This window comes from Candidatus Aciduliprofundum sp. HYA1 (genome assembly GCF_056175085.1).
The window spans coordinates 956245-1417617 of sequence record NZ_CM149694.1 but is presented as its reverse complement, the minus strand read 5'-3'; the positions used below and the strand labels follow the sequence as shown (position 1 = coordinate 1417617).

The following is a 461373-nucleotide window of genomic DNA, read 5'->3' as shown; positions in this document are numbered from 1 at the left end:
ATGTGCTGTCCCTGAATTCTATATCTCTCCCCACTTTGAGTAGTGCAGGAGTTGTTATATCTCCCTCCGTAATTTTTGCCAGCCCAAATCTTTTCTGTAGCATGTGATCACTCAAAGTTGAATGGCGTGCCGCATTTTAAGCATTTGCCCGCTCTCTTGGCACATGGAAGATGATAAACGGCACCGCAGTTATCGCATACCACGATATCAAGTCCCGGGAGGATCGTGCCACGACACAGGGTGCATTTAACCTTCTCCTTATTTTTCTCAATGTGGAATCCCTTCTTGCTTACCTTGAACTGTGTTGTTAGTTCTTCCTCATATTCTCTATTATCAAATCTCTGGTATTTCAAATTTATATGCACCGTATCCCCATCCCCAGGATTCAAAAATGTATCCACATACTCGGTGCCGGATTTTGCAAGTTTCACAACGCCTATCGGTTTATCTGTGTTCAAAGCCCCACTCATTGTGATGGATATGTTCTTTGCATCCACATTTCCTGTGTTCTTTATTTCAAGTTTGACCATATACTTGTCATCTATCCTGTTTGCATTCATTATTGTTACTTTTATCTCCGGCTTTAGGTTCTCTATTTCTTCATTTATCTCATTGGCTATTGCATCCATATTCTCAATGGCCTTTTCAAGGTCCTCGGTGGAGGTAAGAATAACCTTGAGTTTTTTAATCTGCTTGTCCATATTCAGACCGAGGGAAATGGCATGCTTTATCAGATCCTTAAGGTTGAGAGCCTTTGTGTTGAACCGGCTCACGAGATTCCTGTAGTTGCCCACATAGGCGATAGCCTCATCGGTCAATTTGATCAGGTTTATGTAATCCTTTTTATCGTAAAGTTCTTGCATTCTCCCCTTGAACTCATCGGCTTTCTTCTTGCTGTACTTTGCAACCATGTCCAAAGAACGCTGCATCTTCTCCTTGGAATACTCGTCAATGTAAACTTCAAAGTTCTTTGTGAGGGATTGAAGTTCTTCCATAACATTTCTGTAATCCATTTCCCCTATTTTGTCTGTCAAGTCCCTGGCTTTTTCAATATAATCTGAAACATTTACTCCGGCATTTTCAAAATTCTTTACCTTTTCCACAAATTCATCTATATAATTTTTTAGAATTTCAGGGATGATTGAGTCCACCTTCTCCATAACCTTGGGAAATGTTTTAAAGAATTCCCTTGGATTCCTCATAAGTTCTTCAAGTTTATTTCTCTCCTCTGCAAGATTAATTTTGTTTCTCAAAGGTGAGTTTTCAATGAATACTCTCTTCTCCTCAAATTCTTCCATAAAGGATCTCATCCTCTCTTCCAAGGCCTTATCTATCTCCACCTTCAACCGGTTTATCAGGTTCTCTGCCCCGGATATGTCATCTTTTTCAAAAGCCTCATCTATGGCCTTCACCAGATCTTCAAATTTATCGCGCAGATCGAACTCGATGAGCATTTTCAAAAGGGGCTCATATTTTAGCCTGTACTGCTCCTTCGTGCTCTCAATGGACCTTCTTGCCCTCTTGTATGCATCGTTAACAAACCTCAGTGCCGCCTCGTAATTCAGTTTTTGAAGTTCACTCTTTGCCCTTGCCAGTGAGAGAAGCACATCCTTCATATCTATGCCCTTCTTCTTGGCCTGCTGGATGTAAACCTTTATCTTGGCATTTCTCTCCTTTATTATGTATATGGTCCTTTCAATGCTCCAGAGTTTCTCGCTGATCTCCAATATCCTGTTTATGGCTTCCCGGTACTTCTCATTTAAAAACAGAATTCTTGCGTTTTTGTACTCCTTTATTATGTCTGGCGGAAGCAAACGACCCATGCTCTTTATCTTCATCTCCGTGGTCCTGAGCATCTCGTATGCTGTGTTCTTCTGCATTTCAACATTCTCCACCTCTTCCAGGGCTTCAAACATCAGGTAGAGTGCGCTCTTATAATTTCCCTGGTTCATCTGGCTTCTGGCACGTGAGATCATACCTTCGGCTGCGGTCACATTTTCACCCATCCTGCGCATTTTATCCAGTTCGTTTTCCACGGTGGAAAGAATGGCATTTATCTTATCCCTTATCGCCTCCTCCATTTCCTTTAGAAGTTCTTCAAGTTTGCTTATCTTTTCCGAATTGTCTTCAATCTCTTCAATCCCCTTTACCCTTTCTGCAAATTTGTCAGCGTTCAGTCCCAGGGAGGACATTATGGCCAGGAGGGTGGATATTCTGTCCTCCATCTCCTGGAGTTTCATCTTGTCTCCGTGAATTCTCTTCACATCCTCCTCAAATTTCTTTAGAATGGAGAATGCACCCAGGATGTCTCCACCCCAGAATATCTCTTTTCCTTCCCTGATTGGCTTTGTGTTTATGTTTGCACCCATGTCCTGGAGATCCTGAACCATGCTCTCAAGTTGGGTAATGTAATTTTCAAACGCCTTCTCCACAGATTTTCTCAATTTTTCAAGGGTCTCTTTTCCCAAATCTTCAAGACCCTCATACTCCTTATTTCTGTACTTCAAAAAGAACTCTCCAGTTATGCTCAAATACTCCTTCCTCAAATTGAAATCTCTCATTATCCTGCCCAGGGCTTCTATCTCTTCCTTGAGGGTCTCTATTTTTCCCTCCAGTTGAATGAGGTTCGCTCTCTCAAATCCCCGGGTTATTAATTCTTCTGCAGAATCAAAGTTGTTCTCTTTGATCTCCTTCTCTATCTCTTTGAGCAGTTTTTCCAGTTCATCAACTTTCAGGCCCAGATCTCTGAGCTCTTCCATTTTGCTCTCAAGCGCGCCTCTCCTCTCCTCTAATTTCTTGATTTTACCACTGAGTTCCTGAACCAATTTCTTCAACTTGGAGGTGTGTTCAAGAACTCCCTGATAATCGCCATTTTCAAGGCATTTTTCTGCTTCGTTGAGCATATCCTCTATCCCATTTTTCTTCACATCTATGCCTGCCCTGATCGCATCGTCTATGGAATCCTTTGCGGATTCATAGGCTCTCTGCGCTATGCTCTTTGAAAACGTTTCAATAAGGTTTCTTGCCTCATTGACGTATTCTTCTACCTTTTCAAGTTCTCTGGAATTAAGAGCATTTCTTGCGGAGTTTATGTAATCCTCTATCTTTGATACATCCTCTCCGAGGGATTTTAGGAAGGCACTCTTGCTCTCCAAATCCGCCAGCATATCTTCGTATTTCTTCGCCTCTATCTGGAAAACCTCACTCTCTATTGCCTTTACCTTTTCAAGAGAGCCATCTATATCTCCTGAATCCAAATGATTCTTGAGATCTTCCAGATCTTTTTTCAACTCATCGTATTTCTCAAACTCAGAGATGCGGGATTTTATTGAATCAAGGATTTTCGTGTACAGTCTTTCCTCAATCTTGCGAAGAGTTATTATGGCGTCTTTGTAATTCTCCTCCTCAATCAATTTGTAGGTGTTATCCACCTCTATTTTTAAATCCTCAAGGTCAATTCCCGCCTCCTGGGCCTTGGATAATGTGGAGTTTATTTCCTGGGTGAGTGAGGTGGCTATTTCCCTGATGTTCACCTTGATTAAATTTTTCAGGTCATCTATCATCCTCTCTGCGTCCTCTGGTTTTTCGTCCACCTTCTTCTCAATCTCTGCCAGTTTATCCTCAACCCCCTCTAGAATTATATTCTCCCTTTTGAGGCCTTCAATGGTATCCTTTAGTTCTCTTATCTCACTTTTGAGTTGTGAATAAAGATTTATTCTCCTCTCAACCATATTTATGGCGTTTTGCACGGTATCGTAGGCCCTTTTGTGCTTGCCTATTTTTATGAAATTTCTTGCATTTTCTATCATTGATAGATATGGGCCTATGTCAATACCCTTGTTCTTTGCTTCCAGAAGTCTATCTCTTGCTATTTTTATGAGATCCATCACCTTTCTGAGTTTTATTTTTTCGGCCTCCTCCGTGGCCTTTCTTACAAGGTTCACAGCCTCTTCAAGTTCTTCCTTCTCGTAGGCATCCTTTGCTCTCTCCAGAAGGGATTTGGGGTCACTCATATCCTCCCCCATTGCTTCCCCCTCTCCAATCAGGATCTTGGATATGTCCATGATCTTGGTGAAGAACAGCTTGAAGGCACCCTTTGTATCCTGGAGATACTCGTTGGAGGCCTTTATCGCTCCTATGAAATCTCCATTTTTAAGTGCGTTTTCAGCATCGCTTTTCTTTGCCTCATCCACAGGTAGGGTGTAGTGGGCCGATTTTGCAATGTCTATGAGTTCATCTGCCTCTGTTATTTTCTCATCTACTATTTTCTTCACCCTATCCATTATCTTCCTCTCAATTTTTTCCAAGGAGTCCAGTATTTCAAGGGAGGAACCGCCAATTTTTTCAATTTCCTCTTTTATATCTTCAAAATTTTCAAGACCCGTTATTTTTGCGAGGATTTCTCTCCTCCTTCTCTCGGCGAGGTCCTTGAGGGAAGATGAAATCTGCGATGAAATGTTTTCCATTATGTTCAAACTTTCAACAAAATTTGTGGAGAGTTTGGATTTTGCCTCATCCATATTCGCCTTTATTTTTGCAGAATCTTCTATCTTTCCGGAGGAGAGAAGTTTGGAGATCTTTTTCTCGCTCTCTTCAAATACCCTGGTGGCCTCCTTGCTCAGTTTGGTGAACATGGGCTCTAATATTCCCAGGGCCTTATCAAAATCCTTGATTGAAAAGGCATCTTTGGCCTTTTTGAAATCATTTAAATATGCTCCGATATCCACATACTTTTTTAGAATATTCAGGCCAGATTCAATGTCCTTTATGAGTTTCTCTGATCTCTCCCTTTTTTGCTTAATTTCCTGTGCCCTTTTCTCTAACTCCTTCTCGAGTTTTATCCTGCTAAGGTATGGACTTGGCAATTTCAAACCTCCTTATTAACTCTTATTAAACTTCCCGATTTAAATTTTACCTTATCTTCTCCAGACCCAGATCCTTTTGGAGTTTTTCTCCGCCCATCTCATAGTGCTCTTCCAGAAGGGGAATCTTTATGTCCGTGAGAACAACAAGTATGCGCATTCTCTCTCCAAACTCAGGATCTATCCTCGCTCCGATTATTATGTTTGAATTATCCTCCAGCATGGATGATATGGCGTCTATGGCGGCGTGAATCTTTGAAATGGGGACATCCTCTCCAGTGGTTATGTGTATTAACCCGCCCTTCGCCTTGGAGTAGTCCATATCCATTATTAGCGGCCTGTTGAGTGCGTCTGTGACTATCTTTCTTGGATCGTAAGTATCTCCTTCCCCTATGAGAATTGTGGAGAAACGACCGCTTACCATCAACCTTCTGAGATCCGAGAGATCTATATTCATAAGTGATGGCTTTGTGAGCACGTCGATAAATGAAATTATCGTATAGCTCACCAGCTGGTCCATGACCATAAACGCCTTTTGAAGCGGTAAGTTGGGCACAATTTTCATGAGTTTGTCGTTTTCCAGCACGATGACGGTGTTTGAGGATTTCACTATCCTTCTCAAACCCTCCTTTGCCCTGGAGAATCTTGCCCTCTCTATTTTGAATGGTAGTGTGGCTATTGTTATAACAAGCGCTCCAGAATCCCTTGCAATATCCGCAATCACAGGTGTTGCTCCAGTGCCAGTGCCTCCACCGAGACCTGTGGTGATGAATGCAACATCCACACCATTGAAAAATTCTGCAATTTCCCTCTTTGCCAGAATGGCACTGCTCTCTCCCCTCTCCACAATACCGCCTGCCCCAAGGCCCCTCGTGCCCTTCTTGAGCAGGATTTTTTTATCGGCCTCTATGCTCATCAAATGCGCCATATCTGTGTTTATGGCAATTGTGGGGGCCGATAAACCCAGTTTTTTCATTCTGTTAACTGCGTTGCATCCCGCCCCTCCAACTCCAACCACAACTACATTTATCTTATCCTCGTAGAACCCTTGGTCGGCGAGAGCGTAGGCGGAAGCCCTTCTTAGGAGGGATTCTATGCTCAATTAGATCTCACCCTCCTCCAGCTCTTCCTTCAGGCCCTTTTCTATGCTCTCCTTTGCAAGCATGGAGATCTGCTTCCTCACGTACTCCCTGACCGCGGTGCGTATGGCATCGTCAAGGTCCACGGCGTCACCCTCCTCAACTAGACGTGTGAGCATTGCCACCGTGGCCTTTGGGAGATCAACGCTTATCTTCTCAATGTTTCTGGGCGCAAATTTTTCTGCCAGGAAATTTTCAATGGCAGTGCGCACAACTTCAGATATGTTTTTGAACTCACCGCTCTTAACGAGTTCTTCCATCTTCTCCGCCGCATTGCGGGACAGCCTTATGGTGATCCTTATGGAATCCGACATTCCAACTGCCTCTTTTCAATTTTTTGTCTGACGATATGTATCACGTGGGGAGTATATATACTTTTTCCCTCCCATTGGAGGAAAAATGTATTTAGGGGAATAATATTGGGTGTGTATGGACACCGCCAGCGATGCCAGGATCCTGATGGCCGAGAGATGCGTTAGGGATATGGAGAAGTACATTGGGAATATGAGGGATATTAAAAAGAGTGGAATTTTGAAGGAGCTGGAGGCAAAAATGATGGAGTTGAAGTACTCCTACGGGGAGTTGGAGGATCTCAAACCCATTCTTGAGGATATTAAAAAATTCTGCGTGGATATTGTTAATCTTCTTGGGGGAAATGAGTGGGCGGTAAGGTTGAAGGGTATGAAGTTCAGTGCCCTTAGCATAGCCCATATAAAATTCTGCCTCAACATTCTATACAATCTTGAAAATCGCCTCAAATTGCCACCTAAGCCAGAGTATGCTGTGGATATTCGCATAGGTGAGGTGGAAAGTGTGATGAAGCATCCAAATGCAAGTAAGTTGAGGATATGCAATGTTAACGTTGGCAAGGTGATAACTGTGGTAACGAATATTGAGAGCGTCAAGGAGGGTGAAAAACTTGCGGTTGCTCTCCTTCCTCCTGCCGAGTTTTTCGGGGTGGTAAGCGAGGGGATGTTTCTTTCGCATGAATCCAAGAATGGAACCCCGGGAGAGATGCCCGAATTGAGCGATGAGGAGAAAAATAATGTCAGAAAGGAGGTTTTAAAATATCTTAGATGACCTTTTTCCCATTATTTTCAGGGGTTTTGCAAGGTGTCTCCTCGCTATTACCGGCACCTCGTACCATCCCTCCTCCATTTCTCTCTCAACCGTGCGGTAGATGGCTGCACTTTCAGGAAGTTTGAGTCCGCATTTGCGGCACCTGTAGCCCTTTCCCCTCCCAATGCTTTCCATTTTTCTCCCACATTTTGGGCACACGGGATTTGAGACCTTTACCCTTTTTTCTGCCAGTTTTAGCACGTGTATTTTTTCAATGTTTATGCTCCTTGGCTCACTGCGTACGCTTCCGTAAACTTCTATTTCATCTCCTTCAATGAGCCTTTCCACAATTTTTCTGAAATTTTTTGTGGGTTCATATGCTACACATTCAATCTCTCCCGTGTTATCTCGCAGGGTGAAGATCACATGCCCTCCCTCGATTTTTCTGGGATTGGCTGCAACTTTACCCCGGATTCTAACGTTCTCGTACTCTCCTATTTTTTCTATTTTTTTGGAAACTATGTGGTCGTCACTTCCCTGATTTGTGAGAAATAAAAACCATGAATCGTAGTGCTCGCTTCTAACCATATCCTTGGCCCTTATTAAATCGTCCGGGTCTGTGCCTCTGATACCGTAGAGTACGGGGGTTTTTGAATGGGGCGCAATGGCGACATATTTGTTTTCATAGTCGTAGTTATCGAAGGTGCTCTTTATTTTCTTATCCATCTCTATCACGCTTCTGGCATCTATGAACCTATCCTTGTTCCACATATCCTCCGGTAGGTATGTGAGAAGTTCGTAGGTGAAATGTCTTGCCCTCCATGCAATCCCCGCAGAGGCTCCAATTATGCCACGCCCATTTTTGAATTTTGCGTATTTTGCCCCGTGCTCTTCCAATATCCTTTCCACGTACTCTCTGGATACCACACCTCTAACCGCCATCCAGTACAGTTTTTCGGGCAGTTTTCTCTCGGAGAGCACGATGCCCGGATTTGTGGAATCCTCCTCAAGAACAAAATAATTTTTCACCCTTTCCACCACATATTCCAGTTCAAGGGATACTTCCTTGCCGTTCCTGTAGGCATGGATTTTTCTTCCCCCAATTTCTCCCACTACTCTTTTCTCTCCATATCCCCGTCCAACCTTGAGAACCACAGCACCGTTGCCCCTGGTTTTCCAGGGTATGTTGGGATTCAATCTCACCAGTCTAGGGGGGCCTATAAGGTCAAGGCCCTCTCTTTGAAATTCTTCAACAAGAACCTTAACAAGGTATGTGGTGCACATTCCGCTGCGTGAATCCGTGTCGTCCATGCCTATGTACACACCCTTACATTTCCCTCGTATATTTGGATTTATCGCATCTAAAAATTTAAATATGAAAAGGGATTAAGCACCCCTGGTGGGTTTTATGGAGTACACGAGGTTTGAAAAAGCGCGCATAATCGGCGCACGGGCCCTTCAAATATCAATGGGCGCGCCTGTTCTGATTCATTTGCCGGAGGACATAGTTGATCCTCTGGATATTGCAATGTACGAGTTTGAAAAGGGGGTTATCCCCATAACTGTCAAGAGGGCTAAATAAGGAACTCTTCATCGTTTTTTGGAAGGAACACATCAAATCCCTTCTTCTTCAAATCCTCTGCCAGGGCCTCCCTGTTATCGCCGTGCATCAGGATGATCTTTTCAGGTGAGCATTTTTCGGCGAATTCTATGAGTTCAGAATGTCCTGCGTGGGCTGAAAAATCAAAGAAATTTAATTCCATATCTATTTTCTCCTTTATCCCGTAGAGTTCAAGTATGCCCTCGTCCATAAGCAACCTCCCATTTGTGCCCTCAACCTGATATCCTGTGAGAAGGATACCGCTCCTCCGGTCATTTTTCAGGTGGTTTATGTAGTGCAGAACTGGTCCTCCCTCAAGCATACCTCCCGTGGCAACGATCACGTCTCCATTGAGCGCCTTTCTTCTATCACTTCTCCTCCTCACAATGTTCATCTTGTTTCTTGCCTTTTTCAGCTTTTTTGCGGATCTAAGGTACTGTGGGTACTGCAGGAAGAGGTTTGTTATGAACCTACCCATTCCGTCTATCCAAACCTCATAATCCGTTTTTGCCAGGATCAGCATGATCTCCTGCGTCCTACCAACTGCAAATACCGGCACCACGGCCTTTCCACCACGATCCACTATTTCCTCAATCTTTTCCAGAAAATTCCTCTCAACCTCGTCCCTTGGAGGGTGCTCCCTGCCCGCGTAGGTACTCTCCATGATGAGCACATCTGTCTTCACGGGCTTTGTGCCCCATACCAGATGGGTGTTTACAGTTTGTATATCTCCCGTGAAGAGTATGGTTTTATCATCCCTTATCTCGTACATTGCGCTGCCTGGAATGTGTCCCGCACTGTGGGGCACTATGTCCAGTGAGCCTAGTTCCACGGGCTTTCCGTACTCAACAGGTATGAGCGCTTCCGTGGTGCTTTCAACCTCCTCCTTGGTGTATGGAATGGGAAAACCCTCAATATTGGCCACCTTGATTGTATCGTTGAGCATGAGTGGAAGAACCGCGTTTGTTGGCTCTGTTGCATATATGTTTGCCTCATAGGCGGTTGCTATTTTCGGCACCATCCCAGAGTGGTCAAGATGCACATGGGTTAGAAACATTGAATCAACAGGGGGTGCGGGTAGGGGATACGCGGGAGGTTTTGAGGGTGTAAGTCCATAATCAAAAAGCAATCTCAACTCATCGAATTCCATATACAATCCGAGGCTTCCAACCTCCTCTGCGCCTCCAAGAAACCGCGCTCTTACCATCTTTACCATCCTTGTGGTTATTGGGCAACCTATTTAAAGTTTCTTATCCTCGCCCTTGCATAGCCTTACGAAATGCCTGACTCCTTCTATGGGTCCCTTGGCAAGCAGGATGTCTCCTGGAAGTATCTTTGTGTTTTCAGTGGGCCCGAATATCCAGTTCTTTCCCCTTTTGATTGCTATGATCCACATTCCCGTCTCGCTTGCCAGATTGAGCTCTCCCAGGGTTCTGTTTGCGAGGATGCTCTCCTCCCTGACCTTGGCTCGGGTGATGGTCACATCGCTCTCCCTTATACTTTCCCTTATGATGGGATGGGGTTCAATGTCGCGCAGAACAACATCTGCAATCTGTACTGCAGAATCTGAAATTGCCTCGATGCTCGTTGCAAGCCTTATGAGGATAAGCGCTGCATAGGGATTTTTCTCCTCTATCGCCTGCTTTATTGCCTCCTCCTCAAGATGATAATAACTTTCATCAATTTTCTCCTCGAGATATTTTACCTCCTCTGCAATTTCCTTGTTGTTGAATATGAGGGCTGAGTAGGCAAGGTCAACCATAAGTTCTGATATGTTCTTCATCTGGATGAGTTTCTCACCTAATCCCATGATTCTTCACCCCTTGCAACCCTATCCAGGAACTCGTATCCATCCTCCGTGCCCCTGACTATGAGCAAGTCCTCGCTCTTTATCCTCACATCATCCTCGGGGTCGTAAATCCAGCTACGTCCCCTCTTTATGGCGATTATACGCACACCACTCTCAACTTCCACCTTCAGGTCTCCCAGCGTTCTGTTCACTATGCTTGAATTTGGGTACACCCTAACAACATGGATTTTTTCATCCGCCTTCAGGAACAAACTCGGAAGGAAGGGTCTTGCCGTGATGTCAAGATCAAGCAGGTATGCTATGTCCGCTGCAGCGTTGGCCAGATTTTTTGATGAGTCGGCCATCTGCAAAATGCCTGCGAGTTGCTCTGCCTCGTCCGGTGTGTTGGCGGCCAGCATGGTGAGAATTCTTATCTTGTAGGTGAGTTCTTCAATTTCTTCTTCCAAACTCTCAACTTCCTTGGCCAGATCCTTGCTGTCCAGAATTATGGCAGAATAGGCGAGATCCACGATGAGTTCCGATTTTTCCTTTATCTCCACCAGCAGATCCTTGACATTTTCCATTATTGGTGCGAAGAAAATTAAAAGATATAATGTTTTCGCTCTAATCCTGTCTTACGTAGTAATTGTCTCCTCCCCTTATCTCTATGTTCCAGCCGTAGAGCAGGGCTTCAACGATCTTCTTTCTTCCGCTCTTCAAATCGTTCCATAGGGTTTTGCGTGAAACGCCCATCCTTGCGGCAGCCTCCTCCTGGGTCAGACCTTCCACATCCACAAGCCTCAGGGCTTCAAGTTCCGAATAGGTTAGGATGATGCTCTTTGTGTATGGCATTCCCATTGGAGCGTAGGTGCTCACTGGGGGCACGTAGGAGATCCATCTTGGTCCACGCCTCCTGCCGCGACGGCCGTATCCTCTCATTATTTACACAAATGCGACTTAATATATATGCATTGCTGAAAATGGAGCAAAATAAATGGGGCAAAATTTTAATAATCGAAAGTTAATTTGCCTAAGAATTTGAAGGGTGAGAGAGATGATGGAGTACATTGCTTTGGGAATAGGTTTGCTATCCCTGCTCGTTGCCTTTGTATTTGCCCTTTATGTTAGAAAACAGGACCAGGGCGAGGGCAGGATGGTTGAAATTGCAGGATACATAAGAAAAGGTGCAATGACGTTTCTTAACAGGGAGTACAGGTATCTTTCTGTGTACATCATAGTGGTTGCGGTGTTCCTGTACCTTCTCAGTTTCATCAAGAACGGTGGAGTGAGCCCTTACACGCCGGTGGGATTTGTGGTTGGTGCCATATTCTCCGCTCTTTCAGGAAATGTGGGTATGCGCATAGCCACCCTCGCAAATGTTCGGGCTGCCAAGGCTGTTGAAAAGGATATGCACTCTGGATTGAAGGTTGCCTTCTCGTCCGGCTCTGTGATGGGTCTAACCGTCGTGGGGCTCGGACTTTTTGGTGTTAGTGCAATTTACCTCATATTCAATGTTGTGGATCCCCAGGGACTTTCAAACATTCTTTTCGGTTTCGGTTTTGGAGCGAGTTCCATTGCCCTATTTGCAAGGGTTGGAGGGGGTATATACACAAAGGCGGCCGATGTTGGTGCTGATCTCGTGGGTAAAATTGAGGCTGGGATACCCGAGGATGATCCCCGTAACCCGGCGGTCATAGCCGATAACGTTGGAGATAACGTGGGCGATGTTGCGGGAATGGGTGCCGATCTTTTTGAGAGTTATGTGGATTCAATAATCTCCGCAATTGCCATAGGGATCCTTTTCTCGGCGTTAAACACTGCCATTGTTTTCTTGCCCCTGTTACTCGCAGCAATAGGAATAATCTCCTCCTTCATTGGCATATCTGTGGTGGTTATGCTGAGAAACAAGGATCCATCAAAGGCCATGAACAGCGGGGTCATCACAAGTTCCATAGTTATGATCCTTCTTGCATTCATCGTTATGTATCTCAACGGAGATTACAAGTTTGCATCCATTGGAAAGGTCGTGCCCTGGTACAATATGTTTGTTGCCCTTGTTTCCGGACTTGTCGCAGGAATAATCATAGGGTTTTCCACAGAGTACTACACCTCTGATAAGTACAAGCCCACGAGGGATATTGCGAAGGCGAGCACAACGGGTGCGGCCACAAATCTAATAACAGGAATGTCCATAGGAATGCTCAGCACGGTGATTCCGGTTCTATCCATCTCTGTGGCTATAATCATAGCGTACATCCTTGCGGATCTTTATGGAATAGCCATAGCCGCTGTTGGTATGCTGAGCACCCTTGGAATGACCCTTAGCATGGATACCTACGGTCCGGTGGCAGATAATGCAGCGGGTATTGCTGAGATGGCGAATTTGGGCAAAAAGGTTAGGGAGCGTGCCGAAGAGCTGGATGCGGTGGGCAATACCACGGCTGCCATAGGTAAGGGATTTGCCATAGGCTCTGCTGCACTCACGGCTCTGGCTCTCTTTGCCACCTACAATCAAACGCTGGAGGGACTTGGGCAAAAGATAGTAATTGATCTGGCCAATCCTTCAGTTATGGTGGGCATATTCATAGGTGCATTGATGCCATTCCTCTTCAGTGCCCTTGCCCTTCTCGCCGTTGGTCATGCGGCCGAAAATATGGTGAATGAGGTTCGCCGCCAGTTCAGGGAGATTCCCGGCATAATGGAGGGCAAGGCCACACCGGAGTACGAGAAGTGCATAGATATATCCACAAGAGCTGCCATAAGGAAGATGATAATTCCGACACTGCTTGCAATAATAGTCCCCATAGCGGTGGGCATTACTCCAGGCCTTGGCCCAAGGGCGGTTGGAGGACTGCTGGCTGGATCCATCGCCTCAGGATTCCTGCTGGCAATTTACATGGCCAATGCAGGGGGTGCCTGGGATAACGCCAAGAAGTTCATCGAAAAGGGTAATTTTGGAGGCAAGGGAAGCGATGCCCACAAGGCCGCAGTTGTTGGAGACACCGTGGGAGATCCCCTCAAGGATACGGCGGGACCATCTCTGAACATACTGATCAAGTTGATGAGCATAGTCTCGCTTCTCCTTGCGCCTCTCTTTTTGCTTCTGTGATAACTTTTTATACTCTTTTTTATATATGCTTCTTGAATGAGAGGAACTGTTGCAATTGTGCTCCTGTTGGTCGTTATTTTGCCCCTTGCCACGGCTCAGGTGTTGCCATCCTCGGGCAGTGTTAAGTTGAGGGGTGGTGAGGAGGTAACCCTGAGCTTTTCTATTGTGAATACACGCAATGAATCAGTGTTTTTTGTGATAAATTCTCCCCAGATCAGTGGCTGGAAGATCAATGTTACCCCCTCCAGTGGGATAATACATTCCATGGGCTCTCAGGTCGTGAAAATACATTTAAAGGCACCCAAGAGTTACGGTGTTAGTGACTTTAATCTGCCCTTTGAAGTTTCTGTTTACGATGAGAATGGAGAGGTCGGGAGATACGTTTACTCCCTACACGTATCCTTCCTTTCAACACCCTTTTATCTTTTTGAAATACCCTGGCCCGCCAGTTTCGGGTACTGGGCCACATTTCTCAATGTTGTTCTCACTTGGGTCATAATAACGCTGATTCTCTACATAGTGTTTCCTTATCTAAAGAAGATTGCAAAGATAACGAAGACGGAACTGGACGATATAATAGTGGAGATCCTCCATAAACCGATTACCGTGTGGGTCATATCCTACGGACTCACCACGGCGCTTCTTACTTTGCCACCGCTAAACTGGCTCTTTCCGCTGATCATTGAAATTTACAACATAATAGTGGTTGTCATAGTGACATGGCTTGCTTACAGGTTCTTCAAGGACATAGTTATCCGTTATATGTTCCATCTTTCTCGGGGCAGGCGTGGGGATCTGGAAAACGTTCTCATACCGATCCTTGAGAAACTCGGTATTGTGACCATAGGAACCCTGGGTGGGTTGATGATCCTTCAGGTCATGGGAGTGAATGTCAGTGTTCTTCTGGCAAGTATGGGCATTGCGGGCATAGTGCTCGGCCTTGCAGCCCAGCAAACCTTGGGTAATTTTTTCTCTGGATTGCACATCCTTATAGATAAGGCGTTCAGGATTGGAGACCTGATAATGCTTGAGGATAGTGACGGGGTTTATCGTGTGCTGGACGTGGGTGTTAGAAGCACGAGGCTCTACGAGATATTCTCAAACACCGTTGTTTTCGTGCCCAACAGCAAACTGGCTTCCCAGAACATAATTAATTTCAACAGACCAAACAACAAGATGAAGGTTCGCATAGATGTGGGTGTATCCTATGGAAGCGATGTTTCAAAGGTCATTCGCGTGCTTAAGGATATAGCCCTATCCCATCCAGGTGTTATGCGTGGAGGAGAGTACGAGCCACAGGTCATATTCAGAGAATTTGGCTCCTCAAGTTTGAATTTCTCCCTCTACGTTTGGATTGAAGATGTTATGAAACAGTGGGAGGTGCCCAGCGAGATTAGGCAGGAGATAGTGAACCGTTTCAGAAAGGAGGGCATAGAGATACCGTTCCCACAGGTAGATGTGCACATAAAGCCAGTAAGGCCAAGTGCCTAATTTCTTTTCTTTTTGAGAAGGTAGAGAACCAGTTTTGTGTACCTGGACTTTATGTAGGTTAACGATATGAGCCAGCCCACGTAAATTGCAATGTAGAATGGAAGAATTTCCACTATTATTTTTATTGCCTCTATCTGCACGTACCTTGAAATGTAGGCGATGATTCCCCAGCTTGAAAGCACTATCATCAGGGAGAGGTAAAATGTGATGGCGATCTTTGCGTACCTTTTCCATATGTTGATCAGTTCAAATATTCTCTTCAGATCCCTAGTTTTCTGGAGAATCAGCGAGTTCATTATTTTGTCTTCAAACACAAATATGGCCCAGAATATCAGTGAGTAGAGTATTATCTCGTTCCAAAGATTTAAATATGCAAAATTGAAAATAAGGGAAATCAAGAATGCCAACTCAACCAAATAGGCGTACATGAAATCCTCTTTAATCTCCTGAATGGTGGCCACGGTGAATAATTTTACGGGAATTATTTATATTAATCGTTCTGAATCTTCCCAATGAGAATCACGGAAGAAGCAATAGGATTAAATAACCCATCGTGAATTCTCTCCTATGCCGGTTATTCTCCTCGTTGGTATGCCAGGTGCGGGAAAGGAAGAGTTTGTGAAGGTCGCTGTTGATATGGGCTATGAGGTTGTCAGGATGGGGGATGTGGTGCGTGAATACGTATCATCCCTGGGGCTTGATTTGAGGGATGAAATCGTGGGAAAAATCGCACATGAGGAGAGGGAAAGGCACGGTATTGATGTCTGGGCCTGGAGAACGGTGGAGAAGATAAAGGGGAGCAGAAAAATCCTCATTGATGGGGTCAGATGCATTGAGGAGGTTGAAGTGTTCAAAGGGGAACTTGGAGAGGATGTACATCTTGTGGGCATATTTGCCCCCAGGAAGGTCAGATTTGAGAGGATCCTGCATAGGGGTAGAGAGGATGATGTGCGTACATGGGATGAGTTTGTGCGCAGGGAGATGAGGGAACTGAAGTGGGGGCTGGGAAATGTGTTTGCTCTTTCGGATCATATGCTTTTAAACATGGGTACCCTTGAGGAGTTCCACAGAAATGTCAGGGAATTTCTCCTCGCTCTTGGTAAAGAGTAGGATCTCTCTTGGTGCAATTTTGGCCAAGATATTGCCATCTTTAGCAGTTTTCACCACGCTTTCGGGAGGTGCAACAAACGGAATCTCGCCCCAGATGTACTTTACCCTTCCTTCTTCCACAATGTTCCCCTTAAACTCCTGCGTAACTCCTTGCATCTCATAAACTCCTTCGTCCCTTATGAGAAACCATTTCTCTCCCCTGTAAACATACGCCTCCTCGTACTCTCCGAATTTTATGTATCCGGGCAGGGGTATTTTTGAGAAGTAGTACCATCCCTTGCCCTTTGGAATTCTGAAAAATTTCTCTTGCTCTCCATTCACGATGAGAAGGGAGCCACAGTAGGGGCAGGTGAGCATCTTTGCATAACTCCTATCTCCCAGTTGGGCATAGCATGTGGGGCATTGCCAGGGTAACCTCATATTCCCACTTCCATTATTCTCTCCGCCATTCTTATGGCCCTAACATTTTCCTTGACATCGTGCACCCTGATTATGGATGCTCCACCCATAAACGCTATAACATCGCTTGCCAGCGTGGTCTCCAGCCTATCTTGCACGTCCAAATTGAAGAGTTTACCCATGTAACTTTTTCTGGACGCGCCTAAAAGAATGGGAAAGCCCAGGGACTTGAAGGCGGAGATGTACTTCAATATGCGTAGATTATCCTCAACCCTCTTGCCGAATCCTATTCCCGGATCGATTATTATCCTGTCCTCCCCTATCCCGGATTTGAGGGCAAATTCAGTTCTATCCCGCAAGAATTTTGCGATCTCTCCGATGGTGTCCTCGTAGTATGGATTTCTCTGCATGTTCTTGGGCTCACCCTTCATATGCATAATCACCACGGCAGCGTCATAATCTGCCACAACCCTTGCCATCCCCTCCTTCCTGAGCCCGTAGATGTCGTTAACTATGCTTGCTCCTCTCTTGAGAGCTTCCTCGGCGACCCTGGGTTTGTAGGTGTCCACGGATATTGGAACCTTGAGATCTTCCAGTTCCTCAATCACCGGAACGATTCTTCTGAGTTCCTCTTCCTTGCTCACTGGCTCGGAGAATGGACGTGAGGATTCACCTCCAACATCAATGATATCTGCTCCCTCCCTGACCATTTCCCGGGCCCGAGCCACGGCGCTATCCACGTCAAGGTACCTTCCCCCGTCAGAGAAGGAATCTGGAGTGACATTGAGTATGCCCATTATTTTTGTTGGTGGAACTGAGATTCTGTGATCTCTGGCCCTTATGGTGTATTCTCTCCTCTCAAAATTCTCAATGGCATTGTGCATCTCCTCTGCCATGATTTTACCCTTGAAGGGCTGTAGTTTCATCTTCTCTATGAGAATCTCAAACTGTCTCTTCGTGCCGAAAAGCACGGCATCCGTCTCCTCGCAATCCAAGGCGGCGGTGCACCAGGGTAGGGCACATTCCATGCCGGCGGCGAGAGCCTCCTGCTTCAAAAGCAAGGCGCCCTTGAGCGGAAGATTCTCAAGTTTCAAAATGAAAAATCTGGATTTTTTGTCCATTATTTCCGTGCCCTCTTTGCTCACACCGATCTTGCACATCATCTTCTTGGCACCTTGGTTTCCATAAAGCACGAGGGGATTGAACATACCTGAAGATTGAGTTTTGCCTTAAAAATTTTTGCAAAAAAAAGGGAAAAATTAGTGGAGCCAGTAGAGCCATAGGAAGTATATGGCGAATATTACTGCAAGGATGTACATCAGAGGGCTTATCTCCCTGACTCTCCTGGACGCTATTTTTGTTATCACGTATGCAATTATGCCCGCACCTATGCCGTTGGATATGTTGTAGGTGAATGGCATCACTATTAGGGTCATAAATGCGGGTATGTACTCCGTGTAGTCCTCAAAATTCACATTGCGCATGTTTGAGAGCATGAACAGGCCCACGAGTATCAATGCTGGTGCAGTTGCGGCAGATGGAACCAGGGCAATTATGGGCGTGATGAACAATCCGGTCAGGAAGAGCAGAGAAACCACAACGCTTGTGAGCCCTGTGCGTCCTCCCTCCTCAACGCCCGCTGCGCTCTCTATGTACGTTGTCACCGTTGATGTTCCCATAAGCGCGCCGAAGGTTGTGCCCAGAGCATCTGTGAGCAGCATTCTTGTCAATGGTTTCTCTGGAATGTTTCCCTTCTCATCCAGATCACCGACCTTTGCGCTCAGGCCCGTTACCGTGCCAAGGGTATCAAAGAAATCCACCATTAGAAATGCGAAGATCACTCCCAGGGCTCCGGCAGCCATCAACCCACCGAAGTCCATATGCAATGCTATTGGTGCAATGGACGCGGGGAGGGACACTGGAGAGGAAGGTAGGGAGAACCCAGATGGATATAAATTGGATGCAGCCCATGGACTTATGGATGCCCAGATAACCGCCGCCACGGTGGAGCTCAGTATGCCCCATAGCAGTGCACCCTTTATCCTGTTTACGAGAAATATTATGGTTATGGTGATTCCAAACAGTGCAATGGCCACCGAAGGAAGATTGAGGTAATTCATTGAGATTACCACACCCACCGCCTGATGGTTCGGAAGGAGTTTATCTGCCGTGTACCTTATTATGCTCGCATTGTTTAGCCCTATGAATGTGAGGAAGAGACCTATGCCTGCGCCTATTGAGTATTTCAGATTTGTAGGGAACGAGTTTGCCACCCAGGTTCTAACCTTTGTCACAGAAAGGGCGATGAAAATCAGACCCTCGATGAAAACCGCCGCCAGGGCAACCTGCCAGGTGTAGCCCATGGCGATTACCACTGTGTAGGTGAAATACGCGTTTAGGCCCATCCCCGGAGCCAGGGCATAGGGCTTTTTTGCGTATAGGCCCATAATCACGGTGGCAAGTGCGGAGGCCAGCACGGTGGTCGTCACAAGGGGGGCAAAGGGCATGCCCGTCTGGCTCAAAATTGCGGGATTCACGAAAATAATGTATGCCATGGTCATAAAGGTGGTGAAACCTGCCACGATCTCTGTTCTCACTGTCGAGCCATGTTCACTAATTTTAAAATATGAGTCCAGTTTTTCAGACCAACTCATGTATCCACCCAGTTAATATATCGATCCCATATATAATAGTTTCACTCCACATCGAAACTTATCTCGAGGAGCTCCTTTGACCTTCTTAACCTTGTTTTTCTTATTTTTATTGAGCCCACCTCACCTGTGGTTTCTGTGTGCTCCTTGTTGCAGGCGTTGACGTTCCAACCTTCGATAACTACTACTTTGAGGGTTTTTACTTCCGGCGGAACCGGGAAGAGATCGTACATCTCATCACCGAATAATCGCTCGGCCTCATCCCTTGGAAGGGTGTACACCTTTATGGGCACATTCTCTCTTATTTTCTCATTTGCAAGGTGTTCTATTTCCCTTATCTCCTCATCCGAGGGTTTTCTTCCGTATTTCACGGTTAGCCTTCCGTGGTTACCATCCACATACACGCTGGCGGTCCATTTTGCACCGAGCACCTTTACCACAGCGCCCTTTAGTATATGGAGAGCAGTGTGGGTTCTCACCTCATCGTTCATTTACAACCCCCAGAAAGGTTTTTCCTTCCTCTTTATTCTTGCGATTTCTTCAAGAACCTCTTTATCCTCGTATTTCAGGTTTATCTTGAACAGTTTTTTTGCATGCTCCTCGGGAATGTCTATGTAGTATGTCTCTCCTGCCTTTATTTGCCTTCCAACTGTAACGCCATCTATGGCCACGGCCACCTCCTCGCCCATTATTGCCTCTATGACGTTATTCTCCCCATTTCTTATGCTCTTTATGCGCCCCACAACGCGCCCATCATCCCGGAGTATTCTCTGCCCCACACGGATCCTGCCTCCTAAAACGCGCACCCCCACGATGGCAGGTTTGCTCAGGCGAAATATGTACTCTGGCAGGATTTTGAACTTACCGGGGAAGGTTATCTCCATTCTTTTCTCCGCCTCAAGTTCCCTCTTCTTCTCCTGGGCCCATTCTTCATAGTCCTCTATGAGTTTGTACACAACGTTGTTGGTGAATATTTTTATTTTTTCGGCCTCCTTTTCGGCATCTGGAAGAATCTTAACGTTGAATCCGAGAATCACGCGGTATAGGGGATTGCTGATTGTCTGGGCATTCACTATGTCCCTCTTGCTTATATCCCCTATATCGGCCATTTTTATGGGTATGCCCTCCTGTTTGAGTTCGTAGGCCAAAGCCTCCAGGGAGCCGAGGGCATCCGCCTTTATTATGATTCCCTCCTCCTGCGTCTCTATATGTATGCCCGTTTCTTTTCTCACCCTTTTAAGTGCATCTTCAAGATTTTCATTGGCCACCAGAACAGGCGATCCCGCTAGGGCATTTTCAAGGTTTGGTGCGGCTATCTTTATCCCCGCTGCCGCGTGAACCTCATCCACGCTTAGAAATCTATCTCTCGGATCACGCATCTCATCCAGAGGTTTTGGCTTGAGTATTGCCTTTATCTTCGTGACTATGGGCTCATCTGTACTTCCAACCACGATGGTATCTCCCTTCCTGATCGTGCCAGAGTAGAGGATCACATCGATCGTTTTACCCAGGCCACGCTCCTCCTTCACCTCAAGCACTGTCCCTTCCCCGGGCCAATCTTCGGTGTGCAGATTTTTTTCAAGGAATCTCTGGGCAAGTCCCACAAGAACGAGCAAGAGGTCTGCAATGCCTATGCCCTTCTTCGCGCTCATGGGAATGATTGCAACGTTCTGGGTGAAATCTGCAATTCTATCGTATCGTTCTGAGGAGAACCCCAGTTCGTACAGTTTTTCCACTATGCTGTAGATCTTCTCATCAACCGCCTGCTGAACCTCCTCCTTTTGCTTCTGAATTGCCAGAATGAATGGCATGTTATCCGCATTTTTCCATCCGTAGATGAGATCTATCTTGTTGGCCGCTATGACAAAGGGTGTGCGATACCTCTTCAGGATGTTTATGCTCTCGATTGTCTGGGGCATTATACCCTCGTTTATGTCGATAACGAGCACGGCGATATCTGCCAGTGCCCCTCCCCTCGCCCTCAATGTGGTAAATGCCTCATGACCGGGAGTGTCGATGAACAGCAGTCCTGGAATTTTGAACTTTTTCTTGATGAGATTTCCACATATGCGGTATATTGCCTCAATGGGCACCTCGGTTGCCCCTATGTGCTGGGTTATTGCACCTGCCTCTTTCTTTGCCACGGAGGTGCCCCTTATCTTATCCAGAAGTGTGGTCTTGCCATGGTCAACATGGCCCAGAACGCTCACGATGGGCTGTCTTATCATATTTTTTCCGTATAGCAAGATTGTATTAAGATTTGCGGATTTCCTTCATCTTTGCAGGCAATTCCTTCCATCTCCATAGCCCATCCATGATTTCCCCGTGGGAGTAGCTATGGCTTTTCAGGTAATCGTACCATCTCTTGAAAAGTTGTGGGTGCGTGCGCTTTAAATTATGAAATTCGGAGTTGAGCATAGATGGGCACATGAAACATCCTATACGCTCATAGCCCATATCGTACAGCGGATTGTAGGGCAGATCTTTCCACCCTATGAAGAGCCAGACATCCAGTGCGAGCCAATCAAGGATCGGATAGATCATCCTCAAGTTTCCGAGGGTCCGGCCACCGGTGCGCATCATTCTTCCAAAAGATTCGTACCTTCTCGTACCGTCCACCACCACGCCCCTGAATTTTTTCAGTTGTTCAAGCTTCAGATACCTTGTGCACCACCTATTGTCCTTTGTTGGTATGCCCTTTTCCTCCAGGGTTTTCCAGAAATCGATTTTTGGATGCACTTCAATTAGTTCAATGTCCAGATAGTCTGCAAAATTGTAAACGAATCGCTCCGTTTCTGGAAATTCAAGGCCTGTGTTTGCATATATCGCTTTTCTCACCCCCGCTCTCCATGCAAGGTAGAGTGCTACCTCACTGTCCTTGCCTCCCGAGAATGCCACGTAGTTTGCCCGACTCTTTTTTATCATATCAATAGCTCTTCTCTCCATCTCCCGCAAAAAATTTTCATTTGCCCTTATGGCGTCTTTCATACTGCTTCTTTTTCTAGTTACGATCTTTCCACAGTAAAGATCCTTTATTCTTGCACCCTCCCGGGCTTTCACGGCCACACCTGTACACCTTCCGGAGTAGAAGATCTCCCAGTTTTCCACATTTCTGCCTATTTTCTTTCCCTTCAGGTGACCCTTCTGGTGAATTTCAAAATCCACATGGCCTGTGAGTGCATGAAAGAGGGCAGCACCCTTACCCGTGGGCACGAATACGTATTTCCACCTTCCATCCTTCACATACTCGAGCGTTCCGATTTTAAAACCGTCAACGAAGACATCCTTTCTGTAATCCAGGCCCGGTTGCTTTGAGAGAAGTACGAGCCTTCTCCTTACGTAATCCCTCACCTCCCTGAACGGAATGAGTTTGCCCAGCACTCCCATCTCATAGGGGCTTGCAGGTCTTATATCCCCCAGGGGATGAAATCTGAGAGACACGGGGTGAGAGTGGCATATTCCGCACCTATCTCCACGCACAGGAACGTTGCATTTTGTGCAGTATCCGATCACGACGGGCAATCTCTTATGGAATTTATAAGTTTCACTCTAAAATCTGAACATCTCCTGCTAGTACCCTCTTTATCTCATTGCCCATCCTTACGAGGAGAAAACCTTCATCGTCGATATCCTCGGCCATGCCCTCGTACTCTCCATTATCCACAATTCTGACTCTTTTTCCAAGTGTGCAGTTGTACGCCTTCCATTCTTTTATTATGTTCTCCTTGCTTTTCTCCTTCTCCTCGCCCAGAATTTCAAGAATCCTCAGGAGAAGTTCGTCCCTGGAAACATCGGGAAGATTTATGGCGATCTCTGAAATTTCTTCAGGTATTTTGTTCTGCAGGTTTATTCCTGCTCCCAGTAGCACGTACTCCCCGTGCACTTCCCCTATTATGCCTCCCAGTTTTTTTCCTCGGAGAATTATGTCGTTGGGCCATTTTAGGCACACATTCACGCCCATATCCTTCAGGGCCTTTGCAATGGTCACTCCTGCCATTAGGGATACGATTTGAAGGGGTAATTTGACCCTTATTATGGCTGTGAACCACAGGCCCCCCAGGGGAGAGTGCCAGAATCTCCCAAATCTACCCCTACCACTTTTCTGAGTATCGGCCAGCACAACCACATTTTCTCTCAGAATCTGCCTTGCCAAGTCCTGCGTTGAGTTCACATATTGGAAGTGCAGAATTTGAAACTCCGAGCCCATAAAAGGGTATTTTCCTCCTCAATTTATACTTTTTATTTTTCGGCGGGAAATTGGGTAAAAAATGACTTCCATTCTTTCCGGGAAAAGCTGCTTTCTTTCTAAAAAAGGGGCTCAGTGAAGAGGTTTGGGGGTAAAAGAGCATCAATGATGCGATCAAGCCTCGCCCTGCGAGGCGCCGGCACCTTTTCAAAAGGGGCTTAATGGACCGGGCGGGACGAGCATCTCTGATGCGAGTAAGCCCGTGACATTTCAAAGAAATGGACCGGGCGGGATTTGAACCCGCGGCCTCTGCCTTGCAAGGGCAGCGATCTTCCGGGCTGATCTACCGGCCCCTAAGTGGGGAAGGTAAGAACGAATATAAAATTTTTCGGTCAAACCCTCACCTTTGCCCATTTACCTCTGCGGAACTCAAGGTACATCCACCCTGCCCTTATGAAGGTCTCAAAGAACATTCCGAGCCATATCCCCACAAGTCCCATTCCCAGAGGGAAGGCAAGAACGACAGCAATGCCAAGACGTATGCCCATCAAACCGGTTAGGTTTATTACCATGGGCATCGTCGTGTATCCTGCTCCCCTCATTCCGCCCGCAAGGGTGAACAACGCTCCAAGTGCGGGTTCTGTCATTCCCATGAGGAACAGGTATATGGATGCAAGGTGTATGATTCTCTCATCGCCCGTGAATATCTCTGCGAGGTACTGGGGAAACAGGATCATTATGGCTCCAGCCACTGCCATGAAGAGCATACTCATCTTCGTTGCCTCAATTGCCGCCATTTTTGCCTTTTTCACGTTTCTCTCCCCGAGGGATTGTCCCACCAGCGTGGTGGCTGCTATTGAAAATCCGAATGCTGGCATGTAGGCGAAACTCTCCGCCTTGAGTCCGATCTGAAATGAGGCGTAGCCGAGTGCACCGGATGCGGCAAATATCAGGGCTGCGTATATGAAGGAGGTTATGGCCCACATACCCCTCTCAATTCCAGCGGGTATGCCAACCCTGAACATTTTCTTTATGAGTTCCAGGTCCCATTTCTCCCTTGCGAGGAGTTTGGGGTATATCACGAGTTTACCCCTGCCTTGCATAATGAGATAAATCAGGGAACCGAAGAGGTATGAGGAGCCTGTGGCGATGCCCGCGCCCAGCACCCCAAGTTGTGGAAATCCGAAATTTCCGAATATGAGTGCGTAGTTCCAGAACACGTTCCATAGGTTGGCGAATATGTCCACGTTCATGGGTGTTTTCGTATCTCCCGCCGCCCTGAGGGATGCCTGATACGCTGCCATAAACACGGCGAAGGGGTAGAAGGTGAACACTCCCATTATGTACTGCTGTGCCCCCTTCACCACTGCAGGTCCGGCTCCCAGTGCAACAGGCAGGGTCCATCCAAAGAAGACGGCAAATAGGGATACGGGTATGGAGATGAGAATTAGGAGAATGTAGAGATTTTCAAAGGTGTATCTTGCCTCCTCGTACCTTTTCTCGCCCCATCTCCTGGCTATGATCGCCACACCTCCCGTGGTTATTCCCATCACCAGCGGGAAGGTCAGAAAGTAGAACATGCCACCTATGCCTGCGGAACTAAGGGTTACAGCGGGATTGCCGTATCTGCCGAGCATCATGGCATCGACTATGTTCTGAAAGGTGTAGAGCACATTTGATATCACGGCTGGAATTGCGAGGTTCAGCACTGATTTTCTCAATTGCACGTATGTGCAATGGTGAGCGCGTAGATAAATTTTGAGGTAAATTTTTTATAAGGGTCAAGGATAAGCATCTATGATTCAGCGCCTCAAGGGATTTCGTGATATGTACCCGGAGTATATGCGTGCCCGCAGAATAGTGTTTGATAAAATATGCTCGGTTGCCCGTGAATTTGGTTTTCACGAGATAGATGCTCCAAGTGTGGAATTCCTAGACCTTTTTCGCATAAAGAGTGGGGAGGAGATAGTGAAGCAAACATTCAGTTTTGTTGATAAGGGAGGGCGTGAAATAACTCTCATTCCTGAACTCACACCCTCAGTTGCCAGGATGATCGCGGCGAGAAAGGATCTCGTTAAGCCCGTAAAGTGGTTTTCCTTCCCGAAGATGTGGAGATACGAAGAGCCCCAGAGCGGGAGGTTGCGTGAATTCTACCAGTTCAACGCTGATATTTTCGGGGTTAAGGGCATAACTGCAGATGCTGAGGTTATGGCCCTCGCCATGGAGATTCTGGATTCCCTTGGACTCAAGGGTAAGTACGTGATGCGTTTTAGCGACAGAATCATAATGGAGGAACTTTTGAAATCCATGGGCATTGAAAATATAGAGGAGGCATTCAGAATAATTGACAAGAAGGATAAGATCGGGGAGGACGCGTTCCGCGCGGAGATGGAGAGGATCACTTCAGAGGATAACGTGGATGAACTTCTCTCCCTTATGGAACTTCGTGGAGATGTGGATGCCGTTCTATCAAAACTTCAGCACTTTGAGAGGAGCGAAGCGCTCGGAGAGTTGAAGGAACTGCTCGATGCCTATGGAAAAGAGGCGATTTTCGATCTTTCAATTGTGCGGGGACTTGCCTATTACACGGGTGTGGTTTTTGAGGTCCACGACGCAAGGGGCGAGTTCCGTGCCGTGCTGGGAGGGGGAAGATACGATAGGGTTGTGGAACTATTTGGAGCTCAGCCCACCCCCGCCGTTGGTTTCGGTATGGGTGATGCTGTGCTTGAACTCCTAATGCGGAGGGAGGGTGTTTGGCCTGAAGAGAAGATTGAGGTGGATTATTTTGTCGTTATAATCCCTGGATTCAGGAAGGAGGCCATTGAGGTTGCGATGTGGCTCAGAAAGAAGGGATATGTTGTGGATATGGAGCTCGGGAACAGGAGTGTTGGAAAGCAGATGAAGTATGCCAATCGCATAAACGCAAAATTTGCCGTGATTGTGGGTGAGGAGATAAAGCGAGGTGGAGTAACGCTTAAAAATATGGAAACCGGTGAGCAGAAGGTTGTGAAGGTGGAGGATATTTAAACAACCCTGTGCAGTGGCTCTTTTCCCAGAAGAACCCTGGATACATCCTCGCACACCATCTCAGCCATTTTTCTTCTGGTTCTCTCCGTTGCACTTCCCACGTGTGGGGTGAGAACCACGTTGGAGAGTGAGAGCAGTTCTGGATTCACGCGGGGCTCTCCATAAAACACATCGAGACCTGCGGCGAATAATTTACCTGATTTCAGGGCCTGGATCATTGCCTTCTCATCCACAACCTCTCCGCGGGCGGTGTTTATCAGAATGGCTCCATTTTTCATGAGTTTGAATTCCTCCTCGCCTATGAGGTGCCTTGTATCTTGGGTCAGGGGAACGTGCAGGGTTATTATGTCCGATTCTCTGAGCAGTTCGGGCAGGGATGCGAATCTTGCACCTGTTTCCCTCTCAAACTCCATTTTTCGGGTGCGCGAGTAATAGAGTATGCGCATGTTGAATCCCCTTGCCCTTCTTCCAACGGCCTGTCCTATGCGTCCTGCTCCAACTATGCCAATGGTGGCGCCCCACACGTCCTTACCGAGCAGTAGCATTGGCTCCCAGCCCCTGAATTTTTTATCTCGCATGAATTTATCTCCCTCAACAACCCTCCGTGCTGCTGCGAGTATGAGGGCGAAGGTTAGATCCGCGGTTGCGTCCGTTAGCACTCCCGGGGTGTTCACAACGGTGATTCCCTTTTTTCTAGCGTACTCCACATCAATGTTGTTGTACCCCACAGCGTAGTTGCCAATGACCTTGAGATTCCGTGCAGAGTCGATAACTTCCCTGTCTATGGGGTCTGAAAGTAGGGAGATCAGAGCGTCTGCATCCCTCACACCCATTATTATTTCCTCCTTGGTTGGCTGTCGGTCTTCAGGGAATATATCCACCTGGAAGCCATGGCTCTTCAGCATCCTTATCCCGTCATCTGGAATTTTTCTTGTCAGAAAGATTTTCATAGGCGAGAATGCGCTTGAAAGCATTAAAATTTACCGTTTCTTGGGTGATTTTACGAAATGATAATCACACGTAATTATTTAAATAAGAAACAATGGGTGGTTGAAATATGAAGAGGCTGTACACGAGGAAGGAAGAGGGTGATATAGGAATTGCAACCCTCATACTGTTCATTGCGATGATCATAGTGGCCGCCATTGCCGCATCCCTCATAATATATGTTGGGGTTACCCTTAGGGAGCAGGGAGAGAAGGTGGCATCGGATGTAACTTCTCAAATAACGAGTTCTGTTAGAATCCTTAATATTCTGGGAGATAGGGATATTGATGGAAAGGACCCCTCTGTGGTGAATGTCAAGGCGCCAATTCAGAGGGATTATACTCCTCCCCATGGAGGTTTGATTCTGAATGTGACGGTAAACAGCACGGATCCACTATCCGTGAAAATTGTCTGGAATTCTGCGGTTGACACCGAGAGTGGTATGTGGAAAGAGGAGCTTTACAGGGTTTCTGGAGCGCCTTCAACCATAAAATTCATTTTGAGGGATGAGAACTACATAAAGAGCGTTGGAACCCTTGTGGCGACCTTCACCTCAGGGTTTGGAGATGGTAGAACATATGTGGATTACGGCGTGAATTCCAGCACTTACTACGGCTATGCAATAATTGGGTACGATAGGGCGGGCAACAGTGTTCTTTATGCTGCGTTGAACCAAACAGTTTACACGGGAACGGGAACTCCGGATACCACGGCACCCACGGGTAATATAGAATCCATAACTCCTGCCGGATACGGGGTTATGATAACATGGACCGCAAGCGATAGCGGAAGTGGACTGGCCTATCAAAAAATTTACCGTTCAAGAAGTGAAATAACAAGTACGAATGTGGAGAATGCCACTCTGGTGGCCACGGTGGGTCCCGATGTGAGGAGTTACATTGACTATCCTCCAGCCAATGGAACCTGGTATTATGCCATTGTTGGTTACGATAGGGCAGGAAACAGTGCCTTATACTCGGCCACAACCAATAGCATAACTGTTACGAGGGTGGATAATATCCCACCTCCCTCGGTGGAGGGTCTTCGGGCTTACACCTCCCAGTACTACATACACCTTGAATGGAAACCGGTTCGAGATAATCAGAGCGGTATAAAGGGCTATTACATATACCGTTCCACAAATTATCTGTCTGTGGCGACAACGCAGGTATTCAACAGCAAGCCCTATGCCTTCGTAAAGGATACCTATTTCAACGACTACATCTATATGCCCTATCAGACCTATTATTATCTGGTTGTTGCTGTGGATAACGCATCCAATTACGGGCAGATAATCGTGCCACAGAACTCAATTCAGGTGCTGGAAATAAAACTTGCACTTGGTCCAGGTTCCAAGCCCGTTGACTTCAACAACGTTATTGTGGAACTCACAGATGGAAATGTGGAAGCATCTCTGAAACTGAACTCCTCAGGGTTTGGTGTTGAGGCAGCCAATGCAACCCTTTATGGAGTGCAGGTTGTGAATGACCCCTCCGGAGAGTTCAGGCGGAGTTACATCCTTGAAGATGGAGCCATAATAATAATGTACATTAACGCGAGGGCAGTGGGGTTGACCTTGACCCCTCAGACAAAGCTCACAATGAAGATAATTCCAGGTCCGGGTATTCCCATATACACGGTGATTGAGATTCCGCCAGTAATGTTAAATAGATACGTGGAGATATACTGAGGTATGCCAATGAGATCAAAGAAGACAAAGAAAAAATACAATCTGATAAAGCGCGCATATCTGCTTGGCTACGAGGTTGGCTATTACTCTCACGATGAGGCAGTGGGCTGGGTAAAGAAAGAACTGCGTAAAATTGAACAGTTGGCAAGGGATGAGGGCATAGAAAAAGAGATTGAGCAGGTCTACAGAAGGGGAAAGGATGAGGGCAGGAGAAAAAGAAGTTACGAGATCACCGAGGGCAAGGAAAAACTGCTGGAACAGCCAAATATCAGGGTTGAGAGAAATACAGTGAGATTAATTCGCAGGTACGATTTGAGAATCCAATTTATGGATTTGCCAAGGTTTCTCAAGAGACGTAATCAATTTTGATTACATCCTTAGATTTTCACGGCGATTTATTTAAATTTTCAGAGGATTGATCTTCAAATATGAAGGAAAATAAGGTTACCTGGATAAAGATATACGATGAGAACCTGGAGAGGGAGTCAAGGACATTTGTAAACAGCGTGTCAAAGAAGGAAATGAGATCATTCGTTAAGAAACCTTTTTAAATACTTTATGCTATCTTTTTGGGGCACGAAGATTATCTCTCCCCTGGGAGTTTGCTCTGTCTGCATTTTCACATTGAGGAACATGACTTCTCTATCCCCTGCAATGTCTGAAATCAGGTAATTTATCATTGAGAGTATGGTGTCGTAGGCGATATCTATTTTCTCAATTTCAAGGTAATCCTTGAAATTGTTCTTGAACTTGCCTGCAATGCTTGTGCCGAATATTTTCAAGGCATCCACGATGCTGTCCTTTCCGTAGGCCTTCTTTATTATCTCAACGCTATTTTCGTGGACCATTATTAGGAAGGTACCCCTTATATTTCCAACAAAATCCACGAATATGCCGAATACCCTGTCATCCTCGTTGTACTGCGCCAGGATTTCATCCAGAGAATTCAAACTCCTGAACACGTTTTTTAATTTCTCCCCAAAGATCTCCTCTCCTACGGATGTTGTGCTCTCCTCCATTTTCTTACCAAGTTCTTTGATCTCCTCCTCTGTGAGTTGCTCTGCGGTCAGCAGGTCCCTCATATCTATAATTGCATCCCTTGTGGGGTAGAACACAAATCCGCAGGAATTGCACCTGTAACTGCCAGTTTTTAGTTTCGTCACATCCCTTGAGCCACAAATTGGACAGGTGACCATTTTTCACACCCTCGAGGAGTACACCTTTATCCCATCGGGAGTTATTTCCATCTTGTGCATATCACAATCATGCATTGTGCCGCGCATCTTTATAACCTGCAATGCCCGCGTCATAGTGTGCCCGTTCAGAAAATTGTGGAGAAATATGACACCGTGGGCCATATAGTGCTCCGGGCTGTAGTTGGTCAGATCAGTCATCTCCGAAAGTATGAGAACCGTGATTTTTAGGTCCTTTAAACTTCTGAAAAATCTGGCAATTTCCTTGTTTTGCTCCTCTCTATCCCCTCCACCATATTTCAGGGTGAGCACAGAATCTATTACCAGCCTTTTTATACCCTTTGCCTTGACTATGGAGTTAATCCTCTTGAAAACTTCCTGGGCATAGGTTCCCCTTATGCTTTCGGGAGATTTCACAGCCCCAAGGTACTGTATGCTCAACGGACCCATATCTGCAAAGAAGATCATACCGCTTATTGTGTACCTTCTCAGATTGAAGCGAAATGTGGAAAGATCCTCAATTATGGTGTGTGGATCCTCTGTTAGAGTCACGTAGAGCCCCTTCTCCCCCTCCTTTGCTCCCTGAATAAGAAACTGCACGCCAAATGTTGTTTTGCCCGAGCCAGGAGGACCGGCAACAATATAAACTCTCTGGGACACCAATCCACCCTGAACAAGTTCATCAAATCCGGGCACGCCTGTTCTAATTCTCATCAATTTCCTATCTTTGAGAATTATTTAAGTTTTGTGCAGTGGTTATTGAAAATGAAAATAAAGGGAAAAAATTATTCTTTCAGTTCTTCAAGGCGTTTCTTTATTTCCTTCAATCTCTCTTCTATGTACCTCTTTTCTTCCTCCAGCATCCTCAGTTCTTCCTCCTTGCTCATCGGGTAGTATGGAGGGTACTGGGGTTCAAATGGTGCTGGAGGTACGTTTGCGCCGGTAATCTTTCCTGATTTCACGGCTTCAACGGCATCCCTTACAGTGCCCTGGAATGAGTTGATTACCTGAATTCCCGCCTGGGCCAGGACCATTGAGGCATTGGGCCCTGCGATTCCTGCTGTTATGACCATCTGCACTCCAAGGTTGGCAACCTGTTGAGCCGCCTGCACTCCCGCGCCCCTAGCGTACATGGCCGATGCATTGGGCACGAATTCAAGTTTATCTGTGGCGGTATCGTATATCGCGTAGTAAGCGCATCTCCCGAATATGGGGGATACCGGTGAGTTTTCTGAGGGGGCATCTGCAGTTATTGCCACACGCATTTCATTCACCCTTCAATTCCTCTATTCTTCGCTCTATCTCCTTCAATCTCTCTTCGAGACTTCTCGCTTCACTTTCAAGCATGCTCCTTTCATTCACGGGGGCATATGTGGGCGTGTATGCCTGGGTATATGTTCCGTAGTAGGGATAGTACCTCGGGTAGTATGGATTGTACATACCGTAGGCTGTCCCGTAGGGGTACATCCATCTCCATCCCCTTGGCATACCCGTCCATGGGCAGTATCCAAGCATGGCTCCCCATCCACGACCACGTCCAAATCCTCTTCCTCTACCCCATCCTCGGCCCCAGCCAAAGCCGGGTCCATACGGGTAGTATCCATAATATCCGTACATTCTTCATCACCTCCTTACCATCTTCTCCCATATCTCGGTCTTATGAATTCTCTGAGCAGGAGAAGCCCAACGAGGGCAATCACGTAGAATGATGCCACTATGAACAGGTGCACCAGTATTATTATCACCAGGAGCAGGATCACGAGGTCTATGAGCGAGTAAATGCCGGTGAACCTGAAGCCAAAGAGCGGGGGATACAGGTATCTGCCACCTCTGGGCATCCCTCTCACCATCTTCTCCCTCTGCGTCCGCGTCCGTATCCCCTTCCGTATCCTCTGAAACTCCCAAACAGGCGGAGGAAGAACCTTCCAAGGTATGTTCTCCGTGGATATCCCATGGGGGCTCCATAGTACCCTCTGGGTTCGTAGGGTTCGTAATCTGCATAGTTTCCATTGTACCCGTTGAATGGGTAGATTCCACGTCCACAGGGCCCCATTCTCCTGCCTCTGGGCCCACGACCGTCAGGTCCAGTTCCATCTCCATAGGGCATCTCAATCACCAAATTACACAAATGCGAATTAATATTTAAAACTTTCCCACATATGTTACCTTTCAAGTTGATGCAGAATTCTTTTCATAACGCCCATCATGCTGTGGTACTCCCACTTGGTGAGCATGGCCCTTCCGATTATGCGTCGGAACATAACCTCCGTGTTCTTTCTCTTATGCTCTGGGAAATTTATTGCATCGAGGATCTGAGAGAATCTTGAGTTGAGAAGGTTCAACTCGAAACTCTCGGCAATGGGCATTTTCTCCTCCTGTCCTTCCTGAATAAATAATTCGTACAGTACTATGGCAGCTGCATGGGTAACGTTCATGATTGGATAATCCTCGCTTGTAGGGATTGTTATAAGGGCATCACATTTCTCGATTTCCTCATTGTAGAGCCCGTAATTTTCCCTTCCAAAAACTATGCCCATTTTCCCCTTGTATCCCCTGATCTTCTCTGCAAACTCTCTGGGGCTCATTGCGATTCTCTTGAACTTCTTTGGGGATTTAGTGCTCACACCGCTTGTGGCAATTAGATAATCAAAGGACCTTCGTACCTCTTCAAAATCTTTCATGATCTTTGCATTTTCCAAAATGTATCGGGCGTGCTTCGCGAACCTGAAGGCATCATCATCCAGCTCTGGGGGATTCACGAGAACTAAATTTTTGAAGTTGAAGTTTGCCATGGTTCTTGCGAGAAATCCAATATTGCCGGTGAACTGGGGTTCAACGAAGATCACGGTTATGTCCATGGGACTTGCATGAACGTATAGAACAAATAATTTGCTGGTTATCTTTTTACTCCTATCACTCCTTTCTTCATGACCTCGATTATGAACAGGGATAGAATTCCCAGCAGCAGGAAAATCACAGCCGAACCGGAAAAAAGCACTTCGTAGGCCTTATTTGTGGGTATCTGCATCACGTAGGGTGGTGCCGGGAGGTGAATGAGTGTGTAGTAGGTGGTCATAATCGTTCCCGCTGTTGCTGGACCCCATGTGGCCCCAAAATTTCTGAAAAGGCTGTTTGCACCTGTGGCAATGCCCATAACACGTTTATCCACGCTGAATATGAGTACGTTGATAAGGGATACGTTCATAAGCACGATTCCGGCACTGACAATAACGGTCATCCCCACGAATGTCCAGAGGTCCACGCTTGTTGCATATTTTGCCATGAGCATCAGCCCGAAAAATGCTGTCAGAGAACCAAGCACTGTGAAGATTTTCACACCAACTCTGGGCATAAGTTTTCCCGCAATTGGTGCTATTATCAGTGAGGCAATGGCCGTTGGTGTCATAAGAAGACCCGTGTCCAGTATGGTTTTTCCAAATCCATAGGGTTGTGGCATTTGAAGTATGTAGGTGTTGGCCTGGCTCATCATCTGTATGCCAAATCCTGCCATCATTATTCCAACGTTGGCTATCATGGGATTTCTGCTTGATATCACGGATATGGGGATCAGGGGATCCTTCGTCTTTCTCTCCCAGAGAATCATAATGGTAAAGGATACTGCGGAGATGAAGAATAAAAGCAGAGTTTGTGTTTTGTACCATCCCACGGTTGGTGCCCTCGTAACCGCCACCAGTGCTGGCACCACAAAGAAGGTTAGGAGGGTAAGGCCTATAAAATCAAATTTACTTTTTGTGATGTACCTGCTCTCCCTCAGCACAAAATAGGATGCAATGAGCATCAACACCGCAAAGGGTGCAACACTGTGGTACGTCCATCTCCATCCATAGTTCTGGGATATGTATGCACCCAGGGGAAGGGCTATAACCATTCCTATGGCGAACATGGCGCTTATGAGCCCCTGAACCTCAGGGACCATTTCAGGTGGAAATTCCTCCCTCACCAGACTGAATCCAAGCGGAAATATGGCCATGCCTATGCCCTGAAGCCCCCTTGAGAAAAGGAGATATTGAAAATTGGGTGCAAAACCGTTCATAGATACACCCAAGGTGTAGAATACCAGGGATATGAGGAACATCTTTCTCTTTCCGTACATATCTCCAAGTTTTCCCATAACCGCCACGCTTACGGTTCCAACGAGGAGGTATATTGAAAGTATCCAGCTGGCGTTGCCAGGGGTGATGTTAAAATCCTTTTGTATTGTGGGAAGAGATGGGATAAGTACGGCCTCAGTGTACATAACCAGCAGTGGGAGAAGTACCAGGATTGCGGTTGCTCTTTTTGCGTATTTCAGGTCATATCCTTCCATCAGTTTTCCACCCGGTAGTTGAATGCTCCTATCCTTATATAAATTTTGTTTCAATTCATAAATTCTTTATATGTTCAATTCATCGCCTTTCTATGCTTTCAGAGAAACTCATGCGCAATGTGGTGGAGGTTATCACCCCGGAGGAACTGGAGATCGCGCTAAAGGAAAATCCTCGCGGTTATGTTGGCCTTGAGCCCTCAGGCAGGGTGCATCTTGGCACCGGATTGATAATAGGTGCAAAGGTTCGGGATCTCATGGATGCTGGAGTGGATATGATAGTATTCCTCGCGGATTGGCATGCATTCATAAACGATAAGTTTGGAGGGGATATGGAGAAGATTCGCCTTGCGGGAGAGTATATGAAGGGTGTTTTTGGGGCCCTGGGTATAAGGCCAAGGTACATATGGGCCGACGAACTGGTTAGCAAGAAGGAATACTGGGAGAAAGTTATAAGGGTGGCAAAGAAAACATCGCTCAAACGTGCCAAGAGGGCAATGAGCATAATGGGCCGCAAGGAGGACGAGGCGGAACTGGATTCGTCAAAGATCATTTATCCATTTATGCAGGTCTCGGACATATTTGATATGGACCTTGATATCGCCCTGGGAGGCATGGACCAGAGGCACGCGCATATGCTTGCCAGGGACGTTGCAGATAAACTGGGATACAAGAAGCCCGTGGCGGTTCACACGGTCATTCTCGCAGGATTGAAGGGTGCTGGAAGAATGGATCCGATAGAGGCGAAGATGAGCAAGAGCAAGGAAGGAAGTGCGATCTTCGTGGATGATTCTCCAGAAGAAATAAGGAGAAAGATGAAAAAGGCGTTCTGCCCGCCGGAGATTGAGGACAATCCCGTGCTGCAGATTGCGAAGCACATTTTGTTCGCCTATTACGTAGACAAGATGGTGATAAAGAGGCCCGAGAAATGGGGTGGGGATATAATCTTTCATTCATACCAGGAACTCGAAAGGGCCTATGCCAGTGGAGAACTTCACCCAATGGACCTGAAGATGGCAGTGGCGGAGGAATTGATACGCATCCTGAAACCTGTGCGAGAGTATGTGGAGAAGAACGATGACATCTCCCGTGCTCTGGGGTGGGGAAGATGAATGATATGATTCCGGTTGAGGATGTAGAGGTTAAGGAAGGAATGACGGCCGGCGAGTTGATGGATCAGTTATACAGATCAGGGGGGTTCGTGGCAAAGCACCTGGCTATAGCGGAGAAGATCCTCATTCGTATGTTTTCGGAGGAAAACACCACATTTCTATCATTTCCAGCGTGCATTATTGCTACAGGGACAAGAGGAGTGATAAAAGAATTGGTTAAAAGGAAACTTGTGGACGTGATAATCACAACCTGCGGCACTCTGGATCACGACATAGCGAGGAGTTTCAAGAATTACTACCATGGCTCGTTTCTCCTGGACGATGTGGAATTGCACAGAATGGGCGTGAACCGCCTGGGAAATGTGCTGGTGCCCAACGAATCCTATGGCGAGGTTATGGAGAGTTTTATGATGCCAATTCTTGAAGAGTTGTACTCGGAGAAGAAGGAATGGGGGCCGAGGGAGATCATTGATGAGTTTGGAAAGAGATTGGGAGAGGATTCCATTCTTTACTGGGCCCACAAAAATAACATTCCCGTGTATGTGCCCGGCATAACAGATGGCTCCTTCGGCTCGCAGTTATGGACATTCAGGGAAATGCACCCCGATTTCCGCATAGACATCCTCAAGGATGAGCACGAACTTGCGGACATAGTGTTTGATGCCAAGAAAACGGGAGCACTTATGCTCGGTGGAGGTATTTCAAAGCACCACACAATCTGGTGGAATCAGTTCCGCGATGGGCTCGATTACGCTGTGTATATCACCACTGCGGTTGAGTGGGATGGCTCCCTTAGCGGCGCGAGGGTGCGCGAGGCGGTATCCTGGGGCAAGGTGAAGGAGGATGCCAAATATGTAACGGTGGAGGGAGACGCCACTGTTCTTCTCCCTCTCCTCGTTGCCAGTGTGCTGGAAAAATTGTGAAAAATTAATATAAATCCCTACCTTTCCCCTCCTATGAAAACCGTTGTTCTCGCGGTTGGTGGCAACGCTCTGCTTCGCCCCGGAGATAAGGGCACAGCTGAGGAGCAGATGCTCAGGGCGAGGGAAACTGCAGAGTCAATATACCCCCTTTTTGAAAGGTACAAGGTGGTCATAACCCATGGCAATGGCCCCCAGGTTGGAGCCATACTGCTGCAGAACGAGACTGCAAAGGATGTTGTGCCCCCCATGCCCCTGGATGTCTGTGGAGCCATGTCTCAGGGTGAAATAGGTTACTTCCTTGCCCAGAGTTTTTATGAGGTCATAAGGGATAGGGGGATAGATAAGAGTGTGGTTACCATACTCACCCGCGTTGTTGTGGATGAGAACGATCCAGCATTCAAGAACCCAACCAAGCCCATCGGGCCGTTTTACACCGAGGAGGAGGCAAAAAAACTTGCAAGGGAGAAGGGCTGGCATGTTATTGAGGATTCCGGCCGTGGATGGAGGAGAGTTGTGCCCTCGCCGGACCCCCTGGAGATAGTGGAGAAGGATGCCATAAGGAGACTCGTTGATTCCGGATTCGTTGCCATTGCCGTTGGGGGTGGTGGAATTCCGGTGATAAGGAAGAATGGAAAACTTGTGGGTGTAGAGGGTGTCATAGACAAGGATCTTGCCTCTGCAACCCTTGCCCGGGATATCAAGGCCGAGAAGATGATCATATTAACCAGCGTGGAGCAGGTTTACCTGAATTTTGGAACGCCCGAGCAAAGGGGGATAAGGGAGATGGGTGTGGACGAGGCAGAGAAATACCTGAAGGAAGGGCATTTCAAGAAGGGAAGCATGTACCCTAAGATACTGGCCTCCATAAGGTTCATCAGGAATGGTGGAGAGGAGGTTTTGATAACCTCTCCTGAGAAATTGATGGCCGCACTGGAGGGAGAGGCGGGTACTAGGGTGTATCCATCTCATTAATATTTTATATGGGCAATCGCATATCCCGTTATGGGTGAAAGAGCCGGGCAAACCTACATACTTGATGCACTAAAAGATGTGCCCAAATACATTCGCTGGTGCACGCCTTCCGTGCTACCAAATCAGAAAAAATTAATGGATATATATTCCACGGACGTCTCCGTGTCCGCACATTTTTTCGGCAATTATGTTGATAACACAGGTGTTTTCAGAAAAGCGCATGAACGGGCGGCAAGGGTTTATGGTGCCGATAAAACTCTCTTTACGGTCAATGGTACAACGGGAAGCAATTTCATAGTTATGCGGATGATATCGCTTGAAAATGATACCCCACAGATACTTGTAACAAGAAACATTCATCATTCCATACTTCATGCTGCCGAATGGCTCGGTGTCAGATTCAGATTCATAAAATGTGCATACGATCCGCAGTTTGAAAGTTTGATACCTCCAAAACCGGAGGATGTGATAGACACACTCAACAATTATCCCGAGACAAATGCCATAATAATTTCCTCGCCCACATATAACGGTCTGGTTGCCCGCATTAGAGATATTACCAGAGCGGTTAAAAATTTTGATAAGGAAATAAAGGTGATTGTTGATGAGGCATGGGGTGCACATCTTCATTTTTCAGATTCTCTTCCTGAAAGTGCTATGGATGCCGGTGCTGATATTGCGGTTCAGAGCACGCATAAAGAGGGTGGTTCTTTACAGCAAACTGGGATGATTCACTGGAAGGAGAAGTATGTGGACAGCGATCTTATGTACGCGGCGTTCAGGGAGTATGTTACCACCAGCCCATCGTACCATCTTCTTGCGTCTTTGGATGCTGTTACTGCTTACATGGAGAGAAATGGAGAAAAGGCTGTAAATGATATGCTGAAAAAGGCACACAGATTGAAGGATCTTCTTGGTGAGAAGGTCATTCCTCCTATGCGGATGATGGATGACTCCCTGGAGTTGGATCTTGTGAAGAACTACATATCCGGGTATGATGAGGCAAAAACTGTGATTGCCCTAACAAAGTTCAAGGAAACGGGCTTTGAGATTGCCAAGATTTTGGCGAAGAAATACAAAATTGTTGTTGAGAAAAGTGGTTTGAATACTCTTCTTTTCCTGGCAACCTTCCAGATCAGGGATGAAGATGTGGATAAAACTGTGGATGCAATGCAGAAGATAATGAAGAAACTCACAAAGAGCGGTAAAAAGGAGTTAATACCAAATCCATTCAGACATCTGGAAAACAAGCCAGTCATAGAGCCCTATGTTGCCCGAAGAGTTGCACAGACCATAGGCAGAAAGGTTCCATTGCGAGATGCAATAGGAAAGATTGCTGCAGAGCATATAGAGGTGTACCCGCCAGGAATACCCGTGATTCTTGAAGGATTCAGGATAACTAATGATAATGTGAAGTATCTGCTCACGGTGAAGGAAATGGGCGGCCACATAAGCGCCCGCGATCCTACACTTGACACGATTTACGTGCTCTAAATTTTTAATACTTCAATGCAATTGCAGTACCGTGAAAATAAACGATATAGATCTGAGAAGGTGGAAAGAGTATGATGAGATTATAACGGATTCGCTATGGATTTTTCCTTCAAGGGACAACAGCGGCGCTCACACACCGGAATATCATGGAAACTTCATACCTCAGATACCGCGACAGGCCATGGTGCGCTTCACAAGGAGGGGAGAGTGGGTGCTGGATACGTTTGCAGGTCTCGGTACAACCCTCATAGAGGCACGGAGACTGGGGAGAAATGCCGTTGGAATAGAAATCAATGAGGAAATTGCCAGGAAGGCGAGGGATCTTGTTGAGAATGAGGAGAATCCATATGGTGTGGAAACCAGGTTGATAGTAGGGGACTCAACAAGGGAGGAAACATATGAAAATCTGGGAAATTTTCAGATGGTGATAATGCATCCCCCCTACTGGGACATAATAAAATTTTCAGAAGATAAAGGGGATCTCTCTGCGTCCCAATCCTTAAATGAATTTCTGAATGGATTCAGAAGGGTGGTGCATCTGGCATCCCAGCATCTTGATGATGAGCGATACTTGGTTCTCGTGATCGGAGACAAGTATTCCAAGGGTGAATGGATTCCTCTGGGATTCTACACCATGCAGGAGGTTATGCGCGAGGGATTCACGTTAAAGAGCATAGTGGTCAAGAACATAGAGGAGAACAGGGGAAAGAGGGGGCAATATGCTCTATGGCGCTACCGTGCCCTGAAGGATGGATACTATATTTTCAAACACGAATACATAATGTTCTTCGTGAAAAATTCATAAATTTGAAATATTAAAAATTCTTTCCTCTTGGAAATGCTTGAACTCGCCTATATTTTTTTGGCCGCAGTCGTGAGTTTCGTAATAGCCGCAAACAACTCGGCCGGGAGTGTTGGCACACTCTACGGCTCTAGGATTACTTCGTATTATCGGGCTGCATTTATGGCCGGATTCTTTGTTATGCTCGGTACCTTTCTCGAGGGATGGAAGATGTCCGGAGCCATTGAGGGAGGACTCATTTCATACCCTCTGGGTCTTGAGATGTCTCTTCTGGTTTTGCTCTCTGTTATCTTGCTCATGCTTCTTTTCACAATTCTCGCAGTTCCCATGTCCGCGTCCCAGCTGATGGTTGGTTCAATAATAGGCGTGGCTTTTGCCTTTGCGTGGAGCATAAATGGTAGATTTACGGCATTCATTGTGATCTCTTGGATTTTGAATTTTGCCATATCCCTTTTCCTGGCTCTCGCCATATACGCTATTATGTCTCGAGTCACAAAGCATTTCAATGTTTTTGCCTTGAGCCGTTTTTACACAGTTTCACTGTTGATAAGCAGCGCCTTTATGGCCTATACCCTTGGGGCAAACACTATAGGGCTAATAGCATCCTTGAATCTTTCTTGGTACTCTATTCTCGTTACAGGTGTTGCCTCTCTGTTGGGCACTGTTGTTTTGGGAAAGAGGACGGTTATCACCGTTGGGAGCAGGATAACCAATATGGATCCTCCAAGGGCCTTTGCTGCCCAGATAGCGGGAGCCCTTGTTGTTGAGGCATTTACCCAGATTCATCTTCCCGTGTCCATAACCCAGGCCATTATAGGGGGTGTTATAGGAACCGGGATGGTGAAGGGCTATCAGGAATTGAACAGGAAAACTGTAAAGAACCTCTTTTTATCCTGGTCCATTGCTCCAATAGTTGGTTTTGCCCTTACCTACTTCATAGTTAGGGTGTTATCTTGGCACATATGAGAATGATAACGTCGGAGGCATCCTCTGCCTTGTCGCTTATTGCGTCTATCCACAGGATTATCTTTTCAATTTGAAGTATGGAGAGTATGTCGTCAATTTTCTTTTCCTGGGTGTAGAGTTTGCGCAGAATTTCAAGTTTCAGATCATCTGCCCGACTCTCGTACTTTTCAACCTCGTGGGCCTTCTCCACCGCCCTGTGGATATCACCCTTCAGAAGTTCCATTGCCGAAGCGTTGAGGGTTTCAACGCTCTTCTTTGTGACATCAAGGTACTCCATTATCTTGCTCTCCTTCAGGAACTCTATGGCATCCTTGGAGGGCTTTCTCAGTGCTATTATTCTGCTAACCTGCTGAATCTTGTCTATGACCTTATCTATCTCCTCTGAAAGGTTTATGAATATTGCCCTATCCGATGGAAACAGAAGACCTTCAGAAAACAGAAATTCGTTTTTTCTTCGAAGGGTATCTCCCTCCTTCTCCTTCTCGTATATTATGCCCTCAATTTTCTCAATTTCTCCCCAGTCCTCCTTCAGGAGGGCCTCAACCTGCTTTATGAACAGATCCATGCATTCCAGAGCAATGTTTGAATGCTTCTCGTAAATTCCAATAGCCTCTTTCTCCCTCTTGGATTTGAACATCAGAGCCACCGCCGGGAATCGAACCCGGGACCTCCACCTTACCAAGGTGGCGCTCCACCGGCTGAGCTACGGTGGCTTACAAGATGCGCATGAAATTCCACTACAAAAATATTTCCCAGAAAAAGGGAAAAAATTATGCGAGGGCTTTTATTTCCGGAATCTCTGTACCAAGGAGATCGTCATTAATCTCGTAAAGTATGCTGAGTATTTCGGCCAGAACCTCGGCCTTCTTGCCCTTCATCTCCCATAGAGCAGCTTCAAGATCCTCAACGGTGTGCGATTTTAGCCATTTCTCCACATTTTTTGGCATTTTCTCCATATTCATTCCTCCAGTCATCTTATTGTCAGACGAATATATGACAAAGAAGTATTTAAAGTTTTCGTGAAAAATTACCATGGCTGACTTTTTGATGACGAAAATCAGGGGATTATGTCCACACCAACGTTGATCCAAACATCCTCTCCCACTGTTTTGAAGTCAAATTTTCTGTATAGTTCTATGGCGGGGTAGTTATTGTCCCTGACCCAGAGCACCACATTTTCGGTTTTTCCATAGGCCTCGTTTAGGAAGTGGGATATCAATGCCCTGGCATATCCCCTTCTGCGATACTCTCTCTTTGTGATGAGGGCTCCCAGAACCCAGACCTCTGGCAGGTATGTGAGGGCTGAAATTGAACTTATGGCCTTCTCTCCATACACAATCCCCCAAGTTCTGGCCTTTTCAACGAGGTACGATGGGTCCTGGAAAAGTGAGGTTAGAAATGAAGAGTCCCTTATTTCAACCACATTCTCTGAGATTTTGAATCTTGCGGGTTTTCTTGCCATAACCATAATGCGGTACTTCTTTCCCTTCCACAGATGCTGGAATTTGTAGGGCATATGTATGATTCCCTTTTCAATATCCAGAATATCAAGAAAATTTCTGGTGCTTTCCTCGTCACCATGAATTATCACGGATGGTATTGCTGCTCCGTGGTAGATCAGCATGTATCCTCTAACCCCTTGCTCCCAGTTCACATAGAATTCCGTGTTTTCGCGTTCAACTCTCAGGTCCCAAAGGGTAAAGGCGTGCCTCACGGGGTCCTTCTTGCAAAAATTCTCCAGTTCTCTCAGCCTCTGATTTTTAAGTATCATTGGAATGCGATGCGCATACACCCTAAATATTTTTGTTTTCACAATTGATAATCAAAAGGAAAAATTTAAATCCACGATGGGGAAGTGCCAACTATGACGGTTCCAGTCGCCCCAACGGGCATTAAAAAACTCGATGAAGCGCTTGGCGGAGGTTTTCCTAGGAACGGAATGTCGCTTGTGGTTGGACCCTCTGGAATAGGCAAGACGATACTTGCGCTCCAGTGGCTTGCTGAGGGAGCTAGAAATGGAGAATCCTGCGTGTATGTATCCACCACGATACCCTCTGAGGCTGTTATTGCCTACTATGGTGAGATGGGACTTTTGAAGGGGGTGGTGGATAAGATTGGATGGTACGATATGTACATAAGCCCGAAGGACCTGATTCCATTCACCACAGAAAAGATGCTTCATCTGATACACAGGGTTCTTCCGGATTACTTTGACGAGCAGTTGAATCTCATAAAACCTATTGATCGCCTGGTGCTCGATAGCCTAACAACGGTTGAGAGAATGGTTGATGATCAGGCAATGTTCAGGTACCTTGGAGCCACTTGGATTAGGTTCTTCCACGAGAAAAAGATCGCAATGCTCTTCATCGAGGAGATGGACGGAGATTCAAAGGTCAAATACGGAGAGATGAAGAATTTCAGTGAGGCCACTGTAGTGATGGATTACAAGGAGCACGAGAACCTCCATATGAGGGCCCTGAAAATCTTGAAAAGGTATGGGTTCAATCATCCAACATACTGGCTTCCATTCCACATCCGCGACGAGGGAATTGTGCTATGAGCAGGCTTGATGAGATAATAGATAGCATGGTCGATGATTCAAAGATAGTGATGATTCTCACAAAGGCAGAGTTGAGAACATTGCTGGGCTACAAGATAGTGGCGCATCTTTTGAAGCAGGAGGATACCAAGGGCCTCTATGTGGCTCTAAATATTCCCCACTTGACCGTTGAGAGGAGAATACAGAAACTTGGTGCGGATCCATCAAAACTGTTTTTCATAGATTGCATAACTGCCTCCATAAAATCACCTGAAGAGCGTGAGAATGTGATATACCTGAGTGAGCCATCGCTAATTCTTATGGAAGGTGCCCTGAGACACGGTCTCAGGGTTCTGGATGGGGAGCGCAATTTCGTTTACATTGAGTCAATAAGCACTTTTCTGGCCTACAACTCCTACCAATCCTTTATAAGGTTTCTGAGAATGATAACCAACGAGATTCGCCTTTACGGGCTCATAGGAATAATTTTCATGCTCGATAAGGAACTTGAAGACGTTGAGTTCAGCCAAGCAACCACATTTGTGGATGACATCGTTGATTTAAGGGACCTCACTAGGGAGGATTTGGAGAATTGAGGTATTTCTTCCTGAATGCCTCTTCCACGTCAATATTGAGCACATTGGCCACAGATAAAAGCCAGGCAAACACATCTGCGATCTCCTCTTCAATGCCATCTCCCTCACGCACGGCCTTGAACAGCTCTCCCACTTCTTCCCCCAGCCAGACGAGATCCGCGTGGATTCCCCTTTTTCTGTCCTTCTGCCCGTAGAATTCCTCAATTATTCTCTGTGCCTCTTTGAGTTCCATAGGGCTTTATACCTACATGTCTTTTTAATTTTTTCTTGCCCTGTAGAGGTATATTTCGTGAAAGGAGAGTTTCATTCTATCAATGAGGGTGAAAACATAGGGCATTTTTAGAACCCTCTCAATCCTGTTGAATGAGGATAGGATGATGTAGATCTCCCCATCGGGCTTCAGGTACCTCCACGCATCTTTCAGAAATTTTATGGTGATCTCATCACCATACTCCCCTCCAGCCCACTGCAGATCCTTTATGCTCTTTGCCTCCCCTGGAAGATAGGGAGGGTTGAATATTATTGTATCGTACCTGCCCTGCACATTCTCAAATAGATTTGATACGATGAATTTTATTCTCACATCTTCCCTTATTGCTCGCGTCTTGGCGTAATCTATGGCCTCTGGATCTATGTCCACGGCCGTGACTCTGCTGCCTCTTTTGGCACATTCTATGGCAATTTCGCCATTCCCCGTGCCCATCTCGAGCACATCTATACCGCATCTTATGTTTTTCAGTATGAGCAGCGTATCCTCTGATATGGGGTAAACGTCCATTGAAAATGTTTATATTTGAAATTACATTATAATTTCGGTGTAAAGGATTGGAATGGGGTGAGAAATATGGAGATCAGATGGCACGGACACTCGTGCTTTGAGATAGGGGATGGAACGAGAATAGTTATAGATCCCCATGATGGTAGATCAATAGGCATAAAAGCCCCTAGGGTTCAGGCGGATATCGTTCTTGTAACCCACCACCATTTTGACCACGATGCCGTACGGGTTGTCAGGGGAAATTATAAGGTGATTGATTCTCCCGGGAATTATGAAGTCGGGGATTTGCGCATTAAGGGCATAGAAGCATATCATGATGAAATGAAAGGAAAGAAGAGGGGAAGAATCACCATGTTCAAGATTGAGAAGGAGGGAATAGGGCTTTTGCATGTGGGAGACCTTGGACATATTCTCACCGGTGAGCAACTCTCGGAAATTGGAGAGGTGGATATTCTCTTCACCCCCGTCGGTGGCGTTTACACCGTGGATGCCAAGGGTGCCTATGAGAATGCTATGAGGATAAGGCCGAGGGTGATTGTGCCCATGCACTACAAGATTACAGGTATGAGTTTGGGCATAGCCCCCGTTGACGAGTTTTTAAAACTTTTCGGAGAGGAACAGGTGGAGTATGTGGGAAACTCAATATATGTCACGAGGGATGATTTGCCTAAGAAAATGAAGGTTTGGGTATTCACTCTATGATGTCCAGGGCGTTTTCTATTCTGTCTATCTCCACATTCGTGGTCTTCTCTCCCACCACAGCACCGTAGTCGTTGGCAACCAGACTTGCACCCAGGTACTTGCTTCCATAGTTGGCGGTGCTGACGTAAACGGGTACACCGAACAGATTTTTCAGGGATTTTATCTCCTCTTCGTCAACCTCGGGATGCACGATCATACCCTTGTTCGTTACAACGGCTGCCGAACCCACGGTTTTTATCCCACCAATGGTGCCCTTAACTACTTCCACATCCAGTGCATCCTCAATGTACTTCACAGTTTTACTATCAAAATCCACGTGCACCAAGGCAACCCTGTCATTTGCCAGAATGTCGTTGCCTATGGCATTTATTTTATCTTCCACGAAGAGAACGTTCATCTCATCAATAAGAAAACTTACCTCCCTTTCATCGGCAAAGTTTGTCACGACAGCCCCGTTTGAGTTCATAACCATCAAACTTCCGATAAGGGGCGAGCCACCGAGCATTGTCTTAAAAACTCTTGCCCTCAGGGCCCTTTCAAAGGTGGAAATGTCAACATCAAAATTAGGTAAAACCACGATGCTGTTATTGCAGGCGGCGTAAACCCCAATGAACGGACTTCCGTTGATCGATGTTTTCTTTATCATTCAGGCATCAGTACTTCTACCGTATCTTCTTCTTCAAATTTTATCGCCTTGACCGTTATTTTGCTTGGAGGCTTCTGTATTCCTCTCTTCCAGATCTCCTCGTTAACCCTGTTGTCAATCCAAACGTTTTCCAGGGGCACCTTCATGTGCCTTGAAATGTAAATCTTGAGCAATTTTACAGCGTAATTTGCCCTCCTGGTACGGGGCACCATCTTGGCCTTCCTGAGCGGAACGTTAAATATCATCTCTTTCTCTGCCATCTTCCTCACCTTACACCTTCAATTTGTTCCTGCGCCAGTTTCTTCTGTGCGGATGGAACGTGAATTTTCTATCAGTACGCATCATAACCCAGGCAGGAACCCTCCTGTTGGAGTTCATCCTTCTTATCAAACGCATTTTCCTTGCAACATGCTTGTTTCTTGCCATTTTCATCTCCTCTCAATCCTTATTTCCCTTCTTTGTGAAGTCAATCTGCTTAATATACTTTTTAGTTCCTCATCAGTTATCATCCTGCCCAGCCTTCCACTTTGGGCCAGGATTATGAGTTGATTCTCCACGGCCTCTGCAAGTTCGGGCCTCACCAGCTTTATTCGTGCAAGGCGCTCCCTGGCCTCTGGCTCCAGGATCTGGCGGAGTATTGCCTGTCTGGCGGCCTCTTCCTCCTCCCTTCTCCTCTCTTCCACATTCTCCTGGGCAGCACCCTGCTGCATCAGTTCCATCATCTTTCGACGCTTGATTTCCTCAAGTTCCCTGTCCTCCATACTCCCTCACTTCAGGTACTTCTCCATCTGGGGATTTTCCTTAACGATATCCTTCATTATTTCATGGGCCGTGTTGTCCAGGAATGATCTGCCCTGGGATGTGATGACTCTGCCGACCACTATCTCCTTGTTGCTCTTTCCCATCTTTGTGACTTTCTCCACGTATCCAAGTTCTTCGAGCTGCTGAAGTGCCTTGCGCACGATGGCCCTGCTACCCTTCCGTGCCTTGTATCTCTTGGAGCCACGATCCTCCTTTCCTCCGTACTCCGCTGCCAGACGTGAGGTACCGATGGGACCCATTACGTAGATCTTTCTGAGCACAGATGCCAGGTGCACGTACCACCAGTCCTCCTGCTCTGGACCCTTCTCCTTATGCACTCCCGTGGTGACCCATCTGGTCCACTCTGGAGGCTCTGCTTTCTTCTCTTTCTTCAACTTCTCCGCAACTGCTCGAATGAGTTTATCTGGGGGAACATCATACACTGTGACCATATCAATCGCCAAACCGCCCTATACATTACCTATATAAGAGTATTTCGTTAATTCAGAGTTTGATCTCTTCAACCGCATCGTTCTTCAATAGAATGCTGAATATCTTCTTGGGCAGATGAAGCACATCCTCCTTTTTCAAAATAAGATTCCTATCTGGCAGGGCTATTTTCATGGATGGAACTTTAACACGGGCGAGAATGTACTCCCCCCTCTCAATCTCCTCAACCTTTTTCTCCTTTTCCTTCTTTTCCTGAAGCGGGCTTACCTCCCTCCTGTAAATTGCGTTTTTGTGTCTCTCAATGGCGTCCTTGACTTCCCTGTACAGCACCTCCTCCTCCTTGGTCAGGTTTTTTACCTCCCTCTCGTTTTTCCATAGGGTTGAAAGGAGAATTTTCCGGGTTCTGAGTGCTATGATCTCATCCAGGGCCTTCTCAATTTTCTTTATCTCTCCCATTATTTTTCCTGCCTTCTCCAGGTCCATCTTCTCCATGTAAACTCTGGCATTCATTCTGAGTTCCTCAATCCTGTTAATCGTATCTTCGTAGAAATTCTTCTTCAATTTTTGCAGATCCTTTTTACTCGCCCGTTCCTGACGCTTGATCTCTTCAAGTTCGTTGAGCAAACCCACATTTCTCAATGCTCCAACTTGTATAAATGCTTTTTGCAGAACCAATGGATTTTTATACTTTCTCTTGCATTTCTTCCTATGAAACTTGGGGATTTTCTGAAGTATCAGGACGAGATAATTGCCCTTCGCAGGGATTTCCACATGCATCCCGAGTTGGGATTCGAGGAGTTCCGCACCTCTGGTATTGTGAGGGATTACCTGAACGATCTGGGAATAGAGACGAGGATCATGGCCAAGACAGGTGTTGTGGGTTATCTCAACAATGGAGGCGATATGACGGTAGGAATAAGGGCGGATATGGATGCCCTTCCGATTCAGGAGGAAAATGAGGTACCATATAAATCAAAGATCCCGGGGAAAATGCATGCCTGTGGCCACGATGCCCACACCGCCATGCTTCTCGTCACAGCCAAGATTCTGAGTGGGATGGAATTTGAGGGAAATGTGCGGTTCATATTTCAGCCTGCAGAGGAGGGATTGAACGGGGCGGCAAGGATGGTTGAAGAGGGTGCGATTGAAGGAGTGGATAGGATTATAGGTATGCACGTGTGGATAAACTTACCCTCAAGGAGTATTGGCATATCACCCGGGCCCATTCTTGCGGCGGTGGACAGGTTCAAAATAAGGGTGGTTGGGAAGGGAGGCCATGGGGCATCCCCCCATGAAACTGCAGATCCCATAGTTGCCTCCGCTCAAATTATTTCTTCCCTGCAGAGTGTTGTGAGCAGGAATGTGGATCCTGTTGACACTGCTGTTCTCACGGTTGGCTCGATTCATGGAGGATCTGCCTTTAACATCATTCCTGAAATTGTGGAGATGGATGGTACCGTGCGCACATTCAGGGAGGACACACAGAGATTGGTTGAGAGAAGAATTGGTGAGATATGCACCAACGTTGCCCGTGCTTATGGTTGTGAGGCCAATTTGGAGTATCTGCACTTGAATTATGCCACTGTAAACGATGAGGGAATGGCGGAGATGGGAAGACGTGTGGCCTCTTTCACGCAGGTTTTGGATCAGGGTGTAAACATGGGTGGCGAGGATTTTTCGGAATATGCAAGACGAATTCCTGGATTATTTGCTTATCTGGGAGTAAGAAACGAGGAAAGGGGAATAACGAACCCGCATCACAGCCCAAAATTTGACATTGATGAATCTGCCCTTCCCTATGGTGTTGCCTTTGAAGTCCTTATGGCCCTTGAACTGATGAAAGATCTCAATATCGGGTAGTATACGTGGTCCTTTATTTTTATTCCCTCCTGAAGTGAGAGAAACAGAATGTTGGGCTCCTTGGTGAGTACTCCTGTTTCCTCTCCTAATTTTTCAAAGAATGACACTATATCCCTGCTCTCCTTAAGGGTTTTGAAGGGTGCCAGGGCAACCCCTTCCAGGGAGTTGTAGGCGGCGAACACTATGTTTGATAGGTCGTATCCAAATCTTCTCAGGTCCATTCTTTTCAATTTCTCCATCGGCTCTGGATTTGAAGTCCAGTGTGCAAAAACGAGCACATCGTAGCCCATCTTGGCCAGGTTTGGGATTATCTTTCGTGAAAGCCAGCCCTGCCTGAACAATTTGGACTTTATTTTTGAAACGCTCTGCTGTGATAGGCCCGTATTCTTTGCAATGGAGGATACCGTGCTAGCAGGATTCTTCACCAGTTCAAGGAGCACGTCAAATTCCCTGCCTTTTAGAGGTTCCTTTTTTTCTGGGTTTTTCCTCTCTTCTTCCATTTCTATGTGGAAATCCTTGCATATCAATGGGGCATAGTCAAAGAACATTGGAATCTCCGTCAGTTCAAATGGGAATATGATCATCCTTGTGTTCTCCGTTTGAAGAAACTCTCTCACTTTTATCAACCTCTCAGCGTATATTAGGCCCTTAAAAACCTCGGTGAAATTCTTTGACACGGCTATGACAAATCCCCTGTAGGACTCTGCGAAAGAGTAAAATATACCCGATGAGAAGGGTGGATACTCCCTTATGTTTTTCACCCTCTGCAAGTTGTTCATCTTCTTCTTATTCAGGCTCCCGTACCCGACAACAAGAAGTTCAAATCCAAGGGAGTGGAAGTCTGGAATGATAATTTCCCTGTATATCCCCTCCTTTTTCATCCTCTCCAGAGATTTGTAAACTGTCCAGTAATTCATATCCAGAAAATCGGCAAGTTCCTTTACAGACATATTGGGATTTCTTAACGCTCCACAGAGAATCTCCCTTTGCACACTGTTGAACTTCATCAAGGGTCATAATGGAGAGCCCATATTTAAAAATTTCCAAAAAATTGAAAAAATTAACCATAATAGCAGATAATTTTGATAAAAAATAGGGAAAAATAGCAAAAATTTAAATATTGTCTGTCCATGCTCCATTGGTGGTGCTTATGGATCTGAGAGGTCTGGGCAATATTGTGAGCAGGAAGCCGGTCACGGTGCTTATTGTTATACTCCTGATTACTGCAGTCTTTGGATTCTACGCGGCACAGATGCAAATGAGTGCAGATCTGCGGACATTTCTGCCAAACGATGAAATGGTGCGTGCCCAGGAAAAGATAAGTGAGGAATTTGGAGATACGGATATCGTGCAGGTCGTCTTCGTGTCCAACAACACTCTTTCAAGGTCAACGCTGGAGGATATGCTGACCGTTGAGGCAAATCTTGAAAATGATAGCATTATTTTGAAGAATTTGAAAACTCCCGACAATCCCGGGAATAGTATAGTTTCCCCTGCAGATATAATTGTTATGGGCAATATCACTCTTGGATTTGAGAAATCCCTGATTTCAATGCTCAAAAATTTTACCGCAACCATGGGTGATTTGAATTTCACCCTGATGCTCATGCCCCTGAATGCCATGAACACCGTTCTTGCCGATTACGAGGACATATACAACAATGCCTCATTGATAAGAAGCGACGCCCAGACCGTGGTGCTCATGCTTTTCAATATGCCCTCTGGGCATAATGGCTCGGAAATGGTTGATATTGAACCCTTACTTCAGAACATAACGGCGGTGCTTGTAAACGGTGAGAATTTTGAGATCAAGTCCAAGGTTCTTACAATAGTAACTCCCCCCCGGGGTGGGGCCTCCTCCACCAGTTCAGGTATGGAGAATCCTCTGTTTGAATATTTTGTGAAGGATATTGAGTCAAATATGAGTTATGATGATAAGGCTGTCGCAGTTCACTACTTCTCTCTGAGCAACAAGTTCACATCCACATCCCTTCAGTATTCCCTGTCATCTGTGAACTCTGCGATTAATGGAAATTCCCAACTCATAAATGCCCTCACAGCGGTGAAGATGTATGTGATGAACGGGGATAACTCCACAGCACTGGAAATAATGAATCAGACCTTGCAGGGGGTATCTTCAAATCTTAACAGCATGGGGCGGGTACTTCCCTATTATCGGGCTTACAATGAATCCGTATCAAAATTCCTGTATGATATGGAAATGGGCGCTCCAACTCCCCAGGATATACTGAGTGTGAAGGAGAATATATCGGCAATGCTATCCGTTTCCCAAGGTGATCTGAAAAATATGATGGAAATATTCAACTCAACATTCAATCAATGGCTCAATAGCAATTACCTGTTCTACGATGTTGTATACGAGGCCAACTCCACTTTGCAGATCGTTCAGAATTTTATTAGAAATTACGATGCCTTGGTTATGCTTCAGAATTCTCTTACAGGTATTGGGATGGAGATAAACCATGATACCGTGGCTAATACCACGGCTCATATTGATGCCCTGATCGGTTACCTTAAAGGTATGAATCAGAAACTTGAAACTCAGAGAGAGAATTTGCAGGAGATAATATCCTCCTTGAATGAGCCCTATCCAAAATGGTTTGCCCAGATGATTGGGGACCTGGATTACGTTATGCACAATTCCCGTGTGGGTCCAAATGCCCTGAACATATTCGCCTACACGATTCGGATGATGAACCAGTCCAACAGCTCGGGCTCTGGGGGATTTGATGTGTTCTATGCGCTGAAAGATGCATTTGCATCCTCCGTGGCGGATATTTACAAGTACAAGATTCAGAACATGTATCTCACAATACTGGGTATGGCCAGTATGGGTGGAGAATTTGATAAAATGCCAAGCATGCCGTCCTCTCCTTCCATAAGTGTTCCGAATCTGAGTCCGAGCGTTGAGGATAAGAAAAAAGTGCTTGAGAACATGAGCCAGGAGGATATAATAAGAACCTTGAAGAATATCGAGAACTACAATTCCTCTGAACTCACATCAACTCTGAATCAGACCATTCCGGTTATAAACAATGTGACCTCAGAGATGGGAAGGGTGGGGAGTGTTCTAAGGAATGTTGTGAACTCAATAGAGTTTGTTTACAGAACGACCGGAAATGAGAATGTAAGCAGGAGTTTGGGATTTTACAGAGATATGTATGGGAACATATCCAATGCATCTTCTGGATTGAAATATATGGCCGGGTATCTTCCCCACATCTCTGGATTCACCTATATGATGCACCAGTTCTCGGGGGAGTTGAAGAGCATGTTCTCCAAGGATTTCAACGGTTATTCTGCCCGAGCGGCAATGATGATTGTCATGCTCAATGAAACATACCTGCCTGGGGAAACGGATAAACAGCACAGCCAGAGAATGGAATCCCTGGAAGAGAGGGTTGGCACAATTGCAAGGAACTCTAAGATTGGCAGCAGGGTTATGGTGCTTGGATCCTACCTCATATCCAAGGCCACAGAGAAAACGTCAAATGAGACAATGAACGTTTTGCTCCCTGTATCCATGATCCTTGTGGTTATTATCCTGCTTATAACCTTCAGAAGCATTGTGGATACCCTTCTTGGATTGCTAGGATTGGGCATGGCGATTTCTTGGGCCTATGGATACGGAGTTCTTGCAGGATACAATTTCAATCAGATAAGCACAACGGTGGCCGTTCTTTTGGTCGGTCTGGGTATAGATTATGCCATCCACACAATACTGCGCTACAGGGAAGAGTTGAGAAAGGGTAGAAATGTACGTGATGCAATGAGGGAAATGATAACCCATCTTGGTATGGGGCTCATCCTTGCTACAATAACCACGATAATCGCATTCTTATCCAACATTTCCTCACCTATCCCTCCAGTGCAGGACTTTGGAGTTATGAACGCTGTTGGTATATTTGGGGCATTTATCATATTCACAACTGCCATACCTGCCATAAAGATTCTCATAGACGGACACAGGGAGAAAAGGGGCAAGTTGAAGATAAAAAGGGAAAAGGAAAGGGAAGGTTCTGGACTCATAGTACTCAACAAGTTCATGGCCCTAAGCGCTGTGGCTGCGGAGCATCACAGATACGGGGTTATAGCGGCAGTGCTTCTAATCACGGGAGCGGCAGTGTATGGGGGTATGAACGTAGGTACCACATTTGATCTAAAGGATTTCTTGCCTCAGAATCTGGAGATTACGGATACGATAAATTTCATGATGAAGAATTTCAACACATCCGGAATGAACGATAACTACATTCTCATAGAGGGAAATGTGGCTACACCTCAGGCTCTTGAGGCGGTTAAGCAGACGATGGAAAATCTGAAGGATGATGAGTTCATAGATTATTCGCAGTGCTCCAGCATAACCACCCTTATTTCCCAGTGGGAGGAGAGAAATGCAACATTCGCAAGCATGGTGAGCCAGAACGATACGAATGGAGATGGCCTGCCGGATAAGAATGTGGTTGGTATATACAACTGGCTGTATGAGCATGCCGATGGAAGGGCCATTCTACACAAGAGCAACGGTACCTACGATTCCATGATAATTGTGATCAGAAGCACTGCAAGTACCCAGGAGGCAAACAGGATCGTTACCAAGGAAATTGAGAAGGATATGGAGCCATTGAGAAATGCTGGGCTGAAAGCAACTCTGACGGGCACGAATATTCTCACCTTCCACATCTTAGATATGCTCCAAGCAACAGAATGGAACTCCCTGGTTATAACTCTCATTGCCTCTCTTATAGTTCTGACCATAGTGTTCTTCTATGAGAAGAGAAGTTTGATCCTTGGGCTGATAACCTCCCTACCTGTGATGCTTGCCCTTCTCTGGCTTCTTGGAACCATGTATCTTCTGGGGATAAATTTCAACGTTGTAACTGTGACGGTTACCTCCCTGACCATAGGACTGGGAATCACCTACGCCATACACATAACCCACAGGTTCCTTGAGGATTGGGAGAGAGAAAGGAGCATTGAGGATGCCATAAAGAAAACGGTTAGGCATACTGGGACATCCATATTTGGAGCGGCAGCCACCACCATGGCTGGATTTGGCACCCTCACACTTTCTTCCATGCCCCCGATACAGCAGTTCGGTGAGGTCTCCACGCTGTCCATTCTTTACAGTTTCATACTCTCTGTGTTCATCCTGCCCACCTTCCTCTACATATGGGCCAAGTGGAGGGAATCCAGGAAATAATTTTTCCCTCTTTTTTCTGAGGAAAAATATAAATATTCAAATCCTATTCCTCACATACCCAACAAAAAGGAGGCGATGAAAAATGGCAGAAGAAAACGTTGTGTTCGTGGGAAAGAAGCCAACAATGAACTACGTACTGGCTGTGGTCACGCAGTTTAACAATGGTGTTGACACTGTGATTTTGAAGGCAAGAGGAAAGGCCATAAGCAAGGCCGTGGATGTTGCTGAGATTGTCCGTAACCGCTTTGTGCCCAGTTTGCAGTACGGAGAGATAAAGATTGGTACAGAGACCCTTCAGAGCGAGAAGGGAGAAACAAACGTCTCTTCCATCGAAATAGAGATGAAGAGGGAGTAATCCTTCCCCTCCTATTTTTATTGATTTTGATCAGTGTTTGTTTCTCTTTTGCGATCTTCTTCTTACTGCTATGACAATACCCACAATTGCGATAAGGGGCACTATCACATTGTTCAGTTCGGGAACCTCCGTGTCAAAGTAGATGTCATCGTTGCCGTTCCTGTTATCTGTCCATACCACGTATAATTTTCCTCCAGAGAGTATGGCGGATACGGTGCGGTATATTCCAACACCCGAGCCCTGATCGCTCACAAGGTATGCATTGCTCCAAGTGTTTCCTCCATCGTCCGATTCCACCATGCATATGTATCCTGTGGTTGCGTTCAGGTAGAAAATGTACACGGTTTGCCCGCTAGCCACGACCCATGGGTATACTTCATCATCAGATGAAGTGGTCACGTAGGTTATATCACTCCAACTTGCGCCATTGTCCGCAGAGCTGATGAAGCCTATATTCCAATTCCATATGGTGATAGGAATAAAAAAAAGTCTAATGATTTTATAGTGATCTGCTTGAAATGCTACGTATATATGTTCACCAATCGCAAATATGGATGGATACTCAAAGTCCGTGTATCCACTATGCCGCGATGTTTTAGTGCCTGTGATATCTTTGTCTATCTGCCATATTCGGCTATTGCTGCCAACTCCTGTGTTATTGATTATTTCCACATGCCATTGATCATCCGTTGTGTTATAGTAATCAAAAGCAATGAACACCTTTGGATTAGAGCCCTGCGATATGGCGATTGAGGGATGCCCCAACCAGTATTGAGATATGAATATAATCGGACCGTACCATGAGTCCTCCCCGTCCAGCGTGTAAATGTATCCAATTGTTGAGTTAGATGAGCTGTTGTGATACTCGAATGCCAGATAAATATCAAGTCCGTTTGCGCTGGGATAAACGCTTGCCGAGATGTTGTACACATTCTCCCAGGAGATGGATGTCTTGCTGTACATCACCCAGTTATTTGGAGAAGCGGAACCCGAATGCTTGAAGAACTGGAAATATGCCCCGGACGTGTGGTTTTCAAAGAATACATAGATATCATTGTTTGAGGGGTTTATCACCATCACAGGATTGGATGTATCGTAATATCTGTTTGCATACAGTCTCCAACCGTTCCACGTGGCCCCATTGTCTGTGGAATATGCTATGGCAATATCGTGTTTTCCATTCGCTCTCTCAAAGCTCCAGGCCACCCATAGGGTTCCATCGCTTTCCCTCACGATTGTTGGATGTGTCTCGTCCCTCTTGTTTGAATTTTTTATATTCGATACAAGCACATCCGTGCCAAACAAAGCGTTCAGACTTGTGAATGTTCCGATGGGCTGCAGGGTAACCATCTTTTTGGTCACATTTCCTGTGGGGGAATTTCCACTTATCTCAAATGAGATGTTGTTTCCCCTCGTTTCATACGTGAGCAGGTTATTTTCTGCAGAGCGCGAATTCACCAGAGGGCTATCACTCACGTCCATGTACTCCTTCCAGTTGAAGGTCACAATTAGTACATCTCCACTTGTGAGATGCAGAAAACTGTTGAGTTCTATTGAGTGGTACCCAAGCGCGTATTTCACATGCCTCACGAAACTCCAGTTACCGTTCACATACCTGTAAAGCGAGGCGTTGTACGCTATCCCATCTCTTCCGTAAATCTGAACCATGTAATCTGCTCCAAATTTGTAGTTTGAAGGGGAGAATCCAGTGTTCTTGTTGTTGTCGCTGTTTATGAATATGTCAATCGTGTCCATCCCGTAGATTTTCTTGTGGGGCACGTTTGTCTGATTTATTATAACGCTGTTGTTGTTCTTCGGAGGTAGGGGTGCACGCACTACCGGCACGTCAGTACCTCCAAGCATCTTTCCCTGCACCTGCAGGTACACGAGAAGTGGAGTGGAATTTGAGGCGTAATCCCCATATCTGAGGATGTCTATATTTGGATCACTAACCCTGGTGCCATTGGGAGAAATAACATCGTTGGGAGAGTCCGTCTTTACATTTTTCCAGTCCAGGAAACTCCCATCTATCTGGGGGGTGCTTGGCACGGCACCTATGTAATCCGCTCCGATTATAACCCTTTCAATATAGTAGGGAACATTCACATCAATGCTCTCTATTGAAAGCATAACGGTTTTTCCCATATTCCTTGGGGAGGATGTTAATATTACTCCTATTTTTGAATTTGCGGGTATTTCTTTGTTTATGTGCGGAAATGTGAGGTTGTTTCCTGAGAGATTGAACTCCTTGGAGAGGGTTGTGCCATTCATTACAAGGGTGAAATTTCCAAGTTCCGATATGTTTGCAGTGCCCGTTATCCTGAATGATATGGAGTGGATGATGAACCTTGGGCCTGTTATTTTAAGTTCCAGTATCTCTGCCGGTTTGTTCACAGGTATCACTTTCTGCTCGGCATACTCCTCTATTATGAGTGCAGTTTTTCCATACTCTGGGCATGGGGCGACATCCTGGCTGTTTTTGTAATTGTAAGAGATCACAACTGCCCTGAAATTCTCTGACTTGATGGGTGCAAAACCCTCAATCTGGTTCTTTTCCAGTACTGCGGGAACGGATTGAATCGCCTTGAATCCACCGTAATTGTTTTGATCTGTGGAATTGAATTTGTAGAGTTCCTTTCCTTTCAATGTGTTGTTCCATCCGTAGAGTTCAACCATGTAATCTGCCCCGATGCCTTCAACGAGGTATCCCGTGCTTGTGGAGTTATCTGTGTCAAAGAATATGTAAATCCCATGCGGGGTTTTAAAATCATCCTTTCCAGTAAGGTTCACATAGAAATAAATACCATTTTTTGCAGCATGGAATTTCACATAGTTTATGTTAACACTTTTATTTCCCTGCTCAAGGCCATGGTACGCTACTCCCTGAGACCATTCGGAGAAGTTTCCATCAACAGCGTAAACGTAATGCTTTTCGAAAAATATAAATCCAACAAGGGGTGCGGCAATTATGAGGAATACCAGAAATATGGCCACCGTGATCTTCCATGGATTTGTACCCCTTGGCCCGCTCCATCCGGCGGAGGTGCCATTCACAATTCCCGTGCCATTTATTATCCCGTTTTTGAATCCGTTTATGTTTCCAAATCCATTTGATAACCCTACCTTTGTGGTTGCCACAGGTGTTTTCTTCTCAATTTTCTCCTTCAATTCTCCAGGTGGAGTGTCTCCATTTTTGATGTGGAGCATGTAGGCCTTCTTGTAAGATTTCTTTGCCTCCTCAATCCTGCCCATTTTTTCCAGGATCTCTCCCCTCATCTCCCAGACAACCGGAGATTTGGGATAGAGTTTTGAGAGCCTGTTGTATTCCTCGTAGGCAGAGAGCAGATCCTCCTCGGAGGTTACCTTGCCCCACCTCTTCAGAAAATCCTTGCCCACCTTGTTCTTGTCCTTTTTACTTTTCAGATAATTTTTTAAATACTCTTGAAGTTTCACAACATCCTCTTTGCTTAAATTTGTGAGAGATGCGATTTTGGAAGGATCTGAATTTGCAATATCCTCCACTCCTCCAAAATGGGCCATTAAGGCGTCAATATTCTTCGAATCCAGCCCATATCTTTCCAGTATTCTTCTTATCACATTTCTCACCATGCCACTCTTATATAAATCATTTCTTCATTTTTATGAGAAAAATTTTCATTATTTTGATACACAGGCAAAGTTTTACAAGGGAGAGGCAATACGGGCATTATGAAACTACTGTGTCCGAACTGTGCTAAGGAGACTGAGCATGAAATCCTTTCGATTAAATCGCGCAAAAATGGGGCTGAGTACACGCTCAAGTGCAAGAGTTGTGGTTACACGTATAAGAAATTCATAGAAGATGAGAAAATGAGGGAATTGAAGGTTGTTTGGAGCTGGAGGGACAAATCGGAAGTTAGGAGAATAACCCGTCTTGAGGAGGATGTTATCTCCGTGGGTGATGAAATCAAGGTTGATGGTATAAACTCCCAGATAACGGCCATAGACAGCCATGGACGAAGGGTGAAAAAGGCCAAGGTGAAGGATATAGACACGCTCTGGGCCAAGAGATTTGATCGGGTGGTTGTAAAGATATCTGTGAACATGGGTCCAAAAACTGCAAAATACGAGATAATCGCCCATCCCGACGAGGAGTTTTACATAGGGGATATTTTGGATCTGGAGAAAATGCATGCTGTGATACATAAGATAAAAACCCAGGAGCGTTTTATAATGCGGGGCGGCGCAATGGCACGGGATATTGTAAGAATATATGCCAAGGAGATACGCGAGGTGCGAGAATATTAAAAAAGTTTAAATATTGAAATGTCCATATGCAATTATGGATGGGGAAGGACCGTATATTGGGGAATCGAGTAAGGTGCGTTCCATTCTTGACCTTTTCAATGTGGCAAAGATCCTTGCGCTGGTTATTGGAATAGTGGGATTTCTTCTGGCTGCATGGGCGGCATGGCCTATTATTTATGGATTGTGGGGTGGAATACCCGGGGCGATATACTGGATCGTATCTGCGATAATAAATCTGATGGCATATATGAAATTTGACGAGTTTGTTGGTATGGTGAATGAGAGGAGGTATCAGGCCCTTTACGATCTTCTTGTGGTCTGGATTGTGTTAACCCTCATATTTGGAGTGATCGTTGGCATACTTCTTCTCATTGTGTACATTCAGCTTGGTGAGTTGAAGAATGCAGGTGCATATTCACAGCAGGGTACCCTGCAGCCACCACCGCAGTAGAAAGGTTTTTATCAAATCATCCTTTTTTTGATTTATGCTCAGAACTGCCTTTGAGGAGGTTGCCCCTTACATTTCAAATCTGGATAGAATAAAAAAATTTGTTGATGAGAATGAAAATAAGAGCCCTGAGGAGGTGGTAAACCTTCTTGCAGAGATGATCGAGAGCAGTGAGGGTACGTTGAGAACCGATTTCAGGATATTACTCAACGAATTTGAGAAAACAATTAATAAGAGGTAATGGATTTATGGTGGTGGATTTAAGGGAACTGCTCAAAAGGATATTCGCGCTTGAGGGTGCTGAGATTTTGGATAGGGAGCCCTATGATTACATATGGGCTCGTAACGAGGAAGGCCTTGAACTCATATGTTTGGAAGATTCCGTGCAGGTGGATGGAGAGTACGTTATGTCCTTCGCCAGAAAGACTGAGCAGATTCACGCATCCAAGACCATAATATGTCTGAAGGGCTGCACGTCAGACGCTTGGGAGGTGGCGAGGAAATTGAAGATAGATCTCCTGGATCGGCAGAGATTTGCCTATGGCCTGGGTATGATTCTTATTGAGATTTATGAGCAGGGTAAACTCAATGATCTTGAAATCCTGAGTGAGGAGGATGTTGAGGTGGAGGAATTTGAAACTGAGCAGGATGAGGACACTATTCCCATTTTCCTTGAAGAGGTTGATGAGGAGGGCGAGGAGAGGATCATCAAGCCGATAGTTATGCCCGAAAAGGCTGAGGAGATTGCGAGAAACTATATTCATGGGTTTCACCAGGAACTTGTTCTCCTTCCCTATTTTCTTTTTGAATACTCTCTTGAACTTCTGATTGAGGGTACCATGCAGACCAAGAGTGTAAAGGGAGTGCTTGCCGTAAATGCAATAAATGGAAAATATGATCTCTGGAAAAGAGGATACGAAACAACAACAAGAATTAACTTGGAACATCGTAAAATGGAACCTAGAGTGGGGCTTGAAGAGGTAAGAAGCCATGTTGAAAGCATCCTTGAGGAGCAGTATAGTCGGGAGGAAGAGGTAAAGATAGAGGGTGAAAATGTTACAATTATTGAGAAGAAAAAGACAAGGCCCAAAAAGGGAAGCATAAAGGCTCATTTTATGGGTCTTTATTATTTGCCCCTCTGGGTTATAGAGGGCAAGAGGGGTATTTTAACAATAAACGCTGCCACAGGAGAAATAATAAAAGAAAAAATGTATTAAAATCTTATTATTATGATGAAAATTGCCAGAATCACTATAGCTATTATGAACAGAATAAGCCACGAGGGAAACTGTGAGCCGGGTACTGGAATATTTATCGTTCCTGTTTGATTCGCATAGAACACGTTTATTTTTTCGCTGTACTGCAAATTGCTGTAATACCCTCTTATGAACGAATAGAAAGCATTTAAATGCTGACTGTTTCCGTCGTCAACCCATTCTGTGATTCTATCTGCACCGCGTTTTAGAAATCCAATGTAGTATATGTTCCTGTGTCCAACTTCTTCAGTTGTATCTATGTTCACTCTAATGAGTCCGTTCTTGGTGGGTACAACGGTGCCTATCCATGCATGTGGTCCCCAAGTGCCTTGCACGTACACAAGCCCGTATTCCACCCATGCGGGAATACCAATACTCCTTGCCATGGATACAAATACAAATGAAAGTTCATCGCAATCTCCGTACCTGTTGTTCCAGGTTTGAATTGCCGTATTGGGTGCTCCACTGCGCTCTGAGTTGTACCTGAAATTTTCCACAATTATATTGTAGATTGTTCTTAATTTTTCAAGAACCGTGGTATCGTTTCTGGTGTACTTTTCTGTTATATCTTTGAACGCATAGGGTGTTATTACTGTCTTCGTCACGTATTGATGCATTTGCCTGTCATATACCCTTATGGATTCGTTGTGATCGTACTGATTTTTCAGAGATTGGGGTATGGCATTTACATCCAAGCTATCCTTGATGTTCCAAACCTTTGCAACCACCGTGCCCTGATAGAGAAGGGTTATCTTGGAAGAGCCGCTCAAATTGTACTGCCAGAGGGTTTTATTGTACTCATTTATCACCGATTTTTTCAGTCCAGAGAGATCCTCAACCTGCACCTTCTGAAACTGATTGTTGTATGGTACCGTGATATTCAGGGTGTATGTGCCCGTGGCTTCTATGTTTATCACCCTCTCGAATTTGAAGGTCATCTTCGCTGGAATTTCCATGCTCTCCAGAGATGGAGGGTGCTCTACCAGATTCGTGATCGTGGGCAAAAACATGTACAGGATCAGAAGAAAAATCACAACTGCGACCACTTTGGCGATTACTCGCCCCTTACTTTTTTTCTTTCTCCTAGCCATTTTAATTTTACCTCCCTTGGGATTACATTAACAAGTACACCTTTATAAACTTTAAAGTAAAGGTATGGGATCGCGATAAAGAATCCGAAAATATAGTAAATCGGGTTCATGTTCCAAACCAACGGGAGAAGGGTTAGGTTGAAAATGATCATTATTCCCATGCTCTTTAGGAGAGCTCCCTCTCCCTCTTTTTTGAATATTCCGTACCCGAGAATTGCCCCTGTGGATGCGTGGATCGCTGCAATACCTGTTGAAAACAGGAAGAATGAGGTTATTCCGATAATGTATTGGGTATCATTTAAATTTGCATATCTCAGATACTGGTATGTTATTGCCACGGCCCAAAGGGCGCTTATTCCCAGTCCGAGAGCGAAGCCCTGATAGGGAAGTTGATAATTTCCTCTTTTTTTTGGAATATTCAGGTATATGTATTTCAGGCTCTCGGTGAATATGGCGAAGAATATAATGAACATTATTGACAGATCAAGGTAGGCCCCTACAGAGTATTTCAGTATGAGAAAAAATATTGCAATGAGCACACCCATTATCCATCCGAGGAAATAGTTCCAGAACATCTGCTTCTCATTGAAGAGCCCTTCAAGTTTTCCCCATGCAAAATACAGAATTCCAAAGGATGGAACGAACCCAACAATGGTGGCTACGAGGAATGGCACATCAGGCATAGTGACGTATATTCCAAGGCTTACTTAATCTTTTGGAATTGCCCTAGCATCCACCACAACGTGCCATATGTGCGGTGCGTAGGACTTTATTCTTTTCTTTCTGAGTATCTCCACCCCAAAACCATTTTTTTTACCGTAGTATTTCAAATTTTGTTCAGGCTTCCACTTGAGCTCCTCTGAGGTGAAGGTATCGTGATAGTGAATAATGCCCCCACTTTCTTTGAGAACCTGAAATCCAAGATCCAGAAATTTATCCGTATGTATGTAACCAAGTATCACCCTATCCGCCATATGCATGGGGGCCACTTCCCGGTTATCTCCAAGAATGGGAATCACATTTTTTATGGAGTTCAATTTCAGATTTTCAATAAGGTACCATATTGCCACAGGATTTTTCTCACAGGCATATATCTTCTTTGCTCCCCCATACTTTGCCAGTGGTAATGTGAAGTATCCAATTCCAGCAAATAAATCAACAATTATTTCTCTCTGCACGTTTATCCTTCCCATTCTGATCCGCTCATCAACGTTTCCCGATGAAAACATTATCCTAGCAATGTCAAGTTTGTACCTTATACCATTTTCAATGTGCACAGTTTCTGTATCGTTTCCATACAGGATCTCTACCTTGGGTTTTCTCAGTTCTCCCTCTGTGCCAATATAAACTGCAACGGTTTTGGCTTTTAGAACCTTTGCAAAGGCCTCGCCCACAATTTTGCCCCTTTTTTTGTACTGGGGGAATGGAGGAAGAAGAATTACATCCCCTATCTTCTCCCAGAAATCTGGAATCTTTATCTCGTTACCAAGGATTTTTTTTATTTTTTTGTATGGGGGAATTTTCCTCTCTCTTGCTGGAAGGGAAAAATCCTCCGAGCCATCTATTTTTCTTTTAACGGGGAAGATTATGAAATCTCCCTCTTCCACAATGGACCATCTATCATCTAAAATTCCTTCCTTGATGAGTTTTTTTCGAACTTTCTCCGCATCTTTTTTTCTTACCCTTATGGCATAAACCACAAAGAAATATGGAGTTACACAATAAAATATTTTTGAATGGCCAATCATACGCACTCCTTTAGCATGGACCGGAAGGTAGCTTTGGGCGTTAGTAACCCACAGGCTGAACACCTCGCCTCCGAAGAGGCTCGGTGCTTACACCCGGGCTCTATCAAACCCCTCTTTTAGGGGTGCCCTCAACGGCGCCTCGTTTCAGGGACCGCTTCGTGCTTAGATGCTTTCAGCACTTATCGGTACACGGCGTGGCTGCCCGGCAATGCCTTGCCAGACAACCGGTAGACTAGAGGCCGCGAAGCCCCGTTCCTCTCGTACTAGAGGCTCCTTCCCCTCAGGCGCCGAACACTCCCACGGAAAAGCAACCCTACTGTCTCGCGACGTAGTGAACCCATCTCACGATCCCTTTTAATGGGCGTACAGCCCCACCCTTGGCAGCTGCTGCACCGCCAGGATAGGGAGAGACGACAACGAAGTAGCAAGCCTCCGGGTCGATGTGAACTCTTGCCGGAGACAACTCAGTTATCCCTAGGGTAACTTCTCTCTTATCACCCGCCCCCATCGGTGAGGACTGGGTGGTTCGCTAGGCCCTGGTTTCCCATCTCGGACCCTTGTTGTGCGGATCCGAGTCAAGCCGGCTTTTGCCCTTGCACTCTACGGGGGATTTCTGACCCCCCTGAGCCGACCTTTGGGGGCCCTTGTTTCCTTATCGAGGGCGTGGCGCCCCACCCAAACTGCCCACCTACCGGTGTCCCCGCAGCGCGGGTTAGCGGTATCGCTGGAGAAGGGCGGTGTTCCATCGGCGCCTCCACGGCCCCCGGAGAGGCCGCTTCGACGGCTCCCGCCTACCCTCTGCATCCCCAACAATACCGCAACGGCAGGCTGCAGTAAAGCTCCACAGGGACTTCGCTTTCACGTGGGAGAGACTGGATTGTGCACCAGTGCATCGGTTTCAGGGGACTCGACCCGGGGACAGTGGGACCCTCGTTGGGCCTTCATGCAAGCCGCCAATTAAGCGGCGAGGTATTACGCTACCTTAAGAGGGTCATAGTTACCCCCGCCGTTTACCGGCCCTTCGCCCCGTTGTACCGGGGTTTCAGGTACCGGCACTGGGCAGGCTTCAGCCGGTGTACGCACCCTTTCGGGCTTGCACCGACCTATGTTTTTGTTAAACAGTCGGAGTCCCCTAGTCACTGCGACCTACCTCTTCGCGAGGTAGGCACCCCTTCTACCGAAGGTACAGGGCTAATTTGCCGAATTCCCTCGGGTCGATTAGCCCCACACGCCTTAGGCTTCTCACCCAGGGGCACCTGTGTCAGTTCTTGGTACGGTCGTGGGCTTGACCCCAACGGACTTTTCACGGGCTCCAGGCATCAGCCAAACCTCCCCTAGGAAGGCCCATCACGCCTTCACTCCCTTCTCCGCATTACGCGACTCCGGGAGTTTCAACGCTTGGATACCGCGGCGACGGTACTTGGCCTAGCCCGAAGCGTCATCCGCTGGGCAGAACACCCACGGGGCCGGAATATTAACCGGCTTCCCATTCGGTACACTCCTGTTGGGGTGCACCTTAGGACCGCCTAACCCTCGGCTGACGAACGTTGCCGAGGAACCCTTAGCCCCTTCGGCGAAGCCGATTCTCACGGCTCTTTGCTCCTACTCCCGCCAGGATTCGCAATGCCGCGCGATCCACGTCTGCTCACGCAGGCGCTTCTCATCCCGCGGCACGCCCCCCTACCGCATCGCCTCTCGGCGGCAGTGGGTATCGGTGGCCGGCTTAGTCCCGTCCATTTTCGGGGCCCATGACCTCGGCGGGTGAGCTGTTACGCACTCTTTAAAGGGTGGCTGCTTCTAAGCCAACCTCCCCGCTGTCTTAGGCCATGGACGCCCTTTACATGACACTTAGCCGGCACTTTGGGACCTTAACCCACCTCTGGGTTGTTTCCCTCTCGGGCGTCAAGCTTATCCCGACGACCCTAACTCCCTCCTTCTACGGCGCCGGCAGGTTCGGAGTTTGAAAGGGAGCTGGGGGCTCTCGCCCCCTGGGCACCCAATCAGTAACTCTACCCCACCGGCTACCTCCGGAGAGGTCTACCTGCGGGCAGTCTCGGGGGGAACCCGCTAATGCCGGCCTAGATTGGCCTTTCACCCCTAGACCCAGGTCAACCGAGCGATTTGCACGTCAGCACCGGTTCGGTCCTCCACCTCCCTTTCGAGAGGCTTCAACCTACCCAGGCCTAGATCGACCGGCTTCGGGTCTCCCTCCGCCGACTCCGGGCGAGCACACCCCGCCCCTGACCCCATAGCGGGGCTGCGGGCATGTTGCTTTCGCTACGGTTACGCGCCTTCGCGCTTAGCCTCGCCGACGGACGGAACTCCCTGGCCCGTTCTTCAACACGGACGATGGGACGACGGTCCATCCCAGCTACGGGACTTCTTCCCTTTCTCGCCCCATCAGGTTGTCACCACCTGGTTTCAGGCTCTTTTCACCCCGCTTCCGCGGTACTTTTCAGCTTTCCCTCACGGTACTAGTTCGCTATCGGACTCGGGGTGTATTTAGGGTTGGATGCCAGATGTCACCCAGATTCCCGCGCCATATCCAAGGCACGGTACTCGGGATACCCAACCTCGTGGCCACCAGACTTACCCCTACGGGGCTTTCACCCTCTACGGCGCCTCTTTCCAGAGGACTTCGGGTTCGCCTGGGAGGCGTTGGGTCGGGTCCCACAACTCCACATCTCCCATGCTTTTCGGCACAGGATTCGGTTTGCCCTGGTCCGTTTTCCCTCGCCGGTACTCACGGAATCCCTATTGGTTTCTTCTCCTCCGGGTACTAAGATGTTTCAATTCCCCGGGTTCCCCCTCCCATGAGGGAGTGGCCGCCGTAACGGCTAGGAGGTCCCATTCGGAAATCCACGGATCTCAGGCTCCATACGCCTCCCCGTGGCGTATCGCCGCTGGGCACGTCCTTCTTCGGCACCCGAGCCAAGCCATTCCCCAGGTGGCTTATGGTGCTACCTTCCAGTCCATTATGCCGGAGTGCGTGTGATTGGCCTCATCGATCGTGAGATCTAAGCCCTTCCCCGATAACCGCGTTATCGGGTGCATCTTAAAAGCGCAATTTGTGGTATAGTGAACTTGTATTTAAGGGTAACGGATTACTTATTTTTTGCTTATATTAACTTTTTTGCAATGCATAATATTGTGCTCTGGCACACAAGTAAGGTATATATAGTTTGGTATCTATAACTCTCATAATGGTCTACGGCCGCAGGAGGTGCGAAGATGATAAGATCGTTTAAGGTTATGAGCGTTTTAGTTGTGGTTATTATGATATTCGGTGGCTTTGGCTACCTTTTGGCTGGTTCTGGAAGTGCCGGGAATGTGTCAGGAGGAGAAGTTGCTGTACACCCACATGTGTCTGATGTTGTAAATCCCCAACCCTTCTTGAGGGCTACAAATAGCGATACTGTTTACATCACTGGAACTTATATAATAAATAGAACCACGGTGGATCCTCTTACTGGTAAGAGGGGCAGATACGGTTTTGATGCGAATGTTGTGGTTACCTCCACAGGTAAATTGGTTGTGGAGAATGCCACTCTTTACTTCATGTCTGATGTGAATCACCGGTACTCTCTCACAGTTGAGGGAAGCCTGTATTTTTACAATGTTACATTTACCATAGCCCATGGATTGATCCAGCCGTACTATCCTTTCAATTTTGATATAAAGGGTCCCAGTGCTGGATATGTTAAGATTGTCAATAGCAGAATGCTGTTTCCTGGATGGTTTAACGTTACCAATAGGAATGGTAATGTTTTGATAGAAAATACCACCTTCAATAGAATGCCATCATCACCATCGGATACCCCTGCACCTCCTGCTTATGGCCCAACTCCATATTTCCTCGACTCTACTGTTTACATTTACAAAAGCAGATTTGAGAGCCTGTTTTCAAACAACACCGGTGGCTATGGTTTGGCCGGGTGGATAAATGATACCGCATCATATACAGCCACATCCACTTCTGGAGTTATAATATCAAATTTTGGGGAGAACCCGATATCTTTGTATGGTAATTATTGGAACTATGCTATCTTGAAAGGTGTGAAACTTCAGATAGAATATAAAAATAAAACAGGTTATGATAGTTCCTCCTATTTCATTATGAAATATGATAATAAGCTTCTTTTAAATGTGACTCTCACTGCTGGCAGAGGCGTTAGTAAATTGAATAATTTCATTGACGTGCAACCATATGATATAACACCCAATGAATTTTATCAGAAATTATTGAATGGGGATATAAGGGTGTATGTAACAAATACAACAAATTCAACAGTTACTATAAAAAAAGTGTCCTTCTCTGTTGAGATTGAGAAGAACCTTTTGAAATATGGTATTAATAAATTCTCCTTCAATGTGATAGGTTCAACTCTGTATATGAGGGATGTTTATGTTGATGTTGATTTCTCGTCTCGAGTTAATTTGGGTGTAAATCATCATATGTTTTATGTTACTAAGAGTTCTGAAATTTATGCTCTGAACTTAACTGTCAATGATACGGCAACATCTCCAAGGTATGATACTGCGTTTTTGATAAGGGACGGCAATTCTGAGGTTTACATTCTGAGGTATGGTGTTACTGAGGTATATTTCAAGAACGTTCCCATAGATGGTCTGAGTGTGGTTGCCACTCCATATCCTGTTGATATAAACGACAATTCAGCGCTGGTCTCTGAGATCATAAATGTGATTCAGAGATATACGGCGAGTACCAAGTATGTTGGAGATATGGGTATGAAAAATGTTGAGGTTAGCGGAAATGAGGTATACGGGACTACAATTAATGGGATTGCGATTCTTCCTCTCGTGTCGGATATAATCAATATGACTGAGGAACCCAACAGCAAATTCGTGGGTATTTACAAGGTGAGTGTTGAGAATGCCACCAAGACCTTTTATAGGGGAGAAATAGGTTTAGGTTATTACCCCTGGCTTTTGAGTTCCAACAACACCCAAACTCTATATGTGGATCTTTCAAAGTATAAGGATGTGGATTTAGAGGTAAGTGGTTTGAGTGTAGTTAATAAGGAGCCGTACTTACCGGGCAGGGAGGTAAATATCAGTTTTGACGTTAAGAATTTGGGGAGTGATGTGGCGAATGGAAGTGAGATATACATATACGTGAACGGTGAGATATACGGAAAGTATGTTATAGGAGATATAGAGGGAGGAAAAGTTAAGCATTTAGAGTACAGCATCAATGGTAGTATGTTCAGTAGCAACGGCAAGTACAACATCAGTGTAGAGGCCGTGCAGGTATGGGATTACAATCTGGGTAACAATGAGAAGAGTGTAAACATAAATGTGGGGAATGTAGAGGTAAGTAAATGGGAAGTAGGTAAGGCGATAAGGTACCACTGGGTGTGGGTAAACGTCACGATAAACTCAGTATATGCGTGGAGCGATGTAGAGGTATATCTGTATTTAGACAGAGAGGGCAACAGGATAAACAGCACGGTAGTGAATTTAAGTGCGGGGAACACACATATAAGTTTCAGGTGGTATGTAGATGTAGATTCAGGGGCGCATACATTCCTTGTGTATTTAGGTAACGGGGTAGAGATAGGGAAATACAGTTTTGGAGTGAATGAGGATGTAGATTTAGGAGTAAGCAGTTTAAAGGTTCTGAGTGAAGGTCCGTACGTACCGGGCAGGGAGGTAAAGATAGAGGTAGAGGTAGAGAATCTGGGTAAGGACACGGCTGTGGGAAGTGAGATATACATATACGTGAACGGCAATTTGTACAAGGTCTACGATATAGGGAACATAAGCGGGGGAGAGAGTGTAAAGGTAGATTATGTGATAAACGGGAGTGCATTTCAGGGGAACGGCAAGTACAACATCAGTGTAGAGGCCGTGCAGGTATGGGATTACAATCTGGGTAACAATGAGAAGAGTGTAAACATAAATGTGGGGAATGTAGAGGTAAGTAAATGGGAAGTAGGTAAGGCGATAAGGTACCACTGGGTGTGGGTAAACGTCACGATAAACTCAGTATATGCGTGGAGCGATGTAGAGGTATATCTGTATTTAGACAGAGAGGGCAACAGGATAAACAGCACGGTAGTGAATTTAAGTGCGGGGAACACACATATAAGTTTCAGGTGGTATGTAGATGTAGATTCAGGGGCGCATACATTCCTTGTGTATTTAGGTAACGGGGTAGAGATAGGGAAATACAGTTTTGGAGTGAATGAGGATGTAGATTTAGGAGTAAGCAGTTTAAAGGTTCTGAGTGAAGGTCCGTACGTACCGGGCAGGGAGGTAAAGATAGAGGTAGAGGTAGAGAATCTGGGTAAGGACACGGCTGTGGGAAGTGAGATATACATATACGTGAACGGCAATTTGTACAAGGTCTACGATATAGGGAACATAAGCGGGGGAGAGAGTGTAAAGGTAGATTATGTGATAAACGGGAGTGCATTTCAGGGGAACGGCAAGTACAACATCAGTGTAGAGGCCGTGCAGGTATGGGATTACAATCTGGGTAACAATGAGAAGAGTGTAAACATAAATGTGGGGAATGTAGAGGTAAGTAAATGGGAAGTAGGTAAGGCGATAAGGTACCACTGGGTGTGGGTAAACGTCACGATAAACTCAGTATATGCGTGGAGCGATGTAGAGGTATATCTGTATTTAGACAGAGAGGGCAACAGGATAAACAGCACGGTAGTGAATTTAAGTGCGGGGAACACACATATAAGTTTCAGGTGGTATGTAGATGTAGATTCAGGGGCGCATACATTCCTTGTGTATTTAGGTAACGGGGTAGAGATAGGGAAATACAGTTTTGGAGTGAATGAGGATGTAGATTTAGGAGTAAGCAGTTTAAAGGTTCTGAGTGAAGGTCCGTACGTACCGGGCAGGGAGGTAAAGATAGAGGTAGAGGTAGAGAATCTGGGTAAGGACACGGCTGTGGGAAGTGAGATATACATATACGTGAACGGCAATTTGTACAAGGTCTACGATATAGGGAACATAAGCGGGGGAGAGAGTGTAAAGGTAGATTATGTGATAAACGGGAGTGCATTTCAGGGGAACGGCAAGTACAACATCAGTGTAGAGGCCGTGCAGGTATGGGATTACAATCTGGGTAACAATGAGAAGAGTGTAAACATAAATGTGGGGAATGTAGAGGTAAGTAAATGGGAAGTAGGTAAGGCGATAAGGTACCACTGGGTGTGGGTAAACGTCACGATAAACTCAGTATATGCGTGGAGCGATGTAGAGGTATATCTGTATTTAGACAGAGAGGGCAACAGGATAAACAGCACGGTAGTGAATTTAAGTGCGGGGAACACACATATAAGTTTCAGGTGGTATGTAGATGTAGATTCAGGGGCGCATACATTCCTTGTGTATTTAGGTAACGGGGTAGAGATAGGGAAATACAGTTTTGGAGTGAATGAGGATGTAGATTTAGGAGTAAGCAGTTTAAAGGTTCTGAGTGAAGGTCCGTACGTACCGGGCAGGGAGGTAAAGATAGAGGTAGAGGTAGAGAATCTGGGTAAGGACACGGCTGTGGGAAGTGAGATATACATATACGTGAACGGCAATTTGTACAAGGTCTACGATATAGGGAACATAAGCGGGGGAGAGAGTTTAAAGGTAGATTATGTGATAAACGGGAGTGCATTTCAGGGGAACGGCAAGTACAACATCAGTGTAGAGGCCGTGCAGGTATGGGATTACAATCTGGGTAACAATGAGAAGAGCGTAAACATAAATGTGGGAAATGTAGAGGTAAGCGCTTGGAATGTTGGGACTCCTGTGAGGTATCGTAGTATATGGGTAAACGTCACCTTGAATTCTGCATATCCTTGGAACAACGTGGGTATATATCTGTATCTAGATAATAGGACAATGGTGATAAACAGTACCGTAACAAATATAAATAAAGGGCTTACAGAAATTTCATTTGGGTGGTATATATCTGATAATGTTTCAGCAGGTTCCCATACTCTACTTCTATATCTCAGCAACGGCGTGTTCTTGGGTAGCTTTTCCATAGATGTAAAGAGAGATATTGATCTTGCAGTTTCCTCTGTAAGCATCACACCAAGTCAGGTTTACATAGGGGAAACTTTAAGCATTAATGCCAGTATTGTTAACTTCGGAAAGGAAGTTCCAGAGTCGGCGATGGTTTACATTAATATTTACGATCCCCTTGGAACATTGGTTCAAAATAAGAGTTTTGCCTATCCTTCAACGTATGCTCTGTCTTTTGTTCCCAACATGGTGGGGGATTACAGGGTAGAAGTCAAGGTAGTTGCCTCAGGAGATTACGTATCCTCAAACAACGTGATGAGCAAGGTATTCACTGTGTATGCCGAGCCTTTCACTCTATCCATAAGTGCTGGCAATGAGTATGTGAATGGTACAAATATAGTAGTGAATGTTACTGTGACAAGCAATGTTGATGCAAATGCATCACTTGTACTCTACATCCCATCGTGGAATTTAGCCCTTAATCCTATAACTCCGAAGAATCCAGTTAATCTGAAGGCAAACACTCCCTTGGTTGTTGGATTTCTTATTCAAAAAACCTTCTATCAGAGATATCTAAGGGGTAAGGCTTCCATCAATGTTGCCTATCAGATAAACATTACCTCCGATGTTACAGGAAATGCCAAGTATGTACATCCCGGGAAGGAATTCGTGATAAAGGAGAAAACCAATTTTGTGCTCTCATCACTCCTTATAACGCAGGGCGAGAAACAGGTATCCACAGTGGCAGAGGGTGTGAAAATAAGCATTCACTTCATTGTTAGAAATTATGGCGGCTTGCCTGGAGAGCTTAACTATGTCATTTTGGACAACGGCAAGCCATTGATATGGGGCAAGGCTGGAACCCTGGCACCTGGCAATTACAAGGTAATATTTTACAATTACACTGTAACCTCGCTTGGAATCCATAACATTGAGGTTAAGGTAAATCCAAACGGTACCATTCAGGAGAGCATTTATGGGGACGATGTGGCAGTTAAGAAACTCAATGTCATTATGCCAAGTTTGAAGATCATAGTTACAAGTTATTCTCTTGAGCACAATACAAAGGTTTATGTTGGAGACACACTGGTTGTGGTGGTGAAGATAATAAATATGAATGCCACCGAATCTCAGGGCAGAACAGTATATATGAAGGGGGTGAAAGTTCAGCTAATTCTGACTGGTGGATTGGGTACATATACCCAGACAACCAATGCATACGGGCTGGCAATATTCCACATTAAGGCCACTGCTCCTGGAACATACAGTCCCCAGCTGCAACTGACCTACCAGGGCTATTCGGAGAAGTACACACCCTCTGGGATGGCCATAAATGTGGAGAAGAAACCATTTACCTTACCCTGGCTCTGGATTATAATAATAGTAATTGTGGCTGCCATTGCAGGGTTCTTCCTCTACGGTTACATCACATTCAAGAGGGAGGCTCCAGAATACATGGTTTGTGGCAATTGCGGGCATCTGATACCTGCGGATTCTGAAAAGTGCCCGTACTGTGGTGTGGTGTTTGAGAAGGAGAAGGTCAAGTGTCCAGAGTGCGGCTCTTGGATTGATGAAGACTCCAAGTTCTGCCCTGTTTGCGGTACAATATTCATGCCACCTGAGGATCCAGATTTCAAGAAGTATGAAAAATTGAAGGAGAACTATGAGAAGTACATCGGCAAGTACAAGGAAGAAGCAAAGAAGTACATAGGTGAAAAGTTCACAACGGAAGAGTTCTTTAAGTGGTGGAAGACCCATCCTGAGTTCATATCCTTCCTTGAATGGGTAAAGAGGCAGGAGGAGAAAATTGAGGGTGCCACAGTGAGATGCCCGGTATGTGGATCCTTGAATCCAAAGGGCGCGAAGATTTGCAGAGTTTGCGGATCACCTCTTCCTGTATTCGAGGAAAAGGAGCAGGAGGAAAAGAAAGAGGAAGGTAAGAAAGAAGTGCCAGTGATACCCAAGGAAGAACTTGAAAGACTCAAGAGACCTGGTGTGGTAACAGTTGAAGAGTGGGCCAAGAGAAAACATGTGGAAAAGGAAGAAAAAGAGGAAAAGAAGACGGAGGATACAGAAAGCAGCAAAAAGGAAGAGAAAGAACCAGAGAAAAAGGAGAAGAAGGAAGAAAAGCCGGTGGTTAGGAAGAAGATAATAAAGAAGGTAATCGCAAGGAAGGAGAAAGAGTGAATCACTTCTGAGACAATACCTCTTCCACTCTTTTTAACACATCCTCTGGATTTTTGTAATAAGCAGCCACTATTCTGGCCACATCTCTGTAATATCTCACGCCGAGTTTCTCCATATATTCCAGGATTCTCTCCCTTCTCTTAACCTCCAGTTCCATTCTCCTCTGGGTCCACCCTTTGATTATGGCTATTTTTTCATATATGTAACTGTGTCCACTGTAATTGAAGGTATCGTCTGCCGGGTTCCATGTGTAAGCGTTGTTTGTGATTATCTCATTTGTCTCCGGATCTATTCCTACAATCTCCGTTATGGATTTCACCCTTCTGGTCATTGTTGTACCCACCTTGACCTGCGCTTGTAAAATCACAATATCCAGTGCGGCTATAAGGGCTCTTGGAAGGTTTATTGGAGCATTCTCAAATCTGTGAACCATTGACTTTATATCATCTGCATGGAACGTGGTGTAGCATGTCTTTCCAGTGGCCATGGCCTGAAACACCGTGTATGCTTCGGGACCTCTGACCTCTCCAACCATTATGTAATGGGGTCTCTGCCTCAGTGCGGCTTTCAGAAGATCAAACATGTCTATCTCTCCCGGTTTCTTGCCCGTTACTGGATTTGGTTCTCCAAGTCCCTCTCTGGTAAGTGAGGGAATCCAGTTCTCGTGGGGGAGGTTGAGTTCCCTTGTATCCTCAATGGTGGCTATTTTCATATTGGGAGGTATGAACAGAAGTATTGCATTAAGCGTGGTTGTTTTTCCGCTTGCCGTGCCCCCGCATACGATTATGCTCATTCCATTTTCAACGGCGAGCCACAGGTACGCCATCATCTCCCTGCTCATTGTTTTGAATCTTATTAGATCCACAGGAGTAAAAGGATTGGGTTTGAATCTCCTTATCGTGAAGGAAGACCCCCTCTTTGTAACGTGTTTTCCCAGAGTGGCCTGCAATCTTGAACCGTCAGGGAGGGAGGCATCAACCATTGGCATGGATATTGATATGTGCCTGCCCGATTTCTGCACGATCCAAATCACGTAGTTATCCAGTTCCTCCTCCTTCTGGAATTTGAGGTTTGACCTAATTGATCCGTACATTCTGTGATATATGTAAATGGGAATATTCACGCCATCGCACGATATATCCTCTACTTCCCCGTCGTGCATGGGTACCTGCACAGGTCCGTATCCCAGAAAATCTCTGTAAATGTAGTACTTGTACCTCTCCCACAAAATTGGATCCACCGAAATTTGAAGTTTTTTGGCCACCTCTTCCGCCATTTCAAAAAGATACTCCTTTTTCTCCTCTTCAGTTTCAAAGTTTTTCAGTTCCAATATCTCAATCATCTCGTCCTTTATCTTTTTCAAATTTTCCCAGTCTTCGTCGGTCATTGGCGGCTCTATAACCTCGTAGATGTACTCGCTTGTGAGATTATCATACAGGATCCTAACGTAGGAGTAGGGTTCTTCTATGGGATTTACCTCAATTTCCCTGATGTTTGAGGAACTTATTGGGGGTATGGGGGTTATTTCGCTACCCAGATACTGCCTCTTTGCAGGCTCTTTAACCTTCAGATTATCTGGCTTGAACACAGGTTTCATCAGGTTCACAATCTTCAATTTTGCAGGTATCTCCTTCTTGGACATTGCCAATTTTATCGCCTCCTCAAGCTGCCCCCAGAAGCCTAAGGATGAAATATCCGGACACCAGGAGCACAAAGGCCCATATGAATCCGCTCTTTATGCGTCCGTCTGAAAGTATGCCGATCATTATCCCGTCACCTATCCCGTGGATTATTGTTGCGATCACAAATAGAAAACTTATGATGGGCACGTACTCATACGCTATACCTCCACCTGGCAGTGCACCGGCCAGCGAAGCCTTTTTGAAACTCTCTTCCACTGCCATTCCTGCCTTCCCCATCTCCGGAAGGAACGAGTTGTTGAGGATTATTATCGTGGCAAGAAACACGAAGAACGAGGTCAGAAGAACAAATCCATAGGTGAACATCTCAATGTTTCTCTCTTTTTGTGATAGTTGTGTATCTCTGGCGGATCTTGCAACCATGTTGAGCACATCCGATACATTGCCCCCTGCCTCGTTTGATTTTATAACTATGGCGATTATCCTATCTATCAGAGGTGTCTTCACACGTTCGTTGAATGAAAGCAAGGCATCTCTCACAGGCACACCCCAGTTTATCTTTGCTGCCAGTCTCTTTATCTCATCTGTCAGAGCTCCATACCTTCCGGAAGATGCAACAACTATGGCCTCTGCAAGGGTCATACCGAACCTTGAGGATTCGGCCACATCCCTTAGAAAGTCAGGAAAACGCTCTTCCATTTTTTTGATCCTGCGTGTTGAGAGCATATCATATATCCCAGGTCCGAATAAAAATGCAGCAGTACCAATGACGATGAAGTCCAGATACTTGAGCCCGAGAATGTGCATATCTGTCTTGTACATGAGTATTCCCAAACTTATAAAAGCCGCGGCTACCAGGGCGGATGTGTAAAACACGATTTTTTCCTTATTCACTCTGCCACCTCCTTGCTGGTGCTGTAGATGAAATAACTAAACACGAAAATCAGAATGGGAATCATAACAACAACAATGATCTCCAGAAGCATAACGGTACTCGCAGCACTGTTCTTATTTATAAGGGCCATAATGGCTATTATCACCACGAGAAACAGGGGAAATGCCACGCCCACCGTGACGTATATCTCTGCAAAAAGACCCAGGCTCTCCATGTTCTTTTTGAGCATCAATTTTTTCTCCTTCTCGTACTCCTCCGATTTTGAGAGGAAGAAGGGTTTAAGCCGACCTCCAGAGGTGGCTGTTGTTATAACTCCCTGGAGAAATTCCTGCCATTTTACTGAAGGGCTCCTTCTAGAGGCCTCCTCTATTGCTGAGAGTATGTCCTTGCCTAAAAGTTCGGTATCCCTTGTTATCCATTCAGCCTCCTTTGCTATTTCTCCATACTCGCCCCTTAGGGATAGTTCCTTGAATATTGTGGCCACTGTAACGTCTGCAGAGGATAATGCGGCTATGAAATTCACCGCTGCGGGAAGATGGGTATCTATATCCTTTCCCCTCTTCTTGGCCTTGGATGATGGTGAAGAAATAAGCGAGAAATAGGTCATTATGGGTATGAAAACAGCCATAAATATCCCAATCATAAGAAACAGAATGGTTATTAATGGATTTTTAAGTGCAAGACCCATAAGAGCCAAAAAGGCAGCCATAACTATGCTGATAACACCCACCAGAAGGGTTGTGAAATACACGTAGGCAAGATATTCCTGGGGCCTTAGAAGTATATGTGCCTTTAAGAGGTCCATTTCAAGTTTTGAGTACTTTTTCTTCTTCACCGCTCTCTCTGCCATCCTGCCCATGATTTTCCACGCTATTTTATGATAGGGATCCAGGGTTATGTACGCTGGCAGTGTGCCCTTTGGTAACTTGATCTTGTAGGGCATATCTCTGGGTTTGGGTGCGTACCTTGCGAAGAGCCTTGCCATGAACTTCATTTTTCCACCTCCCCGAGTTCGAGCCTTATTTTCTCAGCAGTTCCGATTGGGTCTTTGTAGTAATCTGAGATCGTGCTCCATATCTCTCGGAAATCAAGGATCCTTTTTTCAACCCAGTATCTGACAACATCGGTTCTGCGTTCAAATTCTTCCATCATCTCGTTGTGGGTCAGATTTTTCATGGTCATTATCTTATCAAATAAGTAACTGTGTCCCTTGAACTTGTGGGTATCCTTTCCCTGATCCCACTCAAATACCACATTTGTTATGAGTTCATTTGTTTCTGGTTCAAAACCAACATTTTCCACGAGTTGGGTAATTCTCCTCACGGTCTCATTTTTAACCCTGGCCATTTTCTGAATGATGACGTTGTTCAATGCGGTCATAAGGATCCTGGGGCAGTTTATTGGCGGATTCTCAAGACGGTGGATCATGGAGATTATGGAATCGGCATGCATTGTTGAGTATGTTGTATGACCTGTTGCCATGGCCTGAAACATTGTGTAGGTTTCCTTGCCCCTCACCTCTCCCACAATTATGTAGTTGGGTCTCTGCCTCAACGCAGCACGTACCAGATCGTACATGTCAATCTCGCCCGCCGATTTTCCTGTCAGAGTTGCTTCTCCAATTCCGCTTCTCGTTGTTCCAGGTATCCAGTTTTGATGTGGCAGGTTTATTTCCCTTGTATCTTCAATGCTCACAATCTTTGCGGTGGGAGGGATGAACATTGAAAAGGCGTTGAGCGTGGATGTTTTGCCGCACGCAGGTCCTCCTATGACTATGGCACTTTCTCCGTGCTCGACCATGAGCCAGAGGTACGCTACAATCTCTGGCGAGGCAGTTCCATACAGCACCAGTTCTGTGGGTGTGAATGGACGCTCCTTGAATCTTCTTATGGTGAAGGTGCCACCCCTTGTTGTGACCTCACGGCCATATGTGGCCTGAACCCTGTGTCCCTCGGTGGTAGTTCCATCCAGTATTGGCTCTGCCACAGAGATCTGCTTTCCGCATTTCTGCGCTATGTAAACTATGAATGAATTGAGTTCATCATCGTCCTTGTATGAAATTGTTGTCTTTATGGATTGATACTTTTTATGGAAAACGTAAATCGGCACGCCCACCCCATCGCAGGATATGTCTTCAACAAACTCGTCCCTGAGCAGGCCGTCAATTTTCTGATAACCCACGTGATCCCTCACAACGTAGTACATTATTCTCTGCTTAGATAATTTATCTATTTTGATCTCCCTGCTGTTTAGGAAACTGTCAACACTCTCCATAAGGTACTGTTCCCTGTCCTTAAGATTCATCATCTCCCAGTTGTACCTTAGCGTGCGGTTTAGAGTGTCGTTGATCTCTTCCAGCAGATCTTGCTCCTCCTCGCTCAGGGGTGGCTCTATGAGTTGGTAAATGTACTCGTACTCTTCCCTGTCGTAAATTATCCTAACGTAAACGTAGGGAGGATAAACGGGGTACACTTCAACAGTTTCATAGTTGTCCCTCTCAAGTGGTGGAATTGGGGTGATGTCACTGCTCTTGGCAACCACAAACTTTGGGATTTTAATTTTGACCTGGGGCTTTAATATGCCGTGGAATATGGACATGTTCAGCCTTTTGAACCCCTTTGGCATCATCAGGAACCCACCTCTATCTGCAGATACACCATTTTAACTTGGAGATTCCAAACATTGAATATGTGGATGGTGTCTCCTGAGTATGTGTAGTAGGGGTATGTGGCTGAAGATGGAGTGCCTTCCGAAATTCCGCTGTTGTTTAGTGCCTGCATTATGAAATTTATCCAGTACTTTGTGAAGTTTAAGGGCATTAGGCCGTAGTAGTAGGTATCGTTTATCGTTATATTCACTTCCTTTCCTCCAAGGAAATATGTTTGGGTGTTTATACCCTCTAGGGATATACCCAAACTCCTGGTTTCAACACCTGTCACGGTTACCGGAAGTCCGTATATGCTCTGCAGGGTCATCGTGATGTTCACATATTTGCTTGAATTCACAAATTTCATATCCGGCTTTATGGGCATTATGGCATTCTTTGCGTAGAAATTGTATCTCAGGATGGCCCCATTCTCATAGGAGAAAGTTTCTGGAACGTAGTATCTGTTTGGGGCGGTGAACTGAATGCTTCCTTGGGATTTCAGGGATATGAAATTTGAATATTTATCGTAAAAACTCACGTTCATACTGAAGGTTGTGTTCAATCCTGCCGGATAAATGGAGAGTTGCCCGTAGGTTGGTGAGGCAACCACAGGGACCCCTGGAGCACCCAGTTTTATGGGCACATATGCCGTGTAATTTGTATTCTTGGTAAGTGTGAGGAGATCAACCATGCTCCGGAGTTGTGAGAATTGTGATAATACCTGCATATCATGCTCTGCCTCATTTTCCTTAATCTGTATGGGTACAACCTGCACCATGAACATTGAGAGTAAAGAGGTAAATATCATCAATGCGAATATCGTACCTACTGTTGAGGCAATTCCTCCCTCTTTCCTGTAAATCCTCCTCATAATCCGAGCACCATGAACCATAGGGGAGAAATGTTATTTAAACTTATCCTTCCCGGTCTTGGCCTTTGCTGCCATTATCTCCTGAACAAGTCTGGAAGCGAGCACCGCCGTGTTTCCGTTATCGTAAACGGGGCACACTTCTGTTATGTCCGCTCCGATGATTTTTGGTCCCAAAAAATCTATTATATTTTTCACATCAAGAGGAGTCAAACCGAAGAATTCTGGGGTGCCTGTGCCAGGAGCATAGGCAGGGTCAATACCATCAATATCGATTGATAGATATATTTTCTCCACGTTCAGAATTTTCAGTGCCCTCTCTATTGCCCTTTTCCATCCAATTTCATGGAACTCGTAGGCATCAATCCACTCATAGTTAAATTTTTTTGCATCTATAACCTCCTCCCTTGAGGCAGAGCGCACACCAATTGAAATCACCTTCCCATTGAGGATTTCATATGCCCTTCTGGCAGTGCATGCATGGCTGTATCTGTTTCCCAGGTACTCGTCCCTGAAATCTCCATGTGCGTCTATGAATATTATTCCCACATCTCCCATCTTTTTCAATGCCTCTGCCGCACCGATGGTTATTGAATGCTCACCCCCGAGCATTATGGGGAATTTCTCTGGAAGAATGTAATCCATTGTGGAATGCACGGCCTCTATTACTTCTTCCACAGAGCCGAATTCGTCCAGGGTGCCTATGTTTCCCATATCGTGTACCTGCAGATCTGAAATGGACATTCCATGCTCAAGCAGATAACTTTCAAGATTGTAGGATGCCTTTCTTATTTCGTCTGGGGCAAATTTTGAACCGTGCCTGAAGGAGGAGGTGCCATCGAAGGGCACTCCAAATATTATGAAAAAGGAAGAATCAAAATCTCCATTTGCATCTGCAAAGTGCAGAAGCATGTTTATTCGCCTGTAACCTTCATTATTTTTCTCTTCCCGAGTGCCTCCCAATACTCAACGTTCTTTCCAGGGGCAATGTTGCCCTTGAGTTCTTCGGGGATGGGCAGTTCAAAGGTTTCAAATGTTTCCGCGTCCATCAACTGAGCCTCGTCCCCCATTAGGGCCAGAACCTGGGCGTTTCGTTTCTCTATTATTGGCACCTTGACCTTGTGCTTCACAGGGTACACTATGCTCCTCTTCTGCCCGTCAAATACTCCAATGGCGACGATTCTTGCCTTTGCTTCTCCGTGCTTTCCAGGCTTGCTTGTGGTCATCTCCACGATCTTGCAGGGCTCATCATCCACAACCATATAACCGCCAACCTTGAGTTCTCGAACCTCAACATCTCTCCATGACATTTTTAATCCCTCGAAGGGTAAATGGTATTGCATTTATATAGATTTTCTTTCAAAACATTTTTATTTCTTGGGAATATACCTTCCTGAATGGCAAAGGATGAGAATATTGTGAAGGATACGGTGAAGGATATTGTCATCTCACTAGTCATCGTTGCCGTTATTTTTCTCTCCCTCTACGCCTATGCTCAGACCTGGCCCCCCATAGTTGTGATTGAATCTGGAAGCATGCAGCATGGATCCCTGTCCCACATAGGTACCATTGATACGGGAGATATTGTTATTGTGAAGAAGGTTTACTCCCCCGATGATATTGTGAGTTACGTTGAGGGTAGAATGCACGGGTATAAGACCTATGGAGATTATGGAGATGTGATCATATATAAATGCAATGGAAAACTGATAATTCACCGGGCAATTGTGTATCTGCACTGGAACGGTAGGGAGTGGAAGATAAGGGGGTTTGAGAATGGAAATTACCCATCATGGCTTCACGTTACCAGGGATTACATAACCATCGATAATGTGGGTTATGCCAAAAAGGAAGTGGTGATAAATATAGATCTTGATCATTTGAATCCCTCCAGGGTGGGGACCTCCGGTTTCATAACCATGGGAGACCACAATCTTGCCCAGTTTGGGGGAAGTGCTTACGACCAGAGCAATGCTGGGGGATTCATACCCATATGTCCCAAACTGGTGGATTTCAATATGATCGTCGGTGTTGCCCGGGGCGAGATTCCATGGTTTGGTGCAATAAAACTCTATTTTACGCATACAAATACGGGAGAGATTCCACCCAATACCAATACAGATCTCGTTGTTTCCATAGTTCTGATAATTGCCTGTTCATTTGGGGTGGATTATGTGATTGCCCACAGAAAGGAGATAGTTGGGAGAATAAGGAGGCGAGGTTCAGAAAAATAGCTTTTTCTGTGATGCCAGTTTGGCTCCCTGGAGATCCACAAGAAGTTCATCTTCAAGTACGATTTTTTTCACTTCCACTACAGGCAGAGCGAGTTCCACAATTTTCGTTCTTCCGTACCTTCCGAAGGATTTTACCTGGGTGTTGAGCAGGCCGAGCATGTCCATGTCAGATATAAGGTCCGAGATCCTTCTCTGGGTGAGCGGAGACACTCCCACCCTTTTGCTGAGAACCATATAAATTTTGTAGAGTTGTCCTGTGGTCAGGAACTTGTTTCCCGCCTCCTCGTTGAGAGCCACACCCAGGAGAACAATTTTTGAGTGCAGGGGCAGGGTTTTTATTGCCTCTGCAATGCAGTCCATTTCAATTTTGTTCTTTGCCATGTACACGTGCCTCTCATTTACCTTCTCTGCCCCCTCCCTCTCTGCTATCTCTATTGATATGCGTAGAAGATCTATGGCCCTTCTGGCATCCCCATGTTCCTGGGCGGCTATGGCGGCGCATATGCCGATGACATCCTCCCCCACGGCCCCTTCCCTAACTGCCAGCTGAACCCTTTCAGCAAGGATATCCTGCAGTTGAAATGCATTGTAGGGTGAGAAAACCATTTTTTCCTGGCTCAATCTGCTCCTTACCCGAGGATCAAGGAGGTCCGTGAACTTCAACTCGTTGGATATGCCTATTATGCTCAGGTTTGAATTTTTCATCTCAGAATCCAGTAGAAGCAACTGGTATAGTATGTCATCACCGCTTTTAACAACCAGTTTGTCTATTTCGTCAAGCACAAGGATAACTATCCCGTTCCATTCATCAATTCTTTCCTTTGCGGTTGAGAATACCTTGTCCATGGGCCAGCCAGTGAATGGAATTTTCTCATCCCACTCCTCAATAAAATGGTTTCCCAGATTCTGGAGGATGGAATATGGAGTATCCACGGTCTCGCAGTTCAGGTATATGAACTCAATTTTTCTTTTTGCATAGACCTTTTCTGCCCTCTTCAATTCTCTCCCAACGTATCTCACAACGGCTGTTTTTCCTGTACCCGTTTTTCCGAAGATGAGAATGTTTGATGGCCTATTCCCCTCGAGTGCAGCCACCAATATCTCTGCGAGTTTATCAATCTCTTTCTCTCTGTGGGGAAGGTTATCTGGAATGTAATCTGGATATAGGGCTTCTCTATTTCCCTTGAAAAGCGAGACCTTGCGCATGTGCTTCTCAAATAAACTCACTTGTGCCATGTTTCCACCCGAAGCAAAGGTAGGTATATCTTTGGAGTTAAAAAAGATTTTCTTATCAACTAATTTACCAAAAGGTTTATATCTTCTTCAACACCCCACCATTTCCTGTGGAATTCTCCTCAATAATCATTTTGAGTTCCCTGTATTTGCGCTCTGGCATCTCAAATACCATTTTCATCTTTTCCATTCCATCAATGCTTATTACTCTTCCAAACCTCATTATGAATTTATAGGCCCTCGTTCCCTTCTCAACCTCTGCATAGAATTTTGAAATTTTCATCTCCTCCTTTATTCTTTTTATGAGATCCTCAATACCCACACCATTCTTGGCTGATATTAGAACGGGCTTGTTTAGGTCCTCAACAATTTCAATCTTCTCATCTATATTTTTACATCCGTCTATTTTATTGATTACAGGTATTATTTTTCCCTGGACCTTGCTTTCGATTATGTCCAGACACAGTATGAATTTCTTTTTGAATTCCTCATGATCATCATGGCAGTCCAGGAGAAGGAGCACGATGTCCGCGTGGTATATCTCCTCAAGAGTAGGCTCAAATGCCCTTATAAGCCAGGGTGGCATGTTATCCACGAATCCAACGGTATCTGTGATCAGTATTTTCTCCTTTCCCAGTTTGGATGTTCTCGTGCTTAATGTGGAGAACATACGGTCTTCTATGGTCACATCCCTTCCGCTCAGCGCCCTTAAAAGTGTGCTCTTTCCAGTGTTGGTGTACCCTGCTATGCCAACAAGGATGTATCCCTCCTCCCTCCTCCTCTTTCTGCGTTCCTCGCGCTGCATCTTTAATTTCTCAAGTTCTCTTCTTATTTTTGCCATCTTTTTTCTTATCATCTCGTAGTAATCGGCCACCTCGTACTCTCCTCCAGCCATAAATCCCGGATGCTCGCCCAGGCGCATCCTGTGAATCGCCTCACGCACGTGTGAAATCTCGTATTTTAAGTTTGCGTATTCAACCTGCATCATTGCCTCCCTGCTCTTGGCCCTGTCTGCGAATATGTCAATTATGAGTTTTATACGATCGTCCACGGGTAGTTTTATTTCCCTTTCAAGATTGTACCACTGGGATGATTTTAAAATTCCATCCACAATAACCCTTTCAGCCTTGATTTCATCTGCCTTTTCCTTCAATTCTTCAATCTTACCCTTTGAGATGTAGTACCTTGGATTTATCTTTCCCCTCCAGAAAACGTGATAGGCTATCCTGTGGCCCAGGGATTGGACCAATTTATCGAACTCTTCATTTCCATTGGAGACTACAATGACATCAGGCATTTTTCAAGTTCCCCCAGAAGATACAGGGAGCCTGTGGCCACGATTTTTCTCTCATTCTCAACTGCGTAGCGAAGAGCATCGCAGGAAAACTTGAATGGGATAACCTCCTTGAAATATTTTTTTGCGTAGTTCACCATATCCTCAAGTTCCGTTCTTCTTCTTTCGTACCCTATTTCCGTCACGATGATTCTCTGACTCAGACGGGATATTATGCTAAGAAACTCCTCAATGTTCTTATCGGATAGCATGGAAAACAGGAATGTGGGATTTTTTATCTTTAAATCCTCAATCGTGGATGCTAGGGCCCTTGCGGCTGAGGGATTATGGGCGCCATCAAATATCAGTAGGGGGTCCTTCATCTTTATTTGAAACCTGTCTCTCCATCTTATTCTATGAAGGCCCTCTTCAATGTCTCCTCTCGAAATAGAGTAGGTTTCTCCAAGGATCTCGGCCATTCTTATGGCCACAAGCATATTTGTGATCTGATGTCTGCCCGTTAGGGGAACCTTAATTTTGTAATCCCGCAGTGGTGAATGGGCCATGAATTCCAGCCCATCAATCCCTATTTTTATGCTTTCGGCTTTCATCTCATCCCATATGTTATGATATGCCGCACCTCTCCTCTCTGCTATTTTTCTTATCACACTCTCCGCCTCTCTTTTATTTTCACCCACAACCACGGGCACACCCTCTTTTATTATCCCAGCCTTCTCCCTGGCTATTTCGGCGAGGGTGTTTCCAAGAATGTGGGTGTGATCAAGATCAATGGTGACTATGCCTGCTATCTCTGGAACGATTATGTTCGTTGCATCCAGACGTCCTCCCAAACCAACTTCAAGTACGGCAAAATCCACATTTTTATGGGAGAAGTACTCAAAGGCTAGCATCGTCGTAACCTCAAAAAATGTGGGATTTCTGTTGTCCTTTGCCATCTTCTCAATGAGCGGATTCAACTCTCGCACAAAATTCACAATGTATTTTTCTTCAATCTCCTCATCGTCCACGATTATCCTTTCCGAGTACCTAACAAGATGGGGTGAGGTATAAAGGCCCACGCTGTAATTTCTTCGCAAAATTGAGTATATGGCTGCCGCAACGGAACCCTTGCCGTTGGTTCCTGCTATGTGCACGCTCTTGAACCTGTTCTGGGGATTGTTGCGCATTTCTGCAAATTCCTTCATAACGCTCAAATCCAGTTTCATACCGAATCTTCGAAGATTATATAAGTACTCGATTTCTGGAATTTCCATTGCATCCTCCATTGCGGGATTGTATTAAAAATTTAGGAACTTTATTATACCTCATTTTTATTTTCCCCTATGCGCTATCGTGGTCTCCTGGTGCCCGGGTTGTTCTGGGCTGCCATTGCCTACAATATGGCGGTTGTCACATTCACAACGGGAAACATAATAAGTGAACTGGGGCTCGGGAATAATCCAAGCGGGAGACTCCTGGTAGGCTCTCTTGTATCCATCACACTGATCGGCTGGTTCTTTGGTTCGTTCATATTTGGATATCTCTCCGATAAGTTTGGGAGGAGAAGGATAATAATTGCAGCCACTCCGGTTCACATTCTTGCCACTGCGTTAATGTTCTTTGCCTGCAACTACTGGGCTTATTTCTTCCTGCGTTTCATTGCAGGTATGGGATTTGGAATAGTTCTTCCAATTCTGAGCACGCTTGTGAGCGAAACCTCTGATCAGGATATCCGTGGAAGAATGGTGGTTCTTCTGGATTCCTTCTGGACCTACGGCTGGGTATTTGCCTCCCTGATGTCTCTCCTACTTCTTCCGAGACTCGGAGCACATTGGAAAATCTATTACCTCATAGCGCTTTTCTGGCTATTCCTCCTGGTCTTCTGGAAGGCACTGCCCGAATCGGTTATAAAAATCAGAAAAAAGGTGCCCGTGACTGAGATTTTGAAACTTCCCCATACCTACGCCCTATGGATCGTATGGTTTGCCATGGCTTTCAGTTACTACGGCATGTTTGTCTGGCTTCCAAAGATATTTGAAGAGGATTATCCCCTTTTGCACTCTTCACTGTTCATCTTCATATCCTACCTTTTCCAGATACCGGGGTACCTGTTATCGGCATACCTCATCGAGAAAATAGGTAGGCGTAAGGTTCTCTTTTCGTTCATGATTCTAACCGCGCTATCCGCATATCTGTTCATAACCCGTGCAACCCTTTTGGGTGCCATTCTCATATCCTTCTTTGATCTTGGAGCATGGGGTGCACTTTACGCATTTACCCCGGAACTCTATCCAAAGAGAGTTCGTGGTTCAGGTGCGGGATTTGCCAATTCTGCAGGGAGAGTAGGAGGCATAATCGGACCTCTAGTTCCCGGATTCTTTGCATCATGGTTCTGGCCCTTCATTGCGTTTACCCTTTCCATGCTAATTGCCTCATTCTTCGTCTTTGCCCTTCCTGAGAACAGAAAAGGATAAAAATAGGTAAGGGCATTCCCGAATGGCCCGGCAGGGAGAGCTCCCGAGCCATGAGGGGGCTTGACGAGTCGGGCTGATATTTTTGTAAGATGTGTCTCTTTTCAAGATGAAATTGCTTTTAAAATTTTTGTTTTTATTTGCTTTGTCGCATAATTAGAGAAAGAGAGACGAAAACATAAAAAAGCCCCTTTAAAAAAGGTGCTTTACCCCTAAATTGATGTTCAAAAGATGAGAGAGTATAACGAGAAGTTGGTAAAGAGAGGCGAAATTTTGATAGATATGGGATTTTAGTAGAATAGTAAGGCTCTTAATCACCAAAAACAATGTTGGCGATTCTCCGGCATTCAGAGAGATGTTTAAAACACTGAAGGAAGAGTTAAAGGATGTTGATGTGCTAATTGCAGATTCCGCCTACGATTTCCGTGAGAATTTCAATTTGATTGCGAAGTATGGAATCAAGTCTCTTATCAAGGTGTGTAAAAATTCTTCCACTCTTTCTAAAGGCTCGCTACCAAGAAGAAGAGCAGTTATAGAGCAGAAAAACAATGAATGGAGTAAAAATCTGGATACTCTAAAAGATGGCTCGTGGAATCTTTATTTTCATTCCTAAAAAGAACTTTCGGTGAATCACTTTCCTCTCGAAAGTTCTCTTATGCCCTCAGAGAACTCACTATCCTTGTCTCTCTTTTTAATCTATTTCACTCACTTTGACCACTGATTTCATTCATTTTTGCTTTTTAATCTCTCGTAGCTCTTCCCCATAACCACGATTTATGCGACAAGGCAGGTGCAATGGAAACAGAAATAATAATGTTGCTATATTTTTTTGTGTTATCGGTTTATGGTACGGTGCTTAAATCTATGGTTATTTTAATTTTACTTATAAACGATTTAATAGAATCATCTATTTCTTTATCTTTCCCTTGAGGATAGGAGATTATGAGTAGAACTTTTTTCTTAGTGATTTTCATATCCATTAGCTGATTTAGTATGGCATATCTGGTTCTTTCTAATTTCTCATCTTTTTTAGACGTAATTATATGAAAGCTGCCAATATATACTATTGCAGGTGCTTGCTTTTTAATTTTGTTGAAGAAATCATATACCCTTTTCTCGGTTTCACCATACCATTTTGTTATAAAAGAAAGTGGATTTACATTTATCACGTGGTATCTTAAATTGAATTCTTTTTTAAATTTATTCGCAATAGCCTGTACGCATTCAAGCGCCCTTTCATCTTCACCTACTATTTCAATTATCTTAAAATCATTTATTTCTCCGCTAATCTTATCTTTTGGTATTAAATCAAAGATCTTGTTTACCTTCTCTTTTATTTTTTTATCTTTTGATTCTTTTGGATCTAATATTACATATTCCCTCAATCCAGATGGAATTACTCTATCAAGGGCATTTATTATATCTTCCTTTGAAACTGCCTTCTTATTTTGTATTATGGCATTTAATATAGCCTCATTAACAAGATGTTGTAAATCCGCCCCCGTAAATCCTGGAGTTATTCGTGCAATATCCTTATAATCATTATCAACTAAATCGATTTTATTTTTTAATGCTAAAATTTTCAATATCTTTATTCTTTCTTCCTCTGATGGTATTTCAAATTCAAATTCATAATCAAATCTCCCAGGTCTTCTTAAAGCTGGATCTATGCTCTCAATTCTGTTTGTTGAGCCGATAACAATAACATGGCCTTTATCACTGGAGGAAAGACCATCCATAAGGGTTAAGAGTTGACCAACCAGTCTCTGTTCAAGCTCTCCACTTACTTCCATCCTATTGGGAGCTATTGAGTCAAGCTCATCAATGTAAATTATTGCTAATTTATGCTCCTCAGCATCACTCTCTGCTTTCTTAAACTTTCTTCTGATATTCTCTTCTGTTTTACCATAATATTGTGACATTATTTCAGGACCACGTACATATACAAAAGGTACTTCCATGACTTTAGTTAGGGTACGCATTAGAAGCGTTTTTCCTGTACCAGGGGAACCATAAAAAATTATTCCCCTTGGCAATTTTGATGATGGAAATGTCCCCTCTTTGATTCTGCAAAGTAAACTCACTATTTTTATAAGTATATCTTCTTTAACATACACTTCTTTCTCAATCTTGTTTATGCATTCCTTTACATTATTACAGCAATCATTCATTTTTATCACCCCTTACTGCCCTTAATTTATCTGGGAGATTCTTAATCTCAGGATCAAGAAATTCATTAATGTCCGTTAGATCCCAGGTAAGTTTACCCCCTTTTGCTGGTACGAGAGTTATAACTTTGATTTTTACACGTAATCTTTCATATATTTCCTTATAAATTTTCTCCCTTTTCTTTAATTCCTCATAGTGCAATATGGCAGATACAGGCCTCAGCACAATCCATACTTCATCTATTTCTCCCTTATATTTATCGTACTTGTCTATGCTTTCATCAATTTTCTTCATTGGCTCCACGGTACCAATCAAAGTTTCTATTTCTATTGCAGTTGAGTTGTAAACTATATCAGGGTATATTTTTCTACCATTTTCATTCTCCAACATTTTCTCGGTAGAAATAATATCATTTTTTATTATTTCTATAATTTCCTCCACCACATCTATCTTCACTTTTCTTTCATATTTCCTCTTTTGAAGTTCTTTGTTGAGCAGATAATAAAAAACAGCCACTTTAATGGGATACTGAAACCTGTCAATATCTTCTGAATCTTTCCCCACCTGTCTCTTTACAAATACTGAATAATTTTTAACTGCTTCCTCTATTATTTTTTCGTATTTTCTATTTGCTTCAAATAGGGTATTGCATCCAGAGATGCCAGTTATTGTGTAAATTAACTGTGTATAGAGTTTTTTTGTGTCTTCTGCAGAGAGAGGTGTTAACGATAACTTTCCTATTTTATCTATCCAATTTTTCCCCTCAGGGTCCACAACATATATTTTAAGATTCTCGCCTACCACTTTCTGTAGATATTTGTAAGCTTTCATTAAATCCTTTCTTTTAAGGGTTACAACAAAAACGCCAAATCTCTGCAGAAAACCCGCCTGCAATCTATTTTGTAATCGCTTAAATATGTCATCCATAGCATAACCATCTTTTCTTAAATCCAAAAACTCTATGCTATTTTCAAGAGTAAAGTTTTCTAATGAATTTAAATCTGTGGAATCAAGCAACTCTATGTTTTCTTCAACATCTTCGGTTTTTCTGAAAATTACTTTAGGAAAGTGCTCCAAGATCTCCCTCATAGATTCCCTTAAAACATATAAAATCGGTATGTGCCAGTCTTTTTCATCCTCTCCAATTAGCACGATTATTGGCTCGTTTAGTGTTTCACTTAACCCCCTTGGAAACCACTTCTTGCTACTGTTTATATATTTTTCCAGTATGGGTTCTTCCATTTTTCTCCCTCCTATTAAATAACTTGCTTGGATTAACAAATCTTCAACTTCAAACTCAAAAGATGTATCTATCTCAAAAGTTTCCTCCTTTTCTTCTTGCTCCTCTTCAATAAGTTCTATATCCACAAAATCATAATTTTTTCTACGGACTCTAATCTCCTCCAACGAGGTATCTAAATACGGGATCTCCACATTGTATGTGGCTTCTTCACTTAATTCAATATCAACAAATTCATACTTGCTCCTTTTCTTCTTTATTTCAATTAGGGTAGTATCTAACGCAATCATTTTAATTTTTTCTATTTCTTCATCAATGAGCTCTATATCCACAAATTCTTTAATTATCGTCGTCTTTTTTGGTATTTCTTCAAACGTCGTATCAAGATGAGGAATTTCCTCTTTCAGTTCTTCTTCAACAAGTTCAATATCAACAAACGCCTCTTCTTTTTCCTGTACTCTCTCCTCTACCCTATCCTCATAGATCTCCTTTTTAATTTCTACGCTTTCTAACTCTCCACTTTTTACCGCCTTTTTCTTTCTCCTCAGTTTTTCCCTCTGCTTAAGTCTTTCCTCCACCAGCAATCACCTTGTTAAAAAATTTTAGTAAAATTTCATTATTCTTTATAAATTTAATATAATAACCATCCATATTGTTGATAAGTCCAAGATAAGATATTTTTGTTAAATCATCTATTAGTTTAACTACTGACAATTTTATCTTTGGTTTTATAGTATCATAGTAGCATATTTCTATACTTTCTACTTTTTTAGAATTGTTTATATTAAATTTCAAATCATAAGGTTCGTCACAGCGACCTAATTCTTTGAATGTTTTACGCATATTCAGAAAAATTTCTCGGTAAAATCCCTTCCAAGGCGTGAGTTCAATCGACTGGGTTTTTAAATTATTTTTAATCATTCTAATTCTTATAACTTGACATTCATTATATATTTTTTCTATACTTTTATTTATATTTGTTATGGTGCTGACAATAGTGGAATCCACCTCCTCGTATATTAGTAATATGCGTATCAGATTTGTATTTTTTTCAATCTCCACATGATCATAGAAATTGAATAAATCATGGGCATTCAAACCCAAAAATTTTACAAGTTTAGCGAGCATATAGGTTTCACAATTTAGGAAGTGTTTTAAATAATCTGCTTTTACAAATCTTATGTAATATATGAAAGTAGTGTAGGGATTTTTACCCACCGCCAACCTGCATATATGTTCTTTTAATTTTTTCAACACGAGTTCTGCTATATTGTCTGCGGATTCGCCTTTCAAAGGAAGCAGTTTTTCAGGATTTTGTTTGTACTCTCTTTTTGGCTCAATTCCAATTTCCCATTCTAAATTTCTTGGGTTTCCCTCTACTTCAATCATCTTCAACTGGGTCTTACTCACACCCATGTTTTTTATCATGATTTTAATCAAATTTTCTACATCATTAAATAACTCCTTCCACTCACTTTTAAATGACTCAACCTCAATTTTAACATCCTCGCTTGTTTCCATCTGTATTCTAAAACTCTCTACGCTCTCTTCAAAAGTTGTAGTGCCGCTTACTTTAATTCCAAAGTTTTCAAACATAAACCTTGCAAAAGATTTATTGGGATCCTTTCCCTCACCTATTCCTCCGTATAAAGCTGTTTTAACTTTCAATTTTAGATCATCATCAAGATCCCCCAGATTCTTTCCATCAAGTTTACTCAGAAACTTATGTATTTGATTAATATTCCAAAGGTCAACATATAGTGGTTCTATATACTCATTTAGAAATTCAATCCAAGCGTTTTTGTTCCATATTTTCTTTTTTTGAGCCCATTCCCTCAAATACATCTCACTCATCTCCAGATTTTTTATTCTTCACATATATATTTCCACAAACTGGACAGATCCTTATAGAGGTTTTTCCTTCTATAGTTAGGTTTTCAAGGGAACCATGTCCATTATCACAGAATAATGGTAATGAGTCTACCAAACGAAGTTTTGAATACAGAAATTTAACAATGTTGTTGTAAATAGGCAATAACCAATTAAACTCTGGATCTTTTTGAATGCTGTTCCAAACATCTAATAAGAATTTTTTATTCATTCTTGAAATGAAACCTTTCTCTGTAGTAGGTGGACCTTCTGGAATAATGGTGTTAAAGAAGTATGATGCTATGTGGTGAAACAAATAGTAGGTTATTATCTCTTTACACTGTTTATCTACCTTGCAATTTTCCCATTCCATCCCATAATATTCCGTTATGAACCTTAATTGCATTCTAAACATTGTAGTTTTAGTTCTTCCTGCTTTTTTAATTCCAACAGGCTTTGGCGGAATGGGAAAGACATCACTGAATTTAGATATATACTGTGAAAATGAGTTTCTCAGATCTCTCATTCCTTTGGGTGGTGCATCTATGAGGTCATCTATATTTTCCATGATGTACGTCGAAAGTTCAACTCCCATCACTTTTACCAGATTATGATAAACTTCCCACTTTACCATCTCACTCACCTCCGAAATCTTCCCATTCTGGCGTTTGCATTGCCAGCCAATCAAGATGTGACTTCTCTTCCTGTATGAAATCCCTTAACTTGTGCATTGCCCATCCTTTAGGTAATAGAACCTCTCGTGGCACATATGGCGGATGCACGACCACAGCATCAATTTCATCATACTCAATTGTTGCATCGTTGGTCAAAAATGTCTTTGGTATCCACATACCTATTACCCAATTGCCATCTACATTGATGTACATTGTTGCGATGTTCAAAAACATCTGAGGCGCGACGAATTTTATCAACGCTTCTTGTCTCAACATGGTCTTTGGCTCCTCCATCTCATCAACCACAGCCCAGTAAAGTATCCCATAATCCCGAAGTGATTTTAAAGATACTTCTGCATAGGTTATGCCTCCACCTAATTGCCAAGACCCCTTCACTAAATCGTAAAGTTTTATATTCTCTCCGTAAGCTTTACTTAGAGTATTAATGGATTGTGAGAAGTATATATTGTATGGATTCATGTCAATGTATTTTTCCATTCTACGCCACATTTCGGAGATTGTGTTCACAGTATCCGGTGTCCCCACATATCCATACACCATGTAGAGTGCATCTGTAATTTTCTTCCACATGGGATCTGCTATGGCATGAATCTGCCATCCATTGGGAATATCCTTCCATGCAGTTAGTCTTCTCCACTTTATCATTGCCCTCACTTTTTCAATATCCCCATACATCATTCTGGCATATCCCTCAGGAAGGTATCTCAAAGATAGGAGAAAGAAAGTTTTTCTATTTACCAGAGGAGAAAGGGATATGGTATTTCTAACGAGAACCTCTCCTGCATCCAAATAACTCTCGGAATCATAAGACTCATCCCCGTTATCTGCCTTGAATCCTGCCTGAGTGAGCGTTAGGTACGCGTTCATCACCGCCCCATGAATTCCCTCTACCCATTTGTACACAATGCTATAATCTTCCATGATTTCAAAGCCCCCACCTGACCACTTGATGCGGTACTTCTCGCCATAGCCCACATCTTTTTGCTCCACATACACCTCATAAAAATCCCTGATGAAATCGTTCCATATTGTCTTGGGTTCTGTCATCTCGTTGTAAAATATATCGCTATTTGCCAAACCATATGTTACACTAACCCCATCAAGATTTCTCAGATATGAAGTCATGCTTATGTATCTGTGCATAGCCTTGTATAATTCTCCAATCTCTTTCCGATACTCTTCCCACTCTTCCGCTCTATTCCAGTCAAATCCCAAATCAATTTTTTCCTCACCCATGCTTTTCACCTCCTTCATCTAATTTTTTAATGAATTGTAAATATTTCTCCGAGTAAGCTCTCTTCTCCACCCATTTTTATCAATTACAAATATGTCGGTTTCGCTACCCACCCCGACGGATATCTCCGCTGCCTTCTTTGCGAGATATGCAAAAAATATTGCTTTTTCCTCGTTAAAATCCCTTCTGAATTTTAAAAAATTAAGCACAATAGTTGCATCCTTCTCCCCTGCTCCTATGGCATAAAATCCTACCTCATCAAAGCAGCCTCCTGTGCCCGGATTGCCCACCGCGCATAGATGAGGTCCATTATCATACATTCCCAAAAGTACTTTTAAGTTCATATCAAAATTTTTCAACTCCTGTAAATAATAATTTTGTATCTCTCCATCACCTATCATTTTTAAATCCTCCAGATTTTCGCATCCTATGGGCTTAAGAATATTTTCTACAGCCATTTTCCATCTTATTTCATAGTATTTTTCTTTGATTCTCTCAAATGCATAGCTCCAGTTTTCAGCATCTGCAACTGAATTCATGAATTGATCTTCAATTCCTCCTGTACCGGCAAATCCAAAGCAGAAATTATCTTTACACCTTATTTTAGGAGTGATTTGGCTATATCCTTCATTATCAAGTATGTTGAGCCTATCTGAAATCATCACTACCCCATCGTCGTATATGACTCCTATCACCACGGTCATATCGCCCTCACCTCTCCAAGGTGGCCTCTCTTCTTATAATGAGATCTAAGAAATTTTATTATTCTGGCTGAGAGGGTAATAATCTTATGAGAGACCGCTGCCATCCATATGGGTATATTAACAGGTAGCATAATACTAAATAAATGTAAGAATTTCCAATATATTAATTTTTCGCCTCATTTTTATAATAAACAATTAAAAGATATGGATATGATCTATTTATACTTTTCTGCTATTTTAATGTCATACAGTTTACAATGTATATCAAATCACGTTACAAATTCTTTTACTTTAACTTCAGTGATAAATAGCTTTATGTCCCCTCTCTCCACTCCTCCAGATATCTTCTCTGCTCCTCTGTGAGTTCGTCTATCTCAATGCCCATCGCCTTCAGTTTCAATCTTGCGACCTCGTAATCTATCGACTCTGGCACCGCGTACACCCTGGCCTCAAGATTCTCGTGCTCCTTTGCTATGTGCTCTGCCGTAAGTGCCTGAATGGCGAAACTCATATCCATTATCTCCACGGGATGCCCCTGCCCAGCAACGAGATTTATTAGACGACCATCGCCGAGGAGATAAATCTTCTTGTCTCCAAGATCGTACTCTTCCACGAATCTTCTTATTTCCCTTCTCCCACGAGAGAGTTTTTTCAGTGCTTCCTTTGAAATCTCGTTGTCAAAGTGCCCGGCATTGGCAAGAATGATGCGATCCTTCGCCATCCTTAGGTGCTCCTCTCTCACCACATCTTTCATTCCTGTGGTTGTGACCACCATATCCGCCTGGCGTATTGCATCGCCCATTCTCATAACTCGGAATCCATCCATTCGGGCTTCAATGGCCTTCACAGGATCAATCTCCGTCACGATAACATCCGCACCCATTCCGCGCATTCTCATGGCAACTCCGCGCCCGCACCAGCCGTATCCCGCAACCACAACGGTTTTTCCCGCTATTGTGAGATTCGTTGCGCTCATTATCCCATCCAAGGTACTTTGACCCGTGCCGTAGCGATTATCGAATAGGTGTTTCATCTTTGCGTCGTTCACATCAAACATTGGAGATCTCAAAATTCCTTTTTTCTCCATCACGCGGAGACGCATCACTCCCGTGGTTGTCTCCTCATTTCCGCCCATTATTTTCATATCCTTGTATTCTGTGTGAAGAAGGGTGGTCAGATCTCCACCGTCGTCGATTATGATATCCGGCTCCATCTCCAGTACACGATACAAGTTTTCGTAGTATTCATCCCTGCTCTCTCCCTTTTTTGCGAATACTTCAAGCCCATCTTCTCTCAATGCTTGCACAACATCATCATCCGTGCTTAGGGGATTGCAGGATGCGAGACGAACCTTAGCGCCACCATCTCTCAACGTTAAAGCTAAAACTCCAGTTTTTGCCTCCACGTGCAGCGCCATACCGATTTTCAGGCCTGAGAAGGGTCTTTCTTTCAAAAATCTATCATCGATCTGTGAGAGAACGGCCATGTGTGATCTTGCCCATTCAAGTTTGTTTTTTCCTTCCATACATCCGCAATATTTTCATCTTTGAAATTTTTTGGGTTGCATCATTTAAATACAAGAACGCCATTATTTAATTGAATGGTGTTTGTGGGCCGGGAGAAAGAGCTTTATACGCTGCAGAGGTATATGGAAGAGGTAAGAAACGGTAGGGGTAAGGTGCTTCTCATTGAAGGGCCCGCAGGCATCGGGAAGACCGCTCTTATTGATGAATTTTTGAAGGATTTGAAGGATGTTCAGATTTTGAAAAGCAGAGGGGATCCTTCTTCAAAGTACATTCCCTATAGGGCAATTTCACAGGCGCTGGAAGATTACGGAAGTTTGCGAGAGATAAGGAAAAAGGAGTGGAAAAGGAGAATTTCAGAAATCGCTGAAAGAATTGCAGGGGAAAACGGAATGATCTTTGTGGATGAGATTGGTCATGGGGGAGGTTACAGAATATACAAGGAACTGAGCACGAGGATAAAGGGTGCTTATTTCACCATTCGCAGGCCAAGAAGGAAAGATGCCGTATGGCTTACAGAGACACAGACGGAGAAGGAAAGCGTGAACCCCTACGACATTGAATTCAAACTCACCTCCCATATCTATGATTTTTTGAGCGTGGAGGAAAGGAGGGTTGTTTACCTTGAGAACCTGAACTACCTGATTTACATGGTGGGCATTGATCGGGTTGTTGATTTTCTCCACACACTCCGCTCCATCTCACAGAACAGGCACATAGTTATTGTATCGGGAAAAATGGAATACCTGACCGATGAGGAGAAGAAATTGATTGAGGGGATGTTTGATGAGAGGATTATTGTTGAGTGGGAAGATGTGATTGTACCTCCGGTTGTTGTGCTCGCGGATTCCATTCCGAAGAAGGATGTCCTCCGCTTGGTTGACAGGAAGGTTGATGGTGAAAATGTCCTGTACATATCTCCCAATGGAATCCATCCCACCCGTTTGGATTTTGAGATATTTGAAAAAATATCTGAGGCCATAACAGGTGGTTTTGATGTGGCAATAGAATGCCTTGGGACCCTCGTGCACTACAACGACAGGAGGATGGTTTACGTCTGGCTCAAGGCGGTGAGCGATTACGCCAGCAAGTTTGGAAGAAGAGTTTATCTGAGGTACTCCCCACATATGGAGGGAGAGATTGAATTCTTCCTGGATCTTATTGACCAGGGACTGGAGAGAATTTATGGAGCATCAAAGGTGAACGAGCGGGCATCCTTGAAGTTCTACGATGTCATATTCAAATTCCTGCATAACTATTCAAAGAGAAAACCCTTCTTGCTTGTATTTGAGGATGTTCAGTGGATTGATACAAACTCTCTTGAATTCATAGACTATCTTGCGAGGAACATAGGAGAGAGCAAGATAATGCTCATACTCACCTACAGAAGTGAGGATATAGAGGGTGATCGGGAAACACTGAATCTGATTGCTAAGATTCAGGGGGAGCGAAACTCAGAGATTTTGCGTTTGAAACCTCTGGGAAGGGGCGATGTTGAGAGAATGCTCTCCCATATGGGATTTGATGTTGATATCAATGCCATATACGATGCCAGTGAGGGAAATCCCCTTCTTGCGATAAATATGGCCCAGTACTTTTCGGAGGAGGATAAGGGTGTGTATTTGCCTGAGACGATTAGAGAGAGCATTGAAATGCAGATTGATCTCTTGGATGATGCCCATTTGAACTTCATAAGATTTCTTGCAGTTGCGGGAAACGAGATACCCATTCAGCTTGTTGAAGAGTTTTATCCACAGTACCAGTTCTTTATGGATAAATTGGAGAGATTTTTCGTTAAGAGAGAGGGTGATTTTCTCCGTTTCACCTACTCACCCTACCGGGAGGTTGTTTATAAAAACATATCCAAGGATACCCGCATTGAACTTCATCGGAAGATCGGGGAGTGGGCCGAGAGAAGAAACTTCCTTTTCCTCGCTGCTTACCACTATTATATGGCCCGTGAGGAAAGGGCTGTGAAGTTTCTCAAAATGGCAGCCGATGAGGCAGTTAATATGCTCGCTTTTCAGAGTGCCATTGATTATTTGAAAAAGGCCGTTGAAATTGCAGAGAGATACCATAAAAAACACTTGCTGGGGGAATTCTATACGAAACTTGGGGAGTGGTACATTGCTACTGGGAATTATGAAAATGCCGTTGAATCTTTTCAGAAAGCGTTGAAATTTGAGGAGGATAAAAGGGTTTATCTTGGGACCAAGATTGGTATGGTTTATCGTCTTATGGGCAACTTGGAAAGGGCCAGGGAGGTACTTGAAAATTACTTTGAGATTGCGGAGGGGATGGACAGGGCGAGAATAAAAGGTGAACTTGGGATAATTAACTGGGAAATTGGGAATTTTGTAGAATCCCTAAAAAATTTAAGGGAGTATTTGAACTACGCCAAGAGATATAAAAGCAGGGTTGATGAGGTAAGGGCCAAGAGAAACATTGCGATCGTTTACCATATGGAGGGAAAGTACAGGGAGGCCCTTAAATATGCATCTGATGCTCTAAAAATTTCAGAGGATATCGGGGACATAGGCGAACTTGCTGAGATATACAACATACTTGGTGTCATAAATAATCATCTTACAAAATACGATGTGGCCATTGAGTATCTTATGAAGTATCTGGATATAAGCGAGAAAATGGGTAATATGGACCATTTATCCAGGGCCTATAATAATATAGGGGTTACCTATGAGAAGATGGGAAAGATAAGGGAGGCCGAAGAGTACTACAGAAAGGCAATGGAAATAATTGAGAAACTTGGAAATGACAGGCTTCTTGAAGGATTCTACAGCAATATGGGTGTGCTTTACAGCAGACATGGAAACTACTCGGATGGATTCGAGTACCTGCATAGAAGTTTACACCTTTCAGAGAAGTTAAATAATAAGTTTGGAATGTGTGAGCATCTTCTATCTCTTGGAGAACTATGCATAGAGATGGGAAGGTATCTTGAGGCCATTGAGTACTTCCTCAGGGCCCTTGACATAGCAAATGAAAACTCTTACCTAACTCAGCAGTTTGCGTCACATACTTACCTTTCTAGGGTCTATGTGGCACTCGGGGATGAGAAGAGAGCAATAAAACATATTGAACTTGCATACTCTCTGAAAAAGTACATTCAGGAGGATTACCTTCTGATGGATCACTACATAGTCAATGCGGAGTACCAGATCCGCTTTGGAAGCAAGGATAGGGCTCTGAACTACCTGTCCCGTGCCAGGGAGATTGCAGAGAGGATCAGAGATAGGGTGAATTTCCTCTATACCCTCATTCTGGAAGCGTATGTAAATTGTGATGGGGATATGATATCGTCTAAGAAAATCTTTGAAAGTACCATAAGGGAATACTCTGATCTTGACTACAGGTTCTATGTAGCAGAGTCATATTTTTATTATGCCCTCTGCCTGAAAAAGAGGGATAAGGAGCGTGCCAGGGAAATCCTTATCAGGGCCATTGATATTTATCGTCAACTCGGACTCAAGGAAAAGATCTTGGATGTGGAGAAAAGGTTTAATGAGAAATTATCCTGAATCCCTTGGTGTCCACAAGGAGAGGATAGTAATCGGTGGAGTGTTTCACGCCCCTTATTTTTATTATTGAAATGTATCTTCCCAGGGTTCTGCCTATTCTCTCCATGGAGAGGTGAATTATACTATCCGCCAGAAAACCCTCAACGTCGTAGGTACCGAATTGCATTGAATTGTATGAAGTTTCGGATATCACAAGGGTCGTTGCTCCCAAATCTCTCAACGCTTCAAAGAGGAAAAATAGCTGGTTTCGGGGATTTTCCAAATTTGTTATGGCGTACAGGGCATTTAGGGAATCAAGTACCACAAAATCCAGTTTTCTATTCTTTCCAAACTCTCTCACGGGATTTATAATTGCCTCAAGCCAGTCCACATTATCCTGCTTTCCCGAATCTTTCACGATTTTCCTGACGAGTCCCCAGTCAAATATGCTAAACTCGCAATTTTCCGGTAATTTGTCTATGTCCATCCCGAGGCTGACCATCTGCTTTAACAGGCTCTCCCTGCTCTGCTCAAGGGATATGTAAATCACGTTTCCATTCTTGGTGTTTTTAAGGTGGTTGTAGGCTATATAGAAACTGAAACTGGATTTCATACTTCCCGTTGGCCCGGATATGAGAATTACCGAGCCCTTGGGGATTCCACCCTCTATTTTGTCATCAAGTCCCCCAACATATGTTTTCACAAACTCCATTTCACTCACCCATTTCAAATTTGAGGGATTTTAACAGTTCCCGGTATGTTTTATCTGCCAGTTCCTCCCCCGCAAATTTCTTTATGAACTTTCTTATCTCCTCGCTCATGGCCCGTGCGTACTCCTTTTCATCAAGCCCATTTTTGTCAATTTTCCTCCTGTTTGTTTCCACGATAATCTCGCTTAAATTTCCAAATAAAGGGTACAGGGTTTTCTCGATTTTCAAATCTATAATATCCTTGGAATCCATTGATTGATATAAGTGAGCGAATGTATATAAAATTTATGTGCCCGTGCCAAATCTATAAATCTTTTTAATCTTTTAGCCTCTTGGTGATTTTATGAGGATAAATGTGAATGGAGAAACCAAGGAGATGCGTGCTGTGTGGTTTGATAACGGCGTGGTGAAGCTGATAGACCAGAGAAAGCTCCCTGCCAAATTTGAGATATATGAAGCAAAAACTACCGATGAGGTGGCATATGCCATAAAGGAAATGGTGGTTCGCGGAGCTCCGGCGATTGGGATAACTGCCGCTTATGGTATGGCCCAGGCATGGCTCAATAAATGGAATATAGAGGAGGCATTTGAGAAATTACGCAATACAAGGCCAACGGCGCATGATTTATTCTTTGCACTTAAGAGAATGAAGGAGGCGATTGACTCCGGCGAAGATGCAGTTAAGAAGGCGGAGAATTATGCGGAGGATATCATCGGGAGGTGCGAGAAGATCGGTGAGCATGGGGAAAAGCTGATTAAAGATGAGTATCGCATTCTGACGCACTGCAACGCCGGCGCCCTGGCTGTGGGGGACTGGGGCACTGCAACCGCTCCGATCCGAAAGGCGCACCGCAACGGCAAGAGGATTTTCGTATGGGTGGACGAAACCCGTCCAAGATTGCAGGGTGCAAGATTAACCGCCTGGGAGATGGTTCAGGAAGGAATAGAGCATGCGGTCATAGCGGATAACGCTGCAGGATATTTCATGCGAAAGGGGGAGGTGGATATGGTAATTGTTGGCGCGGACAGAATAACCGCAAATGGGGATGTTGCCAATAAGATTGGCACATACGAAAAAGCAGTCGTTGCTAAGGAGAATGGTATACCCTTCTATGTGGCCGCACCCATAAGCACCTTTGATTTCTCTTTGAACATGGGAGATGAGATACCCATTGAAGAGCGCCGCGAAGATGAAGTTCTGTTTTGCAGGGAATGTCGCATTGCACCTCAGGAAAGCAAAGCGAGGAACCCTGCCTTTGATGTGACACCTGCAAGGTACATAACGGGCATAATTACGGAACTGGGGGTATTCAAACCGGATGAGGTATGGAAATTGAAGAGGTGAACTACACCATTGCCTCTCCCGCCTTTTTCACTGCAAACTGTGTGCCCAAGGGTGAGGCTATCTGGAATATTGCTGTGGTTACCGCAATGAGTGTGATGATTATGGCTCCGAGATGGGAACTTGAGATCTCCTGAGCTGCGTGGGCCGCAAGACCCACAGCCACCCCTGCCTGATTTAAAAGGGCAATTCCCAGATATTTTTGAAGTTTTTTCTCTGCCCTGGCTATCCATGAGCCAAATCCGCAACCTATGACCTTTCCAACGGTTCTTCCAAGGCAGTAAACCAGAGCCACAGCCCAGAGTGCTTCAAGAAGTGCAAAGTTGATTTCCATCCCTATTGCTCCGAAGAAGAGAATGTACACTGGAGTCATTATGGTGTCTATGGATTTGTAACTGCTCACACCGAGTTCCTGGTTCATATTTATGACGGTCATCCCGACGGCCATGGATGTGAGTATGTTTGATACTCCAATCACGTAGGCTATTCCCCAACCGAGCAACGCCACCGCAACGCCCAGAACAAGTTGGTGATCTGGGGTGAAGGACCTCTTTTTGCCAGCATAACTGAAAATAAGTCCCAAGGTGCCACCCAGCAGAAATGCCCCGAATATCTCCCATAGGGCATGTACCACGGCAGTTCCTATTGTAACGTGATACCCGAGAAGTCCCTTTGTCCAGATTATGCCAACAACGTACATTATAATGCCTGCGGCATCATCTAGGCCCACAACAGCTGTGGCCACATCGGTCAGCACTCCATGGGAGGACAGGGAGCGAAACACGGCTATGGTGCCTGCGGGAGCAGTTGCAGGTGCCAGGGAACCCAGGAGTACTGCAAGGGCGAGATCTCTTGTAAATGCGTAAACGAATAGCATAACGGTGAAGGATGTTACTATAACTTCCACCACCAGGATGATCATCACCTTTTTGCCCATCATCTTCAGGAATCTTCTTGAGAAACTCAGACCCACAATGTAGCCTACCAGAGATAGGGTTGCCCCCGTAACAATGTTGAAGAATGTGTTTGATGCCTTAAATCCCAAAATTGAGAGAAGAAGTCCTGCAAATAGGTAGGCAAGCACATCTGTAAGGCGGATTTTCCTGAAGAAGAACCCAAATAGAAGTCCCAGAATCATCAGGAGGCTGACTATGAGGTATATGGAGCCTTGCCCACCTGTTATGGTGTTGACCAGCATAGTGGTGGAATGTATTATCTTTTTTCTAAATAAGATTTGTGCTTATGCTTCTCTCACCGCATCCTCCAGAATTTTTTTGTACCTCTCCACGAGCGTGTTGAGTTCTTCCTCACTCTTTGCTTCTGCGTAGATCCTGTAGATGGGTTCTGTGCCCGATGGGCGTATGAGCACCCACCAATCCTCTCCCATCACCTTCACTCCGTCTAGCGTGCTTGTTCTCTCTCCTTCCAATTTCTCTTTTAGGATCTCAAGAACCTTCTCTTTTTTCTCGTTCTCGCATTTCACGCTTATTTTTTTCTGATAATATTGGGGCAGGGAATCAACCAACTCGCTCAGTTTCTTTCCACTCTTTGCCAGAATTTCAAGAACCTTGGCCAGGGCCATGGCACCGTCCCTCGCAACCAAATGCTCTGGGAATATGAGCCCGCCGTTCTCCTCGCCGCCAAATATGGCTTTCACCTCAATCATCTTTCTTGCCACAATTGGGGCACCCACCTTGGTGTATAGCACCTCGCTTCCGTGTTTTTTCACAACCTCCTCAAGGGATAGGGAGGAACTCACGGGTGTAACCACAATTCCATTTCTGTCTCTTACCACGTACTCTGCAACAAGGGTGAGGGTTTTGTCCCCGTACAGGTACCTGCCCCTGTCATCAACGAAAATCGCCCGATCTGCATCTCCGTCGTGGGCTATACCCAGATCCGCGCCTGTAGCCTTTACCATGGATACAAGATCCCTGAGATTTTCAGGTCTTGGTTCGCTTTCGTGACCTGGAAATCTACCATCTGGCTGGCAGTTTAGGGTTATCACCCTGCATCCCAATTTTTCTAGGAGATAGGGGGATGTGAAGCAGGATGCTCCGTTGGCGCAATCAAGCACCACCTTGAATTTTTTATTTTTTATGCTCTTCACATCCACCCTTTGAAGTATGGAGCGTATGTACTCTTCCCTTGCATCTTTCCTCTCTGTGTAATTTCCAACATTTTCCCAACTTACAATCCTGAATTCTTCCGAGAAGAATATTTTTTCAATTCTTTCCTCCTCTTCCCGCGGCAGCTCTGTGCCATCTCCCGCAATGCATTTTACTCCGTTGAACTCAGGTGGGTTGTGGCTTGCAGTTATGGCAATTCCGAAATCTCCGTGCTCCCTGGTGTATAGTTGTATGGCAGGAGTGGGTGCGATCCCAATGTCCACAACGTTAACTCCGGAGGCGAGGAGTCCAGAGATTACGGCGAATTTCACCATATTTTTTGATATCCTTGTATCTGTGCCGAGTACCACCTTTGCGCCCCTTGGAAGGTACGAGCCTATTGCCAGCCCTACCTTCGTTAAAAATTTCGGGGTGAAATTTTCTCCGACCCTACCGCGAATTCCATTGGTTCCGAATAGACGCATAGTGAAGCATAGGGCCCATATAGATAAACTTTACTCACATTTTTATATTGCTTGGCGGATTACCATTCATGCTCCTCTACAATGTCAGGGTATTCGGAAATGAGGATGCCGAGTACGTGCTCATACGAAATGGAATAATTGAGGGAATGGGAAAGGGAAATTTGCCAGATGATGCGAGAAAAATAAATCTGCATGGCTCGTGGCTTCTTCCCGGATTCTGTGATTCTCACACGCATCTGAGCAACATTGCGCTTATGCATAGTGAGCTTGACCTGACCAACCTGAGCCGCGATGCGGTACTTTCCCTTGTGGCAAGGAATTGCAACAGGAAAATAGTGCTGGGCCGGGGGTGGGATGAGAGTTTCTGGAGGAATAAAAAATATTTGCAGAGGGATGAACTTGACAATGTCTGCTCCAGCAGACCTGTTGTGCTCATAAGAGAGGATGGGCATCTGGCATCCATAAATACCCTGGCGGAGAGGCAGTTTGGAGTTGAGAGTGAGGATGGAATAGTGAAGGAGAAACAACTTGAAAAATTGCTGAGGAAACTTGATATCGGCAAAACTCTTGATTTTGATTACGCTCAGGATTATGCACTCTCAAGGGGTGTTACCTGCGTACATGACTTTGCAAATGGGGATACTTTGAAAAGGTACATGGCAATGCACTCTGCGGGCAGGCTTAAGATCAGAATATATGCCAATTTTTACGAATCTTCTTACAGATATGTTCGCTCCCTTGGTATCCAGAGCGGATTTGGAGATGAGCATCTAAGAATCGGTGCCCTTAAACTTTTTGCAGATGGCTCCATAGGGGCCAAAACGGCAGCAACGAGGTACGTGGATGGTGAGGATGTAAAACCGATGCTTTCTGTGAGAAAATTGAAAGGGATTGTTGAGAATGCAAACAGAAACGGGATAAGGGTATTCACCCATGCCATAGGGAACTATGCTATTGAGAATGTTATCAAGGCCTACGGTGGTGGGAGGATGAACAGAATTGAACACTTTGAACTTGCCTACGAGGATTTTATTCCCATGCTTGGCGGGGAGGTGAGCATGCAGCCCAATTTCCTGAAATGGGCAAAGAGGGGTGGATTGTACGAGAAAATGCTTGGTGAGCACTGGCTTAAGATCAACAATCCCTACAGGATAATTTTGGATTATGGAAAAGCCCTCCTGTTCGGGTCCGACTGTATGCCCATGGACCCCCTATTTGGAATCCGTATGGCTGTTGAGAGTGAGTACGATGTCCAGAGAATAAGTTTAAGGGACGCTGTAATTGCCTACACCATGGGCTCCAAGTATTTTGGCCCTAAGTTTGGAGAGATAAAAGAGGGTTATGTGGCTGATTTGGTGGCCTTGCATGGCGAGTTTGATAAAATACGGGAGATGAAAGTCAAAATGACCATGGTGGGTGGAAGGATCATGTATACTTCTCAATGATGTTCAGCAGATCCCTGTACTTGAATGGCTTTTTTAGAACTTCCAGTGCCCCGGCGGCCATCATCTCCTCCACATACTTATCATGGTATGCCGTTGCCCCTATTATTTTCGCCTCAGAATCAAATTCTTTTATGAGTTTCGTTGCCTCTATTCCGTCCATAACCGGCATTTTTATGTCCATGATCACAAGATTTGGAGATTCTTCCTTGTATATCTCAACGGCCTCCCTGCCATTCTTCGCCAAGAGAACGTCGTATCTTCTGAGAAATATGCTGTACAGTTTCAGGAGTTCTTCGTTATCATCCACAAGCAATATTTTTATTCCCACTGGTGGAACTAATGAAGTTAAAAGATTTAAAACTTTCACTCCTTCTCTATCAGTATGTTTATGAAATGCGTTAGATGCTGAGCCAGCGCCGGGTTGTCCGTGTAACCACAGGCGTTCAGTTCAGGGCTAGCAAGGAGGGCCCTCTTGTTGTCGCACACAATGTCTGTGGCCATGAGTCCAGTTTTCCTGTAAACCTGTGTGCCGGGTGGAGCCCGCTGGTTTGGCTGGGTAACCACTATTATTTTTACGCCCCTGTTTATTGCCCTCTCTATGTTTTTTTCCAGTTTTCTTCGTATTTCAGAGATTTTTGGGGTTGATATGATTATCTCCCTCTCCGCCATGTCTATCATCTCGGCTATCTTTCTCATAACCTTATCTGTCCCGTATATGGTGTAAACCAGTTGTGGCTCTCCCTTTTCCATAAATATGCTCTCAACAAATTCAAGTTTTTTAAACAACTCGTCTATCTCGTTCATTATATTTCTCCTTATAATCTCAAGGTCCTCCGGCTTGTACATCTTTGGTCTTCCCTTTGAGGATATCACAAAGCCCTTCTCCTCAAGTGAATCCAGAACCTTGTATGCTGATGTCCGTGGAATCTCTGCATTTTTTGCAATGACATCTGCAGAGCCCACTCCCAGCATCAGGAGGGCAAGAAATGCCCGAATTTCGTACTGGGATAGCCCGAGTTTTTGAAGGGTGCTGACAATTTTGTTGTACTCCTCTATGGCATTATTGGGATCCATATTTGTGTATGGGCAAACATATATTTGTGTTCTTCCATTCACCCATATGATCAAGTACATCTATTTCCGCTGCTTTGTCCATGCCACCGAGGATATTGATAAGGTGCGCAAGGCCATGGGCTTTATCACGGGCCATGATAGATTCGATGAATCCGAGGAAAAGGGATACTACGGGAATAGAATTGTGATACTGCAACTTCAAATAAAGAAGAAATCTGAAGTTTTGCGTTTCTGGAGAAGGATGAAGGATATGGGAATTGTGGATGAGATCCTGCCTATCTTGGATGAACTGGTAGATGAGCATGGAATGCTATACTTGAGGTTCGATAAGCAGCAGGCATACTTGGAAAAGGCCGCATTGACCACAGGTGGAGATGCCATAGCCATGCACGCAAAGATAGAGAGTTATCCTATGAAAAAGGACAGGGCCATTGAGAACTTCAAAAAATATGTGGGAGGGATTTAGTCTTCCTTTATTTTTATCACAGTCACAACGAAGTAGAGTGTTTTCCCTGCAACCTCCTTGTTGAAATTTATGCGGAACATTGTGTTATTTTGCCAGTCAATGATTCCTCCATTGGGAAGCAGGATGGGCGTTTGCTCTATCACGTATTTGAAGGTTATCACTCCATTTGCTATTTTCTCCACGTATATCTGCAGGGCGCTTATGTTCTTGTAGGGCTGGTAGTAATTTCCAACGGATGGATTGTTCATTATCGTAACTATGTTATTGGTTGCGTCTATTTTGAGGATCAGGCAATTCCATCCATGCTCCTTATCCCTGTACACAGCATTATCCAGCGGATTTACCTTTCCAAACCTCTTGTTGAATTGCTCAAGAGAGAGGTTCTGTACCACAGGTATTGTCTGCACGAGCGAATAGTTCTTAACCTTGCTCCAGTCAAAGGGATATCCCTCGCTGGGTGGCACAACGATGGTCTTTGTCTCGTTCAGTTTCATTCCGATAACTCCCTTTTCAAATCCAGGGATCATTGTGTGACTTCCCACCTTAAATGTCAGGGGATCAAAATTTCCGGTCCACTTGTAACTCACGGTCTTTGGGTACGTGATGTTATCTTCCGCGACCTGCTTGATGTTTGTATCGAAAATTCTTCTCTCGCCGCCATAATAAATGTAACCGTAGTACTTAACGGATATTGTATCTCCGGGCTTTACTATGGGTACGCTCTGCTGGCTGTTACCCTGACCGGTTAGGAAATACGTGCCAGTAACGGCGGCCACAACAACCAGAATTGTTATCATAAGTGCGTAGGTGGATGCTTTCATTAGGGCGGCTAATGCCTATTTCTAATATATAACTTACGCTCAATTCCAGAAAAAATTAAATCCTAAACCACAATCACCGATTAGGCGGGGGTTGCCGAGCCAGGTCAAAGGCGGTGGACTCAAGATCCACTCCCGTAGGGGTTCGCCGGTTCGAATCCGGCCCCCCGCATTGAAAAATCAATTTTTTGCAGGGAAATCTAATTTTTTGCATGAAGGAGAATATGGGTGTTTATCGTTATGAGCAGACCCATGATGAAAAATATAGCAGCACCCATATTCAGATTGAATACACGATAGGAGTGAAGTGAATCGTACATTGCACCCCCGATCAGGGGTGCGACCACAGAGCCTATGTTTGAACTCATATTCACTAGTCCCAGGGATGTCCCCAGGGTCTTGGTCTTTGATGCGGCGAAACTCCTCGCTACCGGTAGAAATCCCCTGCCACTTATGTAAAATACAAGTGTGGCGATGAGCACCACGATTTTTGAGTTCACCATCAGCAAGCCTCCCGAGATCAGGGAGAGAAGAGCGAGAAGCCAGAGCGTATACGAATAGCTTTTTTTATCCGCCATGTGGCCCATGAAAAATGTGCCGAATATGGCCACGAAGGTGAATATTGAGAGATAAAAGGTTGTGCTGTATTTTCCAAATCCCATATTTTCTGCCAGGTAGAACCAGAGAACTTCCGCTCCAAGGGATAGGAACATGCCGTAGAAGAAGTTGAGAGTGTAAAGTGAGGAGGGAAAATCTCTTTCCATTCTCCTTATTTTCTCTTTTTTCACCTTCTCATCCTTCACATCTCTAAGCGGCATTGCAAAAAATACGCTGATGAGATAGAACATTGCCACTGTGATTATCGCCCAATATTCATTTCCGAGAAAGATATTGTAAAGTATGTAGCCGATGGAAGCGCCCAGGCCCCCCATCATAAAGTAGGAACTCATAAGCCTGCCTCTGAATTTGATGGGCGAGGATAGATGCACAAGGGCCTGCATTGTGGTCCATGCCATTGCACCGTAGAGTCCGTCCAGAGCTCTCAGGGCTATCATGTATGGGTATGGCACCACCAGGTAGAGGAGGGAATCAATGCCCAGACCGATGAATCCCACGATTATTATTGCCAATCTGCTGATGCTCTTGTCTGCTATTTTTCCAATAACAGGTGCACTTAGGCCCCTGGCGAGCATGAAGGTGCTTGATAGAATTGTAATTTCAAGAACACTCAGACCCATATTGCGAAGGGTGAAGGCCAGAACTATGCGTAGCAATCTGGCTGCCAGTCCCCCAAATATGGGGATTATGAGAATGGAACTGTAAATTTTCCATCTGCGCATTCAATTGTATATTGATGCAAAGAATTTAATCGTTTTGCTGGAGGGAGAATCTCTTGGGGAGGAGGTCCCTCAGAGAGTATACTTCCACCTCCTTTCCGTCCGAAATTATTATCTGGCAATCCTCTTCGCAAAACTCGCTCATCACCTGGAGGCATGCGCCGCATGGATAGGGCATTGTTTCGGCGTATATTGCAATCCTCTCAATGTTTCTGCACCCTTCACTTATGGCCTTGAAAATAGCCACCCTCTCGGCGCAGATTGTGAGTCCGTAGGATGCGTTTTCCACATTGCAACCGGTGAATACTTTTCCGCAGGCAACCACCGCGGCACCGACTCTGAAATTTGAGTATGGGGCGTATGCCCTCTCCCTCGCCTTTTTTGCCATCTCAACGAGGTTACTGGTATCCATCAATATCACTTTCATTCCAGTAGTTGTATATGGCCGTTCTCTGGGATGCACTCACATCTCTGGCCACTCCCGCCTCATAGGCCCCGTACCTGTCCCTTATCTGCTCCTCCACAGGCTTTGAGAGTTTAATGGCCGCCTCCACGTGCTTTCTCTCTATGTACCTATCCCCATTGTACACTGCAAGGTCTCCGGCAGCTCTGATGAGCCCACCCATCTCTCTGAGTCTGAGGGTTAGGCCAATTTCGTTGTCTATGGCCTTGGCCCTCCTCTTACCCTCCTCGATTATGGCAAGAACTGCATCTCTTGTTGCGTGTGGTATGCGTCCATCAGCGGCAATTTCCTGAGCCACAAACTGAACGTATTTTGCCCTGTTCTCATCTGTATCCGGCATTGTTGTATTCACCAGAACCTCATAGCCCTCTCCTATTATTCTTGAGCGGAGAGGTGAGAGAATATTTGGAACGTCCTGAATGTTACAGGCAGCCACAAGTATGAAATCACAGGGCACATCGTCCACGCGCACAGATGCCCCTGCGCTTTGGGGATTTCTCCCCGCTATTGAGAACTTCTTCTCCTGCATTGCAGTTAGTATGTTTCTCTGCAGTGGGCCAAGATGAGTGATCTCATCAACAAAGAGCACACCCTGATGGGCTTCGTGTATTGCCCCTGCAACAACTCTCTTGTATGGAGGGGTACCAAGCTGCGGATGCCCTCCGTATGGATCGTGCTTCACATCCCCAAGAAGCTCAGTTTCGCTTGCGCCCGTTGCCATGACAAATGGATTTCTCTTGAGGGGTACTATCACCTTGTAGGGCTTCTTCTTCTCCAGGGCCCTTCTTTTTTCAAGTGCTTTCTCATCAAAAACCCTGATCTTCTCACCATCCCTTTCGTAAACGATTACCTTCTCCACGCCTCCCTCATAAACCGTTGTTGTGACCCTTGGTGGAAGTGCGGCTATTCCAAACGCGGCTCCCAGGGCACCAAAAATATCGGCAAAGGGTCCCTGCGTGGTCTGTGAAACCTTTGGGGTTCCACACTTTGGACAAACGAGTTCCGATGGTGAGGAGTAGGTTCCACACTTTGCGCATTTGAATCCCAGCTTTATGGCCACATGCTCAGGTGCTTCCCTTGGATCTATCAGTTTTCCCTCTGCCGATCTCAGTTCCATACTTTCCGCCTCGACCTCCCTGGCATTCTTGACTTCCACGAATGGTCTCTCAGGATTCTGTGGATTGTGTACCACTCTGATTTCCTCCGTTGGAGGCCTGAGGTGCAGTGCCAGGGCTTGGGCTATCATCGATTTTCCGGTTCCAGGCGGGCCAACAAGGAGCAGGTGTCTGTGCTGCATTGCTGCGATCTTTGCAATTTTTATTGCCTCGTCCTGGCCTATCACACGATCAAGCGGATCCTTCGGTATGATTATTTCCTCCGTCGTTTCGAAATCCTTCAGGGATAAACCTTTTTTCGGGTCTATCATTTCTTCACCATATCTTTTGTGAGCAATTTCATATTTAATGGCCTCTTCGTGACATTTCCTATCTTGTAGCCTATGATCCTGCCTATGCCCTTCTCGTGGGCCACATCAACCAGTCTCTGGGATATTATTCCTCCAGTGACCAGGGTATCTCCCTTCTCCTTGGCACTCTTCAATTTTTCAATCAATTCGTTGAGGGGTATTCTCAAGACCACCTTGTTGTCCTTGAGCAGAGCAGCCTCCTTCTTTGAATTGAGGTCCTTGAAAAGGGAGATCAGATCCTCACTCTCCTTCTTTTCCTCTTTTTTCTCCTCCTTTTTTGATTCCTTTTCCTTCTTTTCCTCTTTCTTCTCTTCCTTCTTTATCTCGCCCAGATTATGTGTGGCTATGTACTGCTCCACAGGCACCTTGTTTCTCAGGGCCTTGACTATTTGCTTGTAGGTGAGTTCTTCCACCTCATATCCGGGGGGAGCCCTTGCTATGAAATCTATGTCTGCAACCTGTAAAAGTTCCTTGAGGATCAGATCTCCGCCATGATCCCCGTCAAGGAACGCGGTTACTATCTTCTTCTTGCTCAACTCAATTATCGTTTTTGGCACGTTTGTGCCGTTCACCGCTATGGCATTCTTTATCCCGTAATTTAAGAGGTTGATAACATCGCTTCTACCCTCAACCACGATTATTGCCTCGCTCTTCTCCACATTTGGTCCAGCAGGCAGATGATCCTCACCGTAGATCACAACCTCCTCGATTTCCACAGCCTCCCTGACAGATTTCACCAGGTCCTCGCTGACCTGCTTACCCTGCTTGAGAAGCATCTGCAAAAGCTCCTTTGCGCGATCCACAACCCTCTGCCTCTTTGTTGCCCTTATGTCCTCAATGGATATGACCTTAACCCGGGAGCGGCATGGACCAACCCGGTCAATGGTCTCCAGAGCGGCGGCAAGTATGGCGGTTTCAACCTGATCGAGACTTGAGGGAATGAGAATCTCACCAACAGATTTTCCCTTCTCGGATTTTATATCAACCTCAATTCTTCCTATTCTTCCGCTCTTCTGCAAATCTCTCAGGTCCAGTTCATCACCCAAGAGACCTTCAGTCTGTCCAAAAATTGCGCCAACAACATCTGGTCGTTCCACAATTCCATCTGTTTCAATGCTTGCCCTTATCAGGTATTTTGCTGCGTAGGGATCCGTATTCAATTTCTTCACCTCCTTGTTCTTCGGGAAAATAGCCATCGCTCCCCCTTTGGGTTACGCAATGAGTTTGTGAGGTGTGTGAGCGTGATATGTGATGAGGTGAGGATGACCATTTTCCCCATAGGCTTATGGAAGCAGGGTTTATAAACTTTGTTATTATGCCCCTACGAGTGAGGAAAATTGATATATATGTGAAGGTGTTTAGGGGCAATATCACGTATATAAAGGGCGATGAATATGGCAGAATTCAAGTATATCGTCAGGATTGCCGATACGGATCTGGATGGAAATAGGCCAATCATATATGCCATTCAGGGAATAAAGGGCATAGGATACAGGGTGGCTGAGGGCATAGTGAAGGATCTCAGCATGAACCCAAGGCAGAAAATTGGAGAACTCAGCGATGAGCAGATTGAGGAAATAAGGGTCATAATCGAGGAGAAACTGGAGGAGATCCTGCCCGGATGGATGATGAATCACCGTAAGGATTATTTTACAGGAGAGGACAGGCATGTGCTCTCCACAGAACTGGATTTGCAGAAACAGGATGATATTAACAGGCTCAAGAGAATCAAGTGCTACCGCGGAGTGAGGCACGAGAAGGGCCTGCCTGTGCGTGGTCAGAGAACCCGCTCAAATGGGCGTAGTGGTCTAACCGTGGGAGTTAGCAGGAGGAAGAGGTGAGTAGATGGGTGATCCAAGGTTTAACAGGAAGAAGTACGAGACTCCAAAGCATCCGTGGGAAGCGGATCGCATCAAGGAGGAATGGGAACTTCAGAAGAAGTACGGGTTAAAGAACAAGAGGGAAATATGGAAGGCAAAATCCATACTTCGCAACTTCCGCGGTCAGGCGAGGGAACTTCAGGCCAGATTGAGGTACGGGGATCCCCAGGCGGAGAAGCAGCAGAAACTGCTTTTTGAGAAATTGACAAAATTGGGAATCCTGAACGAGGCAAATGCAACCCTTGATGCGGTGCTGTCTCTGACCGTGGAGGATATTCTCCGCAGAAGGTTGCAAACTGTGGTGTATCTGAAGGGTCTCGCCCGCACTCCAAAGCAGGCAAGGCAGTTCATAGTTCACGGTCACATTGCCATAGGTGATAGGAAGGTTACAATACCCGGTTACCTTGTTAGGGTTGAGGAGGAGGAACTCATTGATTATTACAAGTTCTCCCCTCTCGCAGATGAAATGCATCCCATGCGTCCCCAGGTGATAGAGGGAGGAGTTGAAACGGAGGGTGCCGGGGAAACCACCCAGGAGGGAGGTGAACAGTAATGGCAAGCAGAGTTAGTGTTGTGCACATTTACTCCTCGCATAATGACACCATCATAACGGCCACGGACATAACGGGTGCTGAGACATTTGCTAAGGCCTCTGGCGGTATGGTTGTTAAGGCTGATCGCGAGGAGGCATCGCCCTACGCTGCCATGAAGGCGGCCGAGATGGTGGCCGAGCAACTGAAGGAGAAGGAAATTGAAGAGATCATCGTTAAGGTTCGTGCTCCTGGTGGAAACAGAAGTATGAGTCCGGGTCCTGGGGCTCAGGCGGCAATAAGGGCCCTGGCCAGGGCAGGTATGAAGATCCTGCGCATTGAGGATGTTACGCCTATCCCGCACGATAGCACGAGAAAGCCCGGTGGAAAGAGGGGTAGGAGGGTCTAAATGGAATTTAACATCCTTGAGGTTCAGGACAGGTACATCAAATTTGAGATTAAAGGCATAACTCCTGCCATAGCAAATGCATTGCGCAGGACTCTCATAAACGATATACCGAAACTGGCGATTCACAAGGTGATATTTCACCACGGTCAGATCAGGGATATGGAGGGTAAGGTTTACGACTCATCCACGCCCCTATTCGATGAGATCATTGCCCATCGTCTGGGTCTTATTCCCCTGCCAACAGATTTGAACATGAAGTTCAGGGATGAATGCGACCATCCTCCCGATGAAGGATGTCCCCTGTGCACGGTTACATACACACTCAACAAGCATGGGCCTGCAACCGTGTATTCCGGTGACCTTATCCCCGTGGGAGATGATAAATTTAGACCGGTGGATCCCCTGATTCCGATTGTCAAGCTTAAGGAACATCAGGCCATACTTCTTGAGGCCGAGGCAATAATGGGCACCGCCAAGGAGCATGCCAAGTGGCAGGTTACAAGTGGCGTGACCTACAAGTACCACAGGGAGATAAGGGTGAGCAAAAGGGATAGCGAGTTGTGGCAGAAGGTAAAGGATTCCTGCCCAAAGAACGTGATAAAAGAGGATGATGAGTACATAGTTTTCACAGATGACGTTCCTTGTAAGGCCATGGCCGAATTGCTCTCCTTTGAAGAGCCCGAGATAATTGAGGATGATTCCCATTTCATCTTCGAGTTCGAGACCGATGGAAGTTTGACTGCCATTGATACCCTTGAATATGCCATAAAGAGACTGAAGCAGAGGTTTGCACTTCTGCGTGAGCATGCAGCACTGGGATAAATAATTAATATCCTTTTCCATTCTACCCCGATGCTTTACATAGTGTTCCTTACCGGAGTTTGTAATCTGCATTGCAGGTACTGTGGAGGCACCATTCCAGAGGAGGTTATGCCCCACGAGATTCAGTACAGTATTGAGGATCTGAAGAATTTTGTTGAGAAGGATACCGATGCAATCGTGGCCTTTTACGGTGGTGAGCCAACCCTGCGGCTGAAGAGGATGATGGAGATTATGGATTCTGTTCCTGCAAAGAGATTCGTGGTCCAGACAAACGGCTTTTTCTTGCATAGAATACCAGGGGAGTACCTAAATCGTCTTGATGCAATTCTCGTTTCAATTGACGGTTCCCGTGAGGTTACAGATTTTTACCGTGGCAACGGAGTTTACGATATTGTACTTGATCGGGTTAGAAGGATTCGCCCCCATTACGGAGGGGATCTGATAGCCCGAATGGCTGTGAGCGAGGAGAGTGACATATACAGGGATGTTATGCACCTTCTCTTCCTTCCATTCGACCATGTGCACTGGCAACTCAACGTGGTTTGGGCTCCAGATGATTCGTGGCACGATTTTGACGCGTGGGTTCGCACTTCCTATAATCCCGGAATAACGCGCCTTGCAGATTGGTGGATTGGGGAGATTGAGAGGGGCAGTATTCCCGGTATTGTGCCGTTTCAGGGTGTGATAAAGAGAATGCTGTTCCACGAGGAGGGTCTGCCCTGCGGTGCGGGAAGGGATGCATTTGCCATAACAACTGATGGACGCATTCTCGCCTGCCCCATAGGGGGAGAGTATGAGTGGAACAACCTGGGAGATATATGGAACAAAACACCGGAAGAGATAAGGAATTCTGTGGATGTGGACGAGCCGTGCAAATCCTGTGATATATATCCCATCTGTGGAGGAAGGTGCCTGTTTGCCAACAAGGAGAGGTACTGGGGTATGGAAGGTTTCAATAAAATATGCGGCACAGTGAGGCATCTCGTGGAAGAAATGAAAAGGGCAAGAAGGATCATAGAGAACCTGATTGAGGAGGGAATGTACAAAAAGGAGGATTTTTACTACCCACCCTTCAACAACACCACGGAGATCATACCCTGAGCACTATTTGCCTGAATTCTTCAATTATACCCTTCAATTTTTCTTCCTCGTAGGGGAATTTGGTTATTATTGCCTCAGCCCTCTCCCCAGAAACGTATGCATCATTAACTCGAATTCTCCACCTTTTCTGCAATCTCTGAAGTTTTTCTGCGAATTTTCTGGATTTTTTATCGCCACCCCTTATATCTGCCTCATGAAACTTTCCGAACAGGGTGATGTGAATGGAGGCGGGGGTGTAACTTCCCCTCAGGTTGAATTCTATGACCATATCCTTACATTTTATGCGGTGGGTTAAAGCATATTTTCCGGAATCTATGAACTGGCAGTTCATATCTTTGGCAAGATCTTCAATCATTTTTTTTGTGCCAATATGGAGCATGTGCATTGCGCCGAAGTATCCAATTGCCAGGATAACGAAATATATGAGGGCGAGGGTGTTGAAGTTTCCGGAGGTCAGATCTCCATAAAAGTAGGCAAATCCTAAAATTGCAAGGATGAGCGTTATTATGTCCAGAGCAAGATACTTCATACTTCCCCATGGGTGCAAAAAATTTAAGTTTTCTCCACCCATGGACTTTCGCCCGCCTGGCTGGTAATCCTTGAAAGATGATAGGATTACCCGGAGACGGGCTATAGCACCCTAACTATCCTTGTGGCAGATGCCTTGAATGATGCGTATACTTGCATACCCACGATGAGACCCATACTTTCCACGGCGTTGGGTGTGAGAATGGCCTTAAGGCCCAGATTCTCATTTCCCAGGTCTATCCAGACTATGTGCCCCTCCTTTCTCATGCCTTTGATTTCAAGCAAGAGCACGTTTCGCTGTGATCCATGGGGTTCTTCCTTTGATATTACGATGTTTTCAGGTCTAACGGATAGGAGAACCCTACTTCCAATCCGCGCAGAATCCACAGTGAATACAGGTATTCCGTTTATTTTTATTTTCGTCAGGTCATCAATCTCCTCAACTTTCCCGTTGAGAATGTTTGTGGAGCCGAGAAAAGATGCAACAAAATCATTCTGCGGATCTGCAAATACTTCATCAACAGGGCCGGATCTTACTATCTGTCCATCTTTCATAACTGCCAGTTTATTTCCCATGACCCAGGCGTCCGAGAAGTCGTGTGTCACATGGATTGTGTCAATGCCAAGATCTGCCATGAAATCCCTTACAAGTTCCCGGGCCGAATCTCGCATCTTCGGATCAAGGGCACTGAAGGGCTCGTCAAGAAGCAGAAGTTTGGGCTTTAAGATGACTGCTCTGGCAATTGCCGCCCGCTGCAACTCACCTCCGCTCAGGGTGGTTGGGTACCTGTCTAAAAGTTTCTCTATTCCAAGTTTTCTGGCAAGTTCTTCCACATTCCCATTTATTTTTCTCAATTTCAGGGGGTACTCTATGTTCTCCCTCACGGTCATGTGGGGAAAGAGCATATAATCCTGATAAACTATGGATATTTCTCTCCTGTTGGGGGTAGAGCAGTTATATCCTTCCCGTTCAATATGATCTTACCACTAATTGGGGTGTGAAATCCTGCAATGGTTTCCAGAAGCACCGTCTTTCCCGCTCCCGTGGGGCCAACAATGATAAGATAATCTCCATCTTCAAGTTTCAGTTTTCCCACATGGATATTGAACTCGCCCACCTTTACCTTCAAGTCCCTTATCTCAAGCATTTTTCATCCTCTCCGATGCAAAGCGCATACCCATGAATACTCCCAGGGTCAGAAGCAGCAGAAATGCCGTGGCTGGAAGTGCCCTGCTAAGTCCATAATTTGTGTACAGGAAGTAGATGTACGTGGGGGCCACCATGGGATAGAAGGCGATCATCATCACGGCACCAAACTCGCTTATGGCTCTTGCCCAGGTGTTCACCGCGCCCGTAATTATGTTGCCCTTTATTTGAGGTATGATCACATCCACGAAGGCCCTTGCCCGCGAGGCACCAAGATTCATGGCTATGAACTCGTACCTTTCATCTATTTTTTTAACACCTTCCTTCACCTGATTTATCAGAAAGGGAGCACTCACGAATAACATTGCCACAATTATTCCCGGCATGGCGTAGTAAAATCTTATTCCAAGCTCCTCAAGGGGTGCTCCCCATATCCCTGAGAGGCCAAACACAAGCAGTAGAATTATGCCGACAACGGTGTGGGGAATCACGATTGGAAGGTCTATTATGCTTTCAACAACACTCTTTCCCGGGAATTTTTTTCTTGCAAGTACGTATCCCAGAGGAAGGGCGAAAATGAGCGCTATGAGGGTTGAAGCGGTGGATGCTACAAAACTCACTATTATGGCGTTTATGAGCGAGGAATCGTATATGGAAGAGGGGGAGAAATAAAGGAGCAAATTGAGGATTGGAAACAAAATAAATACGATGAAAAATGCGCCGGCAAGGTAGGCAGCGCGGTAGAAGTTATCCTCTTCCAAAATAAGGATGATTGCCAGTATTGAAGCCAGACCAAGCAGGGGGTTTATAATGCATAGGAATCCAAGGACAAGGGCTATTGCGTATCTCCAGTCTCTGGATTTGAAGATCAAAAGAAATGTGGATAAAAACAGCACTGAGAGAAAGGGAATCCAGCCAAAGAACATGGCGGTTAAAAGAATAATGAGAAGGGGAAATGCATAGTTTTTCAATGCTTAACCTCCCGCGGAACGGTTCCGTATTCTTCGTAAATGGGTTCCTGTCCACACTTCTCTAGTATCTCCTTTCCCACATTTCCAAGAAGGAAATTCACAAACTTGTAGGCGTAATCCTTGTGGGGTGCGTTGAATGGCACGGTAAGTGCGTAATTTATGGCTCTTCCCTGCATGATCCTGCCATCTGCCAGTTTGACCCTGGCATGTTGGTACCATAAATCCATGGAGGAATTTGCCAGATTCACGTAATCCGGGAGGCGTACGTATCTCAGGTGGTGCTGTTTTGCCACAGACAGGTACTCAATGGCGTAATCAATGTTTCCGCTCTCAACATCCGCAAGCAGATCCACAGATTTCTGTTTTATGAATATCTTTCCCGTGGAGCTCAGAAGGGAAGAATCGGGGGGCACCATTATTGTCCCATTTTCTAACTTCATGCCTGTGTTGTTGAGTATGATATTATTGAAAATTTCTGTGTTGTACTTTAACTGGGCCAGATAGAAAAGCATCACTGCGCGGTACCCGCATGGATCATCGTTGGGTGATGAGAATCCTATGCGAACGTCCCTTTTCTGGAGTATGCTCATCCAGTTTGTGGAGTTTATCATGGATGAGTACCTGCTGTGGTTCGTGTAAACGATCACAAGTTCATTTTTTGCGAATTTTATGTACCAGTTTGTGTACTTGGGAATTAGGTAGGATTTTATGGCCATGTAATCCGCCACAGCCACGATATCTGCTCTGACTCCAAGTTCACTGACCTTCTTGACTGTCTGTATGCTCCCTGCAGTTTCTATGTAGACCTTGATTCCGTATTCCTTCTCAAATTTCGTGGCCATGTCTTTTAGAGGAACTGCCAGACTTCCTGCAGCCAGAATTCTTATGCTCCTCTCCGATGAATTCTGGGCAGAAATGTAGTAATACCCTACGGCCACTCCCAGCAGGAGTACCACTATCACAATCACACCCATCGCTTTTTTCATACACATACCCCCGTTATGTTCAATTGGATATAACGATGCCTTACTTAAATTTTTATCCTATTTCCCGATACGGGTTCCATGCAGTGGTGGGTGTATGCGCTCATAACAATGCTGATGTTCGGTTTGACGAATTTCCTGGTGAAGATGGCGGGATATTACCACATGGACAGCATATTCACATCAATAATTCTATGGCTTGCCGTTGGGTTGATGGGACTTGCGTTTCTTGGATATTTCTGGTATCAGGGGACGTTTCAGAGCAATTTGAAAGCCACGCCCACACTGTATCTTCTCCTCCCCATTTTTGCCGGATTTGCCCTTGCCATCGGTATGTACTCAATAAAGATTGCCCTCAGCAGAGGTCCTGCGGGGCCCACGGTGGCAATATCGGCATCCAACGCCTTCATAGTTGCTCTTTTTGCGTACTTTTTGATAGGTGAGAAGTTATCCGCAGCCAAGATCTTTGGCATGATTCTGATATTTGCGGGCATAGCTGTTATGACTCTTTTGTGATGGAATATGCGAAGCATTAAATAGTATGCTTCCTCTGCGTCTTTGAGGGGAAAACATGAAAGGTAATTTGAATTTGGTACTGGTGTATTCCATTATTTTGGTTATGCTGGTTAGTGTGTGGGCACTTCCAACGGTGTCCGGAGCGGTAAATGTGAATGAAACCTACGACTTCACTCCAGGATGGAGAGCCTATCATCTTGAACTTCCTGAGGGCGGCGGTTTGTCGTTTTCTGTGAAGGTTATTGATGGGGCCCTTGTAAATGTGTATTTCCTGGATGACCGTAATTACAGGATGTTTGAGAATTCAAGTGATTTCAAGAGCATATTCGATGCGAAAATGGTATCCTACGCGAGTCATATAGATGACCTCAAGCCGGGGGTTTATCATCTCGTAATAGAATCCACATCAAAAACGGATAGTTCTAAACTGCAGGTTACTGCCAAATACGGCTCAGATTACAATCCATTTGATTCTCAGAACGAGCCTCAAACCGAAACTGCCGGTGGTACACAGACAGGATGGTCTTTAAGTGGATTGATTGTGCCGGGGATAGTTGTGCTGTTGATATTCTTAGTCATCGTAATAGTGTTGCACAAACATGCTTCCAACAGTAAAAATGGAACAGACGAACGGTGATAAAAGTAGCGGGGGGTGGATTTGAACCACCGATCTCCGGGTCTCTCCAGCCCCTTTGGGGGTAAAGCACCTTTTTTAAAGGGGCTTTATGAGCCCGGCGGGATTTCCTGGCTACCCCACCCCGCTATGCCTATCTTACCCTTATACTGAAGGGTAAAATAAATCTTTCGGCTATCGTAAATTTTAAATCCACCTTTTCCTTCATGGCTTTGGGCCGCGGTAGCTCAGCAGGGAGAGCGTCAGACTGAAGATCTGAAGGTCGCCGGTTCGATTCCGGCCCGCGGCACTTATTCGTACCACGCAACTCCCATTCCGAAGTATGTAGGTCTCTGGTAAACTTTGTATATGAGTTTTAATTTTTTTATTCTTAGAGCACCAAGGAGCATTAGAAGTTGCCAGTAACTGTCTGGTTTGGCATTTTCAATCAAGTCCTCATCCATGGAAAGTATATTTTCCAAATTTTCCAGGGACTGCATTACTTTCCTATCGTATTTCTCTGCATTCTGATGGTATCCGTAGGGTCCACGTTCACTGTGGGCGTGGGCGTGATCGGCACTCACAATCAGGGCGAATTTTTCTTCTCTCTTTTCCATGACTTCTCCGAGGATCTCTCCAGATCTCACAAGGTCTTCTTTTTTTATGCCTCTTGCAGGGGTTATAAGCACCATCCTTCGTTTTGGAAGAAAATAAAGTGGTATCAGGGTGCCCCAATCAAGTACGAATTTTGATAGGGGGCCCTCCAGCGCTCCGTAGTTCACGCCCACGATGGGCAAACCCAGATCCCTTGCTCTGCTGTATATCTCAAATGCAAGGTTTCTGTCACTCTTTATCTTTCTTCTGAACCTTATATTTTTGTATTTCCAGGAACCCTCAAGGTACTCGGTGAGCAGCACAGAAATGTGGGTATCTATCCTCAGATTGTGGGGGCTTATAAACACGTACTCTTGAATCCCCTTCTCCATGATCTCGTTCCGCAGTAAGAGCATTGCTTTGTGCAATTTCCCCGCACCTTCATCTGGAATGAGGATCTCATCGCCATGGGGCACAACGGCTGCCAGTGAAAGCATAGGAGGATATTAGGAAAAATGGCATAAGAAGTTTTTCAAAAATTTCAAAAGTTTTATCTATGAAATTATATTCTCATCTCTGTGGAAAGCGTTGATGAATGGATCAAAAAGCAGAATTTCGAGACCACTGCAGATATTAAGATACCTCCCAAACTTGTGGATCAGGTTATTGGGCAGGATGAGGCTGTTGAGGTTATAAAAAAGGCCGCCAAACAGAAGAGGCATGTTATTCTCATAGGAGACCCCGGAACGGGAAAGAGCATGCTTGCCCAGAGTATGGTTGATTTCCTGCCGAGGGAGGAACTTGAGGATATTCTCGTTTTTCCCAACGAGGAAGATCCAAATAGACCCATAATAAAAACCGTGCCAGCAGGGCAGGGAAAGTACATAGTTAAGCAGTATCAGCAGGAGGCAAAAAAGAGAAAGAATGAGAAGAAGAACACAATGATGTCTGTGCTTTTTCTCCTTCTCATGATCGGTGGTATTGCGGTTATAGTTACGGGAAATTATTCTTTCCTTTTCTGGTCCATATTCATTGCCATATTTCTCTACATGTTTATGGGCACGGGAATCCAGAAGGAGGAGAAGGCACTTGTGCCCAAATTGCTGGTATCCCACTCTCCGAAGGATAAGCCCCCATTTGTGGATGCCACAGGAAGCCATGCAGGTGCCCTTCTGGGGGATGTTAGGCACGATCCCTTTCAGAGTGGAGGGCTCGAGACACCTCCCCACCTTCGTGTGGAAGCGGGGGCCATACACAAGGCCCACAAGGGGGTGCTCTTCATAGATGAGATAAACATGCTGCGCATAGAGTCGCAGCAGAGCCTTCTGACCGCCATGCAGGAAAAGAAGTTTCCCATATCTGGTCAGAGCGAGCATTCTGCCGGGGCGATGGTTCACACAGAGCCCGTGCCCTGCGATTTCATACTTGTGGCTGCCGGCAATCTTGATGCTCTTCAGGGCATGCATCCTGCATTGAGATCAAGAATTCGTGGCTATGGCTACGAGGTGTATATGAAATCCGTTATGGATGATACTGAGGAGAATAGGAGGAAACTGATCAGGTTTGTGGCTCAGGAGGTTGCCAAGGACGGTAAGATCCCCCACTTCACCAAGGGCGCTGTGGCCGAGGTCATAAAGGAGGCGCAGAAGAGGGCCGGAAGAAAGGGAAAACTCACACTCCGCCTGAGGGAACTTGGAGGTCTTGTGCGTGTGGCAGGTGATATTGCAAGGGAAAGCGGGGCGAAGTATGTGGATGTGGAGCATGTGCTCCGTGCCAAGAAACTCGCAAAGCCCCTGGAGCAGCAGGTGGCAGATAGATTGATTGAGGTTAAAAAGGATTACAAGACGTTCCTAAACAGGGGCGAGGCGATAGGCATAGTGAATGGTCTTGCCGTGTACTCTGCCGGAAGCGGTATGGCCGAATACTCGGGCATAGTGTTGCCCATAATGGCCGAGGTCACACCCGCGCAATCCAGGGATCAGGGGAGGATGATTGCCACGGGCAAACTGGGGGAGATTGCCAAGGAGGCTGTGGAGAACGTATCGGCAATAATCAAGAAGTACTTTGGAAAGCACATAACGAATTACGATGTGCACATACAGTTCATAGGCACCTATGAGGGTGTGGAAGGGGACAGTGCAAGCATAAGCGTTGCCACTGCGGTGCTCTCTGCCCTGGAGCGTATACCCGTGGATCAGAGCGTTGCCATGACGGGCTCCTTGAGCATCCGTGGTCATGTGCTTCCTGTGGGTGGTGTCACTGCGAAGGTGGAGGCAGCCATAGACGCTGGGTTTGAAAAGGTCATAATCCCCTATGCAAATCTTCAGGATGTGATCCTTGACGAGGAACATGAGGGAAAAATAGAGATAATACCTGCAAAGACCCTTGATGATGTGATTGAGCACGCTCTCGTGGATTGTGAGAAGAAGAGAGAATTGCTTCAGAAGATGAGGGAATCCGCTCCGGTGTATGAAGAATGATTGTGAAGGGCTATAGGGGAAGAATCAGCGTGGATGAAGCGATAACCCTTGCGGATAGGGGAATTTACGTTTTCAATGCCCTTGCTGTGGGCTGCAGGGAACATTTGATTTACTCGTACAGAAAGGCAGAGGAGTATTTTGAAAGAGGAAATAATATTGCAAGCAAGATGCACATTGAGATAATGCTGATTCTCACAGGAAGAAGACAGATCAGGGATGCTCTGAGGCTTGCAGGGATAGATGGTGCAGATGAGATTGCTGCCATCTCCGAAAAGGACTTTGATTTGAATCTTGAGAGGGACGATTCGGTTCTTGAATGCAGGGAAGAGAAGATAAAGTATCTTGGGATTGATGCCCTTGTCCCCGGCAAGGAATGTGATGCATTTTTTGAAAACTCGGCTATGCTACATCTTCACAGATGAACTCACTGAAACTTTCTTTGCACTTCTTTTTTGAAATTTTCCAAGTTTCCCTGTTCAATCTCCTCCTGAATGCGGCGCATGAAACTCTGCAGGAAGCATACATTGTGCAGGGATAGAAGGTGCATGCCCAGGATCTCCTTTTCTCTCAGAAGATGATGAAGATATGCCCTTGTGAAATTTTTGCACGTGTAGCATTCACATTCTTCATCAAGGGACCTGGTATCCGTTCTGAAATCCGATTTACGGAGATTGAGAGTACCCTCGCTTGTAAGCACTGTGCCATGCCTCCCGTTGCGTGTGGGAAAAACAGAATCAAATATGTCCACCCCTGCCATAACGGCTTCCACAATGTCCAGTGGTGAGCCCACACCCATCAGGTATCTTGGCCTATCTTCTGGGAGTATTGAGTTGGTGATTTCAATCATTCTGTGCATGACCTCCCTTGGCTCTCCGATGCTGAGCCCCCCGATCCCGTAGCCATCAAACTCTATCTTTGCCAGTTCTTCAGCGCTTTTTCTCCGCAGGTCCTCGTACACACTTCCTTGGACGATCCCGAAACTCAACTGCCTTTTATCTCCTAGGGGAAACATTTTTGCCCATTTGCTCGTGAGCATAACGCTCATCTTTGCAGTTTCGTAGTCCACGGGATACTCGGCGCAGTAGTCGAGCATCATGGCCACATCACTGCCAATGCGTCTCTGCACCTCCTTGCTGAACTGTGGGGTGAATTTGTACTTCCTGCCGTCGTAGGGGGATTTGAATAGTATCCCGTCATCTTCCACCTTTAGCAAGAATCCCTTGCGAATCATTTGAAAACCTCCGCTATCTGTGAATATTATGCCATCGTATCTCATAAAGCTGTGGAGGCCTCCATGCATCTCAAGTACATCCAGGCCCGGACGGAGAAACAGGTGAAGTGAGTTTGAGATTATGGCTTCAACATTGCATTTTCGCAGATCCTCAGGTGTGAGTGTCTTTACCGTTGCCTTGGTGGCCACGGGCATGAAGAATGGTGTGCGTATCTCGCCGTGTCTTGTCCTGAGTATTCCAATTCTTGCACCATGGTCCTCGCTGAGTATTTTGAACATACATTTGGCATAGGGGTAAGGTATTAAAATTTTTCAAAATCTTTAATTAGGGCAAGTGGATTATACTCCGGTGATACTCTGAGCATGGAAATAGAGATGAAGAGAAAACTGCTGCATCTTTCAGGATTGCTTGTTCCCCTGCTTTATGTTCTCGTGGGAAAAGAGTGGTCAATAGTGGTCATAAGCATTGCCCTCATAGTGTTTTTCATGATCGAACCGCTCAGGGTTTACTCCATTGAGAGCAGGAAAATAGTTGAGAGAATGCGTCCATACGTGACTGAAGATATGTACAAATTTCTAAATGACAGGATCGATAAATTGACCAAGAGCATAAAGGAGATAGAGCGTGAGGAGGAGCGCCTGTGCATAGGTGCCCACATATATTTTGCCATAGCCTCACTGATCGTTATAATTCTTTTCCCGAAGTGGATTGTCATAGGTGCCATAGCGGTTGCAACTCTTGGAGATGCCATGGCCGCCATAATCGGCAAGAGTTATGGAAGGCACAGATTCAGGAATGGCAAGAGCTGGGAAGGTAGCACTGCATTTTTCATCACCTCGCTCATCGTTCTCTTTCTCGTTCTTTATTCCTATTATCCCCTTGATTATGTGATTTTAGCCGCAGTTATTGGCTCCATTGTGGGTACTCTTGTGGAACTTTACAACGTGCCTCCCAATGACAATTTTTCAAATCAGATATTCATATCTCTTGCCCTTTACCTTCTAACATTGGTGATGAGAATGTTTAAATAAGAATTACATATATGCGTGCTCAGGTGATAGGATGGCCATATGGCAGGGAAGATCTCTGAGAAAACCGAGCGGTGGTAGAATTCGTTTGCCAAGGAAAAAGAGGAAGTACGAGTTGGGCAGAGAGCCTGTTCTAACCCATGTTGATGTTGAGAGAAAGAAGATAATCCGGGTTAGGGGTGGAAATTACAAGGTGAAATTGCTGAGGGCTGAGGAAATAAACGTTTACGATCCAAAGAGTGGTAAGACGCAGAAGGTCAAAATCACCACGGTGGTTGAGAATCCATCAAATCCTCACTTTGCTCAGAGAAACATAATAACAAAGGGCGCCATCGTTGAAACATCCCTGGGCAAGGTGAAGGTCACCTCTAGGCCTGGACAGCACGGAGTGCTCAACGGAGTGCTCATAGAATGAAAATAATCATCTATCCTGCATATTTTAATGTGCATTATTCCCGCAGGGAGGGGAGGAGAGTCCCCAAAAACCTTGCTTTTGAGCCCAAACTTGAGACCATTGCCAGGGCTGCAAGGGATCTTGGATATTCCGTGGAGATAGAGCAGGATAGGAGGTATCCGAGGTTCTGGTGGTCTGAGAGGGGCCGGATAATTGTTGAATCCGATGAGCCAAAAAACGAGGTTGTAAGGAAAATAGCAAGAAAAATCAGAAACCTGTAATTATCTGTCTTGGGGGGTTTCCACATCCTCCACTATCTTCTTCCCAGCAACGGCCACGTCTATGGAGTGTATAACTGCTCCCAGAGATTCGAGGGTTTCCTGAACCTCGTCGAAATCTATGTTGGGGCCCTCTATGACCACCTTTATGCTTTCCGTTTCCTGGTCCACCTCGTTTAGAATGCAGTTCACACCGTTAACGCCCTCGACCTTGCTGAGTTTTAGAGCCACATCCACTATGCTTGGTCTGTGGGGTTTCATCACGTCAAGCACCAACCGGCGAATTCCATATGCTGTTTTTTCGCTCATAACAATACCCCATTGGAAAAAGAGATAAATAATTTTTCCTCAAAATCTCATATTCTCTGCGAATATTTTTGCACTTCTCTCATCAATGTGGCATATTTTGATTACCCCTATTCCCGTTTTTTCTCGGCCCTGCAGAAAATCCTTGATTGCCCGGGCGAATATTCTCGCCGCCCTATCCTTTGGGAATCCGTATATTCCTGTGCTTATGGCGGGCATGACTATCTTCTTCACCTTCAACTCCTCGGCCTTTTTAAGGGTGTTGAAAACGGCGTTGTAGAGCAGGGCATCCTCGTTACTGTTCCCTCCCCTCCATATCGGTCCAACTGCGTGTATCACGTACTTTGCCTTCAATCTTCCCGCTCCCGTTACAGCCACGTTTCCTGTGGGCACGGGGCCGTATTTTTGCACGTATTCATCGCTCTCCCTCTGTATTTCCATACCTCCTGCCTTCACAATTGCCCAGGCCACACCTCCTCCATGTTTCAAACTTGAATTTGCCGCATTGACTATGGCATCTGCATCTTCCTTTGTCACATCGCAGAGGGCCACCTGCACCTCGGTTCCTGCAATCTTCCATTTTCGCAGGATCATGGGCGTGAATTGTATTTCAGGATAAAAAATTTGGCTAAAAGATTAAATATTGCCAATGAATTCCTAAACTGTGATGAAAAGAGGGTCAGCTGATAGGATGATGAGCCCTATGAGTGCTGATTTAGAGGTGATGTTATGAAGAGTATTGAGGAACTTGCCAAAAGGGCAAGAGAACTTAAGGAAAAGGGATTGGACACCAAGGAGATCGCCACCGAGTTGCATCTTTCAACAAATACCGTTGAATGGCTTCTCACCAGAGGTATTGGAGGGGAGGCACCCAAGGACGTTAAAATTGGCTGGAGAAGCATAGGAATCTACCCTTACAGAATATCAAAAATTGCCGAAATAATGAGCGATATAATTCTTGAGGAGATGGAAAAAAGACAGTTTGATGTTGATTCCATAGTGGGAGTGCTCATAAACGGAGTGCCCTTTGCCACCTTCATAGCCGAGGAACTAAACGTTGAGATGATAATATACAGGCCACATCCAAAGATGGAAGAGGGCGCATTCTCAAGCAATTATGCGCATATAGAGGGCAAAAAGGTCGTAATTGTGGACGATGTTATAAGCACGGGAGAAACACTTCGCAAGGCCATTCAGGATATTCGCAGATCCGGAGGAGAACCGGTTCTATGCGTGGTTCTCGTGAACAAAACGCCATGGGACGAGATAGAGGGGGTACCCCTTAGAGGACTCATACGTGCAAGAACACTATGATTTTTTCCTTCCTTCCCAGATCTGCCTGTAGAACTCCTCTTCCTTTTCTCTCTCCTCCTCTGTTTTTTCGTTTTCTTCATATTCCTCCTTTTTTGGTAGCCCAAATCTATGAAAATAAGGGTTGAAGAGGTACTGCACGATTATGCTTCCAAGGACGATTATTATCACCCAGACTATTGCCGTGGCGAGATCCATTTACAACGCTCCCTTGATCAGATCTCCCAAGGTCAATGCTCCGGTGTTTTTTGATTCTTTTCTGTATGTCACACTGACCTTCTCCTTCAATTTTATGTTCAGTGCCTTCTCCAGTTTTTTTATCAATTTCTCATCCGGGTGCATCTCCCCGCGCTCTATCTTTGATATGACCGTTTTTTTCTCAAGTATGCGTTTGGCGAGTTCATCCTGGGTCAGCCCCATCTTCTCCCTTGCCCTTCTTATTACCTCAGGGTAATCCTCAATCAGAACTTCCTCCTCATCCAGGTAATCCTTTCTTCTGCGCCTCTTTCTTTCCAACCTCTCGCGAACAACCTCCGGGGGCAGGTACTTAACTTCCTTTGGAATTTCATTGCCCTTTATCTCCTTCCCGAACCTTGCGCAATCGTCACAGACGTTCATAATAACGCCTTCAATAACCACCTTGTGCAATCGGGGTACATCCTTGCCGCATAGTTCGCAAATCATAGAATCACCATTTCTCCATGCCTTTCCAATATATATTTTTGTCCCGGGTTAACAGGTTCGGATTCTGAACCTTTTTATGAAAACTTAATATTCATCATTGTGATATCCCTCCGGTGATAAGATGATGGAAAATACGCCAAAGTTGTTCATACCGGGACCCACTGAGGTGGATGATAGGGTGCGCCTTGCCATGGCCCAGAGGGTTATTGGACATCGTACGCAGGAGATGACTGACCTTTACGGTGGAATAGTGGAGAAGATGCAGAAACTGTTCAACACGGAGCATCATGTGTTTGTTTTTACATCCAGCGGCTCGGCCGTTATGGAAGGGACCATAAGAAATCTTGCGGAAAAATATGTGCTGCACGGAGCCTGCGGAGCGTTCAGCAAGAGATGGTACGAGATGAGCCTTGCCAATGAGAAGGAGGCGGATCTTGTCTGGGCCGATTGGGGCCTGGCAGTCAAGCCTGATATGATTGCGGAGGCGATGGGTAAGAAGAAATACGAACTTCTCGCGCAGATTCACAATGAGACAAGCACGGGTGTGAGAAATCCCACGGACGAGATTGCAAAGATTGCCCATGAGAATGACACACTCATTGCCATAGACACAGTATCCTCCCTGGGTGGAGATATGATAGATGTGAATAAGTACGATGTGGTTATTGCCTCATCGCAGAAGGCACTGGCGCTTCCTCCAGGACTAGCCGTGGCCATTGTGAGTGAGGAAGCCATGGAAAAGAGCAGAAACACGAGAAACAAGGGTTATTATTTCGATTTTGTTCGTATGCTGAAAAGATTTGAGAAGAGCAAGCAGCATCCTACAACGCCAGCTGTGCCTCTTCTGTATGCCATGGATGTGCAGCTCGATATTATGCTCAAGGAGGGTATGCAGGCCCGCTACGAGAGGCACCTTAAAATGAGGGAAATAGTGCATAACTGGGTGAAGAAGAGGGGATTTGAACTCTTCGCGGAAAAGGGCTATGAGAGCGTGACTGTTACGACCATAAAGAACACTTACGGAATATCAATAAAGGAACTCAACAACGAACTCGTCAAGAGGGGAATGCGTATCTCAAACGGTTATGGTGAGTTGAAGGAAAAAACCTTCAGGATTGCGCACATGGGCCAGCTCACTCCTTCGGATATAATGGGTCTCCTTGACACCATTGACGAGATCCTTGAGGCCAAGGGGGTGTACTGATGAAGGTGGGCATATGCGACCCAATAGCCCAGGAAGGTGTGGAGTACCTGAAGAATGAAGGTTTTGAGGTTGTTGATCTGACCTCTGTGCCCAAGGATGAACTGCCCAAGCATGTGGGGGATCTGGACGCAATCATAATAAGAAGTGCAACAAAGGTGCGCAAGGATATGATCGATGCTGCCAGGAATTTGAAGGCGATTGGTCGTGCAGGTGTGGGGCTTGACAATGTGGATGTTGAGTATGCAAGGAGCAAGGGCATAAAGGTTATAAACACTCCTGGAGCAACGAGCATAAGCGTGGCCGAACTGACAATCGGGCTCATTCTTGCAGTTATGCGCAAGATAGCCTACGCAGACAGGGAGATGCGCAACGGAGCCTGGCCAAAGAAGAAGTGCAAGGGCATAGAGATGTACGGAAAGACCCTTGGAATTGTTGGAATAGGCAGAATAGGCAGGGAGGTGGCAAAGCGAGCAAGGGCATTTGGAATGCGCGTGCTCTACTACGATGTTTACCGCCCTGATGAGAGCACAGAGAGAGAGTTGGGTGTGGAATACAGGGATCTGGACACGCTTCTCTCCGAGGCGGATGTCATAACACTGCATGTTCCCCTTGTGCCAGAGACAAAGCATCTGATAAATGCTGAGAGGATTTCAAAGATGAAGGATGGGGCCATAATAATAAACGCAGCCCGCGGTGGCATTGTGGACGAGGATGCCCTGTACGATGCCCTGAAATCCGGAAAACTATATGGTGCGGCCCTTGATGTTTACGAGAACGAACCTCTCAAGGAAAGCAAGCTGTTTGAGTTGGACAATGTGGTTCTAACACCTCACATAGGGGCACAGGCAAAGGAAGGGCAGACAAGAGCGGGTCTGGAAGTGGCAAAGAAGGTAGCGGAAGTTCTTAGATCTTAGGGGTGAGAGCATGGTGGAGATAAGGCCCTTCAGAGCAATGCATTACAACGATGAAACCATTGGAAAGGATTTGAGCAAGGTGATAACCCAGCCCTACGATAAAATAGATGAGGAGATGCAGAGAAGGTATTACGATATGCACGAGTACAATTTTGTAAAACTCATACTGCCCCGCGAGGAAAACAGATACGAGATGGCCGCCAAGAGGCTCAGGGAATGGAAAGAAAAGGGCATAATAACGAGGGATGAAAGGCCGGCAATATACATATACACCCAGGAATTTGAGGTCAAGGGCAAAAAATACACGAGACGTGGATTTATTGCTGCCATGCGCCTGCATCCCTTTGAGGAGCGCGTAGTGCTTCCCCACGAGAAGACCCACAAGGGTCCAAAGGAGGATAGGCTCAGGATGCTACATGCCACAAAAACCAACCTTGAGGCCGGTTTCGTCCTCTACAGGGATGATGGAAGAGTTAAAGAGATCATAGATGAGGCGATAAAGGGCAGGGAAGATTTTTACGGTGTGGACGAGTTTGGCACCGTAACAAGGCTTTACAGGATAGAGGATGAGGAGAAGATAAGGATCGTGCAGGATGTGCTTCGCAACGAGCAGGTGGTAATTGCAGATGGGCATCACAGATATGAAACGGCGGTTCACTTCAGGGATGAGATGAGAAGTATCGTGAAGGATTGGAAAGATGAGCATGCATTCAATTACCGTATGACCTACATGGTGAGCCTTGACGATCCGGGCCTTGTCGTTTTGCCCACCCACAGGCTTCTGGCCAGGGTAAAGATCGGAGAGGAGCACTGGAAGATGATAGAGGAATACTTTGATGTGGAGGAAATAGACATTGCCCATGCCGGGAAGTTCCTGGAAGAGCGCAAGAATACCAATGCCTTCGTTGTTTACCAGGATGGGAAGGCCTACGGACTCGAATTGAAACGTGATGTTTCGGAGTTTATGAATCCAGATTGGAGCGATGCATACAAATCCCTGGATGCGGTTGTTCTTCGTGAGGTCATATTCAAAATTCTCGGTGTGAAGGATCCAAGGATAGATGAGGACATATTCTACGAGAGATGGATAGAGGATGCAGTGAAGAAAGTGGATGAAGGTATTGCCAAGGTTGCATTCATTCTCAACCCGACCCCGCCGGAAAAGGTTCTTGAGGTGGCGAAGCATCTGGAGAGAATGCCACAGAAAACCACGGATTTCTACCCCAAGGTTATTTCAGGATTCACTATGATGCCCGTGAATGAGAACGAGTTTCTCTGATTTTTGATTTAAATATTTCCATACCTTTTTATTTCCCAATCCGTCACAGTTCTGTTGAACTCCTCTATTTCTTTTCTCTTCATATCCACAAATGTGTCAAATAATTCGGAGCCCAAACTTGAGCGGACGAAATTATCGCTCTCCATGAGTTCTATGGCCTCATCAAGGGATGATGGTAAAGAGGGGTACTCCTTCAATTCCGTCGGAGATAGGGAGTAGAGATCGTAATCCACAGGATCTGGAGGCTCTATCTTTTTCCTTATTCCTTCTATTCCAGCGAGGATGATTAGGGAGAAGGCAAGATAAGGATTGGCCGAAGAATCGGAGTTTCTTATCTCAATATCCTTCATCCTTGCTGGCACGCGAATCAGGGTGCTCCTGTTCCTGTATCCCCAGGCCAGGTATTTGGGTGCTTCCAATCCGCCTGATAGGCGCTTGTAGGAGTTTATCGTTGGATTGGTTATGGCGGCCATGTACCTTATATGCTCGAGTATTCCTCCAATGAAATACCTTGCTTCCTGGGATATTTCTTTATCTCCCTTGAATACGTTCTCTCCATCCCTCTTCAAAAACACATGTATGTGCATTCCGTTGCCCGCCATATCTTGGGCTATTTTTGGCATGTAGGATACCCTCAAACCCATATCCTTTGCAATCCACTTTGAGGCTATCTTCGTGTAAGTTGTATAGTCGCAGGTGCGCTCCACCCCATCTATCCATAGGAGTTCCACTTCAATCTGGCCTGTGGCGTTTTCGTGGTGATGGTACCTTATGGGTATGCCCATCTCCTGCACCGCTTCGCTCACCCTCTTTCTGTATTCAAAGGTATCATCCGAATACGGTGGCTCAAAATAATGTGTGTTTCCATTACCCTTCTCATCCAGAACGAAGAACTCAAGTTCTGGGCGCATAACCGCAACATAGCCCATATCCTTCAGGATTCTATCCACCTTCTCCGCTAGGTTCTTTGGATCCTTCTCAAAGGGCACATCCTCGTAATAGGTTTTTAGGAGAACAAGGTACTCCTTTTCTCTCCAGGGAATCCTTATGAATGTGTCCATATCCGGCCTGGCCACAAGATCGGAGCGATTCACAGCGGCAAAGCCAGGTATGGATGAGCCATCAATACCTATTCCGTTTTTGAAGAATGATTCGTAATCTCTCCTAAGTGCTATGGTGTGAATTCTTCCCTCAATATCTGTCAGGTTGGCATAAACCCATTCAACCATGGGGAGGGTAATGCGGGGAAAAGATATTAAATTTTGTAGATGCGAGCCAGAATTTCTTTCCGGATAAAACCGCTTTATAAGAGAGGGCTTAGTATCTCAGTTCAGATGAAGACAAATCTATTAAAGGGAGGGGTTTGAAATAAAGAAGTGAGCACATATAAAAGTTCTTTCCGGGTAAAGCACCTTTCTTTCTAAGAAAGGGGCTTAGTGCTCCGGCCGGGATTTGAACCCGGGTCACGGGCTTTCTTCAAAGCCCTATACCCCTTTGGGGGTAAAGCACCTTTTCCAAAGGGGCTTTTCGAAAGGCCCGAATGCTTGGCCGGGCTACACCACCGGAGCATCGCGAGGTGGTTTGCCTGCCTTTAGGCGGACTTTACCACCGGAGCATCTGTGATGCTCTTTAAGCCGTATAGGCACTGGGCATATAAAATTTTTTATTTGTAGAAAATTTTTATAGTGCTGGCCAATACTCCTCTTGGTGAGAAATGTGCTTACAAAAAGAATTTATAACGAACTGGAACTTCTTTCAAGGCATATTCGGGTGCTTGAGATCGTGATAAAAAAGCAACCTGTGGGAATAATCCGTATATCCCAGATACTTGGAATAGGGGAGCATGAGGTTCGCAACTCACTTTCCACCCTTGAGGAAAACGGTTTTATAAGGCCAACTCCCAATGGGGCGATAGTCAATCCAAGGATTAAAGGTGAACTGCTTGAACTTGCCGAGCAACTTGGGGATATTGAAAACATTGTGAAAATTCTTAAAAATCAGACATTGAAACTCGTGGTTTAGATGGGAAAGCCAGTTTATCTGGGAAAAATTAAACTTTACTGGTGCGATGAATGTAACGTTCCTCTTATTGGGAGAGGGTGTGGAATTTGTGGAGGGGAAGGCAGAAGGGTTGAAATAACCCCTCCCGGGGAGGTGAGGATAGGTTTTGAGGGTGATCTCAAATTACTGAATAAGGCCCTTGAAAAGGCGTTTGGAACGGACATAGGGGATCATCTTGTACTGTTCAACCGTGTGCCCCACTACGACAGGATGGACGAGATCATAGTGGATGGAAAGGTAATTGGAAACCTGAGATACGATATAGATGATGGAGAATTCAAAATAGCGCTGAGAATGGAGGGGGCCTATTTTTTGAATTCTCGCATCAAAAGGGGCTGGGTGATTGTCGATGATGGAGCCATAAAACCCATTTTGAGCGGTAAGAACCTTATGGTTCCGGGAGTTGTATCATTTGCTGAGGATATAAAAATTGGAGATGAGATCATAGTCAGGGATTCTTCCGGCAGGGTCATTGCGGTGGGAATTGCAAAGATGTCAAGTGAGGACATGGAAAATGCCAATAGAGGCGTGGCTGTGAAAATAAGACACAGTGGATACGGAAAATGGGTGCGTAGATGGCAGCCAAGAATTGAGGATATTATACGTGCCAATGAGGAGCATCTCAAGAAAATTGAAAAGCGGGGGGTTAAATTCATCAGGGATATAAGTGCCAAATACGATTTACCACTTGCCGTATCCTTCAGCGGGGGTAAGGATTCTCTGGCGGTATTGCTGCTGGCCATGGAATCGGGTGTTGATTTTTCCGTGTTTTTCCTCAATACAGGGATTGAACTGCCAGAAACTGTTGAGTATGTGGATGAAGTTGAGAGATACTACAATATAAAGATTGATAGAATTGATGCAGGCAATGCATTTTTTGAATCTCTTGAGCATTTCGGTCCTCCTGGGAGGGATTACAGATGGTGCTGTAAGGCTTGTAAACTCGGACCCACCACGCGGTACATTCTTGAAAAATACCCGAAGGGGCTTCTCACACTAATAGGGCAGAGAAGGTATGAGAGCTTTGAGAGGATGAGAAAGGGGAGCGTTTGGAGAAACGAATGGATACCTAATCAGCTATCGGCAAGTCCCATTCAGAACTGGACATCGTTTGAAGTATGGCTGTACATTCTCTGGAAGAGGGCACCGGTGAACATATGGTACAAAAGGGGATTGACGAGAATAGGATGTTATCTCTGTCCCTCCTCTGACCTTGCAGATTTCAGCATAGTCAGGGAGTATTTTGAGGGCATTGCCGACTGGTTCTCCTACCTGAAGAGTTACGCCAGAGATAGGGGCATACCTGAACAGTGGGCCATTTCCGCCTGGAGATGGAAAAATCCCCCAAGATGGGCAGGCGGCTTGAGGATTGAAAGGGAAAAACTAAAGGTGGAATTTGAAGGTGGTTCTTGGAAGAATATCAGTTTCAATAAAGAGGTGGATATGGATTCTGCACTCAATATGCTCCACGCACTTCCCGAGGGTTCTTGGAGGGAAAGGGGTGGGAATATAGAAGTTTCTGAGAAATATGAAAGGGAAGCGAGATCTCTAATTGTAAGGTCTCAAGAGTGTATTGGATGTGGCATATGTCTCGCTCGCTGCCCAGTATCTGCGCTCTATCTCCACAACGGGAAAATAAAATTGATGGAAGACAGGTGCATCCACTGCCTAGACTGCCTTGGAAAATGTCCGGCGGAGGAGTTCTAATCAATATTGTCCATGATTTTCTGCCTGAAGTAAGAAATGCTCACATTTTTCACGAGGTAGTCCTTGGCCCCGGCCTCCAGGGCATCCCTTATCACAGATTCCTTATCAAGTCCGCTTATCACCATTATTTTTGCCTCTTGATTCATCTCCTTGAGTCTTTTTATTATCTCCACTCCATTTGAATCTGATAGTATGATGTCCACGAGGGTCAGGTCTGGATTGGAGTCGCTGAATTTCTTTATTGCCTCCTCCCCGCTCCTGGCCCAGAGTATCTCCACATCATCATTTTTGAACACGTCCTTGACGAATCTGTAAAACAACTTTGAGTCATCAACCAGGAGAATCCTTTTCATATTATCTCCTCCTTCATTATTTCAGGATAACCTTTTCTGGAGGATAGGCTGAGGAGGTACACGTGGCTCCAGGGTTTTATGCCGTACATGAGCACATCCCCGTTGGAGTTTTTGAACTTGATATATATGTCGGCCACGCCACCGCTGAACCTCTTTATCGTTTCATCCGAAATTTTCCCCGTTATTATGAGGATTCCTCCCCTTTTTCTTATGAAATTGCGCATATAATCTAGGAACTGCATTATTTCAGATCTTTCAAGGAAACTAAACAATCTGTCGTAGCCTATAATCACCAGGGGGTTCATATCTCCCTCCTCTATGGCTCTCTCGGAACTTTCAATTATGTCCTTCAAATTGTAGAAGTCTGTGTGCTTTACAAATTCTTCCATTTCCTCCTCCGGGTATATGATTTTCAATTTATCCAGGTATCTTTCAAGTCTGAACAGGTAGATCTGGTACTTGATCTCGTTTATATCCATATCATTTGGAGGTATGATTACGGTTTTTAGTCCATTTTTCAGGAAATTGGCAACGGTGGACATGAAGAGGGCGAGATGGTACTCCTTGGGTATCTCTTCATCAAAATCGTATAGAACGGTGTTACCACGGTAAAAATTAACCACATCGTCCAGGATAACAGAGGGTATGGGAGAACCCATCTTTATCTCTTTCTTGGGAGATTCAACGATGCTCCTTGGATGTTTAAAGGCGGTTGTTTGTAAAATTCTCGCCTTCCCATTTTTCAGGGTGAACGCGTATTCAAACCTTCTTATCTCCACTCCCCTGAGTTTTTCAAAACTCAGCCATCTGTATACTCTACCGTACTCAACCCTCTTTTTTAGAGTTATGACCCCGTCAGCCACGTAGGATAGTTCATCGTCCCCATCACCCTCTTTATTTATAACTATGTTGACCCCGAAATCAGAGAGTTTTATTATGTTCAGAAAGAATCTCTGGGGATCGTAAATATCCTTTCTCTCCCTTTCCTCCAGGGTCTTATACTTCAACTCTTCAATTATCGTGTGCCAGCTGTCAAGTATTATGGTATCTATCTCTCCCCTCTCCACCAGGTTCAATGCACGGCGAAACGACTCTGGAAGTAGGAAGAAAACATTACCAAATCTATCCGATGGGTCATACTCATACTTTTCATCTATCACGAGAATTCTGCTCTTGGTGCCCTCATCCAGCCATCTGTAATTTCTCATAATATCATCATAAACCTTCTTGGGAGCGATGAACACGGAGTTTTTGAGATCCTTCATAAGTGTGAGTGAAAATATGGTTTTTCCTGTGCCCGGAAGCCCCCTTACGAGAAGCACCACACCCTTCTTCTTCATGAAGTTCCTTATTTCCTGGGGCCAGTTTTTCATAGGTTTAAAATATTGGCAAGGCATATTAATCTTTCGCTGTGCCTATTTCCTATGACAATTTTTTAATAGTGCATGCCGATAATCATCTATGGTTGTGATCTCGCTGGGTGGCTCAATTGTGTGTGGTGAGGATCTGAACATAGGATACATATCCGAGTTCAGGAAATTTTTGGCTGAATTTTCAAAAACGCATAAGATATTCCTTGTTGTGGGCGGTGGAAGAATTGCGAGGGAGTACATACATGCCGCAGAGAACCTGGGGATGGACCAGTACACAATGGACATGCTGGGCATAAATGCAAGCAGAATGAATGCTGCCCTGTTTATTGGAGATTACTCCTATCCAAGGGTGGCAAGGGATATAGAAGAGGCAGTAATTGCATCCTCCTCCTACAATGTTGTTCTTATGGGAGGCACAGAGCCCGGCCATACAACGGATGGAGTATCCTTGCTTCTTGCAGAGAGGCTGGGCGAGAATTTGGTTGTGAATATGACCTCTGTGGGTGCACTCTACGATCGGGATCCTAGGGTTCACAAGGATGCAAGGAAAATAGAGCATTTGAGTTATGAAGAGGCAGAGAGGATGTTTTTTGAGTTGAAGATGAACGCCGGGCTCAATATCCCGTTTGATCTCATCTCTCTGAAAATTGCCGAGAGGAGCAGAATAAAAATATGCATCACCGGAAAGGATATAGAGGGCCTGAAAATGGTGATAACCGATGGAAGATGTCCGGGCACGGTTATTGGAGAGCCTAACGATTGATCTCAGGAGAAATGAGAGGGTAAACTGGCTGCTTTTCATACCGGCCATTTTATTGTTAATATGGGCAATTCTCCTTTTCTTATCTCCCGCACTCATGCCTCCAAATTCCATCTATCTCGGAAATAACGGAAAGGTAAGTGTTATGGATAACGAGCCCTACATAAATTCCCATATACACAATCCATTGTTCAGGGCTGTTTACCTGGTGGGTGATTTTATGTGTCATCAGCATGCAGATCGCTCCTTTTTCATAAACGGCAATCAGATGCCCTTCTGCGCGAGATGCACAGGGATATTTTTGGGTCTGGCATTCGGGGCATTTGTTGGGAGCATTTTCAGGGTCAGGGTCGGGCTTGGACTGTACATATTGATCATACTTCCCATGGGCATTGATGGAGTTTTGCAGCTCATCACACCCTACGAGAGCACCAATTTGATAAGAATCATAACAGGCATGCTCGTTGGCACCTTCACATCTATGGTTTTTTACTATATTTATTACGATTCTCGTGAAACCTCTCAAAGATGACTTTCCCGTCGTAGAGTATTCTTATTACCCTGTGGTAGGGTATCATCCCGTTTTTGGTGAATATGAATTTATCACCCATATCGACTATATCACTCCCGTGGAGAACGGCGTACCCTCTGGGATTCAGCCTGTCAATGTAATGCACCTCTATGAGGTTAAAGTCCCTGTCCTCGCGCCACTTGTATTCGTTTAACGTCCTTCTCACCATCTTGGGCGCCTCCTGGATCTTCTGGAATGCTTCACATACGCATACCCTATAAGATGCACGAGAATTGCTACAATAACCCAGGATATGAGCACCGAAGTGATGGTGTATATCCCGAATAGATAACCTTCCGAGCCCAGGGTCAACACGAGCACCAGGGAACCGTAGGTTTTACATCCAAACAGGGGAAATATGCGTTTCCACCGGAGTTTTACGGATACGTAACCAAGGATTGTGTATGCAAGGAGAAATAAAAAAACGTACTGATTTATGTCAATTGAGCCAAGAAGTATCAGAAAACTCAGCGTGTTGGCATAAACACTGCTCCAGCTCACGTAGTACTTCTCCACCACTATACCTATGTAGATCAGCAAAACTGCGCTGAGAATCGTGGCGATCTTGGGATTGAGTATTATCATTTCTATTCACAATATTCATTTTGAATTTAAACTTTCCCAGACTATCCTTGCTCCAGAGTTTGAGGCGTACTCAATAAGGTACCTAGCCCATCTGAGTTTCTTTCTCTTCATCTCCATATTCTTCCCCTTCTTTATTCTCGGATGTTCAAAATCAAATCCCACAAGGTGAATTTTTGCTCCAAAATGCCAGGCGAGAAATACGGCCCTATCTCCATCGGTGAATCCTCCAAAATTGTACACATTTTCAACGGGTTCTATCTGGGTTGTACCAAACCTTTTTTGAAAGAAATCCACGTAGTTCAGGAGATGCATGTTGTCTCCATGGGCATGGATTCCGAACACGGAGTTTCTTAGTTCCAGCAATTTTGAAATGTCCCCGTCGAGGTCCGTGAGCACTATTCTTGGCTCTATGCCAAATTCATGAAGCACCGTGGCAGAATCATCGGCGGCTATGATACATGCCCCATCGGGAATGATCTCAATCTCCCTCTCTAGGGTGGGGGAGAATCCCGTGACGTAAACCTCATCTTCCAAAATATTTTTTATATCGCTTTCGCGAATATGCCTATCACCCAGAATTTTGGAGAGCATGTTCCTTGCCCGAATTTCTTTTTCGTAAGAAAAACTGAAATCTGCTTCAATCTTGCTGTACAACTTCCTCCAGTTCTTCCAGTACATCTTCCTCTTTCTCCTCTTCCTGCTTTTTTTCTTCTTCAATCAAACCCTCTTCCTTTAACTGCCTCTGCAGGAATGCCGCTGTTATTGCGAGGACTACCCCGCTCACGGCCATAACGGTTATGGGTACTATGGATGATTCGCTCTTTGCCTTTAGGATTATCAGAAGGTAATCAAGGGCTGAGTATATGATCACGCCCATGGCTATGGTGGAGAGCAGCGCGATCCAGAACGATTTTGTGTAGGTGCCCTTGTGTACCCATATATCGAAGGTCTTACCCCCTTCTCTTATCAAAACTGAGAATACAAACCACACTATGAATGTGTGCAGGAAAATTATTATCTGAACTATGAAATCCTCTCCTTTTACGGCATCGTTGTAGCCGAAATCAAGGCCAACGAGGAATACGAGAACTGCAAGGGTATCTGCGACAATTGTAACCTTTGCCTGGGCCATTGAGGTGCGAATATGCGCAATGATCTGTTTTGTTTTCTTTCTTATGCTGTACACCCTGTCTAGGAAGTAAAGGCCAAGGGTTAGCGTGATCACCGTTAGTGCCAGGGTACCTGGAGTCATGAGGTTCCATCCTGGAAATATGGCCCTTATGAATGCTATAAGAATTGCCGCTGCAGCGTATGCTAGGAAAATCAGGGCCACGGGCACAAGAATCTTCTTTGCCATCTTCTTATCTTTCATGGCCTTCATTATGAAATAATAGGTGCTCTCTATGTTCTTTGATTGTCTGACTATAACCTTCCTCATGTGGGTTATGGGTACCTTTGATGTGATGAGCGGGAGTATGTACTCATCCTCACTTCCATCACTCACAAATATGGCGTTTTCAGGCTTGACCTTCTTGATTACCTTATCAAGTTGCTTTGCTATAATCTCATCACTTTTAAGGCCCACATCCTCATGCCCCGTCAGAGTTGCAACCTCTACATCCTTTCCCTCCTTCTTGAGCCTGTCGTAGAGGGAAACGGCAGCAAAAATTGCATTTGCATCGGAATCTTCGGGATCTGCAAGGGCCAGCTCCGTGGCAGCGTGCAGATTTTTCTTTCTTCCGATAACCGGCCCCTTTACCCCAGCCTTACGTCCAAGATCATCGTCCCTGTCCACGCAGAGAATAAGAGTGGTCACAAATCTTAATGAACTTGGATTTATATTAAACTTTTTGTGGAAAATGATTTATTCCTTTGAAGCATTCTCACCCTATGCTGAAATTACCCTTTATGGATGGCGAGTATGAGGTTAGCCCCTCAAAGATAGTGTGCCTTGGGAGAAATTATGCCAGGCATGCCGAGGAGATGAAGAGCGAGGTGCCCAAGGAGCCCATCATATTCCTCAAGCCTCCATCCTCGCTCATAGGCCCAGATGACTACATAATCCTACCACCACAGAGCAAAAGGGTGCACCACGAGGTTGAACTTGCCGTTATAATTGGCAAGGGTGGAAAAAATATACCTGCCAAAGAAGCTATGAAGCATGTTCTCGGCTACACGATACTTCTCGACATCACTGCCAGGGATTTGCAGGCAGAGGCGAAGAAAAAAGGGCTGCCCTGGAGCGTTTCCAAGGGATTTGATACCTTCGCACCCGTTGGACCGAGGATAGTTTCTGCTGATTCAATAGATCCCCATAAACTTGAAATTGGCCTGAAGGTGAATGGAGAGATAAGACAAAAGGGAAGTACTGAGGATATGATATTCAAGGTTCCGGAGATCATCTCCTATATATCCTCAATAATGACCCTTGAGCCAGGGGATATAATTGCCACCGGAACACCGGAAGGTGTGGGAGAGATTAAGGATGGTGATGAGATAGAGGCATGGATTGAGGGAATTGGGGTGTTTAGGGAAAGGGTTAAGAGAGATATCCACTGATAATATCCGGTAGCTTAGCAACGCTTTCCACTACAATATCTGCCTTTCCCTCCCTAGCCACGCCGCTGAGCACGAGAACCTTCTTTGCACCTATTCTCTCTGCAAGAATCATATCTGTTTCCACTCTATCGCCTACTACATAGTAATCTCCGCCTGGAAGCATCTTCTTTATTATTTTTACATAGGGGTCATTGGGCTTGCCCATTACTCTAGCTTTTTTACCTGTAGCAGTTTCTAAGGCAGCAACCATGCTTCCAGCACCCGGGATCAGTCCTTCCTCCGATGGAAAATTTTTATCATCATTCGTCGCTACGAATTTTGCACCATTGTTTATGGAGAGACATCCATATTTTAATTTATCATAGGTGAGCTCAAGATCCATACCCACTATCACGTATTCTGCATCTTTCCAATCTTTCATTTCTACTACTTTCCAGCCAATTCTTTCAAGTTCGTCGTATATGCCCGCACCTCCTATCACAAGGGCCTTCGCCCTCTTTCTTTCCATTTTAAGAATCTCGGCAGTGACATAGGAGGATGTGATTATCCTATCTGGCTTCACATATATTCCCATTGCCTCTAACTTCTCGGAGAACATCCTTCTGGTCTTCGTGGAATTATTTGTGGCTAGGACGAAGGGAATACCATTCTCCTGCAGAAATGAGATGAACTTATTTGCACCTTCAATTTTTCTGTTTCCCCTGTAAAGCACACCGTCCATATCTATGATGAATTGCATATGGGTGAATGGATTCTTGAGAATAAATGTTGTGGAGGCATAGTGCATTGTATTGTTCAAAAAATTTATTTTGAACCAGAAGGTTTATATATTCTATATTAAATTACTGTAATATATTATCTTCCCAAGAAGGTGGATGCATGAAGGTGAGGGTGACTAAGAAACTGGCTGTAGTGATGCTCTTGGTAGTGATGCTCTCCGGAAGTTTTGTGTTTTTGGTTGAAAATGCCTCAAATGGTACGCATTCCTTTTCCAAGGATGCAGATGCTGGAGGAAACGTAGAGAGAAGTACCCATGTGTTTTCAGAAAACATTCATGGGCAAATTGTGAAATACCAGTATCGGTACTTTACTCAAAAGGATATATCTCTTCTCAAAAAAAGAATGGGTGTTAGGGATCCAAATAAAAATTACAATGTAATTATTGATGGCCATGGAACCGGTTTGGCACCTCCAACTGAAGAGGAATATGAACGGATGATAGGAACAGTTAAAATAGTTACAGGTATTGAAAATTCAAAGGGACTCAATTTACCATCAGAGGAAGATCTTTCAACGGAACCTTATTTCCCCCCTGTTGGGGATCAGGGTATTCAGGGATCCTGTGCTGCTTGGGCCACTTCATACTATGCTAACACATATTTGCAGGCAAGACTCCATGGGTGGACTGATGTTTCTTCAAATCCTCACCACCAGATGAGTCCTGCGTGGACATACAATAAAGTAGATGGTGGTGTAGATAATGGATCGTATATGGAAGATAATTGGTATATTATATACAAATTTGGTGATGCTTCTCTTGCCACCATGCCTTACAATGATGAGGATTATCTATCCTGGGGTGATGAGAACGCATGGAGAGAGGCTCCCGTAGGGAGGACACTTAAATATAATATATCATATACCCAATCTATTGACACAATAAAATCATTGATTAATGAGGGTTATCTCGTAAATTTTGCAATAAATGCAAGTGCATTTGGTACAGCATTTTCAGACGGAAATTACATAATCTCTTGGCAAGAGTATGAGCCATTTTCTGGAGGGGTTAATCATGCACAAACTATAGTGGGATATGATGATTCAATATCTGATGATGGGGATGTGGGGGCATTCAAGGTTGTAAATTCCTGGGGTACAGGATTTGGAGATAATGGGTTTTACTGGATTACCTATAAAGCATTTTCGAATGCTGGGCTGTGGGGCATTGTGGAACAATCTGAAACGGTAAACAATCCTCATTTGGTTGCAACATGGAGATTTTCATCTCCTGGCTCAAGAGATACGCCGTTCGAGGTTGGAATAGGATCACCAGATGCTCCTAAAGCAGTCAAAAGTTTTTCAACAAGTGAGTTATATATGAGTGGTCATCTATCTAATAATGGATATTATGAGGAATATAAATTTCCAAGTTTTATGCTGATGGATTTAACTGAGTTTGAAAATTATTTTAATTCAGGAGAGCACAGATTCTTTCTCAAAATAGAAGTTCCACAAGAGACCACAGCAAACTATACATACAGCGTAGTATCTTCATTTAGAATAGAATATTATGCAGGAGGTTATGATCCGGGGAATCCTACGGGGATATCGGCTGAGTCTCCAGATGTGCCTGTTTTATCACCGACCACGGTTACAAATGTTTATCCATCTCAACCATCACCCCCTCTTAATTTGTTGGCAGTTTTAGATAGTGGGGGTGTTTATCTTACTTGGAACCCGCCTATAACTGATGGAGGCTCTGCGATAACGGAATATAAGATATATAGGGGTACGAGCAGTGGAGGGGAGAGTTATCTGGCGAGCGTGAGTGGGAGCACGACGAGTTACACGGATAATAATTTGATTGTGGGATTAGAATACTATTACTATGTTACTGCGGTGAATTCTGTTGGAGAGTCGCTACCAAGCAACGAGGTGAGCTCTATGTACACGGTAACATTCTACACGAATCCGAGTGATGAGGGTTCCATAAACTTTAATGGAAATACGTACACAAATGGAGAGAGTACAACATTGCCAGCTGGTGAGTCTTATGCCTATTCAATAAGTGCAAATGTTCCCAGTGGATACTATTTCGATCACTGGGAGGTAAGTGGAGGAGTGAGTGTGGCGAGCAGCACGTCGAAGAGCACCACGCTCACTGTTAGTGGGGATGGAACTGTTACTGCGGTATTCCTTAAATATACGATACCTTCACCTCCCAGAAACCTTGTTGCCTCTGCAGGCAATGGACAGGTAATATTGAGTTGGGAACCACCTATTGATGATGGGGGTGGTGTCACTGATTATTATATATATAGGGGGACATCCCCCGGGTCTGAGAGCCATATTGGTTGGGCTGGCAATGTTACATCCTTTAAGGATACAGGAGTTACGAATGGTGTGACTTACTATTACTATGTAACGGCGGTGAACTCAGTAGGAGAGTCACAGCCGAGCAACGAGGTAAGTGCCACGCCGGAAGGTACAACATATACGGTAGCATTCTACACGAATCCGATTGATGAGGGCTCCATAAACTTCAACGGGGGCACGTACACGAACGGGGAGAGCACGAGCGTGGCATCGGGCAGCTATTCAATAAGTGCAAATGTGCCCAGCGGGTACAATTTTGACCACTGGGAGGTAAGTGGGGGAGTGAGCGTGGCGAGCAGCACGTCGAAGAGCACCACTTTGACAGTGAGTGGAGATGGCTCTGTTACAGCGGTGTTCACCTCCTCCTCCGGTGTACCATCTCCGCCGCAGAATCTGCAGGCTAGTGCGGGAGATGGGTATGTGGCGTTGAGCTGGGATGCGCCTGTAAATAATGGAGGGAGTGCTATAACGGAGTATAAAATATACAGGGGCACTAGCAGTGGAGGAGAGAGTTATCTGGCGAGCGTGGATGCAGGGACTACCACATACACGGATAACTCGGTGACGAATGGCCAGACGTACTACTATTATGTAACAGCGGTTAACTCTGTTGGAGAGTCACAGCCGAGCAACGAGGTAAGCGCGACACCGCCTAGTAATGTTCTTCCATGGCCAATGTTTCATTATAATCTGCGACATACCGGCTTATCTCCCTACGACACAAGTAACAATCTTGGGGAAATGAAATGGGAATTCCAGACAGGTCAATGGGTGGCTTCTTCGCCGGCGATAGGTAGTGATGGAACGATATATGTGGGCTCTTATGATGATTACCTCTATGCGATCAATCCAGATGGCACACTCAAGTGGAAATTCCAGACTGGTTATCCAGTGGATTCTTCCCCAGCGATAGGGAGTGATGGCACGATCTATGTGGGTTCTCAGGACCATTACCTCTATGCGATCAATCCGGACGGCACACTCAAGTGGAAATTCCAGACAGGTGATGCGGTGCAATCCTCGCCGGCGATAGGTAGTGATGGAACGATATATGTGGGCTCTTATGATGATTACCTCTATGCGATCAATCCAGATGGCACACTCAAGTGGAAATTCCAGACAGAATTTATCATATTTTCTTCCCCAGCGATAGGTAGTGATGGAACGATATATGTGGGCTCTCAGGACCATTACCTCTATGCGATAAATCCGGACGGCACGCTCAAGTGGAAATTCCAGACCGGGGATTATATATATTCAACACCAGCGATAGGGAGTGATGGCACAATCTATGTGGGTTCTTGGGATCATTACATCTACGCGATAAATCCAGATGGCACGCTCAAGTGGAAATTCCAGACAGAAGATGGTGTATATTCTTCCCCAGCGATAGGGAGTGATGGCACAATCTATGTGGGTTCTCAGGACCATTACCTCTATGCGATCAATCCGGACGGCACACTCAAGTGGAAATTCCAGACAGGAAGTGCGGTGAGTTCCTCACCGGCGATAGGTAGTGATGGAACGATATACGTGGGCTCTGATGATGATTACCTCTATGCGATCAATCCAGATGGCACACTCAAGTGGAAATTCCAGACAGGAAATTATGTACGCTCTTCGCCGGCGATAGGGAGTGATGGCACAATCTATGTGGGTTCTTGGGATTATTGTTTGTATGCAATTGGTGCGAGTTCTAATAATGTACCATCTCCGCCGCAGAATCTGCAGGCTAGTGCGGGAGATGGGTATGTGGCGTTGAGCTGGGATGCGCCTGTAAATAATGGAGGGAGTGCTATAACGGAGTATAAAATATACAGGGGCACTAGCAGTGGAGGAGAGAGTTATCTGGCTAGTGTGGATGCAGGGACTACCACATACACGGATAACTCGGTGACGAATGGCCAGACGTACTACTATTATGTAACAGCGGTTAACTCTGTTGGAGAGTCACAGCCGAGCAACGAGGTAAGTGCCACGCCGGAAGGTACAACATATACGGTAGCATTCTACACGAATCCGATTGATGAGGGCTCCATAAACTTCAACGGGGGCACGTACACGAACGGGGAGAGCACGAGCGTGGCATCGGGCAGCTATTCAATAAGTGCAAATGTGCCCAGCGGGTACAATTTTGACCACTGGGAGGTAAGTGGGGGAGTGAGCGTGGCGAGCAGCACGTCGAAGAGCACCACTTTGACAGTGAGTGGAGATGGCTCTGTTACAGCGGTGTTCACCTCCTCCTCCGGTGTACCATCTCCGCCGCAGAATCTGCAGGCTAGTGCGGGAGATGGGTATGTGGCGTTGAGCTGGGATGCGCCTGTAAATAATGGAGGGAGTGCTATAACGGAGTATAAAATATACAGGGGCACTAGCAGTGGAGGAGAGAGTTATCTGGCGAGCGTGGATGCAGGGACTACCACATACACGGATAACTCGGTGACGAATGGCCAGACGTACTACTATTATGTAACAGCGGTTAACTCTGTTGGAGAGTCACAGCCGAGCAACGAAGTGAGTGCCACTCCGGAAGGTACAACATATACGGTAACATTCTACACGAATCCTAGTTATCTGGGTACCATAAACTTCAACGGGGGCACGTACACGAACGGGGAGAGCACGAGCGTGGCATCGGGCAGCTATACAATAAGTGCAAACGTGCCCAGTGGATTTGATTTTGACCACTGGGAGGTTAGTGGGGGAGTGAGCGTGGCGAGCAGCACGGCGGAGATCACTACTTTGATTGTTGATGGTACTGGAAGTGTGACTTCTGTTTTTGTATATTCAGAGATACCTCCATCCCCACCACAGAACCTGCAGGCCAGTGCGGGAGATGGGTATGTAACGTTGAGCTGGACTGCGCCTGCGAATGATGGAGGCTCTGTGATCACAGAATATAAGATATACAGAGGCACGAGCAGTGGAGGAGAGAGTTATCTGGCTAGTGTGGATGCGAGCACGACAAGTTACACGGACAACTCGGTGACGAATGGCCAGACATACTATTATTATGTAACGGCAGTGAATTCTGTTGGAGAGTCACAGCATAGCAATGAAGTGAGTGCCACACCCATGACAGTACCAGCAGCACCGCAGGATTTACAGGCTAAAGTGGGCAATGGATATGTAAATCTTGTATGGAACGCACCGGTTGACAATGGAGGAAATGCTATTAAGGAGTATAAGGTATACAGGAACGGCACGTTGATAGCCACCGTATCTAGTGGGCAGTTATGGTACAATGACACGAGTGTAGAGAAGGGAAAGGTTTATGGGTACTATGTTACAGCTGTTAATTCTGTAGGAGAGAGCGAGAAGAGTAACGAGGTGAGTGTTAAGGCAATAGGTGTGCCAGATGCACCTAGGAATCTTAAGGCGGAGAGAGGAGACGGGTATGTAGTGTTGAGTTGGGAGAAGCCTGCGAATACAGGAGGACTTGAGATAACAAGATACAGGATCTACAGGAACGGCACGTTGATAGCCACCGTATCTAGTGGGCAGTTATGGTACAATGACACGAGTGTAGAGAAGGGAAAGGTTTATGGGTACTATGTTACAGCTGTTAATTCTGTAGGAGAGAGCGAGAAGAGTAACGAGGTGAGTGTTAAGGCAATAGGTGTGCCAGATGCACCTAGGAATCTTAAGGCGGAGAGAGGAGACGGGTATGTAGTGTTGAGTTGGGAGAAGCCTGCGAATACAGGAGGACTTGAGATAACAAGATACAGGATCTACAGGAACGGCACGTTGATAGCCACCGTATCTAGTGGGCAGTTATGGTACAATGACACGAGTGTAGAGAAGGGAAAGGTTTATGGGTACTATGTTACAGCTGTTAATTCTGTAGGAGAGAGCGAGAAGAGTAACGAGGTGAGTGTTAAGGCAATAGGTGTGCCAGATGCGCCTAGGAATCTTAAGGCGGAGAGAGGAGACGGGTATGTAGTGTTGAGTTGGAAGAAGCCTGGAAATACAGGAGGGCTTGAGATAACAAGATACAGGATCTACAGGAACGGCACGTTGATAGCGACGGTATCTAGTAAGCAGCTGTGGTACAATGACACGAGTGTGGAGAATGGAGTCACATATACATACTATGTAACGGCAGTGAATTCTGTTGGAGAGTCACAGCATAGCAATGAAGTGAGTGCCACACCCATGACAGTACCAGCAGCACCGCAGGATTTACAGGCTAAAGTGGGCAATGGATATGTAAATCTTGTATGGAACGCACCGGTTGACAATGGAGGAAATGCTATTAAGGAGTATAAGGTATACAGGAACGGCACGTTGATAGCGACGGTGTCTAGTAAGCAGCTGTGGTACAATGACACGAGTGTAGAGAAGGGAAAGGTTTATGGGTACTATGTTACAGCTGTTAATTCTGTAGGAGAAAGCGAGAAGAGTAACGAGGTGAGTGTGAGGGTAATAGGTGTGCCAGATGCACCTAGGAATCTTAAGGCGGAGAGAGGAGACGGGTATGTAGTGTTGAGTTGGGAGAAGCCTGGAAATACAGGAGGACTTGAGATAACAAGATACAGGATCTACAGGAACGGCACGTTGATAGCGACGGTATCTAGTAAGCAGCTGTGGTACAATGACACGAGTGTGGAGAATGGAGTCACATATACATACTATGTAACGGCAGTGAATTCTGTTGGAGAGTCACAGCATAGCAATGAAGTGAGTGCCACACCCATGACAGTACCAGCAGCACCGCAGGATTTACAGGCTAAAGTGGGCAATGGATATGTAAATCTTGTATGGAACGCACCGGTTGACAATGGAGGAAATGCTATTAAGGAGTATAAGGTATACAGGAACGGCACGTTGATAGCGACGGTGTCTAGTAAGCAGCTGTGGTACAATGACACGAGTGTAGAGAAGGGAAAGGTTTATGGGTACTATGTTACAGCTGTTAATTCTGTAGGAGAAAGCGAGAAGAGTAACGAGGTGAGTGTGAGGGTAATAGGTGTGCCAGATGCACCTAGGAATCTTAAGGCGGAGAGAGGAGACGGGTATGTAGTGTTGAGTTGGGAGAAGCCTGGAAATACAGGAGGACTTGAGATAACAAGATACAGGATCTACAGGAACGGCACGTTGATAGCGACGGTATCTAGTAAGCAGCTGTGGTACAATGACACGAGTGTGGAGAATGGAGTCACATATACATACTATGTAACGGCAGTGAATTCTGTTGGAGAGTCACAGCATAGCAATGAAGTGAGTGCCACACCCATGACAGTACCAGCAGCACCGCAGGATTTACAGGCTAAAGTGGGCAATGGATATGTAAATCTTGTATGGAACGCACCGGTTGACAATGGAGGAAATGCTATTAAGGAGTATAAGGTATACAGGAACGGCACGTTGATAGCGACGGTATCTAGTAAGCAGCTGTGGTACAATGACACGAGTGTGGAGAATGGAGTCACATATACATACTATGTAACGGCAGTGAATTCTGTTGGAGAGTCACAGCATAGCAATGAAGTGAGTGCCACACCCATGACAGTACCAGCAGCACCGCAGGATTTACAGGCTAAAGTGGGCAATGGATATGTAAATCTTGTATGGAACGCACCGGTTGACAATGGAGGAAATGCTATTAAGGAGTATAAGGTATACAGGAACGGCACGTTGATAGCGACGGTATCTAGTAAGCAGCTGTGGTACAATGACACGAGTGTGGAGAATGGAGTCACATATACATACTATGTAACGGCAGTGAATTCTGTTGGAGAGTCACAGCATAGCAATGAAGTGAGTGCCACACCCATGACAGTACCAGCAGCACCGCAGGATTTACAGGCTAAAGTGGGCAATGGATATGTAAATCTTGTATGGAACGCACCGGTTGACAATGGAGGAAATGCTATTAAGGAGTATAAGGTATACAGGAACGGCACGTTGATAGCGACGGTATCTAGTAAGCAGCTGTGGTACAATGACACGAGTGTGGAGAATGGAGTCACATATACATACTATGTAACGGCAGTGAATTCTGTTGGAGAGTCACAGCATAGCAATGAAGTGAGTGCCACACCCATGACAGTACCAGCAGCACCGCAGGATTTACAGGCTAAAGTGGGCAATGGATATGTAAATCTTGTATGGAACGCACCGGTTGACAATGGAGGAAATGCTATTAAGGAGTATAAGGTATACAGGAACGGCACGTTGATAGCGACGGTATCTAGTAAGCAGCTGTGGTACAATGACACGAGTGTGGAGAATGGAGTCACATATACATACTATGTAACGGCAGTGAATTCTGTTGGAGAGTCACAGCATAGCAATGAAGTAAATGTAAAACCCACAAGTTCTTCTGGTCGTTCTTCTAATATGAGTTTACCTGCAAACATGCTAGGTATCTTATCAGTTTATGGACTCTGGATAGCAGTTATCTTGATTCTTGTGGCCATAGTAGTAGGTATTACAGTTTTACATCGTAGGCGGTGATTAGAAGTGACCTTGGGGAAAATAATAAAAAATAGTGAATTTTAACTTATTTTTTATTTTTTGATTTGTGTATGGTAGGTTGTGGTTGTATATTGTTTATTGGTGTTTTTCAATTAATGATGTGCTTTCCACACAATTTCTAAATATTGGATCTTCATATCTATCCTCGGTGATACCATGCCACTTAAATTTGAAGAAATAGTTGAGTTAAGGATCTTAACCGGTCAGGTGATTGGCTACAGGGCACTTTTTGGATACAACAGGATCGCATTTGTGGGAATGAAGAACATTCTGTGCACTGCCATAGCATCCTCCATGGAATCTGCCTACATATCAGCCACGGGGGGTGAGTGCAGATATTTCACCATGGAGGATATTGACACGGCGGCCGATGAAATTGCCGAGTACAGACCAAATCTTATTGCCGTTTTCGTTGGCGGTTCAAAGGAATTTGATTCTCTTCGTAGCACTCTGCACGCTCTCTTCTCTGCCCTTGCAGATAGGGAGATCGATGCCGATTACCTCTTCCACCTCTACACATTCAAAAAAGTCGGGCTCGATGGTCTCCGCGAGGATGAGAAAATACGCAACTATCTTGCAGACAAAAGACTTATGGCCTACATGGCGAATTTTGACGAGGGTCTTGTTGAATTGCGCGATGTGTACCTGCTTGAAAATGAAATATACAGCGAAATAGTGGAGGAGTATCCGATATCTTTCAGGCACACCCGCATATTCAATCAGGGATTGAAGGGAAGGATAATAAAATTCGAGGAGGAGTGATATGCGTATCCTGATACTGAGCGACATACACGGGAATCTGGACGCCCTAAAAACGATTCTGGAGAACGAGAGGTACGATGCGGTCTGGTTTCTGGGAGATCTAACAGATTACGGGCCAGAGCCGCATCTGGTTCTCGACACTCTCAGAGAACTGAGGCCCGAGGTATGGGTTATGGGCAACCACGACTATGCCAATGCCCACGGCGTTGATTGTGGCTGCGGTGAGAAAACCCACGATCTAAGCGTTTACACCAGGGAGAACATCACCCAAAAATTGCTAAGCAGGGAGGATCTTGAGTTTCTGAAGAGCATACCCCTGTACCGGGAGCTCAGACTGGATGGACGCACCTTCTACTTCGTGCACGGATGTCCTGCGGATCCACTCTACGGCTATATGTTCGATTTTATGCCCGAATGCATGCGCAACGAGATTGGAGGAATCATAAATGCCAACGTTCTATTGTTCGGGCACACCCACTTCCCGGTCAAGGGCATAAAGGAGAACGTGGAGTATTTCAATCCTGGCTCGGTTGGACAGCCCAGGGATGGAGATCCCAGAGCCTCATACGGCATATACGACGATGGGTTTACCCTCAAAAGAATCAAGTATCCCGTTGATCGCGTTGTTAGAAAACTTGAGAGTGCGGTTGAGAGAGAGGATTACAGGGAAAGACTAAAGAGCATTCTGCTTAACGGTAGAGTTTGATTTTACCCTTTCTTTTCTCCCTCCTTATATATCTCCAACATTGCATTTAGGGACTCTGCGCGGATCATGCATTGGTAGTACTTCTCATTCAGCTCATTATACTTCCCTCTCAACTCGTTAAGGATATTATTGAGGTTCTTGCACCTTTTTAAAAGATTATTTATCGTATCTTCGCTCTCATTTTTGATCTTTTTCAGAATATTCTTGAGTTTTTTATTTTCTTCAGAGTACCTGCTCACCTCGTTGTTCAGTTCTTCAATTTCCTGTCTGTAGGATCTGCCCTTGTTTCTGAGTTTCTCTATCTCTTGCTCAAGGGTGTGTATTGTATCCTTCAATTTCTCAATCTCTTCCTCCATCTCTGCCCTTACTTTCCCCAATCTTTCGTTCTCCTCCCTCAACTTCTTTATTATTTTTTCTTTCTCCTGAATCTTGTCCATATTCTTTCTCAGCAGTGCATCCTGCTCCTTTATGGCGTTCAGGCACCTTTCCTCGGTGATCTTCCACCTTGGTATGAATTTTGAACGACGTGGTGGCTCTTCATCCTCCTCATCATATATTATGTTCATAATGGTGACTGCTGCTACCTCATCTTTCAGTGATGAGATACGGCCGGAACTCTTCATGGCCTCAATATATTCTTTGGCCTCCCTGTGGGGCTTGAGCGTGTTTACCAAGTTTTTGAGCAGATTAGTTTCTCTGAGAAATTTTATGAATACTCTGACTTCATACTCGTTTTCTTTGTTCACAACTCCCCACTCTCTGAATTTCTCCAGAAGAAATATTTCATCTGCCCTCAGGGTTAGAGTATCCACATCCTCTTTCTGTGTTATCAGGTGTGCAATGTACCTCCATCCCTGATTAGACAGGGTGTACAGGTATTCATACCCCTTGGTGCCCATCCTTCCACTCTTGGTCTTCACCTCTCTGGGCACCTTTTTTCTACGCAAGAAACCCATGAGATACAATCTTCTGAGCCCGTTTGAAATGATCTTCTTGGAGGGTGCCGTGATGCTACCATCATACAGGAGCACGGGATTTCTCTGAAGGCACCTGTGAAACTCCCTGCTCCTCATAACGGGCTGCTTGGTCATGGCTATGCATGAGGCAAAGCTGATTAGTACCTTTTTGTACCCGAATTTATAATTCATCACAATATATGATGATGAATTTTTACTTAACTCTTTTTGTCCCATTAAGTAGCGTGAATTCGCTCACCCCTTTTCCTGGTTTTCGATGGGGCAAATTAGGTTCTCCTATGAACCATATTCTCAACCCATTTTGAAGGAATCTACTATTTCCACACTACTAAGTTCTCCTGAAACAGGTGATAGAATGAGTTGCATAGATGAAATACTGGAAGAATTTCCACACTACTAAGTTCTCCTGAAACGGCGCTTAATATGCGCTTTTTTACCTTATCACGCTCCTATTTCCACACTACTAATTTCTCCTGAAACTCGGCATGCACTTCCGTTCCGCTCTGAAGCATGTAAATTTCCACACTACTAAGTTCTCCTGAAACATCTTATCGTTATTCTCGGCTTTCCCACATATCGCCATTTCCACACTACTAAGTTCTCCTGAAACCCGAGCGATACAGGGGAATGGAAACCAGTGCCTCCCGAATTTCCACACTACTAAGTTCTCCTGAAACTTTAGTTCCTCGTCCTCATCAAGTACTCCCATTTCTCGATTTCCACACTACTAAGTTCTCCTGAAACGATTTTAGTGATGTTGATACTGCTAATGATGGTGTGAAGAATTTCCACACTACTAAGTTCTCCTGAAACTTTACCACCAACTACATACACAATATCCATAGCAGTATTTCCACACTACTAAGTTCTCCTGAAACTTATCCCCACCGTTAAAATTTCTACCCTTTACATAAATATTTCCACACTACTAAGTTCTCCTGAAACGTGTTTGAGGATTTGGGCTTTATTCCTGTGAGATTGATATTTCCACACTACTAAGTTCTCCTGAAACTAAAAGGCACGGATTGAAAATAAAAGGATTTGTAGAGAATTTCCACACTACTAAGTTCTCCTGAAACTCTGTGATCCATCATTGCTGAACGTGAGTTCATAGGGATTTCCACACTACTAAGTTCTCCTGAAACTTTGAGGGAGTTTTTTGAGAAGATGATTGATGAGGTTCATTTCCACACTACTAAGTTCTCCTGAAACTCTATCAACCTCCTTCATATCTGCTTTACATTCCTTCTATTTCCACACTACTAAGTTCTCCTGAAACAAAGCAAAAGGATCATAACGCAGCCCTCGAACTCATTGATTTCCACACTACTAAGTTCTCCTGAAACAAGAGAAAGTTGAGTAATGATTTTTATGTGAATGAGGTATTTCCACACTACTAAGTTCTCCTGAAACAAACTCCAGGTACCTGTTCAGGTACTTCACCCACGTGTTATTTCCACACTACTAAGTTCTCCTGAAACGATAAGTGCATCTCATTTCCTATTGGATGAGCATTGGGGATTTCCACACTACTAAGTTCTCCTGAAACATTGTTCTCATCTTTGTACATCACTCTTATGCTGAAAATTTCCACACTACTAAGTTCTCCTGAAACTCTCTATCACTGCCACGGCATCCGTGATTAGCCACGAAATTTCCACACTACTAAGTTCTCCTGAAACTCACCTCCCTCTGAAATAGGGAATAAACACTCTTAACAAATTTCCACACTACTAAGTTCTCCTGAAACCAAACATGTCAGAAACAAAAATCATAAAATCCTTAAAACATTTCCACACTACTAAGTTCTCCTGAAACACTCATATATTCACCCCCTTATCAAGCGTCTTGCTATTTCCACACTACTAAGTTCTCCTGAAACTTTTGGGGGAAGGATCCAATGGCAAGAGTGTTTTTTTGAATTTCCACACTACTAAGTTCTCCTGAAACTGGGAAGTGGCCATACAGGATATAATTTGGGACGAAAATTTCCACACTACTAAGTTCTCCTGAAACTAAGGAAATGGGATTAAATGATATCTGGAGAGATTATGGATTTCCACACTACTAAGTTCTCCTGAAACAAAGCCATATCACATTGATGCATTGGGTCTTGAGGATAAATTTCCACACTACTAAGTTCTCCTGAAACGGCAAGTATGGCATGGATATTATGTTCAAACCAGAATAATTTCCACACTACTAAGTTCTCCTGAAACGAGCATTAAGCGACGCAGAAATAAAGCAGATTTACGAAATTTCCACACTACTAAGTTCTCCTGAAACCTTTAATCGCTCCATCGTACCTATCCATTTTCTTTGCTTATTTCCACACTACTAAGTTCTCCTGAAACTCTGTATATACTGAAACCATATACTTCCCTATTTCCTGATTTCCACACTACTAAGTTCTCCTGAAACCAGCGTGATTCATCGGCGAGCACCTCCTGAAATCCATATTTCCACACTACTAAGTTCTCCTGAAACGGCAAGTATGGCATGGATATTATGTTCAAACCAGAATAATTTCCACACTACTAAGTTCTCCTGAAACGTATAGTGAATGAGAATGGAGGTTGGTTGAAGAGGCAAAATTTCCACACTACTAAGTTCTCCTGAAACTAGATAGTTTTACAAGCCCATTTAGAGTAGGTTTTCCATATTTCCACACTACTAAGTTCTCCTGAAACTGGTTTGGAATTAAGTTTTAGTTTTTATGATATGAAATTTCCACACTACTAAGTTCTCCTGAAACCCTGAACACGGTCTATGGAGAAAGGGGAAGTGGGAAAAATTTCCACACTACTAAGTTCTCCTGAAACGCTGCCATGTTGCTCCGTATATTGTGCCGTCGTTTCCAATTTCCACACTACTAAGTTCTCCTGAAACACGGCGTGAATGTGCGCCAGTCCTGTTTTGGTGAATTCATTTCCACACTACTAAGTTCTCCTGAAACCGGCTGTTTTTGGGTTGGCTGGTATCACGTAGGACCATTTCCACACTACTAAGTTCTCCTGAAACACCATATCAAGGAATGGCATTGAGGAGGATAAGTTGAAATTTCCACACTACTAAGTTCTCCTGAAACGAATATCCTTATGAGTGGAGGTGCATAGTTTGAAAAAGGATTTCCACACTACTAAGTTCTCCTGAAACAATAACGGCATCTATTCCGGCCCTCATCTTCCACCAGATTTCCACACTACTAAGTTCTCCTGAAACGCGCATATTACGACCGTGTTATTTTGCAGTTCACGCTGAATTTCCACACTACTAAGTTCTCCTGAAACTGTGCGGTCTATCCAGTCCGCTGTTTTCCATAGGCGCGCATTTCCACACTACTAAGTTCTCCTGAAACTAAGTTTTAGTCCCAATTTGGTTTATGCAGGAGAAGATGATTTCCACACTACTAAGTTCTCCTGAAACCTGTGTGATTGCTGGTAATCATACTCGACCGGGAACCCTTATTTCCACACTACTAAGTTCTCCTGAAACTGCTGAACTACAGTGAGGTTCAAATCGAATTCATAAACGATTTCCACACTACTAAGTTCTCCTGAAACTTTTGCGTAGAATTACCCCAAAAAACCCAGAATCTTTATTTCCACACTACTAAGTTCTCCTGAAACTTCACGGCCTGCTGCTCCTTCGCCAGGGCGTTGGAAGAATTTCCACACTACTAAGTTCTCCTGAAACTCTGGCCGTGGAAGTTTCTTGAAGTCCTCGAATGGGAATTTCCACACTACTAAGTTCTCCTGAAACTCTATCCGATGTGTAATAATAGTGTATGGAGAAAAAATTTCCACACTACTAAGTTCTCCTGAAACATCACGCTCCCTACCACAAACTCATTCTCTTCCAGTTCCTATTTCCACACTACTAAGTTCTCCTGAAACATTGCTTTCTTCTTCTGCTCCTCGCTCACGCCGTCTTTATTTCCACACTACTAAGTTCTCCTGAAACCGTGCCGTTCCAGTTTGTTACCTCGATGTGCACTGTATTTCCACACTACTAAGTTCTCCTGAAACGGCCAAGGCAGACAAGATGAGGTATGAGGATTTTATATTTCCACACTACTAAGTTCTCCTGAAACATACACAGGCAATCAATGGAGAAACTGGAAGAGAGCTATTTCCACACTACTAAGTTCTCCTGAAACCCGATTTACAAAATAAGAATTAGATTATGATTTAAAAACATTCCTACTAAGGAATAATAGGTTACCCTCTATTTCTGCTGTCCATATATAAACCCTTACACCTTACAATTCTTTGCTTCTATTTCAAAAAGAGCTAAATGATCATGTCCGTGGGGCTCTTCTCCAAACCAATTATTCTCTTTTTTATTTGCTTTTCACTGCTGGCACTGTAAATGATCACAGAATCCACATCTTCATCCATAATATTCTTGAGTCCAGAAACCATAATTTCATATTGACTCTTTGACAACTCTCCTTCAAAAACAGAGTTCTGGATCCAATTCAGATATCTCTTGAGATACTTGTTTACCTTGTTAACTCTCTTTTCATCTATATCATAAACCAGAATTATGTACATTACCACCACATCCTGAAACTTTTGTATTTCTTATCACCAAGTATATGTTTAACCAATTTGTAAGCTTCCAGTCTTATAAGCCGCCTGTAACTCACCTTTCTGTGAAGTTGTTTATGCATAATGGTGGTTCTCATTTTCTCGTCATATACTCTCAAAAACTTTTTTCTTGCAGATTCTTTCAAATAATATCCAGCATCCTTATCAAAATCATCTTTTGTGATTATACGATTATTTATAACTGAAAATATCACTCTTTCCACTATCACGGGTTTGAATATGTCTGCAATATCCAGTGCTAGGGAGAATCTACGCTCAGATGGTTCATGGAGGTAACTTATAGACGGGTGAAGATATGTATTGTATATCTCTGATAAGGTTGCGGTGTAAAGCAGGGAATTTCCATATGAAATCAAAGCATTAAGTTCGTCGCCCGGGGGATGGTACTCCCTCCTTTTCATCTCAAAACCCCGGATAAAAGAATTGAAACTTTTGTAATAATAAGACCATATCTGTGCTTCTCTGTTCATCACATCTACTATCTTTTCACCGTTTATCTCCACACTCTCTATTTTTGATATATATTCCTCAACATCCTTCCCACGCTTCTTGTAATATCTTAGGTTTTTAAGTATATTTTCCCTTATTCCTCTGACCATTTCAGATGCTATGAACACTCTCTTATCATCGTCAAGGTAGTGCTCCACTTGCTTAACAATAACTAGTCCTGAATTGAGTTGTTCACGGGGATAGAGGGTTCCCACATAGAACCCGTATTTATTGAAGAAATGTACCGGTATTCCTGTTTTCATGAGATAATACGCAGCTCCAGATTTTACCGTTATATGAGCAAGGCAGTTTATCTCAGTTATATTCTCCAGCGGCAGCGCTCTTTTCATATCCTTGTTTATGAAGTATATCGTGTTTGCCTCTCTTTTCACGATTCCTTCCTGTGTCAAATAAAGTGGTTTTTTCATCATATCACACCCAGCAGAGCTCGTAGTAGGAGCATTTCTTGCAATACGGCTTTCTCTCAGGCGGAGGGGGTTTTTTCATTGATGCCACCTTTTCTATCCCTTTTATTATGTCCTCAACCTCCTTTTCAATTTCTGGAGTCAGCGTAATCTCTTCTGTTTTTCTCTCCTTTGGATACACCAACCTTCCTTTTGCTTCAATTCCCTTCTCGTGCTTTAAATAGTAAAGGTAGTAATAAAGTTGATATCTCACTGGCTCCTCTAACTTTGAAGATTTTTTGATTTCAAATACAGTTATTCCATTTTCATTTCTTATAAAATCCACCGCAATGGTTCCATCAATTAATATGTTCTTTTTCTCACGCTTGTAGCTCTCCTTGTGGATGTGCCTTCCTATAAGTATGTTATCATCTTCATAATTCATATTAATCTGATTCAAAAAGAACCAGAGCTCCCGCTTGCACGCCACATAGTACTGTACCATCACGCCGGTGATTTTCATGGAACTTCAAAATATTAAGCTGGTGTCGTGTGAGATTATACCTGTTTCCAAATCGTATTTCTCATCTATTTCATCCTTTGGTATCAGGTACATATCACCAGCAATTGGAACCAAGGTAAGCTTTGATACCAAATCATCGGGTACTGAAACAACAAAGTTGTAAAATCTCTTCTTTATTTGAAGAAATCTGTTTTTTCTAAGAATTGGATCTTTTATCTTCAATATACTTCTATACTCTTCAAGTACCTTAGTTGCCTCATCGTTAATCTCAACAAACACATCACTTTTTGGATACTTCTCATCAATCAATTTGAAATCTTTCACATCCCAAAACCTACACCTTTTTATATTTTTGATAATATTCTCATCAGATGCACCCTTCTCTTTGACTTTCTTATAGAATTTATCAATTATATCTTTTGAGGATTTCTCCTCAAAGACACCATATTTTTTGAGAACATTGTTTGTTATGTCTATGAGCGTGGGGTCATATACTTTTTTCCACAATGCTCCCCTATCCCCAATTACCTCACATATATTCACCTTGCCACCCAATATCCCATATTCGTTGCCTCTGTTTCCTCGCCCCCCGGCTTGAAATATGCTATCCAGTGGTGCTATGTCCCGGTACACTTTTTTTGCGCTTATATCTACCCCTGCCTCAACAAGCTGAGTTGATATAACAATCTTTCTGTACTCATCATTTAACCTGATTTCCCTTATTCTCTCAAATCTATGTGCTGGAACTATATGAGTGGTAAGATTGATAATTTTCAACTTGTTTCTTTCGTCCACATATATACCTTTTTCGTCAACTTTACCTCCTTCAAATGCCAATTCCCTAATGCTTTTATAAACCCACTTCACTGCAGAAACTCTGTTAAGTATCACTAGGATATCATCGTGAGATTCCGTTATTTCTTCTAATATGTTATTTCTAAAATCTTCAATTTCTAATGGTGTATCCAGATATTCATAAATATTCCTGTTGAAACAGGAATAATACTTTTCAGGATTCCCGATGATGTTTGTATAATCCCCTTCTTCAAATATTAGTGGCATCGTAGCAGTCATTAGTATGATCCAAGTGTTAAATTTTTTTGATAGAGTAATGAAAAACTCCCTTATCAAATTCCAGTATTTTATGGGAATATTCTGAACTTCATCCAGTATAATTATCGAATTTATCATCTTGTGGAACTTTCTAACTGCACTATTTCTATTAGTTATGAGACTGTGAAAAACCTGAATGAATGTGGTGATTATCACCTCGGAGTTCCATCCCTCAGTCAATATCTTTGACTTGGATATGTCAAATTCATCTTCCTCTGTCTCATAAAAAATATCCGCTAAATGATGATGCACAAGCATAAGGTTGGATGGGATCTTATCCTCAATCTCCCTTCTTAGCTCATCCGTGTCCCAAATTTTCTTCCACTCTACACCCACCTCTTTGAGCAACACCTCTCCTATTACACTGGAGTTCTGGTCAATTATACTCAGGAATGGAAGGGAATATATTATTCTGGGTATCACACCAATCTCTTTTTCTATTTTCTTCCTAAGTTTAAGAGATAGAGAAAAAGCAGAAAGTGTCTTTCCACTTCCGGTGGGCAACTCTATGCACATCAACCTGTGATTTTCATTCAATGGATCAAAACTCTCTGAGAATTTTATAACCTCTTTGTATATCTCCTCTCTAGTTCTGTTCATTTCATTTTTTGGAGTGCTAAATTTAAATGAGCGATATTCATCAACGAGCTTGGGCCGGATGGATTTTCTCTCAAGATATGGAGAGTTAGAAGCGTCCATCTTATCTGCATCTAAAAGTATTGAATAGAAAAATAAAAGCAAAAGAAAAAAATCAGCATTACATTTTACCTTGGTGGCGAGTTTTCGCAGGTCCCTGATGATTTCTCTCTGTATATCGTCAAAGTGCTTTAAGAAATAATTCAGATCACAGATACCCACATATTCATCAGAGCATAGCTCATTGTAAATTGATTCTAATTCCTCTTTGTTGTGCATTATGCTTTTCAGTTGTTGTTTCAGGATTGTACTTTTATTTTTCAAATTTTCCTTTTCACCATCTGGTCCCATTAGGTTTCTGAGATCACTGTGGTGCCTAGATACAACCAGATATGCTATTAATGGATACAATTCACTATTATTTTCAGGATACTTGTCTAAAAATTTTTTGACCACAAAATAGCTCCATACAGCGGATATAAGAGAATGTCTCGCCTTCTCAGATTTTTCTCCACCCCTCAGCTTGCTTTGGAAATATTCACTGGCTTTTCCAAAGTCGTGTGTGATTCCTATTAAATATGCTATTTTTGAGTAAAATTCCTTCTGAGCTATCCACTTCTCTTCAACAAAACTTTTTGAAAGATTTCCCACATTTTTAAGATGAACGATGAGGTATTTATCAGGATGGGATCTCAAATTAAAATGGAACGATATTGATATCACCCTCCACAGCATAATATTCTCCATTCATTATTTTTAATGGTTTGCCACTCTCCTCGTAGTATAGTTCAATGTATTTTTTTACGATTCTATCCCTGCTCATAAATCCTGGTACTTTCACATAACCGTAAACATACTCACTTTTCTGAGGTTCAATTACCAGTTTCGTTCCATTATTTGGCACCACAGAATGGATCAGTGTTGGTTCTTTTGCGATTTTTCTATTTGCAACAACACACCCTCCTTTGTAAGGCTTGTATTGGGCTATGTGTTCTGATATTCCCATGTACAGGGTGAATACCGTCTTTCTATGTGGGATCATATTGCATAACCTTTCCATCAATGAGTTGCTCCTTAACCATACAAATAGCCGATACCTCGGATTTTTCAGAAATTCATAGGGTATCTGTGTTCTCTGCCCTCCATTGTCCCACAGATAAAACCCTGTTTTTGTATCAACTAAATTCTGGTTAATGGTGGTTTTTTTAATGGGATTCAGTATCTGAAGGGATACAGCGCTATTTTCCTCGTTGAATTCCTCATAGTATGAATCTCTCGGGAGACCGAGTACTGCAGCAACAATTCCTGCGATGGTTGTTCTAGATGGAAACGGATAGGTGAGGGGAGATGTTGTGGTGTATCCCCTCCTGAAGTGCCCGTAGTCAGACCAAATCTCAAAGGCAGCCATTCGAATGCTGTCTCCTAAATTGTGGTTCATGGGAAACTCACCTATCAAGATTCTTTATTGTGCCATTCACCTCTGCGAATGCATTAACCACCTCTCTCCCTTTGTATTCATTTCCATTAATTAAGAAAACCGTGTCTGGATTTGCCTCAATTTCAACCCTCTGTATTTTATCTTTCTCAGCGAATAGTGCTTGATAAAGCTTCGTGAGATCTATCTTCACATCTTTTATGTCTCTGATTTCCTTGTCATCAACGGATTTCTGAAGTTCAATCTTCTTATCGAGGTCTCCAATATGATAATTATTTTCTTTGTATACCACACGAATAAGCAATCTGGGCATCTGACCTACCTTCGTTCTCGTGATTAGATTCTTTGTTCCGTTCCACATAGCATCAAGCATCTCATCAACATCTTCTTCTTTTAAATGTGTGTACTTTGCTCCATTTTCGTTCACAATCCCATAGAATGCAATTAATGAATATGGTAGAATGTATTCTTCTCTAAATGTTTTCTTTTCCTTGCCTTCACCAGAAGCAAATGCACCAGTTCCCTTTATGTGCTTTATTTCCACCCTGTGGAGGGATCTTCCAAATCTGAATTGAACCGGACCAGTTAAAGTTATTGATGATTTTATTGGTTTCTTTATCTTTTCTTTTATCTCGCTCTGATTGAATTCTAAAGGAATAGTAGCTCCAAACAGTCTAACATCTACTGATTTCCTTATTATGTTTTTACGAATATTATCTTTTATTATTTCTATGTATTTTTTGCTAATTTTTTCTCCTTTTTTGAATTTGGCTATGACTTCTTTTTCTTCTGGTTTTTCATCATCAATATGCGCTACAAAATCTTTAGCTCTCATTTTTGCATCTTGTATTTTTCCTGGTTCATATTCTATTTTTCTCACAAATATATCTTCATTCGTTCCGTTGTATCCTTTAAACTCATACAGGTAATCTCTTATTGTTCTCTTCAACCTCACATCCGTAACTATATTTATCTCTGTTTCTTCATCAATCCTTGGTTTGTTCTCATCCATTGGATCTCCGTTGGGGTTTGCATCCTTTATGTCGTAGAGAAACACTATCTCCGACCTATTATTCACTTCCATTTTCTTCACCTCCTTTATTATTTACCTCTTCAAAGAAGTATCCTGCACCTAAAACCATTCCCAGAGCAAAATAATAGCTCACTTCATCTTTTGAGAGATTCCAACCATCACCTGCTATGGTCAGATACTCAGCAGCATATTTTTCCAGTGATGTGGCCCTTTTATACTCTCTGAGTTTTTCAACAGCGGCGGTGAATATTTTCTTCACCTTTTTCTCATCAAGGTTCAAACTGTATAGCTTGGATCTAAATGGCTCATCGCCATAGTTTAATCCCCGCTCTTTCCTCTGCACATCCAGTAGATAATTCACTATTGCTCCTACCAAGAAGGTTGCTCTGGCGGCAGCGGTGCCAAACGCATCCGTTCGGTCTTCAAAGAAGTTTTCAATTTTTTCTTTGCTTATTTTCATCTTTACTTGTTCTTCCATCCTATCACCTCTTATTAATCCCATTGCGTTCAGGAAATCGTGAATCATCATGGACTCTACGACTTCCAGCTTGAATATAAAATCATTCTTATTTCTAAAACTGCTTCTTATTTCGTCCAAAAATTTTGAAATCATATATTGCCTGTCAATGTGTTTATTGGATAATATGCTGCTAACATACTCCAGAAATGTTTTATCTCCTTTGAAAAAGCTTCTACCAAATACTATGTACCAGTTATGGGTCTTTCCCTTCAACTTTCTTTTTTTGGAATAGTATTCTACAAAATCCCCCTCTGCATTCTTACCAAACAGCGTTTTCACAAACTCCTCCCCGTATTTTTCCCTCACATAATCCTGAGATTCATAGATTCTTCGCATATGTGATGGTAGAACATCTTCAACATATTTCATTATGTCGATGTATTTCCCACCTCCTTTCATAGAGTAAAAAACATAAATAAGTTTCATCACATTGCCCTTTTCACTCACGAACTCTGTGAGATAATCCTCGTCAGAAACCATACCATCGTGATATTCTTTACCTTTATGCTCTTCAACATACTCAAACATTTCATTTAATATTTCATCCTTTTTCTCAGGAAACAGAAGTTGTGGAATTAGATAATATCGTCCACCGTAGAACCTGAAAGATAGGTTTTCATCCAGGTATTTCTTTCCCACCTCTAGGGTGATGGCACAGCCCTCACATATAGGAATTTCCTTCCATCGTTCTTCACGAACGAAATCACCGATGAATCCAGGTTTATCTGCAGTTGAGAAAGAGAATCCAAAGGCAGGGAGCACAAAACCATAAACATCTTTTTCCTCCCCACACAGGTAACATATACCATTGCCAAGAGATGTGCCCATGCTTTTCAAATAATAATACTTACTTTTTGATGATGCAACCAGTATTTTCTTGAAAATCTCAAAATCGCTTAGATACTTCTCTCCTGGATCATAAAACTTCAGGGTGAGGAGAACATTGGTTTTATGGGATTTCTCAAGCATTTCATATTTCTCTTTCAACTCATTTTCTATAATGTTTTGATTAGTGAGCATAGCAGCATGTATGGATTTTAAAAAATCATCATCTTGGTTTTCAAACCATTTTAAAATTCTATTTTGGAAGGTTGATATTGCATCCTTTGGAACCAGAGAAGAGGGAGTTATATCGGTTCCTCTAGAGCTGCCACCTTTATACAGATATCGGAATGTATTTTTATCAGAGTAATCTTCAATCTCTACACCTTTATAATGTACTTTGCCACCTTGGATTTCAAATGCTATGCATAGCACCTTCTTTGTTTTTGATAGTTTTGCTCTGTCCACAAACATTTCAATCTCTGAGATGTTTTTCTTTTTCTTTATGAAATTTCCAAGATCATAAATCTCTTCAAGCAATTATTTCACCTCCTCTTTCAGCGGGTTCACCAGCCCGAAGCCCAAGGAGTTCTTTTCCCCAAGACCACAATCCATTATGAATTTGTAAAACTTTCTCTCCTCTTTCTCGATGTAAGAGCGTCCAAGAATATTCCATACTGAACCAATTATGTTAAAATTCTTATTTTTTATTGTAAGTTTCACAGATACCTCCTTCTTTAATGAAAACATATCAAAGATATATCCCTCTATGTTAAAATCATCATTGTAATATGCATTAAACTTCTTTAAGGCATTTTCCTTTAATCTCTCTAAGAAGAAATTTATGTCGTTTTTCCTTTTAAATGAGAAATACCTGTTTTTCTTAGAGTCTTCATAGAGAACCACAGGGCTCCCACTTGTGAATTTATTGCTTAACCTTAAATTAAATTTTTTCACACGGGTTATTTCGAAAGGAATATCAGAGAGGTACAAATATTTGTTTTTTTGAAAATTTATGAACCACTCTTCTATAAGTTTCCTATTGGGAGATGAAATAATTAATGAATATTTCTTACCAGGATAATAATCCTTAGAGGGAAATATATCAGAGAATGTAAAGAATTTGAATCCCTTTTTACTATGCAGATTCTCATGGTCTGTTCCAATTAAAAAATTATATAGAGCACCTTGAATTGTATGTTTTGTAATTTTGCTAAATGGCGCAAATATGGTGGGTAGCATCTCTAATAGAATTCTCACAATACTATACACTAGGATATGTTATTTAAACTTTGTTTCGAAGTTTGTTAAAAAAGTGAATCAGACCATGGTGGGATTGAAATTAATCCAGCAATAGTAAACTACCCAGAGGAGGGTCAGAATATGGGCTTAAATCAGGAGATTATCATATTTTGATTCTGGTGGATACAAAACAACGCATTTTATTTGTGGTTGATGTGAGCCGCAGGCAAAACATCTATAAATAAAGCATTTTTCGAAAATAAAGATTTAGAAGATGAGAACAAGCACATCCCCCACGCTGAGGGATGTGACCCTCCTTCCCTGGTACACCTTCTCCTTCTGAACCTTCACCATATCCTCTGTGATCTTTATCCCACTGTACTCTGCATCACCCTTCTCTATTGCGTCCCACAACTTCTCAGGATCTGAGGATTTTATGAACTCGATTATCTCCCTTGCCCTCTCCCTGAACCTTGGACCTATGACAGCAAAATTGGGCTGCAGGGATGCAACTCTCTCCTCCACCTTTCCCTCGATTTCGGTGGATACCCTGCACTTGAACGTGCCCTCAATATCCTCTATGCCCTCATCTATGCCTTCAATGATTATCTCCGCCATGTCGGATTTACTCTCGTTCTTCCACCTGCGGATCTCCGCTATCACATCCTTCAACCTCTCTCCCTTCTCCAGCGCATCTGCATCGAAGAGCATCGGCTCGGGCCAGGAGGTCAGGTGCACGCTCTTCTCTCCCTCCCTCTCGCGGAACACATCCTGATACACTTCTTCCGTTATGTGGGGCATTATGGGGGCGAGCATCTTCACTATGCCCAGAAGCACACTGTACAGGGTGTACTTTGTTGCATCCTCATTGAGCCTGTGCTTGACCATCTCCACGTAGTGATCAGCGAACACGTTCCACATGAAGTTCTCTACTTCCTTGACTGCACGATCGTAGCGGTAATCGTCCATGCTCTCAGTCACGCTCTTCACGACCTCGCTGTACCTGCTTATTATCCACCTATCTGCAAGGTGCAGTTTTTCTGGCTCTTCAAATCCATCCTTTATGGCATTCTTCACGAACTTGCCCAGGTTGTAGAGCTTTATGATCACCTTCTTGCCACGGATCGTGTCCTTGTAGCGGAACGGCGTATCCTCTCCGGGTGTGCACTTGGCCGCAAAGAAGCGAAGCGCGTCCGCTCCATACTCATCTATTATCTCAAGTGGATCCACCACGTTGCCCCAGGAGGTGTGCATTGGCCTGCCATCCGGAGCGAGGATGAACCCGTCGATCATTATGTCCTTCCAGGGCTTCTCTCCCGTTACGCTCTTGCACCGCAGAATGGTGTAGAATGCCCACGTCCTTATGATATCGTGGCTCTGGGGCCTCAAACTCATGGGGTACAGTTTCTTGAACTTCTCCTCATCTCTGGCCCAGAAGGTGTTGTACAGGGGAGATATGGAAGAATCAACCCATGTGTCGAAAACATCCTCCGTGCCTTTTAGGGGAGCGCCGCATATGGGGCATTTCTCATAGGGCGGCGGGTCCACCGTGGGATCCACGTGCCTGTCCATTTTTAGGAGATCTTCAAATTTGGGCACGAATGCGTGGCCATTCTCGCATTCCCATATTGGGATGGGCGTGGCAAAGTATCTTTGCCTTGAGACAACCCAGTCCCATTCCAGCGAGTCCACCCAATCATACAATCTTTTCTTCATCCACTCCGGATGCCACTCTATCTCATCAGCCGTTTTCTTTATCTCTTCCTTCAGATCCTTTATCTTTATGAACCACTGCTCCTTGTTTATGAGCTCTATGGGTGTGTGGCATCTCCAGCATACACCTACGTTCTGCTCGATCTCCTCCTGCTTGAGCAGCAAACCCTCCTTTCTAAGGTCTTCAATTATAGCCTTCCTTGCCTCCTCAACGGGCATACCTGCATACTTTCCCGCGAGTTCGGTCATCTCACCCTTGTCGTTTATTCCTTCAAGGAATTTCAGATTGTACTTGTAGATCCACTCCAGATCATCCTTATCGCCCACGGAGCAGATCATAACTGCGCCCGTGCCGAATTTGGGATCAACTTTCTCATCTGCCACGATTTTCACCCTTTGCCCGTATATGGGCACGATAGCGTGCTTGCCCACATAATCTTTATATCTCTCATCCTCGGGATGCACCGCTATCATCTGGCAGGTGCACAGCAGTTCTGGGCGCGTGGTGGCTATAATTATCTCTCCCCCTTCCTCCACCTTGAATGGTATGTAATTCAACTTTGTCTTCCTTTTCTGGTACTCGATCTCCGCATCCGCTATGGCGGTTCCGCATCTCGGACACCAGTTCACAGGGTGCTTCGCTTTGTAAACAAGACCCTTCTCGAACATCCTTATGAATGATAATTGTGTTATGCGCCTGTAATAGGGGGCATCCGTCTGGTAGTATATGGTGGGGTCCATTGCCTCGCCCAGAATCTTGAACTGGCGAATCATCTCCCCTATATTGGAATTGGCAAATTCCTCGCATAGTTTTATGAACTCCTGCCTCGGTGTTTCTCGCATCTTTATCCCATATTTTTTCTCAACATTCACCTCAATGGGCATGCCGTTGACATCGAAGCAAAGAGGATAGAACACATTGTAGCCGCGCATTCTCTTGTACCTGGCGATGAAATCAATGTGCGCATAATGGGTCGCATGCCCTATGTGTAACTTCCCCGATGCGTACCTGGGCGGAACATCTATGCTGAAAACGGGCTTATCGCTCTCGGGATCGAATCTGTAAATCTTCTCCCTCTCCCAGAAATCCTGCCAATGCCTCTCGCGCTCCTTGAAATCGTACATACTTGGGAGAAAAGGAGAGGGGATATAAAAATTTGGGCTTTATGTGGCCATCTTTCACAGTGTAAAATTTAATATTCCAGTATGGCAATTGGGAGAAGATGAAAAAACGCAGGTACGTGAAAATATCCCGGGAGCCTGAGATTCCAGAGTACCAGTTCAACAACTGGATTCGCTACGTTATTCAGAGCAGTGGTGATATTGAGCAGATTCGGGCCCTGATTTACATGCAGAGGATGCAGCGTGCGTGGACATTGAAGAATGCGAGGGAATGGCTCATTGCAAAGACGGGAACGCACAGCATCCTCTCACGTCTGCGGAACACAGGGCTCTTGGTTGAGGTGGGTGAGGAGGGTGGTTCAAGGCTGTATTCCCTCGTGGCCCTGGAGCGCATCGAGGGATGGATACAGCGCTATTATGGCCAGTCGGGACATTTCAGCACCGAGGAGGCCATGCGCGAGTATGAAGGAATTGTGCTCAACCTGAAAAGAGAGTACGAGAGTTTTGTGAAGAGCGTGGGGGAAGAGGATGTTGAGGAGTGGATCAAGAAGATATCCTCCATTGGAGATATTGTGAGGTACACAAGGAGCATAATGGGGGAGAAACTCTACATGGACGCCCTCTTGCCCATAATTCAGCAGTACTCCATGGCAAATGTGCCCATATACTCATCTGCTAATCCTGAAAGGAGAATAAACCAGACGGGCTTTTCCCTGGCATATTTTGGAGAGCCGGGCACGGGCAAGACCTTCGCAACGGATGATCTCCTGCGGGGCAACGAGAGCAAGGGTGTGCCTCCCCATGGGATTATTGGAAGGTTGAGATATGCTCAGGGCATGACGCCAAAGATGTTCATTGCAGTACTTGAGGCCTATCAGGACTACCCCGTGGACTGGGTCGTGCCAGAGTTCAAGGATTTTTTCACCTATCGCGGCATGGTGGAGAAACTGAAACTTGTGATGGAGCGCCGTGAGGTTCGGGATGAGACCAGAAACACGATAATCGGACCCTATAAGGTCACGAGTTTCTTCATAGTCAATTACAACACCCAGGTTAGGGGAGGTATGTGGAAAAGCACAATAGAGGATCCCAATTTCAATGCAGTTGAGGACAGGATGCTCTGTAAATTGTTCTTAAACACCTCTGAAAGGAGAAGGATGATTTGGGAAAATATGAAGCGCATTGCTGCTGGCAAGGTGAATTACTATCTTGCCTCCACGCTGAGAAGGCATCTCACCTACACCTATCATCTTCTAACAGGAGGAGAGGTAAGAGTGGTTGTGGACGAGAATGATTTTATGAGTATGGGAGATCGGATAGCTGAGGAAATAGAGGAGAAGCATCCGCGCATGAGTTTGAGAATCGTGGATCGTGCCCTGCAAATAGCTGCCTCTGCATCCATTGTGAGGTATCTGAAAGAACGCGATGATGAGATCTGGATTGATAGGGATAGCATGGAACTGGCGATGCAGTTTGCCCTTGAGGAAATAGATTCCCGTGCCAGGAGGTTATGAGAAAGATTTTAAATCTTTGAGTTATATGCCCAGGGTGCATGGAGTATCTGGAGGAAGAGATCAGGTCAATGTGGTACGATTTCTTTTCACACACAGATTACGGCACTCGGTTATCTGAGATTGCCGACGAGTATCCGGATACCCGAAGTCTCTACGTTCAGTTTGAAGATCTTGAAAATTACAATCCAAGCGTTGCCGAGGATTTTCTCAAAAACCCTGATGTTTATTTGAGGGAGGGAGAGAGGGCAATAAGGGAGTATCTGCACGACCCGAATTTGAAGATACATCTGCGCATAAACCAGCTTCCCCGCGATAGAAAGAAGGAGATAAGAGAGCTCAGGGCCGTGCACATCGGGCAGTTTTTGAGCATTGAGGGAATAATAAGAAGGGCCAGTGAGGTACGTCCCAAATTGAAGGTTGGAGCGTTCAGGTGCAGTGATTGCGGCGGAATAACGGAGGTTGAGCAGGAAGGTGCAAAACTTCAGGAACCCTTTGCCTGCTCCCAGTGCGGCAAGACCAAGCCCAAGATAAAGTTCAAACTTATTATTGAAAAATCCACCTTTGTGGACACCCAGCGTGCTGAGATTCAGGACAACCCCGAGAATCTCAGGGGCAGGGAGCAGCCCCAGCGTCTCATGGCCTATCTTGAGGATGATATTGCGGGTGAGATCGTGCCGGGAGATAGGGTTGTGCTCAATGGAATCTTGAGAACCGTTGAAAGGAGATTGGGCAATGTACGCACCACGGATTTTGACATATACCTGGATGTGGTTAGCATTGACAAGGAGAGCAAGGAACTTGAGAGCATTGAGATAACGGAGGAAGATGAGATTCGCATAAGGGAGGAGGCGAGGAATGGGGACATAATTGAGCGTATGAAGAGGGCCATTGCCCCGACAATTTACGGGATGGACATTGAGAAGGAAGCGCTGCTCCTGCAGATGTTTGGGGGGGTAACTAAGAGAATGAAGGACGGCACCAGGATAAGGGGTGACATTCACATACTTCTCGTGGGAGATCCGGGAACTGCAAAATCCCAGCTGCTGCAGTACATGGCCCAGCTTGCACCCAGGGGCATATACACCTCGGGTAAGGGCTCATCCGCTGCAGGTTTAACTGCCACAGCCGTTCGTGATGAGACAGGACGCTGGACCCTGGAGGCGGGAGCCCTGGTGCTTGCGGACCTCGGTCTGGCTGCCATTGACGAGATTGATAAGATGAACCCCACAGATCGGGACAGCATATATCAGGCCATGGAGCAGCAGATCATAGCCGTAACGAAGGCGGGCATATATGCAACGCTTATGGCGAGATGCTCAATTCTGGGCGCGGCAAATCCCAAGTACGGGAGGTTTGATGTTTCCAAGCCCATTGTGGAGCAGATCGATTTACCCACACCCCTTCTCTCAAGGTTTGATGTCATTTTCAAGATAATAGATAAGCCAAATGCCGAGAGGGATCGTGCTCTGGCTAATCACATACTGGAGGCACATCTGGCTGGGGAGATGCTGGAACTTGAAGAGGAGGATAACATTGTGGTGAAGCAATTTGATGTGGGAATGAGCCCGGACTTCATAAGGAAATACGTTGCCTATGCCAAGAGAAATGTTGTGCCCAAGATGAGCGATGAGGCAAAGAAAATGATTCTAGATAAGTACGTTAATACGAGAAAGCAGTTTGAAGAGACCCACGCGGTGCCAATCACCCCAAGGCAACTTGAGGCGATGATTCGCCTTGCTGAGGCGTCTGCCCGTGCCAGGTTGAGCGACGTGGTCACGAGGGAGGATGCTGAGAGGGCCATAAAGATTGTAGATTACTTCCTGAAGGAGGCCTCCTCCGAGGAGGGAATACTTGATGCGGATCTTCTCTACAGCGGTATAAGTTCGCGACAGAGAAGCGTGATGGAGAGGATGGAGGACATAATAAGGTCTCTGGCCCGGGAGAGCAACGGTATGGCTAAGGAGAAGGATATAGTAGCACAGGCTGTTGCAGATGGAATAGAGGAATCGAAGGCCAGGAGCATACTGAGAAAGATGCATCAGCAGGGTATAATCGTGCAGGCAAGGGAAGGTGTTTACAGATATGTCTCTCCATAACATTGCAATGAGGGTTTACAGGGTTCGGGGCGAAACCGTTGTGGCCGCCTGCGATCGCGATATCCTGGGCATGAAATTTGAAGAGGGGGATCTTGTGCTGGATGTTAAAAAAAGCTTTTATTACGAGGCCTACGTTACCGAGCAGACCTTTCTCAACAGCATGAAGGTGGCCACAATAGCAAATCTCGTGGGAGAGCGGGTTGTCTCTCTGGCCATACGGGAGGGATACATTGACGAGGAAAATGTGATAAAAATAAAGGGAGTTCCCCACGCACAGATGGCCCTGCTCTTTTGATCACTCTCTCCAATCGGTGTTAACGGTTCTTGCTCCTATCTTGGGTATGTAGAGCATCACCCTCTTGTGCCTGCTTCTATCGTGCATATCATAAACCTTATTCACAAGGGCATCTGAAATCTCCAATTCTTCCACGATTTTCTCCCTTGGCAATCCCAATTCTATGCCATAGAGTATTCTATCAAGCACCTCGTATTTTATGCCCATCTCCTTCTCATCGCTCTGTCCGGGAATGAGTCCAGCACGTGGAACCTTGTTTATTATCCTTTCGGGAATGCCTATCTCCTTTGCCAGAATTCTCACCTGTGTCTTGTAAAGGTCCCCAATCGGTGCAAAATCGCTGGCGCCGTCCCCATATTTTGTGAAGTATCCCACAAGCAACTCACTCTTGTTACTGGTGCCCGCAACGAGTCTGCGCTCCTCGTTGGCAATCGCGTAGAGTATGGCCATTCTTACTCTTGCCTTCAGATTTGCAATGCTCATATCACCCCTGAGGCCTAATTTCCCGAATATGGCGTGCACGAATTCTCCGATGGGTATAACCTCGTATTCAATTTCAAGCGTTTTTGCAAGTTCCTCCGCATCCCTTGAATCCTCGGAGGGTGTGGCATCCTCGGGCATGTGCACGCCCTTAACCCTATCCTTTCCAAGAGCCATTACGCAGAGTTTTGCCACAACTGAAGAATCGAGCCCGCCACTCATTCCAATAACAACCTTTCTGTCTCCCACAAAATCTCTTATGAACCTTATTATCGTTTCCTGTGCGTAGGGGGGAAGTTCTATTTCAAGCATATGCTCAGTATTTCCTGCATTCCTATAAATCTTTTGAATACTTTTCCATTTACGAAATTCGTTATGTTTTATCGAGCATGTGGAAAATTAAATTAATGTCCTCAGCCATGCTATTTCTTGTCAAAGAGGTGATTTGATGTATGGATATTGGGGTAATATACTTAGAGTGAACCTCAGCACTGGAGAGATAAAAACGGAGAGTTTTGATGAGGAATTTGTTAAAAAGTGGCTCGGTACGAGGGGTTTCGGCATACACTATCTTCTCAAGGAGATGGATCCAAAAACGGATCCTCTGGGTGCGGAAAATAAGTTGATATTTTCCACAGGAGCGCTAACGGGCACCGTTGCTCCAACTGGTGGAAGGTACATGGTTATAACGAAGAGCCCACTAACAGGATTCATTGCGATGGCCAACTCTGGCGGATTCTTTGGAGCAGAACTTAAAATGTCGGGATGGGACATGCTGATCATCGAGGGAAAGAGCGAAAAGCCGGTTTATCTGCGCATTGAGGATGAGAAGGTTGAGATAAGGGATGCCTCCCATGTATGGGGAAAGAGGGTGAGCGAGACAGAGAAGATCCTCACCGAGGAGTTTGGAGACAGGCATGTGCAGATTGCCTCCATAGGTCCGGCTGGAGAGAATCTTGTGAAATTCTCCGCGATAATGAACAATGGCCACAGGGCGGCCGCAAGAGGTGGAGTGGGTGCTGTTATGGGCTCAAAGAAACTCAAGGCCATCGTGGTGCGTGGACACAAACGTGTAGAGGTAATTGACAGAAGCAAGTTCATAAGCGTGGTGCGTGAGAAGACGGAGATACTCAAAAAGGATCCGGTTGCCGGACAGGGTTTGCCATCCTACGGCACTGCTGTGCTTGTGAACATAATCAATCAGAATGGCCTGTATCCAACACGCAATTTCCGTTACGGGCAATTTGAGTATGCGGAGGAGCAGAGTGGAGAGGCCATGGCCAAGAAGTACCTGAAGAGAAACAAGCCCTGCTATGCCTGCCCCATAGGATGCGGCCGTGTCAACGATATGGATACAGTGGGTGAAACTGAGGGACCTGAGTATGAGAGCACATGGGCCCTTGGTGCCAATCTGGGCATAAATGATCTGGCCAGCATAATTGAAGCAAACCACATGTGCGATGACTACGGGCTTGACACCATATCCACAGGGGGCACGCTGGCAACTGCCATGGAGCTCTACGATCAGGGATATTTGAAGCAGGAGGATCTGGGAGATGCACCCCCCTTCAGATGGGGAAACACGGAGGTTCTGCATTACTACATACCGAAGATTGCAAAGCGTGAGGGATTTGGTGCCATACTTGCAGAAGGAGGATACAGGCTCGCTGAGAAGTACGGATGTGTTGATTGCTTTATGGGTGTGAAGAAGCAGGAACTTCCAGCGTATGATCCCAGAGGAGCCGAGGGCCACGGACTTGGCTACGCCACGGACAACCGTGGTGGAGACCACATAAAGGCGTATCTGATCTCTCCTGAGATTCTTGGATACCCCTACAAGATGGATCCCCACGATATAGGCGATGAGAAGGTGAAGATGCTCATTCTATTCCAGGATCTCACTGCGGTCATAGATGCGGCAGGTATGTGCGTGTTCACAACCTTTGGAATGGGGGGTGATGATTACAGAGATCTGCTCAACGCTGCCTTCGGCTACAACCTCAGCACGGAAGAGTGGCTCAAGATCGGAGAGAGGATTTGGAACGCGGAGCGTCTTTTCAACTTGAAGGCGGGACTTAAACCCCTGGAGGATGATACCTTGCCCAAGAGACTCACGGATGAGCCAATGCCCGAGGGTCCAAACAAGGGACATGTTGTGCGCCTGAAGGAGATGCTTCCCAGGTACTACGCCCTTCGGGGCTGGAACGAGGATGGTACGATATCCCAGGAGAAGATAAAGGAACTCGGACTGGAGGAGTACCTCTAATTCTTCTATTTTTCAATTTTTACCAGCGGATCTGAATCGGCAAGGATGTCTATTATGTCCTCAACGATGCCAAGTGTGATAAATTCCCTATGTCTTGAAGGCCTGCAACTCATGCCGTGATTGTATTCAACAATCCACTTCTCTCCGGATATTGACACTGTTATGGTGGATGATGGCATATCGGTTATTACCACACCACACTCCCTTTCTATTTTGCCCCACTCCTCGGCTATATCAAAGAAACCTATGCGGCTAAGAATTTTTAGAAGTGAAATGGCCCTGTCCCGTGGTATGTGGTACTCTCTCTTGCCCTCAACCTTCACATGTACTTTTCCTTCGTACTCAACCTTGCCATTGCCATATATGGTTAGTCTGTAAGCGGGACAGGTACCAAAGCACATGCCCCTTTCCATGGTCACTGCAGCCCCTTCAATTTCCTCCTCGGTCAATTCTTCTATTTTCATATATTTCTCCTTGCAGGCATACTATAAAATTATTCTTACGAAGATTTATGTTAAATCTTGCCTCTTTGAAATGCAAAAAAAGGAAGAGTTATTTAACTATTAGAAACACTCCTCCATACTCCTTGTTTATCTCCCTGATTTTTTCCAGGATGCTCTTTTTGGTGTCTTCCTTCATCCATGGGAGACTAAGATCCAGAAGTATGACGGGCTTGTACACATGCTCAAGTAGTGATGTGATGGTGAAGTACAGCATTTCCTGCTGCTCCGGGTTCTCAGGATTCAATTTGTTTTTGCCCGTGCTCTGGGAGATTTCAAACACTGTGGTCTGCACGAGTTTGTATTTTTTCTTGAACTCTTCTGCACTCTCTCCTATGAAGCCAGCTCCAGGGTTTCCTGATCTTGCCAGCCTTGCAAACTTGTGGTACGCTTCCTCCTTTGACATTTCGTAGACTCCTGAATCTGGGAGTTCCTCTTCCAGTTCAACGATCTCTGTGCTCGGAGCCACGAGAAACAGCCTGTATCTGACTATTGTGTACATAACGAATATGCCGAATATGGTGAATCCCAGGGTGGTCATCGGATACGAGTTATTCTTCTTCTCAATAACCATTGGGATCAGTGCGGTCACGGTGAGAAGCACGAATGTGATCACAAATCCTGTTATGGTTATGATGATCTGCTTCTTGATTATGTCCATTCTCACGCTCTTAAGCTTTATGAGCAGTATGATTATCATTATTATGGCAGATACGAAGAGCCATATGCTGTACAGGGAGTGCAGTGGACCGGATTCCAGACCCCATATCCACTGTCCCATGGCCTTGTATGGATACATATACGCCACCGTGGGACGTCCTATTAACTGATTGAAGATGTTGGCAATCATCCCTGCAAAGGAAAAGCCGTAGACAGCGTACAGCACTGCCCTACGGGTGTTACGTCCCATTTTGAGTTTGAATGGGTAGTCCAGGGCGAAGTGAATTATTCCCGCTGAGACCAGAAATATTCCAAAGCAAAGTATCACAGCACCCATATAGGCGAGATTTCCGTCGTAGGGGCCAGGACTCAATGAGATACTTCCCAGATAGTGATATGCAGGTTTGGCGGGAGGGGGTCCGGCTATTCTTTCTATCAACTCTCCGACACTCCAAATCAGCATGGAGAAGAACATCACAAAGGCTGAAAGATTACCCGGTTTCCTTATGTTGGACACGATAACCATGTACACCAGTACAGCCGCTATAACTGTAGCCGCTAAAGATGGCCAGAATGCATAGGGTACCCACAACTATATCACCTCTGTAAATTAAAAGTTAAACACGTATATATTTTTTGTTATTTTTTATTTTCCCATTTGTGTCCAATAAGTGTTAAATCCGAGTACGTTTATTCAATCCCATGATTCGGGTCAAGTACTTTGCAACCCTTCGCGAGATAACGGGGAGGCGGGACGAAACTTTTGAATACGTGCCCACAGTGCGCATGCTTCTAAAATTGCTTTACGAGAAATACGGTGACGCATTCAAGCGAGAAATTGAGTCCCGCAATATGATCCTTGTTAATGGAAAAAACATACTGGACCTGAAAGGTTATGAAACGGAGATAAGTGATGGGGACGAGATTTCAATCTTCCCCCCTGCAGGTGGTGGCTGAATGGAGGAGCATGTTTTTTATCTGGACAACGCTGAAATCCATATCCCCAGGGAGCCGGATATGCGTTATCTTTATCTTGAGATAACCAATCGCTGCAATCTCCATTGTGAGATGTGCTTCAAGCAGTACTGGAGGGACGAGGAGGGAGATATGTCCTACAATCTCTTCCTCAAGATAATGGATGATGCCGCAATGTTTGAGGATCTCCAACTTGTTTATTTTGGAGGCATTGGTGAGCCAACTGTGCATCCACGCTTCATGGACATGGTCAGGGAGGTGAAAAGCAGGGGATACGCCCTCGGTTTATCCACAAACGGTTTCCTGCTGAGTGAAAAGGTAATGAGAGAACTGGTAAATCTGCCAGTGGACTTGATTTACCTGTCCTTGGATTCCCTTCCCGTTCAACCCTCTGAGATAGGCCACATAGTTCCAAACGTCACACTGGATAGAATAAAAAAATTTGCAGAATTAAAAAAGGAGCGGGGATCCGAGTTGCCCCACATAGGCGTGGAGGTTGTGTTGACCAAGGAGAATTACCGTGAGATGGGAAGGATAGCCAAATTCCTTGCAGAATACAATATAGATGCCCTGCTCTTCTCAAACCTCATACCTGTGAACCAGGAGCATGCATCCATGATTTTATACGATGGAAGTGTGAATCTGGAACCCCACATCAAGGAGCTTCTCAGAAACTCCTACAGCGGCTTTTATCTGCATTTGCCAGAGTTCCAGCTTCGCACGGAGCGTCACTGCGACTTTGTGGAGAAAAAGGTGGCGGTGGTCAGATGGGATGGGGAGGTCGTTCCCTGTTACAGGTTTCTGCACACCTATCCCGAATACGTTTTTGGGAGAAGAAAGATGGTTTACGCACACTCCTTTGGAAATGTTGGGGAGAAGTCCTTGGTGGATATATGGACCAGTAAGGAATACTCCTGGTTTCGCTTCATAGTCAAAAATGCCATATATCCCTCCTGCACCGACTGCCCTCTGGTAGATGCATGCTCATATGTGCAGGATTCCCGTGTTGATTGCTGGGGCAATCAGCCGAGCTGCGGGGATTGTCTATGGGCCCGCAGAATCACAATCTGCCCGATTCCAATGGAATCCCTTGGAAAGTTCTGGTAGTTTACCAATTTTGATAAAATTTTGGATAATGGAAAGTGTTATAACCCATCCATCTTTTGGGGTTAGAGGATGGTGGAAGCGAGCAAGGAGATGCAAAAATATTTTGAGGAACTTGAACGAAGGGCCGAAGAGTGTTATAGAGTTGCAAAGGAAGCAAGAAGTATGCATCTTGATCCTGTTGGAGATGTTGAGATTCCCCGTGCAAAGGATCTTGCGGCCAGGGTTGAAGAATTGATAGGTGTGAAGGGAATTGCTGAGGATATCAGGGAACTCAGCAAGAAGTACGATAGGGGAATGGTTTCTCTGCTCATGGCCAAGAAGATTGCCCGAAGATTTGAGCGTAAGGATGAGGCTCTTGACAAGGCCGTTCGGGTAGGTCTTGCAGTTCTCACCGAGGGAATTCTTGTGGCTCCCCTTGAGGGGATAGCCCATGTAAAAATCAAGAAGAATTTTGATGGTACTGAATACGTTTCCATGTACTATGCCGGGCCAATAAGGGGTGCGGGAGGAACTGCCCAGGCCTTGAGCGTTCTCATTGCAGATGTGGTTAGGAGAGAATTGGGCATTGATAGGTACAAGCCCACTGAGGAGGAAATTGAGAGGTACAAGGAGGAGATCCAGCTTTACGACAGAATCCACCATTTGCAGTACAGGCCCTCAAATGAGGAAATTGAACTGGTTGTGAAAAACTGCCCGGTGTGCATAGATGGAGAGGGTACTGAGAAGGTTGAAGTTAGCGGATACCGTGATCTCCCAAGGGTTGAGGGTAATCGTGTGAGGGGAGGTATGTGTCTTGTACTTGCCGAAGGACTGCTGCAGAAGACCAAGAAAATAAAGGCCTATGTGGATATGCTAAAAATCGACGGATGGGAATGGATAAACAAACTCATACCTGAGGTCAAGGAGGACAGGTTTGAACTCAAACCGTCCGAAAAGTATATGAAGGATGTGATAGCGGGGAGACCCATTTTCTCCTATCCCATGGCTCCGGGGGGTTTTAGGCTAAGATATGGCCGCTGCCGTGCTGGAGGACTGGCAACAATAAGCATTAATCCTGCAACCATGTACTTGCTCAACAAGTTCATAGCCATAGGCACACAACTCAAAACAGAGCGTCCCGGCAAGGCAGGGGGAATGACCTCCTGCGATACCATAGAGGGGCCAATAGTGCTGCTCGAAAATGGAGATCTGATTCAAATTAACGATTACGATAGTGCCAGGGAGTATTACGATAAGGTCAGGGAGATAGTGGATGTGGGAGAGATTCTCATACCATACGGTGAGTTTCTTGAGAACAATCATCCTCTTGTGCCCGCATCCTATGTGATTGAGTGGTGGGAGCAGGAGGCCCAGCGGGCCGGATTTCACGGTGAGGTCAGGGATGCGTTCCATGCCTTTGAGATATCTGAGAAATATGGCGTGCCACTCCATCCAGATTACAACCTTTTCTGGCACGATTTGAGTTATGAAGAACTTGAAAAATTGAGGGATTATGTGGCTCAAAACTCATTTTGGAAGAATGGAGAGTTGCACATAGAGAAAAATGATGAGATAAAAGAAATACTTAAAAAATTGGGTGCTCTGCACAGGGAGAGAGATCATTACATTCTCGATAGATACGCATATCCCATTCTGCGCTGCCTTGGCTTGGATTTGGACGGTGAGAGCATAATAGAAAGGAGAGAGCCCAAGCGTGGGGAGATAATGGATGTGGTCTCTGATCTTGCAGGTGTGCAAATAAGGCCCAGAGCACCCGTAAGGATAGGTGCAAGAATGGGCAGACCTGAAAAGGCCGCACCCAGAAAAATGAAACCTCCAATACATTCACTCTTTCCCATAGGAAATGCGGGTGGAGACAGAAGGTTGATAAATGAAGCGGTGAAGAAAAGGGTGGTATCCATTGAGGTCGGGTTGAGAAAATGCCCCAAATGCGGAGAGAAAACCATGCTACCGTTCTGCCCCAACTGCGGGGTTCCCACTGAGTTCACAGGAGTTGTATCCACGAGGAAGGTGAATGTTGAGGATTTCTTCACCAGAGCGCAGGATTATCTCGGACTCAAGGTTAACTGGGATGTGAAGGGAGTAAAGAAAATGATGTCTCCTGAGCACATTCCTGAGCGTATGGAAAAGGGAATACTCAGAGCCAAGCACGGGGTTTTTGTTTTCAAGGATGGAACGGCAAGGTTTGATATGAGTGATATAGCGATAACACATTTCAGACCAAGGGAGATCGGATTGAGCGTTGAAAAGGCGAGAGAACTTGGATACAGGGTGGACTACAATGGTGAGGAACTTAAAAATGAGGATCAGATTCTTGAATTGAAGGTTCAGGACATAATAATCCCAAAGAAGGCCGCGGATTATCTGGTGAAGATCTCTAACTACGTGGACGAACTTTTGGAGAAATTCTACAAGATGCCAAGATTCTACAACGTTCGCTCCAAGGAAGACCTTATCGGGCATCTTGTAATAGGCCTCGCGCCCCACACCTCCGCTGGCATACTGGGCCGTATAATAGGATTCACCGATGCAAATGTGGGATTTGCCCATCCGTTCTTCCATGCGGCCAAACGCAGAAACTGTGATGGAGATGAGGATTCCATAATGCTGCTTCTTGAAGGTCTGCTTGATTTCTCACGCAAGTTCTTACCTTCCACGAGGGGGGGACTGATGGATGCACCCCTGGTTTTAACCACCAGAATATCTCCCACAGAGATTGACAAGGAAGCCCTGCACGTGGATGTTATGGACAGATATCCTTTGGAATTCTACGAGGCCACATTAAGATACGCGAAGCCGGATGAGGTTGCCGATATTATGGATTTTGTGAAAAAGAGAGTAGGCACCCCGAGACAGTACGAGGGCTTCAAGTTCACCCATGATACTGCCGATATAAACACAGGAATTTTAACCTCCTCCTACAAGGTTCTGGGAAGCATGGAGGAAAAACTTGATAGTCAGCTTGAACTGGCCAAGAAAATAAGGGCCGTTGACGAGCACGATATGGCCGCCCGCATAATAGCGCACCACTTCATTCCAGACATTATGGGCAATCTTAAAAAGTTTGGAACTCAGGGATTCAGATGCACGAGATGCCATGCCAAATTCAGGCGTGTGCCCTTAAACAACGTGTGTCCCTACTGCGGAGGTAATGTTATTCTCACCGTTCATGAGGGTTCCGTTAGAAAGTATCTGGATAAGGCACTAAAACTTGCCGATGAGTTTGAAGTTCCTCTCTACGTTAAGCAGAGGGTTCTGGCCCTGAAGGAATCCATAGATTCTCTTTTTGCCGTAGAGGAGGAAAAAAATAAAATAACCCTTGAATCTTTTCTTGGAGTATGATTGCAAATCTCTTTGTTGTTGGTCCTGCGGGAAGTGGAAAGAGCACATTCACGGCTGCTTTCAGGGACTGGATGATAAAAAACGAGTACGATGCCATAACGGTGAACCTTGATCCAGGAGCTGAAACTCTGCCCTACAATCCCGATGTGGATATAAGGGACATAATAGATCTCTCCTCCATAATGAGTGAATATGGGCTTGGTCCGAATGGGGCCCAGATAGTGGCAGCGGATATGATTGCAAACTTTGTGGAAGAGTTGAAGAGTGAGATCGATAGTTATGAGGCAGATTATGTAATTTACGACACTGCGGGTCAGATTGAGTTGTTTGCCTTCAGGGCGGCCAGCAAGTTTATTGTGGATTATCTTGGGGGAAAGAACAGTATGCTGGCATTTCTCTTCGATCCTGCCCTGGCCAAGTCTCCCTCGGGGTATGTATCCCTCCTGATACTATCCTCGTCCGTGTATTTTAGGTTTTACATTCCTTTCATAAATATCCTCTCCAAGGTGGATATTGTGGAGGATAGGGATCTGGAAAACATAGCCAGATGGAGTGAAAACTGGAACCATCTTTACGATTCCCTGCTCTCGGAGAATCCAGGGATGCAGAAGGAACTCAGCATTGAACTTTTCAAGGCTCTGGAAAATATAAACGCGTTTAGAACCCTGATCCCCACATCGGCCCGTATGCTCTACGGCTACGAGGACGTTTATTCAACAATTCAACTCACATTTGCAGGTGGAGAGGATCTTGAAAAAAGATAATTAGAGGAGGTCCTTGGCGCGGAGAAGGGAGATCAGTTTCACACCTTCCTTTTTAAGATTTTCATCGCCCCCCTCCTCCCTGTTCACCACGCATATCACCCGTTCAACCTTCAGCCCGGAATCTCTCAGAATTTTTATTGCCCTGAGTACCGAGCCGCCGGTGGTCACAACATCTTCTATAATATCCACGGTTAGTCCCTCTCTATAATCCCCCTCAATAAGTTTTGAAGTGCCGTATCCCTTTTTCTCCTTGCGTATTATGAGGTAATCCCTTTTCGCCTTAATCGCAGTGATTGCCACAAGGGGCACTGCTCCAAGTTCCACCCCTGCAAGAATATCCCCCTTTACATGTTCGACCAGAAGGTCCCCCATCAGCGAGAGAATTTCATGCTTTGTGCTCGCCTTCTTTATGTCCACATAATACTTGCTCTTTTTTCCAGAAGCAAGGGTAAAATCTCCAAATCTTATGGCTCCACATTCAATCAGTTTTTCCCTGAGCATAGGAGAGCATGGGTTCGAGAATTAAAGTTTTTCCTTCACCTCTTTAATTAGGACTCTCACCCTGGGTTTCTGGTAAGATGGTACTTTATTCAAATTCTCTTCTATGGCCTTCAGGAATTCTGTTATATTTTCCTCGTTCGCCTCCACAACCAGATCCTCCACCCTATTTTCCTTTTTTGCTGATATGGCAATAATAACTTTCCTTTTTCTTGGATCGATCTTGTATGCTTCGAACAGAATGCTTTTCTTTGATCCAATAATTTTTTCAAAATCTTTCGGATTTCGTATGTACATAGGGCAAATTCACCTTGCTTATATTTAAATTTTTTTGAATTTTGCCTCATTTTTGGTTTTGATTTCCAACTTTTTATGTTTAAAATTTAAATACTATTTTTTCAATCGGGGCTCCATGGATAGGATCAGAATGCATGTTTTCTTCTCAGGTCGTGTTCAGGGTGTATTTTTCAGGGCCTTCACAAAGGAGAATGCGGATAGGCTGGGAGTGAATGGCTGGGTTAGAAATTTGCCCGATGGACGGGTGGAGGCGGTGTTTGAGGGTCCAAGGGATAAGGTTGAAAAACTGCTGTACATGTGCAGGTACGAGCATCCCCATGCTCGAGTGGATGATGTTGAGATTCATTATGAAGAGCCAGAGAACATTGTTGGCTTCAGGGTGAGGTACTGATGATCACCCTTACAACTGATTTTGGATACATGGACCATTACGTTGGTGCCATGAAGGGGGTAATTCTGAAGATAAACCCCCAGGCCAGAATAATTGATATAACCCACGGCATTCGCAGGCACGATATCCGGCATGCTGCATACGTCCTGAATGCTATACTTCCCTACTTTAAAAATGCAGTGCATGTTTTCGTGGTGGATCCCGGTGTTGGCACGAGCAGGAAGGGTATAGCGGTGAAGTTGGGAGATTCCTGGTATGTGGGCCCGGATAATGGAATAGTAACCTATGTGGCGGATATGATTGAGGAGGTCTATGAGATCAAATTGGAGCCAAAGAGCACGACGTTTCATGGAAGGGACGTGTTTGCTCCTGCAGGAGCCTACATTGATATGGGAAGAGGTGATGAAATTCTGAGAAAGATCAAAAATGCAGAGTTGTTCCCTTACCAACCTCCAGTTAAAAATGGGGATATCTTGGAGGGGGAGATAATCCATGTGGACAGGTTTGGAAATGTGATAACGAATATCCTGGGAAGTATGGTGGGAATGCCTGCATACGTTGAGGTCTTTGGTATGAAACTCAGATTTTTACCATCCTACGGATTTGCTAAGCGGGGTGAGTTAATAGCCCTGATTAACAGTGAAAATTTCCTTGAATTTGCAGTCAATCAGGGTGATGCCTCTGCCAGACTTCCCTGCTCTGTTGGAGATAGGGTTGAAGTGAGAGTTCAGCATTGAATTGAAGATACCACCCCGTTGAAATCGGAAGAAAATTCAGGGGGATACGCGTATGCAACTATTATCGATTCAAATTTCTCCTGGCAGAAGTATGCGCCTATGGTGAGCTGTATCACCTTCGGTTTGAGTGGGAGCAGTGGTGGAACAGAGGAAGTGTAGTTAAGGTGCACGTCATATAGCTCCATCACGACCTCGCGGTTTTGAATCTCAACCTTTTTCTCTCCCTTATAAACCAGGAGTATGTTTACGTGGTACCTTTTTTTTATTTCATTTTCCGCAATGCTCTTGGTGTACTTAAGTGAGTAACTGTAACTGCTTGATGGTACGTAGGGAGTTCTGATGGTGGCAATCACAACTATTGCGGGGGTGATTGAGCCTCTTACGTAAACCTTGTAAACTCCCTGTGGAAGTTTACTCAAATTCTTTGTTTCAACTTCCACGTAGCCAATATGGGATATGTGTGCAGGACTGACGGGATATGAAAAAAATGCCAGATATATTGCGAATATAACGATGTATGTGAGAACACCTGCTATGATCTTTTTCACATTCATTCAGAGCACCTCCTGAATGAGTAGAATGCCTATTGCAATGGAAATCAGAAGTATTCCCTTCAAAAGTTTCATCTTTCTTCCCGATACCGCATAACCATGGAATCCTCCTATTCCGGAGAGGGTAATGGATACCGGAAACACGTACGCTCCTGGGAAGCCCTGAGGGATCATCATTATCGCAAGGAAAGTGTATATCCCTCCAAGTATGCTGTATACCCCCTCCACTTTCTCCCCACCATGGATAAGAAAAGCACCGTAGGCTATAAATGGCAGGGAAGATGACGCCAGAATTAACTGTGCCCACTCTATCATTCTCCCCTCTCCAGAGATTCTGCAGTTTTTTTGAACATAAGGGCCTCGTGTTCATAACTCTTGCTTCTCTGGTAATACTCTGCGGCCTTGGCCTTGTGCTGGGTCATCTTCTTCACGTATTCTGCCTGTTTCTCCTTAAGAGAGCTTATCTTTGAGTTAAGTGCAGAGATTCTTGTCTGCACCCTGGCTATTTTTGCTCGTAAACTCTCCCTCTTTTTAAGGGACGTGGCAGAGTTAAGGGCTTCCTGGTAATCGGCAATCTTTCTCTTGAGAAGTTTTATTTTCTCTCTAATCTCTTGCTCTCTTTCCTTGTACCTCGCCTTGTCTGCCTGATATTTTGCTACCTTCTCCATTTCGGCCTTGTACTTCTGATGATAAATGGAGGCCTTTCTTTCATATTCTGCTGCCCTTTTTCTGAGTTTTGAAGCTTCCCTGAACCTTTCCATTTTATCCTTCTCTTTCAGAGCCTCAATATGATCCTCCGCCTCTATATCTCTGTAGGAAGCCACCTCCTCATGCTCCTCATCAAATATTGATGGTAATTCGTAGGGTTTTGGCGCCCCTTTTTTCTTCTTAACTCTGTCCATAAATACACCGACTAGATATGCTTCTGGCCATAAATAAAATTTTCGGGAAATAATTAATAGAGACAAAGGCATGCTCACCTATGGCGATTTGTCCCTTGGAGTACAGATACGGGGTACCTGAAGTTAAGCGCATATTTTCTGAGGAATCAAAACTCCGGTACATGCTTAGGGTGGAAGCGGCCCTGGTGCGGGCCCATGCCCATGTTGGAAATGTGCCGGAGAAGTGTGTGAAGATAGTGAATGACAAAATAGATGATGTTAAAATTGAAAGGGTTAAGGAGATTGAGCATGAAATCAGGCACGATGTTATGGCGATGGTGCGTGCCTATGCGGAGGTGTGCGGTGAGTGTGGCAAGTACATACATCTGGGTGCAACGAGCAACGATATAATAGACACTGCCACCGCGCTTCAGATTAAGGAGTTTCTTGTGTATCTTGAAAATGCTCTCAGGAATTTTGAGGATACATTGGCCACGCTTGCTGATAGGTACAGGCACACGGTTATGCTAGGGCGCACCCATGGGCAGGCGGCCGTGCCCGTTACCTTTGGATTGAAAATGGCCGTTTTCTTGGCTGAGATTTTGAGACATCATGAGAGGCTGAAGGAGATAAAAAAGAGAATACTCGTTGGTAAGATGATGGGCGCCGTTGGAACCGGTGCCGCATTTGGAAAAAAAGCGCCTAAGATTCAGAAGTATGTGATGGATTATCTTGGGCTTGGATACGAGGAGGCCCCCACACAGATCGTTGGCAGGGACAGGTATTTTGAGTTTGTCTCCTTTCTGGCGGGCTTGGCCACGTCGCTTGAAAAATTTGCGACCGAGATAAGGAATCTGCAGAGACCCGAGATAGGTGAGGTTGAGGAGGAGTTTCGCTCCGAGAAGCAGGTTGGCTCAAGTACAATGGCCCACAAGAGAAATCCGATAACCGCTGAAAATATATGTGGCCTGGCAAGGGTAATTCGGGGATTTGTTATTCCCCAGTACGAGAGTTCAATTCTCTGGCATGAGAGGGACCTAACAAATTCCTCTGCAGAGCGGTTTATCATACCCCACGTATGCGTCCTCACCCATGACATACTGGTGAAATCCGCAAATCTTTTCGGCAATTTGAAGGTGAACGAAGATAGGATGCTTGAAAACATAAGGGCCCATGAGGAGATAATGGCCGAGGCCGTTATAATTTACCTGGTTGAGAGAGGATGGGATAGACAGGAGGCCCATGAAAGGCTCAGGAGAATATCCATGATGCCCGGTGTATTTCGGGAGAATTTGCTGAATGATCCGGAGGTGGGGCCCCTTCTGAGGGATAAGATTGATGGGATTCTAGATCCCTTGAACTATGTGGGAGTGAGTGATGAGATAATAGACGGTGTGCTTGATAAAAAATCTAAAATTTGATGAGCACATCTCCTTCCTATGAAGGCACTCATACTTGCAGGGGGATTTGCCAGGAGACTTGCTCCCATTACTGATTTCATCGCAAAGCCATTGCTCCCTGTTGGCGACAGGTTAATAATTGACTGGATTGTGGACAAGATAAGGGATGCTGGAATCAAAGAGATAATTGTATCAACAAATGCTTATTATGAGAGGGAGTTCAGATACTGGATGAGGTGTAGGAGTGAGGATATTGATCTTCTCATAGAGCCAACAAGGAGCGAGGAGGAAAAGTTCGGTGCAATTGCGGGTATAAAATACGCCATGGATGAATACGGGATCGATGAGTATCTGATAGTTGCAGGGGATAATTATTTTGACCTCTCCCTTGCGAAATTTCTTGAATTTTACAGAGAGAAGCGCGCTCCAGTTATTGCACTTTACGATGTTGGAGATCTCAGTAAGGCTACCAGATATGGAGTGGTGAGTATAGATGAGAATAACAAAATCACAAAATTCGTTGAAAAGCCATCAAATCCGGAGAGCACCCTCGTTGCAACTGCGTGCTATGCCTTCCCTAAGAATATTTTTGATAAATTGAATGAGTATCTCAATGATAAAAACAACCCCGACAGTCCTGGCTATTTTGTATCTTGGCTTGTTGGTAGGGAACCTGTGTACGGCTATACATTTGATGGAATCTGGCTTGACATAGGCAATATAGACGAATACAGGAGAGCATTTAGATCAATTTAGTTAACACCTTTTTTACCAATATTTTTACCATGTGTATGAACCTTTATGCATGAAACTTTGTCTAAAAAAAGAATTTAAACGCACAGTTTTATGGTTAACTTACCCGCGAAATAAAAAAGAAGTATGTCAGAAGAGGGTGAGTTGATGCAGGTTGTAAAAAGAGATGGAAGGATAGTGGACTTTAGCGAGGGCAAGATATTCAAAGCGATCTGGAAGGCAATGGAGTCTGTTGGAGGATACAGCGAGGAGGATGCACATAGGGTTACCATGAGGGTAGTTGATAAGATTCTCTCATTGGGCAAGGAGAGTGTGGGTGTTGAGGAGATACAGGATATTGTCGAAGAGGCCCTTATGCTTGAAGGTTATATTCACGTGGCCAAGGCCTATATTCTTTACAGGGAGGAAAGAAGAAAGTTGAGACAGGCAAAGAAGGTTATGGGCGTTGAAGATGATCTCAAACTCACCGTAAATGCTGTAAAGGTTCTCGAGGCGAGATACCTTCTCAAGGATGAGGAAGGCAACGTTATTGAGACACCAAGGCAGATGTTTGAGCGTGCGGCCCGATATCTCGCCCTTGTGGATATATTCTACGAGCCGGATATATACGATATGGATGGAAATCAGGAATTCAGGGATGTTGATGTGGATAAAAGGCCCGAATTTTTGAGTGTTTGGGAGTTCAAGATGATGAAGAGGGCCTATCAAAATCTATCCAGAGAGGGACATATGAAGGTTCCGTTCTCCTATGTCATAGAGGCCCTCAGGGAGAGATGGGATAAGATTGAGGTCACTAAGCGAGAGTTTGCGGATATTATGGAGAAAAGGATGTATATGCCAAATTCTCCCACACTCATGAACGCGAACACCAAATTGGGTCAATTAAGCGCATGCTTCGTTCTCCCCGTGCCGGACAGCATTGAGGGCATATTTGACGCGGTCAAATATGCGGCCATGATTCATAAAAGTGGTGGGGGCACGGGATTCTCCTTCTCCAGATTGAGGCCAAAGGGAGACATAGTTGCGAGCACCATGGGTGTGGCATCTGGGCCACTCTCATTCATGCGCGTGTTTGACGTGGCCACGGATGTCATAAAGCAGGGGGGAAAGAGAAGGGGCGCGAATATGGGAGTGCTCAGCGTCCACCATCCAGATATTTTGGATTTCATAACCTCGAAGGATTCCGAGAACAAGGTGCTGAGCAACTTTAACATAAGCGTGGCCATAACTGATGAGTTCATGGAAGCACTGCTCAACGACGACACATATCCGCTCAGAAATCCACGCACTGGAGAGGAGGTCAAGAGGATAAAAGCGAGGCAGGTATGGGATCTGATAGTGACGCAGGCGTGGAAGACCGGAGATCCGGGAATAATATTCATAGACGAGATAAACAGGAAGCATTCGGTAAAGCATCTTGGCGAGATAGAGAGCACGAATCCGTGCGGAGAGCAACCATTATTGCCCTATGAGTCCTGCAATCTGGGCTCAATAAATCTCTCGCTGTTTGTGGAGAATGGAAGGGTGAAGTGGGAAAAATTGAGAGATGTTGTTCACACAGCCGTGCACTTTATGGACAATGTAATAGATGCCAACAACTATCCTTTGCCTCAGGTAACCGAGATGACCAGAAAGTCCAGAAAGATAGGCCTCGGGGTGATGGGCTGGGCTGAAATGCTTATAAAATTGGGCATACCCTATGACAGCGAGGAGGCCATAGAGATGGCCGAGAAGGTAATGAAATTCATCAACGACGAATCTCACCGTGCAAGTATGAAACTGGCGGAGAGGAGAGGCGTGTTCCCAGCGTGGGAGGGAAGCGAGTGGTGGAAGAAGGGGATAAGGATAAGGAACGCCACAACAACGACGATAGCACCAACGGGCACCATAAGCATAATTGCGGGCACATCGTCGAGCATAGAGCCACTTTTCGCCATTGCCTTCATCCGCCGCGTTCTCGATGGCCAGGAACTTCTTGAAGTAAATCCACTATTTGAGGAAGTAACCAAGAGAGCGGGCATATACAGTGAGGAGTTGATGCGCAAGGTAGCCGAGACGGGAAGTGTGCAGCATCTTGATATTCCAGAGGATATAAAGAGGTTATTCCGCACCGCGCATGATGTGAGTCCGGAGTGGCATGTAAGAATGCAGGCCGCCTTCCAGAAGTACGTGGATAATGCAGTGAGCAAGACCGTTAATTTAAGGCATGAGGCAACCACGGGAGATGTTGAGGAGACCTATATTTTAGCATGGAAACTTGGATGTAAGGGAATAACAATTTACAGGGATGGAAGTAAGAGTGTTCAGGTGATTTACAGGGGCACAAAGGGCACGAAGCAGGAGGTAAAGGATGAAAATAAGGAGGAAAACCCCCTGATGGATCTGACCTTCAATGTGAAGGTTGATGAGAAGTACCTGAAGGTGGATAGCACCTTTGACCCCGCCTGCCCAACGGGTAAATGTGATAATTAATTTTTTATTTTTATTATTCCAATAATGTATATTATCATTATAAAAGTTAAATATGCTATGAATATTGGTGGATAGATATCGTTCCTCCACATAGATATACTCTCCGTGAGTATGTATATTATAATAAAAGAATAGCTAAAAGCAGGAAATTTTTTAATTTCATAATGTGCAGTTTTATAAAATAGTAAGAAGAATCCAGTAAATATAAACATATTCCAAAAAAAGTGGATAATTGAAGATTGGTAGAGATACCATAAAAGTACAGTAATAAAACCCAAAGCTCCAAGAATTACAGTAGCGTATTTCCATTTTTTTTCTAGAAATTTCATGCCTAATACTATCAAAAGGAGACTACCTGCTGCAGATAATCTTGTTACAAATGGATACGTTGTATATCCAAATACGTTTTCTAGCATTTCTATATATTTTGCAGATAGAATAATAATTATAGTAAGCAATAGAAATTTCTTAAGTATACTCATGAGGAAGGGAATGTTTAAAGTAAATATAAACTTTATTGAAAATATAATAAAAAATTTAGAAGAAACTCTTCTTAAATAGATTACGTCCTTCCATCATCCTGTATACTCCCTGTTTAGTAGCGTCTTCTATAAAGAACCATATAATACAATAAAGCCATATAAATCCCGCAAGCCAAAGCGGTAAAGCTCCTGCTAATCCAAAGCCATAAATAGCAATTATCGTAGCAAGAGCTTTAGTTCCTACAGCACTCCATAGCAATCCTTTGCCTGGCATAATACTCCAAAATGGTCCCTTTGTACGAGTGACAAATATGGTAAGATGTCCAGCTACTGCTAATTTTAAAAATATTAATGTTTGAAGAGTGGCAGAATTGGTAGCTGGTGATAACCCAAAATATTTGATTGAGATCCATAACAATAGGAAAGTTTCTATCACTCCCATTAATCCTAATGCGGTAGAGAGAACTAGGATTTTATGCATTTCCCATTTATTCGGTTTTTTGTCTATTTTTACATTATCATAGGCTATTGTTAGTATTGGTATATCGTTGAATAGGGCTAGAAGAATGATTAGTACAGGGGTTATAGGATAGAAATTAAATGCTAGAATTGCCAAAGTCACAAAGAATAATACTCTTATTGTTTCTGTTATTCTGTATATTACGTAGCTGTACATTCTTTTGAATATTTTCCTTGATTCTACAATAGCATCTTTAATTACAGATATACCTTCTTTTAGAAGCGCAATTCCTGCTGCAGATCTTGCTGCGTCTGTAGCTCCTGCAACGGCAATACCAACATCTGCTTTTTTAAGAGCTGGTGCATCATTAACCCCGTCACCCGTCATAGCCACTGTATGCCCATTCTTTTGCAAAGTATCTACAATAGTAAATTTATGCTCAGGGAATACTTCTGCAAAGCCATTTGCCTCTTCTATGAACTCAACTCTCTTAGAATGGTGAGCCACTTTTAAAACTTCATATGGATATATTTTCTTACCTATGTTTAGTTTTTGAGCTATTTCTTGGGCTATAGAAAGGTGATCTCCAGTAATCATTTTTACTCTTATTCCATTTTCTTGAAGGAATTTTATAGTCTCTGCAGCATCTGGTCTTGGTGGATCAAATAATGGTATCAATCCAACAAGATCCCAATTATTTTGCTTTTTTACGGCTACTCCAATTACTCTATAACCATGATGTGCATTCTCATTCACAATATTAGAAACTTTATTTTTGAGAGATTCATCGGCATGAGTAAGGGACAAGATAATCTGAGGTGCACCTTTTGCCACTTGAAATTTCTCTCCATTCTTTTCAACTATTGCTTCTGTTCTTTTTATTATGGGATCAAAGGGGGTAAATTTTATCTGGTGATATTTTTCATATATACTTGTCAAATTCATTTTTTTAAGTGCACTAAGCACTGCAAGATCAATAGGGTCTTTGTTCTCTTCCACAGAAGCCAGAGCTCCAAATAGAATCACATCTTCTTTTTTGTATTTTCCTAACGGAACTACATCTCCTACAGTCAGTTTATTCAAGGTCAGTGTTCCAGTTTTATCAGCACATAAAGTATCTACTCCTGCTAATTCTTCTATAGCAACTAATTTTGTAACTATAGCCTGTCTTTTTGCCAATTCATATGCTCCAATTGCCATAGTTATTGAAAGAACAGCTGGTAATGCTGCTGGAATTGCGGCAACTACTAGTACTAAAGAAAATCTAATAAGTTCTAAAGGATCCATGCCTCTCTGGAGCTGAACTATTGCTACAGCAGTAACTAGAAATATAGTCAAAAGTATTAGATAATTTCCTATTTTTGTGATTAATTTTTGATACTTGCTTTCAGTTTTAGCTAGCTGTACTAGTTGTACGGTTTTTCCAAAGTATGTGTTTAATCCGGTAGCAACGACAATGCCAGTCATCTCTCCTCTTTTTATATGAGAGCCTGAATACACAATTTCTCCTCTTCTTTTAGTAACTGGTACTGACTCACCAGTCAATACCGACTCGTCTACATTTACATATTCACCATCTAGAAGTTTTATATCTGCAGGGGCAATGTCACCCATTCGTATTCTCACAATATCTCCTGGCACAAGCTCTTTAGCTGGAATGGTTTTCCAAGCTCCATTTCTCAATACTCTTGCTTGTAAAGAAAGTTTGTTTTTCAGAAATTCTATTATATTCTCTGCTTTATGCTCTTGCCAGAATCCAATAATACCGTTAACAAGAAGTAGTGAAAATATAATCCAAAAATCAACCCAATGTTGAATAAGTGCACTTAAAATTGCCGCTATTTCTATCATCCAGGGTATAGGTCCCCAGAAGTATGACAAAAACTTGATCACAGGATTTACTTTTTTCTCTGGAATCTCATTATATCCATATTTTTCTAAACGCTTTTTTGCTTCTTCTTCTGTAAGACCTGTCTTAGGGGATGCTTCTAGTTGACTGATTACATTCTCTATACTCATAGATTTGTAATCTTTGGAACTCATAGTAATCACCAAGGGGGGAAATATATCTCTACTTAATTTATTTTTCTACTTACAGAAAAAATATTTTGGAATAAAAAATATATAAACTTTCTTGCTATACTTTTAGATATGGTAATTCTTAGAGATAAAGGTAGAATAACCGAAATGATGATTCTTATTTCTCTCCTGAAAGGTAATAGGAAACTGAAAGAGATAGCTATGGATGTGAATATAACTGTACAAGGAGTATCTGAATATATGAAAATTCTTGAATCTAAGGGATTTGTGAAGAATGGACATATAACTCAAGATGGAATGGAATTTCTTAATTCATCTTTAGAAGATATTGGGGATTTTCTTCATTCTGCAACTAGATTAATTGGAAAAATTAAGGTTACGGAGGCAATTGCAGGAGAGGATATAAAGGAGGGAGAGGAAGTAGGATTATTTATGAAAAATGGGTATGTACATGCTTATAAGAAAAAATCGTCCTCTACAGGTATAGCTATTATTAGTGCAAAAAAAGGTGAAGATATAGGAATAAACAATTTAAAGGGAATAATGGACATAAAATATGGAAAGATAGAGATTTATGTTATGCCGCCTATAGAAGAAGGTGGGAGCAGGATAGTAAACATCCAAAAAATAAAAAATATTATTAAAGAGAAAAAAAGTAGAAAAATTGGAGTATTTGGAGTAGTTGCTTCTGTAGTGATTAAAAAGATAGTAAATCCAGATTTTGAATATGGCTCAGTACATTCTGCCATAGACGCATCAGTTAGAGGGATAGATACTATTCTCTTTGTCTCTCACGAACTTTTGCCCTATACTCTTCAGGTAATTTCAGAAAGTAATGTGAGTTATGAAGTGAAAAATATAAAGGATATTTAATAATGGGTATATCTAACTTTTAGTTGGGGGATTGTGATCTCCGCTCCATCTTCCACATATCCGACTACCCTTGCATCTCCTATGCTCTTTTTCACATACTCCTCGCAATCTTCAGGCGCTATTATGGCAAACCCCATTCCCATGTTGTAGGTTCTGTACATCTCTTCATAATCAACACTGGCTATCTCCATTATCAGCCCGAATATCTTCTGGGGTTTCATGGGAGAGTCTATAACGTATTTCATTCTCTTTACTCGCATGAAATTTTTCAACCCGCCTCCTGTTATGTGGACCAGGCCGTGGGGTCTGCATCTTTTGAGGAGTTCCATAACCTCCCTCACGTAGATTCTTGTTGGAGTGAGCAGTTCATCCCCTATGGTTTTATTTCCGAATTTTTCGTGCAGATCTAGCACCTTTCTTGCCAGAGTTAGCCCGTTGGAATGTATCCCGCTGCTTGGAACCCCGAAAATCAGGTCACCCTTTTTTATATCCTCGCCCGTTATAAGTGCATCCTTTTTCACGATTCCTATGCTCGTTCCTGAAAGGTCCAGACCATTTACAATCTCAGGTATTGTGGCAGTTTCCCCGCCCACAATTTCAACGTTTGCCAACTGGGCACCCCTGTTCAATCCCATGCCTATCTGTCTTGCCATATCCAAATCATATCCCCCTATGGCAAGGTAATCCACAAATGCTATGGGTTCAGCTCCCACGGTTATGGTATCGTTTACATTCATAGCAATGCAATCAATTCCAATCGTATCCCATCTTTTCAACTCGTTTGCAATCAGCACCTTGGTGCCCACCCCATCGGTGTTCATGGCGATATAGTAATCTCCAAAACTCACAAGGCCTGTGAAATGCTTTTTTAAATTTTTCATCATTCCCCTGCTAAACTTTAACTGCTCTACTAAAGTTCCTATGAACTTTGCCTCCATGTCTATGTCCACACCTGCATCCTTGTATCTCATCAAATCACCCTACTTGTAATATGTGCCAAAGATTTAAAAGTTTCAGCAAGTTTATTAACTTCCTTAGGCATGCCTAAATATGCTAATATTTGGTCCCGTGCCTTCACGGCGTCTTGGCAGGAGTTTGGGAATAAACAACATACCCTACAAGGTGTGCACCTATGCATGTGTTTACTGCCAGATTGGAAGGACATTGAGAATGAGCGTTGAGCGCCGGAGTTTCTATGATCCAGAAAAGATATATGAGGAGGTTAAAAGGAGAATGGGCGAAGAATTGGACTACATAACCATAGTGCCAGATGGAGAGCCCACCCTGGATTTGAATTTGGGTAAACTGGCCACAATGCTCGGGGATTTTTCATATCCACTTGCAATACTCACCAACTCATCCCTGGTATGGAGAGAGGACGTGCAGGAGGATCTGTTGAATTTTGATTACATATCATTCAAGGTGGATGCGGTGAGCCATGAACTCTGGCGCAGGGTGGACAGGCCCCACAAATCCTTGAGAATTGAAGAAGTTCTCCAGGGTCTTCTTGATTTCAGAAAGAACTTCAAGGGAAAAATTGTAACGGAGACAATGCTCATTTCCGGAGTGGATTATTCCGATGAACTTGAAAAAATAGGATCCTTTTTGAATGCATTGAATCCTGATATTGCCTACATAGCCATACCCACGAGACCTCCCGCGGAGCCATGGGTTAAGCCAGCCAGTGAGGAGGTGGTTACTGAGGCGTACCATATATTTTCCAGCAACGTGAACAGGGTTGAATACCTCATAGGGTACGAGGGCAGCGAATTTGCAGCAACTGGTAATTTTGAGGAGGACATTCTGAGCATAACCTCCGTGCATCCCATGCGTGAGGATGCTGTCAGCAGGCTCATGGATAAGGATGGAGCATCTGAGGAAATGCTTGAAAAACTCATACGGGAGGAAAAAATAAAAAGAATAGAGTTTCAGGGACATGTTTATTACGTTCGCAGGTTTAAGGGTAAAAATACTTAAATATTATATGCCTATTTGCCCACTAATCTGGTGATGGGAATGAAGATGCCAAGGAAGGTTAAGATGTATTGTCCTTATTGCAAGAGACATACGATTCACACGGTTGAGAGGGTCAAAAAGCGCAAGGCCAGTGAGCTTAAGGCTGGGCAGCGTAGATTCCGCAGGGTTACTGCCGGATACGGTGGATTTCCCAGGCCCACCTACGAGGGCAGAGAGAAGCCCACAAAGCGTCTCAATCTCCGTTTCAGGTGCACCGAGTGCAATAGAGCCCACACATCTCCCATGATCCGTGCCAAGAAATTTGAACTGGTGGAGGTGAAATGATGGTCAAGGTTGAGGATAAGAGTTTTGTTAAGGTCAAGTGTCCCGACTGCGGGCATGAGCAGATCATATACTCAAAGGCAAGTATGGTGGTGAGATGCCACATATGCGGCGCTACCCTTGCGGTGCCCACCGGTGGTAAGGCAGACATAAAGGCCGAGGTAATAGAGGTGTATAAGTGAGAAAGGGATACCCTGAGACAGGTGAGTTTGTAATCGCGACCGTGAAGACTGTAAAGCCCTACGGGGCATTTGTCACCCTGGATGAGTATGAAGGAAAGGAGGGTTTTATCCATATAAGCGAGATTGCCACCGGGTGGATAAAGTACATAAGGGATCACGTTCGTGAGGGGCAGAAGGTCGTCTGCAAGGTTCTGCGTGTTGATCCATCCCGCGGGCACATTGATTTGAGTTTAAAGCGCGTGAATGAGCATCAGAAACGCGAGAAGATCCAGGAATGGAAAAATGAGAAAAAGGCTCAGAAATTGTTTGAAATTGTGGCTCAGCGGCTTGGAAAGAGTGTGGAGCAATGCTACGAGGAGTTTGGATATGAACTTATTGACCATTTTGGCACGTTGTTTGCTGCCTTTGAAGAGGCTGCAATAAATGAGGATGTTTTGAAGGACGAGGGATTTGATGGAGATTGGCTTGATACATTCATAGAGGTCGCCAAGGAGAACATAACTCCCCCCTATGTGCGCATATCTGGCTATCTGGAACTCACAACCACAGCACCGGATGGTATTGAGCACATAAAGAAGGTGTTGCAGGAGATTGAGGGGGAGGATGTGACTGTTACCTATATGGGCGCTCCTAGGTACAGGATAAATGTTAAGGCAGAGGATTACAAAACTGCCGAGGAGAAATTGCAGGCACTGGCAAACAGGGCCATTGAAGAGTTTTCAAAATTGGGTGGTGAGGGAGAGTACCACAGAAGGTTGTGAAAATGCACACCCTAATAAGAAAATGCCCAAAATGCGGTGCCTATACCCTTAAATTGTACTGTCCGAAATGTGGTGAGAAGACCTTGGAAGCGCTTCCTCCAAGATTCTCTCCCGAAGACAGGTACGGAAAGTACAGGAGAATGCTAAAAAAAGAGGTGGAAGGATATGGAACCAATAATAGTTAAGTACGTTGAAAAGCCCCAGTTGAACGAGCCAGTCCTTATTGAAGGTCTTCCGGGAGTGGGTAATGTTGGCAAGATCTCAGCCGAGTATCTGAAAGAGAAACTCCAGGCCAAATTGTTTGTTGAGATATACTCAAAGTACCTTCCTCCCCAGGTTCTCATGCGTGGGGATGGTACACTTTATCTTGTGAAAAATGAGCTGTACTATTACAAGAATCCCAATGGAAGGGATTTGATAATCCTTGTGGGCGATTATCAGGGTATGAATGCGGAGGGGCAGTACGAACTCTCCTACAAGGTTCTTGAGATCGCAAAGGAGTTCGGAACCAAATTGATATTCACCCTGGGTGGTTACGGCACGGGAAATCTTGTTGAAGAGCCCCGCGTGTTTGGGGCCGCCACAGATATGGGCATGGTTGATGAGATGAAAGAATACGGGGTTTATTTTTCACCTTCAGATCCTTCAGGTGGCATCGTGGGTGCTGCTGGTTTGCTTCTGGGCCTAGGTTCAGTGGTATTTGATATGCGCGGTGTCTGTCTTATGGGAGAGACATCCGGGTATTTCTCCGATCCAAAGAGTGCCCTGAACGTGTTGAAGATTGTGGACAGGTACTTTAATCTGGCTCTTGATCTTGCAGAGATGGAGCTTAGGTCAAAGGAAATCACGGAGATCACATCCCAGATAAAGGAAGAGCAGAAGGAAGAGGAGCGCCATGAGGATCTGGGCTACATTGGTTAAGAAAATTTTTTAATGGATGAGCCATAGGAGAATCAATGCTCTGCATAGAATGTGGAAAGAGGGAAGCCAAGTACGAGGGTCTTTGTGAAGAGTGCTTTCTGAAAAAGGTCAAGTTCACGGACTTGCCCAAGCATATGGAAATTGTGTGTTGTCCCCATTGCGGAGCGGTTAAGTTTAAGGGTGAATGGAAGAGGATTGGAGAGGAGAAAATCATAAGGGAGTTGATAGAGAGAAATATGGACGTACTCCACGACTGCGATTCCATATATTTTGATTTCAATGTGCGTGAGGAAAATGATGGAAAACTTGTTGATGTTCTCTTTCACATAAAGTACGAAGATTTGGAGGTTGAGGAAGAGCACGTATCTGAAGTTGCGATCAAATACGAATCCTGCCCGAGATGTAACAGGTACTTTGGCAATTATTTTGAAGCCATACTCCAGATTAGAGGTTTGAGGGAGGGAGAGCTTCATGAGATTGTGAACTTTGCCCACGAGCGCCTTGCATTTTACGCTCAGAAAAATGAAAATCTCTTTATCACCAAGGAAGAGGGCAAACACGGGGGATGGGATATTTACATAAGTGACAAGCGTGAGGCAAAGAAGGTTGCCGATGAGATGTGCAGGAAATACGGAGCCACTTTGAAATCCTCCCCACACATTGTTGGCAGGAAGGATGGAAAGGATGTTTACCGCATGACCTATTCCGTGCGTCTTCCAGAGTATCGGGAGGGGGATGTGGTTGAGATGCAATCTAAATACTATAAAGTGGAGCATGTATCGGGCCATTATGTCAAGATCATCTCCCTGGATGATGGAAAGGAGAAATCTGTGGATGTGAGAAGGCACGAGATAAGGGTTGTAAAGAGGAGGGACGAACTTGGAGAGGCCATGGTCATATTCTCAAAGGGCAATGAAGTACAGATTATGGATGGAGATTATAGAACTCTTGAGGCAAAAAGTTACAGAGAACTTAAATCGGGGGATAAGGTTAAAATAATAAGAACGGAGAATTTGGTTTACGTGGTACAATGATCGTTGTTGTCGTGCCTTTGAGTGATGGAAAGTTTCTGATGGTGTACAATCCAAAGCGCGGCTGGGAATTTCCGGGTGGAAGGGTGGAGGAAAACGAAGCTCCCGAAGCAGCCGCGGTGAGGGAAGCGTGGGAGGAAGCGGGACTCGTTCTTGAAAATTTGAGGATTGTGGAGAAGGGTCCGGATATGATCGTTTTTGCAGCAGATGTGAAGGACATTGAAGGTGGAGAGATGGAATATGCCCTATTCTCAAAATTGCCAGAAAAACTGGCATTTTCCGAGGAAGAAGCCCTGAGGTTTTTGAGACGATTGCATATTAATACATAGGCAGAAATTTTTTTAAATGAGTTCAGCATACCCAATTATGCTATTAGCACTGATATTGATCCTGGGAATTTTGGCCTCTCTGTACATGTCTTGGAACATTGGTGCCAACGATGTTGCCAATTCTATGGGTACCTCCGTTGGAAGTGGTGCCCTAACGCTCAAGCGTGCCATAATGGTTGCAGTCACCTTTGAGTTCCTTGGTGCCGTTCTTGTTGGTAAGCATGTGACCAATACAATTGCAAAGGGCATCGTTAACCCGACCCTTTTAGATCCCCATGTGCTCATGGTTGGGATGTTCGGGGCTCTCATTGCAGCAGGGCTCTGGGTTACAATTGCCACGTATCTTCGCCTTCCAGTATCCACAACCCAGTCCATAGTGGGAGCGGTCATGGGTTTTGCCATAGTGATAAACATAAAACTGATCCACTGGAGTGTTGTGGGAGATATAGCCGCCAGTTGGGTAGTCTCTCCCCTTCTTGGTGCACTTATGGCCTACATATTTTTCATGATTCTGAAGAAAACCATATTTGCTAAGGATGATCCCATAAGGGAGGCAAAGATAGTAATGCCGTTCTTCATCTTTCTAACCGCGATGCTCATAGCTATGTCAATCCTCTTTAAGGGACTTAAGAACATTGGACTGGACTATGGACTCTGGTTCTCTCTCCTTCTATCCGCGATTGCAGGGTTTGTAGCAATGGTTATAGGCTTTATTCTTCTGAGAAGATACAAGTACGATTACACAGATGGGGATAAGTACAAGAAACTTGAGAAATTCTTTGTTTATTTGCAGGTTATGACCGCTGCCAGTGTTGCCTTCGCCCACGGTGCCAACGATGTTGCCAATTCGGTGGGCCCGCTTGTGACCATAGTGGATATCTACAACGGAGTTGCCATAGGCTCACATGTCACGATTCCCCTCTGGGTATTGGTTCTTGGTGGATTTGGCATTGTGATCGGTATATCCACATGGGGATACAAGGTCATCGAAACCATAGGAAAGAGAATAACTGAAATCACGCCAACCAGGGGTTTTGCGGCCGAACTGGCTGCAGCCTTTACCGTTTTGGTGTTCTCAAAGCTCGGTATGCCCGTGTCCACTTCTCAGGTCATAGTTGGCTCGGTTATGGGTGTTGGTTTTGCAAGGGGAATAGCCAGTGTGGATTACAGGGTTATAAAAAACATACTTCTCTCCTGGGTGTTCACACTTCCCGTTGCCATGACATTTTCGGCAGGAATATTTTTATTGTTAAGGTATATATTCTTGGGGTGATGCGAGATGAAGTTCATAAGAACTCCAATAATTGAGACGTTGCGAAAATCGCCCTTTGAGGCGCTTATTGACCATGCTGATATGGTGGAGCAGAGCGCAAAATTGCTTCGGGTGGCATTTGATGATTACATGAAGGGAAATTACGATGATTTTGAAGAGAAAAGGAAGAAAATTGAAGAACTTGAGTTGAAGGCAGATTACATAAAGAGCAACATACGTAACCACCTTCCAAAGGGCGTATGGATGCCGGTTGACAGGGGAGTATTTCTCTCTCTTCTCACCGAAATGGATAAGGTGGTTGACCTAATTCAGGATGTTACAGAGTGGCTATCCATGAGGAAGAGACCCATTCCGGAAGGATTGAAAGGTGATTTTGAAGCCCTGTTTGAAAAATCACTGGAGTCTATACAAACCTGTAAGAGGGCCATAAATGCTCTGAATCTCGTGATTGAATCTTCTTTCCTTGAGAAGGAGCGGGAAAATGCGAAGAAAATAGTGCATGAACTTCACGGGATTGAGCATGAGAGTGATATAATTGAGAGGAAATTGACCAGAGAGATATTTGCAATGGAGGACAGCATATCCGCTGCAGCCCTTTTCCATCTTACAAAACTCGTGTTTTTGCTTGGGGACATTGCCAACCACGCGGAAAATGCCGGAGACAGGATCCGTGCTCTTATTGCCAGATAATCCCAAAATGGTGTGGGAATGATAACAGTGATGACACATATGGATGCAGACGGAGTAATCTCCCTCTCTCTCTTTTTGAAGAAGATAGGTGGTGCCAAGGTCCGTGCCTATTTCACATCTCCCGTGCAGTTAAGGGATACCATATGCAGGTCGGTCAGTGGAAAAAAGGTGCTGGGAGAGCTCTATGTGTTTGATATGGCTGGAGAGCATCGAGCTATTTATGCGGCTGCAATATACGATAGGGTTGTGTGGATAGATCATCATGAATGGAAACCAGAGATAGAGCTGCCTCATGTTAAGATTCACATAGATAGTAAAGCCAAGAGTGCAGCCCAGGTTGTTTCTGAATTTTTTGAAATCTCCTCCCCTCTTGTGGATATTGCCAATCAAATAGATACCAATGCGGTTGAGGATGAAAGGGCAGAGTGTATAAGGACGATCATTGGAGCCCTCAGATGGAAGTACTCTGGTCGGGAATTGAATCAGAAACTGTACAAACTCGCTGAAGAACTTATGAGGGAGGATTTCTCAGTGCTTGAGCAATATGGCGAGGTTGTAAAGAATTATGAGGAATGGCTGAAGGACCTGAAAAATAGGGTAAATAGGGAGATAAAAATATTCACTGTGAAAAATTTGAAGGTGGCAGTTTTTGAAACACTTGAACCAGTGCCGGTTTATGTAATAAGCAACATGCTTGCAGAATCTGGAAAGGGACCATTTGATATGCTTATTGTTCTGATTCACAGAGTTGGAAGGTACCATCCGGCCACAAAAATGGAGTTCAGAACTCATACCGACGTGGATGTGCTTAAAATTGCAAAGTTCTACGGAGGAGGAGGACATAGGAAGGCCAGCGGTGCCACTGTGGAGGACATAGTTACCGTGCCAGAGGTGCTCAACGCAATCGAACTTCTTTACTCATAGTTTCGTATCTCATTTTTAATTCACAAGCCTTGCATATCTCACCTGTGGTGGGCTCTCCACATATCTTGCATGGGTGAAGTTTGGCTCTGTACTTCTCCTCAATGTAGGGCTTTATCTCGTCAAAGAAATTCAAAATGGAGAATTTTACCGCGGGATCCCGGCTCTCCAATTTATCTAGAAATTCCCTGTAAAGGTCCCTGATGGCAAGGGGTGCATAGGGGCATCTCTTGGGATAGAAAGGTATCCCTGCGAGTTTCACGTACAATCTCACCTCATCCTCTCTGACCCTCCTCAGGGGAATGATGCGTGGTATGAATCCCTCCCTTATTTTTTTATGGGGTGCCAACCTGCTCAATCTGGCGTTATCGCCTCTGGTTATGTTCATAATTATGGATTGGGCCACGTCGTCAAGGTTCAACCCCAGTACAAGGTAGTTTGCTCCCACTTCCTTGGCGTACATGTTGAGCACCTTTCTTCGAAAAACTCCACAGTAGGTGCATGGTTTCAGTTCCCTGTCGATCTGGGCAACATCATCGGTCGTTATTCCTATGTACTCCCTGAATGAGATTGTGTTGTGCTCAATTCCAAGCTCATCGGCGTATTTTTTTGCGATCTTTGCGCATTCTTTTCTGAAATCTCCTATGCCCTCATCAACGGTCACTGCAAGGAGTTTCAGATTCCTCCAGTTTCCAAATATTTTGTGCATTTGGTAGAGGGTGAGCATGCTATCCTTTCCGCCAGATACTGCAATGAGTATCCTATCACCTTTTTTAAAATGGGCCTGCTCCCTTATTTCCCTCTTGACCTTTCTATCTATGAACTGTAAGAAGTGATCTTTGCACAGGTGTGTTCCCGCATACCTTATCTCAGTTATGGCCTCCCTATTGCATTTGCTGCATTTCATTGAATCCTCAAAGGGATGCAATTATTAAAAGGTTTAACAAAAAATGAGAAAGATATTTTCCTATTGTTTTCTGTTTTTTACTTTTGTTTCTTCTGCATTTCCTCCATCATTTTCTGCTGCTTCTCTCCGCCCTTCTTGAACCACTCTTTAACGTTTGGCGTGAAGAGATACACAAGAATCACTATGGATATTATCGTTCCAATGGGAACGTTGAACAGTCCGATTATGGCAAATATTATGGCCCAGATCCACGCACTGGGCATACCCTTTTTGAGTCCTACGGCAATTCCAAAGTATAGGCCGGCAATTATTATTGATCCTATCCAGCAGCATATGGTGTTTGCAAAGAGGTGGCCCAGGGGAATGTGTCCATAGTACTCCTGTAGATAGCCTGCCAGTAAAAAGGCATAGAATACAGGATAAATAAGCCAGAATATGCCTTCAACCACGTAAAGAATGGAGAGAACATTCAGTCCCATGGGTGTTTCCCCCATATCTTCCATCTCAACACTCTGGTCCTTCATTTTAACACCTGCCTTAAATAAAGGGGAAGCGTATATAAGTAGTTTTGCCATAATCTTTCGAATTTATTTCATCCATATGCGTGTGAGTTTGTTTATCACAGATCTTCCCCAGAGCAGCGCAATGGTTGACGCCGTGATGTTTGCAACCACTATTCCTGCCCATATTCCCGGAAGGCCGTATCCAAGCACTATTCCAAACAGATATGCCAGAGATATCTGCATTACTATGGCCCTAAGCACCGTCAGTGCGAGGGAATAGGTTCCCTTACCTATACCTCTAAACATGCTTGATGTCAGCATGCCAGAAGCCACGGATGGGAAGTAAAACACTATGTAGCGGAGGAACTCTATTATCCCGGGTGCGAGATATGCTGAACTTTCAGAATAGGCGAAAAGATACGTGAGTTGGGGGGCGAATACCCAAATCAGGGAGCCGGTTAATATGCCTATGATCGTTCCTATTTTTATTGCATAAAAGTATCCAATTTTGAGGTTCTTGGAGTTTCTCGCTCCAAAGGCAGCTCCGGAAACCGAGGTTACAGCGGCAGCTATGCCCATCATCGGTACTATGGCCAGCATCACCACTCTCCAACCTCCCGAAAACACAGCCATACCATAGTCCCCGCCTGCCATTATCACAATGGTGTTTAGAAAAATCATTGTTAGGGACATGGAAATCTGGGCCAGGGAGGATGGTAATCCAACGCCCAGAATTTCTTTAATAATTTCCCAGTTTCTGTGAAAGTACCTGAGTTTGAGCTGCACATAGGTATCTCTTTTCACGAGAAGCCAGTACATTATCACGGTGGCAGATACGGCAATTGATATGACTGTGGCCACGGCAGCCCCAACTACCCCCATTCCAAGACCAAAAATGAAAATGGGATCAAGAACCATGTTTAGCAGCGAACTGATGAGCATAACATACATTGCCCTTTTCGTATCCCCCTCTCCTCTGAGTATTGAGTTTCCGAGACTTGATAGGAAAGTTAATGGTGCAGCCAGAATTATCACAGTGCCATATGATGTGGCAAGGGATGCCACCCTGGAACTTGCACCCATAGCCGTAAAAATTCGGTAAAGAAATGGAATCATGGAATATCCTGCAGCAACGCCTATTACAGTGCCCATGAGAAGCGTGTGCTCAGCAACGTTTCCCGCCCTACTTCTGTCTTTTGCCCCTATCGCACGGGATATGGCGGATGAGCCTCCGACTCCTATCCCCATGGCCAGGGCTGAGAGGATCATCATGAAGGGCATGAAAAGTCCCACCGCAGCAAGGGAATCTGCCCCCACTCCAGAAACCCATATTCCATCCACAAAATTGTACAATGTCTGAACCATGCCCCCGATCATTATTGGGATTGAAAGTTTGATTATTGCCCTCTTGGGATCTCCGAGAAGAAGAGCAACATTGCGATTCGCTTTATTCATCTTTTTCACCTGTTAACTCCTCAAGTTTATTCCTGAAATCTTTGAGAATATCCCTCAATGCTTCCCTTTCTTCTGGGGTAAGGGTGTGCATAACCTTTATTGTCTTTCCCACGGCCTCAAGGACCTCCTTGCCCCCTATCCTGTAGAACTCTCCAAGATTTTTTAATGTTCTCTTTGCTTTTTCAAGATCAGGGGAGTGCGCTTTTAGATATTCCAGCCCCTTTTCAGTTATCGTGTAAATTTTCTTATCCCTCCTTCCCTCTCCACATACCATTATAAGACCTTTTTTCCTGAGATTCGAGAGGCTTGTGTAAATTATTCCTGAACCTGGCTTGTCTATGCCGTATATTTTCTCAATTCTCTCAGCTATCCCGTAGCCGTGAAGTTTCTCGTTCTTCAAGATGTCCAGTATGATCAGTTTTATGCCCTTCTTCTGCGGTGGTTCCATCATATCACCTGATATGTCAATTGATATGTTAATATACATATCATATTTAATCGTTTCCCAAGAAAAATTCGCTTCCCGTGCGGACATCAATGTATTTATCCGGGTATTTTTCCTCCACGTATCTTCTGGCCGAATCTCCACTGCAATGTGCCGGTGCGATGTGCCTCACAAATTTTGATAGCCTGTCCAGTGTGGCCCTTGAAGGGTTGTGAAATCCTCCAATAACGAGGTATATGCTCTCTCCTGTGAATTCTTCAATCCTCCTTGCGAGTTTGTCCACTCCCGGATGGCTGCATCCAACAACAACGACAATTCCCTTGGAATCCAGTTTCACACCCAAGGCCTGCTCTCCCACAATACCCATGGGACCGGAGGAGTAAACATCATCGCAGATTCTCATGGGTCCGTGCACGGGTATCGGTTCCAGCCCCCAATCTCTCAGAAATGGACGTGCCGAATTTGGCACGTATATTTTCAGGCCAGGAACTGCTTTTCCAATGTGGGAGAAGCCACCATAATGATCCCCATGATAGTGGCTCAAGAACGCTAAATTCAGGTTTCTCAAATCTTTTCTCAGAACTTTGAAATTATGCTCTATAACCTCAGGCCTCGTGTCTGCATCAAATATGATTTGCCATGAGCCAGATTCCAAGAGCACGCTCCATCCCCAGTCATTTTTCAGCCCATGCCCGGCTCTATTATCGTTTATAACGGTGATTTTCAACCATCTGACCATGGGCAGATATTGCAAAATATTTTAATATGCTTTTACATGGACCTCCATGGCCGGTTTGATTCTCGCGCTTGATGTGACTGACAGGGATGCTGCCATGAAAATTGCCGATGAGACGAAGGAATATCTTCACGCGATCAAGGTTGGCTGGCCACTCATAATGGCCGCTGGAATGGATATTGTGGATCTCCTGTCTCAGATTGCACCTGTAATATGCGATTTTAAGGTTGCGGATATTCCAAACACGACAAAACTCATAGTTTCTCAGGCCAAGAAGCATGGTGCCACGGGCATAATAGTGCATGGTTTCGTGGGCCGTGATTCCTTGAAGGCTGCTGTGGATGAGGCGGGAAAGATGAAGGTCTATGTTGTTGCTGAGATGTCCCATCCTGGGGCACTGGATTTCATGCAAAAGCATGCCGATGAAATTGTTAAGATGGCCAGAGATGTGGGTGCTGCAGGACTCATTGCCCCCGCCACCAGACCTGAAAGAATAAGGGAGATCCGTGTACTCGCTGGAGATATGGAGATTCTTTCCCCGGGAGTGGGTGCCCAGGGTGGAAAGGCCAGGGAGACCATTGAGGCAGGCGCAAACCATATAATTGTTGGAAGAAGCATATACAATGCCCAGGATCCAAGGGAGGCCGCCAGAGCAATATACGAAGAAATCAAACTTTTATGATCCCAGATACAATGAGAATAAATAAAATCAAACCCAGGGCTATGAGCACGGTGCTGGCCACCTGGGCGTATAGAACAAGCTTGTAAAACCTTATTCTTTCCTCAACATCCTTGCCTTCAACCCACTGTTTAGGAAGAGGCTCGAGCATTTTCCTTCGCCGCTAGGATGGATTTTATTCTCTTTCTTCGGAAGAAATCCTCACGTTCACGCTCATCGAGTACCAGTTCTATGTACTTTTCCGTTGCCTCAAATCTCGGTATGAATATGTGCTCAAGGGCGTTAACGCGCCTCTTTGTCTTCTCTATTTCTATTGCCAGATTCTCCAGGGCCCCCTCAATCTCCGCAAGTTTCACGAGATCCTTTAGGAGGTCCCGGAACTTAAAGGCGGCCTCATCAAGTTTGGCAGAGGTGTGCAGAAATCCGTAATCGAGGGTTTTTTCCACATCTCTTATCTCCATCTGAGGGGTCAGAACTCCCATGATGTTGAGCGTCGTGGCCTCAATCTCACCGTAGTTCTTCACCTGCCTGGCAACATCTGCAACCGCAGAATCACCCATCACCATCTCCGCCTCAATAAGTGTGTCAAAGGCCTCCTTCACCTTTTTATCAACCTTGCGGCGCAGTTCCTCTCTGAGGTCTATTATCTGGAAAAACTGGGATATGAGGGCATCCCTCTTCTCGCTCAGCAGTTTGTGCCCGTTCTTTGCCAATTGTTTTTTCTTTCGAATTTCCAGCAGTTGCATTCTTGTGGGCTTTACACCCTCAATTATATCAGCCATTGCACCTGCATGAGATTGATTATAATTATTTTTTCCCTTACCTCAGGGTGATGTAAATTCTCTTGTTCTTCCTTCCCTTGCTCTCGTACTTCTGCAGTTCGATTTTCCCTATTTCCTTAAGGCTTTTCACATGCGTTCCCCCGTCTGCCTGGATGTCAAAACCCACAATCTCAACCACCCTTATCCTTTCGTATTTTTCGTATAATTCAGGGTTTACCCTCATTAGCTCAGGTCTGTTCCTGAACTCTTCCTTGCTTATGTAGTACCACCTCACGGGCAGATCCCTCTCTATAACCCTGTTGCTCTCCTCTATAATCCTCTCGGCCAGATCCCTGCTCATATTCTCGAAGGACAGATCCAGCCGGGCTCTCGCCTCGTAGAGTTGGTTTCCCGTTATGTGCACTCCAAATCGCCTGAATGCCACTCCGGACACAACATGAACCGCAGTATGGGTCCGCATAATTCTGTATCTTCTCTCCCAGTCTATGATTCCGTGCACCCTATCCCCTATTTTTGGTTTCTCCCCTTCGATTATGTGCAGTGCATCCTCCCTGCGCATACCCTTAACCTCGTACTCCATTCCATCCACCATGAGTTTTCCAGTATCAAAGGGCTGTCCACCACCTCCGAGGTAAAAGGCAGTCCTGTCAAGGTACACTCCATTCTCATCCACGCCTATGACCTTCGCATCAAATTCTTTGAGGTAGGAATCCTCCAGATACAGAAGTTCTGTGTTCATAAAAAAGAGAAGGTGGTTCTTGGTTTAAATTTTATGCCCTGAGTTTCTTTTCAACCCTATCCAGGATCGCATCTTTTTCCTCCTGCACGTCAATAAGCAATCTCTCCGCCCTCTCGCCCATCTCTTTCACGTAGTTCTCATCCGTTATGCCGGCAAGGTTTATGATCACGTTTAGATAGGCGGCATGGGCCGCTGTGTAGGCGCTCAGGGCTGCAACTCCAGCATCGCTTATGGCATTTACATTTCCCTTCTCTGCAAGTTCCTCTGCCAATTTCAGAATCTCTCCGCTGAGTTCAAGGGTGCGCATTGGAACCTCTATGGCCCTCTTTGTTGCCTCCTGAATACTCTCATCTCTGATTTTCCTCTCCTCCTCGGTCTTCTTTGGCATCTTGAATGCGGCCATCAGGGCATCAAAGGCCTCGGTGTCCCTGTCCACAAGGGCTATGAATTCGTCCTTGAGTTTTTGGGCGGTATTTGCTATCCTTATCATATCATCCCACACATCCTTGTACTTCTTCTTCCCGTAGGTCAGGTTGGCCACCATGGAGGCCAGAGATGCACCAAGGGCTCCGTTCAAGGCGGCCACGCTCCCACCTCCCGGTGCGGGAGAATCCCGTGAAAGTTCGTCCATAAAATCTCTGATTTTCATATCCACAAGTTTCTTCCTTGCCTCAAGTTTTTCAATCTTGTACTCTATTATTTTTTCCGTTGGGTCAAAGGGTGCCACGTCATTTAATCCCAGGGATAGGATGGCGTAATGCACGATGTCCCTTTCAGGTATGCCAGTGCTCTTCCCCTGCTTTTCAAGGAAATGCCTGCCAACGTCCAGCATTGCCTCAAGCGGTACGAGACCCACTATCTCGCTTCCGGTGACCCTCAATCCCAGATTTCTGGCCTCTTCCTCGCAGGTCTCAAATACCTTCCACAGGGGAGTTTCATGGAAATTTGTGAGGTTTATGGATATCTGTGCCCTCTGGTACTCATCAATGAACCATCCAATCGCCTTCACATACTTCAGTTTTCCGGGTATTTGAACCCTTGTGCCATCCTCCATCTTTTTCTTGTAACCCCGCTCCCTTATTATTTTGGCAATCTTGTTTGCCAGTTTTTTGTCCTTTGTGTTGAGATCCACATTATACGCAATCAGGAAATCCCTTGCCCCTATGACCGTAGCACCCGTTTTGGCAACGTGCTCGTTCCATTCAGCAGGCCCGAAATCCGGTTTCCATCGCTCGTCCTTCAACTTCTCAGGTAAAGCCTCATACTCCCCGGCCCGTATGTCTGCAAGGTTACGGCGGTAATCCTCCCTTGCCGCGTACTCATAGAGGTAAACGGGTATGCCAAGTTCATCTCCAACCCTCTTTCCAACTTCCTCCGCAAGGTGCACGCAATCCTCCATGGTCACACCCTTCACCGGCACGAAGGGACACACATCCGTGGCACCCATTCTTGGATGCGCTCCATGGTGCACCCGCATATCTATGAGTTCTGCCGCCTTTTTTATGGCCCTGAACGCTGCCTCCTTCACTCCTTCAGGTGTGCCCACGAAGGTTACCACGGTGCGATTTGTTGCCTCGCCGGGATCAACATCAAGAACGTAAACGTTTTCCACCTCTTTTATGGCGTTAACGATCTCTTCAATCACCTTCATATTACGTCCTTCGCTGAAGTTCGGAACGCATTCTACAATCTTCTCCATGTAATCACCACCGGGTAATTGAAATGCGGTATTATATGATTTTGGGAAAGGTAAAATATCATAGTGCCATGGATGTTTCCGTGATAATCCTGGTTGGAGTGGCCCATGTGCTGGACCTGCGCGTACAGATTGAGAGACTCATAATGGAAGAGAACCCGGATATTGTGGCGGTTGAACTTGACTATGGTAGATACATTGCCCTGAGTTCTAGAACCCAGGGTGAGATGCCCTACTTCTACCGCAAGATGGCAGAGATGCAGAAGAATTTAGCCGAACTCTTTGGCAATGAGGTTGGGACCGAGATGCTCACTGCTGTCAATACGGCCAATGTGCTGGGAAAGAGGGTGGAATTCATAGATATGGATTCTCAGATGATTGTAGAGGCCATAAAGAAAAATATGGGTTTATGGGAAAAGATCAAGCTCTATGGCTCCCTCGTTTTTGCTCCCTTTATCGGGAAGAAGGTTGGTAGGGCGGAGGTGGAAAAAATAATTGATGAGGAGGATCGGTACATCGAGGAAATAAGGAAAAAGTATCCAGGCCTTTCAAGGGCCCTGTTTGATGAGAGAGAAGCCTACATGGCCAGAAATTTGAAAAAATTGGATGCCGATGACTTGAAGATTCTCGCCTTCGTTGGAGATGGGCATCTGAAGGGTCTAACCAAGATATTGCCGGATGCAAGGGTGATAAAACTTGCAGATATGCTTGGCCATACAGTCAGCTTTTCCTACAGCATTTCAGGTTGAAAACCTATAAGTATTGTGATACGTTGCATCAATATGCTTCCTGTAAAAATTGAAATTCTGAATCTCGGGAAAATAGGGAAGGAGTATAGAGGGGTTGTTGAGGAGTACGAAAAAAGGTTGAGGAGTATGGCTCATATAAAATTTGTCCGCTCATCAAATTTACCATCGGAGGCAATACTTCTCGATCCAGAGGGCGAGGAGATGAGCAGTGAAGAGTTCTACAATTTCTTATCTCGCAGGGCAGGAGAGGGCGAAAAAATCGTTTTTGCCATAGGTCCTCCAGAGGGCTTCAGGGACAAGGGGAATCATACGCTCCTCTCACTCTCAAAACTGACCTTCAGGCACGAACTTGCATACTTGATCCTTCTTGAGCAGATTTACAGGGCTCTTCTGAGAATGAAGGGAACAAGGTATGAGAAATGAAAAATGCAGAGAAACACTTCATTTCCCCTTCCAGAAATCTTTATATAGAAGAAATTTTTTACAGCCATCGGAGGTGAGGAATCATGATGGCAGGTCAGCCAATTCTCATACTTAAGGAGGGAACCCGCAGAGAGACCGGCAGGGAGGCAATGCGCAACAACATTGCCGCTGCAAGGGCCATTGCAGATGCGGTTCGCAGCACGCTTGGTCCCAGGGGAATGGATAAGATGCTCGTTGATAGCCTTGGAGATGTTGTCATAACCAATGATGGTGTTACGATTCTGAAGGAAATTGATGTGGAGCATCCAGCAGCCAAGATGATGGTTGAGGTTGCCAAAACGCAGGACAGTGAGGTGGGAGATGGTACCACCACAGCAGTGGTTCTTGCAGGTGAGTTGCTTAAGAACGCCGAGGAACTTCTGGAGCAGAACGTGCATCCCACGGTTATAGCGGCAGGATACAGGCATGCTGCTGAGAAGGCAAAGGAGATCCTTGAGGAAATTGCAAAGCCCATAAGTATGGATGATGAGGAGACCCTGAAGAAAATTGCAGCCACTGCCCTGAGCAGCAAGAGCGCCAGCATGGCCAAGGATCTTCTCAGTGAGATAGCCGTGAAGGCGGTTAAGAAGGTTGCTGAAGAGATTGATGGAAGGATGTACGTTGATATGGATTCAATTCAGATTGTGAAGAAGCAGGGAGGGGCCATAGACGATACCGAACTCATAGATGGAATGATCATAGATAAGGAGAAGGTTCATCCCGGAATGCCCTCCAGGGTTAAGGATGCAAAGATAGCCCTCATAAACATGGCACTTGAGGTGAAAAAGCCTGAGATAGATGCAAATATACAGATCAAGGATCCAGCAATGGTCCGTGCCTTCCTTGATGAGGAGGAGAAAATACTGAAGGGCATGGTTGAAAAGATCAAGGCCAGTGGGGCCAACGTGGTGTTATGCCAGAAGGGCATTGATGATATGGCCCAGCACTTCCTTGCAAAGGAGGGTATATACGCGGTGCGCCGCGTAAAGAAGAGTGATATGGAGAAGTTGAGCAAGGCAACAGGCGCGAAGATAGTGACCAGTTTGGACGATCTCACCTCCGAGGAACTCGGCCATGCAGAGCTGGTTGAGCAGCGCAAGATTGGTGAGGATAATATGACCTTCATCATCGGTTGTGAGAATCCAAAGGCCGTGAGCATTCTTGTGCGTGGAGGAACTGAGCACGTTGTGGATGAGATTGAACGCAGCCTCAAGGATGCCCTGCACGTTGTGGCCAAGGCTGTTGAGGATGGAAAGATAGTCACTGGCGGTGGCTCAAGCGCTGTTGAGATAGCCCTGAAACTCAGGGACTATGCAGCCAGTGTTGGTGGCCGTGAACAGCTTGCAATAGAGGCATTTGCCGACGCTCTGGAGGTTATTCCACGCACCCTTGCAGAGAACGCCGGGCATGATCCAATTGATATGCTCATAGAACTTCGCAAGGCCCACAAGGATGGTAAGGTTACCTATGGCATAAATGTCTACGAGGGCAAAGTGGCAGATATGATGGAGCTGGGCGTGATAGAGCCCATACGCGTTGGAAAGCAGGCAATTGACAGCGCAACAGATGCAGCAATAATGATTCTGCGCATAGATGACGTCATAGCCGCCAAGGGCGAGACAAAGAAGGGCGGAAACGAGGGCCCCTCTGGAAGCGAGGAAGAATAATCAGGAAAAAATAACCCTCTCTGCCACTTTTTTAACCCTTTCCCTGTACTCTTTGGGCGTGATGACCATTATTGCCCAGTCCTGAACTTTTCTGGTTTGCAGGGCTCTTGCCAGTGGTGAGAATTTTGATAGTGGATACACATGCCCGTTTTCAATAACCTTCACATTTGTTTTTGTGAGCCTTGGCTCTGAAAGTATTACGTTTCTGCTGGGTATGTCAATGAGCACGTATTTCTCGTCCACCCCTGCCATTTCGGCTATCTCCCTTTCAACCTTTCTGCGCTCCTTCAAATCGCAGAGTTTGAGAAGAACATCCTTGTAATCCTCCCCGTAAGAATTTTCCAGTTCCTCAAAGTTTCTGACCATCACCTTTTTGAAAAGGCGCCTGTATTTGAGTCTCAGGGCAATTTCCCTTGGATAACCTCCCTGGTTGAGAAGTAGGGAGATGAGTTCTGAATCGTTGTAGCGATATATCTCTATCCAGTTTTCCATCTCAATTTCCTCAACGGCCCGGGAGAGCATGAGTTCTCCTATACGGTTTGTTTTGTGGAAATAAACGGCCGAATACATGAGGGCCCGGGCAACGAGCATACCCTCCAGGGCAGGCACGCCCTTCTTGTCAATCATCAACTCCCCATTTTTTATCTTCAGTGTGTGCAATATGCGCGGAAAATCTATGGCCCCGTGGGCCACGCCCGTGTAATGGGCATCCCTCAAGAGGTAATCAATCTGATCAGCATCAAGACTCCCGCTTATCATGTTCACCATATAATTTTTCTCGTTGCCAAAGAACCCCCTGTGCCCGTCAAAGTTGTCGAGAGAGATCTCTTCAGTCTGACCCAGTATCATTTTTTCAATTTGCTTTATATCAAGCCCGTAATCGTTTAATATTTCGTGTACGCGCTCTCTATCCTCAATTTCAAGGCCCTCCAGAAGGTCTATTTTTCCCTCTATTATCTTTGTTGTTATCTCCATATGATCCATCTTCGTTTTTTCGTAAAGGAGATACTCAAGGGTATGTGAGAATGGAGAGTGGCCCAGATCATGGAGCATTCCCGCAGCCTTGAGGGTTTCTATCTCCTCCCTTGATAGATTGAGAACCTCCCCCATTCTTCCTGCCACATAGCCCACGCCTATTGAATGCTCCAAACGCGTGTGATTTGCCCCTGGAAAAACGAGATAACCTAGGCCAAGTTGTTTTATTCCACTCAATCTCTGCATCTCGGGCGTTTCAAGAAGCCTCAATGTAACATCCTCAAATTTTATGCTTCCGTGGATAGCATCGTGTATTATCTTGAACTCTTCCATAAAAGGGAAAATCATTTATGCTTTAATAAATCTTGCCCATAAAATTAATTACCGCATCTTGTATCTCCAACTATGGAAAAGTCTCACATTATGGGGGTGGAGTCTTGATTGAGGTTGAGAATCTGGTGAAGAGGTATGGCAATAAGATTGTGGTCAGAGGATTGAGTTTCAGGGTCGAAGATGGTGAGATTTACGGATTGCTCGGACCAAACGGAAGCGGGAAGAGCACCACGCTGAAGATCCTTGCAGGAGTGCTGCCACCCACATCGGGAAAGGTTCTCGTGGAGGGTATTGATGTGAGCAAGAATAATTTGAAAATAAAAGAAATTGCTGGGTTTGTACCAGAGACACCTGCGCTCTATGAGAGTCTGACACCCGCAGAACTATTCACACTCATAGGCAGCATAAGGAAAATTGACGAGGATGTTTTGCAGAGAAGAATTGCGAGTTTTGTTGATGCCTTTGATATCGGGAAATACATGAACCAATTCATAGGCACACTCAGTTTTGGGACAAAGCAGAAAATATCAATAATTTCTGCACTTTTGCATGATCCTCAGGTTATCATAATGGACGAATCCATGAATGGTCTGGATCCTAAGAGTGCCAGAATTCTGCGGGAACTGCTTCTCAAATTTAAGGGTGATGGGAAGAGCATTGTATTTTCCACCCATGTTCTCCCCTTGGCTGAGATGCTGTGCGATAGGATAGGTCTGATTTATCAGGGAAACCTAGTGGCCGAGGGTACAATGGAGGAACTTCGCGAGAAGGCACAGGAGGAGAACCTTGAGGACATATTTTTGAAACTGACCGAGAGCAAGGATGAGATGCTCTCTGTTATTCACGCTCTCAGGGAGGTTCTGTGAGGATGAACCTTGTATACCTCTTGTACAGGGAAATTCATTACCGCATTGTTCAGAGGAATCCCATACTTGCCAACAATCCCGCAAGGTACAGGCAGGCTTTGAAAAATGCACTTAGCGTGAAGCGTGGACTTGGAATTCAATTTGCCAATTATTTTTTCCTCGGACTATTTGGGGCCATGGGAATTGCATTCACCATGGATAAAGCTCTTATTTCCACATTCTCCGTTTTTCTCTCCGTTATACCCTTTGTTTTTGCCTTGTACATCACATCCATTCAGGGTTCAAATGTGGTTTATATGGGTGTGTTTGAGCCCTTGAAGTCCTTGCCCATAAAAATGGGTTCTAGGCTTCTAAGTGCCTACCTTCTACTTGAGGTCTCTCCTTCCTTCGCCATAGTTATTCCCACAGTGGGAATCATAATATGGAAATATCCTCTTGCGGGAATTCTCTCTCTCTTTTGGTTCCTGATGGGCATATTTATGGGTCATGTCTTCGGATTGATAATTCTCACATTCTTCGGCCTTAAGGTCAGGCAGAGCGCCGGAAAGAAGGAGATGATAGCAAATATAATTCGGGCAATATTCTTCTTCCTTTTTATTGGGATATTCTATGCCTTTGTTTACATGCAGAATTACATCAGGCAACACGCCGGGGAGTGGGCAGGTGTGATTGGCAAATATTCTTTGATTTACCCATTTTCAGTTGGAACGATTTTCAATCCAATTTACTCTGCAGTTCTCCTTGCCATATATGGCACGATTCTCCTCATTCTCTATTATGCCCTTCTTAGAAGTGTGTGGAAAAGAATAATGGAGCCAAATGTGATAGCCGGATCTGTGGGAAGAAGAGAGTACAGGGTTACGAGAATGGGCACCGTGCATGCACTCCTCCTAAAGGATTTCAAGATTTTGATAAGAAGAACCGCTCTGCTGGCAGGGTTCTTGATAATCGTTTACATAGTTTTTCCACAACTCTTCATTGCACTTAGCACGGGAAGATTTCCCGTTGGTGTGGCTGTGCCCCTCTTATTCACCGTTGGAGTTCTGGCGGCCACGGGCACCGATGCGGTTTTGAAAATTGATGTGAATTCCCTCGATTTCCTCAGAACCCTGCCCCTCAGAAAGAGGGATTTTGTGATATCCAAGATCATTGCTATGTGCATAGTGCCATGGGCCCTTGGATTCTTTATGTTTCTCCTGGCAATTTATTACAATGGCATAAGTGCTTTAATTCTCCTTCCCTATCCCATAATGCTTCCGTTCATCTCCTCCTCAGTATCCATGCTTTACTATTTCCATTACCGGGGTGAGGATATAGGCATTCCTGATCTGAGGTGGGGAGATATGCTTATTCTCCTTCTCCTCATATCCCTCACAGTTGCCCCTGCGGCCATTCCTGTGATCTTCCACATGTACATCCTCAGTGAAGTTATTTTGCTCGTGGAAACCCTTCTCCTCATCTATTTCCTGCGTAAATGAACGAAGATTATATATACAAAACTCCCATTCCGCTTTCAAAGGGAGATGTCTCGGTAGAGGAATCCCAAGGAGGAATGAAGAATGTATCAACTTCCGAAAAGAAGAGCCGTTAATATGTATGGATATGTGAAAAACGCCTGGAAGGAGCACAAGAAAACATACATTCGCGATATCCAATGGCAGAGGATGATTCAGTGGAGAAAAGAGGGTGCAATTGTGCGTGTTGAGAGACCCACCCGCATAGATAGGGCGAGGGAACTGGGATATAGGGCCAAGCAGGGATTCATAATCGTGCGAGTTCGTGTGCGTCGTGGAAACCTTCAGAGACACAGGATAAAGGCAGGAAGAAGGCCAAAGAGAAGGGGTATAAATCGCATACCCATGCGAAAGAGCACCCAGAGAATAGGAGAGGAAAGGGTTGCAAGGAAGTATCCGAATATGGAGGTGCTGAACTCCTACTATGTGGGTGAGGATGGAAAGCACCATTACTACGAGGTCATTCTTGTTGACACACATCATCCTGCCATATGCAATGACCCAAAGATAGGATGGATATGCAGCAAGAAGCACAAGGGCCGTGCATTTAGAGGACTTACAAGTGCGGGCAAGAAGGGCAGGGGATTGAGAAACAAGGGAATGGGTGCTGAGAAGGTAAGGCCCTCCAGAAGGGCAAATCTATAAAAACCTTGTTTTTATTTCTCTTTCTGGTGTTGCTGATGGATCCAAAGGAGATTATGGGATACTATAAACAGAAGGTTGAAGAGCACCTTGCCGAATTTTTCCGGGAAAAGGAGGGAAATTTGGAGCACTGGAGTTCTCGTGAAGCCTGCGAGATTCTCCGTGAGTACACGCTCCGTGGAGGAAAAAGGATACGTGCAATTCTTATGATTGTGGGCTACAAGATGATGGGTGGTGAAAGAGAGGAGGACATAATACGGGCATCCACAGCCCTTGAATTGATACAGAGTTATTTGCTGATTCACGACGACATTATGGATGAAAGTGATCTGCGCAGAGGAAAGGATACGGTTCATAAGATATACGAGAAAAAGCACCTCAAAAATGGGTTTGCAGGCAGGCCCGTCAAGTTTGGGGAGAGCATGGCCATAATTCTTGGTGATCTGGCGGATGCCTATGCTATGGAGATTCTATCAAATTCAAAATTTCCTGCCGAGTTGAAGGTAAAGGCGATTTATAAACTAAACGAGATCATAGAGTACACGGGCTACGGGCAGATAATTGATATTTATTCCGGCGTGATGGATGACTTCAGGGAGGAAGATCTGCTTCTCCTGCACAAATACAAGACAGCGAGGTACACAATTGAAGGGCCCCTTGCTCTGGGTATGATCCTTGCTGGTGCCGAGCCAGGGGATATTGAGAAATTTGCCATACCTGTGGGTGTGGCCTTTCAATTGCAGGATGACATTCTGGGACTCTTTGGCAACGAGGAGGAACTTGGAAAGCCTGTGACAAGCGATCTTGCGGAAGGAAAGAAAACATTGCTCATAATAAAGGCTCTGGAGAATGGGAGCAGCGAGGATAGGAAGATAATAATGGATGCATTGGGAAATCCTGCGGTTACCTACGAGCAACTGGAGAGGGTGAGGGACGTTGTGAGAAATACGGGATCCTTTGATTATTCAAGAAATCTTGCAGAAAACCTTGTCAAGGAGGCAAAGGATGCTCTTATGGGCATGGAAGTGAAGGATGAGAGCATGCGTGAGTTCCTTCTCTGGCTTGCGGACTATATGATAAAGAGAAGATATTAAATCCTTTTATACTTCATTTTCATCTCCATGCAAATGTTGGCTTTGCTCGGAGAGTTGGCAGCACTTTCGGCAGCGTTTACCTGGTCCATATCTTCAACAATATTCACCACGGTTGGAAAGAGAATAGGGCCCCTGAACTTGAATGCTCTCAGAATCGCCATAAGTGCATCTCTCTTCTTATTTTTTCACTTCCTGCTCTTCGGAACGCCCTTTCCTGAGGCAAACCCTCTGCAAATTCTCGTGCTCTCCCTGAGCGGTATAATTGGCCTGGCTTTGGGAGACCTTGCGTATTTTGGAGCACTTATTGAGATAGGTCCAAGGAAGGCCATCCTCGTGTCCTCCATGGCTCCAATATTTTCCCTCATAGGTGGATTTCTCATGCTGGGAGAGATGCCCTCTTACCTTGCTCTCTTGGGCATATTTCTTGTTCTCGCTGGAATTTGGATTGTTATAATTGAAAAAAGGGAGAGGAGCATACCAAAAAATGTGAAATTGGGCGTTCTCTTGGCCACAATAGCAGCCCTGGGACAGGGAACGGGGGTGGTTTTATCAAAGTACGGTATGCTGTTCTCAGGGTCCTCCTTGGATCCCCTATCCACCACGGTCATAAGGGTTTTGGCGGCCCTGCCTGTAATATGGCTCACGGTGGCAATATGGAAAAAGCCTGCATACATGGCAAGGGCATTCCGGGATAGGTACTCTTTAAAATGGGTATTCATCGGCTCTTTCATAGGGCCATTCATAGGGCTCTGGCTCTCCATGATATCAATCCGATATACGGATGTGGGAATCGCATCAACCCTGATGTCCATGACTCCCATTATGATCATACCTGTTGTTTATTTCGCCCATGGTGAAAGGGTTAATCTCAGGGGAATCTTGGGGGCTATGGTTTCCGTTGCAGGGGTTGCGCTGATCTTCCTTTTCTGAGAGAATTAATATATACAAAAAGAATATTCACTTGTGCACTACGAGGCCCAAATCCTATTTGAAGATACGGGTGAGATATACGAGGCTCTGAGGGTAGAGGCAGGAAGGGAGATACCACGAACTAAAGTTGAGATAAGGCGTAGGGAAAACGAGGTGGAACTTAGGATATTCGCAGATGATGCCCATGCTCTCAGGGCTGCGTTGAACTCCTACTTGAGATGGATTGGGCTCGCCAAGGATGTTATGGAGGTGATTGAGAATGGTGGAACTTAACCTGACTCCGCATCTGCAGCAGAAACTTGAGCAGGCTCAAAAACTGCAGGGTGAGTTGGAAGTGATAGTGGCCCAGAGGTACCAACTTGAGGTATCTCTAAAGGAGGTTGAAAAGAGTCTTGAGGAACTTGAAAAGGTTGAGGAGGGCACGCCCATATACAAGCATGTGGGCAGCATCCTCGTCCGTGCAAAGAGCAAGGAGGAAGTGAAAAAGGAACTTGAGGAGAAGAAGGAAATGCTTGAACTCAGAATCAAGGCCGTGCAGAGGCAGCAGGAACTGTTGCAGAAGAAGTACGAGGAGATACAGAGAGAATTTGCCGCGGCCTACGGGGGCGGAGCTGTATCAGGCTAATACTGATGCACAAAAATGCAGATCTTGACGCTCTCGCCTCTGCCTATTATCTGAGTGAAGTTTTTGGAGATAGCGTTATAGTGGCAGATGGCCTTGATAGGTTTGCCAAGAACGCAGTTAGAGTTCTTGGGATTCCCGTGAAGGATGAGGCGGATGGAGATTATGAGGAGATCATAACTGTGGATACTGCCAGCAGGGAGCAACTGGGAAAATTTGGGGATATGAGAATTGATGTTGTGTACGATCATCACGAAAGCAACAACATTGAGGCAAGGAGAAGATATGTGAAGGTTGAGTATCCATCCTGCGCAGAGATGGTTTACGATATGCACAGGGTCATGCCAAGCAGAAAGGCTGCAATGCTCCTCATTGCAGGAATTGTAAGTGACACCATCTGGTTCCGGCACGCAAATGCAAGAACCATGCAAATTGCAGGTGAATTGATGAGCGAGTACGGTATAGGTATGGAGGATATAAGGAATCTCGTTGAACTTCCAATTAATTTTGGTGAAAAAATCTCTGTTTTGAAGGGTTTTCAGCGTCTTATCTACAGAAGTGTGGGAGATAAAATTGCAATAGCCACCAGGGTAAGTGCCAATGAGAGCACCGTGGCAATGGCTCTTCTCGCGTATGCGGATGTTGTTCTCGTGGCATCATCCAGAAAAAACATGGTGCGAATAATTGGAAGAAGTAGGGAACTCAATCTTCTGGAAATCTTTGCTCAGATCTCCGAGGACTTCTCCTGCTCCTATGGAGGGCATAGAAAAGCCGCTGGAATGAGTTGCGTGGGAGATGCGGAGGCGATTTTAAACTCATCCTTGAAACTTGCCTCGGAACGCCTTAAAGGGTAATTTTAAATACATCCCACCCATATAGTATTGATGTTCAAGGGCAGAGATATTGTCTCGATAAAGGAGCTCTCCAGGGAGGATATGGAGATAATTTTTGAGGTTGCCAGAGAGATGGTGCCCATTGCGAGGGGTGAGAGGAACAGTGATCTTCTGCGGGGAAAAATTCTCGCCACTCTGTTCTTTGAGCCATCTACCCGAACAAGATTGTCCTTTGAATCGGCCATGCATCGGCTTGGAGGATCCGTCATAGGATTCAGCAACCCCTCTGCCACATCCATATCCAAGGGAGAGACCCTAGCGGATACTGTGCGGGTAATGGATTCCTACAGTGATGTTATTGTGATCAGGCATCCCTATGAGGGTTCGGCTAGGCTTGCAGCGGAATTTGCAGAGAATCCTGTTATAAATGCAGGTGATGGGGCCGGACAACATCCGACCCAGACGCTACTGGACCTTTTCACCATGTATCAGGAATTCGGAGATATAAAGGGATTAAAAATAGCACTGATAGGGGATTTGAAATACGGGAGAACCGTTCATTCCCTGGCATATGCGTTGAGCAAATTGGGTGCTGATATTTATCTTGTATCGCCGGAACTTCTGAAAATGCCTGGGTACATAATAAGGGAACTGCAAAGGAAACCTGTGGAGACGGACAAAATTGAGGATGTGATAGAGGAAATGGATGTGTTTTACGTCACCCGCATTCAGAAAGAGCGTTTCCCCGATCCCACGGAATACAAGAAGGTTGCAGGTTCCTATTCCATTACAGCAGAATTGCTTGAGAGCGCTAAAAAGGAATCAATAGTTATGCATCCACTTCCACGGGTCAACGAAATTGCTCTTGAGGTTGATTCCACTTCCCATGCCAGGTATTTCCAGCAGGCGTTCAATGGGGTACCCGTTAGAATGGCCTTACTTGCGCTTGTTCTGGGGGCGGTATGATGGAAGAGCAAACTCTGAAGGTTCAAAAAATAAAAAATGGGATAGTCATAGACCACATTCTCTGCGGTATGGCATTGAAGGTGCTGAAAATACTCAACATAAAGGGGGATATTGGTTCAACCGTGAGTATGGTAATGCACGTGAAGAGCAGAATGGGCTGTAAGGATGTTGTGAAAATTGAGGACAGGCTTCTGGATGAGAAGGAGATTGATAAGATTGCCCTCATAACCCCGACTGCCACTGTTAATGTTATTGAGAATTACAGGGTTGTGAAGAAGCACAAAGTGAAACTTCCCGATGAGATAAGGGGAATTGTGAAGTGCATGAATCCCCGGTGTATAACGAATCAAAACGAGCCCATAGTTTCAGAGTTCAAGGTTGTTTCAAAGGATCCAGTTATAATAAAGTGCAAGTACTGCGAGAGGGAAATGACCGTGGAGGATATAATTGAAAACATAATTTAGGGGAAAATTATGATATCCACTATTGACCCGTCCTCAAGTTTCAATTCCTCTCTTAAATTTTTATCTGAGATCACCTCTATTATATCGCTGTAGTGGCTCCTCTCAGGTATTATCACCGCGGCATCCTTGCCGTTTATGGTGCAGAGAAATGCCTTTACATTTCCAAATGTGCGCCCCTCAGATACAAAACCTTTTATGAGTATTCCTGGAATTGTATGGAGCATATCCACCTTCTCCATATCTCTGGCATAAACCCGAACATTGAGGGTTCCAGGATAGGGCTCAAAAAACAATTTTTCCTTTATTTGATTGAAATATCCATCCTTCATTATGTAGTACTTTCCTTCACCCAATCCACTTACAACCTCGCCAGTTATCTCTATGTTTTTGGCAATTTCGAAGAGCCGGCGGTAGTCCATTGCCTCCCTTTTCAGTAAGTCAATTCCCTTCTTGGTGAGTTTGATCCAGATTCTCTTTCCAAATTTTCTAACCTCCACGAGATCCTCATTTCTGAGTTCTCTGATTCTCCGAGACGCGCTTTGCTGGCTTATTCCAAGTATCTCTCCAAATTTCTTTGTGGATATCTCGATGAAATTCTCCATTGCACCCTCAAGAGCAAGATTTTTGAGTGCGTGTAGCAAGTTTGGGTTAATCATCCAGCATCACCAGGCGGTTTTGACTCACATACAGCACGGGTATTTTTTCTCTTCTCAATCTTCTGATCAATTCTTGATCGTTGGTGATAACGTGGGCATTCAATTTCTTTGCCGCTTCTATCACCCCCGAATCTCCCGGGGCTTGCACTTCCACTTCCCTGTACTTTTGGGCCAGTTGAAGTGCTGCTCTTGCCTCCCATCGTCTGCTTGACAGTTTCTTCAACTCTCCAAGAACGCAGGAGGGAACGTATATATCCGCATGGCCCAGATTCCTTTGTATCTCCATATCTATGTTAATGCGGTACTCAAATGGAGCCATCAGGGCATTTGTATCGAGCACCACTTTCATCAGGATGCTATCCTCCCGAATGCCACGTTCTTCTTAATCTTCTCAATTTTCACCTTTACCTTCTCTCCCTTTCTTGCCCCGGGAACATAAATTGTGTACTCTCCATATCTGGCTATTCCATCTCCATCCCTGCTCAGATCCGTTATTTCCAGATCGTAGATTTTTCCCTCTTCGAGTTTTGCTGTGGCCATCCTGACTGCAACCTTTCCATGTACGGGTCTCATGGCTCCGCAGGCCTTGCAAACGAGTATCTCTATGCGTCCCTCCTTTCTGAGTTCGGTATCTGGAGAGCCGCATTCGTAGCATATCACGTAGGTTTTTATGTAATTGTCAATCCTGTTCTGGATTAGAGAGTGGGAAACCCGGCCCTTTAGAACGAGCCTGTCACCCTGAATATTCCCGGCGGTACCCAGTTCCCTCATAAGGTACTTGTAAACATGCATAGGATCACGATCGATTTTTTTCACGATATCCATAAAATTCCTTATGATCGTGTTCTTTCCCTCGTAAATCACATCAACTTTTGGAACCTCAAACCTCTCGCGGGATGTGACATCCTCGGGAAGAGCCTCACGAACGCGATGAAGTAAGGATTCGTAATCGTACATATCTGTCATATTTTCACCTCACGGCCCCAATGAATTTTTATTTAAAAAACTTTTCATTTCTGCAGTTGTTTTTTTATCATTTTTTCCACGATCTCTATGAACTCGTCCTCCTTGCCCCGCGGTATGGTGGCTCCTGCGGCAATATTGTGTCCTCCACCGAATCCTCCTACTTGAGCGGAAGCCTCTCTCATTATGATTGAAAGATCAAGGCCCTTGTCCACTAGAACCCTCGGAGCCCTTGCGGAAACCTTTATGTTTCCATCATCGCTGTTGGCGAAGGCTATTATGGGTAGATCCCTGTTATCTTCCTCAGTGAGTAGCATGGAGGCCACAATGCCCACAATGTTTTCATTTATGTTTCCTCCAGCGTGGAAATACTGTAGATTTTCACGCTTTACAATTCCTATTTCTTTCACGAAGTTCACACCTTCAACAAGGTTTTTCCTGTGGTGATTTAGCATGCTTAGCGCTCTTTTGTAGTACTCATCCCTGTCTCCGAGGCATACCTTGTAGCCAATGAACGCCTTGTTGTACCTTCCGCAGGCATTTAGAAGGGTGGCAAATTCCTTTGCGTCTCTCAGAGGAGTGCCCCTCTCCTCCCTCACAAGCACGTACACCTCCCCTATGAGTCGCTCTGCCATCTCATGCCCGTAGCCCATCCTCAGAATGAGTTTCACAAGTTCTGAGAGTATGAGTCTCCTTTCCTCCATGCTCAGATCCACCCATCTCCTCCATTTTTCCCTCTTTAGTGGGATTCCCAGATTTTTCAGAAAGGATATGCATCTCCTTTCATCGCCCGTGAGCGTTGGTAACAGAGGGTCGGTGGAGTACTGAAGCATTTTGTGTATGGGTCTCGTTTCCCTGCCAAAAAATCTCGCATCCAGGAAATAATCCACATAACCATGCTCCTTTGCCTCCTTAAGTATGATCCTGTTTGTTCCCGTGAGGCGAAGGTTCTCACTATCCTGCATATCTCCAATGGCACCCACTATGGCGAGGGCGCTCAGATCCACATTTCTCCTGTCAAGTTCTCTTGCCACAAAATAAGTTGTTCCCGCGCCGCTAATGTCCACCGCTCCCTCCCTATTGAAGACGTGGGGATTGAGCTGCAGCACATCGTTTTTGGATAATTCTTCAAAGAAGGATGAGAGGTTTCTCCTTGCAGATTTTGGGATTATAACATTTAAACTGCTGGGAACATGGTGATCTGTGATAACTGCATTTAGCCCGTACATGAGGTGAACCATCCCGCTGCCCAGGTCTGTGAACCACACCAATGAGGGATTCTCATCCTTGAGTTCCTCAATTTTTTTCTCATCAAGTTGCTTCACAAAATCAACACGAAACTCCTTATTCAAACGCTCCAGGGCACGGGCTGCTATGCTGCCAGAGGTAATGCCGTCGGCATCAATGTGGCTCACAACAACTATGTTTTCTGCCTCTCTTATTTTATTCGCAATCTCTTTTGCTCTTTTCAAAAAAGCATCCACGGGGGTGGTATGGGCGCCTCATAAAAATTTTTTTCTATTCTATGCCCAGGGAGCGGAGTTTTTCCCTTGTGGGCACTCCGTTTTCCCAGCCCCTGAACTCGTAGTACTCCTGCAGCATGTTTTCAAAGATCTCCCTGCTTAACGCGTGTTTTCCCTTGAATATTTTTGGGGGTAGTGTGTCGTAACTTCCGTCAATGCCTGCACGAACGTTGAATATACGCTCAAGATTGTATATTCTCTCACCCACGCGAAGTATGTCCTCGCTTCTGTATTCTATCCCCGTTGCAGCGCTCAGAAGTTTCGCGTACTCGACCTCAGTCATCGCGAAGGATGTGAATTTACATAGCACCAGAGAGTCTATGGCTGCACTCAGGTTCTGGAATATAACAACCAGCCCCGCTTTTCCCTCCGGGTTTAGACGATGAATAAGTTTGGGCTTGCCTATAATCTCTGGAGCGACCATATAGGCACGAAGGTGGCATCCACCCCTGTTGCTGGTGGCATAGCTCAGCGCCTGACCGTAAAGACCGCGGGGATCGTAGCCTGGAAGTTCAAGACCCTTTATGTCCGTGCTCTTATCCTTTTCTCCATATTTTTGTGCAAGTATCCTCGACCCTTTGGAGAGTTCCTCGTCATCCACAATTTTTTCAATATTGTCCAGGAGATCCTTGCCTGTTATTTCCCTGTAGAGTGCGAGGGTTGCTCCGGCCGTTATGGTGTCCATTCCGTAATCGTTGCATTTTTTGTTTGCCTTTACGATTCTCTCATAATTCCCGTTCTCCAGGTTTGGTCCAAATGCCCAGATTGTCTCATATTCTGGCAGTTCCACACCGCTCTTTTTATCAAATTTCTTGCAGTTTATGGGACAGCCCCAGCATCCCCTGCTCCCAACATCGTAATTCTTTATGATTGAATCTCCCGATAACTCTGGAGCATCAAAATGCACATCGTTGAAGTTGTTGGTGGGCATAACGTCAAGGTAATTCACTATGTCGTAGAGCATTGCGGTGCCAAACACCCTGAGGCCCTTGTTTATGGGGGGAGATGCTTCAAGGAGCCTTACCATCTCCTTCATTGCAATTTTAAATGCCTCCACGTCCGCCACAGGAGGTTTTTTTGAGCCCTTAACGGTTATTGCCTTCAGATTTTTTGAGCCCATTATGGCTCCGAGTCCTCCACGGCCTGCGGTGTGGGTGTAATCGTTCATTATGCCCGCGTAAAGCACGCTCTTCTCTCCCGCTTTTCCTATGCAGGCCACGCTTCCCATACTTTCCAGGTTATTTGTGCATTCTTCCACATTCTTTCTCCATATGTGCGAAGCATCCTCTATGCCTATTTCATCATCCATTATCCTGATGTATACGGGCTTGTCTGCCTTTCCCTTCACAACGAGGGCATCGTAACCGGCATAATGCAGTTCCTTACCCCAAAATCCCCCTGAATTGGAATCTAAAATCGTGCCTGTTAGTGGGGATTTGGATACAACGCTGTGTCTACCAGACATGGGGGCAATTCCGGTTAGAGGTCCCACGGTGAAAACGAGGGGGTTGCTTTCGTCAAATGGCTCAATTTCTGGACTTGCCATATCGGTGTAGATTTTCACACCGAGCCCCCTGCCCCCCACGTAATTCTTCAGAATCTCAGGGTTTATACTTTTTTTCTCAATCTTCCCGCTGCTCAGATCCACCACAAGCATTCTGGACGTCCATGCGTGCATGGGTGGGTAATTTGTATGGGCATTAAAAACTTATCCCATTCTGGGGAAATGTTTTTATATTTTGCCCTGAAAAATTATAAGTACTAAGTGGTTCATATCAAGTTTATGGACGAGAAAAAGAAGATAATTGCATCTGCAGTTTTGACATCTCTCGGCATAGGTGCCTATTACCTCCTACGGGAGGATTTTATGGATTTAATTGAATCCACCATGGTTGAGGAGAGGAGGAATGAGCCGGAAAAGAGAGATTTCTGGGAGGGAATGACATGGGATAAGTTGCACACCCTCTTGGGCTCCAAATTGAGAAAAGATAACATAATGGAGGCATATTACCTTCTTGATGAAAAGGATAAGATGAAATGGCGCAGGGCGGTGTATAGGGGTGTTAACACTTCCCTGGACAGGGCTTTTGTGTATCTTGATGCTCGCATAATCTCCCAGGTTTACCCCACCCTCACGCAACTTAAGGACATTGTGGGCAAATACTCCCACAACAGGGCGAGTTTTGAAGATATGTATGCCGTTTATAGGGCCTCTCTGCATCAGATTTTTGGAATAGGATAAATTTTTATAGATGCTTCAACTCTTGCCAATGATGATTATTGTTCGCTATGGGGAGATAGGTCTCAAGGGAAGAAATCGAAAAAAATTTGAAGAATTGCTCGCCAGGAACATTGAGAGGAAGTTGAAGAGATACGGATACTCATCGCACACGAAAATTTTAAGGGGGCGCATCTTTGTATTTGCCCCCGATGAGGCGGCGGGTTTGATTGCAAAATGCCCCGGAGTTGTATCCGTGTCTCCTGCAAGGGAAGTTGAGGAGCATCTCCTTTTTGAGCACATAAAAAATGCTCTATCAGATTACGCTCCGAGGAGTTTTAGGGTGAGCACCCATAGGGTTGATAAGAATTATCCAAAAACTTCACAGGAGATAAACGAGGAGATAGGCAGGTTCATCGTGGAGGAATTTGGCTGGAAAGTGGACTTGAAAAATCCGGAATTAACCGTGGGTGTTGAGATCATAAAGGGCAAGTTTTACGTTTACCTCGATAGGATATCCGGTATTGGAGGTCTTCCCGTTGGCTCTGCAGGGAAATTGGTTTTGCTGATATCTCCCGGCATTGATTCTCCTGTTGCTGGGTATTTGATGATGAAAAGGGGTGCAAAAATTGTGGCATTGCACATGAAGCACAGAGATGAGGGCGTCAAGAAGGTTGAGAGGATTGTTGAGGTGCTCGACCAGTACTCTCCCCGTAGGATAGAACTTGTGGTGGAGGATCATTCTGTGATTTTGGAGGAAATGGCCCGTAAGTTGAGAGAGATCAATAGAGAGAGGTGGATATGCGTGTTTTGCAAGTACACCATGCTGAAAATTGCAAACGATGTGGCCCAAAGGCATGGGGCGCTCGGGATAATCACGGGCGACTCACTGGGCCAGGTCGCATCTCAAACTCTGGAAAACATGTACATTGAAACTCAGGCCACCAGTTATCCCATATACAGACCCCTGATCGGTATGGATAAAAATGAAATTGAAGGAATTGCGAGGGATATAGGTACATACGATGTATTTCTCTCAATGGGAGAGGAAAAATGCCCATTCAGACCTAGATTCGTGACTGTGCAGGGCAAGTATGAGGAGTTTGAAAGGATAAAAAACAAACTGGGAATCTAAATCCATGTGTCCACAAATCTGTATTTTTTTGGTATTTGATTTATCAATTTTCCCTTGTACAGCCCGCACCCCAGAATATCGTCGCCATGTTTTACAATCACGTATCCGTATTCCACGGAAAACTCTCTCTCAATGTTCTCTCCCTTCAGGAATTTCAACGCATCCTCTCTATTCAGTTCAACCACATTCTTTTTTGCAAATTTACCAACAATTCTTAGAAACGCCGTTGATGGTTTTGGCACAGATCCCAGTGTGAGGGCCTTTATGCCTATTATCTCAACATTATTTGCATTTAGCACCTCTCCTGTGAAGGCCCACACTCTCTTACCCCTGACCCAGAATGTGTACTTTTCCATAATTTCCTTTTTTATTTCGAATCTCTCAACGAAGTAATTTCTGTACTCATTCCCTTCTGAGAACTGCAATGAACATCCCTCCCGTATCAACAAGATGTGGATATATTCTTTTGTAGAATTCTGCATACTGGAACTCCTCTCCGTCCCACTCTTCCACGCCTGAGATGTGGGGGATGGGCACGGTGAAATGCACTGGCTTCAGATTTAATTTTCTTATCCCGTATTCTACCACGCTCTCATTTTCCTCCGGGGCAAATGTGCAGGTGGAATAAACGATGATCCCGTGATCCTTCAAATGCCTTGCTGCATTTTTCAGCATTCTTTTCTGCTGCTCTCCAAGGTACAGATGCTCTCTCTTTTTTGGATACCTGAAACCCCAGGGATTTTTTCTCACGGAACTCTCTCCGGAGCAGGGTGCGTCCAGGAGTATCTTTGAAAATTTAATCCCAAAATCTCCACTTCTCGCATCTAGGCGAGTCATTATTGTGTTTGTTATTCCCATCCTTTCCAAATTTCCACCAAGGGATTTGATTCGCGATAGACTGATATCATTTGCAACAATGGTACCCTCATTACCCATTATCTCTGCGATCATCGTTGTCTTGCTTCCAGGTGCCGCGGCCATGTCGAGTATTACATCCTCCTTTCTTGGATCAAGTGCAAAGACAGGAGCCATGGAGGAGAGGTCCTGAACATAATAGTAGCCAAGGGAGTGCTCTATTGTTGCCCCTGGATGCTTCACTGGTATGCTTATTATTCTGTAGGCGTTCAAATTTTCAAACCTTTCAAATCTCAACCCTTTTCTCTCCAGTCTTGCAATGAGTTCCTCTTCTCCAATTTTCAGTGTGTTTACCCTTATCCAGTAGGGCTGGGGCCGCGATATCATTTCTATAAATTTTTCAAAATTTGGAATTATGGTGGAGTACCTCTGGAAGTATTTTATTTTCTGCTCTTCCATGCCTCGACCACCGCCCTGTAAAGGCTCTCTGCATCTATGCCCAGGGTCTCACAGGATCTGAGCACCTTTTCTATTTTTCCCTTCGAATCCTCCAAGTTTGCTCCCTTCAATTCATTCTCGAGATCTTCAATTGCGCTCTCCGGGTATATGTAAAAATCACCTGTTATCCTTATGCTCTCTATTTTTTTGCCCCTGAATCTAACCCAGACCCTTATCAATTTTTCCGCTTTTATCGTGCTTTTACCTTCGGTAAGTCCACTCTCTCGTTGCATATTTTTTAACCTCCAGTTCTTCGGCTTTTTTGATAACATCCTTCGGAATGTTTTCCTCGTAAATTTTCATCCCCAGCGCTTTTTCAAATCCGTGCACCAGGACCTCTTGCAGTTCTTCAAACTCTATGTTCACTCCCTGATCTCTCAGGGATGTAACTCTCTCCCTGGCATTTTTTATCAACTTATCCCTTATCTTTTCGTTTGGGACTTTTAGGATTGAGAACATCTCTTCCAAATCTACATCGATCAAGATGGTTCCATGCTGCAAAAGGCCCCCATATTTCCTTGTCTGTGCATTTCCGGATATTTTTTTACCATTCACGCTTATGTCGTTTGTTCCGGAGTACTGGGCCTTGAGACCTAAACTCTTAAGCGCCTCGATTATGCCACCCTCTATGTTTTTATAAGATTCCAGTATGGGTCCTGGAGGAGGGGGAAGGGTTATGGAGTACGTGACCTCCCACTTGTGGTAAACCGCTCCACCCCCTGTTATTCTCCTCACAATATCCACGCCCAGCTCATTTGCCTTTTTTATGTTTATCTCCTCCTCCACACTCTGAAAATATCCAATGCTCACGGCAGGGGGGCTCCATCCGTACACCCTCAAGGTGGGTCCCACGTCCTTAAGGTGAAATAGTAGAGATTCATCCAGGGCCATGTTCCATGTGCCCCTCTCTTTTTTATCAAATATAACTCTCAAATCCATTCTTGCACCTCACATGTTCCTTGTGTATTCTATTATCCTCTCTATGCTCTCTTTGCTCAGCACGTGCTCTATAACGCAGGCATCCTTGTCCGCAATTTCCTCACTCACTCCTATGTGCATGAGCAGTTTTTTTATTGCCTCATGCCTCATCTCAAGGGATTTTGCGAGTTTCACTCCCTTTTCTGTGAGATCGATTCGCCTGTATTTTTCGTATATGACGTATCCTTCATCCGAGAGTTTCTGGAGCATCTCGGTAACGCTTGATGGTTTGACATTGAGAAGTTTTGCCAGGTCAACGGTTTTAACATAACCCTTCTCATTTTTCAGTTCGTAAATTCTCTCAATGTAGGTCTCCCTGATCTCCTGCATAGGTCTACAATTTTTTAAGGTATTTAAATGTTTATTGGATTAATTTTTCACATCTCAATGTAACTCACGGCCTCAACGTAGATATCGAGTAATTCTCTGTTCCTGTGTGTCACGTAGGCGTAAAATGGATATTCCTCCTCTCCAAACACTATTCTATCCTCACCGTTGCTGCTGATGAGAAATGTTGGTTGATCCTCGTACTCCTCCGGAGGAAACTCCTCCTCGGAAAGGCCCACTATCAAGTACCTGGATAGTGCGAGAAAGATGTAATTCTTGTACACGGTTATGTCCCTGCTTCCAATATCGAACTCTATATGCAGTGTACCCCTATGATACATATCTTCCCATTCATCAAGTTTTTGTGGAATGAGATCCAAGAATCTCTCTGTGAGTTCAACATCTCCATTTTCATTGGTGTGGGCAACGTCATCCAGGTACATGAGGTAGCCATCCTCAGAGGAAACTGTAAGATCATAGGTTCTGTCCATATCCTCGAATTCCAATACGTGGAATGTGAGTGAAACGATCCCATAATTTTTAATCTCATTTTCCACCTTTTCTATTTCCATATCCACGGTGTTTTCTATTGGGTAGGAGAGTAAGACCTCCCTTAAAAATCCGAAGAGATTCTCGCTGAGGTCATCACATTGCATAGTCCGGCACCTCCTCAACGGTCATGAAGAATTTTATGGCTTTCACCACCATTTTCTTATCCTTCTCGTCTGCAGATTCGTATATCTCAAATAGCCGATCTATCCTGCCTATGGTATCACCTCCCACTGCAGAAATTCTGCATTGGCATTTAATAATTTTTCCGAAATGTTCGGGTTTAAAAAGAGGCGCCGGGGGGGAGATTCGAACTCCCGCCCCCAATAGAGGGGACCAGCTCTCAAGGCTGGCGCCGTAGTCCACTTGGCTACCCCGGCCTGAGATGAGGAAAGAGCCGAGATATTTTAAGTTTTCTCGTATTTTTTATTTACAATTTCATAGATCTCCTCCGCCGTTTTTCTTCCTATGCCCTTGACCTTTATGAGATCTCCAACCTCTGCGTTTATCACATTTCTGACGCTTCCAAAATGCTCCAGGAGCCGCTGGGATAATTTTGCAGAGACGTTGGGTAGTGATTCTACAATGTATCTCTGTCTCTCCTCATCGCTCATAGGTCTCTTTTCCTTCCTCACGGCCACTTCTCTCTTTTCCGAGTATTCCCTTTTTACCAGAGAATCTATGAATTTTGCCGACTCCCTTGCATCCTTGGTGAATACCATGGGCACCTGGTAATCGGCTATTATGGATGCCAGAGCCCCGTATATGGAGTTCTCATGAAATCCCCGAATGAATAAACTCTCCCCCTCAATTATCAAAATGGGAATTTGATAGTTTCTCCTCATCTCCAAAATCTGCGAGAATAGGCGTCCATCTTTAAGAGACTCAAGAAAATCATCCACCCTCTTTCTCTCAACAACCATCCTATCCGAGATCAGGTAATCTCCTATTTCCAGTTGCTTTGGCACTATCCTGTATTTCTCCGAGAGGTATTTAACCACATCGCTTCTGAACTCACGGGTATCCACATAAAGTTCCGGTTTGTGCTCTTCAAAATCGAACAATCTCAGTTGCCCCTTCCTCTCCTTTTTTTCCTCAAATATTTCTCTTTTCTTGATATCCTTCATTTTTTCACTCAGCAGGGATCTGAGCCACAGAAGTTCGTTTTTCATTTTCTTTTCCTTGTTTCTGGAGGACCAGAGATAGGCAACGTCTCTTGTTCCCTTGATTGTGAGTATTATCACCTTTCCCAATCTCGTCCTTCCAGTTCTTCCACGGCGCTGTATGGTGCGTATCTCTGATGGCACCGGCTCGTAGAATATAACCATATCTGTGGCAGGTATGTCAAGTCCCTCCTCAGCCACACTGGTTGCCACGAGAACGTTGTATTCACCTCTCTTGAATCTTTCCACTATTTCAACCTGCTCCCTCTGTTTCAGCCCCCTATCCTCACCCTTTGATGCCTGTCCAACGAATCGAATTGCCCTGACGTTGGGCACTTCGTTCAGAGAATCTGTCACGATCTGTGCGGTCTCCCTGAAGTGTGTGAATACGATGATCCTTATATCAGGATTTGCAGCGATTTCCTTTCTCACTATGGTTTTCAGCGCATTGAGTTTCGGGTTATCTATTTTATCCATTCTTTCGGATATTTCCCGAGCCATCCTTACGATCTCTATGAATCGCTCGTCTCTCACAAGCGTTCTTGCTGCCTTGCTGCCACCCTTTGAGTTTCCCTCCTCTATGATCCTCATGAGGTAATTGTAACAGGACTCAAAACCCTGGGTTTCCAGATACTCAAGAGCATAGTCTATTTTTATGGCCATGGTTATTAGCATTGCTGCCTGATAGAATTCGGTCTTTCCCTCCCTTATCTCCTGCTGGGCTATTTTTTGTGCTCTTAGAACATCACTTCTTGTGGGTTTTCTCACCGTCACAAACAGTCCAAATTTTCTCAGTTCTGTTATTATTGAGTTGTACAGTTCCTTCAATTTTGTGTAAAGTTCCTTTATTTCGGAGGGCATTGGCAGTTCTACCCACCTTATCTGAAATCCCTTAACGTATTTCCTAACATCTGGATCGTCCTCAGTGCGTATTTCAACGTTTTCAACACCGAGATTCTCTATGATTTCCGTTATCTTTTCCTCATCTCCACCCGGGGAGGCGGTTATTCCGAGTATGAGATGGTCCGTTCTTGACTCCCTGTACTTCTTCGCGATGTAAACATAGGCGTAATTTCCAACAGCACGATGTGCCTCATCAAAGATGATAAGTGAGAAATCTCTGAGATTCACATCCCCGGAGATGACATCGTTCTGTATTACCTGTGGTGTTGCGATTACAATATCAGCTTCCTTTATCATACCTTTTCTCTTGCTTTTCCCAACCTCCCCGGTTAATACTGCCACCCTCTCTATCCTTGTGAGGTTTTTTATTGTTCTAGCATGCTGCTCTACAAGTGGCTTTGTTGGAGCCAGAAAAAGGATCTTCCCTCCCTTTTTGTTTAGAACCTCTGCAAGCACAAGAATGGCAATAATCGTTTTTCCCAGGCCCGTGGGAAGAACCACAAGGGTGTTTCCTTTAAGGGCGCTTTGGGCTATCTTCACCTGATACTCCCTTTCTTCGATTGCATTCTCCTTGAGAAGCGGATTGGACAGAAGCACGGAGCATGTATTGGAAAAAGAGATTTAAAATTTCCCCGTGTTTTATGTCCCTTTTCTTTTTCTTATGTGCGCGGCCAGCAGTATGAGCAGGGGCAGTATTATGAAGGACATCATGTCTCCCGTATCACCTGCAAATGCAAGCACATCGGCAAAATTTCTTATGCCTGCCAGGTAAATCAGGAGTGGGGGTATTGTTGTTATGGCCCATGCCAGAGGTGTTTTCATCTTCAGAAATTCCTTCGTATTGCTCTGATTTGCCAAACCCACTCCGATGTAACTTGTTGTTATGGCCAGAAGCGGTATGATGTTTCCCAGCACACCTCCCGCGTACCCGTAGATCTTTGAGAGACCCTGAGTTGCTATCTGGGGAGTGCTCTTTCCGAAAACGAGGAGAAACACGGCCATAAACACGCCGTAAATTAGGGTGGGTATTAAGAATGCCAGTATCACAACTCTCCTGGTTTTTTCATAACTTCCAAGTCCCCTGTACACATCCGGAATAACAGTATGGCATCCAAGGGAGAATATGGCCACTCCGGTAATGGTGAAAAGACCTCCCAGATTGGTGTATATCCCATTCTTCAGATTTGCATGGGGTATGAGGATCACAACCACGCCAATAAAAAGTATGAGCATTAGGTAACTCATTATCAATTCGGTTTTTCCACTTGCCTCCAGGCCCTTGTATATCACTAAAGATGCAAGGATCCAGAATATCAGACCACCGATGGTATCGTTGATGTTGAATAGGCTTGATATCACATTGTCCATACCTGCCACATAGGCTAACAGGGCCCCAAAACTCATTATGAAAATACTTATGTACATTACCCATCCACCAGCGCGACCGAGCATCCTGTTTGCAATTGTGCTCATCTGTGCTCCGTTCATATCCACACTGAATTTCAGAATTATGAGTCCCGTGAAGAGAAGCAAGAACATAACTCCCAGAAGCACCACGCTGGCCATTACGAGTCCGACCTGGGCAGCCGCATAGGGCAGTCCAAGCACGCCCGCGCCGATCTGCGTGCCTATCAGGATTGCCAGTCCCTCACCTGGAGTTATTTGCTCCTTTCTTACCCTTATGGTTGAAGTTCTCAGGGTCACTATTTTCCTCTTTTTTCTAAGTATGTGCATCAAATTCTTCTTTCTCTTTCTACGGCGACGTTTCAGAAGGATTCTCGTGGTGTTTGGGTCTGAGGGACTCATATTTAATCCTCTTCATCCGATTCTATAACAATGGCAGTTGTTGTATCTATCACACCCTCTATCTTGTAAATCTTTGATACGATGTCCCTTGTTAATTTTTTCAGGTTCTTTGCCTCAACGCGAAGTATCGCGTCGTATGGGCCGGTCACGCCGTTTGCCTCCTTTACCTCGGGCACTTTTTTCTTTATCTCCTTGAGTACCTTCCCGATCTTGTCCACCTCAAGGGTTAATAGTATATAGGCCTCTATCATATCCATCACCTATGGGGATATGGACGATCGTGGATTTAATTCTTATGAGTAACCTTAAATTCAATGTTTCAATTTTGGAATTATGATAATCGCTGAGGTGACGATAACTCCCCTGGGAGTGGGTACCAGTGTGTCAAAATACGTCAGGGCTGCCTTTGAGGCAATGAGGAGCACTGGATTGAAGATAGAGTTAACACCCATGAGCACCGTCTTGGAGGCAAACACTCTGGACGAGATTTTTGAGGCGGTCAAAAGGGGAGAGGAAGCCATGATAAATGAGGGTGCCCTTCGTGTTGTCATAGATATAAAGATAGATCATCGCCTGGACAAGGATGCAACGATGGAGAGCAAGAAGAGAGCGGTGCTGGGATAGATTTAATTACCTTGACGCGATTCAAGTTATATGGAAAGGAGAAAAGCCCTTCTCATAATTCTTGATGGTCTCGGAGATCGTGCCATAAAGGAATTGGGGTACAAGACACCCCTGCAATTCGCGGAGACACCCCATCTTGACAAGATCGCGAGGATGAGTGTTGTTGGGCTCATGGACCCCATCGCTCCGGGCATAAGGGCTGGGAGCGATACCTCGCATCTGAACCTGTTGGGTTACGATCCCTACGAGGTTTACACGGGCCGTGGTCCCTTTGAGGCTGCAGGTCTGGATATGGAGGTCAGGCCAGGAGATGTCGCATTTCGCTGCAACTTTGCAACTGTGGATGATGAACTCATTGTTAGGGACAGGCGTGCTGGCAGGATAAAAGAAGGTACGCACGAACTTGCCAATGCACTAAACGGGATGAAGATTGAGGATGTTGAATTCTTCGTCAAGGAAGGGGTTGAGCATCGTGCCGCCCTGATCATGCGTGGCCCTGGATTGAGCTCCCATGTGAGTGATGTGGACCCCCATGAGGTCGGGAAGAAAATTCATAGGGCTAATGCACTCACTCCAGAGGCGGAGAAAACCGCGAGGTTGCTCAACGAGTTCGTTATGCGTGCCCATAAAATCCTGAAGGAGCATCCCGTGAATAGGGAGAGGGAGAAGAAGGGGTTAAAACCGGCAAATATTCTCTTACCCCGTGGAGCAGGTATGGCACCTCACCTTGAAAATTTTCAGGATAAATGGGGAATGTGGGGTGCCTGTGTGGTTGGCACGCCCTTGATACGGGGCATATGCAAGATTGCCGGAATCGATCCCATAGATTCTCCGAAATTCACAGGTTCCTACGATACTGATATGAAGGGAAAGATAAGGTATGCGGTTGAGGCTTTGGAGAAAAGGGGGTACGATTTCGTGCTCGTCAACATAAAGGCACCGGACATAGCGGGACACGATATGGAGCCAAGGAAGAAGGTTGAGGTGATAGAGCGCATTGATGAGGCCATGGAGTATCTGCTCAACATACTTCCGGAGGATATAGTGGTTGTGATAACGGCTGATCACAGCACACCGTGCAGTGTGGGAGATCACAGTGGAGATCCCGTACCCATAATGCTCTACGCCCCTGATTCAAGGGCTGAGGGCACAGCATTCAACGAGGTTGATTGTGCAAGGGGCTCTCTGCGCATAAGGGGCTCTGATCTTATGAGAATAATACTCAACATAACAAACAGGGCAGAGAAGTTCGGAGCGTGAATGAAAGTGCATACGAATGCCAGGATGGTTAAGGGTATTCGCCCTTGGAAGGTCATTTACTGGATAGGTGTTGTCATCATGGGATTCGGGTTTATGCTTATGCTCTACGAATCTCCACTCAAATGGTGGCTGGGATACGTTGTAATTGGGATGGTTCTTGTGATACTCTCCCTGATTCAGATCGATAAAAGGATAAAATCTGCGAAACAATGAGGATCAACGCCCTCGAAGTTTACTCATTTTTTCTATTTTTCTCTCAATCATCTCCCTCTTTGCGATGTCGTGCCTTGCATAGATCCTGCCAGATATGTGTTTGAGAGCCCTTTCGGCTATGTCCTCTGCCTCATACAGATCCTTTCCAATGCCCACGACCGCCAGGGAGCGTGAGGTTGTTGTGTAAATCCTTCCAGATTTCTCATCAACCGAAGCGTAATATAGCAGGGCCCCCTCTTTTTCAACCCTCTCCTCGTTCACCTTGATCTCCACACCCCTCACTACATTTGAAGTTCCATATCCCTCTGGCACAACATACTTCACAACGGTGGCCTTGCTCTCAAACTCTATCTTTTCGTTCAATCTTCTCTCAATGATGCTCCAAGATATGTCCACCAGATTGCTCTTTAAAATAGAAAGTACATTCATCGCCTCAGGATCGCCAAAGCGGCAGTTTATCTCTATGACCTTCGGCCCCTCAGCGGTGAGCATAAATTGGCCGTAGAGCACGCCTTTATATTCTCGTCCCTCCCGTCGCATAGCCGCTATGATGTCCTCGAGAATATTCATTGCTCTTGCATAGTCCTTATCGTCCATGAACGGAAGGAGGTGGTTCTCCATGCTGTAAGACCCCATACCCCCTGTATTTGGACCCTTATCTCCCTCGTAGGCCCTCTTGAAATCCTGCACCAGGGGCATGCCCTTCGCATTTCTGCCATCTGTAAAAACCTGAAGGGTGAACTCCTCGCCCACAAGTTTTTCCTCTATTATCACCTTTCTCTCTCCACCTATGCCCTCCTCAAGCACTCTTTTCGCGTACTCAATGCCCTCCTCCTTCGTTTTGAAATGATCGCCCATCACCCAGACACCTTTCCCGCCGGTCACGCCCACGGGCTTCACCACGAAGGGTTTATCGTAATCCTTCAGGAATTCCTCCACCCTTCTGGGCTCAGTGAAAACGAAGTAATCCACGATTCCATCAATTCCGTGCCTTTTCATAAGATCACGCATGAATTCCTTGGAACCCTCTATTATGGCCGCATTCTTTTTTGGACCGACTACGGGTATGCCGTGCTCTTCCAGCATATCCGCCATACCCCTTATCAACGGTTCCTCTGGCCCTATGAATGCTAAATCAACCTTCCTGAACTTGACCCAGTCAAGGTTCTCAACGAAACTCACGGAGTTGTGATCGCCTATCACATAATCCTTGGCAATTCTGGCAATTCCAGGGTTTTTGTGCCTCATCACCGCGTATATCTTTGCTCCTCCCCTTGCAAGCGCTCTGGCTATGGCGTGCTCCCTCCCTCCAGAACCTATCAGAAGGACCTTATTCATCACTCTCACCTCCCATCTTCTCCTCAAAGAATTTCTTTATGTCCTGGGGCCTGGAGGCATCTATACCAAAATATTCGTTGAAGCGTTTCGTGGTGCGAAGAACAATGGTTCTGCCGGTTCTCTTTCCATACACAAACCCTCTTTTTTTCAACTCATCAATGTGGGCATACACCTTTGTACCAATTATCTCGCGAAGTTTGCTCTGTGTTATGGGTTGATAGTAGGCGATTATTGCCAGGGTTTTGAGAACGTCATCGCGCATCTCCTTTTTACCCATGGCGTAGCCATACTCCACATACCCGCTTCTCAATTGCATAACGTACTTATTTCCGATTCTGGCTATCTCTATGGCTCCACCCCTTTCCTCATAGTCCTTTCTCAATCTTTTCATCGCCTTGCTGACTTCTCCACTGCTCAAATTGGCAACCTTTGCTATCTCACCGACTCTCAGAGGTCTGTCAGAAGAAAAAAGAATGGCTTCAACGATCTTCATGGTTTCATCCATATGTGTGTATAATCGGGCAGATTAAAATACTTTGCGCAGGAAAAATAAATTAGGAGCATTGCAATTATATCCCCCATGAACTGTTACGCCATAAAGGCCCAGATCCCGAAGAACGCAAATTCATATTTCAATTATTTCAAGAGCGCCGTGCTCAGAAAATGCGAGGAGATGATGGCGGAATGCGTTATTGAAATTATTGATGGGCGCATAATTCTCTTCACCACCGCTTCACCCGATATTTTGCTCAACGGAGTCAAGGGAGTAAAGGCGCATTATCCTGTAAGGATCTTTGAGGATTTTGATGCCTTAATCCGAGAGATTGCTGTGAGATTGGATGATTGTGAGAGTTTTGCAATTCGCTCAAATAGGAAGGTTGTGGAGCAGGAAATAGGGGCAAGAATTGTGGAGTTGAAGAAGATGAAGGTGGATCTTGAGGCTCCTGAATGCGAGATCGTTGTGGAGAAGCGTGGAAGGTTTTATCTTCTATTTCTTTAAATTCTAATGTTTCACAGGAAAAACTTCGGAGAACTCTATAAATATTGGCAGGATAATTGGTTGTTGGTGAGTATGATGGAGAACGATATGGATGTGAAAAAACTGCCCGGATACAGGGAGGTAATACCCGAGGGGTACAGGCGTGTTGTATACCTGAGCTGGGAGGAGTGGGAACCCACATTTTGGATGAGGCCAGAGGGTTGCTCTCTGCACCTAAATGAGGATGATGCCAGGAAATTTGTGGATGATTTTGCGGATAGATGGATTTATCCTGTGGGGGATCCTGTACCCGTGTATGTAAGCCCCGATCTCTATGAAAAAATAAAAGAAAGATCCGATGAATATTCGGGAATGCTCATTTCTCGCCCCAAGGAGGTGGATCTCATAAGGGAAGGAAAGTTGATATTCACGGAGAGGAGAAGTGGATGGGTGATAAGGGACATTGGTGGCATGGAATATAAATGAATGCTCTCCACCTTTTTATTTTTCATAGAAAGTTTTATCTTCCTTTAGCATACTATCCCAGACATGGGCGATGTTGAGATTTCAAGGATAAGCATTGCAGGTAAGGAATTCCTCGGAGTGAAGGTAAATTTGCAAAATGTCCCCCTCCTTCTGCTCAAGGGAAGTAGGGGATTTGCCATGTGTGGATATTTGAATCCGGAGGCAGCAGAGAAGATTGGGGACGCGGCCATCATAGTTTCTGGGGTGAAAAATTTTGAGGATATGTTAAATGCCAGGATCAAATGGGTGTCCTCAGGAGCAAGGAAGATGGGCGTGCGTGAGGGGGCAATTCTCAAGGAGGAGATCACCAAGATTGGATAGTTTCCTCCACTTTCATAAGTTCCCTTATAATCCCGTCGTGCTTCTTCTCATCCTCCAGTATCTTTTCCACCTCCTCTTGCAGATTCTTTGGTATGAATCTGCAACTCTCCAGTACAAGTTGTGCGTAAACGTACATTGAGATCTCCTCCTGTGGGAGGAGACAATCCCTAAACTCTCTTTGGGAGCATATTTTCTCCGGCTCCCTGAATTTCTCTATGTATGAACTTATACCGCTGCATGTTTTTCTTTGCTCCATTTTCAATTTCTTGAGCGTGTAATCTCTTATTCTTGAGTAAACCCTGGCATGCCTGAAGGAGTCTCTGGCTATTTCGTAGAGTTTTTCCGACCGTTTTGGATTCCTACCCGCAAGATACACGTAGTATCTGCCGATAAGTTCTTCAAATTCTATTCCGCAGGAAAGCATATCTATCACGGAAATTTCAAGTCCCTCATAGGTCTGACGCACCCTCTCCTTCATCTTATCCGACACCGGTCTCGAGAGGGAGATGTAGTAGGCCAGTATGGTCATCACGAGCCACCATGCAGCCCAGAATATGTTCACGAGATAGGCGTAAAGAAGCGCACCTTGAGAGTACCAGAGTTTGAATATGCCTGCCGAAATTGAGGTTGAAAGAAGAAGGATTATCGCTATGAAGAAAAGATGGTACCTTGTGATGGTCCCTTTTTTCCCTTTTTTCGGTGTCACATTAAACGGTTTTTTCTTACCGGCAAGCCATTGAAGAAAGGCAATGGTCACGGGTAGGGATGACACCATCTGTATGCCCTGATGATAAGCGTATTCCCTTATTCCATAGCGGTATTTTCCCATAGAGTACAGGTAAAATATGAACGTGAACAGAAATATTGAGCCATAAAAAAGCAGATAGTAAAGGGGCGCAATGCTCATAAAATAGATTCCGAAGAGCAGGAAGAGTGTGGGTGCAATTATGTCAATTATGGTGAGTGGCCCAACGTGTAGCCAGTAAAATATCCCGTTTGCATAGTCCACGATTTGCCTGAAAGATAGTCTTGCATTCAGAAGTTTTCTTATGAGCTGGAAGCCCCCTGCTGACCATCTGTTTTGCTGTATCCAGTATGCCTTGAGGTCCAGGGGTGCCTCCCCGTACCAGATCATCGGGATGTCCACGTACTTGCTTTTGTATCCCCTCTCGTGGAGAAGTATGGAGGTGTATATGTCCTCCGTTACCGTTTTCTCGTAGAGCCCTCCCACTTCCAAGAGGGGTTTTATACGAAACACCGTGCCGCTTCCCAAACTGAACGCGCTTCCATTTATATGCCTGGCCCTCATAACAACCCTCAGAAATGGTATCAGTTGTAAATGGGCTGCCAGTGCGATCGTTGTCTCCAGTTTGGAATAGTACTGCGGAACCTGAACAAAGGCAATTTTTGGATCGTCAAATAGTCCAAGTATGCGTTTTGCAAATCCCGGAAGGGGGCGCTGATCAGCATCCAAAATCATCAAAAATTCAAAATCTTTGCTGTACTCCCTTAGCCATGCATTTATGGCCCCTGCCTTGTAACCCCTTCGCGATTTTCTTCTGAAAACCTTGAATTCGTACTCCCTTGAGTACTCGTCTATTTTTTCCCTTATCTCGCTCTTTGTTGAATCGTCCAGGACAAAAACCTCTCCATAACCCTCTGTGGCCATCTTGGCTGCTATTGCCGTCTGCACAACGGTCCAGGGATCTTCGTTGAAGACTGGAATTACAATGGCCATATTCCCAGATACGTCAGAGGGTGCCATTTTAAAATACTCCTTTAGAAACTCTTCATATCTCTTGCTCTTTTTCCAGTATGTTATGAATATGAACGATGATATAATGGAACCCACAGCGTCAAATATTATGAAAAAGGCGAGGATTATAGCGGGATTTTTAATGCCCACTATCCAGGAGAAAATGATGGCCAGTATCACAGGCGTGAGAAACCAAAGAAGGTTTTTGATCCGCATGTTGAGAGTGAGAAAGTATGTTGAAATTTAAAGGTTTGTTCCTCAACTTATCTAAAAAATAGAAGTCAGAAGAGCCACCGGGGGGATTCGAACCCCCGACCTGCTGATATTTCGAAGCCCTTTTCTAAAGGGCTTATACGAATCAGCCGCTCTGCCGGGCTAAGCTACGGTGGCTTTCAAGGCTAAATTGGATTTGCTTATAAATCCTTTTCGATGGGAAAGGTGAAATATGGGTTTGCAAATACTCAATCATTGAGATGGGAACTTGCAGAGCTGCACATTGCCGTTTTCCTGTTTGGATTTGCAGGTTTATTCGGGAAGATGATATCTCTGCCGGCAATGCTGATTGTTCTTGGCAGAGTTCTGTTTGCCTCCGCATTTCTCCTCCTGCTCCTTTTATATAGAGGAGTGGGTTTGAGAATTGAGGGTGATGCCAAAATCTTTCTTCCGATTCTTGGTCTCCTTCTTGCCTTGCACTGGAGCACATTCTTTTACTCCATTCAGATTTCCACGGTGGCAATAGGCCTTTTAACCTATTCAACCTTTCCAATATTTACGGCGATAATTGAACCTGTGGTGTTTGGAGAGAGAATTCATGCAGAGAGCGTGATTCTTTCATTTATTGCATTTTCAGGCGTTGCTTTGATCATTCCATCCCTCAGTATATCCAATCATTACACCCAGGGTGCTCTATGGGGCCTTTTATCCGGATTTGCCTTTTCCCTGCTCACAATAGTGAACAGGAAGTACGTGAAGGAGCATTCCAGTTTGAAACTCGCCTTCTACCAGGATTTCTTTGCAGCCATATTCCTTCTCCCTTCCGTTTTCCTTTTCCCATTTAAATTGTCCACCTCTGATTTCCTTTATCTCCTTGCCCTGGGTGTGATTTTCACAGGACTGGCCCACACGCTGTTCATTCATTCCCTCGGAGCAGTAAGGGCAAACACTGCGAGTATAATAGGCACCCTTGAATCACTCTACGGGATAATTCTTGCATTCTTCATTCTCGGCGAGGTACCCACACTTCGCACAATATTTGGAGGTGCCATAATTCTGGGTGTTTGCCTCTACGTCTCCAGATTTGGCAAGATTTAAGTAATGCATTCAAATGACGGTTCATGGGTAGGTTCTTGAGGGCAGTGCATCACGCCCTTGATGGCATTGGATTCGCATTTACAGGGGAGAGAAGTTTGAGAATTCAGTTTGGAATATTTCTCATCGTTTTAGTTTTTGGGCTTTATTTTCAAATCTCTGCAGATGAGTTTGCCATGATCATTGGCATCTCTGCCCTGGTATTTGGGCTTGAACTCATAAACACGGCCATAGAGAAATCTATGGATATTCTTTCAAATGGTAAGTACGATGAAAGGATAAGGGTTGTGAAGGACGTATCCGCAGGCGCTGTACTCGTGGCTGCCGCATTTGCTGTTGCAATCGGTGTGCTAATATTCCTTCCGAGAATAATGGGGCTTTTAAGATGAGGGCAATTGCACTTTTCTCAGGGGGCAAGGATTCAACCTATGCAATATACCTTGCCATGCAGCAGGGATTTGACATCGAGAAACTCGTTACCATATACCCCAAGAGGGAGGATTCATACATGTACCATGTGCCTGCAATTGATAGAACAAGGTACCAGGCAGAGGCAATGGGAATTCCGCAGGACATATACTCCATAGGCGACAGTGTTGAAGAGTTAAGGAATGTACTATCTCTCTACGATGTGGATGCTGTTATAAGCGGTGCCATTGCCTCAAATTTTCAGAAAACGAAGATAGAGGAGGTCTGTACGGAACTTGGAATGCTCTCCTACGCGCCCCTCTGGGGCAAGGACCAGAATTTGCTCTTAAGAGATATGCTCTTGGCGGATTTCAAGATAATGATCGTGGCCGTGGCCGCCTACGGTCTTGATGAGAGATTTCTCGGTAGAATACTGGATGATGATGTGCTTCGCTCCCTCCAGGAAATGGAACGCAGGTACAGGATAAACGTGAGCGGGGAGGGAGGGGAGTATGAAACCTTTGTGCTCGATGCACCATTTTTCAAGATGAGCATCCGGGTTGAAGATTTTGACGTAATCTGGGACGGCGTTCGTGGAAATATCGAGATAAGGGGCATAACTCTCAACCAAAAAATATTTTAAATTTGCCTAATCTGGCGGTGGCAACAAATTATGAGAAAAATTTAATTAAAATCATGCCATTGGGAGTAATGGGATGCGCCCTGAATCAGGGTAAACTTTAAATATGTCCGCCATATGTAGGGCTGACCCAATGGGCCTGTAGCTCAGCTTGGTAGAGCACCTGGCTTTTAACCAGGTGGTCCGGGGTTCGATTCCCCGCAGGCCCGTGTCCTCATGAGGTGATGAAAAAATGGTGAGATTTAACGTGCTCGAGCACGAACTTGTCCCGGAGCATTACTTGGTGCCAGAGGAAGAGGAGGAGAAAATTTTGAATGAATTAGGTGTGAAGAAGGAAAACCTCCCAAGGATAAAGAAGAGCGATGCAGTTCTTCGCGTTCTGGAGCGCAAGTACGGGCATATTCCCGTCGGAAGCCTTATAAAAATTGTGAGAAAGAGCCCAACTGCAGGCCGCGTGATTGTCTATAGGGTTGTGGTGAGAGATTAAGGTGGTTTTATGGATACAATTGTGGATGTGTTATTTAGGAAAAGTGTGGTAAATCACCATATTGCCTCGTACAATGATCTCATTCCAACGCCCGATAATCCCAACAGCGTGATGCAGGAAATTGTGGATACCACAAAGGTTACGGATGAGGACCCCCCTGGAGTCATAACTCTTGATCGCACAAAGACGGGGGGAAAGACGATAAAGATAATATTTGGCAGGAAAAATGAGTACAATGATGGCATAACTCCCACGATAAAGATAGGAAAGCCTGAGATAAAGGAGGCCACAGGTGCCACGGTGCAGATAACCCCCATGGAGGCAAGATTGAGGGATATGAGTTACCTGGCGCCACTGTACCTGCAAATAATGGTGGTGGAATGCGACGATTCTGGATGCCTTGAAAAGGAGCCAGAGATGGTGAAAATCGGGGATTTTCCAGTAATGGTGAAATCGAAGATATGCACGCTTCACGAGGACAATATTGATGATTACCTTGACTCAATTTCAAAGGACAAGAGCATATTGAACTGGTCCTACAGAAAGAAATTGGAGTATGTTGGTGAGGATCCTGATGACCCTGGTGGATACTTCATCATAGGGGGAAGCGAGCGCGTTCTTGTATCCCTTGAGGACCTCGCTCCAAACCGTGTTCTCGTGGAAAAGAATGAGAGATACAATACGGTGGTTGAGACTGCCAAGGTGTTCTCCCAGCGTCGTGGCTACAGGGCTCTCACCATAATGGAGAAGAAGAACGATGGCATTCTTGTGGTGTCCGTTCCTGCCGTGGCCGGCACCATACCTCTTGTCATTCTAATGAAGGCCCTTGGTCTTGAAAGGGACGAGGATATCTACAAGGCAATAGTCAGTGATGAAAAGATGAGCGTTATTGCACTGGCCAACATTGAGGAGGTCGAAAACGATAAACTCTATCCTCCCAATGGAATTCGCACTCAAAAGGATGCCATAGAGTATCTGGAGAAGAGATTCGCCGCAGGTCAAGCCAAGGAATACAGGGAGAAGAAGATATCTCAGATTCTTGATTCTTCGTTGCTCCCTCATCTTGGCACGGATAAGGAGGACAGGATAAAGAAGGCCTATTATCTTGGCAGAATGGCCAGGCGCATTCTTGAACTTCATCTTGGTCTGAGAAAGGAAGATGATAAGGACCATCTTGCAAACAAGCGCATCAAACTCTCTGGCGATTTGCTGGAGGATCTCTTCCGCATGGCCTTCGAGGCCCTTATGAAGGATCTGAAGTACCAACTGGAGAGAACCTATAACAGGAAGAAGGGCATAAGAATTCGCGTTTCAATCAGACAGGATGTGCTCACCCAGAAGATAATGCATGCCATGAGCACAGGAAACTGGGTTGGAGGAAGAACGGGTGTTTCGCAGTTATTGGATAGGACCTCTCACATGAGCACGCTCAGCCATCTGAGGCGTGTGATCTCTCCATTAACCCGCTCACAGCCCCACTTTGAGGCAAGGGACCTGCACCCAACACAATGGGGTAGATTGTGCCCCAATGAAACTCCTGAGGGGCAGAACTGCGGTCTGGTGAAGAACGCTGCACTCATAATTGATGTATCTGAGGGCTATCCGGAGGAGAAGGCCCTTAAGATTCTCAGAGATCTGGGGGTTGAAGACAGGCAGCACGAGACCGGAAATCTTGCAAGGGTCTATCTCAACGGAAATCTTGTGGGCTATCATGAGGATGGAAAAGCCCTCACAGATGAGATTCGCGCCCGGAGGAGAAAGGGTCTGATCTCGCATCAGATCAATGTCAGGTACGACGATAGGACGCAGGAGGTAATGGTTAACTGCGATAAGGGCAGGATAAGGAGACCTCTGCTTGTGGTTGAGAATGGAAATATAAAGTACACCTCCCGCCACAGAGAACTCCTTGAGAGGGGCAAGATAGATGTTGACGACCTTGTTCACGAGGGAGTTATAGAGTGGATAGATGCGGAAGAGGAGGAAAATGCCTACATCGCCGTTTACGCTTTCGACGTTCCAGAACGCTGCCCCCACTGCAACCGTGTGCTGGGCAGAGGGGATGTGCTCTGGGCCAATCCCGGGGAGGGAGAACTTGTAACCTTGAAGTGCAAGCACTGTGGGGCAGAGTTTGAGGTGGAGAAGAAACTCACGGAAGAGCATACACACCTGGAGATAGATCCACTGCTCATACTCGGGGCGGTCGCTGGTTGTGTACCCTATCCACATCACAACTCATCACCCCGTATCACCATGGGTGCGGCGATGCTCAAGCAATCGCTGGGCTTACCTGCCGCCAATTACCGTCGCAGACCTGATACCAGGGGACATCTTTTGCACTATCCACAGGCACCAATCGTAAAGACGAAGACCATGGACTTCGTGAACTTTATGCGCAGACCCGCGGGACAAAATGCCGTGGTTGCCATAATATCCTACCATGGCTACAATATGCAGGATGCAATAGTGATGAACAAGGCCTCTGTGGAACGCGGATTCGGACGCAGTACATTCTTCAGAACCTACAAGAGCGAGGAGCGCCGCTATCCCGGTGGCCAGGAGGATCGTTTTGAAATTCCTAGTCCTGATGTGCGGGGAGCCATGACCGAGGAGCGTTACAAACTTCTGGATGAGGATGGACTCATATCTCCGGAGATGTACGTAAAGGGTGGTGACGTGCTCATAGGCAAGACCTCGCCACCCAGGTTCCTTGAAGAGGAGGCCGAATTGCTAGGTCCACAGAAACGCAGAGAGAGCAGTGTTACAATGCGTCCAGAGGAGGAGGGTTGGGTTGATTCCGTGCTTCTCACCGTGAGTGAGAATAATTCTCGCCTTGTTAAGGTTAAGGTTCGAGACCAGCGCATTCCTGAACTTGGTGATAAGTTTGCCTCTCGCCATGGACAGAAGGGCGTTGTCGGGGCCATAGTGCCCCAGGAGGATATGCCATTCACCGAGAGTGGCATAATTCCGGATCTCATAATCAACCCCCACGCCATACCTTCAAGGATGACCGTTGGGCATATACTTGAGATGATTGGAGGCAAGGTTGGCTCTCTTGAAGGTAGGTTTGTGGATGGCACCGTTTTCAAGGGAGAGCCTGAGAAGGCTCTAAGGGAGGCTCTTGTTAGAAACGGGTTCAAGTACAACGGAAAGGAGATAATGTACGATGGCATAACGGGGAGAAAAATTGAGGCGGAGATATTCATAGGCGTTATCTACTATCAGAAACTGCATCACATGGTTGCTGGCAAGTTCCACGCAAGATCCCGCGGTCCCGTTCAGATTCTCACCAGGCAACCCACAGAAGGCCGCTCGAGGCTGGGAGGTTTGAGATTTGGAGAGATGGAGAGGGATACTCTCATAGGTCATGGGGCTGCGATGGTCATAAAGGATCGTCTGCTTGATAATTCTGATGGTACCGTGCTATATGTTTGTGGTAATCCGGAATGCGGACACATAGCGATGTTTGATAGAAAGCGCGGTATACTTCGCTGCCCCGTTTGTGGAAACACCACCAACATCTATCCCATAGAGACGAGTTATGCGTTCAAATTGATGCATGACGAGCTTGCGTCCCTTGGAGTAATCATGCGTTTGAAGGTGGGTGATATGAAATGAGCAGGCACATTTTCGGTCTCACAAAGAGGATAAACTCCATAAAATTTGCTCTACTCTCTCCTGAAGAGATAAGGAGAATGAGCGCCGTAAAGGTCATAACTGCCGACACCTACGATGATGACGGCTTTCCCATAGACAAGGGTCTTATGGACCTGCATATGGGCGTTATAGAACCAGGGCTTAGATGCAAGACCTGCGGTGGTAAGGTTGATGAGTGCCCCGGCCACTTTGGACACATTGAACTGGCCATGCCCGTAATCCATGTGGGTTTTGTGAAGAACATAAAGAATTACCTTGATGCCACCTGCCGTGAGTGCGGTAGAATAAAATTGAAGGATGACGAGATAGAGATATACAAGCAGAAGATTGAGGAAGCAAAGAAGATGGGTGCATCTCCCCTTGAACTTCTATTCATCACAAAGAAGATAATTGACGATGCGTCCTCTCGTCCGATCTGTCCCCACTGTGGTGCGGAGCAGAAGAAAATCACTCTTGATAAGCCCACGACGTTCAGGGAAGAGGGAAGAAAACTCACGCCCAAGGAGATACGCGAGAGGCTTGAACGCATTCCGGATGAGGATCTGCCACTCCTGGGTATGAACCCCGAAACGGCAAGACCTGAATGGATGGTCCTAACTGTTTTGCCTGTACCTCCAGTGAACGTGCGTCCAACAATTACCCTTGAAACTGGAGAGAGGAGCGAGGACGATCTCACCCACAAACTGGTGGATATAATACGCATAAATCAGAGGTTGAGGGAAAATAGGGATAGTGGTGCACCTCAGTTGATCATCGAGGATCTCTGGGAACTGCTCCAGTACCATGTAACCACCTACTTTGATAACCAGACCTCCGGCATACCTCCGGCAAGGCACCGCAGCGGGAGACCCCTTAAAACGCTGGTGCAGCGTCTGAAGGGTAAGGAGGGAAGGTTCCGCTCCAACCTGTCTGGAAAGCGTGTGAATTTTTCATCCCGTACTGTCATATCCCCTGAGCCATTTCTCTCCATAAATGAGGTGGGTGTGCCCATTGCAGCCGCAAGGGAACTCACGGTGCCCATAACGGTCACGGAGTATAACATAGAGAAAATGCGGGAGATTATCAGGCGTGGACCGAATCCCAAGGGGGAGAAGTACGTTCCTGGTGCTAATTATGTTATTCGCCCTGATGGAAGGAGGATAAGAATCACAGAGCGCAATGCCGAGGAGGTTGCCAAAAAGATAGACCTTGGATGGGTTGTTGAGAGGCACCTGATAGATGGGGACATTGTGCTCTTCAACAGACAGCCCTCATTGCACAGGATGAGCATGATGGGTCACCTTGTGAAGGTACTCCCGCAGAGAACATTCCGTTTCAATCTCGCCGTTTGCCCGCCCTACAATGCGGACTTTGACGGAGATGAGATGAATCTTCACGTTTTGCAGAGTGAGGAGGCCAGGGCCGAGGCGAAGATTCTTATGCTCGTTCAGGAGCATATCCTGTCTCCCAGGTTCGGAGGCCCGATAATTGGTGGGCTCCATGATCACATAACTGCAATGTTTTTACTCACGCACAAGAATCCGAAATTCACCAGGGAGGAGGCAATACATATTCTCTCTTACCTTGACTACGATTCCCTTCCAGAGCCACATAGGGATGAAAATGGCAACGAGTTTTACTATGGAAAGGACCTGTTTTCCCTTATCCTTCCAAAGGACCTGAACATGGAGTTCAAGAGCAAGATCTGCGATCCATCGGTTTGTAAAAACAAATGCGTTTACGAGAAGTGCCCCATAGATGCCTACGTGATCATAAGGAACGGAAAATTGGTTGCAGGTACAATTGACGAGAACGCCATTGGGTCAATGAAGGGTAAGTTGCTTGATAGAATTGCCAAGCGCGGAAGTAACATTGCCAGGAAGTTCATAGACGATATGACTCGTCTGGCTGTGGGTGTAATCTCCTATCGCGGTTTCACTTCGGGCATAGATGACGAGGATATTCCTGAGGAGGCCATAATTCAGATTCACGAAATCATTCAGGAGAGTATGAAGAAAACGGATGAGTTGATTGAGCTTTACAGGCAGGGCCTGCTGCAGCCTGCCCCGGGTAGAAGCGTGGAGGAGACGCTCGAAATGGAAATCATGCGGGTTCTTGCCCATGCGAGGGATGAGGCGGGTAAGATTGCAAGCAAGCACCTTGGATTGGAAAACTCATCGGTCATAATGGCCAGGAGCGGCGCTCGCGCATCTATGCTGAACCTATCTCAGATGGCTGGAAGCATAGGGCAGCAGTCTGTGAGAGGACAAAGATTACATCGCGGTTATCAGGATCGCACGCTTCCTCACTTCAAGCGTGGAGATCTTGGTGCCAAGGCCCGTGGATTTGTGGAATCATCATACAAGAAGGGATTGAATCCCACGGAGTATTTCTTCCACTCAATGGGTGGCCGTGAGGGCTTGGTGGATACGGCTGTGCGTACGTCCCGCTCAGGTTATATGCAGCGTCGCTTAATAAATGCCCTTGAGGATCTCAAGGTTACAGAGGACAGAAAGGTGATTGACACGGGCGGCAATGTGGTTCAATTCTTCTACGGAGAGGACGGAGTGGATCCCACCCGCAGCTCCGGAGGGGAAAATATAGATATTGACGAGATTCTCACGGATGTTCTTGGCGATAAATACCTTGTGAGGAGGCGGAAGTAAATGGGCATGAGCATAATATGGAAAGACAAAAGTGAAAATATTGACAAGATTCGCCTTAACGTTCCCGTGTACTATGCGGTGGATTTTGAAATAAAGAGAGAGGTGGAATTACCCATCTACGGGTACATCACCCTGAAGGGCTCAGAGGTAAACTACAGGGTAAAAATCACAGAAATAAAGCCCTACCAGAGTTTGAAGGGAATAGTCAAGAAAACAACAAAAAAACTCAAAACTCTTCTCAAAATTGAGGAGGTTCAGGACATATCAGCCATTCCGCTTTCCGAGTTCAAGAAAGAAGATGGTACCTATTTGAAAAGGGTCACAAAGTTCTCCTATGGGGAACTTGAAGAGAGGGGTGAGATAAAAATAAAGAAATTTGAGGAACTCAGTGACGATGAAAGGGCTCTTCAGGAGAGAATTGAGGATGAGTATGGCATCAAACTTCCAGTATCCATCATCCAGAAACTCCTTCAGGCAAAGAGCGAGCATGGGTTAAACAAGAAGGAATTTAACGAGGTTATAAAAAGAACTGTTGAGGTTTACAGGAAACGCTCTGTGGATCCCTATGAGGCTGTTGGAATTGTGGCTGCGCAGAGTATTGGAGAGCCAGGTACGCAGATGACCCTCAGAACCTTCCACTATGCGGGTGTGGCAGAGATGAACGTTACCCTCGGTTTGCCGAGGTTGATAGAAATCGTGGATGCAAGGAGCATGCCCTCTACCCCCGTTATGGAGATACATCTCAGGGAGGGCATAAGGGAGGATGAGGATAAAGTCAAGGAAGTGGCAAAGAAAATTGAAAGCACGGAGATAATAGATGTGGCCGATGTGATTACAAGTCTTGTGGATATGTCCGTGATAATTGTGCCGGATAAGAGGAAGATGGAAGGAAGGGGAGTGAAGAAGGAGGACATTGTGGAGAGTTTGGGCAAACTAAAGATTCAGAAATTGACCGTAGAAATTGAAGGAGATCGCATAAAGATCAAGTTGCCTGAACCATCCTACAAGAAGCTTTACCTACTCAGTGAGAACATAAAGGGTTTGACCCTTCGCGGTATAAAGGGCATAACAAGGGCGATAGTCAGAAAGAGTCAGGACAATAGTGAATGGGTTATTTACACACAGGGTTCAAATCTTGGTGATGTGCTTGATATTGAAGAGGTGGATGCTGCCAGAACGAGAACAAACAACATAATCGAGATCGCTGATGTGCTTGGAGTGGAAGCGGCCAGAAATGCCATAATTGAAGAGGCATTGAACACCTTGCACCAGCAAGGTTTGAATGTGGATATTCGCCATATAATGCTTGTTGCTGATACGATGACATACAATGGAACGGTCGAGGCCATAGGCAGGCATGGAATTGCAGGCGAGAAGGAGAGCGTTCTGGCAAGGGCTGCCTTTGAGATAACATCAAAGCATCTCCTGACTGCTGGAATACTGGGAGAGGAAGATAAACTGAGAGGCGTGGCGGAAAATATTATAGTGGGTCAGCCTGTTACTCTAGGTACAGGTGCTGTGACTCTGGTGTATAAACCCAAAAAGAGGTGAGGTAGATGAATAGGGAAGATATAAGAAAAGAACTCAAAAAGGTGCTAACAACTGGCAAGGTTTATTTTGGCATAAAGCAAGCAAGGAAGGCCGTTAAAAGCGGAGAAGCAAAGCTGCTCATAGTGGCAGATAATTGTCCGGAGAGAAAGGAAGTTGAGGAGTGGAGCATACCGAAGATAATGTTTGACGGAGATGGATTTGAGCTCGGGGCCTTCTGCGGTAAGCCATTTAACGTCTCCGTGCTCACCATAGTGGATGAGGGAGAGGGTAAGCTCCTGAAAATGGTGAAATGATGGTAAACATAACGCTGGATGCACAGACACTTCGCTACATTTCAATATTCGAGGCGGCCACCAATGCCCAGGTCAAGGATTGCATTGAGAAGGGCGATCTCGTCGTTTTCGTTGTGTATCCCCGCAATCTGAGAAGGGCCCTTGAAAATGGTGGAGCAAAAATTCAGACTGTGAGGAATTTAATTAAAAAGAACGTAATGGTCGTCGAGTACTCTCCAGACATTATCGCATTTACACGCAGCGTGTTTCATCGTTTCAAGGTGAGAAACATAAAGGTTGAAAACGTGGATAATCAGTTTAGCATATCCGTTTTTGTGGACCCACGGGACAAGGCGAGGGCAATTGGCAAGGGTGGTCGCAACCTGCAGCTGGCCAAGGAGATAATAGGGAGGCACTTTCCCCTGAAAAATATAGTCATTTACTGATTTTATTTTTATAATCCTGAATTATTTTTTCGTGATCGAAGGCCAGGGGTGGCAGGGTATCCAGCGGAAATAGAAGTGCCTGGGTAGCGTCGTCTCCACCACGTAAACTACCCCCTATTTTTTTAAGTTCGTACACAATTGTAACCGTGTGGTCCCTTGGGTCCCTTTTTGGATCTGAATACACTCCAACAAGACGGGAAATACGCACATCCAACCCGGTTTCTTCCTTGAACTCTCGCACGATGGCATCTTCCGTTTTTTCTCCGTACTCCACGAATCCACCGGGAAGAGCGTACATGCCTTTAAAAGGTTCTCTCCCACGTTTTATCAACAATATCTTTCCATCTTCCACAAGTATGCCGTCCACGGTGAGCGATGGTTTTTTGTAGGGGTGCTCTACGATGTATGCAAAGATCTCATCGTACCTCTCATATCTTCTAAGAAGTTTTTTCCCCTCATCAGTGAGAGAGCTCTCGCCCCCCTCCTTTCCTCCACGCTTCGAAACTATGATATTCATTCCGAGATTTTCTTCAATTTCCTTTATCATACCCCAGGCATGTCTGTAGGACATGCCCAATTTCTTGGCTGCCTGTCTCAGACTGCCAGTTCTTTCAACCTCTTTGAGAAGTTGATATGCGCCGGGCCCGAAAACATAACCCCGATCTGTCTCAAACCAGAAGCGATACCTGATTTGCATACTTCACAAATCTCCTCGTAGAATTTCAAAGTTTCGATGTGTAGTATATAGTACTAAATTGCCTAATTTTGGAATTATTCGATTTTTATCTAGTTTCGATTAAGAGATCATTATCTGTATATCCAAAGAGTGCAATAACATTCTTAGAAATATCTACAATTTTATTGGCATTGAGATTTGTTTCCACAAAAATATCTGTGTTATCTATTCTTTCAGGTGCCCTTAACTCATTAGGATTTCTTGAGAAATAGGGTCTTTTTCGCCCTCTCAAATTTAAAACTTTATCAAATTGCTCTCTATGAGCTGAAAGCATAAGATGAGAAATCTTTATTAATAAATCTTTCCAAGAGCGTACAGGATATCTGTTGTTCCTGAATGTAAAGGCTATTATTGATTTTCCAGTGTATTTTTTATTGTCATTGGAGCCTAGGATTTGTATATTAGAGAATCTCCTATGATCTTGAACGTAGTTTATCTTTTTGGAATCCAATAGAGTATCCTGGGTGAATTTTATTAAAAACTTTTCTACTGTTTTGGTATCAGGTTTATAACCACACAACTTCTCTGTAGTTTCAGCTAATAGTTCTATCAAACCTTCATCGGGTTCTGTTATTATTTTATTCCATGCTTTTGGAAGTGTTTCTTCTATGAGATATTGCTTCTGCTTGCTTTTATATAGATTCTCTGCGTTTTCTATTGCTTTGTCGGTGATAACATTTTCCTTTGATAGAAAATCCTCAAATTTGTTAACAATTTCTTCCGCATTTTGATCATAAATCTCAATTGTATAGAATTTTCTTTGTTCCCAACTTCCCTCTCTCAAGGGTAGATAAAACCACCAGCTAATTCCATTGGTGAGTATTGCGAGTTTGACTCCCTCCTGAAAAGAATAACTCAAAAGCTGCTCTTGATGTTTTTCTAAATCTTCGCTAACTTTCTTTACCTCAATGAATACCTTATTTCTACCATTGTATCTTAGCGCATAATCCACTCTTTTACCGCCGAGAGAGTATTCTGGATGAACTTCATCTATGTTAAATGGATCCCACCCAAGGGCCTTTAAAATCCTTAAAATAACAGCTTGCTTTGTGGCTGCCTCATCAAATGACAAAAGGCGCCTATCCCTTTTGAAGCTGTTTATCAATTCAAGCAATTCATTATTCATTTTTATCAACTCCTGGAAACTCTATTAAATATCTTCTAAAATTTTCACGTATAATTGCAGATATTTTGCATATCATTGTAAAAACAAAAATCATTTGATAATAAAAAACTTCCGCTTCTATTAGAAAAACTTTAAAATCCCGCAAGGTATAGGCGAAGCGTGGATTTCTATCGGGAAATAGAGGAGGCCTTTCGCGCCGGGAAGATAAGGAGCAAGGAGGAGCTGGAAAGGTGGAAGAGCAGAATTGCCAAAAAATATCACATTCCCAATCCCCGCAACTCGGATATAATGAGAAATCTACCGGCGGATATTGTGGAAAAATACAAGCACATACTGGTAAAAAAACCATCTCGCACGCTAAGCGGAGTGGCCATCGTTGCCATCATGACCTCACCGTTTCCCTGTCCACATGGGAAATGCATCTACTGCCCCGGCGGCCCGGATAAGGGCACGGCGCAGAGCTACACGGGGCACGAGCCCGCGGCATTGAGGGCAGCGCAATACAACTTTGATCCCTACGAGCAAACGAGAGCGAGGATCGAGCAATTAAACGCAATAGGTCATCCCACGGACAAGATTGACCTCATCATAATGGGGGGCACGTTCACAGCTCGCCCCAAAAAATACCAGGAATGGTTTGTCAAACGTGCTTTTGATGCCATGAATGGGGTTGATGCTAAAAATCTGGAAGAAGCGCACCTCATAAACGAAAACGCAAAGAATAGATGCATCGGGCTCACCGTGGAAACGCGTCCCGACTGGTTCATGGAAAGGGAGATTGACTTCGCTCTCCATCTCGGAGCCACGCGCGTGGAGCTGGGAATTCAAACTGTGTACAATGACATACTGGAATTTGTTAAGAGGGGGCACACCGTGAGGGAGAGCGTATTATCCACTCGCCTGGCAAAGGATGCTGGGTTCAAGATCAATTACCACATGATGCCCGGACTGCCAGGAAGCTCACCTGAAAGGGATTTTCAGGCATTTAGGAGAATCTTTGAAGATCCCGATTTCAGGCCGGATATGCTGAAAATATACCCGACGCTGGTGGTCAAGGGCACTGAACTCTACGAGATGTGGAAAAGAGGAGAGTATGAGCCGTACTCCCTTGATGAAATGGTTGAACTCCTCGTTAGAGTTATAAGCATCGTACCCCCATGGATCAGGATACAGAGGATACAGAGGGATATTCCGGCGAAGTTTATAGAAGCGGGCGTGAAGCGCGGGGATTTGAGAGCACTGGTTATGAGAGAAATGAAAAAGAGAAAAATAAGATGCCCGGAGATAAGGTGTAGAGAAGTGGGAAGAAAAGGAGGCGAGGATTTTGAAATGGTGCGCAGGGACTACGATGCCTCCCGTGGCAGAGAGGTTTTTCTATCCTATGAAGATAAGAGTTACGACTCAATGGCAGCGTACCTCCGCCTTCGTCTTCCCAGCGAGTTTGCCCATAGACCTGAGGCAAGAGATGCTGCAATCGTGCGAGAGGTAAAGGTGTTTGGCAAGGAAGTTCCCGTTGGAGAGAGAGAAAAGAAGGCGTGGCAGCACCGGGGATTCGGGAGGAGTTTGATGGAAGAGGCAGAGAGAATCGCTAAAGAGGAATGGGGAATGGAGCGAATGATTGTTATCAGCGGGGTTGGTGTTCGAAACTATTACCGCAAGCTTGGATACGAGCGTCTCGGACCTTACATGGCAAAGAAAATTCAGGGGCACTCACTGGCAAGCATATGAGATTTACATATCCTTCCCGCATCTTTTCTGATTTCTTCCATCTCCTTCCCCAATCTTTCTATAAAGCGGGTAAATTCCCTTCTGATAGACACTATTCTTTCTTCAGAAATGCCAATCACAGAAAGGATTCTCTCAACATCATTCCACATCTTCCTGTTGAAACAATCCTCTATGTCCTTCAAATACGCAATAACTTTTCCCACATCTTCCCCAGTGATTTTGCCTCCTGCACTGGCCCACGCTTTCAAATTTTCAAGATCTCTTCTTGCACCCTCAACGCTCAATTTTCTCCTGCTGTATTCTCTCTCTAAATTTTCCACAAATGTCTCTTTTAATTTACTCCATCCTCCAAGCACATATTTTGCAACGAGATATACCCCTTGGTATTCACGAGATTTCATAGAATAGTGTGTCCCTGCAATCCAGCCAATCCTTTCTCCCCGATGAAGGGCCTTTGCGATTCTCCATATCCACTTTATTTCCATATAAACCTTGTATTTCTTTGAGCCGTATTCTATTCCCTTCGGGCTTGAGGGATAGCCTAACTCTGCAACCAGGTTCCAGAATCTTTCATCCAAATCTCCTTTGCCACTCATATTTGGTGATTTTTGTCATAGTTTATCAATTATTCTGACAAAAAAATTCCGATAAGAATAAATATGTGCTCTCCATGGCTCTCTATGCTCCCACCGGTATCGGCAGTAAGGGACAGGAGAAAAAAGCTGGGGTGGACTCAGGGCGAGCTTGCCAGAAGAAGCGGTATTTCCCAATCGGCCATAGCCAAGATTGAAAGAGGCCGTATGAATCCATCCTACGAGGTGATGAGGAAGTTATCTGAGGCACTGGAAGAGGGAGAGAGAAATTGCGAGATTGAAAAGGTTGAACATGTTATGACCCGAAATGTGATCACCATATCTCCGCGAGATACCGTGAAAAGAGCCATAGATATTATGAAGGAGTTTGGCATAAGTCAGATTCCTGTGATTGGAAATGCGGGGCTTGAAGGTATGATAACTGAGAGCGATATCCTTGAAGCCTATGAAAAATTTGGAAGGAATGCTCCAGATGCACTGGTTCGCCAGGTTGTGAGTGCTCCACCACCTGTTATAAGGAGAGATACGAAGATTGATGCTGTGCTTGCACTTCTGAAGCAGTATCCCGCCGTGCTTGTCTTTGATAACGGTATGCTCGTAGGGATAGTTACGAAGGTTGACCTATTCGGCAAATAAAAGTTAGGAGATTAATACTTCAACCCCATAAATTTCTCCAGCGCTTTTTTCAGTTCTTCGTGCTCCTTTGCGTACTCCTCTGCTGGCACACCGAGCATTTTAGCCTCTAGCGCCTGACGCATTGCAATGGCACCTTTTCTTGTTCCCTCAGGATGCCCGTGCACGCCGCCACCGGCCTGAATTACTATGTCTCTGCCGAGAATGTCCACAACCGCTGACACATGCCCGGGATGAAGCCCACCTGAGGCAACTGCAAGCACCGATTTTGTTCCTTCCCAGTTTTGAGGGAATCTGTCATCGCTGGCAGGCACTGAATTCATCTGTATTTCCTCACGAATGGATGAGATTTCAGCTGCACTTCCCTCCATCTTGCCAACAGCAGTGCCTATGTGCAGATTATCCACTCCAAGCAATCTGTAAATCTTCGCGAGGGTGCGCATGTTTATTCCGTGCCGCGGATTTCGAGTAATTGCAGCATGCATTGCACGATGCGCATGGATTGCCATCTTGAATCCCTCCTTGCGATAGCTCTGAAGCGATGCAAAGCCCACTATTACAACATCAATCATAACAAATTCGTTGCCTGCATCCTGCACAAGTTCAGCACGGCGTATCATCTCCCGATATGGCGAGGTTATGTTTATCAGGTAAATTTTCTTCTCACCCGTCTCCTCCTCTGCAAGGTCTTTCTTCTCAAGAGTGAGTGATAAGCGCTCTTCAAATCTGTTGAAATCCTGAGACGCAAGGTTCTCATCATCCTTCACGATGTCAAGCCCGCCAACCCAGGCCTCGTAGGCAACCTCCGCATGCATCTTCGCCGGCAGACCTATCTTTGGCTTGATTATTGTGCCCAGAAATGGACGGTCATACACACCCGTCATCTCTCTTACCCCGGGAACACCGTACCTTGGACCGGGATATTTCTTAATCAGTTCAGCCGGAAATCTTATATCCAGAACACGAAGATTCTCAACACTCTTCATTCCAAACACATTACCGGAGATGCTGGCAAGTATGGCCGGCATATTCTCAACTTCGAAGAGATGCAGGGGATATGCAATTTTCACAAATTTTTTCTTTTCGTCTATCTCGTAGACCCTTGCACGTAGCTTTTCCCAAACCTCCGGAAGGAGGGTCTTTAAATCTGTCCATGTACCAATTGAAGATTCCTCGGCAATGCGATCAGCAACATAGCGCATATCCTTTCCGGCAGGTGGCTCTGCATAGAACCACACGAGCAAATCGCTATCATCAGGCTCGTAATCCAACTCAATGTAGGTCATGGAAGGATATATGCTCTTATGGAATTTAATTCCATCGTTTTAGAGCATATGGCTACCATCGCATGTGGCCGCGGTGTTCAGGGGCAACCCCTCCCGGCACACTGAGAAATCCAGGCCATATTTTAGGGATGCGTCGCGTATTCTTTTTAGAATCTTGTATCTCAAGTCTCTCGGAGCATACCTTATCCCCCTCACCATCTCTCCATTTTCATAGTATATCCTTCGGAGATAATTGGCTTTATCCTTGAAAACTCCGGCAACGCGCCTGAAATTATCGGGCTTGGCCTTGTAGGTGGAGCTTATGATCTGCCTGACGCCAATATCTGCAAATTCCTTCATTATTTCTCTTATCTCCTCTTCATTATCGTTTATACCGGGTATTATTGGATCCACCCGCACCATCGTTTTTATTTCCGCATCACTCAATTTTTCAAGGGCCCTCAATCTTCTCTCGGGACTCGGGGCCATGGGCTCCAATTTCCTTGCGAGATTTTCATCCAGCGTGGTTATAGTTATGGCAACCACACTTCTCATGCTCCCAATGATATCAATATCCCTAACCACCATGTCCGATTTTGTGAGCATTAGGAGGGGAAAATCGTGTCTCCGCATAAGATTCAATGCCCCTCTGGTTATTCTCAACTCTCTCTCCAAGCTTGGATAGGGATCCGAGGAATTGCTCATTGATACCGGCAACTTCAGTTTTGCATTCTTCAAATCCCTCTCAAAAAGACGAAGAAAATCCCTTTTTGATCGCACTCTCCATGGATTCCGAATGTAGGATGTTATGTAGCAGTATATGCATCTGTGCTCACAGCCCGTGTAGGGATCCACAGTGTACTTTTTTGGGCATGTGCATAGCGGGAAGTTCCAGGGGTCAAATACATGCATATAGTACACGAAACTCAATGGTATCCCCTATATAAAGTTCTATTGTGCATCATTTTCAAAAATGATAATGTGTGGAAAACAAATAAATACAATCAAACTTATTTTTCCATCATGGAAGATAGCCTCCACGTTCTGCTTGTGGACGACAACAGGGAGCTTAGCAATATAATAAAAACATATCTCTCCCAGCGTGGGTTCAATGTAATGGTGGCAAATAGGGGCAGGGATGCCATGGGTATGATAGAAAAGGCAAGACGCCTTGATGTCATTCTTTTAGATTTGATGCTTCCGGACGTGAACGGTCTTGATATGCTTCGGTCCATAAGAGAGCATTCAAAGGATGTGGCCATAATAATCATCAGCGGGGTTAAGGACCTGAATACCGTGATAGAGGCGATGAAGGCAGGTGCAGATGATTACCTCGTCAAACCCTTCAGACTGGGGGAACTGGAGAGCAAGATAAACGAGATCCTGTATAAAAGGGTAATTGAACAGCCGGTGCAACAAGCCCTCAATGCAGAGCGTGCGTTGGAAGTGGTTGATACCCTCGATTATTCAGGGGGTATGCTGAAGTTCTCATTCAAGAACATTGATGAGATGAGGAAATTTCTAAACATGCTTAAAGAGCGCAATGATGTGGATGTCAAAGATGTTCGTGTAGGTGAGGAATACGAGGTATATCTCACCGTAAAGAGGTAGTGCCATGGTCGATTGTGAGGTAGAGTTCATACATCCCTACGGCCGAGGGTTCATAGTCTATACCGATAAGGAGTGGAAAAAGGGTAAAATCTACCTTACCCAGAGGGAGATCATAATTATTGGTGATAGGGAGTATAAAATACCCATCATTGCGATTTTGAGTGTGGATAAGAGAATAACTCTGCCAGCAATAAAGGAAGGGCGCTCTACTCTTCTCATAGAATATGTGGACATCATAACAAAAGAGAAACTCTATACCCTGTTTTCCGGTTACGGCAGTTGTATAAGAAGATTCAAAAAGGCGCTTTTAATACTTCTAACTTCAAACATCCTTATCAGTTATAAAATAGGGGAGAACTGGGGCAAGGGATTCATGCGTGTGAGCGGTTCGGACATTGTCTTCACGCCTGTAAATTACACAGTACATGCGCAGGAGATAGCAAATATAGAGAGGAGATCCATGTCCACCGGATTTTCAAATGTGGGCGTGATATACATTAAGGAGAAAAGAGATGATAAGATAACGGAGATATACCTCGTCACGCCACCATTGAAGCGAGATTTCTTCTGGCAACTGCTCAACCTTCTTGTTGAGGAGTTCGTGTACTCTCAGGTACTTTCAAAGCTGACCGAAATTGAGAAACTCGTGCTTCTGCTTGTGAACCAGGGCGCCTCTGTAAATGAAATCCTCCAAAAGCATCATCTCACCCCAGACGATTTCAAGAGGATAACGGATAAATTGCAGGATATGGGTTTGATAAAGAAAATAATCCTGGTCAAGATAACGGATAGGGGAAAGAAAATAGTGGAGAACATCACGGAGTGAGCGAATCAATTATTTTTGCAGCCTCAAGTAGGTTTTTGGCATTGTAATCCGCCAGATCGCTGGGTTTTCCCACCTTTATGGTGATCATACCAACCCTTCTGGCTCCAAGAATATCCCTCCTCTCATTATCGCCCACATATATTACCGGCTTGCTCTTCGAATTTTTCAAAGCTATTTCAAATATTTTGGGATTTGGCTTGCCCACTCCTGCATCCTCTGCGGTTGTTATGCTATCAAACATTTCGTATATATTCATCGCTTTAAGCACCTTCTCTGTGTATGGTCTATCCGCATCGGTGATCAAACCAAGGTGTTCTGCTCTCCTCCTTATTGTTTCAAGTGCCTCATATGACCCCTCGTCAGGTTTTACGTATCTCGCATGGTAATTTGCATAGGCGTCCATTATCCAGAACACATCGTTGGAGCACAGTCTTTTTGGAACCACATTCTCAACGGCTCTTACTATGAGATTTCTTATAGGATGGTAAATCTTTTCCCTGTTGTCCATGTAGGGTTTTCTGAATTCCAGGATGTGAGCCATTAACTGCTCTGCGCTCATATCAATTTCAAATCTTTTCTTAATGGCTTCACACATCTTGTAAAACGCGTAATTCTCGCTCTCCATACTTGTTATCGTACCGGTCATATCAAGGAACACATCCATGCCTGGGGCATGCATCTCATCCTTTTAACAATTTGCAAAGAAAATTTTATATGCCCAGTGCCTATACGCCCTTAACGGGCATTGCACATGCTCCGGTGGTGTAGCCCGGCCAAGCATTAGGGGCTCTCAACCCCTCGACCCGGGTTCAAATCCCGGCCGGAGCACTAGAGGAGACACCTACGGTTTCTCCCTCTACCCTCTTCCCATAAAGTGTTTTACCCGGAAGGAACTTTTATATGCACTTTAAATTTTTCTTAAGAGGGTAAAAAGGTTTGAAAAGGAATTAAGCCAGGAAATAGATCAGTAGGGTTATGGCCACCACAAAGACCACTGCAGGACTTACCCTTTTTATTACCTTGTAAACATCGGCCTTGAAGTGCTGAGCAGATAGTACCAGACAAAGGTGCACAGGAGAGGTCAGATGTCCCGCGTATCCGGATGCGTAGGCAAGTGCTATGGCTGCAAAACTTGGAGGGGTACCTATGAAGGGCAAAAGCAGGGGGAACGTGGCGGCCACGTAGGCAACGGTTACCCCAGTCATAAGTCCTGCAAGGTATGGGAGTATGATTATCACCACAAATGCAGGTATGTGGTAAATGTTGAAGAACTCATAGGTGTAGTACATGGAATTTGTCTGGAGCACGGCGATTTTCATGAAAAGTGCTGCAAAGGTCACACCTAAAAATGTCGGCTTTAAGGCGAATTTCAGTCCGTATATGGCATCTTTTTTTCTTCCCCTGTAAATCAGAATTCCTATTAGGGTTAGATCAACCACGAGAAGGGAGTAAAAAAGATCTACCCTTTGGATCTCCACACCTCCCTTGGTAGGCACGGGAATTCCAACCAGTGTCAGGAGCATTACTACCAGTATTGGCCAGGCAGAGTACAGCAATCTCCCGAATTCCCTTCCACGATCCTTTTCAATTCTCTCCTTTCTTATGTTCTTTCTTTTCATTATTGGATAATATATGAACAGGTATCCGCCGGTGATTGCAAGTATTGTGAGGAAGAACATGTGAATAACAAAATCAGGAATGGTCACATTGAATATTGCGGAGGCAACGATGACTCCCGTATATAGGGGCCACCAGTACTCCCACAGGTGGCGAAACCAGTAATTTAGGGATGTGGCTTCCAGGGGATTCAAGGACATCTCCTTGGCAAGTGAATCAACGAGTCGTGCGGAAACATAGGCACCTCCTGGCATTGGAAGTAGCCCTATGAAGGCGGATATTGAGACCATGGAAGATCCCAGGGATGAGGCCAGGGATTTAACGGCGTTTACCATCATATTCAGGTACCCAACCTTCTCCATAAGGGCAACGATGAGCAGTGAAAGGAACACGATGACTATTATTCTCCAGAAATTATGCCAGTTAAGAAGTGCAAGGAGCACCTTATCCCATTGTGCACCGAGGGCAAACAAAAGGAACAGTGCACCTATCATTATTGCAATGGCTATGTGAACCTTGAATCTCGGAAGTACGATGATTATCAATATGGCCACCAGTATCAGCAGGAAGCCCTCGGTGGGAGTCATTATGTGGTTATGGGAAAGGCATATTTATAATTTGCACCTTCATACAATTTTTTAAAACAAAAAAATAAAAGAAGTATGCCAGAAGGGATGGGATGCGCTTCCCATTATTTAATATGCGAATCGCCCATATAAACTTTCCCAGAAAAATTTATATATGAGTTTTCAATAAGCATGGTTGTGAACTAAAAGTTGATAACTGGAGGTGATAAAAATGGTGTGGAAGAGAAGAAGGGATAGGGACGATGAATGGGATAGGGATTTCTTCAACGACGATTTCTTTGGCTTTGACATTGAGAGGGAGATAAGAAGAATGGAGGAGTGGATGAACCGTATAATGCGCGATTTTGGAAGGGGAGAGATCAAGGGTCCTTACGTTTACGGTTTCAGCATGCGCATAGGTCCTGATGGTAAACCGCAGATACAGGAGTTTGGCAACGTACCTCGGAGATTTGGCATAAGAGAGGAGAGCATGGAGGATTACCGTGAGCCCCTTGTGGATGTGATGGAAGATGATAAGACGGTGAGCATAACAGCCGAAATACCGGGAGTGAACAAGGATGACATTGAACTGGATCTGAATGATGAGGATAACGTGCTCACAATAAAGGTTGATACTCCAGAGCGTAAGTACTACAAGGAAGTGGAACTTCCAGCCAAGGTCAAGCCAGATTCAGCCAAGGCAACGTACAAGAATGGAATACTGGATGTGGTGTTTGAGAGGGCCGAACCGAGAAAGAAGAAGGGCAAGAAGATAAAGGTAAAGTGAAAATGAGCAGCATAGATGAACTTCTGAATGCAATCGAGAACCAGACAAGGAGGGAGATACTCAAGAGGCTGGCTGAGGGGCGCCAGTATGCCCTTCAGCTGGCCAAGGAGTTGAGGGTGTCCCAGCAGGCAATAGTGAAGCACCTTGAGGTCCTGGAGAGGTCAAACATAATAAGAAGGGCAGGCACAGAGAAAAGCGAAATGGGGCCTCCAAGAAAACTCTACGAGGTTCACAGGGGTTTTTCAATAGTTATAGACGTTGCTCCCGGGATTTTTGAAATACGTGAATATCCCATTGAGGAAGATTCTGAGGGCATAGAAGTTGAAGATTTTGGCAAGATGCTGGAAGACATTGAGAGAGAACTGCGCGAGATTGAAAAGAGAAGAGTTGAACTTATAAAGATGAAGGAGAGAATTCTCAGGGAAATGATGAGAATATAAATTATTCGGGGAGCTCAAACTCCTCCTTTTCCTCTTCTATCCTTAATGTTTTTGTTTTTCTCTCCTCTCTGAACCTGAAATCGGAGATCACGAGACAATCCAAAATTCGCTCTGAATATCTCTGTCTTGGCTCTCCCTCGGTGCTCAATCCCGCGATTATGTCCGCAATGTATATTACCCAGTTCAATTTCGTTGCATTTCTCCCTATGGCCTTCCATATGTCCAGAGAGCCTATGAATGATACGGCCTTAAGTTTGAATATGTACTTCCCAGGGGTTTTTCCGTTTATTGTATCAAAAATCACAGAGTATATGAACCATATTATGCCCTGCCACATAAAAATTACCATCCCCATGTTCCATTTGAAAAAGTATCCCAGTGTATAAGCAATTCCGAGGGTTATGATAAAATCCACAAAACTTGCAGCAATTCTCCTTGCCCAGAGATTTCGAAGTGCAGAATCGTACTCCATGATGTCAAAGCCAGTTTGCATACGGAGGCATATAATGTTTGCTCCTTAAATATTTTTCTCGTTGGAAAGTTTATTATACTTTCTTTCAATCTAATCAATCATGCTTCTGGACGAGATTGAAAAATGGCTTAGGGAGGGAAACGATGATGCTCAGGACCTTGTTGACCTGCCCTGGAATGTTGAGAGGGAAAACAATACCTTGGTGGCCCAGCATCCGAAAATCCCATTCATTCTCTATGTTTCTGAGGATGAGAACTTCATAAGGTTGCGGGTTTACACGGGCATAGAAACTGCTGTTGAAGATACGAAGGAGAGATTGAAGATTGCCAGGGCCCTGCTCCTGCTAAACGGCAGTGCGGATTACCTGAAATTTGCCCTTGAGGGCATAAATGAGGAGGTTGTGCTTCAGATAGACCTTGGTAAGAAGTACTTTAACAAGGGTGTTTTTGAAGATTCAATAGCGGCCATGGTTACGGGAATGTACATGATGGTTCGCGCCCTTGACCTTGAGGAGGAGTTTCAGGATCAGTTGTTTGCCAGACTCGTTGGGCTCGTTAAGGAACGGCTCAGTGAGGGTGCAAAGAGGGAGGATGTGGTGAATTTCCTAATAAATAGGGTTGGGCTAAAGAAGAAGGACGCTGAAGAGATTGTGGATGAGATAATGAAGAGTATGGATAAGGATATAAAGGGCTATATGTGAAGGTGATGGATATGGAGGATTTTGAAAAGCATGTGGATGATATTTACAGGGTGCTTGGGGGAAAGGTTGATAAGGAAGTGATTTCAAGGGAACTTCGAAACTGGATAACAAACTTCAAGGTGCCTATGGCCGAGGCGAAGAGAAGCATAGTTTCGAAACTTGGAGGAGATCCCACAAAATTGATTAACAATGAGAAGAAGATTGAAGACCTCGGTCCAAACGATGCCAGGGTGGATATAAAATTAAAGGTCATAACAATAAATTCAAAAGAGTATCAACTTGACGGTATGGCAAGAAAAATGTACTACGGTATTGTGGGCGATGAAACGGGTACAATACCATTCACAGCGTGGCGCCTCGATGTTGAGTTGAGGAGGGGTGATTGCATACAGGTTAAAAACGCGTATACCAGAGAGTGGCAGGGCAAGACGCAACTTGTATTTGGAAACAACACCATCATATCGCTTCTCCCACCGAACTCTGTGGAGGTAAAGACCTCAATAACTCCTGCCAAGATCGTGGAACTGCACCCAAGGATGGGATTCGTTCAGGTTGTGGGCAAGATTTTGGATGTTACAGAGAGGGAGGTTATGGTTGATGGTGTACCCAGAAAGGTTTACGAGGGGATAATCGGTGATGACACGGGTGAAATACCCTTCAGTGCCTGGGATACGAAGGTAAATAAGGGTGATGTGCTGAAGATAAGTGGTGCCTACGTGCGCACCTTCCGTGGCATGCCACAACTCGTATTTGACCCCCGCTCCACCATTGAGAAGGTTGATATAAGCATAGAGATAAGGGAGATTCCAGTAACCCTTGAGAGCCTTGAGGGAAAGGGAGGGTTCAACGTCCTCGTTGAGGGCGTGATTATAGATGTGAAGCATGGAAGCGGACTCATATACCGATGTCCTGAATGTGGAAGGGTTTTAAATTCAACCATATGCCCCGTCCACGGTAAGGTCACACCCAAACCTGATTTGAGAATAAAGGCCGTTATTGACGACGGAACAGGAGGTGCCATATGCCTTTTCAACAGGGAGCAAACGGAAAGGATACTGGGAATAGATATGAGCAACGCCATTTCCCTGGTTCAGGAGAATTTGGGAAATCCCGCCGTTATAAGGGAGATGATCGAGGAGAAACTCATAGCGGTGCCAATGCGTCTCAGAGGCAACGTTATCTCCAAGGAGAAATACGGACTCACGATGCTCGTGCACGATTTTGAGTTCATAAACATAGAGGACATTGCAAAGGATGCGGAGAACATGCTTGAGGAGCTGGGGTGGTAAAAATGCGCGAGCCTGCTTGGAGGGTATTTGCTGCGGAGTACAACTCTTCAAAACACTACATAAAGGCCACCGAACCAAAGATGCCCAGCTACGTGATAACACCCATCGGAGCGAAGATAAGCAGATTATTTGTGGTAGGGGTTCTTACTGAAGTTCGGGTCATAACTGAAGAGGTGATAAAGGCCCGTATTGCAGATCAGACAGGGGCATTCTATATGCTTGCCGGAAAGTTCAATCCTGAGGCAAGGCAGATTCTTGAAACGGTCAAAGTGCCTCAATTCATCGCGGTTGTTGGAAAGGTCAATGTGTACCATCCGAAGGAGGATCTTATGTACGTGTCCGTTGTGCCCGAAAGGGTAAAAATAGTAAACGAGATTCTGCGGGACTACTGGGTATTTGACACTGCGAGAAGATTGAAAATTAGGATAGATGCCATGAGTGAGGCTCTCCGTATGGATGAACCCTCCGTGGATAAGTTGATGTCCCTCGGGTTCTCAAGGAAGATATCTGAGGGAGTGGTTCTCGCAATTCAGTACTACCAGAAGATCAATGTTGAGCGGTATATGGATATGCTGAAGGATGCCCTCAAGCATCTTCTTCCAGAGTACAGGGCCATGGGCTATGAACTGCCAACAGTTGAGGAAGAGGAGGAACCGGAAGAGGTTGGCGAACTGGAAGATGAGATACTGAACCTAATTGAACAACTGGATCAGGATGGGAGGGGTGCATCCTACGAGGCTCTGCTGGAGAAATCAGGGATATCCGAGGAGAAACTTGACGAGGTTCTGCTCTCCCTCCAGGAAAAGGGAGAGATCTATGAACCCTACCTGGGAAAATTCAAGAGAATATAGCCCACATCTTTATTTTTAATTTTTGAATAAAATTAGAAAAATATGTAGTATAGGAATATTATCGTTCCCGAGCCCACGATATCTGCCAGTGTTGTTATTATGGGTATAACTGCATTATCCGGGTCCATTTTCAGTTTTATGCTCAGGTAGGTCAGGTAGTAGGAGATGAGAATTAACAATGTGGCTGCGAGCATTCCGGCAGCGAAAATCATGATTACAACCATAAAGCTCATTGTATAGAAGAACCCAAGTGCTGCAACTATGGATGCCATGATTATGGCCAGCACGTAGGTGGAAACAACATCTTCCAGGAATCTCCTTCCCTTGGGTATTATTCCAGGTTCTATGTATCCGAGGTATATGAAGGATGACAATCTTGCGGACAGAACGCTGCCTATGTTTCCAAGGGTTTCTTGAAACGGGGGTAGGATCAAAAGCAGTAGGGGAAGTTTGTTGTCCTCCCACAGGGTACCAGTAACCAGTTCAAAGAGACCTACTAGGATAAGCACAATGAAACTCTCCCTGTATATTCTTCTGCCCTCATGGCTTTTTAATGTTTTAAAAAACACGTAAAGCGTGTAGGCAACCCATACCCCCAGAAGTGCGTATCTCAGGAAATCGGGCAGCCATGTGACCAGGAGGGCGCTGAATACCATGAAAAATACCACGAGAAAATCTCCAACCGCGGAAATTATTGGTACTCCTATATTATCGGGATTCCATTTTTTCTCGTAGGATTTCACAGCTATGTATGCGGACACGGGTGTGAGAATGGATGATGTAAAAAAGTGGTTGGTGAGTATTATTGTGAGGATTATCATCACAGGAATAATTATGCCCTTTGTGAAATAGAAAACTCCAGATGTTAGGATGATCATAATATAGCTTACCGTGAAAGCCAGTGCTATTGCGGAAATTATGTTTATTTTCACCTTTTTATCCTTCATTCCAGAGATTTCTCCAAGATGAAGTTTGGAACTTAACCTTGAAATTTGAGCACCGTAAACGTTCCCGCGCATATCCAAGAGTGCTGGGAGAATCATAAGCAATCCAGGAATTGCGTTGAATACACCGATGGATCTGTTTAAAAGCATTCCTGCGAAACTATCTGCTATAAGTGCCATTAAAAGAGCAATGAAGCTTTCCCGAATCATCTTCATGTCTATGAGGTGGCGGCTCATCGGCACCACCTCCTGTGTTCATCGGGACCATAGGGGGGAATGCCCATTGAACTATAAAATAATAACTATTTTTGGGGTTTTACCACAAAGTAAACATGCACATTTGTGTAAAGATGGCCATTCATGTACAGGTCAAATGAAGCCAGGTTTTTTCCCGCGATGGTGGAATTTGTTTCAAATTTTATTTGTTTTTCCTGTCCATTTGCAAGATGGAACTGCATCTCTCCCATCTTGATGTTATTTAATTTGAAAATGACCTTTAAATCTGAATCCCCGTAGTTCCAGTTTTTCACCAGGAGTTTGAAACTCACGTTTTCTCCAACAGTTGCATTGTGGGGCCAGGATTCTATGGAAATGTCCACCTCATGCCTCGGTGATGCTGTGAACTCTGCGTACCCCCACACAGAGATAAGAATAATTGAAAGGATTATTACAACAGACACGAATTTTGAAGGTTTTTCCCATTTTATACTTTTTATCTCCTCTTCGGAGGAAAGCAGGTACGCAATGCACAGGTATATGCCAAGGGTGATGAGCATGGTGTATGGTGTAAGGATAGATAAGGCGGCAAGAACAACGGCAATTAAGCCGCTTATTCCCAAACTCAAAGGAGGTGAGATCAGAACAAGTTCCTCTGGCTTTGGGTCCTTGTAGATCCTTATGGTGAAAAATCCTGGGGCAAAGAAAAGGATAAATACAAGAGATATGAGTTTGATGATCCACGATGGCAAGAAATATGTGAGGAAAAATAAAATGGTGAGCAGGGCAACAAGGTTCTTATCCTTCATACAACTTTCCCTCTTTCATAATGTATTTCCTTGCGTTCAGTTTCTCCAATCTTGGGTCGTGGGTGGCCAGTATTATTGTGACTCCCAATTCCCTATTTATTTTTTTCATAAGTTCCACAATGTTTTCCGTGTTTTCATCGTCCAGATTTGATGTGGGTTCATCGGCTATCAAGAGTTCGGGATCATTGGCAAGAGCCCTTGCAATGGCTACCCGCTGCATCTCTCCACCACTCAGAGATGAAGGAAAGGCATGCATTTTTTCCTTTATGCCGAAATATTCCAGCAATTCTTCCACACGCTCTTTCCATCTCTTTCCTGCCAGTTTTAGAGGAAGTGCCACGTTCTCCATCACCGTGAGATCATCTATCAGATTTGTGGCCTGAAAGATTATTCCTATTCTTTGAAGCCTGAATTTTGCCCGCTCATTCTCGCTCAATTTTGTTATTTCAATATTTTCTATCTTTACACTTCCCTCATCGGGAATTTCCAGACCTGAAATTATGTTGAGCAGGGTGGTTTTTCCAACACCAGACTGCCCTTTTATCATCACAATATCTTTCTTTTCAACGTCTAAATTCACTCTCCTGAGAACTCTATAACTCCCATATGTTTTTGATACATTTGACACGCTCAGATACACCACGCACAGTAAATTTAATAAGCATATATAGTTTTTACTGGACTGGAATGATTGCTCCGTTGAGGTATGTTATTTCGATAAGAAAACGTTCAAAAATAACCATTCTTGCAATAGCCATTGTGATAATGTTCATAACTTCAACATACACAATCGCGTACAGTTTTGAGGTGAGCAACAGGGAACTCGTGGAGAGATTTCATTCTCAATATTATATAATTTCCTCATCCAAAAATCTACTCGATAGCCGGGTGAACCCGAAGGGAGTAATTGGTGCCTATGTGTACCTCATTCCAGCCAGAATAGGAAATTTGAGCACCTATGTTGTTGGGATATACGATCCACACAACGTGCTTGGATGGGCGTATGGATGCAATGAAGGGTCAATAATCCTTGGAGAGTACTTTCATAAAAAGGGTGATGTTAGCGTTGTAATTAAAGAGGAGACATTGAAATTAAAGGTTTTAAGAACCATGAGATTTGAATTTTTCCCGGATTACTGGGGAATCATAAACTATACCCTTGCCAGAGGGTTTCAGAATGAGCCCAACTTCATCATCACGGATAAGTATCTGAAGGTAGATGGATTAATAACACAGTCAATGATAAAACTTGGAGATTTTTATTACAAAAGCGCGGAGGAAACCTACGTGGATTTGGTTCTCTTATCCTTAATCTCCGTGGTGGCCATATATTTTTTCATAAACGCATTGCTGGAGATGGAAATAAGTGAAAACATAAGGAAGATAGCGATAATACGGGCTTTGGGGTCAACAACCCACAATATATCCACAATATATTTCCTGAGGTCCATATACATAGGATCTGGAGGATTGGTTATAGGACTATCCTTAGGAATTGTCCTGTCCTATATGCTTCCTACAATTCTCAAGTTTTCTGGATTACTCAGTTCTCTCAGCATATTTATTCCACCCTCAATGTTTCTAATAAATCTCCTGCTCACTCTGATTGGCAGCACCATTGCATCCATTCATCCCATAAGGAGGGCGGTTAGAACTGAAATATTGGAGGGAATGAGGAGGGGATCTCTGTGATAATAAAAAAATCCATTATTGTGCCAGTGATAATTCTCATGATGCTCTTCACATCCATCTTTGTATCCTTAAATTCAATGTACCTCATGCCCCAGGAAATCATGGGCAACAAAAATGTGTATGTACTCACATCCTCCCACGATAAGAATCCTCTGAGAAGCAATCTGAATTTGGAACTTGCATACGGTCTGGAAAATACATCATACATAACGGCTGTGAGCCCAGAAATCTTCCTTTTCACCACCATAAAAAATCAACCTGTGACCCTGAGGGGTGTGGAATTTAAAAACTTTTTAGATATAGAGGGTGGAAAAATAATAATGGGTAGTATGCCAAAAAATGTTGATGGTGCCCTTGCCGGAGCGAAGATTTTCAGGTTTCTGCATCTCAGAATAGGGGAAAAATTGAGTGTCTATGGCTCTTTTCAATCTTCATTTGCCATAATAAATATAACGGGAGTATTCAAAACTGGGAGCAGTGCAGATGATGAGATCCTTGTATCTCTTCCAACATCCCAGAAACTCGCAGGCTTGAGGGATAATCAGGTATCCATAATACGATTTAAAACTGATAACCTTGGAAAAACAAAGGAACTATTGAATCCGCAGTATCCGAAATTCACTGTGAATGTAACCTCAGTATCCCAGGTTTATGCATACAGCAAGTTTAATGCCACGGTGACAATAAAGAATATGGGCTCTGAAGCAGGGATGTGCAATTTCCATCTTAATTTTGAGAATCAGAGTTTTGAAAGAGACATATACGTTTCAAGGTCTGCAACCTTCAATGTTACACTTACCCCCTATCTTCCAGGACAGCAAAAAATTGATGTGGCGGTTAAAAACGATGTTCTTTATTATCCTTCATTCTCGCAGATTTTGGTTGTGAAAAATCCTGTGGTTATAAAGGGTAAAACTCTGACTTATGTGAACACACCCACAAATTATGTTCTTCTAACCACGAACAACAGGAAAATAAGCAATGCCACCCTCGAGGTTTCTAATGGACAATACAGGAAGGTCTATCATGTAAACTACTCTGCAAATATCACATTTCCATTTGCTGGAAGGTATAATTTATCCTTTTACAAGCCCGGATTTGAAAGCAGAAATATCGTGGTGGATGTATTTAAAAAGGAGAATTTTAGCGCACTCGCCACTATAACTCCATCCCCCGTGGAAAATGTGCTCTTTGTTAAAAGGGGGAAGAGCATTGAGATAAACGCATCCAAGGGAACGGAGATATACTACTCACTCGATGATGGTCTGATCAGGAATACGAGTTCTTCAATTTCTCTCGGCTCTATGCTCGGTAATCACATCCTGTCTATCAACGTGGTAAGGGGATGGTTTATGGGTAATGAAACGTTCATTGTTCATATATACAATAACTCCCAAATTTTCGCAAATGTCCCCTTCAACGATTTTACTCCTGTTTATTTCAACGCCACTTACAACATCACACTCTGGAGTGAGGTTCCATTTCAAAATTTGTCAGTGAGAGTAAATACCAATCCCATCTACACACTAAGAAATTACACCTTTGATTTTCATACATTCTATTACTCAATTCGTATTCCAATAAAAGTTAATGAGAAAACAAACAGAGTAAATTTAGAGATACTTGCCAAAAATGTGCTCAATAGAACTTTGAAAATTGTTGTGAGTCCGAGGATTATCTATCATTACTACATGCTGAAGCCAAAGATCATAGTTGGAGGTCCCCAGAAAACCTCTACATTGAGGTGCAATCTTCTCGGGAAAAATCCTGTAAGCATCAGAATATGGAGCGGTATGCCCGTGCAGGTCAAGGCCTATGATGATCTTGGAGTTACAAATTTGACCGTACAAATTTTCAACAGAACTTACTATTCATCTCCGCCTAATATGGGTGAGGTGGATATCCCTACCATGGAGATAAGGAACGGTGAAGTTCATTTTATGCCAGAGGGGGTATATGAGGGCATAGCTAAGGCAAGAGATGCGGCGGGAAACGTAAATGAAACTTATTTTGAGGTTATAATAAACAATACAGGGGAAAAGCTTCCCCCAATAATTCTTGGAAGTGGGATTTTAAGTTTCAATGGAGGAAGGGAATCCTACAAAATTAGAATTTTTGATAATACCCTGATAGAGGATGTTAAGGTTTATGTGAACAGTACACCGATTGAGATCTATGAGAATCTAAGTGTGGAAAATTTCACGGCATGGATCAACTCATCCCAGTTGCCAAACGGCTTCTACAGGGGCTATATTTATGCCCAGGATATCTATGGAAATCAAAGAAATTTTTCCTTGGTAATAATCAAGAATTACACGGATATAATTCCACCAAAAATAGAGGTGGTGAAAGATAAAATATGGAGTGGAGAGGATATTGTTATCCGGGCCAGTGACAATACATTAATGAAAAAACTCTCTGTATTCATATTCGGAAAATGGTTCAATGGTACCAAGGAAGTGAAGATTCCCACGATGGAGATTCTCAACAACTCCGTCGAGTTTATCCCACAGGGAGTATATTTTGCAAAAATATATGCAGAGGATATATTCAATAACGAGAATCGCTCAGATGTTAAGATTGTAATAAACAATACAGGAGAGAAAATTCCCCCCATAATAATTCTTCCCAGGGTTTCAGTATGTAATGCCACGGATTATATAAATTTCACCGCCTATGACAATGTGGGCGTGAAAAGGATAAGCGTTAGTGTATTTAATCGCACCGTTGCATTTGTAGATTCTAATAATATAAGCGTAAGGGCGGAGAGATTGGGTTACGGGCTAGTTACTGTGGAGATATATGCGGCAGATGTTAATGGAAATGTTGCAGTCTCACCTTTTAGAGTGTTCATAATGGATAATATTCCACCCCAGATCAATAACACATACATCAGGATGTGGGGTGGAAACACAACCCACATAACTCTATGGGATGATCTTGGTATAAGGTATGCAACTCTATCCATATTTGGAAAGGTTTTCAGAAATTCGGGTAACAGAATTGAGGTAAAAACGATGGAAATTCTGAATAACACTGTGCACTTTATACCACCTGGAAGGTACGTGGGAAAATTGATGGCAGAGGATTATTCTGGAAATGTGAATTCAACCTATGTTACGATCATCATAAATAACACTGGGGAGAAGATTCCACCAATAATCCTTGGAAAAACGTATGATGTGTTATCAAACAATAAAAGTGCAATTTTCCGTGCCTTTGATAATGTGGGCCTGAGAAAAATGTGGTGGGTCTGCGATGGTATGATCAAGGGAGAATCTGAAAATGGAACACTTGTTTTGCATTTCTCCCAGTTACCCATTGGAATCCACAATGTCACCATATATGCTGAGGATGTGAATGGAAACATTGCCCATATGAATGTTACACTGGATGTTATTGGAATCTCCCATGTTAACATAAAAATATGGGTTGAAAATCCCAACATAAATACCAATCAGCGCGCTATCATAAACATAGAGTTGATTAATGGAGCAAATGCGGGAAAATATTCCACCGTGGTGTATCTGGATAATTCTCCCTATTATATCATAAATTTAACTCTTGCACCCTATGAAACCCAGAGTTTGATTCTCAAACTTCCATACCTTCCAGATGGGACTCACAAAGTTATGGTGATGAATGAAACTGTTACCATAAGAGTTTCAAATCCCTATGTGGAAAAACTTCCAATAGATCTCCTTTTGAAATACGACAAGAATCTAAATGTTACAGGTGGAAAGGAAGTCATATACAAGGGATTTCAGATATCCGAGGGCAATTTCATGATTCTCATTTACTCTTTAATTGCAGTAGGGATGATCCTTGTTATTCTCGGAATGTACTCATCCCTTCTCAAGGCATTAAAGGAGAGAAATATAGCAGTGCTTCGGGCAATAGGTGCAACAAACTCGCAGATCCTGAAATTCGCCTTGAGGGATGGTTTATATTACATCTTCTTGCCCGTTCTATTGGGAATAGTTGCGGGTTATATCATGCTCTTCATACTTCAGTATTTTGAGGTACTTAGAGCATTTGGACACAGGCTGATCATATCCACAAATATCCAACTGATCTCATTGAATCTTCTCATAGGACTCGGATTTGCCATATTGACGATGGCAATAGTTTTTAGGGATGTGCTATCTTCTAAGGTAGTGCGCCTTTTTGTTTTGGAAGGGGGTGAGAAGGAAGTGGATCTAAGGGAGGTATTTCAATGAAGGGTAAGTGGATTGGCCTGCTTTTAATTTATATTTTAGCAGTTGCTGTACGAATGTACCCTGTTTTTATCACACCCATCCCTTACAATGTGGATGCTCTGCTTGATTCAAGGGCTTCTCAGTTTATTGCATCCCATGGAAACTTGAGATTTCCAAGTGATGTGAGTTACAACAATCATCACACACCTGTGACCATTCTTTTTAATGCACTTAGCGGTGCGTTATCTCAACTTGTGGGTGTTCCGGTTATGCATCTGATTCCCCTGATTTTTCCATTTGTGACTTCCATTTCCGTGATTGGGTGGTACCTTTTTAGCAAGAAAATAACAGGAAAAGATGAAATAGCCATTATGACTGCCGCCTTTTTTGCAATTAGCGGAACCTACGTGCTTCAAACGGCTCTGGTGTGGAAGGAGGCGGTGGGTTTTGCTCTGATGCCCTTTGCTCTCTATACTTACAGAAAGAGAAATGCAATTGCCATTTTCCTCCTGGTCATACTTCCCCTCACTCATCATTATGTGGCACTTTTAACCTATATGATGCTCTCCTACTCTGAGATCTTCACATTTTACGAAAAGTACAGAAAACATGAGGTTATGGAGAGAATTGATTATCTGTGGCCAACAGCGTTGCTCGTTCTTTGGACATATCTCACCCTTTATTACTCCCTAACTGGTTTTAATAGGGTGAATAACTTATCCCCCTCCGGGCACCTGTGGTTGTTTGCATCTTTATTTGTCCTGCTTTCTCTGGTAGGGTTTAGGGTTTTGAAAAGCAATTTCAAAGAGAATAACAAATGGGTGATTTTGATCTCAATCATTCCAATGGTCATTTATTTTGCATATTTCTTCTTTCCCGTGTTCTCCCATACCATGTTGTTCAACAGAACCACGTTTCTCTATACCTTCGGCTATGTGTTGATAATTCCGATAATTGCTAAAGGAATATACATTCTCAGCACTGCGAGATATGGAGAGAGAAAACATTACATTTCCACCCTTATGGCTCCAATACAGATGATACTGTTCTTTATGCTTCAGGGATTTGATCCAGTTACCTACGATACTGTTAGCCGCACCTATGATTTTCTTGATCCCGGAACGCACACTGCTCTTTCCACAGCAACCTTCAAAACAAGGAGAAAACTACTTTCCTTTGCTGTAATTTTCATAGTGCTTGCCACAACCACACCCCTCGCATATCACACCCAGGAGGCGTTTGGTGTGTCATATTTCATATATCCAGATGAGATGCATGCTGCAGAGTGGGTCAAAGAGCATTTCAATACAAGCATAGCCACCGACGATAAACTGGGCCTTGTGGCCCGTAATGGATTTGATATAAATGCCTCCCGTAACTTACCGTATCTTTTGGAGAAGGGAATACAACCACAGGAGCATATTTGGTTGGTTGGTAGTTACTGGGAACAGGGAGCGCAGATGTGTCCGATGGCGCCCATTCCCGTTAACGTTACGAAGATTCAGCAGCAGAATTCTGTGGTTTTTTCCTCCGGTTATACCTTTGTAGTTCTAAATAGTACTTCATAATTATTTCTGGAAATCTCAAAGCCACTAGCACGAGAAATATTGTCAGAACATACTGGTAGTTTACCGTAATATTTATTTTATCTATGTGGAGTGAGAAGTATCCCCTGTTCAGAAGATAGTAGGCCCATAATAGAATGAAAAACAATGCAGCAAGGCCAAAACCCATCTTGTATCTGGGATCCTCCCATATCTCCTCCAAGAATTTAAACAGGATATACAGAATGCCCGCGATCAATATGATTGAACCGTAACTTGATATGCTGACACCAAGATATGAAAAATACTCCCTCATGTATTTTACCAGCATTATGGGTATGACTATGAGAATAAATAATCTCAAAATTGCTCTGATAGTTGAGGCCGCCAAATGCTTTTTGTCCCTCATAGATGAATCACCTCCTGATAGGTGAGATGTGTGTTTGTATCGTAGAATATGATTTTCATCTCATCCACCGGTTGAGTTACCCCAATTTTTTCATATCTCCTTACCTCCTGATTTGGTGAGACTGAAAAGGAGGATACGCTTTTTGAGACCTCGGTGCCTTTATAATAGAATATCTTGGTAACCTTCATGGATAGCATAAAAGGTGATTTATCGGTAAATGAATAGTACAATGTTTCATTTGGAAATATCTTGTAGGTGAGATCGGATAAGGGTGCACCCCAGTAATATTTTTCTGTGAAAGGAACTTTGAGTCCGAATATGGAAATATCACCCTGTAAAGTTAAATACTGGGATTTTGTGAGCAATGTCCTGGTGTAATTGCTGAGTACTTCCATTTTCAGTGTTCCCTTGTAGTACTCTCCAAGCTGGGCACTTCCATTGAAGGAACCACATGAAGAATGGCCTACCAAAACATGGCCGTATACCGAAGCAAGACCGGATAAGTATTCTGCAGTTTTAATGCTATAGGGTATTTCAAATCTTATCATTCCGGAGGATGAGACATTCATATTTCTTGGGGCATACACTTTAACCTCTTCAATGGGGGGTATCCACCTGAATTTGTACAGTGAGTTTACAGATACATGTACCCAGTTGAGCATGTATTTAAGGGATATGGTTATGTTTGCGTAAAGAGTATCCGTATGTTTAAAGTGATAGAGCGATGGATACTCCTCATCATATAGTTTGAGAAGGTTTATTTTTACAGGTATGGAAAATGTGTCTATGCTTGAGGTTTCTATATTTCCTATCCACTCCTCTCCATTTAATAGTGTTGCGGTGCTATTTTTCAAGGTGTACTTGACGGATATATTGTTGATGGGGTACATTCCATAATTTTTTATTGTTACGGGTACGTGTATTATGGCTTCTTTTCCATTGAATGTTAAGAATGGTTGTCCAACACCCTCAAGGACCACGTTTTCCGATGCAAATGATAAAATGGCAAGCAGGATTATGGCAATAATTCCTATCTTGCACAGAAGCAAAATTGAAGAATATATTTTGAGAGCAATTTTCAGTTTACGTGCCATAAAACATGCACGAATGTGGGGTTTATTAATTTTTCGTGGTAATTACTCAAAAAGAGCATAAGGGAGCTCGATAGGTTATGTGCCTGCGGTCTGTCGAACTTAGGAGGTGATCCATCCGCAGGTTCCCCTACGGATACCTTGTTACGACTTAACCCTCCTCGCTGACCCCAGGTTCGACCCTGCCCATAGAACAGAGCCTCACCTAGAGCCAACTCGGATGGTTTGACGGGCGGTGTGTGCAAAGAGCAGGGGCGCATTCACCGCGGGATGTTGACCCGCGATTACTACGGAATCCAGCTTCACGAGGGCGAGTTACAGCCCTCGATCTGAACTACGGACGGGTTTCAGGATTAGCTCCCCCTTTCGGGGTCGCAACCCATTGTCCCGCCCTTTGTAGCGCGCGTGTAGCCCGGGGGATTCGGGGCGTACTGACCTACCGTTGACCCCACCTTCCTCCAGCTTAGCGCTGGCGGTCTCCCCAGTGTGCTCCGCCCCCGGAGGGACGGGTGGCAACTGGGGACGGGGGTCTCGCTCGTTATCACACTTAAGTGAACGCCCTACGGTACGAGCTGACGATGGCCATGCACCACCTCTCCGGCTCTTATTCGGGCAAGGTCGTCAGCCTGGCCCACATAGGCCGGTCGCCCCCGGTGAGTTTTCCGGCGTTGAATCCAATTAAACCGCACGCTCCTCCCGTTGCAGTGCTCTCCCGCCAATTCCTTTAAGTTTCAGCCTTGCGGCCGTACTCCCCAAGCGGCCCGCTTAACACCTTCGCTCCGGCACTGCCGGCCCCCGAGAGACCGACAACACCAAGCGGGCAGCGTTTACAGCCAGGACTACCCGGGTATCTAATCCGGTTTGCTCCCCTGGCCTTCGTCCCTCACCGTCGGAGCCGTTCAAGCCGGACGCTTTCGCCACAGGTGGTCCCCCCGGGATTACAGGATTTTACCCCTACCCCGGGAGTACCTCCGGCCTCTCCCGGTCCCAAGACCCGCAGTCTCCCCGGAATTCCTGACGTTGAGCGCCAGGATTTACCCAGGGATTTACGGGTCCGGCTACGGACGCTTTAGGCTCAATAATAGTGGCCACCACTCGAGCTGCGGGTATTACCGCGGCGGCTGGCACCCGTCTTGCCCAGCCCTTATTCCTGGAGCTTTTTAGGCTCCAGAAAAGCCCTCCCGAAAGGAAGGGCACTCGGGCTCCCCTCGTCGCGCTTTCGCGCATTGCGAAGGTTTCGCGCCTGCTGCGCCCCGTAGGGCCTGGACTCGTGTCTCAGAGTCCATCTCCGGGCTCCCCCTCTCAGGGCCCGTACCCGTCGTAGGCTTGGTGGTCCTTTACACCACCAACTACCTGATAGGCCGCAGACCCATCCTCGGGCGCCGGAGCTTTCGGTCTCGGAACCTTCCAGTATCCGAGGCCTATGGGGTATTAGCCTCAGTTTCCCGAGGTTATCCCCCACCCGAGGGTAGGTTGTCCACGTGTTACTGAGCAGTCCGCCGGTGCTCCCGAAGGAGCCCCTAAACTCGCATGGCTTAGTCGGAGCCCGATAGCAGTGGCCTCCGGCAGGATCAACCGGAGTTGATCCCTTATGCTTGGAGAGTATACGACGACAGACCGCAGTCTGCACACCTATCGAGCGTCGGATTTGAGAGATCCATCCCCAAACGGGAAGTTTTTCTCAAATCCCCATTCAATCAGCACATTTAAGCAGCCATGGAACCCAGATGCTCATTTTTCACATCTGGCGCCTTATTTGGCTGCCTTGCAAAGCCCTTAATGAGCAACCAATATATATCCCTTTCGCTCATTATTTCATGGGTAATCTGGGATAAGGGCCAAATAGGGATTTTGTATATGAAATTTTCTGATAACTCATTTTAGTTTTGATGCCCTGTTTTTTAGTTCATTCAATTTATTTAGGGCCTCGAGAGGGGTCATATTCATTATATCCAGACTCTTCAGTTCCTCCAGAATTTCATCGCAATCAGAATCGCCAAAGAGCATTGTTTGCACAATTTTCTTTCCTCTACGCACCTCAATCACTCTTTCCTCCTCAATCATTTCCAGAACATTCTTGGCTCTTTTTACAACATCCTCCGGTACCCCTGCAAGTTTTGCCACTTCAATTCCATAACTCTTGCTCATGCCCCCTGGCATAACCTTACGTACAAATACAAGCCCGTCTGGAGTTTCCTTCACCGCTATGTGGTAATTTCTAACATTTTCAAGCACATTTTCAAGTTCAATAAGATGATGGTAATGGGTTGCAAATATTGTTCTTGCCTTAATTTTGTTGTAGATATGCTCCGTTATGCTCCAGGCTATGGCCAATCCGTCGTAGGTGCTCGTTCCACGCCCTATCTCGTCAAGGAGAATCAAAGAGCGTTCTGTGGCAGTGTTTAGAATATTTGCAAGTTCCACCATTTCCATCATAAATGTGCTCCTGCCCCTGGTTATGTCATCACTTGCCCCCACCCTCGTGTATATTCTGTCCACAACACCTATTTTTGCATAATCTGCAGGCACGAAGGAACCCATCTGTGCGAGTATTGTGATAAGGGCCACCTGTCTCATATATGTGCTCTTTCCAGCCATGTTTGGACCGGTTAGGATTATGAATCTCGCCTCTCCGCTGATATTTGTGTCGTTTGGAACAAAATCCGTGTACCTTTCAACAACGGGATGTCTGCCGTTCTTGATTGCTATGTCCATACTCTCATCCACAACCGGCCTTGTGTAATTCCATTCAAGAGCGACCTTTGCAAGGCTCTGTATTGTATCGATATGTGCGATGGCCTCTGCCACCTTTGCAATTCGGGAGGTTTCATCCTTCAATTTCTCCATTATTTCTTCGTATAGTGCCTGCTCAATCTCATTTATCTTCTCCTTTGCACTCAGGATTCTGTACTCCAAATCCTTCAACTCATCTGTTATGAATCTTTCCGAATTCTTAAGTGTCTGTTTCCTCTTGTAATGCTCTGGAACCTTGTTCAGATTTGCCTTGCTCACTTCAATGTAGTAACCCATCACATCATTGTATCCAATTTTCAAGCTCTTTATGCCCGTGCTCCTTCTCTCCCTCTCCTCCATTTTCCCTATGAGGTCCTGCGCGTGGAGTGCGAGATCCCTGAGGTCATCAAGTTCCCTGCTGTATCCCCTTTTTATCACCCCACCTCCTATGGGATAATCTCCGGCAATGCTCCTTTCAATTAAATCCACTATTTTCCCCACTCCTTCAATTTTTTCACTTTCCTTTCTCAAAATTTCGGATTCAAAGTTTATCTTCAGATCCTGAGCATACCTGAGCCCCTCCTTCAACGCTATCAAATCCTTGGGCTTCGCCCTTCCAAGCGAGATTCTGGTCTTTATGCGCTCCAGATCCTTTATGTGGGATAGGACCTCCCTGATTGATTCGAGCATCATCTGCTTCCTGGTCAGTTCTTCCACGGCATCCTGCCTTTTTCTTATCTCATCCACGTCCTTCAATGGTCTCTGCATCCACCTTTTAAGGAGCCTTGAGCCCATCGGGGTGACGCACTCGTTTATGGTGAAGAAAAGTGTGTATCTCTCCTCTCCCAAAAAATTTTTGAAAACTTCCAGATTCTTCAGGGTTGTGGAATCTAGAATCAGAAATCTATCACGAAAATAGCCCTGTAGGGAGGTTACATTCTTCAGTTCCGACATGGTGTTCTCCTTGGCATATTTCAATGCGGCTGCCGCCGCCTTAAGCCCGTATTTTCCAATTCCAAATCCCCCAATCTCCGCAACTTTGAAATGATCCTTAAGTATGGTCTCGTAATCAGAATAGTACTCCTCAGGCATAATTTTCTGGGGGACCTCCACCTTAAGTTCAAAATTGGATATGATCTCCGCAGGACTAAGGCGAAGAATCTCAGCGTTAATCCCATAAAAATCCAGTTCGCCTGCGAAGAACTCTCCCGTGGATATGTCCAGGGCTGCAAATCCGTAGATATCATCTTTCCCATATACCGAGAGGAGGAAATTGTTATCGTATGTGAGCAGGGTATCTTCTATGAGTGTTCCGGGAGTGACTATTCGTATAACATCCCTCTTCACGAGCCCCTTGGCCTTCTTGGGGTCTTCCAGCTGCTCGCAGATGGCCACCCTGTACCCCTTTTTCACAAGTCTCGAAAGGTATGCATCCAAGGCGTGATGGGGTATGCCTGCCATTGGCACTGGCTCTTCCCTGCTTCTTCGTGTGAGCACGAGGTTGAGTTCCTTTGATACGATTTTTGCATCATCCTCAAATGTCTCGTAGAAATCTCCAACACGGAAAAACAATATGGTATCCCTGTACTTCGCCTTTATTCTGTGGTACTGTCTCATAAGGGGTGTGGCCATCTTCCATTCCTATGGGATTTTTATATTAAATCCTTTCTCTTGAAAATATTTTAAGGACATTGTCCATGTGCCCCTATGCTCTCAGATAGGGATATTCTAAAAGCCATGGAGAGGGGGGAGATAGGCATTGAGAATTTCAGGGAGGAAAACCTAACCCCCAATGGATACGATTTAACTGTGGGTGAGATCAAGATTCCAGAATTAGAGGTTTACATAAAAAATGGAAAATTGAGCATCCCTTCACTCACGCATTTTCTGGTAGGTTCAAGGGAATACATAAAACTTGGCGAGGGTTATGTTGCGCAGTTGTGGCTTAAAAGTAGATGGGCCAGGCGAGGGGTTCTCGCTTCCTTTGGGCTTGTGGATGCGGGATTTGAGGGCATACTGACCATGGGCTCATTTGCCACAAGGGAGATAGAATTAAAAGTGGGAGATAAATACGCCCAGATCTGTTTCATACGCCTAAGTTCTCCAGCAGAAAAGCCCTACGCCCTTCGCTCCGGAAACTATCAGAAACAAAAAAATATAAAAATATAAAAATTATGCTGCCACGAGGATATTGTTGTAGACCTCTTCAACCACGGTATTCATATCGCTCAGGTATATCTCCCTGAATTTCTTTTCGATCTCTCTTCTCGTAACATTCGCAATTTTCGCCACAAAATTTGATATCTCATCGTACAGTGTTCTGTATGCATCCTCAACCTTCAGTCTTGGGGTTTTGAGGAGCAGATTGCTATCCAGAACTATTTGCTTTGTGACAAGGTTCTTGAGTTCCTGCACCGCTTGCATCGCAATCTTTCTTCTCTCTCCCTCTATGCTGAAGGGAAGTACTGTTATGGCAACTATGGGCTTGTCGAACCTCTCTTTCAGTATTCTTGCTGTTTCCACAACCCCACCTGTACCAGTACCTCCACCCAATGAGGCAAGAAGAACTATGACATCCGCATTACTGGCCTCCTCTATGATCCAGGCGCGGTTTCTATTTATTATGTACTCCCCCACCTTCACTTCCCCATTTGCATCCCTGTGCTCTCCCAACACGTCTTTTCCAAGAAGCATCTTTTTATCCGCAGTTACACTTTCCAGTCCCCTTTCATCCGTGTTTATCGCTATGATCCTCGTACCCTCTATCTTCTTCTCGGCAATGTATGACACTATCCTGCCGGCACCCCCACCAAAGGCAAACACTCGCACATCGGGTCTTATGCCGAACTCGTCCATAAGCAGTTCTTCCACATTCTTTCTAACGCTTTCAATATCGCGCATTCCCATCACCTTCTGGCAGATTACCTATGGGGCAAAGGGTTCTTCTCTTCCTCCTGTAATCGTAAAGAGGATATGCCCCGGGTGTATGATTTCAGTATGTTGGCAAGTTCCCCATTTGAGACCAGAATCCTCAATACGTAGGTTATGAGATCTCCCATATCCCGGAAGTACTTGTAATCCACGTACTCCTCAAGCACATCAAGGATTCTGTCCTCCATCTCAACCTTCATACCCTTATCCTTGAGGAGTCCCCTGTCAGCCATTTTTATGTATTCCATAAGCGCCGTTCTTATGAACTCTGATCTGCTCCTGTATTCGGGGTGCCTTGCCATAAAATCATCAATTTCATCCAATTCCACGTCTGAGAGCCTTATTGTTAACCTTGTTCCATTCATTCATACACCCTTTGCCCTTGTTGGTATGGAAGATATGTACAAATCAATATATAAAGTTTTTCATTATTGCATAAAATTTTAATATTTTTATGACAAAATGTTTTTGGAAAATTTGAATTTCACCAATCCCTTAGAAAAGAAAAGAATAAATGTATGACGTTTTATGACAAAAGTTTCCAAAAATTTTCTTTGTGGCGCTTACTGTATGACATATGACTATTTCAGGAGGTCTGATAGGAGCAGTTTGTCCATCAACTTGGCTTTTATTTTTATTTTCTTCGTTATGTACGCAGTGAGGGCATCCTCCCTCTTCTCGAGTATGTCCTGAAATGTCTTTGCATCGGTTTCAACGATGATATCCGCATCAATATCTCCCTCTTTCACATCGGAGAGTTTTGCATCTTTCAGGTACATATGGTATGCTCCATCATCCTTGAACCTTATCACTATGCTTCTTTCCAGATCCCTTATTTTCTCCTTTCTCGGATCATCCTTGGCGTTGAATTTGTCCACCAGTTCCTGTAGCATGGATTTCATATTCATCACCTAATACTCTATTCCCTCCCTGGCGATAACCCCCTTCCTATAATAATGTTTCACCTCTTTCATCTCTGTAACGAGATCTGCCCTTTCTATTATTTCTTCTTTCGCGTATCTTCCAGTGAGCACAACCTCCGTTCTTTCTGGTATGGAATCCAGAAGTGAAAGAACATCTTCCAGGGATATGAGACCGAAGTCCAGGGCAACATTTATCTCGTCCAGAATGAGCAAATCGTAATCCCCACTCAATTTTTTTGCGGCAAACTCCAGGGCATTTCTGGCCCTTTCAATATCCTCCCTCGCAGGGTTATTCCTGTTGACGAAATGATTGGAGCCAAAGGGGTAAACCTCTATTCCCAGTTTTCTGGCCGCAATCTGCTCTCCATAACCCCTGTCAGGTTTCATAAACTGTACGATGCACACCTTCTTTCCACGCCCGGCAGCACGCATTGCAAGCCCGAACGCTGCTGTGGTTTTCCCCTTTCCGTTGCCTGTGTAAACATGTATGTAGCCCATAGGCGAGAATATGCAGGGAGATTAAATAAGTTACGGACGGAAAGAATTAAGTATGCAAATATGGTATATGTAAGGGGTGACTAAAAATGGCCACAGGGGGATTTGATTTGGAAACACCACTGCCCTACATTGGACTTTCAGTGATGCAAATAATATGGTTCTTCGTGATACTCATTGTGGGCTTCATAGTTGTGAAGATTGTTGTCTGGATTCTTAATAAGAGTTTCAAAAGAACACCGCTGCCTGAGATTCTGGCCGAGTTTCTCATTAGAGTAACGGCCATAGTTCTCTACATTCTGGTGTTCTTGCTTGCAGTGACGGCTCTTGGATACGATATGAATGCCATCGTTCTCGGCCTATCTGCCATCTTTGGCTTGCTGTTGGGCTTTGGATTGCAGGATACCATAACGAACATGGCCAGCGGATTCTGGATCGCTCTAACAAGGCCCTTTGACAAGGGAGATGTGGTATCTGTGCAGGGATTCACCGGTAGCGTAAAGCACATAGGAATTATGTCAACAACCATGCTCACTCCAGACAATACTGTTATAACAATTCCCAACAAGAGTGTCTGGGGAAGCCCGATGGTGAATTACACCAAGATGAATGTCAGGCGCGTGGATGTGAACGTTGGCGTGGCCTACGGCACGGACCTGGATAAGGCCGTTAAGATAGCCATGGACGTTATGAAGAGCCACAAACTCGTGCTTAAGAATCCAGAGCCCTCGGTTGCCATAACTGAACTGGCTGATTCATCCATAAATCTGCAGTTGAGACCTTGGGCAAAAACAGGCGATTACTGGACGGTTAAGGGAGAGATCACCAAGGCAATATACGAGGCCTATGGCAAGGAGGGCATAGAGATACCGTTCCCGCAGGTGGACGTACACCTCAAAAAGGAATAATTTTCCCCTTTTCAAAACTTTTTTATCGTTATGCTCTATTAGGTACATCGTGAAGGATCGTTTTGGAAGACCTGTGAAAAGCATACGAGTATCCGTGACGGAAAGATGCAATCTCCGCTGCTTTTACTGTCATCGGGAGGGGGAGTGGCACAGGCACACAAGGGAGATGAGCCCGGAAGAGATTGAGAGAATACTGAAAATTGCCCGCAAATTGGACATAAGGAAGGTGAAGTTCACGGGGGGAGAGCCGCTTTACAGGGAGGATATTGTGGAAATTGTGGGCAGGGCTGCACCATTGATGGATAGGGATGTGTCCATAACCACAAATGGAACACTCCTCCCAAAATACGCCTATGAACTTCGGGAGGCAGGGGCAAACAGGGTGAACATAAGCCTTGATACCCTTGACAGGGATAAGTACAAGAGAATAACCGGCCTCGATATGCTCAAGGATGCCCTGGATGGGGTTTACGCAGCAATAGATGCAAATCTGAATCCTGTGAAATTGAACATGGTGCTTCTCAAAGGCATCAACGAGGACGAGATTGAAGATATGATCAGATTTTCAGCAGATACAGGAGCGGTGCTTCAGATTATTGAACTGGAGGCGCCTGTGGAGAAGGAACAGACGGAATTCTTCAGAAAATACCACGTGAATCCAAAATTCATAGAGGAGCATCTTGAAAAAATTGCCTACGAGGTAAAGTACAACGAGTTGCACCGCAGGAAAAGGTTCAAGTTCAGATTTGGCTCCCGAGTTGCAGAGGTGGAGATAGTCAGGCCAATGCACAACACGGAATTCTGTATGTACTGCACCAGAATAAGGCTGACGAGTGATGGAAAACTCAAGCCCTGCCTTCTGAGGGACGATAATCTGGTGGATATCCTCACTCCCATGCGCAACGGTGCCGACGATGCCACATTACTCTCGCTCTTCAAGGAGGCCATTATGAGACGCGAACCCTACTGGAAGTGAAAATTTATATATTCCTTTCTAATACACCCCATTGTGCCGCCGTAGCTTAGTTGGCTGGAGCGGCCGGCTGTTAAGAAGCCCTTCGAAAAAGGGCTTTATCCCAAAAGGGCCGCAGAAACCGGCAGGTCGCAGGTTCGAATCCTGCCGGCGGCGCTAGTGCGGTAGCGCGGTGCGGAAGGATTCGCACCCTTCCCACCATCTATAAATCCTTTATTTTTCCCATTTTCCATCTTTATCAACCTCCTTGGACTTTGCACATTTGTCCGAAGGTTTGGGGGATGGATAAATTTAAATAACAAGATGAAGTATCTTTAACTCAGTGGTAGCATGAAGATTGGCAAGTTTGTATCCCTGTTTGTGCTGATTGCCATGGTTTCCATACAGGGTACAGCATTTGCATCGTCCATTGGAGGAAACACGTACAACGAACATTATAATTTTTCCATGCTTGAGCCAGGAGATATCATTTTCGGGTACTCTCCATCTGTGGCGTGGATAATACCCGGGCACTGGACCCATGTGATGATTTTTGTCGGTTGGGACAGCAATGGAACTGGCTGGTTTATAGAGGCATATGCAGACGGAGTTCATCTGCGCCCGTTGAGTGTGATAGATCACAGATATCCAGAAATTGCCATAGGAAGGGTGATGACCACAGAGAAGGTGAAAGAGGAGGCCCTCGCATTTATGCTATCCAAACTGGGGGATCCCTATGACTATGCCTGGTGGCACAAGGAGATAGATAATGGTAAGTACTACTGCTCTGAACTTGCCTGGGCAGGATACTATATTGCGGGAATAGATATTGACGAGCATCCCGGTTTCTGCTGGAAGTACCTCTGGGGCGTTGCACCCCAGGAGATCTACGACGATAGCCATGTGGATATCATAAGCGTTCAATACGGCTCTTAACTAATTTTTTACTTTTTCTATTTTTGTCGTAAACTTCGGAGAAAATAATTTATCATTTGAGTGCACTTCTCCTTTGGAGATAAAAATGAGATTGATTTCAACACTTGGATGGACGTCTAAGGTTGTGGTGGAGGTTGCAAATATCCTCAGGGCCGACGAGAATGTGGTGATATACGGATACGTGGACGACACTGAGAAAGGGAGGGTTGAGAGTGCCCTTGGAAAGGTGAAAAGTGCACTTGATAACGTCACCGCAGTGAAGGTAAATCCCATGGACTTTAGAGAGTGCATTGAAACCACGCGCAAGTATTTATCTGAGGACTCCGTTGCCAACATAACCGGTGGAACGAAGGTAATGGCCTTCTCCCTGGCTTTGAACGCAGCCATTAAGGATATACCTGTTATTTATATGGTGACCGAGAATGGTGCAATAAAAATAAAGAAACTGCCCATCACCTTGAGTGGTGAGCAGCGAAATTTTTTTCGTATGGGGAGCGAATCCACAGCCAAGGAGATGTTGAAAATGATAATAAATGAGTACAATGGTAGGGCAAGGATGAAAGATATACGTGATAACCTGCAAAAAGGATACTCCACCATTTCAGATGCAAAGGAGAAGTTGAAAAGGGCCAATCTGGTTAAGGAATTGAGGGATGGAAGGGAAAAAATAATAGTGGCCAATAATGCAGCATACCTGTTTATGGGTGATGAGCCATGAAAATCTTTGTGTCTCCATTAACCGTGTACACGTACAAAAATCCTGAGAGAGAAGTGCTTAATCTGGAGGAGGTAAACAAGTTCAGAGATGCCATCAATTATGCCGGAAAATTTGATAAAGGTATAGTTTTCTCAGAGTATTCTCTTGAAGAAATTAGGGAAGTTGTGAGCAAACTTTCAGACAGGGAAAGGAAAGAATACCTGGCCCTTCTTGAGGATGTAAAGGACGGTGTTCAGATCATAAAGGTGGAACTGACGGACTATGAAAACTCATACGGTAAAATGTACGATAAGATTGAGGATCTGATGGAAGCATATGCGGGAAAGGAAAGCATGACCTTTAAGGTCAATGTGAGTTGTGGCCACAAGATGGGCTCCTTTGCCCTTTATCTGGTAATGATGGACCTTGCCCATGACAAGAGGTTTTACAAGTATATGGGACTCAGAAATCAAAAACCCCTTATTGTGGATGTTTACCACGCTGAAAAGGGTGTGGTGGAGAGTTTACCCACCGTTCATTTCACCTCCCAACGCAGCATAAATCTGGATGAATATATCTTGTACATCCCCGATTCCATGGACTACGAAGAGTTTCGTAAAATATTCAAGGATGATGCGGACAGAAACATAATTTACATGAAAAAGCACGGATACATAGAGATGGAGGATGAAAAAATATACCTGACAACCAAGGGTAAAACCCTTAAATCACTGCTAAGGAATATCAACTGATTCTCCATTTCTCAGCATAATCGTTTTTTCTCCAAACTCTTTTTCAAACCATTGTGGATTCGTGGTATGCACGGGTATTATGATCTCGGGATTCACGGTATCTATGAGTTTGTGAATATCCTCTGGATCTGCATGTCCAGAGGCGTGGTAGCCCTTCACATATTCAAGTTTTCCATCCACAAATCTAAAGCCAACACTCTTCATATTGTACCTCTTCAACCAGTTGTTGAGTGTTGAAAAATCAAGTTCCATCTCCTCGTTGAAGGGTTCTGTTGATGAGTAAATATAGGTTCCTCCATTAGGTTTCAAATCCATCAGGTTTGGTAAATCGTAGAGTGAAAATGCAAGTATGAAATTTTCAGGTTCTTCCCTAACCATGTTGGGGCTTACAAATTTGTCAGCCCATAAATCGCTACTATTCAAAATCTTAAGCCACCACTCTGATCTATCGCGAGGTTTGCTGTATATCCCTATATTTTCCACGTCAATTTCCGTGCCAACCGCCCTTAGTGCCATAATTGTGTATGCATCCTTCTCAGTTACCAGAAGGGTTCTACCACTCTCCCCCGCTATACGGGCAAACATGTTGAGCCTTTCAAAATCCCTTGGAGAAAAATCTGCAATAACGAGCCCACCCTCCGAAGCAACTGCCTCTGAAGAGTTGTTTAGAACATCCTCTTCTGTGGTGTAGTTGTGCTCTCGATCATCGGCAACTCTCGTGCCCTCAACTATCAGCACACGGCTTCCTCTGGCCATTTCTGCGAATTGCACGGTGCTCTCCCTTCTATCTCCATGCATTCTGAAATCTCCCGTGTAGGCAACCTTCCCAGAATCTGTCTCAACAACGTATCCCACAGAGCCATAAATGGAATGGTCCACCATGTGGGACCTGATTTTAAAAGGCAGGTCGTCCATATTTCCTATTATAAGGTTCTCCCGGCTGTACCGGCTCACGTTTTCTTTATTGTATGTATGAAGAAACTCCACAGCATCTTTTCCCAGGGTATCCGTTGGAATGAGTTTCCTGAGCAGAAAATATTTTTTGATTTTTTCGTAATCCTTACCCATTTCCTTGCTCTTACTCTTCAAAATGGGCAATGCCCCCTCATTTTCCTCCCGGAGAACATCGTAAATCACTGAATTCTCTATTTTACTCTTTGTGTCCCTGTAAACCTTCAGAAAAGCCAGTGTTTCCGGTGAGGCAACAAGGGGAATGGAGAAATCAAGATATCCAATCATACCACAGTGGTCCATATGGGCATGAGTAAGAAGAACAGCATCAACGGGTATTTTTTCAAAATCCCCAAAATTCATATCAGATGTTTTCAAATCATCCCTGTACACGTTTATTCTGGGCAGGAGTCCCATCTCTATTGGGTCATTTAGTCCCCTAATTGTACGCATTGAGATGAACTCCTTGAAGTACAGAGATGATGTGCTGAAATTAAGCCCAAAATCCAGAAAAATTCCATGTGCTCCATCTCTAAGGTAAATCTTGGAGCCCCCTATGCTTTCCGCTCCATCGTAGATTTTCACTTCCATGCTCATAGGACTGAATGCCAGTATTTTAAAATTTCCACGAAGATTTTGTTTTTGTTATCAAATTGGATAATCACACCCGTAAAAAATAAAAACTTTACGCAGATTTCCCACTTGTCATGGGTTGTATGCTCAACTTCAGTTACACTTCTCCGGGCGTGGTCGTGGTTGATGGTGAGTTTAAGATCATAAACGCAGATTCAAATGCCAGAAGCATACTTGGTTATGAGCCATCAAAAACATATTTTCTGGATTATCTTGACAAGCGCTCCCGTAAGATTTTCAGGGATACATTATCATCCCTTTCAGATAGCAAAGGGTCTTTTAGCGTGGATCTCCATCTTACGGACGGCTCTTCTTGCACCGTGGAGGCGCTTAGAGCGGGGGATAAGACAGTGCTCCACGTATGGGACGAATCCCAGAAAAGAATGGAACTCGCTCTTAGAATACTGTCAAGTTCCATTGGCAATATTCTTGAAATGGTTATGGTCACAGATAGAGGTGGAAGAATACTCTACGTCAATCCTGCTTTTACCCGTATAACTGGATACACGCCTGAGGAGGTTATTGGAAAAACCCCTGAATTTTTGAACAGCGGGCTCTACGACAGGAAATTTTACCGGGACATTTGCAACACCGTATTGCAGGGCAATATCTGGCATGGTGTGATTGTGAACAGAAAGAAGAATGGAGAACTGTACCACGAGGAGATGACCATAGTGCCCGTTAAGGGGAGAAGTGGCAAGGTTGAGTACATGGTTTCTCTGAAATATGATGTAACGGATAAAAATCTGCGTGAGCAGGAACTGGAGCGCAGAAACAATCTTTTATCCGCGCTTTACAACATATCCCTTCAAATGGGCGACTTTCCAGATTTGAGATACATGGGAGAGAAAATATACGAGGAGCTAAAAAAGGTTATGAAATTCAAATCCTTCCTTTTTGGCATATACATGGGGGATAAGGGCGAGATTTACTACCCCTATGGTCGCTCCGGATCGGAGGATATGACCGAGATGAGCATCAAATTTGACCCGGAGCATTCTCTGGCGGGGCGAGTTATACACACAAAAAAGCCCTTGCTGATAAGGGACATATCCAAGGAGTTCTCCCCTGAGGACTATACGGTTGTGGGCTCCAAAGAGATGGAGAAATCCGCAATGTTCGTTCCAATAATTTATAGGGACAGGGTGCTGGGAGTGCTCATAGTATCCACGCCCGCTCCGAACAGTTACTCAGAGGTGGATCTGAAGTACTTGGAGATTATCGCCAACTTCCTTGCCATATTCATTGAGAATGCAAATCTTTTCAAGAAGATAAGGGAAACCAAGGAAAGATATGAGACGTTGATAAACACGTCCCTTGCGGGAATAGGCATAACCGATAACGATTTGAAGTTAACATTTGTCAACACCAGGCTTGCAGAAATGGCGGGTTATGAACCTGAGGAGATACTGGGAAGGAAGGTATTTGATTTCCTGTGTGAGGAGAGCAAGAAGGTTATGATGGAGGCATACAAGAGGATAAGGCAGGGATTGAGCGAGGTTTATGAGGCACGTCTCATAGGAAGAGATGGTGTGCCAGTGGATATTCTGATAAATGCCTCACCCCTCAGGGATGGAATGGGAAACGTGATAGGCGCTATAGGTGTGGCAATAGACATAACGGAGAGAAAGAGATGGATAGACAAACTCCAGGAGGAGTGGAAAAAGTACAGAACTGCGCTGGAAAACGTGCTTGTTGGCATAGCGATTCTCCACAATGGCAAGATCATATTTGTAAACGAAACGATGAAGGATATGCTCGGTTATTCGGAGGAAGAACTTTTGAACAAGAACTTTCTGAAAATAGTGTATCCAGATATGCGCGACCTTCTCTGGAGCAATTACAACAGGCGCATGGCAGGAGAGAATATACCGGATACATATGTGGCAAAACTTATGGATTCCAAGGGAAATCCGAGATGGTGTATGGTGAGAGGCACCATCATAGAGTGGGAGGGAAAGAAGGTTGACATGATGAGCGCCCAGGACATAACCTCCCTTAAAGAGATGGAAGAGAAACTTCTGGCCATTGTTAATATGTTTGAGAGAATGAAAATGGCTGAAGATGAGGATGAACTTTTCACCATGGTTATTGATACGATCACGGATTTGCTGGGCCTTAACAATGTGGTTATAACAGAGATTATGGAGGACGGTGTTGTGGTCCGCAGATATGGAGGAATGGGAGAGGCGGTGAACCTGAAAAACGTGAAAATAGGGAATCGCGGTATAGTTGGATGGGTTGCAAGAAACAAAAAATCCTATTACGCTCCGGATGTGTCAAGGGATCCGTGGTACATGGAGGTGAATCCTCGCACAAGGAGCGAGTATGCCACACCGATAATATTCGAAAACAGAATGTTCGGTGTTTTGAATGTGGAAAGTGAGAAACTTGATGGCATATCTGAAAATGACAGGATGCTCATAGATCTCATAGCCACCCACCTGGCAGTTTCGCTTGCAAGCCTTGAATATCAGAGAAACCTCCGGAAGGTTAAAGAGTTTCAGGAACTGCTTCTGCACATTGTAAGCCACGACTTGAAGAATCCACTTGCGGTGCTTCAGGGATACCTGGAACTGGCCAGGGAGGATCCTGCTCCAGAGTTCCTGGATGCAATGGAAGAGGCCCTTGAAGAGGCAAACGGGATAATAAACAAAACAAGATTGTTCTCAAAATTGGGCGTAAATAAAGCAGCACTGGAAAAGGATAGTGCAGATGTTTCTGATATGATTGATGAGAGCATAAACCTGATAAGGAAGAAGTATCCCAATGCAAAAATCATCAACAATCTTGGAGATCTTCATCTTAAGGGCTTCACACTGCTCAAGGAGGCGTTTGTGAACATACTTGACAACGCATTCAAATACGGTGCCAGCGAGGTGAAAATTTATCCTGTGGAAAAGGGGAACTACATACTCCTCAATTTTGCAGATGATGGCCCGGGCATACCGGATGGCAAGAGAGAACTCATTTTTGAGCCATTCAAGAGGTTTCATTCTGGCGAAGGCTCGGGTCTTGGGCTCTCAATAGTGAAGATGATAATGGAACTCCATGGTGGAGGGGTGGAGATAAGAAACAACGAACCTCGCGGAAGCGTGTTTGTGCTCAAAATACCAAAGGAGATAACCGGAGATTCGTAAAATTTTAATATGCCTGATATATTTCCCTTCCCGTAGCCCCGTGGTGTGGCGAGCATCGATGAGATGCGAGCTAGCCCCGGAGCGAGCAGAGCGAAGCCCCGTGGTGTAGTGGTCAAGCATCGGGGACTCTGGAGGAAGCCCCTTTGGAAAAGGTGCTTTATCTCCAAAGGGTTCCCGGTGAGATCCCTGGACGGAGGTTCGAATCCTCCCGGGGCTGCTACTTATTTACAATTATCGTCATTTATTTTACGAATTTTAAAAAATCCATTTTCGGTACAAGAAATCTTTATATCTCTTGCTGCAATTTCCCCATGCCTAAAAAAGGTGATAGAAATGAATGCAAAGGAATATGTGGAAAATGTTATAGAGAACGTCAAGGCAAAGAATCCAGCACAGCCCGAATTCCATCAGGCTGTAACCGAGGTTCTGCACACACTGGTACCTGTGATAGAGAAGAACCCCAAGTACATGAAGCACAAGATTCTTGAGAGAATAACCGAGCCCGAGCGCGTTGTTATGTTTCGTGTTACCTGGGAGGACGACAATGGCGAACTGCACGTGAATCGCGGTTACAGAATTGAGTTCAACGGAGCAATTGGCCCATACAAGGGCGGTTTGAGGTTCCACCCAACCGTGACCCTTGGTGTGCTCAAGTTCCTTGGATTTGAGCAGATATTCAAGAATGCCCTTACTGGCATACCCATGGGCGGTGCCAAGGGCGGTAGCGATTTCGATCCACATGGCAAGAGCGATGCCGAGGTGCGCCGCTTCTGCGAGAACTTCATGATGGAACTCTACAGGCATATTGGCCCGAATACCGATGTGCCCGCTGGAGATATCGGTGTTGGTGGCCGAGAGATCGGCTATCTCTTTGGTGCCTACAGGAAGATTGTGAATCGCTGGGAAGGCGTGCTTACCGGCAAGGGTCTCAACTGGGGCGGTTCTCTTATAAGGCCTGAGGCTACTGGCTATGGAGCCACCTATTACCTTATTGAAATGCTCAAGAAGTTCAAGGGTAAGAAGGACCTTAAGGGTTACAACGTGGCCATATCCGGCAGCGGTAATGTGGCCCAGTTTGCCTCAAAGAAGGTTACCGAATATGGTGGTAAGGTCGTGACACTCTCAGATTCAAAGGGTGCAATGTACCTGCCAGATGGAATAAATGACGAGATCTGGAACGCAGTTTATGAGACCAAGGCCATAAAGCATGGCAGGCTCCAGGAAGTGGCTGAGAAATTCGATCTGCCTTGGTTCCCCGGCAAGAAGGCATGGGAAGTTGCAGCCAAGGAGGCAGGAGAGGTTCACATAGCATTCCCGAGCGCTACTCAGAATGAGATAGCCCTTGAGGATGCAAAGATCCTCACCAACGCTGGTCTGATAGCAGTGGTTGAGGGCGCCAACATGCCAAGCACCTTGGATGCAATCAATCACTACTTTGAGAACGATGTGCTCTTTGGACCTGCAAAGGCTGCCAATGCAGGAGGCGTGGCCGTGAGCGGTCTTGAGATGAGCCAGAACGCCCAGTTCACCTACTGGACTGCAGAGGAAGTTGATCGCAAGTTGCACAACATAATGGTGAACATATTCAACACCGGCGTCAAGTATGCAGAGAAGTACGACAAGCCAACCAACCTGCTGCTCGGATCCAACATTGGCGGATTCGTGAAAGTGGCTGACTCCATGCTCGATCAGGGCATTTACTAAACCCTTTTTCTTTTTTTAAAAATAAAAAATTGAGATTAGTCGTAAATCATCTCTTCTTCCATCTTGCGCAGGTACTCCACCGAGCGCTTTACATCTGCGAATAATTTATACACCCTTTCAATGTGTTCCCTTTCAATTTCCTTCTTTCCTGCAAGTTCCCAGGCAGGGGCGAGTAACTGTATGGCGTATCTCAACGATGCTTTCTGCCCAATGTCCACCAGGTAGTCAAGGGCATCCTCTGTGATTTTTATCTTCTCCTTCTTGGCCCTGGTTAGAATTATATCGCGCATATCCTCCTTCTCATATTTCTTCGTGGTGATCACTAGCAGCCTGTCAAGAAGGTCTATGGGCATACCGAAGGGTGATTTTATATCAGTGCCCCGCACCGTTGTTATGCCACGGTTGGTGGCAAATATCAATATTGGAGAGAGTTCCTGCTCCATGGCCTTGTTCAGAAATGCATATGTCTCAATATCCAGCATTGAGCACTCGTCAATGAACAGCACTCCAGGAATCAGCTCCGCGCGACCATCCTCCACAAGTCTCTTAACCTGCTCATCAACCCTTCTGCGTACCTCATCTCCTATCTCCTTTCTTTCAGATGCTCCAAACAGAAGAGAGGCAATATCCATACCCGAACGGGATTGCATCATATCAAGATCATTGAGGGTCAGGGTATAGACGAATTCCTTTTCCTTTAGAACGGGGCCATCCGGTATGTCCATTATCTTCTCGGAAGCCAGGTCGTAACTCTTCTCCTCCACCGCATCCTTGGATATGCCTATTTTTACAACTCTCCCGCTATCTGCATCTATCTGAATTATATCTCCCTCATCTATGCCCTGCTGGAGCAACTGCATTGCAAAGCTCTGGTCCATCTTGAGTTTTTTCTTTTCCTTCTTTGTTTTCAGTGTTATGGTTGCACTTGCAGGTATCTTCTGGTATGGATTGTAGGGATGCTGCATGTAGTCCATGCTCAGTTTTTCAACCTTGCCCTCGTATATGTTGCGCATCTCATGAATACGCACACCTATTGCCTTGCGAAGTGTTTGAGTCAAAAACTCTGTCTTTTTCACCTCGCTGCTGTAAATCTCACTTCCAGCAATGTGCACGAAGGGCACGTCCTCGCCCAGTTCCTTAGCAATTCCAATTGCAAGTGCAGTTTTACCGCTTCCTGGAGGACCCGCTATGAGAATTGCATTGCCCGCAAATTTTCCCTCCTTGATCATCCTCACAATTATTCCAGCGGCCTCCCTTGCCTCCACCTGGCCGATCATTCCATCCGCCTTTCTGAGTGCCCTGTAATTCTCATCGAGCCCAAGCCCCATAATGTGTGAGTGCGCCGATATCCTCTCCCACTCCTTCATCTCCGCAATCTCCATCTTCACCACCAAACTTTGTAAAATTATTCTTCTATATAAATTTTTCCAAAAGGTGCAAATAAATTTTTATACGATTTTTCCTACAAATCAGGGTGTTTGAACTACTGCATCCAGAGATTCAGAAGGTGTTGAGAGAGAAGGGCATATTCGAGCCCACGGAGCCGCAGAGGAAGGTAATTCCATTCATTCTGGAGGGTAAGAACGTGCTTCTAATCTCCCCCACGGGGAGCGGCAAGACAGAGGCGGCCATGCTTCCAATATTCCACAGAATTATGAATGAAAAACACGGAAAAATCGCGTGCCTTTACATCACTCCCCTACGCGCCCTGAACAGGGATATGCTCAAGAGGCTCAGGGATTTTGGTCAGAAACTTAGGGTAGAGGTGGCGGTTAGGCATGGAGACACACCCGCAAGTGAGAGAAGAAAACTTGCCCTAAAGCCCCCGGATGTGCTTATAACCACGCCCGAGACTTTTCAGATAATGTTTATGGGAAAGAGATTGAAGGAGAGCCTAAAAAACGTGAAATTTGTTGTGATTGATGAGGTACACGAACTGGCATCGGATGAGCGTGGAGCCCAACTCGCACTGGGACTTGAAAGGCTCCGCACACTCACAAATTTTCAGATCATCGGATTATCTGCCAGCGTGGGCAATCCCCGGGAGATTGGGAAATTTCTCTCTCCAAGGGAACCCATAGAGATTGTGGAATTGAAACTCTACAAGAAAATAGACGTGCAAGTGCATGCACCTGAAAGAAGGTACAAGAGAGAAGCGGAGATAATGGGAAGTGACGTGGAATACGCATCCCTCCTTATGGAAATGTGGGAAGAGATCATGGCCCACCGGGCCACCCTCGTTTTCACAAACACGAGATGCACTGCTGAGGACATAGGCATGCGTTACCGTCTCTTATTCTCCTCTCCACCCATTGAGGTGCACCATGGCTCACTGAGCCGGAAGGTCAGGGTTGAGGCGGAGGAGCGATTCAAAAGCGGGAAGTTGAAGGCACTGATATGCACATCCTCCCTGGAGCTCGGCATAGATGTTGGCATAGTTGATTTTGTGGCCCAGTTTAACTCACCAAGACAGGTGACAAAGCTCCTTCAGCGTGTTGGGAGAGCGGGGCACAGGATAGATGAGGTATCCAAGGGCAAGATATTTGCCCACACACCTGTGGAAATTTGGGAATCTGCAGCCATACTTACCCTTCTGCACAATGGCAGAGTTGAAAAGGTTAGAATCCGCAAAAATCCCCTGATGGTACTCACAAATCAAATAGTGGCAATGGCAAATTCTGAAGGAAGGGTTGATGTGAGAGATACCTTCGATCTGGTTAAGGGGGCGTATCCATTTCGGGATCTGAAATACGAAGAATTCATAGAGCTTCTTGAATTTCTGAGAGATTTGAAAAAGATATGGTACGATGGATTGAGTTTTGGCAGAACCCGTGGTGGAAGGGAGTACTTCTACGAGAACATATCAATGATTCCGGACGAAAAAACCTATAAGGTGGTGACCCTGAGGGGGGAGTTCATAGGCACCCTTGATGAGAGTTTTGTTTCCTCTCTGAATTACGGAGAGAGTTTCGTCATCAGGGGCATGGCTTGGAGAATCGTTGACATGAAGGAGGATAAAATCATAGTGGAGTACCTCCGGGACATAGCAATGCCCCCATCCTGGGTTGGCGAGGAGATTCCCGTGCCCTACGAGGTTGCATCAGCAGAACCGGATAGGCAATATTTGAACTCTGCAGCAAGGGATATTCTTGGGAGGTGGAATATGGACTGGAATTCAAGGAAAATAGTGCTTGAAAAGGGGGAGGGTATTGTTTTCATGGGCATAAGGGGAGGTACAAGGGCCAATTACACCATGGCCCTTCTGCTCTCATCAATAATCTCCCAAAAGATTGGAGAAAGTGTGGAATTTTCCATATCTCCGTATCACATAGCATTTTTCAATCCTCACATAAATCTTGATTATCTTCGAGATCTTATTTTCAAACTCAGAAACGTTGAGGGAGTCCTTAAAATAGTTGCCAGAAACTCGCGGCTTTTCAACTACATATTTATGCACGTGGCAAAGAAAATGGGAGTAATAAAGAAGGGTGCAGACCTGAGAAAGATAAGAATTGAGAAGATAGTGGACCTTTACAGGGGCACGCCTCTTTACCGAGAGGTCCTTGATAAATTAATGTTTGACTACATGGACATAGAGGTTGTCGAGGGCATGCTGGAAAGAATAAGGAGTGGGGAAATAAAAATTGTGATAAGGGACCTCAGGGAGGAGAGCAAGGAACTTATGGAGGAGCACGGAGATCTCGTATCTCCCATTGTGGCCACGAGACCTGTGATTGAGGCTGTTTACAGAAGACTCCTCGAGGAGGAGATGATCCTCGTATGCCTCTCCTGCGGAGGGAGCATGCACATAAAAGTCAAGGATTTTCAAAAGCCAGTATGTCCGTTCTGCGGAAGTGTAAGGGTTGCACTTTTAAAGCCCTACGAGGAGGAAAAAATTAAGATTTTGAGAAAGAAGAAATTCACCTCTGAGGAGCGCAGGGATCTGGACAGGATGATGGCCATATCCCATCTGCTCAGAACCCACAAGAGGGCCGCAGCCCTTGCCCTTGCAGGACGCGGGATAGGCCTGAGCACAGCTGCCAGAATTCTTCAGGTTCCCTACGAAAACGAGTTTGAGATTGCAAAAAGGGTTTTGCGGGAGGAATTGAAATATGCGAAGAACAAGCAGTTCTGGGATTTGAGATAAAGGTTAATACCCATTTGCATATACCCCCACTATGAATCCTGAGCCTGGTGACTACGTTGAGGTAAAAAATGAGAAAGGTACGTTTCGCGGAGTTTTGATGCCGAGAAACAAATTCAGCGATAGGGGCATAATAATTCTCAAACTTGATAACGGTTACAACATAGGCATAGTTCCGGAAGAAATAAAAATAATAAGGAAGGGTGAGAAAAAGAAAAAGGTTAAAAGAGAAATAAAATCGGATAAGGCACTTCCAAAAATTTCAATAATCGGCACAGGGGGAACGATTGCCAGTTATGTGGATTATCGCACCGGTGCGGTGCATCCAGCTCTCACGGCCGAGGATTTGATTTTTTCTGTACCCGAAATTGTTGAAGAGTGCGATATCCGGGCAAGCGTGCTTTTCAACATCCTGAGCGAGGATATGCATCCAGAATACTGGATCAAAATGGCAAGGAAGGTTAAGGAGGAACTGAAACATTCGGAGGGAGTGGTGATACCTCATGGAACCGATACCATGGGCTATTCATCTGCAGCCCTATCGTTCATGTTTCCAAAATTATCAGGACCCGTGGTTTTTGTGGGAGCTCAGAGAAGCAGTGACAGGCCGAGCAGTGATGCCTATATGAATCTTCTATCCGCCGTAAAGGTTGCTAAGAGCGATCTGGGCGAGGTGGCTGTTGTTATGCATGCCACAACCAGCGATGATTTTTGTCATGTGCATCGCGGTGTCCGTGCCCGAAAAATGCACACATCACGCAGGGATGCGTTCAAGAGTATAAATTCCAGACCCCTTGGGGAGGTGAGGAAGGGCGAGGTGAAATTTTATGAAGATTACAGGAAAAAAGAGGATGAGACGGAGTTAATGGATAGGATGGATGAGAAGGTTGCTCTTATTTATTATTATCCAGGAATGGGCGTTGAGCAGTTTGAGAGGATGATTGATGGCATGCACGGGGCGATAATCATGGGCACAGGCCTTGGACATGTGGGCACACATCTTCTGCCATCCATAAAAAGAGCCATAAAGGATGGAATTATAATAGGTATGGCGTCCCAGTGTCTTCATGGCAGGGTTAATCTGAATGTCTATTCCACAGGAAGAGAGCTTAAGAAGGCGGGCGTTGTGCCCCTTGAGGACATGCTTCCAGAGGTGGCGTATGTAAAGCTCATGTGGCTCCTTGGAAATTACGGGCATGAGGAGGCAAAAAATCTGCTGGTCCAGAACCTCAGGGGCGAGATCTCCAAAAGGAGGATGATAACATGGTAAAATGCGGGCTTGAGATCCATCAGCAGCTTGCCACTAAAAAATTGTTTTGCGATTGTGACTCGTACCTCAGCGACAATGTCATTTTCAAATTTGAGCGTGTTTTGAGGCCCACACAGAGCGAGCTTGGCGAGGTTGACAGGGCAGCAGTGGAAGAGAGCGTGAAGCGAAGAAAATTCATATATGAAGCAACGGAAAATTCATGCCTGGTGGAGGCGGATGAGGAACCCCCCCATGCTCTGAATAAGGATGCCTTGGAGATAACACTAAAGGTTGCCCTAATGCTCCACGCCAAAATAGTGGATGAAATGCATGTGATGCGCAAGATAGTCATAGACGGTTCAAACACATCTGGTTTTCAGCGCACCGCTCTGGTGGCCGTGGATGGATATCTTGACACCTCCTTTGGGCGGGTGAGGATACCCACAATTTGCCTTGAGGAGGAGGCTGCGAGAAAAATTGAGGAGGGCGATGGTTATGTGGTTTACCGCCTTGACAGGCTGGGCATACCCCTTATTGAAATTTCCACAGCTCCGGATATGAAGAGCGGTGAGCAGGTTAAGGAAGTTGCCCAGAAAATAGGATACATTTTAAGGGCCACAAAGAGGGTACGCAGGGGAGCGGGCACCATAAGGCAGGACATCAACATCTCCACGGGCCAAGGAAGGGTTGAGATAAAGGGAGCCTCAAAACTCAATATGATTCCTCAGTGGGTGAACATGGAGATTGAGAGGCAGGAGATGCTAAAGGAAATTGCCTCAATTCTTAAAAAAAGAGATGCGAGGGTTGAGGAGAAAATTTATGACCTCACAGAAATTTTTGAGAACACGAATTCAAAGATAATCTCAAGGATTCTCAAGAAGGGGGGCAAGGTTCTGGGCATAAAACTCTCCGGGTTTGCAGGAGTTCTTAAAAATGGAAATTACAGGTTGGGCAGGGAACTGGCAGATAGGGTACGCGTTATAGGGATAAGGGGACTCTTCCACGGAGATGAGCTCCCATCATACGGGATAAGCGAGGATGAGGTGAAAAAAATAAGGGAAATTTTGAATCTTGGTAGCCAGGATTCCTTCGTCATAATAGCAGAAAAGGAGGAACTTGCAAATATGGGCCTTCAGAGGGTTATAGAAAGGGCCAAGATCACCCTGGAAGGCGTGCCCGATGAAACCAGGGGTCCAAGGGATGACGGCTCAACCCATTATCTTCGTCCTCTTCCCGGTGGTGCCAGAATGTACCCTGAGACGGACATACCCCCCATAAGAATCTCGCAGGATTATGTGGAAAAATTGAAAAAAGAACTGCCTCCCATGCCTGAGGAAAGGGTGAAGGAACTTGGGGCATTGGGAATAAATGAGGAACTTGCCTGGCAAATAATCCACGAGGACAAGGATGATCTATTTGAGGACATAGTTAGGAAATTCGGATACCCCACGGTGGTTGCCCGTGCCCTTATCAACGGATGCGAGAATGTGGATTACGCCCGCATCTTTTCGGCCCTTGCTGAGGGCAAATTTGCCAAGGAAGCGGTGGATGAAATAGTGGAGCGGGCCTGCGATGGTGAGGATTTGGATGAGCTCATAGAAAGTTTCTCATCAAGTGTGGACGTGGATGCCATCATTGAAAAAATCGTAAAGGAGAAGGAGCAATTCATAAGGGAAAGAGGTATGGGTGCCTTCAAGCCCCTCATGGGACTCGTTATGAAGGAATTACGCGGCAAGGTTGACGGGAAGGTGGTGAGTGAGAAGTTGAGAGAGAAAATTGGCTCAATTTTGAGAGATTAGAAAAACTTAAATAGAAGATTTGTAATATTATCACACCCGATATACAGGGTGATGCCTATGAAAGGTGGAAGTTATAGCAAAATAGGTAGTGTTGTAGTAGTGTTTCTAATGATTCTCACAGCACTTGGAGTGCTCAGTGTTTTCCAGCCTCTAGCAGGGGCTGTTTCTCCATCAAATGGCAGTGAAAATGGAGTTTTAACCAAGGAAATTCATATCAGTCTGAATGACCTGAAATATGTTACGGGTCCAAATGGAGGGAGATACCTCATCGGGAAGGATATGCGCATCCTTCAGATTCCAGGAAAACCTGTTATTCCTGTGAAAATTGTGAGTTTCATCCTTCCAAAAAATGCAAAGGATATTCACATAAGTATGGAAAGGACACATATTATGAGTTATGGGAAATTAAAGATATCCCCCGCTCCAGCCCCTGTCTTGAAATCTGGCAAGGGATTTCCTGCAAGGTACTCCCCTCCAAAATACAATATGAAGGTTTATCACAGCAACAAATTTTATCCATCCAGGGATTTCACCTACACGGTAAATCCTTCGATGAACGGCGTTAAGGTCTACGTATACCTGTACCCCGTAAGATATAACCCAGTTACTAGTGAGGTGAAGATACTTACAGATGCTCGAATCACAGTTAGTTACAGTCTTGGCGCTCTTAAAACAGGTTCGGCTCCCATAGATGTTCCAAACATCATAATTACATCACCTCAACTGAAAGAAGCTGCACAAAGACTGGCAGATTTTCATAACAGCACAGGTTTGACATCATGGGTTGTTACCACTTCTTGGATCGCCGAGAATTTCCAGCCGGCTTCTAATCCGCCAGTTAACGGTTATGCCAATGATACCACCGATCCCTACGCTATTTTAGGGAACCAAACTCTCCCAATAGTTAAGCCAATGATTGGTTATAATTATCCTCTAGCAAAGAAGATAGTTGCATTCCTTCAAAACGAAAGTTATGGAAACAATGTGACATATGTAACAATATTCGGAAATGCCAGAATGGTACCTCCCAGTTATTACTGGCTAGATCAGTATGAGTATCTCCTCTGGGCCTACAATGCAGGTGGATCTTTGTACGATTCCTGGGTACCTACAGATGCATTCTATGCTCAACCCAATTACAACTCCACATATTTCAGCTATGAACCTCGCTTCTTCTTCGGAAGGATCCCTGTAAACCCGCTCACGGCGAACGTAGTGGTGAATAAAATAATATACTATGGTACCCATAAAACGGGAAACATTGAGAATGTTACACTCTCGGGTGGCCAGGTGTTTGAGACTCCCTATTTCTTAGGAGAGACAGGTGTACTTGAGCCTCTTAATTATGGATGGCTGGATGGCACAAAGGTAACTGAATATTTCCACACACTGCGCAATTATACATACAACAATTTTGTGAAGATGATGTACAACAGTGATATGATCATTGAGATCACACACGGTTCAGGATTCTCATTCTGGCACCATAACGATGACATAAATGCCTGGGACTTTGGTATGAATACCTCTTATAGCAGCCTACCAATCTATATATCTGGATCCTGTCTAAATGGTGCTTGGGATGAAGAGATATATCCCTCTGAATTTGCCTCTGGAATAAATGGTGGAACATCCATAGCTGAGCAGATGCTGTATTCCCCCAAAGGAATTATAGCATACTTTGGAGCGGATAGGGAAGCCTATGGTAGCACATTTGCCTACTTTGACAATGGTACTTTAGTTGCACCAAATGATTTTGGTGATTTAATTACCGAGGACGGTACTATTGCAGGATATTTCATAGCCACACATCATTATGGTATGGCCACTCTGGGAATGATGTACTCTTATGCCCTTGCTGAATACAACTACTGGCTAGGGCCTTCTCTTAGAATGGTTGATACTCTTGATAGTGGTATGAATATGAATCTATGGCAGAGATCTTATTTTGAGTACTCTCTTATTGGAGATCCTGCTCTGAAAGTTTCTGGAAATGGTGCAAATAATCCATCATACAATGTGCCCCAGGTGCAAATACCCCATGCGATCTACAATGCAAACGATGTGCCTGTGATAACAAGAGGAAAAGAGGTAACTGTGAATATAAGCACAGATTCTCCAAAGGTCAAGGTAGAACTTCTTTACTTGGAGCATGATTACGGCACAGGTCCTTGGGGTGGCGCAACTACATATTACGATTTCATTCTTGATATGAAGACACTCACTCCTGTGAGCTCATCTGGAGGAATAAATAATTTCACATACAAATTTACACCAAATAGGGAGGGTACCTACATACTATCAGTTTACAGCATGGATGGAAAGAACACCAGATTCTACATGTCATGTCAATCACCACTGCCACCCCTTAATGTGGGAAAGAAGAGCATAAGCGGATCACCTATGAAATTGCAGGCTCAATCGTCAAGCACCACGGCTCCTGACGTGCAAGTAATAGCCCTCCTTGACTACCAGAAGATAGAGTATGGCAAGAGTTCAAATGTAACCGCTGTGATTTACAATTCAGGAAATGCAACAGCAACCAACATAACTGTTCACTTCTACCTGGAAAATTACGTTCTCGTATTCCAGCAGCATAATCTCTCGCATCCCCTAGTTTGGCTTGGTAACAGCACGATTTCCTCACTTGCCCCCGGTGATGTAGCATATGTAACCATACCATGGAAACCTGTAAACCTCATACCTCTGGGAATGGATCCAACAAACTCTTCAGCAAGATGGCAGTACGTTGTTGCATCGGTTTGGGCCAAAGATGATTCAAATCCATCCAATAATGCCACTTGGGCCCTGTTCCACGTACACCTTCCAGTGGACGTATGGGCTCAGAAAGTATTCATCGGAAGGGATCCTGTGGTGGGTGATCAGAATGAGATTACATTTGAAATTTCAAATATAGGCACAAGTGAAACTGCGGTTACGAATTACACCGTGGCAGATATGCATGGAACCATCGCCACAGGCAGCGTTACACTTGCACCCGGTGAAACCAAGTTTATAACTGTACCTTGGACACCCAGTGTGGCCGGAACTGACTATATCATGGTACAGGCAAAAACTCCTGGTGATATAAATACTGCCAATGATGTGAGCTTCTACTATCCCAACGGGTATTACAGCATTTATACATTCACCGTTCTTAGCTATGATGTTGCCCCTGTAAATGCCGTGCAGAACAACGACAATCTGAAGATATCGTTGTACAACTATGGTCCTCTATCCTCCAATGGTACAAGTATAGCCCTGTGGCGTTATACAGGGGTTTCCAGTATAGATGTGCAGTCCCCACACCCATATCCAAACAATTACGAAAATACTTGGGAGATAACTGCACCAAATGCTACCAGTATTGCCCTGCATTTCCAGTACCTTATGGTTGAGCCAGGATATGATTATGTGTACATATACAACTCAACGGGTGCATTGGTGCAGAGTTATACAGGATTCCATGTGAATATGTGGACTCCATTTATCAATGGTTCAAAGGTGTATGTTGTTCTTGAATCCGATGAAGCGGTGAATTATACAGGATTCTACATAGATGCCTATGCCACTGGAATTTCACACATTAACGATGCAACGGTGGGTTCTATTCCTTCAGGTAAGTACGTCACTGCTGATATTCCTCTCGGCAACACTACGGCAGGAATTCAATGGTACAAGATAGTAACAAATACTCCTAGAGAGAGTGCAACCTTAACAACAGGAGGAAACGCAAACAATATAATTTACCAGACGATAAACATAAAGGATACAATTGCACCTGAACTTGTTGGTTTCTCACTGGCAAATAAGGTCACCAATAACAGGGCCCCAACTTTGAAGTTTGAGTGGTACGATGAAATATATAGTGCGTTCTCAAACGTTATTGTGAAACTTGATGGAATTACATTGACCGCTCAGATAGTGTCCAATGGGAATAGTGGATATATAGTGGTAAATGTTCCGTTCTTACTTGCAGACGGAAAGCATACTGTGACCGTGCAGCTAACGGATAATGGTGGAAACACCGTATCTTCATCGTGGAGTTTCGTGGTAGATACCACACCTCCAAAACTGACAATCACCTCACCAACAAATGTACCTCTTACATACAACTCCGTATTCTGGATAAACGGCACCACAGATCCTGGAGCAACGGTGACAGTAAATGGAGAAAAGATAACAGTAAATTCCGACGGGACTTTCACCTATAAGGTTACCCTTGTAGAGGGTCAAAACGTATTCAGGGTAACTGCCACCGATAGTGCTGGAAATTCCGCAACAGAGGTTGTTACAGTACTGTATCTGCCCCAGTTACCAGAACTGTGGAAGGCAATAAACAATATAAATGCAGAGATAGGAAATATAAAATCACAGATAAGCACAATGCAGAACGAGATATACAAACTGAAAGGCAATGTATCCCAGCTCAAGAGTGAAATAGATTCCCTGAATGCAACGCTCAACTATCTTGAGAGTGCTCTCCAGGAGAACATAAGTGCCCTGAACAGAGCCATTCAGAATATGAATACCTCTCTCATGGATGAGATAAATTCCAATATCCAGAATCTCCAGAACCAAATAAATGATCTGAAGGGCAAGGCAGACAATCTGAATACCCAGATATCAGATATAAAGGCTAAGAATGAGGAGCAATCAAAGGCCATAAATGCAAGCGACCAGATAGGATACGCAGGAATAGTGATAGCAATCATAGCACTCATAATAGCACTCATTGCGGTGGCAAGAAAACCAAGAAATGAGCAGCGTGAAGGGGAAATAGTTGAACCCACGGAGTTCAAGCATACGAAAGAGGCTCAGGAAAACACAGAGGATTCAAACAAAGAAGACGATCTCTGGTCCTGATCTGACCTTTTCTTCGCTATTTTTATAATCCTTTGTTCCTTTCCTTTTTTATGCTCATTGCCCTCACAGGCACACCTGGAACGGGAAAGACCTCCGTGGCGAGGATTTTGGAGAAAGAGTATAAGATAATTTACCTCAAAGATTTTGAAGACGCAAGGATGTATTACGATGAGGAGCGAGAATCCTATGTAGTGGACATAGAGATGCTTAGGGATAGGGTGAAAGGATTAAAAAATGATGGAAATATCATACTGGAAGGGCATTACTCCCATGAGATGCCAGTTGATATGGTTATCGTGCTTCGCTGTCATCCGGATGAACTCAGAAAAAGATTGGAGAAAAGGGGCTATGGGGAGAGAAAAATAAGAGAGAATTTGGAAGCGGAGGCCATGGGGCTAATTACCTCAGAATCCATATCCCGTCACGGCAAAGATAAAGTATTTGAAGTTGATACCACTGGGAAGGGTCCAAGGGAGACTGCAGATGAAATCATACACATAATCACCACCTGGGATAAAAAATATGGAGTTAGAATAAACTACATGGAGGAGATACTCAAATGGTACTGAACAATTACAGGGCAAGAGTTGACGGATTGCTTACGAAGATCTCAAAACCATTTATGAAGATACATCCAAATACCATTACGCTGATCTCCGTGCTCATCTCTTTTTTGGCTGGATTATCCTATTATCTAACGTGGTTCTCCCCATATTATCTTTTTCTTGCATTCTTGTTCATAATTTTAGCGTCCCTTCTTGATGCGATTGATGGTAAGGTGGCCCGGATGAGGGGCATATCCTCCAAGAGGGGAGATTTTCTTGACCATCTTATTGATAGGTATGCGGATATGATGATAATAATTGGTATAGCACTCAGCCCGTATTCAGATGCGCTAATAGGGTTGTTTGCCCTGAGCGGGGTGTTCATGACAAGTTATGTGGGCACTCAGGCGCAGGCAGTTGGACTGAAACGCATATATGGCGGCATTCTTGGCAGGGCCGATCGCCTGGTCATCCTTATGATTTTGCCAATAATTCAATTTTTCTGGTGGGGATATTACCTTTCCATATCCTCATGGATTCTCCTTCTCTTCGCCGTGCTGGGGCACATCACTGCGATTCAGCGCGTTTTTCACGCTTGGAAATCCATTCCTTCTTGACCTTGTAGTAGAGCAACGGATGGGTCATCCACTCCCTTTTACAGAGTGAGTCGTTGGCAACATCCCTTATGCAGAGTCCGTAGGCCTGGAGAGTTGAGCATTTTGGCACCTCGTACTCCTTCTTGGATATGCCTCCGGTTATGTGTTCCACCTGGTACCTTGTCATACTCTCATTAAAATCGGGAGCCGTGGCAAATATTTTCATTATTTCATCGTTCTTCATTCCGATCTTGTGAAGAAATGTAACGAGAAAGAACCTAGCCTGATGGGGCAGGTTTATTCCATTTTTCAGTTTTACAATTATGGATTTCAGGCAGGGAGGAAATGCATCTTCCGTCACATCTCCAAATTCTTTGGACGTGTATCTTGCAATGTACTCGTCTTTCAAGTTTCGCATCCTGGTTATCTCATTTTCAAAGTACCTTCTCAGTGTTTTTGCCCGTTCAGCCTGGGCCTCTATTTCCTCCACGAATTCCTGAACAAATGCCTCTCTGAGGATCTTCACAAATTCTTCCCTTGCCATAGGTATCCATCCATCCTTTAGGGGTTGATACACCAGTTTAAAGGCCTCACCGCTCAATTTTGATGCATATCTTATAAAATCAAGAAAGTGTATCTGCGTGAAAACTTCAAATTTCACACCGGTGGTTCCAGGTTTGGGATACTTTTCATACAACTCCCTTGTACTCTCATCCACATTCCTGTGGGATATTTTCAGGGCACTGGCAACTGCATAAACATTCTCGTCGGCGTCTCCAAGCAGGTATCTTTCAATTTCATCGCGCACCATATTTGCGAATCTTCTTGTGATTATTGGATCGTTTAGGGCCATAAGAAAGAGCTTTGAAACGTAGAACCCGATTATCCTGTTCTCATCACTCGTGAAGGGCACTCTTTCCCCCGTGAATCCGCTTCTAACACGGGATATACCGTATTCCCTTGCATCCTCGTAGATTGGAGATGAAAGAAGTTCATCTAATTTTATATTCTTGACAATATCAACCGCCCCTGGAAGAAAAGGATACTTCACGTATGTTCTTAAATCCATACAGGGCCGGGACCGGGATTTGAACCCGGGTCGTGGGATATCCGAAGCCCCTTCTTTACAGGCAAAGCCACTTTCTTCCTAAGAAAGGGGCCTCCACAGTCCCACAGGATAGCCCCTACCCTATCCCGGCCATGCAAGGAGTGAAAAGAAAAGAAATACATAAAGTTTTTTAGGCCAAAATATTTTTAATGGTTAAGCATTCCTCAAAGTATGGTTAAGATAACAGACACCACGCTTCGCGATGGGCATCAGAGCCTGTTCGCGACGAGAATGCGCACCGAGGATATGGTACCCATTGCAGAGGCAATGGATGAGATGGGGTTCTTCTCCCTTGAGGTCTGGGGAGGCGCCACCTTTGACTCCGCCATGCGCTTCCTCAATGAGAATCCCTGGGACAGACCAAGGATTCTGAAAAAGTACATTAAGAATACTCCATTGCAAATGCTTCTGCGCGGTCAGAATCTCGTTGGATATCGGCACTATCCGGATGACATCGTGGAAAAATTCGTCGCCAAGGCCCACGAGGCAGGCATTGGCATATTCCGCATATTCGATGCACTAAACGACATAAGGAATATGGAAACTGCCATAAAAGCCGTTAAAAGGGTGGGTGCCCACGCCCAGGGCTCTGTGGTTTACACAATAAGCCCGATCCACACCATCGAAAGTTATGTGGATATGGCAAAGAAACTGGAGGAACTGGGTGTGGATTCCATATGCATAAAGGACATGGCAGGCCTGATGAGCCCAACGATAGCATATAAGTTGGTCAAGATGCTCAAGAAGGAGATTAGCGTGCCCGTGGATCTGCACACCCACAGCACCGCAGGATGGGCTCCTGTAACGTATATGAAAGCTGTTGAGGCCGGTGTGGATATAATTGATACCGCCATGTCTCCCTTCGGCTTTGGCACTGCCCAGCCTGCAACGGAGAGCATGGTGGCCGCATTCCAAAACACGGAATATGATACGGGTATGGACCTGAAGAAACTGGAAAAGATTGCGGAATATTTCAGAGGTGTGGAGAAAAAACTTAGGAAATACACCAGGATGGAGATGAGAATTGCAGATACCCGGGTGCTCATCTACCAGGTTCCTGGCGGAATGCTCTCAAACCTCTACAACCAGTTGAGGGAGATGAAGGCAGAGGATAAAATTGAAGAAGTGCTTGCAGAGGTTCCAAGGGTTCGCGCAGAAGTCGGCTATCCTCCACTCGTCACGCCTCTCAGCCAGATCGTAGGCACCCAGGCGGTTATGAACGTCATATCCGGAGAGAGATGGAAGATGGTTACCAAGGAGATGAGAAACTACATAAAGGGCCTCTATGGAAAACCACCGGGAGAGATAAATCCTGAGATAAAGAAAAAGGTTCTCGGAGATGAGAAGCCAATAACGCATAGGCCTGCGGATCTCCTTGAGCCAGAATTTGAAAAGCTGAAGAATGAGATTGGAGACCTTGCAGACAACGATGAGGATGTGCTCTCCTACGCTCTCTTCCCAGATGTTGCAAGGAAATTCCTGATGCGTAGAAAGGGATTGCTCAATGAGCCCATTGAACTACCCAAAGAAGGAAGGAAGTACAAGATATGGGTGAATGGAGAGGAATATTTGGTAAATGTGGAGGAACTGATAGAATGAAGCATTACCTATACTACCCGTTCCACTATCTAGTCCTGTTCATCTACATTTTATTTTTCTTTATGTTCTCGATTTTCTTCGCATTCGGAATACCCATAGCCTTTGTTAAACTGGGAATACCTCCTAGGGTCTCCATAACCCTTTTCTGGCTCGCATTGCTTGGCAGTTTCGTTAACATACCAATCTCAAGAATAAAGAGCAAGATACCCATGAGGGAGAAGGGTTCGGTGAATTTCTGGGGAATATCCTACAGGATCCCGCATACGCCCCACAATACGACCCTTCTTGCTGTAAACCTTGGGGGTGCAATAATCCCGATTTTCCTATCCCTGCTAATTCTGTGGTCAATGGCCATTCATTCCTCATACATACTGATGCTAAAAAGTCTCATAGGAATAGCCATTGTTGGCGCTGTCTCATACATATTTGCCAGACCTGTCAAGGGTATGGGCATAGCACTGCCCGCGTTTCTTCCACCCATAGTGGCAGCCATAACCGCAATATTCATCTCCCCGGAAAACCCGGTACCCGTGGCCTATATCGCCGGTACGATGGGAACTCTGATAGGAGCGGATCTGATGCATCTTAAAGACATTGAAAAACTCGGAGCGCCCGTGGCGAGCATAGGTGGTGCGGGCACGTTTGACGGGATTTTCCTTTCGGGCATAATAGCGGTACTGCTGATATAAAAAATCAAAGGGTGGAACGGGTAATGTTCACGCCGTCCACAAGCACGTAGGGCAGATACGAGGGCAGAACCTCATCCCACCACTTCACCTTTTCCCTTTCTCTGCTCACATCAAGAATCGAGGAGAATAGATGCGGCATGTTCTCCGTGACCCTTATGCCCTTCCATGACTCCACAATCTCACCGTCCTTCACATAGAATATTCCATCCCTGGGTATTGTGGAGAAATCTCCATTTCTATAATCCTGAAATCTGGTGTACCACAGGTTCACAATGTAAAGTCCCTCTTCTATCTCTCCAAGAAGGTCATTGTAACCCCTTGATCCATTTTCCATAACGGGTTGCCACGCCTGTGGGCTTATTATACCTGCATTTCCCGTACTCTTTGTTTTGAATTTCTGGGCTGTAGAGTAACTGTGCAGGTAATTTTTCACCACACCTCTCTCAATCACGGGAGTTCTCTGTGTAGCCGTAGCCTCCATATCAAATGTCCTGTGCCCCGTGGAAAAGAATGTGGGATCATCATAGAGGGTAAGTTTCTCTGAGAATACCTTTTCACCCAACTTACCTGCAAAGAAACTCATCCCCGCATCAACACTGAATGCTGAGGCCATATGCATACTGTAGGACACCAGCGAGCCAAAGGCGAGTGGATGGAACAGAACCCTGAATTTCCCCTCTCTGCCATCCCTTGGCTGACCCCCCATGGAGGCGATGGAGCCTGCACGCTCACCTATTTCTCTAACATTCTCAAGATCCTTGGCACTTGCAGTGGTTACGGCCTCCTGCCCGGCGTTGCGATACTCGTTGAAAGCCCTGACAACCACGTCAATGTTCGCCACTTCCTCCTCAGCATGGTTGTAGGTGGTGAGAATCTCTCTCTTAACATGATCACGATAAATAACGCCGGAAGCGCGGGTTGCGCCCTTCTCCACAGCACCCTCTATCACATCCATTGCCAGATTCTCAAGATCCATATGCAGGATATCCTCTTCCATCTTGCTGGGCCCATAACTCTGCTTTTCAGGATTTATGCCGTAAAAATCCTTGTTTTCCGGAAGAGACGGAAGCAGTTTTGCATATCTCTCGATCATTTCCTCTGCGTGCTTCATATCCTTTATGGTAGTCATAAATATTCTTTTTCCCCTTGAAAGGAAAACTTCCAGGCTCTTTTCTATCCAAACCTTGGATACGTCAATATCGTTGTTGGAGAATCTGACCTGTCTTTTCTCCCTATCGATTAGAAGGAGCGCAGCCTCCTCCACACCTTGGCTCAAGGCCCTGTTGAGCAATTTTTCAAGATCCATATGATCACCTCAACCTCACATTTCTGAGACGGAGATGCGGGCCACCCATCCACACATCAACACCCTGCATTGGATCCCCCTTCCCACAGGTACCCGCGTAGAATTCAAGATCATCTGCAACAGCATCAACCCTGCTGTAGAAACCGGGAGTTGTTATCTCCAGCACAGGTCTGCGGAGGGGTGCCACTATCTCACCGTTCTTTATCAGGTATGCCTCTCGACCAACGTACTTCTGATTGTAGCGCACATCATCTATGTTCCACTCGGTGAAACTCTTCATATAGATTCCCTCTTTCACATCTTCAAAAAGTTCCTCCTTCTTGTAATCTCCAGGCTCGAAGAAGGTGGTGCTCATCCTGACTATTGGCTCGCGATCCCACCAGGATGACCTTGCGGCTCCGTTGCTATGCACTCCGAGTTTTCCGGCACTCTCCCTGTTGTGCAGAAACTCGTTTATTTTACCCTCCTTGTAAAGGTACCTCCTTCTCGCAGGCACACCCTCATCATCGTACTTGTAGTAACCGAAACTGTTGGGCACCGTTGGGTCATCCACAACATTTACAACCTCGCTGCCTATACTCTCTCCCATCTTTTCAGGCTTTATGAAACTCTCTCCCGCCTGGGCGGCCTCCCTTCCCAGTATGCGATCCGCCTCACTTGGATGTCCGCAGGATTCGTGGGCTATTATACCGGCCACCTCGGGCCCAACTATCAAGTCAAAGGTTCCATCTGGAGATTTCTTTGCATTTGTGATTTCCCTCAGAGCCCTCTCTTCCTCCGGGAGGATATCAAGCATATTCCACCTATCGAAGATCTCGTATCCACCGCTCATCCCGTACTGCCTGTAGGCCTGCTCAAAGTTACCCGATTCCATAACACCCATCATGTAGAAGTACTCCACCCGGGGAATGCGAGCCCTTATCAGCGTTCCCTCGCTGTTCATGTAAACTTTCTCAATAACCTTGTCATGGAGCATCTGAATTTTCATCTCCGCTTTTAGGGCCTTGTCCACATCAAGAAGATACCCAATCTTCTCCTCTGTGCCAAAATTGTCTATTTTTTTCTTTTCCTCAACGCTCCAAGAGTCCTCATAACTTTTCTCCTCGGAGAACCCGACAGCGTTTCTCCTCTTTCTTGATAGTTTCTCAGCCATCTCGGCCGCATACTGGAGTTTGTCCACATCATTCGTGGCTGCGAACCCTATTCCAGAGTTCACCACGCGAACAGCGAATCCGCTCTCGTCTATGGAGGATATGGAATTCACCACCCCATTTTTGACCACAATTCGATTGCTTCTAATCCTCATATACCTTATCTCGGAGAATCTCGCATCTATTCCATCGAGCACCCTTCTCATAACATCCTCCATAAGATCGCCTCACAGCACCTCTCTACGGTATTCCAAGAGCCTTTCCCTTTCCTTCTTTACATTTCTTTCAAGGGTTTCAAGCACGTCCCTAAATGCCCTGTACAGGTTCCAGTCGTAGTCCTTGGCAAAGAAAAGTTTTCTATCCGTTGTGAGCCTTGCACGAACGCTGTACTTGATCTCCTTACCGCTTATATGGTGCTCCTCCACGTGGAAGGTCAGCATCTGGGGCTTGAATTCCTTGAACCTGTTTATCTTCTTCAAGAAATCCTCAACCATATCGTATATGGCCAGGTAGGGCTCTGTGTCCTCAATATCCAGCCCGGTTATCTGAACAAACACTCCTTCAGGCTTTCCCTTACGCATTACGGCTTCAATAACATCCCTCTGAGAAATGACGCCAATGGGAGCCATCTTCTTATCCACAACAACGCATATGGACGAGTGGAACTTCAGCATATTTTCCACGGCATCACACAGGCAGGCGTCCTCCTCAACGTAAACGGGAGGGCTCATAATCTCCTTGGCAAGAACCTGAACCTTTTTCTTCTCTCCGGAAACCTCGCCCACACTGGCGCGCTCCTTGTCCCTCCATATGGCGCGGGATGCATCCCGCATGTGCACGATGCCCACAAGTTTTCTGTTCTCATCAACCACGGGCACGCTCATCTCACCCAGTTTTCTCATTATGTCAATTGCATACTCAATGGGTGAGTCCTCCTCAACCACATCGGGCTCAGAGGTCATAACATCCTCCACAGGCAAATCCGCCACTTCCTTCATCTCGGGTACAAGCCTCAGTATGTCCGTTCTGGAAATTATACCCACAAGTTTGTTCTTCCTGACCACAGGTATTGACCTGTACCCGGCATCCACCATCAACTTAACGACATCCACTATGCTCGCATCGGGATCCACTGTGGGTGGCTTTACCATAACGTTTTCCACCCTTGAATATATGGACAGGCTCTTTCTCCTGATAAGTATACGATAATTCAGAAATCCCACAAGCTCGCCCCTATCGTTTATCACCGGAAGTTCATGAAATCCATGCTCCTGCATCTTACTTATGGCCTTGGCGATGGTGTCTCCAATTTTCACTGAGATAACATCCCTTGTCATAACCTCTCCAACCTTTATGCTTTCTGGTTCCATATCTATCACCTCACAGGCAAGAACTCAATAATATTTCCTGCCCACTACTATAATGCAATCTGAGGAAATAAACTTTTGCCTTGTAAATCATTCCATCATTCGACACATTTTAGCACTTCAGATATGTTACCAAAAGGCTTAAATATGTCGGACGTATATAGATAATTTGTCAGACAACTATATGAAAGGTGATGGTAATGGGTCTTGAATATTTGGTTAGAGATGCTCTCTCACTTGATCCTGTGGAGAGAAACGAATCGGGTGTGAACATAAAGGTGGTAGGTGTAGGTGGCGGTGGATGCAACAGCATCACAAGATTAAGTTCCCAGCAGATAAAAGCGGAGTTAATTGCTGTGAATACCGACAAGGCTCATTTCTCGATTGTGGATGCCTCAAAGAAGGTCCTCATAGGAAAGAAAATAACCCGTGGACATGGCACTGGGGGAAATATGCAGATTGGTGAGCAGGCAGCCCAGATGGCCTACAACGATATTTACAAGATTCTTGACGGAGCCGATATAGTTTTTGTTCTTGCAGGACTTGGAGGGGGTACTGGTGGAGGAGCAGGTCCTGTGATCTCAGAGATTGCCAGAGATGCTGGAGCCCTGGTGATATCAATGGTCACCATGCCATTCAAGGCGGAGGGAAAGAGAAGGTGGGCCCTTGCAGAGGAGTCCCTTCTGAGTTTCAGGGACAAATCGCACACCGTTATCGTGCTGGATAACAACAATCTCATAAAACTTGCAAAGAATCTGCCCATATCAAAGGCCTTCGCGATAATGGACTATCTCATCGGTGATGTGATAAAGAACCTTTCGGAGGCAATAACCATTCCGTCTCTCATGAACATAGATTTCTCGGATCTTGAATCAATAATGAGAAATGGGGGCACATCCACGATACTCTACGGAGAAGGAAATTACTACACTCCCCAGGATGCTGTGGTGGATACCCTGAACAATCCTCTTATGGACATAGATTACCGTGGGGCAAATGGAGCACTTATACACATAACAGGTGGCTCCGAGATGTCACTTCAGACGGTTTACCACATAACGGAGGGAATAACTTCAGGTATAAGGGAGGATGCGGAGGTTAAAATAGGAGCAAGGATAGACGACAGGTACAGCAAGAAATTGAAGATAACGACGATACTCACGGGAGTACACACACCCTATCTGCCAAAGAAGGAGGCAAGGTACTTCACTGAGGAGATTGGAGGAATAAACGACCTCATATCCGTGGTTTACTGATTTTTTCACAAATTATTTATACCATCATCCTTTTCGTGCTTTGCCTATGATTGACTAAATGAAGGAGGTAAAGAAAATGGCTGCAATATATGTAAGGTTTGAAACCCCTAAGGAACTGCAGGACAAGATACTCAGTGCTGTTGAAATATCCCGTGAGACGGGAAAGGTGCGCAAGGGAACAAATGAGGTGACAAAGACCGTTGAGCGTGGAGATGCCAAATTTGTGGTGATTGCGGAGGACGTGAATCCTCCGGAGATTGTGGCTCATCTTCCACTGCTCTGCGAGGAGAAGGGAATACCCTATGCCTATGTGGCTACCAAGGAAGAACTGGGGAAGAGAGTTGGAATAAAGAGTGCTGCATCTGTGAGTATACTTGACTTTGGTAAGGCTGCCAATTCCTTTAAGGAAATAATAGATCAGATCAGCACCATTAAAAAATAAGGTGGTTTAGATGGCAGATGAAGCGACACCCGCGGAAGTCGTTGAAATTATGGGTCGTACAGGTATGACCGGTGAGGTTACTCAGGTTAAGGTTCGCGTTCTTGAGGGAAGGGATAAGGGCAGGATTCTAACCCGCAACGTTATGGGTCCTGTTCGTGTTGGAGACATACTTATGCTTAGAGAAACAGCCCGCGAGGCACGTAAACTGGAGGCAAGGTGATTCGTATGCCAGCAAAACATGTTTGTGCATTCTGCGGACGGGAAATCGAGCCCGGCACAGGGAAGATGTACGTTATGAAAAATGGAACCGTGCTGTATTTCTGCAGCAGCAAGTGCCAGAAGAATATGATACATCTGGGCAGAGTGCCTCGCAGGATCAGATGGACCGAGGCCTATAGGAAGGAGAAAAAGGTGAGATTGCATTTGCTGGAGAGGAGAAAGAATGAGGCAGAAAACGCTGGTACTGCTTAAGCCTGATGCAGTGAATCGCCGTCTTGTGGGCGAGATCATATCCAGGTTTGAGAGGAAGGGACTTAAGATCGTGGCAATGAAGATGCTATGGCTCAGCAGAGAGAGGGCGGAGAAACATTACGAGGTGCACAGGGGCAAGCCCTTTTACGAGAGTTTGATAGATTACATAACCTCTGGGCCAATCATAGCCATGGTGCTTGAGGGAGAGCGTGCAATTGAAGTTGTGCGCAGGATGATGGGTAAAACCAATGGCGTGGAGGCAGAGCCAGGCACAATACGAGGAGATTACGCGATGAGCATACAGAACAATCTGGTTCATGGCTCAGATTCCGAAGAGTCGGCAGCAAGGGAGATCCCAATATTCTTCAGCGAGGAAGAGATCTTGGAGTATCGCCTTGTGGACGAGATCTGGATATAATGTACACCGAACAAGATATCGGCATTTTTTCTTTTTTATCCAATTCCCCCGGTATCGGCGGAAAATTAAGGAAAAGGGTTGAGGATTTTTACGTTGAGGAGATCCCTCTGGCTGCTGAAAGAAAGGATCGCGGAAAAAATCTGTTTTTGAAAGTGCAATTGAGAAACTGGGAGACAAACAGATTTGTGAAGATTTTAAGCAAGAGCCTGGGTATGAGCAGACACAGGATAAAATTTGCAGGAAACAAGGACAAGAGGGGCATAACCGTGCAATACTTTTGCATATTGAATTATCAGGGGGATCTTAATATCCACCTCAAGGATGTGGAGATATTGGAAACCTTCAGAAGCGATCAGTGCCTGGAAATAGGAGATCTCTATGGCAACAGATTTGACATCCTCCTTCAGGATGCCATATGCGATGATAGGGTGAAAAAAATAGAGGAGGAACTCAACGGCTTTTTTCCGAATTTCTTCGGTGTGCAGAGATTTGGAGCATCTAGGCCCATAACACACCTCATTGGAAAGTTCATAATCCAGGGAAATTACAGAGATGCCGTTAGATATTATGTGGGATTTCCTTCAGCATTTGAATCCGATGATGGCAGAAAGATCTTCTTTGAGAATATGGACCCCCTGGCCGCCATCAAGGAGATCGACAAGAATGCCAGTTACGAAAGGGCCATCTTGAATTATTTGATAAAGAACCCGGGTGACTATGTGGGAGCCCTCAGGGAACTACCAAAAAATTTGCTGCTTCTTTTTGTTCACGGATATCAGAGTTACCTTTTCAACAGGATTTTGAGTGAAAGATTGAAAATGGGTGTGGATCTGAAGGTCGGAGATATTGTAATGAAAATTGATTCTCAGGGACTTCCAATTCAGGATTTTGTAGAGGTCAATGATTTCAATTTTCCCAAGATAAAGAAGCTGGTTTCAGAGAAAAAAGCATACGTGTCCACGATCCTCTTTGGCTACAACACTAATTTTTCAGGTGGGATCCAGGGTGAGATAGAAAGAAAAATAATAGAAAATGAGGGTATAACCAGCGAGATGTTCAGAATAAAGGATCTGTACGAGTTGAGCTCAAGGGGGCGGAGAAGAAATATGATATCTCCAATAATTGACTACAAAAGGGATGAATGCAGATTCATGTTCACCCTTCACAGGGGATCCTACGCCACATCCCTGATGCGTGAGTTTATGAAGCAGGAGAATCTGGAATTCTACTGAATAGCCCAAATCTGATCCGATAGCGCTCAAGGGTTCCTATGAATCTGATAGCAAATAGGTCTATAAATATGGCGTTACCCACAGCATGTAGCGTGTCAAACCATATGGATGTAGCCTCCACCATCAAAAAACTCTGCCAGGTATGGGGATACACAAAAGAAAGCCAGTACCACAGATTCATTATCATACCATAAATATACCCGCTTAGAAAACCCACAAGAAGAAACATCTCAAACTCGTATTTTTTTCCTTTAAAAGCCAGACGAAACAAATATCCAATTACCCCTATTACTCCCCAGGCAAACATCTGCCAAGGTGTCCATGGGCCCTGTCCGAGAAAGAAGTTTGACAGCACAGCGGTTTCAGCACCGATCAAAAAACCTGCAAACGGTCCAAATACATATCCGGAGATGAGGATTATGAAGGTGCATGGCTGTATGTTGGGAAGTGCAGCAAATGGCACACGGGCTACCGCTGAGAATGTGCCCATCATGGCGATAACTGCAATTTCCTTGCCTCGAAGAGAATCCCTCTCGTAAAGAAATAGAAGGGAGAGTAAACTCAGGGTTATTATGATCATTGAAACAATACCTGAAAAAATTGGATAAATTATGGAAAAGATTATGAGTATGAAGATGAAAAACAAGATAGCAAAAGTCCAGAATCTCCAGTTCATATCAACCCCTCCACATCCTCCTCCACAAGGATATTCGGGTTTGCACCCTTGACAGAAACCATTATCTTGTTCAGCTGAGTTGTGTAATTAATGGACCTTGGCATAATGTCCCTCTTATCTCCATGGGCTATTATCCTTCCATCGGCCATGAAGGCCACAGTATCTGCAGTTCTTGCTATCATCTCCATATCGTGACTTATTATTATCGCCCCCCGCGATTTCGCATAGGATTTTACGAATTTTGAAATTTTTAATTTGTGGGAATAGCTCAATCCCCTTGTTGGCTCATCCAGTATTAGGATTTCGGGTTCGAGCACGGCAATGGAGGCTATGGCTGCAAGCATTCGCTCTCCTCCAGATAGATCCCGGGAATTCCTATCCTTGAGTTCCCATATGCCTAAGGTTTTCATAATATTTTCAACTTTTTTCTCATCCTTTACGCCCAGCGAGATATCCTCGTATATTGTGTCACCAAAAAGATGCATGTCCGGATTTTGAAACACCATGGCAACCCTTTTTCCATTTTTACCTCTTACATTGGGTAGAATTATATGGCCCTTCTCAGGCTGAAGTATGCCCGTTATGAGCTTTGCAAGTGTGGTTTTTCCAGAGCCATTCCTTCCAATTATACCCAGAATTTCCCCCCTGCACAATTCCAAATTTATTCCTTGCAGAACATGCTGCCTGTCATAGGAAAAATGCAAATTTGAGATTTTTAAAATGGATTTCCCAAAATCTGGATTTTCAGACTTCAACTTGAACCTTCTAACATCCTCCTCAAGGGTCTTTCTTCCCTCCTTAACGGTTAAGGGCAAAAACCGCTTTTCCAAGTATCTGGCAACCCTTGCAATCTGTGGATAGCCAACTCCAAGTGCGTCAAGATCAATTCGGGAAGCGACAATTCTGGGCTCACCATCATCAAGGATCTTCCCATCGTGAATCACTATCAATCTATCAACCCTGTGCATGAGCCTTTCAAGCCTGTGTTCAACGAGGATTATTCCAATTCCAAACTCGTCATTTAGACGTTCCAGTAAACTTAGAATATCCTCAGCAGAGTTTGGAGATAACTGACTTGTGGGCTCGTCCAGGAGAATGAAATCCGGGCGAGTGGCAATGCTTGCGGCTATGGCAACCTTCTGTTTCTCTCCACCAGATAGATGTGATATCTTTCTTCCCTTTAAATGGGCAATTCCGATTACATCCAGAGCCTCTTCCACCCATCTGGAGATTTCGCTCTCTCCAAATCCACGATTTTCAAGTGGAAACGCGATCTCTCTATCTACGGTGCTCATTATAATTTGATTTTCAATGTTCTGAAATACGGTGGAAACACGCTCAGCAAGTTGACTTACACTGCTTTCTTTCGTTATCCTACTGCAAACCCTCACTGTACCGCGCAACGTACCGCTGTAAAAATGCGGTATCAGGCCGTTTATTGCCCTCAATAATGTTGTCTTTCCGCCCCCGGAAGGGCCCACAACCAGGACAAATTCGCCCCTGTGAATTTTCAAGTTTATATTTTTGAGGGTCCAATCTCGAGATAGGGGGTACCTGAAAGAGAAATCTTCAAATTCAATCATCTTCACTCACCCTTCCCATTAAAGTTGAAAGTGGTAACACCAGCATAAGGATACTCTCAGCAATATCCTCACCATTTGGGGAAGACAGGGTGGGATAGAAAGTGAAATTACCATAGAGAACCACATGAATGGTTGATATGGTGCCAAGGATAAGTAAAACCACAGTTGCCAGTTTCTGCCACACGTTCAACCTTATTTTTCTCCAGGCCCTTCTGTGCTTTGAGGGATATCCCCTTGTCTCAAGTGCCTCCCCTATGTTTATGGCACGTTCCAGAGATAGGTTCAACAGCGAACCCATTATGGGATACCTCGAAAATACTCTATCCCTTATCCCTCCCGACGATGCGGGAATGCCCCTCATCTTGAAAATTTCAGAAATCTCATTTGCCTCCCTGAGCATTATTGGAAAGAATCGCATGGCTATGGCGGTTGTAAGTATGCCCTTGTTTGGAAGTTTGAGTTTTTCAAGGATTGTTATCAAATCTTCCATCTCAACATTGCTATTGAACAGTGCAAAGGCCCCCATTATGATCTCCAGCCTCAGGAGCATGGATATTGAGAATGCAACAGATTCCTTCGTTATTTTTAAAAAGCCATAGGAAAAAAGCACATCCGAGCCGTTGGTGTTTAGAAGTATATTGAACAGGAACACAAATAATGCCACATATACAGTGTACTTCATCAGGGTTCTCCACATATCAGACCTGACGAAAATTTTCAAAATGAGCATCGATAAAAGTATTGCCGTGAGAAAATAGGGAGATGTTAGAATGAGAGTTATGTAGATCATTGTAAATAGGTACACAAAAAGCACAAATTCATTTATTTTTATGTGAGATATCTGCACCCTTGATACCAGGTAAGGAAGAATGAGCACAATAAAGAGGGGCCAGATCATTCTCTCTCACCTGTAAAGTACCAGAAACTTCTGATTTTTCCGTTTTCAAGGTCATTTATTGCCCTTTGCATATAATGCCCATCTGTGGCATAAATCCAGATGATAACGTTCTCACAAACACCCAGTCCTCCCGGATTGAAGGGTGATTGGGCCATCTGAGCAAATGCACCCAGGTACATTCCATCGGGGCCGATTATGTGAGAATCTTGCACATGGTATATCCATCCAAACTTTTCGTATTTTTCATTTATCCCTTTTGCCTGCTCGGGATATCCGAGAATTATCACATTTTCATATTTGCTTACGTTACTTCCTACGCTTACATTAACACCCCTCTGTGCAAGATAATTCTTCAATTCCATGGCATATTTTTCGTAACCTGATGAATACACGATTGTTGTGTTGTACACATGCCCGCCGTATCCATGGAGAAGGGGCTCTGGAAAATCCTCGATTTCCGCGTAGATCACCTCATTTTGGTTCCAAACATGAAAATCCCAGCGAATAACATCTCCAGCATGGATTATATAATCCGCTGCGCCCACATTTGCCAAGATTCCATTCACGTAGTAAAACCAGAAATTGGTGGCGTTTTGCCTTATTCCATCTATGGATGTTACGAATTTTCCACCGTAGGCCGTTGTGACGTTGAAATTGTCCTCAAGAGTTTTTATTACACTCCCTCCCGGCTTGACTTCAATGCTTTTTATGCATCTCTCTCCGAAATTCTCTGATATTATAATCTTCGCATAGTTTCCAGAATTTTCCTCAGAGGTGTGAGGGAAATAGGGATACAATAAAATTATGAGTACTATTATAACTCCAACAACCGTAACAATTCCACCCTTCACCCTTCTTTCCATGGCAGAGGATATTGATTCAAAATTTTTTAAGTTTTCTAAAATTAATTTTACAATGAAAAGAATTTAATATTGCAGAACATGCAATAACCGTGGATGCCAACACCGCGTTTCTTAAGTCAAAATTTCGAGAGTACTACCTGAAAAACGATATTATTCTTCCACCCAGATTCACCCGAAGGGAGTATGGCTTCATGTTTTTTGATAAGAAATTCGTTCTCAGACACAAGAGATTTGAGAACAAAAAGCAGTTGAAAAGGTTCCTGGTGGACTACGTTCCAAAGCACGCATACTACTCCACGGCATATTACATGAATCCCTCAGAACAAGATATGGAGGAGAAGGGCTGGTTAGGCGCGGATCTTATTTTTGATCTGGATGCGGACCACATACCCGAAACGGAGGACAAGAGTTACGAGGAGATGCTTGCCATAGTGAAAAAGGAGGCTGAAAAATTGATATTCAACTTTTTACTTGGAGATATGGGATTTGACGAGCAGGATCTGTTCTTGAGTTTTTCTGGAGGTAGGGGTTACCATGTCTATGTACGCAACGAGAAGGTTTTCAGGCTAAGTAGTGATGAACGCAGGGAAATTGTGAATTACATTACTGGAGAGGCGGTGGATATAAATCGTTTCATCCTGAAAGAGAGGATAAAAATAGGGAGGAAGAAGATGCGTGAACTTTATTATCTCTATCCCTACGAGTACGGGGGCTGGTACTCAAAGATACATCGCGGAATAACCGAAGAATCCGTGCGTCTCCTTGAAATATACAAAAATGCCGGAAGGGATGAATTGATCAATGAAATAGACAAAATAATAAAAAACAAAAAGTTGTCAAAGAAGATTGTGCGTGAGCTTTTGGAAGAGAGCAAGGAATACACTACAAAAATTGAATATCTCGCAAGGAGTGATGAGTCGCAAAAACTCCAGATTTTTAATGATGATGGGATTCGTGATGCATTCATGCAATACATAAAAGAGAAGTTAAGGATCAGGAGCGAGATTGATGAACCAGTAACCACGGATATTCACCGGCTCATAAGATTGACAGGATCCCTGCATGGCAAGACGGGATTCATTGTAAAGCCCCTGAGCATAGAAGAATTTAAGAAATTCGATCCGCTGATAGATGCCATCCCCAACACGTTCAAAAATGAGAACTCAAAGGTGGCTCCCAAGATCGAGATAAACCTGAATTTGGGCGGAAAGAAATTCATTTTTAAAGAGGAAAAATGCGTACCCGACTACCTTGCAATATTCCTGGTCGCGAGAGGTATGGCCGATTTTGTTGCGAGATGCTGATTTAATGGAAAAGTATATATCCCAGATGCCATTTGCGCCTATTATGGGATCAATAAGGCCTTCAAACATAAAGAGAGTCGCTAGAGCGCTGGTGGACAGTTATCCAGATAAGTTCAATGGGGATTTTGAGAATAACAAGAGGATGGTTTCCAAACTCACCGATGTGCAGACTAAGAGATTGAGGAATATGCTTGCGGGATACGTTACAAGGTACTGGAAAATTAAGAAGATGAGGGAGGAAGGCAGCTGATTTTTTTCTCCAAACAATCAAGTTTTCCCTTTGCCCTTTTGAGCAGTTGATTTGCAATTTTTAGGAAAAATTCAAGTTCTTTCTCATTAACCCTGATTTTCCCATTCTCTCCCACAGGTACACTCATATTCTCCGTGCTCAGAATTTCCAATAAAATCATATTTCGCTCAATGCCCTTTATGGATGAGTACTTGAAACCGCATTGAAGGGCTGTATTCAAAATATATTTTGCATTCTGCATACCCCTTGCAACCAGATGTATTATTGGGGATTGCATGAGCAAAAATAGGTATCCTCCCTCATACTCCTCAATTGCTTTTTTTATCTCTCCATACTCTACTTCTCTGTGCCATTTTCCGAGAAACTTTGCATCTTTTTTATCCCCGATTTTTGGAATGTTCAATAGTACTATTCTTCCAGAGCAACTGCTGGTGGTGTAAAAATCATCCAAGGAATTTATTTTATCAAGCAAGAGTATTATATCTCTATCCACAAGACCCTGACTTTTTGCTCTTTCGTATTTTTCCAGTGCTTCCTTTCTGCCCATCATATTAACCACTTATATTATAAACATTAAAGCGAAACAATGATTACTATATAATTAAAATCATACCCCACCTTCCAAGGGAGATCTGAAGTCCGTACATATTGTCCCGCACATAGCCGTTTATTATTTTTATTTTCATTCCCACCTTTAGATTTTTTCCTATTTTTTCTATCTCATCGTTCCAGAGAACGAGCTGACATGTACCTGTATCGTCACGTATATCCATTTTCAGAAGGCGCATTGCTCCGTTTTTTCGGGTTTCAATCTCTCCCACGCCAATTATTTCCGCCTCCACCGTGGCATTTATGCCGTCGTATAGATCCACTATTTTCATCTTGTTTCCCGGATTCCTTCCCAGTTCATCCACTATGAGATATGCAATGGCCTCATCGCTCAAGAGTCCACCATATTTCTCTCTTCTGGTCTTTATCTCGTAAAGGAATCTATCGTAACTCATTAGGTCCTCCACGAGGTGGTAGAGTGAGTCAACATCCATGCTTCAGTATATGGAAAGGAACATGATAAATCTAACGACTTCACAAAATAGCATTTTTCAATTTTTGAGCCTAAGCTTTAAGGGCAAATTAATGCAATCCGTGAGGTCCATGCTGTTATGAAACATAACCTATGTTATGTTGCATTCAATTCCAACCACATAATCCTTTCCCACTCTAAAGAGGGATGCTTTCTCATTTCCCTTAAGATTTCTCTCAATTTCATTTCTCAATTCCCAGTATCTGCCGGGATCAACATTGAAGCGAAGTGTGACCTTTCCATAATTTTCCAATCTCAGAAATTTTATTATCTCTCGGAGATCATCTGAGAAGAATATAACCTTGAATGGCTTGAGAAATCCAGATTTCAAAAGATTACTTGAGGAGGCAAGTGTTCTTCTCTTACCCACCTGAAGGTACCAAATTGGATATTTCCTCTCCAAGGAACCAAGGAGTTGAGAATAATAAATTGATTCATCAACTATGTAAATGTAATTACTAAACTCTATTTTTTTAGTAAATTCTAAACGTTCATCAGAGTGAATCTCCGCTCCGGAGGGAAGGGCTATGGCCCTTCTGTCGTGCTGGTATAATTCTCCAATGTAAGCGGTTAATCTTCTTATCCTGCCGTTTAGGGATATATACTCCTTTTCCCAGCCTTCAGGGATCTTGTCCTGAGAAATTTGAGGGGGTAAATCAAACACATAGTTTCTTTTGCCGTATTTTTCCATTATTTTCAATGGGGGAGGCATGAGATTCTCCAATTTTCTTTCTTTTTCTTCCTCACTTCTTGCAGGATCGGAGTAAATTATGTCGTAATTCTTGGCTATGGAATGCACCTCCTGGCTGAAGCAATCCCCGACTAAGAATCTCATATTATCCATACCATACGCTCTGGCGTTTCTTTTTGCATACTCAACCCTCCTTCTATCAATGTCAACGCATAGTACCTCCCTATTCGTCCTTGCAAGAAAAATGGCCTGCATCCCAACACCACAGCTCACATCTGCTATTGTGTATCCCTTTATTCTTCTTGCCCTGTATAGGCCTATAATTTCCGGTGTGGAATACCTCAATCCGTATGTGTCAAAATAAAGATTTTTCTTGGAAAATTTGTCTTTGATGCGAAGCCTGCATCTTGCAATTTCATAGATCTCCTCCGGATCAAATCCTTGATTTTTCAGTTTTTCAATCACACTTTTCTTTTTGTAACCCCTTTTTATCAGTCGCACTGCACGCTCCACGGCTTTCTCCTTGCTCACATTTGGCTCATGGAGAGCACAGAAATAAAACCATCGCCAAGTTTTAGATGATTTAGTAAATGTAATAACTTTACAAAGTGGATTAAATAAATCATAAAAAATTCAAAATATAAAAGTAAAAATTTAATTCTTAGAAATCCACACTATCTTCACATCTGGATTTAATTTCTCTCTAATCTCCCAGAACACAGAGCGCTTGATAAAGTAGTACCCATTTTCGGACACATAAAAGTAGAACCCTTCCCTGAAAAATCCCTTGTGTTCAACGACTTTTTTAACATTCTTCAATTCCATCAAATCCTTCTTTTTTACGTTTCCATACCGGTAGAGACGAGGTACATAAACAGAATCCTCAAAGATCACATACACGGAGGTGCCCATGTAAAAATACATGGTTAAATAAAACAGCACAATTGAGATTGTAAGCATTATCAATCCTGAAAACCATAAATGAATGAGAAGGTAAACTACACCTCCAAGTAGGAACATCATAGCCATTAGGTAGCCAAGTATTGTGAATATGAGTTTTATTACCTTTCTTCTTAGTTCCCTGTCCATTTCTTTATCCCTTGGTGTACATATGACAGGCAACATAGTGGCCTTTCTTGACCTCGATCAGCGGTGGCTCAAGTTTATCGCACACTCCTGCCATGAAATAACTGCATCTAGGATGGAAACGGCAGCCCTTCGGAGGATTGACAGCACTTGGAACCTCACCTGTGAAGAGTTTTCTCTCCTTCTTCCTCTTGGTTGGATCAGGCAAGGGAATTGACTCCAGAAGCAATTTTGTGTATGGGTGTAATGGATCATTGAACAGTTCATCTGCTGGAGCGAGTTCCACAAGTTTTCCAACGTACATAACTCCTATTCTGTGACTCATATGCCTTGCCACACTGAGATCATGGGTTATGAACATATAGGTGAGTTTGAAATCTCTCTGCAATTTTTTAAGAAGATTTAAAATCTGGGCCTGAACTGAGACATCGAGCGCCGATGTGGGCTCATCTAGCACAATGAAATCGGGATTCAGGGACAATGCCCTGGCTATTCCTATTCTCTGTCTCTGCCCTCCGCTGAACTCATGGGGAAATCTGTGAAGATGCTCCTTTTTTAGCCCCACAAGTTCGAGCAGTTCTATAATTCTGCCTTCTACCTTGCTGGGAGGAACAATTTTATGGGTGAGCAATGGTTCAGCGAGAATCTTCTTTATGGTCATCCTTGGGTCCAGGGAAGACTGAGGGTCCTGGAAAACTATTTGCATTTTTTTCCTGTAATGCATCATTTCCTTATCTTTCTTCATATTGAGATCGTACTTTTTTCTTATTTCCAGCAGTTCTTTCTTGGATCTTCCGTCCTTCTTCCCAATGAGTTCTCTTACCCTATCCTGGAGATCCTGTGGCAGGTCAAAGAACACCATACCATCATCGGCCTTTATCAAACGCAAAATGGTTCTTCCAAGGGTGGTTTTACCACAGCCACTTTCACCCACAATACCCAGGGTTTCTCCCCTCTTGATCTCTATGCTCACATTATCAACAGCCTTAACATTGGCAATCACCTTTCCAAAAAGGCCCCCCTTAACCGGAAAATATTTTTTGAGCCCATAAATCTGAATTATTGTGTCATCACTCATCCCCATCACCTTCCTTGGAATTTGCAAAAAATTGATCTGCAAAATGACAGGCCACAAAGTGTCCTGGCTCCACCTCTACAAGTTGTGGCTTCTCTCTCTTACATATATCCTTGGCATATTCGCATCTTGGATGGAATCTGCAACCCGGAGGAGGGTATATCAAATTGGGTACGGATCCCTTTATATAATGCAGCTCATCCCTCTTCTCTGCAATGCTCGGTATTGCCTGCATAAGACCCCTTGTATATGGATGTATCGGTCTCTTGAATATTGTATAAACGTCTCCAACTTCCACTATATTCCCCGCGTACATCACACCAACCCTGTCACAAACATCTGCCACCACGCTGAGATCATGGGTTATCAGTATTATGGATATTCCCAGTTTTTCTCTCATATCCAGAAGAATATTCAAAATCTGAGCCTGTACGGTAACATCCAGTGCAGTTGTTGGCTCATCGGCTATGAGCAGGGAAGGTTCGGTTGCAAGCATCATTGCAATCATGGCCCTCTGACGCATACCTCCGCTCAACTCATGGGGATAACTGTCTATGGCCCTTTCAGGATCCGGCATACGAACCAGTCTCAGCATATCTATAACCGTTTTTCTCTCCTTCTTCTTTAAATCCTTTGGGGCCTTTTTGAGATTCTCTATGCCGTATTTGTGGAGCATTATTATCTCAAGAATCTGATCTCCAATCGTATAAACAGGATTCAGAGCGGTCATGGGCTCCTGAAATATCATTGAAATACCCTTGCCTCTTATCTTTCTCTTTTCATCCTCCGGAAGTTCCAGAAGATTCTTACCATTGAATATGATCTTACCACTCTCGATTTTTCCTGGCTTATCTATAAGTCCTATTATGGAAAGCGCAGTTACGGATTTCCCGCACCCGGTCTCTCCAACAAGCCCGAAAATTTCACCCTTTTTAACATAGAAGGATACACCATCAACGGCTTTCACCACACCCTCGTAGGTGTAAAAATATGTGTGAAGGTTCTCCACCTTTAGCAGAATATCATCATCCATCGAATTCACCTCCTCAACCTCGGATCGAGGATATCCCTGAGTCCATCACCAAACAGGTTGAAAGCAAGCACTGTAATGAATATGGCCAATCCCGGAAATGTTGACCACCACCAGTATCCTGCAACAAGCCAGGTTCTTCCCTGACTGACCATCACACCCCAGTCAGCAGTATAGGCCGCTGCACCCAACCCAAGAAACGCCAGGCCCGCGGCAGTTAAAATCACGTTTCCAAGGTCCATTGTGGCCTGAACCAGAATTGGAGGTAGAGAATTTGGTATCACATGCTTCCATATGATCTTGAATCTGCTTATTCCAATTGCCCTGGCGGCCTCAACGTACTGATTCTGCTTCACAGATAAAACCTGACCTCTTACTATTCTAGTATATCCGGGCCACCACACTATCATCAAAGCATACATAACATTTTGAAGCCCTGGACCCAGGGCAGCAGTTATGGCCATGGCAAGCACAAGGCCCGGAAATGCAAAGAACATATCACAAATTCTCATTATGAGTTCATCAAACCATCCACCTATGTATCCAGAGTAGGCCCCAAGAAGAACACCTATGAGCATGGCCACCATTACAACAATAAATCCTATGTAAAGTGCCTCTCGAGTGCCGTAAATAACCATACTGTACAGATCATGACCCATATCATCGGTTCCAAAGGGATGTTTCCAACTTGGAGGCTGAAATGCCTGGGAAAAATTGTATGGCCAGTACTGCTGGCCGCCCACATTCTCTGGATGGTACGGAGCAATCCAGGGAGCAAATATTGCAACGAGAAATATAAAAATAAGAAGTCCAAGACCAACCAGGGTAAGGGGGCTTCTCCTCATAAGATGCAGGGTGTATTTGAACTCCTTGATTTGGGATTCGTGCTCCTTCATGAATTTTTTTGTGGTGCTAATCTCCGCCACACTATCACTCTCCCAACTTGATTCTTGGATCAAGGTACGCGTACATTATATCCACGATCAAATTACCAATAACAAAGATTATTGCCATAAGCAATGTCACTCCCATGATCGCAGGATAGTCGAGGGAAGATATGGCCTGATATGCGTATCTACCCATTCCGGGCCATGCAAATATCGTTTCAGTGAGAACCGCACCTCCAAGCAGTCCGGCAAAGGCAAGACCAGACACCGTTAGAGTGGGAATAAGCGCATTTCTCAGAGCATGCCTGTATATAACCACCTTGTCGGATAGGCCCTTCGCCTTGGCTGTTTTTATATAATCCAACCTAAGAACCTCAAGCATACTTGACCTTGTCATCCTGGTTATAACTGCAAGAGTTGCATAGGATAAGGTTACCGCAGGAAGTATTATGTGCCATACATCCGACACCAGGGATGTCCAGTCCAGAGAGAGTATGCTATCCAGAATGTAAAGTCCCGTGTATATGTGTGATGGTGGAATTCCCCTACCACTCGCAGGGAACCAGCCCAAATACGTGTAGAAGAGAAGGATCAAGAGTAAACCCAGCCAAAATATGGGCATGGAAACCCCGCTCAGAGCAAATATCCTTGAAAGGTGATCCGGGATTTTGTTCCTCTTCACCGCCGACACAACACCCAAATATATTCCGGAGGGAATTGCAATCATCATAGCCCATAGGGTCAATTCAAAGGTGGCCGGGAAGAAATCTGCGAGACAGGCAGCAACGGGTCTTTTTTGAGAGTGAGAGTAGCCCCAGTTACCCGTAAACACCCCCGTGATGTAATAATAGTACTGCACGTACAGCGGATCATTTAGATGGTACTTCTCCTTTATTTCTTCCACAGTGGAAGGTGGAGCCTTTGGACCAGCCCAGGCACGTGCAGGGTTTGCAGGAATAACAAAAGATACGGTAAATGTTATCAGAGTCACACCGATTATAACTGGGAAAAGCAGTATCAATCTTCTAGCAATATATTGCCATAGTTTCATTGAAGGGAGAATGCATAACCAATACTTAAAAATTTAGGATAAAAAGAAAAGAGGGTTTAGGAGTACGCTTTATACAGGCTGTAGAAGTTCAGCATCATCACTGGGTTGTAGTAGTAACCCTGAAGCCAAGTTCTGTAAACTGCAACGTGCTTGTTCTGAGCGAGATAGATGAAGGATGGATTCTCCATTGCTATCTTCTGGATCTCAGTATAGAGCTGATCCCTCTTGGTCTGGTTCACACAGTACTTTGCCTCGAGGAGTAGCTTATCAACGGTGGCGTTGTGCCAGCCAGTCTCAAAAGTATCACCTCCAATGGCTGCTGAGCCAAGGAACGGGAACGCGTAATCATCAGGATCGTTGTAATCTGGTGCCCAGCCAACTATGATCATGCTGTAATCTCCCCTATCCATCTTGTCCAGAAGAGTTGGCCATGAGAGTTTCTGAATGGTCAGCTGTATGCCTATCTTCAGCAATGAGCCCTTGAGAATCTCAGCTATGTGGGCTCTAACCGCGTTACCCTGATTATAGAGTATGGTCAACTTAATTGTTTGCGGAAGTCCATATTTCTGCCTTGCATCGTTCATCAACTGCTGGGCCTTCTTTATATCGTAGGGATACATGAACAGGTTGTTATCGTGACCGGGCATACCCTTTGGTATTGGGCCCTGAAGCCTTATTGCATAACCCCAGTAGACCTCCTTTATGATGGTATCGTATGGTACAGCGTAGGAGATGGCCTGCCTGACCTCCTTGTAGTAAAGCGGATTTGTCTCGTTCTGATAGGTCTTCCTACAGTTCATCTCAATCATATCAACATCAAAGGTGAGTCCACCTGTATCTATCTTGATGTACTTGTCATTGGTCAGGATCGTATCATTAAGGTGGTTCACAGGGATGTAGGCCATATCTGCATCTCCCTTAACAAGTTCCTGCTCCCTGGTTGCCAGTGAGGGTATGTTCCTTATTATTATGTACTTGACATGATGTCCGCTCCAGCCACCCCAGTAATTTGGATTCCACTCGAGCTTTATAAATGCATTGTGCTGCCATTCAACAAGCTTGTATGGGCCGGTTCCAACCATGTTCTGGCTCATCCAGCTGTTATCCTGATTTGGCACAACTCCTCCGTGGGCATTCACAACCTTTGGATCAACGATGGATGCCACGGTGAACGCTATGGCTGGTAAGAAACCACCATAGGCCTTTCTTAGATGGAACTCCACGGTGTATGGACCCACAACCTGCACACTGCTCTTCCCATCTGGGCTGTTCCACTTCTTGGCAGTGGCGTTGTAGGTGTACATAAACTGGCTCAGAATCCAGGATACACCGGTCTGTGGTGAATTCATTATAAGAACACGATCAAAGGAGAACTTAACTGCTGTCGCATTGAAGGGATCACCATTGGAGAACTTCACATCCTTTCTCAGATAGAATGTCCAATTCTTTCCGGTTTTATCCACGGTCCAGTGGGTTGCGAGAAGCGGGTATATGGTCTTGGTATCCGTGCCATGATATGTGACCAGCGTCTGATAAACGTTCTGTATCACCACACCAGAGGCCGTATCGTACGCTTCTGCTGGATCCAAGGTCTGTGGGTCACCTATGGTGTCCCACACAAAGGTATCTGGGTTCTTCACTTGGGGTTTTGTCTTGCTGGGTGGCGCTGTCATCACCGCCCACGCGGCGACCACCACAATTATTATCACCACCACAGCAATTATTCCATATATTGCACTCTTCTTCATTTAACTACCTCCCATACTTTTGGGCGTGAAGATAATTAAAACGCAAATATATAAATTTTTTGGCATTTGATAATTGTGCCAAAATAAAATTTACAAAAAGCCGAATCTGTCCTGCAACTCTGTAGCAACCTGATTGAGAATCTCCTCAAAACTCTCACTCTCTATCTTCGTTACAGATCCATCGGGGAGCATTATACGAGCATAAAATATGTCGCCCTCGCGCACAATCTCAACATCTGCAAGTTTGCTCATTGTATCACCTCTTAAAGGTGGATAACATTCAGCATATAAACTTTTCTTTACCCGGAGCGCAAATTATTAATTTAGTATGCCATGGGGGTAGAGGTGATAGCATGAAAGTGTACCGTGTTGCAGGTCTGTACTCACCAAAGGGCAAGAAGTGGTTCAAGTTCACGAAGGATGTTGTGGCTGATGAAGAGGAAGCAGCCAAGGAAAAAATATACTCAATAGTGGGCAGCAAGTATGGAATAAAGAGAAGACTCATCGACATAAAGGAGATAAGGGAGATAAATCCAGAGGAATCCGACGATCCCATGGTGAAATACCTGATGCGTGGTGGAAATGAATGAGGAGGAGTTGGAGAGGAATCTGGCCACGCTTGAAATTCTGAAGGCCCAGATAACCAACCTGCAGAAACAGATTGATGCCCTTGAAAGTTCAATTCAGGAGCATAAAAGGGCGAAGGAAACCCTGGAAGGATATCTGAACCTTGAAGACGAGGAAATTCTCGTGCCTGTGGGTGCAGGGGTGCTCATATCAGCAAAGGTTGGAGAGAAAAAGGGACTCGTGACAATAGGCAACGAGATCTACACGGAACTGCCGCTGGAAAAAATAATTGAGAGAGTAGATGAGCGCCGGAAGGATCTGGAGAACCTACAACTCAAACTTTCCACCGATATTAAAAAACTACAGGAGAATTATGCGATTCTAAGTGCAAAGGTTGAGCAGGATTACGCAAAGTATGTAGAGGAGAGGCAAAATGTTCGGGGGCCTTAAGGAAAAACTCGGGCTCATAAGAAAAAAGGCCCAGAGTATGGATGAGGAATTCACATCCGGTTTGGGAAAGAAGATCACGGAAGACAAAATTGAGGATTTTCTGTGGGATATTGAAATAGCGCTTATGGAGGCTGATGTTGCCGTTGACGTCATTGAGAAGATAAAAGGAGATCTGAAAAGGGCCTTAGTTGGAAAGAAGGTCAAACTCCGGGCAGATCTCGGAAAAATTGTAGAAGATACCCTCAAAAAATCCATAAGGGACATATTTCGCACAGATTTTGATTTTGACTCATTTGTGGAAAATTCTCCAAGGCCAACAGTGATCATGTTTCTTGGGGTAAATGGCACGGGGAAAACCACGGTCATAGCAAAGATTGCAAAGTACCTCATGGACAAGAACCACACAGTGGTGCTGGCGGCGGCGGACACATTCCGTGCCGGGGCTATCGAACAACTGGATGTGCACGGGAAGAACCTTGGAGTTAAGGTGATAAGGCACCAGGCAGGAGGGGACCCAGCCGCGGTGGCCTACGATGCAATTGAACATGCAAAGGCGAAAAGAAAGGATTTTGTGCTGATTGATACAGCCGGAAGGATGCAGACCAACAGGAACCTGATGGAAGAAATGAAGAAGATAAAACGCGTGGCAAAACCCCATCTCACGATATTTGTGGGAGATTCCCTTGCTGGAAACGATGCCATTGAGCAGGCAAAGATTTTCGATAGGGAAGTGGGAGTGGATGCCATAATACTTACAAAGATAGATGCAGATGCAAAGGGTGGGGCTGCCATCAGCATAGCATATGAACTCAAAAAGCCAATAATATTTTTTGGAAACGGGCAGAACTATGAGGATTTAATGAAATTCGATGTTAACTGGTTCTTGAAACGAGTTTTCGGTGATTAGTATGGAGATTAAAGACCTCGTGGGTAATACCCCTGTTGTCAAAATGGGGGATGTGTATCTTAAACTTGAGTACCTAAATCCCACGGGTAGTCACAAAGATAGAATTGCGCTGTACATGCTCAGAGACGTTGAGAATAAAGGATATGTAAAGGGGACTACCGTAATTGAATACACCTCAGGAAATACCGGTATTTCGGTTGCTTGGGCTTCCAGATTTTTCGGATACAAACCTGTGATTTTTGTTCCTCAGGGTACCTCCAAGGAAAAGGTGAATATGATAAGGGCCTTTGGAGCGGAGATAAGAATCGTAAATCCAGGCGAGGATGGGCACATACTTGCAGAAAAATTGGCAAAGGAAAGAGAAGGGTTTTATCTTGAACAAACAAAGAACAGGGCAAATTTCATGGCCCATTACGAAACGACAGGCCCAGAATTATTTTCACAGGTGAAGGATATTGATTGCTTTGTTATGGGTGCAGGAACGGGTGGTACAATCTACGGAATAGGAAAGTACCTTAAAAATATGAATGAAAAAATAAAAATCGTACTCCTCGTACCCAGGGGTTCTGAACTTCAAAAAGAACTGTTGGGCAAGGTGGAGGAGGACACTCCTCTTCTTGAGGGTTTTTCGTACCATTCCTTCACAGAACTTCTGAAAAAGGCCCTTGATGAAAACATAATAGATGAGATCCGCGTTGTGGATTCTGAGATGAGCATCAGGGGAGTAAGGACCCTTCTGTCTGGGGGAATTCCAGGAGGATTTACCTCAGGAGCCAATTACTACCACGCCTTGAAGATATCAAAAGAAAGAGGTTGGAAGGTTGCAACAATCGTTGCTGATTCCATAGTGCGTTACTCTTCCCTTATGGATCTCATTTTGTAGTCTTCGGCAGATACTTTTCAATGTACTTCCTGTCTATTTTCTTAAGGTAACTTCTTGGAAGCAGAGCAAGAAGGCTCCATGCTATGCTCAGTGTATCCTCTATGCTTCTATCCTCATCCCTTCCCTGTGTGATGAACCTCTCCTCAAATGCGTCGGCAAATTTGAGCAGGATTCTATCCTCCTCTCCAAGGGCCTCTTCACCCACCACGGCAACAAGGTCCCTCAATCTGAGACCCTCTGCGTAGGCAGCGTACAACTGGTTTGCCACGCCTGCATGGTCCTCCCTGGTTCTACCCTCTCCAATACCTTCCTTCATAAGCCTTGAAAGTGAGAGAAGGGGATTTATTGGAGGATATATTCCACGCCGATGCAGGGCCCTGCTAAGCACAATCTGACCCTCAGTTATGTATCCCGTGAGATCAGGAATTGGGTGGGTCATATCATCATCCGGCATCGTGAGTATGGGTATCTGAGTAATGCTTCCCTTCTTACCCCTTATTCTTCCTGCACGCTCATATATGGTCGCAAGATCAGTGTACATATAACCAGGATAACCGCGGCGACCTGGAACCTCCTCTCGGGCGGCAGATATTTCTCTCAACGCCTCGCAGTAGTTGGTCATATCTGTAAGGATGACGAGAACATGCATATCCCTGTCGTAGGCAAGATATTCGGCCACTGTCAATCCCATTCTCGGGATAACAATACGCTCTATTGCAGGATCATTGGCTAAATTCAGGAACAGAACGGTACGCTCAAGCGCGCCTGTACGCTCAAACTCCTTGCGGAAGAAATTTGCCTCCTCGGCGGTTATACCCATGGCAACGAATACCACCGCGAATTTCTCACCCTTTCCTCTCAATTTAGCCTGCCTTGCAATCTGGGCCGCTATCTCATTGTGGGGCATACCGGAGCCACTGAATATGGGCAATTTTTGACCCCTGACAAGAGTGTTCATTCCATCGATTGTGGATATACCCGTCTGTATGAATTCCCTTGGATACTCCCTTGCGGCTGGATTAATGGGATAACCGTTTATATCTCTCATCTCCTCCGGTATGATATCAGGACCCCCGTCAATGGGTCTGCCTGTACCATCAAACACGCGACCCAACATATCCAAAGACACACCTATTTTCAGAGTATCACCCAGAAATTTCACGGATGTGGATTTAACATCCAAGCCCCTGGTGCCTTCGAAAACCTGCACAACTGCCATATTTTCCCTCGCTTCAAGCACCTGACCGAGACGTTCCTTACCATCTGGACCGCGAATCTTCACCACTTCGCCATAGGCAACGTCCTTGGTATTTTCCACGATGAGCAAAGGACCTTTGATCTCCCTAATTGTGCGGTATTCAACCTCCATTTACTTCACCTCTTTTATGAGAGCATCAATCTCTTTTTCCATCTTAGCCTCAATGTTTTTGAACTCGTCCTTGTAGGTCTCGTTGGGTATTCTACCCATATATGCAAGGTCTTCCTTAATGCTCAACTTTCTGATCTTATCCATGCTCACGCCACGCTCAACGGCATCCGTTATCAGTTTGTGGAACTTCAGTATCAATTTGAGCATCAGGTACTGCTTATCAGCGGGACAATAGGTATCAACATCATGGAAAGCATTCTGCTGCAGGAAATCCTCCCTTATTGAACGGGCCGTCTCCAACAATGCTTGCTCCTTTGCCGGTAGGGCATCTGGTCCTACGAGTTGCACTATCTCCTGCAGTTCTGCCTCCCTCTGCAATATGCCCATGGCCTCACGACGTAGATCGTACCAGTCCTTGGCCACATTCTTCTCCCACCAGTGACGTACAGAATTGAGGTAAAGGGAATATGAGCGAAGCCAGTGTATTGACGGGAAGTGTCTCTTGTGGGCCAGGTCCGCATCAAGAGCCCAGAACACCTTGACTATGCGAAGAGTGTTCTGCGTAACTGGCTCGGAGAAATCACCACCTGGAGGGGATACGGCACCCACCACCGTCACGGAGCCATGCTTCTTTTCAGAACCGAGAACCTCCACATAGCCGGCACGCTCGTAGAATTCTGCAAGGCGAGAGGCCAGATATGCAGGATAACCTTCCTCTCCTGGCATCTCCTCCAACCTTCCGGATATTTCCCTCAAAGCCTCGGCCCACCTGGAGGTGGAATCGGCCATCAGGGCAACGTGGTAGCCCATATCTCTGAAATACTCAGCAATTGTAATGCCCGTGTAAATTGATGCTTCTCTTGCAGCCACAGGCATATTTGAGGTGTTTGCTATCAAAACCGTACGATTCATGAGGGGCTCTCCACTGCGGGGATCCTTGAGTTTGGGGAAATCCTCAAGCACCTCGGTCATCTCGTTGCCGCGCTCTCCGCATCCCACATACACAACGATATCAGCATCGCTCCACTTGGCAAGTTGGTGCTGTGTCACAGTCTTCCCCGTTCCGAATCCTCCAGGTATCGCAGCCGTACCACCCTTGGCTATCGGGAAGAAGGTATCCAGAACCCTCTGTCCAGTCACGAGAAGCTGAATTGGATCCATTTTCTCACGGAAGGGTCTCTGTCTGCGCACAGGCCAGCGCTGGTACATCTTTATATCCTCGCCATTTATCCTTGCAATAGGCTCTTCTATTGTGTAATCACCCTCCTCCGCTATCCACTCAACCTCCCCCTCTTTTTCGGGAGGTACCATTATGCGATGTTCCACGATTTTTGTCTCCTGCACTGTACCCAGGATATCTCCACCTGTCACCCTATCGCCCTTCTTAACTCTGGGCACAAAATGCCATTTTTTCTTCGTATCTAAGGGAGATGCACTTGCACCCCTCTTTATGAAATCACCCATCATATCCTTTATTTGGGGCAATGGGCGCTGAATACCATCGTAAATCTGGGATATTATACCCGGTCCGAGCATGACCGACAGGGGGGCTCCCGTGCGTTTAACGGGCTCTCCCGGCCTTATGCCTGAAGTTTCCTCGTAAACCTGAATTGTAGCGGTATCTCCGTACAATCCTATTATCTCACCCACCAGTCCCTCTTCGCCAACATGCACCACTTCGTACATTTCACTGCCCTTCATTCCATCAGCAACGACCACTGGACCTGCTACTCTAATTATCTTTCCCATTTTCTTTCACCTCTTCAATATATCCACACCTATGGCTCTCTTAACCAGAGTCCTCATCGGATCTTCAAACTCTCCACCTTTCTTATCGGGAATTTCCAATATTATGGGGTATATTCCTTTCTCCCTCTTCCATTCATCCAGAAAATCCCTAATCTCCCGGGCCACTCTTCTGGATATTATGACAATGGCCACATCCTTCATAAATTTAACATCATCAAGAATTTCCTTAACCTTCCAGGGATCGCTTGCCTCGTAGACATCCTTTATGCCTGCCAGTTGGAACCCGTTCACCATATCCCTGTCACCAACAACAAGTATCTTCATGCCACATCACCCACCAGCAAGCCTCTGATCCTGTCCTTGGGCAAGTCCTCCATAAAACCCTTTATGATTCCCTTCAGATTTCTCACCTCGTACTCCTTGGAGACGAGGAACATTATGAGCGGCCCGGCTGTCGTGGCAAAGGTCAGACCAATCTCGTTGACCTTTCTGAGAAGCATCTTATCCAGTTCAAGTTCTATGATGAATGGATCCTCAACATCTCTCAAAAATGCATAATCAGTGCCCTCAAGTTGAGAAAGGGCCTCGTCGAGGGTTCTTGCGTTTGCCATGCTGCGAACCTTCCAGTCACTCAACTGGTAGCCCCCATCAAGAAGCAGGTTACCGATGTCCTCAATGCCCGCATTCTTGGCTCTAACAATTGTCTTTATGTTGAATATGTCCACAAACATCGGGATAACTATGTTTATGGGTTCCATTGAGTTCTCATCAAGCATTCTCTTGGACTCCACCAGATTTTTCAGGACTATCCTATCAAGGGAGATATCCACCTTGTAGATATCGTTGGATTCGTTCCATACCTTTATAACCTCGGCAAAGGGTGTGGCATCCAGGGCAGTTACAGCATCCTCCATGCTGGTTGCCTCCACCATGTGCTGGATTATCAATTTTGATAGAAAACGGCCCTCGTAAACTTCCTCATAGATTCTGTTCTTTGACACACCTGCGTACTTGGCTCTCAGGATCCTCTTTATCATATTTGCATCGTATTTGAGCATATAGGTCTCAGCAAAGCTCTTACCCTCGTCAGGTAGCATTTCCACTACTCTCTGCACCATGGCAAGCATGCTCTTCTCCAACTCAATGTCGTACTTCTTCAAATCCTCAATATTATAGCCCTCCTTTCCTATGTCTGATATGACCTCCGTCAAATTCGTGTAGTTGAGCAACTTTTCAATATTTTCCTTCTCAGTGTACTTCGCACCTATGGCAAATATGGTCGCATTGGGACCCATGTATGCTCCTATATTCAGCATCTTCCTGAAAAAGCCCATAAGGAAGGCTATTGTGACAAAGATGGCGAGGAACGAAATCGTAATTGCCAGGATTATTGCTGTGGAATCAAGCATGTTCTTCACCGAAGAGCCTCAAATATATTTTCTTCCTAATATCTCCCATATTCCTCTCCACGAAGGCCCTGGCAGAGTAATCAACCTTCTTCAATCCATCTGTGCTCACTGCCAGAAACCCACCGTGCTCCACATCTCCCTCTTGCACATTCACCTGGAGTTCCATATCCTTAACCATATCCTCAATTAGCCCAATATCTTCCTTTTTGCAGAGAATTTCAAATCTATCGCCCAACAAATCAGAAGCATCTTTCAGGGAACTCTCAATGTATTTCCTGTAATCCACATAATCCCTGAAATTCGTGAGCATTTCTTCAATTATCCTGTGTATTATTTCCTCCCTAGCGTTCATCAACATCTTCTTGCCATCGAGGTGTGCCTTGGATATGTGCATCTGCCTTATGGTCTCGGCCTCTCTTTTTCCGGAGGATTCAAGTTTCTCCTTTTCCCTTTCCCATTTTCCCTGCTCTGCATTTTTTATCTTTTCAATCTCCCTCTCTGCCTTCTCGTAGTACTCCTTGATCTTCCAATCTGCATCCTCACGGATTCTCTTTATTATATTTTCAATGGCATCCATTTAGAACACCCCTATGGCCATAAGCAGCAGTATTGCTACCAGCAGTCCGAATATTGCAAAGGTCTCACTCATCACGGACAGCATCATGCTCTTTCCGAAACTCTCGGGTCTCCGGGTGAATGCACCAACACCCATTGCAGCCGTTATACCCTGGCCAATACCACTCAGGCCTGCAAATCCTATTGCAAGACCTGCACCGATGGCTCCTATGCCCACAAACATGGCCATGGATTTCGGTATCTGCATACCTCCACCCAGCAGGCCAACAGCGTAAAGTATGATTATGGACACTATCAGAGCGTATATACTCTGGGTCTCGGGAAGAACGGAAAATATTATGGATTTTGAAAACGCGCTGGGCTTCTCGGTGGATGCTGCAGCACCGCTTCCTGCAGCAATACCCTGACCTATGGCGGTCATACCACTGACTCCTATTGCAAGACCGGCACCTATGGCTGCAAGACCAACTCCCAAGGGGAATACCTGCGGAGTTGAACCGAATAATCCCGCTCCGTTGACAATGAATATGGCAACGAGCAGACCATAAATAACCTGGGTTTCTGGCATTATGGCAAACACCATAATCTTACCAAAGGATGCCTTCTCACGCATACTTGCATACACGCTGCTTCCGGCGGCAATTCCAAGACCTATACCGCTTAGGCCAGCAAAGCCGACAGCAAGACCGGCACCTATGGCCGCAAGACCTACAAACATGGCGGCATCCCCACTCATGAAGTTTCCACCACTCAGCAATCCTGTGGCGCTGAGAACAACAATGGCGATGATCAACGCCGTGATACTCGGTGTTTCTGCAATAACGGAGAAGATCATACCCTTTGTGAATGCCTTTGGATTCTCGGCCGTGGCTGCGCAGGAACTCGAGGCTGCTATACCCTGTCCTATGGCCGTGAGACCGCTAACCCCCATGGCAAGACCGGCACCTATGGCTGCAAGACCAACCCCAATGGAGTAGTGCTTAACACCCCCTCCAAACATACCTGAGCCGTAAAGTATGAGGATTGCTATGAGCAGGCCGTAAATTGCCTGTGTCTCTGGTAAAATGGAGAACACAACAGCCTTACCGTAGGAGACCCTATCATGCTGCGTTGTGCCTATACCAGTGCCCGCAACTATACCCTGACCTATGGCACTCAATCCTGCTAGTCCTACAGATATACCGGCACCTATGGCTGCAAGGCCTATTGATATGGGCACATTTTCAATCTTACCCGAGAACGCACCAATTCCCATCATTATGATTATCGCTATGAGGAAACCGTATATTGCCTGGGTCTGTGGAAATGCCTGAAATATGAGGATTCTCCCAAACTTACTCTTTGGGTTGCTCCCTATGGCAGCCGCACCACTCGCTCCTGTGATACCAACACCCACACCGGAGCCTATGGCTGAGAGACCCACTGCAAGACCCGCACCTATCAACGCGAGATAGCCCCCAAGAGGTCCCTCACCCACCACAAATGTGTAGGTGTAATGGGTTGAATTTGCAATGACCGTTAATTTGTAGGTTCCACTGCTCTCAGGCATGAATTTGAAAATTTCCCCCGTTGCAGTAAGATTCTGTTTGCCATTGCTCAGTACCCAGGTCACACTGGAACTCCACTTAAAGGTGTATTCCTTGCCTATTTCAAATGCTCCAGAAGAATTTGCCTCGCTCAACGGTTTTTCAACAATTTTACCATTCATCTCGTACATCACAGTGGGTTCAATACCCTGCGCATGTACGGGCAGGGAGCCCGCAAGAAGCAGGAGTATCACACCCAGAAACACAAGCGGAATGACCTTTTTCATTATTCTTTCACCTCCAAACGGCTGTGCTTCCTAACTTCCCTAAAGGGTTCGAATTTCACGCCATCACCCTCATAGAACTTTGAGAAGAACTCCACATACTGCAAACGCAGAGAGTGAACGAAGGAGCCAAGGGCCTGAAGCATGGAGTTTCCTATATGCCCGATCACCAGGAATATGCCAACAAATAGCCATATTGCAGCGTGGAGATTCACCATTCCAACTATGCCGAATATGAGAAGCAGGATTATTATGCCCTTCTTCATGGGATCCTTTTTCCTCATCCACAGCAATGCGAGAGCAACACCTGCAAGAAGCACCGGTAGACAGCAAACCATGCTGCTCGCACCCTTGGTCATGCTCCATATTATCCCCGCAAGAATGTTTATTGTCAGTGCAAGACCTGATGTGGCCAGATCAAGGGCGAGCAGGCGAGAGTATGAGAGCCAATCGCCAATCATACCCGTAATGTCAAAGAAGAAAAGCCCATTTATGGATGCTTTCCTATCCACCATCTTGCTTGCCACTCCGGGCAGGAAGAGGAACAGGCCAATTACGGTGAAGATCCATGCTACGGTTAGGCATGTACCCTGAAGGGGCCACCATCCAAAATAATAACCTATGAGGGCACCTCCCGCAGGGAAGAGGATAAACCATGAAACCTCCGCCTGCAGGAATTCCGCATAATTCTTATCCTTGAGATGGTGAAATGCGCCGAGCGCAAGTCCAAGGCTCAGCTGGAAAACACCAACTATGAGGGATATCACCAGAAGGGTTATTGGATCCTGCATGGGATCCAGCACCGGTTTGTAGTGCACGAGCGGGTATAGGGGATTTGATTGGTTCAATGGACCGAATATCCCACCCTGCAAGAGACCAAATACCACGGCAGATAGCCCGGAAACGAAGAGTATGGAGCCAAGAGTTCTGTTGGTCCAGTTGTACTTGCCAAGGGGCTTCCACATTATAAAGCCGAGGACTGCCATTATCATACCGTATCCAGCGTCCCCCAGGGTCAGGCCGAAGTATATAACAAATAGGGGCGCAATTATCACGGTTGGGTCAATATGCCCGTACTTGGGGGTGGAGTACATATCCACAAAGGCCTGAAACGGCCTGAATATTTTCGCGTTGTTGTACTTTACAGGCACATCATCTCCACGGGCATCTCTCCATTTTATATAGGCCAGACCGCGAGATACGGATTCTATGGCATTCTTGGCCCTATCAAAATCCTTCTTCGGTATGAATCCTCTTATGAGTGTGGTGTAATGGGTCCTTCCAAACTTTGAGTGAATTTCCTCCTTCACCTTCTCATTGAAGAGATCGTCCTTCAGCACAGATAGATAGGGGTAGTACTTTCTTCTGAAAACTCCCAACTCCTTTCTTATCTTATCCCTTTCATTCCTGAGCTCACCCATCTTTTTATCCATGGCCTTGAGAACCTCATTTGGCAAGCCACTCCATCCACCAAGTTCAAATTCAGAGAATCCGGCAAATCTAAGGGCGGATTCCACATCCCTCTTATCCTTCATATGGGATGCCACAACAATGGTATATGTCACATCCTTCTTCTTGCCCTCTGTGAAACTCCACAGGGCAATTTTACCCTCCTTCTTTAATTTCTCAAGGCGCTCCAGATTTTTTGCCGTGCCTGCAACAATGTAAGCGTATGGACCCTCCCCAAGATAAGAAATATCTATTGGTATGTTCTTCAACTTCTCAACCTGAGATCTCTGGATCTTTATCCTCTCAATCTCCCCATTGATGCCCTCCCATCTGGAGTACAGTGTGAGAATCTGGGGCTCTATTTTTCGAAGTGTGGATTCAGCATCCTTCAAAATCTCATCCCTATCCCTTGGCTTTGCCGGAAATCTCTCAGGGGGCTCTGTCTGAAGGGATGCGAGGAGACCCGTTTTCTTTCTCTCCTTCGCTATATTCAGAATCTCAATTAACTTGCCAACCCGAAACTCATAATCAACGATCCTCGTGGCTACATCGGAAGGGACAGCATTTTCAAGGCCCTCAACATTGTGCTGGGTTATGTGCATAAACCCGTTTCTCTGCATTGTCTTTAGAACATCGTATTTAACAGAATTGTGCACGAGAATTTCGACTTCCACCATCTTTGATGGAAACAGCATGAATTTCACCCAAATATCTCTCCAAGAACCTTTGAGGCCACTTCCTTTATCTTGGACTCCTCTATGTTTTCAATCTCCTTCACCTTTTCCCTGTACTCTGAGATTATACGCTCTGCCTCTTTTCTACCCTCTTCTTCCGCTTCTCTTTTCCACTCTTCTATGGCCTTCAAAATCTCTTCACGCTCTCTTTCTATGCTCCTTCTTATCTCCTTTTTTGCCTGTTCTATTCGTTCCTTACTGTCCTTCTCTGCCTCCTCTATCCTGCGAAGCGCGTCACTCTCGGCCTCTCTGATTCTTTTAATCTCGTCCTGAATCATAAAACTCAGTAGCAAATTGCATTTACATTTATAATAATTTTCCTTGCCCACCCCTTGGACCGAATATCCCCGTACCTATGCGGACTATATTTGCCCCTTCTTGGACACCAATGCGCCACGTGTCCGTCATCCCCATGGAAAGGTAACGAATCTGCTCATCTCCGTAAATGTACCTGAGTTCGTCAAATATCTTCCTTGTGAGCCTAAAATAGGGCCTTATATCCTCTGGATTGCTCACCGTGGGACCCATGGTCATTACACCTATGAGCTGTAAATTCTGCAGGGAGAGGATCTCATCTGCGAGGTCAAGAGCTTTTTCGGGCATAACTCCAAATTTCTGTGGCTCTCTGGCTGAATTTATTTCGAGCATTACAAAGGCAGTTTTCCCCATATTCCTTGCCCTCTTATCTATCTCCTTGGCGATATCCAGGGAATCAACAGTTTCAATGACATCAAAAATCTGCAGGGCTTTTTTAACCTTGTTTTTCTGCAGATGTCCTATGAAATGCCACTCAACCCTTTTCCCTATTTTTTCGAATTTTTTTGCAGCTTCCTGCACATAGTTCTCCCCTATAAGATCAACACCTGCATCAATGGCCTCTTGAATCTCATCCACAGTCCTTGATTTTGTGGCCGCAAGAAGCCTGACTCCGGGTGGCAGGGATTTGAGTATGTTCATAACGTTCTCAGAAATGCCCATGTGTCCCGTATCACAAAACTCCGTATTAAAAATTTCCAAATAAAAAAGGGGGGAGGGTGGGTCATCGTGATTTCTGAGGGCAATTTGAAATTTCACCACCCATTTATTAAATTTTTTATTCAATTCGAGCAGGTGATTTTTAGCAAATATTCGTGCCTATGAAAATTAAGCGAGATGCTATTGGTACTTAAGCAGAAAAACCCAAAACTGGAGTTTGATTAGAATCTCAAAGATCCTTTCTATGCGCTTCCAGCATGTTTATCGGCTCGCCCTTGAACTCGGCGAAGGTGAGCACGTTATCATACTCGTAAACTTCCTTCAACCTATCCCTGTACTTGAGATCCCTGAGAAGATGATGATCCAGAATCACCCGGGGCACATTCTCTGCGATTCTAACAAGATTTTTTATGCTCCTCTCCAGATCCTTCTGGGAAAAGCGATACCCTAAGAAATACGTGGCCGGGCCATCGATTACGGCAATATCAGGAGCCTCGGATATTATGTAATCTGCCGCCTCCTCCACTATGGGTCCCTCAACATCGGAGGCGTGGAGAACGCGCGTATCTCCATCATCCACCGTGGTCATTATCACGAATCCAAGGCGGGTTTTCTCGTTTCCGTGGGAAAATGGCTGTGAGAATTTTATCTCCACACCCTCAAACTCGTATTTCTTTCCATCAACATAGCGCAGATCGCATTTATTTGCAAATTTCTCGTGAAAAACATATGCTCTCTTTTTCTGGCTGTAATTTATCCTCTCTTTCCAGTGCTTTGCAAGAACGATTTTTCCGGTGTAAAACTCCTCATCTGGATCGTAGTGATCGTAGTGATAATGGGATATGACGAAAATATCCGTCTTCTCAGCCAGCCTCCTTATCTCCTCCTTGTATCTTGTTAACGCCTCAATTTCGGGAGGTTTTGGTGGTAAACCATATCTGTAGGGTCCAAGGGCTGCGGAGGGATCTATAAAAACATTCAAGCGAGATTCAATAAAAAGGGATAATGAGCGAACTCCCAAGGAGTCCGAGGCAACGGGGTATAATCTCATAGCAACCCAGCTTTCTGCAGGATCAGTATGTCCTCCGTTGTAAGTGGTTCTCCACGCTTGAACCTCTCGTAAATTTCCTCGGCCTTCTTCTTTATCTCAGTCTTCTCCTGCTTCTTCTTGCTTGCAATTCTCTTCTGCCTCAAACCTGCAAGAATCTTCTCAAAGTCACGCACATCTCTGGCAGCCTGGATGAACTCCTCATGCTCCTCATCCGCTATTTTCTTGTTCTCAAGGAACAATCTATGGGCCTCATCAGCCTGCTTGCGCAACTCATCGACCTTCTCAAATAGTTCCACCATCTTGTTGTGATGCTCCTGTGCCTCTGCCACGAGTTTCTCTATCTCCTGATGATACTTCTCAGCATTTGCCCTGGCCTCTTGAAGTTTGAGACGCAATTCATTGAGCTCCTTGTTTTTCTTTGTTTCCTCCTCTATTATTTTCTCGTACTCCGTGATCTTCTTGTAGAGGGAATCTATCAATTCCACAAGCTCTCTCTCCTTCTCAGGTGTCAGAACCATCGTCTGCTGCTTGAACTCAAGTTCCTTCAATCTCTTTCTCAACTTGCCTATATTGGGCAGATCCTTCCTGGGCATGTACTTTGAACGTGCCTCCTTGAACTTGGCTGCAAGTTCCTTGGCCTTCTCATTCCACTCCTTACGCTTCTCCTTCAGTTCCTTAACCTTCTCGTTGAGTTCGTCCCTCTTGGCCTTATGCTCCTTTGCTTCCGCCAGCATCTCTTTTACCTGCTTGTTAAGCTCATCTCTCTTATCTGCCCATTCCCTGGCCTCTTTGTTATGCTTATCTCTGAGCATCCTGTGCAGTTCCATCTCGCGCTTTCTCTTCTCGTATCTTGCTTCCAACTCTTCCAAAAGTTCAGGCATAGGAAATCACTGCCACGGGATAAGGGAAAAAGAATATAATAATTTCGTTTTAAAATTCTCTTTGACCCTTTCCAATACCACCCTTCCAGAGGTCAAAGTAGTAGAGCATCTTGCAGGAGTGCTCAACCATGCTTGCCACCACATACGCATCTTCAAGTATGCTTCCTCGGGCAAAAACTCCATGGGAGTACACAACTGCGGCCTTTCTCTGCTGCAATGCCTCCGCCAGATTTCTTGCCATCTTCTCCGTGCCAATGCCCCCCTCCACTATGGGAATATCATGCAGGAAATAAGAGCCTTCGCTATCTATGGGTACAATTCTATCCTTCCCCATTTTCCTGTGGATTAGGGACTCAACAACGGCAAAGGGTGAGTGGTCGTGAATTATGGCCAGTGCTGATGTGTTCTGGTATATCATCCTGTGGGCCGTTACCTCTGAGGATGCAATGAGATCCAATGAAGTGGGTTCATAAACAGAAACGCGAACAACATCGTCCTTGGTTATCTCATCCAGCATGCTTCCAGAGCGGGTTATGTACATATAATCTCCCACGCGAACGCTTATGTTGCCAAAATGGGAACTTACCAAGCCCTGTTCAACGAGTTTGCGCCCAAACTTAGATATCTCCTGCCACATAAAAGGGTATCACCTCAGAGATTTTTAATTTTTGGGAACATAGATGATTTTATTTGCTTCAAAAACATATACCATACGATGGACACAAAATCCTTGAAAAAGGATTACACCCTAATCGCATCACTCCTGCTTTTACTGATAATCACGCTCATCGCTCCCAACCTCATTTCCCAATACCCTCATTTTATAAATTGGAATACCTGGCTAACTCTGGCAGCCTTGTTTCTGATAACCACCGCAATGAGGGATAGCGGGTACCTAGACATAATTGCATCAAAAATGATTGGAAGGGTTAAAAGGGAGAGGAATCTCGCGATCACTCTCATAATCATCTCATTTTTTCTATCCATGATTGTGACCAACGATGTGACACTTCTGGTGCTTGTGCCCCTTACCCTATCCCTGCAAAGATACATCGCGAAGGACATAAGAAAGATGATCATTTTTGAGGCTCTGGCAGTTAACGCCGGATCTGCCCTGACCCCAATAGGAAACCCACAGAACCTGTATCTCTGGCAGATTTGGGGAGTTGGATTCTTGGAGTTCATCTATTATCTTTTACCTCTCAGCACGCTCATGCTCGTGATCCTTCTCGTTTTTGCATTTTTCTCATTTCCCAAAAAGTGCATGGAAAAATTGAATGTGAAGGATGTTTGGGAAAAAGATAGGACATTGGGAATCATTTCAATTTCACTCCTGATTTTACTTGTGCTCTTCATGGATCTGCGTCTTGAGATGTATCTAATTCCTTTAGTATTCTTGGTTTATCTGGTTTACGGAAGAAGATCCTATGTGCACGTGGATTGGGCGTTGCTCCTCATATTCCTACTCTTCTTCATAGATTTCAACGCGCTCGGCCATGTATCCGTTATCCACAATTTTCTAAGTGCCCAAAACATTGGAGGTGTTAATGCGTTTCTCTATGGAGCCCTGTTCTCCCAGTTTATGAGCAACGTACCCACCGCAATTCTCCTTGGAAATTTCACCACGGATTTCAAGGCATTGATATATGGGGTGAGCATTGGAGGTAACGGCACCATCATAGCCTCTTTGGCAAACCTGATAGCCCTGAGATTCGTGAAGGATAGAAGATGGGTGCTTCAATTTCACAAGTACTCGCTACCATATTTCATCATAACACTTCTGATTGTTGTGATCATTGAAATTCTTTAAACCCTAAATTTTATAGTTCTTCCACGAACACTGTGAGTTCCTCACCATCCATTTTTATCTTGAAACCCCTGGCCATGCCCAGAAGGTATTTTTTTATGGCCTTCATACTGATCTCCCTTTTTCTGTACAATCTCTGGGCCTCATTCATATCAATGCTCACGAATTTGATTTTCTCTCCAGGAGGGGTCTGTGCAACAGATGGGATATCAACGGTGGCAACAATGGCTATTCTTGGATATCCACCTGTGGTGGGTCCATCGGCCATCACAATAATGGGCTTTCCATCACCGGGAACCTCTATGGATCCAGGAGGAAGTGCCTCCGTGATTATATCAGCGCCACGGGCGCTGTGCTCAATTTCAGGTCCATCCAGTCTGTACCCCATCCTGTCCGATTGCCGAGTTACCAAGAACTCGGAATTGAGGAAGGTTTCCACACCCTTATCGGTGAAATTCTCAAGATCCGGGCCCAATATAACCCTTATCTCCCCATTCCCATATGAGGGAGCCAAATTTTCAGGCAATGCCCTTTCCACAGGCTCACGAGAGACAGGATGTAGAGGAAGCACATCGCCACTCTTCAGATAATCTCCAAATTTAGCCCTCACATTTGTGGAGCAACTTCCGAGCACTGGCTTGCATTCTATTCCTCCCCCAAAAGCCAGATATCCATAAACCCCATTCTTCATCGGACCAATATCCAGAATGTCTCCAGGATCTGCCACATAACTTCTCCAGGGCCTCAGCAACGAGCCGTTGAGTCTGGCCTCATACCAGCCACCCACGGAGAAGAGAACTCGGCTCCTGAACCTGAGCAATGGACCATGAATGGCAAACTCAATAAGGGGTGCGTTCCCATCATTTCCAACAAGGTAATTTGCTATGCGGGCACTTACTCCGTCCATGAAACCACTCCGGGGAACACCATATTTCATGTATCCCCTTCTTCCAGAATCCTGGATCGTCGCAGGACCCCTGCATTCCAGGATCTCAATGCTTCTCATTTCCCCATTCCTCCTCGTATATCCGGAAAAATTCTTGCTCAGTTATCGGCTTGAATTTTACCTGATCCCCCGGAACGACTATGCTGGGCACATCCCACCTTGGGTTGAATATCCTTATTGGAGTTCTTCCTATTATTCTCCACCCTCCCGGGCTTTCAACAGCGTACCATCCAGTTTGTCTATCAGCTATCCCTATGCTTCCAGGTGGGACCCTCAATCTTGGGGTACCCAGTCGGGGAGTCGCAATTCTTGAATCCATTCCACCCAGATAGGCAAATCCAGGCATAAATCCGAGCATGTACACCCTATAAACCGGGCGGGAATGAATCTCGATCACCATATCAGGTGAAAGGGAGTTGTGGGATGCAACAAAATTCAAATCCGGGCCAAACTCTCCACCGTAAAGCACTGGAACCTCAACGATCTTTCCCTCAACGTCCAAATGCTTTTTTGATAGACATTTATTTATCTCATAAATCAAACGGGAATAGGGATATTCAAGCGGGTCATAATAGATGTAAACAGTGGTGTATGTGGGAACAACCTCCACATTTAGATTCTTCTCAATAACCGATGCCACGGAAAGTGCCTCACTGTTTACCCTTTCATCTATCGTATCTCCGAACACTATTGCAACCGCAGAATCTCCAACAGGTTTTATACGAACCATCATTTCACCTTATGATACTTCCAAGGGGCACAAGTTCTATCCCTTCCCTTTCAAGCAGGTCACGAACGTATTTTGCAATTTCAAGGGCATGGGCGTTGTCCCCGTGTATGCATATTGTGTCCACATCCAGTTCAACCCAATCACCATCAATGGATCTCACACCACCATCCTTAACCATTGAGATGATGCGCTCTCCAATAACCTCCCTATCCGTCAGCACAGCCCCTTTCACCTTCCTGGATACAAGGGTGCCATCGGAATTGTAGGCCCTGTCTGCAAACACCTCGTTTGCAACCTTCAATCCCATTTCCCTGCCCATCTCAATAACCCTTGAGTTTGCCAACCCCACAAATATAAGATTCCTATCAAAATCTGCAATGCCCTCAAGAACTGCACGGGCAAGATTCTCATCCCTCAACATTGCGTTGTATAGCGCTCCATGTGGCTTTACATGCTGAATCGGCATATCTTCCGCTCTAAGGAACGCATAGAGAGCGCCTATCTGGTAAAGCACATAGTTTCTTGCCTCTTCAGGGGATAAATCCATGTACCTTCTACCAAAACCCATAAGATCCGGATACCCGGGATGTGCCCCCACGCCCACCCCATGCTCCTTGGCCAGTCTCACAGTTTTTCTCATAATCAGGGGATCTCCAGCATGCCAGCCGCAGGCAACATTTGCACTGGTGATGTAACGCATAACCTCGGAATCCATGCCAAGTTTGTACCTTCCGAAACTCTCACCCAGGTCAGAGTTCAGATCCACACGCATAAACTCACCGGTACATTATCCCATTCAAAAACATATAAGTTATCATCGGTCACCTTGAGAACCATCTCTTCCTTGTCTCTGCATTCAATTCTTTTCCCAGTTCTCTTACCAATTCTCTGCCCCTCTTGCTCAGCTTTTTTGGAACCTCAATTTCAACGTGCACAACCAGATTTTTCCTTCTTCCACCACCTCTGGGGGGTAAACCCCTTCCCTTGAGAACAAAGGTACTTCCGCTTTCCGTTCCCGGTGGAATCTTTAATTTCTCCGTGCCCTCAAGGGTGTTTATCTCCACCTCGCCCCCCAAAACTGCCACCGGGTAGGGGATCTGTATGCGAGTATGCAGGTCAAGATTCTCCCGCCAAACACCCTCGGGCATATCAATGGACACATACACGTAGAGATCTCCCGGTGGCCCTCCATCTGGAGAGGGTTCGCCCCTTCCTGAAAGTTTCACAACTCCCCCATCCTCAATTCCAGGAGGTATGTGTACCCTGTAGGTTTTCTCACCTAGAACAAATCCAGTTCCCCTGCACTCGGGGCAGGGCTTGTCTATGATCACGCCCTTCCCATGGCACACGTCACAGGTGGATACTGAGACGAACTGCACGGGCCCCATCTGATGTACCTTTCTCCTCTGACCCGTTCCTCCGCAGGCCGGACAGGTTCTGGGATGAGAACCCGGAGAGGCTCCCGTGCCATGGCACACAGGACAGGTTATATGGGTCTTGACCTTCACCTCCCTCTCGGTTCCCGTTAAAACATCCTTGAGGGATATGCTGACCCTGGCCGATATATCCCTGCCCCTGTGCCTCTCCCTGCCGTAGGAAAATCCAAAAATATTGCGTAGAAACTCGTCAAATCCCTGAAATATGTCATTGAGGTCAGAAAAATGGGTGAAATCGTTCCATGAGAATCCACCCTGTCCAAAAACCTTTCCCCTCAAACCGTCCTCTCCGTATCTATCGTATATGGCCCTTTTCTCGTCATCCATCAAAACCTCGTAGGCCTCGCTGATCTCCTTGAATTTCTCCTCTGCTTCCTCCCGGTTCTGGGGATTCAAATCAGGATGGTACTTCTTCGCCAGTTTTCTGTACGCCCTTTTTATCTCTTCCTTGCTGGCGTTTCTGGAAACGCCAAGTATCTCATAGTAATCCTTGCCCATCAACGTCACTTCTCAACGGATTCGCCCTTACTCTGATCTCCCTGCTGGTATATGGCCTGTCCTATTTTCTCGATCTTCTTTGAAAGTGTTTCAAGTTCCTCCTTTATTTCTTCAGGAGAACCTTTCTCCAACGATTCCTCTGCCTTTTTCACCTCATCTTCAATGTCCCTTTTAACATCTTCGGGAATCTTAGCTCCGTACTCTTCCACAGATTTCTTGGTGGCATAAATCAACTGCTCAAGATTGTTCCTGTTCTGAATCTCCTCCCTTCTCTTCCTGTCTTCCTCTGCAAATCTTTCCGCCTCTTTTCTCATTTTTTCAATTTCCTCATCGGAGAGTTTTGAGGAGGCACTGATGGTTATTCCTGTCTGCTTTCCCGTGCCAAGATCCTTGGCACTTACGTGGAGTATTCCATTTGCATCTATATCGAATGTGACCTCAATCTGCGGGACGCCACGGGGCGCAGGTGGTATGCCCGTAAGATTGAACATCCCAAGAGACACGTTGTCCCTGGCCATGGGTCTCTCACCCTGGACAATGTGAATGGTTACCGTGGTCTGATTATCCGCGGCTGTGGTGAAGATCTTAGATTTTCTCACAGGTATGGTGGTGTTGGCCGGAATAATGGGCTCAACAAGACCTCCGAGAACCTCAACTCCCAGAGTTAGAGGCGTGACATCAAGAAGCACTATGTCCTTAACCTCACCCGCAAGAACACCGCCCTGTATTGCAGCACCTGTGGCAACGCATTCCATTGGATCTACGCCCCTCTCAATTTTTTTACCCATGTAATCCTCCACATATTTCTGAACGATGGGCATTCTTGTGGGGCCTCCAACGAGAATTATCCTATCAATCTCTCCCTTCGAGATTCCAGCGTTCTTAAGGGCGGCTTCAATACTCCTCCCACATTTCTCCACTATGGGACGGACCAACTGCTCCAGTTTTGCCCTCGTCAATGTGATGTTCAGATGCTTCGGCTGGTTGTTGATCATGGTTATGTAGGGCAGATTTATTTCCGTCTGCAGAACGGTTGAGAGTTCAATCTTTGCCTTCTCTGCAGCCTCCTTGAGACGGATATACGCGTTTTTATCTTGGCTGAGATCCACACCCTCCTGCCTCTTGAATTCTTCCACAAGCCAGTTGATTATTGCGTTATCCATATCCGTTCCGCCTAAATTTGTATCCCCAGCGGTGCTCAAAACCTCAAACACCCCACCACCGTACTCCATTATTGTCACATCTAAGGTGCCTCCTCCAAAGTCAAAAACCATTATCTTCAGCTCTTCATCCTCCTTGTCTATGCCATAGGCAAGAGCGGCAGCGGTGGGCTCGTTTATTATACGAACCACCTCAAGGCCAGCAATCTCCCCGGCATCCTTGGTGGCCTGCCTCTGATTGTCGTTGAAATACGCGGGAACGGTTATAACGGCCTTTTTGATTTCCTCACCTAAAAAAGCCTCAGCATCCCTCTTTATTTTCTGCAAAAGAAAAGCGCTGAGCTGCTGGGGCGTGTATTCCTTCCCGTAAATTTTGTATTTGTAATCAGTGCCCATCTTTCGCTTGAACGCGTAAACCGTACCCTCAGGGTTGGTGAGCGCCTGCCTTCGCGCGGGCTCTCCCACAAGCAACTGACCATCCTTGGTAAAGGCCACATACGACGGAAATGCCTTGCCGTAAAGGGTGTTACCCTCAGCACTGGGTATCATCTTCACCGAGCCATTGATGTAAACGGCTGCGGCGGAATTGCTCGTTCCCAGGTCTATTCCCAAAATCTTCTCACTCATTTTCTTTCACCTCCTTCTTTTTTGAAACTAAAACCTTGGCATGGCGCAGAACCAAGGTGCCAAGCATATAACCCTTCTGATACTCCTCCACCACAATATCATCATCCTCTCCATCCACAACACCTATGGCCTCATGGTACTCTGGGTCAAACCTCTCTCCCTTGGAATTTATCTCCCTAACCCCCAGGGATTCCAGTATTCCTTGCATCTGCCTTAAAATGGGTTCAACCCCCTCAACACCATTTTCAACGGCCCTCTTCAAATTTTCGTAGGGCTCAAGAAATTCTTTTATTATGTCTGCCCTGCACCTCTCCATCTCAATGATCCTCTCCCTCTCAAGCATCTTGCGATAATTGTCCATCTCCGCCAGTTTGCGGAGGTATTTATCCTTGTATTCATCACGCTCTCTAATCAACTCCTCAATCTTCTCATCTGCCATTTTCCATGCAAATATGTGCTCTTATTTAATGGTTCCCAGCAGCGAAGGGTAAATATTATATATTACCCCATCTATGGATTAATGTATTGGAGGGGTATTGAATGAAAATCTGGAGCGTATTGTTTATTACGGCTATAGTGATTACCTTAACACCAGGAATTTTCGCCCCGGAAGGGGCCAGTGAATTCATGGATGTGAATGCAGCATACACCAGCAGGGATGTTATAAGGATAGATGGTGACGAGGATTTTGACGCGGCGCATGGCGTAACGGGGGGAAGCGGAAGCGAGAATGACCCCTACATCATCTCAGGATGGGAGATAGACGCCTCGGGAAAAAAGGTAGGCATCTACATAGGAAACACGAGTAAGCACTTCAAAATCAAAAACTGCTATGTGCACAATGCAAAGGCAACCAGTGGATTTTTCTACATAGGAAGCGGAATAGAGGTGAAGAATGCTGCCAATGGGATAATTGAGAATGTTAGGGCCACTGATAACTACTTCAATGGAATAGTCATAGAGAATTCCCACAACATTGTTGTAAGGGATAACACCGTATCTGGCAGTACCCGAAACGGGATATACGTTGATAATTCACCAGGCACGATCATTGAGGGAAACGCCCTTGAGGGAAATGACATAGAGGTTTCAAATTCTGACGGTTCAAGAATCACGGAAAATAGCGTGACAGATACGGGAATTTCACTCTCAGATTCAAAGAATCTCCTTGTGGCAAATAATGCGGTAACAAATGCAAAAAATTATGGCATAGATCTTTACAAGGTGGGGCACTCCACAATAAGAGATAACGAAATAAAGGATGCAAAATCCTACGGCATATACATCCGATCAAGCGTTTACTCCAATCTTGTGGATAACAACACCATTTCGGGGAGTGATAGGGGAATGTACATATACAGCAGCAGAAACGTTGTTGTTAGCAACAACTCCTTTGAGAAAAACAATTACAGCATGTACATATCCTGGGTCTCATCGGCAAGGGTGGAGAATAACACCATAAATGGAGGAATGTACGGTATCTATATCGTATCCACATCCTCCAGCGAGGTTAAATACAACACATTGAGGAAGAACTACGAGTCCATACATGTGGAAAAATCAGATGGCAACGTTTTGGAGAAAAACTCGTGCCTTGGGGATGGAACAGCCTTCACAAGGGATGGAATATACCTGAAATCCTCGGAGCACCTCACCATAAGGGGGAATCACTGTTCCTGGCTATCCTATGGGATTGATCTCTATGCCTCTGAAAATGTAACGGTGGAGAATAACACCCTTGACCACAACTCAAAGGGTATTGCACTTGCATCGCGTTCAAACCACACCACACTTCGGGGCAATCATCTCTACGAAAACGATAAGGGGATGAATGTAGAGTACTCCTCTTATCTCAGCGTGAACAACAACACATTTTCAGAAAACAATGTGTACGGGCTATACATAATCACAGAGTACTCTCATATTGAGGATAACAAATTTCTTGATAATTTCGGTGGCATTATTGTGGACCACTCTGGGATGGTGTTTGTGGAGAGAAATCGTTTAGAAGGCAATACCTGGGGAATCAAAGTTCTATCATCCCATTTCATGTACATTGCATACAACAAATTTTTGAATCACACAACCTTCGGATTGAATCTCACCTCCTCAGGGGTTATCAATGTGGATAAAAATGAAATAAAGGGAAATGTGGATGGTATTGAGCTCTACCTGGTTGGCAATGTGCGTATCGGCGATAACAGCATTTCCAGCAATACTGTGGGAATTTATTTGCTCAACTCCACGATAGTCAAAATAGAGAAACAGAAAATTCAGGATTCTGGTAAAAGCGGAGTGGTTATCAGGGGCTCAGAAGATATAATTGTGAGGGAGATGAACATGTCGCACAATGGATGGTATGGAGTGGAGATTTACAAGTCCGTTGATGTGTCCATAGATAGTTCGGATATTGTGCAGAATGGTAAGGATGGGCTCTTCATACTTGCAAACAGAAGTTTTGAAGAGAGCATAAAAATAAGAGACTCCAGGATATACGAGAATAACTACGGTGGAATATACATCTACGGGGAGAAGTATGGAGATTGGTATTACCAGAAGTACAAGAAACTGACCAACATTACAATAGAGAATACAAGCATTGTTAAAAACAACTACGATGGTATCCTGCTGGATGGAAACTTGGAGGGTAAAGCTGGAGCGGGGGTTAATATTGACATAATAAATTCAACCCTGGAGGGAAACGGGGGCAATGGATTGAAGATAGAGAGTTTTGCCTATTACTATACCCACCATATTGCAATAGATGGATGCAGCATATTCAATAACAGCAAGGATGGAATCAATGCTTTAACACAGCACTGGAATTATGATGGGTTCATGATGTATGTTACAAACAGCAAGATATACCAGAATGGCGGTTCGGGAATAAATATCTACTTATATAGATTTCTAAAAATAAACTGGACAAGCATACACAACAATGGAGGGGACGGAATATGGGTTAAACGCACATACATCTCCATTGAAAACAACACCATATCCAGTAACGGTGGAAACGGGATAACACCTCATGATGCAGATGGGAAACTGGTCAACAACACAGTTTCTCACAATGAGAAGTATGGAATGCACATTGAGCGTGTTTCAATCTCTGAGGATAGTTTGCCCATCAAGATTCTGGGCAATACGGTGTATGGTAATGGAGAGGATGGCATATGGATAAAGGATAGCAGATTCAGTATGCTGCATAACACAATCTCCTACAATATGGGAAATGGAACAACCATATGCTATGAGAGTTTTGATCTTGAGGGAGACATAACAGAAAATCTGTTTCTAAACAACACAGGCTATGGAATTGCAGTTTTCGGCGATAGATCCCCGACGCTGAATATCCACGGCAACTCATTTTACTACAACCATGGAAGCAATGATACATACGATTCCTCGCACATTCAGGCCTACGATGATCTTGGTGCAACCTGGAACTCGGATTACGGTGGAAATTTCTGGTACGATTGGACAGAGCCAGACAGGGATGGAGACGGAATCGTGGATGAGCCCTATGTGCTGGATGGTGGCTCTGGGAGCAAGGACTATTATCCTCTGGCTGAAAGCGATGTACCCATACCCGAGCTCTCCTGGACATTTATCGTTCTCTTGGGAATCCTGACGATTTTCCTCATAAAGAGGAAATAATTTTTCTTCTTTTTTAACGAAAGATAAATAAGGGTGCTAGGCATGGCACGGATGAGGTGAGATGAATGCCATTCAATCTGAATCTGGAAGAAGTTAGGTACGGAACAGATCTGATAAAGAGGGGATTCGCCAAGATGCAGAAGGGCGGAGTGATAATGGATGTTACAAATGCAGAGCAGGCGGGTATTGCGGAGGATGCAGGAGCCGTTGCCGTTATGGCCCTTGAGCGCGTGCCCGCAGATATCCGTGCAGCCGGAGGAGTTGCGAGGATGGCTGATCCACTGAAGATCCAGGAAATTATGGATGCTGTGAGCATTCCCGTCATGGCCAAGGTGCGCATTGGACATATAGAGGAGGCCCGTGCTCTGGAGGCCCTGGGTGTGGATATGATTGATGAAAGCGAGGTGCTAACCCCTGCCGACCCCTTCTACCACATAGACAAGAGGGAATTCACAATCCCATTTGTGTGCGGTGCCAGGAACCTGGGAGAGGCCGTACGCCGTGTATGGGAAGGTGCAGCAATGATCCGTACCAAGGGAGAGGCAGGAACTGGGAACGTGATTGAGGCTGTGCGTCACATGCGCCTGGTGAATCGTGGTATTGAGGAACTCAAGTACAAGGACGATGCGGAAATTTACAAAATTGCGAGGAAATATGCGGAATCCTATGAGAAATTGCTCAAGCAGGTCAAGGAGTTCAATGGGATGAGCGTGGAAATAGATCCCCACGAGCCCGTGTTTGGAAAATACACTCTCAACGACATAATTGAAGGCCTGTACAAGGAGTTGATTGAGATAAAGAAACTGCAGCGCTTGCCTGTGGTGAACTTCGCCGCCGGAGGAATCGCCACCCCAGCAGATGCGGCCCTTATGATTAACCTGGGTGCAGATGGGGTTTTCGTTGGCTCAGGAATATTCAAATCTCCCAATCCCGAGGAGATGGCAAGAGCAATAGTTGAGGCAGTTATGCATTACGATGAACCGGAAACCATAGTTGAGGTGTCCAAGGGACTCAAGGGAATGTACGGACAGGAGATTTCCCAACTCAACGAGAGACTTCAGGAGAGAGGATGGTAATTGAGAACATACTGCAGCATGAAATAATGCAGATAAATCGAGAAATAATAAGGAAGAGGTTCTGCATAAAAGAACTGCTCGAAAATCCGGTCATAAGGGAGGGAAACAGAAAGATTCCCGTGAACAAAGAATGCATGGATAGGATAGCAAGGGAGTGCAATCTTCCCCTATCTGACATTTTTTTACCAGTAACATTTTTCATTCCTGCTGGCTCATACGAGGGATACATAACATCCCCCAAGGATGTGGAAATTCTAAACTCGCTGGGAATTGAATTATCAGAAAGGGGCGAGAAATACTGGCTCGCCAAGTACAGGATAAGAAAATTGGAGCGTACGTGCTTTGGTATTGTGCAAAGTGTAATTCTGCCATAAATTTTTATTCTCGTTTTACATTAATTCCCCAATGCTGGGAGAGTTCCGAAAAAGGCTTGAGGAATACGAGGGTTCGCTTATAATCGGCGTGGCCGGAGATTCGGGTAGTGGGAAGAGCACTTTAACGAGGAGCATTGCAAATCTTCTTGGAAAGGAACTTGTATCCTCCTTCTCCCTTGACGATTACCACACGGAAGACAGGGAGACGAGAAGACGCACGGGGCATCTTCCCCTGGATCCAAAGATAAATAACCTGAAACTTGCGGGGGAGCATTTGAAAACATTGCAAAGGGGTGAGCCTGTAATAAAACCCGTTTACAACCACAGCACGGGGAAATTCGATCCTCCAGAGGTATTCGAGCCAAAGAAAATAGTCATTGTGGAGGGTTTGCACACACTCTACGACGAACTTCGCAGGTACCTGGATCTGAAAATCTATGTGGATCCCTCACGGGATATCAAATGGAAATGGAAGATCAAAAGAGATGTGAAAGAAAGGGGATATGAGGAGAGGGATGTCATAAAGGAAATAAGAGAAAGGGAGCCTCTATACAAAAGATACATTGATTTCCAGAAGATATACGCCGATATTGTGATAAAAATAGATGTCTCAAGATTCAACGAGGAAAACTCGTACCTTGTGGAAACCATAATGAAACGTCTTGATTTCCCCCTCAGCGGAATAGAGATGCCATTGAGCATATCATCGCTCATAAACACCTCACAAAAACCGATGATGATTTCATATCGCGATGATTTTTACTACATGAAGAAGGTATCTCGCATAACATTTGACGGGCTCATCCCGCACGATGCCATTGACTCTCTGGAAAGAAGGATAATGGAGTACACAGGATTTGAGAACTTTATCATTGAGAGAAGCGAGTACGTTAACGGGATACAGATAGCACAGTTGATGGTGGCATGGTACTTTGTGGAACTTATGAACAACATATTCCAAGAGCTGGAGAGGGTGGGGGAAAAAAATTTATAGTAAAAGAGTAATCGTAAGGCAGAATGGAGAAAGATAAACTTCTCAGGGATATCCGGCAACTGCTACGGCGTGAAGAGTTTGAGATTGGAGAGCCCATACTGAAAAGTATAAGTTTTGACATGATAGCAAGAAGAGAGGACATAATTTTGATACTCAAAGCGCTTATAAACATAGATGCTCTACGCTCGGAAGTTGCCAGAGAACTGAAGATTCTGGGTAAGGAGCTCAAGGCAGCACCCATAGTTATAGGCAAGAGAAGTGCGATGGGCAACATACTGGACGATGTGGTTTACTCGCGTCACGGCATACCGATTCTCTCATTCAATACCTTCAAGAATTTCATAACTAATGGTGAGTATCCGATGGTTTACGCCTCCCCCGGCGGGTTCTATGTTAACATAAACGGCTGGCTATTGAAAAAGATAAGGGAGGCAAGGGGAATATCACTGGGGGAGCTTGCAAAGGTTGCAGGAGTTAGCAGAAAGGCCATACAGCTCTACGAGGAGGGAATGAGTGCGACCATAGACAGTGCGTTGAGGCTCGAGGAATATCTGAAGGTTCCCCTAATTGAACCGATAAACATTATGGACCTGACACGCCTTGAGGAGGAGAGATATCCAAAAATGGACAAGGTGGATGAGATTTACAGAAAACTCATGGATTTGGGATACGATGTATTTTTAACCCTCAAATGCCCCTTTGAGGCCCTGAGCAAGGATGAGGAGGACATATTTCTAACGGGCATAGGAAGGAACGAGAGGAGAATAAGGTACAAGGCGATGAATCTGCGAATAATGACACGGATACTTGAAAAGAACGCATTTATCATAGTAGATAGGGCAAGGTACGAGGAGATTGAGGGCATACCCCTGATACAGAAGGACGAACTTATGGAAAGCGAGAGAAAGGAAGAGATAAAGAGCATAGTCAGGGAAAGGAGTGCCCTATGAAGAGAGCATATAAATTCACCCTTGAGAACAAAGAGGTTCTTTTCTGGGGAACGATAAAGGGACTGGTTAGCGAGCGTGAAAAACTGCGCAATCTTTTTAGCGAGTTCAAGCCCGAGGTTATGTTTCTTGGCATATCCCCGGAGGAGATGCGGGGCCTTGAACGGTATCTTCAAGAGCCCTTTGACATTGAACCTGAGGATTACGAGGTAATCTACGGGCTAAAACTGGAAAAATATGGAGAGGTAGGGCTCCCTGTACCCACATACCTTGAGGCCTTCGCCCTATCCAGAAAAGATGGTGTGGATATGATTCCAATTGACATGCCAGATGAGGAATTTTCAGACCTTTACGTGAACACCATTGACATATTCCATCTGATGCACTTCAATTTCAGAAAGAGGAAGATCTGGCGTAAAAAATTCGAAGCAGAAACTCCCGAGGAGTTCGTGCTGATGTGGGACAAAGAGGTGAACAAGATTCCCCAGTACAGGAAAATTGAGAATGAGAGAGAAAGGTACATGGGTAGAAGGATAAGGGAACTTCTAAGAGAAAGAGGGGAGAAAAAAATAATGGTTATCATTGAACTTGAACGCCTTCATGGGGTGCTTGACAATTTGAATCTCTTGCACACCACATAAACTTCAGGGCTCGCCCTGTTTGACGCCCTTGGCTTATGAACCTTAACAAGTTCGAATCTCTTTTTGCATTTCCTCTTGAATCCCTCAAGCATGTCCCCCTGAAATACTTTCACGAGAAGATGTCCACGCTCTCTGAGCATCTTCTCCGCAATGAACAATGCTCGCTCTGCCAGGTCCACGGATCTCGCATGGTCCCAGGAAGCCACACCGGAGATGTTTGGAGCCATGTCAGAAATCACAACATCCACATAATCCGTGTATTTCATTATTCTCTGCACAATATCCTCATCGTAAACGTTTCCACGTACGAATTTCACACCCGATACCCTTATGGGCTTTACATCAACCCCTATGACCATGCCCTCCTCTCCCACAATCTTCAAGGCCACCTGACTCCAGCCCCCGGGAGAGGCCCCGAGATCCAGAACACGATAACCGGGGCGAATTATGTAAAACCTCTCGTTAATCTGCAAAAGCTTAAAGGATGCGCGGCTTCTGTAGCCGCGCCGTTTCGCCTCCCAGTAATAAAAATCTCTGTTTTTCAACTCTCTTCCTCTACCACTTTCTTGTACTCTTCTGCACTTAGAAGTTCCCCAATCTCATCAGGATTCGTTATCTCTATTTCAATCAGCCAGTTCTCATAGGGATCCTGATTGAGCAATTCGGGGCTATCCACAACAGCATCGTTTACCGCCACAACCTTTCCGGAGAGGGGTGCATATATATCGCTGGCCGCCTTCACCGATTCGATCACGCCAATGGTGTCCTCCTTTGAAAATTCATCACCCACTGCTGGAAGTTCCACATAAACAATATCGTGAAGCTGCTCCTGAGCCACATCGGTTATCCCTATCCTCGCCTTGTTTCCATCAACCTTCACCCATTCGTGGGTCTTTGTGTATTTCAAATCTTCAGGAATCTTCATACCTATCACCGATGGGTTAAATACTTGAAGGATAAAAAACATTGCGATGACAAGATTTTTAATTGCAAATGCCATTTGGATATATGCGAAGTTTCATCGCAATTGAGGTACCATTCACAAAAGAGATGGAGAGTTTGCAGGATAGCATAGAGGGACGCGTGAAACTGGTTGAAAGGGAGAACGTGCACATAACCCTGAAATTTCTGGGAGAGATAGATGAAAAAACATTTGAAATTGTAAGAAAAATTGTGGAAGAGTGCAAGGTGGGGAGTTTCAAAATAACCCTCAGGGGTGTTGGTTTCTTTCCAAATGAGCATTATGTAAGGGTTGTATGGATAGGTGTGGATAACTACGAGCCCATCGAGAGAATGGCAAGGTGCATAGACGAAAAACTGAGCAAAATGGGTTTTCAGAGGGAGAGGAGTTACGTGCCCCATCTTACGGTAGCCAGAGCCAAGGGAAGGATAAGCATAAAAAATCTGGAAAAGTTCAAAAACATGAAATTTGCCGAAATGGAGGTCAAGGAAATAAAAATAAAAAAGAGCACTTTAACTCCAAATGGTCCCATATACGAGGATCTTGCCACAATTCAACTGTAGTACAGTTTTTCTCCCTCGTCCTCCTCTTCCTCTTCTTCTGCGAATTCAATTACGTCTATGGCCGCTATAGAGCCTATTGGTATGAGCCTTGTCTTTCCCTTCATCTCCCCATGGCTCTCATCAAGTTCAAGCCACAGAGATGTGTCTTCACCAACGGCCACGAATCCCTTAAACGTTCCACTGCTCTTCATTATGCTGTTGTGCGCTGTTAACGAGTACACCACACATTTTGATCCTATTGTCAGTTTATTCATACCTACCACCCTCCGCAAGTTTTGATATGTGCTCCACCATTATTCTGTAATTTTCCATTGCCAGTTTCACATTTGCCTCCACAAAGTTCCAGGCACGGGCCAGATCTCCGTACCTGAGACGGTACATCTTGTTCATTCCCTCCTGCCGCTCATCAAGGATGTCCAGAGATTTCAGCTTGTTGAGATGTCTGTAAAGTGTGGTTCTCGTTGTGCCCAGATATACGAGTAACTCTTCCACGCTCCATTCCCTATCGGGATGAAGCAGAAAACACTCCTTAAAAAGCCTGTATGGCACGCTCTTGACAGCCCTCTCAAAATCTCGCTGGGGATCAACCCTGGGCATATACCCTATGGAACTGAGAAAGGTTAGAAGCACATAATCCAGATTCTTCTCGTGGACCATCGGGGTCAACAGGGTTATATTCATCTCAAACATAAACATAGTAATAGTTTTGGGTTTATTTAATTTTCCCAACCCCTTAGGAAGGTTTAAAATACGGCAGTGCATTGGCCCACTATGCTCCTTGAAAAACTTGTAAAAGCATTTGGAGTGCCTGGATTTGAGGATGAAATCAGGGCCATTGTAAAAGAGCACATGGAAAAATATGCGGACGAGGTGCACGTGGACATGCTGGGCAATGTGATAGGCATCAAGCACGGTGGTGATAGAAAGGTCATGATCGCAGCCCATATGGACCAGATAGGATTCATGGTCAGGGGAATCACAGAAGATGGATATCTTGTGATCTCTCCCATGGGCGGTGTGAATCCCATAACCCTCCGCTCAAGACTTGTGAGAATCAAGGGAAAAGATGGCTTTGTGTACGGGGTAATCGGTGAGAAACCCCCACACATTGAGAAAAAGGCAGAGAAGAAGGAAATAAAGGATCTCCGCGTGGACATAGGAGTTGAGAGCAGGGAGCAGGCAGAAAAACTCGTGCCCCTTGGATCAGTTGGAAGTTTCGTTCCAAATTACGTGGAGATGGAAAACAGGATTGTGGCCACAGCCCTGGATGACAGGGCCGGAATATACACCCTTCTCAAAACAATGGAAAGCGTGGAAAGTGATGCCACCCTGTATTTTGTGGCCACCGTCCAGGAAGAGGTGGGACTGCGGGGAGCAAGGGTCTCAGGATTTCGCCTGAATCCGGATGTTGGAATAGCAATAGACGTGACCCATGCCAAGATGCCAGGAATTGGAAGTGAAGAGATGCCAATCACCCTTGGAAAGGGTCCCACAATAGGGGTGGGACCAACTGCCCATCCAAAACTCGTGCAGCATTTCACAAACACCGGAGTGTCCTTCCAGATTGAGCCAAATCCATCAAGAAGCGGTACAGACGCGGACATAATTCAACTGGCAAGGGAGGGAGTTGCAACCCTCGTTCTATCCATACCCCTAAGGTACATGCACTCCAGCGTAGAGATGATAGATAAAAGGGATCTTGAAAACGCAGTCAAAATTATGAAGGCGGCACTGAAGGACATAGGCAAGGTGGATCTGACTCTATGAGAGAAATGTTTATCATTCTAATCCCATTATTCTTTTTGTGATTGCTTCTGCCCCGGCCAAGGTCATACTGTTCGGAGAGCATGCTGTGGTTTACGGAGAGCCGGCCATAGCGGTGGCCATTGATCTGAGAACCTATGTGCAGGTTGAAAAGGGTGAGGAGTACAGGGTTAATGGACATCCCATGAAATCCAGATACCACGCCTACATAAAAAACGCCATTGACCTCTGCTGGGATGGTGAGCCCCTTCATATAAGAACGAAGAGCCAGGTGCCTTCAGCATCGGGCATGGGCTCTTCAGCCTCCATAACGGTGGCCACACTCACAGCGCTACTTGCCATAAAAAAGGAAATTGAGGAGGAGAGAATAGCAAAGATGGGCTTTGAGGTGGAGTACAGAACCCAGGGCAGGGCAAGCCCCATTGACACGAGCACTGTGACCCATGGACAGGGAATACTCGTGCACAAGGTAAGGAGGGAAAATCATCTTTGGAGTGTGGAGAAAAATGGAGTTGTCTGGCACATACACCACGTTCAGATACCCTCCCTTCGCCTGGTTGTTGGATTCTCAGGTATAAAGGGTTCCACAAGGGAAATGGTTGAGAAGGTACGAAGATTTTACTCATGGAACTCATTCGCCAGGGATGTAATAAGGGAAATCGGAAGGATAACGCTTGAAGCCTTAAACCCCCTGCAGAACGAGGATTACGAGCGCATTGGAGAACTCATGACAAGGGACAATAAACTCCTAACGATACTTGGAGTGAGCCATCCAATGCTGAAGAAGATGATAAACGCTGCAATGAAACACTCCTACGGGGCGAAACTCACCGGCGCGGGTGGAGGCGGTTCAATAATAGCACTCACAGACGAGCAGGACGAGGTTGCCCGCGCCATAGAGGAGGTTGGCGGCCGCGCGTACAAGGTGAGCATCAGCAGGGAAGGGTTTAGGGTTGAAAATCATTTTTGAAAATCACCATTGGGTATCTCTTATGTTTAACAAATTATAAATTTCAGTGAAAAATTTTTTAATACCCCATATTCTTCTTATTTTTGAGAGAGGTCCTGAATGCCCGCAGGTGATAGCAGTTTAACCTCGGGCCTCTCTCGGGAGAGCGCCACGCTCTCCCTCACCAAAAATCACCTGGGAGGTGATAATCAGAGGTGATGTGAAATATGAAGAGGGTGATGAAGAGGGAACAGGGAGAATTCGGTATTGGTTCGCTGATAATCTTCATCGCCATGATCATAGTATCTGCAGTAACGGCTGTGGTGCTGATACAGATTTCCTACCAACTCCAGCAGCAGGCGGAAGATACCGGAAACGTGGCCATACAGGACATATCCACAGGAATGAAGATAATATCCATTGGTGGCTACAGGTACAATGATGAATGGGGTACCATTGCTCCGTATCACAATGTCATTGACTGGGTGAGCATAATGGTGACACCAATTTCTGGCAGTCCCCCTATAAACCTGAAGGATGTGATAATAATCGTTAGCGATGGAAACACCTCGGTGAACCTCGTTTACAGCAGCGGTGTGGAATTTGATGGTGGACCAGACCCGGTTGGGGGTGCAGGCGTATTCGGCATGGAAATCGTGAGAGACCTGCCACCGCAGACCCTTAACAACGGTGTGCTCACATCTGGAGACATTGTGGCCCTATCCTTCAACGCCACCGCAAACGGATTGAACCTGGAGCCACAGACCTATCTGAGCATAAAGATCATTCCCAAGCATGGGGTCTCCACCTTGAAGGAAATAACAACCCCATCCCCCTACATATCAAGATACGTGGAGTTGATGTGATATGGGACTTAGCACAACGGCAGCCTATGGGATACTGTTCACCGCCTCGCTCATAATGTTTGCCACAGTACTCAACAGCATAATCTACTCCTACACCATAACAAACCAGGGAATGGAAAACAGGAGCACGCTCATAGAAAGCGCAAAGAACGTGATTGAAGTGGATCGGGTGGTTTACAACTCTTCAAATATTGAAATCTACGCCATAAATCGTGGACCGCTGACACTGAACACGAGCCAAATGTCAATAATTGTAAACGGTACAATGATGAACTTTACCTCCAACTCTCCATACTGGTTCCCCGGAAACATGGAAAATTTCGAAATAAGCACAAACTACACCCTCGGTACATACCACCCCGTGCAGTTCAAAATTGATGTGGGGGATCATGTGATAGCAACCGCAGAGAGGGATAAAATCTACGTGCTAAATGAAACGTCCATAACCGCATATTCCTATCTCGGGGAGAAAATATGGAGCGTGAGCGTTCAATTCCCCCTGGATGTGGCCTGCGGCTCTTACCTCTATGTGCTGAATTCCACGGAGATCCAGATGTACGATTTCTCAGGAAACTACATAAAATCCTTCGCTTACAATACCAGCATAGTGGCCATAGCAGCCACGGATGATTACGTTTACGGAATATCCAACGACACGCTGTACATATTCAACTCCACAGGCACTCTGGAAAGCGAGGTTGCCCTGGTGAATGCCAGAGACGTCACCGTTGGAAAGTACCTCTACATTCTGGAGGGAAATGAGATATACGAGTACACCTACGATGGATACTACATCACAAAATTCACGGACTGGAGAATCACCAACGCAACTAAAATAGGGGCAGATGAAAACATGCAGGGCTCATACATTTTCGTGCTGAATAATCACAACGAAATCTTAATCTACGAAAATGGAACATTTGCATCGGAGATTCCCCTGAGTTCTCTGGCGGAAAACATAGACATTTACGGAAAGATTTACATCAGTGCTGATGGAGTGCTGGGCATGGATATGGGTTATAGGGTGAAGGTTGTTGATGAATATGGGAATGAGGTTTATGGGTATCTGTGAGGTGATGCCATGGGACTGAGCACAAGTGCAACCCACATCATATTCTTCATTGCCTCCGTGGTGATAGCCGCCAGTTTTGTTGGCATAGCGGCCAGCGCAGTTCTCAACATATCAAACGGCATAGAGAACAGGGGAGATATGATTGCAAACCAGCTCTCTGGAGAGTTCAAAATAATAAACGACCCTGACAGAATGAGCAACAACCCCCTGGTGCTGTACCTGAAAAACACTGGAAAGGTGCCCCTAAGCACGAGCCACATAACGATCCTGATTGACGGCATTGCCCAGGATAATTACACGGTGAGCCAGGATACATGGTTGCCCGGAGAAACAATAGTGCTCACAATAAATGTGGATCTAGCATCTGGCACCCATGTGGTGAAGGTTGTGCTTGAAAATGGATTATCGGACACTTTCTACTTCAGGGTGTGAGAGATGTACAAGATAAAAATTGAGAGGGATGAACTGCATTCTCGCCTAGGGGGAGGTTTCCCGGAGGGTTCACTGGTACTCATAGAGGGGGAGAACGGTAGTGGAAAGAGCGCGCTCACACAGAGATTTGCCTACGGGTTTCTGATGAACGGGCATACGGTCACAATAATATCCACAGAACTCACAGTTAGGGATTTCATAAAGCAGATGTACTCCCTCAACTATCCAATAGCAAACTTCCTGCTTCGCAATCGGCTGGTGTTTGTACCCGTCTATCCGATTATAGGAAATATGCGAGATCGCAAGGATTTTCTTGGAAGATTGATGTCCTCTCCTGCACTTTTCAAGACGGATATAATCATAATTGATACCCTTTCTTCTCTTGTCAAGGCGAGTTTGAATGTTGAATCACGCTCAGTTCAGTTATTATCCTTCTTCAAGAGGCTCATGGCCCTTGATAGAACCATAATTTTGAACGTGGAGAAGGGAGTTATGCGTGAAGAGATACTGGCTCCTTTCAGGGCTGCCGCCAATGTGTACATAGAGACCTCCATAAACAAGATTGGAGGTATGGTGAACAGAATTGCATTCATAAGAAGGTACACCAACGCTGCAGGTAGAATTGAAAATACAATCGCGTTTAGGGTTGAGGCGGGTACCGGAATAATCCTTGAGATAATGGCAATATCGTGAGGTGATGCCCATGGCTATGGGAACCAAGGTAGCCCTGGCAATAAAGAGAAATCCACATCTTGGAAGGTACATAGAGAAGGTTAGAAGGGAACTCAACGAAACTCCAGAGTTCTACGAGCAGTTATCCAGGGATATGAAGGACCTGGACTGGGTAAACCTCATATACCCAGTGGGAGACCCCATATTCATCCACATATACGGCAGGAGGGGCGATAGAAAGTATGTGGTTGTGCAGCCGGAACTCACAGACGAGGAGAAGGTAAAGTACTACAAGGTCAGAGAACTGATATTCATAAAGGCAGGATACGAGCCGCCCCACAAAACCAAGGAAGAATTTGAGAGACAGATAGAGAGACTGCTGAAGGATTCCACAGTGATCGTGGAGGAGCCCGTGCCCTTTGAAGAGAAGAAGGGTTTTTTGAGCATGTTCAGAAAGGTAAAGGTACCCGTCACGCAGGAGGAGTACGATAAGATTGAGTATTACCTCAAGAGGGACATAATAGAAAGCGGGCCACTTGAGCCCCTACTGAGGGACCCATACATAGAGGATATTCACGCAATAGGCATAGAACCCGTGCATCTGATCCACAAGGTATTTGAGACCATGGAGACAAATGTGCATTTTTCAAGTTACGATGAACTGGACTCGTACCTCCGAGGTATGAGCGAGAGGATGGGCAGACCAGTTAGCACGGGAAGGCCAATAGTGGACGGCGCGTTGCCGGATGGATCAAGGATAAACATAATTTATGCGGATGATGTGAGCATAAAGGGAGCATCCTTCACAATAAGAAAATTCGCCGCTGAGCCCCTGAGTGTGACGCAGCTTGTGAAGTGGGGAACCTTCAGCGCGGAGATAGCAGCCTATCTCTGGATGGCCATAGAGTTTGGAAAGAGCCTGTTCATATCAGGAGAGACAGCAAGCGGTAAGACAACTACCTTGAATGCGATAATCCCCTTCATCAAATACAACTACAAGGTCTTCACAGCGGAGGATACGCCAGAAGTGCACGTGCCCCACGAGATATGGCAGAGATTGCTCACAAGGGAGGCAGGTCCGAAGGAATCCCGTGTTGAGATGTTCGATCTTTTGAAGGCTGCTCTGAGAAGCAGACCAAATTACATAATTGTGGGAGAGATAAGAGGTGCCGAAGGAAATGTTGCATTTCAGGCCATGCAAACAGGACATCCTGTTATGGCAACGTTCCACGCATCATCCATAAAAAGGATGATACAGAGATTGAGCTCTCCACCCATAAACGTGCCGGTAACCTTCATGGATAACCTGAACATAGGTGTGTTCCAGCAGGCCGTTTATTTGAAGGGCAGGACATTGAGAAGGGTTCTATCTGTGGAGGAGATCCTCGGCTATTCGGCAGAACTCGGAGGCGTTATGACAAAGGCAGTATTTGTCTGGGACCCGCTGCGCGACGAGCACATATTCAGGGGACTGAATAACTCATACATACTTGAGGAAAAAATCGCTCCTCTTCTGGGCTATGCGGATCCCAGGAAAGTGTACGACGACCTGTTCCTCAGGGCAAAGATAATCCGCAAGATGATTGAGCACAACATATTCCGATACAGGGACGTGGTGAAAATAATAGTGGATTTCCAGAAGTATGGAGTGGAGAAACTGCCCTTCACGGTGTGATGGAAATGGCAGGGATAAGGGAGAAGGTTGCAAGGCTCTACGCCTCATTCGACATCCCATGGAGAAAATACATCCTGATGTACGCCTTGCCCATACTGTTCACCACCCTATTCATCACCCTCTACCTATCAATCTCGTTCAAATTTTTCAACGTTTTCCCCTTCTCTCTTGTTCTCTACACCATACCCGCATTTGGAATCCTAACCATCATGCTCTTTCCACTGCTCAAGGGGGAGAAGAGAAAGAAGGAAATTGAAAAATATCTGCATCTGTTCATAACGAGAATGGCCGTTCTCGCCTCCACCAGATTGCCCCGTAAGGAAATATTCAGGATACTCTCTGAGGTGAAAGAGTACGGTGCACTGAGCGATGAGATAGCAAAGATCTACCATCTTATGGAGTACTGGAACATGAGTTTACCGGATGCCACAAGGATAGTTGCCAAGAGATGCCCCAGCGTTGAACTGGCAGATTTCCTTGACAGGCTGGCACACAGCGCAGATGCAGGCGAGGATTTTGAGGTCTTCCTCGAAAAGGAGCGTGCTGTGGTTCTTGAAACCTATGCCGTTAAGTACGAGGCTGCCCTGAACCAGATGGACGTTTACAAGGAAACCTTCGTGGCCATGCTGATATCCATGCTCTTCTTTGCCGTATTTGTAACCATACTGCCCATGTTCACCACGGGGGATATGACCATCTACCTCTACCTCATGCTCCTGGCATTCATCACCGTTGAGGCTGTGATGCTCTACGCCATAAAAATACGCCTGCCGGAAGACGATATATGGCACAACAGGAAGGATGTTCGCTCACCCCACGAGATGAAACTTCTCAAGGTTCTTCCCTTCGCCTACCTCATGGTGGCCCTTCTTTTTCTCATCACCTACTTTCTGGGGCTGCCACTCCCAATAGTGGTGGCAATATCCATCCTTCCCCTGTTCTACCCCGGATACCTGGTGCATACTGCAGAGAGTGACTTGATAAACTGCGATACAAATTACGACGCATTCATAAGGGCAGTTGGGAGTTACATAGAGGCAAAGGGCAGTGATGTGACCGCAATGGAGAGGCTGAGAAAGCACGATTTTGGAAAACTCACAAAGTACATAGATACCCTTTACAAGAGATTGCTCACAAGAATCGATAAGAAAATGGCATGGCGGTACTTTGCAGGTGAGACGGGGAGCAATCTGATTTCCAAGTTCACAGATATGTTCGTTACAGGCCTGGACATGGGTGGAAATCCTCGAAAGATTTCAAAGATCATAAGCGAGTCCTACGTGCGCATGATAGGGTTGCGTAAAAAAAGGTACCAGTCCGCTGCAAATCTAACGGGCATACTCTACGGCCTAATGGTTGGTATGGCATTTACACTCTACACAACGCTAAACCTCATGAAGATGATGGCCAATATGATAAAATACTATCCCGTGAATCTGCAGAAGTACATACACATTCCCCTCCTGTCTGCGCATTTCCCGCTTCAGGCTGCAAGTGTCGTGTTTCTACTCCTCCTCGTTATCCACGCACTCGTTTCTTCCATGATCATAAAAATCGTGAGCGGCTCGCACAGACACAGCATATACCTCCACTTCTCCATGCTGGTATGGGTGGGCATTATAGTTGCATACGTCACCAATTGGGCGGTTGGAAAGGTACTGACATTCTAATCGTAACCATTATATTCCCCCATGCAATATTTAAACCGTGTACTGGGATGTTAGACTGCTCACCGCCTCCTACTCAAAGGAGGATGATGGGGTAGTTGTGGAGTTATACGGAAAGACAAGAGAGGGAAAGAGCATAGTGGCAAGATACCACGGGTTCAAGCCCTATTTTTACCTTGTGGAGCCTCCTGCAACAATACTTGAGAGATTCTCAAAGGACCCCGAGATTTACAGAATGGAAGAGGTTCAACTCTGGCACAAAGGAAAAGTGCGCCAGTGCGTAAAGGTAACCCTGCATTCTCCATGGAAAACTCCCCATTATCGCCGCGAGGCTCTGGAATTCTGCGATGTTCTCGCTGCAGACATTCCGTTTCACCAGCGCTTCATTTACGATTTTGACCTTGGCTCCTGCGTGCGTATATATGGAAGGGAGATTGAGAGTTCTAAATATACCGCAGAGATCGTTGTGGATGCCGAGAGTTTTGAAAACATTGATGATTTTAAGCCTCCTCTGAAAATTCTGAGTTTTGATATTGAAAACTCCATGATAGATGGGAGGATTTTCACCATAGGCATAGCCGTCTGGGACGGAGAGATAAAAAAATACGGAATAGAGGGGGACGAGGAGGAGATACTCTGGAAATTCATAGAAGTCATAAAGAACGAGGATCCTGATGTGATCACGGGCTACAACATTGACGGGTATGATCTTGAACTTCTGAGCGAGAGGTACAAGAAGTACGGTATGGAATTTGCAATTGGCAGAGATGGCTCAAAGCCCCAGCGCGTGGTTGGACAGTTCTGGAGAGTGCATGGAAGGGTGATTGAAGATGCATGGTGGGCCGTGAAGAAGGAACTGCGGTTAAAGCAGGAAACCCTGCAGGCTGTGGCAATGCACCTCTTTGGCGAGGGGAAGATGGATGTTGATAGAACAAACATAGACGAGGAGTGGAAGAAGGATAGAGAGAAGGTTATTGAGTACTGCAAAAAGGATGCAGAACTGGCTTTAAGGATTCTCATGAGGATTGGAATAATTGACAAGTATCTTGACCTCGCCACGGTCACAAAATTTCCGCTGGATGATGTCATTCATTCGGGCACATCCACCTGGGTTGATTCCCTGCTCATAAGGGAGGCGGACAGGCACGGCATAGGGGTACCGCTGCAAGGTCAGGAGAGGAAGAGGGGCAAGATTGAAGGAGGTTATGTACACACCATAGAGCCCGGGCTCTATCACTGGGTATGCGTGCTTGATTTCAAGAGCATGTACCCGAGCATCATAATCAAGTACAACATATGCTTCACCACACTAAGCCGGGATGGGGAGATAGTTAGCCCAACGGGCGTGAGATTTCTCTCCAAGGAGAGGAGAGAGGGGCTAATTCCAAAGATCCTCAAGGACCTAATGGATAAGAGGGATACTCTGAAGAGAAGAATGAAAGAGGCAAAAAACGATGAAGAACGCAGGTACTATGATGGCCTCCAGAAGGCCGTAAAAATACTTATGAACACATTCTACGGGGTTCTTGCATCATCCTTTTACAGGTTCACAAATCCAGACATAGGAGCGAGCATAACAGCATTTGCCAGAGAGACCATAAAAAGGATAATAGGGGAACTGGAAAATGAGGGAATAAGGGTGGTTTACGGAGATACGGACAGTGTGTTCTTTCAGTCTCCCTACGATGATCTTGATAAAACCATAGAATTCGGAAAAAGGAAGGCTGAGGAGATCTCAAATAGAGAATCCCTAGTACTTGAATTTGAGAAGATCCTTGAACCCTTCTTTTCCCATGGGGCCAAGAAAAGATACGTTGGCAGGATAATCTGGCCTGAGGAGAGCAGGGGTGAGATGATCGTGAGGGGTTATGAGATTCGTCGCACCGATTCATTCGATCTCCAGAGCGAGGCACAGCGGGCCGTGTTTGAAAAAATTCTCGATGGAGACATTGAGGGTGCCATTGAAATGGCCAGAAGCATAGTGGCAAGGGTTCGCTCAGGCAATGTCCCTATTGAGAGCCTCGTGATTTCCCGCACTGTACGGGATTTCAAATCCTATAAGAATCCAGAGAGCATGGCAAATGTTCAGGCAGCCAAGAAACTGATTAAGATGGGGCATGAGTTCATCCCCGGAATGAAGGTGGCCTGGATAGTCGTAAATGCCAGGGGTTCAAAGCAGGAAGTTGAACCCTACATCCCAGGAAAGGAATTCGCCAAGAGACCCGATTACAAGTACTACGCCAGAAGAGTAGCCGAAACCTTGGCAAGAATAACCGAGGTGTTTGGGGTAGATGAGGAAAACCTGCTCACGGGAAGCAAGCAGGCCAGCCTGACGAGATTTGAGAGTAAGAGGAAAACCCTGTTTGATTTTGAGTAAATTCTTTATAGGGCGGGAGCATATTATTTCCCGGTGAGAGTATGGATTTCAAGAAGGGCAGAACGTTTATGCTTAGAGTCCCCGAAGATGAGGACCTGCTTGGATTCATAAACCAATTTGCAAGGAAAAATGAAATAAAAACGGGTATTCTGCAGGCCATAGGCTCCCTGAAAAACGCAAAAATAGGGTATTACAGCATCCAACTTGGCAGGTACGAGGAGATAGAAGTAAAGGGTGTTCACGAACTTCTTATGGCTGCAGGAAACATAAGTTTGAAGGATGGAGAGCCCTTTGCCCATGTTCACGTCATACTGGGAGACGAAAAGGGAAATGTTAGAGGTGGGCATCTCATAGAAGGCAGGGTATTTGTCGCAGAACTCTACATTGAGGAACTTGGTGGAGGGAATCTGGAGAGGATCCCCCACGGAAATCTGAGCCTGTGGAGAGTGGAATAGGCAAGGTTTAAGTAATTGGGATAATTTATTCACCCATGCGCGCCCTCTTAGTTGTGGATATGATCCACGATTTCGTTGATGGCAAATTTGGAAGTGCAAAGGCCAAGAGCATAGTACCCGTTGTGGCCAAACTCATTGAAAGGTTCAGAAAAGATGGTATGGTCGTTTACCTGAAGGACTCTCACAGGGAAGGAGATGCGGAGCTGAGCATCTGGGGTCAGCACGCAATGCAGGGAACATGGGGCTCTGAAATTGTGGAAGAGATAGAGCCAATGGATGGCGATGTGGTCATAGAGAAAAACACCTACGATGGTTTTTTATTCACAGATCTTGAAAAAATTTTGAGAGATTCAGGAGTGGACGAGGTTCACATCTGCGGGGTTGCCACGGATATATGCGTACAGCACACGGCATTCGGCGCGTTTGCGAGGGGATTCAGGGTGCACATAGTGAAGGATGCCTGTGCAGGCACATCCCAGGAGGAGCATGAGAGGGCTTTAAAATACATGGAACGCATTTACGGTGCGAGAATTGAGGAGAGTGAGAGATTATGAAATTCCATATGGCAAGTGAGAGGGATATCCTCGAAGGTAGAACGACTGACGTGTACTTCGTTAGAACAAGGGAAATACTTGAGAGAAATGGAATAAAAAGAAAAGTTTACGCGGAATTCATCGTTTCAAATCCTCCCTACGACTGGGTTGTCTTCGCTGGACTTGATGAGGTGGTTGAACTTTTGAAGGGTAAACCTGTGAACCTATACGCTCTTCCAGAGGGCACCGTGTTTCCCAGAAGGGATGCTCGTGGGCTGCCCATTCCCGTTATGGCCATTGAAGGAGATTACAAGGAATTTGCAATCTACGAGACTCCCATTCTCGGTTTCATATGCCAGGCCTCAGGCATTGCCACAAAGGCAGCGAGGATCCGTCTCGCAGCAGGAGATTCCCCCGTACTCTCCTTCGGTGTCAGAAGAATGCATCCCTCCATAGCACCCCTGATTGACAGGAGTTCATACATAGGAGGCTGCGATGGTGTATCAAGCATAATCGGAGCAGAGCATATTGGGAAAAAGCCAAGCGGTACAATGCCCCACGCACTCATATTAACCCTGGGAGAGGAGGATGCCTGGAAGAAATTTGACGAATTCGTGGAAGAGGGAGTTCCAAGAATAGCACTTATAGACACGTTTGGTGACGAGAAATTTGAATCCATAAAAGCGGCCGAGATCCTCAAGGACCTGTACGCCGTTAGACTGGACACTCCGGCCTCGCGCCGTGGTAGATTCGAGGACATAATTCGCGAGGTTCGCTGGGAACTGGATATTCGGGGATATAGGAATGTGGGCATATTCGTATCAGGGGGGCTTGATGAAGAGAGCGTGGCGAGGTTGAGGGATGCGGGGGCAAACGGTTTTGGAGTTGGCACCTCGCTCAGCAACGCAAAAACAATTGACTATGCCATGGACATAGTTGAGATTGAGGGAAAGCCCATGGCCAAGAAGGGTAAATTCAGCGGAAGAAAGAATGTTTACAGATGTAAAAAATGTGGCAAATTCTTCGTAACATACAAGGATGAAAAATTGGAATCCTGCCCAGAGTGTGGTGGAAATGTGGAGAGCATGCTCAAGCCCGTGCTCATCAATGGAGAGCCTGTAGGGAAGTATCCATCTGTGGATGAAATAAGGGATTACGTGCTTATACAGTTGGGGGATCTGAATGCTCATAGTGACGGGGTTTGAGCCTTTTTCAAAGTTCAAGAGCAATCCATCGGAGAGCATAGCAAAATATCTTGAGAAGGAATACGAGGAAATCAGGGCTGAAATCGTCCCCGTTAAATTTGAAGAGGCAAAGGATTATGCTAGGAAGATAATAGAGCAGGATCCAGAGGCGGTTCTATCCTTCGGACTCGCTGATGGAAGGCCCCAAATTTCCATAGAAAAAATCGCCGTCAACGTTATGGATTCCTCAACCCCGGACAATTCAGGATTCAAACCCAGGAGGATGAAGATCTTTGAAGACGGAAAGGATGCCTACTCTTCCACCATCCCAGTTTACAGAATTCTGGATGCATTGCACGAGAATGGCATTCCCGCATATATCTCCTACACAGCAGGCACATACGTTTGCAACACCCTGCTTTACTCCCTGCTATATTATGCCCACAAGATGGGAAAGAGCATACCCGTGGGATTTGTGCATCTACCATCCACGGAAAAGATGGCACTGAAGAGAAAGGTGCCCTATGTGGAGTATGAAACAATGAGAAGGGCTGGAAAAATAATCCTAGATGTTATTTACCGCCTCTCCGCTCCTTAGCCTTGGGCCTGAGGTCGCGGCTGCCACACCTTCTACATCTGGTGGCGTTTGGCGGATTTCTAGCGTAGCATTTCATGCAAATTTTTTTGTTAAGCAGTCTGTTTACTGCCTCTTGGAAGGTCATGGTGCGGAGTATGGGGAAGAGATATTTAACTCTTTTCGTAAACAGGTTTTTATAGTCCCAAGAGTTTGCAATCATATGAGATATCTCCTGAGCATCGCCGGATTTGACCCCACAACCGGTGCAGGCGTGACACGAGACATAATCACATTCAGAAAATTCGGGTTTTATGGACTTGGAGTCACAACTTCAATAACCTACCAGAATATGCGAGGATTTTACGGCATGAGCACTCTCCCTTCCGAGTGTGTTGGAAATCAAATTGACGCGCTCCTGGATTCTTTCAAAATAAAATACGTGAAGGTCGGGCTCGTGGGAAGTAAAGATACAGCAAATCTGATTGTAGAGCTTGCAAACGAGCATGACTGGTTCTTGGTGTTTGACCCACTTCTAAGTGCAAAAAACGGATATGTGCTCAACAGAAAGGAAAATATAGAAGCTCTTCTCAAAAGGGCAGATGTGATAACCCCAAATATTCCAGAGGCAGAGCAGCTTTCTGGAAAGAAAATTGAAGAGCCACTTGATATAGTAAGTGCTGGATACTCCCTCAGGGATATCTATGGAGGGTACGTTGTCATCAAGGGTGGACATCTCGATGGCTCCGATTATCTCTTTGGCCCGGATTTCATGCATTCAACCTCAATGCCCATGATAAAAAAGAATGTGCATGGAACAGGATGCATTTACTCATCCGCACTCCTTGCAGAGATCGCATCTGGAAAGAGTATGAAGGAGGCAGTCGAAAGCGTGAGAAAATTCATACAGGATGAGATTAAGGGTTCAATTGATATGGGGGGATATGCATTAGCACCCTGAGACTCAGTTACAGCAAGTATGCTCTATTCAAAAAATGTCCACTGTGGTATAATTACTCAAACACAATGCCCGTTGTTACTCCAAAAACGGCTGATGCCGAGATAGGAAAGTTGATACACGACACATTTTACAGAATACTCCAAAATCCATACATGGTTGTGAATGCAGAGGATCTATGGAAAGATGTAAAGAAGGATAGCAATCTTATTGATGCCCGAAGTCTCAGAGATCACTTCGAAAGTATGGATGAGATGCAGCATTATTACTCATCCCTCGGCAACTCTCTTCTTCTGTGGAGCAGCGAAGAAGAGTACATTAAGAGAATCGATGCCATGCTCAAAAACAGCAAGAATCTGATTGAGGAGATAAACGCAGAAGGATATAAAACCGAGCAATGGCTCTACAGCCACCTTGAAGATTTTCTGATCTTTGGCAGATTTGATATGATCTCCCAGTACGAGATAATAGACCTGAAAACGGGTAAAATGAACAATTCCGACAGGGATCAGGTTCTTTTCTACTCTGTTATTTTTTACCTCAACAAAGGAATAATCCCCACGGCGAAACTCTTTTACCTTCAACAAGGAAAAATAAAAACCTTCCGATTCACGCACGATGAAATCTGGAATATGAGAAAAGATATTTCTCAAACAGCCAATAAGATCATCAAGGGTGAGTTCAAGGCCACTCCGGGAGAGCATTGCAGATTCTGCCCCTACAAGGCAATATGTGAATCTTAAAATTTGAAAATTGGGTGGCAAATTTTTTGTACTCTTTGGGTATTTTCAAAGTATGTACCTTGATTTACTCAGGTTCATCATAGCCATACCGTTCTTCCTATACGCCTCCTACAGCGACTGGAAGGAGAGGTTGATCTCCCCCATGGTCTGGTTCATACTAGGATTCTTCGCATTTGGGATAGATCTCTATCAGTATCCCTCCCTCACATCCATAATAGCAATCACACCCTCCATAATAGTTTTCTACGAGTGGTTCTTCGAATGGGAGAAAAAAGAAAGGATCATTCAGTACTCCCTCTGGGCTCTGGCCATCGCACTTTTCGCATATTCAATAATTCTAAATGCAGAGCCCGCTCTAATCGTTATGTTCATAATGCTCCTGGTTTTCAGAGGATTGCACGCCATTAAAGTTATCCGAGGAAGGGCAGATGCCCGTGCTCTTATGAGTGTTGCCATTCTCCAGCCCACATACCCATTCTTCCTCTCGTTTCCCGTTTTTGTGCCAAACTACGTGAATATCGTGCAACTCACGTTTCCATTTGCATTTCTCACACTTCTTTACGCTGCCATCGCCTCTCTTGTTTTCATACTTGCAATTTTCATCCGCAACTTGATACGCGGAGATACTGGATTTCCGGAGATGTTCATAGGGTACAGAATACCCATAGATGAGGTAAGCAAAAAACAGGTCTGGCTTATGGAAAGGGTCGTGAACGGGGAGCATGTGCTATACGTGCATCCACACGATCACGGTCCTGAGGACATAGAAAATCTGAAGAGGATTGGAAGAGAGAGGGTTTGGGTTCAGCCAAAGATCCCATTCATAATATTCATAACCGCTGGGCTTTTTGCAGCCTACCTACTCGGAAACTTCATCTGATCTGGCAATGGCACGCAGGAGATCGCTGCGCGTGACAATGCCCACAACCCTCCCGTTCTCAACCACGGGCAATCTTGAAATCTCCTTTTTCACCAATATGTTGAGGGCATCGTAGATATCCATATCGGGTTCCGCATAATGTACCCTCTTCTCCATCACATCTCCAACCCTTATGGAAGAAAGTTCCCTCAGAACGTTGCTCTGCTCCTCGGGGATCTCAAAGGGGATTATTTCCATAAAATCGAAGGGTGTCGGAAAGACGTAAAGACCCACGCTCTCCATACCATCCTTCACCGTCTTCAATATATCCTTTATGGTGAGTATGCCGAGCAATTTTCCATTTTCATCAACAACGGGTGCACCGCTTATCCCATTCTTTGCAAAAATTTCCGATGCCTCTTTGATCGTCATATCCGGTCGCAGGGTTATAACGTTCCTGTTCATGATCTCTCCGATCTGCATCATCTACGCCTCTTCTTCATCTGGAACAGAAGCATATCGTTCCACTCAACCCTGTGCTTCACACCCTTCTCAGCCAGAAACTTGCTTATCTTCTCTGTCACTATGCGCACATCATCGCTGTAAACTCCCCTATATATGAAAAACTCCCTCCTATCGCTCATCGGGACAACTATTCTCATTTTTCCTTCCCTGTTGAACCCCTCGGGCTTGCGATCATGCCCTATATCCACCATGTTCTCGTGAATTATAATCTCCCTTTGCTCCGGTTCGTCCCTGAACTGCCTAGTTTCCTCAAAAAATAAATTCAGCATATCGCCCCAGACCTGCTCTAGATCCTTCCATTTGACGCTCTTGTCCATGATGATGTGGCTATTCCAAATTTTCATGATTCTAAATCCCCAATGGAGTATTTAACGATTTTCATCCAGATAGAATGATGCTTCCTTCAGCACTGCCGTGTAGGTGAACACAACCTCGTAGAGGGCGTAAATTATGCCTATGAACAGTGCGCTCAGAGCAAAGGCAAGGGCCCATACCGCAAGGTACCCAAATAGGTGATTGAAAAACTGGGCGAAGGACATTATGGAGGATATGGAGGTGAACAGGATGGTGAGATAGTAATACAGCATGGCATTTCTGCATAGTTTGAGACGCTTTACCAGGGTATTTTTTTGAGCCTGAATAATTCGCATTCTCTCTTCCCCCACCTCACCCCTGCGAACCTCCTCGGAGAATTTCCTTATTCTGTCAATTATCCGTCCTATTCTGTTTCCAAGTCCAAGAAGCAGGAGTCCAACTGCAGAGATGAGAAGTATGGGAGCAAGGGCACCCTGAAGTATCTGGATTGTATCCATAGGTGCATATAGGCATCTTCAATTATAAACATTCTCAAACTCAGGGGTAAAAACCCTTTTATACCTTAACAAAAATTCCCACCCATGCGTATTCTCTTCATTCACGCGGACTACATAGAGTTTGAGTCAAAGAGCAAGGCCATGAAGGATGCCGAGGATATAGAAAAGAAAAAAGAGAGGTACGAGGAATGTCTCGTGGCATTTATCTCCGTGGAGGAGGGAGATGCGGGCATCGTTGAGCGTGCAAAGAACGAAATTGTGGACGTAGCCGAGAAACTCAATGTTGAGCGCATCGTGCTATATCCCTACGCGCATCTGAGCAACAAACTCGCAGGGCCATCGGAGGCAATGAAAGTTCTAAAAGAACTGGAAAATATGCTGGGCGAGGATTACGAGGTGCATCGTGCTCCCTTTGGCTGGTACAAGAGTTTTGTCATATCCTGCAAGGGTCATCCTCTGAGTGAGTTGAGCAAGGAGATTCGTGGCCAGAAGGAGGAGGAGAGCGAAGCCCTGAGGGCGGAAAAAAGGACGACATACTGGTACATAATGGATAAAAATGGCGATCTGCACGATGTGCAGGACTTTGACTACTCCAAGTATCCAAACCTGAAAAAATTTGTAGATTACGAAATCTCGGGCACGAGAGCGGCGAAGGAAATTCCTCCGCATGTGAAACTCATGCAGGCCCTGGAACTTGCAGATTACGAGCCGGGAAGCGACTCGGGCAATATGCGCTACTATCCCAAGGGGAAATTGATAAAGGGGCTCATAGAGGAGTATGTTGAAGGCAAGGTCCTTGATTACGGTGCCATGCAGGTTGAAACGCCAATAATGTACGATTTCAATCATCCCTCTTTGAAATCCTATCTCAATCGATTTCCTGCAAGGCAGTACATAGTTCTGAGCGGTAAGGATAAGTATTTCCTCAGATTCGCCGCCTGCTTCGGCCAGTTTCTTATGATGCACGATGCCACCATATCCTACAGAAATCTACCTCTGAAACTCTACGAGATGGCAAAGTATGCCTTCAGAAGGGAGCAGAAGGGCGAACTATCAGGATTGAGAAGATTGCGCGCATTCACCATGCCCGATATGCACACCCTCGCAGCGGATATGCCCCAGGCCATGGAGGAGTTCAAGAAGCAGTACGAGATGGCCATAGAAGTGCTAAGGGATTTCGGGCTTGAGCTGGGAGATTATGAGGTGGCCATACGATTCACCCGCGAGTTTTACGAGGAGAACAAGGAGTTCATAAGGGAACTCGTGCACCTGGTAAACAGGCCAGTGCTCATACAGATGTGGGACGAGAGATTTTTCTATTTCGTGCTCAAATTTGAGTTCAACTTTGTGGACTCACTAAATAAGGCGGCCGCCCTGAGCACCGTACAGATAGATGTGGAGAATGCAAAGAGGTACGGCATAACCTATTACGATGAGAATGGAGAGGAGAAACATCCATACATACTGCACTGCTCTCCCAGCGGTGCCGTTGAACGCATAATCTACGCCATGCTGGAGAAGGCAGATATGGATGCAAAGAAGGGAAAGAAGCCCATGCTCCCTGTCTGGCTGAGCCCAACGCAGGTTCGCATAATCCCCGTTAAGGACGATTTCCTGGGGTGCTCAATTCAGGAAATGGACTTCCTCACACAGCAGGGATTTCGAGTGGATGTGGACGATCGCGATCTGAGCGTATCCCGCAAGATAAGGGATGCGGAGAAGGAGTGGATTCCCTACATTGTGGTCATAGGTGAGAGGGAGAAGGAGAGAAATATGCTCACGGTGAGAATTCGCGGCGAAGGTATGAAGGAGATGAGCAGAGAGGAACTGCTGAACATATTGAAGGAGAAAACCGATGGATATCCAAGAAGGAGGTTGCCTCTACCCCCACTGCTCTCTCAGAGACCAAAATTCAGGTAGAATCCCTCAATTTTTTTATTTTTGAAAGGTACCGGGATATCTTGACATCCTCAGCACTTATTTCTACGAGTTTTCCATTATTGACAACGAAGTGCCTGAGAGGAAATTTCTTGGCTGAATAGCGCAGTACTTCCTCTGCTATGTAATGCATCTGCACACAGTGGGGCGAGCCATCTGTAGTAATCACAACAAGTTCATCTGCAACGGAGAGCATGGCCATGAGTTTGTAGAATGCCATGTTTATGTGCTCCCTCTCGGGGCAAAATGCAAGTTTCGTATAATCTTTGAATTTTTCAAGATACTCGGGGCTTTCATCCAGGCACGAGCCATAGAGAAGAAGTTTCTTGCCACGAACATTTTTTCCCTTGGCATTTGTGCTCATCAAATCCATAAATAAGAATGCAAGTGCAATAAAAATAATTTTTGGAAACTTTAAATATCTTATGGGCATAGCCCCTTTCAAAGAGGTGCTAAATATGACGCTGATAGAGGATATAGTACTGCGCAAAATTCTGGACTCAAGAGGAAATGCCACCGTAGAGGTGGAGGTGTACACCCTCAACGGCTATGGCCGTGCCGCCGCCCCTGCAGGTAAATCAACAGGGAAGCATGAGGTAAAGGCCTATCCTGCGGGAGGCATAGACGCCGGAATCAAATATTTCAAGGAGAGAATGGACAACCTCATAGGTATGGATTCCACCCAGCAGGAGGATGTTGATGCCATACTGCATGAGATTGATGGTACCGAAGATTTCTCAATGCTTGGTGGCAACATAGCCACTGCCGTATCTCTTGCCATAGCCAAGGCAGCCGCAAATTCCCTTGGCCTGCCCTTTTACCAGTACCTCGGGGGTACCTTCGCAAGAAACATTCCCAAACCCGTGGGAAATGTTTTGGGCGGAGGGAAACACGCGGTTGGAGGCACCACAATCCAGGAGATGCTGGCAGTTAGTTTGAGCGAAAGCGCCAAGGACAATGTCTTTGCCAACGCGGAAGTGCATAAGATCGTGGGTAAGAAACTCAGGGAAAGATTTCCGAACCTCTCGCTAGGATTGGGTGACGAGAAGGCCTGGATAGCGCCCATGGACGATATTGAAGCCATAGAACTCGTTGTTGAGGCAGTAAAGGAGGCAAGTGAGAGCACGGGGGTGAGCATAAAGCCCGCGCTGGATTTCGCCGCATCTTCATTCTTCCACGATGGAAAGTACCACTACAGAAACAGGGTCCTCACCCCGGAAGAGCAGGTGGATTTCGTTGAGAGCATCGTTAAGGATTACGGAGTTTATATTGTGGAAGATCCCTTTGACGAGGAGGATTTTGATAGTTTCGCAGAATTAACGGAGAGAATAGGGCATCTTGCCTACATTGTGGGTGATGACATATTCGTGACAAATGTTGAGCGCATAAAGATGGGAATATCCAAGGGCGCTGCCAACACTGTGCTCATAAAGCCCAATCAGATAGGCACGCTCACAGATACCGTTAAGGCGATAAAATTCGCAAAGGAGAATGGATACGCCACAATGATCTCACACAGGAGCGGTGAGACATGCGATGCCAGCATAGTGCATATAGGCGTGGCATTCGGCGTAGAGTTTATAAAGACTGGTGCAATAGGGGGAGAGAGGATAGCCAAATTGAACGAGATGATAAGGATTGAAGAGGAGATAAAAGGTGAGTGATATGGTGGAATTGCTGATAGATGAAAACACGTACTTCACGGCGGGCGTGCATATCGGTACCCAGGTGAAGAACAAGGATATGATGAAATTCATATACAAGGTTCGCAACGACGGCCTGTACCTGCTTGATATAACGAAGACAGATGAGAGAATACGTCTGGCAGCAAAGTTCCTGGCAAGATATGCACCGGAGGATATCTTGGTGGTGTCCCAGAGGCAGTATGGACAGAAACCATCCATAAAATTCGCAGAGGCTATAGGTGGAGCCAAGGTCGTACCTGGCAGATTCATCCCGGGCATACTCACAAATCCGAAACTTCCAGGATACATGGAACCAAAGGTCATTCTCATAAACGACCCTGCGGCGGATACCCAGGCACTCAAGGAGGCCGTTAAATCCAAGATACCGATTGTTGCCCTCTGCGATGCAAACAACCGTACAAGTTATGTGGACCTCGTGATACCCACGAATAACAAGGGACGCAGGGCCCTCGCTCTCATATACTGGCTTCTGGCAAGGGAGATTCTCAAGGAGAGGGGAGAAATAAAAAGCGACGAGGAGTTCAAGTACACCATTGAGGACTTTGAGGCACCCCTATGAGGTATCCTGCAGTTGCCGGCCAATTTTACCCGGGTGAGAGAAAAGAACTGCAGGTGATGCTCAGTCAACTTTTTATTCATCCCCTTGGCCCTGGAGAGGTCCCTTCCCTCTCACCAGATGGGCCCAGAAGGATAGTGGGTGGTGTGGTTCCCCATGCGGGTTATATATTTTCAGGGCCCGTGGCAGCACATTTTTACGCAGCATTGGCCAAAGACGGCTTTCCGGATACATTCATAATAATCGGGCCAAATCACTACGGAATTGGATCAGGCGTGGCAGTGACCCTTGAGGATTTCCTTACCCCATTTGGAAGGGTTCAGATAGATAGGGAACTGGCAAGGGAGGTAGCAAGGGAAATTGTGGATATTGATGATTACGCGCACAGATACGAGCACAGCATAGAGGTTCAGCTTCCATTTTTACAGTTTTTCAAGAGAGAGATAAAATTTGTCCCGATTTCCATGCTCATTCAGGAGCACGAAATAGCCGTTGAACTGGGGAAGATAATAAGGGATGCCATAGGTGGCAGGGATGTCGTGGTCATCGCATCATCCGACTTCTCCCACTACGTTCCAAGGCAGGATGCTTACAGAAAAGATGCACTTGCAATTGAGAAAATTTTGAAGGGTGACACGAAGGGTCTCTACGATGTGATTGCCAAGCACAATATAACCATGTGCGGATATGGCCCAGTAACGGCAATGCTCACGGCCACCAACGGAAGAGGCACTCTTCTGAAATACGCAACAAGCGGCGATGTGCAGCCCATGCAGGATGTAGTTGGCTACGCTGCAATTAAGGTTGAAAAATAAAAACCTTGGAAAAATTTTAAATCAGGCAAATGCATTACGATGCAAGAGGTGATACTATGGCAAGGAAAAAGGATAATCTGGAGGATAAACTTTCTATGAAGAGGGAGAGCATGTGGCTCAACCTGAAAAAAAAGGATATTAAAGAAGCAATGAAATTTGCTGAAGAGTACAAGAAATTCTTGAAGGAAGCAAAGACTGAGAGAGAAACGGTGGATTACCTTCTCACCATTGCAGAAAAGTACGGGTTCAAGGACCTATCAAAAAAGAATCAACTTGTACCCGGAGATAAGTTCTACGTTGTAAACAGGGAGAAAGCCCTGGCTCTGGGTGTTGTGGGTAAAAAGCCCCTGGATGGATTCAGGCTCGTTGTGTCTCACATTGATGCCCCTCGCATAGATGTGAAACCCAATCCTCTGTGGGAGGATGCGGATTCTTCCCTGGCATTATTAAAGACGCATTATTATGGCGGCATAAAGAAATACCAGTGGGTTTCCAGGCCCCTCGCGATCCACGGTATTGTGTACACGAAGGATGGAAGAAGGATAAATTTGAGGATCGGCGAGGATCCAAAAGACCCAGTTTTCGTGATACCAGATCTGCTTCCACACCTTGCAAGGAAGGTACAGGGAGAGAGAAAACTCTTTGACGGGATAAGGGGAGAGGAACTGCAACTTGTGGTTGGCAACATACCCATAGAGGATAAGGACATAAAGCAGAAGGTGAAGATGCATGTTCTTCAGTACCTCAACGAAAAATATGGCATAGTTGAGGAGGACTTCAACTCTGCAGATCTTGAAATCGTACCGGCAGAGGATCCCAAGGATGTTGGCTTTGATCGTGGCCTTGTTGGAGCCTACGGCCATGACGATAGGATTTGCGCCTATACTTCGTTCCGTGCCATACTTGAGGTTGAAAATCCCACCTACACGAGCATCGCGTTCTTCTACGATAAAGAGGAGATAGGAAGCGACGGAAACGTGGGGGCACAGAGCAATTTCCTTGAGTACGTGCTTGCCAAGGTTCTCGCCATAATAAAGCCAAACTACACATATCCAGAATTCCTTGAGATTCTCTACAGAACAAAGGCCATAAGCGCGGATGTGAGCGCTGCCATCAACCCAATATTCAAGAGTGTACACGACATACAGAACGCTGCCAAGGCCGGCTACGGAGTGGTCATATCCAAATACACTGGCCACGGAGGAAAGTATGGCTCAAGCGAGGCAACCGCAGAGTTCATGCACGAGATTTTAACACTATTCCAGAAGAACAAGGTACCCTATCAACTCGCTGAGCTGGGTAAGGTGGACGAAGGTGGAGGTGGCACAATAGCCAAGTTCTTCGCCAAGTACGGGATGGACGTTGTGGACATGGGGCCCGGCGTCATAGGCATGCACTCACCCTTTGAACTGGTAAGCAAGATGGATGTCTGGAGTGCCTACCTCGCCTACAAGGTCTTCCTCTCTCAATAATTTTTTTAATCCCTATTTATCTCGTACCACATATGGTTTATCTCATTGAATATTACCTCACATCCCGTTTTCGCCGCGCCCCTTGAGCCTGGAATTGCAAATATCAATTTTCCGCAGCACATGCCTCCAAGGGCACGGGACATCATGGCGGCGGTGCCTATTTCCTCATAACTCTTCAATCTGAAGATCTCTCCAAAACCGGGCAATTTTTTATCCAATATACCTTCTATGGAATCCACGGTGACATCCTTTCTGCTCATCCCAGTTCCCCCATTCAGAATTATGGCATCGCACTTGGAAAGGAAATCAAAAAGGGCACGAAGAATCTCCAACTTTGAATCTTTAACCACTGCGTAGTCGCAAACCTCGTGCCCATGATTCTTCACCTCATCCATTATGATCTTTCCGGATTCATCAGTTTCCTCGCTGCGGGTTGAACTCACCGTTATGACTCCGATTTTGAGTTTGTAGGAATGCTTCTTGTGCTCCTTCACGCCCATATCACTCACCCTTTCTCTTCTCCAGAACCTCAATTCCGAGAATCTGGGTCATTGGATACTGCCCGTTCTCGTCCTTCTCAAGGTACTTCACCATGTCCCATATTGTGAGTAGGGCAACACTCACACCGGTAAGGGCTTCCATCTCCACGCCCGTCTTGTAATGCGCCTTGACCTCGCATTCCACATCTATACGATTGCCGTGCATGTTGAAGTTGAATCCCACATACTCCACAGGTATAGGATGGCAATGGGGAATAATGTTCGGAGTGTTCTTCACCGCAAGCATTCCCGCAACCTTGGCGGTTTCAAAAACATCGCCCTTCTTTATTTTCCCATTTTTTATGGCATCAACTGTTGTACTTTTAAGCACTATGGTGCCCCTGGCCCTGGCAACGCGCAGCACTTCCTCTTTTCCACTTATGTCAACCATGCCCATAGAAGCATATCGCCTTTCATCTTATTTAATTTTGCCCACAGCAAATTTAATCAATGATTATGAAATGCTATGCCCGATGTACTCCCTGCAAAAATACGATTTCCATTTACCCGAGGATCTCATAGCCCAAGAGCCCGTGGAGCCGAGGGACCACGCACGCCTTATGGTTCTGCGCGAGGGTATAGAGCACAGGTTCTTCTACAATTTACCCGAATATATGGAGAGTGGGGATGTGCTCATACTCAACGATACCCGTGTTATAAGGGCAAGGTTAAAGGGTATAAAGGATACTGGAGGCAGGGTTGAAATCCTGATACTTGAGAGGATAGATGAGAATTTCTATCGCTGCCTGGTCAAGGGAAAGAAGATCCGCCCGGGCACCGTTCTAATATTTGAGGACATAAAAGGAGTGGTACGCAGGAAAAATGAGGGCATATGCGACATTGAATTCTCAGGCGACATAATGGAACTGGCAAGGAAGAGGGGCGAGGTTCCGCTGCCCCCGTACATAAAGAAGAAAGTCCCGAAGGCGGAGGAAAAGTACCAAACTGTATTTGCCAGGAAAGAGGGAGCCGTTGCTGCTCCAACTGCCGGGCTGCACTTTACCCCGGAACTCCTCAAAAGGATAGAGGAAAAGGGTGTGAAGATCGGATACATAACACTGCATGTGAGTTACGGCACATTCAAGCCCGTGAAAACTGAGGACATAAGGATGCACAGGGTGGATGAAGAGTACTATATTGTGGATCAGGAGGTTGCAGATATGATAAACAACCGCGGCGGAAGGCTATTCGCGGTGGGCACCACGGTTATGAGAGCCCTTGAAAGTGCTGCTATGGAAGGGAAGATTCACGCCTCCCAGGGATACACCAACATATTCATCTATCCCGGTTACCAGTTTCAGGCTGGGGTGGATGCCCTTATAACAAATTTCCATGTGCCCAGATCATCTCTCATAATGCTTGTAACGGCCTTCGGTGGATACGAAAGGATTATGCATGCTTACAGGATCGCTGTGGAGAAAAGATACAGGTTTTACAGCTTTGGAGATGCAATGCTCATTTTCAAAATGTAGCGCTTAAAACTACAAAAAATTTTTAGTATTATTAAAGATTTCCATCACTATGGCAAGAAACATTGTTGTAGAGGAATTCACAGCAACTCCCGTTGAAGAGAGGGATGTGGAAATTGTAGAAAGGAAAGGAATAGGACATCCAGATAGCGTGGCAGATGGCATTGCCGAGAGCATAAGCAGGGCCCTGTCAAAATATTATCTTGAGCATTATGGAAGGATCCTGCATCACAACACTGATCAGGCCGAGATTGTGGGTGGCCAGGCCAAACCCAAATTTGGTGGTGGCCAGGTTTTGGAGCCCGTTTACATTCTCCTTTCAGGAAGGGCAACCACAATGGTAAACGGTGAGAGAGTACCCTACAGGACCATAGCAAAGAGGGCTGCAGCAGATTTTCTCAAGAAGCATTACCGCAATCTGAACATTGAGGAGGATGTGATCATAGACTGTATGATCGGCCAGGGCTCTGTGGATCTGCGCGGATTGTACGATACGCAAAAGTATCTGGCAAATGATACATCCTTCGGCGTGGGCTACGCACCCATGAGCGATCTCGAAAAGATAGTTTACGAGACGGAGAGATACATAAACGGACCTCTAAAGGACAAACTGCCGGAGATAGGCGAGGACATAAAGGTCATGGGATTCAGAAATGGAAAGAAAATAAACATTACCGTGGCCGCCGCCTTTGTGGGAAGGCACACCCCCGATAAGGATCACTACCTGAACGTTAAGGAGGAACTCAAAGATATTTTAACTGATTTTGCACTCAAATTCACAGATAAGGAGGTGAATTATTTCATAAACACGGGAGATCTTCTGGATGAGGAGGTTTTCTACCTCACTGTAACTGGACTGAGCATGGAAAACGGAGACGATGGCTCGGTGGGTCGTGGCAACAGGGTAAATGGATTGATAACCCCATACAGGCCAATGAGCATGGAGGCTTCTGCGGGAAAGAATCCAGTAACCCACGTGGGCAAATTGTACAACATCCTGGCATTCAAAATTGCAGAGGACATAGCAAAGGCAGGGGATGGGGATATAAAGGAGGTGAACGTACGCATAGTTTCACAGATAGGTAAGCCCGTGGATGAGCCCCAGGTGGCAAGCATACAGATAATACCAGCAGAGGGTGTAAATCTAAACAGGTACAAGGAGGAGTTCAGAAACATTGCAGACGAATGGCTCGCCAACATATCAAAGATAACTGAGATGCTTGTGGAAGGAAAAATAAACGTCTTCTGATTTCTTCATATTTCCCTCCACATTATATAGGCATCATCACCATTGGTGTAGTAATTTGGCACATAGGAAATTATGTTAAATCCAAACTTTTTGTAAAATTCGATCGCCCGGAGATTTTTTGTGCGTACCTCAAGTCTCACGGAGAGTATGCCCTCGGATTTGCACAGCGTAATAAATCTCTTCATAAGCGCAGAACCTATCCCCATATTTCTAAACTCACTCTTAACAGCGAGAAGAAGAATTCTTGCCTCCACTCTCTGCTTTATCCCTGCTATGAAACCCACCACGTCACCAGTTACGGCCACAAGAAATCCCTCTGGCCAGGCCCGGTGTATGTCCAAGAAAAGCTCAGGAATGTAATTTTCAGTGAGAGATTCGTTTGCTATGTTTAGCACATCCAGCAGGTCCTCCTCCTGAAACTTACGTATGAAGTAGACCATCACTTCGCCTCCAGACTATGCGGCCCCTTTTTATCACCTTTTCAACGAGATTCACGCCAAAATGATAGCCGATTTGCTGGTAATTTTTAGCATCTAAAATTATTATATCTGCCTGCTTGCCTGGCTCAATGCTCCCTATTTCGTTTTCCATTCCTATGGCAGCTGCGGCATTTATCGTGCTGGCCGCAATTGCCTCTTCTGGAAGCATGCGCATCTGCGTTATGGCGAGAGAGATGACCATCTGCATGCTCTCCGTGTATGCATTTGGATTCAGGTCAGTGGCAAGTGCAACGGGTATTCCCGCTTCAATGAATTTTCTGGCATGGGCGTATTCCTTGCTTAAAAGCATATAGGGTGTGGCAGGAAGCAATGTGGCTATTATTCCACTTTTTCTCATATTTTCTATGCTCTCCTCGCTGGTTTTCACAAGATGATCAGCGCTTATGGCTCCAACATCCACAGCAACACGCGTGCACCCAATATCCTCAATCTCATCCGCGTGTATCTTAGGCACAAGCCCGTATTTTTTACCCTCTTCAAGATACTCCTTTGATTCCTCCGCGTTGAACACGCCTTTCTCGCAGAAAATATCAATGAATTTAGCATGCGGGGCAATCTCAGGGATTATGGATTTCAGATACTCAATGTACTCACCACTGTTCTTGAATTCGGGAGGCACCGCGTGCGCACCGAGAAAAGTTGGCACGAGGTCAATGGGGTGTGCGATTTCATTTATAACCTCAAGCATCTTCTTTTCCGTCTCAAAATTCAATCCGTACCCGCTCTTCGCCTCCGCCGTGGTGGTGCCATTGGTGAGCATGTAATCCAACCTTCTTTTGGTTTCCTCCATCAGCTCTTCCTTCGTTGCGCTCCTCGTGGCCCGGACAGTGCGCAGGATTCCACCCCCCATCTTTAAAATTTCAAGATAAGAGTAACCCTGCAATTTCAGGTACAATTCATTTTCCCTCGTACCTGAGAAAACGAGATGAGTGTGAGGGTCCACAAAACCGGGCATCACAACACGCCCGGATGCATCTATTTCCATTTCTGCACTTCCCTTCAACTCTCTTGTTTTACCCACCTCCACAATTCGGTCGTCGTCGATAAGCACGGCTCCATTTTCTATTATCCCCAGATCGTAACTCCCTTTTTTTATTCCTCCATGCAGGGTGAGAAGCTGCGATGCATTCTTGATGAGAAGCATATTGGTGGATATGGGGAGAGAGTATAAAAATGGTGCGTCGGGAGAAAATTTTTAATGGTGTGCCATCATATACTCATTGATGTTTGGTTGTTTGGGGAGTTATAGAGTAACGAAATTTCCGGATAACTTCAATATCCGAGATTATGCGAGTTTCGGATATTCCATGTTACCTCCAAAATCCCCTTAGGAAGCAACTAAAATGAACGTAATCCGCCTTGTTCTTTTCCGTGATGGCTCTGGCAAATCTTGGCATATTTCTGAAGGACAGGCAATGGGCTGAAAACAAAAAGGGTGTTTTATGGATAAAACCTTAATCAAATATCCACATGCCAGAACCATGCTCTCCGAGGCATATCTCACTCCTGAATTCGTTGAGAATACGCGGAATAATTATTTCAGACCCAGAAAGCTGGCAGCCATAGAACCAAAGAAGGTGGCAATTCTTGGCATTGACCTGCAGCGCTATTTTTTAGAGAGAGAAAAAAATGCATACCTGCCCAGCGCTCCCGCGCTGATCCAGAAACTTCAGGATTTCTATTCTTTTGCAAGGAGCTTCGAAATTCCCACAATAATGACGAGACACTGCCATGGGGGCGATATTATGGAAAGATGGTGGGGCGATGCCATGCCCTGCAATCATGACACCGAAATAATGCCGGAATTGAGGGAGTACGGCGATGAAATAATTGAGAAGAGAACCTACGACGCGTTTTATGGCACGAATCTTGAAAATATTTTGAGAGATAAAAACGTGGATACCCTCATAATCACAGGGGTGATGACTCATCTCTGCTGTGAAACCACCGCAAGAGCCGCCTTCGTCCGCGGGTTCAATGTTATCTTTCCGATTGATGGCACGGCCACGAAGAACGCAGAGATGCACCTATGTACCCTTAGAGCCCTAGCGCACGGATTTGCTCCAACCCCAACCTTGAAGGATGTGATGGAATGGATGCGCTCGTGGGAATAATAGGGGCAGGGCCAGCAGGCATAAGCGCCGCTGTGCAGCTTAAAAGATACGGTTTTGAGCCCATAATACTTGAGAAAAGAAAGGTTGGCGGACTCATTGAAAATGCGCACAGGATAGATAACACGATGCTGTTTCCCTCCGGACTTCCCGGCCCAGAGTTCGTTAAAATTCTGAATGGGTATGTGAGCAAATACTCGTTAAACATAATCAAAGAGGAGGTAACAGAGATAATGGCCGATGAGGGTCTAACCGCAAAAACATCGGAAGATAAATTTGAGTTCAAATACCTCATTGTGGCCACTGGCACCCGACCAAGAAAGCTGAATTTCCCTGGGTTCATCTACCATATACGAGAGTTGAATTATACCCCCTCTAAAGTTCTGATCGTTGGGGGTGGGGACATAGCACTTGATTATGCCCTCTCAGCGGCAGATATGGGCTGCGAGGTTGTGGTTCTTCACAGGAGCGAGCTGAAAGCCATACCTGCATTGCAGCGGGAGGTACGCGTGAATCCGAGAATAAAACTGGTGAGGGGAGAGATTGTGAAGATAGGGGAGAAGATAATCACAACTGCCGGAGAATTCGAAGCGGATGCCCTCTTGGCTGCCATTGGGCGTGTTCCAAACATTGATATTGTGGAAGGGATTACCCACCCAAATATATATCTGGCGGGAGATGTGAAAAACGGGATGTACCGCCAGAGCTCGCTAGCAATTGCAGACGGAATAAGGGTTGCGATGGATATATGGAGGCGTGAGAGGTATGGAAATCCTCAAGGAAATAGGCGATGAGTCCGTGGCCAAGGTGTACATAGGAAGAACGAGCAGAGGAAATATAGTTGAGTTTGTGGAATCCATTCCAACGGGAAGGATTGAGGAAAAATGGGTTCTGATTGTATCCTCCCTCAATGGCTGTCCCGTGGGCTGCAAGATGTGCGATGCTGGCTTCTTTTATAAAGGCAAGTTGAGCAAAGAGGAGATTCTTGAGCAGGTTCATTATCCCGTTACTAGAAGATTTGGTGGAGTGCCCAGAACTAGAAAGTTCAAGGTTCAGTTTGCAAGGATGGGTGAGCCAAGTTTCAATCCCGCTGTGCTTGATGCCATTGAGCATCTGGGCGATGAGTATCCAAACTTCTTCCCATCACTTTCAACAGTAGCCCCCGTGGGGGTGGATTCATTCTTCGGGAAACTCAAGAGAATTAAGAAGAGAAAATACCCCAGAAATTTTCAGCTTCAGTTCTCAATACACACGACAGATCAGAAGATGAGAGACGAGATAATTCCCGTCAAAAAGTGGAGCTTTGAGGAAATTGCGAGATATGGTGAAGAGTTTTACGATGAAGGTGGATTGAAAATCACGCTCAACTTCGCCCTAGCCAAGGAAAATATTGTGGACGCGGATGTGATCAAAGAGCATTTCTCGCCAGAGCATTTCCTCATAAAAATCACACCCATAAATCCCACCGTGAGCTCAACGATGAATGGCCTGACCAACGATGTAGACCTCATATCCGGAATGCCCCAGAAGCACAGAGAATTCGTTGAAAAGCTTAAAAGGTATGGCTACGATGTTATAATCTCCATAGGAGATACGAGGGAGAACGAGATAGGCTCTAACTGCGGTATGTTCATACTCAGGTACCTGAAAGATAAGCCGGACCTGCTTGAATCATACACCTTTGCACGAAACTTGAAAATAGATGTCTGATAAAAAATAGAAAAATTTGGGGATTTACATCATCCCGGGCATTCCGCCCATGCCGCCCATTCCTCCGGGTCCACCAGGTCCTCCCTGGCCTCCCTTGGGTGTCTCGCTCTTCTTGGCGGCAATGACATCATCAATGCGTAGGATCATCGTTGCTACCTCTGTGGCGCTCTCTATGGCCTGCTTCTTAACGCGCATGGGCTCTATGACCTTCCTCTCCACCATGTCAACTATCTTGCCCTCAAATACATCGATGCCCGCGTATTTCTTTCCCGCCTGGTGCTCTGCCTTGAGTTTCATTATTATGTCGATGGCATCCAGACCTGCATTCTCCGCCAGGGTTCTGGGTATTATCTCAAGAGCATCCGCAAACTTTTCAATGGCCAGCTGCTCCCTGCCGCCAACACTGGGTGCATACTCTCTCAGTTTCAATGCCAGTTCAATTTCGGTTGCTCCGCCGCCTGCAACGGCATAGCCATCCTCAAGGGCAACTCCAACAACCTTCAGGGCGTCATGCAAAGCACGCTCTGCCTCATCCACAACGTGCTCGGTGCCTCCCCTTATAAGAATGCTAACGCTCTTTGGATTCTTGCAACCGCGCACGAATGTCATATTGTCCTCGCCTATCTTTCTCTCCTCAACGATCTCGGCGTATCCGAGATCCTCAGGAGTTAGGTCGTCCAAGTTGGTTATTATCTTAGCACCCGTTGCCTTGGCCAGTTTGCTCATGTCGCTCTTCTTGACGCGGCGCACTGCATATATGCCATATTTGGCCATGTAGTGCTGCGCTATATCATCAATGGCCTTCTGGCAGAATACGACATTTGCTCCAACTTCCTTGACCTTGTCAACCATCTTCTTTATCTCTTCCTGCTCCTGGTCGAGGAATGCCTGTATCTGCGTCGGATCAGTGATCTCAATCTTTGCACTTATCTCGGTCTTCTTCACCTCAAAACCGGTATTGATGAGGGCAATCTTGGCGTTCTTCACAACCTTGGGCATACGTGGATGAACCTTCTCCTTATCGAGGATCACACCATCAATAAGTTCAGTATCCTTTATGCCTCCTCCCTGCTTCTTCTCAACTTTTATATTATCCACATTAACAATGGTCTTTCCGTCCTTCTCCTCGGCAATGGACTTGACGGCCTTCACGGCTATATCGGCAAGGTATTCCTTGGCCTCTGCCACGTTCTTACCCGTCATTGCAGTCATTGCTATCTCCTTGAGAAGTTCATCGCTATCAACCTTTATGCCAAGCTCAGGGAGAAGTTCCAGTGCCTTCTCAGCTGCCAGGCGATAACCGTTGGTTATTATGGTTGGATGCACGTTCTGCTCCAGCAGTTCCTCGGCCTTGTGGAGAAGTTCACCAGAAAGCACCACGGCGCTTGTGGTTCCATCTCCCACCTCGGTGTCCTGAACCTTTGCAACTTCAACCATCATCTTGGCAGTTGGATGTGCCACATCTATCTCCTTGAGTATTGTTGCTCCATCATTGGTTATGACAATGTCTCCAAGGCTATCCACAAGCATCTTGTCCATACCCTTTGGACCAAGGGTGGTGCGCACTGCATCCGCTATCGCCTTTGCAACCTCAATGTTCTTCTTCTGTGCGGTTCTACCGGTTTCTCTCTCAGTGCCTTCCTTGAGCACGAGAATGGGTACTTGTCCTCCCATCATCTTTATCACCTCAAGTTCGGTAAGATAGTTCTTCTATATAAAAATAACGGATTCAGAGGGAAAAGTACTCTTCGGCCTCTCCAAAAATTTCACGCAGTTCCTCCATATCCCTGAATGGTCTCCTGCGCACGAGTTCCGCTGCCCTTTTCTCTCCTATTCCTGGCACAGCCCTTAGGGTTGAAAATGGAGCTTCATTCACATTTATTGGGTACTCAAGCGCCGTTAAACTCCTCTCTCCGTACCCTATGACCTTCACGTCCACATAATTTCCCACATCCCTTCCGTAAGGAAGCACCACTATGAGGGGATAGGAACCCGGCTGCCTTCCAAATGTGTAGTTTCCCCTGCGCATCTCAAGAAATACATCCCTGAGCACGGTCCCACGGGGAACTATTTTCCTGAGCATGGGAGCATCTATTTTTTCCCGCACATCCTTTCGGAACTTCCAGCATTGGTGCCTGTACTTCAACCTGAAATCGTTGCGTATGGATGCCACCTGCCTTACGTTTATTCTGCGTAGGAGGTAACCGCGATTTAATACTTCTTTCAAGAATTTGAAATTCATTGCATATGTTTCTTTTCTCTCGCCCCAGAGTCCACACAGAAAATTCAGCCCTGGCAGAAGTTTTGGCATGCCATTCTCGCCCCTATCTGCACCTATTTCATTCACAATTTTTATGGCCTCCATGACCATATCCGGCGTGGAGTTCAGGTTGTTTGCCCTTATAACCTCAGGATCCGCGCTCTCCATTCCAAAGGCTAGGACGTTGCCTGAAGTGGTGTATCTCACTATGATTTCTGTTATTCTCTCGCTTTTTTCAGGATATTGTGCAATCACCGCAGGATTGGCATTGTCCACATGCAAAACCCTATGGGGCACCTTGCTCGCCCTACTGAAAAGCTCCTCAAGGGCAGGAACATTTGGCTCCGGGACCTCCTTTTGGCCTATGCCATATGCGCGGTAGGAGTATATGCAGGTCTGCCCCCCAATGCGGAAATTCCTAACGCCCAAATTTGCAAGAATTTGCATCTCCTCCACAATATCATCCACTTCCCTGAACAGGGGCTTACCGTACAGGGGCTCTATGCAGAATGAGCATCCACCATTTATGTACCTTGGACACCCCCGGAATGTTTCAATCTCCACAACCAGGGGCTCGGGAAAATCGGGATGATACTTTACAACCTCCGCACCAAGTTTGAGCCAGCGGTTCCACTCATCAAGCCCGTGGAACCTGTGGTGCGTGAAATTCTCAGTTAGAACATCATAAAGAAGGGCATCCACATCACCCAAGGAAAGAATGTCGGCACCAACATCTGGCCTCTCAAACCTGGCAACGCTCCCACCAAAAATCTTTGTTCCTTTGAAGGATGAGAATATCTCCCTTATCTCCCGGAGGGATGCGGGATATGTACGCAGGTACTTTCCGGGCACCACGGCTCCTCCTACCGCAACAAGTATATCTCCCCTGGGCACGGCGCCGGCTCTCCACTGGTCAATGGTCATGTACTCCCATTCCACCCCTAGCTCTTTGCACACACCCACGAGTTCCCTGACGTAGGGGGAGATATAGGGGGGAACTCCGAGAATTGAGGGCTCGTCCACATAGCCATCGAGAATCACAACCTTCACAGAGAAAGAATGATGACTGGATATTTAAGCCCTCCCTTAAAACATTTAAATATTATGGGTCTATGCTCAATGGATGGGCGTGCTTCAGGTGATTGCCGCGGTGCTTATGCTCTTCTTCCTTCCCGGATACACATTCATAAACATGCTCTTTCCTAAAAGGGGAGAACTGGATCTGGAATACGATCAACTCTATCGCATAGGCCTGGGCATGGGGATGAGCATAGTGATCTCAATTTTGGTTGGGTATGTGCTCGGTTACTCCGCGCTGTTCTACGCAAATTACCTTTGGATCACGCTCCTAAACCTAACGGTTCTATTCTTCATCATAGGCTTTTACAGGGGAGGATATCCCACACTGAGAAGATGGATGGGACTGGAGAAGGAGGACAAGCACGATAAGCTCGTGCTCTTGGACACGCTTTTAAAGGAGAGAAAGAAAAAAATAAAAGAACTGGAGGAAATTGAGAGATTCATAAAAATAAATCCCAGAAGAAGGGACCAGTACGAAGAAAAACGCAAGAAGGTGCTTGAAGATATAAGAAATCTGGATGAGCAAATTGATGAACTCCGAGGTGTTGTGAATGAAATATAAGATGGTAATAGTGGTCAGGGAGGATCTCAAACTCTCATGCGGCAAACTCGCAGTTCAGGTGGCCCATGCGGCCGTAGAATGCACCCTGAAATCCAAGAAACAGAAAAATCCGCATCTGGAGGAGTGGGTGAGGGAGGGGCAGAAGAAGGTTGTTGTGAAGGCAAAAACTCTTCGGGATCTGTACGAATTGGAATTCAAGGCCAAAACCCTCGGGCTCGTGACATCCCTAATAAAGGATGCGGGACTCACAGAGATCCCTCCCGGAACGATCACATGCCTTGGGATAGGCCCTGCTCCAGAGGAAACAATTAATAAGGTCACGGGCAATTTACCCCTGCTATGAAGAAATACATAAGGGCCCTCGGTATAGACGATTCCTATTTCGTTCCCCACATCCCCGGCGAGGTTGATCTTATCGGTGTGGTTTTGAGAGCTCCAAACTACCTTGAGGGTATGCTGAGAAGGAAAATAGGGGTGGATGCCCTTGATTCCACCGACTCGATCATTGACATGCTCAACTCAAAGTATGGGAGGCAAATAAAGGTGATCTTCCTGCAGGGCATAACCTTTGGCGGATTCAACATAGTCGACATAGAAAGAATATGGGAAGAAAAGGAGATCCCCGTAATTGTGATATCGAGAAAAAACCCGGATTTGAAGGCCATGGAATATGCTCTTAGAAAGCATTTTGAGGACTGGGAATACAGAATGAAACTGTTGAAAAAGCACAAAATTGAAAGAATACAAAACGGAGAATTTGAAATATATGTGCAGCGTGTGGGCATTTCCATGGACGAGGCAATGAAAGTAATTAGATCATTCACCGTCAGGGGCGCAATTCCAGAGCCCTTGAGAGTGGCTCACCTCATCGCCTCTGCCCTGCACTTTGGCGAGTCTAGGGGGAAGCCATGAGCCTTTTCTCGTAGAGGGATAGGATAATCGGTGTGATTATCACAGTTAGAAGGGTGACGAGCACCACGGAGGCAAATAGGGTTCCGTTGATTATTCCCTTCTGATATCCCAGGGAGAGAAGCACCAACTCCAGTGCTCCACGGCCACCCATTGCAATGCCCACAAAATGGGCCTCCTTCATTTCTATTTTTGAGAGATACGCTCCTGTCCCACATCCAAGCCATTTACCTGCAAGAGCACCGATTGTCAGGGTAATTACCAGCAATCCCATCTCCCAGGTGATGCCAAATTCTGCAAGCACGTTACCCAGAGTCAGACCCACATATCCAAAGAACAGCGGTGTGAAAAGAGCATGGGAAAATGGCTCAATGTCTCCGATAAGATCCTCATAGGCAACCCGTCTCCGCAGCATTGGCCCAACCTTGGAGCCCCATTTTCCAATAATCAGTCCTGCTATATAAGCACCAATTACAACCTGGAGTCCGGTGTACTGGGCTATCAGACCAAGAAGCAGGGAGAAGAGTATGGTAAAGGTTAGAAGGACCTTCTCTCGCTGTGGGCCACTGCCAATCAATTTGTCTATCACCTGATAGCGCTCAAGGAGATAGGGCACAAGTAGAAGGAAGACCACCAAAAACGCTATTACACTTAATGACAGAACGAATATGGAGGAGAGTGTGACCTCAGAGCCAAGGGTAATAGAACCCACAACTCCAATAAGAAAAACAGCCACTATATCGTCCACAAAGCTGGCTCCCATTATAACGGCCTGAATGTCCTTGGAAACTTTGCTCTTAATCAATATGTTGGCACAGACCTCCACCGCAGTGTTTGAGAGGATCACGCTTATAAAAAGAGAGGCTTCCAAACTAACGTTGAAAATATGTAAAATCGTAAAAATTATGCCCATTGAAAACACGACACCCATCACACCAATCAGTATGCTCTTGTACTTGTGCTCGTTGAATGCCCGGAAATCTGTGAGCAGTCCAGAGAGAAGCATGATCATAATTATACCAAACTGACTGAATATTCTTAGAATCTCATTGGGGTACAGAAACCCGAGAAACAGGGGACTCAGAAGCACTCCTCCAAGAACCTCGCCAATCATACTCTGAAACTTGTACCTAACGAAGAGCAAACCAAGTGCACGGCCAAGAAAGATAAGGAGAATCAGGGAGAATAAAAAGTCGTTTATGCTCATCAAAATCACTGGATATAATAGTAATCCAGCGCTCGGTATTTGTTCTCGCGCCTTTTCTTCTCAAGATAATGATATATTGTTGCATGCTTGCTTCCCCGGAGGAGCATCTCAACTGCATGCTTGGCCGTTTCAATCTGGGTATAACTTCCTATTATGGCCACGGAATACCCGTAGATTGAAAGGGACGCACCACTCAGTTCTTCTATTATTCTCCTCGTCTTCCCATTTTTGCCTATTATTCTTCCCCTGAGAACACGGATCCTGTTCTCTCTCTTCCCTGCAAACTCCTTGATATCAATTACCTCAAAGTAAACATCCTCATTGAATATGCGCCATGCACGCTCCGGAGAGAATCCACGCCCGACTGCCATTACGAAATCTCTTACCTTCAAAGCCATAAGAGGATCCCCTGAGGATTCATCTATGACCACATCCCCCTCCCTGGAATCTATTTCCATCTTAACCCCTGATATGCTCTCAACCCTTTTCTTTACTTCCCCATTCCTTCCGATCAAAGCTCCTATTCTGGATTTGGGAATTTTCACGTACATCATTTATACCACTCCCACCTCATGGGCCAGTTCTTTAACGCTCATATTCACCCCCAATTTTTTGAACACGCGGACCATATTCTTCAGGTCTCTAAGCAAGAGTTCATCTGCCAGTGGATGATCAAGCGGAACCGCCTGGGCCACATCTATGATGTATGGCCTATCTCTCCATATGAGTATATTGTACTCGCTCAGATCCCCATGAACCAGACCCACATGGTACATTTTCTTCATCTCTTGAATTATCTCGTATACCATCTCCTTTTTAACACTTTCCATCACATCCTTTAGGAGCGGTGCGGGCATACTATCATCGCCTATGTAGTCCATGACTATTATGTTCTTCCACCTGTCAATGGGTCCGGGGACATTCACTCCTCCATTTCTGTAATCCTTCAAATTTCTGAACTCCTTCTGGGCCCAGATAAGAATTATGGTATCCTTTGTCTTGTGAATGTGAGCAAATCGGTCGTCTCCATCTATGAATCTCGAGAGTCCACGATAATTTGCAGTGGTCATCCTGTAAACCTTTATGGCAATGTATCCCTCTTTACCCACGCCCCTAAAAACATCACCCTCCTTACCTGTGGATATGGGAAATTCAACCTCCCTTATGGTGCCCCTTTTGAGAAGTTTGTAAAATGCTAGAAGAGTGCGCCTGTCAAAGACTCCATCGTAGGTCTTCCTATCCTCCATACCCTTTTCCCTTTTTTCCCTGCGATACGGCAGAATTTTTTCATAGAGAAAATCCTCAATATCCTCTCTCATTTCCCGAACACATCCAGAAGCTCAGGAAGCTTTCCATTTCTGCTCAGATAACTTGCCTGAGTTCTCGTATACCGGTAAATAACATCGGCCTTCTCATCCTGAAAATCCCAGGGCCTTATTACTACAAGATCCCCCTCCTTGATCCACATTCTCCTCTTTATCTTCCCGGGTATGCGAGCCATTCTGGACTTACCATCAGCACACATAACTATCATCCTGGAACCGCCCAATATCTTATCAACTATGGCAAACATCTCACCCTTGTTCCGATCGGGCAGCGGAACTCTCGTTACCTCTTCACTCACGCATTATCACCTTTCAAGCAATTATCCAACATCTATATAAATTTATCGGAATTATTTTTGAAAAAAGAGGGTTAACGAAGCATTAAATCCGCATATGCGCTCAAGGCAGCCAGAGCTCCCTGACCTGCGGCTATGATTATCTGACCGGCATGGCCTGTGACATCTCCGGCAGCATAGATGCGTGGCACATTTGTGCGCATATCCAGATCCACCTTTATATAACCCCTTGAATCAGTTTCGACCCCAAGTTTTTTGGCAAGATCACTGATGGGTATTAGACCCACGTATATGAACACCCCATCAACATCCACACTGTGCTCCTCTCCTGTGGCACGATCCTTGTAAACAACCCTTTCAACCTTATCGCTTCCCTCGATGGAGGTAACTTGAACGTTTGTGAGATAGGATATACCCCTCTCTTCAATTATCCTCTGGTACGCCTTTTCGCACATGTAATGGGGCATGTACTCGAGCACCAAGGGCTCGACGCCAATATCCTTGAGGTATATGGCCGCTATTGCACCTGAATTGCCACCGCCTATAACGGCCACCTTCTTACCCCTAAAGAAGTATCCATCGCAGGTAACGCAGTAGGATACTCCTTTTCCGAAAAACTCCCTCTCACCGGGCACACCCAGGGTTTTGTGGGTTGTTCCCGTGGCGAATATTATTGCCTTGGCATTGTACTCTCCCTTCTCCGCCTTTATGTGGAATAACTCACCCTCCTTTGTTATATCCCGCACCTCGTTTCTCTCAGAAATCTCAAGATAATCCACAGCATGCTCCTTGAACTCCTTCACAAGGTCCTCACCTTTTATTCCCTTGAATCCGAGGTAGTTCTCCACGAATGGTGCTTCCTCTGCAAGGCCCCCAGCATTACCTTTATCAATTATTATGGCCTCAAGCCCTGCACGGGTTGCGTATATTCCAGCACTCAAACCTGCGGGACCTCCTCCTATTATGGCCAGATCCACATCCTTGCTTTCCCTGGCCCCTGTGGGAAGCACAAATCCAAAATTCATGGGTCTCACCTCGTCTTCTCATAGGCCTGGACAACGTAATCTATGTACTGCTCATCGGGATACGCACCTATGAACTGTACATCCTCATTTATCACAATATGGGGCACGCTCATAACCTTCCACCTATCGGCCCATTCGGGAAACTCCATGGCCTCAACCATCTCTCCGGTTATGTTCTCATTCAATATGGCAAATCTATGGGCTGTGCGCACCGCCTTGGGACAGTACGGACAGGTGGGCGTGACGAATATCTGAATTGTAACGGGTTTATCTATCTTTTCAAGTTTCATTTTGACCTCATCGCTGACCTCCGCGGTTCTGCGTGACACATCCGCTATGTCCTCAATCATTGAAGAGAACTCGTAGCCTGAGGGAAGACCCACGTACCTTATGCGCCCTCCATACCTATCCTTATCGGTAATGACAACCGTTGGAGCATGCTCAAGACCATATTCCTTGGCGAGATCATCCCCAATTCTGTGCTCCTCAAAATGAATCAATGGATGCAGTTCGGAAACCTCTTGGGCAATGGCAGTGGCAACGCTGCAGTACTGACAGTTATCTCCCACAAACACGAGAAGGTAAACATCCTCCTTCAAATTCTTGTCGAATTCTCCCTTCAGGTATTTTTTATCCTCATCCCTTATATATCCCATCATAACCACCTTGTTGTGGGTATGAGCGCTCATATAAAAATATTTGCGGTACAAAAATGTGGAATTAACGTAAAAATTTTAAGGTTTGGAGGGATATCAACTTGGAGGTGAGAAAATGGATCTGAAGGGAAAGGTTGCCCTCATAACCGGGGGAGATAGAGGAATTGGAAGGGCCATAACGCTGGCGCTGGCAGAGAGGGGATGCAATGTGGCCATAAATTACAGGAAAAACAAGGAAGATGCAGAGAGAACAAAGAACTTGGCGGAGAAATATAGAGTGGGAGCAATCACCGTGCAATTCGATGTATCAAACAGAAATGAGGTCAAAGAAGGCGTGAAGAATATAGTTGATCATTTTGGGAGAATTGATATCCTCGTGAACAATGCAGGAGTACTTGGAAACAAGCACAGATTCAGCGAGATAGACGATGAAGAGTGGGACAAGGTGCTCAACGTGAATCTCAAGGGCGCGTTCATGGTAACCCAGGAAGTGGTAAAATATATGAAGAAGGGAAAAATAGTAAATCTGGCTTCAATAGCCGGAAGGAATGGTGGAACTGTGGGGGTACATTATGCATCTTCCAAGGCAGGAATAATCGGGCTCACATTCGCACTCGCCTCCCAGCTTGCACCGGATATACTTGTAAACGCGGTTGCTCCTGGACCTGTGGATACGGAGCTCTTGAGTGAGGAGAAGAAAGAGCAGCTTTCAAAACTCACACCCCTTGGAAGAGTGGCCAAACCAGAGGAGATAGCCCACGCAGTGATATTCCTGCTCGAAAACGATTACATGAACGGCACAGTGGTGGATATAAACGGGGGAAGGTATATGCTTTGATTTTTTTCATATTTCGTAAAAAAGTTTATATTTTCCAGTGCAAAGGGTTATCCATGAATCGTGGATTGAAAATCTCCATGGCTCTGTCCCTCTTCATAGCCATAGCGTTCTTGATTTTAACAATCACAAACGGAACACCCCTTGGATTTAGCATATGCTTTACAGTATACTTCTTTGTTGGATTCACAGTACTTTTCTATCTCTCCTACATTGCCGCAAAAATAATCAGGGGTGTGGAGACGGAGATGTGGAGACTGCTCAAATGATTCCCATCACACATCATTTCCAGCTGACCAGTATTATCTCAAGTTCTATGAGGATCACCATAAAACTGAATACTACATGAAAAACGAAGGAAATGATTACACAACCCATGGAGTATACTTCGGAGATAAATTAAAATTCCAGAAAAAACTCCATTCGCTATGAACCCGAAAAACAAGTTGGTTAAGGAATTGATAGACGCCCTGCTGGAAAGGGAGCCGGAAATGCAATACACATACTGGGCATTGTTTATAAACATAGATGAAAACAGAATACCTCTTCATCTTCCGGATGATAATCCAGAGGAACTGTGGAGATATGCGCATTCCATTGTCTCAAATTTTGGGATATCCTCCAGCATGGTTATCCTCCTAGTTGGTCCTGAAGGCAATGTGCTCAAGAGAATGACCACATTCCAGAGGCACGAAACCGCAAATCCTATAAAGATAGAGGGTGGAAGGTACAAGGTTGTTAAAAAAGTGGACAATACGGAATATATAATAAACACCTTCGACACAGTTCCAAAAGCCAAGGAGTGCTTCCTCAGCATCTTGAACTTTGTAGCGCCCAAAAACGACAGAGGTTATGTGATAGAAGATGAATGGGGCAATGTGGTGGAAACAGATGAGGGTTATACAAGTGAAAATTCAAATGGTAAATCAGACGGAGAAATGGATTTTATGGATCTGCTGGCTGATGAGAACTTTACAGAGGAGCCACGCACTCCGTTTGATGACTTTTTCGTCGTCGATTACGATGATTCAATAATTCCAGAAGGAAGTATATTTGACGAGGAGGATGATCCATTTATGGATGATCCCTTTATCAGGAGTGGTGGTCAAGGATTATTCACCGTGTGGCTGGAAGAAAACGAGGAAGGAGAGTACCTTCACATAATCACCACAACCGGCTTTCGCACATTAATAAACATAACCAACAAGAGGGGTTATCTAGTAGGACTCCTGGATAGGGACCAGAAGAACTTTGAATATGAAATAATCGATGGAGACGAGGAGGAAATAGTGGTAGAATCCATGGAAAAATTTGGGGACGAGCCAGATGATATATGGGCAATAATAGTGGTTGACCTCAAGAAAATAAAAATCATTGCTATGGGAAGAAAATGGTAATTGGCTTGGGAGTGGGGGCACTGGGATTTGCATTCCGTGCTCCCCACTGTACGTGATTAGCGGACGCTCTACAATTGAGGAGAAGGGGCTGAAATCCAGGGCATTTCTCCGGGAGGTGATAGGGTGGTTGGAACGTAGTCACCTGGCCACGAACATCCCTTTTGAAGAGCACATTCGGAGGGGCTGGAAATGAGGATCCTGGTTCTCTGGAGCGGGAGGGTGAGCAAGAACACCCACAGGATCATCTTCGAGTACCTGGTATCCCTGGCCTACGAGAGCAGAACACACATAAGGCTCCTGAAGGGCGGAACCCTGGAGAGCCTGGACAGGATGAGATTCCTGTGGCTGGACGTTGAGGGCAACGTTGATCGGTTCCTGGAGCGGGTAAGGGAGAACTACACAGTGTACAGGGAGGTGAGATGATCCTGTTCTACCTCTTCCTGGAGGATGGCTCAGTGAGAAGGGCCAGATCCCGGGAGGAGGCAATGAGGATCCTGTGGAATTGCGGGTGGATGGCGTGGGTGATATGAACCTCTCCCAGGCAGTATGGAGAGTCATTCGGGACAGGCCAGGAACGATCTTCACCCCAAAAACCCTTCAATACGAGGCCCTGAAGAGGGACATCTCGCTGAGTTATGAGTACGCAAAGAAGATACTCCAGAGACTCCACAGGAGAGGATTTCTTGAACGCATCTCCAGGGGCGAATATATTTTTTCACCCAGAGGGGACAGGAGAAATCATCAGTGGGGACGGATGGGGACACGCCCGGGGGGTGGAAATCATCCAGAGGATATGGGGAAAACGGCGGACTCTCCGGGCAGAAGGGGACACCCCAGAGGATTTCTTTCAGAGAGATCATTTCCCATAAGGAGGCAGGTATTCTTCATCTTCTGGAACAACAGGAGGCCCATGAGCATAAGGGAGGTTCACCTTCTCGTGAGGGAATCAAGGGGCCAGGCAAATTACCGATCCGTGCAGTCAGCCATCAATCATTTCAGACGTATGGGAATCCTGGAGAGGAGGAGAAGGGGAGTTTACTTCATTGGTAACTGGGACCTGGCGAGATCCTATTTTGAATGCGAGGTTGAAGGGACACCCCCAGGGGATGTGGATCATCCTCACAGCTCCAGGGAGATCATAACGGTGAGGCACCACTTCCGCATAAGGAGGGCAGTACCGCTAACCCGTGAGGAGTTCCAGAGGGTATCCCGTTACATCTGGAGCAGGGAGCCCGTCGTGGAATACGTGAATGGTGTGTACATTGAGGCACGTCCAACGGGAGATGGGGACAGGAGCCATGGGGTGAGGCTCATCACTCCAGGAGCAACGTTCCACATAACCTACTCCTACAGGAAGGGACAGGCAAAGGTGATGATCTACCCAAGGGGAAGGGGTTCCTGGACCCACTACGCAAGCACCATATTCGGGGAGAATTTCACCAGGAGGGCCATACGGATCGGCATATCCTCCCATTTCGGGCTGAACCTGGACGAGATAACAAAGGTGCTGTGGGAGGGTGATACCATAAGGGTCACCGTGAACAGGAGCGATTTCGGGGCCTCCGGGGATCTGGAGTTTGAGGGGATAAGCGATGAGGGGGCAGAGTACGTGAGGAGAAGGGTACTTGGAGAGATTGAGGGCATAGCCAGGGAGGTGGACATCCTGGAGAGCCTGAAGAGGGCCATAGGCGAGCTCTCGGCCCACATATACATGCTTGAAAGGGATAACTCCAGGGAGCAACTCCAGGAACTGAGGAGGGAGGTGGAGAGGATAAGGGAGCATGTTGAGGAGCATTCCAGGGCCCTTGCCCTGATACTGAGGAGCATCAACATCTGGAGAAACTCCGGGGAGGTTGAGGGCTATGCGTAGGTGGTACGAGAGGCTGGCCCATTTCCTGGCCGGAATAATAACCGCGGCCGCATCCGTCCAGGGCTGGCTCCTGGGGCTCTTGCTTTTCTCCACATTCATCATATACGAACTGGATGAGGACCTGCACCTCGGAGATCTGGCCTTCGTGGACATCCGGGACTATGCCCTGGGACTCTACACGGCATCCCTGCTTCTCCTTCTCTTCAGATGATCCCTGCCGAATGCTCCGAAACAACACCGCTTCAACTCCGCATTGCAGGCCACAACGTAGGGTGATTTGGAGGTAAGTAAACACATAACAATGACCAAGTTTATATTTTCTGTTTACATATCTTCCCGTGGGGTGATGGAATGAAGTGGAGAAGCCTGATAATATCGGAGGCATCGGGAGCCCTTGGGAAGGAGATCGTGTTCTCCCGGTGGAAGGGGAGGAACTACCTGAGAAAACTCGTGAAGCCGGCGAATCCCAGGACGGCCAGGCAGATGGCCCTGAGGGATTCCTGGAGCAGGATAGTTCGCCTCTACCAGGTGCACGGCGTGAAGGCCAGGGACGAATGGAACAGGAAGGGAAGCAGCGTGAATCCTCCCATAAGCGGGTTCAACCTCTACATAGCCGAGGGGAGGAAGAGCTGGATAAGGGCCCAGGTGCAGGGATCCGAGAGCCCACAGGTCAGGGTATCCTACCATCTTGGATTCTCACCCGTGGACGCCCGCATATACAGGTACTGCCTCCAGGACGATACCTGGGAGGACGTAACTCCCGAATCCCTGGACGGAGAAGGCGAGTTCCTGGACGGTGGAGTGGAGCAGGGCAAAACCTACACCTATTTCCTGGCCGATGGAAGTGTTTTGAAGGAAGGTGATCAGGGACCGCAGCCCTACCAGGTTGTGACCTCCTACTATCCGGACCTGGAGAGCGGTGTGGCCGTGGAGGCAACGGTGAGCCTGTGATGAGGAACGATAGCAGGGTGAAGATCTCGGCCATAGCAGCCATAACGATCCTGGAGGCCCTGGCCCTGACCATAGGGCACATTGACGGCGCGGTGCTCTCCAGCGTGGTGGCAGTAATCGCAGCCCTGGCCGGGTACGAGATGGGAAGGTCCAGGGGGTGATCTCATCAACTACTTTCCATTTTTTGAGGTCTTCAATAACCATGGTTCCACGCTAGCAACATACGCCAAATTCGGGAAAGGAGACCATATTTCAACCGCTTGCACGGCTGTGTCCCTGGGGTGAATCAATCAAACTCCGCACAGAACCTGTGGGCGAGGCGTACAGGAACATCCCCGCCCTCAAAGGGATACATGGCAACTATCTCCCCGGGAACGCTGTATTTCTCCATGAAGAATTTCAACCCGGAGACCTCCCTCTTAACCGTTTTTCCATCCCTGGCCTCGTAGGTGACGTTCAGAACCTTAACCGGTTTCAAATTATCGCAGAGTACGAAGTCCACCTCCCTTCCGTTCTTGCCAAAGCACACATCGTACCTGCTCCGCAGGTGAAGGTACACGGCGTTTTCAAGCACCCTGCCAGCATCCTCCGATGCCCTTTTTCCGAGGGATACGAATCCCACATCTGACGCGTAAACCTTCTTTGCATAACCCTCCTGGGATTTTATGGATGGAGAGTACTTCCTCACGATCTCAAGGAGGTATGCGTTCTCCAGATGCGCCAGGTACTCCCTCACGGTGACCTCATGCCTTATACCCGTGATCTCCCTCAGGGACCTGTACGAGAACTCCTTTCCCACGTTGGACAGGAGAAACATGGCCATTGTTCTTAGCGCTTCTGGATACTTGATGTTTTCACGGCCCACTATGTCCCTGTATATGATCCTGTCCAGGTAATCCCTGAGCAATCCCGTGTTGCCCGTCAGCACCACCCTTGGAAATCCACCAGTGCGGAGATACTGCTCAAAACTGCTTCTCTCAACCCTCACATTCCTGAACCTCAGAAACTCGGAATAGAGGAGGGGCCGCACGTGGAATGTTATCGTTCTTCCCACCAGGGCCGTGGAGTAATCGGACCGCAGCAACCGGGAATTGGAACCCGTTACGAATATCTTGTACCTCTTATGTGCCCGGTGTGCGAACTTCTCCCAGCCCGGAACCTCCTGGACCTCGTCAAGATAGATGATCCTTGTTTTCATCTCATCCGCGATGCCGGTTATCTTCTCAAAGTCCTCAAGGGTGAAGTCGTAGAGGCGCTCATCTTCAAAGTTCACGTACAGCCCGCCATGCTTCCTGTAAAGTTCAAAGAGCAGGTACGTCTTTCCTGCACGCCTCACTCCCGTTATTACGGTTATTTCCTCCATGTCGTATGTGTCCTCAACGTACCTGGTTATGTTCCTCCCTATCACCCTCTCCTTCCGTATTATTTCGTCCCAGTACGAAACCACATCCAGCAGCACATCCTTTGAGGTCACGTGCATCAATACCGCATCATTCTATATTAAATTTGCTCACTGCACTGAGCATTTTTCTGTGAATTTGCTCAGTTGAGTGAGTGATTTTGTTTTCCTGGATGCGTTTCCATTTCAGTTCTCCGGAAGTAATGGAGATTTTATGGATAACTGCAGCTCTGGCAGAAGCAGGATACGCGGTGGTGGGCAAGGAAATGATTTATTTTCTTATTTTTTGTAATCTCGTAGTAAGGTTTTTATCTCTCAAACCCATTGCAATTCTGATGAGTTGCGCATATTGCCGGTATTCTATGGATGAAGAGAGATTTAATAGGTATGTGGGGTGAAAAAATGACTGAAAAAGATATAAACTTTGAGAGCAAACTCTGGAAAGCCGCAGATAAGCTCAGAAAGAAGGTTGAAGTTCACGAATATAAATATGTGGTTTTAGGTCTGATCTTTTTAAGGTATGTTTCATTTGCTTTTGAAGAGAAGCGGAAAGAGATTATAAATAAAACTGATAGAGGACTTCTTGATAGATTCATGGATGATATTTTGGAGGATAAAGATGCATATCTTTCAGAGGGTGTTCTGTATGTACCAGAGAAGGCAAGGTGGAATTACATAAAGAAAAATGCAAATCAGCCAAATATAGGGGAGATTCTGGATGAGGCAATAGAAGTTCTGGAAAAGGAATACCCCAAACAACTAAAAAATGTTATTCCAAAGATATACACAAAGATTAACCTAAGTCCAGATGATCTTGCTTACCTTATAAATGTCTTCTCCACAATTGATTTTGGTGACGGGCATAAAGGAAAAGATATCTTCGGGAGGATATATGAGTACTTTCTGGGGAAGTTTACCGAGGCAGAGGGAAAGAAAGGTGGAGAGTTCTACACCCCAAGAAGTTTGACGAGGCTTATAATTGAAATACTTGATGTCAAAGAGGGAAGAATATTTGACCCTGCCTGTGGAAGTGGTGGTTTCTTTGTTTCTGCCCTTGAAAAGCTTGAAAGAGAAGGCAGAGAGAAAGCTTTGCTTTCCATATACGGGCAGGAGTCAAAGGAATTTGTCTGGAAAATAGCAAAGATGAACCTCGCAATAAGGGGAGCTGAAGGAGATATCAGAGTTGGAGATTCATACCATGATGATAAATTCCCGGATTTACGAGCGGATTATGTGGTTTCAAATCCGCCCTTTAATGATAGCGGCTGGGGTGCGGATAAGGTTAAGGAGGACGATCCAAGATTTAAATATGGTATTCCACCGGATAATAACGGCAACTATGCATGGATTCAGCATTATATTTATCATCTTGCGCCGAACGGAAAGGCTGGATTTGTTATGGCAAATGGTGCCTTGTCTGGAGGAGGTGTTGAGGGAAAAATCAGAAGAAAGATAATTGAAGATGACCTCGTGTATGGAATAATTGCCACTCCAGCCAAGTTGTTTTACACAGTATCTTTACCGGTGTCTTTGTGGTTTTTAAGGAAATCCAAGCCCGATCACATGAAAGGAAAGGTTCTGTTCATATACGCCAAGAAGATGTTCAAGCAGATTTCACGCAGGCAGGTTGTTTTCACAGAGGAGCATATAGCAAAGATGGTGGAAAAGTTCAGGTTATTTGAGGAAGGCGCTGATGAGGAAGAGATAAACGAGGTTGGATTTGCCAAGGTTGCCACGCTTGAAGATATTAAAAAGAATGGCTGGGTTCTAACACCTGGGCGCTATGTGGGAATAAAGATTGAAGATGACGGCGTGCCATTTGAGGAAAAGATGAAGGAGTATTCCCGTGAGCTGGCAGTCCTGCTGAGGGAGGAGAAGGAGCTCACGGAGAAGGTAAAAGAGGTTTTTAAGGCGCTGGGCTGGGAGGTGTGAGTATGAATATGAAACTAAAACAAGTGGTTGAAGAGGTAAAAAAAGGTTCTATCGTTTTACCAGATTTTCAAAGGAATTTTGTATGGGGGCCAGAGGACGTCAGGCAACTTTTGGTATCAATCTTTGGCGGATATTTCATAGGTTCATTGCTATTTTTAGATTCATTATATAACGAAAATATACCTTTTGCTGTAAGATTGATAAGAGGAGTCGAGAGTATAACTCACAGTAATAAAATAAGTAACCTTGTGAAGATTGTACTTGATGGACAGCAGAGAATTACTGCACTATTTTATGCATTTTATTCTCCAAAAGTACCTATAAACCCCACTAAAAAACATCCACATATTTTTTATATTGATATTTTACGGGCACTAGACCTTTTCAAAATAGAGAAAAAGAAATCTGAAAATAATTTGGATTATGGGTGGGATGATATAATTTATACCATTAGCTTAGCAAACAAAAAAAAGATAAAAGAATATGCAAATAGTAAATATGTAATCCCAGTATCATCTTTTTATGACTTAAATGAATTAGTTAGAATATTTAATAATGATGATAAAATAAATATAGCAGATCTTGTAGAATTCCATAACAGAGTAATAGAAAACTATGAAATTCACATAGTTTCTTTGCCAAAAGATACTACATTAGATAAAATAGTTGAAACCTTTGAGAGATTAAACAAAACGGGTATGCCTTTATCTATTTTTGATTTAGCTACCGCAAGGTTATATAAATATAACATTAACTTAAGGAATCTTTTAAAGGATGCTGGTAAGAAATTCTCATTTGTAGATGCATTAAAACCAGAGACCATCTTAAAAGTTATAACTCTTATAAGAGAAAGAGAACCTGCCAGACGAAATTTGTTAGAAATTGACCACAATGATTTTGAAATAGATTGGTGGAGAGCTTGTGAATTTTTAGAGAAGGCATATATAAAAATCACAGATATAAAAGACGGATATGGTGTAGTAGATTTTAAAAAATGGGCTCCATATTCGTCTATAATTGTTCCTGTAGCAGCGTTACTTGAGTTTCTAAATAAAAATCACTTAGAAGATGTATCTTCCTATTCCAAAATAGATATTTTCTATTGGACTTCCGTCTTTTCCAACCATTATGAGCATTCTGTGGATTCAATAACTTACTCTGATTATAAATCTATGAAAAAATGGATTAATACAGATAAGATGCCAGAGTTCATTAAAAACTTTGATGTGAATAGTGTTGATTTAGATGTCTCTACTGCATCCTCTGCTATATTCAGAGGTATTATTAATTTAATTGTGTTGAAGGGGGCATATGATTTTAAGACAGGTCAACCACCACAGTTTGCAATACCTCAAAGCAAAATTCAAATAGATCACATATTCCCTAAAAGTATATATGGGAACTATAAAGATAAAGATGGAAATATCATAGATATAGATCAAATTGCAAATAGAACGCTAATAACTACAAATCAATCCAAATCAAACAAAAAACCATCGGAGTATTTCTCAGATTTACTAAGACAACATGGGAGAGATAAGCTTATTGAAATATTATCAACACATATTATACCTGAAGAAGGATTAGATTATCTTCTACAAGATGACTTGGAAAATTTCTTGGCTGTAAGAAAAAAGGCAATAAAGAAAGAAATCATAAAAAGGATTAATGAGGGGGTATAAACCATGAGAAAAAAAACTAAAAAGATCCATGTAAATCCACAAGTTCTCAAAACTTTACGAGAGAATAGTGGCTACTCTATTAAAGATGTGGCAAAGAAACTCAAGGTATCTGAGGAAAAAATAAAAAAAGTGGAAAGAGAAGAGGATGATTTCACACTAAACCAAATCAAAAAACTGGCGGATATTTACAAGGTTCCCCTGGCTGCCTTTTTCAGCGAGGAAGTACCGCATCTTCCGTCTCTTCCTGATTACAGGGTCAATAGAGAAAAGAAAGTACCGCCTTCTGTGAATCTTGCAATTCGTAGGGCAAAATATCTATCTGATATGATATACGGAATAAGCGGTAGAAAGACAACACTCCCAAAATTTCCAAGAGATCTAAGTGCGAAAGAACTTGCAGATAAATTGAGAAAATATCTGAATTCAGAAGCTCCTCGAAGAGTTGCACCAACTAAGATACTTGATTATTACAAAAAAATTGTAGAAGAAAAGCTCAATGTTATCGTGATAGAGTACCCATTAAAGGCGGATGATGTGAGGGGATTTGTTATAAAAGACAAACTCTCTGTGATCGTGCTAAATGAGAGTGATGAAGCCACCGTTAAACTTTTCTCACTGTTCCACGAATTAGGACATCTGCTAAGAGATGAGATGGGGATATGCTCCATAACTATGGAAGAGGAAAAAGATGTGGAAAGATACTGTAACCGATTTGCCGCGGAGTTTCTCATGCCCGAGGATGAGTTTAGAGAGATGATAAGCAGGTACGGAAAAGATTACGAGTCGCTCAGAAAACTGCAGCGGATTTTTGGAGTGAGTATCCATGCTATGATGATCCGTTTGCTCAATCTGGGGCTTATCTCCAGAGAGGAATACGAGGCATTCAAAAGGAATGTGCCAGAATATAAGAAAAGTGGAGGTGTTAAAAACTGGGAAAGCACATTCAGAAACAGAGCTGGTCATCTGGCAATTGAGGAGGTCTCAAAAGCCCATAAAAGGGGGGATCTGTCTTTCTACGAGGCCATGCGAATACTTGGCGTGAAGCTCAAGTATGCTGAAAAGTTAATAGGGTGAGCATGTGGTACAGCCGCTGATAGGAATAGAAAGAATATTCGTCATTGATACCAGTGCACTTATAGACATGAAGAGATGGTATCCTCGCGAGGCCTTCCCAGAACTGTGGGAGAAAATAGAGAGGATGGTCAATGATGGTGAGATTATAGCTCCTCAGGAAGTGCTATATGAAATTGAACGGGGCGATGATGAGCTAAAAGAATGGTGCAAAGAGAATGCGAAGATGTTTGTGGATGTGGATTATCAAATGATAGAAGTATTTAACAAAGTGAGAGATAAATACGATAAAAAAGAATGGGAAAAGCACAGTGAAGAAGAGTACTGGGCGGACCCATGGGTGATATCACTTGCGGTCTCAACAGAGATAATAAAAGACGTGGGAAAAGAACATCCAGTCATCGTGACAAGTGAGAATCAGGTAAAGCCAAATAAGATTCCCACTATTGCGCGGGAATTTGGTATTGAATCAATAAATGTGCCTCAGTTTATGAAGGAGATTTTAGGTGGTGGGAATGGATAAGGTTTTGGAAAGAGTTAAAGGCTGGAGAAAATTAGCAAAAAACATAGATGATGATTTTATAAAGTTTATTGTTGAATATATTGCCTTTAATGCTCTAGCAAGGAAAAAGTATGGGTATATAGTTGGTGATAACACTTTAGTTGTGAATAGAGTAGGATCTGATATTCCAAAAGATCTGTTCAAAAAAGAAAATTTAGATGACTTGAAAGAGTTAATGCCACTTAAAAATGTTAGAAATGTTAAAAGAAATAGTGGAGAGAAAGAAATCAAAAAAGAGGATTTAGAAAAAGCGGAAAATGTTGTTAAAGCCATATACTGGATACGGTGTAATCTTTTTCATGGAGATAAAGAATATAACACTTCTGAAAAAGTCTATTCTCGTGATGCAGCCCTCGTTAAAGTGGGATATCAAATTTTAAAATCTTTGAATGATTGGCTAATTGAAAATCTGGATAAAAGGGAGTGTGAGCACAGATGATCAAATTCCGCCGTGAGACCCAGTTCCAGAAAACCGAAATCGGCGAGATACCGAGGGAGTGGGAGGTGAAGAAGGTTAGGGATTTGGGTAAAATAGTCACAGGAAAAACTCCCCCTACGAAAAGGAAGGAGTATTGGGGCAATGATTATCCATTTATAACACCATCAGATATTCCTGATTATGATGTTAGGTATGATTATTCTGTGGAAAGATATTTATCCAATTTGTGGGCCCAAAAATATCCTCAAATGATGATCCCTAAAAACACGATCTGTTTTGTGTGTATAGGTTCAACTATTGGTAAATTGTGTTTATCAAAAGAAGACTCTTTTACAAACCAGCAGATTAATAATATCATTGTAAAAAAAGATTATAATCCGATTTTTGTATTTTATCTTATGAGATTAAACCAGTTTAGAATAAAAGAAGAATATGGAGGGGGTGGTGCTGCAAAAGATATCATAAGCAAGTCTAAATTTGAGGAAATAGATATTTGGGTTCCCCCGCCCCCTGAGCAATCCCGCATTGCCACCGTTTTATCTTGGTTTGACGATTTGATAGAGAACAAGAAAAAGCAGAACGAGATTTTGGAGAAAACGGCAATGGCTCTTTTTAAATCTTGGTTCGTGGACTTTGAGCCGTTTAAAGATGGCGAGTTCGTTTACAGCGAGGAGCTGGGCCGGGAGGTGCCGAAGGGGTGGGAGGTGCGGCCGATTGGTGAGGTGGCGGATTTCACTAAAGGTTTGTCTTATAAGGGTACAGAGAAATTCTATGAAAAACCAAAACTTAAGTCTTTTGTTTTCATAACTTTAGACAATATATTAAGAAAAGGCGGCTTTAAGACTGAATATACATGGATTATTAGCGATAGGATTAAGAAGAGACATTATTTACAAGAAGAAGACCTAATTATGGCAAATACTGATATGACTCAAAATGCCGAAGTAATAGGAAGTCCGGCTATTGTAATATTTCCAAATGACTACAAAGAGAAAATTGGGGTGTATTCTCATCATATAACAAAAATAGCGCTTAAAAGGGAATATATGAAATGGTATGTGTATTTGTTTTTAAAGGACACTCAAAACGAGAATACCACATTCTCTACAGGAACCAATGTATTAGGGTTGGATATTAACAACTTCAAACAAAACAAGTTTATTTTACTCCCCCCTTCCCCAATCCTCCAGAAATTCCACAAGATGGTGGAGCCGCTGTTTAAGAAAATTATAATCAATGAAAAAGAGATTATGGTTTTGCGAAAGGTTAGAGATGCCCTGCTTCCGCAACTTGTGTTTGGAAAATTAAGGGTGGTAGAGATATGAAGGCGAAACTCAACGAAGATTACATGGTTGAGCAGGCGGCCATAAACTGGCTTAAAAAGTTGGGTTATGAGTACATTCACGGCTCTGAGCTTTGCCCTGAGAACGGGGAAAGAGAATCCTACAGGGATGTTATCCTGAAAAAGAGATTTGTTAAAAGTATTAAAAGAATCAATCCATGGATTGATGATAAGATCGCAGAAGAGGTTTATAAAAAAATTACCGACTTGGGCCATCCTGATTTCATAATTCAGAGCAAAATTTTTTACGATTATCTCACGCAGGGGGTTAAGGTAATAAAAGAAAAAGAAGATAGGGCAAGGCTGGTTAAACTCATTGATTTTGAGAATATAGAAAACAACGAGTTTTTAGTTGCGAATCAATTCACGGTTGAATATCAGTTTGAAAGAGGCATGCACAGAAGGCCAGATATTGTGGTTTTCATAAACGGTATTCCTCTCGCAGTGTTTGAACTAAAAAGTTTCAATGCCAACGAGACGGCAAAGGATGCCTATAATGACCACAAGACAAAGATAAAGGACATTCCGCAACTCTATATTTATTCTCAGGTTTTGGTTGCAAGCGATGGCCTTGAGACAAAATACGGCTCCACAACGAGCGACTGGGAGCGGTTCTTTGTCTGGGAAGGTATTTTTGATGATAACGATGTGGAGATTGAGCAGATAGATGATGACCACTTTAAATATGTTTACAACGGAAAGGAAATCACCTCCCTTGAACTTCTCCTGAACGGACTTTTCAGAAAGGAGCATTTCACGGAGTATTTAGAGGATTTCATCTTCTTTCTGAAGTCCGGAGAGACATACAACAAAATGATTGCCATGTACCATCAGTTTTACACGGTTAAAAAAGCCATTGAGAGAACCAAAAAATGTGTATTAGAAGGCAGAGCACCGGAGGAAAGGAGAATAGGCGTGGTGTGGCACACCCAGGGCTCTGGAAAATCCTTCACAATGCTTCTTTATGCGAGAAAGGCATTAAAAGAAAAATCACTTGAAAATCCACTACTTCTTTTCATAACAGACAGGAAAAACCTTGATGAGCAACTCTACGGGCTTTTCTCCCAGCTCAATGTTGCCAAGAAAGCAAGTACGATTAAAGATCTCCAGGAGAGCATAAAGACCTTTGCAGGCGGCATTGTATTTGCCACCATACAGAAATTCGGAAAGAAAAAACAGGAAGCGTATCCTTTCCTCACTGATAGGAGAAATATAATTGTCATTGCAGACGAAGCGCATAGAAGCCAGTACAGAGAACTTGCCCAGAATTTAAGAAAGGCCATACCAAACGCATCATTCATGGGTTTTACTGCAACACCAATAGAACTGAGGGACAAAGACACATACCTCGTGTTCGGCGAACCCATAAGCATCTACTCTATAGACAAGGCAAGAAGACATAAAGTTGTTGTGCCGATATACTACGAGGCAAGGCTCTCAAACCTGCATCTCACGAACGAGTTTATAGATGAGGAGTTTGAAGAAATCTCAGAGTTTATGGACGAGGAAGAGAGAGAAAGATTGAAAAGAAAATTTGCAAGGCTTGAAAATCTTATTATGGCTCCTGAGAGGATTAAAAACATTGCAAAAGATATTGTAGAACATTTTAACAAAAGGGTTAAAGATATCGACGGAAAGGCAATGGTTGTCACAATATCGCGTAAAGTGGCTGTGAAGCTTTACGAGGAGATGATAAAACACCCAGATGCACCACCGCTTGCGGTTGTCATGTCAGGAAATAAACAAAAAGATCCTGAGGAATTTTGGCCTCATATAAGAAATAAAAAAGAACTGGATATTCTACTCAACGATTTCAAGAATCCAGAAAAAGATCCGAAAATGGTAATAGTTGTTGATATGCTTCTTACAGGTTTTGATATCCCTTGCCTTCACACAATGTATTTTGACAAGCCCATGAAGGGTTATTCTCTAGTTCAGGCAATAGCAAGGGTTAATAGAGTATTCAAGGACAAGCCCGGCGGTCTGATCGTGGATTATATAGGGATCGCAGATAATCTGAGGAAATCGCTCCGTGTCTATACTATGGACACTGTGGATTATATTTTGAGCGACATAAACAAGATTATCACGCTAATGAAAGAAAAATACGATATAGTTGCTTCAATGTTTCACGGGTTGAATTATTCAAACTGGCAGAGTTTGCCTCCGGAGGGGCTGGCAGAACTGACCACAAAAGCGTATACAAGATTGAATAGCGACGATGCGAAAAGAAGATTTGTGAAAAACTATCTTGCTCTGAAAAAATTGTATGCCCTTGCCAGCCCGCACCCTGAGACCATCAAGATAAAAAATGATATCATGTTTTTTGAAATGATCAAAAAGATGATAGTTAAATATTCAATAAGAAGGCAGAGCGAAATCTCCAGAGACCTTGAATACGAGATAAATATGCTAATATCAAAAAGCATATCAGCGGAGGAACCTGTGGATGTATTCTCCATACTGAAGAAGGATAAGCCGGACATATCAATGCTGGATGATTCTTTTCTTGCTCAATTTGAGAAAATGGAATACAGAAATTTTGCGGCTGAAGTGCTGATGAAAATAATGAATGATCAGATCAAAGTTAGGCTTAAGAAAAATCCTATAAGATATAAATCACTATACGAGATGCTTCTTGAAATTATTGAAAAATACAATGTGAGGTTGATTGATACCTCTGATGTCATAGAAGAGCTTATAGAGATAGCGAAAGAATTGAGAAAAACCGCCGAAGAAGGAAAAACTCTTGATTTATCCGAAGAGGAAATGGCATTTTACGACCTTCTCTATTCGAAGATAGGCTCAATGGAACCTTCAGATAAAATAAGAGATATAGTTAAAAATATACTTACAGAACTTGGGCCATATATAAGGGTGGCAGATTGGAATAAAAAAGAGAACATACGAGCAAAGATAAAAATGATAGTGAAAAAATCGTTAATGAAAATGATTGACTCTAAAATATCATATAAACAGATCGATGCTATCGCTAATGAGATGCTTTCTCAGATTGAGATTATATATGCTGCAGCATAGTGTGTATATGATTATCTCCAAATCTTTACCTATTTCTTAACGAGTATAATATTAGTTAAGCGAGGCGATAGCGTATCTCACAACCTCAGAATTTATTGTACCTACCACATAGGTATATCCAGATGAAATCTACAGGAATTGCTCCATTACCCTCTCAACCTGTGTGGAGATCTCCATAACAGTGGCCCATACATCATCAAAATCGGGCAGACTGCCAATAAGATCCGACAGATGATTCCAGTTATTACGGTATATGTGACGCAGTCTGCCATCCTTCCAATTTCAAATTGCAGGTTTTTTGCCTCAAACTTGGGTCTTATCGGGGATAGCACCGTGCCCATATTAACATGCCCGTATAAGTACCAGATATCGTATATATCCCTGGCTCTACCGGATCTCTGATATATGCTCTCTTTCTGGAGACAAATCGTCCAGACCACATACATGGGCATGAACGGAAATATCCATAGAAAGTCCCAATAGAAGAACGAGAAAAAAACATAAGAGGTAAACCAAACTCTACCAGTACCTGTCCACGTACTTCTGGTACTTCCTGGCCAACCGATAGCCGTTCTCCTCTATCCAGGAGCGGATGAAGTCCGAGAGTTTCGGATCGGCAAACATGTAATGGATGTGGTAGCAGTCCGTGTCATCGTGCAGGTCGCACCAGAAATAGACCTCGTGGCCCTTTCTCCTGGGATAGATGTTGGCAATTCTCTCCTCCCCCATGTGGATGTCCATTATGGAAACGTGATCCTCGTAAACATTGAGGTGCAGGAGTGCACGCATGTTCTTGAACTTCTCAAGATCCCTGGAGGATAACCTGGCAACGCTGCTCGCCTCCTGGAGCTTCTCGGCCACGGCCCTTCCCTTGGGGGTGAGTTCCACGTATATGACCTTCCTTCCCTCAATCTTCTCCTCCATCTTCACGTAGCCCTGGCGCTCCAGATCAATCAGCGTGAGTTTCAGGGTGGAGTAATTCCTCACCACATCCTGGAGTTTTGAGATCTTCATCCTTCCCTCCAGGAGCTTCACGAGCACCGCAGACGCGTTCCTGTTCACGATGGTCTCCCCCTTCACATTACCCATATGTAAGGGGCAGTATTTAAATATTTTCCCTGCAGATTACAGATGTGTAGAATGAAAAATTTAAATACATCCTTCACTATACACTTTTGTAAAGTGGTAATTTGATGTCGGAGGAGGAATTCTGGAGGTGTGAAAGTGAATGTATATAAGGGATGGGGTGCATGCTCATGCGATGCCTCGGGCCAGGGACCCGCCGTGGGCCCGGAGGCTGGAGGAGTTCCTGGACACCAAGTCGGTGGAGGTGAGCGATTACACAATACGCAAGTACAGGCGGGAGATCGGGAGGACCCTGAGAATGCTGGCGGATGCCGGACTGGAGGCAGATCCGAAGCGTATTGGCGAGAGGGAGATTCGCTTTCTCCTGAAGCAGTGGAGAGGCGCGGGACTGCATCCGAACTACATAAAGTGGAAGATGAGCCACCTGGCCCTAATACTGAACTTCTACGGGAACAGCGTGCTCAAGAGAATGCACATATCCCTGAAGGCCAGGGAGAGAACGAACGTGCGCTGGCTGAGCGACGGAGAGGTGGAGAGGATCTGGGCCGCAGCGGAGCAACTTGGACCGGAGTACGAGATACGCATACACCTGGGCCTGGACCTGTGTCTCCGCAAGGTGGAGATGTTCCGGCTGAAGATATCCGATTTCTGGAGAGCGGGAAACGGCCACGGAAAGATAAGGGTGCTCGGCAAGGGCAGGGATGGAGGAAAGGAGGCCTACATACCCTTCCATCCGGACACGGAGTACTACCTGGAGAGGTACCTGAACTGGAGAGAGGAGCAGTTCAGGAAGGCGGAGGAGAGGGGCCTGAGAATAGAGGAAGAGGCCAGGGAATCCCTGCTGATCTGGTACAGGGAGGACATGGGCATAGGCAAGGAGCACTACACCACGATGGACAACAGGCTCACGAGGATCTCCAGGCTCTCAGGGGTGAGGTTCTCCTATCACGATCTCCGCCGCACGGGAGCAAGGTTTTACTGGGAGCAGGGCTGGCCCCTGGTGGCCATCCAGCATCTTTTGAGACACGAGAAGATAGAGACGACCATAAGGTACCTGGGACTCAGGTACGACATAGTGGAAGAAGCCTTGTGGGCCCAGAGGGGCCGGGGAGCTGGGCGACCTCTGCCCCTCCAGGCGGGAAAAACCAACAGCGTGATTTTCCGTATTTAACGGGTTTTGTGAGTACAAGTGGGGGCACTGGGATTCGAACCCAGGTCCGCGGGTCTCTCCTGTGGGTCAGCGCTCCAGTTACTCATCATCTTTCAGCTGACCCGCTTGTCATCATCTAACTGGAGCCCACCAGGATGCCTGACTACCCCATGCCCCCGCAATTACGGGTAATTTCAGCAAAGATATAAAATTTACCATTAAAGAAGGTCAAATTTGAAAAGCAAGAAATGAAAAGAGTATCAACTCTTGTTTGCCCGTCTCTGCCTCATAAGACGGCGCATTCTCTTCTTTCTCCACTTCCAGCGCATCTTTCCCCGTTTTTTCCAACTTCTTGAACTTCGCTTCATTGTGACACCAACCCTCGGTAAATTGAACTCAAATATAAATTTTGCCCACAAAAACGGGCGCGGCGGGATTCGAACCCGCGACCACTGACTTAGAAGGCCAGCGCCCTATCCATGCTAGGCCACGCGCCCAATCCCCTAATAAGCACGCCTTATTTAATTTTTACCAAAAATTTATTTTGAGCATTCGCATTGCCATACCGATGAACGTAATTGCAGAGATCATCGCAGCCCTATGGCTCATGCTCCCCGCCTACGTACCAAATTCGGCAGCCGTGCTATTCAAGGGGAAAACCCCCATGGACCTTGGAAAAAATTTCATAGATGGGAGGAGAATATTGGGAAAGGGTAAAACATGGCGAGGATTTTTCGGTGGCTCGCTCACAGGATTTTTTCTTGGAATGATCCTAAATTTTCTCGCCCGATTTCTCCCCCAGCCCTATTTTCCTCCGTTCTCTGAGAGCATACTTAGAGCCATTGGCATAATTCTCTGCCTGGCATTTGGAGCCATGCTTGGAGATGCAACGGGATCGTTCATAAAGAGAAGATTGGGAATAGAAAGCGGGGGCAGGGCGTTTCTCCTCGATCAACTCACCTTCGTATTTGTGGCTTGGCTTCTTGTTTGGATTTTTTACCCCTCGTTCTTCATGTTCGCATTTGGCAACATTCCTGCATTGCTCACAATACTCGTTCTGACTCCGCTGATACATAGAGGCGTGAACATTGCGGCATACAAAATGGGAAAGAAGTCCGTTCCATGGTAAAGTTTAAAATTATGCAAAATATAGGGATTTGAATGAAATTCACAGTTATACTCCTAGCTCTTATGCTCACCTACGTTAGTTCCCCCGCCCACGTACCAAATTTTGATAATTTCACAACTCCCGTGATCGAGCCCGGCCATAGCGGAAAATTCAATTTCACCATAAAGAACAGGTACGTTGCTCCCATGAAAAACTGTGTGCTGCACATAACAATCTACATGTGGGCCACGGAGCAGGAGGCAAAGAGCATATGGAAAATAAGAGATCCTCCAGTGATCGAGGAATCCGACAATGTCAATTACACAATGAATCTTGGAGATATAAACCCTAGGGAAATCGTACCTGTGGCATTTCATATTAAAACCCTATCAGACACTCCCGATGGCGTGTACTTCGTGAGATTTTCCCTATTCTTCAAATACAATGGTACCACATACAAAATGTGGTCTCCCGGGTATTTCTCCAAGGAGGAATGGAACAGGGCAACGGAGAATCACACCATCAACCTGAAATACCTCTCATATGTGCTCGGTCAGCCGGTGGATGGCATAATTCCCGATTCTTCCTTCAGCGTCAAGAGCAGTTTACTCTGGATATTCTACGTGCTCGTGGGAGTAACAATTCTTGTGGGAATGGCAGCATTTTACACCTATTTACACGAAGAAGGTAAAATCGGGAAGAAGGAAGAATACGCATACCAACTCAAGGGCAAGTACAGGTACCTTGAAAGGAAAGTCAGAGAGAAGATGAAAAAGAAAAATCAGTAACCCATGTAAAGCCTCTCTCCCAAAATTGGTGGCAGATCATTTTCAATTATGGCGTTGTAAACCTCGTCTATTGGATACTCCACCCGCCTTATCTCATAGATTCCCTTATCAATATCCACAATGGCAAAGGATGCCTGGGGATCTCCGTCCCTGGGCTGTCCCACACTTCCCGGATTTATTATAACCCCTTTTTCAAATTTCTTAACGAAGGGAACATGGGTGTGTCCCAGCACAAGCATATCAGGATTCTCGTACCGAAGCAAGCCCTCATCGGCATCCTCTGGGTACACGTAGTAATCCTCATTAAAGGGAGCCCCGTGATGCACCGAGATTCTCCTGCCTGCATATTCAACGAGCATACTGTCCTTAAGGGAGTAAAGATACTCAAGGTTCGCTCTTGTGAGCTCTCTTCGGGTCCATGCAGCAGCAGTGGCTGCATACGCATTGAAATGAGAGTAATCATCGTATATGACAGCACGATCATGATTTCCACGGATACATTGGATATTTCTTTTCCTTATCTCCCAGATCACCTCGTTGGGCCATGGATTGTACCCAACAAGATCTCCCGCACAGAGAATCAAATCGGCATCCTCAATCTCTTCAAGCACAACCTTGAAGGCAGGAAGATTGCCATGGATGTCCGAAATAAGAGCGAGCATGGTGAAAGCCATGCTCAGGGTTAAAATAAAATTAACGTTGGAAAAAGATTAATAGGCCAATTTCCATGGGTTACAGGGATAAAAATGAAGAGCGAGATTTTGCATAAACCTGCTTTTGCAGAACTGAAGGTTCATCTCTCTCCTGGAGAGAGCGTGACTGCCGAGGCCGGAGCCATGGTGTACATGTCCTCAAACATAGGGGTGAGAACAACAACCGGTGGAGGATTTTTGAAGGGGCTCGCACGGAAGATACTGACCAGGCAGACGCTTTTTATGAACACATACTACGCTGAGAGCAGCGGGGGTTATGTTGTATTTGCACCTGGATTGCCAGGAGATATCATGGAAATTGATGTGTCAAAACCTCTGTACGTTTCAGACACAAACTATCTTGCCAGCACAGGATTGCAGTTTGGGGTGAAATTCACAGGATTCAGGGGCATATTCACGCCCGGTGGAATGTTCTGGTTTAAACTTGAAGGTACTGGAAAGGTATGGCTTGCGACCTTTGGCGGTGTGGATGTGATTGAGTTGAAACCAGGAGAGCATCTGCTGATAGACAACATTCATCTGGCCGCCTTTGATGCCGGAATGCAATTCAGACTGCGCAAATTTGGAAAGCTAAAATCCTTCCTTTTCGGTGGCGAATACCTGCTCACCGAGTTTGAAGGGCCAGGTAGGGTATTCATACAGTCCAGGAACCTGCCAGTGTTTGCAAATATCCTGTACAGGTACATGCCCAAGAACAACGATTGAAAAAGTTTATTAACTCTTCGGAGTTAGCGTGCCCCATGGAAAAGGAACTCATACTCAGAGTTGCAGAGGCTCCCCAGATGGATGTAGGTCTGGGTAGAGCAAGGTTGGATACCTCATCACGCCTCATGCTTGGTCTGGAGGTGGGCGATGTAATAGAGATTGAAGGAAAACGTGTCACAGCCGCCAGAGTTTTCAGGGCCAAGCAGGAGGATGAGGGTCGAGGAATAATAAGAATAGATGGCCACATAAGACGCAATGCCAAGGTCACCGTTGGTGATAAGGTTCGCGTTAGAAGGGCCGAACCCGTTGAGGCAGAAAGAATTGTGATTGCTCCACTTATCGGGAAGAATCAGAGACTCAGATTCGGTGAGGGTATAGGTGAGTTCATAAGAAGGGTCCTGCTCAAAAGACCTCTGGTTGAGGGAGATGAGATAGTTGTACCAAACATAACCCTTATGGGGCGTACAGGCATACTTTTTCAGGTTGTAAAAACCCTGCCCGGAAAGAAGGTTGTTCAGGTGGGAGCACAGACAGTCATAGAGGTTAGGGAGGAACCACCAACAGAGATGGAGGAAGAGCTTGAGCACGTTACCTACGAGGACATAGGAGGACTGGAGAACGAACTTCAAAAGGTCAGGGAGATGATCGAGTTACCTCTGAAGCATCCCGAACTGTTTGAAAGATTGGGCATTGAACCTCCAAAGGGTGTGCTTCTATACGGCCCACCTGGAACGGGGAAAACTCTCATAGCAAAGGCAGTGGCCAATGAGAGCAATGCGAATTTTTACGCCATAAACGGGCCGGAGATAATGAGCAAGTTCTACGGGCAGAGCGAGCAAAGGTTGAGGGAAATATTCCAAAAGGCCCAGAAAAATGCGCCAAGCATAATATTCATTGACGAGATTGACAGCATCGCTCCAAAGAGGGAGGAAGTTACAGGGGAGGTCGAAAGGAGGGTGGTTGCCCAGCTTCTGACGCTCATGGACGGTTTGAGCAGGAGGGGTCACATAATTGTTATTGGAGCGACCAACAGGATTGATGCCATAGATCCAGCTCTGCGCAGGCCTGGAAGGTTTGACAGGGAAATTGAAATAGGCATACCCGATAAGAAGGGAAGAAAGGAGATCCTTCAAATTCACACCAGGGGTATGCCAATTGAGGGCACTCCGGAGGATAGGGATAAACTGCTTGAAGAACTTGCAGAACTCACCCATGGATTTGTGGGTGCAGACCTGGCAGCCCTTGCAAGGGAGGCAGCCATGAAAGCCCTCCGCAGATACCTTCCCCAGATAGATCTGGATAAGCCCGTACCCACCGAGATTCTCGAAAACATGAAGGTCAAAAGAGAGGACTTCAAAGAGGCGCTTAAGGAGATAGAACCCAGCGTTCTACGTGAGGTGATGATCGAAATACCCTCCGTCCACTGGGATGAGATAGGAGATCTGGATGAGGCAAAGAGGGTACTGAAGGAGGCCGTTGAATTACCCCTGAAAGAACCACAAAAATTCAAGGAGATGGGAATAAGACCTTCCAAGGGTGTGCTTTTATACGGCCCACCTGGCACGGGGAAAACCCTTCTCGCCAAGGCAGTCGCAACTGAGAGTGATGCAAATTTCATAAGCATTAAGGGACCCGAGGTCATGAGCAAGTGGGTTGGAGAGAGTGAGAAGGCCATAAGGGAGATCTTCAAAAAGGCAAAACAGTCCTCTCCCTGCATAGTTTTCCTCGATGAGATAGATTCCATTGCTCCACGCCGCGGTTATTACTCAGGTTCCGGTGTTACTGAGAGAATCGTGAATCAACTTCTAACCTCCATGGATGGACTCACGAAGATGGAGGGGGTGGTTGTGATTGCGGCTACCAATCGCCCGGATATTGTGGACCCTGCCCTCTTGAGACCTGGAAGAATAGACAGGATAGTTTACATACCTCCTCCAGATGAGAGGGCAAGGCTTGAGATTTTAAAGGTCCATACCCGCAACATGCCCCTTGCAGAAGACGTATCGCTGGAGAAAATCGCAAGAGAGACAGAATTCTACACAGGAGCGGATCTGGAAAACCTGTGCAGGGAGGCGGGGATGGCTGCCATAAGGGAAGAGAGTGAAAATGTGAGGATGAAACACTTTGAAGAGGCACTGAAAATAGTGCACCCCTCCCTAGACAAAGAAACAATAAAATACTACGAAAACATTGGGTTAGAGTTGAGTAAGGGTGTTAAAACCAAAAAGGAGGATTTGGGCTACTACTCGTGAGGTGGTAATATGAGGAAGTTCGTAACGGAATTGAGAGGAAAAACTGCCATGACGGATGACGGAATGATTCTCGGAACCATTGACAATTTCGTGATAGATACGGAGACGGGCAAAATAATGCACATGCTGATAATTCCCGCCGAAGATTTTGATGCAAGGGGATTCAAAAAGGATGCACAGGGCAGGTTGATAATGCCGTTCCAAACAATGCGCTCTGTGCGAGATGTGGTTGTGCTGACACTCAAAAAATAATCAGCGATAGCGCAGTATTGCGGCTATACCACCGAAAGCCTTTGAAAATATTTTTCCCTCTTCACTTTCATCGGAGATGAGTTCCACCTGTGTGTTGAACTGCTCTGCTATATCGTAGTACTCCTCTATCAGATCTCTCTTTTCCACTATGTCCATTGCTGCACCGCAATTGGGACACGTTTTTTCAGGAATCTCACCCTTCACAGTTTCCCTCACCTCATACCCACACTGGGGGCATTTCCAGGTAACCCTGTATCTCCTCAAACTGTCGGAAATGAGGAGCACATCCACCGCACCACGCTCAAGAGCCTCACGCACTTCCCTCTCTCCATAAAGAGCCAGTCCACCATCGGGCTTTCTGATCTCCCTGAAAAATCTCTGGAGCAGTTGCCTTTCACGGAAAACCTCAAGATTTTTCAGCGTGGTTGATGCCTTTTCCACAAGTTCGTGCAGTCCGTACTCATCTGTATAACCAACATCAAAAACCTCAATTATCTTCTTTTTGAGTTCATGATGCAGGTAATCACCCTTGAGAAAACTGTCCTTGGTGCCTCCAGGACCACCCACAAGTATGCCCTTGAGCCTTTCTTCGGCAAGGAATACCTCGTTGGCCTTGTCTCCCACCTTCTTGAAAAATTCGTGCACGGCCAGTTCTATGAGTCTCTCAAACCTTCGCGATGATTGCCCACCCTGGTGATGTTTGCTGGGAACCATACTATCCAGATGTTTCACAACCTCAATTCTCGTACCCTTAAGAAATCCAATGGTGGCTTCCTTCCTATCTATGACCAGAAGCCCGTATATATCCTTATCTCCCAGCATTGCCTTCAAGGGATCAAGATAGAACTTGGAATCGCATTTGTAAATAAAGGACTGCACCGGCTCAGGAGGTTCAAGAACGTATGAAACCATCTCGGTCTGATCCCCTCTCTTTATCACATGTCCAACAAAAACCACCAGGCCGTTTGGAGGGGGCATCTTGAAGTACTTCAGGCGAGACATTATACTCTCAATTGCGCTCATAACATTCTTTCGCGTGGTTTTGCTCTTTATATTTGCCGATGTTCCATACTCATCACGCAGGTATGCTATAACATCCGAAATGGGACGCTTTGGAGGTACGTAAACGGATATCAACTCGGTACCCCTACCTTCGTATTTCTCAAGTTCCTCCAGATACCTCCGAAACTCGTATTTCTTCCGTGCCTCCTCGCTGTCCATTTTTCCACACCTTAATTGGGGAAATGGTTCTCTCTAATAAATATTAGCCCTAAGAAAAATTTAAATTCTACATTTCGCTTTTCCCGATGTGGAATATGACTACGAGATCTTTGACCACACCGCTGATGTGGGCATAATCGTACATGGAGAAACCGTGGAAGAACTATTTGAAAAGGCCGCCTACGCGATGTTTGACATAATTTTAAACGCTGAAAAAATTCAAGATGCGGGGAAATACCGGGTATCCGTATCATCACCAACCCTGGAGGATCTCATGGTTGACTGGCTCTCCGAACTGCTTTACGTGTTCTCCACCGAACTCTTCGTCATGGGAAAATTCGAGGTGAAAATAAAAAAACTTGAGGACGGATATCACCTGGACGCTACCTGCTGGGGCGAGCCGTACAGGAGGAAGAAACATGGGATAAAGACGGAGATAAAGGCCGTCACCTATCACGAATTGAGAGTTGACCCGGAGAAGGGATGCGCCAAGGTTCTGTTTGACATATGATCGAATATTGCTCACCGCTTTTTTAAAGCCCGCACCAAAATCTTGAGATCCAGAAAGAAGAAAAATTTAGTTTCTTTCCGGGTAAAGCCGCTTTCTTTCCAAGAAAGCGGCTCAATGAAATCAAAGGAAGAAACAGAATTTCTTTGGTCACAAAGCACCTTTCTTTCTTCTATTCGTTTGACAAAAAACCCTTAAGGGAAGAGGGTGGAGGGAGAAACGAGCCACAATGTGGCATGTGGCGAGTTTACCTCCATAAGGAGGTTAAACCGGAGGTGTCTCCTCCAGTGCAGGCGCCGGGATTCGGCGCCCCGTTCGGGGCTTGCTCGCAACTCACCATGCTCGTTGCTCGTGAACCCGAGCTAAGGGCTTGGAGAGAAATATAACTTCTTTGGGGGTAAAGCACCTTTCTTTCTAAGAAAGGGGCTCAGTGCAGGCGCCGGGATTTGAACCCGGGCTAAGGGCTTGGAAGGCCCTTGTGCTGCCAGACTACACTACGCCTGCCCAAAAACGGAAATAATGAGGGGATATATAAATTTGGCGTTGCAGCCAAGCCAAAATTTAAATATGGGAATTAAATAAAGGGCGTAGTGGTAAAGATGACAGAACAACTGAAACCCCTGCATGTTCTCCACGAAAGCCTAAACAAGCCCGTGTTAGTTGCGATGAAGGGCAATAAGGAGTATCGTGGAGTGCTGGACGGCTACGACCAGCATCTCAATCTCGTGCTGAAAAATGTGGAAGAAATAATAAATGGAGAATCCAAAGGCGTGCATAACGTTGTGATCGTGAGAGGAGATAATGTAATTTACATATCCCCACCCTGAGGTGAGTAAAAATGACGAAAGGTACAACATCAAAGGGTAAGCGAAACAGAACGCCCACACACATCGTGTGCAGAAGATGCGGACACAAGACCTATAACGTGCATACAAAGAGGTGCTCCCACTGTGGCTATCCTGCCCCAAGAATGCGCTCCTATGCGTGGGCTAAAAAGAAGAAATGAGTACTGCGGGATAGCTGGTTTTGTTTCCAAATTTGATGTTTCTCAACTGCTTTATTTTTCCCTTCGCGCCCTTCAACACAGGGGTCAGGAGAGTGCGGGTATAGCCACCTATGCCAGGGAGGATATTCTTCTGCACAGGGGAATGGGACTAGTTCACGAGGTTTTCAATTCCCAGATTCTAAATAATCTTAGAGGAAACGTGGGCATAGGGCACGTCAGATACTCAACCACAGGAGGTTCAATAGAGGAGAACGCCCAGCCCATAAAAATCTACACAAAGGAGCACAGAATCGCGGTGGCTCACAACGGGGAAATAGTGAACGTCCGGGAACTGCAGGATTTTTTGGGCAGGGCAGGTTCTGCATTTGTCACAAAGGCAGACAGCGAGATCATAGCCAGGTTGCTTGCCTACCAGTTGAGCAAGCACGATGTGATCGAGAGTTTGAAGAACATGGTTCGGATGCTCAGGGGCTCGTTCTCCCTTGCCATTCTCATAGACAGACGCCTGTTCGCCATCAGGGACCCATTTGGCATTAGACCCCTCGCACTGGGAGAGATAAACGGTGGATTCGGAGTCGCATCTGAAAGCACCGCGTTCCATGCCATTGGGGGACAATTCATCAGAGATGTTCAACCCGGTGAGATTGTTGAGGTACGGGAAGATGGTTTCTTGAGCCACCATGTATTCAGGAAAAAACATTACGCTCACTGTATGTTTGAATACGTTTACTTTGCAAGGGCCGATAGCATAATAGATGGACAACTGGTTTACGATGTACGTCGTAGAATCGGGCATATTCTTGCAGAGGAGCATCCTGCAAATGCGGATGTGGTTGTTCCCGTTCCCGATTCCGGAAGGGCCCATGCCCTGGGATTCTCTGAAGAAAGCGGTATCCCCTATGCAGAGGGGCTTATGAAGAACAGATACGTGGAGCGCACCTTCATCCTTCCATCCCAGGAAACAAGGGTGATGGAAATAAATATGAAGCTCAGTCCCGTTAAATCGGTTGTGGATGGAAAGAGAATTGTGCTCGTGGATGATAGCATAGTGCGTGGAAACACGATGCGAAAAATAGTGAGGATGCTGAAGGATGCGGGAGCAAAGGAAGTGCATGTTCGCATAGGCTCTCCTCCCATAATCGCACCCTGTTATCTTGGCATAGATATGAAGACGCGCGAGCAATTCATAGCCGCCGGAAGGAGCGTGGAAGAGATAAGAAGAACAATAGGAGCAGATTCTCTTGGATACATAAGCATAGAGGGGCTTGTGAGGGCAATTGGACTGCCAAGGGAGGACATCTGCCTGGGGTGCCTAACTGGGGAGTATCCAGTAGCTATTGATGGAGAGAAGATAAGGTTCCAGAGCGATCTTGAGGGGTTCTGACCACAACTTATATTATCCCGTAGCCCATGGGTATGCCGTGAAGAAGATAAGAAAATTGAATATGAGGAAGGACTTCGAGTTCCGCTACATGCTCGGTCAGGCACTCAAGGATCTTCCAGAAGGTGTGCAGGGTTCTCTCAAGGGTAGCATATACGCAAAGGCATCGAATCAGGGAATAAGGGAGGCAAAGGAGTACATTCTGAAGAAGAGGGATGAAGGTGTTATAGACGAAAAACTGGCAAAGAGATTGATAGACCTGCTTTATAAGTACAGCGTGTACAGATGATAGGGGACTACATTCTACCAACTCCTCTTCCGAAAAAACTCAAATCAAAATTTTTGGGAAGTACCTTGAGAATTGGAGAGCATCGCAGTTTTGAAGGTTTCATCGTCAGGGTTTCAAATGCGCAGCACCTAAGAGATCTTCTCTGGAACTTCCTATCACCAAGGATTGGCGATTTTACAGTTAAGGGTATAACCCCATTTCCCGAAAATGGTTACCCTGTAATGCTTCTCATCATACCCCACTGGATAAAACTCAATTTTTCATTTGGCTTTGTGGAGGGGAGAGTATACGATTTATCCCAATTCTCCCCACTCCCCGGAAGATTTTTGCTTGTGGAAAATGCGAGAAAAATGCAGGTGGAAAAGTACCTGATCGGCGAGGCCCCCTCTCTAAATGGAAGAAAAATATACAACATATTTGACCTGGCCTTCGCGGAATCCACCAGAGATGTGATGCTTTCCCTTTTCATGTCATCTGGTAATTATCTAACGAGAATTGGAGGATGCACAGTATCGCTCCTCAACACACTCTCGGAGCACTATGCCTCAAATTTCAAGGAGATTGAAAGCATCGTGAAAGGACTCAATCCCATTTTAACGAAGAATTCAATAAGGGTGGAATTGATATACGAAGAGCCACTGAAGGTGAGCATCAGAAGCGCTCTTAGAATAAAGTACGAGCAGATGAAGAGCAGCAAGGCGGCAAAGTTTTACGAGAGCAGAAGAGGAAGGGAGTGGGAGAAGAGTGCAATAACAGATGCCACAGTAAAAATGGAAAATCTGATCAACTCTGCAGAACTTGCCTTCATACCCTACAGGGAGGAGGTACAGGTGGATGATTCTGAACTTCGCGAATACTCACTTGACATAGCCACCTACGTCCTGCACAGGCATATTATTCAACCAGAAATAGACGTAGATGCAATCATCCCGATGAAGGAGAGAATTATGGGGAAGATCGACTCAGAATTTCCCCTGCTCTCGGAGGCAATGAAGATGGGAATACTGATGGACATTTCTGATGTGAACGGATTTGGAGAGCACATAGGAAGGCTGATAAACTCCTGGGAGAGGCTGAGCGTGGGTGATCCCCTAAGAAAGGTGCTAAATCTCTACACCATTCTTTTTGAGAGGGTAGAGGATGCATTACAGGATAGGCTCAGAAGAGAGATATCGGCGCTCAGCGAGAAAAAGAGATTTGAAAGGGCCATAAACCGAATTCTCTGGGAACTGAACGTTCTCCGTCCGGAGGGATGGGATTTCTTTTACTTTGAAAGAAAACTGGAGGATAGGGGCATATTCAGAAATGCAGAAAGGATATTTGAAGAACTCGTGCAGAAGGGCATAGTGATAAGAAAAAAAGATAAATTCTTGGCTGTGGGACAGATCTGATCACCTTGCAAGTGTGAACAGTGTGTGGTCATCCTCGACATCAAAAAGACCCAATCTGGCTCCCGCATCTAGCCAGCCATGGGCGTAGTAAATTGCTCCCAGCGCCCTTACATAATCCCCCTTTTTACGGAAGTACTCTGCATCCTCCATATAGGCCTTCGCCATACTCAGAAAATCCCTGGCTATGGGGTAAAGATGAGAGTTTTCAGGTACGGATATTTTAACCTTTTCATACGCCTTCCTTGTGATTTCAAAATAATGATGCAAGGTTTCATCCTCTATTTCCATGGATGAGGATATGAGCAAAGAGATAAAAAGATGATGCCTTAAACCACCTTCACGCTCTCTCCACCATGTTTGGTCTCCCTGGGTCTGATTTCCACAAACAGGGGCATGGGGATATTTCCCCCCGTAACCAGGGCAACACCCACGGGCAAGCGCTGTATCTCCTCAAGTGAGCCCTTGGTTAGGCCCTCAACCGAGTTGCCAATCGCACGCAGATCATTGGGATTGGTCACGCGGAGAATAATCTGCGTATTGCACTGGGATAGAATGTTCTTATCTACCTTGGCAGGTCTCTGGGAGATTATGCAGAGTCCGAGTCCGAATTTCCGACCCTCCGAGGCAATGGTTCTTAAAATTTTTGTGGACGAGGCCGTTCCCTGCTGGGGTGCATAGTTATGGGCCTCTTCAATCACGAGCATAAGGGGTGGAATCTTGTTCCTCTTTCTCAACTCAAAAAGAGCCATTGAGAGTCTCTGAACCACCAGTTCCTGAATATCCGGAGGCACTCCCCTCAGATTTATTATTGAAAGTTTTCCCTGCTGCACAATATCCCCCAGTCTTGTTCCCTTCCTATCAAATACACCCATCTCATCAAGGTACTCCAGCTGAGCAATGAGAGGCGCAAGAGAGTTATTCTCCTCACTTTCAAGGATGCGAATAACATCCCGTATGTTGAAATACTGCTTGGAGGTCTTAAGCAAATCCATCGCCTTGCGAAGGGGTATGAGGTACTGCCTGGCATCAAGGTTCATCAGATTCAGAAGTTCACGGGGACTCATGGATGCAAGGGTGAACTTTAGAGGCTTGCCCTTGTTAAGCTGCACATCCGGGGTGAATACCTTTATCTTTGATGCGTAACCACGGGGTGTAACGCCAAACACACCATGCATCTTCGTTTTCTTTCCAGGAGTGCCGAGGGAGATGTACTCCCCATGGGGATCTATAACAACAGCCGTTACATTGTGCTTGAGAAGCTCTTCAAGAAGTACCCCTGTGAAGTAACTCTTGCCCGCACCTGTCTTTGCAAGGATGCTCACATGCTTCTGCACCAAAACGTTTATGTCCAGATAAATGGGAATCTTTCTGTACCTGTAGAGCCGCCCAATATAGGCTCCCTTTTCACCAATCTCCTTGATGCCAATTACCCTCTTTATGAACTCCTCCTCAGCCTTGTAAACCACACTGCCCACATTGAAGGGTGTGCGCGGAAATTGAAGAAGCCCACGCTCATCACGATAACCTATTACAACCACCAGGGCGGAAACAACCTCATTTATCTTCAGATTTTCATTGGCAATTTTAACAGCCTTTTCAAGGGTTAAATTTGTTTTCCTCTTTATCTCATCAACCTTTCCCAGAACCCAGCCAAAACGTTCGTGGTAAACCTGAACGTAATCGCCCTGCTCCAGATTTCCGGTCACGTGGCATAGAAACTCAGTGGTACCCACATCACCGTAGATTATCCCAACCTTTTTAAGCCCGTTATTCGTATACTCACCACTTGCCGTATCCACATCTATCGCGCTCATCTATCCATCCCTTCTGGCAATTCTATTTATGCGAACATCTCGCCTGGTGCTTCTTTTCTCATCTCATCCGCGTGAAGGAATTTTCTTATTGCCTTCTCAAAGTCATCATGGGTGACGTAGTCCCGCTCATCGCGGATGGCAAACATTCCAGCCTCCATACATATTACCTTAAGATCCGCCCCACTGAACCCGTCTGTCTTCTTGGCAATTCTCTCAATGTCCACATCCTTAAGGTTCATACGCCTTGTGTGGATCTTGAGAATCTCAACACGGGCATCGTAATCGGGATAGGGCACCTGAATGATCCTGTCAAACCTACCGGGCCTGAGTAGGGCCTCATCAAGTATATCAGGCCTGTTTGTGGCCGCTATTATCTTCACATTATCAAGGGGCTCAAAACCATCAAGTTCCGCAAGAAGTTGCATGAGGGTGCGCTGCACCTCCCTGTCCCCGGATGTGGCCATATCAAGGCGCCTGGCACCTATTGCGTCTATCTCGTCAATGAAAACTATGCTCGGAGCCTTCTTTCTCGCAAGATCAAACAGTTCACGCACAAGTTTTGCTCCCTCTCCAATGTACTTGCGCACCAACTCGCTCCCCACGGTTCGGATGAACGTCGCATGGGTATGGTGAGCCACCGCCTTGGCAAGCAGGGTTTTTCCAGTGCCCGGAGGACCTGCCAGAAGCACGCCCTTTGGTGGCTCAATGCCGACCTTCTTGTAGAGCTCTGGCTTCAGAAGTGGAAGTTCCACCGCCTCGCGGATCTCTCTAATCTGCTTGTCCAAACCCCCAATATCATCATATGTCACATTTGGCTTCTCAATTATTTCGGCCGCAGCAATTGATGGATCGTAGGATTCTGGTATCATATGTACTATGGCAAAGGTCTGCTTGTTTAGTGCAACCTTTGCACCGGGTTTTATGGATTCCCTGGGAACATAGGAGGATACGTTCACAATGAAGGTTGGACCTGCGCTGCTTCTCACAACGATCTTATTCTCATCAATAACATCCTCAATGGTTCCAACGAGAAGTGGAGGGGCCTTCATACGGTTTATCTCCTTTCGCAAGCGCTCAATCTCGCCCTGCAATCTACGCAGTTCCGCCTCAAGATAACGTTTTTCATCCTCCAGAATACGTACCTGCCTCTGAAGTTCCTCCCTATCGTAATCATAATCGATTATGTCACCGCTATCCACGAAATCCTTAGGCATGTTCAAGCACCGTTTTCCATATTGGCTTCTTGGTATTTTAAACTTATGCGACAGGGGCGGAATAATTAAATAATAGCGAAATTTAACCCACAATATGAAGGAAATGGAGTTCAGGATAATTTCAAAGGAGAAAAACGAGATGGTTCTGGAAGTTGTGAACGCGGACAGAACCCTTTTAATTCCCCTGGTTGAAGAACTCAACAGGGACGATATGGTTGAGCAGGCCATTTACCACTATGAGCATCCCTACCTTGAAAATCCCACACTGAAAATAAGGGTGAAGAGTGGAAAGCCCCAAGCAGCAATAAAGAGGGCTGCAAAAAGATTGGAAAAGGTTTTTGAAGAAATGGAAAAGGAGTTTGAAAGGGTTAAATAGTTTCCAAACTTATTTCTGGAGGATTTATAAACTCTATGTTTCTCAGTTCCTCCGGTATCAGTATTTTTATGGTTATCTCCCCATACGGCACGGACTGATGCAGTTCAACCTTCTCAAATTTCTCAAGGAATAGAAGAGAAAGGAAAACCTTGATGAAATCTTCCCTCGTGCCATCGTATACCATGCTGAGGGAAATCTCATCACCATGAACCTCACTCAGCCTGGTCCAAACTTCCTTTATCTCCTCCTCCAGATCCTCACGATGCACCTTCTCGTCCAGATTGAACTTGAACTTTTCGCGAATCTTGCGCTGTCTCTTCTTTATCTCCACTTCCCTTCTCGCCTCGTTTATGGCCTGAATGAGTTCCATCAAACTCACGGGGCGCTCTTCCTCCCGCCTCACGGGCTCCTTTATCTCAATGCTTGGCTCCACAAATTCCTCCTCATCAAATTCAAAGGCACCCACGTCAATATCAAAGAAATCCTCATCCACATAGTACATTTCTCTCTCGGCCTCTTCGAGCACATCCTTGCTCTTCTTCATCAATACGTTCCACGCCATGTATATGATCCTGCCGGCGATGATGAAATCTATTTCCCTCTCCTTCCTTATCCTATCAAGGTAGAGCTTTGTGAATTTCATTAGGTCTATTTTCCATGGGTCCAGTTTTTCATCGAGAACGAGTTCAAATGCTATGGCAACCGCCTTGTCCACAGGATTCTTCGCAGATATATGTATGCCCTCCTCCAGGGTACGGGCCATGTGGATGTAATAATCAATATCAATATCCTCGTCTAAAAGCGCTTTGTAGTACATAAGATGCTCTGTAAGTTCATGCTGCACCTTCTTCCACCTCCGGAACCTTCTGAATGAAGACACGGGAAAGTCCATCTCCCCTGTGGGTAACACCTATAACGTAATCTGCGAATTTCAGTGTGGCCTTTCTCAGCGATATGACAATGAACTGGGCCGTGGCCGAGTTTCTCTTTATTATCCTTCCAACCATCTCAGCGTTCACGCCATCCAGGAACATGTCAACCTCGTCAAGCACGTAAAATGGAGATGGATCGTACTGCTGAATTGCAAATATGAAGGCCAGAGCAGTCAGGCTCTTCTCTCCACCGCTGAGAGAGTCAAGAAGCACGAATTTCTTGCCCACAGGCTTCACCCGTATTATAAGACCTCCCTTGAAGGGATCATCGGGGTTCTCAAGCACCAGTTCAGCATCTCCACCGTTGCTTACCTCCTTGTATATCTTCTTGAAGTTCTCGTTTATCGCATTGAATACCTTCATCAGCCCATCCTTCTTCTTCCCGTTGAGTTCCTTCACAAGGTTAATCAGATTCTTCTTCTCCTCCTTCAACCTGTTGTACTCCTCCCTTAAGGTCTCGTATCTTTCCCGTTCTTCATCATACTCTTCAATGCTCCTCATATTCACGGGACCAAGGGAGAGCATCTGAGATTGCAAATCCTTGAGTATGTTCTTGAGCTTCGTAACAGACTCGGCACTGTGTACCTCTATTCCGTAACTCTCGTAATCCTTCTTCGCCTCCTCATAATTGGCCTCCTGGGTTTTTAGATTTGCCATAACATGAATTTTAAGTCCCTCGTTGACCTCTATATCCCTCTTCTTCTGGGCAATTTCCTCCCTTACCTTCTCCCTCTTCTTCACAAGCGCATCACGCTGATCCATCAACCCCTGAACCTTGCTCTTCTCCCTCTCCAAGATCTCCTCAAGTTTGCGGCGCTCAACCTTTATATCTTCCATTTGTGCTTCAAGGCCCTTTATATCAGTGAGTAAATTCTCAACGGTGCTCTCCTTCTTTTTCTTATCTGCAAGGGCATCATCTTCCCTGGATTGAAGGGTTTTTACCTCCCCCTCAACACGCACGATCTCCTTCTCAACGCTCTCCAACTTCACCCTAAGGGATTCCACCTCATCGCGGAGCGCATTGATCTCGGATGATATGTTCTCGGGAATGAGCCTCTGCATCTCTTCACGCATCCTGGATTCCCTTTTCTCCATTTCTTCAATCTTTGCCCTTATCTCCTCTTCCTCTGCTCTCACACTCTCAAGAATTTTCTCGTAATTCTGCATTTCATCCTCAAGTTTCTTCACCTGCGAGCGCAGGATTTTTAGTTTTTCCTGGTTCCTCTTCCGCTCCTCGTTCCAGATTGCAATCTGGGAACTATTATCCTGGGCCTTCAACTCTCTTATCTTTCTTATCACATCTTCAAGTTCCGCCCTCACGCTCTCAAGTTTCAACCTTATATCATCACGCTCGCCCATCGCTTCCCTCAATTTGCGCCCGATTTCCTCCAAATTGCCCATGCTTATTTTCCTTCTCCTCTCCACACTTCCTCCAACCATGGCACCGCTTGCCTCTATGAGTTGCCCATCAAGGGTGACGAGGCGAACACCTCCCATCAATCTACGGGCATTGTCAAGGTTGTCCACAATAACGGTGTCTCCAAACACGTACCAGAACGCTGCCTCAAATTTCTTGTCAAAACTGATTAGGTCCATGGCAAATCCCAAGGCATGAGAATCCCTGGCTGCAAGTATTGCCTTGCCTCTGGGCCTTCCACGGAGCATCTTGTTTAGAGGCAGAAATATTGCCCTTCCAAGCCTGTTCTTCTTCAAATACTCTATGGCCCTGGCGGCGGCATCATCGTCCTCACAAACTATGCTCATCATCCTGGTTCCCGCGGCAATCTCAATGGCAAGGGCGTATTTATCATCCACATTTCCAAGTTCAGCAATGGTGCCGTATATCCCTCTCAACTCTCCCCTATCCCTTGCAGCGAGAATTGCCATAACGGCTCTGCTAAGAGAATCCTCGCTTCCTTCCATCCTGGCCTTTATCTTCTCGTACTCGGCTGTAAGCTGGGTGACGAGTTTTTCCTTCTGCTGCAACTCCTTTGAGAGTTTGGATTCTTCGTTGCTGAGCTCATAGTATCTTTTCTCCAAGGATTTTTTCTCCTTCTCAAAACCCCTTGTCTCGTTCTTGAACTGGGATATTCTCCACTCTGCATCCCTTATGGCTGCTTCAACGTCCTTTATGCTCTCCTCCCTGGATGCTATCTCTCCCCTTATCCTGCTTATCTCCCCCTTTATCCTGTTCTCCTCATCAACCTTGGAGGCATAAATCTTCCTCAAATTTTTGATCTCCCCCTCTATTTTAGTGACCTCATTCTGCAGTTCTTTGAATTTCCGGTTGGCCTGACCGAGGTTCTGCTCCTTGGACTTCAGTTCTTTCAATTTGCCCTCGTATTCCTTCCTTATGGAATCCCTCTCACTCTTGAGGGATTTTAACTCCTCCATCTTTGATTTTTTATCCTTCCTGATCTGGGCAAGGAGAGTTTCAAGATTTTTTATCTCATCTCTCATCTCCTCCACACGGTACTCCTTGTTCTCCTTGTCCATCTTGACCTCCGCATATCTGATCTTCAAATCCTCAATCTTTTTGCTCATCTCGGATATTTCCTCCATTCCCATGGCCTGGATCTTCCTGTCTATTTCATCAATTTTACTTGCAATCTCCTTCTCCTCTTCCTCCCTGGCATTTATCTCCTTCTTGAGATTCTCGATACTCTCCATTATCCCGTCCAGTTGTCTCTTGAGTGATTGAATGGACATTTCGGCCTCCTTCATGGCCGAATAGGCAATTTTTGCATTTGTTTCCCTAACCTTCTCTTCCAGTTCCCTATAGCGCAGTGCGATTTGCCTGTCCCTCTCCAGTTTTTCCATGTTCCTCCTTATCTCATCCAGCCGTACCTCAATGCGCCCCATGTTCTCCTCCGTTACGCGTCTCTCATCCTCTGCCTTCTTGATCTCGCTGTCGAACTTTGTTATGCCAGCAATGTCATCCAAAATGATCCTGCGCTCCGTGGGAGTCATCTTGACTATGCTCGTCACATCTCCCTGCTGCACAAAATTGTATCCATCTGCACTGATCTTTGCATGCATAAGAATTGAATTGAAATCCTGAAGCCTGGCACGCTCACCATTTATGTAAAAATAACTGTTGTATCCCTCCTCGTTATTGGCCCTTTTTATGTACCTTGTGAGCTTTACCTCATCCTCATCTATGGGCAAAACACGGTCACGGTTGTCAAAAATCAAACTGACCTTACAGTAATCTGCAGGCCTCCCATTCTTGCCCCCATTGTAAATCAGGTCCGTGAGCCTCTGGGCTCTTATCTTCTTAGAGGATTTCGGTCCCAGAACAAAGAGTATGGCATCCGTTATGTTGCTCTTACCACTTCCATTGGGACCGCTTATGGCCGTAAAACCCTTTCTAAACTCCAACCTTGTCCTTCTGCCGAATGATTTGAAATTTTCAAGCTCAATGGCTTTAAGATACATCCCATCACCTTCTGGCAAATATTTTGTCTGACATGATAATATATCATGTCAGATTCATGACAGATAACATCACAATAGTATTTAAACCTTTCTATCAAGCTTTCAAGCACTTTCTTAGAATAACGCTCAAAAGAGGCAATTATCCACAAAAGATTTAAATACTATTTTGTCATACATTTATATGACAAATGTCAGATGGTGGTTGATATGAAAAAATATCCTTACAGTGTTGGATCAGCCGTGATATACTCCATCGCTCTTCTCTCCACCCTGTGGTGGATTCCCATACTCGGACCCATAATAATAGGGTACATAACCGGAAGGAAGGCGGGAGGACCCATTAAGGGGCTAATAGCAATGGCCGTGCCAATAGTTCTTTACTTCATGGCCGTACATGCCATAAATGAGGGACTAATCAACATCCCCCCCGTGGTGAAAACCTACCTTGGTGGGACCCTGCTCACATCCACCGCTGCACTTCCCTTTATTCAATACATACAGGTTAGCACAAGGGTAGCCATGAATGTGGGCACCTACATTGAGCATTATATTTACTATGCACCTCCCTCATTTTTTATCATGCTTTCCTTTGCCTTCATAGGAGGAGCCGTCAGCAGGCAGATCATACTTGAAAGAGGCCTCTACAAGGAAGTTGTGAGACCCAAGAAAAAGATAAAACCGTTCAGAGTGGAGAAGGAAAGAGACGTGGAAAGGGCTGAAGATCAGGAGCCAGAAACTGATGTTCCGAGACGCAGGGCACCCCGTGAATATATCCCCAATCCAGAACCAATAAATCGCAATCCATCTCCTCAGCCAATGTATGCCTACGCTCCCCAGCCCATGTATCCCCAGGCACAACCACAAATGCAAAATTTCCCACAGTACCAGCAATACGGGTATCCCCAGTACCCTCAGTACGCCCAGTATCCCCAATATCCACACGCGCAGCAGGATCAATACCCCTATGAATATCCTCCCAATCAACCTGTTAGCAAGAGAAGAAAAGCGGCGAAAAGGAGGAGTAAGAAGAAAATCAGGCCATTCCAGGATGAAAGGGAAAGCAAATTCGTGGTCCACGAAATGGATACGCCAAAGAATGTGGAAAGGCTCATAAAAAAGAAAAGCGTAAATAGGGAGCATTCAATTGCATTTCTGTGAGAATAATAGGCATAGATCTCGCTGCGAAGGAGAAAAATCCCACGGGAATCGCCATAATGGAGGATTCTAAAATAAAAACCCTTAAACTTTTTTATGATTCTGAAATACTGAACCTTGTTATTCCTATCCATCCACGAATAATAGCAATGGATGCCCCACTAACCCTCAAAGATCGCTACGCAGAAAAGTATTTGAAAAAAAATATGGAGCCTTGAGCCTTAAAATTCCCTCAATGAGACTCCTCGCACAGAGAGGCCTTAAATTAAAGGAAGATTTTGAAAGGAAAGGATTTGAGGTGATTGAGGTATTTCCAACGGCAACAGCTAAAATTCTCGGATTTTACAAAAGGAATAAGATGGAAATGCTCACCTACTTCAAAGATTTCTCAATTGATGGCGCGAGGAACAAGCACGAAGTAGATGCAATCATAGCAGCCTATACAGCGTACCTGCATCTCCTTGGAAAGTGCAGAAGGGTGGATGGTGTGGTTATTCCATAATACTTCCATAGTAAGCCCTGAGTTATATTACCGACTCTTACATCACCTCATAAATATATCTTTGATGCATATGTTCCATCATCATTATAACAGGAATGATTTTGCTCATTTTTTAGTCACCTCTGTATTTGTCATATCTTTACATGACTTCCATATATTATTGTCTTGTTTGCAAGATACAGCTTTGCATATCCAAATGACCAGTATAGATGCCAACCATCATAGTATTTAAACTCATAAACATTTTCAGAAATTTTGGTGATGTTGCAGGGAATAATTTTATCATCAGTATATGGAGATCTCCCCTTTTGGATAATAATATTATAGGCCCCTTGAAACTGTGGTGGACATATGTAATCTACCTCCACAACCGTGGTATTATTTATTTTATTCCACAGAAATATCAGAGAATGGTTATTATGAATCACCATTCCAATTGCATATGTGCCTGGATCTGATGTGGAGTTGAAAAAATAAACCCCTCCTGCTATTTTTGGAGAAATGGATGACATCAACTGATGATGATTTGCAGAAAATTGAAAAATACCATATGCACTTAGTATTGAGATTATTACAATGAAAGCACTTATAATTGCCACTTTCTTTCTTATTTCATTGTTATGTCCTATCATATTATTTAACACCCCCACAGATAAAATGGCATATCAGGATCACCATCAAATTCTTGGGGCGTATCATCCCCTCCATATGGATACTCTGATAACTCCCACTGAAAGTTCCCCCATCGAACTGATAAGAAGGAGCAAAACTACACCAATGATCCACATACCCCTCCACACATTCATCACCAGGATATATACCAAAATCATGCTATTTAAAGTTTTTGTGGAAAAATTCATCATTCATTCATCTATTGCAGGAAAGCAAGCAGAAGAAAATCTTTAAGTATTTGATAATATTAGCCACCCAAAGGTGAAATTTATGGGCAGGATTCACGCTAGAAGGAAGGGAAGATCCGGATCAAGAAGGCCTTTCAGAACCGAGAAGCCCGAGTGGGTGGATATGGGCAAAGAGGAGGTCATAGAGAAGGTTATAGAGCTGAGCAGAGAGGGGCACTCTCAGGCCATGATCGGCACCATTCTGAGGGACGAATACGGAGTGCCAGATGTGAAACTTGTTACTGGAATGAGTATAGGTAAAATACTTCAGGAAAATGGGCTTGCGCCCCAAATTCCGGATGATTTGATGGCTCTCATGAGAAAGGCCGTAAAGTTAAACAACCATCTTGCGTCACATCCAAAGGATCTGGGGAACAGAAGGGGATTACAACTTGTAGAGGCAAAGATAAGACGCCTTGTGAAGTACTACAAGCGTGTTGGAAAGTTACCTCAAGATTGGAAATACAGCCTTAAAGAGGCTGAACTCCTGGTGAAGTGATGTCCTCTGTCATTCAAGAGAGGTTGAAAAAAGCCCGAAAACTCATTGAAGAGGGTGATGATTTTAGAATTATCACCCACTACGACGTTGACGGCGTTTGCTCCGGAGGAATAGTGGCCAGGTACCTTCTGAAGAGAGGTAAGAGATTCCATATCTCTTTCTTTCGTAATGTGGAAAAAGACACCATTTTGAAAATTATCCAAGATGAGGAGTATGTAATAATGACCGATCTCGGCTCTGGACTTATTGATTCTCTTGAGGGAAATGTGATTGTTCTAGACCACCACAAGCCACCGGGAGATAATGAGAGCATTATACACGTGAACCCGCATCTTGACGGGTACAACGGCTCCCATGACGCCTGTGCCAGCACTCTCGCCTATATGCTTGCAGATGATCCTGCTATGGCAAAATTCTTCCTTGCTGGGGTGTTTGGCGACAAACAGCATCTTGGAGGGTTCACAGGGCTTAACAGAGAAATATTCGAAAAACTGGGCCTGAGGGTGGAAGATGTTTCCGTGCTCCATGGAAACGTGGTTGATTCCATTCTTTACTCCACAGAGCCCTTCTTTTTCGGACTATCTGGAAACCAGGAGGCCATTGAAGAGTTCCTGAGAAAAATAAAAATACCCCTGACAAGGGATTTTGAAGAACTATCCGAGAGGGAGAGAACAAAATTGGTGTCTGCACTTACAATGAATCTACTAAAGCACAGCAAGGTCTCCACAATCGGAAGAAAAATAATGGATATGGATGTCAGCGTGGATGGAACCAGCATAAGGTACCTAACAGAGCTCATTGATTCCTCAGCCCGCACGGATAATCAGAGCATTGCTCTTGGCTACATACTTGGCGACGAAAGTGCTAAAGAAAAAATGGAAGTCCTCAGAAAGGAATACAAGAGTAAGGTTATTGAAGGCATATACTCCATGCTGGATAACCTATTTGAGTTATCCCATCTCCAGTACTTCTTCGTAAACAGCAGTTATCTCGCATCATCGCTGGCGACCATAGGGTCCCTGTACATCCTTGACGATAGAAAGGTCACCCTTGGCATATACTCGGATGACATGGTTCACATATCTGCAAGGGGAACCCAGAAACTCGTAAAAAGGGTTCATCTGGGAGATTTGATGCGCAAACTTTCCCAGAAATTTGGTGGCAATGGAGGGGGCCACGACATTGCTGCAGGAGCGACCATTCCAAAGGGCACTGAGGAGAACTTCATCAAGGAATTAAACAATGAGATAGAAAAAAGTTTATCCTCCTGAAGCATTGGTGATTTATGATTCCCAAAAGCCATCCAAGATATGAATCCCTGATGAAGAGGGAAAGGATAATAGAAGGTTTTAAAAAGGGTATAGTTGCCCATGCAGGTCTGATAGCCCACGGAAGGGGAGAGACCTTTGATTACCTGATCGGTGAGAGAAGTGAGGATTTTGCATTGAGAGCCGAGGAAGCCGCGGTGGCAAGATTGTTCCTTGCAAAAAACCCTGTGATTTCTGTGAATGGAAATGTAACAGCCCTTGCAGCCCCAGATGTGATTCAACTTGCTAGGGTACTAAACACAAAAATTGAGGTAAACCTTTTCTACCGCACAGAGGAGAGGGTAAGGAAAATCGTGAGAGAGTTCGAAAAACTGGGTGCAAGGATTCTGGGGGCTGAGCCGGATGCAAGAATTCCGAATCTTGAGCATGCAAGGGCATTATGCACAAGGGAAGGCATATATTCAGCGGACGTGGTGCTTGTACCCCTTGAAGATGGAGATCGCACAAAGGCACTTAAGGATATGGGAAAATCCGTCATCACCATAGATCTGAACCCGCTATCCAGAACCGCCCAAACGGCGGATATCACCATCGTGGACGAACTCACAAGGGCAATAAAAAATATGATAAAATTTGCAGAAGGTATGAATGAGGAGAGAGCAATTAGGGTGCTCGAAGGGTACAATAACCGGGATATCCTCGCACAGAGCTTAAATCATATAAAAAATAGACTGGAGAGGTTGGCATCTCACTTTTCAAGCTCTTCAGGCTTGAAGACATAACCGCAGTTGTAGCACATTATTGCATCCTTTGAATTCAGGGTTCCACACTGGGGACATTTTATGAACTCCTCACCATCCACAATCACTACCTCAAATTCCTCCTTTTTCTCCTCCTTTTTGGCAGGAGCTTCCTTCTCCTCAACCTTAACTTCACCACCAGCAAGGGATTCAAGGGTTTGGATCATCTTCTCTCTGAGATCTGTGAGACCGCGGTACAGGGCAGATATCTCCCCAAGTTTCTTCTCAATCTCATCCTTAGTTGTCTTCAAGGTCTTTTCGTACTCCTTCAGCACGCTCTCTGCAGAAGTTACGGCGGCAACCCTCTTTTGCAGTTCTTTTACCATCTGCTGGTATTTATTTTTCTCCTCTTCAAGTTTCTTTGCATAATTTTCCAGTTCTGAACTCTTTCTGTCAAGCAACTTCTCCTTCTCCTGAACCTTCTTTTCAAGATCTGCAATCCTTTCTTCCCTCTCCTTGATTTTTTTCTCCCGTTCATCCAGCTGGCGGGCCCGTTCATTAACTTCCTTCTCCCTCTTCTGAATCTTTGCCAAGTAGTTCTGAACCTGCTCCCACAAGTTGAGGGTACCCAAATCTTCATCCTCAGCCATAGTCATACCTCCTTTATGGATATTATACTCATTAAATATTAAATTTTTGCCTATTTTTCTATCATCTCAACGCTCATGTCCTGCAAATTGATAATGGCAGCGTATCCATCCTTGGCAGGTCCTGGATTCACAAAGAGAATATCCTTTATGAATTGATAACCTCTCGCCTCGTGAACATGTCCAGATACAACCAGCCGGGGCTTTGCCTCAAAAACAGCATCTCTTATACCCCTGCTACCTATGTGCCTGCCTCCAACATCGTCAAGTATGCCCAAGGGCGGCTGGTGAGTCAAGAACACACAGCCCTTGCAATTTCTAAAAACACTGTAGGCATAATCTTCCGAGAATGTTATGCCCATGGTGAATCCCCTTCCATTTGTGCCACCGAGCCCGATGAATTTGAGGTTACCAAGCACGACTGCCCTATCATGCAAATTTTCAGCCCTGCTTTTTTCTATGGCATCCAGCACATCCGGGGGGTCACAGTTGCCAGGAACCGCGAGCACAGGCCCTTCAATATGATTCAAAAATTCAAGGGCAAAGTCAGCAGGACCAAAATTGGTTATATCACCAGCAATCAGCACTGCGTCAAATTCATATTCCTGGGAAAGTTCCTCAATCATATAGAGCGCGTTCCAAGAGCCGTGGATATCGGCCAGTGCCAAGAGTCTCATAACGGGAGATTATGTTAAAGATTAAAAATTTCACGTAAAAAAGATTAAGTTCTCAAATTATATCCATCATCAATGCTACCCTGCATTAAATACAGATGCTCCGCCTGCTGCCACAATACGGAGATGATGCTAACCGAGGAGGACGTGGAACGAATAAAGGCGCTGGGATACGATGATTTTTACTATGAGGAGGATGGGTTCCTATACCTCAAAAACAGGAATGGAAGATGCGTTTTTCTGAATGAACAAGGACTGTGCAAGATATACGAACAAAGGCCGGAGGGTTGCAGGTTTTATCCCTTCATCTACGATCCAGAGAGGGATCGGATAATGAGAGATGAGGATTGCCCGTACAGGGAAAAATTTAAACTTGAAAATCCAGAGAAACTGAAAGAGCTGGTTTTAAGAATTCTTAATGAGAGAGAAATAAGACTCAAAGCAGATACGCAATAAACACCCCAGCCGCTATGGCAGATCCAATAACACCTGCAACATTTGGACCCATGGCATGCATGAGCAGGAAATTACCTGGGTTCTCCTTTGAACCCATTCTCTGAACCACCCGTGCGCTCATTGGTACCGCACTCACTCCAGCCGCTCCAATCATGGGATTTATCTTACCGTGGGACAGGAAGTAGAAGAGCTTACCAAGCAACACTCCCCCAGCTGTGGCTGTAGCAAACGCAAACACACCAAGTAGAAGAATCTCAACAGTTTGTATGGTTAAAAATCTACTGGCCGTCATCATATAGCCCACACCGAGCCCCAAGAATATGGTGGCAATGTTTATCAACTCATTTTGCACGGTTTTTGATAATCTCTCCGTAACCCCGCACTCCCTCAGGAGATTCCCAAACATTAGCATCCCGATCAAGGGCAGGGCAGTGGGTACCAGCAATCCAACAACAATCGTTGTAACTATTGGGAAAAGAATTTTTTCTCTCTTTCCGACCTTTCTCAGAGGTTTCATAACGACGCTTCTTTCCTTTTTGGTGGTAAGGGCCCTTATTACAGGTGGCTGGATGAGTGGAACCATTGACATGTATGAATAGGCGGCAACAGCCACGGCACCCAGAATATCAGGGGCAAGTTTTGTAGCCGTGTAGATTGTGGTGGGTCCATCTGCTCCTCCAATTATACCTATGGCTGCCGCCTGATTTATGTTAAATCCGAAAATGAGGGCAGCAAGCATGGCACAGTAAATTCCAATCTGAGCAGCCGCCCCAAGAAGAAAGGTCTTTGGATTGGCAAGCAGGGGCTCAAAATCGGTCATTGCACCTATACCTAAAAATATGAGAAGTGGAATGGCCTCTGTACTTATCAGATACTTGTAAACAAGATAGAGAAATCCATGGGGCGCTTCGGTCAGTCCACTCAAAGGCAGGTTAACTATCACTGCACTGAAACCTATGGGCACCAGCAGCAATGGCTCCATTTTATACTTTATCCCCAGGGTAATGAAGAGCAGGCCGACTATGATCATAACAACCTCTCTCCAGTTTAGAGAGAGGAACCCGAGAAGTTCTCCCAGCACTCCGAGCATATTGACCTCACTCTATCACTATCAAGGGTGCACCCCTATCCACGGTATCTCCCACATTCACCATTATCTCTCTAACCTTGCCATCCTTGGGCGATACTATTTCATTCTCCATTTTCATTGCCTCTAATATCAGAAGCACGTCTCCTTTTTTCACAGCATCTCCAACCTTGACTCTGATATCCAGTATCTTACCTGGCATAGGAGCAGTTACTGCGCCTTCAACGGTTTTATTAGAAACACTCTCCTTCAATTTAGCAGATGTATTTACCGGCACATTTGCAGGTGCCATGGCCACTGATTGCACCGTGGGCGTTGAAGAAGGTTCACCCAGCTCCTCCACTTCCACTGTGTACTCCCTACCGTTAACAACAACCTTAAACTTCCTCTTCATCTCAATCGCCTCATTCCTGCCATTCTCCCATAATATTTCCAGGGAGACGGTTTCACGCTTATTATCCTGAACTTTCTGCCACCCAAATAAAGGCTTATGGCACCAGTTATAGCGGCTATTACCTCTTCGTCCATTTCTTCCACACTCCTTGAGCCAATATCAACCTTCTTTGAAGGCTTTTCATCCTTATTATTCTTTTCCTCATCACCTATGAATCTTGCAAATGTGTACATCACCACTGCAAGAATTCCAAGGACGGAAAATACCACACCCATGCCGATTCCGGAGAGAAGGAGCCCTTCGTCCAGACCGTTCTTGGATTTTTCAACATGAATTGGGCTCATTTTAACATCCATTGAGCCGCCAAGGTCATAGAAAATCACTGCAAAGCGTTCAGTAGCATTGTAATTTTTCAGAAGATAAAATTCAACCGTTTTATTCCCGCTCGTCAACGCACTTTTAAACACGGTATCGTTTCCTATAACTATCTTCATCCCTGCCATTACTGTGGAGGGAGAAATATGAGTTATAATATTCATGCTTACCCGGGCGCCCTCTTCAGGATGTGTGGTTATGTTTGAAAGTGCAGTTGTAAGGGAAGCAAATCCGTTTTCCAAAATTATATTGATCCATCCTCCATGAGATGAAACCCCGAAATTATCCGCCCTGTAACTGACATTCCAGTTTGCATTCACGCTCTCTCCAGAGGCATAGGCGAAGGTCAGAAGAATAATTAGAGATATACAGAAAAGGGCCCTCAACACATCACCTACAGAGGTATATTCCCATGCTTCTTTGCAGGTCTATCTTCCATCTTGTTCTCCAGCATTCTGAGCGCCTGAATGATCTTCGGTCTGGTCTCATGGGGGTATATTACATCGTCCACGTACAAGCGGGATGCGGCAACATAGGGGTTGGCAAACTTGTCCCTGTACTCCTTTATTAGTTCTTGCCTCCTTTTATCCGGGTTCTCCGCATTGTTTATCTCCTTCCTGAACACTATGTTCACTGCACCCTCGGGACCCATAACAGCAATTTCGGCGGTGGGCCACGCATAAACCACATCGGTGCGAAGATGCTTTGAACCCATACCTATGTAGGCCCCACCATATGCCTTGCGCATTATCACGGTTATCTTGGGCACGGTGGCTTCGCTGTACGCGTAAAGCAATTTAGCACCATGCCTAATTATACCTCCATGCTCCTGCTCCACACCGGGCATGTATCCAGGCACATCAACCAGGGTAATAATCGGTATGTTAAAGGCGTCACAGAATCTTATGAAACGCGCCGCCTTATCACTTGCATTTATATCAAGAACACCTGCAAACACCTTTGGTTGATTTGCAACTATTCCAACGGTCTTACCTGCCATCCTGGCAAATCCAACAACAATGTTCTCTGCAAAGAAGGGATGTATTTCAAAGAACGTACCCCGATCCACAATGAGGTTTATAACATCCCTTACATCGTAGGACCTCTTTGGATCTTCAGGTATGACTCTGTCCAGAGAGTATTCAATCCTGTCCGGAGGATCACCCACATCCACCTCCGGGGGATCTTCCATATTATTTGAAGGAAGATAACTGAGAAGAATCTTCACCATGTTAAGGGCCTCATCCTCGTTTCTGGCAAAAAGATGGGCGTTTCCACTCTTCTGATTGTGCACCAGAGCACCACCAAGAGTCTCGAAATCAACATCTTCGCCGGTTACAGCCTTGATAACCTGGGGCCCTGTTATGAACATGTGGGCCGTCTTGTCCACCATTATCACAAAATCCATTATGGCCGGTGAGTATACCGCACCACCTGCACTTGGACCCATTATCACTGCAATCTGAGGCACAACTCCACTGGCCATGGTGTTTCTGAAGAATATCTCTCCATATCCCTTGAGAGAATCAACGCCCTCCTGAATCCTCGCTCCCCCAGAATCGTTGAGCCCTATTATCGGTGCTCCGTTCTTCAAAGCCAGATCCATTATTGTGGTTATCTTCTGGGCGTGCATCTCTCCCAGGGAGCCACCGAGAACTGTGAAATCCTGGGCATATACAAATACGAGTTTTCCATTTATTGTACCGTAACCTGTGACAACACCATCTCCAGGTACCCTCTTTTTGTCCATTCCAAAATCAGTGGCACGGGACTGGGCAAACATTCCTATTTCAACGAATGTCCCGGGATCGAGAAGTTTCTCAATCCTCTCCCTAGCTGTGAGTTTACCCTTTTCATGCTGTTTCCTTATGCGCTCCTCTCCGCCACCGAGCATAGCCCTTTTTCTTTTTTCCTCGAGCATAGTAATCCCCCACTTCCGTCAATCGGTTTAACGAGTTTCGACGATAGTAAATGCTCCAGGTATATTATACTTGCGCATCATATCACCGTTGGAGCGCGGTACTCTCCATAAACCTCCTTGAGCGCAGATACAATCTCACCAAGGGTGGCATTGCTCTTCACACATTGATAAATGTAGGGCACAATATTGTTTTCGTTGGACTCTTCCATCTCTGCAATCCTGCTCAATTCATTTAAAGCCCTTTTCACCTTGTTGCTATCCCTGTTCGCCCTAAACCTACGAAGTCGCTCTATTTGCCTCATACACATTTCCTCACAAACCTTCATTATCTCGATACTCACCTCCTCTTTTTCATCTACAAATCTATTAACACCCACAACAATACGATCCCCATTTTCAATCCCCATCTGCATCCGGTATGCTGAATCTGCTATCTCCCTCTGCACATATCCAACCTCTATGGCCCTGGTCATTCCACCCAGTTCTTCAATCCTATCCAGGTACTTCCAAACTTCCTCCTCAATTGTATCCGTAAGCCATTCCACATAGTAGGAACCGCCCATTGGATCAATGGTATCC

Annotated in this window: 458 protein-coding genes, 16 tRNA genes, 2 rRNA genes, 2 pseudogenes and 1 CRISPR repeat array (2 of these 479 cut by a window edge); of the genes and pseudogenes, 232 read left to right on the top strand and 246 right to left on the bottom strand. The window is 45.2% G+C overall.

The genetic code is table 11. The features are described 5' to 3' along the window. The 4 genes in view from AC0S1O_RS07650 to AC0S1O_RS07635 are tightly spaced (at most 46 nt apart) and all read right to left on the bottom strand, a layout consistent with a single transcriptional unit that may run on beyond the window. A protein-coding gene (locus AC0S1O_RS07650; RefSeq protein WP_475393717.1) for a DUF5591 domain-containing protein crosses the window boundary here: on the bottom strand, positions 1-103 show its 5' portion. It extends 1385 nt beyond the left edge of the window; the window shows 103 of its 1488 coding nt (coding positions 1-103); it begins with the start codon at positions 101-103; its stop codon lies beyond the left edge, outside the window. Between the two features lie 4 nt (positions 104-107). Further along, on the bottom strand, positions 108-4865 hold the full coding sequence (locus AC0S1O_RS07645; RefSeq protein WP_475393716.1) for an RING finger protein: 4758 nt from the start codon (positions 4863-4865) through the stop codon (positions 108-110). A 46-nt stretch (positions 4866-4911) separates the two neighbouring features. After that, positions 4912-5964 carry a cell division protein FtsZ gene (ftsZ, locus tag AC0S1O_RS07640; RefSeq protein WP_475393715.1) on the bottom strand — a complete coding sequence of 351 codons (1053 nt, stop codon included), beginning with the start codon at positions 5962-5964 and terminating at the stop codon, positions 4912-4914. Beyond that, positions 5965-6315: a ribbon-helix-helix protein, CopG family gene (locus AC0S1O_RS07635; protein ID WP_475393714.1), complete on the bottom strand. Its 351-nt coding sequence runs from the start codon at positions 6313-6315 to the stop codon at positions 5965-5967. A gap of 115 nt (positions 6316-6430) precedes the next feature. On the opposite strand from AC0S1O_RS07635, the gene AC0S1O_RS07630 reads away from it, so the two are divergent. Then, a complete protein-coding gene (locus AC0S1O_RS07630) occupies positions 6431-7081 on the top strand; it encodes a tRNA-binding protein (RefSeq protein WP_475393713.1) in 651 nt (216 codons plus the stop codon). Here the strand turns inward: AC0S1O_RS07630 and AC0S1O_RS07625 are convergent. Continuing rightward, positions 7064-8383 (bottom strand): TiaS agmantine-binding domain-containing protein, encoded by a 1320-nt coding sequence (locus AC0S1O_RS07625; RefSeq protein ID WP_475393712.1) that lies wholly within the window; start codon positions 8381-8383, stop codon positions 7064-7066. The genes AC0S1O_RS07630 and AC0S1O_RS07625 overlap by 18 nt on opposite strands. Positions 8384-8468: 85 nt before the next feature. Here AC0S1O_RS07625 and AC0S1O_RS07620 point away from each other — a divergent pair, with 85 nt between their 5' ends. After that, positions 8469-8642, top strand: coding sequence for a DNA-directed RNA polymerase subunit K (locus AC0S1O_RS07620; protein WP_475394491.1), 174 nt, complete (start codon positions 8469-8471; stop codon positions 8640-8642). Here AC0S1O_RS07620 and AC0S1O_RS07615 read toward each other — a convergent pair. From AC0S1O_RS07615 to AC0S1O_RS07600, 4 genes are read right to left on the bottom strand one after another with little or no spacing between them, the layout of a single operon-like run. Continuing rightward, a complete protein-coding gene (locus AC0S1O_RS07615; RefSeq protein WP_475394490.1) occupies positions 8635-9867 on the bottom strand; it encodes an MBL fold metallo-hydrolase in 1233 nt (410 codons plus the stop codon). The genes AC0S1O_RS07620 and AC0S1O_RS07615 overlap by 8 nt on opposite strands. Before the next feature lie 33 nt (positions 9868-9900). Continuing rightward, positions 9901-10470, bottom strand: coding sequence for a potassium channel family protein (locus AC0S1O_RS07610; RefSeq protein WP_475393711.1), 570 nt, complete (start codon positions 10468-10470; stop codon positions 9901-9903). Next, positions 10461-11033 (bottom strand): potassium channel family protein, encoded by a 573-nt coding sequence (locus AC0S1O_RS07605; protein ID WP_475393710.1) that lies wholly within the window; start codon positions 11031-11033, stop codon positions 10461-10463. The genes AC0S1O_RS07610 and AC0S1O_RS07605 overlap by 10 nt, the downstream gene beginning before the upstream one ends. A 40-nt stretch (positions 11034-11073) precedes the next feature. After that, positions 11074-11388: a DUF134 domain-containing protein gene (locus AC0S1O_RS07600; protein WP_475393709.1), complete on the bottom strand. Its 315-nt coding sequence runs from the start codon at positions 11386-11388 to the stop codon at positions 11074-11076. Between the two features lie 115 nt (positions 11389-11503). Between AC0S1O_RS07600 and AC0S1O_RS07595 the strand changes: the two genes are divergently transcribed. Both AC0S1O_RS07595 and AC0S1O_RS07590 read left to right on the top strand, forming a co-directional pair. Then, positions 11504-13558 carry a sodium-translocating pyrophosphatase gene (locus tag AC0S1O_RS07595; RefSeq protein WP_475393708.1) on the top strand — a complete coding sequence of 685 codons (2055 nt, stop codon included), beginning with the start codon at positions 11504-11506 and terminating at the stop codon, positions 13556-13558. 36 nt (positions 13559-13594) lie between these two features. Continuing rightward, entirely contained in the window at positions 13595-15049 is a 1455-nt protein-coding gene (locus AC0S1O_RS07590; RefSeq protein WP_475393707.1) for a mechanosensitive ion channel family protein, read from the top strand. On the opposite strand, the gene AC0S1O_RS07585 is transcribed toward AC0S1O_RS07590, so the two are convergent. Beyond that, positions 15046-15510 carry a hypothetical protein gene (locus AC0S1O_RS07585; RefSeq protein ID WP_475393706.1) on the bottom strand — a complete coding sequence of 155 codons (465 nt, stop codon included), beginning with the start codon at positions 15508-15510 and terminating at the stop codon, positions 15046-15048. The genes AC0S1O_RS07590 and AC0S1O_RS07585 overlap by 4 nt on opposite strands. Positions 15511-15616: 106 nt before the next feature. Between AC0S1O_RS07585 and AC0S1O_RS07580 the strand changes: the two genes are divergently transcribed. Next, positions 15617-16159 (top strand): AAA family ATPase, encoded by a 543-nt coding sequence (locus AC0S1O_RS07580; protein WP_475393705.1) that lies wholly within the window; start codon positions 15617-15619, stop codon positions 16157-16159. Here the strand turns inward: AC0S1O_RS07580 and AC0S1O_RS07575 are convergent. From AC0S1O_RS07575 to AC0S1O_RS07535, 9 genes are all read right to left on the bottom strand, one after another. After that, positions 16088-16579 carry a hypothetical protein gene (locus AC0S1O_RS07575; RefSeq protein ID WP_475393704.1) on the bottom strand — a complete coding sequence of 164 codons (492 nt, stop codon included), beginning with the start codon at positions 16577-16579 and terminating at the stop codon, positions 16088-16090. The two genes, AC0S1O_RS07580 and AC0S1O_RS07575, sit on opposite strands and share 72 nt — an antisense overlap. Continuing rightward, positions 16576-17766 (bottom strand): dihydropteroate synthase, encoded by a 1191-nt coding sequence (gene folP / locus AC0S1O_RS07570; RefSeq protein ID WP_475393703.1) that lies wholly within the window; start codon positions 17764-17766, stop codon positions 16576-16578. Before folP ends, AC0S1O_RS07575 begins: the two co-directional genes overlap by 4 nt. A gap of 51 nt (positions 17767-17817) precedes the next feature. Then, a complete protein-coding gene (locus AC0S1O_RS07565) occupies positions 17818-19212 on the bottom strand; it encodes an NCS2 family permease (RefSeq protein ID WP_475393702.1) in 1395 nt (464 codons plus the stop codon). Positions 19213-19253: 41 nt separating this feature from the next. Continuing rightward, the gene (locus AC0S1O_RS07560; protein ID WP_475393701.1) at positions 19254-19700 is read right to left on the bottom strand and encodes an alanyl-tRNA editing protein; all 447 of its coding nucleotides are present in this window, start codon (positions 19698-19700) and stop codon (positions 19254-19256) included. Continuing rightward, positions 19701-21437, bottom strand: a complete 1737-nt coding sequence (gene infB / locus AC0S1O_RS07555) for a translation initiation factor IF-2 (protein ID WP_475393700.1) — start codon at positions 21435-21437, stop codon at positions 19701-19703. Between the two features lie 25 nt (positions 21438-21462). Next, a complete protein-coding gene (locus AC0S1O_RS07550; RefSeq protein WP_475393699.1) occupies positions 21463-22722 on the bottom strand; it encodes a phosphoadenosine phosphosulfate reductase domain-containing protein in 1260 nt (419 codons plus the stop codon). A 31-nt stretch (positions 22723-22753) separates the two neighbouring features. Continuing rightward, on the bottom strand, positions 22754-23416 hold the full coding sequence (locus AC0S1O_RS07545) for a biotin--[acetyl-CoA-carboxylase] ligase (protein ID WP_475393698.1): 663 nt from the start codon (positions 23414-23416) through the stop codon (positions 22754-22756). Between the two features lie 258 nt (positions 23417-23674). Next, positions 23675-23748: transfer RNA gene (locus AC0S1O_RS07540), tRNA-Ala, on the bottom strand. 39 nt (positions 23749-23787) lie between these two features. Then, positions 23788-25122 carry an MATE family efflux transporter gene (locus tag AC0S1O_RS07535; protein WP_475393697.1) on the bottom strand — a complete coding sequence of 445 codons (1335 nt, stop codon included), beginning with the start codon at positions 25120-25122 and terminating at the stop codon, positions 23788-23790. A 70-nt stretch (positions 25123-25192) separates the two neighbouring features. Here AC0S1O_RS07535 and hisS point away from each other — a divergent pair, with 70 nt between their 5' ends. Continuing rightward, positions 25193-26422, top strand: a complete 1230-nt coding sequence (hisS, locus tag AC0S1O_RS07530) for a histidine--tRNA ligase (RefSeq protein WP_475393696.1) — start codon at positions 25193-25195, stop codon at positions 26420-26422. On the opposite strand, the gene AC0S1O_RS07525 is transcribed toward hisS, so the two are convergent. Beyond that, positions 26419-27372 carry a 2-hydroxyacid dehydrogenase gene (locus tag AC0S1O_RS07525; protein ID WP_475393695.1) on the bottom strand — a complete coding sequence of 318 codons (954 nt, stop codon included), beginning with the start codon at positions 27370-27372 and terminating at the stop codon, positions 26419-26421. The genes hisS and AC0S1O_RS07525 overlap by 4 nt on opposite strands. Positions 27373-27479: 107 nt before the next feature. Here AC0S1O_RS07525 and AC0S1O_RS07520 point away from each other — a divergent pair, with 107 nt between their 5' ends. From AC0S1O_RS07520 to AC0S1O_RS07510, 3 genes are read left to right on the top strand one after another with little or no spacing between them, the layout of a single operon-like run. Beyond that, entirely contained in the window at positions 27480-29099 is a 1620-nt protein-coding gene (locus AC0S1O_RS07520; protein ID WP_475393694.1) for a flagellin, read from the top strand. 3 nt (positions 29100-29102) lie between these two features. Then, the gene (locus AC0S1O_RS07515; RefSeq protein WP_475393693.1) at positions 29103-29468 is read left to right on the top strand and encodes a hypothetical protein; all 366 of its coding nucleotides are present in this window, start codon (positions 29103-29105) and stop codon (positions 29466-29468) included. Between the two features lie 59 nt (positions 29469-29527). Next, positions 29528-29650: a hypothetical protein gene (locus AC0S1O_RS07510; RefSeq protein ID WP_475393692.1), complete on the top strand. Its 123-nt coding sequence runs from the start codon at positions 29528-29530 to the stop codon at positions 29648-29650. On the opposite strand, the gene AC0S1O_RS07505 is transcribed toward AC0S1O_RS07510, so the two are convergent. The 8 genes and pseudogenes from AC0S1O_RS07505 to AC0S1O_RS07470 all read right to left on the bottom strand — a co-directional run bounded on the left by AC0S1O_RS07505 (position 29627) and on the right by AC0S1O_RS07470 (position 34619). Then, complete coding sequence (locus AC0S1O_RS07505) at positions 29627-30295, bottom strand: hypothetical protein (protein ID WP_475393691.1); 669 nt, start codon at positions 30293-30295, stop codon at positions 29627-29629. The genes AC0S1O_RS07510 and AC0S1O_RS07505 overlap by 24 nt on opposite strands. A gap of 3 nt (positions 30296-30298) precedes the next feature. Further along, complete coding sequence (locus AC0S1O_RS07500; RefSeq protein WP_475393690.1) at positions 30299-31006, bottom strand: RAD55 family ATPase; 708 nt, start codon at positions 31004-31006, stop codon at positions 30299-30301. Between the two features lie 71 nt (positions 31007-31077). After that, positions 31078-31557 (bottom strand): NifB/NifX family molybdenum-iron cluster-binding protein, encoded by a 480-nt coding sequence (locus AC0S1O_RS07495; RefSeq protein ID WP_475393689.1) that lies wholly within the window; start codon positions 31555-31557, stop codon positions 31078-31080. A gap of 1 nt (position 31558) precedes the next feature. After that, a pseudogene (locus tag AC0S1O_RS07490) lies at positions 31559-31897 on the bottom strand (DUF5320 domain-containing protein); the annotation flags it as partial. Positions 31898-31923: 26 nt separating this feature from the next. Next, a complete protein-coding gene (locus AC0S1O_RS07485; RefSeq protein ID WP_475393688.1) occupies positions 31924-32139 on the bottom strand; it encodes a hypothetical protein in 216 nt (71 codons plus the stop codon). Continuing rightward, complete coding sequence (locus tag AC0S1O_RS07480) at positions 32136-32399, bottom strand: hypothetical protein (protein ID WP_475394489.1); 264 nt, start codon at positions 32397-32399, stop codon at positions 32136-32138. The genes AC0S1O_RS07485 and AC0S1O_RS07480 overlap by 4 nt, the downstream gene beginning before the upstream one ends. 55 nt (positions 32400-32454) lie before the next feature. Then, the gene (locus tag AC0S1O_RS07475) at positions 32455-33150 is read right to left on the bottom strand and encodes an RNA methyltransferase (RefSeq protein WP_475393687.1); all 696 of its coding nucleotides are present in this window, start codon (positions 33148-33150) and stop codon (positions 32455-32457) included. 38 nt (positions 33151-33188) lie between these two features. Next, positions 33189-34619 (bottom strand): MFS transporter, encoded by a 1431-nt coding sequence (locus tag AC0S1O_RS07470; protein WP_475393686.1) that lies wholly within the window; start codon positions 34617-34619, stop codon positions 33189-33191. Positions 34620-34711: 92 nt separating this feature from the next. Here AC0S1O_RS07470 and AC0S1O_RS07465 point away from each other — a divergent pair, with 92 nt between their 5' ends. From AC0S1O_RS07465 to AC0S1O_RS07440, 6 genes are read left to right on the top strand one after another with little or no spacing between them, the layout of a single operon-like run. Further along, positions 34712-35728 carry a tyrosine--tRNA ligase gene (locus tag AC0S1O_RS07465; RefSeq protein WP_475393685.1) on the top strand — a complete coding sequence of 339 codons (1017 nt, stop codon included), beginning with the start codon at positions 34712-34714 and terminating at the stop codon, positions 35726-35728. Further along, entirely contained in the window at positions 35725-36651 is a 927-nt protein-coding gene (locus AC0S1O_RS07460) for a deoxyhypusine synthase (RefSeq protein WP_475393684.1), read from the top strand. The genes AC0S1O_RS07465 and AC0S1O_RS07460 overlap by 4 nt, the downstream gene beginning before the upstream one ends. Positions 36652-36684: 33 nt before the next feature. Then, positions 36685-37623, top strand: a complete 939-nt coding sequence (gene arcC, locus AC0S1O_RS07455) for a carbamate kinase (RefSeq protein WP_475393683.1) — start codon at positions 36685-36687, stop codon at positions 37621-37623. 30 nt (positions 37624-37653) lie between these two features. Then, complete coding sequence (locus AC0S1O_RS07450; RefSeq protein ID WP_475393682.1) at positions 37654-39117, top strand: aminotransferase class I/II-fold pyridoxal phosphate-dependent enzyme; 1464 nt, start codon at positions 37654-37656, stop codon at positions 39115-39117. 31 nt (positions 39118-39148) lie between these two features. Then, on the top strand, positions 39149-39922 hold the full coding sequence (locus tag AC0S1O_RS07445) for a TRM11 family SAM-dependent methyltransferase (RefSeq protein WP_475393681.1): 774 nt from the start codon (positions 39149-39151) through the stop codon (positions 39920-39922). Positions 39923-39955: 33 nt separating this feature from the next. Beyond that, positions 39956-40885: an inorganic phosphate transporter gene (locus tag AC0S1O_RS07440; RefSeq protein ID WP_475393680.1), complete on the top strand. Its 930-nt coding sequence runs from the start codon at positions 39956-39958 to the stop codon at positions 40883-40885. Here the strand turns inward: AC0S1O_RS07440 and AC0S1O_RS07435 are convergent. The 4 genes from AC0S1O_RS07435 to AC0S1O_RS07420 form a co-directional block, all read right to left on the bottom strand. Further along, positions 40860-41522, bottom strand: coding sequence for a DUF47 domain-containing protein (locus AC0S1O_RS07435; protein WP_475393679.1), 663 nt, complete (start codon positions 41520-41522; stop codon positions 40860-40862). The two genes, AC0S1O_RS07440 and AC0S1O_RS07435, sit on opposite strands and share 26 nt — an antisense overlap. A 3-nt stretch (positions 41523-41525) precedes the next feature. After that, positions 41526-41598, bottom strand: a tRNA-Thr gene (locus AC0S1O_RS07430). 57 nt (positions 41599-41655) lie between these two features. After that, the gene (locus AC0S1O_RS07425; protein ID WP_337954328.1) at positions 41656-41841 is read right to left on the bottom strand and encodes a hypothetical protein; all 186 of its coding nucleotides are present in this window, start codon (positions 41839-41841) and stop codon (positions 41656-41658) included. Positions 41842-41942: 101 nt separating this feature from the next. Then, entirely contained in the window at positions 41943-42656 is a 714-nt protein-coding gene (locus AC0S1O_RS07420; RefSeq protein WP_475393678.1) for a GNAT family N-acetyltransferase, read from the bottom strand. Between the two features lie 93 nt (positions 42657-42749). Between AC0S1O_RS07420 and AC0S1O_RS07415 the strand changes: the two genes are divergently transcribed. Next, complete coding sequence (locus AC0S1O_RS07415; RefSeq protein WP_475393677.1) at positions 42750-43445, top strand: RAD55 family ATPase; 696 nt, start codon at positions 42750-42752, stop codon at positions 43443-43445. Further along, positions 43442-44020, top strand: coding sequence for a hypothetical protein (locus tag AC0S1O_RS07410; protein ID WP_475393676.1), 579 nt, complete (start codon positions 43442-43444; stop codon positions 44018-44020). The genes AC0S1O_RS07415 and AC0S1O_RS07410 overlap by 4 nt, the downstream gene beginning before the upstream one ends. Here AC0S1O_RS07410 and AC0S1O_RS07405 read toward each other — a convergent pair. Together AC0S1O_RS07405 and AC0S1O_RS07400 are read right to left on the bottom strand one after the other, a co-directional pair. After that, entirely contained in the window at positions 43998-44252 is a 255-nt protein-coding gene (locus AC0S1O_RS07405; RefSeq protein WP_475393675.1) for a MazG nucleotide pyrophosphohydrolase domain-containing protein, read from the bottom strand. The genes AC0S1O_RS07410 and AC0S1O_RS07405 overlap by 23 nt on opposite strands. A gap of 24 nt (positions 44253-44276) precedes the next feature. Beyond that, on the bottom strand, positions 44277-44798 hold the full coding sequence (locus AC0S1O_RS07400) for a HemK2/MTQ2 family protein methyltransferase (RefSeq protein WP_475393674.1): 522 nt from the start codon (positions 44796-44798) through the stop codon (positions 44277-44279). Between the two features lie 66 nt (positions 44799-44864). On the opposite strand from AC0S1O_RS07400, the gene AC0S1O_RS07395 reads away from it, so the two are divergent. Continuing rightward, entirely contained in the window at positions 44865-45500 is a 636-nt protein-coding gene (locus tag AC0S1O_RS07395; protein ID WP_475393673.1) for an MBL fold metallo-hydrolase, read from the top strand. Here the strand turns inward: AC0S1O_RS07395 and AC0S1O_RS07390 are convergent. Genes AC0S1O_RS07390 through AC0S1O_RS07365 form a run of 6 tightly spaced genes read right to left on the bottom strand, consistent with a single transcriptional unit; the run spans position 45490 to position 48027 of the window. Beyond that, entirely contained in the window at positions 45490-46146 is a 657-nt protein-coding gene (locus tag AC0S1O_RS07390; protein WP_475393672.1) for a translation initiation factor IF-6, read from the bottom strand. The genes AC0S1O_RS07395 and AC0S1O_RS07390 overlap by 11 nt on opposite strands. Continuing rightward, positions 46143-46406, bottom strand: a complete 264-nt coding sequence (locus AC0S1O_RS07385; protein ID WP_475393671.1) for a 50S ribosomal protein L31e — start codon at positions 46404-46406, stop codon at positions 46143-46145. Before AC0S1O_RS07385 ends, AC0S1O_RS07390 begins: the two co-directional genes overlap by 4 nt. A gap of 10 nt (positions 46407-46416) precedes the next feature. Then, complete coding sequence (locus AC0S1O_RS07380; RefSeq protein WP_015282582.1) at positions 46417-46572, bottom strand: 50S ribosomal protein L39e; 156 nt, start codon at positions 46570-46572, stop codon at positions 46417-46419. Between the two features lie 2 nt (positions 46573-46574). Continuing rightward, a complete protein-coding gene (locus AC0S1O_RS07375; protein WP_475393670.1) occupies positions 46575-46907 on the bottom strand; it encodes a DNA-binding protein in 333 nt (110 codons plus the stop codon). 6 nt (positions 46908-46913) lie between these two features. After that, on the bottom strand, positions 46914-47399 hold the full coding sequence (locus tag AC0S1O_RS07370; protein WP_475394488.1) for a 30S ribosomal protein S19e: 486 nt from the start codon (positions 47397-47399) through the stop codon (positions 46914-46916). A gap of 52 nt (positions 47400-47451) precedes the next feature. Beyond that, complete coding sequence (locus AC0S1O_RS07365; RefSeq protein WP_475393669.1) at positions 47452-48027, bottom strand: hypothetical protein; 576 nt, start codon at positions 48025-48027, stop codon at positions 47452-47454. A gap of 78 nt (positions 48028-48105) precedes the next feature. Between AC0S1O_RS07365 and AC0S1O_RS07360 the strand changes: the two genes are divergently transcribed. Beyond that, the gene (locus AC0S1O_RS07360) at positions 48106-49257 is read left to right on the top strand and encodes a M20 metallopeptidase family protein (RefSeq protein ID WP_475393668.1); all 1152 of its coding nucleotides are present in this window, start codon (positions 48106-48108) and stop codon (positions 49255-49257) included. Here AC0S1O_RS07360 and AC0S1O_RS07355 read toward each other — a convergent pair. Beyond that, entirely contained in the window at positions 49194-50264 is a 1071-nt protein-coding gene (locus AC0S1O_RS07355; protein ID WP_475393667.1) for a MarR family transcriptional regulator, read from the bottom strand. The two genes, AC0S1O_RS07360 and AC0S1O_RS07355, sit on opposite strands and share 64 nt — an antisense overlap. A 143-nt stretch (positions 50265-50407) precedes the next feature. Here AC0S1O_RS07355 and AC0S1O_RS07350 point away from each other — a divergent pair, with 143 nt between their 5' ends. Both AC0S1O_RS07350 and albA read left to right on the top strand, forming a co-directional pair. After that, positions 50408-54481, top strand: coding sequence for an efflux RND transporter permease subunit (locus AC0S1O_RS07350; protein ID WP_475394487.1), 4074 nt, complete (start codon positions 50408-50410; stop codon positions 54479-54481). Between the two features lie 82 nt (positions 54482-54563). Next, positions 54564-54836, top strand: coding sequence for a DNA-binding protein Alba (gene albA, locus AC0S1O_RS07345; protein WP_015282575.1), 273 nt, complete (start codon positions 54564-54566; stop codon positions 54834-54836). Between the two features lie 30 nt (positions 54837-54866). Here albA and AC0S1O_RS07340 read toward each other — a convergent pair whose 3' ends face one another. Then, positions 54867-58433, bottom strand: a complete 3567-nt coding sequence (locus AC0S1O_RS07340; RefSeq protein ID WP_475393666.1) for a sialidase family protein — start codon at positions 58431-58433, stop codon at positions 54867-54869. A gap of 111 nt (positions 58434-58544) precedes the next feature. Between AC0S1O_RS07340 and AC0S1O_RS07335 the strand changes: the two genes are divergently transcribed. Genes AC0S1O_RS07335 through AC0S1O_RS07320 form a run of 4 tightly spaced genes read left to right on the top strand, consistent with a single transcriptional unit; the run spans position 58545 to position 60788 of the window. Then, complete coding sequence (locus tag AC0S1O_RS07335; RefSeq protein ID WP_475393665.1) at positions 58545-59123, top strand: HVO_0476 family zinc finger protein; 579 nt, start codon at positions 58545-58547, stop codon at positions 59121-59123. Positions 59124-59157: 34 nt separating this feature from the next. After that, on the top strand, positions 59158-59574 hold the full coding sequence (locus AC0S1O_RS07330) for a hypothetical protein (protein ID WP_475393664.1): 417 nt from the start codon (positions 59158-59160) through the stop codon (positions 59572-59574). A 34-nt stretch (positions 59575-59608) separates the two neighbouring features. Further along, on the top strand, positions 59609-59812 hold the full coding sequence (locus AC0S1O_RS07325) for a hypothetical protein (protein WP_475393663.1): 204 nt from the start codon (positions 59609-59611) through the stop codon (positions 59810-59812). 7 nt (positions 59813-59819) lie between these two features. Then, entirely contained in the window at positions 59820-60788 is a 969-nt protein-coding gene (locus tag AC0S1O_RS07320; RefSeq protein WP_475393662.1) for a hypothetical protein, read from the top strand. On the opposite strand, the gene AC0S1O_RS07315 is transcribed toward AC0S1O_RS07320, so the two are convergent. The 4 genes from AC0S1O_RS07315 to AC0S1O_RS07300 form a co-directional block, all read right to left on the bottom strand. Next, positions 60785-61918, bottom strand: coding sequence for a transglutaminase-like domain-containing protein (locus AC0S1O_RS07315; protein ID WP_475393661.1), 1134 nt, complete (start codon positions 61916-61918; stop codon positions 60785-60787). The two genes, AC0S1O_RS07320 and AC0S1O_RS07315, sit on opposite strands and share 4 nt — an antisense overlap. Next, positions 61882-62601 carry a hypothetical protein gene (locus AC0S1O_RS07310; RefSeq protein ID WP_475393660.1) on the bottom strand — a complete coding sequence of 240 codons (720 nt, stop codon included), beginning with the start codon at positions 62599-62601 and terminating at the stop codon, positions 61882-61884. Before AC0S1O_RS07310 ends, AC0S1O_RS07315 begins: the two co-directional genes overlap by 37 nt. A 24-nt stretch (positions 62602-62625) precedes the next feature. Continuing rightward, positions 62626-63666: a class I SAM-dependent methyltransferase gene (locus AC0S1O_RS07305; protein WP_475393659.1), complete on the bottom strand. Its 1041-nt coding sequence runs from the start codon at positions 63664-63666 to the stop codon at positions 62626-62628. Between the two features lie 21 nt (positions 63667-63687). After that, positions 63688-66636 (bottom strand): 23S ribosomal RNA (locus AC0S1O_RS07300). Between the two features lie 261 nt (positions 66637-66897). On the opposite strand from AC0S1O_RS07300, the gene AC0S1O_RS07295 reads away from it, so the two are divergent. Beyond that, positions 66898-73857 (top strand): CARDB domain-containing protein, encoded by a 6960-nt coding sequence (locus AC0S1O_RS07295; RefSeq protein WP_475393658.1) that lies wholly within the window; start codon positions 66898-66900, stop codon positions 73855-73857. A 1-nt stretch (position 73858) separates the two neighbouring features. Here AC0S1O_RS07295 and AC0S1O_RS07290 read toward each other — a convergent pair whose 3' ends face one another. Genes AC0S1O_RS07290 through AC0S1O_RS07260 form a run of 7 tightly spaced genes read right to left on the bottom strand, consistent with a single transcriptional unit; the run spans position 73859 to position 81217 of the window. Continuing rightward, on the bottom strand, positions 73859-75499 hold the full coding sequence (locus AC0S1O_RS07290) for a type II/IV secretion system ATPase subunit (RefSeq protein WP_475394486.1): 1641 nt from the start codon (positions 75497-75499) through the stop codon (positions 73859-73861). Positions 75500-75518: 19 nt separating this feature from the next. Next, the gene (locus AC0S1O_RS07285) at positions 75519-76391 is read right to left on the bottom strand and encodes a type II secretion system F family protein (protein ID WP_475393657.1); all 873 of its coding nucleotides are present in this window, start codon (positions 76389-76391) and stop codon (positions 75519-75521) included. Further along, positions 76388-77386, bottom strand: coding sequence for a type II secretion system F family protein (locus tag AC0S1O_RS07280; protein WP_475393656.1), 999 nt, complete (start codon positions 77384-77386; stop codon positions 76388-76390). Before AC0S1O_RS07280 ends, AC0S1O_RS07285 begins: the two co-directional genes overlap by 4 nt. After that, positions 77383-79020, bottom strand: coding sequence for a type II/IV secretion system ATPase subunit (locus AC0S1O_RS07275; RefSeq protein ID WP_475393655.1), 1638 nt, complete (start codon positions 79018-79020; stop codon positions 77383-77385). Before AC0S1O_RS07275 ends, AC0S1O_RS07280 begins: the two co-directional genes overlap by 4 nt. After that, positions 79020-79910: a hypothetical protein gene (locus AC0S1O_RS07270; protein WP_475393654.1), complete on the bottom strand. Its 891-nt coding sequence runs from the start codon at positions 79908-79910 to the stop codon at positions 79020-79022. The genes AC0S1O_RS07275 and AC0S1O_RS07270 overlap by 1 nt, the downstream gene beginning before the upstream one ends. Positions 79911-79943: 33 nt before the next feature. Then, complete coding sequence (gene speB / locus AC0S1O_RS07265; protein ID WP_475393653.1) at positions 79944-80819, bottom strand: agmatinase; 876 nt, start codon at positions 80817-80819, stop codon at positions 79944-79946. Positions 80820-80821: 2 nt separating this feature from the next. Next, complete coding sequence (locus AC0S1O_RS07260) at positions 80822-81217, bottom strand: translation initiation factor IF-5A (RefSeq protein WP_475393652.1); 396 nt, start codon at positions 81215-81217, stop codon at positions 80822-80824. 87 nt (positions 81218-81304) lie between these two features. Here AC0S1O_RS07260 and AC0S1O_RS07255 point away from each other — a divergent pair, with 87 nt between their 5' ends. Further along, a complete protein-coding gene (locus AC0S1O_RS07255; RefSeq protein ID WP_475393651.1) occupies positions 81305-82141 on the top strand; it encodes a S26 family signal peptidase in 837 nt (278 codons plus the stop codon). On the opposite strand, the gene AC0S1O_RS07250 is transcribed toward AC0S1O_RS07255, so the two are convergent. From AC0S1O_RS07250 to AC0S1O_RS07240, 3 genes are all read right to left on the bottom strand, one after another. Beyond that, entirely contained in the window at positions 82130-83377 is a 1248-nt protein-coding gene (locus AC0S1O_RS07250) for an ORC1-type DNA replication protein (RefSeq protein ID WP_475393650.1), read from the bottom strand. The genes AC0S1O_RS07255 and AC0S1O_RS07250 overlap by 12 nt on opposite strands. A gap of 76 nt (positions 83378-83453) precedes the next feature. Beyond that, positions 83454-84671: a GTPase HflX gene (gene hflX / locus AC0S1O_RS07245; protein WP_475393649.1), complete on the bottom strand. Its 1218-nt coding sequence runs from the start codon at positions 84669-84671 to the stop codon at positions 83454-83456. Further along, complete coding sequence (locus AC0S1O_RS07240) at positions 84653-85921, bottom strand: bifunctional folylpolyglutamate synthase/dihydrofolate synthase (protein WP_475393648.1); 1269 nt, start codon at positions 85919-85921, stop codon at positions 84653-84655. Before AC0S1O_RS07240 ends, hflX begins: the two co-directional genes overlap by 19 nt. A gap of 69 nt (positions 85922-85990) precedes the next feature. Here AC0S1O_RS07240 and AC0S1O_RS07235 point away from each other — a divergent pair, with 69 nt between their 5' ends. The 3 genes from AC0S1O_RS07235 (at position 85991) to AC0S1O_RS07225 (ending at position 87832) form a co-directional block, all read left to right on the top strand. Continuing rightward, on the top strand, positions 85991-87121 hold the full coding sequence (locus AC0S1O_RS07235) for an MFS transporter (RefSeq protein ID WP_475393647.1): 1131 nt from the start codon (positions 85991-85993) through the stop codon (positions 87119-87121). Positions 87122-87473: 352 nt separating this feature from the next. Then, positions 87474-87731 carry a hypothetical protein gene (locus tag AC0S1O_RS07230; protein WP_475393646.1) on the top strand — a complete coding sequence of 86 codons (258 nt, stop codon included), beginning with the start codon at positions 87474-87476 and terminating at the stop codon, positions 87729-87731. After that, on the top strand, positions 87707-87832 hold the full coding sequence (locus AC0S1O_RS07225) for a hypothetical protein (RefSeq protein WP_475393645.1): 126 nt from the start codon (positions 87707-87709) through the stop codon (positions 87830-87832). Before AC0S1O_RS07230 ends, AC0S1O_RS07225 begins: the two co-directional genes overlap by 25 nt. A gap of 128 nt (positions 87833-87960) precedes the next feature. Here AC0S1O_RS07225 and AC0S1O_RS07220 read toward each other — a convergent pair whose 3' ends face one another. From AC0S1O_RS07220 to AC0S1O_RS07190, 7 genes are all read right to left on the bottom strand, one after another. Then, a complete protein-coding gene (locus AC0S1O_RS07220; RefSeq protein ID WP_475393644.1) occupies positions 87961-89289 on the bottom strand; it encodes an AAA family ATPase in 1329 nt (442 codons plus the stop codon). Further along, entirely contained in the window at positions 89282-91105 is a 1824-nt protein-coding gene (locus AC0S1O_RS07215; RefSeq protein ID WP_475393643.1) for a hypothetical protein, read from the bottom strand. The genes AC0S1O_RS07220 and AC0S1O_RS07215 overlap by 8 nt, the downstream gene beginning before the upstream one ends. Further along, positions 91089-92381, bottom strand: coding sequence for a hypothetical protein (locus AC0S1O_RS07210; protein WP_475393642.1), 1293 nt, complete (start codon positions 92379-92381; stop codon positions 91089-91091). The genes AC0S1O_RS07215 and AC0S1O_RS07210 overlap by 17 nt, the downstream gene beginning before the upstream one ends. Then, positions 92374-93030: a hypothetical protein gene (locus tag AC0S1O_RS07205; protein WP_475393641.1), complete on the bottom strand. Its 657-nt coding sequence runs from the start codon at positions 93028-93030 to the stop codon at positions 92374-92376. Before AC0S1O_RS07205 ends, AC0S1O_RS07210 begins: the two co-directional genes overlap by 8 nt. 1 nt (position 93031) lies before the next feature. Continuing rightward, a complete protein-coding gene (locus tag AC0S1O_RS07200) occupies positions 93032-94327 on the bottom strand; it encodes a hypothetical protein (protein WP_475393640.1) in 1296 nt (431 codons plus the stop codon). A gap of 18 nt (positions 94328-94345) precedes the next feature. Continuing rightward, on the bottom strand, positions 94346-95029 hold the full coding sequence (locus AC0S1O_RS07195; protein WP_475393639.1) for a hypothetical protein: 684 nt from the start codon (positions 95027-95029) through the stop codon (positions 94346-94348). A gap of 313 nt (positions 95030-95342) precedes the next feature. Next, on the bottom strand, positions 95343-96554 hold the full coding sequence (locus AC0S1O_RS07190; protein WP_475393638.1) for an adenosylhomocysteinase: 1212 nt from the start codon (positions 96552-96554) through the stop codon (positions 95343-95345). Between the two features lie 75 nt (positions 96555-96629). Between AC0S1O_RS07190 and AC0S1O_RS07185 the strand changes: the two genes are divergently transcribed. Then, a complete protein-coding gene (locus AC0S1O_RS07185; protein WP_475393637.1) occupies positions 96630-100091 on the top strand; it encodes a tetratricopeptide repeat protein in 3462 nt (1153 codons plus the stop codon). On the opposite strand, the gene AC0S1O_RS07180 is transcribed toward AC0S1O_RS07185, so the two are convergent. After that, positions 100072-100782 (bottom strand): RAD55 family ATPase, encoded by a 711-nt coding sequence (locus AC0S1O_RS07180; protein ID WP_475393636.1) that lies wholly within the window; start codon positions 100780-100782, stop codon positions 100072-100074. The genes AC0S1O_RS07185 and AC0S1O_RS07180 overlap by 20 nt on opposite strands. Position 100783: 1 nt before the next feature. Beyond that, positions 100784-101032, bottom strand: a complete 249-nt coding sequence (locus AC0S1O_RS07175) for a hypothetical protein (protein WP_475393635.1) — start codon at positions 101030-101032, stop codon at positions 100784-100786. A 91-nt stretch (positions 101033-101123) separates the two neighbouring features. Between AC0S1O_RS07175 and mtnA the strand changes: the two genes are divergently transcribed. Further along, a complete protein-coding gene (gene mtnA / locus AC0S1O_RS07170) occupies positions 101124-102125 on the top strand; it encodes an S-methyl-5-thioribose-1-phosphate isomerase (protein ID WP_475393634.1) in 1002 nt (333 codons plus the stop codon). Between the two features lies 1 nt (position 102126). On the opposite strand, the gene AC0S1O_RS07165 is transcribed toward mtnA, so the two are convergent. Both AC0S1O_RS07165 and glmM read right to left on the bottom strand, forming a co-directional pair. Further along, positions 102127-103320 (bottom strand): cation:proton antiporter, encoded by a 1194-nt coding sequence (locus AC0S1O_RS07165; RefSeq protein ID WP_475393633.1) that lies wholly within the window; start codon positions 103318-103320, stop codon positions 102127-102129. Between the two features lie 42 nt (positions 103321-103362). Next, positions 103363-104715: a phosphoglucosamine mutase gene (glmM, locus tag AC0S1O_RS07160; protein ID WP_475393632.1), complete on the bottom strand. Its 1353-nt coding sequence runs from the start codon at positions 104713-104715 to the stop codon at positions 103363-103365. 68 nt (positions 104716-104783) lie between these two features. Between glmM and AC0S1O_RS07155 the strand changes: the two genes are divergently transcribed. Beyond that, positions 104784-106160 (top strand): amidohydrolase, encoded by a 1377-nt coding sequence (locus tag AC0S1O_RS07155; RefSeq protein WP_475393631.1) that lies wholly within the window; start codon positions 104784-104786, stop codon positions 106158-106160. Here the strand turns inward: AC0S1O_RS07155 and AC0S1O_RS07150 are convergent. After that, the gene (locus AC0S1O_RS07150) at positions 106141-106488 is read right to left on the bottom strand and encodes a response regulator (RefSeq protein ID WP_475393630.1); all 348 of its coding nucleotides are present in this window, start codon (positions 106486-106488) and stop codon (positions 106141-106143) included. The genes AC0S1O_RS07155 and AC0S1O_RS07150 overlap by 20 nt on opposite strands. Before the next feature lie 35 nt (positions 106489-106523). Continuing rightward, entirely contained in the window at positions 106524-107234 is a 711-nt protein-coding gene (locus AC0S1O_RS07145; RefSeq protein WP_475393629.1) for a TrmB family transcriptional regulator, read from the bottom strand. A 46-nt stretch (positions 107235-107280) separates the two neighbouring features. Between AC0S1O_RS07145 and AC0S1O_RS07140 the strand changes: the two genes are divergently transcribed. Next, entirely contained in the window at positions 107281-107700 is a 420-nt protein-coding gene (locus AC0S1O_RS07140; protein WP_475393628.1) for an RNA-binding domain-containing protein, read from the top strand. Here AC0S1O_RS07140 and AC0S1O_RS07135 read toward each other — a convergent pair. Next, a complete protein-coding gene (locus AC0S1O_RS07135; protein ID WP_475393627.1) occupies positions 107697-108521 on the bottom strand; it encodes an FKBP-type peptidyl-prolyl cis-trans isomerase in 825 nt (274 codons plus the stop codon). The genes AC0S1O_RS07140 and AC0S1O_RS07135 overlap by 4 nt on opposite strands. 84 nt (positions 108522-108605) lie before the next feature. Here AC0S1O_RS07135 and AC0S1O_RS07130 point away from each other — a divergent pair. Further along, positions 108606-108690 (top strand) — tRNA-Leu (locus tag AC0S1O_RS07130). 28 nt (positions 108691-108718) lie between these two features. Here AC0S1O_RS07130 and AC0S1O_RS07125 read toward each other — a convergent pair. The 4 genes from AC0S1O_RS07125 to dnaG are packed head-to-tail and all read right to left on the bottom strand — an operon-like array spanning position 108719 to position 112943. Continuing rightward, positions 108719-109858, bottom strand: coding sequence for an MFS transporter (locus AC0S1O_RS07125; RefSeq protein ID WP_475393626.1), 1140 nt, complete (start codon positions 109856-109858; stop codon positions 108719-108721). 25 nt (positions 109859-109883) lie between these two features. Then, positions 109884-110267, bottom strand: a complete 384-nt coding sequence (gene cdd / locus AC0S1O_RS07120; RefSeq protein ID WP_475393625.1) for a cytidine deaminase — start codon at positions 110265-110267, stop codon at positions 109884-109886. Continuing rightward, complete coding sequence (locus tag AC0S1O_RS07115) at positions 110254-111744, bottom strand: ATP-binding protein (RefSeq protein WP_475393624.1); 1491 nt, start codon at positions 111742-111744, stop codon at positions 110254-110256. Before AC0S1O_RS07115 ends, cdd begins: the two co-directional genes overlap by 14 nt. Continuing rightward, positions 111741-112943, bottom strand: a complete 1203-nt coding sequence (dnaG, locus tag AC0S1O_RS07110; protein ID WP_475394485.1) for a DNA primase DnaG — start codon at positions 112941-112943, stop codon at positions 111741-111743. Before dnaG ends, AC0S1O_RS07115 begins: the two co-directional genes overlap by 4 nt. A gap of 234 nt (positions 112944-113177) precedes the next feature. Between dnaG and AC0S1O_RS07105 the strand changes: the two genes are divergently transcribed. The 5 genes from AC0S1O_RS07105 to AC0S1O_RS07085 are packed head-to-tail and all read left to right on the top strand — an operon-like array spanning position 113178 to position 116525. Then, complete coding sequence (locus AC0S1O_RS07105) at positions 113178-113624, top strand: 30S ribosomal protein S13 (RefSeq protein ID WP_475393623.1); 447 nt, start codon at positions 113178-113180, stop codon at positions 113622-113624. 4 nt (positions 113625-113628) lie between these two features. Then, complete coding sequence (locus tag AC0S1O_RS07100; protein WP_475393622.1) at positions 113629-114216, top strand: 30S ribosomal protein S4; 588 nt, start codon at positions 113629-113631, stop codon at positions 114214-114216. Further along, the gene (locus AC0S1O_RS07095; RefSeq protein WP_015284031.1) at positions 114216-114602 is read left to right on the top strand and encodes a 30S ribosomal protein S11; all 387 of its coding nucleotides are present in this window, start codon (positions 114216-114218) and stop codon (positions 114600-114602) included. Before AC0S1O_RS07100 ends, AC0S1O_RS07095 begins: the two co-directional genes overlap by 1 nt. Further along, positions 114603-115424, top strand: coding sequence for a DNA-directed RNA polymerase subunit D (locus tag AC0S1O_RS07090; RefSeq protein ID WP_475393621.1), 822 nt, complete (start codon positions 114603-114605; stop codon positions 115422-115424). It begins immediately after the preceding gene. Positions 115425-115454: 30 nt separating this feature from the next. Then, positions 115455-116525: a TIGR04084 family radical SAM/SPASM domain-containing protein gene (locus tag AC0S1O_RS07085; RefSeq protein WP_475393620.1), complete on the top strand. Its 1071-nt coding sequence runs from the start codon at positions 115455-115457 to the stop codon at positions 116523-116525. Here AC0S1O_RS07085 and AC0S1O_RS07080 read toward each other — a convergent pair. The 5 genes and pseudogenes from AC0S1O_RS07080 to wtpA all read right to left on the bottom strand — a co-directional run bounded on the left by AC0S1O_RS07080 (position 116515) and on the right by wtpA (position 120157). After that, positions 116515-117054, bottom strand: a complete 540-nt coding sequence (locus AC0S1O_RS07080) for a hypothetical protein (protein WP_475393619.1) — start codon at positions 117052-117054, stop codon at positions 116515-116517. The two genes, AC0S1O_RS07085 and AC0S1O_RS07080, sit on opposite strands and share 11 nt — an antisense overlap. 101 nt (positions 117055-117155) lie before the next feature. Next, positions 117156-117320 (bottom strand): TOBE domain-containing protein, encoded by a 165-nt coding sequence (locus tag AC0S1O_RS07075; RefSeq protein WP_475394484.1) that lies wholly within the window; start codon positions 117318-117320, stop codon positions 117156-117158. 483 nt (positions 117321-117803) lie between these two features. Continuing rightward, positions 117804-118201: pseudogene (locus AC0S1O_RS07070) on the bottom strand (ATP-binding cassette domain-containing protein); the annotation flags it as partial. Beyond that, positions 118194-119171, bottom strand: a complete 978-nt coding sequence (locus AC0S1O_RS07065; protein ID WP_475393618.1) for an ABC transporter permease subunit — start codon at positions 119169-119171, stop codon at positions 118194-118196. The pseudogene AC0S1O_RS07070 and the gene AC0S1O_RS07065, both read right to left, overlap by 8 nt. Continuing rightward, positions 119168-120157 carry a tungstate ABC transporter substrate-binding protein WtpA gene (wtpA, locus tag AC0S1O_RS07060; protein WP_475393617.1) on the bottom strand — a complete coding sequence of 330 codons (990 nt, stop codon included), beginning with the start codon at positions 120155-120157 and terminating at the stop codon, positions 119168-119170. The genes AC0S1O_RS07065 and wtpA overlap by 4 nt, the downstream gene beginning before the upstream one ends. 78 nt (positions 120158-120235) lie before the next feature. Here wtpA and AC0S1O_RS07055 point away from each other — a divergent pair, with 78 nt between their 5' ends. Together AC0S1O_RS07055 and AC0S1O_RS07050 are read left to right on the top strand one after the other, a co-directional pair. Further along, positions 120236-120670, top strand: coding sequence for an EamA family transporter (locus AC0S1O_RS07055; protein ID WP_475393616.1), 435 nt, complete (start codon positions 120236-120238; stop codon positions 120668-120670). A 55-nt stretch (positions 120671-120725) separates the two neighbouring features. Continuing rightward, entirely contained in the window at positions 120726-121307 is a 582-nt protein-coding gene (locus tag AC0S1O_RS07050) for a hypothetical protein (protein WP_475393615.1), read from the top strand. A 6-nt stretch (positions 121308-121313) separates the two neighbouring features. Here the strand turns inward: AC0S1O_RS07050 and AC0S1O_RS07045 are convergent. Next, positions 121314-121433, bottom strand: a tRNA-Met gene (locus tag AC0S1O_RS07045). 87 nt (positions 121434-121520) lie between these two features. Here AC0S1O_RS07045 and AC0S1O_RS07040 point away from each other — a divergent pair. Then, positions 121521-121593 (top strand) — tRNA-Phe (locus AC0S1O_RS07040). A gap of 1 nt (position 121594) precedes the next feature. Here AC0S1O_RS07040 and AC0S1O_RS07035 read toward each other — a convergent pair. Further along, complete coding sequence (locus AC0S1O_RS07035; protein ID WP_475393614.1) at positions 121595-122374, bottom strand: DODA-type extradiol aromatic ring-opening family dioxygenase; 780 nt, start codon at positions 122372-122374, stop codon at positions 121595-121597. A gap of 81 nt (positions 122375-122455) precedes the next feature. Between AC0S1O_RS07035 and lonB the strand changes: the two genes are divergently transcribed. Together lonB and cgi121 are read left to right on the top strand one after the other, a co-directional pair. Further along, on the top strand, positions 122456-124357 hold the full coding sequence (gene lonB / locus AC0S1O_RS07030) for an ATP-dependent protease LonB (RefSeq protein ID WP_475393613.1): 1902 nt from the start codon (positions 122456-122458) through the stop codon (positions 124355-124357). Continuing rightward, positions 124354-124779, top strand: a complete 426-nt coding sequence (gene cgi121 / locus AC0S1O_RS07025) for a KEOPS complex subunit Cgi121 (RefSeq protein WP_475393612.1) — start codon at positions 124354-124356, stop codon at positions 124777-124779. The genes lonB and cgi121 overlap by 4 nt, the downstream gene beginning before the upstream one ends. Positions 124780-124781: 2 nt before the next feature. Here cgi121 and tgt read toward each other — a convergent pair whose 3' ends face one another. Further along, a complete protein-coding gene (tgt, locus tag AC0S1O_RS07020) occupies positions 124782-125867 on the bottom strand; it encodes a tRNA guanosine(34) transglycosylase Tgt (RefSeq protein WP_475393611.1) in 1086 nt (361 codons plus the stop codon). An 84-nt stretch (positions 125868-125951) separates the two neighbouring features. Between tgt and AC0S1O_RS07015 the strand changes: the two genes are divergently transcribed. The 3 genes from AC0S1O_RS07015 to AC0S1O_RS07005 are packed head-to-tail and all read left to right on the top strand — an operon-like array spanning position 125952 to position 127292. Further along, entirely contained in the window at positions 125952-126620 is a 669-nt protein-coding gene (locus tag AC0S1O_RS07015; protein WP_475393610.1) for a diacylglycerol/polyprenol kinase family protein, read from the top strand. Between the two features lie 31 nt (positions 126621-126651). Continuing rightward, the gene (locus tag AC0S1O_RS07010; protein WP_475393609.1) at positions 126652-127032 is read left to right on the top strand and encodes a 30S ribosomal protein S8e; all 381 of its coding nucleotides are present in this window, start codon (positions 126652-126654) and stop codon (positions 127030-127032) included. After that, positions 127029-127292 (top strand): signal recognition particle subunit SRP19/SEC65 family protein, encoded by a 264-nt coding sequence (locus AC0S1O_RS07005; RefSeq protein WP_475393608.1) that lies wholly within the window; start codon positions 127029-127031, stop codon positions 127290-127292. Before AC0S1O_RS07010 ends, AC0S1O_RS07005 begins: the two co-directional genes overlap by 4 nt. Here the strand turns inward: AC0S1O_RS07005 and AC0S1O_RS07000 are convergent, their stop codons facing one another. Both AC0S1O_RS07000 and AC0S1O_RS06995 read right to left on the bottom strand, forming a co-directional pair. Next, positions 127293-127598, bottom strand: a complete 306-nt coding sequence (locus AC0S1O_RS07000; RefSeq protein ID WP_475393607.1) for a DUF211 domain-containing protein — start codon at positions 127596-127598, stop codon at positions 127293-127295. A gap of 39 nt (positions 127599-127637) precedes the next feature. Next, positions 127638-128189, bottom strand: a complete 552-nt coding sequence (locus AC0S1O_RS06995) for a macro domain-containing protein (protein ID WP_475393606.1) — start codon at positions 128187-128189, stop codon at positions 127638-127640. Between the two features lie 135 nt (positions 128190-128324). On the opposite strand from AC0S1O_RS06995, the gene AC0S1O_RS06990 reads away from it, so the two are divergent. After that, a complete protein-coding gene (locus AC0S1O_RS06990) occupies positions 128325-128909 on the top strand; it encodes an orotate phosphoribosyltransferase-like protein (RefSeq protein ID WP_475393605.1) in 585 nt (194 codons plus the stop codon). Here the strand turns inward: AC0S1O_RS06990 and AC0S1O_RS06985 are convergent. Both AC0S1O_RS06985 and AC0S1O_RS06980 read right to left on the bottom strand, forming a co-directional pair. Then, positions 128904-129104, bottom strand: coding sequence for a hypothetical protein (locus tag AC0S1O_RS06985; protein WP_475393604.1), 201 nt, complete (start codon positions 129102-129104; stop codon positions 128904-128906). The genes AC0S1O_RS06990 and AC0S1O_RS06985 overlap by 6 nt on opposite strands. After that, entirely contained in the window at positions 129105-129590 is a 486-nt protein-coding gene (locus AC0S1O_RS06980; protein ID WP_475393603.1) for a multiprotein bridging factor aMBF1, read from the bottom strand. A gap of 121 nt (positions 129591-129711) precedes the next feature. Here AC0S1O_RS06980 and AC0S1O_RS06975 point away from each other — a divergent pair, with 121 nt between their 5' ends. Genes AC0S1O_RS06975 through AC0S1O_RS06965 form a run of 3 tightly spaced genes read left to right on the top strand, consistent with a single transcriptional unit; the run spans position 129712 to position 132987 of the window. Continuing rightward, the gene (locus AC0S1O_RS06975; protein ID WP_475393602.1) at positions 129712-130794 is read left to right on the top strand and encodes a pyridoxal-phosphate-dependent aminotransferase family protein; all 1083 of its coding nucleotides are present in this window, start codon (positions 129712-129714) and stop codon (positions 130792-130794) included. After that, entirely contained in the window at positions 130794-131708 is a 915-nt protein-coding gene (locus tag AC0S1O_RS06970; RefSeq protein ID WP_475393601.1) for a D-2-hydroxyacid dehydrogenase, read from the top strand. Before AC0S1O_RS06975 ends, AC0S1O_RS06970 begins: the two co-directional genes overlap by 1 nt. Before the next feature lie 10 nt (positions 131709-131718). Further along, the gene (locus tag AC0S1O_RS06965) at positions 131719-132987 is read left to right on the top strand and encodes a DUF1015 domain-containing protein (protein WP_475393600.1); all 1269 of its coding nucleotides are present in this window, start codon (positions 131719-131721) and stop codon (positions 132985-132987) included. An 8-nt stretch (positions 132988-132995) separates the two neighbouring features. Here the strand turns inward: AC0S1O_RS06965 and AC0S1O_RS06960 are convergent, their stop codons facing one another. Together AC0S1O_RS06960 and AC0S1O_RS06955 are read right to left on the bottom strand one after the other, a co-directional pair. After that, positions 132996-134216, bottom strand: coding sequence for a glutamine synthetase family protein (locus AC0S1O_RS06960; RefSeq protein ID WP_475393599.1), 1221 nt, complete (start codon positions 134214-134216; stop codon positions 132996-132998). A 208-nt stretch (positions 134217-134424) separates the two neighbouring features. Continuing rightward, a tRNA-Glu gene (locus AC0S1O_RS06955) sits at positions 134425-134555 on the bottom strand. A 139-nt stretch (positions 134556-134694) separates the two neighbouring features. Between AC0S1O_RS06955 and AC0S1O_RS06950 the strand changes: the two genes are divergently transcribed. Both AC0S1O_RS06950 and AC0S1O_RS06945 read left to right on the top strand, forming a co-directional pair. Continuing rightward, complete coding sequence (locus tag AC0S1O_RS06950; RefSeq protein WP_475393598.1) at positions 134695-135009, top strand: hypothetical protein; 315 nt, start codon at positions 134695-134697, stop codon at positions 135007-135009. Continuing rightward, positions 135010-136755 carry a phosphoadenosine phosphosulfate reductase domain-containing protein gene (locus AC0S1O_RS06945; RefSeq protein WP_475393597.1) on the top strand — a complete coding sequence of 582 codons (1746 nt, stop codon included), beginning with the start codon at positions 135010-135012 and terminating at the stop codon, positions 136753-136755. It abuts the gene before it with no gap. Here AC0S1O_RS06945 and AC0S1O_RS06940 read toward each other — a convergent pair. Both AC0S1O_RS06940 and AC0S1O_RS06935 read right to left on the bottom strand, forming a co-directional pair. Further along, complete coding sequence (locus AC0S1O_RS06940) at positions 136752-137108, bottom strand: response regulator transcription factor (RefSeq protein ID WP_475393596.1); 357 nt, start codon at positions 137106-137108, stop codon at positions 136752-136754. The genes AC0S1O_RS06945 and AC0S1O_RS06940 overlap by 4 nt on opposite strands. Next, positions 137105-138481 carry an RAD55 family ATPase gene (locus tag AC0S1O_RS06935; protein WP_475393595.1) on the bottom strand — a complete coding sequence of 459 codons (1377 nt, stop codon included), beginning with the start codon at positions 138479-138481 and terminating at the stop codon, positions 137105-137107. The genes AC0S1O_RS06940 and AC0S1O_RS06935 overlap by 4 nt, the downstream gene beginning before the upstream one ends. Before the next feature lie 88 nt (positions 138482-138569). On the opposite strand from AC0S1O_RS06935, the gene pyrH reads away from it, so the two are divergent. Further along, positions 138570-139244, top strand: coding sequence for a UMP kinase (pyrH, locus tag AC0S1O_RS06930; protein WP_475393594.1), 675 nt, complete (start codon positions 138570-138572; stop codon positions 139242-139244). After that, positions 139201-139773 (top strand): DUF2085 domain-containing protein, encoded by a 573-nt coding sequence (locus tag AC0S1O_RS06925; protein WP_475393593.1) that lies wholly within the window; start codon positions 139201-139203, stop codon positions 139771-139773. The genes pyrH and AC0S1O_RS06925 overlap by 44 nt, the downstream gene beginning before the upstream one ends. Here AC0S1O_RS06925 and AC0S1O_RS06920 read toward each other — a convergent pair. From AC0S1O_RS06920 to AC0S1O_RS06905, 4 genes are read right to left on the bottom strand one after another with little or no spacing between them, the layout of a single operon-like run. Continuing rightward, entirely contained in the window at positions 139721-139981 is a 261-nt protein-coding gene (locus tag AC0S1O_RS06920; RefSeq protein ID WP_475393592.1) for a DUF504 domain-containing protein, read from the bottom strand. The two genes, AC0S1O_RS06925 and AC0S1O_RS06920, sit on opposite strands and share 53 nt — an antisense overlap. After that, complete coding sequence (locus AC0S1O_RS06915) at positions 139975-140397, bottom strand: hypothetical protein (RefSeq protein ID WP_475393591.1); 423 nt, start codon at positions 140395-140397, stop codon at positions 139975-139977. Before AC0S1O_RS06915 ends, AC0S1O_RS06920 begins: the two co-directional genes overlap by 7 nt. Before the next feature lie 15 nt (positions 140398-140412). After that, positions 140413-141114 (bottom strand): 6-hydroxymethylpterin diphosphokinase MptE-like protein, encoded by a 702-nt coding sequence (locus tag AC0S1O_RS06910; RefSeq protein ID WP_475393590.1) that lies wholly within the window; start codon positions 141112-141114, stop codon positions 140413-140415. After that, on the bottom strand, positions 141035-142213 hold the full coding sequence (locus tag AC0S1O_RS06905) for a DUF373 family protein (RefSeq protein WP_475393589.1): 1179 nt from the start codon (positions 142211-142213) through the stop codon (positions 141035-141037). Before AC0S1O_RS06905 ends, AC0S1O_RS06910 begins: the two co-directional genes overlap by 80 nt. 74 nt (positions 142214-142287) lie before the next feature. Here AC0S1O_RS06905 and AC0S1O_RS06900 point away from each other — a divergent pair, with 74 nt between their 5' ends. After that, complete coding sequence (locus tag AC0S1O_RS06900) at positions 142288-142956, top strand: fumarylacetoacetate hydrolase family protein (protein WP_475393588.1); 669 nt, start codon at positions 142288-142290, stop codon at positions 142954-142956. Here the strand turns inward: AC0S1O_RS06900 and AC0S1O_RS06895 are convergent. Continuing rightward, positions 142937-143695 (bottom strand): HAD-IIA family hydrolase, encoded by a 759-nt coding sequence (locus AC0S1O_RS06895; protein ID WP_475393587.1) that lies wholly within the window; start codon positions 143693-143695, stop codon positions 142937-142939. The two genes, AC0S1O_RS06900 and AC0S1O_RS06895, sit on opposite strands and share 20 nt — an antisense overlap. 140 nt (positions 143696-143835) lie before the next feature. On the opposite strand from AC0S1O_RS06895, the gene AC0S1O_RS06890 reads away from it, so the two are divergent. From AC0S1O_RS06890 to AC0S1O_RS06880, 3 genes are all read left to right on the top strand, one after another. Further along, positions 143836-152511: a fibronectin type III domain-containing protein gene (locus AC0S1O_RS06890; protein ID WP_475393586.1), complete on the top strand. Its 8676-nt coding sequence runs from the start codon at positions 143836-143838 to the stop codon at positions 152509-152511. Positions 152512-152688: 177 nt separating this feature from the next. Beyond that, positions 152689-153294 (top strand): hypothetical protein, encoded by a 606-nt coding sequence (locus AC0S1O_RS06885; protein WP_475393585.1) that lies wholly within the window; start codon positions 152689-152691, stop codon positions 153292-153294. A 1-nt stretch (position 153295) separates the two neighbouring features. Then, positions 153296-154000 carry a metallophosphoesterase family protein gene (locus AC0S1O_RS06880; protein ID WP_475393584.1) on the top strand — a complete coding sequence of 235 codons (705 nt, stop codon included), beginning with the start codon at positions 153296-153298 and terminating at the stop codon, positions 153998-154000. A 2-nt stretch (positions 154001-154002) separates the two neighbouring features. Here the strand turns inward: AC0S1O_RS06880 and AC0S1O_RS06875 are convergent, their stop codons facing one another. The 10 genes from AC0S1O_RS06875 to AC0S1O_RS06830 form a co-directional block, all read right to left on the bottom strand. Continuing rightward, the gene (locus tag AC0S1O_RS06875) at positions 154003-155148 is read right to left on the bottom strand and encodes a hypothetical protein (protein WP_475393583.1); all 1146 of its coding nucleotides are present in this window, start codon (positions 155146-155148) and stop codon (positions 154003-154005) included. Between the two features lie 145 nt (positions 155149-155293). Then, a CRISPR array of direct repeats spans positions 155294-159136; the repeat unit is 29 nt; unit sequence ATTTCCACACTACTAAGTTCTCCTGAAAC. A 133-nt stretch (positions 159137-159269) separates the two neighbouring features. Beyond that, on the bottom strand, positions 159270-159533 hold the full coding sequence (cas2, locus tag AC0S1O_RS06870) for a CRISPR-associated endonuclease Cas2 (RefSeq protein ID WP_475393582.1): 264 nt from the start codon (positions 159531-159533) through the stop codon (positions 159270-159272). Next, entirely contained in the window at positions 159533-160507 is a 975-nt protein-coding gene (cas1b, locus tag AC0S1O_RS06865; RefSeq protein WP_475393581.1) for a type I-B CRISPR-associated endonuclease Cas1b, read from the bottom strand. The genes cas2 and cas1b overlap by 1 nt, the downstream gene beginning before the upstream one ends. 4 nt (positions 160508-160511) lie before the next feature. Then, a complete protein-coding gene (gene cas4 / locus AC0S1O_RS06860) occupies positions 160512-160988 on the bottom strand; it encodes a CRISPR-associated protein Cas4 (protein WP_475393580.1) in 477 nt (158 codons plus the stop codon). Positions 160989-161012: 24 nt separating this feature from the next. Continuing rightward, on the bottom strand, positions 161013-163490 hold the full coding sequence (locus AC0S1O_RS06855) for a CRISPR-associated endonuclease Cas3'' (RefSeq protein WP_475393579.1): 2478 nt from the start codon (positions 163488-163490) through the stop codon (positions 161013-161015). Beyond that, the gene (gene cas5b / locus AC0S1O_RS06850; protein ID WP_475393578.1) at positions 163453-164193 is read right to left on the bottom strand and encodes a type I-B CRISPR-associated protein Cas5b; all 741 of its coding nucleotides are present in this window, start codon (positions 164191-164193) and stop codon (positions 163453-163455) included. The genes AC0S1O_RS06855 and cas5b overlap by 38 nt, the downstream gene beginning before the upstream one ends. A 7-nt stretch (positions 164194-164200) precedes the next feature. Continuing rightward, a complete protein-coding gene (cas7b, locus tag AC0S1O_RS06845) occupies positions 164201-165274 on the bottom strand; it encodes a type I-B CRISPR-associated protein Cas7/Csh2 (protein WP_475393577.1) in 1074 nt (357 codons plus the stop codon). Beyond that, positions 165261-167105, bottom strand: a complete 1845-nt coding sequence (locus AC0S1O_RS06840) for a TIGR02556 family CRISPR-associated protein (protein WP_475393576.1) — start codon at positions 167103-167105, stop codon at positions 165261-165263. The genes cas7b and AC0S1O_RS06840 overlap by 14 nt, the downstream gene beginning before the upstream one ends. Then, positions 167106-167825, bottom strand: coding sequence for a CRISPR-associated endoribonuclease Cas6 (gene cas6, locus AC0S1O_RS06835; RefSeq protein WP_475393575.1), 720 nt, complete (start codon positions 167823-167825; stop codon positions 167106-167108). Between the two features lie 249 nt (positions 167826-168074). Next, positions 168075-170645, bottom strand: a complete 2571-nt coding sequence (locus AC0S1O_RS06830; RefSeq protein ID WP_475393574.1) for a valine--tRNA ligase — start codon at positions 170643-170645, stop codon at positions 168075-168077. A 98-nt stretch (positions 170646-170743) separates the two neighbouring features. Between AC0S1O_RS06830 and AC0S1O_RS06825 the strand changes: the two genes are divergently transcribed. The 3 genes from AC0S1O_RS06825 to AC0S1O_RS06815 are packed head-to-tail and all read left to right on the top strand — an operon-like array spanning position 170744 to position 174547. Next, on the top strand, positions 170744-172156 hold the full coding sequence (locus tag AC0S1O_RS06825; RefSeq protein ID WP_475393573.1) for a hypothetical protein: 1413 nt from the start codon (positions 170744-170746) through the stop codon (positions 172154-172156). A gap of 38 nt (positions 172157-172194) precedes the next feature. Then, positions 172195-174252, top strand: coding sequence for a minichromosome maintenance protein MCM (locus AC0S1O_RS06820; protein ID WP_475393572.1), 2058 nt, complete (start codon positions 172195-172197; stop codon positions 174250-174252). Then, the gene (locus tag AC0S1O_RS06815) at positions 174239-174547 is read left to right on the top strand and encodes a DUF424 domain-containing protein (RefSeq protein ID WP_475393571.1); all 309 of its coding nucleotides are present in this window, start codon (positions 174239-174241) and stop codon (positions 174545-174547) included. Before AC0S1O_RS06820 ends, AC0S1O_RS06815 begins: the two co-directional genes overlap by 14 nt. On the opposite strand, the gene AC0S1O_RS06810 is transcribed toward AC0S1O_RS06815, so the two are convergent. After that, positions 174548-175339 (bottom strand): NAD+ synthase, encoded by a 792-nt coding sequence (locus AC0S1O_RS06810; RefSeq protein WP_475393570.1) that lies wholly within the window; start codon positions 175337-175339, stop codon positions 174548-174550. Positions 175340-175475: 136 nt separating this feature from the next. Between AC0S1O_RS06810 and AC0S1O_RS06805 the strand changes: the two genes are divergently transcribed. Further along, on the top strand, positions 175476-177293 hold the full coding sequence (locus AC0S1O_RS06805) for an aldehyde ferredoxin oxidoreductase family protein (RefSeq protein WP_475393569.1): 1818 nt from the start codon (positions 175476-175478) through the stop codon (positions 177291-177293). Positions 177294-177298: 5 nt separating this feature from the next. On the opposite strand, the gene AC0S1O_RS06800 is transcribed toward AC0S1O_RS06805, so the two are convergent. Together AC0S1O_RS06800 and AC0S1O_RS06795 are read right to left on the bottom strand one after the other, a co-directional pair. Continuing rightward, complete coding sequence (locus AC0S1O_RS06800) at positions 177299-177757, bottom strand: DUF6438 domain-containing protein (RefSeq protein ID WP_475393568.1); 459 nt, start codon at positions 177755-177757, stop codon at positions 177299-177301. Positions 177758-177845: 88 nt separating this feature from the next. Beyond that, the gene (locus tag AC0S1O_RS06795) at positions 177846-179045 is read right to left on the bottom strand and encodes a histidine kinase N-terminal 7TM domain-containing protein (RefSeq protein WP_475393567.1); all 1200 of its coding nucleotides are present in this window, start codon (positions 179043-179045) and stop codon (positions 177846-177848) included. A 110-nt stretch (positions 179046-179155) separates the two neighbouring features. Here AC0S1O_RS06795 and AC0S1O_RS06790 point away from each other — a divergent pair, with 110 nt between their 5' ends. From AC0S1O_RS06790 to AC0S1O_RS06775, 4 genes are all read left to right on the top strand, one after another. Further along, entirely contained in the window at positions 179156-179410 is a 255-nt protein-coding gene (locus AC0S1O_RS06790) for a MoaD/ThiS family protein (protein ID WP_475393566.1), read from the top strand. Continuing rightward, positions 179411-180535: a tungsten cofactor oxidoreductase radical SAM maturase gene (locus AC0S1O_RS06785; RefSeq protein ID WP_475393565.1), complete on the top strand. Its 1125-nt coding sequence runs from the start codon at positions 179411-179413 to the stop codon at positions 180533-180535. 69 nt (positions 180536-180604) lie between these two features. After that, positions 180605-183877, top strand: a complete 3273-nt coding sequence (locus AC0S1O_RS06780) for a DNA polymerase II large subunit (RefSeq protein WP_475393564.1) — start codon at positions 180605-180607, stop codon at positions 183875-183877. After that, complete coding sequence (locus tag AC0S1O_RS06775) at positions 183874-184641, top strand: ATP/GTP-binding protein (RefSeq protein ID WP_475393563.1); 768 nt, start codon at positions 183874-183876, stop codon at positions 184639-184641. The genes AC0S1O_RS06780 and AC0S1O_RS06775 overlap by 4 nt, the downstream gene beginning before the upstream one ends. On the opposite strand, the gene pyrE is transcribed toward AC0S1O_RS06775, so the two are convergent. Both pyrE and AC0S1O_RS06765 read right to left on the bottom strand, forming a co-directional pair. Then, positions 184642-185142 (bottom strand): orotate phosphoribosyltransferase, encoded by a 501-nt coding sequence (gene pyrE / locus AC0S1O_RS06770; protein WP_475393562.1) that lies wholly within the window; start codon positions 185140-185142, stop codon positions 184642-184644. Between the two features lie 21 nt (positions 185143-185163). Then, entirely contained in the window at positions 185164-185436 is a 273-nt protein-coding gene (locus AC0S1O_RS06765; protein ID WP_475393561.1) for a hypothetical protein, read from the bottom strand. Between the two features lie 115 nt (positions 185437-185551). Between AC0S1O_RS06765 and AC0S1O_RS06760 the strand changes: the two genes are divergently transcribed. Further along, the gene (locus AC0S1O_RS06760) at positions 185552-185827 is read left to right on the top strand and encodes an acylphosphatase (protein ID WP_475393560.1); all 276 of its coding nucleotides are present in this window, start codon (positions 185552-185554) and stop codon (positions 185825-185827) included. Beyond that, positions 185827-186564, top strand: a complete 738-nt coding sequence (locus AC0S1O_RS06755; protein WP_475393559.1) for an SAM hydrolase/SAM-dependent halogenase family protein — start codon at positions 185827-185829, stop codon at positions 186562-186564. The genes AC0S1O_RS06760 and AC0S1O_RS06755 overlap by 1 nt, the downstream gene beginning before the upstream one ends. Here AC0S1O_RS06755 and AC0S1O_RS06750 read toward each other — a convergent pair. From AC0S1O_RS06750 to AC0S1O_RS06740, 3 genes are read right to left on the bottom strand one after another with little or no spacing between them, the layout of a single operon-like run. Then, positions 186555-187118, bottom strand: a complete 564-nt coding sequence (locus tag AC0S1O_RS06750) for a hypothetical protein (protein WP_475393558.1) — start codon at positions 187116-187118, stop codon at positions 186555-186557. The two genes, AC0S1O_RS06755 and AC0S1O_RS06750, sit on opposite strands and share 10 nt — an antisense overlap. Then, a complete protein-coding gene (locus tag AC0S1O_RS06745; protein WP_475393557.1) occupies positions 187119-187430 on the bottom strand; it encodes a hypothetical protein in 312 nt (103 codons plus the stop codon). Then, entirely contained in the window at positions 187427-188017 is a 591-nt protein-coding gene (locus tag AC0S1O_RS06740; protein WP_475393556.1) for a hypothetical protein, read from the bottom strand. The genes AC0S1O_RS06745 and AC0S1O_RS06740 overlap by 4 nt, the downstream gene beginning before the upstream one ends. 80 nt (positions 188018-188097) lie before the next feature. Between AC0S1O_RS06740 and purB the strand changes: the two genes are divergently transcribed. From purB to AC0S1O_RS06725, 3 genes are all read left to right on the top strand, one after another. Then, positions 188098-189417, top strand: coding sequence for an adenylosuccinate lyase (gene purB / locus AC0S1O_RS06735; RefSeq protein WP_475393555.1), 1320 nt, complete (start codon positions 188098-188100; stop codon positions 189415-189417). Between the two features lie 18 nt (positions 189418-189435). Next, the gene (locus AC0S1O_RS06730) at positions 189436-190152 is read left to right on the top strand and encodes a nucleotidyltransferase family protein (protein WP_475393554.1); all 717 of its coding nucleotides are present in this window, start codon (positions 189436-189438) and stop codon (positions 190150-190152) included. A 144-nt stretch (positions 190153-190296) separates the two neighbouring features. Next, positions 190297-192621: an adenosylcobalamin-dependent ribonucleoside-diphosphate reductase gene (locus AC0S1O_RS06725; RefSeq protein WP_475393553.1), complete on the top strand. Its 2325-nt coding sequence runs from the start codon at positions 190297-190299 to the stop codon at positions 192619-192621. On the opposite strand, the gene AC0S1O_RS06720 is transcribed toward AC0S1O_RS06725, so the two are convergent. Both AC0S1O_RS06720 and AC0S1O_RS06715 read right to left on the bottom strand, forming a co-directional pair. Beyond that, positions 192618-193103: a hypothetical protein gene (locus tag AC0S1O_RS06720; RefSeq protein WP_475393552.1), complete on the bottom strand. Its 486-nt coding sequence runs from the start codon at positions 193101-193103 to the stop codon at positions 192618-192620. The two genes, AC0S1O_RS06725 and AC0S1O_RS06720, sit on opposite strands and share 4 nt — an antisense overlap. 55 nt (positions 193104-193158) lie before the next feature. After that, the gene (locus tag AC0S1O_RS06715) at positions 193159-195606 is read right to left on the bottom strand and encodes a plasma-membrane proton-efflux P-type ATPase (protein ID WP_475393551.1); all 2448 of its coding nucleotides are present in this window, start codon (positions 195604-195606) and stop codon (positions 193159-193161) included. Positions 195607-195714: 108 nt separating this feature from the next. Between AC0S1O_RS06715 and AC0S1O_RS06710 the strand changes: the two genes are divergently transcribed. After that, positions 195715-196476 (top strand): DUF7839 domain-containing protein, encoded by a 762-nt coding sequence (locus AC0S1O_RS06710; RefSeq protein WP_475393550.1) that lies wholly within the window; start codon positions 195715-195717, stop codon positions 196474-196476. Here AC0S1O_RS06710 and purM read toward each other — a convergent pair. Further along, a complete protein-coding gene (gene purM, locus AC0S1O_RS06705; protein ID WP_475393549.1) occupies positions 196473-197447 on the bottom strand; it encodes a phosphoribosylformylglycinamidine cyclo-ligase in 975 nt (324 codons plus the stop codon). The genes AC0S1O_RS06710 and purM overlap by 4 nt on opposite strands. Before the next feature lie 79 nt (positions 197448-197526). Here purM and AC0S1O_RS06700 point away from each other — a divergent pair, with 79 nt between their 5' ends. The 11 genes from AC0S1O_RS06700 to AC0S1O_RS06650 are packed head-to-tail and all read left to right on the top strand — an operon-like array spanning position 197527 to position 204885. Beyond that, complete coding sequence (locus tag AC0S1O_RS06700; RefSeq protein WP_475393548.1) at positions 197527-198453, top strand: radical SAM protein; 927 nt, start codon at positions 197527-197529, stop codon at positions 198451-198453. Between the two features lie 39 nt (positions 198454-198492). Beyond that, a complete protein-coding gene (locus tag AC0S1O_RS06695; RefSeq protein WP_048103888.1) occupies positions 198493-198777 on the top strand; it encodes a 50S ribosomal protein L44e in 285 nt (94 codons plus the stop codon). Beyond that, a complete protein-coding gene (locus AC0S1O_RS06690; RefSeq protein WP_475393547.1) occupies positions 198777-198956 on the top strand; it encodes a 30S ribosomal protein S27e in 180 nt (59 codons plus the stop codon). Before AC0S1O_RS06695 ends, AC0S1O_RS06690 begins: the two co-directional genes overlap by 1 nt. Next, a complete protein-coding gene (locus AC0S1O_RS06685) occupies positions 198953-199717 on the top strand; it encodes a translation initiation factor IF-2 subunit alpha (RefSeq protein WP_475393546.1) in 765 nt (254 codons plus the stop codon). The genes AC0S1O_RS06690 and AC0S1O_RS06685 overlap by 4 nt, the downstream gene beginning before the upstream one ends. A 2-nt stretch (positions 199718-199719) precedes the next feature. Continuing rightward, a complete protein-coding gene (locus AC0S1O_RS06680) occupies positions 199720-199902 on the top strand; it encodes an RNA-protein complex protein Nop10 (RefSeq protein WP_475393545.1) in 183 nt (60 codons plus the stop codon). Further along, complete coding sequence (locus AC0S1O_RS06675; protein ID WP_475393544.1) at positions 199883-200638, top strand: proteasome assembly chaperone family protein; 756 nt, start codon at positions 199883-199885, stop codon at positions 200636-200638. Before AC0S1O_RS06680 ends, AC0S1O_RS06675 begins: the two co-directional genes overlap by 20 nt. Positions 200639-200673: 35 nt before the next feature. Beyond that, positions 200674-201672, top strand: coding sequence for a 60S ribosomal export protein NMD3 (locus AC0S1O_RS06670; protein WP_475393543.1), 999 nt, complete (start codon positions 200674-200676; stop codon positions 201670-201672). Further along, positions 201669-201998: an NUDIX domain-containing protein gene (locus AC0S1O_RS06665; RefSeq protein WP_475393542.1), complete on the top strand. Its 330-nt coding sequence runs from the start codon at positions 201669-201671 to the stop codon at positions 201996-201998. The genes AC0S1O_RS06670 and AC0S1O_RS06665 overlap by 4 nt, the downstream gene beginning before the upstream one ends. Before the next feature lie 37 nt (positions 201999-202035). Continuing rightward, a complete protein-coding gene (locus AC0S1O_RS06660; RefSeq protein WP_475393541.1) occupies positions 202036-203271 on the top strand; it encodes an inorganic phosphate transporter in 1236 nt (411 codons plus the stop codon). Between the two features lie 6 nt (positions 203272-203277). Continuing rightward, a complete protein-coding gene (locus AC0S1O_RS06655; RefSeq protein ID WP_475393540.1) occupies positions 203278-203961 on the top strand; it encodes a TIGR00153 family protein in 684 nt (227 codons plus the stop codon). Positions 203962-203979: 18 nt separating this feature from the next. After that, positions 203980-204885 (top strand): phosphoesterase, encoded by a 906-nt coding sequence (locus AC0S1O_RS06650; RefSeq protein WP_475393539.1) that lies wholly within the window; start codon positions 203980-203982, stop codon positions 204883-204885. Here the strand turns inward: AC0S1O_RS06650 and AC0S1O_RS06645 are convergent. The 5 genes from AC0S1O_RS06645 to AC0S1O_RS06625 all read right to left on the bottom strand — a co-directional run bounded on the left by AC0S1O_RS06645 (position 204857) and on the right by AC0S1O_RS06625 (position 208931). Beyond that, on the bottom strand, positions 204857-205789 hold the full coding sequence (locus AC0S1O_RS06645) for a TIGR00269 family protein (RefSeq protein ID WP_475393538.1): 933 nt from the start codon (positions 205787-205789) through the stop codon (positions 204857-204859). The genes AC0S1O_RS06650 and AC0S1O_RS06645 overlap by 29 nt on opposite strands. A gap of 77 nt (positions 205790-205866) precedes the next feature. Next, entirely contained in the window at positions 205867-206313 is a 447-nt protein-coding gene (locus AC0S1O_RS06640; RefSeq protein ID WP_475393537.1) for a hypothetical protein, read from the bottom strand. 63 nt (positions 206314-206376) lie between these two features. Further along, positions 206377-207747 carry an MATE family efflux transporter gene (locus tag AC0S1O_RS06635; protein WP_475393536.1) on the bottom strand — a complete coding sequence of 457 codons (1371 nt, stop codon included), beginning with the start codon at positions 207745-207747 and terminating at the stop codon, positions 206377-206379. Next, positions 207740-208195 (bottom strand): PadR family transcriptional regulator, encoded by a 456-nt coding sequence (locus tag AC0S1O_RS06630; RefSeq protein ID WP_475393535.1) that lies wholly within the window; start codon positions 208193-208195, stop codon positions 207740-207742. The genes AC0S1O_RS06635 and AC0S1O_RS06630 overlap by 8 nt, the downstream gene beginning before the upstream one ends. A gap of 46 nt (positions 208196-208241) precedes the next feature. Beyond that, positions 208242-208931: an MBL fold metallo-hydrolase gene (locus AC0S1O_RS06625; protein ID WP_475393534.1), complete on the bottom strand. Its 690-nt coding sequence runs from the start codon at positions 208929-208931 to the stop codon at positions 208242-208244. 46 nt (positions 208932-208977) lie between these two features. On the opposite strand from AC0S1O_RS06625, the gene pyrF reads away from it, so the two are divergent. Continuing rightward, positions 208978-209610 carry an orotidine-5'-phosphate decarboxylase gene (pyrF, locus tag AC0S1O_RS06620; protein ID WP_475393533.1) on the top strand — a complete coding sequence of 211 codons (633 nt, stop codon included), beginning with the start codon at positions 208978-208980 and terminating at the stop codon, positions 209608-209610. Here pyrF and AC0S1O_RS06615 read toward each other — a convergent pair. Genes AC0S1O_RS06615 through ftcD form a run of 4 tightly spaced genes read right to left on the bottom strand, consistent with a single transcriptional unit; the run spans position 209597 to position 212827 of the window. After that, the gene (locus AC0S1O_RS06615) at positions 209597-209758 is read right to left on the bottom strand and encodes a hypothetical protein (RefSeq protein WP_475393532.1); all 162 of its coding nucleotides are present in this window, start codon (positions 209756-209758) and stop codon (positions 209597-209599) included. The two genes, pyrF and AC0S1O_RS06615, sit on opposite strands and share 14 nt — an antisense overlap. Beyond that, entirely contained in the window at positions 209739-210389 is a 651-nt protein-coding gene (locus AC0S1O_RS06610) for a V-type ATP synthase subunit D (RefSeq protein WP_475393531.1), read from the bottom strand. Before AC0S1O_RS06610 ends, AC0S1O_RS06615 begins: the two co-directional genes overlap by 20 nt. A gap of 37 nt (positions 210390-210426) precedes the next feature. Next, complete coding sequence (locus AC0S1O_RS06605; protein ID WP_475393530.1) at positions 210427-211128, bottom strand: alanyl-tRNA editing protein; 702 nt, start codon at positions 211126-211128, stop codon at positions 210427-210429. A gap of 31 nt (positions 211129-211159) precedes the next feature. Beyond that, positions 211160-212827 carry a glutamate formimidoyltransferase gene (ftcD, locus tag AC0S1O_RS06600; protein ID WP_475393529.1) on the bottom strand — a complete coding sequence of 556 codons (1668 nt, stop codon included), beginning with the start codon at positions 212825-212827 and terminating at the stop codon, positions 211160-211162. A gap of 68 nt (positions 212828-212895) precedes the next feature. On the opposite strand from ftcD, the gene AC0S1O_RS06595 reads away from it, so the two are divergent. From AC0S1O_RS06595 to thsB (AC0S1O_RS06585), 3 genes are all read left to right on the top strand, one after another. Then, positions 212896-213573, top strand: a complete 678-nt coding sequence (locus AC0S1O_RS06595) for a TraB/GumN family protein (protein WP_475393528.1) — start codon at positions 212896-212898, stop codon at positions 213571-213573. Positions 213574-213606: 33 nt separating this feature from the next. Further along, the gene (locus tag AC0S1O_RS06590) at positions 213607-213996 is read left to right on the top strand and encodes a 23S rRNA (pseudouridine(1915)-N(3))-methyltransferase RlmH (protein ID WP_475393527.1); all 390 of its coding nucleotides are present in this window, start codon (positions 213607-213609) and stop codon (positions 213994-213996) included. 83 nt (positions 213997-214079) lie between these two features. After that, a complete protein-coding gene (gene thsB / locus AC0S1O_RS06585; RefSeq protein WP_475393526.1) occupies positions 214080-215702 on the top strand; it encodes a thermosome subunit beta in 1623 nt (540 codons plus the stop codon). Here the strand turns inward: thsB (AC0S1O_RS06585) and AC0S1O_RS06580 are convergent, their stop codons facing one another. Further along, positions 215703-217010, bottom strand: coding sequence for an HD domain-containing protein (locus tag AC0S1O_RS06580; protein ID WP_475393525.1), 1308 nt, complete (start codon positions 217008-217010; stop codon positions 215703-215705). 104 nt (positions 217011-217114) lie between these two features. Here AC0S1O_RS06580 and AC0S1O_RS06575 point away from each other — a divergent pair, with 104 nt between their 5' ends. The 10 genes from AC0S1O_RS06575 to pyrI all read left to right on the top strand — a co-directional run bounded on the left by AC0S1O_RS06575 (position 217115) and on the right by pyrI (position 224941). Continuing rightward, positions 217115-217876 carry an ABC transporter ATP-binding protein gene (locus AC0S1O_RS06575; RefSeq protein WP_475393524.1) on the top strand — a complete coding sequence of 254 codons (762 nt, stop codon included), beginning with the start codon at positions 217115-217117 and terminating at the stop codon, positions 217874-217876. A gap of 2 nt (positions 217877-217878) precedes the next feature. Then, complete coding sequence (locus tag AC0S1O_RS06570) at positions 217879-219354, top strand: permease (protein WP_475393523.1); 1476 nt, start codon at positions 217879-217881, stop codon at positions 219352-219354. A gap of 81 nt (positions 219355-219435) precedes the next feature. Continuing rightward, positions 219436-220035 (top strand): 50S ribosomal protein L15e, encoded by a 600-nt coding sequence (locus AC0S1O_RS06565; protein ID WP_475393522.1) that lies wholly within the window; start codon positions 219436-219438, stop codon positions 220033-220035. A gap of 35 nt (positions 220036-220070) precedes the next feature. Then, on the top strand, positions 220071-221126 hold the full coding sequence (locus AC0S1O_RS06560; protein ID WP_475393521.1) for a polyprenyl synthetase family protein: 1056 nt from the start codon (positions 220071-220073) through the stop codon (positions 221124-221126). A 33-nt stretch (positions 221127-221159) separates the two neighbouring features. Then, positions 221160-222056 (top strand): DMT family transporter, encoded by an 897-nt coding sequence (locus AC0S1O_RS06555; RefSeq protein ID WP_475393520.1) that lies wholly within the window; start codon positions 221160-221162, stop codon positions 222054-222056. Between the two features lie 33 nt (positions 222057-222089). After that, entirely contained in the window at positions 222090-222329 is a 240-nt protein-coding gene (locus tag AC0S1O_RS06550) for a KEOPS complex subunit Pcc1 (RefSeq protein ID WP_475393519.1), read from the top strand. Continuing rightward, on the top strand, positions 222316-222681 hold the full coding sequence (locus tag AC0S1O_RS06545) for a prefoldin subunit beta (protein WP_475393518.1): 366 nt from the start codon (positions 222316-222318) through the stop codon (positions 222679-222681). Before AC0S1O_RS06550 ends, AC0S1O_RS06545 begins: the two co-directional genes overlap by 14 nt. A gap of 5 nt (positions 222682-222686) precedes the next feature. After that, positions 222687-223532, top strand: coding sequence for a DHH family phosphoesterase (locus AC0S1O_RS06540; protein ID WP_475393517.1), 846 nt, complete (start codon positions 222687-222689; stop codon positions 223530-223532). 30 nt (positions 223533-223562) lie between these two features. Next, complete coding sequence (gene pyrB, locus AC0S1O_RS06535) at positions 223563-224477, top strand: aspartate carbamoyltransferase (RefSeq protein WP_475393516.1); 915 nt, start codon at positions 223563-223565, stop codon at positions 224475-224477. Beyond that, entirely contained in the window at positions 224477-224941 is a 465-nt protein-coding gene (pyrI, locus tag AC0S1O_RS06530; RefSeq protein ID WP_475393515.1) for an aspartate carbamoyltransferase regulatory subunit, read from the top strand. The genes pyrB and pyrI overlap by 1 nt, the downstream gene beginning before the upstream one ends. Here the strand turns inward: pyrI and AC0S1O_RS06525 are convergent. Genes AC0S1O_RS06525 through AC0S1O_RS06505 form a run of 5 tightly spaced genes read right to left on the bottom strand, consistent with a single transcriptional unit; the run spans position 224938 to position 229761 of the window. Then, positions 224938-225597 (bottom strand): DUF120 domain-containing protein, encoded by a 660-nt coding sequence (locus tag AC0S1O_RS06525; RefSeq protein ID WP_475393514.1) that lies wholly within the window; start codon positions 225595-225597, stop codon positions 224938-224940. The two genes, pyrI and AC0S1O_RS06525, sit on opposite strands and share 4 nt — an antisense overlap. Next, on the bottom strand, positions 225590-225946 hold the full coding sequence (locus tag AC0S1O_RS06520; RefSeq protein WP_475393513.1) for a type II toxin-antitoxin system VapC family toxin: 357 nt from the start codon (positions 225944-225946) through the stop codon (positions 225590-225592). Before AC0S1O_RS06520 ends, AC0S1O_RS06525 begins: the two co-directional genes overlap by 8 nt. Further along, complete coding sequence (locus AC0S1O_RS06515; RefSeq protein ID WP_475393512.1) at positions 225946-226563, bottom strand: translation initiation factor IF-2 subunit beta; 618 nt, start codon at positions 226561-226563, stop codon at positions 225946-225948. Before AC0S1O_RS06515 ends, AC0S1O_RS06520 begins: the two co-directional genes overlap by 1 nt. Positions 226564-226607: 44 nt before the next feature. Then, a complete protein-coding gene (gene recJ / locus AC0S1O_RS06510; RefSeq protein ID WP_475393511.1) occupies positions 226608-228044 on the bottom strand; it encodes a RecJ family nuclease in 1437 nt (478 codons plus the stop codon). Positions 228045-228078: 34 nt separating this feature from the next. Beyond that, positions 228079-229761 carry an aldehyde ferredoxin oxidoreductase family protein gene (locus AC0S1O_RS06505; RefSeq protein ID WP_475393510.1) on the bottom strand — a complete coding sequence of 561 codons (1683 nt, stop codon included), beginning with the start codon at positions 229759-229761 and terminating at the stop codon, positions 228079-228081. A gap of 105 nt (positions 229762-229866) precedes the next feature. On the opposite strand from AC0S1O_RS06505, the gene AC0S1O_RS06500 reads away from it, so the two are divergent. Together AC0S1O_RS06500 and thiI are read left to right on the top strand one after the other, a co-directional pair. Next, a complete protein-coding gene (locus AC0S1O_RS06500; protein WP_475393509.1) occupies positions 229867-230325 on the top strand; it encodes a hypothetical protein in 459 nt (152 codons plus the stop codon). 31 nt (positions 230326-230356) lie between these two features. Beyond that, positions 230357-231436: a tRNA uracil 4-sulfurtransferase ThiI gene (thiI, locus tag AC0S1O_RS06495; protein WP_475393508.1), complete on the top strand. Its 1080-nt coding sequence runs from the start codon at positions 230357-230359 to the stop codon at positions 231434-231436. Here the strand turns inward: thiI and AC0S1O_RS06490 are convergent. From AC0S1O_RS06490 to AC0S1O_RS06440, 11 genes are all read right to left on the bottom strand, one after another. Beyond that, the gene (locus AC0S1O_RS06490; RefSeq protein WP_475393507.1) at positions 231433-231861 is read right to left on the bottom strand and encodes a DUF7122 family protein; all 429 of its coding nucleotides are present in this window, start codon (positions 231859-231861) and stop codon (positions 231433-231435) included. The genes thiI and AC0S1O_RS06490 overlap by 4 nt on opposite strands. After that, the gene (locus tag AC0S1O_RS06485; RefSeq protein ID WP_475393506.1) at positions 231839-232750 is read right to left on the bottom strand and encodes an NOL1/NOP2/sun family putative RNA methylase; all 912 of its coding nucleotides are present in this window, start codon (positions 232748-232750) and stop codon (positions 231839-231841) included. Before AC0S1O_RS06485 ends, AC0S1O_RS06490 begins: the two co-directional genes overlap by 23 nt. Next, positions 232732-233022 carry a hypothetical protein gene (locus AC0S1O_RS06480; protein ID WP_475393505.1) on the bottom strand — a complete coding sequence of 97 codons (291 nt, stop codon included), beginning with the start codon at positions 233020-233022 and terminating at the stop codon, positions 232732-232734. The genes AC0S1O_RS06485 and AC0S1O_RS06480 overlap by 19 nt, the downstream gene beginning before the upstream one ends. Next, positions 232991-233728 carry a lipoate--protein ligase family protein gene (locus AC0S1O_RS06475; RefSeq protein ID WP_475393504.1) on the bottom strand — a complete coding sequence of 246 codons (738 nt, stop codon included), beginning with the start codon at positions 233726-233728 and terminating at the stop codon, positions 232991-232993. The genes AC0S1O_RS06480 and AC0S1O_RS06475 overlap by 32 nt, the downstream gene beginning before the upstream one ends. 9 nt (positions 233729-233737) lie before the next feature. Then, entirely contained in the window at positions 233738-234097 is a 360-nt protein-coding gene (locus AC0S1O_RS06470; RefSeq protein WP_475393503.1) for a metal-dependent transcriptional regulator, read from the bottom strand. 47 nt (positions 234098-234144) lie between these two features. Further along, a complete protein-coding gene (locus tag AC0S1O_RS06465; protein ID WP_475393502.1) occupies positions 234145-234750 on the bottom strand; it encodes a hypothetical protein in 606 nt (201 codons plus the stop codon). After that, positions 234740-234877, bottom strand: coding sequence for a hypothetical protein (locus AC0S1O_RS06460; protein WP_475393501.1), 138 nt, complete (start codon positions 234875-234877; stop codon positions 234740-234742). The genes AC0S1O_RS06465 and AC0S1O_RS06460 overlap by 11 nt, the downstream gene beginning before the upstream one ends. Before the next feature lie 60 nt (positions 234878-234937). Next, positions 234938-235023 (bottom strand) — tRNA-Ser (locus AC0S1O_RS06455). A gap of 27 nt (positions 235024-235050) precedes the next feature. Beyond that, positions 235051-237306, bottom strand: coding sequence for a DEAD/DEAH box helicase (locus AC0S1O_RS06450; protein WP_475393500.1), 2256 nt, complete (start codon positions 237304-237306; stop codon positions 235051-235053). A 42-nt stretch (positions 237307-237348) separates the two neighbouring features. Further along, positions 237349-238515, bottom strand: a complete 1167-nt coding sequence (locus tag AC0S1O_RS06445; RefSeq protein WP_475393499.1) for an aromatic amino acid transport family protein — start codon at positions 238513-238515, stop codon at positions 237349-237351. Positions 238516-238517: 2 nt separating this feature from the next. Further along, positions 238518-238766 carry an Lrp/AsnC ligand binding domain-containing protein gene (locus tag AC0S1O_RS06440; protein ID WP_475394483.1) on the bottom strand — a complete coding sequence of 83 codons (249 nt, stop codon included), beginning with the start codon at positions 238764-238766 and terminating at the stop codon, positions 238518-238520. A gap of 82 nt (positions 238767-238848) precedes the next feature. Between AC0S1O_RS06440 and AC0S1O_RS06435 the strand changes: the two genes are divergently transcribed. From AC0S1O_RS06435 to AC0S1O_RS06425, 3 genes are read left to right on the top strand one after another with little or no spacing between them, the layout of a single operon-like run. Further along, entirely contained in the window at positions 238849-239139 is a 291-nt protein-coding gene (locus AC0S1O_RS06435) for an MTH1187 family thiamine-binding protein (protein WP_475393498.1), read from the top strand. A 30-nt stretch (positions 239140-239169) separates the two neighbouring features. Further along, entirely contained in the window at positions 239170-240399 is a 1230-nt protein-coding gene (locus tag AC0S1O_RS06430) for a 2,3-bisphosphoglycerate-independent phosphoglycerate mutase (protein ID WP_475393497.1), read from the top strand. Then, a complete protein-coding gene (locus AC0S1O_RS06425) occupies positions 240400-240612 on the top strand; it encodes a hypothetical protein (RefSeq protein ID WP_475393496.1) in 213 nt (70 codons plus the stop codon). It abuts the gene before it with no gap. A gap of 3 nt (positions 240613-240615) precedes the next feature. Here the strand turns inward: AC0S1O_RS06425 and purD are convergent, their stop codons facing one another. Together purD and scpB are read right to left on the bottom strand one after the other, a co-directional pair. After that, positions 240616-241950 carry a phosphoribosylamine--glycine ligase gene (gene purD / locus AC0S1O_RS06420; protein WP_475393495.1) on the bottom strand — a complete coding sequence of 445 codons (1335 nt, stop codon included), beginning with the start codon at positions 241948-241950 and terminating at the stop codon, positions 240616-240618. Continuing rightward, positions 241943-242455, bottom strand: a complete 513-nt coding sequence (gene scpB / locus AC0S1O_RS06415) for an SMC-Scp complex subunit ScpB (RefSeq protein ID WP_475393494.1) — start codon at positions 242453-242455, stop codon at positions 241943-241945. The genes purD and scpB overlap by 8 nt, the downstream gene beginning before the upstream one ends. 75 nt (positions 242456-242530) lie before the next feature. Here scpB and AC0S1O_RS06410 point away from each other — a divergent pair, with 75 nt between their 5' ends. The 3 genes from AC0S1O_RS06410 (at position 242531) to AC0S1O_RS06400 (ending at position 243775) form a co-directional block, all read left to right on the top strand. Next, positions 242531-242950 carry a THUMP domain-containing protein gene (locus AC0S1O_RS06410; protein WP_475393493.1) on the top strand — a complete coding sequence of 140 codons (420 nt, stop codon included), beginning with the start codon at positions 242531-242533 and terminating at the stop codon, positions 242948-242950. Positions 242951-243016: 66 nt separating this feature from the next. Beyond that, entirely contained in the window at positions 243017-243415 is a 399-nt protein-coding gene (locus tag AC0S1O_RS06405; RefSeq protein ID WP_475393492.1) for a hypothetical protein, read from the top strand. A gap of 63 nt (positions 243416-243478) precedes the next feature. Further along, positions 243479-243775: a YunC family protein gene (locus AC0S1O_RS06400; protein WP_475393491.1), complete on the top strand. Its 297-nt coding sequence runs from the start codon at positions 243479-243481 to the stop codon at positions 243773-243775. Here the strand turns inward: AC0S1O_RS06400 and AC0S1O_RS06395 are convergent. Then, positions 243759-245747 (bottom strand): glycosyltransferase family 2 protein, encoded by a 1989-nt coding sequence (locus AC0S1O_RS06395; protein ID WP_475393490.1) that lies wholly within the window; start codon positions 245745-245747, stop codon positions 243759-243761. The genes AC0S1O_RS06400 and AC0S1O_RS06395 overlap by 17 nt on opposite strands. A 72-nt stretch (positions 245748-245819) precedes the next feature. Beyond that, positions 245820-245921, bottom strand: a tRNA-Thr gene (locus tag AC0S1O_RS06390). Positions 245922-245999: 78 nt separating this feature from the next. On the opposite strand from AC0S1O_RS06390, the gene AC0S1O_RS06385 reads away from it, so the two are divergent. The 10 genes from AC0S1O_RS06385 (at position 246000) to AC0S1O_RS06340 (ending at position 256942) form a co-directional block, all read left to right on the top strand. Beyond that, on the top strand, positions 246000-246842 hold the full coding sequence (locus tag AC0S1O_RS06385; RefSeq protein ID WP_475393489.1) for a DMT family transporter: 843 nt from the start codon (positions 246000-246002) through the stop codon (positions 246840-246842). A gap of 23 nt (positions 246843-246865) precedes the next feature. Then, positions 246866-247228, top strand: a complete 363-nt coding sequence (locus AC0S1O_RS06380) for a diacylglycerol kinase (RefSeq protein WP_475393488.1) — start codon at positions 246866-246868, stop codon at positions 247226-247228. Beyond that, the gene (locus tag AC0S1O_RS06375) at positions 247225-247890 is read left to right on the top strand and encodes a diphthine--ammonia ligase (protein WP_475393487.1); all 666 of its coding nucleotides are present in this window, start codon (positions 247225-247227) and stop codon (positions 247888-247890) included. Before AC0S1O_RS06380 ends, AC0S1O_RS06375 begins: the two co-directional genes overlap by 4 nt. 132 nt (positions 247891-248022) lie before the next feature. Continuing rightward, positions 248023-248096 (top strand) — tRNA-Lys (locus AC0S1O_RS06370). Positions 248097-248119: 23 nt separating this feature from the next. Further along, complete coding sequence (locus tag AC0S1O_RS06365; protein WP_475393486.1) at positions 248120-248374, top strand: DNA-directed RNA polymerase subunit H; 255 nt, start codon at positions 248120-248122, stop codon at positions 248372-248374. 9 nt (positions 248375-248383) lie between these two features. After that, positions 248384-251989: a DNA-directed RNA polymerase subunit B gene (locus tag AC0S1O_RS06360; RefSeq protein WP_475393485.1), complete on the top strand. Its 3606-nt coding sequence runs from the start codon at positions 248384-248386 to the stop codon at positions 251987-251989. Beyond that, on the top strand, positions 251986-254673 hold the full coding sequence (locus AC0S1O_RS06355; protein ID WP_475393484.1) for a DNA-directed RNA polymerase subunit A': 2688 nt from the start codon (positions 251986-251988) through the stop codon (positions 254671-254673). Before AC0S1O_RS06360 ends, AC0S1O_RS06355 begins: the two co-directional genes overlap by 4 nt. 6 nt (positions 254674-254679) lie before the next feature. Beyond that, a complete protein-coding gene (gene rpoA2 / locus AC0S1O_RS06350; protein ID WP_475394482.1) occupies positions 254680-256224 on the top strand; it encodes a DNA-directed RNA polymerase subunit A'' in 1545 nt (514 codons plus the stop codon). 5 nt (positions 256225-256229) lie between these two features. Then, on the top strand, positions 256230-256517 hold the full coding sequence (locus tag AC0S1O_RS06345; protein ID WP_475393483.1) for a 50S ribosomal protein L30e: 288 nt from the start codon (positions 256230-256232) through the stop codon (positions 256515-256517). Beyond that, positions 256517-256942: a NusA-like transcription termination signal-binding factor gene (locus AC0S1O_RS06340; RefSeq protein ID WP_475393482.1), complete on the top strand. Its 426-nt coding sequence runs from the start codon at positions 256517-256519 to the stop codon at positions 256940-256942. The genes AC0S1O_RS06345 and AC0S1O_RS06340 overlap by 1 nt, the downstream gene beginning before the upstream one ends. On the opposite strand, the gene AC0S1O_RS06335 is transcribed toward AC0S1O_RS06340, so the two are convergent. Next, a complete protein-coding gene (locus AC0S1O_RS06335; protein WP_475393481.1) occupies positions 256932-257639 on the bottom strand; it encodes an NUDIX domain-containing protein in 708 nt (235 codons plus the stop codon). The two genes, AC0S1O_RS06340 and AC0S1O_RS06335, sit on opposite strands and share 11 nt — an antisense overlap. An 85-nt stretch (positions 257640-257724) precedes the next feature. After that, positions 257725-258804 (bottom strand): type I restriction endonuclease, encoded by a 1080-nt coding sequence (locus tag AC0S1O_RS06330; protein ID WP_475393480.1) that lies wholly within the window; start codon positions 258802-258804, stop codon positions 257725-257727. A gap of 159 nt (positions 258805-258963) precedes the next feature. Between AC0S1O_RS06330 and AC0S1O_RS06325 the strand changes: the two genes are divergently transcribed. Continuing rightward, positions 258964-260532: a tRNA uridine(34) 5-carboxymethylaminomethyl modification radical SAM/GNAT enzyme Elp3 gene (locus AC0S1O_RS06325; protein WP_475393479.1), complete on the top strand. Its 1569-nt coding sequence runs from the start codon at positions 258964-258966 to the stop codon at positions 260530-260532. Here the strand turns inward: AC0S1O_RS06325 and AC0S1O_RS06320 are convergent. Beyond that, on the bottom strand, positions 260505-261128 hold the full coding sequence (locus AC0S1O_RS06320) for a hypothetical protein (protein ID WP_475393478.1): 624 nt from the start codon (positions 261126-261128) through the stop codon (positions 260505-260507). The two genes, AC0S1O_RS06325 and AC0S1O_RS06320, sit on opposite strands and share 28 nt — an antisense overlap. 84 nt (positions 261129-261212) lie before the next feature. On the opposite strand from AC0S1O_RS06320, the gene AC0S1O_RS06315 reads away from it, so the two are divergent. After that, positions 261213-261761, top strand: a complete 549-nt coding sequence (locus tag AC0S1O_RS06315) for a CBS domain-containing protein (RefSeq protein WP_475393477.1) — start codon at positions 261213-261215, stop codon at positions 261759-261761. An 11-nt stretch (positions 261762-261772) separates the two neighbouring features. Here the strand turns inward: AC0S1O_RS06315 and rbcL are convergent, their stop codons facing one another. Further along, positions 261773-263044 (bottom strand): type III ribulose-bisphosphate carboxylase, encoded by a 1272-nt coding sequence (rbcL, locus tag AC0S1O_RS06310; protein WP_475393476.1) that lies wholly within the window; start codon positions 263042-263044, stop codon positions 261773-261775. 39 nt (positions 263045-263083) lie between these two features. Next, a complete protein-coding gene (locus tag AC0S1O_RS06305) occupies positions 263084-263935 on the bottom strand; it encodes an SPL family radical SAM protein (RefSeq protein ID WP_475394481.1) in 852 nt (283 codons plus the stop codon). 111 nt (positions 263936-264046) lie between these two features. Here AC0S1O_RS06305 and AC0S1O_RS06300 point away from each other — a divergent pair, with 111 nt between their 5' ends. Together AC0S1O_RS06300 and AC0S1O_RS06295 are read left to right on the top strand one after the other, a co-directional pair. Continuing rightward, complete coding sequence (locus AC0S1O_RS06300; RefSeq protein WP_475393475.1) at positions 264047-264634, top strand: response regulator transcription factor; 588 nt, start codon at positions 264047-264049, stop codon at positions 264632-264634. A 4-nt stretch (positions 264635-264638) separates the two neighbouring features. Continuing rightward, positions 264639-265460, top strand: coding sequence for a hypothetical protein (locus AC0S1O_RS06295; RefSeq protein WP_475393474.1), 822 nt, complete (start codon positions 264639-264641; stop codon positions 265458-265460). On the opposite strand, the gene AC0S1O_RS06290 is transcribed toward AC0S1O_RS06295, so the two are convergent. Continuing rightward, positions 265450-266124, bottom strand: a complete 675-nt coding sequence (locus tag AC0S1O_RS06290) for an HAD family hydrolase (RefSeq protein WP_475393473.1) — start codon at positions 266122-266124, stop codon at positions 265450-265452. The two genes, AC0S1O_RS06295 and AC0S1O_RS06290, sit on opposite strands and share 11 nt — an antisense overlap. Before the next feature lie 89 nt (positions 266125-266213). Between AC0S1O_RS06290 and AC0S1O_RS06285 the strand changes: the two genes are divergently transcribed. Beyond that, positions 266214-266288 (top strand) — tRNA-Glu (locus AC0S1O_RS06285). Between the two features lie 119 nt (positions 266289-266407). Here the strand turns inward: AC0S1O_RS06285 and AC0S1O_RS06280 are convergent. Beyond that, positions 266408-267664, bottom strand: a complete 1257-nt coding sequence (locus AC0S1O_RS06280) for a DUF401 family protein (RefSeq protein WP_475393472.1) — start codon at positions 267662-267664, stop codon at positions 266408-266410. Between the two features lie 211 nt (positions 267665-267875). Between AC0S1O_RS06280 and hsp20 the strand changes: the two genes are divergently transcribed. Both hsp20 and AC0S1O_RS06270 read left to right on the top strand, forming a co-directional pair. Then, positions 267876-268430, top strand: a complete 555-nt coding sequence (gene hsp20, locus AC0S1O_RS06275; protein ID WP_475393471.1) for an archaeal heat shock protein Hsp20 — start codon at positions 267876-267878, stop codon at positions 268428-268430. Positions 268431-268432: 2 nt separating this feature from the next. After that, entirely contained in the window at positions 268433-268870 is a 438-nt protein-coding gene (locus AC0S1O_RS06270; RefSeq protein WP_475393470.1) for an ArsR/SmtB family transcription factor, read from the top strand. Between the two features lies 1 nt (position 268871). Here the strand turns inward: AC0S1O_RS06270 and AC0S1O_RS06265 are convergent, their stop codons facing one another. Next, positions 268872-269363 (bottom strand): RDD family protein, encoded by a 492-nt coding sequence (locus tag AC0S1O_RS06265; RefSeq protein WP_475393469.1) that lies wholly within the window; start codon positions 269361-269363, stop codon positions 268872-268874. Between the two features lie 79 nt (positions 269364-269442). Between AC0S1O_RS06265 and AC0S1O_RS06260 the strand changes: the two genes are divergently transcribed. The 3 genes from AC0S1O_RS06260 to AC0S1O_RS06250 are packed head-to-tail and all read left to right on the top strand — an operon-like array spanning position 269443 to position 272182. Further along, positions 269443-270042 carry a DUF8183 domain-containing protein gene (locus tag AC0S1O_RS06260; RefSeq protein ID WP_475393468.1) on the top strand — a complete coding sequence of 200 codons (600 nt, stop codon included), beginning with the start codon at positions 269443-269445 and terminating at the stop codon, positions 270040-270042. An 11-nt stretch (positions 270043-270053) separates the two neighbouring features. Next, on the top strand, positions 270054-271331 hold the full coding sequence (locus tag AC0S1O_RS06255) for a Single-stranded DNA binding protein (RefSeq protein ID WP_475393467.1): 1278 nt from the start codon (positions 270054-270056) through the stop codon (positions 271329-271331). 2 nt (positions 271332-271333) lie between these two features. Beyond that, the gene (locus AC0S1O_RS06250; protein WP_475393466.1) at positions 271334-272182 is read left to right on the top strand and encodes an RPA family protein; all 849 of its coding nucleotides are present in this window, start codon (positions 271334-271336) and stop codon (positions 272180-272182) included. A gap of 32 nt (positions 272183-272214) precedes the next feature. On the opposite strand, the gene AC0S1O_RS06245 is transcribed toward AC0S1O_RS06250, so the two are convergent. From AC0S1O_RS06245 to AC0S1O_RS06235, 3 genes are all read right to left on the bottom strand, one after another. Then, on the bottom strand, positions 272215-273363 hold the full coding sequence (locus tag AC0S1O_RS06245) for a magnesium transporter (RefSeq protein WP_475393465.1): 1149 nt from the start codon (positions 273361-273363) through the stop codon (positions 272215-272217). Positions 273364-273428: 65 nt separating this feature from the next. Continuing rightward, positions 273429-274151 (bottom strand): hypothetical protein, encoded by a 723-nt coding sequence (locus AC0S1O_RS06240; RefSeq protein ID WP_475393464.1) that lies wholly within the window; start codon positions 274149-274151, stop codon positions 273429-273431. Then, entirely contained in the window at positions 274141-274794 is a 654-nt protein-coding gene (locus AC0S1O_RS06235; protein WP_475393463.1) for an ABC transporter ATP-binding protein, read from the bottom strand. Before AC0S1O_RS06235 ends, AC0S1O_RS06240 begins: the two co-directional genes overlap by 11 nt. 44 nt (positions 274795-274838) lie before the next feature. Here AC0S1O_RS06235 and AC0S1O_RS06230 point away from each other — a divergent pair, with 44 nt between their 5' ends. From AC0S1O_RS06230 to AC0S1O_RS06220, 3 genes are read left to right on the top strand one after another with little or no spacing between them, the layout of a single operon-like run. After that, positions 274839-275843 (top strand): ABC transporter permease, encoded by a 1005-nt coding sequence (locus AC0S1O_RS06230; RefSeq protein ID WP_475393462.1) that lies wholly within the window; start codon positions 274839-274841, stop codon positions 275841-275843. Continuing rightward, complete coding sequence (locus AC0S1O_RS06225) at positions 275840-280063, top strand: FtsX-like permease family protein (protein ID WP_475393461.1); 4224 nt, start codon at positions 275840-275842, stop codon at positions 280061-280063. Before AC0S1O_RS06230 ends, AC0S1O_RS06225 begins: the two co-directional genes overlap by 4 nt. Then, a complete protein-coding gene (locus AC0S1O_RS06220; protein ID WP_475393460.1) occupies positions 280060-281610 on the top strand; it encodes a hypothetical protein in 1551 nt (516 codons plus the stop codon). The genes AC0S1O_RS06225 and AC0S1O_RS06220 overlap by 4 nt, the downstream gene beginning before the upstream one ends. On the opposite strand, the gene AC0S1O_RS06215 is transcribed toward AC0S1O_RS06220, so the two are convergent. From AC0S1O_RS06215 to mutS, 4 genes are all read right to left on the bottom strand, one after another. Next, positions 281534-281995, bottom strand: a complete 462-nt coding sequence (locus tag AC0S1O_RS06215) for a hypothetical protein (protein ID WP_475393459.1) — start codon at positions 281993-281995, stop codon at positions 281534-281536. The genes AC0S1O_RS06220 and AC0S1O_RS06215 overlap by 77 nt on opposite strands. Further along, positions 281992-283089: a hypothetical protein gene (locus AC0S1O_RS06210; RefSeq protein ID WP_475393458.1), complete on the bottom strand. Its 1098-nt coding sequence runs from the start codon at positions 283087-283089 to the stop codon at positions 281992-281994. Before AC0S1O_RS06210 ends, AC0S1O_RS06215 begins: the two co-directional genes overlap by 4 nt. Positions 283090-283190: 101 nt before the next feature. Next, a 16S ribosomal RNA gene (locus AC0S1O_RS06205) occupies positions 283191-284668 on the bottom strand. Between the two features lie 293 nt (positions 284669-284961). Then, positions 284962-287451: a DNA mismatch repair protein MutS gene (gene mutS / locus AC0S1O_RS06200; protein WP_475393457.1), complete on the bottom strand. Its 2490-nt coding sequence runs from the start codon at positions 287449-287451 to the stop codon at positions 284962-284964. Between the two features lie 75 nt (positions 287452-287526). On the opposite strand from mutS, the gene dcd reads away from it, so the two are divergent. After that, positions 287527-287988 (top strand): dCTP deaminase, encoded by a 462-nt coding sequence (dcd, locus tag AC0S1O_RS06195; RefSeq protein WP_475393456.1) that lies wholly within the window; start codon positions 287527-287529, stop codon positions 287986-287988. 3 nt (positions 287989-287991) lie between these two features. Here the strand turns inward: dcd and AC0S1O_RS06190 are convergent, their stop codons facing one another. The 4 genes from AC0S1O_RS06190 to cobO form a co-directional block, all read right to left on the bottom strand. After that, positions 287992-288720, bottom strand: a complete 729-nt coding sequence (locus AC0S1O_RS06190) for an FtsZ/tubulin family protein (protein WP_475393455.1) — start codon at positions 288718-288720, stop codon at positions 287992-287994. 20 nt (positions 288721-288740) lie between these two features. After that, on the bottom strand, positions 288741-289115 hold the full coding sequence (locus AC0S1O_RS06185; RefSeq protein WP_475393454.1) for a ribbon-helix-helix domain-containing protein: 375 nt from the start codon (positions 289113-289115) through the stop codon (positions 288741-288743). A 216-nt stretch (positions 289116-289331) separates the two neighbouring features. Then, a complete protein-coding gene (locus tag AC0S1O_RS06180; RefSeq protein WP_475393453.1) occupies positions 289332-289652 on the bottom strand; it encodes an SCP2 sterol-binding domain-containing protein in 321 nt (106 codons plus the stop codon). 9 nt (positions 289653-289661) lie between these two features. After that, complete coding sequence (gene cobO / locus AC0S1O_RS06175; protein WP_475393452.1) at positions 289662-290171, bottom strand: cob(I)yrinic acid a,c-diamide adenosyltransferase; 510 nt, start codon at positions 290169-290171, stop codon at positions 289662-289664. 86 nt (positions 290172-290257) lie between these two features. Between cobO and AC0S1O_RS06170 the strand changes: the two genes are divergently transcribed. The 6 genes from AC0S1O_RS06170 (at position 290258) to AC0S1O_RS06145 (ending at position 294413) form a co-directional block, all read left to right on the top strand. Continuing rightward, positions 290258-291076 carry a mechanosensitive ion channel family protein gene (locus AC0S1O_RS06170; protein WP_475393451.1) on the top strand — a complete coding sequence of 273 codons (819 nt, stop codon included), beginning with the start codon at positions 290258-290260 and terminating at the stop codon, positions 291074-291076. A 49-nt stretch (positions 291077-291125) separates the two neighbouring features. Then, entirely contained in the window at positions 291126-292052 is a 927-nt protein-coding gene (gene moaA, locus AC0S1O_RS06165; protein ID WP_475393450.1) for a GTP 3',8-cyclase MoaA, read from the top strand. A gap of 35 nt (positions 292053-292087) precedes the next feature. After that, positions 292088-292205: transfer RNA gene (locus tag AC0S1O_RS06160), tRNA-Asn, on the top strand. 174 nt (positions 292206-292379) lie between these two features. Further along, positions 292380-292964, top strand: a complete 585-nt coding sequence (locus AC0S1O_RS06155) for a YiiX/YebB-like N1pC/P60 family cysteine hydrolase (RefSeq protein ID WP_475393449.1) — start codon at positions 292380-292382, stop codon at positions 292962-292964. Between the two features lie 73 nt (positions 292965-293037). After that, entirely contained in the window at positions 293038-293682 is a 645-nt protein-coding gene (locus AC0S1O_RS06150; RefSeq protein ID WP_475393448.1) for a holliday junction resolvasome, helicase subunit, read from the top strand. Further along, entirely contained in the window at positions 293679-294413 is a 735-nt protein-coding gene (locus AC0S1O_RS06145; RefSeq protein WP_475393447.1) for a hypothetical protein, read from the top strand. The genes AC0S1O_RS06150 and AC0S1O_RS06145 overlap by 4 nt, the downstream gene beginning before the upstream one ends. On the opposite strand, the gene AC0S1O_RS06140 is transcribed toward AC0S1O_RS06145, so the two are convergent. Further along, positions 294396-295955 carry an MBL fold metallo-hydrolase gene (locus AC0S1O_RS06140; protein ID WP_475393446.1) on the bottom strand — a complete coding sequence of 520 codons (1560 nt, stop codon included), beginning with the start codon at positions 295953-295955 and terminating at the stop codon, positions 294396-294398. The genes AC0S1O_RS06145 and AC0S1O_RS06140 overlap by 18 nt on opposite strands. Positions 295956-296071: 116 nt before the next feature. Here AC0S1O_RS06140 and AC0S1O_RS06135 point away from each other — a divergent pair, with 116 nt between their 5' ends. From AC0S1O_RS06135 to gdhA, 3 genes are all read left to right on the top strand, one after another. Then, a complete protein-coding gene (locus AC0S1O_RS06135) occupies positions 296072-299137 on the top strand; it encodes a PAS domain S-box protein (protein WP_475393445.1) in 3066 nt (1021 codons plus the stop codon). A gap of 94 nt (positions 299138-299231) precedes the next feature. Next, positions 299232-299354 (top strand) — tRNA-Gln (locus tag AC0S1O_RS06130). 116 nt (positions 299355-299470) lie between these two features. Further along, positions 299471-300841 (top strand): NADP-specific glutamate dehydrogenase, encoded by a 1371-nt coding sequence (gene gdhA / locus AC0S1O_RS06125; protein WP_475393444.1) that lies wholly within the window; start codon positions 299471-299473, stop codon positions 300839-300841. A gap of 35 nt (positions 300842-300876) precedes the next feature. Here the strand turns inward: gdhA and AC0S1O_RS06120 are convergent, their stop codons facing one another. Further along, positions 300877-302223, bottom strand: a complete 1347-nt coding sequence (locus AC0S1O_RS06120) for a RuvB-like domain-containing protein (RefSeq protein ID WP_475394480.1) — start codon at positions 302221-302223, stop codon at positions 300877-300879. A gap of 92 nt (positions 302224-302315) precedes the next feature. On the opposite strand from AC0S1O_RS06120, the gene AC0S1O_RS06115 reads away from it, so the two are divergent. Genes AC0S1O_RS06115 through AC0S1O_RS06090 form a run of 6 tightly spaced genes read left to right on the top strand, consistent with a single transcriptional unit; the run spans position 302316 to position 314061 of the window. Continuing rightward, positions 302316-304988: a DEAD/DEAH box helicase gene (locus AC0S1O_RS06115; RefSeq protein WP_475393443.1), complete on the top strand. Its 2673-nt coding sequence runs from the start codon at positions 302316-302318 to the stop codon at positions 304986-304988. A 31-nt stretch (positions 304989-305019) separates the two neighbouring features. Next, positions 305020-306255, top strand: coding sequence for a Glu-tRNA(Gln) amidotransferase subunit GatD (gene gatD, locus AC0S1O_RS06110; RefSeq protein ID WP_475393442.1), 1236 nt, complete (start codon positions 305020-305022; stop codon positions 306253-306255). Continuing rightward, positions 306249-308033 (top strand): Glu-tRNA(Gln) amidotransferase subunit GatE, encoded by a 1785-nt coding sequence (gene gatE / locus AC0S1O_RS06105; protein WP_475393441.1) that lies wholly within the window; start codon positions 306249-306251, stop codon positions 308031-308033. The genes gatD and gatE overlap by 7 nt, the downstream gene beginning before the upstream one ends. 57 nt (positions 308034-308090) lie before the next feature. Further along, a complete protein-coding gene (locus tag AC0S1O_RS06100; RefSeq protein WP_475393440.1) occupies positions 308091-312899 on the top strand; it encodes a C25 family cysteine peptidase in 4809 nt (1602 codons plus the stop codon). A 50-nt stretch (positions 312900-312949) separates the two neighbouring features. Further along, positions 312950-313468: an adenylate kinase family protein gene (locus AC0S1O_RS06095; protein WP_475393439.1), complete on the top strand. Its 519-nt coding sequence runs from the start codon at positions 312950-312952 to the stop codon at positions 313466-313468. Continuing rightward, positions 313459-314061, top strand: coding sequence for a CDP-alcohol phosphatidyltransferase family protein (locus AC0S1O_RS06090; RefSeq protein ID WP_475393438.1), 603 nt, complete (start codon positions 313459-313461; stop codon positions 314059-314061). The genes AC0S1O_RS06095 and AC0S1O_RS06090 overlap by 10 nt, the downstream gene beginning before the upstream one ends. On the opposite strand, the gene AC0S1O_RS06085 is transcribed toward AC0S1O_RS06090, so the two are convergent. After that, a complete protein-coding gene (locus AC0S1O_RS06085) occupies positions 314012-315109 on the bottom strand; it encodes a DNA primase large subunit PriL (protein ID WP_475393437.1) in 1098 nt (365 codons plus the stop codon). The genes AC0S1O_RS06090 and AC0S1O_RS06085 overlap by 50 nt on opposite strands. Before the next feature lie 4 nt (positions 315110-315113). Next, positions 315114-315239: transfer RNA gene (locus tag AC0S1O_RS06080), tRNA-His, on the bottom strand. 80 nt (positions 315240-315319) lie between these two features. Between AC0S1O_RS06080 and AC0S1O_RS06075 the strand changes: the two genes are divergently transcribed. After that, positions 315320-316747 (top strand): oxaloacetate decarboxylase subunit alpha, encoded by a 1428-nt coding sequence (locus AC0S1O_RS06075; protein ID WP_475393436.1) that lies wholly within the window; start codon positions 315320-315322, stop codon positions 316745-316747. After that, positions 316744-317436: a DUF1614 domain-containing protein gene (locus AC0S1O_RS06070; protein ID WP_475393435.1), complete on the top strand. Its 693-nt coding sequence runs from the start codon at positions 316744-316746 to the stop codon at positions 317434-317436. The genes AC0S1O_RS06075 and AC0S1O_RS06070 overlap by 4 nt, the downstream gene beginning before the upstream one ends. A gap of 4 nt (positions 317437-317440) precedes the next feature. Here AC0S1O_RS06070 and AC0S1O_RS06065 read toward each other — a convergent pair whose 3' ends face one another. Genes AC0S1O_RS06065 through AC0S1O_RS06055 form a run of 3 tightly spaced genes read right to left on the bottom strand, consistent with a single transcriptional unit; the run spans position 317441 to position 321263 of the window. Beyond that, positions 317441-318742 (bottom strand): metallopeptidase TldD-related protein, encoded by a 1302-nt coding sequence (locus AC0S1O_RS06065; RefSeq protein ID WP_475393434.1) that lies wholly within the window; start codon positions 318740-318742, stop codon positions 317441-317443. A 4-nt stretch (positions 318743-318746) separates the two neighbouring features. Continuing rightward, positions 318747-320111: a TldD/PmbA family protein gene (locus tag AC0S1O_RS06060; RefSeq protein WP_475393433.1), complete on the bottom strand. Its 1365-nt coding sequence runs from the start codon at positions 320109-320111 to the stop codon at positions 318747-318749. A 9-nt stretch (positions 320112-320120) separates the two neighbouring features. After that, positions 320121-321263 carry a CBS domain-containing protein gene (locus tag AC0S1O_RS06055; RefSeq protein WP_475393432.1) on the bottom strand — a complete coding sequence of 381 codons (1143 nt, stop codon included), beginning with the start codon at positions 321261-321263 and terminating at the stop codon, positions 320121-320123. Positions 321264-321460: 197 nt separating this feature from the next. On the opposite strand from AC0S1O_RS06055, the gene ftsZ (AC0S1O_RS06050) reads away from it, so the two are divergent. From ftsZ (AC0S1O_RS06050) to truD, 6 genes are all read left to right on the top strand, one after another. Further along, positions 321461-322516: a cell division protein FtsZ gene (gene ftsZ, locus AC0S1O_RS06050; RefSeq protein ID WP_475393431.1), complete on the top strand. Its 1056-nt coding sequence runs from the start codon at positions 321461-321463 to the stop codon at positions 322514-322516. Between the two features lie 76 nt (positions 322517-322592). Continuing rightward, positions 322593-322958: a 50S ribosomal protein L7Ae gene (gene rpl7ae / locus AC0S1O_RS06045; RefSeq protein ID WP_475393430.1), complete on the top strand. Its 366-nt coding sequence runs from the start codon at positions 322593-322595 to the stop codon at positions 322956-322958. A gap of 10 nt (positions 322959-322968) precedes the next feature. Then, positions 322969-323178: a 30S ribosomal protein S28e gene (locus AC0S1O_RS06040; protein ID WP_008082961.1), complete on the top strand. Its 210-nt coding sequence runs from the start codon at positions 322969-322971 to the stop codon at positions 323176-323178. Between the two features lie 5 nt (positions 323179-323183). After that, positions 323184-323429 carry a 50S ribosomal protein L24e gene (locus AC0S1O_RS06035; protein ID WP_475393429.1) on the top strand — a complete coding sequence of 82 codons (246 nt, stop codon included), beginning with the start codon at positions 323184-323186 and terminating at the stop codon, positions 323427-323429. Beyond that, positions 323401-323847: a nucleoside-diphosphate kinase gene (gene ndk, locus AC0S1O_RS06030; RefSeq protein WP_475393428.1), complete on the top strand. Its 447-nt coding sequence runs from the start codon at positions 323401-323403 to the stop codon at positions 323845-323847. The genes AC0S1O_RS06035 and ndk overlap by 29 nt, the downstream gene beginning before the upstream one ends. Next, positions 323847-325079: a tRNA pseudouridine(13) synthase TruD gene (truD, locus tag AC0S1O_RS06025; RefSeq protein WP_475393427.1), complete on the top strand. Its 1233-nt coding sequence runs from the start codon at positions 323847-323849 to the stop codon at positions 325077-325079. The genes ndk and truD overlap by 1 nt, the downstream gene beginning before the upstream one ends. Here the strand turns inward: truD and AC0S1O_RS06020 are convergent. From AC0S1O_RS06020 to AC0S1O_RS06005, 4 genes are read right to left on the bottom strand one after another with little or no spacing between them, the layout of a single operon-like run. After that, a complete protein-coding gene (locus AC0S1O_RS06020; RefSeq protein ID WP_475393426.1) occupies positions 325048-325755 on the bottom strand; it encodes an ECF transporter S component in 708 nt (235 codons plus the stop codon). The two genes, truD and AC0S1O_RS06020, sit on opposite strands and share 32 nt — an antisense overlap. Continuing rightward, positions 325752-327338 (bottom strand): ABC transporter ATP-binding protein, encoded by a 1587-nt coding sequence (locus AC0S1O_RS06015; RefSeq protein WP_475393425.1) that lies wholly within the window; start codon positions 327336-327338, stop codon positions 325752-325754. Before AC0S1O_RS06015 ends, AC0S1O_RS06020 begins: the two co-directional genes overlap by 4 nt. After that, complete coding sequence (locus AC0S1O_RS06010) at positions 327331-328236, bottom strand: energy-coupling factor transporter transmembrane component T (protein WP_475393424.1); 906 nt, start codon at positions 328234-328236, stop codon at positions 327331-327333. The genes AC0S1O_RS06015 and AC0S1O_RS06010 overlap by 8 nt, the downstream gene beginning before the upstream one ends. Then, the gene (locus AC0S1O_RS06005) at positions 328233-329099 is read right to left on the bottom strand and encodes a DUF4430 domain-containing protein (protein WP_475393423.1); all 867 of its coding nucleotides are present in this window, start codon (positions 329097-329099) and stop codon (positions 328233-328235) included. Before AC0S1O_RS06005 ends, AC0S1O_RS06010 begins: the two co-directional genes overlap by 4 nt. 89 nt (positions 329100-329188) lie before the next feature. Between AC0S1O_RS06005 and priS the strand changes: the two genes are divergently transcribed. Both priS and AC0S1O_RS05995 read left to right on the top strand, forming a co-directional pair. Next, positions 329189-330403, top strand: a complete 1215-nt coding sequence (gene priS, locus AC0S1O_RS06000; protein ID WP_475393422.1) for a DNA primase catalytic subunit PriS — start codon at positions 329189-329191, stop codon at positions 330401-330403. Between the two features lie 43 nt (positions 330404-330446). Continuing rightward, the gene (locus AC0S1O_RS05995; protein ID WP_475393421.1) at positions 330447-330653 is read left to right on the top strand and encodes a 30S ribosomal protein S17e; all 207 of its coding nucleotides are present in this window, start codon (positions 330447-330449) and stop codon (positions 330651-330653) included. On the opposite strand, the gene taw3 is transcribed toward AC0S1O_RS05995, so the two are convergent. From taw3 to AC0S1O_RS05945, 10 genes are all read right to left on the bottom strand, one after another. Then, positions 330625-331200, bottom strand: a complete 576-nt coding sequence (gene taw3 / locus AC0S1O_RS05990; RefSeq protein WP_475393420.1) for a tRNA(Phe) 7-((3-amino-3-carboxypropyl)-4-demethylwyosine(37)-N(4))-methyltransferase Taw3 — start codon at positions 331198-331200, stop codon at positions 330625-330627. The genes AC0S1O_RS05995 and taw3 overlap by 29 nt on opposite strands. 46 nt (positions 331201-331246) lie before the next feature. Next, the gene (locus tag AC0S1O_RS05985; protein WP_475393419.1) at positions 331247-331696 is read right to left on the bottom strand and encodes an OB-fold nucleic acid binding domain-containing protein; all 450 of its coding nucleotides are present in this window, start codon (positions 331694-331696) and stop codon (positions 331247-331249) included. A 129-nt stretch (positions 331697-331825) separates the two neighbouring features. Continuing rightward, positions 331826-332956 carry a methyltransferase domain-containing protein gene (locus tag AC0S1O_RS05980; RefSeq protein ID WP_475393418.1) on the bottom strand — a complete coding sequence of 377 codons (1131 nt, stop codon included), beginning with the start codon at positions 332954-332956 and terminating at the stop codon, positions 331826-331828. A gap of 123 nt (positions 332957-333079) precedes the next feature. Beyond that, complete coding sequence (locus AC0S1O_RS05975; protein WP_475393417.1) at positions 333080-333514, bottom strand: hypothetical protein; 435 nt, start codon at positions 333512-333514, stop codon at positions 333080-333082. Between the two features lie 4 nt (positions 333515-333518). Next, positions 333519-334589 carry an ABC transporter ATP-binding protein gene (locus tag AC0S1O_RS05970; protein ID WP_475393416.1) on the bottom strand — a complete coding sequence of 357 codons (1071 nt, stop codon included), beginning with the start codon at positions 334587-334589 and terminating at the stop codon, positions 333519-333521. After that, a complete protein-coding gene (locus AC0S1O_RS05965) occupies positions 334582-335619 on the bottom strand; it encodes an ABC transporter ATP-binding protein (RefSeq protein WP_475393415.1) in 1038 nt (345 codons plus the stop codon). Before AC0S1O_RS05965 ends, AC0S1O_RS05970 begins: the two co-directional genes overlap by 8 nt. 5 nt (positions 335620-335624) lie before the next feature. Beyond that, entirely contained in the window at positions 335625-336512 is an 888-nt protein-coding gene (locus AC0S1O_RS05960; protein ID WP_475394479.1) for an ABC transporter permease, read from the bottom strand. Positions 336513-336546: 34 nt separating this feature from the next. Continuing rightward, on the bottom strand, positions 336547-337554 hold the full coding sequence (locus AC0S1O_RS05955) for an ABC transporter permease (RefSeq protein WP_475393414.1): 1008 nt from the start codon (positions 337552-337554) through the stop codon (positions 336547-336549). 56 nt (positions 337555-337610) lie between these two features. Then, positions 337611-339302 (bottom strand): ABC transporter substrate-binding protein, encoded by a 1692-nt coding sequence (locus AC0S1O_RS05950; RefSeq protein ID WP_475393413.1) that lies wholly within the window; start codon positions 339300-339302, stop codon positions 337611-337613. Positions 339303-339392: 90 nt separating this feature from the next. After that, positions 339393-339554, bottom strand: coding sequence for a hypothetical protein (locus tag AC0S1O_RS05945; protein ID WP_015283796.1), 162 nt, complete (start codon positions 339552-339554; stop codon positions 339393-339395). 101 nt (positions 339555-339655) lie between these two features. Here AC0S1O_RS05945 and rpl18a point away from each other — a divergent pair, with 101 nt between their 5' ends. From rpl18a to AC0S1O_RS05925, 4 genes are read left to right on the top strand one after another with little or no spacing between them, the layout of a single operon-like run. Continuing rightward, positions 339656-339892 (top strand): 50S ribosomal protein L18Ae, encoded by a 237-nt coding sequence (gene rpl18a / locus AC0S1O_RS05940; RefSeq protein ID WP_475393412.1) that lies wholly within the window; start codon positions 339656-339658, stop codon positions 339890-339892. After that, complete coding sequence (gene pfdA, locus AC0S1O_RS05935) at positions 339885-340319, top strand: prefoldin subunit alpha (protein WP_475393411.1); 435 nt, start codon at positions 339885-339887, stop codon at positions 340317-340319. Before rpl18a ends, pfdA begins: the two co-directional genes overlap by 8 nt. Further along, positions 340303-341226 carry a signal recognition particle-docking protein FtsY gene (ftsY, locus tag AC0S1O_RS05930; protein ID WP_475393410.1) on the top strand — a complete coding sequence of 308 codons (924 nt, stop codon included), beginning with the start codon at positions 340303-340305 and terminating at the stop codon, positions 341224-341226. Before pfdA ends, ftsY begins: the two co-directional genes overlap by 17 nt. Before the next feature lies 1 nt (position 341227). Beyond that, positions 341228-342109 (top strand): PLP-dependent cysteine synthase family protein, encoded by an 882-nt coding sequence (locus tag AC0S1O_RS05925; protein ID WP_475393409.1) that lies wholly within the window; start codon positions 341228-341230, stop codon positions 342107-342109. Here AC0S1O_RS05925 and AC0S1O_RS05920 read toward each other — a convergent pair. From AC0S1O_RS05920 to AC0S1O_RS05865, 12 genes are all read right to left on the bottom strand, one after another. Next, a complete protein-coding gene (locus AC0S1O_RS05920) occupies positions 342099-343478 on the bottom strand; it encodes a V-type ATP synthase subunit B (protein ID WP_475393408.1) in 1380 nt (459 codons plus the stop codon). The two genes, AC0S1O_RS05925 and AC0S1O_RS05920, sit on opposite strands and share 11 nt — an antisense overlap. Then, positions 343479-345227, bottom strand: coding sequence for an ATP synthase subunit A (locus AC0S1O_RS05915; protein WP_475393407.1), 1749 nt, complete (start codon positions 345225-345227; stop codon positions 343479-343481). It abuts the gene before it with no gap. Positions 345228-345233: 6 nt separating this feature from the next. Beyond that, positions 345234-345551, bottom strand: coding sequence for a V-type ATP synthase subunit F (locus tag AC0S1O_RS05910; protein ID WP_475393406.1), 318 nt, complete (start codon positions 345549-345551; stop codon positions 345234-345236). Further along, positions 345548-346636: a V-type ATPase subunit gene (locus AC0S1O_RS05905; RefSeq protein WP_475393405.1), complete on the bottom strand. Its 1089-nt coding sequence runs from the start codon at positions 346634-346636 to the stop codon at positions 345548-345550. The genes AC0S1O_RS05910 and AC0S1O_RS05905 overlap by 4 nt, the downstream gene beginning before the upstream one ends. Beyond that, on the bottom strand, positions 346629-347213 hold the full coding sequence (locus AC0S1O_RS05900; RefSeq protein WP_475393404.1) for a V-type ATP synthase subunit E: 585 nt from the start codon (positions 347211-347213) through the stop codon (positions 346629-346631). The genes AC0S1O_RS05905 and AC0S1O_RS05900 overlap by 8 nt, the downstream gene beginning before the upstream one ends. After that, positions 347214-349025: a V-type ATP synthase subunit K gene (locus AC0S1O_RS05895; protein ID WP_475393403.1), complete on the bottom strand. Its 1812-nt coding sequence runs from the start codon at positions 349023-349025 to the stop codon at positions 347214-347216. Then, entirely contained in the window at positions 349025-351166 is a 2142-nt protein-coding gene (locus AC0S1O_RS05890) for a V-type ATP synthase subunit I (protein ID WP_475393402.1), read from the bottom strand. Before AC0S1O_RS05890 ends, AC0S1O_RS05895 begins: the two co-directional genes overlap by 1 nt. Positions 351167-351171: 5 nt before the next feature. Continuing rightward, entirely contained in the window at positions 351172-351483 is a 312-nt protein-coding gene (locus tag AC0S1O_RS05885; protein ID WP_475393401.1) for a hypothetical protein, read from the bottom strand. Positions 351484-351511: 28 nt separating this feature from the next. Further along, positions 351512-352183, bottom strand: a complete 672-nt coding sequence (locus tag AC0S1O_RS05880) for a YggS family pyridoxal phosphate-dependent enzyme (RefSeq protein WP_475393400.1) — start codon at positions 352181-352183, stop codon at positions 351512-351514. Between the two features lie 226 nt (positions 352184-352409). Further along, positions 352410-353231, bottom strand: coding sequence for an MBL fold metallo-hydrolase (locus tag AC0S1O_RS05875; RefSeq protein ID WP_475393399.1), 822 nt, complete (start codon positions 353229-353231; stop codon positions 352410-352412). Continuing rightward, on the bottom strand, positions 353228-354112 hold the full coding sequence (locus AC0S1O_RS05870) for a coiled-coil protein (RefSeq protein ID WP_475393398.1): 885 nt from the start codon (positions 354110-354112) through the stop codon (positions 353228-353230). The genes AC0S1O_RS05875 and AC0S1O_RS05870 overlap by 4 nt, the downstream gene beginning before the upstream one ends. A 49-nt stretch (positions 354113-354161) precedes the next feature. Next, positions 354162-354749 (bottom strand): aldolase, encoded by a 588-nt coding sequence (locus AC0S1O_RS05865; RefSeq protein ID WP_475393397.1) that lies wholly within the window; start codon positions 354747-354749, stop codon positions 354162-354164. 78 nt (positions 354750-354827) lie between these two features. On the opposite strand from AC0S1O_RS05865, the gene AC0S1O_RS05860 reads away from it, so the two are divergent. After that, on the top strand, positions 354828-355922 hold the full coding sequence (locus tag AC0S1O_RS05860) for an SLC13 family permease (protein WP_475393396.1): 1095 nt from the start codon (positions 354828-354830) through the stop codon (positions 355920-355922). Between the two features lie 10 nt (positions 355923-355932). Here the strand turns inward: AC0S1O_RS05860 and AC0S1O_RS05855 are convergent, their stop codons facing one another. From AC0S1O_RS05855 to AC0S1O_RS05830, 6 genes are read right to left on the bottom strand one after another with little or no spacing between them, the layout of a single operon-like run. Beyond that, complete coding sequence (locus AC0S1O_RS05855) at positions 355933-356925, bottom strand: 5-oxoprolinase subunit C family protein (protein WP_475393395.1); 993 nt, start codon at positions 356923-356925, stop codon at positions 355933-355935. Continuing rightward, positions 356912-357598, bottom strand: coding sequence for a 5-oxoprolinase subunit PxpB (gene pxpB, locus AC0S1O_RS05850; protein ID WP_475393394.1), 687 nt, complete (start codon positions 357596-357598; stop codon positions 356912-356914). The genes AC0S1O_RS05855 and pxpB overlap by 14 nt, the downstream gene beginning before the upstream one ends. Position 357599: 1 nt before the next feature. After that, positions 357600-358367, bottom strand: coding sequence for a LamB/YcsF family protein (locus AC0S1O_RS05845; protein WP_475393393.1), 768 nt, complete (start codon positions 358365-358367; stop codon positions 357600-357602). A gap of 49 nt (positions 358368-358416) precedes the next feature. Further along, positions 358417-359529 (bottom strand): molecular chaperone DnaJ, encoded by a 1113-nt coding sequence (gene dnaJ / locus AC0S1O_RS05840; protein WP_475393392.1) that lies wholly within the window; start codon positions 359527-359529, stop codon positions 358417-358419. 5 nt (positions 359530-359534) lie between these two features. Then, complete coding sequence (gene dnaK / locus AC0S1O_RS05835) at positions 359535-361316, bottom strand: molecular chaperone DnaK (RefSeq protein WP_475393391.1); 1782 nt, start codon at positions 361314-361316, stop codon at positions 359535-359537. Further along, positions 361309-361755 carry a nucleotide exchange factor GrpE gene (locus tag AC0S1O_RS05830; protein ID WP_475393390.1) on the bottom strand — a complete coding sequence of 149 codons (447 nt, stop codon included), beginning with the start codon at positions 361753-361755 and terminating at the stop codon, positions 361309-361311. Before AC0S1O_RS05830 ends, dnaK begins: the two co-directional genes overlap by 8 nt. Positions 361756-361943: 188 nt before the next feature. Here AC0S1O_RS05830 and AC0S1O_RS05825 point away from each other — a divergent pair, with 188 nt between their 5' ends. The 6 genes from AC0S1O_RS05825 (at position 361944) to AC0S1O_RS05800 (ending at position 369008) form a co-directional block, all read left to right on the top strand. Continuing rightward, complete coding sequence (locus tag AC0S1O_RS05825) at positions 361944-364976, top strand: right-handed parallel beta-helix repeat-containing protein (RefSeq protein ID WP_475393389.1); 3033 nt, start codon at positions 361944-361946, stop codon at positions 364974-364976. A 65-nt stretch (positions 364977-365041) separates the two neighbouring features. Then, a complete protein-coding gene (gene pdxS / locus AC0S1O_RS05820; RefSeq protein ID WP_475393388.1) occupies positions 365042-366052 on the top strand; it encodes a pyridoxal 5'-phosphate synthase lyase subunit PdxS in 1011 nt (336 codons plus the stop codon). Further along, complete coding sequence (locus tag AC0S1O_RS05815; protein ID WP_475393387.1) at positions 366046-366426, top strand: DUF61 family protein; 381 nt, start codon at positions 366046-366048, stop codon at positions 366424-366426. Before pdxS ends, AC0S1O_RS05815 begins: the two co-directional genes overlap by 7 nt. A gap of 31 nt (positions 366427-366457) precedes the next feature. Further along, complete coding sequence (locus AC0S1O_RS05810) at positions 366458-367420, top strand: phosphoribulokinase (protein ID WP_475393386.1); 963 nt, start codon at positions 366458-366460, stop codon at positions 367418-367420. 23 nt (positions 367421-367443) lie between these two features. Further along, on the top strand, positions 367444-368370 hold the full coding sequence (locus AC0S1O_RS05805; RefSeq protein WP_475393385.1) for a transcriptional regulator: 927 nt from the start codon (positions 367444-367446) through the stop codon (positions 368368-368370). Next, on the top strand, positions 368367-369008 hold the full coding sequence (locus AC0S1O_RS05800) for a hypothetical protein (RefSeq protein WP_475393384.1): 642 nt from the start codon (positions 368367-368369) through the stop codon (positions 369006-369008). The genes AC0S1O_RS05805 and AC0S1O_RS05800 overlap by 4 nt, the downstream gene beginning before the upstream one ends. Here AC0S1O_RS05800 and AC0S1O_RS05795 read toward each other — a convergent pair. Together AC0S1O_RS05795 and gcvH are read right to left on the bottom strand one after the other, a co-directional pair. Further along, positions 368966-369553 (bottom strand): RlmE family RNA methyltransferase, encoded by a 588-nt coding sequence (locus AC0S1O_RS05795; RefSeq protein ID WP_475393383.1) that lies wholly within the window; start codon positions 369551-369553, stop codon positions 368966-368968. The two genes, AC0S1O_RS05800 and AC0S1O_RS05795, sit on opposite strands and share 43 nt — an antisense overlap. Next, on the bottom strand, positions 369550-369933 hold the full coding sequence (gene gcvH / locus AC0S1O_RS05790; protein WP_475393382.1) for a glycine cleavage system protein GcvH: 384 nt from the start codon (positions 369931-369933) through the stop codon (positions 369550-369552). Before gcvH ends, AC0S1O_RS05795 begins: the two co-directional genes overlap by 4 nt. Before the next feature lie 83 nt (positions 369934-370016). Here gcvH and thpR point away from each other — a divergent pair, with 83 nt between their 5' ends. Then, complete coding sequence (thpR, locus tag AC0S1O_RS05785; RefSeq protein WP_475393381.1) at positions 370017-370532, top strand: RNA 2',3'-cyclic phosphodiesterase; 516 nt, start codon at positions 370017-370019, stop codon at positions 370530-370532. On the opposite strand, the gene AC0S1O_RS05780 is transcribed toward thpR, so the two are convergent. Both AC0S1O_RS05780 and AC0S1O_RS05775 read right to left on the bottom strand, forming a co-directional pair. Then, positions 370523-370786, bottom strand: a complete 264-nt coding sequence (locus AC0S1O_RS05780) for a hypothetical protein (protein WP_015283765.1) — start codon at positions 370784-370786, stop codon at positions 370523-370525. The genes thpR and AC0S1O_RS05780 overlap by 10 nt on opposite strands. Next, positions 370779-371222, bottom strand: a complete 444-nt coding sequence (locus AC0S1O_RS05775; RefSeq protein WP_475393380.1) for a helix-turn-helix domain-containing protein — start codon at positions 371220-371222, stop codon at positions 370779-370781. Before AC0S1O_RS05775 ends, AC0S1O_RS05780 begins: the two co-directional genes overlap by 8 nt. A gap of 81 nt (positions 371223-371303) precedes the next feature. On the opposite strand from AC0S1O_RS05775, the gene AC0S1O_RS05770 reads away from it, so the two are divergent. From AC0S1O_RS05770 to AC0S1O_RS05710, 13 genes are all read left to right on the top strand, one after another. Next, positions 371304-372299 (top strand): M20/M25/M40 family metallo-hydrolase, encoded by a 996-nt coding sequence (locus AC0S1O_RS05770; RefSeq protein WP_475393379.1) that lies wholly within the window; start codon positions 371304-371306, stop codon positions 372297-372299. A 37-nt stretch (positions 372300-372336) separates the two neighbouring features. Beyond that, the gene (mvk, locus tag AC0S1O_RS05765; protein WP_475393378.1) at positions 372337-373266 is read left to right on the top strand and encodes a mevalonate kinase; all 930 of its coding nucleotides are present in this window, start codon (positions 372337-372339) and stop codon (positions 373264-373266) included. 206 nt (positions 373267-373472) lie between these two features. Further along, entirely contained in the window at positions 373473-374111 is a 639-nt protein-coding gene (locus AC0S1O_RS05760) for a flagellin (protein WP_475393377.1), read from the top strand. Position 374112: 1 nt separating this feature from the next. Continuing rightward, a complete protein-coding gene (locus AC0S1O_RS05755; RefSeq protein ID WP_475393376.1) occupies positions 374113-375183 on the top strand; it encodes an archaeal flagellar protein F in 1071 nt (356 codons plus the stop codon). A 9-nt stretch (positions 375184-375192) separates the two neighbouring features. After that, entirely contained in the window at positions 375193-375615 is a 423-nt protein-coding gene (locus AC0S1O_RS05750; RefSeq protein ID WP_475393375.1) for a flagellar protein G, read from the top strand. Positions 375616-375618: 3 nt separating this feature from the next. Further along, positions 375619-376308 (top strand): archaellum protein ArlH, encoded by a 690-nt coding sequence (gene arlH / locus AC0S1O_RS05745; RefSeq protein WP_475393374.1) that lies wholly within the window; start codon positions 375619-375621, stop codon positions 376306-376308. 10 nt (positions 376309-376318) lie between these two features. Continuing rightward, positions 376319-377962 carry a type II/IV secretion system ATPase subunit gene (locus tag AC0S1O_RS05740; protein WP_475393373.1) on the top strand — a complete coding sequence of 548 codons (1644 nt, stop codon included), beginning with the start codon at positions 376319-376321 and terminating at the stop codon, positions 377960-377962. Between the two features lie 5 nt (positions 377963-377967). Continuing rightward, positions 377968-379632: an archaellar assembly protein FlaJ gene (flaJ, locus tag AC0S1O_RS05735; protein ID WP_475393372.1), complete on the top strand. Its 1665-nt coding sequence runs from the start codon at positions 377968-377970 to the stop codon at positions 379630-379632. 37 nt (positions 379633-379669) lie between these two features. Then, positions 379670-382006, top strand: a complete 2337-nt coding sequence (locus AC0S1O_RS05730) for a DNA-directed DNA polymerase (protein WP_475393371.1) — start codon at positions 379670-379672, stop codon at positions 382004-382006. A 41-nt stretch (positions 382007-382047) separates the two neighbouring features. Further along, on the top strand, positions 382048-382461 hold the full coding sequence (locus AC0S1O_RS05725; RefSeq protein ID WP_475393370.1) for a PPC domain-containing DNA-binding protein: 414 nt from the start codon (positions 382048-382050) through the stop codon (positions 382459-382461). A 35-nt stretch (positions 382462-382496) separates the two neighbouring features. Continuing rightward, the gene (locus tag AC0S1O_RS05720) at positions 382497-383015 is read left to right on the top strand and encodes a cysteine hydrolase family protein (protein ID WP_475393369.1); all 519 of its coding nucleotides are present in this window, start codon (positions 382497-382499) and stop codon (positions 383013-383015) included. Beyond that, on the top strand, positions 383012-384199 hold the full coding sequence (locus tag AC0S1O_RS05715) for a nicotinate phosphoribosyltransferase (RefSeq protein WP_475393368.1): 1188 nt from the start codon (positions 383012-383014) through the stop codon (positions 384197-384199). Before AC0S1O_RS05720 ends, AC0S1O_RS05715 begins: the two co-directional genes overlap by 4 nt. Then, positions 384177-384776: a pyroglutamyl-peptidase I gene (locus AC0S1O_RS05710; protein WP_475393367.1), complete on the top strand. Its 600-nt coding sequence runs from the start codon at positions 384177-384179 to the stop codon at positions 384774-384776. The genes AC0S1O_RS05715 and AC0S1O_RS05710 overlap by 23 nt, the downstream gene beginning before the upstream one ends. Here the strand turns inward: AC0S1O_RS05710 and AC0S1O_RS05705 are convergent. After that, complete coding sequence (locus AC0S1O_RS05705) at positions 384751-384900, bottom strand: 50S ribosomal protein L40e (protein WP_475393366.1); 150 nt, start codon at positions 384898-384900, stop codon at positions 384751-384753. The two genes, AC0S1O_RS05710 and AC0S1O_RS05705, sit on opposite strands and share 26 nt — an antisense overlap. A 75-nt stretch (positions 384901-384975) precedes the next feature. Here AC0S1O_RS05705 and thiD point away from each other — a divergent pair, with 75 nt between their 5' ends. The 3 genes from thiD to AC0S1O_RS05690 are packed head-to-tail and all read left to right on the top strand — an operon-like array spanning position 384976 to position 387333. Continuing rightward, positions 384976-385713 (top strand): bifunctional hydroxymethylpyrimidine kinase/phosphomethylpyrimidine kinase, encoded by a 738-nt coding sequence (thiD, locus tag AC0S1O_RS05700; protein ID WP_475393365.1) that lies wholly within the window; start codon positions 384976-384978, stop codon positions 385711-385713. After that, complete coding sequence (locus AC0S1O_RS05695) at positions 385695-386453, top strand: RecB family exonuclease (RefSeq protein WP_475394478.1); 759 nt, start codon at positions 385695-385697, stop codon at positions 386451-386453. Before thiD ends, AC0S1O_RS05695 begins: the two co-directional genes overlap by 19 nt. A 52-nt stretch (positions 386454-386505) precedes the next feature. After that, positions 386506-387333 carry an A24 family peptidase C-terminal domain-containing protein gene (locus AC0S1O_RS05690; RefSeq protein WP_475393364.1) on the top strand — a complete coding sequence of 276 codons (828 nt, stop codon included), beginning with the start codon at positions 386506-386508 and terminating at the stop codon, positions 387331-387333. Here the strand turns inward: AC0S1O_RS05690 and AC0S1O_RS05685 are convergent. The 3 genes from AC0S1O_RS05685 to AC0S1O_RS05675 are packed head-to-tail and all read right to left on the bottom strand — an operon-like array spanning position 387313 to position 388649. Next, positions 387313-387798, bottom strand: a complete 486-nt coding sequence (locus AC0S1O_RS05685; RefSeq protein WP_475393363.1) for a CBS domain-containing protein — start codon at positions 387796-387798, stop codon at positions 387313-387315. The genes AC0S1O_RS05690 and AC0S1O_RS05685 overlap by 21 nt on opposite strands. Further along, positions 387795-388181: a hypothetical protein gene (locus AC0S1O_RS05680; RefSeq protein WP_475393362.1), complete on the bottom strand. Its 387-nt coding sequence runs from the start codon at positions 388179-388181 to the stop codon at positions 387795-387797. Before AC0S1O_RS05680 ends, AC0S1O_RS05685 begins: the two co-directional genes overlap by 4 nt. 24 nt (positions 388182-388205) lie before the next feature. Continuing rightward, positions 388206-388649: a DUF2721 domain-containing protein gene (locus tag AC0S1O_RS05675; protein ID WP_475393361.1), complete on the bottom strand. Its 444-nt coding sequence runs from the start codon at positions 388647-388649 to the stop codon at positions 388206-388208. 84 nt (positions 388650-388733) lie between these two features. Between AC0S1O_RS05675 and AC0S1O_RS05670 the strand changes: the two genes are divergently transcribed. Further along, entirely contained in the window at positions 388734-390569 is a 1836-nt protein-coding gene (locus AC0S1O_RS05670; RefSeq protein ID WP_475393360.1) for a threonine--tRNA ligase, read from the top strand. On the opposite strand, the gene AC0S1O_RS05665 is transcribed toward AC0S1O_RS05670, so the two are convergent. After that, entirely contained in the window at positions 390562-390960 is a 399-nt protein-coding gene (locus tag AC0S1O_RS05665) for a hypothetical protein (RefSeq protein ID WP_475393359.1), read from the bottom strand. The genes AC0S1O_RS05670 and AC0S1O_RS05665 overlap by 8 nt on opposite strands. An 85-nt stretch (positions 390961-391045) precedes the next feature. Here AC0S1O_RS05665 and eno point away from each other — a divergent pair, with 85 nt between their 5' ends. From eno to AC0S1O_RS05645, 4 genes are read left to right on the top strand one after another with little or no spacing between them, the layout of a single operon-like run. After that, complete coding sequence (gene eno, locus AC0S1O_RS05660) at positions 391046-392251, top strand: phosphopyruvate hydratase (protein ID WP_475393358.1); 1206 nt, start codon at positions 391046-391048, stop codon at positions 392249-392251. A gap of 1 nt (position 392252) precedes the next feature. After that, complete coding sequence (gene rpsB / locus AC0S1O_RS05655; protein WP_475393357.1) at positions 392253-392852, top strand: 30S ribosomal protein S2; 600 nt, start codon at positions 392253-392255, stop codon at positions 392850-392852. Further along, a complete protein-coding gene (locus tag AC0S1O_RS05650) occupies positions 392849-393664 on the top strand; it encodes an MEMO1 family protein (RefSeq protein WP_475393356.1) in 816 nt (271 codons plus the stop codon). The genes rpsB and AC0S1O_RS05650 overlap by 4 nt, the downstream gene beginning before the upstream one ends. A 56-nt stretch (positions 393665-393720) precedes the next feature. Then, positions 393721-395136: an aminopeptidase gene (locus AC0S1O_RS05645; protein ID WP_475393355.1), complete on the top strand. Its 1416-nt coding sequence runs from the start codon at positions 393721-393723 to the stop codon at positions 395134-395136. Between the two features lie 5 nt (positions 395137-395141). Here the strand turns inward: AC0S1O_RS05645 and AC0S1O_RS05640 are convergent, their stop codons facing one another. Further along, positions 395142-395636 carry a MogA/MoaB family molybdenum cofactor biosynthesis protein gene (locus tag AC0S1O_RS05640; protein WP_475393354.1) on the bottom strand — a complete coding sequence of 165 codons (495 nt, stop codon included), beginning with the start codon at positions 395634-395636 and terminating at the stop codon, positions 395142-395144. A 1-nt stretch (position 395637) separates the two neighbouring features. After that, positions 395638-396072 carry a cyclic pyranopterin monophosphate synthase MoaC gene (gene moaC / locus AC0S1O_RS05635; RefSeq protein WP_475393352.1) on the bottom strand — a complete coding sequence of 145 codons (435 nt, stop codon included), beginning with the start codon at positions 396070-396072 and terminating at the stop codon, positions 395638-395640. Positions 396073-396148: 76 nt separating this feature from the next. Here moaC and queA point away from each other — a divergent pair, with 76 nt between their 5' ends. Both queA and AC0S1O_RS05625 read left to right on the top strand, forming a co-directional pair. Beyond that, on the top strand, positions 396149-397147 hold the full coding sequence (gene queA / locus AC0S1O_RS05630; protein ID WP_475393351.1) for a tRNA preQ1(34) S-adenosylmethionine ribosyltransferase-isomerase QueA: 999 nt from the start codon (positions 396149-396151) through the stop codon (positions 397145-397147). A gap of 49 nt (positions 397148-397196) precedes the next feature. After that, positions 397197-398393 (top strand): methionine adenosyltransferase, encoded by a 1197-nt coding sequence (locus tag AC0S1O_RS05625; RefSeq protein ID WP_475393350.1) that lies wholly within the window; start codon positions 397197-397199, stop codon positions 398391-398393. 5 nt (positions 398394-398398) lie between these two features. Here the strand turns inward: AC0S1O_RS05625 and rimI are convergent, their stop codons facing one another. Together rimI and hutI are read right to left on the bottom strand one after the other, a co-directional pair. Beyond that, on the bottom strand, positions 398399-398833 hold the full coding sequence (gene rimI, locus AC0S1O_RS05620) for a ribosomal protein S18-alanine N-acetyltransferase (RefSeq protein WP_475393349.1): 435 nt from the start codon (positions 398831-398833) through the stop codon (positions 398399-398401). Next, on the bottom strand, positions 398814-400037 hold the full coding sequence (gene hutI, locus AC0S1O_RS05615; protein WP_475393348.1) for an imidazolonepropionase: 1224 nt from the start codon (positions 400035-400037) through the stop codon (positions 398814-398816). The genes rimI and hutI overlap by 20 nt, the downstream gene beginning before the upstream one ends. A 337-nt stretch (positions 400038-400374) precedes the next feature. On the opposite strand from hutI, the gene AC0S1O_RS05610 reads away from it, so the two are divergent. From AC0S1O_RS05610 to AC0S1O_RS05600, 3 genes are read left to right on the top strand one after another with little or no spacing between them, the layout of a single operon-like run. Next, positions 400375-401007: an isochorismatase family protein gene (locus tag AC0S1O_RS05610; protein WP_475393347.1), complete on the top strand. Its 633-nt coding sequence runs from the start codon at positions 400375-400377 to the stop codon at positions 401005-401007. Next, a complete protein-coding gene (locus tag AC0S1O_RS05605) occupies positions 400986-401798 on the top strand; it encodes an NAD(P)/FAD-dependent oxidoreductase (protein ID WP_475393346.1) in 813 nt (270 codons plus the stop codon). Before AC0S1O_RS05610 ends, AC0S1O_RS05605 begins: the two co-directional genes overlap by 22 nt. Then, positions 401770-402714, top strand: a complete 945-nt coding sequence (locus AC0S1O_RS05600; protein ID WP_475393345.1) for a radical SAM protein — start codon at positions 401770-401772, stop codon at positions 402712-402714. Before AC0S1O_RS05605 ends, AC0S1O_RS05600 begins: the two co-directional genes overlap by 29 nt. Before the next feature lie 24 nt (positions 402715-402738). On the opposite strand, the gene thsB (AC0S1O_RS05595) is transcribed toward AC0S1O_RS05600, so the two are convergent. After that, complete coding sequence (thsB, locus tag AC0S1O_RS05595) at positions 402739-404391, bottom strand: thermosome subunit beta (RefSeq protein ID WP_475393344.1); 1653 nt, start codon at positions 404389-404391, stop codon at positions 402739-402741. A 52-nt stretch (positions 404392-404443) separates the two neighbouring features. Next, on the bottom strand, positions 404444-406024 hold the full coding sequence (locus tag AC0S1O_RS05590) for a radical SAM protein (protein ID WP_475393343.1): 1581 nt from the start codon (positions 406022-406024) through the stop codon (positions 404444-404446). A gap of 73 nt (positions 406025-406097) precedes the next feature. Here AC0S1O_RS05590 and AC0S1O_RS05585 point away from each other — a divergent pair, with 73 nt between their 5' ends. The 3 genes from AC0S1O_RS05585 to AC0S1O_RS05575 are packed head-to-tail and all read left to right on the top strand — an operon-like array spanning position 406098 to position 407528. Further along, complete coding sequence (locus AC0S1O_RS05585; RefSeq protein WP_475393342.1) at positions 406098-406616, top strand: DUF1616 domain-containing protein; 519 nt, start codon at positions 406098-406100, stop codon at positions 406614-406616. Continuing rightward, a complete protein-coding gene (pth2, locus tag AC0S1O_RS05580; protein ID WP_475393341.1) occupies positions 406606-406959 on the top strand; it encodes a peptidyl-tRNA hydrolase Pth2 in 354 nt (117 codons plus the stop codon). The genes AC0S1O_RS05585 and pth2 overlap by 11 nt, the downstream gene beginning before the upstream one ends. After that, the gene (locus AC0S1O_RS05575) at positions 406956-407528 is read left to right on the top strand and encodes an endonuclease dU (RefSeq protein ID WP_475393340.1); all 573 of its coding nucleotides are present in this window, start codon (positions 406956-406958) and stop codon (positions 407526-407528) included. The genes pth2 and AC0S1O_RS05575 overlap by 4 nt, the downstream gene beginning before the upstream one ends. Here AC0S1O_RS05575 and AC0S1O_RS05570 read toward each other — a convergent pair. The 6 genes from AC0S1O_RS05570 to pdo all read right to left on the bottom strand — a co-directional run bounded on the left by AC0S1O_RS05570 (position 407512) and on the right by pdo (position 412067). Beyond that, complete coding sequence (locus AC0S1O_RS05570; protein ID WP_475393339.1) at positions 407512-408732, bottom strand: cation:proton antiporter; 1221 nt, start codon at positions 408730-408732, stop codon at positions 407512-407514. The two genes, AC0S1O_RS05575 and AC0S1O_RS05570, sit on opposite strands and share 17 nt — an antisense overlap. Before the next feature lie 5 nt (positions 408733-408737). After that, entirely contained in the window at positions 408738-409286 is a 549-nt protein-coding gene (locus AC0S1O_RS05565) for a KH domain-containing protein (protein WP_475393338.1), read from the bottom strand. After that, positions 409287-410051, bottom strand: coding sequence for a serine protein kinase RIO (locus AC0S1O_RS05560; protein ID WP_475393337.1), 765 nt, complete (start codon positions 410049-410051; stop codon positions 409287-409289). Next, a complete protein-coding gene (gene eif1A / locus AC0S1O_RS05555; protein ID WP_475393336.1) occupies positions 410048-410356 on the bottom strand; it encodes a translation initiation factor eIF-1A in 309 nt (102 codons plus the stop codon). The genes AC0S1O_RS05560 and eif1A overlap by 4 nt, the downstream gene beginning before the upstream one ends. Before the next feature lie 71 nt (positions 410357-410427). Then, entirely contained in the window at positions 410428-411378 is a 951-nt protein-coding gene (locus AC0S1O_RS05550; RefSeq protein ID WP_475393335.1) for an NAD(P)/FAD-dependent oxidoreductase, read from the bottom strand. A 5-nt stretch (positions 411379-411383) separates the two neighbouring features. Further along, positions 411384-412067, bottom strand: coding sequence for a protein disulfide oxidoreductase (gene pdo, locus AC0S1O_RS05545; RefSeq protein ID WP_475393334.1), 684 nt, complete (start codon positions 412065-412067; stop codon positions 411384-411386). An 82-nt stretch (positions 412068-412149) separates the two neighbouring features. Here pdo and AC0S1O_RS05540 point away from each other — a divergent pair, with 82 nt between their 5' ends. From AC0S1O_RS05540 to AC0S1O_RS05505, 8 genes are all read left to right on the top strand, one after another. Continuing rightward, positions 412150-412872 carry an SDR family NAD(P)-dependent oxidoreductase gene (locus AC0S1O_RS05540; RefSeq protein ID WP_475393333.1) on the top strand — a complete coding sequence of 241 codons (723 nt, stop codon included), beginning with the start codon at positions 412150-412152 and terminating at the stop codon, positions 412870-412872. Positions 412873-412925: 53 nt separating this feature from the next. Continuing rightward, on the top strand, positions 412926-413138 hold the full coding sequence (locus AC0S1O_RS05535) for a hypothetical protein (protein ID WP_475393332.1): 213 nt from the start codon (positions 412926-412928) through the stop codon (positions 413136-413138). Positions 413139-413297: 159 nt separating this feature from the next. Continuing rightward, positions 413298-414266, top strand: a complete 969-nt coding sequence (locus AC0S1O_RS05530; RefSeq protein ID WP_475393331.1) for a hypothetical protein — start codon at positions 413298-413300, stop codon at positions 414264-414266. Positions 414267-414455: 189 nt separating this feature from the next. Next, positions 414456-414689, top strand: coding sequence for a hypothetical protein (locus tag AC0S1O_RS05525; protein ID WP_475393330.1), 234 nt, complete (start codon positions 414456-414458; stop codon positions 414687-414689). A gap of 103 nt (positions 414690-414792) precedes the next feature. Beyond that, positions 414793-416136: a hypothetical protein gene (locus AC0S1O_RS05520; protein WP_475394477.1), complete on the top strand. Its 1344-nt coding sequence runs from the start codon at positions 414793-414795 to the stop codon at positions 416134-416136. Next, complete coding sequence (locus AC0S1O_RS05515; protein WP_475393329.1) at positions 416129-416347, top strand: hypothetical protein; 219 nt, start codon at positions 416129-416131, stop codon at positions 416345-416347. Before AC0S1O_RS05520 ends, AC0S1O_RS05515 begins: the two co-directional genes overlap by 8 nt. A gap of 140 nt (positions 416348-416487) precedes the next feature. After that, positions 416488-417087: a hypothetical protein gene (locus AC0S1O_RS05510; protein ID WP_475393328.1), complete on the top strand. Its 600-nt coding sequence runs from the start codon at positions 416488-416490 to the stop codon at positions 417085-417087. Next, entirely contained in the window at positions 417084-417248 is a 165-nt protein-coding gene (locus tag AC0S1O_RS05505) for a hypothetical protein (protein ID WP_475393327.1), read from the top strand. The genes AC0S1O_RS05510 and AC0S1O_RS05505 overlap by 4 nt, the downstream gene beginning before the upstream one ends. Positions 417249-417373: 125 nt before the next feature. On the opposite strand, the gene AC0S1O_RS05500 is transcribed toward AC0S1O_RS05505, so the two are convergent. Next, positions 417374-418561, bottom strand: a complete 1188-nt coding sequence (locus tag AC0S1O_RS05500) for an ATP-binding protein (protein ID WP_475393326.1) — start codon at positions 418559-418561, stop codon at positions 417374-417376. A gap of 327 nt (positions 418562-418888) precedes the next feature. Here AC0S1O_RS05500 and AC0S1O_RS05495 point away from each other — a divergent pair, with 327 nt between their 5' ends. Genes AC0S1O_RS05495 through AC0S1O_RS05465 form a run of 7 tightly spaced genes read left to right on the top strand, consistent with a single transcriptional unit; the run spans position 418889 to position 428553 of the window. Beyond that, complete coding sequence (locus AC0S1O_RS05495) at positions 418889-420418, top strand: type I restriction-modification system subunit M (RefSeq protein WP_475393325.1); 1530 nt, start codon at positions 418889-418891, stop codon at positions 420416-420418. A gap of 2 nt (positions 420419-420420) precedes the next feature. Next, complete coding sequence (locus AC0S1O_RS05490; protein ID WP_475393324.1) at positions 420421-422100, top strand: GmrSD restriction endonuclease domain-containing protein; 1680 nt, start codon at positions 420421-420423, stop codon at positions 422098-422100. A 3-nt stretch (positions 422101-422103) separates the two neighbouring features. Next, complete coding sequence (locus AC0S1O_RS05485) at positions 422104-423174, top strand: helix-turn-helix domain-containing protein (RefSeq protein WP_475393323.1); 1071 nt, start codon at positions 422104-422106, stop codon at positions 423172-423174. 4 nt (positions 423175-423178) lie between these two features. After that, a complete protein-coding gene (locus tag AC0S1O_RS05480; RefSeq protein WP_475393322.1) occupies positions 423179-423694 on the top strand; it encodes a DUF4411 family protein in 516 nt (171 codons plus the stop codon). Then, positions 423687-424172, top strand: coding sequence for a hypothetical protein (locus AC0S1O_RS05475; protein ID WP_475393321.1), 486 nt, complete (start codon positions 423687-423689; stop codon positions 424170-424172). The genes AC0S1O_RS05480 and AC0S1O_RS05475 overlap by 8 nt, the downstream gene beginning before the upstream one ends. After that, positions 424169-425497, top strand: coding sequence for a restriction endonuclease subunit S (locus AC0S1O_RS05470; protein ID WP_475393320.1), 1329 nt, complete (start codon positions 424169-424171; stop codon positions 425495-425497). Before AC0S1O_RS05475 ends, AC0S1O_RS05470 begins: the two co-directional genes overlap by 4 nt. Then, complete coding sequence (locus AC0S1O_RS05465; protein WP_475393319.1) at positions 425494-428553, top strand: type I restriction endonuclease subunit R; 3060 nt, start codon at positions 425494-425496, stop codon at positions 428551-428553. Before AC0S1O_RS05470 ends, AC0S1O_RS05465 begins: the two co-directional genes overlap by 4 nt. A 519-nt stretch (positions 428554-429072) precedes the next feature. On the opposite strand, the gene AC0S1O_RS05460 is transcribed toward AC0S1O_RS05465, so the two are convergent. Beyond that, positions 429073-429642 carry a winged helix-turn-helix transcriptional regulator gene (locus tag AC0S1O_RS05460; protein WP_475393318.1) on the bottom strand — a complete coding sequence of 190 codons (570 nt, stop codon included), beginning with the start codon at positions 429640-429642 and terminating at the stop codon, positions 429073-429075. 139 nt (positions 429643-429781) lie between these two features. Here AC0S1O_RS05460 and AC0S1O_RS05455 point away from each other — a divergent pair, with 139 nt between their 5' ends. After that, complete coding sequence (locus AC0S1O_RS05455) at positions 429782-430810, top strand: tyrosine-type recombinase/integrase (RefSeq protein ID WP_475393317.1); 1029 nt, start codon at positions 429782-429784, stop codon at positions 430808-430810. A gap of 19 nt (positions 430811-430829) precedes the next feature. Here AC0S1O_RS05455 and AC0S1O_RS05450 read toward each other — a convergent pair. The 3 genes from AC0S1O_RS05450 to AC0S1O_RS05440 form a co-directional block, all read right to left on the bottom strand. Next, a tRNA-Trp gene (locus AC0S1O_RS05450) sits at positions 430830-430967 on the bottom strand. An 82-nt stretch (positions 430968-431049) separates the two neighbouring features. Then, positions 431050-431157 (bottom strand): 50S ribosomal protein L41e, encoded by a 108-nt coding sequence (locus tag AC0S1O_RS05445; RefSeq protein WP_081440616.1) that lies wholly within the window; start codon positions 431155-431157, stop codon positions 431050-431052. 54 nt (positions 431158-431211) lie between these two features. Beyond that, positions 431212-431286, bottom strand: a tRNA-Arg gene (locus AC0S1O_RS05440). A gap of 71 nt (positions 431287-431357) precedes the next feature. Here AC0S1O_RS05440 and AC0S1O_RS05435 point away from each other — a divergent pair. Both AC0S1O_RS05435 and AC0S1O_RS05430 read left to right on the top strand, forming a co-directional pair. Next, a complete protein-coding gene (locus AC0S1O_RS05435) occupies positions 431358-431918 on the top strand; it encodes a CDP-2,3-bis-(O-geranylgeranyl)-sn-glycerol synthase (protein WP_475393316.1) in 561 nt (186 codons plus the stop codon). A 32-nt stretch (positions 431919-431950) separates the two neighbouring features. Next, positions 431951-432685, top strand: a complete 735-nt coding sequence (locus tag AC0S1O_RS05430) for a hypothetical protein (RefSeq protein WP_475393315.1) — start codon at positions 431951-431953, stop codon at positions 432683-432685. On the opposite strand, the gene AC0S1O_RS05425 is transcribed toward AC0S1O_RS05430, so the two are convergent. Continuing rightward, positions 432679-433347, bottom strand: a complete 669-nt coding sequence (locus AC0S1O_RS05425) for a metallophosphoesterase family protein (RefSeq protein ID WP_475393314.1) — start codon at positions 433345-433347, stop codon at positions 432679-432681. The two genes, AC0S1O_RS05430 and AC0S1O_RS05425, sit on opposite strands and share 7 nt — an antisense overlap. An 84-nt stretch (positions 433348-433431) precedes the next feature. On the opposite strand from AC0S1O_RS05425, the gene AC0S1O_RS05420 reads away from it, so the two are divergent. Genes AC0S1O_RS05420 through AC0S1O_RS05410 form a run of 3 tightly spaced genes read left to right on the top strand, consistent with a single transcriptional unit; the run spans position 433432 to position 436607 of the window. Beyond that, positions 433432-434103, top strand: coding sequence for a TIGR00266 family protein (locus tag AC0S1O_RS05420; protein WP_475393313.1), 672 nt, complete (start codon positions 433432-433434; stop codon positions 434101-434103). A gap of 35 nt (positions 434104-434138) precedes the next feature. After that, positions 434139-436355: a CDC48 family AAA ATPase gene (locus tag AC0S1O_RS05415; protein WP_475393312.1), complete on the top strand. Its 2217-nt coding sequence runs from the start codon at positions 434139-434141 to the stop codon at positions 436353-436355. Positions 436356-436364: 9 nt separating this feature from the next. Next, a complete protein-coding gene (locus tag AC0S1O_RS05410) occupies positions 436365-436607 on the top strand; it encodes a PRC-barrel domain-containing protein (RefSeq protein ID WP_475393311.1) in 243 nt (80 codons plus the stop codon). Here AC0S1O_RS05410 and prf1 read toward each other — a convergent pair whose 3' ends face one another. Next, entirely contained in the window at positions 436608-437828 is a 1221-nt protein-coding gene (prf1, locus tag AC0S1O_RS05405; protein WP_475393310.1) for a peptide chain release factor aRF-1, read from the bottom strand. Between the two features lie 88 nt (positions 437829-437916). Between prf1 and AC0S1O_RS05400 the strand changes: the two genes are divergently transcribed. Beyond that, entirely contained in the window at positions 437917-438339 is a 423-nt protein-coding gene (locus AC0S1O_RS05400; RefSeq protein WP_475393309.1) for an archease, read from the top strand. Positions 438340-438767: 428 nt separating this feature from the next. Here AC0S1O_RS05400 and AC0S1O_RS05395 read toward each other — a convergent pair. After that, positions 438768-438840, bottom strand: a tRNA-Gly gene (locus AC0S1O_RS05395). A 95-nt stretch (positions 438841-438935) separates the two neighbouring features. On the opposite strand from AC0S1O_RS05395, the gene AC0S1O_RS05390 reads away from it, so the two are divergent. The 5 genes from AC0S1O_RS05390 to AC0S1O_RS05370 are packed head-to-tail and all read left to right on the top strand — an operon-like array spanning position 438936 to position 442403. After that, positions 438936-439163 (top strand): LSM domain-containing protein, encoded by a 228-nt coding sequence (locus AC0S1O_RS05390; protein ID WP_015283692.1) that lies wholly within the window; start codon positions 438936-438938, stop codon positions 439161-439163. 11 nt (positions 439164-439174) lie between these two features. After that, positions 439175-439342 carry a 50S ribosomal protein L37e gene (locus AC0S1O_RS05385; RefSeq protein ID WP_475393308.1) on the top strand — a complete coding sequence of 56 codons (168 nt, stop codon included), beginning with the start codon at positions 439175-439177 and terminating at the stop codon, positions 439340-439342. Beyond that, a complete protein-coding gene (purF, locus tag AC0S1O_RS05380) occupies positions 439317-440726 on the top strand; it encodes an amidophosphoribosyltransferase (RefSeq protein WP_475393307.1) in 1410 nt (469 codons plus the stop codon). The genes AC0S1O_RS05385 and purF overlap by 26 nt, the downstream gene beginning before the upstream one ends. Positions 440727-440763: 37 nt before the next feature. Continuing rightward, the gene (locus tag AC0S1O_RS05375) at positions 440764-441012 is read left to right on the top strand and encodes a hypothetical protein (protein ID WP_475393306.1); all 249 of its coding nucleotides are present in this window, start codon (positions 440764-440766) and stop codon (positions 441010-441012) included. Further along, entirely contained in the window at positions 441009-442403 is a 1395-nt protein-coding gene (locus AC0S1O_RS05370; protein WP_475393305.1) for a hypothetical protein, read from the top strand. The genes AC0S1O_RS05375 and AC0S1O_RS05370 overlap by 4 nt, the downstream gene beginning before the upstream one ends. Here AC0S1O_RS05370 and AC0S1O_RS05365 read toward each other — a convergent pair whose 3' ends face one another. The 3 genes from AC0S1O_RS05365 to AC0S1O_RS05355 are packed head-to-tail and all read right to left on the bottom strand — an operon-like array spanning position 442404 to position 445431. Continuing rightward, the gene (locus AC0S1O_RS05365; protein WP_475393304.1) at positions 442404-442691 is read right to left on the bottom strand and encodes a DUF357 domain-containing protein; all 288 of its coding nucleotides are present in this window, start codon (positions 442689-442691) and stop codon (positions 442404-442406) included. A 38-nt stretch (positions 442692-442729) separates the two neighbouring features. Further along, on the bottom strand, positions 442730-444217 hold the full coding sequence (locus AC0S1O_RS05360) for an ATP-binding protein (RefSeq protein ID WP_475393303.1): 1488 nt from the start codon (positions 444215-444217) through the stop codon (positions 442730-442732). 26 nt (positions 444218-444243) lie between these two features. After that, complete coding sequence (locus AC0S1O_RS05355; RefSeq protein WP_475393302.1) at positions 444244-445431, bottom strand: proteasome-activating nucleotidase; 1188 nt, start codon at positions 445429-445431, stop codon at positions 444244-444246. Positions 445432-445525: 94 nt separating this feature from the next. Here AC0S1O_RS05355 and AC0S1O_RS05350 point away from each other — a divergent pair, with 94 nt between their 5' ends. Further along, positions 445526-445807: a DNA-directed RNA polymerase subunit L gene (locus AC0S1O_RS05350; RefSeq protein ID WP_475393301.1), complete on the top strand. Its 282-nt coding sequence runs from the start codon at positions 445526-445528 to the stop codon at positions 445805-445807. Here the strand turns inward: AC0S1O_RS05350 and AC0S1O_RS05345 are convergent. Both AC0S1O_RS05345 and smc read right to left on the bottom strand, forming a co-directional pair. Continuing rightward, positions 445800-446651, bottom strand: coding sequence for a segregation/condensation protein A (locus AC0S1O_RS05345; protein WP_475393300.1), 852 nt, complete (start codon positions 446649-446651; stop codon positions 445800-445802). The two genes, AC0S1O_RS05350 and AC0S1O_RS05345, sit on opposite strands and share 8 nt — an antisense overlap. Next, complete coding sequence (gene smc / locus AC0S1O_RS05340) at positions 446641-450177, bottom strand: chromosome segregation protein SMC (RefSeq protein ID WP_475393299.1); 3537 nt, start codon at positions 450175-450177, stop codon at positions 446641-446643. Before smc ends, AC0S1O_RS05345 begins: the two co-directional genes overlap by 11 nt. Positions 450178-450384: 207 nt before the next feature. Here smc and AC0S1O_RS05335 point away from each other — a divergent pair, with 207 nt between their 5' ends. Genes AC0S1O_RS05335 through AC0S1O_RS05325 form a run of 3 tightly spaced genes read left to right on the top strand, consistent with a single transcriptional unit; the run spans position 450385 to position 451834 of the window. After that, positions 450385-451335: a hypothetical protein gene (locus tag AC0S1O_RS05335; protein ID WP_475393298.1), complete on the top strand. Its 951-nt coding sequence runs from the start codon at positions 450385-450387 to the stop codon at positions 451333-451335. Beyond that, the gene (locus tag AC0S1O_RS05330; protein ID WP_475393297.1) at positions 451332-451550 is read left to right on the top strand and encodes a hypothetical protein; all 219 of its coding nucleotides are present in this window, start codon (positions 451332-451334) and stop codon (positions 451548-451550) included. Before AC0S1O_RS05335 ends, AC0S1O_RS05330 begins: the two co-directional genes overlap by 4 nt. Before the next feature lie 17 nt (positions 451551-451567). Then, positions 451568-451834 carry a hypothetical protein gene (locus tag AC0S1O_RS05325; RefSeq protein WP_475393296.1) on the top strand — a complete coding sequence of 89 codons (267 nt, stop codon included), beginning with the start codon at positions 451568-451570 and terminating at the stop codon, positions 451832-451834. Positions 451835-451965: 131 nt separating this feature from the next. On the opposite strand, the gene AC0S1O_RS05320 is transcribed toward AC0S1O_RS05325, so the two are convergent. Further along, the gene (locus AC0S1O_RS05320) at positions 451966-452466 is read right to left on the bottom strand and encodes a hypothetical protein (protein WP_475393295.1); all 501 of its coding nucleotides are present in this window, start codon (positions 452464-452466) and stop codon (positions 451966-451968) included. 310 nt (positions 452467-452776) lie between these two features. Here AC0S1O_RS05320 and AC0S1O_RS05315 point away from each other — a divergent pair, with 310 nt between their 5' ends. Genes AC0S1O_RS05315 through AC0S1O_RS05305 form a run of 3 tightly spaced genes read left to right on the top strand, consistent with a single transcriptional unit; the run spans position 452777 to position 455282 of the window. Beyond that, positions 452777-453232, top strand: a complete 456-nt coding sequence (locus AC0S1O_RS05315; RefSeq protein ID WP_475393294.1) for a 30S ribosomal protein S15 — start codon at positions 452777-452779, stop codon at positions 453230-453232. Next, the gene (locus AC0S1O_RS05310) at positions 453232-454503 is read left to right on the top strand and encodes a DHHA1 domain-containing protein (protein ID WP_475393293.1); all 1272 of its coding nucleotides are present in this window, start codon (positions 453232-453234) and stop codon (positions 454501-454503) included. The genes AC0S1O_RS05315 and AC0S1O_RS05310 overlap by 1 nt, the downstream gene beginning before the upstream one ends. A 14-nt stretch (positions 454504-454517) precedes the next feature. Next, positions 454518-455282: a 4-phosphopantoate--beta-alanine ligase gene (locus tag AC0S1O_RS05305; RefSeq protein ID WP_475393292.1), complete on the top strand. Its 765-nt coding sequence runs from the start codon at positions 454518-454520 to the stop codon at positions 455280-455282. Here AC0S1O_RS05305 and AC0S1O_RS05300 read toward each other — a convergent pair. Both AC0S1O_RS05300 and AC0S1O_RS05295 read right to left on the bottom strand, forming a co-directional pair. Beyond that, the gene (locus tag AC0S1O_RS05300; protein ID WP_475393291.1) at positions 455249-455890 is read right to left on the bottom strand and encodes a zinc ribbon domain-containing protein; all 642 of its coding nucleotides are present in this window, start codon (positions 455888-455890) and stop codon (positions 455249-455251) included. The two genes, AC0S1O_RS05305 and AC0S1O_RS05300, sit on opposite strands and share 34 nt — an antisense overlap. A gap of 50 nt (positions 455891-455940) precedes the next feature. Beyond that, positions 455941-456564 (bottom strand): metallophosphoesterase family protein, encoded by a 624-nt coding sequence (locus AC0S1O_RS05295; protein WP_475393290.1) that lies wholly within the window; start codon positions 456562-456564, stop codon positions 455941-455943. 72 nt (positions 456565-456636) lie between these two features. On the opposite strand from AC0S1O_RS05295, the gene AC0S1O_RS05290 reads away from it, so the two are divergent. Then, a complete protein-coding gene (locus tag AC0S1O_RS05290; protein ID WP_475393289.1) occupies positions 456637-457017 on the top strand; it encodes a YkgJ family cysteine cluster protein in 381 nt (126 codons plus the stop codon). Here the strand turns inward: AC0S1O_RS05290 and AC0S1O_RS05285 are convergent. The 5 genes from AC0S1O_RS05285 to AC0S1O_RS05265 all read right to left on the bottom strand — a co-directional run. Next, entirely contained in the window at positions 456998-458107 is a 1110-nt protein-coding gene (locus AC0S1O_RS05285) for a sodium ion-translocating decarboxylase subunit beta (RefSeq protein ID WP_475393288.1), read from the bottom strand. The genes AC0S1O_RS05290 and AC0S1O_RS05285 overlap by 20 nt on opposite strands. Positions 458108-458114: 7 nt before the next feature. Continuing rightward, complete coding sequence (locus tag AC0S1O_RS05280; RefSeq protein ID WP_475393287.1) at positions 458115-458498, bottom strand: biotin/lipoyl-containing protein; 384 nt, start codon at positions 458496-458498, stop codon at positions 458115-458117. Beyond that, the gene (locus AC0S1O_RS05275; protein ID WP_475393286.1) at positions 458495-459259 is read right to left on the bottom strand and encodes an OadG family protein; all 765 of its coding nucleotides are present in this window, start codon (positions 459257-459259) and stop codon (positions 458495-458497) included. The genes AC0S1O_RS05280 and AC0S1O_RS05275 overlap by 4 nt, the downstream gene beginning before the upstream one ends. A gap of 8 nt (positions 459260-459267) precedes the next feature. Continuing rightward, complete coding sequence (locus AC0S1O_RS05270) at positions 459268-460794, bottom strand: acyl-CoA carboxylase subunit beta (protein ID WP_475393285.1); 1527 nt, start codon at positions 460792-460794, stop codon at positions 459268-459270. Positions 460795-460871: 77 nt separating this feature from the next. Next, positions 460872-461373, bottom strand: the final stretch of a protein-coding gene (locus AC0S1O_RS05265) for an acyl-CoA mutase large subunit family protein (RefSeq protein WP_475394476.1). 1184 nt of this gene lie beyond the right edge of the window; the window shows 502 of its 1686 coding nt (coding positions 1185-1686); its start codon lies beyond the right edge, outside the window; the stop codon is at positions 460872-460874.

Bases quoted from the DNA above. Each gene is read 5' to 3' on its own strand.
- AC0S1O_RS07635 (WP_475393714.1), bottom strand. From the start codon at position 6,315: ATGTCGGATTCCATAAGGATCACCATAAGGCTGTCCCGCAATGCGGCG.
- AC0S1O_RS07630 (WP_475393713.1), top strand. From the start codon at position 6,431: ATGGACACCGCCAGCGATGCCAGGATCCTGATGGCCGAGAGATGCGTT.
- AC0S1O_RS07620 (WP_475394491.1), top strand. From the start codon at position 8,469: ATGGAGTACACGAGGTTTGAAAAAGCGCGCATAATCGGCGCACGGGCC.
- AC0S1O_RS07615 (WP_475394490.1), bottom strand. From the start codon at position 9,867: ATGGTAAGAGCGCGGTTTCTTGGAGGCGCAGAGGAGGTTGGAAGCCTC.
- AC0S1O_RS07610 (WP_475393711.1), bottom strand. From the start codon at position 10,470: ATGGGATTAGGTGAGAAACTCATCCAGATGAAGAACATATCAGAACTT.
- AC0S1O_RS07605 (WP_475393710.1), bottom strand. From the start codon at position 11,033: ATGGAAAATGTCAAGGATCTGCTGGTGGAGATAAAGGAAAAATCGGAA.
- AC0S1O_RS07600 (WP_475393709.1), bottom strand. From the start codon at position 11,388: ATGAGAGGATACGGCCGTCGCGGCAGGAGGCGTGGACCAAGATGGATC.
- AC0S1O_RS07595 (WP_475393708.1), top strand. From the start codon at position 11,504: ATGATGGAGTACATTGCTTTGGGAATAGGTTTGCTATCCCTGCTCGTT.
- AC0S1O_RS07590 (WP_475393707.1), top strand. From the start codon at position 13,595: ATGAGAGGAACTGTTGCAATTGTGCTCCTGTTGGTCGTTATTTTGCCC.
- AC0S1O_RS07580 (WP_475393705.1), top strand. From the start codon at position 15,617: ATGCCGGTTATTCTCCTCGTTGGTATGCCAGGTGCGGGAAAGGAAGAG.
- AC0S1O_RS07575 (WP_475393704.1), bottom strand. From the start codon at position 16,579: ATGAGGTTACCCTGGCAATGCCCCACATGCTATGCCCAACTGGGAGAT.
- folP (WP_475393703.1), bottom strand. From the start codon at position 17,766: ATGTTCAATCCCCTCGTGCTTTATGGAAACCAAGGTGCCAAGAAGATG.
- AC0S1O_RS07565 (WP_475393702.1), bottom strand. From the start codon at position 19,212: ATGAGTTGGTCTGAAAAACTGGACTCATATTTTAAAATTAGTGAACAT.
- AC0S1O_RS07560 (WP_475393701.1), bottom strand. From the start codon at position 19,700: ATGAACGATGAGGTGAGAACCCACACTGCTCTCCATATACTAAAGGGC.
- infB (WP_475393700.1), bottom strand. From the start codon at position 21,437: ATGATAAGACAGCCCATCGTGAGCGTTCTGGGCCATGTTGACCATGGC.
- AC0S1O_RS07545 (WP_475393698.1), bottom strand. From the start codon at position 23,416: ATGGGCTCGGAGTTTCAAATTCTGCACTTCCAATATGTGAACTCAACG.
- hisS (WP_475393696.1), top strand. From the start codon at position 25,193: ATGATTCAGCGCCTCAAGGGATTTCGTGATATGTACCCGGAGTATATG.
- AC0S1O_RS07525 (WP_475393695.1), bottom strand. From the start codon at position 27,372: ATGAAAATCTTTCTGACAAGAAAAATTCCAGATGACGGGATAAGGATG.
- AC0S1O_RS07520 (WP_475393694.1), top strand. From the start codon at position 27,480: ATGAAGAGGCTGTACACGAGGAAGGAAGAGGGTGATATAGGAATTGCA.
- AC0S1O_RS07515 (WP_475393693.1), top strand. From the start codon at position 29,103: ATGCCAATGAGATCAAAGAAGACAAAGAAAAAATACAATCTGATAAAG.
- AC0S1O_RS07510 (WP_475393692.1), top strand. From the start codon at position 29,528: ATGAAGGAAAATAAGGTTACCTGGATAAAGATATACGATGAGAACCTG.
- AC0S1O_RS07505 (WP_475393691.1), bottom strand. From the start codon at position 30,295: ATGGTCACCTGTCCAATTTGTGGCTCAAGGGATGTGACGAAACTAAAA.
- AC0S1O_RS07500 (WP_475393690.1), bottom strand. From the start codon at position 31,006: ATGAGAATTAGAACAGGCGTGCCCGGATTTGATGAACTTGTTCAGGGT.
- AC0S1O_RS07495 (WP_475393689.1), bottom strand. From the start codon at position 31,557: ATGCGTGTGGCAATAACTGCAGATGCCCCCTCAGAAAACTCACCGGTA.
- AC0S1O_RS07480 (WP_475394489.1), bottom strand. From the start codon at position 32,399: ATGCCCTATGGAGATGGAACTGGACCTGACGGTCGTGGGCCCAGAGGC.
- AC0S1O_RS07475 (WP_475393687.1), bottom strand. From the start codon at position 33,150: ATGGACATAACCGTGATCTTCGTTGAACCCCAGTTCACCGGCAATATT.
- AC0S1O_RS07470 (WP_475393686.1), bottom strand. From the start codon at position 34,619: ATGGAAGGATATGACCTGAAATACGCAAAAAGAGCAACCGCAATCCTG.
- AC0S1O_RS07465 (WP_475393685.1), top strand. From the start codon at position 34,712: ATGCTTTCAGAGAAACTCATGCGCAATGTGGTGGAGGTTATCACCCCG.
- AC0S1O_RS07460 (WP_475393684.1), top strand. From the start codon at position 35,725: ATGAATGATATGATTCCGGTTGAGGATGTAGAGGTTAAGGAAGGAATG.
- arcC (WP_475393683.1), top strand. From the start codon at position 36,685: ATGAAAACCGTTGTTCTCGCGGTTGGTGGCAACGCTCTGCTTCGCCCC.
- AC0S1O_RS07450 (WP_475393682.1), top strand. From the start codon at position 37,654: ATGGGTGAAAGAGCCGGGCAAACCTACATACTTGATGCACTAAAAGAT.
- AC0S1O_RS07440 (WP_475393680.1), top strand. From the start codon at position 39,956: ATGCTTGAACTCGCCTATATTTTTTTGGCCGCAGTCGTGAGTTTCGTA.
- AC0S1O_RS07435 (WP_475393679.1), bottom strand. From the start codon at position 41,522: ATGTTCAAATCCAAGAGGGAGAAAGAGGCTATTGGAATTTACGAGAAG.
- AC0S1O_RS07425 (WP_337954328.1), bottom strand. From the start codon at position 41,841: ATGGAGAAAATGCCAAAAAATGTGGAGAAATGGCTAAAATCGCACACC.
- AC0S1O_RS07420 (WP_475393678.1), bottom strand. From the start codon at position 42,656: ATGATACTTAAAAATCAGAGGCTGAGAGAACTGGAGAATTTTTGCAAG.
- AC0S1O_RS07415 (WP_475393677.1), top strand. From the start codon at position 42,750: ATGACGGTTCCAGTCGCCCCAACGGGCATTAAAAAACTCGATGAAGCG.
- AC0S1O_RS07410 (WP_475393676.1), top strand. From the start codon at position 43,442: ATGAGCAGGCTTGATGAGATAATAGATAGCATGGTCGATGATTCAAAG.
- AC0S1O_RS07405 (WP_475393675.1), bottom strand. From the start codon at position 44,252: ATGGAACTCAAAGAGGCACAGAGAATAATTGAGGAATTCTACGGGCAG.
- AC0S1O_RS07400 (WP_475393674.1), bottom strand. From the start codon at position 44,798: ATGGACGTTTACCCCATATCAGAGGATACGCTGCTCATACTGAAAAAC.
- AC0S1O_RS07395 (WP_475393673.1), top strand. From the start codon at position 44,865: ATGGAGATCAGATGGCACGGACACTCGTGCTTTGAGATAGGGGATGGA.
- AC0S1O_RS07390 (WP_475393672.1), bottom strand. From the start codon at position 46,146: ATGATAAAGAAAACATCGATCAACGGAAGTCCGTTCATTGGGGTTTAC.
- AC0S1O_RS07385 (WP_475393671.1), bottom strand. From the start codon at position 46,406: ATGGCAGAGAAAGAGATGATATTTAACGTTCCGCTCAGGAAGGCCAAG.
- AC0S1O_RS07380 (WP_015282582.1), bottom strand. From the start codon at position 46,572: ATGGCAAGAAACAAGCATGTTGCAAGGAAAATGCGTTTGATAAGAAGG.
- AC0S1O_RS07375 (WP_475393670.1), bottom strand. From the start codon at position 46,907: ATGGAGGACAGGGAACTTGAGGAAATCAAGCGTCGAAAGATGATGGAA.
- AC0S1O_RS07370 (WP_475394488.1), bottom strand. From the start codon at position 47,399: ATGGTCACAGTGTATGATGTTCCCCCAGATAAACTCATTCGAGCAGTT.
- AC0S1O_RS07360 (WP_475393668.1), top strand. From the start codon at position 48,106: ATGAAACTTGGGGATTTTCTGAAGTATCAGGACGAGATAATTGCCCTT.
- AC0S1O_RS07355 (WP_475393667.1), bottom strand. From the start codon at position 50,264: ATGAAGTTCAACAGTGTGCAAAGGGAGATTCTCTGTGGAGCGTTAAGA.
- AC0S1O_RS07350 (WP_475394487.1), top strand. From the start codon at position 50,408: ATGGATCTGAGAGGTCTGGGCAATATTGTGAGCAGGAAGCCGGTCACG.
- albA (WP_015282575.1), top strand. From the start codon at position 54,564: ATGGCAGAAGAAAACGTTGTGTTCGTGGGAAAGAAGCCAACAATGAAC.
- AC0S1O_RS07335 (WP_475393665.1), top strand. From the start codon at position 58,545: ATGAAACTACTGTGTCCGAACTGTGCTAAGGAGACTGAGCATGAAATC.
- AC0S1O_RS07330 (WP_475393664.1), top strand. From the start codon at position 59,158: ATGGATGGGGAAGGACCGTATATTGGGGAATCGAGTAAGGTGCGTTCC.
- AC0S1O_RS07325 (WP_475393663.1), top strand. From the start codon at position 59,609: ATGCTCAGAACTGCCTTTGAGGAGGTTGCCCCTTACATTTCAAATCTG.
- AC0S1O_RS07320 (WP_475393662.1), top strand. From the start codon at position 59,820: ATGGTGGTGGATTTAAGGGAACTGCTCAAAAGGATATTCGCGCTTGAG.
- AC0S1O_RS07315 (WP_475393661.1), bottom strand. From the start codon at position 61,918: ATGGCTAGGAGAAAGAAAAAAAGTAAGGGGCGAGTAATCGCCAAAGTG.
- AC0S1O_RS07310 (WP_475393660.1), bottom strand. From the start codon at position 62,601: ATGCCTGATGTGCCATTCCTCGTAGCCACCATTGTTGGGTTCGTTCCA.
- AC0S1O_RS07305 (WP_475393659.1), bottom strand. From the start codon at position 63,666: ATGATTGGCCATTCAAAAATATTTTATTGTGTAACTCCATATTTCTTT.
- AC0S1O_RS07295 (WP_475393658.1), top strand. From the start codon at position 66,898: ATGATAAGATCGTTTAAGGTTATGAGCGTTTTAGTTGTGGTTATTATG.
- AC0S1O_RS07290 (WP_475394486.1), bottom strand. From the start codon at position 75,499: ATGTCCAAGAAGGAGATACCTGCAAAATTGAAGATTGTGAACCTGATG.
- AC0S1O_RS07280 (WP_475393656.1), bottom strand. From the start codon at position 77,386: ATGAAGTTCATGGCAAGGCTCTTCGCAAGGTACGCACCCAAACCCAGA.
- AC0S1O_RS07275 (WP_475393655.1), bottom strand. From the start codon at position 79,020: ATGATGCCAAAGGGGTTCAAAAGGCTGAACATGTCCATATTCCACGGC.
- AC0S1O_RS07270 (WP_475393654.1), bottom strand. From the start codon at position 79,910: ATGAGGAGGATTTACAGGAAAGAGGGAGGAATTGCCTCAACAGTAGGT.
- speB (WP_475393653.1), bottom strand. From the start codon at position 80,819: ATGCTTCTGCACTTTGCAGATGCAAATGGAGATTTTGATTCTTCCTTT.
- AC0S1O_RS07260 (WP_475393652.1), bottom strand. From the start codon at position 81,217: ATGTCATGGAGAGATGTTGAGGTTCGAGAACTCAAGGTTGGCGGTTAT.
- AC0S1O_RS07255 (WP_475393651.1), top strand. From the start codon at position 81,305: ATGGCAAAGGATGAGAATATTGTGAAGGATACGGTGAAGGATATTGTC.
- AC0S1O_RS07250 (WP_475393650.1), bottom strand. From the start codon at position 83,377: ATGGCACAAGTGAGTTTATTTGAGAAGCACATGCGCAAGGTCTCGCTT.
- hflX (WP_475393649.1), bottom strand. From the start codon at position 84,671: ATGCCTGATGTCATTGTAGTCTCCAATGGAAATGAAGAGTTCGATAAA.
- AC0S1O_RS07240 (WP_475393648.1), bottom strand. From the start codon at position 85,921: ATGGAAATTCCAGAAATCGAGTACTTATATAATCTTCGAAGATTCGGT.
- AC0S1O_RS07235 (WP_475393647.1), top strand. From the start codon at position 85,991: ATGCGCTATCGTGGTCTCCTGGTGCCCGGGTTGTTCTGGGCTGCCATT.
- AC0S1O_RS07230 (WP_475393646.1), top strand. From the start codon at position 87,474: ATGTTTAAAACACTGAAGGAAGAGTTAAAGGATGTTGATGTGCTAATT.
- AC0S1O_RS07220 (WP_475393644.1), bottom strand. From the start codon at position 89,289: ATGAATGATTGCTGTAATAATGTAAAGGAATGCATAAACAAGATTGAG.
- AC0S1O_RS07210 (WP_475393642.1), bottom strand. From the start codon at position 92,381: ATGAGTGAGATGTATTTGAGGGAATGGGCTCAAAAAAAGAAAATATGG.
- AC0S1O_RS07205 (WP_475393641.1), bottom strand. From the start codon at position 93,030: ATGGTAAAGTGGGAAGTTTATCATAATCTGGTAAAAGTGATGGGAGTT.
- AC0S1O_RS07200 (WP_475393640.1), bottom strand. From the start codon at position 94,327: ATGGGTGAGGAAAAAATTGATTTGGGATTTGACTGGAATAGAGCGGAA.
- AC0S1O_RS07195 (WP_475393639.1), bottom strand. From the start codon at position 95,029: ATGACCGTGGTGATAGGAGTCATATACGACGATGGGGTAGTGATGATT.
- AC0S1O_RS07190 (WP_475393638.1), bottom strand. From the start codon at position 96,554: ATGGAAGGAAAAAACAAACTTGAATGGGCAAGATCACACATGGCCGTT.
- AC0S1O_RS07185 (WP_475393637.1), top strand. From the start codon at position 96,630: ATGGTGTTTGTGGGCCGGGAGAAAGAGCTTTATACGCTGCAGAGGTAT.
- AC0S1O_RS07180 (WP_475393636.1), bottom strand. From the start codon at position 100,782: ATGGAGTTTGTGAAAACATATGTTGGGGGACTTGATGACAAAATAGAG.
- AC0S1O_RS07175 (WP_475393635.1), bottom strand. From the start codon at position 101,032: ATGGATTCCAAGGATATTATAGATTTGAAAATCGAGAAAACCCTGTAC.
- mtnA (WP_475393634.1), top strand. From the start codon at position 101,124: ATGAGGATAAATGTGAATGGAGAAACCAAGGAGATGCGTGCTGTGTGG.
- AC0S1O_RS07165 (WP_475393633.1), bottom strand. From the start codon at position 103,320: ATGCTGGTCAACACCATAACAGGTGGGCAAGGCTCCATATACCTCATA.
- glmM (WP_475393632.1), bottom strand. From the start codon at position 104,715: ATGCGTCTATTCGGAACCAATGGAATTCGCGGTAGGGTCGGAGAAAAT.
- AC0S1O_RS07155 (WP_475393631.1), top strand. From the start codon at position 104,784: ATGCTCCTCTACAATGTCAGGGTATTCGGAAATGAGGATGCCGAGTAC.
- AC0S1O_RS07145 (WP_475393629.1), bottom strand. From the start codon at position 107,234: ATGGATCCCAATAATGCCATAGAGGAGTACAACAAAATTGTCAGCACC.
- AC0S1O_RS07140 (WP_475393628.1), top strand. From the start codon at position 107,281: ATGATCAAGTACATCTATTTCCGCTGCTTTGTCCATGCCACCGAGGAT.
- AC0S1O_RS07135 (WP_475393627.1), bottom strand. From the start codon at position 108,521: ATGAAAGCATCCACCTACGCACTTATGATAACAATTCTGGTTGTTGTG.
- AC0S1O_RS07125 (WP_475393626.1), bottom strand. From the start codon at position 109,858: ATGCGCAGATGGAAAATTTACAGTTCCATTCTCATAATCCCCATATTT.
- cdd (WP_475393625.1), bottom strand. From the start codon at position 110,267: ATGGATACCAGTAACCTCGTTGAGATGGCAAAAAAGGCGAGGGAGAGG.
- AC0S1O_RS07115 (WP_475393624.1), bottom strand. From the start codon at position 111,744: ATGATAGACCCGAAAAAAGGTTTATCCCTGAAGGATTTCGAAACGACG.
- AC0S1O_RS07105 (WP_475393623.1), top strand. From the start codon at position 113,178: ATGGCAGAATTCAAGTATATCGTCAGGATTGCCGATACGGATCTGGAT.
- AC0S1O_RS07100 (WP_475393622.1), top strand. From the start codon at position 113,629: ATGGGTGATCCAAGGTTTAACAGGAAGAAGTACGAGACTCCAAAGCAT.
- AC0S1O_RS07095 (WP_015284031.1), top strand. From the start codon at position 114,216: ATGGCAAGCAGAGTTAGTGTTGTGCACATTTACTCCTCGCATAATGAC.
- AC0S1O_RS07090 (WP_475393621.1), top strand. From the start codon at position 114,603: ATGGAATTTAACATCCTTGAGGTTCAGGACAGGTACATCAAATTTGAG.
- AC0S1O_RS07085 (WP_475393620.1), top strand. From the start codon at position 115,455: ATGCTTTACATAGTGTTCCTTACCGGAGTTTGTAATCTGCATTGCAGG.
- AC0S1O_RS07080 (WP_475393619.1), bottom strand. From the start codon at position 117,054: ATGAAGTATCTTGCTCTGGACATAATAACGCTCATCCTTGCAATTTTA.
- AC0S1O_RS07075 (WP_475394484.1), bottom strand. From the start codon at position 117,320: ATGAGAAAGGAGGGGCACATAGTCTGGATAGACCTGGGAAATGAGAAT.
- wtpA (WP_475393617.1), bottom strand. From the start codon at position 120,157: ATGAAAAAAGCGATGGGTGTGATTGTGATAGTGGTACTCCTGCTGGGA.
- AC0S1O_RS07055 (WP_475393616.1), top strand. From the start codon at position 120,236: ATGCAGTGGTGGGTGTATGCGCTCATAACAATGCTGATGTTCGGTTTG.
- AC0S1O_RS07050 (WP_475393615.1), top strand. From the start codon at position 120,726: ATGAAAGGTAATTTGAATTTGGTACTGGTGTATTCCATTATTTTGGTT.
- AC0S1O_RS07035 (WP_475393614.1), bottom strand. From the start codon at position 122,374: ATGCTTTCACTGGCAGCCGTTGTGCCCCATGGCGATGAGATCCTCATT.
- cgi121 (WP_475393612.1), top strand. From the start codon at position 124,354: ATGATTGTGAAGGGCTATAGGGGAAGAATCAGCGTGGATGAAGCGATA.
- tgt (WP_475393611.1), bottom strand. From the start codon at position 125,867: ATGTTCAAAATACTCAGCGAGGACCATGGTGCAAGAATTGGAATACTC.
- AC0S1O_RS07015 (WP_475393610.1), top strand. From the start codon at position 125,952: ATGGAAATAGAGATGAAGAGAAAACTGCTGCATCTTTCAGGATTGCTT.
- AC0S1O_RS07010 (WP_475393609.1), top strand. From the start codon at position 126,652: ATGGCCATATGGCAGGGAAGATCTCTGAGAAAACCGAGCGGTGGTAGA.
- AC0S1O_RS07005 (WP_475393608.1), top strand. From the start codon at position 127,029: ATGAAAATAATCATCTATCCTGCATATTTTAATGTGCATTATTCCCGC.
- AC0S1O_RS07000 (WP_475393607.1), bottom strand. From the start codon at position 127,598: ATGAGCGAAAAAACAGCATATGGAATTCGCCGGTTGGTGCTTGACGTG.
- AC0S1O_RS06995 (WP_475393606.1), bottom strand. From the start codon at position 128,189: ATGATCCTGCGAAAATGGAAGATTGCAGGAACCGAGGTGCAGGTGGCC.
- AC0S1O_RS06990 (WP_475393605.1), top strand. From the start codon at position 128,325: ATGAAGAGTATTGAGGAACTTGCCAAAAGGGCAAGAGAACTTAAGGAA.
- AC0S1O_RS06985 (WP_475393604.1), bottom strand. From the start codon at position 129,104: ATGGATCTCGCCACGGCAATAGTCTGGGTGATAATAATCGTCCTTGGA.
- AC0S1O_RS06980 (WP_475393603.1), bottom strand. From the start codon at position 129,590: ATGATTTGCGAACTATGCGGCAAGGATGTACCCCGATTGCACAAGGTG.
- AC0S1O_RS06975 (WP_475393602.1), top strand. From the start codon at position 129,712: ATGATGGAAAATACGCCAAAGTTGTTCATACCGGGACCCACTGAGGTG.
- AC0S1O_RS06970 (WP_475393601.1), top strand. From the start codon at position 130,794: ATGAAGGTGGGCATATGCGACCCAATAGCCCAGGAAGGTGTGGAGTAC.
- AC0S1O_RS06965 (WP_475393600.1), top strand. From the start codon at position 131,719: ATGGTGGAGATAAGGCCCTTCAGAGCAATGCATTACAACGATGAAACC.
- AC0S1O_RS06960 (WP_475393599.1), bottom strand. From the start codon at position 134,216: ATGGTTGAATGGGTTTATGCCAACCTGACAGATATTGAGGGAAGAATT.
- AC0S1O_RS06945 (WP_475393597.1), top strand. From the start codon at position 135,010: ATGGGAAAGCCAGTTTATCTGGGAAAAATTAAACTTTACTGGTGCGAT.
- AC0S1O_RS06940 (WP_475393596.1), bottom strand. From the start codon at position 137,108: ATGAAAAGGATTCTCCTGGTTGATGACTCAAAGTTGTTTTACAGATTC.
- AC0S1O_RS06935 (WP_475393595.1), bottom strand. From the start codon at position 138,481: ATGAAAAACTGGCCCCAGGAAATAAGGAACTTCATGAAGAAGAAGGGT.
- pyrH (WP_475393594.1), top strand. From the start codon at position 138,570: ATGGTTGTGATCTCGCTGGGTGGCTCAATTGTGTGTGGTGAGGATCTG.
- AC0S1O_RS06925 (WP_475393593.1), top strand. From the start codon at position 139,201: ATGGAAGATGTCCGGGCACGGTTATTGGAGAGCCTAACGATTGATCTC.
- AC0S1O_RS06920 (WP_475393592.1), bottom strand. From the start codon at position 139,981: ATGGTGAGAAGGACGTTAAACGAATACAAGTGGCGCGAGGACAGGGAC.
- AC0S1O_RS06915 (WP_475393591.1), bottom strand. From the start codon at position 140,397: ATGATAATACTCAATCCCAAGATCGCCACGATTCTCAGCGCAGTTTTG.
- AC0S1O_RS06900 (WP_475393588.1), top strand. From the start codon at position 142,288: ATGCTGAAATTACCCTTTATGGATGGCGAGTATGAGGTTAGCCCCTCA.
- AC0S1O_RS06895 (WP_475393587.1), bottom strand. From the start codon at position 143,695: ATGCAATTCATCATAGATATGGACGGTGTGCTTTACAGGGGAAACAGA.
- AC0S1O_RS06890 (WP_475393586.1), top strand. From the start codon at position 143,836: ATGAAGGTGAGGGTGACTAAGAAACTGGCTGTAGTGATGCTCTTGGTA.
- AC0S1O_RS06885 (WP_475393585.1), top strand. From the start codon at position 152,689: ATGCCACTTAAATTTGAAGAAATAGTTGAGTTAAGGATCTTAACCGGT.
- AC0S1O_RS06880 (WP_475393584.1), top strand. From the start codon at position 153,296: ATGCGTATCCTGATACTGAGCGACATACACGGGAATCTGGACGCCCTA.
- AC0S1O_RS06875 (WP_475393583.1), bottom strand. From the start codon at position 155,148: ATGAATTATAAATTCGGGTACAAAAAGGTACTAATCAGCTTTGCCTCA.
- cas2 (WP_475393582.1), bottom strand. From the start codon at position 159,533: ATGTACATAATTCTGGTTTATGATATAGATGAAAAGAGAGTTAACAAG.
- cas1b (WP_475393581.1), bottom strand. From the start codon at position 160,507: ATGAAAAAACCACTTTATTTGACACAGGAAGGAATCGTGAAAAGAGAG.
- cas4 (WP_475393580.1), bottom strand. From the start codon at position 160,988: ATGGTACAGTACTATGTGGCGTGCAAGCGGGAGCTCTGGTTCTTTTTG.
- AC0S1O_RS06855 (WP_475393579.1), bottom strand. From the start codon at position 163,490: ATGCTGTGGAGGGTGATATCAATATCGTTCCATTTTAATTTGAGATCC.
- cas5b (WP_475393578.1), bottom strand. From the start codon at position 164,193: ATGAACCACAATTTAGGAGACAGCATTCGAATGGCTGCCTTTGAGATT.
- cas7b (WP_475393577.1), bottom strand. From the start codon at position 165,274: ATGGAAGTGAATAATAGGTCGGAGATAGTGTTTCTCTACGACATAAAG.
- AC0S1O_RS06830 (WP_475393574.1), bottom strand. From the start codon at position 170,645: ATGTACGATTTCAAGGAGCGCGAGAGGCATTGGCAGGATTTCTGGGAG.
- AC0S1O_RS06825 (WP_475393573.1), top strand. From the start codon at position 170,744: ATGAAAAAACGCAGGTACGTGAAAATATCCCGGGAGCCTGAGATTCCA.
- AC0S1O_RS06820 (WP_475393572.1), top strand. From the start codon at position 172,195: ATGGAGTATCTGGAGGAAGAGATCAGGTCAATGTGGTACGATTTCTTT.
- AC0S1O_RS06815 (WP_475393571.1), top strand. From the start codon at position 174,239: ATGTCTCTCCATAACATTGCAATGAGGGTTTACAGGGTTCGGGGCGAA.
- AC0S1O_RS06810 (WP_475393570.1), bottom strand. From the start codon at position 175,339: ATGCTTGAAATAGAACTTCCCCCCTACGCACAGGAAACGATAATAAGG.
- AC0S1O_RS06805 (WP_475393569.1), top strand. From the start codon at position 175,476: ATGTATGGATATTGGGGTAATATACTTAGAGTGAACCTCAGCACTGGA.
- AC0S1O_RS06800 (WP_475393568.1), bottom strand. From the start codon at position 177,757: ATGAAAATAGAAGAATTGACCGAGGAGGAAATTGAAGGGGCTGCAGTG.
- AC0S1O_RS06790 (WP_475393566.1), top strand. From the start codon at position 179,156: ATGATTCGGGTCAAGTACTTTGCAACCCTTCGCGAGATAACGGGGAGG.
- AC0S1O_RS06785 (WP_475393565.1), top strand. From the start codon at position 179,411: ATGGAGGAGCATGTTTTTTATCTGGACAACGCTGAAATCCATATCCCC.
- AC0S1O_RS06780 (WP_475393564.1), top strand. From the start codon at position 180,605: ATGGTGGAAGCGAGCAAGGAGATGCAAAAATATTTTGAGGAACTTGAA.
- AC0S1O_RS06775 (WP_475393563.1), top strand. From the start codon at position 183,874: ATGATTGCAAATCTCTTTGTTGTTGGTCCTGCGGGAAGTGGAAAGAGC.
- pyrE (WP_475393562.1), bottom strand. From the start codon at position 185,142: ATGCTCAGGGAAAAACTGATTGAATGTGGAGCCATAAGATTTGGAGAT.
- AC0S1O_RS06765 (WP_475393561.1), bottom strand. From the start codon at position 185,436: ATGTACATACGAAATCCGAAAGATTTTGAAAAAATTATTGGATCAAAG.
- AC0S1O_RS06760 (WP_475393560.1), top strand. From the start codon at position 185,552: ATGGATAGGATCAGAATGCATGTTTTCTTCTCAGGTCGTGTTCAGGGT.
- AC0S1O_RS06755 (WP_475393559.1), top strand. From the start codon at position 185,827: ATGATCACCCTTACAACTGATTTTGGATACATGGACCATTACGTTGGT.
- AC0S1O_RS06750 (WP_475393558.1), bottom strand. From the start codon at position 187,118: ATGAATGTGAAAAAGATCATAGCAGGTGTTCTCACATACATCGTTATA.
- AC0S1O_RS06745 (WP_475393557.1), bottom strand. From the start codon at position 187,430: ATGATAGAGTGGGCACAGTTAATTCTGGCGTCATCTTCCCTGCCATTT.
- AC0S1O_RS06740 (WP_475393556.1), bottom strand. From the start codon at position 188,017: ATGGACAGAGTTAAGAAGAAAAAAGGGGCGCCAAAACCCTACGAATTA.
- purB (WP_475393555.1), top strand. From the start codon at position 188,098: ATGGCGATTTGTCCCTTGGAGTACAGATACGGGGTACCTGAAGTTAAG.
- AC0S1O_RS06730 (WP_475393554.1), top strand. From the start codon at position 189,436: ATGAAGGCACTCATACTTGCAGGGGGATTTGCCAGGAGACTTGCTCCC.
- AC0S1O_RS06725 (WP_475393553.1), top strand. From the start codon at position 190,297: ATGCAGGTTGTAAAAAGAGATGGAAGGATAGTGGACTTTAGCGAGGGC.
- AC0S1O_RS06720 (WP_475393552.1), bottom strand. From the start codon at position 193,103: ATGAGTATACTTAAGAAATTTCTATTGCTTACTATAATTATTATTCTA.
- AC0S1O_RS06715 (WP_475393551.1), bottom strand. From the start codon at position 195,606: ATGAGTTCCAAAGATTACAAATCTATGAGTATAGAGAATGTAATCAGT.
- AC0S1O_RS06710 (WP_475393550.1), top strand. From the start codon at position 195,715: ATGGTAATTCTTAGAGATAAAGGTAGAATAACCGAAATGATGATTCTT.
- purM (WP_475393549.1), bottom strand. From the start codon at position 197,447: ATGAGATACAAGGATGCAGGTGTGGACATAGACATGGAGGCAAAGTTC.
- AC0S1O_RS06700 (WP_475393548.1), top strand. From the start codon at position 197,527: ATGCTAATATTTGGTCCCGTGCCTTCACGGCGTCTTGGCAGGAGTTTG.
- AC0S1O_RS06695 (WP_048103888.1), top strand. From the start codon at position 198,493: ATGAAGATGCCAAGGAAGGTTAAGATGTATTGTCCTTATTGCAAGAGA.
- AC0S1O_RS06690 (WP_475393547.1), top strand. From the start codon at position 198,777: ATGGTCAAGGTTGAGGATAAGAGTTTTGTTAAGGTCAAGTGTCCCGAC.
- AC0S1O_RS06680 (WP_475393545.1), top strand. From the start codon at position 199,720: ATGCACACCCTAATAAGAAAATGCCCAAAATGCGGTGCCTATACCCTT.
- AC0S1O_RS06675 (WP_475393544.1), top strand. From the start codon at position 199,883: ATGGAACCAATAATAGTTAAGTACGTTGAAAAGCCCCAGTTGAACGAG.
- AC0S1O_RS06670 (WP_475393543.1), top strand. From the start codon at position 200,674: ATGCTCTGCATAGAATGTGGAAAGAGGGAAGCCAAGTACGAGGGTCTT.
- AC0S1O_RS06665 (WP_475393542.1), top strand. From the start codon at position 201,669: ATGATCGTTGTTGTCGTGCCTTTGAGTGATGGAAAGTTTCTGATGGTG.
- AC0S1O_RS06660 (WP_475393541.1), top strand. From the start codon at position 202,036: ATGCTATTAGCACTGATATTGATCCTGGGAATTTTGGCCTCTCTGTAC.
- AC0S1O_RS06655 (WP_475393540.1), top strand. From the start codon at position 203,278: ATGAAGTTCATAAGAACTCCAATAATTGAGACGTTGCGAAAATCGCCC.
- AC0S1O_RS06650 (WP_475393539.1), top strand. From the start codon at position 203,980: ATGATAACAGTGATGACACATATGGATGCAGACGGAGTAATCTCCCTC.
- AC0S1O_RS06645 (WP_475393538.1), bottom strand. From the start codon at position 205,789: ATGAAATGCAGCAAATGCAATAGGGAGGCCATAACTGAGATAAGGTAT.
- AC0S1O_RS06640 (WP_475393537.1), bottom strand. From the start codon at position 206,313: ATGAAGGACCAGAGTGTTGAGATGGAAGATATGGGGGAAACACCCATG.
- AC0S1O_RS06635 (WP_475393536.1), bottom strand. From the start codon at position 207,747: ATGAATAAAGCGAATCGCAATGTTGCTCTTCTTCTCGGAGATCCCAAG.
- AC0S1O_RS06630 (WP_475393535.1), bottom strand. From the start codon at position 208,195: ATGGAACCACCGCAGAAGAAGGGCATAAAACTGATCATACTGGACATC.
- AC0S1O_RS06625 (WP_475393534.1), bottom strand. From the start codon at position 208,931: ATGGTCAGATGGTTGAAAATCACCGTTATAAACGATAATAGAGCCGGG.
- pyrF (WP_475393533.1), top strand. From the start codon at position 208,978: ATGGCCGGTTTGATTCTCGCGCTTGATGTGACTGACAGGGATGCTGCC.
- AC0S1O_RS06615 (WP_475393532.1), bottom strand. From the start codon at position 209,758: ATGCTCGAGCCTCTTCCTAAACAGTGGGTTGAAGGCAAGGATGTTGAG.
- AC0S1O_RS06610 (WP_475393531.1), bottom strand. From the start codon at position 210,389: ATGGCTGATATAATTGAGGGTGTAAAGCCCACAAGAATGCAACTGCTG.
- AC0S1O_RS06605 (WP_475393530.1), bottom strand. From the start codon at position 211,128: ATGAACACAGAACTTCTGTATCTGGAGGATTCCTACCTCAAAGAATTT.
- ftcD (WP_475393529.1), bottom strand. From the start codon at position 212,827: ATGGAGAAGATTGTAGAATGCGTTCCGAACTTCAGCGAAGGACGTAAT.
- AC0S1O_RS06595 (WP_475393528.1), top strand. From the start codon at position 212,896: ATGGATGTTTCCGTGATAATCCTGGTTGGAGTGGCCCATGTGCTGGAC.
- AC0S1O_RS06590 (WP_475393527.1), top strand. From the start codon at position 213,607: ATGCTTCCTGTAAAAATTGAAATTCTGAATCTCGGGAAAATAGGGAAG.
- thsB (WP_475393526.1), top strand. From the start codon at position 214,080: ATGATGGCAGGTCAGCCAATTCTCATACTTAAGGAGGGAACCCGCAGA.
- AC0S1O_RS06580 (WP_475393525.1), bottom strand. From the start codon at position 217,010: ATGGAAGAGTTCAAGATAATACACGATGCTATCCACGGAAGCATAAAA.
- AC0S1O_RS06570 (WP_475393523.1), top strand. From the start codon at position 217,879: ATGAACCTTGTATACCTCTTGTACAGGGAAATTCATTACCGCATTGTT.
- AC0S1O_RS06565 (WP_475393522.1), top strand. From the start codon at position 219,436: ATGTATCAACTTCCGAAAAGAAGAGCCGTTAATATGTATGGATATGTG.
- AC0S1O_RS06560 (WP_475393521.1), top strand. From the start codon at position 220,071: ATGGATCCAAAGGAGATTATGGGATACTATAAACAGAAGGTTGAAGAG.
- AC0S1O_RS06555 (WP_475393520.1), top strand. From the start codon at position 221,160: ATGTTGGCTTTGCTCGGAGAGTTGGCAGCACTTTCGGCAGCGTTTACC.
- AC0S1O_RS06545 (WP_475393518.1), top strand. From the start codon at position 222,316: ATGGTGGAACTTAACCTGACTCCGCATCTGCAGCAGAAACTTGAGCAG.
- AC0S1O_RS06540 (WP_475393517.1), top strand. From the start codon at position 222,687: ATGCACAAAAATGCAGATCTTGACGCTCTCGCCTCTGCCTATTATCTG.
- pyrB (WP_475393516.1), top strand. From the start codon at position 223,563: ATGTTCAAGGGCAGAGATATTGTCTCGATAAAGGAGCTCTCCAGGGAG.
- pyrI (WP_475393515.1), top strand. From the start codon at position 224,477: ATGGAAGAGCAAACTCTGAAGGTTCAAAAAATAAAAAATGGGATAGTC.
- AC0S1O_RS06525 (WP_475393514.1), bottom strand. From the start codon at position 225,597: ATGATTAACCCAAACTTGCTACACGCACTCAAAAATCTTGCTCTTGAG.
- AC0S1O_RS06520 (WP_475393513.1), bottom strand. From the start codon at position 225,946: ATGAAAGTGGTGCTCGATACAAATGCCCTGATGGCTCCATTTGAGTAC.
- AC0S1O_RS06515 (WP_475393512.1), bottom strand. From the start codon at position 226,563: ATGACAGATATGTACGATTACGAATCCTTACTTCATCGCGTTCGTGAG.
- AC0S1O_RS06505 (WP_475393510.1), bottom strand. From the start codon at position 229,761: ATGCACGCATGGACGTCCAGAATGCTTGTGGTGGATCTGAGCAGCGGG.
- AC0S1O_RS06500 (WP_475393509.1), top strand. From the start codon at position 229,867: ATGGACGAGAAAAAGAAGATAATTGCATCTGCAGTTTTGACATCTCTC.
- thiI (WP_475393508.1), top strand. From the start codon at position 230,357: ATGATTATTGTTCGCTATGGGGAGATAGGTCTCAAGGGAAGAAATCGA.
- AC0S1O_RS06485 (WP_475393506.1), bottom strand. From the start codon at position 232,750: ATGGAAGAGCAGAAAATAAAATACTTCCAGAGGTACTCCACCATAATT.
- AC0S1O_RS06480 (WP_475393505.1), bottom strand. From the start codon at position 233,022: ATGCAACGAGAGAGTGGACTTACCGAAGGTAAAAGCACGATAAAAGCG.
- AC0S1O_RS06475 (WP_475393504.1), bottom strand. From the start codon at position 233,728: ATGGATTTGAGAGTTATATTTGATAAAAAAGAGAGGGGCACATGGAAC.
- AC0S1O_RS06470 (WP_475393503.1), bottom strand. From the start codon at position 234,097: ATGCAGGAGATCAGGGAGACCTACATTGAGAGAATTTACGAACTGAAA.
- AC0S1O_RS06465 (WP_475393502.1), bottom strand. From the start codon at position 234,750: ATGCAATGTGATGACCTCAGCGAGAATCTCTTCGGATTTTTAAGGGAG.
- AC0S1O_RS06445 (WP_475393499.1), bottom strand. From the start codon at position 238,515: ATGAGTCCCTCAGACCCAAACACCACGAGAATCCTTCTGAAACGTCGC.
- AC0S1O_RS06440 (WP_475394483.1), bottom strand. From the start codon at position 238,766: ATGATAGAGGCCTATATACTATTAACCCTTGAGGTGGACAAGATCGGG.
- AC0S1O_RS06435 (WP_475393498.1), top strand. From the start codon at position 238,849: ATGATAATCGCTGAGGTGACGATAACTCCCCTGGGAGTGGGTACCAGT.
- AC0S1O_RS06430 (WP_475393497.1), top strand. From the start codon at position 239,170: ATGGAAAGGAGAAAAGCCCTTCTCATAATTCTTGATGGTCTCGGAGAT.
- AC0S1O_RS06425 (WP_475393496.1), top strand. From the start codon at position 240,400: ATGAAAGTGCATACGAATGCCAGGATGGTTAAGGGTATTCGCCCTTGG.
- purD (WP_475393495.1), bottom strand. From the start codon at position 241,950: ATGAATAAGGTCCTTCTGATAGGTTCTGGAGGGAGGGAGCACGCCATA.
- scpB (WP_475393494.1), bottom strand. From the start codon at position 242,455: ATGGATGAAACCATGAAGATCGTTGAAGCCATTCTTTTTTCTTCTGAC.
- AC0S1O_RS06410 (WP_475393493.1), top strand. From the start codon at position 242,531: ATGAACTGTTACGCCATAAAGGCCCAGATCCCGAAGAACGCAAATTCA.
- AC0S1O_RS06400 (WP_475393491.1), top strand. From the start codon at position 243,479: ATGGGCGATGTTGAGATTTCAAGGATAAGCATTGCAGGTAAGGAATTC.
- AC0S1O_RS06395 (WP_475393490.1), bottom strand. From the start codon at position 245,747: ATGCGGATCAAAAACCTTCTTTGGTTTCTCACGCCTGTGATACTGGCC.
- AC0S1O_RS06380 (WP_475393488.1), top strand. From the start codon at position 246,866: ATGGGTAGGTTCTTGAGGGCAGTGCATCACGCCCTTGATGGCATTGGA.
- AC0S1O_RS06375 (WP_475393487.1), top strand. From the start codon at position 247,225: ATGAGGGCAATTGCACTTTTCTCAGGGGGCAAGGATTCAACCTATGCA.
- AC0S1O_RS06365 (WP_475393486.1), top strand. From the start codon at position 248,120: ATGGTGAGATTTAACGTGCTCGAGCACGAACTTGTCCCGGAGCATTAC.
- AC0S1O_RS06360 (WP_475393485.1), top strand. From the start codon at position 248,384: ATGGATACAATTGTGGATGTGTTATTTAGGAAAAGTGTGGTAAATCAC.
- AC0S1O_RS06355 (WP_475393484.1), top strand. From the start codon at position 251,986: ATGAGCAGGCACATTTTCGGTCTCACAAAGAGGATAAACTCCATAAAA.
- rpoA2 (WP_475394482.1), top strand. From the start codon at position 254,680: ATGAGCATAATATGGAAAGACAAAAGTGAAAATATTGACAAGATTCGC.
- AC0S1O_RS06345 (WP_475393483.1), top strand. From the start codon at position 256,230: ATGAATAGGGAAGATATAAGAAAAGAACTCAAAAAGGTGCTAACAACT.
- AC0S1O_RS06340 (WP_475393482.1), top strand. From the start codon at position 256,517: ATGGTAAACATAACGCTGGATGCACAGACACTTCGCTACATTTCAATA.
- AC0S1O_RS06335 (WP_475393481.1), bottom strand. From the start codon at position 257,639: ATGCAAATCAGGTATCGCTTCTGGTTTGAGACAGATCGGGGTTATGTT.
- AC0S1O_RS06330 (WP_475393480.1), bottom strand. From the start codon at position 258,804: ATGAATAATGAATTGCTTGAATTGATAAACAGCTTCAAAAGGGATAGG.
- AC0S1O_RS06320 (WP_475393478.1), bottom strand. From the start codon at position 261,128: ATGAGTGGCAAAGGAGATTTGGATGAAAGATTCTGGAACCTGGTTGCA.
- AC0S1O_RS06315 (WP_475393477.1), top strand. From the start codon at position 261,213: ATGCTCCCACCGGTATCGGCAGTAAGGGACAGGAGAAAAAAGCTGGGG.
- rbcL (WP_475393476.1), bottom strand. From the start codon at position 263,044: ATGACCTACATTGAGTTGGATTACGAGCCTGATGATAGCGATTTGCTC.
- AC0S1O_RS06305 (WP_475394481.1), bottom strand. From the start codon at position 263,935: ATGCATGTATTTGACCCCTGGAACTTCCCGCTATGCACATGCCCAAAA.
- AC0S1O_RS06300 (WP_475393475.1), top strand. From the start codon at position 264,047: ATGGAAGATAGCCTCCACGTTCTGCTTGTGGACGACAACAGGGAGCTT.
- AC0S1O_RS06295 (WP_475393474.1), top strand. From the start codon at position 264,639: ATGGTCGATTGTGAGGTAGAGTTCATACATCCCTACGGCCGAGGGTTC.
- AC0S1O_RS06290 (WP_475393473.1), bottom strand. From the start codon at position 266,124: ATGGATGTGTTCCTTGATATGACCGGTACGATAACAAGTATGGAGAGC.
- AC0S1O_RS06280 (WP_475393472.1), bottom strand. From the start codon at position 267,664: ATGACTCCCACCGAGGGCTTCCTGCTGATACTGGTGGCCATATTGATA.
- hsp20 (WP_475393471.1), top strand. From the start codon at position 267,876: ATGGTGTGGAAGAGAAGAAGGGATAGGGACGATGAATGGGATAGGGAT.
- AC0S1O_RS06270 (WP_475393470.1), top strand. From the start codon at position 268,433: ATGAGCAGCATAGATGAACTTCTGAATGCAATCGAGAACCAGACAAGG.
- AC0S1O_RS06265 (WP_475393469.1), bottom strand. From the start codon at position 269,363: ATGCAAACTGGCTTTGACATCATGGAGTACGATTCTGCACTTCGAAAT.
- AC0S1O_RS06260 (WP_475393468.1), top strand. From the start codon at position 269,443: ATGCTTCTGGACGAGATTGAAAAATGGCTTAGGGAGGGAAACGATGAT.
- AC0S1O_RS06255 (WP_475393467.1), top strand. From the start codon at position 270,054: ATGGAGGATTTTGAAAAGCATGTGGATGATATTTACAGGGTGCTTGGG.
- AC0S1O_RS06250 (WP_475393466.1), top strand. From the start codon at position 271,334: ATGCGCGAGCCTGCTTGGAGGGTATTTGCTGCGGAGTACAACTCTTCA.
- AC0S1O_RS06245 (WP_475393465.1), bottom strand. From the start codon at position 273,363: ATGAGCCGCCACCTCATAGACATGAAGATGATTCGGGAAAGCTTCATT.
- AC0S1O_RS06240 (WP_475393464.1), bottom strand. From the start codon at position 274,151: ATGAAGGATAAGAACCTTGTTGCCCTGCTCACCATTTTATTTTTCCTC.
- AC0S1O_RS06230 (WP_475393462.1), top strand. From the start codon at position 274,839: ATGATTGCTCCGTTGAGGTATGTTATTTCGATAAGAAAACGTTCAAAA.
- AC0S1O_RS06220 (WP_475393460.1), top strand. From the start codon at position 280,060: ATGAAGGGTAAGTGGATTGGCCTGCTTTTAATTTATATTTTAGCAGTT.
- AC0S1O_RS06215 (WP_475393459.1), bottom strand. From the start codon at position 281,995: ATGAGGGACAAAAAGCATTTGGCGGCCTCAACTATCAGAGCAATTTTG.
- AC0S1O_RS06210 (WP_475393458.1), bottom strand. From the start codon at position 283,089: ATGGCACGTAAACTGAAAATTGCTCTCAAAATATATTCTTCAATTTTG.
- mutS (WP_475393457.1), bottom strand. From the start codon at position 287,451: ATGGCCACACCCCTTATGAGACAGTACCACAGAATAAAGGCGAAGTAC.
- dcd (WP_475393456.1), top strand. From the start codon at position 287,527: ATGCTCTCAGATAGGGATATTCTAAAAGCCATGGAGAGGGGGGAGATA.
- AC0S1O_RS06190 (WP_475393455.1), bottom strand. From the start codon at position 288,720: ATGCGCGATATTGAAAGCGTTAGAAAGAATGTGGAAGAACTGCTTATG.
- AC0S1O_RS06185 (WP_475393454.1), bottom strand. From the start codon at position 289,115: ATGAATGGAACAAGGTTAACAATAAGGCTCTCAGACGTGGAATTGGAT.
- AC0S1O_RS06180 (WP_475393453.1), bottom strand. From the start codon at position 289,652: ATGAAATCCATGCTACAGGAACTGGTGGACAAATTCAACGCCAAGGAT.
- cobO (WP_475393452.1), bottom strand. From the start codon at position 290,171: ATGGGCTACATACATGTTTACACAGGCAACGGAAAGGGGAAAACCACA.
- AC0S1O_RS06170 (WP_475393451.1), top strand. From the start codon at position 290,258: ATGGCCACAGGGGGATTTGATTTGGAAACACCACTGCCCTACATTGGA.
- AC0S1O_RS06155 (WP_475393449.1), top strand. From the start codon at position 292,380: ATGAAGATTGGCAAGTTTGTATCCCTGTTTGTGCTGATTGCCATGGTT.
- AC0S1O_RS06145 (WP_475393447.1), top strand. From the start codon at position 293,679: ATGAAAATCTTTGTGTCTCCATTAACCGTGTACACGTACAAAAATCCT.
- AC0S1O_RS06140 (WP_475393446.1), bottom strand. From the start codon at position 295,955: ATGGAAGTGAAAATCTACGATGGAGCGGAAAGCATAGGGGGCTCCAAG.
- AC0S1O_RS06135 (WP_475393445.1), top strand. From the start codon at position 296,072: ATGGGTTGTATGCTCAACTTCAGTTACACTTCTCCGGGCGTGGTCGTG.
- gdhA (WP_475393444.1), top strand. From the start codon at position 299,471: ATGAATGCAAAGGAATATGTGGAAAATGTTATAGAGAACGTCAAGGCA.
- AC0S1O_RS06120 (WP_475394480.1), bottom strand. From the start codon at position 302,223: ATGGAGATTGCGGAGATGAAGGAGTGGGAGAGGATATCGGCGCACTCA.
- gatD (WP_475393442.1), top strand. From the start codon at position 305,020: ATGAATCCTGAGCCTGGTGACTACGTTGAGGTAAAAAATGAGAAAGGT.
- gatE (WP_475393441.1), top strand. From the start codon at position 306,249: ATGGTAAAATGCGGGCTTGAGATCCATCAGCAGCTTGCCACTAAAAAA.
- AC0S1O_RS06100 (WP_475393440.1), top strand. From the start codon at position 308,091: ATGAAAGGTGGAAGTTATAGCAAAATAGGTAGTGTTGTAGTAGTGTTT.
- AC0S1O_RS06095 (WP_475393439.1), top strand. From the start codon at position 312,950: ATGCTCATTGCCCTCACAGGCACACCTGGAACGGGAAAGACCTCCGTG.
- AC0S1O_RS06090 (WP_475393438.1), top strand. From the start codon at position 313,459: ATGGTACTGAACAATTACAGGGCAAGAGTTGACGGATTGCTTACGAAG.
- AC0S1O_RS06085 (WP_475393437.1), bottom strand. From the start codon at position 315,109: ATGGATTTAAGAACATACGTGAAGTATCCTTTTCTTCCAGGGGCGGTT.
- AC0S1O_RS06075 (WP_475393436.1), top strand. From the start codon at position 315,320: ATGGTTAAGATAACAGACACCACGCTTCGCGATGGGCATCAGAGCCTG.
- AC0S1O_RS06070 (WP_475393435.1), top strand. From the start codon at position 316,744: ATGAAGCATTACCTATACTACCCGTTCCACTATCTAGTCCTGTTCATC.
- AC0S1O_RS06065 (WP_475393434.1), bottom strand. From the start codon at position 318,742: ATGGATCTTGAAAAATTGCTCAACAGGGCCTTGAGCCAAGGTGTGGAG.
- AC0S1O_RS06060 (WP_475393433.1), bottom strand. From the start codon at position 320,111: ATGGAGGATGTTATGAGAAGGGTGCTCGATGGAATAGATGCGAGATTC.
- AC0S1O_RS06055 (WP_475393432.1), bottom strand. From the start codon at position 321,263: ATGGAACCAGAAAGCATAAAGGTTGGAGAGGTTATGACAAGGGATGTT.
- ftsZ (WP_475393431.1), top strand. From the start codon at position 321,461: ATGGGTCTTGAATATTTGGTTAGAGATGCTCTCTCACTTGATCCTGTG.
- rpl7ae (WP_475393430.1), top strand. From the start codon at position 322,593: ATGGCTGCAATATATGTAAGGTTTGAAACCCCTAAGGAACTGCAGGAC.
- AC0S1O_RS06040 (WP_008082961.1), top strand. From the start codon at position 322,969: ATGGCAGATGAAGCGACACCCGCGGAAGTCGTTGAAATTATGGGTCGT.
- AC0S1O_RS06035 (WP_475393429.1), top strand. From the start codon at position 323,184: ATGCCAGCAAAACATGTTTGTGCATTCTGCGGACGGGAAATCGAGCCC.
- ndk (WP_475393428.1), top strand. From the start codon at position 323,401: ATGAGGCAGAAAACGCTGGTACTGCTTAAGCCTGATGCAGTGAATCGC.
- truD (WP_475393427.1), top strand. From the start codon at position 323,847: ATGTACACCGAACAAGATATCGGCATTTTTTCTTTTTTATCCAATTCC.
- AC0S1O_RS06020 (WP_475393426.1), bottom strand. From the start codon at position 325,755: ATGAACTGGAGATTCTGGACTTTTGCTATCTTGTTTTTCATCTTCATA.
- AC0S1O_RS06015 (WP_475393425.1), bottom strand. From the start codon at position 327,338: ATGATTGAATTTGAAGATTTCTCTTTCAGGTACCCCCTATCTCGAGAT.
- AC0S1O_RS06010 (WP_475393424.1), bottom strand. From the start codon at position 328,236: ATGATCTGGCCCCTCTTTATTGTGCTCATTCTTCCTTACCTGGTATCA.
- AC0S1O_RS06005 (WP_475393423.1), bottom strand. From the start codon at position 329,099: ATGGAAAGAAGGGTGAAGGGTGGAATTGTTACGGTTGTTGGAGTTATA.
- AC0S1O_RS05995 (WP_475393421.1), top strand. From the start codon at position 330,447: ATGGGATCAATAAGGCCTTCAAACATAAAGAGAGTCGCTAGAGCGCTG.
- taw3 (WP_475393420.1), bottom strand. From the start codon at position 331,200: ATGGGCAGAAAGGAAGCACTGGAAAAATACGAAAGAGCAAAAAGTCAG.
- AC0S1O_RS05985 (WP_475393419.1), bottom strand. From the start codon at position 331,696: ATGGATGTTGACTCACTCTACCACCTCGTGGAGGACCTAATGAGTTAC.
- AC0S1O_RS05975 (WP_475393417.1), bottom strand. From the start codon at position 333,514: ATGGACAGGGAACTAAGAAGAAAGGTAATAAAACTCATATTCACAATA.
- AC0S1O_RS05970 (WP_475393416.1), bottom strand. From the start codon at position 334,589: ATGAGTGATGACACAATAATTCAGATTTATGGGCTCAAAAAATATTTT.
- AC0S1O_RS05965 (WP_475393415.1), bottom strand. From the start codon at position 335,619: ATGGATGATGATATTCTGCTAAAGGTGGAGAACCTTCACACATATTTT.
- AC0S1O_RS05960 (WP_475394479.1), bottom strand. From the start codon at position 336,512: ATGAAGGAGCACGAATCCCAAATCAAGGAGTTCAAATACACCCTGCAT.
- AC0S1O_RS05955 (WP_475393414.1), bottom strand. From the start codon at position 337,554: ATGAAACTATGGCAATATATTGCTAGAAGATTGATACTGCTTTTCCCA.
- AC0S1O_RS05950 (WP_475393413.1), bottom strand. From the start codon at position 339,302: ATGAAGAAGAGTGCAATATATGGAATAATTGCTGTGGTGGTGATAATA.
- AC0S1O_RS05945 (WP_015283796.1), bottom strand. From the start codon at position 339,554: ATGAGCAAACTTGCAGATGTTGAGATTGTGCGCGAGGGCGACATATTT.
- rpl18a (WP_475393412.1), top strand. From the start codon at position 339,656: ATGAAAGTGTACCGTGTTGCAGGTCTGTACTCACCAAAGGGCAAGAAG.
- pfdA (WP_475393411.1), top strand. From the start codon at position 339,885: ATGAATGAGGAGGAGTTGGAGAGGAATCTGGCCACGCTTGAAATTCTG.
- ftsY (WP_475393410.1), top strand. From the start codon at position 340,303: ATGTTCGGGGGCCTTAAGGAAAAACTCGGGCTCATAAGAAAAAAGGCC.
- AC0S1O_RS05925 (WP_475393409.1), top strand. From the start codon at position 341,228: ATGGAGATTAAAGACCTCGTGGGTAATACCCCTGTTGTCAAAATGGGG.
- AC0S1O_RS05920 (WP_475393408.1), bottom strand. From the start codon at position 343,478: ATGGAGGTTGAATACCGCACAATTAGGGAGATCAAAGGTCCTTTGCTC.
- AC0S1O_RS05915 (WP_475393407.1), bottom strand. From the start codon at position 345,227: ATGGGAAAGATAATTAGAGTAGCAGGTCCAGTGGTCGTTGCTGATGGA.
- AC0S1O_RS05910 (WP_475393406.1), bottom strand. From the start codon at position 345,551: ATGAAGATACTTGTTGTTGGTGACAGGGATATGGTGAACGGGTTCCAA.
- AC0S1O_RS05905 (WP_475393405.1), bottom strand. From the start codon at position 346,636: ATGCTTGATTCCACAGCAATAATCCTGGCAATTACGATTTCGTTCCTC.
- AC0S1O_RS05900 (WP_475393404.1), bottom strand. From the start codon at position 347,213: ATGGATGCCATTGAAAATATAATAAAGAGAATCCGTGAGGATGCAGAT.
- AC0S1O_RS05895 (WP_475393403.1), bottom strand. From the start codon at position 349,025: ATGAAAAAGGTCATTCCGCTTGTGTTTCTGGGTGTGATACTCCTGCTT.
- AC0S1O_RS05890 (WP_475393402.1), bottom strand. From the start codon at position 351,166: ATGCTGTTTCCATCAAAGATGGTGGAAGTCGAAATTCTCGTGCACAAT.
- AC0S1O_RS05885 (WP_475393401.1), bottom strand. From the start codon at position 351,483: ATGATTCAGGACGAGATTAAAAGAATCAGAGAGGCCGAGAGTGACGCG.
- AC0S1O_RS05880 (WP_475393400.1), bottom strand. From the start codon at position 352,183: ATGGGCATTTCTGAGAACGTTATGAACATACTCAAATCCCTGCCACCC.
- AC0S1O_RS05875 (WP_475393399.1), bottom strand. From the start codon at position 353,231: ATGAGATTATACCCCGTTGCCTCGGACTCCTTGGGAGTTCGCTCATTA.
- AC0S1O_RS05870 (WP_475393398.1), bottom strand. From the start codon at position 354,112: ATGCCTGAACTTTTGGAAGAGTTGGAAGCAAGATACGAGAAGAGAAAG.
- AC0S1O_RS05865 (WP_475393397.1), bottom strand. From the start codon at position 354,749: ATGTGGCAGGAGATATCTAAGTTTGGGCGCAAACTCGTTGAACAGGGC.
- AC0S1O_RS05860 (WP_475393396.1), top strand. From the start codon at position 354,828: ATGGACACAAAATCCTTGAAAAAGGATTACACCCTAATCGCATCACTC.
- AC0S1O_RS05855 (WP_475393395.1), bottom strand. From the start codon at position 356,925: ATGAGAAGCATTGAGATCCTGGAATGCAGGGGTCCTGCGACGATCCAG.
- pxpB (WP_475393394.1), bottom strand. From the start codon at position 357,598: ATGATGGTTCGTATAAAACCTGTTGGAGATTCTGCGGTTGCAATAGTG.
- AC0S1O_RS05845 (WP_475393393.1), bottom strand. From the start codon at position 358,367: ATGCGTGTGGATCTGAACTCTGACCTGGGTGAGAGTTTCGGAAGGTAC.
- dnaJ (WP_475393392.1), bottom strand. From the start codon at position 359,529: ATGGGCAAGGATTACTATGAGATACTTGGCGTTTCCAGAAACGCCAGC.
- dnaK (WP_475393391.1), bottom strand. From the start codon at position 361,316: ATGAGTGAGAAGATTTTGGGAATAGACCTGGGAACGAGCAATTCCGCC.
- AC0S1O_RS05830 (WP_475393390.1), bottom strand. From the start codon at position 361,755: ATGGCAGATGAGAAGATTGAGGAGTTGATTAGAGAGCGTGATGAATAC.
- AC0S1O_RS05825 (WP_475393389.1), top strand. From the start codon at position 361,944: ATGGATGTGAATGCAGCATACACCAGCAGGGATGTTATAAGGATAGAT.
- pdxS (WP_475393388.1), top strand. From the start codon at position 365,042: ATGCCATTCAATCTGAATCTGGAAGAAGTTAGGTACGGAACAGATCTG.
- AC0S1O_RS05815 (WP_475393387.1), top strand. From the start codon at position 366,046: ATGGTAATTGAGAACATACTGCAGCATGAAATAATGCAGATAAATCGA.
- AC0S1O_RS05810 (WP_475393386.1), top strand. From the start codon at position 366,458: ATGCTGGGAGAGTTCCGAAAAAGGCTTGAGGAATACGAGGGTTCGCTT.
- AC0S1O_RS05805 (WP_475393385.1), top strand. From the start codon at position 367,444: ATGGAGAAAGATAAACTTCTCAGGGATATCCGGCAACTGCTACGGCGT.
- AC0S1O_RS05800 (WP_475393384.1), top strand. From the start codon at position 368,367: ATGAAGAGAGCATATAAATTCACCCTTGAGAACAAAGAGGTTCTTTTC.
- gcvH (WP_475393382.1), bottom strand. From the start codon at position 369,933: ATGAAGATTCCTGAAGATTTGAAATACACAAAGACCCACGAATGGGTG.
- thpR (WP_475393381.1), top strand. From the start codon at position 370,017: ATGCGAAGTTTCATCGCAATTGAGGTACCATTCACAAAAGAGATGGAG.
- AC0S1O_RS05780 (WP_015283765.1), bottom strand. From the start codon at position 370,786: ATGAATAAACTGACAATAGGATCAAAATGTGTGGTGTACTCGTTAACA.
- AC0S1O_RS05775 (WP_475393380.1), bottom strand. From the start codon at position 371,222: ATGTTTGAGATGAATATAACCCTGTTGACCCCGATGGTCCACGAGAAG.
- AC0S1O_RS05770 (WP_475393379.1), top strand. From the start codon at position 371,304: ATGCTCCTTGAAAAACTTGTAAAAGCATTTGGAGTGCCTGGATTTGAG.
- AC0S1O_RS05760 (WP_475393377.1), top strand. From the start codon at position 373,473: ATGAAGAGGGTGATGAAGAGGGAACAGGGAGAATTCGGTATTGGTTCG.
- AC0S1O_RS05755 (WP_475393376.1), top strand. From the start codon at position 374,113: ATGGGACTTAGCACAACGGCAGCCTATGGGATACTGTTCACCGCCTCG.
- AC0S1O_RS05750 (WP_475393375.1), top strand. From the start codon at position 375,193: ATGGGACTGAGCACAAGTGCAACCCACATCATATTCTTCATTGCCTCC.
- arlH (WP_475393374.1), top strand. From the start codon at position 375,619: ATGTACAAGATAAAAATTGAGAGGGATGAACTGCATTCTCGCCTAGGG.
- AC0S1O_RS05740 (WP_475393373.1), top strand. From the start codon at position 376,319: ATGGCTATGGGAACCAAGGTAGCCCTGGCAATAAAGAGAAATCCACAT.
- flaJ (WP_475393372.1), top strand. From the start codon at position 377,968: ATGGCAGGGATAAGGGAGAAGGTTGCAAGGCTCTACGCCTCATTCGAC.
- AC0S1O_RS05725 (WP_475393370.1), top strand. From the start codon at position 382,048: ATGGATTTCAAGAAGGGCAGAACGTTTATGCTTAGAGTCCCCGAAGAT.
- AC0S1O_RS05720 (WP_475393369.1), top strand. From the start codon at position 382,497: ATGCGCGCCCTCTTAGTTGTGGATATGATCCACGATTTCGTTGATGGC.
- AC0S1O_RS05715 (WP_475393368.1), top strand. From the start codon at position 383,012: ATGAAATTCCATATGGCAAGTGAGAGGGATATCCTCGAAGGTAGAACG.
- AC0S1O_RS05710 (WP_475393367.1), top strand. From the start codon at position 384,177: ATGCTCATAGTGACGGGGTTTGAGCCTTTTTCAAAGTTCAAGAGCAAT.
- AC0S1O_RS05705 (WP_475393366.1), bottom strand. From the start codon at position 384,900: ATGACCTTCCAAGAGGCAGTAAACAGACTGCTTAACAAAAAAATTTGC.
- thiD (WP_475393365.1), top strand. From the start codon at position 384,976: ATGAGATATCTCCTGAGCATCGCCGGATTTGACCCCACAACCGGTGCA.
- AC0S1O_RS05690 (WP_475393364.1), top strand. From the start codon at position 386,506: ATGTACCTTGATTTACTCAGGTTCATCATAGCCATACCGTTCTTCCTA.
- AC0S1O_RS05685 (WP_475393363.1), bottom strand. From the start codon at position 387,798: ATGATGCAGATCGGAGAGATCATGAACAGGAACGTTATAACCCTGCGA.
- AC0S1O_RS05680 (WP_475393362.1), bottom strand. From the start codon at position 388,181: ATGAAAATTTGGAATAGCCACATCATCATGGACAAGAGCGTCAAATGG.
- AC0S1O_RS05675 (WP_475393361.1), bottom strand. From the start codon at position 388,649: ATGGATACAATCCAGATACTTCAGGGTGCCCTTGCTCCCATACTTCTC.
- AC0S1O_RS05670 (WP_475393360.1), top strand. From the start codon at position 388,734: ATGCGTATTCTCTTCATTCACGCGGACTACATAGAGTTTGAGTCAAAG.
- AC0S1O_RS05665 (WP_475393359.1), bottom strand. From the start codon at position 390,960: ATGGATTTGATGAGCACAAATGCCAAGGGAAAAAATGTTCGTGGCAAG.
- eno (WP_475393358.1), top strand. From the start codon at position 391,046: ATGACGCTGATAGAGGATATAGTACTGCGCAAAATTCTGGACTCAAGA.
- rpsB (WP_475393357.1), top strand. From the start codon at position 392,253: ATGGTGGAATTGCTGATAGATGAAAACACGTACTTCACGGCGGGCGTG.
- AC0S1O_RS05650 (WP_475393356.1), top strand. From the start codon at position 392,849: ATGAGGTATCCTGCAGTTGCCGGCCAATTTTACCCGGGTGAGAGAAAA.
- AC0S1O_RS05645 (WP_475393355.1), top strand. From the start codon at position 393,721: ATGGCAAGGAAAAAGGATAATCTGGAGGATAAACTTTCTATGAAGAGG.
- AC0S1O_RS05640 (WP_475393354.1), bottom strand. From the start codon at position 395,636: ATGGGCGTGAAGGAGCACAAGAAGCATTCCTACAAACTCAAAATCGGA.
- moaC (WP_475393352.1), bottom strand. From the start codon at position 396,072: ATGGGCATGGTTGACATAAGTGGAAAAGAGGAAGTGCTGCGCGTTGCC.
- queA (WP_475393351.1), top strand. From the start codon at position 396,149: ATGTACTCCCTGCAAAAATACGATTTCCATTTACCCGAGGATCTCATA.
- AC0S1O_RS05625 (WP_475393350.1), top strand. From the start codon at position 397,197: ATGGCAAGAAACATTGTTGTAGAGGAATTCACAGCAACTCCCGTTGAA.
- rimI (WP_475393349.1), bottom strand. From the start codon at position 398,833: ATGGTCTACTTCATACGTAAGTTTCAGGAGGAGGACCTGCTGGATGTG.
- hutI (WP_475393348.1), bottom strand. From the start codon at position 400,037: ATGCTTCTCATCAAGAATGCATCGCAGCTTCTCACCCTGCATGGAGGA.
- AC0S1O_RS05610 (WP_475393347.1), top strand. From the start codon at position 400,375: ATGCTCTCCGAGGCATATCTCACTCCTGAATTCGTTGAGAATACGCGG.
- AC0S1O_RS05605 (WP_475393346.1), top strand. From the start codon at position 400,986: ATGGATGCGCTCGTGGGAATAATAGGGGCAGGGCCAGCAGGCATAAGC.
- AC0S1O_RS05600 (WP_475393345.1), top strand. From the start codon at position 401,770: ATGGAAATCCTCAAGGAAATAGGCGATGAGTCCGTGGCCAAGGTGTAC.
- thsB (WP_475393344.1), bottom strand. From the start codon at position 404,391: ATGATGGGAGGACAAGTACCCATTCTCGTGCTCAAGGAAGGCACTGAG.
- AC0S1O_RS05585 (WP_475393342.1), top strand. From the start codon at position 406,098: ATGGGCGTGCTTCAGGTGATTGCCGCGGTGCTTATGCTCTTCTTCCTT.
- pth2 (WP_475393341.1), top strand. From the start codon at position 406,606: ATGAAATATAAGATGGTAATAGTGGTCAGGGAGGATCTCAAACTCTCA.
- AC0S1O_RS05575 (WP_475393340.1), top strand. From the start codon at position 406,956: ATGAAGAAATACATAAGGGCCCTCGGTATAGACGATTCCTATTTCGTT.
- AC0S1O_RS05570 (WP_475393339.1), bottom strand. From the start codon at position 408,732: ATGAGCATAAACGACTTTTTATTCTCCCTGATTCTCCTTATCTTTCTT.
- AC0S1O_RS05565 (WP_475393338.1), bottom strand. From the start codon at position 409,286: ATGATGTACGTGAAAATTCCCAAATCCAGAATAGGAGCTTTGATCGGA.
- AC0S1O_RS05560 (WP_475393337.1), bottom strand. From the start codon at position 410,051: ATGAGAGAGGATATTGAGGATTTTCTCTATGAAAAAATTCTGCCGTAT.
- AC0S1O_RS05550 (WP_475393335.1), bottom strand. From the start codon at position 411,378: ATGAATTTTGGATTTGTGCTTCCCACAGGGGCCAGGGAAAGCAAGGAT.
- pdo (WP_475393334.1), bottom strand. From the start codon at position 412,067: ATGAGCGCTCATACCCACAACAAGGTGGTTATGATGGGATATATAAGG.
- AC0S1O_RS05540 (WP_475393333.1), top strand. From the start codon at position 412,150: ATGGATCTGAAGGGAAAGGTTGCCCTCATAACCGGGGGAGATAGAGGA.
- AC0S1O_RS05535 (WP_475393332.1), top strand. From the start codon at position 412,926: ATGAATCGTGGATTGAAAATCTCCATGGCTCTGTCCCTCTTCATAGCC.
- AC0S1O_RS05530 (WP_475393331.1), top strand. From the start codon at position 413,298: ATGAACCCGAAAAACAAGTTGGTTAAGGAATTGATAGACGCCCTGCTG.
- AC0S1O_RS05525 (WP_475393330.1), top strand. From the start codon at position 414,456: ATGAGGATCCTGGTTCTCTGGAGCGGGAGGGTGAGCAAGAACACCCAC.
- AC0S1O_RS05520 (WP_475394477.1), top strand. From the start codon at position 414,793: ATGAACCTCTCCCAGGCAGTATGGAGAGTCATTCGGGACAGGCCAGGA.
- AC0S1O_RS05515 (WP_475393329.1), top strand. From the start codon at position 416,129: ATGCGTAGGTGGTACGAGAGGCTGGCCCATTTCCTGGCCGGAATAATA.
- AC0S1O_RS05510 (WP_475393328.1), top strand. From the start codon at position 416,488: ATGAAGTGGAGAAGCCTGATAATATCGGAGGCATCGGGAGCCCTTGGG.
- AC0S1O_RS05495 (WP_475393325.1), top strand. From the start codon at position 418,889: ATGACTGAAAAAGATATAAACTTTGAGAGCAAACTCTGGAAAGCCGCA.
- AC0S1O_RS05490 (WP_475393324.1), top strand. From the start codon at position 420,421: ATGAATATGAAACTAAAACAAGTGGTTGAAGAGGTAAAAAAAGGTTCT.
- AC0S1O_RS05485 (WP_475393323.1), top strand. From the start codon at position 422,104: ATGAGAAAAAAAACTAAAAAGATCCATGTAAATCCACAAGTTCTCAAA.
- AC0S1O_RS05475 (WP_475393321.1), top strand. From the start codon at position 423,687: ATGGATAAGGTTTTGGAAAGAGTTAAAGGCTGGAGAAAATTAGCAAAA.
- AC0S1O_RS05470 (WP_475393320.1), top strand. From the start codon at position 424,169: ATGATCAAATTCCGCCGTGAGACCCAGTTCCAGAAAACCGAAATCGGC.
- AC0S1O_RS05465 (WP_475393319.1), top strand. From the start codon at position 425,494: ATGAAGGCGAAACTCAACGAAGATTACATGGTTGAGCAGGCGGCCATA.
- AC0S1O_RS05460 (WP_475393318.1), bottom strand. From the start codon at position 429,642: ATGGGTAATGTGAAGGGGGAGACCATCGTGAACAGGAACGCGTCTGCG.
- AC0S1O_RS05455 (WP_475393317.1), top strand. From the start codon at position 429,782: ATGTATATAAGGGATGGGGTGCATGCTCATGCGATGCCTCGGGCCAGG.
- AC0S1O_RS05445 (WP_081440616.1), bottom strand. From the start codon at position 431,157: ATGAAGCGAAGTTCAAGAAGTTGGAAAAAACGGGGAAAGATGCGCTGG.
- AC0S1O_RS05435 (WP_475393316.1), top strand. From the start codon at position 431,358: ATGAACGTAATTGCAGAGATCATCGCAGCCCTATGGCTCATGCTCCCC.
- AC0S1O_RS05430 (WP_475393315.1), top strand. From the start codon at position 431,951: ATGAAATTCACAGTTATACTCCTAGCTCTTATGCTCACCTACGTTAGT.
- AC0S1O_RS05425 (WP_475393314.1), bottom strand. From the start codon at position 433,347: ATGCTCGCTCTTATTTCGGACATCCATGGCAATCTTCCTGCCTTCAAG.
- AC0S1O_RS05420 (WP_475393313.1), top strand. From the start codon at position 433,432: ATGAAGAGCGAGATTTTGCATAAACCTGCTTTTGCAGAACTGAAGGTT.
- AC0S1O_RS05415 (WP_475393312.1), top strand. From the start codon at position 434,139: ATGGAAAAGGAACTCATACTCAGAGTTGCAGAGGCTCCCCAGATGGAT.
- AC0S1O_RS05410 (WP_475393311.1), top strand. From the start codon at position 436,365: ATGAGGAAGTTCGTAACGGAATTGAGAGGAAAAACTGCCATGACGGAT.
- prf1 (WP_475393310.1), bottom strand. From the start codon at position 437,828: ATGGACAGCGAGGAGGCACGGAAGAAATACGAGTTTCGGAGGTATCTG.
- AC0S1O_RS05390 (WP_015283692.1), top strand. From the start codon at position 438,936: ATGACAGAACAACTGAAACCCCTGCATGTTCTCCACGAAAGCCTAAAC.
- AC0S1O_RS05385 (WP_475393308.1), top strand. From the start codon at position 439,175: ATGACGAAAGGTACAACATCAAAGGGTAAGCGAAACAGAACGCCCACA.
- purF (WP_475393307.1), top strand. From the start codon at position 439,317: ATGCGTGGGCTAAAAAGAAGAAATGAGTACTGCGGGATAGCTGGTTTT.
- AC0S1O_RS05370 (WP_475393305.1), top strand. From the start codon at position 441,009: ATGATAGGGGACTACATTCTACCAACTCCTCTTCCGAAAAAACTCAAA.
- AC0S1O_RS05365 (WP_475393304.1), bottom strand. From the start codon at position 442,691: ATGGAAATAGAGGATGAAACCTTGCATCATTATTTTGAAATCACAAGG.
- AC0S1O_RS05360 (WP_475393303.1), bottom strand. From the start codon at position 444,217: ATGAGCGCGATAGATGTGGATACGGCAAGTGGTGAGTATACGAATAAC.
- AC0S1O_RS05355 (WP_475393302.1), bottom strand. From the start codon at position 445,431: ATGCCTAAGGATTTCGTGGATAGCGGTGACATAATCGATTATGATTAC.
- AC0S1O_RS05350 (WP_475393301.1), top strand. From the start codon at position 445,526: ATGAAGGAAATGGAGTTCAGGATAATTTCAAAGGAGAAAAACGAGATG.
- smc (WP_475393299.1), bottom strand. From the start codon at position 450,177: ATGTATCTTAAAGCCATTGAGCTTGAAAATTTCAAATCATTCGGCAGA.
- AC0S1O_RS05335 (WP_475393298.1), top strand. From the start codon at position 450,385: ATGAAAAAATATCCTTACAGTGTTGGATCAGCCGTGATATACTCCATC.
- AC0S1O_RS05325 (WP_475393296.1), top strand. From the start codon at position 451,568: ATGAGACTCCTCGCACAGAGAGGCCTTAAATTAAAGGAAGATTTTGAA.
- AC0S1O_RS05320 (WP_475393295.1), bottom strand. From the start codon at position 452,466: ATGATAGGACATAACAATGAAATAAGAAAGAAAGTGGCAATTATAAGT.
- AC0S1O_RS05315 (WP_475393294.1), top strand. From the start codon at position 452,777: ATGGGCAGGATTCACGCTAGAAGGAAGGGAAGATCCGGATCAAGAAGG.
- AC0S1O_RS05310 (WP_475393293.1), top strand. From the start codon at position 453,232: ATGTCCTCTGTCATTCAAGAGAGGTTGAAAAAAGCCCGAAAACTCATT.
- AC0S1O_RS05305 (WP_475393292.1), top strand. From the start codon at position 454,518: ATGATTCCCAAAAGCCATCCAAGATATGAATCCCTGATGAAGAGGGAA.
- AC0S1O_RS05300 (WP_475393291.1), bottom strand. From the start codon at position 455,890: ATGGCTGAGGATGAAGATTTGGGTACCCTCAACTTGTGGGAGCAGGTT.
- AC0S1O_RS05295 (WP_475393290.1), bottom strand. From the start codon at position 456,564: ATGAGACTCTTGGCACTGGCCGATATCCACGGCTCTTGGAACGCGCTC.
- AC0S1O_RS05290 (WP_475393289.1), top strand. From the start codon at position 456,637: ATGCTACCCTGCATTAAATACAGATGCTCCGCCTGCTGCCACAATACG.
- AC0S1O_RS05285 (WP_475393288.1), bottom strand. From the start codon at position 458,107: ATGCTCGGAGTGCTGGGAGAACTTCTCGGGTTCCTCTCTCTAAACTGG.
- AC0S1O_RS05280 (WP_475393287.1), bottom strand. From the start codon at position 458,498: ATGAAGAGGAAGTTTAAGGTTGTTGTTAACGGTAGGGAGTACACAGTG.
- AC0S1O_RS05270 (WP_475393285.1), bottom strand. From the start codon at position 460,794: ATGCTCGAGGAAAAAAGAAAAAGGGCTATGCTCGGTGGCGGAGAGGAG.